Origin of the sequence: Shewanella sp. NKUCC01_JLK (assembly GCF_019345615.1) — a bacterium.
Taxonomy (GTDB): Bacteria; Pseudomonadota; Gammaproteobacteria; order Enterobacterales; family Shewanellaceae; genus Shewanella; species Shewanella oncorhynchi.
In genome coordinates this window covers 1-461,373 of the sequence record NZ_JAHKRD010000001.1, presented here as the reverse complement: position 1 = coordinate 461,373, position 461,373 = coordinate 1, and the positions used below count along the sequence as shown (strand labels likewise).

402 protein-coding genes, 13 tRNA genes, 1 other RNA gene, 3 pseudogenes and 1 riboswitch (1 of these 420 only partly in view) are annotated in these 461,373 nt (G+C 44.6%); of the genes and pseudogenes, 236 read left to right on the top strand and 183 right to left on the bottom strand.

Annotation, left to right across the window (positions count from 1 at the left end; all coding sequences use genetic code 11):
• The 3 genes from KO537_RS02080 to KO537_RS02070 all read right to left on the bottom strand — a co-directional run.
• Window positions 1-77: the 5' portion of a DUF2069 domain-containing protein gene (locus KO537_RS02080; protein ID WP_028760312.1), read on the bottom strand. Its footprint begins 298 nt before the window's first position; the window shows 77 of its 375 coding nt (coding positions 1-77); its start codon is at window positions 75-77; its stop codon lies beyond the left edge, outside the window.
• Between the two features lie 52 nt (window positions 78-129).
• Window positions 130-480, bottom strand: coding sequence for an arsenate reductase (glutaredoxin) (arsC, locus tag KO537_RS02075; protein ID WP_173245383.1), 351 nt, complete (start codon window positions 478-480; stop codon window positions 130-132).
• Window positions 481-608: 128 nt separating this feature from the next.
• Entirely contained in the window at window positions 609-2,078 is a 1,470-nt protein-coding gene (locus tag KO537_RS02070; protein ID WP_168823942.1) for a M48 family metalloprotease, read from the bottom strand.
• Between the two features lie 111 nt (window positions 2,079-2,189).
• On the opposite strand from KO537_RS02070, the gene KO537_RS02065 reads away from it, so the two are divergent.
• From KO537_RS02065 to KO537_RS02055, 3 genes are all read left to right on the top strand, one after another.
• Window positions 2,190-2,423 (top strand): sulfurtransferase TusA family protein, encoded by a 234-nt coding sequence (locus KO537_RS02065; RefSeq protein ID WP_028760309.1) that lies wholly within the window; start codon window positions 2,190-2,192, stop codon window positions 2,421-2,423.
• A gap of 228 nt (window positions 2,424-2,651) precedes the next feature.
• Window positions 2,652-3,734 (top strand): AI-2E family transporter, encoded by a 1,083-nt coding sequence (locus KO537_RS02060; RefSeq protein ID WP_028760308.1) that lies wholly within the window; start codon window positions 2,652-2,654, stop codon window positions 3,732-3,734.
• 509 nt (window positions 3,735-4,243) lie between these two features.
• On the top strand, window positions 4,244-4,594 hold the full coding sequence (locus KO537_RS02055) for a cytochrome c3 family protein (protein ID WP_105252823.1): 351 nt from the start codon (window positions 4,244-4,246) through the stop codon (window positions 4,592-4,594).
• A 98-nt stretch (window positions 4,595-4,692) separates the two neighbouring features.
• Here the strand turns inward: KO537_RS02055 and KO537_RS02050 are convergent, their stop codons facing one another.
• Window positions 4,693-5,439, bottom strand: a complete 747-nt coding sequence (locus tag KO537_RS02050) for a cytochrome b/b6 domain-containing protein (protein WP_105252822.1) — start codon at window positions 5,437-5,439, stop codon at window positions 4,693-4,695.
• Between the two features lie 297 nt (window positions 5,440-5,736).
• Here KO537_RS02050 and KO537_RS02045 point away from each other — a divergent pair, with 297 nt between their 5' ends.
• Entirely contained in the window at window positions 5,737-6,372 is a 636-nt protein-coding gene (locus tag KO537_RS02045) for a LuxR C-terminal-related transcriptional regulator (RefSeq protein ID WP_219233747.1), read from the top strand.
• Window positions 6,373-6,490: 118 nt separating this feature from the next.
• On the opposite strand, the gene KO537_RS02040 is transcribed toward KO537_RS02045, so the two are convergent.
• Complete coding sequence (locus KO537_RS02040) at window positions 6,491-8,257, bottom strand: PDZ domain-containing protein (protein ID WP_219233746.1); 1,767 nt, start codon at window positions 8,255-8,257, stop codon at window positions 6,491-6,493.
• A 144-nt stretch (window positions 8,258-8,401) separates the two neighbouring features.
• Here KO537_RS02040 and hinT point away from each other — a divergent pair, with 144 nt between their 5' ends.
• From hinT to tsgA, 6 genes are all read left to right on the top strand, one after another.
• Window positions 8,402-8,758 (top strand): purine nucleoside phosphoramidase, encoded by a 357-nt coding sequence (gene hinT, locus KO537_RS02035; protein WP_113938752.1) that lies wholly within the window; start codon window positions 8,402-8,404, stop codon window positions 8,756-8,758.
• Window positions 8,755-9,282 (top strand): PaaI family thioesterase, encoded by a 528-nt coding sequence (locus KO537_RS02030; RefSeq protein ID WP_028760303.1) that lies wholly within the window; start codon window positions 8,755-8,757, stop codon window positions 9,280-9,282. The genes hinT and KO537_RS02030 overlap by 4 nt, the downstream gene beginning before the upstream one ends.
• On the top strand, window positions 9,269-9,766 hold the full coding sequence (locus KO537_RS02025; protein ID WP_219233745.1) for a PaaI family thioesterase: 498 nt from the start codon (window positions 9,269-9,271) through the stop codon (window positions 9,764-9,766). The genes KO537_RS02030 and KO537_RS02025 overlap by 14 nt, the downstream gene beginning before the upstream one ends.
• 169 nt (window positions 9,767-9,935) lie before the next feature.
• Window positions 9,936-10,331: a YcfL family protein gene (locus KO537_RS02020; protein WP_028760301.1), complete on the top strand. Its 396-nt coding sequence runs from the start codon at window positions 9,936-9,938 to the stop codon at window positions 10,329-10,331.
• A 300-nt stretch (window positions 10,332-10,631) separates the two neighbouring features.
• Window positions 10,632-11,336, top strand: a complete 705-nt coding sequence (gene deoD / locus KO537_RS02015) for a purine-nucleoside phosphorylase (RefSeq protein ID WP_219233744.1) — start codon at window positions 10,632-10,634, stop codon at window positions 11,334-11,336.
• Window positions 11,337-11,386: 50 nt separating this feature from the next.
• Window positions 11,387-12,562: an MFS transporter TsgA gene (tsgA, locus tag KO537_RS02010; RefSeq protein ID WP_131523888.1), complete on the top strand. Its 1,176-nt coding sequence runs from the start codon at window positions 11,387-11,389 to the stop codon at window positions 12,560-12,562.
• A 67-nt stretch (window positions 12,563-12,629) separates the two neighbouring features.
• On the opposite strand, the gene KO537_RS02005 is transcribed toward tsgA, so the two are convergent.
• Window positions 12,630-13,310: a Crp/Fnr family transcriptional regulator gene (locus KO537_RS02005; protein WP_012196926.1), complete on the bottom strand. Its 681-nt coding sequence runs from the start codon at window positions 13,308-13,310 to the stop codon at window positions 12,630-12,632.
• Between the two features lie 197 nt (window positions 13,311-13,507).
• Window positions 13,508-13,646: riboswitch (TPP riboswitch) on the top strand.
• A gap of 54 nt (window positions 13,647-13,700) precedes the next feature.
• Here KO537_RS02005 and KO537_RS02000 point away from each other — a divergent pair.
• From KO537_RS02000 to KO537_RS01940, 13 genes are all read left to right on the top strand, one after another.
• A complete protein-coding gene (locus KO537_RS02000) occupies window positions 13,701-15,920 on the top strand; it encodes a TonB-dependent receptor (RefSeq protein ID WP_219233743.1) in 2,220 nt (739 codons plus the stop codon).
• Between the two features lie 97 nt (window positions 15,921-16,017).
• Window positions 16,018-16,278 (top strand): hypothetical protein, encoded by a 261-nt coding sequence (locus tag KO537_RS01995; RefSeq protein WP_028760297.1) that lies wholly within the window; start codon window positions 16,018-16,020, stop codon window positions 16,276-16,278.
• A gap of 46 nt (window positions 16,279-16,324) precedes the next feature.
• Entirely contained in the window at window positions 16,325-16,978 is a 654-nt protein-coding gene (pnuC, locus tag KO537_RS01990) for a nicotinamide riboside transporter PnuC (RefSeq protein ID WP_028760296.1), read from the top strand.
• Entirely contained in the window at window positions 16,978-18,090 is a 1,113-nt protein-coding gene (locus tag KO537_RS01985) for a phosphotransferase (protein ID WP_219233742.1), read from the top strand. Before pnuC ends, KO537_RS01985 begins: the two co-directional genes overlap by 1 nt.
• A 193-nt stretch (window positions 18,091-18,283) precedes the next feature.
• Window positions 18,284-19,141 (top strand): DUF6279 family lipoprotein, encoded by an 858-nt coding sequence (locus tag KO537_RS01980; RefSeq protein WP_219233741.1) that lies wholly within the window; start codon window positions 18,284-18,286, stop codon window positions 19,139-19,141.
• A gap of 81 nt (window positions 19,142-19,222) precedes the next feature.
• The gene (locus KO537_RS01975; RefSeq protein ID WP_212599802.1) at window positions 19,223-19,816 is read left to right on the top strand and encodes a DoxX family protein; all 594 of its coding nucleotides are present in this window, start codon (window positions 19,223-19,225) and stop codon (window positions 19,814-19,816) included.
• 186 nt (window positions 19,817-20,002) lie between these two features.
• Window positions 20,003-20,551 (top strand): NAD(P)H nitroreductase, encoded by a 549-nt coding sequence (locus KO537_RS01970; protein WP_219233740.1) that lies wholly within the window; start codon window positions 20,003-20,005, stop codon window positions 20,549-20,551.
• A 30-nt stretch (window positions 20,552-20,581) separates the two neighbouring features.
• The gene (locus KO537_RS01965; protein ID WP_131525839.1) at window positions 20,582-21,079 is read left to right on the top strand and encodes a GNAT family N-acetyltransferase; all 498 of its coding nucleotides are present in this window, start codon (window positions 20,582-20,584) and stop codon (window positions 21,077-21,079) included.
• Window positions 21,080-21,272: 193 nt separating this feature from the next.
• Window positions 21,273-21,896: a 2OG-Fe(II) oxygenase gene (locus KO537_RS01960; protein WP_028760290.1), complete on the top strand. Its 624-nt coding sequence runs from the start codon at window positions 21,273-21,275 to the stop codon at window positions 21,894-21,896.
• Between the two features lie 402 nt (window positions 21,897-22,298).
• Complete coding sequence (locus KO537_RS01955; RefSeq protein WP_219233739.1) at window positions 22,299-22,904, top strand: GNAT family protein; 606 nt, start codon at window positions 22,299-22,301, stop codon at window positions 22,902-22,904.
• A gap of 19 nt (window positions 22,905-22,923) precedes the next feature.
• Window positions 22,924-23,388: a GNAT family N-acetyltransferase gene (locus KO537_RS01950; RefSeq protein WP_028760288.1), complete on the top strand. Its 465-nt coding sequence runs from the start codon at window positions 22,924-22,926 to the stop codon at window positions 23,386-23,388.
• 32 nt (window positions 23,389-23,420) lie between these two features.
• A complete protein-coding gene (locus KO537_RS01945) occupies window positions 23,421-23,825 on the top strand; it encodes a hypothetical protein (protein WP_105252762.1) in 405 nt (134 codons plus the stop codon).
• A 328-nt stretch (window positions 23,826-24,153) separates the two neighbouring features.
• The gene (locus tag KO537_RS01940; RefSeq protein WP_105252761.1) at window positions 24,154-24,549 is read left to right on the top strand and encodes a hypothetical protein; all 396 of its coding nucleotides are present in this window, start codon (window positions 24,154-24,156) and stop codon (window positions 24,547-24,549) included.
• Between the two features lie 66 nt (window positions 24,550-24,615).
• Here the strand turns inward: KO537_RS01940 and KO537_RS01935 are convergent, their stop codons facing one another.
• Window positions 24,616-25,431: a transporter substrate-binding domain-containing protein gene (locus KO537_RS01935; RefSeq protein WP_219233738.1), complete on the bottom strand. Its 816-nt coding sequence runs from the start codon at window positions 25,429-25,431 to the stop codon at window positions 24,616-24,618.
• A gap of 137 nt (window positions 25,432-25,568) precedes the next feature.
• Between KO537_RS01935 and KO537_RS01930 the strand changes: the two genes are divergently transcribed.
• From KO537_RS01930 to KO537_RS01915, 4 genes are all read left to right on the top strand, one after another.
• Window positions 25,569-26,666, top strand: coding sequence for a DUF2157 domain-containing protein (locus KO537_RS01930; RefSeq protein WP_219233737.1), 1,098 nt, complete (start codon window positions 25,569-25,571; stop codon window positions 26,664-26,666).
• Window positions 26,653-27,816, top strand: coding sequence for a DUF4401 domain-containing protein (locus KO537_RS01925; protein WP_219233736.1), 1,164 nt, complete (start codon window positions 26,653-26,655; stop codon window positions 27,814-27,816). Before KO537_RS01930 ends, KO537_RS01925 begins: the two co-directional genes overlap by 14 nt.
• Window positions 27,816-28,331, top strand: a complete 516-nt coding sequence (locus tag KO537_RS01920; RefSeq protein ID WP_105252757.1) for a GDYXXLXY domain-containing protein — start codon at window positions 27,816-27,818, stop codon at window positions 28,329-28,331. Before KO537_RS01925 ends, KO537_RS01920 begins: the two co-directional genes overlap by 1 nt.
• Before the next feature lie 283 nt (window positions 28,332-28,614).
• Entirely contained in the window at window positions 28,615-31,449 is a 2,835-nt protein-coding gene (locus KO537_RS01915; protein ID WP_219233735.1) for an ExeM/NucH family extracellular endonuclease, read from the top strand.
• Window positions 31,450-32,144: 695 nt separating this feature from the next.
• Here KO537_RS01915 and KO537_RS01910 read toward each other — a convergent pair.
• Window positions 32,145-32,387: a thioredoxin family protein gene (locus tag KO537_RS01910; RefSeq protein ID WP_219233771.1), complete on the bottom strand. Its 243-nt coding sequence runs from the start codon at window positions 32,385-32,387 to the stop codon at window positions 32,145-32,147.
• A 743-nt stretch (window positions 32,388-33,130) separates the two neighbouring features.
• Here KO537_RS01910 and KO537_RS01905 point away from each other — a divergent pair.
• The gene (locus tag KO537_RS01905) at window positions 33,131-34,447 is read left to right on the top strand and encodes a hemolysin family protein (protein ID WP_219233734.1); all 1,317 of its coding nucleotides are present in this window, start codon (window positions 33,131-33,133) and stop codon (window positions 34,445-34,447) included.
• A gap of 689 nt (window positions 34,448-35,136) precedes the next feature.
• Complete coding sequence (locus tag KO537_RS01900; RefSeq protein ID WP_219233733.1) at window positions 35,137-35,529, top strand: DUF6678 family protein; 393 nt, start codon at window positions 35,137-35,139, stop codon at window positions 35,527-35,529.
• 197 nt (window positions 35,530-35,726) lie between these two features.
• Here KO537_RS01900 and KO537_RS01895 read toward each other — a convergent pair whose 3' ends face one another.
• The 6 genes from KO537_RS01895 to ppk1 all read right to left on the bottom strand — a co-directional run bounded on the left by KO537_RS01895 (window position 35,727) and on the right by ppk1 (window position 42,389).
• Complete coding sequence (locus KO537_RS01895; protein WP_106650299.1) at window positions 35,727-36,623, bottom strand: hypothetical protein; 897 nt, start codon at window positions 36,621-36,623, stop codon at window positions 35,727-35,729.
• A gap of 11 nt (window positions 36,624-36,634) precedes the next feature.
• Complete coding sequence (locus tag KO537_RS01890) at window positions 36,635-37,393, bottom strand: hypothetical protein (RefSeq protein ID WP_006086363.1); 759 nt, start codon at window positions 37,391-37,393, stop codon at window positions 36,635-36,637.
• Window positions 37,393-37,920, bottom strand: a complete 528-nt coding sequence (locus KO537_RS01885) for a hypothetical protein (RefSeq protein WP_219233732.1) — start codon at window positions 37,918-37,920, stop codon at window positions 37,393-37,395. The genes KO537_RS01890 and KO537_RS01885 overlap by 1 nt, the downstream gene beginning before the upstream one ends.
• A 22-nt stretch (window positions 37,921-37,942) precedes the next feature.
• Entirely contained in the window at window positions 37,943-38,227 is a 285-nt protein-coding gene (locus KO537_RS01880) for a J domain-containing protein (protein WP_006081330.1), read from the bottom strand.
• 403 nt (window positions 38,228-38,630) lie between these two features.
• Window positions 38,631-40,175, bottom strand: coding sequence for an exopolyphosphatase (ppx, locus tag KO537_RS01875; RefSeq protein ID WP_028760274.1), 1,545 nt, complete (start codon window positions 40,173-40,175; stop codon window positions 38,631-38,633).
• Between the two features lie 42 nt (window positions 40,176-40,217).
• Window positions 40,218-42,389: a polyphosphate kinase 1 gene (gene ppk1 / locus KO537_RS01870; RefSeq protein WP_028760273.1), complete on the bottom strand. Its 2,172-nt coding sequence runs from the start codon at window positions 42,387-42,389 to the stop codon at window positions 40,218-40,220.
• Window positions 42,390-42,765: 376 nt separating this feature from the next.
• On the opposite strand from ppk1, the gene yegD reads away from it, so the two are divergent.
• A complete protein-coding gene (yegD, locus tag KO537_RS01865; RefSeq protein ID WP_173245322.1) occupies window positions 42,766-44,232 on the top strand; it encodes a molecular chaperone in 1,467 nt (488 codons plus the stop codon).
• 45 nt (window positions 44,233-44,277) lie between these two features.
• Entirely contained in the window at window positions 44,278-44,766 is a 489-nt protein-coding gene (locus KO537_RS01860) for a CreA family protein (protein WP_113941505.1), read from the top strand.
• A 156-nt stretch (window positions 44,767-44,922) separates the two neighbouring features.
• Here KO537_RS01860 and KO537_RS01855 read toward each other — a convergent pair whose 3' ends face one another.
• The 3 genes from KO537_RS01855 to pdsR all read right to left on the bottom strand — a co-directional run bounded on the left by KO537_RS01855 (window position 44,923) and on the right by pdsR (window position 49,297).
• On the bottom strand, window positions 44,923-46,122 hold the full coding sequence (locus KO537_RS01855) for a cystathionine beta-lyase (RefSeq protein ID WP_219233731.1): 1,200 nt from the start codon (window positions 46,120-46,122) through the stop codon (window positions 44,923-44,925).
• Between the two features lie 229 nt (window positions 46,123-46,351).
• Entirely contained in the window at window positions 46,352-48,511 is a 2,160-nt protein-coding gene (gene pdsS, locus KO537_RS01850) for a proteobacterial dedicated sortase system histidine kinase (protein WP_028760269.1), read from the bottom strand.
• Between the two features lie 93 nt (window positions 48,512-48,604).
• The gene (gene pdsR, locus KO537_RS01845; protein WP_006081337.1) at window positions 48,605-49,297 is read right to left on the bottom strand and encodes a proteobacterial dedicated sortase system response regulator; all 693 of its coding nucleotides are present in this window, start codon (window positions 49,295-49,297) and stop codon (window positions 48,605-48,607) included.
• A 258-nt stretch (window positions 49,298-49,555) separates the two neighbouring features.
• Between pdsR and pdsO the strand changes: the two genes are divergently transcribed.
• The 3 genes from pdsO (at window position 49,556) to KO537_RS01830 (ending at window position 53,510) form a co-directional block, all read left to right on the top strand.
• The gene (pdsO, locus tag KO537_RS01840) at window positions 49,556-50,386 is read left to right on the top strand and encodes a sortase-associated OmpA-like protein PdsO (protein ID WP_219233730.1); all 831 of its coding nucleotides are present in this window, start codon (window positions 49,556-49,558) and stop codon (window positions 50,384-50,386) included.
• An 87-nt stretch (window positions 50,387-50,473) separates the two neighbouring features.
• The gene (locus tag KO537_RS01835; RefSeq protein ID WP_219233770.1) at window positions 50,474-52,792 is read left to right on the top strand and encodes a marine proteobacterial sortase target protein; all 2,319 of its coding nucleotides are present in this window, start codon (window positions 50,474-50,476) and stop codon (window positions 52,790-52,792) included.
• Between the two features lie 10 nt (window positions 52,793-52,802).
• On the top strand, window positions 52,803-53,510 hold the full coding sequence (locus tag KO537_RS01830; protein WP_219233729.1) for a class GN sortase: 708 nt from the start codon (window positions 52,803-52,805) through the stop codon (window positions 53,508-53,510).
• A 104-nt stretch (window positions 53,511-53,614) separates the two neighbouring features.
• On the opposite strand, the gene KO537_RS01825 is transcribed toward KO537_RS01830, so the two are convergent.
• A complete protein-coding gene (locus tag KO537_RS01825; RefSeq protein WP_028760265.1) occupies window positions 53,615-54,640 on the bottom strand; it encodes a GGDEF domain-containing protein in 1,026 nt (341 codons plus the stop codon).
• A 210-nt stretch (window positions 54,641-54,850) separates the two neighbouring features.
• On the opposite strand from KO537_RS01825, the gene KO537_RS01820 reads away from it, so the two are divergent.
• Window positions 54,851-56,473: a M28 family metallopeptidase gene (locus tag KO537_RS01820; RefSeq protein WP_219233728.1), complete on the top strand. Its 1,623-nt coding sequence runs from the start codon at window positions 54,851-54,853 to the stop codon at window positions 56,471-56,473.
• Between the two features lie 139 nt (window positions 56,474-56,612).
• On the opposite strand, the gene KO537_RS01815 is transcribed toward KO537_RS01820, so the two are convergent.
• From KO537_RS01815 to KO537_RS01805, 3 genes are all read right to left on the bottom strand, one after another.
• The gene (locus KO537_RS01815) at window positions 56,613-57,476 is read right to left on the bottom strand and encodes a hypothetical protein (protein WP_219233727.1); all 864 of its coding nucleotides are present in this window, start codon (window positions 57,474-57,476) and stop codon (window positions 56,613-56,615) included.
• Between the two features lie 379 nt (window positions 57,477-57,855).
• Window positions 57,856-58,863, bottom strand: a complete 1,008-nt coding sequence (locus KO537_RS01810; RefSeq protein ID WP_105252744.1) for a RimK family alpha-L-glutamate ligase — start codon at window positions 58,861-58,863, stop codon at window positions 57,856-57,858.
• A 20-nt stretch (window positions 58,864-58,883) separates the two neighbouring features.
• A complete protein-coding gene (locus KO537_RS01805) occupies window positions 58,884-59,333 on the bottom strand; it encodes a DUF413 domain-containing protein (protein WP_028760261.1) in 450 nt (149 codons plus the stop codon).
• Between the two features lie 108 nt (window positions 59,334-59,441).
• On the opposite strand from KO537_RS01805, the gene hdfR reads away from it, so the two are divergent.
• Window positions 59,442-60,311: an HTH-type transcriptional regulator HdfR gene (gene hdfR / locus KO537_RS01800; RefSeq protein ID WP_219233726.1), complete on the top strand. Its 870-nt coding sequence runs from the start codon at window positions 59,442-59,444 to the stop codon at window positions 60,309-60,311.
• Window positions 60,312-60,321: 10 nt separating this feature from the next.
• Here the strand turns inward: hdfR and KO537_RS01795 are convergent, their stop codons facing one another.
• Window positions 60,322-60,693: a diacylglycerol kinase gene (locus tag KO537_RS01795; RefSeq protein ID WP_028760259.1), complete on the bottom strand. Its 372-nt coding sequence runs from the start codon at window positions 60,691-60,693 to the stop codon at window positions 60,322-60,324.
• Window positions 60,694-60,972: 279 nt separating this feature from the next.
• Here KO537_RS01795 and KO537_RS01790 point away from each other — a divergent pair, with 279 nt between their 5' ends.
• Window positions 60,973-61,884 (top strand): DNA ligase, encoded by a 912-nt coding sequence (locus KO537_RS01790; protein WP_219233725.1) that lies wholly within the window; start codon window positions 60,973-60,975, stop codon window positions 61,882-61,884.
• A 70-nt stretch (window positions 61,885-61,954) separates the two neighbouring features.
• Here KO537_RS01790 and KO537_RS01785 read toward each other — a convergent pair whose 3' ends face one another.
• On the bottom strand, window positions 61,955-63,025 hold the full coding sequence (locus KO537_RS01785) for a type I restriction endonuclease (RefSeq protein ID WP_131525545.1): 1,071 nt from the start codon (window positions 63,023-63,025) through the stop codon (window positions 61,955-61,957).
• A 431-nt stretch (window positions 63,026-63,456) separates the two neighbouring features.
• Between KO537_RS01785 and KO537_RS01780 the strand changes: the two genes are divergently transcribed.
• From KO537_RS01780 to KO537_RS01750, 7 genes are all read left to right on the top strand, one after another.
• Window positions 63,457-63,939 (top strand): low molecular weight protein-tyrosine-phosphatase, encoded by a 483-nt coding sequence (locus tag KO537_RS01780; protein WP_219233724.1) that lies wholly within the window; start codon window positions 63,457-63,459, stop codon window positions 63,937-63,939.
• Window positions 63,940-64,008: 69 nt separating this feature from the next.
• Entirely contained in the window at window positions 64,009-64,305 is a 297-nt protein-coding gene (locus KO537_RS01775; RefSeq protein WP_251070995.1) for a hypothetical protein, read from the top strand.
• Window positions 64,306-64,603: 298 nt separating this feature from the next.
• On the top strand, window positions 64,604-65,071 hold the full coding sequence (locus KO537_RS01770; protein ID WP_028760209.1) for a GNAT family N-acetyltransferase: 468 nt from the start codon (window positions 64,604-64,606) through the stop codon (window positions 65,069-65,071).
• A 990-nt stretch (window positions 65,072-66,061) separates the two neighbouring features.
• Window positions 66,062-67,378: a hypothetical protein gene (locus KO537_RS01765; RefSeq protein WP_219233722.1), complete on the top strand. Its 1,317-nt coding sequence runs from the start codon at window positions 66,062-66,064 to the stop codon at window positions 67,376-67,378.
• A 19-nt stretch (window positions 67,379-67,397) separates the two neighbouring features.
• Window positions 67,398-67,928: a hypothetical protein gene (locus KO537_RS01760; protein ID WP_219233721.1), complete on the top strand. Its 531-nt coding sequence runs from the start codon at window positions 67,398-67,400 to the stop codon at window positions 67,926-67,928.
• A complete protein-coding gene (locus KO537_RS01755) occupies window positions 67,925-69,913 on the top strand; it encodes a GMC family oxidoreductase (RefSeq protein WP_219233720.1) in 1,989 nt (662 codons plus the stop codon). The genes KO537_RS01760 and KO537_RS01755 overlap by 4 nt, the downstream gene beginning before the upstream one ends.
• 333 nt (window positions 69,914-70,246) lie before the next feature.
• The gene (locus tag KO537_RS01750; protein ID WP_105253107.1) at window positions 70,247-70,624 is read left to right on the top strand and encodes an SH3 domain-containing protein; all 378 of its coding nucleotides are present in this window, start codon (window positions 70,247-70,249) and stop codon (window positions 70,622-70,624) included.
• A gap of 301 nt (window positions 70,625-70,925) precedes the next feature.
• Here the strand turns inward: KO537_RS01750 and ylqF are convergent, their stop codons facing one another.
• Both ylqF and KO537_RS01740 read right to left on the bottom strand, forming a co-directional pair.
• Window positions 70,926-71,867 (bottom strand): ribosome biogenesis GTPase YlqF, encoded by a 942-nt coding sequence (gene ylqF, locus KO537_RS01745; RefSeq protein WP_011919190.1) that lies wholly within the window; start codon window positions 71,865-71,867, stop codon window positions 70,926-70,928.
• A 150-nt stretch (window positions 71,868-72,017) separates the two neighbouring features.
• On the bottom strand, window positions 72,018-72,857 hold the full coding sequence (locus tag KO537_RS01740; RefSeq protein WP_219233719.1) for a 2OG-Fe(II) oxygenase family protein: 840 nt from the start codon (window positions 72,855-72,857) through the stop codon (window positions 72,018-72,020).
• 372 nt (window positions 72,858-73,229) lie between these two features.
• Here KO537_RS01740 and KO537_RS01735 point away from each other — a divergent pair, with 372 nt between their 5' ends.
• A complete protein-coding gene (locus KO537_RS01735; protein WP_219233718.1) occupies window positions 73,230-74,135 on the top strand; it encodes a bifunctional methionine sulfoxide reductase B/A protein in 906 nt (301 codons plus the stop codon).
• 154 nt (window positions 74,136-74,289) lie between these two features.
• Here KO537_RS01735 and hemB read toward each other — a convergent pair whose 3' ends face one another.
• Window positions 74,290-75,273, bottom strand: a complete 984-nt coding sequence (gene hemB, locus KO537_RS01730) for a porphobilinogen synthase (protein ID WP_219233717.1) — start codon at window positions 75,271-75,273, stop codon at window positions 74,290-74,292.
• A 351-nt stretch (window positions 75,274-75,624) separates the two neighbouring features.
• Here hemB and tsaB point away from each other — a divergent pair, with 351 nt between their 5' ends.
• The 7 genes from tsaB to rnd all read left to right on the top strand — a co-directional run bounded on the left by tsaB (window position 75,625) and on the right by rnd (window position 82,443).
• Window positions 75,625-76,338, top strand: a complete 714-nt coding sequence (gene tsaB, locus KO537_RS01725; protein ID WP_219233716.1) for a tRNA (adenosine(37)-N6)-threonylcarbamoyltransferase complex dimerization subunit type 1 TsaB — start codon at window positions 75,625-75,627, stop codon at window positions 76,336-76,338.
• 106 nt (window positions 76,339-76,444) lie between these two features.
• Entirely contained in the window at window positions 76,445-76,759 is a 315-nt protein-coding gene (locus KO537_RS01720; RefSeq protein ID WP_219233715.1) for a hypothetical protein, read from the top strand.
• Window positions 76,752-77,480: a M50 family metallopeptidase gene (locus KO537_RS01715; RefSeq protein WP_219233714.1), complete on the top strand. Its 729-nt coding sequence runs from the start codon at window positions 76,752-76,754 to the stop codon at window positions 77,478-77,480. Before KO537_RS01720 ends, KO537_RS01715 begins: the two co-directional genes overlap by 8 nt.
• Window positions 77,481-77,690: 210 nt before the next feature.
• The gene (locus KO537_RS01710) at window positions 77,691-78,503 is read left to right on the top strand and encodes a class I SAM-dependent methyltransferase (RefSeq protein WP_028760197.1); all 813 of its coding nucleotides are present in this window, start codon (window positions 77,691-77,693) and stop codon (window positions 78,501-78,503) included.
• A 21-nt stretch (window positions 78,504-78,524) separates the two neighbouring features.
• Entirely contained in the window at window positions 78,525-79,385 is an 861-nt protein-coding gene (locus KO537_RS01705) for an alpha/beta hydrolase (RefSeq protein WP_219233713.1), read from the top strand.
• Window positions 79,386-79,589: 204 nt separating this feature from the next.
• A complete protein-coding gene (fadD, locus tag KO537_RS01700; RefSeq protein WP_028760195.1) occupies window positions 79,590-81,263 on the top strand; it encodes a long-chain-fatty-acid--CoA ligase FadD in 1,674 nt (557 codons plus the stop codon).
• 70 nt (window positions 81,264-81,333) lie between these two features.
• On the top strand, window positions 81,334-82,443 hold the full coding sequence (gene rnd / locus KO537_RS01695; protein WP_028760194.1) for a ribonuclease D: 1,110 nt from the start codon (window positions 81,334-81,336) through the stop codon (window positions 82,441-82,443).
• 92 nt (window positions 82,444-82,535) lie between these two features.
• Here the strand turns inward: rnd and minE are convergent, their stop codons facing one another.
• From minE to minC, 3 genes are read right to left on the bottom strand one after another with little or no spacing between them, the layout of a single operon-like run.
• Window positions 82,536-82,793: a cell division topological specificity factor MinE gene (gene minE, locus KO537_RS01690; RefSeq protein ID WP_028760193.1), complete on the bottom strand. Its 258-nt coding sequence runs from the start codon at window positions 82,791-82,793 to the stop codon at window positions 82,536-82,538.
• 2 nt (window positions 82,794-82,795) lie between these two features.
• Window positions 82,796-83,605: a septum site-determining protein MinD gene (gene minD, locus KO537_RS01685; protein WP_006086391.1), complete on the bottom strand. Its 810-nt coding sequence runs from the start codon at window positions 83,603-83,605 to the stop codon at window positions 82,796-82,798.
• Window positions 83,606-83,632: 27 nt separating this feature from the next.
• Window positions 83,633-84,298 (bottom strand): septum site-determining protein MinC, encoded by a 666-nt coding sequence (gene minC, locus KO537_RS01680; RefSeq protein ID WP_006086392.1) that lies wholly within the window; start codon window positions 84,296-84,298, stop codon window positions 83,633-83,635.
• A gap of 122 nt (window positions 84,299-84,420) precedes the next feature.
• Here minC and KO537_RS01675 point away from each other — a divergent pair, with 122 nt between their 5' ends.
• Window positions 84,421-84,699 (top strand): YcgL domain-containing protein, encoded by a 279-nt coding sequence (locus tag KO537_RS01675; RefSeq protein ID WP_028760191.1) that lies wholly within the window; start codon window positions 84,421-84,423, stop codon window positions 84,697-84,699.
• A gap of 143 nt (window positions 84,700-84,842) precedes the next feature.
• Window positions 84,843-85,283 carry a YcgN family cysteine cluster protein gene (locus KO537_RS01670; protein WP_219233712.1) on the top strand — a complete coding sequence of 147 codons (441 nt, stop codon included), beginning with the start codon at window positions 84,843-84,845 and terminating at the stop codon, window positions 85,281-85,283.
• Window positions 85,284-85,457: 174 nt separating this feature from the next.
• Here KO537_RS01670 and KO537_RS01665 read toward each other — a convergent pair whose 3' ends face one another.
• A complete protein-coding gene (locus KO537_RS01665) occupies window positions 85,458-86,978 on the bottom strand; it encodes a methyl-accepting chemotaxis protein (protein WP_219233711.1) in 1,521 nt (506 codons plus the stop codon).
• Window positions 86,979-87,446: 468 nt separating this feature from the next.
• Here KO537_RS01665 and pheS point away from each other — a divergent pair, with 468 nt between their 5' ends.
• The 4 genes from pheS (at window position 87,447) to lpxM (ending at window position 92,176) form a co-directional block, all read left to right on the top strand.
• Window positions 87,447-88,430 carry a phenylalanine--tRNA ligase subunit alpha gene (gene pheS / locus KO537_RS01660; RefSeq protein ID WP_006081368.1) on the top strand — a complete coding sequence of 328 codons (984 nt, stop codon included), beginning with the start codon at window positions 87,447-87,449 and terminating at the stop codon, window positions 88,428-88,430.
• 15 nt (window positions 88,431-88,445) lie between these two features.
• A complete protein-coding gene (gene pheT / locus KO537_RS01655; RefSeq protein WP_219233710.1) occupies window positions 88,446-90,833 on the top strand; it encodes a phenylalanine--tRNA ligase subunit beta in 2,388 nt (795 codons plus the stop codon).
• Window positions 90,834-90,836: 3 nt separating this feature from the next.
• Entirely contained in the window at window positions 90,837-91,133 is a 297-nt protein-coding gene (gene ihfA, locus KO537_RS01650) for an integration host factor subunit alpha (protein ID WP_006081370.1), read from the top strand.
• 104 nt (window positions 91,134-91,237) lie between these two features.
• A complete protein-coding gene (gene lpxM / locus KO537_RS01645) occupies window positions 91,238-92,176 on the top strand; it encodes a lauroyl-Kdo(2)-lipid IV(A) myristoyltransferase (RefSeq protein ID WP_219233709.1) in 939 nt (312 codons plus the stop codon).
• Window positions 92,177-92,332: 156 nt separating this feature from the next.
• On the opposite strand, the gene hypA is transcribed toward lpxM, so the two are convergent.
• From hypA to hyaA, 11 genes are all read right to left on the bottom strand, one after another.
• A complete protein-coding gene (hypA, locus tag KO537_RS01640; RefSeq protein ID WP_028760186.1) occupies window positions 92,333-92,686 on the bottom strand; it encodes a hydrogenase maturation nickel metallochaperone HypA in 354 nt (117 codons plus the stop codon).
• Window positions 92,686-93,702, bottom strand: coding sequence for a hydrogenase expression/formation protein HypE (hypE, locus tag KO537_RS01635; protein ID WP_219233708.1), 1,017 nt, complete (start codon window positions 93,700-93,702; stop codon window positions 92,686-92,688). The genes hypA and hypE overlap by 1 nt, the downstream gene beginning before the upstream one ends.
• Window positions 93,695-94,834, bottom strand: coding sequence for a hydrogenase formation protein HypD (gene hypD / locus KO537_RS01630; protein ID WP_219233707.1), 1,140 nt, complete (start codon window positions 94,832-94,834; stop codon window positions 93,695-93,697). The genes hypE and hypD overlap by 8 nt, the downstream gene beginning before the upstream one ends.
• Before the next feature lie 62 nt (window positions 94,835-94,896).
• Complete coding sequence (locus KO537_RS01625; protein WP_028760183.1) at window positions 94,897-95,142, bottom strand: HypC/HybG/HupF family hydrogenase formation chaperone; 246 nt, start codon at window positions 95,140-95,142, stop codon at window positions 94,897-94,899.
• Window positions 95,142-95,939, bottom strand: a complete 798-nt coding sequence (gene hypB / locus KO537_RS01620; protein ID WP_105252278.1) for a hydrogenase nickel incorporation protein HypB — start codon at window positions 95,937-95,939, stop codon at window positions 95,142-95,144. Before hypB ends, KO537_RS01625 begins: the two co-directional genes overlap by 1 nt.
• Window positions 95,940-96,126: 187 nt before the next feature.
• Window positions 96,127-98,544, bottom strand: a complete 2,418-nt coding sequence (hypF, locus tag KO537_RS01615) for a carbamoyltransferase HypF (RefSeq protein ID WP_219233706.1) — start codon at window positions 98,542-98,544, stop codon at window positions 96,127-96,129.
• A gap of 94 nt (window positions 98,545-98,638) precedes the next feature.
• Window positions 98,639-100,555 (bottom strand): NiFe hydrogenase, encoded by a 1,917-nt coding sequence (locus KO537_RS01610; RefSeq protein WP_219233705.1) that lies wholly within the window; start codon window positions 100,553-100,555, stop codon window positions 98,639-98,641.
• Window positions 100,556-100,558: 3 nt separating this feature from the next.
• Window positions 100,559-101,116: a HyaD/HybD family hydrogenase maturation endopeptidase gene (locus KO537_RS01605; RefSeq protein WP_105252281.1), complete on the bottom strand. Its 558-nt coding sequence runs from the start codon at window positions 101,114-101,116 to the stop codon at window positions 100,559-100,561.
• Between the two features lie 7 nt (window positions 101,117-101,123).
• Window positions 101,124-101,798: a Ni/Fe-hydrogenase, b-type cytochrome subunit gene (gene cybH, locus KO537_RS01600; protein WP_028760178.1), complete on the bottom strand. Its 675-nt coding sequence runs from the start codon at window positions 101,796-101,798 to the stop codon at window positions 101,124-101,126.
• 19 nt (window positions 101,799-101,817) lie between these two features.
• Window positions 101,818-103,521 carry a nickel-dependent hydrogenase large subunit gene (gene hyaB / locus KO537_RS01595; RefSeq protein WP_028760177.1) on the bottom strand — a complete coding sequence of 568 codons (1,704 nt, stop codon included), beginning with the start codon at window positions 103,519-103,521 and terminating at the stop codon, window positions 101,818-101,820.
• 3 nt (window positions 103,522-103,524) lie between these two features.
• On the bottom strand, window positions 103,525-104,661 hold the full coding sequence (gene hyaA / locus KO537_RS01590) for a nickel-dependent hydrogenase small subunit (protein ID WP_028760176.1): 1,137 nt from the start codon (window positions 104,659-104,661) through the stop codon (window positions 103,525-103,527).
• Window positions 104,662-105,045: 384 nt separating this feature from the next.
• Between hyaA and KO537_RS01585 the strand changes: the two genes are divergently transcribed.
• The 10 genes from KO537_RS01585 (at window position 105,046) to KO537_RS01540 (ending at window position 117,252) form a co-directional block, all read left to right on the top strand.
• The gene (locus KO537_RS01585) at window positions 105,046-105,513 is read left to right on the top strand and encodes a TlpA disulfide reductase family protein (RefSeq protein WP_028760175.1); all 468 of its coding nucleotides are present in this window, start codon (window positions 105,046-105,048) and stop codon (window positions 105,511-105,513) included.
• 3 nt (window positions 105,514-105,516) lie between these two features.
• Window positions 105,517-105,735: a DUF4266 domain-containing protein gene (locus tag KO537_RS01580; RefSeq protein WP_028760174.1), complete on the top strand. Its 219-nt coding sequence runs from the start codon at window positions 105,517-105,519 to the stop codon at window positions 105,733-105,735.
• 164 nt (window positions 105,736-105,899) lie between these two features.
• The gene (locus KO537_RS01575) at window positions 105,900-107,219 is read left to right on the top strand and encodes a DUF3570 domain-containing protein (protein WP_173496597.1); all 1,320 of its coding nucleotides are present in this window, start codon (window positions 105,900-105,902) and stop codon (window positions 107,217-107,219) included.
• Between the two features lie 130 nt (window positions 107,220-107,349).
• Window positions 107,350-108,258, top strand: a complete 909-nt coding sequence (locus KO537_RS01570) for an FAD:protein FMN transferase (protein WP_173245239.1) — start codon at window positions 107,350-107,352, stop codon at window positions 108,256-108,258.
• Window positions 108,259-108,278: 20 nt separating this feature from the next.
• Window positions 108,279-108,938: a response regulator transcription factor gene (locus tag KO537_RS01565; protein ID WP_028760171.1), complete on the top strand. Its 660-nt coding sequence runs from the start codon at window positions 108,279-108,281 to the stop codon at window positions 108,936-108,938.
• Window positions 108,939-109,022: 84 nt separating this feature from the next.
• Entirely contained in the window at window positions 109,023-110,420 is a 1,398-nt protein-coding gene (locus KO537_RS01560; protein ID WP_173245233.1) for an ATP-binding protein, read from the top strand.
• Between the two features lie 490 nt (window positions 110,421-110,910).
• The gene (locus KO537_RS01555; protein ID WP_049821716.1) at window positions 110,911-112,539 is read left to right on the top strand and encodes a glucan biosynthesis protein G; all 1,629 of its coding nucleotides are present in this window, start codon (window positions 110,911-110,913) and stop codon (window positions 112,537-112,539) included.
• 23 nt (window positions 112,540-112,562) lie between these two features.
• Entirely contained in the window at window positions 112,563-114,746 is a 2,184-nt protein-coding gene (mdoH, locus tag KO537_RS01550; protein ID WP_219233704.1) for a glucans biosynthesis glucosyltransferase MdoH, read from the top strand.
• A 198-nt stretch (window positions 114,747-114,944) separates the two neighbouring features.
• The gene (locus KO537_RS01545; protein WP_251070994.1) at window positions 114,945-116,549 is read left to right on the top strand and encodes a L,D-transpeptidase family protein; all 1,605 of its coding nucleotides are present in this window, start codon (window positions 114,945-114,947) and stop codon (window positions 116,547-116,549) included.
• A gap of 154 nt (window positions 116,550-116,703) precedes the next feature.
• A complete protein-coding gene (locus KO537_RS01540) occupies window positions 116,704-117,252 on the top strand; it encodes a DUF882 domain-containing protein (RefSeq protein WP_028760165.1) in 549 nt (182 codons plus the stop codon).
• Here the strand turns inward: KO537_RS01540 and KO537_RS01535 are convergent.
• The gene (locus KO537_RS01535; RefSeq protein WP_028760164.1) at window positions 117,203-117,634 is read right to left on the bottom strand and encodes a hypothetical protein; all 432 of its coding nucleotides are present in this window, start codon (window positions 117,632-117,634) and stop codon (window positions 117,203-117,205) included. The two genes, KO537_RS01540 and KO537_RS01535, sit on opposite strands and share 50 nt — an antisense overlap.
• Window positions 117,635-117,937: 303 nt before the next feature.
• On the opposite strand from KO537_RS01535, the gene rplY reads away from it, so the two are divergent.
• Complete coding sequence (gene rplY, locus KO537_RS01530) at window positions 117,938-118,225, top strand: 50S ribosomal protein L25 (protein ID WP_028760163.1); 288 nt, start codon at window positions 117,938-117,940, stop codon at window positions 118,223-118,225.
• 191 nt (window positions 118,226-118,416) lie between these two features.
• Here rplY and KO537_RS01525 read toward each other — a convergent pair whose 3' ends face one another.
• Both KO537_RS01525 and KO537_RS01520 read right to left on the bottom strand, forming a co-directional pair.
• Entirely contained in the window at window positions 118,417-122,406 is a 3,990-nt protein-coding gene (locus tag KO537_RS01525) for a translocation/assembly module TamB domain-containing protein (protein ID WP_219233703.1), read from the bottom strand.
• Window positions 122,403-124,253: an autotransporter assembly complex family protein gene (locus KO537_RS01520; protein ID WP_173245224.1), complete on the bottom strand. Its 1,851-nt coding sequence runs from the start codon at window positions 124,251-124,253 to the stop codon at window positions 122,403-122,405. Before KO537_RS01520 ends, KO537_RS01525 begins: the two co-directional genes overlap by 4 nt.
• 120 nt (window positions 124,254-124,373) lie before the next feature.
• Between KO537_RS01520 and KO537_RS01515 the strand changes: the two genes are divergently transcribed.
• From KO537_RS01515 to KO537_RS01420, 19 genes are all read left to right on the top strand, one after another.
• The gene (locus KO537_RS01515) at window positions 124,374-125,405 is read left to right on the top strand and encodes an isoaspartyl peptidase/L-asparaginase (protein WP_028760160.1); all 1,032 of its coding nucleotides are present in this window, start codon (window positions 124,374-124,376) and stop codon (window positions 125,403-125,405) included.
• Window positions 125,406-125,792: 387 nt separating this feature from the next.
• Complete coding sequence (locus KO537_RS01510; RefSeq protein WP_219233702.1) at window positions 125,793-126,797, top strand: 2-oxoglutarate and iron-dependent oxygenase domain-containing protein; 1,005 nt, start codon at window positions 125,793-125,795, stop codon at window positions 126,795-126,797.
• Between the two features lie 18 nt (window positions 126,798-126,815).
• The gene (locus KO537_RS01505) at window positions 126,816-127,976 is read left to right on the top strand and encodes a PLP-dependent aspartate aminotransferase family protein (RefSeq protein ID WP_219233701.1); all 1,161 of its coding nucleotides are present in this window, start codon (window positions 126,816-126,818) and stop codon (window positions 127,974-127,976) included.
• Window positions 127,977-128,635: 659 nt separating this feature from the next.
• Complete coding sequence (locus KO537_RS01500) at window positions 128,636-130,117, top strand: TrkH family potassium uptake protein (RefSeq protein WP_049821715.1); 1,482 nt, start codon at window positions 128,636-128,638, stop codon at window positions 130,115-130,117.
• Between the two features lie 52 nt (window positions 130,118-130,169).
• Window positions 130,170-131,168, top strand: a complete 999-nt coding sequence (locus KO537_RS01495) for an FAD:protein FMN transferase (protein WP_219233700.1) — start codon at window positions 130,170-130,172, stop codon at window positions 131,166-131,168.
• A 314-nt stretch (window positions 131,169-131,482) separates the two neighbouring features.
• Window positions 131,483-133,207, top strand: coding sequence for a potassium-transporting ATPase subunit KdpA (kdpA, locus tag KO537_RS01485; RefSeq protein WP_131525162.1), 1,725 nt, complete (start codon window positions 131,483-131,485; stop codon window positions 133,205-133,207).
• A gap of 2 nt (window positions 133,208-133,209) precedes the next feature.
• Window positions 133,210-135,228, top strand: a complete 2,019-nt coding sequence (kdpB, locus tag KO537_RS01480) for a potassium-transporting ATPase subunit KdpB (RefSeq protein WP_219233699.1) — start codon at window positions 133,210-133,212, stop codon at window positions 135,226-135,228.
• A 9-nt stretch (window positions 135,229-135,237) separates the two neighbouring features.
• Window positions 135,238-135,837 carry a potassium-transporting ATPase subunit KdpC gene (gene kdpC / locus KO537_RS01475; protein WP_219233698.1) on the top strand — a complete coding sequence of 200 codons (600 nt, stop codon included), beginning with the start codon at window positions 135,238-135,240 and terminating at the stop codon, window positions 135,835-135,837.
• Window positions 135,838-135,871: 34 nt separating this feature from the next.
• Entirely contained in the window at window positions 135,872-136,633 is a 762-nt protein-coding gene (locus KO537_RS01470; protein WP_219233697.1) for a TorF family putative porin, read from the top strand.
• Window positions 136,634-136,635: 2 nt separating this feature from the next.
• Complete coding sequence (locus tag KO537_RS01465) at window positions 136,636-139,296, top strand: sensor histidine kinase KdpD (RefSeq protein ID WP_219233696.1); 2,661 nt, start codon at window positions 136,636-136,638, stop codon at window positions 139,294-139,296.
• Between the two features lie 49 nt (window positions 139,297-139,345).
• Window positions 139,346-140,029, top strand: coding sequence for a response regulator (locus KO537_RS23290; RefSeq protein WP_028760150.1), 684 nt, complete (start codon window positions 139,346-139,348; stop codon window positions 140,027-140,029).
• Between the two features lie 270 nt (window positions 140,030-140,299).
• A complete protein-coding gene (locus KO537_RS01455) occupies window positions 140,300-140,716 on the top strand; it encodes a CBS domain-containing protein (protein WP_028760149.1) in 417 nt (138 codons plus the stop codon).
• A 116-nt stretch (window positions 140,717-140,832) separates the two neighbouring features.
• Window positions 140,833-144,714 (top strand): ATP-dependent RNA helicase HrpA, encoded by a 3,882-nt coding sequence (gene hrpA, locus KO537_RS01450; protein ID WP_219233695.1) that lies wholly within the window; start codon window positions 140,833-140,835, stop codon window positions 144,712-144,714.
• Between the two features lie 606 nt (window positions 144,715-145,320).
• A complete protein-coding gene (locus KO537_RS01445) occupies window positions 145,321-145,479 on the top strand; it encodes a nitrate reductase (RefSeq protein WP_028760147.1) in 159 nt (52 codons plus the stop codon).
• A 43-nt stretch (window positions 145,480-145,522) separates the two neighbouring features.
• Window positions 145,523-145,780, top strand: a complete 258-nt coding sequence (locus KO537_RS01440) for a chaperone NapD (protein ID WP_028760146.1) — start codon at window positions 145,523-145,525, stop codon at window positions 145,778-145,780.
• Between the two features lie 2 nt (window positions 145,781-145,782).
• Window positions 145,783-148,272 carry a nitrate reductase catalytic subunit NapA gene (gene napA, locus KO537_RS01435; protein ID WP_219233768.1) on the top strand — a complete coding sequence of 830 codons (2,490 nt, stop codon included), beginning with the start codon at window positions 145,783-145,785 and terminating at the stop codon, window positions 148,270-148,272.
• A gap of 10 nt (window positions 148,273-148,282) precedes the next feature.
• A complete protein-coding gene (locus KO537_RS01430) occupies window positions 148,283-148,768 on the top strand; it encodes a nitrate reductase cytochrome c-type subunit (RefSeq protein WP_105252303.1) in 486 nt (161 codons plus the stop codon).
• Between the two features lie 8 nt (window positions 148,769-148,776).
• Entirely contained in the window at window positions 148,777-149,364 is a 588-nt protein-coding gene (locus tag KO537_RS01425; RefSeq protein WP_028760143.1) for a cytochrome c3 family protein, read from the top strand.
• A gap of 188 nt (window positions 149,365-149,552) precedes the next feature.
• Complete coding sequence (locus KO537_RS01420; protein ID WP_219233694.1) at window positions 149,553-149,942, top strand: DUF1801 domain-containing protein; 390 nt, start codon at window positions 149,553-149,555, stop codon at window positions 149,940-149,942.
• A gap of 125 nt (window positions 149,943-150,067) precedes the next feature.
• On the opposite strand, the gene asnS is transcribed toward KO537_RS01420, so the two are convergent.
• Window positions 150,068-151,468: an asparagine--tRNA ligase gene (asnS, locus tag KO537_RS01415; protein ID WP_028760141.1), complete on the bottom strand. Its 1,401-nt coding sequence runs from the start codon at window positions 151,466-151,468 to the stop codon at window positions 150,068-150,070.
• Between the two features lie 150 nt (window positions 151,469-151,618).
• On the opposite strand from asnS, the gene KO537_RS01410 reads away from it, so the two are divergent.
• Entirely contained in the window at window positions 151,619-151,954 is a 336-nt protein-coding gene (locus KO537_RS01410; RefSeq protein ID WP_113939548.1) for a hypothetical protein, read from the top strand.
• Window positions 151,955-152,036: 82 nt separating this feature from the next.
• Here KO537_RS01410 and KO537_RS01405 read toward each other — a convergent pair whose 3' ends face one another.
• On the bottom strand, window positions 152,037-152,624 hold the full coding sequence (locus KO537_RS01405; RefSeq protein ID WP_219233693.1) for a CoA pyrophosphatase: 588 nt from the start codon (window positions 152,622-152,624) through the stop codon (window positions 152,037-152,039).
• A 31-nt stretch (window positions 152,625-152,655) separates the two neighbouring features.
• Window positions 152,656-154,068, bottom strand: coding sequence for an aminodeoxychorismate synthase component I (pabB, locus tag KO537_RS01400; RefSeq protein ID WP_219233692.1), 1,413 nt, complete (start codon window positions 154,066-154,068; stop codon window positions 152,656-152,658).
• A 119-nt stretch (window positions 154,069-154,187) separates the two neighbouring features.
• Here pabB and KO537_RS01395 point away from each other — a divergent pair, with 119 nt between their 5' ends.
• The 4 genes from KO537_RS01395 to KO537_RS01380 all read left to right on the top strand — a co-directional run bounded on the left by KO537_RS01395 (window position 154,188) and on the right by KO537_RS01380 (window position 159,866).
• The gene (locus KO537_RS01395) at window positions 154,188-155,732 is read left to right on the top strand and encodes a fumarate hydratase (protein ID WP_219233691.1); all 1,545 of its coding nucleotides are present in this window, start codon (window positions 154,188-154,190) and stop codon (window positions 155,730-155,732) included.
• Window positions 155,733-156,049: 317 nt separating this feature from the next.
• Window positions 156,050-158,101 carry a S9 family peptidase gene (locus KO537_RS01390; protein ID WP_219233690.1) on the top strand — a complete coding sequence of 684 codons (2,052 nt, stop codon included), beginning with the start codon at window positions 156,050-156,052 and terminating at the stop codon, window positions 158,099-158,101.
• 224 nt (window positions 158,102-158,325) lie between these two features.
• Window positions 158,326-158,784, top strand: a complete 459-nt coding sequence (locus tag KO537_RS01385) for a GNAT family N-acetyltransferase (RefSeq protein ID WP_173245198.1) — start codon at window positions 158,326-158,328, stop codon at window positions 158,782-158,784.
• Between the two features lie 146 nt (window positions 158,785-158,930).
• Window positions 158,931-159,866 carry a M14 family metallocarboxypeptidase gene (locus KO537_RS01380; RefSeq protein WP_219233689.1) on the top strand — a complete coding sequence of 312 codons (936 nt, stop codon included), beginning with the start codon at window positions 158,931-158,933 and terminating at the stop codon, window positions 159,864-159,866.
• A 245-nt stretch (window positions 159,867-160,111) separates the two neighbouring features.
• On the opposite strand, the gene adhE is transcribed toward KO537_RS01380, so the two are convergent.
• Window positions 160,112-162,715, bottom strand: coding sequence for a bifunctional acetaldehyde-CoA/alcohol dehydrogenase (adhE, locus tag KO537_RS01375; RefSeq protein ID WP_173245195.1), 2,604 nt, complete (start codon window positions 162,713-162,715; stop codon window positions 160,112-160,114).
• Window positions 162,716-163,033: 318 nt separating this feature from the next.
• Here adhE and KO537_RS01370 point away from each other — a divergent pair, with 318 nt between their 5' ends.
• The 10 genes from KO537_RS01370 to KO537_RS01330 all read left to right on the top strand — a co-directional run bounded on the left by KO537_RS01370 (window position 163,034) and on the right by KO537_RS01330 (window position 173,164).
• Window positions 163,034-163,666, top strand: a complete 633-nt coding sequence (locus KO537_RS01370) for a YchE family NAAT transporter (RefSeq protein ID WP_006081420.1) — start codon at window positions 163,034-163,036, stop codon at window positions 163,664-163,666.
• 278 nt (window positions 163,667-163,944) lie between these two features.
• Window positions 163,945-165,939: a methyl-accepting chemotaxis protein gene (locus KO537_RS01365; RefSeq protein WP_173245192.1), complete on the top strand. Its 1,995-nt coding sequence runs from the start codon at window positions 163,945-163,947 to the stop codon at window positions 165,937-165,939.
• 213 nt (window positions 165,940-166,152) lie between these two features.
• Window positions 166,153-166,240: transfer RNA gene (locus tag KO537_RS01360), tRNA-Ser, on the top strand.
• A gap of 357 nt (window positions 166,241-166,597) precedes the next feature.
• A complete protein-coding gene (locus KO537_RS01355; RefSeq protein ID WP_219233688.1) occupies window positions 166,598-167,833 on the top strand; it encodes a tyrosine-type recombinase/integrase in 1,236 nt (411 codons plus the stop codon).
• Between the two features lie 127 nt (window positions 167,834-167,960).
• Window positions 167,961-168,359, top strand: a complete 399-nt coding sequence (locus KO537_RS23090; protein WP_251070993.1) for a nucleotidyltransferase domain-containing protein — start codon at window positions 167,961-167,963, stop codon at window positions 168,357-168,359.
• A 15-nt stretch (window positions 168,360-168,374) separates the two neighbouring features.
• Window positions 168,375-168,803, top strand: coding sequence for a DUF86 domain-containing protein (locus tag KO537_RS23085; RefSeq protein ID WP_251070992.1), 429 nt, complete (start codon window positions 168,375-168,377; stop codon window positions 168,801-168,803).
• 428 nt (window positions 168,804-169,231) lie between these two features.
• A complete protein-coding gene (locus tag KO537_RS01345) occupies window positions 169,232-170,305 on the top strand; it encodes a hypothetical protein (protein WP_219233687.1) in 1,074 nt (357 codons plus the stop codon).
• Window positions 170,306-170,450: 145 nt separating this feature from the next.
• A complete protein-coding gene (locus KO537_RS01340) occupies window positions 170,451-170,663 on the top strand; it encodes an AlpA family phage regulatory protein (protein ID WP_219233686.1) in 213 nt (70 codons plus the stop codon).
• Between the two features lie 38 nt (window positions 170,664-170,701).
• Window positions 170,702-172,171, top strand: a complete 1,470-nt coding sequence (locus KO537_RS01335; RefSeq protein WP_219233685.1) for a YfjI family protein — start codon at window positions 170,702-170,704, stop codon at window positions 172,169-172,171.
• 315 nt (window positions 172,172-172,486) lie between these two features.
• On the top strand, window positions 172,487-173,164 hold the full coding sequence (locus tag KO537_RS01330) for an inovirus Gp2 family protein (protein WP_219233684.1): 678 nt from the start codon (window positions 172,487-172,489) through the stop codon (window positions 173,162-173,164).
• Between the two features lie 145 nt (window positions 173,165-173,309).
• Here the strand turns inward: KO537_RS01330 and KO537_RS01325 are convergent, their stop codons facing one another.
• From KO537_RS01325 to radC, 9 genes are all read right to left on the bottom strand, one after another.
• The gene (locus KO537_RS01325) at window positions 173,310-173,603 is read right to left on the bottom strand and encodes a type II toxin-antitoxin system RelE/ParE family toxin (RefSeq protein WP_011920069.1); all 294 of its coding nucleotides are present in this window, start codon (window positions 173,601-173,603) and stop codon (window positions 173,310-173,312) included.
• Window positions 173,591-173,875: a CopG family ribbon-helix-helix protein gene (locus KO537_RS01320; RefSeq protein WP_011716807.1), complete on the bottom strand. Its 285-nt coding sequence runs from the start codon at window positions 173,873-173,875 to the stop codon at window positions 173,591-173,593. Before KO537_RS01320 ends, KO537_RS01325 begins: the two co-directional genes overlap by 13 nt.
• Before the next feature lie 281 nt (window positions 173,876-174,156).
• Window positions 174,157-174,879, bottom strand: a complete 723-nt coding sequence (locus KO537_RS01315) for a lecithin retinol acyltransferase family protein (RefSeq protein WP_219233683.1) — start codon at window positions 174,877-174,879, stop codon at window positions 174,157-174,159.
• Between the two features lie 87 nt (window positions 174,880-174,966).
• Window positions 174,967-175,533, bottom strand: a complete 567-nt coding sequence (locus KO537_RS01310) for a site-specific integrase (RefSeq protein WP_219233682.1) — start codon at window positions 175,531-175,533, stop codon at window positions 174,967-174,969.
• A 108-nt stretch (window positions 175,534-175,641) separates the two neighbouring features.
• Window positions 175,642-176,049 (bottom strand): DUF2787 domain-containing protein, encoded by a 408-nt coding sequence (locus KO537_RS01305; RefSeq protein WP_219233681.1) that lies wholly within the window; start codon window positions 176,047-176,049, stop codon window positions 175,642-175,644.
• Window positions 176,050-176,241: 192 nt separating this feature from the next.
• Window positions 176,242-176,655, bottom strand: coding sequence for a DUF2787 domain-containing protein (locus tag KO537_RS01300; protein WP_069455083.1), 414 nt, complete (start codon window positions 176,653-176,655; stop codon window positions 176,242-176,244).
• 244 nt (window positions 176,656-176,899) lie between these two features.
• Window positions 176,900-177,256, bottom strand: a complete 357-nt coding sequence (locus KO537_RS01295) for a type IV toxin-antitoxin system YeeU family antitoxin (RefSeq protein WP_219233680.1) — start codon at window positions 177,254-177,256, stop codon at window positions 176,900-176,902.
• A 139-nt stretch (window positions 177,257-177,395) separates the two neighbouring features.
• Complete coding sequence (locus KO537_RS01290) at window positions 177,396-177,758, bottom strand: hypothetical protein (protein ID WP_028760119.1); 363 nt, start codon at window positions 177,756-177,758, stop codon at window positions 177,396-177,398.
• Between the two features lie 41 nt (window positions 177,759-177,799).
• Window positions 177,800-178,306, bottom strand: coding sequence for a DNA repair protein RadC (gene radC, locus KO537_RS01285; RefSeq protein WP_251070991.1), 507 nt, complete (start codon window positions 178,304-178,306; stop codon window positions 177,800-177,802).
• A 147-nt stretch (window positions 178,307-178,453) separates the two neighbouring features.
• Between radC and KO537_RS01280 the strand changes: the two are divergent.
• The 3 genes and pseudogenes from KO537_RS01280 to KO537_RS01270 form a co-directional block, all read left to right on the top strand.
• Window positions 178,454-178,605 (top strand): annotated as a pseudogene (locus tag KO537_RS01280) (AlpA family phage regulatory protein); the annotation flags it as partial.
• Between the two features lie 150 nt (window positions 178,606-178,755).
• A complete protein-coding gene (locus tag KO537_RS01275) occupies window positions 178,756-178,893 on the top strand; it encodes a hypothetical protein (RefSeq protein ID WP_219233679.1) in 138 nt (45 codons plus the stop codon).
• Between the two features lie 40 nt (window positions 178,894-178,933).
• Window positions 178,934-180,523: a hypothetical protein gene (locus tag KO537_RS01270; protein WP_219233678.1), complete on the top strand. Its 1,590-nt coding sequence runs from the start codon at window positions 178,934-178,936 to the stop codon at window positions 180,521-180,523.
• A 291-nt stretch (window positions 180,524-180,814) separates the two neighbouring features.
• Here the strand turns inward: KO537_RS01270 and KO537_RS01265 are convergent.
• Window positions 180,815-181,227: pseudogene (locus KO537_RS01265) on the bottom strand (JAB domain-containing protein).
• A 564-nt stretch (window positions 181,228-181,791) separates the two neighbouring features.
• Here KO537_RS01265 and dptF point away from each other — a divergent pair.
• The 3 genes from dptF to dptH are packed head-to-tail and all read left to right on the top strand — an operon-like array spanning window position 181,792 to window position 192,011.
• Window positions 181,792-183,423, top strand: a complete 1,632-nt coding sequence (gene dptF / locus KO537_RS01260; protein ID WP_219233677.1) for a DNA phosphorothioation-dependent restriction protein DptF — start codon at window positions 181,792-181,794, stop codon at window positions 183,421-183,423.
• A gap of 1 nt (window position 183,424) precedes the next feature.
• Window positions 183,425-184,777, top strand: coding sequence for a DNA phosphorothioation-dependent restriction protein DptG (gene dptG / locus KO537_RS01255; protein ID WP_219233676.1), 1,353 nt, complete (start codon window positions 183,425-183,427; stop codon window positions 184,775-184,777).
• Window positions 184,758-192,011: a DNA phosphorothioation-dependent restriction protein DptH gene (gene dptH, locus KO537_RS01250; protein WP_219233675.1), complete on the top strand. Its 7,254-nt coding sequence runs from the start codon at window positions 184,758-184,760 to the stop codon at window positions 192,009-192,011. Before dptG ends, dptH begins: the two co-directional genes overlap by 20 nt.
• Window positions 192,012-192,080: 69 nt before the next feature.
• On the opposite strand, the pseudogene KO537_RS01245 reads toward dptH, so the two are convergent.
• From KO537_RS01245 to KO537_RS01195, 11 genes and pseudogenes are all read right to left on the bottom strand, one after another.
• Window positions 192,081-192,235: pseudogene (locus KO537_RS01245) on the bottom strand (IS3 family transposase); the annotation flags it as partial.
• 443 nt (window positions 192,236-192,678) lie between these two features.
• Window positions 192,679-194,055 (bottom strand): class I SAM-dependent methyltransferase, encoded by a 1,377-nt coding sequence (locus KO537_RS01240; protein ID WP_219233674.1) that lies wholly within the window; start codon window positions 194,053-194,055, stop codon window positions 192,679-192,681.
• Window positions 194,056-194,409: 354 nt separating this feature from the next.
• Window positions 194,410-194,781 (bottom strand): DNA sulfur modification protein DndE, encoded by a 372-nt coding sequence (gene dndE, locus KO537_RS01235; protein WP_219233673.1) that lies wholly within the window; start codon window positions 194,779-194,781, stop codon window positions 194,410-194,412.
• The gene (gene dndD, locus KO537_RS01230) at window positions 194,781-196,796 is read right to left on the bottom strand and encodes a DNA sulfur modification protein DndD (RefSeq protein ID WP_219233672.1); all 2,016 of its coding nucleotides are present in this window, start codon (window positions 196,794-196,796) and stop codon (window positions 194,781-194,783) included. Before dndD ends, dndE begins: the two co-directional genes overlap by 1 nt.
• Before the next feature lie 7 nt (window positions 196,797-196,803).
• Window positions 196,804-198,435, bottom strand: coding sequence for a DNA phosphorothioation system sulfurtransferase DndC (locus tag KO537_RS01225; protein ID WP_219233671.1), 1,632 nt, complete (start codon window positions 198,433-198,435; stop codon window positions 196,804-196,806).
• Complete coding sequence (gene dndB, locus KO537_RS01220) at window positions 198,432-199,514, bottom strand: DNA sulfur modification protein DndB (RefSeq protein ID WP_219233670.1); 1,083 nt, start codon at window positions 199,512-199,514, stop codon at window positions 198,432-198,434. The genes KO537_RS01225 and dndB overlap by 4 nt, the downstream gene beginning before the upstream one ends.
• 93 nt (window positions 199,515-199,607) lie before the next feature.
• Window positions 199,608-201,650, bottom strand: coding sequence for a DNA phosphorothioation-associated putative methyltransferase (locus KO537_RS01215; RefSeq protein ID WP_219233669.1), 2,043 nt, complete (start codon window positions 201,648-201,650; stop codon window positions 199,608-199,610).
• 7 nt (window positions 201,651-201,657) lie between these two features.
• Window positions 201,658-202,248 carry a hypothetical protein gene (locus tag KO537_RS01210; RefSeq protein ID WP_219233668.1) on the bottom strand — a complete coding sequence of 197 codons (591 nt, stop codon included), beginning with the start codon at window positions 202,246-202,248 and terminating at the stop codon, window positions 201,658-201,660.
• A gap of 547 nt (window positions 202,249-202,795) precedes the next feature.
• Window positions 202,796-203,686 (bottom strand): DMT family transporter, encoded by an 891-nt coding sequence (locus KO537_RS01205; RefSeq protein WP_254451399.1) that lies wholly within the window; start codon window positions 203,684-203,686, stop codon window positions 202,796-202,798.
• Between the two features lie 672 nt (window positions 203,687-204,358).
• Window positions 204,359-204,859 carry a peptidylprolyl isomerase gene (locus tag KO537_RS01200; RefSeq protein ID WP_219233667.1) on the bottom strand — a complete coding sequence of 167 codons (501 nt, stop codon included), beginning with the start codon at window positions 204,857-204,859 and terminating at the stop codon, window positions 204,359-204,361.
• A gap of 61 nt (window positions 204,860-204,920) precedes the next feature.
• Window positions 204,921-206,324 carry a DEAD/DEAH box helicase gene (locus tag KO537_RS01195; RefSeq protein ID WP_219233666.1) on the bottom strand — a complete coding sequence of 468 codons (1,404 nt, stop codon included), beginning with the start codon at window positions 206,322-206,324 and terminating at the stop codon, window positions 204,921-204,923.
• Window positions 206,325-206,634: 310 nt separating this feature from the next.
• Here KO537_RS01195 and KO537_RS01190 point away from each other — a divergent pair, with 310 nt between their 5' ends.
• Window positions 206,635-208,407 (top strand): DUF885 domain-containing protein, encoded by a 1,773-nt coding sequence (locus KO537_RS01190; RefSeq protein ID WP_219233665.1) that lies wholly within the window; start codon window positions 206,635-206,637, stop codon window positions 208,405-208,407.
• Window positions 208,408-208,658: 251 nt separating this feature from the next.
• Here KO537_RS01190 and KO537_RS01185 read toward each other — a convergent pair whose 3' ends face one another.
• On the bottom strand, window positions 208,659-208,979 hold the full coding sequence (locus KO537_RS01185) for a hypothetical protein (RefSeq protein ID WP_028760093.1): 321 nt from the start codon (window positions 208,977-208,979) through the stop codon (window positions 208,659-208,661).
• A gap of 220 nt (window positions 208,980-209,199) precedes the next feature.
• Between KO537_RS01185 and KO537_RS01180 the strand changes: the two genes are divergently transcribed.
• Genes KO537_RS01180 through KO537_RS01170 form a run of 3 tightly spaced genes read left to right on the top strand, consistent with a single transcriptional unit; the run spans window position 209,200 to window position 212,198 of the window.
• Window positions 209,200-209,694, top strand: coding sequence for a putative 4-hydroxy-4-methyl-2-oxoglutarate aldolase (locus KO537_RS01180; protein ID WP_028760092.1), 495 nt, complete (start codon window positions 209,200-209,202; stop codon window positions 209,692-209,694).
• Between the two features lie 57 nt (window positions 209,695-209,751).
• Window positions 209,752-211,578, top strand: coding sequence for an AsmA family protein (locus KO537_RS01175; RefSeq protein ID WP_219233664.1), 1,827 nt, complete (start codon window positions 209,752-209,754; stop codon window positions 211,576-211,578).
• A complete protein-coding gene (locus tag KO537_RS01170) occupies window positions 211,578-212,198 on the top strand; it encodes a BsuPI-related putative proteinase inhibitor (protein ID WP_219233663.1) in 621 nt (206 codons plus the stop codon). Before KO537_RS01175 ends, KO537_RS01170 begins: the two co-directional genes overlap by 1 nt.
• A 140-nt stretch (window positions 212,199-212,338) precedes the next feature.
• Here the strand turns inward: KO537_RS01170 and KO537_RS01165 are convergent, their stop codons facing one another.
• Window positions 212,339-213,886, bottom strand: a complete 1,548-nt coding sequence (locus KO537_RS01165; RefSeq protein WP_028760089.1) for a LysM peptidoglycan-binding domain-containing protein — start codon at window positions 213,884-213,886, stop codon at window positions 212,339-212,341.
• Between the two features lie 232 nt (window positions 213,887-214,118).
• Window positions 214,119-214,910, bottom strand: a complete 792-nt coding sequence (gene gloB, locus KO537_RS01160) for a hydroxyacylglutathione hydrolase (RefSeq protein ID WP_219233662.1) — start codon at window positions 214,908-214,910, stop codon at window positions 214,119-214,121.
• A gap of 154 nt (window positions 214,911-215,064) precedes the next feature.
• Here gloB and KO537_RS01155 point away from each other — a divergent pair, with 154 nt between their 5' ends.
• Together KO537_RS01155 and KO537_RS01150 are read left to right on the top strand one after the other, a co-directional pair.
• A complete protein-coding gene (locus tag KO537_RS01155) occupies window positions 215,065-215,802 on the top strand; it encodes a class I SAM-dependent methyltransferase (RefSeq protein WP_219233661.1) in 738 nt (245 codons plus the stop codon).
• A gap of 33 nt (window positions 215,803-215,835) precedes the next feature.
• A complete protein-coding gene (locus KO537_RS01150; protein WP_105252337.1) occupies window positions 215,836-216,744 on the top strand; it encodes a LysR substrate-binding domain-containing protein in 909 nt (302 codons plus the stop codon).
• A gap of 190 nt (window positions 216,745-216,934) precedes the next feature.
• Here KO537_RS01150 and rnhA read toward each other — a convergent pair whose 3' ends face one another.
• Window positions 216,935-217,405 carry a ribonuclease HI gene (gene rnhA, locus KO537_RS01145; RefSeq protein WP_173245147.1) on the bottom strand — a complete coding sequence of 157 codons (471 nt, stop codon included), beginning with the start codon at window positions 217,403-217,405 and terminating at the stop codon, window positions 216,935-216,937.
• A 70-nt stretch (window positions 217,406-217,475) separates the two neighbouring features.
• On the opposite strand from rnhA, the gene dnaQ reads away from it, so the two are divergent.
• The 3 genes from dnaQ to KO537_RS01130 all read left to right on the top strand — a co-directional run bounded on the left by dnaQ (window position 217,476) and on the right by KO537_RS01130 (window position 220,056).
• On the top strand, window positions 217,476-218,204 hold the full coding sequence (gene dnaQ / locus KO537_RS01140) for a DNA polymerase III subunit epsilon (protein WP_173245144.1): 729 nt from the start codon (window positions 217,476-217,478) through the stop codon (window positions 218,202-218,204).
• A 10-nt stretch (window positions 218,205-218,214) separates the two neighbouring features.
• Window positions 218,215-219,588, top strand: coding sequence for a TIGR03503 family protein (locus KO537_RS01135; RefSeq protein ID WP_219233660.1), 1,374 nt, complete (start codon window positions 218,215-218,217; stop codon window positions 219,586-219,588).
• 391 nt (window positions 219,589-219,979) lie between these two features.
• Window positions 219,980-220,056 (top strand) — tRNA-Asp (locus KO537_RS01130).
• Between the two features lie 145 nt (window positions 220,057-220,201).
• Here the strand turns inward: KO537_RS01130 and KO537_RS01125 are convergent.
• The 7 genes from KO537_RS01125 to KO537_RS01095 form a co-directional block, all read right to left on the bottom strand.
• Window positions 220,202-221,068 (bottom strand): OmpA family protein, encoded by an 867-nt coding sequence (locus tag KO537_RS01125; RefSeq protein WP_219233659.1) that lies wholly within the window; start codon window positions 221,066-221,068, stop codon window positions 220,202-220,204.
• Entirely contained in the window at window positions 221,068-221,490 is a 423-nt protein-coding gene (locus KO537_RS01120) for a DUF4398 domain-containing protein (RefSeq protein ID WP_028760080.1), read from the bottom strand. Before KO537_RS01120 ends, KO537_RS01125 begins: the two co-directional genes overlap by 1 nt.
• Window positions 221,491-221,835: 345 nt before the next feature.
• Window positions 221,836-222,012 carry a hypothetical protein gene (locus tag KO537_RS01115; RefSeq protein WP_231466230.1) on the bottom strand — a complete coding sequence of 59 codons (177 nt, stop codon included), beginning with the start codon at window positions 222,010-222,012 and terminating at the stop codon, window positions 221,836-221,838.
• A gap of 377 nt (window positions 222,013-222,389) precedes the next feature.
• Window positions 222,390-223,157 carry a Crp/Fnr family transcriptional regulator gene (locus KO537_RS01110; RefSeq protein WP_219233658.1) on the bottom strand — a complete coding sequence of 256 codons (768 nt, stop codon included), beginning with the start codon at window positions 223,155-223,157 and terminating at the stop codon, window positions 222,390-222,392.
• Between the two features lie 122 nt (window positions 223,158-223,279).
• A complete protein-coding gene (locus KO537_RS01105; protein WP_028760078.1) occupies window positions 223,280-223,978 on the bottom strand; it encodes a Crp/Fnr family transcriptional regulator in 699 nt (232 codons plus the stop codon).
• A gap of 104 nt (window positions 223,979-224,082) precedes the next feature.
• Entirely contained in the window at window positions 224,083-224,424 is a 342-nt protein-coding gene (locus KO537_RS01100; protein WP_028760077.1) for a BON domain-containing protein, read from the bottom strand.
• Between the two features lie 39 nt (window positions 224,425-224,463).
• The gene (locus tag KO537_RS01095; protein WP_317630174.1) at window positions 224,464-224,619 is read right to left on the bottom strand and encodes a DUF3309 family protein; all 156 of its coding nucleotides are present in this window, start codon (window positions 224,617-224,619) and stop codon (window positions 224,464-224,466) included.
• A gap of 291 nt (window positions 224,620-224,910) precedes the next feature.
• Here KO537_RS01095 and KO537_RS01090 point away from each other — a divergent pair, with 291 nt between their 5' ends.
• Together KO537_RS01090 and KO537_RS01085 are read left to right on the top strand one after the other, a co-directional pair.
• On the top strand, window positions 224,911-225,330 hold the full coding sequence (locus KO537_RS01090) for a PRC-barrel domain-containing protein (RefSeq protein ID WP_028760076.1): 420 nt from the start codon (window positions 224,911-224,913) through the stop codon (window positions 225,328-225,330).
• Between the two features lie 509 nt (window positions 225,331-225,839).
• The gene (locus KO537_RS01085; protein ID WP_219233656.1) at window positions 225,840-227,747 is read left to right on the top strand and encodes a sodium:proton antiporter; all 1,908 of its coding nucleotides are present in this window, start codon (window positions 225,840-225,842) and stop codon (window positions 227,745-227,747) included.
• A 208-nt stretch (window positions 227,748-227,955) separates the two neighbouring features.
• Here KO537_RS01085 and KO537_RS01080 read toward each other — a convergent pair whose 3' ends face one another.
• On the bottom strand, window positions 227,956-229,314 hold the full coding sequence (locus KO537_RS01080) for a PLP-dependent aminotransferase family protein (RefSeq protein WP_219233655.1): 1,359 nt from the start codon (window positions 229,312-229,314) through the stop codon (window positions 227,956-227,958).
• A 92-nt stretch (window positions 229,315-229,406) separates the two neighbouring features.
• On the opposite strand from KO537_RS01080, the gene KO537_RS01075 reads away from it, so the two are divergent.
• Window positions 229,407-230,033 carry a LysE family translocator gene (locus tag KO537_RS01075; protein ID WP_219233654.1) on the top strand — a complete coding sequence of 209 codons (627 nt, stop codon included), beginning with the start codon at window positions 229,407-229,409 and terminating at the stop codon, window positions 230,031-230,033.
• Window positions 230,034-230,217: 184 nt separating this feature from the next.
• The gene (locus KO537_RS01070) at window positions 230,218-231,975 is read left to right on the top strand and encodes a SulP family inorganic anion transporter (protein WP_105252613.1); all 1,758 of its coding nucleotides are present in this window, start codon (window positions 230,218-230,220) and stop codon (window positions 231,973-231,975) included.
• A gap of 134 nt (window positions 231,976-232,109) precedes the next feature.
• Here the strand turns inward: KO537_RS01070 and KO537_RS23080 are convergent, their stop codons facing one another.
• Entirely contained in the window at window positions 232,110-232,307 is a 198-nt protein-coding gene (locus KO537_RS23080) for a hypothetical protein (RefSeq protein WP_028760072.1), read from the bottom strand.
• Between the two features lie 187 nt (window positions 232,308-232,494).
• Window positions 232,495-233,151 carry a glutathione S-transferase gene (locus tag KO537_RS01065; RefSeq protein ID WP_219233653.1) on the bottom strand — a complete coding sequence of 219 codons (657 nt, stop codon included), beginning with the start codon at window positions 233,149-233,151 and terminating at the stop codon, window positions 232,495-232,497.
• A 365-nt stretch (window positions 233,152-233,516) separates the two neighbouring features.
• On the opposite strand from KO537_RS01065, the gene KO537_RS01060 reads away from it, so the two are divergent.
• Both KO537_RS01060 and KO537_RS01055 read left to right on the top strand, forming a co-directional pair.
• Window positions 233,517-234,521, top strand: coding sequence for a rhodanese-related sulfurtransferase (locus KO537_RS01060; protein ID WP_219233652.1), 1,005 nt, complete (start codon window positions 233,517-233,519; stop codon window positions 234,519-234,521).
• 339 nt (window positions 234,522-234,860) lie between these two features.
• Window positions 234,861-235,328, top strand: coding sequence for a hypothetical protein (locus KO537_RS01055; protein ID WP_131524476.1), 468 nt, complete (start codon window positions 234,861-234,863; stop codon window positions 235,326-235,328).
• 166 nt (window positions 235,329-235,494) lie between these two features.
• Here the strand turns inward: KO537_RS01055 and KO537_RS01050 are convergent, their stop codons facing one another.
• The 11 genes from KO537_RS01050 to KO537_RS01000 form a co-directional block, all read right to left on the bottom strand.
• On the bottom strand, window positions 235,495-235,752 hold the full coding sequence (locus tag KO537_RS01050) for a DUF2897 family protein (RefSeq protein WP_173496657.1): 258 nt from the start codon (window positions 235,750-235,752) through the stop codon (window positions 235,495-235,497).
• Between the two features lie 45 nt (window positions 235,753-235,797).
• The gene (kdsB, locus tag KO537_RS01045) at window positions 235,798-236,535 is read right to left on the bottom strand and encodes an 8-amino-3,8-dideoxy-manno-octulosonate cytidylyltransferase KdsB (RefSeq protein WP_012197229.1); all 738 of its coding nucleotides are present in this window, start codon (window positions 236,533-236,535) and stop codon (window positions 235,798-235,800) included.
• Window positions 236,536-236,632: 97 nt separating this feature from the next.
• Complete coding sequence (gene kdnB, locus KO537_RS01040) at window positions 236,633-237,703, bottom strand: 3-deoxy-alpha-D-manno-octulosonate 8-oxidase KdnB (protein ID WP_113939602.1); 1,071 nt, start codon at window positions 237,701-237,703, stop codon at window positions 236,633-236,635.
• Between the two features lie 20 nt (window positions 237,704-237,723).
• Window positions 237,724-238,911 carry an 8-amino-3,8-dideoxy-alpha-D-manno-octulosonate transaminase KdnA gene (gene kdnA / locus KO537_RS01035; protein ID WP_028760065.1) on the bottom strand — a complete coding sequence of 396 codons (1,188 nt, stop codon included), beginning with the start codon at window positions 238,909-238,911 and terminating at the stop codon, window positions 237,724-237,726.
• A gap of 193 nt (window positions 238,912-239,104) precedes the next feature.
• On the bottom strand, window positions 239,105-239,722 hold the full coding sequence (gene can, locus KO537_RS01030) for a carbonate dehydratase (protein ID WP_028760064.1): 618 nt from the start codon (window positions 239,720-239,722) through the stop codon (window positions 239,105-239,107).
• A 304-nt stretch (window positions 239,723-240,026) separates the two neighbouring features.
• The gene (locus tag KO537_RS01025; protein ID WP_028760063.1) at window positions 240,027-240,464 is read right to left on the bottom strand and encodes a phosphate ABC transporter substrate-binding protein; all 438 of its coding nucleotides are present in this window, start codon (window positions 240,462-240,464) and stop codon (window positions 240,027-240,029) included.
• 10 nt (window positions 240,465-240,474) lie between these two features.
• Complete coding sequence (locus KO537_RS01020; protein WP_105252605.1) at window positions 240,475-241,653, bottom strand: porin; 1,179 nt, start codon at window positions 241,651-241,653, stop codon at window positions 240,475-240,477.
• Window positions 241,654-241,978: 325 nt separating this feature from the next.
• On the bottom strand, window positions 241,979-242,809 hold the full coding sequence (locus tag KO537_RS01015) for an alpha/beta hydrolase (protein ID WP_219233651.1): 831 nt from the start codon (window positions 242,807-242,809) through the stop codon (window positions 241,979-241,981).
• A gap of 112 nt (window positions 242,810-242,921) precedes the next feature.
• On the bottom strand, window positions 242,922-243,635 hold the full coding sequence (locus KO537_RS01010) for a M15 family metallopeptidase (RefSeq protein ID WP_219233650.1): 714 nt from the start codon (window positions 243,633-243,635) through the stop codon (window positions 242,922-242,924).
• A complete protein-coding gene (gene dapE, locus KO537_RS01005) occupies window positions 243,629-244,768 on the bottom strand; it encodes a succinyl-diaminopimelate desuccinylase (protein ID WP_173497894.1) in 1,140 nt (379 codons plus the stop codon). The genes KO537_RS01010 and dapE overlap by 7 nt, the downstream gene beginning before the upstream one ends.
• Window positions 244,768-245,112 (bottom strand): ArsC family reductase, encoded by a 345-nt coding sequence (locus KO537_RS01000; RefSeq protein ID WP_173496660.1) that lies wholly within the window; start codon window positions 245,110-245,112, stop codon window positions 244,768-244,770. The genes dapE and KO537_RS01000 overlap by 1 nt, the downstream gene beginning before the upstream one ends.
• 269 nt (window positions 245,113-245,381) lie before the next feature.
• Between KO537_RS01000 and KO537_RS00995 the strand changes: the two genes are divergently transcribed.
• Complete coding sequence (locus tag KO537_RS00995; protein ID WP_173496661.1) at window positions 245,382-246,752, top strand: MFS transporter; 1,371 nt, start codon at window positions 245,382-245,384, stop codon at window positions 246,750-246,752.
• 221 nt (window positions 246,753-246,973) lie between these two features.
• Here KO537_RS00995 and crr read toward each other — a convergent pair whose 3' ends face one another.
• From crr to KO537_RS00970, 5 genes are all read right to left on the bottom strand, one after another.
• Window positions 246,974-247,483, bottom strand: a complete 510-nt coding sequence (crr, locus tag KO537_RS00990; RefSeq protein ID WP_006081821.1) for a PTS glucose transporter subunit IIA — start codon at window positions 247,481-247,483, stop codon at window positions 246,974-246,976.
• Window positions 247,484-247,554: 71 nt separating this feature from the next.
• The gene (gene ptsP / locus KO537_RS00985) at window positions 247,555-249,258 is read right to left on the bottom strand and encodes a phosphoenolpyruvate--protein phosphotransferase (protein WP_219233649.1); all 1,704 of its coding nucleotides are present in this window, start codon (window positions 249,256-249,258) and stop codon (window positions 247,555-247,557) included.
• A 178-nt stretch (window positions 249,259-249,436) separates the two neighbouring features.
• Complete coding sequence (locus tag KO537_RS00980) at window positions 249,437-249,694, bottom strand: HPr family phosphocarrier protein (RefSeq protein ID WP_028760055.1); 258 nt, start codon at window positions 249,692-249,694, stop codon at window positions 249,437-249,439.
• 28 nt (window positions 249,695-249,722) lie between these two features.
• Window positions 249,723-250,118, bottom strand: coding sequence for an ACT domain-containing protein (locus KO537_RS00975; protein WP_173245105.1), 396 nt, complete (start codon window positions 250,116-250,118; stop codon window positions 249,723-249,725).
• Window positions 250,119-250,326: 208 nt separating this feature from the next.
• The gene (locus KO537_RS00970; RefSeq protein ID WP_028760053.1) at window positions 250,327-251,964 is read right to left on the bottom strand and encodes a methyl-accepting chemotaxis protein; all 1,638 of its coding nucleotides are present in this window, start codon (window positions 251,962-251,964) and stop codon (window positions 250,327-250,329) included.
• 357 nt (window positions 251,965-252,321) lie between these two features.
• Between KO537_RS00970 and KO537_RS00965 the strand changes: the two genes are divergently transcribed.
• Together KO537_RS00965 and KO537_RS00960 are read left to right on the top strand one after the other, a co-directional pair.
• On the top strand, window positions 252,322-253,050 hold the full coding sequence (locus KO537_RS00965) for a DUF3334 family protein (protein ID WP_028760052.1): 729 nt from the start codon (window positions 252,322-252,324) through the stop codon (window positions 253,048-253,050).
• Between the two features lie 104 nt (window positions 253,051-253,154).
• Window positions 253,155-254,201 carry a LacI family DNA-binding transcriptional regulator gene (locus KO537_RS00960; RefSeq protein ID WP_028760051.1) on the top strand — a complete coding sequence of 349 codons (1,047 nt, stop codon included), beginning with the start codon at window positions 253,155-253,157 and terminating at the stop codon, window positions 254,199-254,201.
• A 117-nt stretch (window positions 254,202-254,318) separates the two neighbouring features.
• On the opposite strand, the gene KO537_RS00955 is transcribed toward KO537_RS00960, so the two are convergent.
• Window positions 254,319-254,945: a 3'-5' exonuclease gene (locus KO537_RS00955; RefSeq protein ID WP_173496662.1), complete on the bottom strand. Its 627-nt coding sequence runs from the start codon at window positions 254,943-254,945 to the stop codon at window positions 254,319-254,321.
• A 219-nt stretch (window positions 254,946-255,164) separates the two neighbouring features.
• Here KO537_RS00955 and KO537_RS00950 point away from each other — a divergent pair, with 219 nt between their 5' ends.
• Complete coding sequence (locus tag KO537_RS00950; RefSeq protein ID WP_173496663.1) at window positions 255,165-256,322, top strand: cupin domain-containing protein; 1,158 nt, start codon at window positions 255,165-255,167, stop codon at window positions 256,320-256,322.
• A 272-nt stretch (window positions 256,323-256,594) separates the two neighbouring features.
• Here the strand turns inward: KO537_RS00950 and fadE are convergent, their stop codons facing one another.
• Window positions 256,595-259,042: an acyl-CoA dehydrogenase FadE gene (gene fadE, locus KO537_RS00945; RefSeq protein ID WP_028760048.1), complete on the bottom strand. Its 2,448-nt coding sequence runs from the start codon at window positions 259,040-259,042 to the stop codon at window positions 256,595-256,597.
• Window positions 259,043-259,285: 243 nt separating this feature from the next.
• On the opposite strand from fadE, the gene KO537_RS00940 reads away from it, so the two are divergent.
• Window positions 259,286-260,065, top strand: coding sequence for a class II glutamine amidotransferase (locus KO537_RS00940; protein WP_212600585.1), 780 nt, complete (start codon window positions 259,286-259,288; stop codon window positions 260,063-260,065).
• 336 nt (window positions 260,066-260,401) lie between these two features.
• Here the strand turns inward: KO537_RS00940 and KO537_RS00935 are convergent, their stop codons facing one another.
• Together KO537_RS00935 and KO537_RS00930 are read right to left on the bottom strand one after the other, a co-directional pair.
• Window positions 260,402-261,193 carry a DUF3108 domain-containing protein gene (locus KO537_RS00935; protein WP_131525776.1) on the bottom strand — a complete coding sequence of 264 codons (792 nt, stop codon included), beginning with the start codon at window positions 261,191-261,193 and terminating at the stop codon, window positions 260,402-260,404.
• 215 nt (window positions 261,194-261,408) lie between these two features.
• The gene (locus KO537_RS00930; RefSeq protein WP_173245094.1) at window positions 261,409-261,837 is read right to left on the bottom strand and encodes an MGMT family protein; all 429 of its coding nucleotides are present in this window, start codon (window positions 261,835-261,837) and stop codon (window positions 261,409-261,411) included.
• Between the two features lie 545 nt (window positions 261,838-262,382).
• Here KO537_RS00930 and def point away from each other — a divergent pair.
• The 3 genes from def (at window position 262,383) to KO537_RS00915 (ending at window position 264,803) form a co-directional block, all read left to right on the top strand.
• Window positions 262,383-262,874 (top strand): peptide deformylase, encoded by a 492-nt coding sequence (def, locus tag KO537_RS00925; RefSeq protein ID WP_011789520.1) that lies wholly within the window; start codon window positions 262,383-262,385, stop codon window positions 262,872-262,874.
• 230 nt (window positions 262,875-263,104) lie between these two features.
• On the top strand, window positions 263,105-263,950 hold the full coding sequence (rhlP, locus tag KO537_RS00920) for a rhombotarget lipoprotein (protein ID WP_198573278.1): 846 nt from the start codon (window positions 263,105-263,107) through the stop codon (window positions 263,948-263,950).
• A 226-nt stretch (window positions 263,951-264,176) separates the two neighbouring features.
• Window positions 264,177-264,803 (top strand): LysE family translocator, encoded by a 627-nt coding sequence (locus KO537_RS00915; RefSeq protein WP_219233648.1) that lies wholly within the window; start codon window positions 264,177-264,179, stop codon window positions 264,801-264,803.
• Between the two features lie 91 nt (window positions 264,804-264,894).
• Here the strand turns inward: KO537_RS00915 and KO537_RS00910 are convergent, their stop codons facing one another.
• From KO537_RS00910 to KO537_RS00890, 5 genes are all read right to left on the bottom strand, one after another.
• Entirely contained in the window at window positions 264,895-265,104 is a 210-nt protein-coding gene (locus KO537_RS00910) for a hypothetical protein (protein WP_113939622.1), read from the bottom strand.
• A 185-nt stretch (window positions 265,105-265,289) separates the two neighbouring features.
• The gene (locus KO537_RS00905; protein ID WP_219233647.1) at window positions 265,290-265,673 is read right to left on the bottom strand and encodes a VOC family protein; all 384 of its coding nucleotides are present in this window, start codon (window positions 265,671-265,673) and stop codon (window positions 265,290-265,292) included.
• Between the two features lie 143 nt (window positions 265,674-265,816).
• Window positions 265,817-267,988 (bottom strand): alpha-amylase family protein, encoded by a 2,172-nt coding sequence (locus KO537_RS00900; RefSeq protein WP_219233646.1) that lies wholly within the window; start codon window positions 267,986-267,988, stop codon window positions 265,817-265,819.
• Window positions 267,985-270,201 (bottom strand): glycoside hydrolase family 13 protein, encoded by a 2,217-nt coding sequence (locus KO537_RS00895; protein ID WP_219233645.1) that lies wholly within the window; start codon window positions 270,199-270,201, stop codon window positions 267,985-267,987. The genes KO537_RS00900 and KO537_RS00895 overlap by 4 nt, the downstream gene beginning before the upstream one ends.
• 120 nt (window positions 270,202-270,321) lie before the next feature.
• Entirely contained in the window at window positions 270,322-273,144 is a 2,823-nt protein-coding gene (locus KO537_RS00890; protein WP_219233644.1) for a TonB-dependent receptor, read from the bottom strand.
• Window positions 273,145-273,639: 495 nt separating this feature from the next.
• Between KO537_RS00890 and KO537_RS00885 the strand changes: the two genes are divergently transcribed.
• The 4 genes from KO537_RS00885 to KO537_RS00870 all read left to right on the top strand — a co-directional run bounded on the left by KO537_RS00885 (window position 273,640) and on the right by KO537_RS00870 (window position 280,446).
• On the top strand, window positions 273,640-275,262 hold the full coding sequence (locus KO537_RS00885) for an alpha-glucosidase family protein (protein ID WP_219233643.1): 1,623 nt from the start codon (window positions 273,640-273,642) through the stop codon (window positions 275,260-275,262).
• Window positions 275,263-275,403: 141 nt separating this feature from the next.
• Window positions 275,404-276,675 (top strand): sugar MFS transporter, encoded by a 1,272-nt coding sequence (locus KO537_RS00880; protein WP_105252429.1) that lies wholly within the window; start codon window positions 275,404-275,406, stop codon window positions 276,673-276,675.
• A gap of 143 nt (window positions 276,676-276,818) precedes the next feature.
• Window positions 276,819-278,033 (top strand): RsmB/NOP family class I SAM-dependent RNA methyltransferase, encoded by a 1,215-nt coding sequence (locus KO537_RS00875; protein ID WP_173245073.1) that lies wholly within the window; start codon window positions 276,819-276,821, stop codon window positions 278,031-278,033.
• 148 nt (window positions 278,034-278,181) lie between these two features.
• Window positions 278,182-280,446 (top strand): EAL domain-containing protein, encoded by a 2,265-nt coding sequence (locus tag KO537_RS00870; RefSeq protein WP_173245070.1) that lies wholly within the window; start codon window positions 278,182-278,184, stop codon window positions 280,444-280,446.
• Between the two features lie 202 nt (window positions 280,447-280,648).
• Here the strand turns inward: KO537_RS00870 and KO537_RS00865 are convergent, their stop codons facing one another.
• Window positions 280,649-281,662, bottom strand: a complete 1,014-nt coding sequence (locus KO537_RS00865) for a D-alanine--D-alanine ligase (protein ID WP_173245067.1) — start codon at window positions 281,660-281,662, stop codon at window positions 280,649-280,651.
• Between the two features lie 321 nt (window positions 281,663-281,983).
• Here KO537_RS00865 and KO537_RS00860 point away from each other — a divergent pair, with 321 nt between their 5' ends.
• The gene (locus KO537_RS00860) at window positions 281,984-282,454 is read left to right on the top strand and encodes a GNAT family N-acetyltransferase (protein ID WP_105252433.1); all 471 of its coding nucleotides are present in this window, start codon (window positions 281,984-281,986) and stop codon (window positions 282,452-282,454) included.
• A 164-nt stretch (window positions 282,455-282,618) separates the two neighbouring features.
• Here the strand turns inward: KO537_RS00860 and KO537_RS00855 are convergent, their stop codons facing one another.
• The 10 genes from KO537_RS00855 to rmuC form a co-directional block, all read right to left on the bottom strand.
• Window positions 282,619-283,014 carry a hypothetical protein gene (locus KO537_RS00855; RefSeq protein ID WP_231466229.1) on the bottom strand — a complete coding sequence of 132 codons (396 nt, stop codon included), beginning with the start codon at window positions 283,012-283,014 and terminating at the stop codon, window positions 282,619-282,621.
• 95 nt (window positions 283,015-283,109) lie between these two features.
• Entirely contained in the window at window positions 283,110-285,308 is a 2,199-nt protein-coding gene (gene recD / locus KO537_RS00850) for an exodeoxyribonuclease V subunit alpha (RefSeq protein WP_219233642.1), read from the bottom strand.
• Window positions 285,305-289,093, bottom strand: coding sequence for an exodeoxyribonuclease V subunit beta (gene recB, locus KO537_RS00845; RefSeq protein ID WP_219233641.1), 3,789 nt, complete (start codon window positions 289,091-289,093; stop codon window positions 285,305-285,307). The genes recD and recB overlap by 4 nt, the downstream gene beginning before the upstream one ends.
• Complete coding sequence (gene recC, locus KO537_RS00840; protein WP_219233640.1) at window positions 289,090-292,890, bottom strand: exodeoxyribonuclease V subunit gamma; 3,801 nt, start codon at window positions 292,888-292,890, stop codon at window positions 289,090-289,092. Before recC ends, recB begins: the two co-directional genes overlap by 4 nt.
• Window positions 292,891-293,045: 155 nt before the next feature.
• Entirely contained in the window at window positions 293,046-295,205 is a 2,160-nt protein-coding gene (locus KO537_RS00835) for a DUF3488 and transglutaminase-like domain-containing protein (protein WP_219233639.1), read from the bottom strand.
• Window positions 295,202-296,308, bottom strand: a complete 1,107-nt coding sequence (locus tag KO537_RS00830) for a DUF58 domain-containing protein (protein ID WP_173245053.1) — start codon at window positions 296,306-296,308, stop codon at window positions 295,202-295,204. The genes KO537_RS00835 and KO537_RS00830 overlap by 4 nt, the downstream gene beginning before the upstream one ends.
• A 71-nt stretch (window positions 296,309-296,379) precedes the next feature.
• Window positions 296,380-297,291, bottom strand: a complete 912-nt coding sequence (locus KO537_RS00825; RefSeq protein WP_173245050.1) for a MoxR family ATPase — start codon at window positions 297,289-297,291, stop codon at window positions 296,380-296,382.
• Between the two features lie 185 nt (window positions 297,292-297,476).
• The gene (locus tag KO537_RS00820; protein ID WP_131524978.1) at window positions 297,477-298,181 is read right to left on the bottom strand and encodes an EAL domain-containing protein; all 705 of its coding nucleotides are present in this window, start codon (window positions 298,179-298,181) and stop codon (window positions 297,477-297,479) included.
• Between the two features lie 239 nt (window positions 298,182-298,420).
• Window positions 298,421-300,346, bottom strand: a complete 1,926-nt coding sequence (locus KO537_RS00815; protein ID WP_219233638.1) for a transglycosylase SLT domain-containing protein — start codon at window positions 300,344-300,346, stop codon at window positions 298,421-298,423.
• A gap of 81 nt (window positions 300,347-300,427) precedes the next feature.
• Window positions 300,428-302,002: a DNA recombination protein RmuC gene (gene rmuC / locus KO537_RS00810; RefSeq protein ID WP_113939637.1), complete on the bottom strand. Its 1,575-nt coding sequence runs from the start codon at window positions 302,000-302,002 to the stop codon at window positions 300,428-300,430.
• A gap of 253 nt (window positions 302,003-302,255) precedes the next feature.
• Between rmuC and msrP the strand changes: the two genes are divergently transcribed.
• A complete protein-coding gene (msrP, locus tag KO537_RS00805; protein WP_219233637.1) occupies window positions 302,256-303,290 on the top strand; it encodes a protein-methionine-sulfoxide reductase catalytic subunit MsrP in 1,035 nt (344 codons plus the stop codon).
• Window positions 303,291-303,336: 46 nt separating this feature from the next.
• Window positions 303,337-303,999, top strand: a complete 663-nt coding sequence (gene msrQ, locus KO537_RS00800) for a protein-methionine-sulfoxide reductase heme-binding subunit MsrQ (protein WP_219233636.1) — start codon at window positions 303,337-303,339, stop codon at window positions 303,997-303,999.
• A 158-nt stretch (window positions 304,000-304,157) separates the two neighbouring features.
• On the opposite strand, the gene gloA is transcribed toward msrQ, so the two are convergent.
• Entirely contained in the window at window positions 304,158-304,568 is a 411-nt protein-coding gene (gloA, locus tag KO537_RS00795; protein WP_006087315.1) for a lactoylglutathione lyase, read from the bottom strand.
• 993 nt (window positions 304,569-305,561) lie between these two features.
• Between gloA and KO537_RS00790 the strand changes: the two genes are divergently transcribed.
• The 20 genes from KO537_RS00790 to KO537_RS00695 all read left to right on the top strand — a co-directional run bounded on the left by KO537_RS00790 (window position 305,562) and on the right by KO537_RS00695 (window position 325,741).
• Entirely contained in the window at window positions 305,562-306,512 is a 951-nt protein-coding gene (locus KO537_RS00790; protein WP_219233635.1) for a DUF2971 domain-containing protein, read from the top strand.
• 133 nt (window positions 306,513-306,645) lie between these two features.
• Window positions 306,646-308,298, top strand: a complete 1,653-nt coding sequence (locus KO537_RS00785) for a KAP family NTPase (protein ID WP_219233634.1) — start codon at window positions 306,646-306,648, stop codon at window positions 308,296-308,298.
• Window positions 308,299-308,648: 350 nt separating this feature from the next.
• Window positions 308,649-310,046, top strand: a complete 1,398-nt coding sequence (locus KO537_RS00780) for an ATP-binding protein (protein ID WP_219233633.1) — start codon at window positions 308,649-308,651, stop codon at window positions 310,044-310,046.
• A complete protein-coding gene (locus KO537_RS00775) occupies window positions 310,039-310,689 on the top strand; it encodes an HNH endonuclease domain-containing protein (protein WP_219233632.1) in 651 nt (216 codons plus the stop codon). The genes KO537_RS00780 and KO537_RS00775 overlap by 8 nt, the downstream gene beginning before the upstream one ends.
• A gap of 222 nt (window positions 310,690-310,911) precedes the next feature.
• The gene (locus KO537_RS00770) at window positions 310,912-311,301 is read left to right on the top strand and encodes an H-NS family nucleoid-associated regulatory protein (RefSeq protein WP_006081626.1); all 390 of its coding nucleotides are present in this window, start codon (window positions 310,912-310,914) and stop codon (window positions 311,299-311,301) included.
• Window positions 311,302-311,603: 302 nt separating this feature from the next.
• Window positions 311,604-312,437 (top strand): hypothetical protein, encoded by an 834-nt coding sequence (locus KO537_RS00765; protein WP_219233631.1) that lies wholly within the window; start codon window positions 311,604-311,606, stop codon window positions 312,435-312,437.
• 75 nt (window positions 312,438-312,512) lie between these two features.
• Complete coding sequence (locus KO537_RS00760) at window positions 312,513-313,073, top strand: super-infection exclusion protein B (RefSeq protein ID WP_219233630.1); 561 nt, start codon at window positions 312,513-312,515, stop codon at window positions 313,071-313,073.
• A 518-nt stretch (window positions 313,074-313,591) separates the two neighbouring features.
• Complete coding sequence (locus tag KO537_RS00755) at window positions 313,592-313,849, top strand: hypothetical protein (protein WP_251070990.1); 258 nt, start codon at window positions 313,592-313,594, stop codon at window positions 313,847-313,849.
• A gap of 188 nt (window positions 313,850-314,037) precedes the next feature.
• On the top strand, window positions 314,038-315,105 hold the full coding sequence (locus KO537_RS23075) for a hypothetical protein (RefSeq protein ID WP_251070989.1): 1,068 nt from the start codon (window positions 314,038-314,040) through the stop codon (window positions 315,103-315,105).
• Between the two features lie 658 nt (window positions 315,106-315,763).
• The gene (locus KO537_RS00745) at window positions 315,764-316,603 is read left to right on the top strand and encodes a GIY-YIG nuclease family protein (RefSeq protein WP_219233629.1); all 840 of its coding nucleotides are present in this window, start codon (window positions 315,764-315,766) and stop codon (window positions 316,601-316,603) included.
• Between the two features lie 539 nt (window positions 316,604-317,142).
• A complete protein-coding gene (locus KO537_RS00740) occupies window positions 317,143-318,096 on the top strand; it encodes a hypothetical protein (RefSeq protein ID WP_219233628.1) in 954 nt (317 codons plus the stop codon).
• 5 nt (window positions 318,097-318,101) lie between these two features.
• Window positions 318,102-319,157, top strand: coding sequence for a hypothetical protein (locus KO537_RS00735; protein ID WP_219233627.1), 1,056 nt, complete (start codon window positions 318,102-318,104; stop codon window positions 319,155-319,157).
• Window positions 319,158-319,159: 2 nt separating this feature from the next.
• Complete coding sequence (locus KO537_RS00730) at window positions 319,160-319,660, top strand: hypothetical protein (RefSeq protein WP_219233626.1); 501 nt, start codon at window positions 319,160-319,162, stop codon at window positions 319,658-319,660.
• Between the two features lie 249 nt (window positions 319,661-319,909).
• Window positions 319,910-321,382: a caspase family protein gene (locus KO537_RS00725; RefSeq protein WP_219233625.1), complete on the top strand. Its 1,473-nt coding sequence runs from the start codon at window positions 319,910-319,912 to the stop codon at window positions 321,380-321,382.
• A 495-nt stretch (window positions 321,383-321,877) separates the two neighbouring features.
• Window positions 321,878-322,108: a hypothetical protein gene (locus KO537_RS00720; protein ID WP_219233624.1), complete on the top strand. Its 231-nt coding sequence runs from the start codon at window positions 321,878-321,880 to the stop codon at window positions 322,106-322,108.
• A 421-nt stretch (window positions 322,109-322,529) separates the two neighbouring features.
• On the top strand, window positions 322,530-323,066 hold the full coding sequence (locus tag KO537_RS00715; protein WP_251070988.1) for an SOS response-associated peptidase family protein: 537 nt from the start codon (window positions 322,530-322,532) through the stop codon (window positions 323,064-323,066).
• 102 nt (window positions 323,067-323,168) lie between these two features.
• A complete protein-coding gene (locus tag KO537_RS00710; RefSeq protein ID WP_219233623.1) occupies window positions 323,169-323,549 on the top strand; it encodes a hypothetical protein in 381 nt (126 codons plus the stop codon).
• A 118-nt stretch (window positions 323,550-323,667) separates the two neighbouring features.
• A complete protein-coding gene (locus KO537_RS00705; RefSeq protein ID WP_219233763.1) occupies window positions 323,668-324,096 on the top strand; it encodes a S24 family peptidase in 429 nt (142 codons plus the stop codon).
• The gene (locus KO537_RS00700; protein ID WP_219233622.1) at window positions 324,084-325,340 is read left to right on the top strand and encodes a Y-family DNA polymerase; all 1,257 of its coding nucleotides are present in this window, start codon (window positions 324,084-324,086) and stop codon (window positions 325,338-325,340) included. The genes KO537_RS00705 and KO537_RS00700 overlap by 13 nt, the downstream gene beginning before the upstream one ends.
• Window positions 325,341-325,465: 125 nt before the next feature.
• Window positions 325,466-325,741 carry a transcriptional regulator gene (locus KO537_RS00695; protein ID WP_219233621.1) on the top strand — a complete coding sequence of 92 codons (276 nt, stop codon included), beginning with the start codon at window positions 325,466-325,468 and terminating at the stop codon, window positions 325,739-325,741.
• Between the two features lie 79 nt (window positions 325,742-325,820).
• On the opposite strand, the gene KO537_RS00690 is transcribed toward KO537_RS00695, so the two are convergent.
• Entirely contained in the window at window positions 325,821-327,518 is a 1,698-nt protein-coding gene (locus KO537_RS00690) for a hypothetical protein (protein ID WP_219233620.1), read from the bottom strand.
• 139 nt (window positions 327,519-327,657) lie between these two features.
• On the opposite strand from KO537_RS00690, the gene KO537_RS00685 reads away from it, so the two are divergent.
• Window positions 327,658-329,427: a hypothetical protein gene (locus tag KO537_RS00685; RefSeq protein ID WP_219233619.1), complete on the top strand. Its 1,770-nt coding sequence runs from the start codon at window positions 327,658-327,660 to the stop codon at window positions 329,425-329,427.
• Between the two features lie 192 nt (window positions 329,428-329,619).
• On the opposite strand, the gene KO537_RS00680 is transcribed toward KO537_RS00685, so the two are convergent.
• Together KO537_RS00680 and KO537_RS00675 are read right to left on the bottom strand one after the other, a co-directional pair.
• Window positions 329,620-331,035: a DEAD/DEAH box helicase family protein gene (locus KO537_RS00680; RefSeq protein ID WP_219233618.1), complete on the bottom strand. Its 1,416-nt coding sequence runs from the start codon at window positions 331,033-331,035 to the stop codon at window positions 329,620-329,622.
• 4 nt (window positions 331,036-331,039) lie between these two features.
• Entirely contained in the window at window positions 331,040-331,579 is a 540-nt protein-coding gene (locus KO537_RS00675) for a response regulator (RefSeq protein ID WP_219233617.1), read from the bottom strand.
• 131 nt (window positions 331,580-331,710) lie between these two features.
• On the opposite strand from KO537_RS00675, the gene KO537_RS00670 reads away from it, so the two are divergent.
• A complete protein-coding gene (locus KO537_RS00670) occupies window positions 331,711-331,917 on the top strand; it encodes a helix-turn-helix transcriptional regulator (protein ID WP_219233616.1) in 207 nt (68 codons plus the stop codon).
• A gap of 226 nt (window positions 331,918-332,143) precedes the next feature.
• On the opposite strand, the gene KO537_RS00665 is transcribed toward KO537_RS00670, so the two are convergent.
• From KO537_RS00665 to KO537_RS00575, 19 genes are all read right to left on the bottom strand, one after another.
• Window positions 332,144-332,422 (bottom strand): hypothetical protein, encoded by a 279-nt coding sequence (locus tag KO537_RS00665; protein WP_219233615.1) that lies wholly within the window; start codon window positions 332,420-332,422, stop codon window positions 332,144-332,146.
• A gap of 62 nt (window positions 332,423-332,484) precedes the next feature.
• Window positions 332,485-332,907 carry a hypothetical protein gene (locus tag KO537_RS00660; RefSeq protein WP_219233614.1) on the bottom strand — a complete coding sequence of 141 codons (423 nt, stop codon included), beginning with the start codon at window positions 332,905-332,907 and terminating at the stop codon, window positions 332,485-332,487.
• An 8-nt stretch (window positions 332,908-332,915) separates the two neighbouring features.
• Window positions 332,916-335,234: a hypothetical protein gene (locus KO537_RS00655; RefSeq protein ID WP_251070987.1), complete on the bottom strand. Its 2,319-nt coding sequence runs from the start codon at window positions 335,232-335,234 to the stop codon at window positions 332,916-332,918.
• Complete coding sequence (locus KO537_RS00650; protein WP_219233613.1) at window positions 335,231-336,877, bottom strand: hypothetical protein; 1,647 nt, start codon at window positions 336,875-336,877, stop codon at window positions 335,231-335,233. Before KO537_RS00650 ends, KO537_RS00655 begins: the two co-directional genes overlap by 4 nt.
• The gene (locus tag KO537_RS00645) at window positions 336,874-337,959 is read right to left on the bottom strand and encodes a site-specific integrase (RefSeq protein ID WP_251070986.1); all 1,086 of its coding nucleotides are present in this window, start codon (window positions 337,957-337,959) and stop codon (window positions 336,874-336,876) included. The genes KO537_RS00650 and KO537_RS00645 overlap by 4 nt, the downstream gene beginning before the upstream one ends.
• A gap of 350 nt (window positions 337,960-338,309) precedes the next feature.
• Window positions 338,310-338,945: an endonuclease III gene (gene nth / locus KO537_RS00640; RefSeq protein WP_219233611.1), complete on the bottom strand. Its 636-nt coding sequence runs from the start codon at window positions 338,943-338,945 to the stop codon at window positions 338,310-338,312.
• Between the two features lie 204 nt (window positions 338,946-339,149).
• Window positions 339,150-339,848, bottom strand: a complete 699-nt coding sequence (locus tag KO537_RS00635) for an electron transport complex subunit E (RefSeq protein WP_219233610.1) — start codon at window positions 339,846-339,848, stop codon at window positions 339,150-339,152.
• Entirely contained in the window at window positions 339,841-340,479 is a 639-nt protein-coding gene (rsxG, locus tag KO537_RS00630; RefSeq protein WP_105252444.1) for an electron transport complex subunit RsxG, read from the bottom strand. The genes KO537_RS00635 and rsxG overlap by 8 nt, the downstream gene beginning before the upstream one ends.
• A gap of 74 nt (window positions 340,480-340,553) precedes the next feature.
• On the bottom strand, window positions 340,554-341,603 hold the full coding sequence (gene rsxD, locus KO537_RS00625) for an electron transport complex subunit RsxD (protein ID WP_219233609.1): 1,050 nt from the start codon (window positions 341,601-341,603) through the stop codon (window positions 340,554-340,556).
• Window positions 341,604-341,629: 26 nt separating this feature from the next.
• Entirely contained in the window at window positions 341,630-344,194 is a 2,565-nt protein-coding gene (rsxC, locus tag KO537_RS00620; RefSeq protein ID WP_219233608.1) for an electron transport complex subunit RsxC, read from the bottom strand.
• Window positions 344,188-344,802 carry an electron transport complex subunit RsxB gene (gene rsxB / locus KO537_RS00615; RefSeq protein ID WP_219233607.1) on the bottom strand — a complete coding sequence of 205 codons (615 nt, stop codon included), beginning with the start codon at window positions 344,800-344,802 and terminating at the stop codon, window positions 344,188-344,190. Before rsxB ends, rsxC begins: the two co-directional genes overlap by 7 nt.
• Window position 344,803: 1 nt before the next feature.
• Complete coding sequence (rsxA, locus tag KO537_RS00610) at window positions 344,804-345,382, bottom strand: electron transport complex subunit RsxA (protein WP_006081543.1); 579 nt, start codon at window positions 345,380-345,382, stop codon at window positions 344,804-344,806.
• Between the two features lie 125 nt (window positions 345,383-345,507).
• Window positions 345,508-347,412, bottom strand: coding sequence for a GGDEF domain-containing protein (locus KO537_RS00605; RefSeq protein WP_219233606.1), 1,905 nt, complete (start codon window positions 347,410-347,412; stop codon window positions 345,508-345,510).
• Between the two features lie 211 nt (window positions 347,413-347,623).
• Window positions 347,624-347,699: transfer RNA gene (locus KO537_RS00600), tRNA-Asn, on the bottom strand.
• Between the two features lie 50 nt (window positions 347,700-347,749).
• Window positions 347,750-347,825, bottom strand: a tRNA-Asn gene (locus KO537_RS00595).
• A 57-nt stretch (window positions 347,826-347,882) separates the two neighbouring features.
• Window positions 347,883-347,958: transfer RNA gene (locus KO537_RS00590), tRNA-Asn, on the bottom strand.
• A gap of 32 nt (window positions 347,959-347,990) precedes the next feature.
• Window positions 347,991-348,066, bottom strand: a tRNA-Asn gene (locus KO537_RS00585).
• Between the two features lie 57 nt (window positions 348,067-348,123).
• Window positions 348,124-348,199: transfer RNA gene (locus KO537_RS00580), tRNA-Asn, on the bottom strand.
• 732 nt (window positions 348,200-348,931) lie between these two features.
• Window positions 348,932-349,675 (bottom strand): S24 family peptidase, encoded by a 744-nt coding sequence (locus tag KO537_RS00575; RefSeq protein WP_219233605.1) that lies wholly within the window; start codon window positions 349,673-349,675, stop codon window positions 348,932-348,934.
• 289 nt (window positions 349,676-349,964) lie between these two features.
• Between KO537_RS00575 and KO537_RS00570 the strand changes: the two genes are divergently transcribed.
• The 27 genes from KO537_RS00570 to KO537_RS00445 all read left to right on the top strand — a co-directional run bounded on the left by KO537_RS00570 (window position 349,965) and on the right by KO537_RS00445 (window position 367,361).
• Window positions 349,965-350,192 (top strand): hypothetical protein, encoded by a 228-nt coding sequence (locus KO537_RS00570; protein WP_219233604.1) that lies wholly within the window; start codon window positions 349,965-349,967, stop codon window positions 350,190-350,192.
• Window positions 350,185-352,401, top strand: coding sequence for a DNA-binding protein (locus tag KO537_RS00565; RefSeq protein ID WP_219233603.1), 2,217 nt, complete (start codon window positions 350,185-350,187; stop codon window positions 352,399-352,401). Before KO537_RS00570 ends, KO537_RS00565 begins: the two co-directional genes overlap by 8 nt.
• A 60-nt stretch (window positions 352,402-352,461) precedes the next feature.
• Window positions 352,462-353,184 (top strand): AAA family ATPase, encoded by a 723-nt coding sequence (locus KO537_RS00560; RefSeq protein WP_012089134.1) that lies wholly within the window; start codon window positions 352,462-352,464, stop codon window positions 353,182-353,184.
• A 5-nt stretch (window positions 353,185-353,189) separates the two neighbouring features.
• The gene (locus KO537_RS00555) at window positions 353,190-353,726 is read left to right on the top strand and encodes a hypothetical protein (RefSeq protein ID WP_063884364.1); all 537 of its coding nucleotides are present in this window, start codon (window positions 353,190-353,192) and stop codon (window positions 353,724-353,726) included.
• On the top strand, window positions 353,723-354,238 hold the full coding sequence (locus KO537_RS00550) for a hypothetical protein (protein ID WP_012197059.1): 516 nt from the start codon (window positions 353,723-353,725) through the stop codon (window positions 354,236-354,238). Before KO537_RS00555 ends, KO537_RS00550 begins: the two co-directional genes overlap by 4 nt.
• A 1-nt stretch (window position 354,239) precedes the next feature.
• Window positions 354,240-354,452: a hypothetical protein gene (locus tag KO537_RS00545; RefSeq protein ID WP_063884365.1), complete on the top strand. Its 213-nt coding sequence runs from the start codon at window positions 354,240-354,242 to the stop codon at window positions 354,450-354,452.
• A gap of 1 nt (window position 354,453) precedes the next feature.
• Window positions 354,454-355,089, top strand: coding sequence for a DUF3164 family protein (locus tag KO537_RS00540; RefSeq protein WP_219233602.1), 636 nt, complete (start codon window positions 354,454-354,456; stop codon window positions 355,087-355,089).
• A gap of 19 nt (window positions 355,090-355,108) precedes the next feature.
• Window positions 355,109-355,408: a hypothetical protein gene (locus KO537_RS00535; RefSeq protein ID WP_219233601.1), complete on the top strand. Its 300-nt coding sequence runs from the start codon at window positions 355,109-355,111 to the stop codon at window positions 355,406-355,408.
• An 11-nt stretch (window positions 355,409-355,419) separates the two neighbouring features.
• An RNA gene (locus KO537_RS00530) (hammerhead ribozyme type II) lies at window positions 355,420-355,492 on the top strand.
• A gap of 16 nt (window positions 355,493-355,508) precedes the next feature.
• Complete coding sequence (locus KO537_RS00525) at window positions 355,509-355,730, top strand: hypothetical protein (protein ID WP_219233600.1); 222 nt, start codon at window positions 355,509-355,511, stop codon at window positions 355,728-355,730.
• Complete coding sequence (locus KO537_RS00520; RefSeq protein ID WP_219233599.1) at window positions 355,724-356,344, top strand: regulatory protein GemA; 621 nt, start codon at window positions 355,724-355,726, stop codon at window positions 356,342-356,344. Before KO537_RS00525 ends, KO537_RS00520 begins: the two co-directional genes overlap by 7 nt.
• Window positions 356,337-356,792 carry a Mor transcription activator family protein gene (locus KO537_RS00515; protein WP_219233598.1) on the top strand — a complete coding sequence of 152 codons (456 nt, stop codon included), beginning with the start codon at window positions 356,337-356,339 and terminating at the stop codon, window positions 356,790-356,792. The genes KO537_RS00520 and KO537_RS00515 overlap by 8 nt, the downstream gene beginning before the upstream one ends.
• Window positions 356,793-356,902: 110 nt before the next feature.
• Complete coding sequence (locus KO537_RS00510) at window positions 356,903-357,337, top strand: DUF4124 domain-containing protein (RefSeq protein ID WP_219233597.1); 435 nt, start codon at window positions 356,903-356,905, stop codon at window positions 357,335-357,337.
• A 49-nt stretch (window positions 357,338-357,386) separates the two neighbouring features.
• The gene (locus KO537_RS00505; protein ID WP_219233596.1) at window positions 357,387-357,941 is read left to right on the top strand and encodes a Pycsar system effector family protein; all 555 of its coding nucleotides are present in this window, start codon (window positions 357,387-357,389) and stop codon (window positions 357,939-357,941) included.
• A complete protein-coding gene (locus KO537_RS00500; protein ID WP_219233595.1) occupies window positions 357,938-359,323 on the top strand; it encodes an adenylate/guanylate cyclase domain-containing protein in 1,386 nt (461 codons plus the stop codon). The genes KO537_RS00505 and KO537_RS00500 overlap by 4 nt, the downstream gene beginning before the upstream one ends.
• Window positions 359,324-359,398: 75 nt before the next feature.
• Complete coding sequence (locus tag KO537_RS00495) at window positions 359,399-359,695, top strand: hypothetical protein (protein WP_219233594.1); 297 nt, start codon at window positions 359,399-359,401, stop codon at window positions 359,693-359,695.
• Complete coding sequence (locus KO537_RS00490; RefSeq protein WP_219233593.1) at window positions 359,685-360,251, top strand: lysozyme; 567 nt, start codon at window positions 359,685-359,687, stop codon at window positions 360,249-360,251. The genes KO537_RS00495 and KO537_RS00490 overlap by 11 nt, the downstream gene beginning before the upstream one ends.
• Window positions 360,248-360,793 (top strand): hypothetical protein, encoded by a 546-nt coding sequence (locus KO537_RS00485; protein WP_219233592.1) that lies wholly within the window; start codon window positions 360,248-360,250, stop codon window positions 360,791-360,793. The genes KO537_RS00490 and KO537_RS00485 overlap by 4 nt, the downstream gene beginning before the upstream one ends.
• Before the next feature lie 123 nt (window positions 360,794-360,916).
• A complete protein-coding gene (locus KO537_RS00480) occupies window positions 360,917-361,141 on the top strand; it encodes a hypothetical protein (protein ID WP_219233591.1) in 225 nt (74 codons plus the stop codon).
• Window positions 361,138-361,476, top strand: coding sequence for a DUF2730 domain-containing protein (locus KO537_RS00475; RefSeq protein WP_219233590.1), 339 nt, complete (start codon window positions 361,138-361,140; stop codon window positions 361,474-361,476). Before KO537_RS00480 ends, KO537_RS00475 begins: the two co-directional genes overlap by 4 nt.
• Entirely contained in the window at window positions 361,476-361,772 is a 297-nt protein-coding gene (locus tag KO537_RS00470) for an ArsR family transcriptional regulator (protein WP_219233589.1), read from the top strand. Before KO537_RS00475 ends, KO537_RS00470 begins: the two co-directional genes overlap by 1 nt.
• Before the next feature lie 2 nt (window positions 361,773-361,774).
• Window positions 361,775-362,344 carry a DUF3486 family protein gene (locus KO537_RS00465; RefSeq protein WP_012089151.1) on the top strand — a complete coding sequence of 190 codons (570 nt, stop codon included), beginning with the start codon at window positions 361,775-361,777 and terminating at the stop codon, window positions 362,342-362,344.
• On the top strand, window positions 362,344-363,984 hold the full coding sequence (locus KO537_RS00460) for a hypothetical protein (RefSeq protein WP_219233588.1): 1,641 nt from the start codon (window positions 362,344-362,346) through the stop codon (window positions 363,982-363,984). The genes KO537_RS00465 and KO537_RS00460 overlap by 1 nt, the downstream gene beginning before the upstream one ends.
• Window positions 363,984-364,895 (top strand): DUF935 family protein, encoded by a 912-nt coding sequence (locus KO537_RS23070; RefSeq protein ID WP_251070985.1) that lies wholly within the window; start codon window positions 363,984-363,986, stop codon window positions 364,893-364,895. The genes KO537_RS00460 and KO537_RS23070 overlap by 1 nt, the downstream gene beginning before the upstream one ends.
• Window positions 364,892-365,599 carry a DUF935 family protein gene (locus tag KO537_RS23065; RefSeq protein WP_251070984.1) on the top strand — a complete coding sequence of 236 codons (708 nt, stop codon included), beginning with the start codon at window positions 364,892-364,894 and terminating at the stop codon, window positions 365,597-365,599. The genes KO537_RS23070 and KO537_RS23065 overlap by 4 nt, the downstream gene beginning before the upstream one ends.
• Window positions 365,592-366,899 (top strand): phage minor head protein, encoded by a 1,308-nt coding sequence (locus tag KO537_RS00450; protein WP_219233587.1) that lies wholly within the window; start codon window positions 365,592-365,594, stop codon window positions 366,897-366,899. The genes KO537_RS23065 and KO537_RS00450 overlap by 8 nt, the downstream gene beginning before the upstream one ends.
• Before the next feature lie 9 nt (window positions 366,900-366,908).
• The gene (locus tag KO537_RS00445; RefSeq protein ID WP_219233586.1) at window positions 366,909-367,361 is read left to right on the top strand and encodes a phage virion morphogenesis protein; all 453 of its coding nucleotides are present in this window, start codon (window positions 366,909-366,911) and stop codon (window positions 367,359-367,361) included.
• On the opposite strand, the gene KO537_RS00440 is transcribed toward KO537_RS00445, so the two are convergent.
• Window positions 367,358-368,179: a hypothetical protein gene (locus tag KO537_RS00440; RefSeq protein WP_219233585.1), complete on the bottom strand. Its 822-nt coding sequence runs from the start codon at window positions 368,177-368,179 to the stop codon at window positions 367,358-367,360. The genes KO537_RS00445 and KO537_RS00440 overlap by 4 nt on opposite strands.
• Before the next feature lie 413 nt (window positions 368,180-368,592).
• Here KO537_RS00440 and KO537_RS00435 point away from each other — a divergent pair, with 413 nt between their 5' ends.
• The 18 genes from KO537_RS00435 to uvrB all read left to right on the top strand — a co-directional run bounded on the left by KO537_RS00435 (window position 368,593) and on the right by uvrB (window position 388,883).
• Window positions 368,593-369,651, top strand: coding sequence for a retron St85 family effector protein (locus KO537_RS00435; RefSeq protein WP_219233584.1), 1,059 nt, complete (start codon window positions 368,593-368,595; stop codon window positions 369,649-369,651).
• On the top strand, window positions 369,642-370,601 hold the full coding sequence (locus KO537_RS00430; RefSeq protein WP_219233583.1) for a retron St85 family RNA-directed DNA polymerase: 960 nt from the start codon (window positions 369,642-369,644) through the stop codon (window positions 370,599-370,601). Before KO537_RS00435 ends, KO537_RS00430 begins: the two co-directional genes overlap by 10 nt.
• A gap of 82 nt (window positions 370,602-370,683) precedes the next feature.
• Window positions 370,684-371,841, top strand: a complete 1,158-nt coding sequence (locus KO537_RS00425) for a phage protease (RefSeq protein ID WP_219233582.1) — start codon at window positions 370,684-370,686, stop codon at window positions 371,839-371,841.
• A complete protein-coding gene (locus KO537_RS00420) occupies window positions 371,841-372,761 on the top strand; it encodes a Mu-like prophage major head subunit gpT family protein (RefSeq protein WP_219233581.1) in 921 nt (306 codons plus the stop codon). The genes KO537_RS00425 and KO537_RS00420 overlap by 1 nt, the downstream gene beginning before the upstream one ends.
• 82 nt (window positions 372,762-372,843) lie before the next feature.
• Entirely contained in the window at window positions 372,844-373,353 is a 510-nt protein-coding gene (locus tag KO537_RS00415; protein ID WP_219233580.1) for an HI1506-related protein, read from the top strand.
• A gap of 2 nt (window positions 373,354-373,355) precedes the next feature.
• Window positions 373,356-373,811 carry a DUF1320 domain-containing protein gene (locus tag KO537_RS00410; protein ID WP_219233579.1) on the top strand — a complete coding sequence of 152 codons (456 nt, stop codon included), beginning with the start codon at window positions 373,356-373,358 and terminating at the stop codon, window positions 373,809-373,811.
• The gene (locus tag KO537_RS00405; protein WP_219233578.1) at window positions 373,811-374,251 is read left to right on the top strand and encodes a hypothetical protein; all 441 of its coding nucleotides are present in this window, start codon (window positions 373,811-373,813) and stop codon (window positions 374,249-374,251) included. Before KO537_RS00410 ends, KO537_RS00405 begins: the two co-directional genes overlap by 1 nt.
• 20 nt (window positions 374,252-374,271) lie before the next feature.
• Window positions 374,272-375,018, top strand: a complete 747-nt coding sequence (locus KO537_RS00400) for a hypothetical protein (RefSeq protein ID WP_219233577.1) — start codon at window positions 374,272-374,274, stop codon at window positions 375,016-375,018.
• A 119-nt stretch (window positions 375,019-375,137) separates the two neighbouring features.
• Entirely contained in the window at window positions 375,138-379,064 is a 3,927-nt protein-coding gene (locus tag KO537_RS00395; RefSeq protein WP_219233576.1) for a tape measure protein, read from the top strand.
• Window positions 379,061-379,426 carry a hypothetical protein gene (locus KO537_RS00390; RefSeq protein WP_219233575.1) on the top strand — a complete coding sequence of 122 codons (366 nt, stop codon included), beginning with the start codon at window positions 379,061-379,063 and terminating at the stop codon, window positions 379,424-379,426. Before KO537_RS00395 ends, KO537_RS00390 begins: the two co-directional genes overlap by 4 nt.
• Before the next feature lie 12 nt (window positions 379,427-379,438).
• Window positions 379,439-381,913 (top strand): hypothetical protein, encoded by a 2,475-nt coding sequence (locus tag KO537_RS00385; RefSeq protein WP_219233574.1) that lies wholly within the window; start codon window positions 379,439-379,441, stop codon window positions 381,911-381,913.
• Between the two features lie 11 nt (window positions 381,914-381,924).
• A complete protein-coding gene (locus KO537_RS00380) occupies window positions 381,925-382,929 on the top strand; it encodes a hypothetical protein (RefSeq protein WP_006087204.1) in 1,005 nt (334 codons plus the stop codon).
• Window positions 382,922-383,221, top strand: a complete 300-nt coding sequence (locus KO537_RS00375) for a hypothetical protein (protein WP_006087203.1) — start codon at window positions 382,922-382,924, stop codon at window positions 383,219-383,221. The genes KO537_RS00380 and KO537_RS00375 overlap by 8 nt, the downstream gene beginning before the upstream one ends.
• Window positions 383,222-383,372: 151 nt before the next feature.
• Window positions 383,373-385,016, top strand: a complete 1,644-nt coding sequence (locus KO537_RS00370; protein ID WP_251070983.1) for a hypothetical protein — start codon at window positions 383,373-383,375, stop codon at window positions 385,014-385,016.
• Window positions 385,013-385,234, top strand: coding sequence for a hypothetical protein (locus KO537_RS00365; RefSeq protein ID WP_006087201.1), 222 nt, complete (start codon window positions 385,013-385,015; stop codon window positions 385,232-385,234). The genes KO537_RS00370 and KO537_RS00365 overlap by 4 nt, the downstream gene beginning before the upstream one ends.
• A gap of 145 nt (window positions 385,235-385,379) precedes the next feature.
• Window positions 385,380-386,162 (top strand): DNA adenine methylase, encoded by a 783-nt coding sequence (locus KO537_RS00360; RefSeq protein WP_219233572.1) that lies wholly within the window; start codon window positions 385,380-385,382, stop codon window positions 386,160-386,162.
• A 256-nt stretch (window positions 386,163-386,418) separates the two neighbouring features.
• Window positions 386,419-386,571, top strand: a complete 153-nt coding sequence (locus tag KO537_RS00355) for a hypothetical protein (protein ID WP_158497640.1) — start codon at window positions 386,419-386,421, stop codon at window positions 386,569-386,571.
• Between the two features lie 305 nt (window positions 386,572-386,876).
• Window positions 386,877-388,883 (top strand): excinuclease ABC subunit UvrB, encoded by a 2,007-nt coding sequence (gene uvrB / locus KO537_RS00350; protein WP_028760013.1) that lies wholly within the window; start codon window positions 386,877-386,879, stop codon window positions 388,881-388,883.
• A gap of 344 nt (window positions 388,884-389,227) precedes the next feature.
• Here uvrB and rrtA read toward each other — a convergent pair whose 3' ends face one another.
• Together rrtA and queC are read right to left on the bottom strand one after the other, a co-directional pair.
• Window positions 389,228-389,824: a rhombosortase gene (rrtA, locus tag KO537_RS00345; RefSeq protein ID WP_219233571.1), complete on the bottom strand. Its 597-nt coding sequence runs from the start codon at window positions 389,822-389,824 to the stop codon at window positions 389,228-389,230.
• A complete protein-coding gene (gene queC, locus KO537_RS00340) occupies window positions 389,821-390,543 on the bottom strand; it encodes a 7-cyano-7-deazaguanine synthase QueC (RefSeq protein WP_113939679.1) in 723 nt (240 codons plus the stop codon). Before queC ends, rrtA begins: the two co-directional genes overlap by 4 nt.
• 171 nt (window positions 390,544-390,714) lie before the next feature.
• Between queC and queE the strand changes: the two genes are divergently transcribed.
• The gene (queE, locus tag KO537_RS00335) at window positions 390,715-391,383 is read left to right on the top strand and encodes a 7-carboxy-7-deazaguanine synthase QueE (protein ID WP_173244967.1); all 669 of its coding nucleotides are present in this window, start codon (window positions 390,715-390,717) and stop codon (window positions 391,381-391,383) included.
• A 98-nt stretch (window positions 391,384-391,481) separates the two neighbouring features.
• On the opposite strand, the gene KO537_RS00330 is transcribed toward queE, so the two are convergent.
• The 4 genes from KO537_RS00330 to KO537_RS00315 form a co-directional block, all read right to left on the bottom strand.
• A complete protein-coding gene (locus KO537_RS00330; protein WP_173244964.1) occupies window positions 391,482-392,627 on the bottom strand; it encodes a PLP-dependent cysteine synthase family protein in 1,146 nt (381 codons plus the stop codon).
• 231 nt (window positions 392,628-392,858) lie between these two features.
• Window positions 392,859-392,943, bottom strand: a tRNA-Tyr gene (locus KO537_RS00325).
• A 142-nt stretch (window positions 392,944-393,085) separates the two neighbouring features.
• Window positions 393,086-393,170: transfer RNA gene (locus tag KO537_RS00320), tRNA-Tyr, on the bottom strand.
• A gap of 71 nt (window positions 393,171-393,241) precedes the next feature.
• Window positions 393,242-393,326, bottom strand: a tRNA-Tyr gene (locus KO537_RS00315).
• A gap of 125 nt (window positions 393,327-393,451) precedes the next feature.
• On the opposite strand from KO537_RS00315, the gene KO537_RS00310 reads away from it, so the two are divergent.
• The 3 genes from KO537_RS00310 to KO537_RS00300 all read left to right on the top strand — a co-directional run bounded on the left by KO537_RS00310 (window position 393,452) and on the right by KO537_RS00300 (window position 396,864).
• Complete coding sequence (locus tag KO537_RS00310; protein ID WP_219233570.1) at window positions 393,452-393,940, top strand: VC2046/SO_2500 family protein; 489 nt, start codon at window positions 393,452-393,454, stop codon at window positions 393,938-393,940.
• Between the two features lie 208 nt (window positions 393,941-394,148).
• A complete protein-coding gene (locus tag KO537_RS00305) occupies window positions 394,149-394,436 on the top strand; it encodes a DUF406 family protein (RefSeq protein ID WP_219233569.1) in 288 nt (95 codons plus the stop codon).
• Between the two features lie 244 nt (window positions 394,437-394,680).
• A complete protein-coding gene (locus KO537_RS00300) occupies window positions 394,681-396,864 on the top strand; it encodes a GGDEF domain-containing phosphodiesterase (RefSeq protein ID WP_198573477.1) in 2,184 nt (727 codons plus the stop codon).
• A 150-nt stretch (window positions 396,865-397,014) separates the two neighbouring features.
• Here KO537_RS00300 and KO537_RS00295 read toward each other — a convergent pair whose 3' ends face one another.
• Both KO537_RS00295 and KO537_RS00290 read right to left on the bottom strand, forming a co-directional pair.
• On the bottom strand, window positions 397,015-397,533 hold the full coding sequence (locus KO537_RS00295; RefSeq protein ID WP_131524167.1) for a YchJ family protein: 519 nt from the start codon (window positions 397,531-397,533) through the stop codon (window positions 397,015-397,017).
• 104 nt (window positions 397,534-397,637) lie between these two features.
• On the bottom strand, window positions 397,638-398,213 hold the full coding sequence (locus KO537_RS00290; protein ID WP_131524168.1) for a nuclear transport factor 2 family protein: 576 nt from the start codon (window positions 398,211-398,213) through the stop codon (window positions 397,638-397,640).
• A 118-nt stretch (window positions 398,214-398,331) separates the two neighbouring features.
• Between KO537_RS00290 and smrA the strand changes: the two genes are divergently transcribed.
• A complete protein-coding gene (gene smrA, locus KO537_RS00285; protein ID WP_173244959.1) occupies window positions 398,332-398,922 on the top strand; it encodes a DNA endonuclease SmrA in 591 nt (196 codons plus the stop codon).
• An 84-nt stretch (window positions 398,923-399,006) separates the two neighbouring features.
• Here the strand turns inward: smrA and KO537_RS00280 are convergent, their stop codons facing one another.
• A complete protein-coding gene (locus tag KO537_RS00280) occupies window positions 399,007-400,872 on the bottom strand; it encodes a M2 family metallopeptidase (protein WP_219233568.1) in 1,866 nt (621 codons plus the stop codon).
• Between the two features lie 220 nt (window positions 400,873-401,092).
• Here KO537_RS00280 and KO537_RS00275 point away from each other — a divergent pair, with 220 nt between their 5' ends.
• On the top strand, window positions 401,093-401,731 hold the full coding sequence (locus tag KO537_RS00275; protein WP_028760001.1) for a TetR/AcrR family transcriptional regulator: 639 nt from the start codon (window positions 401,093-401,095) through the stop codon (window positions 401,729-401,731).
• A 16-nt stretch (window positions 401,732-401,747) separates the two neighbouring features.
• Window positions 401,748-404,027, top strand: coding sequence for an acyl-CoA dehydrogenase (locus KO537_RS00270; protein WP_168825236.1), 2,280 nt, complete (start codon window positions 401,748-401,750; stop codon window positions 404,025-404,027).
• Window positions 404,028-404,270: 243 nt separating this feature from the next.
• Here the strand turns inward: KO537_RS00270 and pyk are convergent, their stop codons facing one another.
• Window positions 404,271-405,710 (bottom strand): pyruvate kinase, encoded by a 1,440-nt coding sequence (gene pyk, locus KO537_RS00265; RefSeq protein ID WP_105252459.1) that lies wholly within the window; start codon window positions 405,708-405,710, stop codon window positions 404,271-404,273.
• A gap of 187 nt (window positions 405,711-405,897) precedes the next feature.
• On the bottom strand, window positions 405,898-406,752 hold the full coding sequence (locus KO537_RS00260) for a MurR/RpiR family transcriptional regulator (protein ID WP_006081563.1): 855 nt from the start codon (window positions 406,750-406,752) through the stop codon (window positions 405,898-405,900).
• A 312-nt stretch (window positions 406,753-407,064) separates the two neighbouring features.
• On the opposite strand from KO537_RS00260, the gene zwf reads away from it, so the two are divergent.
• The 4 genes from zwf to KO537_RS00240 are packed head-to-tail and all read left to right on the top strand — an operon-like array spanning window position 407,065 to window position 411,758.
• Window positions 407,065-408,537 (top strand): glucose-6-phosphate dehydrogenase, encoded by a 1,473-nt coding sequence (zwf, locus tag KO537_RS00255; RefSeq protein ID WP_028759998.1) that lies wholly within the window; start codon window positions 407,065-407,067, stop codon window positions 408,535-408,537.
• A gap of 9 nt (window positions 408,538-408,546) precedes the next feature.
• Window positions 408,547-409,245 (top strand): 6-phosphogluconolactonase, encoded by a 699-nt coding sequence (gene pgl / locus KO537_RS00250; RefSeq protein WP_105252460.1) that lies wholly within the window; start codon window positions 408,547-408,549, stop codon window positions 409,243-409,245.
• A gap of 24 nt (window positions 409,246-409,269) precedes the next feature.
• Window positions 409,270-411,096 carry a phosphogluconate dehydratase gene (gene edd, locus KO537_RS00245; RefSeq protein WP_028759996.1) on the top strand — a complete coding sequence of 609 codons (1,827 nt, stop codon included), beginning with the start codon at window positions 409,270-409,272 and terminating at the stop codon, window positions 411,094-411,096.
• A gap of 20 nt (window positions 411,097-411,116) precedes the next feature.
• Entirely contained in the window at window positions 411,117-411,758 is a 642-nt protein-coding gene (locus KO537_RS00240) for a bifunctional 4-hydroxy-2-oxoglutarate aldolase/2-dehydro-3-deoxy-phosphogluconate aldolase (RefSeq protein ID WP_028759995.1), read from the top strand.
• A 190-nt stretch (window positions 411,759-411,948) separates the two neighbouring features.
• Here the strand turns inward: KO537_RS00240 and KO537_RS00235 are convergent, their stop codons facing one another.
• The 3 genes from KO537_RS00235 to KO537_RS00225 form a co-directional block, all read right to left on the bottom strand.
• Entirely contained in the window at window positions 411,949-413,298 is a 1,350-nt protein-coding gene (locus tag KO537_RS00235; protein WP_173244953.1) for an anti-phage deoxyguanosine triphosphatase, read from the bottom strand.
• A gap of 25 nt (window positions 413,299-413,323) precedes the next feature.
• Complete coding sequence (yfbR, locus tag KO537_RS00230; protein WP_173244950.1) at window positions 413,324-413,911, bottom strand: 5'-deoxynucleotidase; 588 nt, start codon at window positions 413,909-413,911, stop codon at window positions 413,324-413,326.
• Between the two features lie 209 nt (window positions 413,912-414,120).
• Window positions 414,121-415,335 carry a pyridoxal phosphate-dependent aminotransferase gene (locus KO537_RS00225; RefSeq protein WP_131524175.1) on the bottom strand — a complete coding sequence of 405 codons (1,215 nt, stop codon included), beginning with the start codon at window positions 415,333-415,335 and terminating at the stop codon, window positions 414,121-414,123.
• 753 nt (window positions 415,336-416,088) lie between these two features.
• Here KO537_RS00225 and KO537_RS00220 point away from each other — a divergent pair.
• Together KO537_RS00220 and KO537_RS00215 are read left to right on the top strand one after the other, a co-directional pair.
• Window positions 416,089-417,471 carry a Na+/H+ antiporter NhaC family protein gene (locus KO537_RS00220; RefSeq protein WP_173244947.1) on the top strand — a complete coding sequence of 461 codons (1,383 nt, stop codon included), beginning with the start codon at window positions 416,089-416,091 and terminating at the stop codon, window positions 417,469-417,471.
• Window positions 417,472-417,822: 351 nt separating this feature from the next.
• A complete protein-coding gene (locus KO537_RS00215) occupies window positions 417,823-419,157 on the top strand; it encodes a glutamine synthetase family protein (protein WP_219233567.1) in 1,335 nt (444 codons plus the stop codon).
• Between the two features lie 132 nt (window positions 419,158-419,289).
• Here the strand turns inward: KO537_RS00215 and efp are convergent, their stop codons facing one another.
• The 6 genes from efp to KO537_RS00185 all read right to left on the bottom strand — a co-directional run bounded on the left by efp (window position 419,290) and on the right by KO537_RS00185 (window position 423,128).
• Window positions 419,290-419,850 carry an elongation factor P gene (gene efp, locus KO537_RS00210; RefSeq protein ID WP_105252465.1) on the bottom strand — a complete coding sequence of 187 codons (561 nt, stop codon included), beginning with the start codon at window positions 419,848-419,850 and terminating at the stop codon, window positions 419,290-419,292.
• Window positions 419,851-419,895: 45 nt separating this feature from the next.
• On the bottom strand, window positions 419,896-421,077 hold the full coding sequence (gene earP, locus KO537_RS00205; RefSeq protein ID WP_028759989.1) for an elongation factor P maturation arginine rhamnosyltransferase EarP: 1,182 nt from the start codon (window positions 421,075-421,077) through the stop codon (window positions 419,896-419,898).
• A gap of 86 nt (window positions 421,078-421,163) precedes the next feature.
• The gene (fldA, locus tag KO537_RS00200; RefSeq protein WP_006081576.1) at window positions 421,164-421,691 is read right to left on the bottom strand and encodes a flavodoxin FldA; all 528 of its coding nucleotides are present in this window, start codon (window positions 421,689-421,691) and stop codon (window positions 421,164-421,166) included.
• A 54-nt stretch (window positions 421,692-421,745) separates the two neighbouring features.
• Window positions 421,746-422,018, bottom strand: a complete 273-nt coding sequence (gene ybfE / locus KO537_RS00195; protein ID WP_006081577.1) for a LexA regulated protein — start codon at window positions 422,016-422,018, stop codon at window positions 421,746-421,748.
• A 10-nt stretch (window positions 422,019-422,028) separates the two neighbouring features.
• Window positions 422,029-422,250, bottom strand: a complete 222-nt coding sequence (locus tag KO537_RS00190; RefSeq protein ID WP_006081578.1) for a DUF2788 domain-containing protein — start codon at window positions 422,248-422,250, stop codon at window positions 422,029-422,031.
• Between the two features lie 101 nt (window positions 422,251-422,351).
• Window positions 422,352-423,128 carry an alpha/beta fold hydrolase gene (locus KO537_RS00185; protein WP_219233566.1) on the bottom strand — a complete coding sequence of 259 codons (777 nt, stop codon included), beginning with the start codon at window positions 423,126-423,128 and terminating at the stop codon, window positions 422,352-422,354.
• A gap of 298 nt (window positions 423,129-423,426) precedes the next feature.
• Between KO537_RS00185 and seqA the strand changes: the two genes are divergently transcribed.
• Complete coding sequence (gene seqA, locus KO537_RS00180) at window positions 423,427-423,969, top strand: replication initiation negative regulator SeqA (protein WP_198573466.1); 543 nt, start codon at window positions 423,427-423,429, stop codon at window positions 423,967-423,969.
• A 73-nt stretch (window positions 423,970-424,042) separates the two neighbouring features.
• The gene (gene pgm / locus KO537_RS00175) at window positions 424,043-425,695 is read left to right on the top strand and encodes a phosphoglucomutase (alpha-D-glucose-1,6-bisphosphate-dependent) (protein ID WP_219233565.1); all 1,653 of its coding nucleotides are present in this window, start codon (window positions 424,043-424,045) and stop codon (window positions 425,693-425,695) included.
• Window positions 425,696-425,812: 117 nt separating this feature from the next.
• On the opposite strand, the gene msrA is transcribed toward pgm, so the two are convergent.
• Window positions 425,813-426,292 (bottom strand): peptide-methionine (S)-S-oxide reductase MsrA, encoded by a 480-nt coding sequence (gene msrA / locus KO537_RS00170; protein WP_173244931.1) that lies wholly within the window; start codon window positions 426,290-426,292, stop codon window positions 425,813-425,815.
• 330 nt (window positions 426,293-426,622) lie between these two features.
• On the opposite strand from msrA, the gene astE reads away from it, so the two are divergent.
• From astE to nadA, 5 genes are all read left to right on the top strand, one after another.
• On the top strand, window positions 426,623-427,657 hold the full coding sequence (astE, locus tag KO537_RS00165; RefSeq protein WP_173244928.1) for a succinylglutamate desuccinylase: 1,035 nt from the start codon (window positions 426,623-426,625) through the stop codon (window positions 427,655-427,657).
• Window positions 427,658-427,819: 162 nt separating this feature from the next.
• On the top strand, window positions 427,820-428,998 hold the full coding sequence (locus tag KO537_RS00160; protein WP_113939702.1) for a thiamine pyrophosphate-dependent dehydrogenase E1 component subunit alpha: 1,179 nt from the start codon (window positions 427,820-427,822) through the stop codon (window positions 428,996-428,998).
• Window positions 428,999-429,001: 3 nt separating this feature from the next.
• On the top strand, window positions 429,002-429,979 hold the full coding sequence (locus KO537_RS00155; protein WP_028759982.1) for an alpha-ketoacid dehydrogenase subunit beta: 978 nt from the start codon (window positions 429,002-429,004) through the stop codon (window positions 429,977-429,979).
• A gap of 9 nt (window positions 429,980-429,988) precedes the next feature.
• Entirely contained in the window at window positions 429,989-431,602 is a 1,614-nt protein-coding gene (locus KO537_RS00150; RefSeq protein ID WP_173244927.1) for a dihydrolipoyllysine-residue acetyltransferase, read from the top strand.
• A 132-nt stretch (window positions 431,603-431,734) separates the two neighbouring features.
• Window positions 431,735-432,817 carry a quinolinate synthase NadA gene (gene nadA / locus KO537_RS00145; protein WP_173244924.1) on the top strand — a complete coding sequence of 361 codons (1,083 nt, stop codon included), beginning with the start codon at window positions 431,735-431,737 and terminating at the stop codon, window positions 432,815-432,817.
• A gap of 159 nt (window positions 432,818-432,976) precedes the next feature.
• Here nadA and gap read toward each other — a convergent pair whose 3' ends face one another.
• A complete protein-coding gene (gap, locus tag KO537_RS00140; RefSeq protein ID WP_006081590.1) occupies window positions 432,977-433,987 on the bottom strand; it encodes a type I glyceraldehyde-3-phosphate dehydrogenase in 1,011 nt (336 codons plus the stop codon).
• A 201-nt stretch (window positions 433,988-434,188) separates the two neighbouring features.
• The gene (locus tag KO537_RS00135) at window positions 434,189-435,088 is read right to left on the bottom strand and encodes a DUF2989 domain-containing protein (RefSeq protein ID WP_173244921.1); all 900 of its coding nucleotides are present in this window, start codon (window positions 435,086-435,088) and stop codon (window positions 434,189-434,191) included.
• Between the two features lie 203 nt (window positions 435,089-435,291).
• On the opposite strand from KO537_RS00135, the gene KO537_RS00130 reads away from it, so the two are divergent.
• The 5 genes from KO537_RS00130 to KO537_RS00110 all read left to right on the top strand — a co-directional run bounded on the left by KO537_RS00130 (window position 435,292) and on the right by KO537_RS00110 (window position 439,005).
• Window positions 435,292-436,725, top strand: a complete 1,434-nt coding sequence (locus tag KO537_RS00130) for a glyceraldehyde-3-phosphate dehydrogenase (protein WP_219233564.1) — start codon at window positions 435,292-435,294, stop codon at window positions 436,723-436,725.
• A gap of 363 nt (window positions 436,726-437,088) precedes the next feature.
• Window positions 437,089-437,164: transfer RNA gene (locus KO537_RS00125), tRNA-Gly, on the top strand.
• 24 nt (window positions 437,165-437,188) lie between these two features.
• Window positions 437,189-437,262: transfer RNA gene (locus KO537_RS00120), tRNA-Cys, on the top strand.
• Between the two features lie 49 nt (window positions 437,263-437,311).
• Window positions 437,312-437,398 (top strand) — tRNA-Leu (locus KO537_RS00115).
• A gap of 413 nt (window positions 437,399-437,811) precedes the next feature.
• A complete protein-coding gene (locus KO537_RS00110) occupies window positions 437,812-439,005 on the top strand; it encodes an amino acid aminotransferase (RefSeq protein ID WP_028759977.1) in 1,194 nt (397 codons plus the stop codon).
• Window positions 439,006-439,118: 113 nt separating this feature from the next.
• Here the strand turns inward: KO537_RS00110 and KO537_RS00105 are convergent, their stop codons facing one another.
• Complete coding sequence (locus KO537_RS00105) at window positions 439,119-440,039, bottom strand: YvcK family protein (RefSeq protein WP_105253119.1); 921 nt, start codon at window positions 440,037-440,039, stop codon at window positions 439,119-439,121.
• A gap of 310 nt (window positions 440,040-440,349) precedes the next feature.
• Between KO537_RS00105 and KO537_RS00100 the strand changes: the two genes are divergently transcribed.
• Together KO537_RS00100 and KO537_RS00095 are read left to right on the top strand one after the other, a co-directional pair.
• Complete coding sequence (locus tag KO537_RS00100; protein ID WP_028759975.1) at window positions 440,350-441,162, top strand: glucosaminidase domain-containing protein; 813 nt, start codon at window positions 440,350-440,352, stop codon at window positions 441,160-441,162.
• Complete coding sequence (locus KO537_RS00095) at window positions 441,155-441,778, top strand: DUF2987 domain-containing protein (protein ID WP_028759974.1); 624 nt, start codon at window positions 441,155-441,157, stop codon at window positions 441,776-441,778. The genes KO537_RS00100 and KO537_RS00095 overlap by 8 nt, the downstream gene beginning before the upstream one ends.
• Before the next feature lie 183 nt (window positions 441,779-441,961).
• Here the strand turns inward: KO537_RS00095 and ttcA are convergent, their stop codons facing one another.
• The 11 genes from ttcA to ccoN all read right to left on the bottom strand — a co-directional run bounded on the left by ttcA (window position 441,962) and on the right by ccoN (window position 452,192).
• Window positions 441,962-442,930, bottom strand: a complete 969-nt coding sequence (gene ttcA / locus KO537_RS00090; RefSeq protein WP_173244915.1) for a tRNA 2-thiocytidine(32) synthetase TtcA — start codon at window positions 442,928-442,930, stop codon at window positions 441,962-441,964.
• Between the two features lie 78 nt (window positions 442,931-443,008).
• Window positions 443,009-443,941, bottom strand: coding sequence for a universal stress protein UspE (gene uspE / locus KO537_RS00085; protein ID WP_105252478.1), 933 nt, complete (start codon window positions 443,939-443,941; stop codon window positions 443,009-443,011).
• A 222-nt stretch (window positions 443,942-444,163) separates the two neighbouring features.
• Complete coding sequence (etrA, locus tag KO537_RS00080; RefSeq protein WP_006081599.1) at window positions 444,164-444,916, bottom strand: electron transport transcriptional regulator EtrA; 753 nt, start codon at window positions 444,914-444,916, stop codon at window positions 444,164-444,166.
• 55 nt (window positions 444,917-444,971) lie between these two features.
• Window positions 444,972-445,664: a sulfite exporter TauE/SafE family protein gene (locus KO537_RS00075; RefSeq protein ID WP_173244912.1), complete on the bottom strand. Its 693-nt coding sequence runs from the start codon at window positions 445,662-445,664 to the stop codon at window positions 444,972-444,974.
• The gene (gene ccoS, locus KO537_RS00070; RefSeq protein WP_173244909.1) at window positions 445,661-445,909 is read right to left on the bottom strand and encodes a cbb3-type cytochrome oxidase assembly protein CcoS; all 249 of its coding nucleotides are present in this window, start codon (window positions 445,907-445,909) and stop codon (window positions 445,661-445,663) included. The genes KO537_RS00075 and ccoS overlap by 4 nt, the downstream gene beginning before the upstream one ends.
• 38 nt (window positions 445,910-445,947) lie before the next feature.
• Window positions 445,948-448,347: a heavy metal translocating P-type ATPase metal-binding domain-containing protein gene (locus KO537_RS00065; protein ID WP_219233563.1), complete on the bottom strand. Its 2,400-nt coding sequence runs from the start codon at window positions 448,345-448,347 to the stop codon at window positions 445,948-445,950.
• A gap of 22 nt (window positions 448,348-448,369) precedes the next feature.
• Entirely contained in the window at window positions 448,370-448,849 is a 480-nt protein-coding gene (locus KO537_RS00060) for a FixH family protein (RefSeq protein WP_105252481.1), read from the bottom strand.
• Window positions 448,850-448,959: 110 nt separating this feature from the next.
• The gene (ccoP, locus tag KO537_RS00055; protein ID WP_028759967.1) at window positions 448,960-449,928 is read right to left on the bottom strand and encodes a cytochrome-c oxidase, cbb3-type subunit III; all 969 of its coding nucleotides are present in this window, start codon (window positions 449,926-449,928) and stop codon (window positions 448,960-448,962) included.
• Entirely contained in the window at window positions 449,928-450,104 is a 177-nt protein-coding gene (locus tag KO537_RS00050; RefSeq protein WP_028759966.1) for a CcoQ/FixQ family Cbb3-type cytochrome c oxidase assembly chaperone, read from the bottom strand. The genes ccoP and KO537_RS00050 overlap by 1 nt, the downstream gene beginning before the upstream one ends.
• 11 nt (window positions 450,105-450,115) lie before the next feature.
• On the bottom strand, window positions 450,116-450,742 hold the full coding sequence (gene ccoO, locus KO537_RS00045; protein ID WP_028759965.1) for a cytochrome-c oxidase, cbb3-type subunit II: 627 nt from the start codon (window positions 450,740-450,742) through the stop codon (window positions 450,116-450,118).
• A gap of 13 nt (window positions 450,743-450,755) precedes the next feature.
• Entirely contained in the window at window positions 450,756-452,192 is a 1,437-nt protein-coding gene (gene ccoN / locus KO537_RS00040; protein ID WP_028759964.1) for a cytochrome-c oxidase, cbb3-type subunit I, read from the bottom strand.
• 257 nt (window positions 452,193-452,449) lie between these two features.
• Here ccoN and KO537_RS00035 point away from each other — a divergent pair, with 257 nt between their 5' ends.
• On the top strand, window positions 452,450-452,902 hold the full coding sequence (locus KO537_RS00035; RefSeq protein WP_028759963.1) for a hypothetical protein: 453 nt from the start codon (window positions 452,450-452,452) through the stop codon (window positions 452,900-452,902).
• A 77-nt stretch (window positions 452,903-452,979) separates the two neighbouring features.
• Here the strand turns inward: KO537_RS00035 and KO537_RS00030 are convergent, their stop codons facing one another.
• The gene (locus KO537_RS00030; RefSeq protein WP_113940482.1) at window positions 452,980-454,551 is read right to left on the bottom strand and encodes a DUF3369 domain-containing protein; all 1,572 of its coding nucleotides are present in this window, start codon (window positions 454,549-454,551) and stop codon (window positions 452,980-452,982) included.
• A gap of 180 nt (window positions 454,552-454,731) precedes the next feature.
• Here KO537_RS00030 and KO537_RS23060 point away from each other — a divergent pair, with 180 nt between their 5' ends.
• Window positions 454,732-454,950, top strand: coding sequence for a hypothetical protein (locus tag KO537_RS23060; RefSeq protein ID WP_081729032.1), 219 nt, complete (start codon window positions 454,732-454,734; stop codon window positions 454,948-454,950).
• 61 nt (window positions 454,951-455,011) lie between these two features.
• Window positions 455,012-456,307, top strand: a complete 1,296-nt coding sequence (locus tag KO537_RS00025) for a site-specific integrase (RefSeq protein WP_219233562.1) — start codon at window positions 455,012-455,014, stop codon at window positions 456,305-456,307.
• Between the two features lie 444 nt (window positions 456,308-456,751).
• Here the strand turns inward: KO537_RS00025 and KO537_RS00020 are convergent, their stop codons facing one another.
• The 4 genes from KO537_RS00020 to KO537_RS00005 all read right to left on the bottom strand — a co-directional run bounded on the left by KO537_RS00020 (window position 456,752) and on the right by KO537_RS00005 (window position 461,246).
• A complete protein-coding gene (locus KO537_RS00020; RefSeq protein ID WP_251070982.1) occupies window positions 456,752-457,321 on the bottom strand; it encodes an SMP-30/gluconolactonase/LRE family protein in 570 nt (189 codons plus the stop codon).
• A gap of 536 nt (window positions 457,322-457,857) precedes the next feature.
• Window positions 457,858-459,066 carry a deoxyguanosinetriphosphate triphosphohydrolase family protein gene (locus KO537_RS00015; protein WP_219233561.1) on the bottom strand — a complete coding sequence of 403 codons (1,209 nt, stop codon included), beginning with the start codon at window positions 459,064-459,066 and terminating at the stop codon, window positions 457,858-457,860.
• Window positions 459,067-459,211: 145 nt separating this feature from the next.
• Window positions 459,212-460,492: a hypothetical protein gene (locus KO537_RS00010; RefSeq protein ID WP_219233560.1), complete on the bottom strand. Its 1,281-nt coding sequence runs from the start codon at window positions 460,490-460,492 to the stop codon at window positions 459,212-459,214.
• A gap of 127 nt (window positions 460,493-460,619) precedes the next feature.
• A complete protein-coding gene (locus tag KO537_RS00005; protein ID WP_219233559.1) occupies window positions 460,620-461,246 on the bottom strand; it encodes a restriction endonuclease in 627 nt (208 codons plus the stop codon).
• Window positions 461,247-461,373: the final 127 nt, after the last annotated feature.

The window sequence follows — 461,373 nt, the reverse complement described above, 5'->3', positions numbered from 1 at the left end:
ACAAACCAACCGCCTAATAGCAGCACTAGCGCAAAGTAGCCTAAACGGCTAAGGATAAATAAGGTGTTGGACGTCATAAGTCTACCTAAGGGTTGAAAATAAAAGCCATTTTGGTTTAAAAATCATGGATTAAAGAATAGTGAGCACATTCTCAGGAGGACGGCCGATGGCTGCGCTTTGATTGGCGAGCACAATTGGCCGTTCGATGAGTTTAGGTGTGTTGACCATAGCCTCAATCAACTGAAATTCTGTTAGTGATGAGTCTGCAAGTCCCAAGGCTTGATATTCTGCTTCCTTGGTGCGCATTAATTCGCGAGCACTGAGGCCTAATTTAACCAGAATGTCGCCGATGTCTTTAGCCGTAGGGGGATTTTTTAAGTATTCCACTAAGGTAATGTCGCAGCCTTGTTGCTCGAGTAAAGCTAAGGTTTCACGGCTTTTTGAACAACGTGGGTTATGGTAAATCGTCGCTTGGGTCATAGTACTAGAGGCTCAATACGGGCTGAAATAACAATGGCGCGGATAATAACAGAAAAAACCGCGCACCGTCAGTGTGTTCGGGGCGCATAAATGGGTAATTGTCTTTAATCTATTTGTAAAACAACTTATTACTTAAGCGCATCCATCTCTTTATCAGCCATTTTAAACTGGCGAATACGTGCTTCAATACGTGCAAGCTGTAATGGATTATTTTCGGATGCACGGTAGGCAAAGTTAAGTTGATCGATTGCGCCCTTATAGTTAGCACCTAAGGCCATCAGCTCTGCGGTGGAAAAATATTCCAATGCTTGATTGCCGGTTTTTTTATACACCATAGTCAACAATTGATAGGGTAGTTCATTTTGTTTATCGAGGAAAATCATATCTTCCAGCAAAGGGATTGCTTTGGGGGCTTGATCGGCTTCGATATATATATTGGCTAAGTTGGCATTGATCACTTGAGACGTTGGTTTCATTTTACGCTGGGCTTCGAGCATAGTAATCGCTTTTGCATAGTCCTTACGTTCGATCAGTAAATCAGATTTAGTGTCTATATAAAACAGGTTGTTATCATCGATTTTTAACAGCTCATCGACGATTTTTTCTGATTCATTAAACTTCTTCAATCTATATAAAGCCAGCGCTTTGCCATAAAGTGCCGCCTCTTTGAAGCTATAGGTCTGTTTGTTGAGTTGCCGATCAAACATGCTTAATACTGCTTCGTCGCTATAGCTGGAAAAACGGACTTGAATACGAGCTTTTGCTAGCTGAAAATTAAGATTATCAGGGATATAACGTTTAGGGTATTGCTCGGCACGGTTACGGGCTTCAGTGATCCGCGATTCAGGTAATGGGTGAGTTAATAACATTTGTGGTGGTGTTGTGGTAAAGCGATAACGACTGGCTAATTTACCAAAGAAATCCGCCGCAGCATTGGGATTAAAGCCTGCATCCACTAGAATTTGCATTCCGATGCGATCGGCTTCCTTTTCATGCAAACGGGTGTAGTTGATTTTCGATTGTGTCGCCATGGCTTGGGTTGTCGCAAGCGCCGCCATACCTGCTTGTGGTACTGCAATCGTTAACAAAATGGCGCCAAGTAAACCGGCAATTGTTGCAGGATTACTTTTTTGCTGTGCTTCAAGGGATCGGGCAAGGTGACGTTGAGTAACGTGAGTCACTTCGTGGCCTAATACTGAAGCCAGTTCGCTTTCATTGTCGGCATTGAGAAATAAGCCTGTGTGCACGGCAACATGGCCGCCAAAGAAGGCGAAGGCGTTGATTTCATCATTTTGTAATAGGAAAAAATAAAACGGCGTTTTTACGCCTGTGGCATGGGCGACCAGTTTATTGCCAAGCTCGGTAAGATATTGACTCAACACGGGGTCATTTAGCATAGGTGCCGATGAGCGAATGATGCGCATATAAGCATCACCGTAAACCATTTCTTTTTCAAGGCTGAAGGTGTTAACTGCGGCCGTACCTAAATCCGGTAAGTCATTGTTGGCAAAGCTTTTGGCGGCGAAGGTTAGCAGCATCAAGGAGAGTGCGCCTGCAACAAAAGGTTTGAATCGAGTCAAAAAAGTCAAGTTACGCAAGCGGATCCTTTTATTTCTAATTATCTCAACTAAAGGCAGATACTGCACTTAGCTTGTAGTTTGAGGTGCAACTTAGGATAATGGCCCAAGTTCGTCTATAGCAAGTTCATTATGATTTTTATTGATTTAACGCTCTTTCGTTGTCCAGTACCCTTAGTGAAAGTGAAGCTTGCATTGAAGCCAATGCGAGAGGGTGAGCAGTTGCATATCTTACTCTCAGACTCTGGTTCGCGGCGAGATGTTCCCCAATATTTAAAAAAACAAGGGCATGTCGTGCAAGAGTTGCGTAATGATGCAAGTCTGTTAGCCTTGATGGTCACCAAAGTTGATCTATCTCAGGGATAAATTGAGGATTTTTATGTTTAAATCCTCTGAGACTAGCATCAAGCGCCTAATTCTGAGCCAGAGTGCCGCTTAGGCTAGGTTGTTTACTCTTGTCAGTATTTTTTTTGATTTAGCTGACATGTAGAAGCGAAAGTCTAACTGAGTAAAGTCTCGAATAACATCATGATAATAAATAAACTTTCCTGAGCGTTTGGGAAGCCTCGCCAACCATCACTATTGGAATGATCCATGTTTACTGTTTTTTCTCGTTGGTATCAAGAGCGCTTTAGTGATCCACAAGCTGTGACCTTAATGGCTATTCTTGTCGGGCTCGCGCTAGTGATTTATTTTGCGGCAGGTTTACTTGCTCCGCTGTTGGTCGCTCTTGTGCTGGCATTTCTATTGGAATGGCCTGTGGCGCAAATGCTTAAATTGGGGATTAATCGCACCGCTGGTGCGTCCTTGGTTATTGTGTTGTTTTTGGGAATCGTGGTTTTACTGACATTTGGCTTAATTCCGAGTGTGTGGCGTCAAGGTGTTAGCTTAATTGCCGACTTGCCTAGCATGATTGATAAAGGCTTGCTGACAATACAAACGCTGATCAATCAATATCCACGATTTATCAATCCAGAGCAGTTAGATCTGATGGTTGGTGAGCTTAAAAAACTGCTCGATACTCAACATGTGTTGGATATTGCTAAGCAATTAATCGGTTATTCAGCTTCTTTACTCGTCTTGATGGTGTACGCGATTTTAGTCCCCTTACTGGTGTTTTTCTTTTTAAAAGATAAAGACCAACTGATTAGCGGCAGTAAGCGATTTTTTCCCGTAAATCGCCAGTTAGCCCGTAAAGTTTGGTTTGAAATGCACCAACAGATTTTTAATTACATTCGTGGCAAAGTGATCGAAATCGTGGTTGTTGGTGTCGCAACTTATATTTTGTTTGCCTTGATGGGACTGCGATATTCGGCGTTGCTTGGTGTGTTAACGGGGTTATCGGTATTGATCCCTTATGTCGGTGCAACCTTAGTTACATTACCTATCGCCCTAGTGGCATTTTTTCAGTGGGGTTTTAGTTCTGAATTTGGCTATTTAATGTTGGGTTACGGTATTATTCAGGCGCTCGACGGTAATTTACTCGTGCCTATTTTGTTCTCCGATGCGGTGGATTTACATCCGGTGATCATCATAGCGGCCGTTTTAGTCTTTGGCGGTTTATGGGGTGTATGGGGAGTATTCTTTGCTATTCCATTGGCATCGTTGGTCAAAGCCGTGATTAACGCTTGGCCTAAAACAGAGCTTGAGGCTGACAATAAACTTGATGCGAGTTGATGCCTACCTGTCTAACCGCCATTTGTATCATTGGTTATAGTGGGCGAGTTAACCGTTATCGCCAATTCCTCTTGGCATTTGAATTAAGTGCCAGAGGCGTTTGGGTTGAATGTTGTGCCTTCACAATTTAAAGCATCCTCGTCTAGTACTCTGTACCCATTCACTTATTGTCATTCCTTTTTATTATCACTTTGTCTTAAGTATCATTATGAATCGAGCTTTTAGTTTTAGATGAAGGGTATTTATTCTGTCGCTTGCCAGTTTAGGGATTTACATTATGTAGCCTCTAGGTTAGGTAGATGTAAAACTCTTATATAAGCATGTGGTTACATGATGCAGCGCACATTTTACCCTTGAGTATGTTGATAAAGTTGTGTCGCTTAGTTTGGGTTTGCTTATTCGTTCATCCTTAGCTAAGTTATATCGAGTCGTGCTATTTATTTTGGTTGAGAGATGGAAGTCACCCTGACAAGAATTTCCACTGACAATCGCCATTGGAGGATACTATTGTGAGCAAAAAACTATTAAGTGCGCTTTTCGGGGCAAGTCTTGCAGCGTTAGCGCTGTCGCCAACCGCATTTGCTGCAGATCAAAAATTGTCTGATTTCCATGCTGAGTCAGGTGGATGCGAAAGCTGTCATAAAGATGGTACACCTTCTGCGGATGGTGCCTTTGAATTTGCACAGTGCCAAAGTTGTCATGGTACCTATGCTGAAATGGACGCTGTGCATAAGCCACATGACGGTAATTTAGTCTGTGCAGATTGTCATGCGGTACATGATATGAATGTCGGTCAAAAACCTACCTGTGAAAGTTGCCATGATGATGGTCGTACCCCAGCAACTGTTCTGAAAAAATAATCTCAAAAATACGTTTAGAAAAGTTGGTATATACCTTCATGTCTAAATAAATAACGCCAGCGAATAGCTGGCGTTATTTTTATGACTAAAGTCACTCATTACTCATCTTTGGGTTGGCCTTGGATGATTTTTTTACCCGAAAACATGGCTGAAATAATCCCTGGTTGACGTTTTACTTCAGTATAAATCACCGCGAATACATGTAATAACATCAGCAGTAACAACACATAAACCGCATAGACGTGCACTTGACCTGCCAATCCTTTCATTGGTTTAAGTGCATCCGCTTTTTCTGCATTCACACCCGTTGCATCATAGGGTTTTAAGCTTGTTGGTTCGACATTGGTATCAGCAAGATAACTTTGTACAGCACTACCTAGCGGCGGATAATAAATATCTGTACCTGCACGCAAAAGTCCAGTGATCATTATGGTCACTAATAGCAACATGATGGCCAGCACGGCAAATTTACCTTTAGGGTTATGACCTAAATACTGCGGATTTTTCCCCGCGGCTAATTCAGTCTTATAAGCTATTAATTCGCTTTTGCTATTAGCATTGGGAAACATGTGGCTGAAACGCGCATATTTGTTACCGATAAAACCCCACACAAGGCGGACGATGAGGTTTATTGCAAACGCATATCCTATGCACACGTGTAAAGTTTTCAAGCCAATTTTACCTGTTAACTCAGATATGCCTAGCTCAGTGCGATACATCATGATGCCACCGACTAAGATGAGTGCGAGCACAAGAATGACATTAATCCAATGAAATAATCGCGTCGGTTTGTCCCACACAGGATAGGATTTTATTTCAAAAGCGGTGGGGTTACTGCTGGACATGGAATTTCCTTATTTTTTGTGTTGGTATGATCTTACGCTTTTATCCTAAAATTTCAGTAACTTTTTTCAGTTTCAATTAAGACTTCTGATTGATAGTGTAGTCAACGAAAGTGTTAGAAGTTTTTGATTTGCGTACGGTAAATATTTTTTACGTAAGTCTTTTTAATCTGTTTTATCTAATGCTAATATCGTGACCACGGTAGACTTGGAAGTCTATTGAACGGATGTTGAAGTCGTATTTGGAGGATCTTAGATCCTTAAAGTGAATAATCGTTAACCAGACAGGGAGTGAGCAGGATGTTCAAAATATTACATTGGATTGTAGTGTCACGATCGCAAGTATTGATGGAATTGCTCGCAGGACGTTGGCCGCAGGAGTTTCTCGTTAAGTTGACCCAAGTCAGCCCTGATGAGATGTGTGAGAAAATCAAAGAAAATAATGCCTCCATGGTCGTGATCGATTTAGCGACTGTTGATCTTCAAAAAGCCCATCAATTTCAACGTTTACTTGCCCGTGAGCAACCGAGTGTGCGAGTTGTCTATTTACAGTTCCCTAAACAAGTGGATGCACGTTTCTTAATGCAAGCTGCCACAACTGCAGGGGTGTTTTATCTCGATGCAGGTTTAACTGAGATAAGCCTAGGACTCTCGAATATTTTACGAGGTCATAGGGTCATCCCAATTCAGCTTATTAATGGGGTAAATGATGATTTTGGATTGTTCGAAGACACTGAACCGTTAACTATCCGTGAGCGTGAAGTATTACAAGCATTGTTGACGGGAAGTACTAATTTAGATATCGCCAATCAGTTGTTTGTCAGTGAAAGCACGATAAAAACCCATTTGTACCGAGTATTCCGTAAAATTGGAGTGTCTAGCCGTGGTCAAGCGATTGCGTGGGCACAAACCTATTTGCACGATGTGGTGGTTTAAGTCGATATCAGTATTGATATACAAACGGATATACATTTAAGTTAAGTCTTATCTCAGATAAAAGGGGCTAAAGCCCCTTTTATTATTTCTCAAAAGTTGTTCTTAAGCCGAAAGCCTATTAATGTCCAAGCCAAGCCGCTATTTTGCTTTTGTCACGAATGGATAGGGCGACAGTATCCTTAGGCGCGGCAGCAATAGTTAACTCACCCGTCATCAATTCATCCCGTCTAAACCAATGTAAATTCAACGATTCACCCAGCGGATACTGCTGTAGCTGCGCCTCAAATTGTCCTGAGACTTGTAGGTTATCCGCGGCAATTAACACATCACCTGCACTTAACCCTGCAAGGTGTGCAGGGCTGCCTTGGGTGACAGTCACGATTTTTAATCCAACAGGTGCTGCTTGGGTTTTCGCGCCGAATGCAATCTCATAACCTTTCGCTTGCCCGCCGCCCACATCTTGCGCACCTTGACTGGATCGAAGACTCAAGTTGACCCCAAATTCGGCGAGTAAAGCCGCTAACGGAATATCGTCCGTACTATCTAAGTAGGCAAACAGATCTTGGCAATCACGACCAAGGAGTCGTTCAACGATGGCTTGATGGCAAGTATCTGTGGTGCCTTTATCTTGCAGAGCATATTCCTGCCATAAAATCTGCATAACATGGTCGAGATTGTATTTGCCCTGGGTTTCGCTGCGCAGGGTTAAATCTAAATACAGCGCAAACAGAGCCCCTTTAGTGTAATAACTGATGATGGCATTTTGTGCGTTTTCATCTTGCTTGTAGAACTTAGTCCAAGCATTAAAGCTTGAGTCCTTAACACTTTGTTTAAAGCGCCCCTGGCTGCGATAGACACGGGTGAAGGTCTCACTCAGCATATCTAAATAGCTTTGTTCATCTACCAGACCTGCACGATAGGTAAGAAAGTCATCGTAATAGGAGGTGATGCCTTCATAGGCCCATAATTGTGGCGTATAGGTTTCTGCCTCAAGTTTATAGGGTAAAAAGCATTCAGGCTTAATGCGCTTAACGTTCCAGCTGTGGAAATACTCGTGGCTGCACAGGGATAAATAAGTGCGATAGTCGTTATTGATTGGCATATCTAGCGACAGCGGTAAGTCTTTGCGTGAACACATTAATGCAGTAGAAGCTCTGTGCTCTAAACCGCCAAAGCCATTGTCTAATACTGTGGTCATAAACAAATAACGTTTAAACGGTGCAGGCGTACCAAAGAAGTTAATCTGATACTCACAAATGGTTTTTAAATCTTGGCAGAGCCTTGGCATGCAAGCACGGTGGCGACCATTGAGTACGATATCGTGCCGCACGCCACAGGCATCAAAACTCCCTAAGGTGAATAAGCCCATTTCCACCGGATGATCGATGAGCTCGTCATAGCTTTTAGCTGAAAATTGGCCGAAGGCAAAATCGTCACCACTGGTGCGGGTCATGCTGGTAGCAAGGCGCCAGTCACTTAATGTTGACTCTGTTGGTGGATCTATAGAGACGGTGTGTAAAGTGTCTTCAAAACCATGGGCAGATAAAAACACGCTACTGCCGTTAAAGAAGCCGTGGGTCATGTCCAAATGCGCGGTGCGCACCGACAGATCCCAAGCATACACTTGATAAGTCAGAATAATTTCGCTGCTATTATTGTCAACCGACCAAGTTTGCTTATCTAGTTGGGTGAGCTTAAGCGTTTGGCCTTGTGCATCTTGTGCCTTGAGTTCAATGATATTTTTGGCAAAGTCGCGCACCATATAACTGCCAGGCAGCCAAGCGGGTAGGCTAAAGACCTGCACTGTCTTGGGTTGTGATAATGTCATAGTGATAGCGAATAAATGGGCTTTCGGATCGACGGGGATTATCTGGTAATGGATCATATTTATCCTGCAAAACCTGAGTGTTTTAATGGTGGCCATGCTGCCAAAAATGCCTGCAACTGGCAAATGAAAAGCAAAATATCTGCAGACACAAAGTATTGAATTGCTAGTATACTATGCCAACTAACCTAAGGAGGACGCCCCATGGCCGAAGAAACGATTTTCAGCAAAATTATTCGTCGCGAAATTCCCGCGGATATTCTGTATCAAGATGAACTTGTGACTGCCTTTAGAGACATTTCCCCTAAGGCGCCAACGCATATTTTGATTGTGCCGAATCACTTGATCCCAACGGCTAATGAGATGAAAGCCTCCGATGAGCCTGTGCTTGGCCGTATGATGACAGTTGCGGCGAAATTGGCGGCGGAAGCGGGTATCGCTAAAGATGGCTACCGACTGATCATGAACTGCAATCAACATGGTGGACAAGAAGTCTATCATATTCATTTCCACCTTGTGGGCGGGGAGCCTCTGGGGCCCATGTTGAGCCAAGGAAAATGAAGGTCAATTCGGATTTTTTCCCGCTGACCCAAATGGCGCAGCGGTTTGTGGATCAACTCGCTCAGTGTCGCCGTCTCGGTTTAACCGTATTGGAGGCGAGTGAGCACCATGTGTTGATTGAGTTGCCCTACAGCACTGAATTAATTGGTTATCCCGATACGGGCGTTATCCATGGTGGAGTGATCACTACCTTAATGGATACTGCCTGTGGCAGTGCAGTCGTGAGCGCAATTTTCCATAAATTCAAATTGTTAGAAATCTCACCCACGCTCGATTTACGGGTGGACTACATGAAGCCCGCTCAGCCCCATAAGCCTGTATTTGGTTTCGCAGAATGCTACAAGTTGTCTTCTAATATTGCCTTTACCCGTGCAATTGCTTACCAAGACAGTATTGACGATCCCATCGCCCATGCCGTCGGCTCTTTTATGCGGATAAGCCCTGAAATGGTCGGTGATGCCTTTAGGCAAGCGTTAATGGGTGAAGCTGTACCTGCGATAGGAGAGAGTGATGAGCGCAAATAATTCGATACTAGATGCAGCCAGTACAACTCAAAACGCACAGGTTAAAGCGCCTATTGATGTGCAAGGCATAGTTAAACGCGCCACTGAACTTAATGATTTTGGCCATTTACTTGAGCACGTTCCCTATGCCAAATTTATTGGCATGAAGGTAGAGCGTTTTGGTGATGAACTGATTTTTAAATTGCCCGCTAAAGACTACAATATCGGTAATCCTGTGTTGCCCGCTATTCATGGCGGCGTGATTGCGGGCTTTATGGAAATGTCAGCGATAGTGCAGTTAATGGTATTTATGCAAACAGCAAAGGTGCCTAAAGTCGTTGATTTTTCAATCGACTATTTACGTGCAGGTCTGCACAAGGATAGTTTTGCTGAGTGTCGTATTACCCGTCAGGGTCGACGAGTCGCCAACGTGAATATTGATTGTTGGCAAACCAATCGTAAGCAGCTTATTGCTACGGCACGGGCACATTTTTTGATTGATTAATCTGATTAAGTTTAGATTGATGAAGCATGACTGATTCACTATTTTAGATTGAAAATGCTTTATTTAGCCTATGTTATTAAGCATGAGTTCAGCACCGTTCGATTAGTTTGTCGTTTAATGGGAAATGATGCGCTAGCTGCGTATTTTGTGGCGTGACTAGGAGAAATATATGAAACAAGTTTATACAGGGTTATTACTGGCCGCAGCGCTTACCTTAGGTGCTTGTGCCTCACATACCGCAGGGATTTCAGTGAGTTCACTGGGTGAAACCCGCGTCGATAATTCCAGCTTTGCCCGAGATATTGCGGTACAGAGTGTGGATGCACGCCGAGTCGGTGATTTAGTGCAGGGCTCAGCGTTGATAGTTAGCAAATCCTCGTCCGATATGCGTGTGCAATATAAATTCACTTGGTACGATGCCAGCGGCTTTACTATCGAAGATGAAGCGACCAGCTGGAAATCGGTAAAATTACACGGCAAACAGCAATTGCAAGTCGGCGCTGTTGCACCTAATGCCCAAGTGGTTAAATTTGATGTATACGTGCGTGAAACCTTTTCAAACTAAGCTTGAGTTTGCTTCAGTTTAGTTTATTCCGTGTTTAATTGATTTTTTGATATTAAACCCGTTCTAAAATGGCTTACTTCTTTTAAGGAGTAAGCCTTTTTATTCGTTTTACATCAACGTTCAATGACCTTAAGGTCACTCAAATGTTATTAGCTTTCGTCTTTTTGACATTGAAAGTTGCGATAAATTACCCATTTTTAAGCAAAAAGGTTTACGGCAAGGTGAAATCCGGACTTTAGTCCTAAATACATTCAGTGATTGAGCACTACTATCAGCATATTACCACATGAGGATAGAAAGATGACTGCTCATATTAATGCTCAACCTACTGATTTTGCTGAAATTGTTATTATGCCGGGTGATCCACTACGTGCTAAATATATCGCTGAAACCTATCTCACCGATGCCGTAGAAGTCACGAATGTTCGCAATATGCTTGGTTACACGGGCTTTTACCAAGGACAGCGTATTTCCGTTATGGGTCATGGTATGGGGATTTCATCTATGGTGCTTTATGGCCATGAGCTGATTAATTATTTTGGCGTGAAACGCATTATTCGTATTGGCAGTTTAGGTGCAACACAAAAACATGTACAAATGCGAGATGTCATTTTAGCCCAAGCCGCAGGCACGGATTCACCTACTAACGCTAAGCGTAGTAGCGGCTACCAAATGGCAACTTCTGCGACCTTTTCTTTATTGCATAAAGCTTATACAACAGCGAATGAGAAAGGCATTAGTGTAAAAGTTGGCAATATCTTTAGTGGTGATCTTTATTACGATCCTGACGAAGATATGATCCCCGCACTTGAGCGTTTTGGGGTATTAGGTATTGATATGGAAGTGGCGGGGCTTTATGGATTGTCACACCAACAAGGTATCGAATCATTAGCCATTTTAACGGTATCGGATCATTGTTTAACCGGTGAAGAAACTACGGCCGAAGAACGTCAACTCTCTTTTAATAATATGATCGAGCTCGCGTTAGAAACCGCCCTCAATTAGGTTTAAAGCCATCCTTTGAACCCTTAGCATTTCACTTATGGAATGACATAATGAATAATAAAATTACTTTAACAGCCATCAGTTTTCTCGCCAATTTTATTATGGCGGGCTTTGCGACCCAATTTGGGATGTTGATTGAACCCATAGCTGAAAAATTTGCCGCTAATGTTAACGAAGTTGCATCAATCTTTTCATTGCTCAATGGTGGTGCACTCGCGGGGACGATTGCAGCATTTTTCTTTATTGAAAAAATGGGTATCAAAAGGATGACCTTGATAAGTTACAGTCTGGTTGCTCTTTCTGCTCTGGCTTTACATCTAACCAGTTCCCTACAAGTTGTGATGGTAGCAATGACCTTAATTGGTTTTTGTGGCGGTATCGGTCTATGTATTGCTGGTACGATTGTGGTGTCTGTGTGGCAAGAGAAATTACAAAGCACAATGTTAGTGGTGCAAGATGCAACGTTTAATATTGCAGGCGTTATTTTTCCATTAATAACGACTTATGCATTAACAAGTTCATTATCATGGAGTTATAGCTATTTAGCCGTAGGTTTAGTGGCGTTCGGTACAGTCATTATTACCTTGTTCACTCATTTCTCTATTTGCGAGCAATCTTCTACAACACAAGAGAAACAACAGTCTGAATGGAATCTCGGTATTATTAGTGGAGGTATTGGTTTATTTTTAGGAATGCTGGCTTTATATACTTTTTTAACTTGGGCACCTTTATTTGTAAAACAAAAATTTGATATTCCGTTTGAAGATGCCGGTAATATTATTACCCAGTATTGGTCCGCTGCGCTAATTGGGGCGTTAATTTCGACTGTGATTGTGACTCGTGTAAAAATTCACCATTTCTTAGTCGGTATTATTGCTTTAGCTATGGTGATCACCGCTGCCATTGTCAGTACCAATAATCTTAATTGGATAGCTTATTTGACCTATGGTTACGGTTTTGTGTGTGCCGCGCTTTATAATGCATTTATTGCTTATGGCGTGTCTTTTGTAAAAAAAGCCAGCAGCAAAAATGTGTCATATATTCTTATTAGCGGAAGTGCAGGGGCGATGTTTAGCCCAGCCATCAGTTCTTTCTTTGAACGTATTATCGGATTACAAACAGTGATGTATGTGATACCTCTGCTTTACGCAGCGATATTTATGCTATTGATCGTTTCAAGTCGGATGAAATCGGCTATGGAACAACACTCGCCATCGGTAAGTTAATTTACCTGTGCATCCATCCCACACTCGGTTGTTAAATTAAGTCGAGTGTGGGTTATGTTGAAAGCGGTTATATGCCTGCTTCAACAAATTTCTTGAGTGCGTTGAGATCACAAATCCGAATGCCATCTTTTTTCCGCTCAATTAAGCCTCGTTCCTCAAGATTTTGTAGCGCCCGACGGTAGACTCGGTCGGTAGTGCCAAATCGTTCAGCCTCTAAATAGCGTTTACTAAAGCCATCTACGGGCAAGTCATTTAAGTATTCATGGTAAATATCAAATGCCACGTTATAACTGATGGGATAGAGCAGTCGCCGAGTAAAAATATCCACTGTGTCTTGGTAGTCAATCGCAATTGCACTAGCGAAAAATAGCGCGAGTTGAGGATGTTGACCGAGGCAATGTTGCAGTTTTTCAGCGCTAATCAACATGATTTCTAAGGGTTCACTGGCAATAATGTCTAGTTGACAGTGGTACTGGGTGAAGAACTCCATTTCGCCAAACAGTTGTGAATCACAATCAATAGTACCTAATTGAAAACACCGACCATTTCTCGCGGTATGGCCGAGCGATACTCGACCTTGCTTCACCAATACAAGTGATGCCATCGCTTCCCCCTGCGTCATGAGGTGAGCGCCTTTTTTGAGCATTTTTATTTCGCTGATACAGCTAAGTACAACCGCTTCAATAAGTGGATAGTCTTGCTCCCATCGCTGGCTATAACGTCCTTTCGATAAAGGTTTTAGCTGCATCGACTATTGTCCTCTTACGGTATTCGAAATTGCGACCTTCTATAGCATTATCATGATAGGCGGTCAAATGGACGAAAGGATTTAGGCTGATACTAAAGACATTTTCATCATACGAAGTGAAGGGCAGTGGTTTTCGCGACATTTAATTGAATCGCAGAGATAAGAGTGCCCACTTTTTATTTCCGTCATGTATACTAGGCGCCGCCAAGGGGTGTTTGTTGTGCATTAATGTTACTCTGATTTTAACGTTGACGGCTGCAAACTGAGATGTCATCTGACGAACCCTTAGAACCTGATCCGGCTAATACCGGCGTAGGAATGGGCCAATCAACAGCACACTTCTGAATCGCTTATTCGTTGCCGGATCTCAAACATTATATTTGAGGTCCTATGTCAAACCGTAAAACGTCAAACCATCAATCTCCATTTTCAACCGTATCGCCAAGCTTATTTTTAGCCCGAGCGCCGCTGGCGTTAGCCATCGCTGCAGCGCTGAGCACCCCTGTTTTTGCACAAACCGACGCTATTGACAGACCTGATCCCAGCACTGAGATGGAAGTCATGGTGGTGACGGCGGATTTTCGCAGTTCAAGCTTAGAAAAAATGCCCTCCAGCATTACCGTTATCGACAGTCAAAAAATTCAAGATGAAAGTGCGCAACACTTTGAAGATCTGCTTAATTCTATCGCCAATTTTAACTGGTCAGGTGGAAGCTCTCGGCCGAAATATTTTCAAATTCGCGGTGTAGGGGAACAGGAACAATACCAAGGCGCACCTAATTCTTCCGTGGGTTACATCATAGATGATATCGATTTATCCGGTATTGGTATGGTGTCGAGCATGTACGATTTACAGCAGGTCGAAGTGCTTCGTGGACCGCAGGGGACGCGTTATGGCGCGAATGCCTTAGCGGGATTGATTTATCTGAAAAGTAACGATCCAACAGATGTGTTTGAACATGGCGCAGAAGTCTCGTTAGGCGATGATGATTTACGCACGTTTAGCGGGTTTAGCTCGGGCCCATTAACGGATTCTGGCAAGCTGCTTTATCGTGTGTCAATGCAGCAACATCAGCAAAATGGTTACCACGATAACCTGTATTTAGGCCTTGATGATACCAATAGTCGCGATGAATTCAGCGGCCGCGCTAAGCTGCGCTGGTATGCGACAGATGATTTACAGTTTGATTTAACTGTGCTGCATGCCGATTTTGATAATGGCTATGATGTGTGGAGTTTAACTAATTCACCAACCCAGACAACATCGGATCAACCGGGTGTTGATAGCCAACGCACCACAGGCGCGGGTTTTAAAGCGACCTATTCTGGCGCAGAAACCTTTGAGCTAACCTCATTAACGTCCTTTGCGAATACCGATCACCATTACAGTTACGATGGCGATTGGGCTAACTCAGAATATTGGGCCTCTAAGCAATGCAGTGATGACAATGGCAATCTGGCGCCGTGTCAATACGATTATTTTTGGGATAAAACGGGTCAGCGTAAAACCGTGTCGCAAGAGTTTCGCCTAAGTTCTACCGAGCAGGGCCGTATTTTTGCAGAGAGTACTGATTGGTTGCTTGGTGTGTATGCCATGAATCTGAAAGAAGATAACCAATTGTATTCTGAATACAATGCTTCGCCGGATGAAGTCTTAGACTCAGAGTATGAGGCGACAAACTATGCGCTGTTTGGCCAGCTTGATACGGATTTGGGCTCAAATTATGCTTTATCTGTGGGTCTACGTTTAGAGCGCCGCAACAGTCATTACTCTGATACGAATAACGATAATTTCGACCCGAGCGAAACCATGTGGGGTGGTCATATTGCTGTGAGTAAAGTGCTGAACGACTCACACAATGCTTATGTCCGAGTCGCACGCGGTTACAAGGCGGGCGGTTTCAACATGACTTTGCCCGTCGAATTGAACGATAAAAAAGAATTTAGTACTGAGACGCTCTATAACTATGAAATTGGCCTTAAATCCCATTGGTTAGCGGGACTTATCGATACTAATTTGGCGCTGTTCTATATGGACAGACAAGATCAACAGGTGGCTGCATCACAGCAAGATCCTGATAAACCACAGCGTTTTATCTTGTTCACTGAAAATGCAGGCAGTTCGAATAACTATGGCGCTGAGTTAGATGCAACCTGGTATACCACGGATAATCTGCAAGTTTACTCAAGCATAGGTTGGTTAGAAACGGCCTACGGTGACTACCAGTATCAGGACAAATATGGCACTGAGGTGGATTTAACTGGCCGCGATCTGGCTCATTCTCCACACGTTACCTACAGCCTTGGCGGGACTTATCGTGCTAATTCGGGTTGGTTTGCTAACCTGAATCTTAGCGGTAAGAGTGAATTCTATTATTCAGACAGCAATGAATCCCGCTCTGAACCCTACACTATCGTCAATGCTCGCGTAGGTTATGAGGCGAGCGCCTGGTCGGCATATTTATGGGGACGCAATCTGTTTAATGAGGAATACGGTGTGCGTGGCTTCTATTTTGGCAATGAGCCAGATAACGGTTGGGCGGAAAAGCAATATATTCGTTACGGCGATCCGCGTCAGATTGGCGTAACCTTTAACGTTAAGTTTATGTAATAGCTCATTTTAAAGTGAGCATAATCATTTAAGTGTTAACTGAACTGTAGCCCAGTATTTGGGCTACAGCCTTACTTCAGAATATCAAGGAATTAAAATGAAACTGACCGCAGAAATTAGCATGTATCCCTTTAATGAAAATTACCTCGATCCTATCAAGTGGTTTATTGGCCGCGTGGATAGCTATCCCAATATCGAGCGCGTGACTAATGCGATGGCAACTCAAGTGTGCGGCGATTATTTAGATGTGATGACTATGCTGGCGACCGAGATGCAAGCGGCCCATGAGAAGTGGGGCAAGGCGGTATTTGTGTGTAAGTTTATCGGTGGTGAGCTGAATTTAGCCCACAGCGAATAATGATTGACCGCCATGTAAGCGACAAATAGGCAATGAGAACAACACTATGACAGATTTATGGTTAACCTTGGTCGAGAGCGTTAATACGGCCTTTGGTGAAGTCCATGTGATGACCGTATGGGAAGCCCTCGCGGTATTGCTGGCGATGGCATATTTACTGCTGGCGATGAAGGCGAGCGTCTGGTGCTGGGCGGCGGCCTTTGCCAGTACCGCCATTTACACTGTGTTGTTTTGGAAGGTGTCGCTACTGATGGAGTCTGTGCTTAACGTCTACTACATGGCGATGGCGCTCTATGGATATTGGCTCTGGACCCAAGGTGGTGATAAGCATCAAGGAGTAAAAGTGACCACTTGGCCATTGAAAACCCATTTAAAGTTGATCGCAGCGACGGGCGTGATTTCGCTTTTGGTTGGTCACGGTATGGCGACGTATACCCAAGCCGCATTCCCGTATCTAGATGCGGCGACAACCTGTTTCGCCGTGATGACGACTTATTTAGTGGCAAAAAAGGTACTTGAGAATTGGCTTTATTGGGTGGTTATCGACATAGTGTCGATTTACCTTTATCTCAGCAAAGGCTTGATGCTGACATCCTTGTTATTCGTGCTTTATGTGGGTCTGGCGGTCGTGGGGTATTTCCTGTGGCGAACCGCGTTAGCCGACGCCCGTGAAGCTAATACCTTGAAGTTACTCAGTTAATGCTCGATATAAACGCCTCGATGCAGCGCTCAGTGGGCGAGCCATTCAAAGCACTTTACCCCATACTCAAAAGTGCTGGGCTAGTTAACGTGTTAAGTATTCATGAGCTTGCGGGCGGCTTGAGTAATCATAATTATAAGATCACTACGCCAACAGGGTGTTATGTGCTGCGGGTCAATGCCGATGCGGCGGACAGTTTTTGCACCCGCCAGCAGGAGCGTTTTTACTGGCAACAACTCGCCCAAGCTAAACTTGCCCCAGCACTGCTGTGGGTGAGTGAAGATGAGCGCTATTACCTCAGCGATTTTATTGAAAGTGATTATATTGAAAGTGACGATATTGAAAACGAGTTCTTAATCCACTGGCCAGCGTTAGAGCGCCAAACGAGTGCTGCTGATTTTGTGCTGGGGCAATCGACGTTTAATTATTTACAGTATCCGGCAGCAGAACAAGAAACGCATCCTAACCAAGCCCATTGTTTGCTATTGGCGTTATTGCTGCAATTACGCGATCTGCCTACAGGGCCTTATGCTATTAGTATCACTGAGCAGTGGCAGGAATATCACCAGCAAATGCTTGCCTATCAGGCTTCTGCAACATTTAGTGAGCCAGTATTAAGGCGAGCTGTGCCATTGAAGCAGGGTAGTGATATTGATGATAGCAATACTCACGATTGGAATGAGCGGGTGGCTAAGCTGCTTGCAATTCAAATCGAAATCAAACATTGGTGTGATGAGTTAGCAGCCTGCATAATCAAGCCACAGTTTTGCCATCGCGATCTTAATCCCCATAATTTGTTACTTAAAAATAACCGCTTGTGTTGTATCGATTTTGAGTATGCGACGGCGTCGCATCCACTGTGTGAGTTGGCTGTAGTGTTAGCGACCCATGCGTTAACGCCCTATCAGCAAAGTGTGTTGGTGAAACAGTATCTGAGTGGACACCCTTATGTTACTGCACAAGCAGTAACGGCAGTGCCTGCCGCTATTGACATGTATTGGGTATTTGCTTGTTACTGGGCATTATTGATGGCAGCGCAAACAGAACCCAGTCGTAGCGCCGACTACCTTGCTTGGTTTGATTGCTTCTGGCCGCTGATCACCCCCAAATAGTCATTATTGCGTGTGCTTAGTTTCCATCTGATGATAATGGTTCATTCCCTTATGGCATTGACCGCGCGATTGGTGGGACATGTGGGTAGAACATACTGAAAACCTTTATTAGACAAACTTGTTTGATATAAAAAGCAACTTTATATAGTCTCAAGCGTCTTATTAGCAACAATTCTAGGATGGATTATTCAGTATGAAAAAAGGCGTGATGCTACTTGTGTGTCTCTTAGGCTTAAGCGCCTGCTCCACTAAATTCAGTTACCATTTCCTCGACTGGGCCATCGGCTGGGAGCAAGAGGATTATGTTACCTTAGATAAATCTCAGCAAAAGGCATTCGATGCCCTCATTGAAAAATTTGTCATTTGGCATCAATCCAAAGAGTTAGCTCATTATGTGGTGCAATTGACCGAAGTCGAAAGCCTCATAAAAACCAATACGTTAACGCCAGTGCTATGGGCAGATCATGTGAATATTGCTAAGCGGCATTGGTTTCGATTGTTTGAGTTCGCCTTGCCCGAGCTTCTACCTATCATAATGTCTTTGTCCGATGAACAGGTGAAGCAGATCCTCACAAAATTACGGGAGGAAGAGCAGGAGCTCGTTAAAGAATTTGCGGGTAAAACCCCTGAACAGTTACAAAAAGATGCCGATGAAAACCTTCAAACCCAATTTGATGATTGGCTTGGAAGTGTAACTGCGGAGCAAAAAGTACTTATTCACCAATATAATCAACAGCGTTTATCTACCTTAGATATGTGGCTTGAGTACAGGCACGAATGGTTACGCCAGTTTGAGGTTGCACTGGGTCAGCGCGCTGATAAAGCATTATTAACCGAGCGTTTAACCTTGCTGATGACGCAGCCAGATGAGCTTAAGTCAGAGCAACATAAAGTGTTTTTACGTAAAAATACTGAGGCATTTGGGACTTTGCTGTTGGCGATGAATGCGAGCTTATCGGAGCAGCAGTCTAAGCATTTTTATAAAAAGTTAGGTGGACTCATTCAAGATCTCAAGGAACTGAATCAGGAAGCGATTGAAAAAGAAGCCTAGGCCATGAAAGATTTATTGCCTTGCTAGGGTCTATTCCTGCAAGCCAATAAATCAGCCTACTAACGACTAAATAGAGACCTTATGCCACTCGTATCCCTTTATCAGAAACTGCTCAATATGAGCCGCTATTTCGAAGGCTTAGCGCCATTAGCCCTTAGGATTTACCTTGCACCTGTGTTAATGCAAGCAGGCTATAACAAGCTCGCTCACTTTGAAGATACGGTTGCTTGGTTTGCCAATCCCGATTGGGGCTTAGGTCTGCCAATGCCGGCGGTAATGGCAGGATTGGCGGCGGGAACCGAGTTCTTTGGCGCTATCTTATTACTGCTTGGGCTCGCGACGCGACTGATTTCTATCCCTTTGATGGTCACTATGTTGGTGGCTGCATTGACTGTGCATTGGCCAAATGGTTGGTTAGCGATTGCCGATGGTAGTTCTTGGCTTGCGAATGACAGAGTGCTTGAGGCAGGGGATAAACTGATAAAAGCCAAAGAGTTATTGCAGGAGCATGGTAACTATGACTGGCTGACCAGTTCAGGTAATTTTGCTGTGCTTAATAATGGGATTGAGTTTGCGATCACCTATTTTATTATGTTGCTGGCGCTTTTTACCTTAGGCGGTGGTCGTTACACTAGCCTAGATTATTTCATCGCTAAGCGCTGTGGGATTAAGTAAGTCTTTCTCAAGCGGGCCCAATTGTTAACTGCATCGGATTTTCAAGCGCATTTAATTTTGAAGCCCACTCGATTGTTAAGTGCACTCAACAAGTTAAATCCCACTCAAGCGGTGGGATTTTTTTATGCCTCTTTGTCAGCAATTTGCTATGCTTGAGCGCAATTTATATCGAACTAGGATAAGAACTTGGACGCTATTGAACTTTTACTCACTCGCCAATCAACCCCACGATTAACTGCTCCTGCTCCAGATGCGAGTCAATTAAAAATCATCTTAGATGCTGCCATTCGTGTGCCAGATCATGGCGCTTTAGCGCCATGGGAATTTATTATTGCCGTAGGAAAAGGGTTAGATACCTTGGCAGATATCTTTGTTGAGGCAGCGAAAGCGAGCGGCGCCGATGAGGATTTTGTCAATAAAGCTAAGGGCATGCCAATGCGCGCGCCTATGGTGATTACTGTCGTGGCGAAAACGCAGCAACATTCCAAGGTCCCCGTACTTGAACAGCTCATTGCAGCGGGTTGTGCGACCATGGCGATGCAGCAGGCTGCCTTTGCCTTAGGTTTAGGTGCAGTGTGGCGTACAGGGGATTTTGCCTTTGATGCGAATGTGAATATTGCTTTAGGTCTTGAGCCACACGATCAAATTGTCGGCTTTTTGTATGTGGGGACGCCAGCCGTTACCGCTCCCAAGAAACCGCAAAAGGACAGCAGTCAGCACGTCCGTTATTTATAAATCCGCCTCTTTTTTTAGTGGAGAAATTCTATGCAAGTTGCGCGTACTCCTAGACTCATCCTGCGGCAGTTAACCCCAGCCGACGCTTCTTTTATGTTAGTCTTGCTCAATAGCCAAGGTTTTATAGAGAATATCGGGGATAGAGGAGTACGCACACTTGTGCAGGCTAAGGATTATATCGTCAATGGACCGATGAAAAGTTATGCCGAGTGCGGTTTTGGTTTTTATGCTGTAGTGCTCGCCGAGAATGGATTCACTATTGGCATCTGCGGTTTAATCAAACGGCCGACACTGGATAATGTCGATATAGGCTATGCTTTTTTGCCGCAATATTGGGGCAAGGGCTATGCATTCGAAGCGGCTAAAGCCGCTTTTGACTTAGGTAAAAGTTTAGGTATTGAGCGTATTGTCGCGATTGTTAGCAGTCATAATAGTGCTTCAAAAGCTTTGCTGAACAAACTTGGATTACACTTTGAGCGTTGTTTGCAGCTTAGTGATCATGATGCGCCTGTTGAACTGTTTGGTTAACGTTAACGTGTTGTTTATATAGGTTTTTATTTTATTGTAATTCCGTCTTCTTTATTCTAGAATTTCGCAAAATTTATCGTTGAGATATGGCAATCATATCTCTTATCGACGCCCCTCGAAAATCAGGCTCACTTAATCCCTCCTTGAGCCCTTGAGTACAGCAAAAGCGTAGCCCTTTTTTGGATGTAGCATAATGGTTTCGCAATTAAGTGAAGCAATGCTGGACGTGATCGCTGATGCCTTGGTAGACAAAGGCTATATCTTTTTATCTGACTTAGTTCCTTCCTGTATTAGCCAAGTACTATTGGAAAAAATTCAATCAACTGAAATATATGAATTAAAAGCTGCCTCTATCGGTCGAGGTTCTGAACAGCACTTAAATCCAGACATTCGCCGTGACAGAATACAGTGGCTAGAAGAGCAAAATGAGCCCGATGCCCAGTATCTTGAGTTGATGACACAACTCAAAAATGGCTTGAATCGTCGCTTGTTTATGGGCTTATTCGATTATGAAAGCCACTATGCGGTATATCAGCCTGGGGCCTTTTATAAAAAACATGTTGATGCACTTAAGGGCAGCCAAAATCGTATTTTAACCACAGTGTTTTTCTTAAATCCTGATTGGAAAGCGGCAGATTGTGGTGAGTTGATTATCTATGATGAAGCTGACATTGAGATTGAACGTATCGCACCTAAAATGGGCCATTTTGTGATTTTCCTCAGTGAGCGTTTTCCCCATGAAGTGACCAAAACCTTGGCCCAGCGTAATAGCATTGCGGGCTGGTTTAGGGTCAGTAACAGCGTGCATGGCTTTTAACTTTAGCTTTTAACTTCACCTGATAACAAACGCCTAAATACTGCCCACAGGTTTAGGTGTTTTGCTCTTGATTGTCGCTTTTGGTCATAGTCATCACCAATCACCAATCACCAATCACTTATCGCGACTGCGCAATGTCATTGGCTATTTCTCGGATATTGATTGGCCATCACGGCGTGTTCTTCCGCAGCAGTATTTATTTCAACCTGTTTAAACTACCTTCTACTCATTTTTTCAAATTTTTTTACACTCTTAAGCTTTAGGTAATCTAAGCCACCGAAAATGGAATGAATTTGTCCAATCATACTGAAAATAGGGTATTTTTTTATTCTCGTTTAATGTTAGGCTAGATAAAAACGTGCGCTACAACACACTTTTCTATCATCTAACGGAGGCGATACTGTGGGCTGTGAAGATAACTTAGGTTGTTTAAGTGGTGAGCATATTGTACTTGAGCCCTTATCTTTGTCCCATGTGGCGGCATTGAGTCTCGCCGTTACAGATGGTCAACTTTGGCGTTTATGGTTTACCAGTGTCCCTGAGCCAACTGAGATGAAGCTCTATGTGGCTAAAGCACTCGAAGAAAAAGCGCGGGGCCTGAGTTTTCCCTTTACGGTGCGGGATAGAGTGTCAGGGGAAATCGTCGGATGCACGCGAATTTGCAACTGGGAGTCTGATAATCGCCGTCTTGAGATTGGTTACACTTGGTATGCTAAACGTGCCCAGCGCACTGGGATTAATACTGAAGCTAAACTGCTGTTATTGACCTTTGCTTTTGAAACCTTAGACGCCATTGCCGTTGAGTTTCGTACTCATTGGCATAACCAAGCTTCGAGACAAGCTATTGCAAGACTGGGCGCTAAGCAAGATGGTGTATTGCGAAATCATAAGATTCTTAAGGACGGCACTATCCGCGATACCGTGGTGTATTCCATTATTGATACCGAGTGGCCAACGGTGAAAAACAGTCTGCAATTTCGATTGCGACAACGACCGCTAACACTCTAATGATAAATAGGAAAAGCCCATGGCAAGCATCATAACTCGAGTAGATGTGACTCATGTCCATGAGGTTGCAGTGTTATTCAATGAGTACCGACAGTTTTATGGGCGTAGGGATGATCTCGCGGCTGCGGAGCAGTTTATTCATTCAAGAGTGTCAGATGGCTCATCGGTGATATTTATTGCTAAAGATAATCAAGGGCTTGGATTAGGTTTTGTTCAAATGTATCCCAGTTTTTCATCGTTACGTTTGGCCCCTATGTTGATCCTCAATGATGTGTATGTGACTCAACATGCCCGATGTGTCGGTATTGGGCGGGCGTTAGTGCTACAGGCCGCCAGTTATGCCAAAGCGCACAATATGAGTTATTTGATGTTAGAAACACAGCAAAAAAACCAGCGTGCGCAGGGCTTGTATGAAGGTTTAGGGTTTGTGCGTAACCAAGATTTTTATATCTACGAACTTGAGCTCCACCGAGGGCTTGAGTAGGTTTATTTATGGCGATTAAAAGGAAAAATAACATGTTAACTCAGGTAAAAACGTTAGTATTAGGTGGTTTAGTCTTAAGTGCCAGTACTGCAGTTTGGGCTGATGAAGCAGAAAAAGCGTTTAGTAAAGAAGCCATTGAATGTGCCGCTTACTATCAAATTAGCTCAGAAGCCATTGGCGCGATGAATGCACCGCAAATGCAGGCCGTGGGTGAGCGTTTAAAAAGTTCTAAAATTGAGTCTGAGAATTTAGCTAAGAAATACAGCTCTGAAGCAGAGGTCACTCAAGCGGTTGCCGATGCTAAAGCCCGTCAAATCGAAAGCTTAGGGGGGTCAAGCAACTTAGGTGCGTTAATGGGTAAATATAAAGAAGAATGTAAAAACCTGTTAGCCGATCCACAAAAGCGCTTAAATTATTGGACTATGGCGACGATGTAATCGTAGGTTTTAGTCAGGGTAATCGTTTACGGATTGTGAAGAGAAGGAGCCTGATGGCTCCTTTTTTGCTTTAAAGTACAAGCACTAAGGAGCTGATGGGGTCATTCATATTGAGTCGGTTTCCCCATAGATTTTAGCCCCGTTTGGTTTAGGGGCTGAGAACCAAGTTGCTTATTTTAGCTCGGCTGAAACTCAACCGCAGTTTTTAGGGTCTTAGTTACATGGTCAAGTATTTAAGCCTTCGGTTTAAATTCTCCTCAGTTTTAAATTCTTAGTTCAGTTTACGATATTCAAAGATAATCAAATATGAGTACTAAATAGGAGCACTATGGTATTAACAATAATGGCAGCGACTGTTTTGAGTGCTGGAGTCTGTGGGTACCATTTAATCTATGGTAAGCGGGTTTTATTAGCACCACTCTTGAAGGCGAATGTGTCACAGCAAAGCAAGCAAATGCTACTGTGCTTATTTCACTGCCAATCGGTATTTTTTGTGGTTTCAACGGCTGCACTTTTAGCCTGTGCACTAAAGGTGATCCCTGGGATGTATGCCTTTAGCCTGTTGTTATTCCTCGGGATGAACTATGGGATCTTTGCGATTTGGCAGTTTTACATTGCCACTCTGAGTCCACCAAATAGTGGCCAGATGATCATAGTGCAAGCGCTGATTTTCTTACTCATTGGTATTTTGGCTATGTTAGGGCCACTCTTGTCTGCCGCGTAAATTGCTCATGAGAACTTGATAAATCATCGCGATTGAAGCGTAAGAGTTTGAAAAACAAACAGTGAATTATGGGGTTAATTGAATACCGTATTGGGCGGCGAGTTCAGCGAGTTTACCATTATTGATGAGCAGTTCAATCCAGTGTGAGAGCCTTTTGCTATCGAGCTGTGAACTGGGGTTGAGTAAAATACCATTAGCGTATTTTTGGTCCCATTCATCTGATATTAAAAGTAATTTCCTCTCTTCTGGATGAACCTTTAAATAATATTGTAAGTAAGAGTTAGTCACGGGTGCTATGTCGGCGCGTTCACGCAGAATGCTTTCGATAGAGGCGTTATTGTGACTGACGAACAAGGGGCGAAATTGTTTTGCCAGCGTGTTCGCATCGGTTTCAAAGTGGGCAAACTGGTAGTGATATCCTTTGATAAACGCAATTGACTTGTTGGTTAAGTTTTTGAAATAGCTTTGGTTATGAGCTTTAGTTTTAAGTGCAATAAAGACTTCACCATCTATCATATGTAGTGGAATAAACTGAGTCGCTATTTTTTGCCATCCCCAAGCGGGATTCTCAAAGAGCATCATGTCGAATCGACCTAAGGAATAGGCTTTATATCTGTGCTCAATACTGGTGACGGCAAATTTAAAGACCACTTCTTGTTGTACTTGATTTAATGCATTAATGATATCGAGTGTGAGACCTGTGTAACGGCCGTCTTGTTGTTGATGGACATAGGGAGCAAATTGATAACCACCGACATGAATTGTCGGAATTGACTCGGGAATCGCTGGCGACTGAACTTTATCTTGGGCGATAGCCGCGGTAAATGCGCTAATGCTTAAGGCTAAACAAAAGAGTAGACGACACAACTGGCTCAATATCATAGTCACCCCTTGTTATTTTTAGCATGAATGATTTTTTACAAGTATACACAATTTAATTTGTTCAATGCTGTCGATAAAGTGCGAATTTTAAATCTGTCATAGTAAGCTAGCGCAAACAGGATGAGGGAGATTTCACATTGAGCAAGATAAAATCTCAAGTGTGTGGTTGGGTTGAACAGGGACATATCACGCAAGAGCAGGCGAATAAGCTTTATCGACAGGTGACAGTCTTGCCGGATGGGTCGAGTTGGCGTCGCTTAATTGCTCATTTATTACTCTGGTTTGGTGCGTTAAGTTTTGCCTGTGGGGTGATTTTTTTCTTTGCCTATAATTGGCAATCTTTGGGGCGATTTGCCAAATTTGGACTGATTGAAGTGGCGATAATACTCGCTATCAGCGCATTTGCTTGGCTCTATTATCGTGCCAACATTTATTCCCCTGTTAGTTCTTATCGTAAAGATAGCACTTTTGGTGCGACGAGCGCCAATGGCGTGCTACTGGCCGCAAGTGTGTTAGTTGGTGGCTTATTAGCGTTAGTTGGGCAAACCTATCAAACGGGCGCCGATCCTTGGCAGTTATTCGCGCTATGGGCATTCGTTATCTTACCCTTTGCTTGGGTGGCGGGATTTGATGGTTTGTGGCTGTTGCTGGTGGGATTGTTAAACCTCAGCATAGGGATATTTCTGGATTCCTTTTCCCATTTCTGGGGATTATTTTGGGGCGCTCAAGGACAATTGCTGATCTTTATCTGTTTGAATTTAGTTATCTATTATGCTTTTGTACTTTTAGACCACAAAGTCGCGGGGCGCTGGCATGCGCCAATCCTTGAATATGCCTGTTCATTGTTTGCTATGGGCTGTTTTACTTGGTTAATCACTTGGCTTATTTTCGACGATTTCCTTGAACGTGATAGCTTCAGCACTGGGATCTTCTGTGGTTATTTTGCCCATCTGATATTCGGATTCGTTATTTTTCGTTATAGATTACCACGCATATATCCCTTGGCCTTGGGCGGTTTTAGCCTGATTGCCGTAGGCGCCGCGTTACTGATAAAGCTGATGTTTGAGGATAATGACCCCATAGGTGGATTTTTGTTTATTGGGCTTTATATCATTTTGGCAAGCACAGGTTTGAGTATTTGGTTGAGGGAGCTAAGCCGGAAACTTAAACCACAGTTTGTAAGAATCGCCACCCAAGGGAGCGTGGGCGTGGGAGATGTTCATGAGCAACAATAATGGTTTACAGGATAGCGAAATGATCACTCGACCCTGCACTGATAGTGTTACGTCAATCGACGCTTCGAGTGAATTAAGTCTAATCAAACACTGGCAAGCTTTGTATGCCGAAGGCAATGTTAGTGCAGCTCAAATGCCAGAAGACCATGATATCCCTTGGTATATTGCCACTATGCAGGCGTTTGCTGCTTGGATAGCGGCGTTGTTTTTATTGAGTTTCATGATGGCAGTGTTTGGTGCCATTTTTGAGCATGTTGAAGAAGATGTCATTTTATTTATCGGCTTAACCTATTTAGCCTTGGGGATTGGGCTGTATTTTTTACCGCGGCAACAGATTTTTATTGAACAATTTGCTTTTGCCGCCTGTTTGAGTGGTTTGATCAGTGTGGCATGGGGATTATTTGATTTAATTAACAATGATTTTAGCCTCACATGGTATCTCTGTATGGCGGGTATTACATTGGTACTGTGGGGCTTGATTGCCCACGGGCTAGCCCAGTTTGTATTCGCTTTTTGCTTAAGTTGGTGCGTGATTGGCCTGATGGCAAAATTTGAACTGCTCAATTTTAGCCCAAGCCTTTTTGCCGTAGTCATTAGTCTAGTGTTATTAAATATCAATCAGTTCGGGCGTCATTATCGCAGGGCTCGGATGCTCATCTATGGTTTCGCACTCGCGTTGCTTTCGTTGCAGTTGATGCACGCTTTTAGTATGGACAGTATTTTTGAAGCCTTATTTAGCCCTTGGCAGCAAAGCCTGTGGCTGACACTGACTCATCTGTTGATTATTTTCGCTATTTGCGGATTTTTATTGGTGACAATCTTGCGCGAGCGCCATCAATCACTAAGCTCACCAGCGGCGCTAGGGTGTGTTATCGGTTTAGTCATCGTTAGCGGTTTATCCTTACCTATGCAGGGTTTATCAACAGCTATTCTATTGATCTTGCTTGGCCATTATTGCAACGAGTCTTGGTTGAAAGGTATGGGAATGGTGTCGGCGCTGTTATTTGTCAGCGGGTATTATTATTCCCTAGAAACGACTCTGTTACTTAAATCTGGTTATTTGATGGGCTTAGGCGCCTTGCTGTTGGTGACAAGGTTAGTGATGTGGCGGTTATTTCCTGCCAATGAAAATGCCAAGGAGACTGTGTAATGGGCAATGTGATGGGCAAACTGTCGGCTTCACATAAATGGGCGCTTGGGCTCGTACTGTTCACAACAGTGGCGATTCTCGCTGGCGTGAATTGGCGAATTTTCAAATTCGAACAACTGCTTAATCACGGTCAAGTGGTGCGTTTTGCATTAGCACCGGTCGATCCGCGCTCATTAATGCAGGGTGATTACATGGCGCTTGAATATGCAATTGCGCGCGATGTGCGTAGCGCCTTAGCGCCGCAACAAATGCAGGGGCAGTTATTGCTGGCTGTCGATGGGCAAAAAGTGGCGCGTTTTGTCGACTTTTATACCGACCAAGCACTCGGTAAAGATCAACTACGAGTGCAGTTTCGTGTTCGTGGTAATCAAATTAAGCTCGCATCGAACAGTTTTTTCTTTGAAGAAGGACAAGCCGATCATTTTAGTGCAGCAAAATACGGTGAGTTTAGAGTGAATTTGCAAGGTGAGTTACTGCTCGTCAGTTTACTCGATGAAAAGCTTCAGCCCTTATAACCCTGTGTCAGGATTGTCATCCATTTGTTCTGCTTACTTGATGAACCTCGATTTATCTCTGGCCGCACTGTGTAGTGCGGCCAGCATCTCCCGTACTGCTTTCTTCCTAGTTCTGATCGCTAAATCGCACGAATAATATCCACCTTAAGTTGCAACTTTGATGCAACTAATTTGTAACCTTGACCGCCTATAGTATCGTCAGTCTTCGAGGTGACATCACCTCGAAGTATCTAAGCGCATCAATTAAATACCAAATATTAAAACAATACATTTAGGGGTCTCAATGTTTAACACTAAAACTGTGCTGGCGTTAGCCATCAGCAGCGTTTGTGGGCTTGCCCATGGCGCGGATAATTTGATCATTTCTGAATACGTCGAAGGCAGCAGCAATAATAAAGCTATCGAACTGTATAACCCAACCGCGGGCGCTATTGATTTAAGCCAATACCAATTGCGCTTCTATTTTAATGGCAGCACAAACGTCGGCACGACCATTACGCTCACTGGCTCTTTAGCGGCGGGGGCGACTTATGTGGTTGCCGATAATGACTCTTCTGCCGATATCCTTGCGGTCACAAATCAACAGAGTAGCGCCAGCTTCTTTAACGGTGACGATGCGATTGAACTGACCTATCAAAATCAAGTCATTGATAGTTTAGGCCAAGTCGGTGTTGATCCCGGCGCCGAGTGGGGCAGTGGTGATCTCTCCACTCAAGATAATACCCTGCGCCGTAATCCTGATCTGCTGATTGCCGATCCTATCAGTACCGATGCAGTAAGCTTTAGCACTTGGCTAGGTTTTGCGAAGGATGATGTTTCTGATCTTGGTAAATTCAGTGCGGGTACGCCAACCGATCCCGTCGACCCTCCACCAAGCTCTTTAGTGTGCGGCGAAGAAGCCACAGCAATTCATGCGCTTCAAGGCGCGGGCGCTGCCAGCCCTCTCAATGGTCAAATTTTAGTGGTTGAGGCGGTTGTCGTCAGTAATCAAGAAGCTGGTCTTAAGGGCATTTTCGTGCAAATGGCTGATAACGAAGCCGATAGCGATCCCCAAACCTCTGAAGGTGTGTTTGTATATACCGGCACTGCGCCCACAGCTTATGTGGCAGGCGATCGTATTCGTTTAAAAGCCAAAGTCACTGAATATCAAGGCTTAACTGAACTAACGACTTTATCAGAACACAAGTTGTGTGCTACAGGACAAACGTTACCAACGGCCGCGCTAGTGGCCTTACCAGTTAACAGCAGTAATGATTTTGAGCCCTTTGAGGGCATGCGTGTTCGTTTTAGCCAAGATTTAGTGGTGAATGAAGTCTATAACCTCGGTCGTTATGGCGAGATTTCATTAGGCAGTCAGCGCCACTTTATTGGTACGCAGGTGGCTGCACCGGGCGCGGATGCGCTAGCGGTGAGTGCAGCCAACCAACGTGACAGTATTTTACTGGATGACGGTTTAACGGCGCAGAATCCTGATCCTGTGCAATTCCCCGCTCCTGGTTTGAGCGCATCAAACACAGTGCGTGTAGGCGACAAAGCCACATCGCTTACGGGTGTAATGCACTATGGCTTTAATTTGTATCGCATTATGCCAATCGAGACGGTGAACTTTGTGGCGGAAAACCCACGTCCTGTCGCCCCCACATTGAATGATGGCGGTAATCTAAAAGTCGCTAGCTTTAACGTGCTTAACTACTTCAATGGTGATGGCCAAGGTGCAGGTTTCCCAACCGCCCGTGGTGCCAATACGTTGAGCGAATTTGAGCGTCAAAAAGCGAAGATTGTCAGCGCCATGGTGGGCATTAGTGCCGACGTATTCGGTTTGATGGAAATTGAAAATGATGGCTTTGGCGCTAATTCAGCCATTGCCGATTTAGTCGCAGGTTTGAATGCCGCAGTGGGTGAAGCGCGGTACGTTTATATCGCGCCAACAGGCATGAATGCGATTGGCACCGATGCCATTACAGTCGGCTTGATTTATCGCAGTGATAAAGTCACGCCGCAGGGCGCTGCACGTATTCTATCTAGTGCAAATTCGCCATTAGATAGCGATCAACAGCCCCTGTTTGACGATAGCAAAAACCGTCCAATGCTGACGCAAGCCTTTAGCGTGAACGGCAGTGAAGAAGGTGTGGTTGTTGCGGTTAATCACCTTAAATCTAAAGGCAGTGAATGTGCGGGCGAACCTGATCTTAACGACGGTCAAGGCAACTGTAATATCACTCGTACCCGTGCGGCGACGGCTGCAGGTCAATGGATTAGCGAGCAATATCCAGATCAAGGCGTATTGCTGATTGGTGATTTGAACGCCTATGCGAAGGAAGATCCATTAACTGCTTTAGGTAATGCAGGCTTTAGTGAGCTGTTTGCCAAACTTGAAAAGCCAAATCCTTATTCCTATGTGTTCTCGGCTGAATCGGGTCAGTTGGACCATGCTTTAGCAAACGCTGCCCTGGTGGATAAAGTGGTGGATGTGACGCAGTGGCATATCAATACCGACGAACCACGCGTTTTGGATTACAACGAAGAGTTTAAGACGCCCGCTCAAATCCAAGACTTATTCGCAAGTGATGCTTACCGCTCATCGGATCACGATCCTGTGGTGATTTCACTCTTACTTGAAGCGGAAAAAGTCGCGCCAGTGGCCAGTTTCACTCAAGTGGTGAATGGCGCTGCAGTGCAACTGACATCCACTTCAACCGACAGCGACGGACAAATCGTATCAGCCGAGTGGAGCTTTGGTGATAACACTGCCGCAGTGGGTGAGGTAGTGACTCACAGTTACAACCAAAGCGGCGAGTATCAGGTTACGCTAACTGTGACTGATAATGACGGCCTAACCCATAGCACGTCGCAAATGGTGACAGTGGTTGCTGACAACGTGAAACAACCACCCGTTGCGCAAATTCAGCGTATCAATTTACTGTTCGTCGATATGTTTATCTCGACTAGCTATGATACCGATGGCGTGATCAAGCAACATAAGTGGACGTTCGACAATGGCACCCGCGCTAACGGTCAAGTGGTACTCCGCCTTGCCCGCCGTGGACAACACACTGTTGAACTGACCGTTAAAGATAACGACAAGTTAACGGATACCACGACGCTGACGTATCGTTAAGTCAGTCCTTGTATTCCGTTGATTTTAAGTGATTCAAAGCCCGCAGCCGCGGGCTTTTCTTTTTGCCTAAAAGCAAGGTAAAGTTGTCGTCAGTTGTTGTGACACATCAATTGTCATTGTTTCCCCAGTGACTCGCCGCCTCTGTATTTAACAAGAAGTATCCCTGAGGGCTCTAATAAAATATCCCTGTTTTAGAAGGTTACAGGTGCAACAATGCCAATTTTAACTAACCCTTCTGCTGTTCGTTTAGCTAAAAAGCTATTGCCACAAAGTTTACCACAGCTTGAAGTTCAGCCATTTGTTGTCTGATAATTTGAGATACATAAAGTAATGACTACCAAAAAGTAAGGCCTGACTATCAGGGATTGCATAAACCGTTACAGTTGATCAGACTTTGAAGTGATTCTCGGGAGCAAAATCTAGTATTTGGCGTTAGCTTTGGGTAAAGCACTTCTGCCCCATTCTTAATTGAAACCAGTAGACTCGTCGTATCAAGCTTGAATATTTGACCGGCCTTTGTTAATGAGTATTGTTGTGCTTACAGCTATTTGGGAAAAATAAGGTAACAAATCAACAAATAATAATGTGTGATTTTTCTTTGTTTTCTATATGTATAGAATGTTAATTGGGATCTGAGGTGACGGTAAAACAAGAAAGTAATCGGTTGATTTATTGAGCAGTGATAATGCAACAATTCAGCGCAAAATGTTTAGCCATGATTCAACCATGTATGGTTGGGGAGTAGAGCCCCAATGCATTAATTTTTCGTTAATAACAACCGCTGGTGAGCTCACCACTCTATAGTCCATCATCACTTCTGGATTTGATTCCATAATCAAGTTAATACTGATGCCACGATTAGTCGCTATAGTAGTGATTAACGCTGCTGTACTTGTGCATTTTGTGCATCCATTGCCCAAAATTTTTATGTATAGCATTTTTACACTCTCACAAAATGGATCATTCACTCAGTGCCACTGTTATTGGAGATCGGATAAGGACACTTTGCAAAAATTCACTTCAATGTGATAACGGTTAAAATCTATGTGCGCACTATGCCTTTTGGTTTTATTCTAATCAACTAGAGCTTCATTAAAATTTAGGTGTTTTTCTTAAATTTTTGTTAATCTTAGTGTGCTTAATTAAGGTAAAAACGTAAGTGTTCCGTACAACTGATGACCTAAGTAGTCTTCGCTACTCATACACTTAAGCTATGATTTTTTAATATTAGAGCTTAAGTATCCGTACTAATTATGTTAATTACTAATACTTTACAACTCTCTCTTTTCGTTTAATATGCGAATTACAATCACTTTTTTATGTAGGATTATGGACCCTCACCGACGATACGCTGTAACTTCAGTTGTTGCAGCCATTATCAATAAACATTGTCTTTCCATTTATTTCAATGAGTTAAGACAACTTTCTACACAATCAAATACACGGCTAATCAAAAAGTTGATAGCAGGTAGTAGATGGTTTGTTCTGAGAATTTCAAATCATACCCCAAGCCCGTTCTGGGAAAGGTCCTTTCGTTATATTCTTTTGTTTTTTAAGAAGATTATTTCATGAGTTGTATCTAAGCTATCTTTCGATATTTAGCTGAGCTCATTGAGTTTCAGTATCAATTGTCTATTCATTTTTTCTTGTTCAACTTAAAGCGGAACCCAGAGCCACGACTATGGAAATTTTTATTCTTATTGGTTTGATTGTGTTAAATGGCTTATTTGCTATGTCGGAAATCGCCATTGTGACTGCTCGCAAGTCACGGCTAACTGCCCTTGCTCATGGCGGTAGCAGCACTGCTAAAGCAGCACTCAAACTGGCAGAAGATCCAACGCAATTCTTGTCAACTGTGCAGATAGGCATAACATCAATAGGGATCTTAAACGGAATATTTGGTGAATCCATCCTCGCCGAACCTTTGTCACTTTGGCTTCAGACTTTTGGTCTAAGTCCAGATTTAACCAACATCTTTTCAACCGTTCTAGTGGTTATCATTGTCACTTATGTGTCAATTGTCATTGGTGAGTTAGTTCCCAAGCGAATTGGTCAAGTCAGTGCGGAAAGTATTGCCTGTCTAATGGCTAAACAAATGGTATTTCTAGCAATAGCAACCAAACCATTTGTATGGATGTTATCCGGTTCAACTCATGCTCTTATGCGTCTAATGGGATTTTCGCATAGACTTGACGACAATGTGACTCAGGAAGATATTCAGGCAATGTTGCAGGAAGGCTCATCTGCAGGGGTGATTGAGCACAATGAACATGCGATGGTTAAAAACGTTTTTCGATTAGATGAACGTACTATTTCTTCTTTGATGGTGCCACGGTCTGATATTGTATTTCTCGACTTAAACCTGCCTCTTGATGCAAATCTGCGAACTGTTATGCAGTCTCCTCACTCACGATTTCCTGTTTGTCGTAACAATGTTGATGATATGGTGGGTATTATTTCAGCTAAACAACTCCTTTCACAGTCTATCGCGGGTGAACGTTTAGAACTGGTGGATCTCGTTAAGAATTGTAACTTTGTACCCAACAGCTTATCTGGAATGGAGCTACTTGAGCATTTTCGTACTACAGGCTCGCAGATGGTGTTTGTTGTTGATGAATATGGTGATTTGAAAGGGCTGGTAACGCTTCAAGATATGATGGATGCACTGACTGGTGAGTTTTTTCAGGAAGATGTGAATGATCAGATGGTGATAAAAAGGGAAGATGGCTCATTATTACTGGATGGTCTAATCCCTATTTTTGACCTAAAAGACGCTTTAGGTATAAAGCAATTGCCAAATGAAGAGGATGGGCGTTATCAAACGCTAAATGGATTTTTAATGTATGAATTAGGGAAAATACCTCAAACCACAGATATTGTTGAAGTTGCAGGTTGGCGACTCGAAATTATGGATATGGACGGTAAAAGGGTAGATAAAGTCCTTGCTCAAATGTTACCTGATGTTGATTCTTCAGAAGAATCTATATTTGTTGATTGATAAATTCAAAAGCATAGTAGTTGTCAGCTTTAGTGCAAAAAACACGTCTAAAGAGCGACCAACTAAATCTGCTCGGTGAGTCGAGCATTAGCCATAGATTTCCTCATGGTTGTTTAACTAAAAATCGTGCCCGTGAATCACTCTACATCAGACTGATTCACGCTATCCCCAATGCCCCGTTTGCAGCTATTCTGGGGCGCTTTTTTCCCTTGAGATTAATCAAATCTCATGTCCCTGCTATGCCTATTCCGACTAGTAATATCGAGAGTTGATTAATTTACAGTCAACAGAGACGTTACTAATAGAATAGCTAATCCGAATCTGACTAAGCAGAGTGAATTATCTAACAAGGTTTTGTCCAAAAGTATGTTACGTATGCCTTTTAAACCTACAGGTTACGCGAATGCTCGAAAGGTGAGCCGTGGTGATTTGCGATACGACCGTTCGCTCTCCATGGCCCTCGTTCATAAACTTAGAATCCCTAGGCTTCTATTCACCCTGTCGACGAGCAAATACGATGGCAAGCCAGTATGAGTAGGTCAAACCAATAAGCCTCCACGGTTAAAAATGGCTGGCCTAATTTATTACCCATCATTTTATCTGTCATTTTAATTAGTTTTTATTGGTAAAATATATCTATTAAAGCTATATCATTTAGTTTTTCACTTAGTCGCTTGAGACACTAAAAAATGAATTCTGAAGTTTTAAAGTATGTAAACGAGCATCAGCTTTCGTCTGTAATGAATAAAACAAAGTGGTACGAGCTTGAAAAGGCATTAAATGGATCTGAAGACTTTATTCCCTATGTGCGATACAAATTGATTTATGATGAAAACCCTAATGCAGGTTTTACTGCTGTGTGGTGGCACGAGTTACTTGAAATAGCAGAAACCATTGAGTGGTTAGAAGTTGATCCATTCAAAAGAGAATGGCTAGGCAGATTAGTGGCGGATCGAGTGACGGACTTTTCTGATGTTGTAAGCGCACAATTAACCCAATATTCAATTCCTTATTCAATAGAAAATGGTATGTTTCGGATTTGGGGTTATCTGAGGAGGGATGAATCTCCAGAATTTATCTAACTGAAGAGTTTTATCTCTGTAAGTTACTTATTTTCAAGCTAAAACCACTCAAAACTGAGACGTCAATACTGATTGTTGGGATTGAGCATAGAGACAAAAGACATTAAAAAAGTGCTTTATTTTTCAATAAAGCACTCATTTTAAAGCGACTCAAGCACTCGTTAACCTACTGAGCACAGTACTGATTAAAGGACCGATCAAAGTACTATGTAGAGTGGCCAGCCGAGGAGGCCGACGAGACCTTCCTTGTGTTCGAATCTTTCTAAGCGCTCGGGTGAAGCGTCGCTAAGTAAGAGTTCGCGGTAGCTTTTAGCAAAGTGCAGGGTACGCAGCAGGGCGGGGGCAAAGTTTTTACCGAGATCTTTACTGATGGTTTCAGCGAGTTCTGCGGGTAATTCTGCTAACGCTTTCTGGGTTTCCAATTCGATATGCTCACGGGTAAACCATTCCTCTTTTAAAGTGATTTTACCGATACGCTTTTTCAAATCCTGCCTGACTTTGGCGCCATCAAACAACAATCGATACAGTACCGCTTCGGCTAATACACTCTCTAGATTGAGAAAATCTAGCGGATCATAGCTCGATTGCGCGTAAAACTGCGCCAATAGGGCCGCAATTGACTGTTGGCGTTGATGCTCAAGCAGGGCATCTTGATAGGCTTCATAGCCTAACCATTCTTCCGCATCTGGTGGGCTAGACACTTGTTCAAGCAAGAACTTGTCGACATCGCCGTACAGTGACTTGCCGTTGACGAGTTTGTGCTTGCTGACGGTGCTGAGCATGCTCCAGCCTTTTTGAAAGCATTTGACTACGCCATCGGCGGTGATCAACAGGCGTATTGCCTGCTGCGGATTCTGGTTTGATAACTCCATCAAACCAAGACTCACCACACCAATGACATCGTGCGCTGCTTGTTCGAGCAGGTGCATTTTGTACTTGTTGTAAAACTTATCGGCCAGTTTGAGGCTCATCAAAATGGCTTTGGATTTGATTTGTGACAGCTGTTCACCGCTCAGCGTTTCGTCTGCTTGGCCTTGGATCAATACCTTGCTCAGGTAGGGTCCTTGATCTACATCACGCAGTACCAGTTGCATCAAATAATTCCTTAATCCAAAAAGCTAAACATATCATCGACTTCAGCGTATTCATCCGTCACTTGGTTTTTCTCTTTGGCTTGAATAACCAGCTCGTTGACAAACTTGCTGATGATCATTTCCCAACCTGAGCTTTCGTTTCGCAGCAGACTCTTAATGGCTTTTTCAACATCGGGCGCGAGCTCGTGGATCAAGGCCATTAGGCTGCGTGGGTCGTCTATGCTGAGGCTGTGTGCATCTTCACTAGCGACGCGGCTGTCGTAGCCGATGGTTTCAGTGTCTTCTTCGTCATCATAGAGATCTGTGTAGCCGTCTTCATCTTCATGCTTTTCGCCTAACATCATTTCGATGAAAGGGATCGACAGGTAGAAGAGGCCCGCAGGATCTTCGGCGATACATTCTAGAATCGCAGTTTGCTTTTCTTCGCTATCTTGAATGCGAATTAAATAGGTCAAAAAATCAAAGGTATGCTGAATAAGTTCTTCGGCATTGTTTTTGATTTTTTCTTCCCAGTACAAAGGTTGCTGACAGACGATGTCGCGAATTTGTTCCGGGGTCATGAGTTCAGACATGATCGAAGGACAAGAGATATCATGGTGACTGTTGATTTGGGTCAGCGTGACGATATCCATGTGTTCGATGACTTCAACTAATTGCTCGTCGCTCATGGTATTTGCAATGATTTCAAAGCGTTTGCTCGCTTGTTTTGGCTCTACGTCCGCCAACTCTTTAATTTCGGCGACGGTAATCTCAATGAGACTAGTGTTCATTAGCGGTCCTCATCATCGTAGTGATCGTAGTAGCCATCTTCCTCTTCGCCTTCATCATCATCGTCGTTATCTGAGGTGCCAACATAATCGTTGTCATCATCATCATCGTCGTGATGTTTTGCTGCTGGCGTTGTTTTACCTTGAGTTTCAAGTAAATACAGCACGGCGCAGCTTTCAATCAGTAAGGTTTCCGAGTAACCACGCACGGCTAACACTAAAGGTAAATCAGCATTGTTAAAGCCAATCGTGACTTTAAACTCATCCCACTCGGGTTGAGTTGCCGTGTTTATCCAATGTGCCCACTTGAGTTTGGCTTCGGCGGGAAACTTAATTCGACCGTAAAGCGCGACAGGCAGGTACTCAGGCACAGTATCGAGCATCTTAGGATCGGCTTCTAACACCTTTTTGATTTGGCTAGTAAATTGCTCTAGCGCTTTAGGTGTATCGGGATCGTCGTAGGACTCGATATTGTCGTAGGCATTATTTTTTAGCTCATTAATGCGTGAGATATTCAGTTTTTTGACCATTTGACACTACTCTAGAAAACGCTCAAGGATAAAATTGATCCCACAGCTCGCGCATGGCACTAGCGGGATCGGTCACTATGACGTTATTGAAATCTTTGATAAACGCATTTCGTCGCTTAGGATCGGACAACACATCATAAGCATTTTTAACGCGTTCAAGTTGTACGGCGGCTTGCTGCTTTTCCTCTTCCGAGGCGCCTAACAACTTGTCGGGATGATATTTGTTTGACAGCCGTCGATAGGCTTTTTTAATGTCGTCTTCTTTGGCACTGGGTTTTATACCAAGCACACTAAAGTGGTTAATCATACTTGTACCTGCAGGCGATGGGGCTGATATCGCGAGATAAAAAGGGTTTGACTCTGATTATCTTTAAATTCGTGGAATTATGATTAGTCAGCCGTGGATGATAGCAGAAATTCCCACTCAGCGGCAAACGCGCGAGCAGGAATTTGTGCTTTAGTGAAGGGTTAAAAATCCTTTAAACTTTAATCTGTTGTGGCGCATAGATTAAGTCTACCGCTATGCTGTTGAAATCCGGTTACCTAGCCAGATTGACAGCTAACTTAACCTTGTTTTAGGCGAGATAATGGCCCTCGATTAAGGGCAATATTTTAGCGCCGAACAGTGCCGAATCCTTCGCTAAATACACTCACACAGAGCTAACCCACACTCGCCTCGGCCACGTTAGGCTGAGCTAACGCCGTAACAGCTAAGTCAGACTAGACACTAAACGCAGGTTCATTCCAAGTGTGAGCATTTGTTTTTGTTCTCGCTGTAAATCTTTCATAAACAAGCTGATTTTCCGCTTATGGCTTGGTAGTACTAGCATGAGTCCATCGGGGATCACTTTAATATGATCTAAGGTCAGCGTCTTAGCGATACGGCCAAGATTGAGCAAGACAGCGAGCCTAAGCAAGCAGAGCAGGCGATTGAGCGTGAGCTTATGGTTGGGATCGAGCTCAGCGAGCATTAATTCGTTAGGCTTTTTTCTGTGATTGGTGATAAGCCGCGCTAAATCCAGCTGTAATGCTTCGCTAAACCCAGGTAAGTCACTGTTACTGATAATGTAACCGCCGTGTTTGTGCAGGGATTTTGAATTAATGTGTAATCCTATTTCATGTAAAGTCGCGCTATAGGCGAGCAAGCGCGCATGGGGCCTTAATTGCCATTCATCGGCGACCTGTTCAAACAAGGCCATAGCAGTGTCGCGTACCTTAGCCGCGTGGGCCATATCGATATGATAAAGCTGGGCAATACTGTCGACGGTGCGGTGGCGAATATCCTGATACTGACCAATCTTTGCCAGTTCATAGAGTACGCCTTCACGCAGTGCGCCTGGGCTAAACTCAAGTTTTTGAATAGGTAAGCGCCTAAAAAAGCTGATCAAAATGGCAAGTCCGGCGGGCACTAAGGGAATGCGTTTATCATCGACGTTGGCAAATTGGATTTGGCTAATATGGCCACATTTGATCAACTTGATTTTGAGCTGTTTGAGTCGTGGCAGCGTGATAGTTTCATCGCCGTGTTCTTCTTGAATCGCTTCGCAGATGGCTTTCACTGTGCCTGAACTACCCAAGGTGAGTTCCCAGCCGCCCGCGAAATATTCCTTTGAGAGCGACGCGAACTGCTTATCGGCCGCACTTTGGGCATCGCGAAATGAGGCTGGGGTGATGAGCCCATCAATAAAGAAACGCTCATTAAAACTCACACAACCGCAGCGCAGGCTAGATAACTGAGTTGGGGTATTTTTCTGGCCGATCACCACTTCGGTAGAACCGCCACCGATGTCGATGACTAAATTACTTTTTCCTAGCACTTGGCTTTGGGCAATACCGTTATAAATCAAACGCGCTTCTTCATGGCCCGAAATGACCTCCACCGGATAGGGCATGATGGCGAGCGCCGCCTCGATAAACTGATCGCGGTTTTTGGCGATTCTCAGAGTGTGGGTGGCGACTAATCGCACTTGCGCTTGGTCGAGATTGGAAAATCGTTGGTTAAAATCCCGTAGGCAATTGAGCCCACGTTCTATGGCGTCATTGTCGAGAATATTTTGCGCATTGAGTCCAGTGGCGAGCTGAACCTGTTGTTTTTCTTTATGTAAAATCTGCAAACTACCATCTTGCTCGCGTGCGATGACCAGATGAAAACTGTTCGACCCCATATCGATGGCGACAAAGTGGCGCGATTTAGAGTTTGCGAGTACATTGCTGGGCGTAGCGTGTGACTGTGTGTGCGAATATGTGGTTACCAATCGGATTATCCTTAGGCAATCAAAGCGATATAAAGCCAGCGATTAGCTGGCTTTGGCCCGTAACTCAGGTGTTATGTCAGGCTGAGTTTTCACTTCTCGCTCAGCGTCACCCTCATGGGTGGACATACGTAAGGCATTAAATTCTTGCAGTTGGCGCTTCTCATAATTAATCAGATATTGATAAATGGCAATTTGAGAACGCACTTTTCGTTTGTTACCGCGATTCCGATAAGGATTACTTTGTTCCTTGTTAATGACACGTGCTTTAGTGTTGTCATTGAACTGTAAGGATAAAATATCCATTATCATCTGTTTTAGGCGCAGATCATAAATCGGCACACTCACTTCAACGCGATTATCTATGTTGCGGCTCATCCAGTCGGCGGAGCAGATGAAGAGTTTGTTCTCTCCACCCGCGTGGAACAGCATCACCCGCGAGTGTTCGAGGAATCGGTCGACGATACTATAGACTTCGATGTTGTCGCTGATCCCCGGAATTTGCGGGATAAGCGAACACATGCCGCGAATAAGTAACTTGATTTTGACCCCTGCCGCCGAGGCTTCATAGAGCTTTTGTACTAAGGATTCATCGAGTAAGTTATTTAGTTTTAAGGTAATCGCCGCCTTCATATGGCTCTGGGCATTAACGATTTCATTATCAATTAAGTGACTCAGTTTTTGTCTGGCATCGTAGGGCGACACAATTAAATGCTGGAAATTATCGCGGCGATACGGATGTTCAATCAAGTCAAATACTTGCTCTACTTCTCGGGCAATTTCTTGATTGGCGGTGAACAGTGACAAGTCAGTGTAGACCCGCGCCGTGCCTTCGTTAAAGTTGCCTGAGCCGACGTGACAATAGAGTTTGATTTCCCCTTGTTCTTCGCGGCCAATCAAGCACAACTTGGAATGTACTTTTAAGCTGGTGATACCGTGGTGAACTTTGACGCCCGCTTCGGCCAAGATGCGGGTCCATTCGATGTTGGATTGCTCATCGAATCTGGCCCTGAGTTCAATGACGGCGGTGACTTGTTTGCCGTTTTTCACTGCATCGATAAGCGATTGCATTACATGGGATTTTTTCGCCACTCGATATAAATTAATTCGAATAAAGCGCACCGCCGGATCGTAGGCCGCTTGGCGCACCATTTCGGTAAAGTGGGAAAACTTATGGTACGGATAATTGAGCATGATATCGCCCATCCGAATCGCATCGAAACTGTTGGCACTGCGGCCAAAACCTGCACTATTGAGCGCCGGTAGTTTTTCGTTTTCGAGGTAGTCGCGGCTCGGGTTGGGGAAGGCGATAAAGTCTTTAAAGCTGTGGTAACGCCCGCCTGGGATCAAACATTCGGTCGAGCTGATGTTCAGGTTTTCTTTGAGCATCACCAACATGTGTTCAGGCATTTCTTTGTCATACACTAAGCGCACAGGCTCTGCAGTAAGACGTTTTTTCAATCCCTTGGTCATTTTCTCAAGTTGGGTTTGTTCAAGCTCGTCAGTGATATCAAAATCAGCATCGCGGGTTAACTTCATCGAATACACTTCGATAGCATCGTACTCGAAGAAGGGACCAAAGAGTTCATCTACGCAGTGGCGAATAATATTATCTAATAAAATCAGATATTTTTTCGCTTTACTCTTTTCAGCTGGGAGTTCGATAAATCGCGGTACATTTTTAGTAGGCACTTCGACTAAGGCGTATTGGCGACGCGCTTTAGTGAACAAACACACACACAAATAGGTGGCGTCGTCGTTGATTTGCTTGATCAGATCGCGATTATTATTGACCATAAGCGGCGCGATATGGCGTTTGAAATGGTCTCTAAAATGCTTTTTCAGCCAGTCGCTGTGGAACTCGCTTAATTGTTTCTCATTGATTAACAAAATATTACGACGTACAAGTTCGCGCATTAAATCCGTGTATATGCCATCGAACCTTTCTTGCAATGCCATCACTTTCGATTGGATCTTGGCCATTAAATGGCGGCTATTACTGCGACCTTCCTGCAGGGATGACAGCAAAATGGAGCGTCTGACCGCAGCCACTCGCACCCTAAAAAACTCATCCATGTTATTGGAAAATATCCCTAAAAAGCGGACTCGCTCCACTAAGGGAACATTGTGATCGCAGGCTTCTTGCAATACCCGCTCATTAAAAGACAACCAAGAGAGTTCTTTATCAATCGAAAGTTTATCGGTATTCGGGGACACTGCACAGCTCCTTTAAGCAAGCGTCATGGCGCAATATACAATAGCATTCATCCGCCGTTGTGCAATCAGATTTACTGCCGACAAGTGAAGGAATTTCAATGATAAATATTGCGTACACGCCAAAATCAGTCTGGGATTTATCTGGGATAAAGATACGAGGGAAATATGTCAACTTGATGACGAGTGTGACAGAAATATGACCTTATGATGATCATCTTGGATTGAGCTTAAACTCTGTTCGCGTCACTGCGATTTAAGTCTTGAGAAACTGTGCAAGCGTGGCTTACTGGAGAATAAATCCGTCAGTGTTAACTCCTTGGGCATTATCGCAAACTATGTTATCTTGCTCGGCTTTTTTATCGCGGGAGTAAAAGGTATGTTTGTTGGATTTGATTATGGTAGTGCTAACTGCGCCGTAGGGATCATGCTGGAAGATGGTGTGCAGTTATTGGCATTATCAGAGCAATCAGCTTATTTGCCTTCGACCTTATACGCGATGGACAGGGAACTGATCGCCGAGGCGGTTTATCGTGGCCTTCCCACTGAATTAAAAGCCGATTACGCCAAAAAGCGCGCCGCGCAATTGAGTCGCGCCCGTATGGTGCGCCATGAGTTAGATCTCGATGCCGATGTTCAGGCTGTATTTGTTGGCGAGCAGGCGGTGAGCGCGTATTTAGAGATGCCGGAGGAGGGATTCTATGTCCGTTCGCCAAAATCCTTTTTAGGCGCGACAGGGCTTAGACCCGAACAAGTGGCCCTGTTTGAAGATATTGTTACCTTGATGATGCAGCACATTAAAGTGCGCGCCGAATCTGTGTTAGTTGAAAAGGACCTTGTTAATCAGGGTAGCACTGCGATGATCACCCATGCGATTATTGGTCGTCCGGTGAATTTTCAAGGCATAGGCGGAGAAGAGAGTAACCGTCAGGCTGAAGCCATTTTGACCTTAGCGGCAAAACGCGCGGGTTTCATCGACGTTGATTTTCTGTTCGAGCCGTTAGCGGCGGGGATGGATTATGAAGCGACCTTGACCGACAACAAAACGGTATTGGTCGTCGACGTAGGCGGCGGTACAACGGACTGCTCTGTGGTAAAAATGGGACCCGCCCATAAACAAAAAGCGGATCGCAGTGAAGATTTCCTCGGTCACAGCGGCCAGCGGATCGGCGGTAACGATCTCGATATCGCCCTTGCAATGAATGCCTTTATGCCGCACTTTGGTTTAGGTTCCTTGATGATTAATGGCAAACCTATGCCCAGTAAAACATTTTGGAATGCGGTCGCAGTGAATGATATTAGCGCCCAGCGAGAATTCAGTACCTTAAGTAGCCGTAAATTGATTGATGAATTGGTTAAAGAAGCCGAGCAGCCACAGTTACTGAAGCGATTGTTAAAGGTGCAACAGCAGCAGTTAAGCTATCAACTGGTTCGCCAAGCCGAGCGTGCGAAAATTGCACTGTCAGATACCGATAATACTGATGTTAATCTGGATTTTATCGAAGCGGCGCTGCACGCAGGTGTGAGTCGTGACTTGTTTGAAAATGCCATTGAGCCGTCGCTGACGAAAGTGGAAGCCCTGATGCACCAAGCGCTCACGCAAGCTGCAAAAACTTTGGCTGCAACAAATGTCGCGGTAAACCGCTCAGCAACAGAGGATTTATCCGCGGAAGCAGAGTGTAAACCCGATGTGATTTACGTGACGGGTGGTACGGCACGAAGCCCAGCAATTTATGCGAAAATCGCTGGTATTTATCCCGATATTCCGGTCGTGGTCGGCGATCACTTTGGCTCTGTGACAGCAGGATTAACCCGCTGGGCACAAAAGCTATTCGCTACGCATTAATATATAAGCGCTAGCATATCAGCACTAATGTAAAAGGATGTATGAATGAAAACTCTGTTGAAGTGTGCGTTTGCGGCCTCTGTAGGTCTATTGCTTGCGGGTTGTGGTGACGATGTGGGTAAGGTGAGCTTAGGGCTTTTTACCACTAAAGATGTGATTATTGATGCTAAAAACGATCCTAAAATACCTGGGGTGACTTGCCATATTAGTCGTATCGAAGCCAATTTAGACTTTGCCGATCCGTCTGATATGGGGATCAGTTGCCGTCAAACTGGGCCAATTACTGCGGCCGATCTGGCGAAGATAGACATGGGGAAACACGGCGAAGTGATTTTCACTGAATCCCTGAGTATTTTATTTAAGTCATTAAAAGTGCGTAGAATTTACGATGCGCAAAATCAGACTCTGTTGTATTTGTCCTATTCGACGAAAGAGACCAATGGCAGCCATAAACATGCGCTCTCAACAGTGCCGCTTTATGGCTCTGCGGCTTGGGTCGATCCTGCATTAAGTATTGGAACGAAAGCGCATTAATCGCTGTAGAGTTTATGGTTTAGCGGTTTATTTGCTATAAGCATAATGATATTGCAATAAAAATTCGTATTTGTGTCAGTATCGATAAGAGAAGGGGCGGAATATTTATTCCGCCCCTTTTTTATATTCTGCTAGCACTTAGTACATTAAATATCGTTACTTAGCTTTGGCCGCCAATACTGCGTTAAAGCGTTCAAACCCAGCACTGAGATCGGCGATTAAATCAGCGGGATCTTCTAAACCAATATGTAAACGGATCAAAGGTTTGCTCGCATCCCATTGAGTCGCCGAGCGGATTTTTTCAATGCCAAAAATGCCGAGGATTAAACTCTCGTAGCCGCCCCAAGAAAAGCCCATCTTAAAGTGACTCATATTTTCAACCAGTGCGGTGACGGCATCGCCATCGCCCTGTTTTAAGATAAAGGAGAACAAGCCGTTGGAGGCACTAAAGTCGCGTTTAAAGAATTCGTGCCCAGGGCATGTATCAAACGCGGGATGACGTAGATGATCGACTTCTGGCCGGTTTTTCAACCAGTTGGCCACTTGCAGGGCATTTTTTTCATGTTGCGCCATACGCACGCCTAAGGTACGTAGGCCGCGGGCAGCAAGGTACACATCGTCTGGCGATGTGGTTTGTCCCATCAAATAGCTGTGTTCACGTAATTGTGGCCAGTATTTTTCGTTGGCCGTGGCCGTGCCTATCATCACATCCGAGTGACCGACGATATATTTGGTCGCCGCTTGAATTGAGATATCTACACCCATTTCAAAGGGTTTGCTATTGATGGGCGAGGCCCAAGTGTTGTCCAGCATAGTGATCAACCCATGTTCGTGGGCGATGCGGCACAAGGTCGGTACATCTTGCACTTCCATGGTGATGGAGCCCGGAGACTCTAAAAACAGAACCTTAGTATTGGGTCGAATGAGGTCGCGAATGCCTGCGCCAATCAGCGGATCGTAATAGGTGGTTTCGATACCAAAACCGCCGAGAATATGGGTACACAGATCCCGCGTTGGCTCATACACGCTATCAACCATTAACAGGTGATCGCCCGTTTTTAAAAATGACAGTAGCGCCGCACTGATCGCCGCAGCGCCAGAAGGATACAGCGCCGTACCGACGCCACCTTCTAGTTCGGCAATCGCGGCCTGAAAGGCAAAATGGGTTGGAGTGCCACGGCGGCCATAAAACATCTCGCCATTGGTTTTATTTTTCGCGGCGTGGCGCATTTCATCCATGGTTTCGAAGACGATAGTCGAAGCACGAAAAACGGGCGGATTGATCACGCCTTTGGTCCATTTTTTGTCTCGACCTAAGCTGACGATTTGGGTGGCTTGATGATGTTTATCTGTCATTGGATCATTACCTTGGCATTTAGGTTGAACGAAGAGGTTGAACAATTTGGGAGAATAATTGGCGTTTCTTATCGATTGTTATGGCGGTCATCTTAGCATCTGCCCGCATAAATGACAGGAGGCACGTGATGAGTTTGGCTCATGTTATTGGCCTCCTGTATTTTAGCTGTTGAGATTATGACGCAGGGCTTAAAAGCTGTAACACGCTTAACTTAAAGGCCGCATGTTCTTAATTTAAAGGTAAGGTAACAAGGATATCCACACCATTATGTTCGCTGCGATTACGGGCAAGGATTTGTCCTTGGTGGAACTCGGCGACCAATCGCGCGATATACAGACCTAAGCCTAGGTGGGGTTTATCTTGGGCTTGATTAATCCGCACCGACACCATGGAATCGAAAATCTGCTCCGACATATCAATGGGCAGTTCAGGTCCTAAGTTGCTGATAAGCAGAGTCGCTTGCTTACCCACTTGGGTGAGTGTGACTTCGATAGCACTGTCTTTATGGCAAAACTCAATGGCGTTGGCGATAAGTTTGTCCATTAACTGGGCGATATATTCTGGCACACCTTGCATCATCAGTGGTTGCTCGGGCACTTTCACACTAAAGCCTTGTTCTGGATAGGTCATTTGATAACCTTGCATACAACCGCTGACCACTTGAGAGAGTGGGAACTTAGTGATATCGGCCTGCGTTAAACTCTGCTCTAAGCGTGTTGCCTCGCTCATGTTGTTTAAAATCATACTTAAGCGGCTGACACCTTCTTGGGCGCGGTCGACATATTTTTGCGTGTCTTTATCTAAGGTTTGCAGGTTTAAATGCTCAAGGGATGATCGCACCACAGCCACGGGCGTACGTAACTCATGGGACAGGCGCGACGACATGTTTTCTAGATAGTGAGTGTACTGACCCAGTCGCCCCACAATGCTAGAGAAGCTACGGGACAGATCGCCAATTTCATCCCGAGCCTTCGACGGTTTGAGGTGATTACGCACACGGCCTTGGCTATCGATGGCGTTTTCGGCTTCATCGCGCAATTTACGGATGCGGTTAGAAATACTCGAGGCGAAGAAGAACAGCGCCAAGGTGCCCATACTCATTATGGTCAAAATCACGTTAAAGAGCTTTTCTAGCGCTCGGTTGCGTAGGGTTCTAATTCCGTGGGTGGTTTCTTCGGCGACGACGGCACCCATCACATTGTTATCAATCCAAATGGGGCTCGCAGCGGCGAGTACCACAGCTTTGTTGTCTGGGGTTAACCGCCAAGTCGAACTTTGCTGACCCGCGAGGGCTTTTTGGATATGACTGCCGTCAAGCTCGGTGGAATCTTGTAAGGAATCAATAAAGTCTTTGGGCGGTTTTGTGAGAATTTTATAGTACAGCGGATGCAGATAATCACGCTTGAAGGTATCCCACAGCGCGGTGCTCTTTTCATCTTCTAAGGTGCGGGTCCATACACTGTCATTAGCGCGAATGTCGCCGGATTTTGCCAGTACGCGACCGTGTTTATCGACCACCCAAATACGTGAGCTATAGTGGCTCATGCCTTTGATAATACTTTCAATTTCCGGTGATGGTACCAGCACAGTGCCGAGATTGTCGACCGTATCTAAGGCCGAGGTGCCGACAACTGCAGCGACATCACGGTATTTGCTGTCGTTGACATCGGCAATGGCAAATCCGAGTTTGCTGCCGACCATGTCTAAGGGAATACGCAGCTCGACATTGTAGCCCACATCTGTCGTTGCCCATTGTCCTTGGATACGTACCTCAGGTGTAACAGGCACAGTTTGCTTAGGATTAGCGGGTAATTCGAAGGCGCTGATCCAGCCGGGTTGAGTCGTGGCAACGATATAGCGTTTGAATTTATTGTCGGGCGCGAGTGTTGCAATCGAGAGATGATCATTTCTATCGACACTTAGAGCATTTTTACCCCGCAGTACCACGGTTGGATCAATGACTTGAAAAAAAGCATACAGATAACCATCGTATTGGCCGACCATGTGGGTAAAGCTTAAGGTCAGGGGGGCGTTCGGATCGGCACGCATAATTTGGTGCGCCTCACCGTATTGGATAAATCTGTGCTGATATTCCTGCCATTCGTTGAGTTTGCCGTCGAGTAGAATCGCCCCCGCCAGTGGATAGGCGTATAGATCGCGGCTTTTTTCTACTTGCTTTAAAAAACTCGCTTGCCCATCGAACAATTTCGGCCGCTCGTGCAGCGCGGTGGCCAGTGCTTGAGTGGTGCCTTCTAAGGTGCGTTCTTGGCCGTGGCGAAGATACTTTTCCATTTCCCACACATATTGGTACCCCAGCCAAGGTAGGCAGAGCAAGAACAGGCTAAGGCCGATGACTTTAGTGCGTAGACCAAAGGGGAAACGTGTCATAAGTTAGGGATCAGCATTAATGGGTTTAAAAGTTCATTTATCCAAGGTTATCTGGTTCAACGCCGCGCGCTTAAAGGTTTGTTAAGCCATAGATCAGGCTAAGCTGTCCCAGCGATAACCCATACCATAGACAGTATCAATACAATCAAACTCTGGCGCGGTAGCGATAAACTTTTTTCGAATGCGTTTCACATGGGAGGTGATCGTGCTGTCATCGACAAAGATTTTAGCCTCTTGCATTAATTCATGGCGACTGCGTACATGGCCTGGATGTTTGGCTAACGCATGCACCATCCAAAATTCGGTCACAGTAAGTTCGATTGGTAACTGGTTCCAATAGACTTGCATGCGGTTGGCATCAATGGTCAGTGGGCCACGTTCGAGCAGGTTTTCCTGCGCCGTTTGGCTGGCCGCAAGTTCAGAACGTCGAAACAATGCGGCTAGCCGTGCGGTTAAATGGGGAAAACTCACTTCTTTACTCAAGTAATCATCGGCGCCTAAACGCAGACCACACACAGTATCAAAGTCACTGTCACGGGCGGTTAAAAAGATGATCGGCAGCGTGCTCGACATGGCGCGCAATGACTGACATAGCATAAAGCCGCCGTCAATTTCATTACCTAAGCCGATGTCGATAATGGCTAAATCTGGTAAACGGGTATTAAAGGCTAGCATGGCCGATGGTCTGTCGGCGTAGGTTTGCACGCTGTAACCGTGTTGTTGCAGCACGTCCTTGTAATTTTCGCGAATGGCCGCTTCATCTTCCACTATGGCTATACGCTTCATAGAGCCGTATTCCTATTGACTTGGGGGAGTAAGTTTTCGTGACTATACAGGATTTTACCCGAGAAAAAAGGCCACAAATGCAATTGCCATTTTGTTGCCACAATTGATAGTTGTATTGCCATTTTCCATCCCTGCTCATGCCATTCCACTTGTGTTTAATAGCCCCATTCAGTTTTGTACCCGTTTGACCTGATGTGGTGTTGAGTGGATTGCTTCAGGTACGAGTCCAAGCTCAGCTAATAATCAAAAAGGAATGAGATGATGAAAAAGACACTAATTAATCTATTGGTTTTGAGTTTATTAAGCACACCTGTAGCCAATGTGTCGGCGCGGGTTTCACTGCAAAACCAAGTGATAGGACAAGACCTCACCCTAGAAAATGATGTCTATGCTAGCGGTATAGCGATGGATGACGAATACGCAAGCGAGGACGAACAACCGGAAGCCCTCATTGGCCTCGGTGGTGGAGCCTTAGTGGGGGCGTTAGTCGGTGGTCCAGTGGGGGCCATTATTGGTGCGTTCACTGGCACCTTGATTGGCAAATCGGTCAGCGATACAGACACATTGCATGTTCAGCAAAGACAGATCCATTTGCAAGAGTCCCAGTTATCCGAGTGGAGTGTAAAACAGCAAGCCGCCGAAAAACGGGCGAGCGAATATACCAAGGCGCAGCAAGAGCTGGATGAGTTGCTGTCAGCGCAACGTCAATTGCTCAGTGAACTCGCCTTGGGGCTTAGCGTACAGTTTCGTACCGGTTCCTCTGAGGTTGAATCGCATTTTTTACCTCAATTAGATGATGTGGCTGAGGTGATGAATTTGTCACCAGAACTCAATCTTGAGCTGAAGGGCTATGCAGACCGCCGTGGTGATGAGAGTTACAACCAAGCCCTTTCTGAGCAGCGTCTACTGGAGGTGCGTGGCTACCTGATTAAGCAAGGCGTCACTGCCGAGCGCATGACCACTCAAGCCTTTGGCGCTTTATCGCCTTTGCAAGCCGACCAAGACAGAGAATCAGATGTGTTCGACCGCCGCGTGACATTAACACTACAGCCTCATTTTGCCTTGACGGCAAGGCACTCTGCTGACTAGCGGTCAATTTAAGCAGTCCATTTTATGTCGTTCATATTAACGACGACCAACATCAGTTCATATTTGTTAATAGAGGAAGCCTTTGTGATGATCACAGGGAAAAGGGTAAAAGAAGTGAGTGAAGCGGTAGCGGTATTGCTGATCAGTGCCGCCGTGTGTTGGGGTTTGCCCTTTGTGGCATTGGCTTCGCCGAATAGTACCGGCACATTATCTGCGCCACAGAATATGGCTTCGGCATTGGTCGGGCAAAATAGTGCTCACAGAACGGCAGAGTCACACATCATTAATTACGATGACATTACTCAGGGATTATTACTTTATCGTCAGCCGAGCGGTGCTTGGGTGCCATCTTTGCCGCTCGATACACAAGTGTCGATGCAAGTCTCTGGCTTAAGTAATCGCGTGAGCGTGAAACAGGTTTTTCGCAACAATACTGAATTTGTGTTGAATGGGCAATATTTGTTCCCGCTGCCCAATGAGGCTGCGGTGGATTCGTTGCGATTACATATAGGCCAGAGAGTGATCGAAGGGCAAATTCATCCTAAGGCTGATGCCAAGCAGATTTTTGAGCAAGCGAAAGCTGAAGGCAAACGTGCCAGCTTAGTGAGCCAAGAGCGGCCTAATATGTTCACGACCGAAGTCGCAAACCTAGCACCTCAAGAGGAGCTGATTGTAGAAATCAGCTATCAGGAGACCATTAAATATGAAGATGGTTTGTTTAGTTTACGTTTTCCGCTGGTGGTCGCGCCCCGTTATATTCCGGGATTAACATCGGATTCAAGTGCTAGCGACTCACATGATCCTATGGCACAGGTGCGCCAATCAAGCCGAGTGACAAGCTCGCAGGTGTTTGATGCTGACCGGATTGTGGCACCAGTGCGGCATACGGCCAGTGGACGCGATCCTGTGCTGAAGGCAGACATTCAAGTCTTACTCGCAAAGGGGGTTGATAAAGCGTCCATTGAGAGTCCTTACCATGACATCAAACTCAAGCAAGACAATAGCGGCGCGGTCGATGTATCGCTGGCGCAACGTGTGCCCGCTAATCGTGATTTTGTGCTGCAATGGCGAGTACAGCAGGGCACGAGCCCAATGGCTTGGGTGTTTAATCAGCAAGGTAAAACCCATAAGCTCGATGGCGAAAATCTGTCTCAGGATACACTTGAGACAAGTAAAACCAGCGGCGTAAATGATGATAATTACAGTCTCGTCATGGTGTTGCCTCCTAAGGTTGAAAAGAGTACTCAGCCGAGTTTGCCCCGTGAATTAATTTTAGTGATTGATACTTCGGGCTCTATGGCGGGGGATTCTATCGTTCAAGCTAAAAATGCACTGTTATACGCGTTAAAAGGACTGAAGCCGGAGGACAGTTTTAACATTATCGAATTTAACTCCAGTTTGTCTCAGTTCTCAGCAGTACCATTACCGGCGACCTCGTCGAATTTGTCACGGGCCCGTCAATTTGTGAGCCGTTTACAGGCCGATGGTGGCACTGAAATGGCGTTAGCACTGGACGCTGCCTTGCCAAAATCCTTGGGCAGTGTATCGCTTGATGCAACGCAGCCTTTGCGCCAAGTGATCTTTATGACCGACGGCTCTGTGGGCAATGAACAAGCGTTATTTGATTTGATCCGCTATCAAATTGGTGAGAGTCGCCTATTTACTGTCGGCATAGGTTCGGCGCCTAATTCTCACTTTATGCAAAGGGCGGCTGAACTCGGTCGTGGCACTTTTACCTATATTGGCAAAGTGGATGAAGTCGATGAGAAGATCAGCGCCTTACTCAGCAAAATTCAATATCCAGTGTTAACCAATATTCAAGTGCGTTTTGATGATGGCAGTGTGCCCGATTACTGGCCATCACCGATTGCCGATCTGTACCGCGGTGAGCCAGTGCTCGTGAGTCTAAAGCGCAGCGCCCGTGAGCCACAGGAGTTAGTGATTTCAGGACGCCAAGGGCATCAAAACTGGCAACAGTCGCTCTCGCTGCAGGACAACTCCGCAGGATTGATGACCCATCAAGGTGCGGGTTTAGATTTGCTGTGGGCGCGTAAACAGATTGGTGCATTGGAGTTGAGTAAAAATGGTGCGAATGATGACAAGGTCAAACAGCAAGTGACGGCCTTATCGATGAATTATCACTTGGTCAGCGCCTATACCAGTTTAGTGGCGGTGGACTTAACCCCAATTGATTCAACTGCAATGAGCCGTGATGCCGTGGTTCGTCAGCACTTGCCCTTAGGTTGGCAACCTTTTGGAGCCTTGCCGCAAACCGCGACGTCAAGCCGTTTGGATATGTTATTAGGTGCGCTGACCTTGCTACTCGCCTTGATTCTTACGGGATCGATTCTTCGACAAAGACGGGAAGAGAAGGCGGCCTTGGTGGCACTTACCTGTGAACGATGAGTTAAGCGCGATGAGCAAAAGCAGAACACAGCGATTTTTAGTGGTGGGATTATTTTTAATTGGCGCAACATTGTTAGGAAAGGGACTCTATATGCAAGCTAAAGCACACTTTGCCCAGTATTTGATTGAACAGGCGTGGACTAAAACCTTGGCTGATGGTCAATCCCATAAGCCTTGGTCATGGGCGGATACCTATCCCGTGGCAAAGCTGTCTATTCATCGTGAGCAAGTGGCGGCGAACAACAATATTGAAGCAGAGCTTAATGACAGTTTATATGTTCTTGCGGGGGCTTCTGGGCGAAATTTGGCCTTTGGTCCGAGTCTGGTGTTGTCCAGTGCGCCAGCGGGGCAAAAAGGCAATACTGTGATTGCCGGCCACAGGGACACGCATTTTGCGATACTTAATGGCATGGCGGTGGGGCGTCGATTATCGTTACAAACGCTTAAAGGCAATCACATTATTTATGAAGTGGTGGCGACTCAGGTCGTACATGAAACCGAAACTCAATTTATGGCGCCATCCGATGATAATCGCTTAACGTTAATTACGTGTTATCCCTTCGATTCACTTCAAGGTGGTGCTGAACTGCGGTTTGTGGTGCAGGCGATACCCGTCGAAAATGAGTCGATGGAAACACATGGTACGAATGTATCCGTTTCAATAGGGAGTGGCGTGCAAGGGAATATTGGAACTGTTTCTCGCAGTTTCAAACATTAATCTGAAATCTCATTTAAATCCTTCATGTAGCTTTCAAAAAATGTTCCTTTGTTAATCATCTTAGCCTGAAGCTGAATTATCGGCTTCAGGCTAAGTTATAACTATCAGTTACTGATAGGCAGCACACGATTTCGTCCTAAGCGTTTGGCTTCATAAAGTAATTTGTCTGCCGCTTCAATCAATTGCATACCCGTTTGTTTTTCTTGCCATTGGGCGACGCCAAAGGAAGCACTGATATTATTGATGCGTTCGTCTTTGCGTCTGTCTTTTAAACTGAGTTTTTCGAGTCCACGGCGCATAGCTTCGGCCAGTTGCCTTGCGATACGTAGCTGACTTTTAGGGACAATAATCGCAAATTCTTCACCGCCAAAACGATACAGTTTCGTGCCATCGCGGCAGGATTCCTGTAGTCGTTTCGCCACGGCGCGTAACACTTGGTCGCCGAGCTGGTGGCCATAGGTGTCGTTAAACACTTTAAAATGGTCGATATCGGCCAAGATCACACAAGTGCCTAAGGGGGCTTGGGCTATCATTCCTGCAAAATCAGTGTCAAAGGCGCGGCGATTAAAGCAGCCCGTCAGTGCATCGTAGAGAACGTCTTTTTCTGTTTGTTCAAGTTTTTTCTTTAGTGCGTCTATTTCGGTTTGAGCCTTCTGCAGCTGACCGGTAAAGAACTCTGTGCTCGAGCGAATATTGTCCGACTCTTTCACTAAGCTGCGGACCAGATCGAGTACTTGCTCAACACTAAAGCCCTCGTCTTCGATGCGGTTGAGCTTTTCAAAATTACTTTCGATACGCGACTGGAAGTCATTGGCATCTAGATTGGTATCTTTGAGTGATTGGGAAAGCTCAGTCACCATAGCATCCAGATTTTGGCGCATTTCTCTGACATCGAGTTCAACTGGGTCGGCAACATATTGGCGATACAAGATTTCGCTACTGACTGGAGGGCAAGTGTTGTATTGGGCAATAACAGTATCGAGTTGTTGATTTAACTCGGGATTTTGTTCACCAACATAAGTGTACCAAAGCGCATAGTTGACGGGTGTGGTCGGAATTTTATGTTTGAGCATCAGAGGCACTGCTTTTTTGAGGTTCAGTGCAGCGGCTTGTAATAACTCTAGCGACATATTGTTACCTTACTTAATGAAAATGCACGGATATTTTAAAATTTTCGCTATTTTTTATTCTATTGCAGTCAGATTTAGGTCAACGACAAGAATATCGGTCAGATGGAGACATGATTACCGTTTACTCTTGGATGCAGCGACTCCGTTTGCGCTAAGACTTCCATCATAAATTAAAGATGATATGGTAAAGTCTATCCTTAAAACCAAATAATGATAATAACTTGGGAGAAAGTTGTGAAAAATTTAATCATAACCACAAGTCTGTTGGCCACTATTTCATTACCTGTCTTTGCTGAAACGGCATTTGTGAAAAGTCTCGATCTCGTGCAATACCGAACCGATGTGAAAACCTTAGCGAGCGATGCTTTTGGGGGACGCGCGCCCTTGTCTGAAGGTGAGACGTTAACTTTAGACTATTTAGTGACAGCATTTAAAGATATGGGTCTCAAACCCGGATTTGGCGATAGCTATTTACAGGCGGTTCCTTTGGCGCAAATTAGTGCCGATCAAAACATGCAGCTTGATATCGGCGGACTTAAATTTGCCAATGGCAGTGAATTTACCGCAAGAACCCAAAGAATCGCTGACACCGTGAGCCTGAATAAAAGCGATGTGGTATTTGTTGGCTATGGTATCAATGCACCCGAATATGGCTGGAATGATTATCAAGGGTTAGATGTAAAAGGCAAAACGGTCATCGTACTCGTGAATGACCCCGGCTTTGCGACCCAAGATCCAACAATATTTAAAGGCAATGCTATGACCTATTATGGTCGCTGGACTTATAAATATGAGGAAGCGGCGCGTCAAGGCGCTGAGGCCGTGTTTATTGTCCATGAAACCGCGCCTGCCGCCTATGGCTGGGGTGTGGTGCAAAACTCCAACACAGGGACTAAGTTTACTCTGGTCGATGCCAATAATAACCAAGGTCAAGTGGGCGTGATGGGCTGGGTTCAGCACGAAACCGCACAAAAAATCTTTGCCAAAGCGGGATTGGATTTTGATACCTTAAAACAGCAAGCAGCCAAGCCAAACTTTAAGGCTATCCCACTTAAGCTGAGCGCGCAGCTCACGTTAAACAATAAAATTGAACGCGCCGAGTCCCATAACGTTGCGGCTTTACTGCCTGGCAAAACGCGCCCCGACGAAGTGGTGATGATGCATGCCCATTGGGATCACCTCGGTACTGTGATTGAAGACGGTAAGTCAGAGATTTTAAACGGAGCGGTCGATAATGCCAGCGGTGTGGCGGGGGTTTTAGCGTTAGCGCGTTACTTCAAACAGCAGGCTAGCACGGCGCCACTGGATCGCTCGGTGCTCTTCAGTGCCTTTACTGCAGAAGAAACGGGTCTGATTGGTGCACAGCATTTTGCTCAGCATCCCAGTGTGCCAACCAAAAATATCGTCGCCTTTTTAAATATCGATGGCATGAATGTAAATAAAGGCGTGGATTACATTTTGCGCTATGGGGAAGGGGTATCTGAGTTGGAGCAATACTTAGATAAAGCCGCCAAAGCCCAAGACCGTTCGGTAAAAGCGGATCCAAGACCACAGAATGGATTGATGTTTAGATCAGACCATTTTGCGCTGGCCCAGCAAGGTGTACCAGGATTGTTATTTATGAGTCTTGGGGATACAGATCCTGACTATATTGCGCATAAATATCACCAAGGAGCCGATGATTATGATCCAAATTGGACGTTGGAGGGCGTGAGTCAAGACCTAGACTTGATCGCCAGTATGATAACCACCTTAGCGAATGGTTCAGATTGGCCCCATTGGCTTGAATCATCAGACTTTAAAGCCAAACGTGAGCAGGATGGCCGTAAATAGGTTTAATGGGTTGGATCATGAGGGCGTCCAGTAGGCGCCCTTATTTTTTAGCACTAATTTGGGCTAGGGTTCGGGCAACGGTTTGAGCTAGAAGGGGTGTTTAATACAATATGGGAAGAGATTTTTTATAGCATTAAAATTAAAAGGAATAACTGATAGAAAGCATAGGGCCAATAAAATTGTAATAGATGTTGTAATCGGCGATTTGAGTATCTTTATTCGGCGAATTTTGGGCGATATCAACGTCAACTTTATAGTAGTTATAGGCCACGCTCATACGCCAGTTTGGGGTGATTTGTGCATTAACCCCCACTTTAATATCAACCAGTTCGCCTTTGACATCATTGAGTTTGATATAGAAATACTGTGCATGACTGGTGATTTGCCAACCGGGAGCAAATTCATACTGACCATATATGCCAATATCGGGCAGTGGTGCAGTGACATTTTCGTCAACAATGCGCGGAATTGCTTGGCTACCGCAGATATTATTGAGTAATTCCGATGAAGCGCAAACACCAATCACCCCTTCAAAACCTGTCTTGATAAACATAGTATGTAAACCAAGTGATAGACCGACATCATAGTTACTGCCTTGAAATACATCATAGCCATAGCCGAAGCGCAGTACATCAATGTTTAAGGTTGAATTTAGATTACCGCCTGCTTTGATATCGTAAATGGTGTCGTTAATCTCGAGCTGGAAGGGTTTGGTTAAGGCTTGGGTTTCGGCGTTACGATGAAGCTGTTTCCAGTCTAGGTAGATATTGTGCCGTTCGTTAAAGTGATAATTTAACTCGATAAAGGGTAAAAATTCGTTTTCTGCAAGTTGTAGATCGGACTCATAATCTAAAGTGAAATTATTACCCGAAATAGGGTTAGTGACTTCCATATTGGTGTCTGATTGCGAATAAAAGCCGCCTAACTGAATAGTAAAATCATCGGCTTGCACTTGAGTGCTGAGCAGTGACGCTATGATTAGGGGTAATAGGCGTATCGACATGTTAAGGAGTGACTCCTGCATTATTCTTATTATGTTTAGCGATAAGGTCAGAATTTAGTGCCATAAAAAAACAACATTTGGAGTTTAACAGCAAATTTTTCAATGTGAACAAAATGTTTTAAAAAATGCAAAAAATTGTGATTCAAAACAAAAGTAGGGCTGGTTCTCGTGAGGTTGAATGAAATTTGAGTGAGCGATCACATCAATTGTGGATTGAAAGACTAAGGACAAGTGTTTCCTTCCTGAACGGCTTTAGGATTGTTGCGTTGTTGATGGGGCGAGATACAAATGGATATAGACACAAATATGGCGGAGAATCATCGATATTGAGAATATCTAGCGGTACGATCCCGCTAGATATTGATATGTCCTAGTACTTCTATTTCGTCTCGATAGAGGACGCAGACGATAGAAGTGACGGGGTAGAAGTCTCAGCCTCTACGCTATCAGCTACGATTTTTGGGCTACTTGGTTCATCTTTATTAAACATGCCTAAACGGATGCGAATAAAATGCAAAATTTGCGCGGCAATATCCACATTCAAACAGGACTCTAAGCCCTCAAACCCTGGAGATGAGTTAGCCTCACAAATTTTGTAATGGCCGTTATCAAACAATAAATCGATACCTGCAACATCAAGATCGAGAATATTGGCTGTTTGTGTGGCAAGCCATTCAATTTCAGGAGTGATCTGAAATGGACGCGCTGAACCACCGGCACTGACATTGGCTTTGAAGCTGTCTTCTTGACCACGCCTTTCATAGCAACCTGCCACACGACCACCAATAGTGAATACGCGTAGATCGCGCCCATGACTGTTAGCGATAAACTCTTGCAGAATGATGTTAGCGTTTTTATTGGTCGCTTCAATCAACTGCATTAAATCGTCAAATTCACGCGCCTTATGGGATAAAAACACACCACTGCCCTGTGAGCCTGAAAGTGTTTTTATCACCACAGGAAAACCAAGATGGCGTTCTACGAGGGCGATATCGACGGGGAATTTAACCAACATGGTTTTAGGCGTAGGCAGATTTTTCTCGGCCAACAATTGTTGGGAGAATAACTTGTCTTTAACGATTTCAATGGCTTTAGATGGATTGAGGCAATATACCCCTAATCTTTCTAAGTGACGAATAATGGCTAAAGCAAAGTAGGTCGTGCCTGAGCCCATTCGCGGAATGATAAAATCGGGCAGCTCGACGGCTTGCCCATTCAATAAAATACTCTTGTTATCTTCTCTGGTGACAGTCAGATCAAATTCATCAGGTGCGTAAACTTCCAACTCTATGTTATCGGCTTTTGCTGCCGCCAGTAGACGCTCAATTTCATACCATTCAGGTTTTAGCTGAGTCGCGGTTTCTTTATATAAAATCCAACCACGCATTTAGTAGCAAACCTTAATCTTCATTCTTTATCCTCGGGTTCAGGTTCATCCTGAACATCATCTTCAATATCAAATACAGCCTCAGCCTCTATTTCTATCTCGGGCTTGGTTGCAGGCAAATGCACTGTACCAACCACGGCATAAAAGGGTTTCCCCATGGCGAGCCTGCGATACTTTACCCAGATCTGCTCTAACAAGCTACTGGGGGCGATATTTCCTTTGGCGACTTCCACAAATTGGGCTTCATCAGAGGTGCAAGGCAGCGTTTTCCCTTCCGCTAAATTCTTCATCGCATGACCATGCAATTCAAGGAGTTCAGCTTCTTTATTGGTAAAATCGCCGCTTCGTTTAAAGCCTTTGGGGAAATTAGCGTCGTCGTAGAAACGTTTTTGAGAGACAAAACTGGCAGCAACTGAGCCGTTAAACGTCTCAGAACCCTTGTTAGCGTTAAAAAAAGACTGTTCAGACATGGCAGATACCCTCTAGTTTTTGATATACAAAGATTTGCAACTGGAGTATTGGCTAGTATTATTGTTTTATAAATCAAAAAAATTTGCCTATGTTGGTCAAGAATTTTTATGGATACCGATTTACTAAAAACCTTTCTCGAAGTCTCCCGTACTCGCCATTTTGGTAAAGCGGCTGAGAATCTTTACCTCACCCGAAGCGCTGTGAGCTTTAGGGTGAAACAGCTTGAGAGCATTTTGGGTGTCGCCTTATTTGAACGGCAACGTAATAATATTCAGCCCACGCCAGCAGGCGAACGTATGCTTGGTCATGCCGAGGCGGTGTTAACAGCATGGGAGCGGGCTAAGCAAGATGTTTCCCTCAGTCAGTTACAGTCGACTCAGCTTGCCATTGGTGCAGGGCCGAATATTTGGGACGCTTACTTGCAAGGTTATTTACAGGGACTGCATGTCGGTTTACCTGGCGTGGCGTTGCGCACCGAAGTGCTACCCGCGAATGCAATGACGCGTCAGCTAATGGACCGTACCCTAGATATTGCGATTTCATTCGATCCGCCAAAGCTTGATCAATTTGAGATAGTACAACTGGGGCAAATTAATTTGTTGTTGGTGTCGAGCTTAAAAGGTCAAACGGTAAAAGCGGTTGTGCCGGGGCAATATGTAAAAGTCGATTGGGGTACGGCGTTCAATATTGTTCACGCACAGGAATATGCCTCGCTGCCAGTGCCAACGCTGCACACGAGTTCAGCACGTATTGCGTTAGATTTCATCTTGAATAATGGCGGCTGCGCATTTTTACCTGAGCATCTAGTGCAACATGCATTGCGCGGCGGCGAATTGCATCTCGTCAGCGGCGCGAATGCCATTTCACGAAATGTGTATCTTGCGTATTGGGCTGAGAATGACCGCTTAGCCCAGATCAAACAAGCCATCGACTTTTTAAGGGACGATGGCTCAATGATTGCTCATGCGACGGTTTAGAAACTAAGAATTAAAGCACTAGCGGCGTTAATACAACCAGCCAAGTTAATCCACAAAGTGCAAGACTCATAAAGACGGCAGCCGAGGCAATGTCCTTGGCTTGGCCACTTAACGGGTGTATTTCACTGCCGACACGGTCAACCACAGCTTCAATCGCCGAGTTTAATAGCTCAACAATCAACACGATAAACAACGTAAAAATCAGCATGAGGCGTTCAATAGTGCTGATATCAACCCATAAGGCTACGGGTAACATGACTATCGTCAAGATTAATTCCTGTCTGAAGGCGGCTTCGTGGATCCAAGCGGCCTTTAGGCCCTTCATCGAAAATCCCGTCGCTCTGAATATGCGCTTAATACCGTGATTATTGGCTGGTTTCATAGTGTTTCCAATTGACGTTAGCGACAAAGCGCTGAGGTTCTGCTCATTCAAAACAGGGTGAATAAACCCTACTGTTGTCTTTGTTAACATTTGACTGAGTCATAAATTTGGCCGCAGTATAGCCTGAGATGAAAAGTGCATAAACAATTAACTGAGCAAATTTGATCATCAACATTCGTTGTTAACTTAGGGAGTTAGTGACTTTTGCGGTTATTTTAGTGCAACTTTAGCCGTGCGGCCTAAGCTTGATGAAGGATATATTGCAGCGTGGGCAAGGGAATGACTCATACTAACCCGTTACGAAATTTAACATTTAATCAGTTCATCCGTTTTAGTGTTTTTAAGCTCAGCTTGCTCATACTTTGCGGTTTAACTCTTTCGGTTAACGCACAAACCTCACCACCTGCTATACAACTTGCTACCGAGTTTGATGCGACTCGAACTTCGCAAGATATTAATATTCAAAATTTTTTGATTAGTGAGAAACTCGACGGGGTTCGAGGTTACTGGAATGGCAAGGAATTATTCACTCGGCAGGGAAATGCCATCGCCACACCCATTTGGTTTACTGCGAATTTTCCGAATTATCCCCTCGATGGTGAATTATGGCTTGGGCGAGGTCAGTTTGAAGCGATGTCGAGTTTAGTTCGACAAACTTCAGCTAAGGATGATGATTGGCGCAAAGTGCGATTTATGGTGTTCGATGTCCCCAAGGCGAGTGGCGACTTTCAGCATCGCTATCAATTTGCGCTGACTGAACTGAGTGGCAAATCGAATTATCTTGAAGTCATAGTGCAGTTCCAAGTAGAAAGCCTTGAAGCCCTGTATCAAAAACTCGATGCCTTAGTTGCAAAAGGCGCCGAAGGCTTGATGCTGCATCGCAGTTCTGCGACTTATATCAGTGGCCGCAATCCTCATTTGATGAAGCTAAAACCTTATTATGATGCTGAAGCTACTGTTATCGCTTATATCCCTGGTAAAGGTCAATTTGCAGGGCAGATGGGCGCATTAAAAGTGCAAACGCCAGACGGCCGAATTTTTAGTATTGGCACAGGTTTTAGTCTCGCAGAGCGCCAACATCCCCCCGCAGTGGGCACTATCATTACCTATAAATATCTTGGTCTTACCGTTAACGGTTTACCGCGGTTTGCCAGTTTTTTACGGGTAAGAACCGATGTTGAAACTGAGTAGCCGTACCTAGTAAATCAAATTGCGCATTAGTCTTTACGCTGAGTAATGCGCAATTGATATTTTGATAGTGTTATTCGTAATAGGCGACTGTCGATAATAGTTGTTCACTGAAATTAAAAATATCATCTACAGAGTTAATAGGATGACGAGTTTCATTTTTATTTTCATCCACTAATCCTAGATACTTTTGTTTAGCATTGAAGTGTAAGCGGCATAAGGGTTTTCGGTTATTATCATCCAATAGTATGCCAAAGTAACTTTGGGTATCCCTTGCGATGATTCGATTAACTTCTATTTTTTGCCTCAATATAGCTTTTATCACATTGAAACCGTCAATTTCTTCTTCAGTAGTAACTACTTTAATTTTTTCATCATTGGATGGGATTGGGGTATCGATTAAATTTTTGTTTTCATCAGTTGGTTTATCATTGCCAATAGCGGATTTTAAACGTTCATTAATGCTGTCGTTGAGAAATTGTCTTAGTGCTTTATGAGTAATTTCAGCAAATTGATGTTTTACTTTAGGTGTAAGAACCCCATCATAAGCCCTTGAGGCAAAAAAGCGAATAAACTCTTCTTCAGGTTCTTTAAATTGCTCACTAATAATACGTTTTATCTGACTCAAGTATTTTAGTTCTCCTGCCGCGCTGACTATTGAGTTAACGTCGAACGAGTTTTTAGTCAGCTTTTTAACTTCAGGAATTAAGTGTTCATCAATATTTTCAAGATCTAAGATCAGAAATGGTTTTTCATCCATTTTGTTAGGAGCATCTAGATCGGTATAAAATTGATATTCAGTACCGTTTGTAAGAATAGCTAAGCGTGCGTTGGTGACAGAAAAATAACGAAATAGTTGTGACGCATGCTTTATGGACAGCTTTTCATTGTACTTTTTGCATTCAATAAGGATTTGCACTTCACCTTCCTTAATTAATGCGTAGTCAACTTTCTCACCTTTTTTACCTATAGTATCTGCCGTAAATTCTGGGACAACTTCGCTAGGATTAAAAACATCATATCCTAGAACTGTATGCAAAAATGGCATGACTAAGGCATTCTTAGTCGCTTCCTCAGTTTGAAGGCTATTAGCAATTTGAGGGATGCGTTTTGATAGAACATCGATTCGTTCAATAAAATCCATTTTACTTTTCCTCTTCTTGTACTTTGTGGTGTATTTTTTATTTGAGCGAGTATGCGGTGAACATTCAGTTTTATTTTAAACCGTACTCTGAAATATAAACCTAGTCGATAAAAAATCCTTAGCAAGGAGGCTAATTTGTTTCTGTGCTGTTTATCGTATATTTTACGGGTTAGGTTAAATTTTGTGCGTACTTGGTATGTATATGGCTCAAGGGGAATATTTTAGCTGAGGTGACACCCTTAACTTTCGGATCGTAGCGCGCATTTTATTTTTGATAATGGTTTGACGTAAGAATATTTTGTGTTTATAGGTCTAACCTGTTGTATTTATAGGTAAATAATTAATGTATTAAGCTGCTTATCATATTAAGTTTACATCTAGGTTTAAGCACATTAGATAAATTATTGATAATACTAAGCTATGAGGTATTCATGTTAAAAAATCAAAGTGTACGGCGAATATTGATGGTTTGTATGGGTAATATTTGTCGCTCACCGACGGCAGAGGCGGTTTGTCGTTTTAAGATTGCTGAGCGCAGGCTTAATATTGAGGTGGATTCGGCGGGTACTATTGGTTATCACCAAGGGGATAAGCCCGATAGCCGCGCTATTGAGGCTGGTAAAAAGCGGGGTTTTAGTTTCGAGGGCATGCGGGCGCGGCAGGTGGTGAATGCTGATTTTGAGCATTTTGATTTAATTCTAGCTGCGGATAATGCCAATTTGGCGGATCTGCTTAGCCGTTGTCCGGTTGAGTATCAACACAAGTTACAGTTAATGTTGTCCTATGCTGATACGCAAATAACGGAAGTACCAGATCCTTACTATGGCGGCGCACAGGGTTTTGAACTAGTGCTCGATCTCCTCGAGCAGAGTATGGAAGCTTTATTAGATCAATTGACCGAAAAGTTCCGTTGAGATGCGTATTGCCATTTACGGTTTGGGTTTTATGATAAGTTCGGGTAAATCCCCTTATGCGAGATGACGATGAAAGTAATGGATTCTGAAAACCGAGTATGGTTCCTTTTGGAGCATGAAGGTCGCTTGTACTTGAATGCAAATTGCAACATGAGTGCATTTGGCTATAGCTATATGATCCAGCTCAATGGTCAGGAACTGCAAAATTATGAAGGTGGTGGCCGCGAGTATCTAAATAATCTTGCTCACGATATTCATTATTCTGTTCCAATCGCAAAAGACACAACGTCAATTTACAAAGGTCGTGAAGTTTCAAAACAGCTAGCTGGTATAGCAACAGAAGCGATTAAAGCGTGGCGTGCTTAAAATCGGTTAACTCTAAAATGCCCCAAAGCTTGTTTCAAAGTTTAAAATGCAAGTAGGGCGAATAAAGTTGTGGCTATAAAAAAGCTAATGTGATGAGGTTACTTTCAACCTAGAAGTCATGCCAGTCCGAACTTTCAATAAAGCCACAGCAAAGTAAACATCATCATAAAGTCATTAATAGATATCAGTATAGTTTGACTACAAACATCAATGGTTGTGGGCTGCTTGCCTTACAAGGTTAAGTTGGTAAGATGTTGTTCATAAAGAAAATCAAATCGTTGTACATCTAAGGACATATATGGAAATTTCATTACTTGCCGATAATCCCTCTGCGATAGACACGGTAGCTAGTTGGTATTTCAACGAATGGTGCCAAGACAATGGTAGCTATACCAAGGAGGAAGTCGTTGAAAAAGTCTCTGCATCAATAAATCGAGATACCGCGCCTATTCTGATCATTGGAAAAGTAAATGGTGTTCTTGCTGGTTCAGCCGAGCTAAAAATTCGAGAAATGGACATATACCCAGAATTTGAATTTTGGCTTGGTGGTGTTTACGTCACTCAGCAGGCTAGGGGACAGGGTGTCGCCTCAAAACTTGTGAAAGAGATAATATCGCTAGCACATAAAATAGGCGTGAAAAAATTATATCTTCAAACAGAAGATTTAACTGGAGGTTTGTACTTACATCATGGGTTTAAGCCTATAGAACAAGTGAATTATAAAGGTATAAATGTATTGGTTATGGGCACAAACATCGGTGAATAACAAGTTTGTGAAGGTACACTGCGGCTCAATTGTGGGAAGCAAGTGGAACGATATGATCATATTTCACAGGGCTACCTAAGTAGGTCAAAGCATCCCCAAATGGCATCATTTTTAATCTTAGAGTTTTCGTCAGTACAAGAAAATAGATTTCCTGTTTCAACAGTAAGAACAAGTTGTGTTCTGTTTCAGTCAAAGTGTTTATAAAGTCATTAGCAAGGCCATATAATCAGATGCTGAGTGACTCTTTACAGAATCTAATGATGAAAATGAGTCGAAATCTTCCAAACTTTGACAGTTATTGTTGAATCAATGGCTACCAAATAAGAATAGGCCGCGCGTAGTTGCGACCGATTTTACGATCGCTTAGTTAGTTCCTGTCCACGCTTGGTCCTCGCAGACTTCAGATCAATGTTGAACTCTTGATATCACATTATGCTTTTTACCGCTGTTATCGTCGTGTCGTGCGGCGAGCTTTTTTGCAAATAAAATAAACCTCCTGCCTCACGCTTGACAATAAGTGAAACGTAAACAATCTTTTAACATGGAATATTTTCAGAAGGTTACTTTTATTTCTGCAGAATAGAATTGTTTTCACTACGGGAACACAGGAGTGTTTAACCCTTCCACTGAGATTACTAGGTTCATTTGAGGTGATCCTCAATGAATAATCTAGACTCAAGGTATCGTGATAAAACGCAATCATGAAAAGGAATTTCAATGAAAGACGTTAATATTTATCCGTATCAATCAATCTGTTCAGACCGGCTCAGTAAGCCAGAGACTGCGATCAAAACAGCAAACTTCAATTTTAATATCGAAACCCATTTATTTGGATTTGGTTGAGGTCAAGTCTTGTACGCTATTTGTATCGTGCCATCACGCCTGCAGTGGCGGGTGTTGTGAAAGCCCTGATTTTAAGTCGTTAAAGAAAGTGGAGTTGTAAACGTTTTAAGCATTGAATAAGTCCCAATAACAAGGAGAGTTAATTTCATGTCTATCAAATCTTTTCGCTATAGTGCGTTTTTTTTGTGTATGAGTGCTGCTGTACATGCAGAAGCACCAGTAGAGACAAAAGCAGCTATAACGCTACCAACGTTAAGCCCTGTTATGCCGCTGGAAATCACAGCAAAACCCCCGTTCTCACTCGAAAGCCTGCAACATGATTTTGATGATTTTTCTTGGCAATCGTTTATTGCACTTAACTGGCCAGCAAATGCCGATGGCACACCCAATACTATGTCTACCATTGGGCAAAAAACTAACCAGCCAGTCGTGTGGCTGCATTGGAAGGAAAGCCGGGAGATTTTTTTACCCGATGGCGTAAAACCACCTGGGTGGGATCAGTCCAATAATGTGCCGGATGTTTGCAAAAGTATTGATCCCAAGTCCATTCCTCAAGGGACTATTTATTTAACGCAAGTAGGGAAGACCCCGAATGTGTTGGATGAAAGTGGTGAGCCTTTTACAACGGGTCCATTGATTGATCAAAACGGGCTTTATACCCGTTATGAAATATTAACCAATGAAACCATGTTCAATTTTATTTTGGACAATAACCTTTACAGTAAAAAAGGACAGAAACAGTTTAATGCCGATGTCGACTTTACCGCGAGCGACAGTAAAACCGGGCAGGTAGGTTCTATCATGCTTAAAGCCTCATGGATAAAAATGGGCGGCAAGTTTGATTCGACGAATTACTATACAACTTACGCGCTTGTTTATAACAATCCCGAAGAGCAACACGGGGTCAAGCCCGCGTGTGCGCTTGAACAAGTCGGTCTAGTGGGGTTTCACATTGCTCACAAAACCACGGGTGAACCACAATGGATTTGGTCTACCTTTGAGCATGTCGCTAACGCGCCAACCCAAGGTGAGTCAGCATCATTGTCGGCATATAATTTTTACGATGCTAAATGTACTGACTGCAAAGTGAATGAACCACCAGCACGCCCGTGGGATCCGGCAAACCCGCACACTAAACCAACTCAAGTGGAACGCGTCATTCCTATCACTGCCGACGCTAAAGCCTTAAATGCCAGTTATCACGCTGCACTCGACGCTGTAGTGCCGGGATCGGTATGGAAGAACTACGAATTGATCAGTACGCAATGGCCTACCGATGCCAAAAATCCCACCGATCCAACGGGCGTGCCTGCTCCCTCATTTTTAGCTAACACCACGCTCGAAACTTATATCCAAGGTTCGGTAAAGCAAACATCAAGCAGCTGTATGGCTTGTCACAATAATGCGGCAACCACTAACGGTAATTTTGCTGATTTCACTTACTTGCTGCAACGCGCGCAATAATTTACAAAAGGAACTCATCATGACTGATATTACAGGCGCGACTGCCGATACTATGAATAATTTTATTGGTTTGAGCGCGGTATTAACCGGCTTTGCTACCAGTATTATTGCCCCGACATTGGATCCCGTGGATATTAAATCCGAATACTTAGCCGTGTTTACGCAAAAAATAACCGAAGAATCGAAGGACCCAACTTTAGTTACAACTATTCTGCAAAAATTTGCGGCGTTAAAAGCGCAGCAATTATCAGATCAACAAATTGGCACGCAAATGCTGGCACCAGACAACGGGGCTAATTTTGTGTTGGCCTGTCGTAAATTGATTTTTATGTGGTACTCAGGTGCATGGCCAACCATTATTCCCGCGACGGATACAGAACCGGAAACCACGGTTAGCGATATGATTTCGGCAAAAAGTTATACCACAGGTTTAGTTTGGCAAGTTATGCAGGCTCATCCGATGGGGGATTCAAATTATCGCTATGGCTATTGGGCGAAACCACCCGCTGTACTGTCGGCATATACGGGTCATCAAGGAGGTGCTGTATGAGCACTCAAACCAATTACGATGTCATTATTGTGGGATCAGGTATTGCCGGTTCTATCATGGCTTATCAACTGGGGATGGCGGGGAAAAAAGTATTAATCCTCGAAGCAGGGCAGGAAGTGCCGGTTGACCGCAGTGGTTACATGGAAACCTTTTTTAAAGCCAATGCTAAAACACCAGAGTCACCTTATCCTCCAACCACGCAAAATCCAGCGGCATCGACGGCGGATAATCCACTCGGATTGCCTGATCCCGCGAAGGAGAATGTGCCGCGTTATACCGTGTTGCAAATTGGCGCATGGCGTAATCCAAAGCAATGTTATTTCGATTACACGCCGCAACCAGAGCATTTGAAACCTGACAGCTCTGAAGCAAAGTTTGCTTTTGCTAGTTCCTATGAGCGTATTGGCGGCGGCACAACTTGGCATTGGTTAGGAACCAGTTTGCATTTATTGCCCAATGATTTTGAGTTGCAAACCCAGTATAAGCAGGGGGTGGATTGGCCCGGTGGAAAACAATTTTATCAGGCGCTGGTTCCTTACTATGAACAGGCGACCAATGAGATTGGCGTCGCAGGTGACAAAGAGGCGATGGATCAGCTTTATCGCGGATTTCATGTTTCACCGGATGGTGTTTATGGGCCGAATTACGATTACCCAATGCCTGGCATTGTTTCATCTTTAGTTGATCAACAATATGAACAAGCTGTGAGCGATATGGTGTACGACAATATTCAATTGTCAGTCACGCCAACCCCTCAGGGGCGCAATTCATTACCGGGTGAACGCCGTCAATGTGCGGGGAATACGAATTGTATTCCTATTTGCCCTATCCAAGCCAAATACGATGCCACTGTGACGCTCGGGCGAGCATTGCAAACCGGCAATGTTGATGTGTTTTATCGTCATGTTGCGACAAATGTTCAAGTGGATGAAAATACAAAGGATGTTGTTGGTATTGATTATGTGACCTATCAAACTCACGGAGGGATAGCGACGGGCGGCGGTACCGTTACGGGTAAAAAATATGTGATTGCAGCTCACGCGATTGAGACGCCTAAATTATTGCTCATGTCTAAACGTAATAAAGCCTGTCCGAACGGCGTCGCCAACTATAGCGATCAAGTGGGGCGTAATTTGATGGATCACATTATGTATTTGGCCTGGGGTCTGGCGAAAGATCCTGTCTATGGTTTTCGGGGGCCTTTATCTACTGCGGGTATCGAAAGTTTACGCGATGGCGCCTTTCGTAAAGACCGTGCCGCCTATCGTATTGAAATCGGCAATGAAGGTTGGCAGTGGGCTGCGAATGATCCATTCACGACCTTAGCCGACTTTGTATTTGGACAAAATAATTCGCAATTAAATGGGGATTCTGTCAATCAGCAGGGAATTTCATTACGGTTTGATCCCGCCATGTCTGCGAATAGCGCCTTATTTGGTGCCTCACTGGTGAATATCTTGAATGGTATTTACACACGGCAAATTCGTATGGGCTATCTAATTGAGCAATTGCCTGATCCGGAAAACCGTGTCGAACTGTCTGAGACCTTGACTGATAATTTAGGTTTACCGCGCCCAAAATTAACCTATCGAGTCCGCGAAGATTATGTGCGCAATGCGTTCGTGTCGGCTAAAGATATTTCGACCAAACTCTTTGACGCCCTTGATGCGCGGGAATATACCAAGGCTCCGCCTGCGCCGGTATTTTATGGTGATAAGAGTCAAGTAACGTCGAATAATTTTGAATATCAGGGCCATAATTTTACGTTTTACGGTGCTGGACACATTGTGGGGACGTATCGAATGGGGGACTGCAGAGATACGTCGGTGGTGAATCATCGTCAGCAATCTTGGGATCATAGCAATCTGTTTTTAGTCGGTAGCGGAGTGTTTCCAACAGTTGCAACGGGTAATCCAACCCTCACTTTGGCAGCGTTGGCATTCCAGGCTGCAGATCATGTTTTGGAAGACCTTAAAATAAGTTAAAAAAGTTGTAATTATTCATTAGCTTGCTGTTAATTCCCATTGAAAACCGCGTGCAAATTGGCGCGGTTTTTGGCTAACTGAATATACCTTCATATTACGCTAACTGGCATTTTCCTACTCATAATGCAGTTTATTGTCATCGTATTTAAAATCAAAATATTACAGTTTTTTATGCTGATAATTGGTTTGAAAACTGTGCATGCGTGTGTCGTCGGATAGTATGTCTGATAGAAAACTGATAAGTTTCACTCAAACTGAGCGTTAATTGGGCGTGCTTTAATAAGCGAATAAAGTTAATTTTTACTAATATTTATCAAAAGGTTAACTGAATACATGATTACTAAGAAATATATCGTTGTCAATCCACATGAAAGTGAGTTTCCTAACCCCATTACGTTCAAAAAAGGTGATCCTCTTGTCGTTGGAGACAAATATGCAGGTCCTGAAGGCTGGGATCTCTGGTTCCTTTGCACTACGCCAGGGCAAGATGCTGGTTGGGTTCCTGGTCAAGTGATTCAGCGCCTAAAAAATGCCAACGGGCTGGCGCTTGAGGACTATACGGCAAGAGAACTTAATGTGCATGAAGGGGAACAACTCATTGGCACACGAATGTTGAATGGCTGGGTATGGTGTATAAAAGCTGTCAGTGAAGAATCAGGGTGGGTACCATTAGAAAACTTGAAAGAAGTGGTAGATCTATCCCGCGACTAAAGCACCTTTGCCGTGCAGTCAAACCCAAGATGGCTCCTTGGTGTATTGTGCTAAGAGGATGATGACTGGCTGATATTGAGAGCTTATATCAGGCACGCAGAAGTCATTGGCGTAAAAGTGTTTTTTAGCGCAAGCTTTCCGTTTTTGATAATAAAAAGCCAGTATATTCAATATACTGGCTTTAATTTTAAACTTGATGAATGAGCGCCATAAGCTGGAATATAAAAGTCATCAGCGTCTTGTCTTTAACGTCTTTAACAAACTCTGCGCCTTATATTCCAAATGTAGAGTGGCGGGCTGACTAGTCGTTATGGCGTTTGCCTGAACGTTTAAGTCTCTCTGCTGCCAATTTGGCTTCTTTCTCGGCTTCTTTTTCGGCCATGATACGGGCGACTTCAATCTTTTCAAGCTCTGCCATCGCAGGCGTTTCTAGCGAGAGTAAGCCTATTTTCCCCGAGCGATATTCATGCAGTAATAACTCTGATGCCTTGTGCATATCGATGCGACCACCGGGACGCAGCGCACCACGTTTACGGCCGATTTCCTCGAGAAGTGCGACATCATCCTTTGGTAATTCACTTAAGTTATAGCGCTCACAAATCTCTTTTGGATAAGCGGTTAAGAAATACTTGGCGGCGAACAGGGCCACATCTTCATATTCCATCGCCGTATCTTTAATGGCGCCAGTGACGGCAAGGCGATAGCTGCTCGCTTCGTTATCCACTTTGGGCCATAAAATACCTGGGGTATCCGACAGCACGATACCGTTACGTAAATTGATCCGTTGCTGGGTTTTGGTTACCGCAGGTTCGTTACCAGTTTTGGCGATAACACGGCCAGCTAAGGTATTGATAATGGTAGATTTCCCAACGTTGGGTATCCCCATGATCATAGTGCGAATGTCTTTTTCGGTTTTATCGCGACTTGGCACTAGCTTACGGCAGAGATCAGGGATTTTTTTCACCATTGCCGCTTGCAGCGTTGTGATCGCCGTGGCTTTGACGCCTTGCTCACGCTCTAAGTATTCAATCCATTGTGCGGTGATCTCTGGATCGGCCAGATCAGATTTATTGAGCAGTTTGATACAAGGTTTGTCGCCTCGAAGCTGAGCCACCATGGGGTTTTCGCTACTGTAGGGAATACGCGCGTCCAGCACTTCGATAACAAGATCGACCTGAGGCATTGCCTCTTCAATCTCCTTGCGTGCCTTGTGCATATGCCCCGGATACCACTGAATTGCCATGATAACGCCTTGTCCTAAATAACTTAAAGAACGGCTATTCTACCTTGAAGGTGGCGAATGTCATAAAAAAAGCGCCCTAAGGCGCTTTAATCGCTTAATCCTTGACTGTCTCTTGCGATTGTTGCTTGGATTAATAGGCTGAATTAAGGCTTAGATCACCCCGAGTTCGCGCAATCTTTCCATCAGATAGCTGTCAGCGGTATAGCGATCCGATAGCACTACAGCAGGGTTTGGATGTAAAAATAACGGCAAAGAGATCCGCGACTTGGTTTTATCCGTACCTTCAGGATTGATGACGCGGTGTGACGTCGATGGGAAATAGCCGCCAGAGGCTTCCTGTAACATGTCACCGATATTGATAATAATGTTGCCAAAATCGCTTGGAACATCTAACCAAGTGCCATCTTTGGCTTTCACTTGCAATCCAGGCTCATTGGCTGCAGGTAACACTGTGATAAGGTTAATATCTTCGTGGGCCGCGGCGCGAATGGCGCCCATTTCTTCACTGCCCGTCATCGGCGGGTAATGCAGAATGCGCAGCAAGGTTTTTTGGCTGTTGGCGATCATTTCTGGCAATGGCATCGAAAACTTGGCTTTTACGTCTTCTGGTGAGTAGGTTTCGATCCACTCTAATAGTTCTGCAGCCAGTGCGTTGGCTTTATCGTAATAGGCGAGAATATTGGCATGCAGTGAATCGGGGATACGGCCCCAAGGGTACACGTGGTAGTACTCTTTAATGTCTTTGACTGTGTTGCCTTTAGCGGTTTCAGAAATCGACGCAGGGAAGAAACCGTCGTGAGTTTCTTTTTTAAACATATAGTCGTTTTTGGCTTCTGAATTAAAAAAGGCTTGCCACTCGGTGTAGATGTCTTCAACTAAGCGCTTATCAATCGGATGATTAGATAAAACACCAAAGCCAGTTTCCCGAAGTGATTCAACGAATTGCTGGGCACTGTTTTCAGCGCGGTAATCAATGGTTTCTAATTTCATTTTGGTTTCTACTTGTTATATTTAGTTGTAATTTGACCCGCTGCAAGTGTAGCCGTGCACTGATGTGGGTGCAAATACTCAGCGACTGTGATCTGGATCAACTGCCGTATTTTCCGTCATTTATGCAGTTGCTTATATGAGTACTTAATATGAACACTTATATTAGTACTTACTTGAGTGGTAAGATTTTAGTCACCAAATCCGTTAGTATGGGCATTAGATTTGTTGTGATTGGATTGATGTCAGCCGCATTTTGAAGCCGAGTGCAAGAAATCTTGCTTGGAGTGGGTCTTATGTTGGCTTCCTTATAAATCAGCTTCTTAATCAAAGAATATCGAAATACACAACGACGTGAGTCGAAAGGGCATTAATATGAATAAACTGACCGATTTTGAACGCTATGTTATCGAAGAGAAAGGCACTGAACGCCCCTTTAGTGGTGAGTATTATGAGCACGATGCTAAGGGTTTGTATTTATGCAAAAAATGCCATGCCCCCTTGTATCGCTCTGAGCATAAATTTAATGCCCATTGTGGCTGGCCTGCCTTCGATGATGAAATTGCCGGCGCTGTAACCCGCCACATAGACGCTGACGGCCGCAGAACTGAAATTGTTTGTAGCCAGTGCGGTGGTCACTTGGGGCATGTCTTTGAAGGTGAAATGTTAACACCTAACAATATCCGTCACTGTGTTAACTCAGTTTCTATGGTTTTCAAAGGGATGGATGATGCTGTTGAACCAGCACCGAATCACTTTGCGACTTTGGGTGCTGGGTGTTTTTGGTGCGTCGAAGCGATTTTTAAAAGCCTAAAGGGCGTGGTGAATGTCACTTCAGGTTATGTCGGCGGCGAAGCCCATGATGCCGATTATAAATCTGTTTGCTCGGGCCAAACCGGCCACGCGGAGGTTGTGCATATCGAGTTCAACCCTGAGGAAATTGATTTTACGACGCTATTACAGGTCTTTTTTGAGAGCCATGATCCGACCACGCTTAATCGCCAAGGTAATGATAAGGGGCCACAATATCGTTCCGTGGTGTTTACCCATAATGCTGAGCAGATAGAGCAAACTACCGCTATGCTTGCTCAGTTAGCAGTAGCCAAGGTTTTTGATGCGCCGATAGTGACCCAGGTTTCAGCGTTTGATACTTTTTATCCCGCTGAAAATTATCACAATGACTACTTCGCTTTACACGGTGAGCAGCCCTATTGTCAGATGGTCGTGCGTCCTAAAGTGGAAAAAGTGAAAGCCTTGTTTGCAAGATTGCAGAAGGCTTAAGCGATTTAGCACAAGGTGTTAAATACAAAAACGCCACCGATAAAGGTGGCGTTTTTATGGGGTTTCTAAAGTGCAAAACCTAGTTGTTCTCTTAACAAGCCGCTTAGCTATCGATTTAACGATTAGCGTAATTTTTGATTCGCTACCGACGCAACTATCGGCTTTCAGTTAACCATTGGGCGTATTGTTTAGTGTAATAGCTGACAATCAAATCTGCACCCGCCCGCTTTAAGCCGATAAACGTTTCAGTCACCACCGCACGCTCATCCAACGCGCCCGCAAGGGCGGCAAATTTAATGCCCGCATATTCACCGCCGACTTGATAGGCGGCGAGTGGCAAGTGGGTTTCTTGTCTTAAACGGCTGAGCACATCTAAGTAGGGGGTGCCAGATTTAACCATCAGGATATCGGCGCCTTCGGCTTCATCTAATGAGGCTTCTAACAGGGCTTGACGACCATTAGCATAATCCAGTTGATATCCCTTGCGATTTCCGCTGAGTTCACAATCAACCGCTGCTCTAAAAGGACCGTAAAAAGAAGAGGCGAATTTTGCCGAGTGGGCCAGAATCGCCACATGTTCAAAACCTGCGGCATCGAGCCCTTGGCGAATGGCTTTCACTTGACCGTCCATCATGGCCGATGGTGCTAACATATCAGCGCCCGCTTTGGCGGCTGTTATCGATTGCTTAACTAAATTTTCGACTGTGAGATCGTTGCAGACTTCATTATTGTGCACCACGCCGCAATGGCCGTGGTCTGTGTATTCACAAAAACAAATGTCGGGGATTACCATCATCTCAGGCACGGTAGCTTTAATGGTGTGCACCATACGGGCGAGTAAACCATTGTCGTCCCACGTATCGCTGCCTTTATCATCTTTAGTGTGGGAAATCCCAAAGGGCATCACATAGCGGATCCCGAGGGCGTAAAGCTCGCGAACTTCATCCGCCAGTGCGCTCTCAGGTAAACGGCTGATGCCAGGTAACGTGGAGATAGGCACAGCATGGGTGATGTGCTCTTCAATGAACAGGGGATGGATAAGATCGCTTAGCGAAATATGGGTTTCGCGCAGCAGATCGCGCATTGCTTCTGAATTACGTAAGCGTCTTAAGCGACGCAATGGAGGCGTGTTTAACATGAAATGTCCTTATCGAAAGCGGGTTAAAGCAATCGTACAATACTAAGGGAAAGGCAAGGGATAAATTCGCCCCTTACTTTTCTGCTCTGACAATCAAAGTTGAAAAAGTTTCCCCAAGCGAGCTATATTCATTAATGAGTTTATTGATCATTGACTTAGATCACATAAATCCATCTCGTCCAGATTTGCGACTGAATATCATGTGAGCGCTATTTTAGCTGAGTTGCTTGCTTAGCCCTTTGTTTTCGGGCATTTAATGTTATTATTTGCGCCAGTTTTCTCATGGCATATTCGCGCAATACAGATTATGTAAATTTGATGCGAAATCTTGCCCGCTAATCCGGTTTTGAAATGACAATAACACACGAACACTCTGCTTGTATTCTTGCCTTAGACACTTGTACCGAATCCTGCTCAGCTGCGCTGCAATACCAAGGTCAGATGTATGCTGAACTTGCCGATGCGCCGCGTGAACACAGTCAACGTCTGCTGCCTATGGTCGATTCAGTGCTCAAGCAAGCGGGCATTCGCTTAGATAAAGTGACTGCGATTGCTTACGGACGAGGCCCTGGCAGTTTTACGGGGATCCGTATTTGCACGAGCATGACGCAAGGTCTGGCACTGGGGTTAGATTTGCCTGTGATTGGTATTTCAACCTTAGCGGCAATGGCACAAATGGCGATTAGCCAGCATCAAGCCGAGCAAGTTTTGTGCACCATTGATGCGCGCATGGGCGAAGTGTATTGGGGCCAGTTTGTGGCCGTTGATGGTATTGCAACGCTTGTCGGTAAAGAAGTGGTCAGTGCGCCTGCGGACGTACTACTTCTGCTCGATACTCAAGCGCCAATTGTGGGCTGCGGTACAGGTTTTGATGCTTATCCCGATTTACTGGCACTCGGCAAGGGGATTTTAGCTCTCGAGGCCGTGAAATATCCCGATGCAAGGGCTATGCTGATATTGGCTGAAGCAGGCATGAAAGCAGGACTGACAACCTCGGTCGATGAGCTTGAACCTGTGTATTTACGTGATACAGTCACATGGAAAAAGTTACCCGGTCGTGAATAAGCTGTTCTTTGCCTGAGTATCTGCGATAGAATCTCAGGCAATTAATGCTAAGCATTCTTTACGATGAATGGCTTAACGATGAATAGTGCAAACTTAAGGCTTCTTGATGCAAGTTAATGTGAATCAAATGAGTTTGACGAATGCTGTAGCGAGTAATAGACCCGCTATCGCTCAGGGGCTGACTGCGCCTGAATCGTCACGCCCAGTGATTGAGCAAGATGCCGTCGAAGCCCTTAGTTTAGAAACTCAGCATAAAAGTAAAAGCGCAGCAGGAAATTTACAGTCAAGGCTTGGTGCGCACCTCGAGTATGAGCAAGATACTCGCGGCCATCAGGGAGCGATTGCCCAATATTTACAAACCCAACATGCCGCCAAACGCGATGAAATTCAGCAAATGGTGGGTGTGGACTTGTATGCTTGAGCATCAAAAAACGTCTTCTAGTTCAACCTCGCGATTTTCCTCTTCTAAACTGACAGGCTTAGCCACAAGCGGTGTGCCAAGCCGTGGTTTGTTTATTATCGAGCTAGTTTTAGCTTTATTGATAACTCGAATTCCCTATTTGAGCGTGCCGTTTAAATGGCTTGAAAGCTATTTCCATGAATTGTCCCATGGCATTGCAACGATTTTAAGCTCGGGCGTGGTCAGCCATATTCAGTTGTTTCCGAATGGCGCAGGATTTTGTTTTAGCCAAGGCGGCTCGCCGATGTTTATTGGCTTTGCAGGGTATTTTGGTGCGGCCTGTTGGGGATATTTAATCTATTTATTAGCGACTTGGCCAAAGGGGATCCGCGTGAGTTTTGCCTTGCTAGGTGCCTTAGTCGTGCTAAGCGGCTTGCTTTGGGGCAGGGATATTCTCACGTTAGCGATTTTAGCTGTGCTGACTATTATTTTGTTGTTACCGCTTAAACTCAGTCAAAACAAAATGTTGACTCAGTTTTTGCGTATTATTGGCTTGATGATCATGCTTAATGCACTTGCGAGTCCGACTGTGTTGCTCGGGCTTGATGGCCAAGGTGATGCAGTGATGTTGGCCGAGCGTTCTTGGATCCCCGCGTGGATTTGGGTGGGATTATGGTTATTAACCAGTGCCTGCGCTTTGTATTTTGCGTGGCGCCGCGTAGATAATGCCGCAAGTCGTTAGTTCTCAAGCTTGTTTAATGCCTCAGTCGTCTAGTGTTTTCCCCATCGTTTTTCTGCTTTGAACTTTGTTGATTTAGGTAAAGGTGATTTTGCTCATCACTTTGAGCTATAACCACTTATGTCGCTTAAAGCTTAGTTTTCCGACTTCTATTCCTTGGATTTTTGGCCATTGGCTGCTAGGTTAAGCCTTCGGTATCCATGGAGAATTACAATGAAAAAAGTCACCTTAGTTGCCAGTCTGCTGCTTGCTGGTTTATGTTCGAGTGTTACCTATGCCGATGAAAGCTTAGATAAAGTCTTAAAAAGCGATTTTCGTCAGGCTAAAAATGCCAGTCGTGACGTTTATCGTCATCCCGCTGAAACCTTAACTTTTTTTGGCATTACCCCAAAACAGACTGTGATTGAACTCTGGCCGGGTAATGGCTGGTACAGTGAAATATTAGGGCCTTATCTTGCTAAAGAGGGCCAATATATCGCAGCCAGTTTCGAAACGGCTCCTGCGACAGATACTCCCGGAAATCGTTATCGCGCTAACGCGGGTACTAAGTATGCTGCGTGGATGACTGCCAATAAAGACGTCATGGGCAATGCTAAGATTGTTACCTTCGATCCTCCACATAAGATGGATTTAGGCGCTGATGGTAGTGCTGATCTGGTATTAACCTTCCGAAATCTACATAACTGGGCATCAACAGATCAGTTGGAAAACGTGTTTGCCGCGTCTTATAAAGTGTTGAAGGACGGCGGTATCTTTGGCGTGGTAGAGCATAGAGCCAACGAAGGAATGAACTTCAGCACTGGCTATATGGATCAAGCTGCTATGGTTGCTTTAGCCAAAAAAGCAGGTTTTACCTTAGTTGAAAGTGCAGAAATCAATGCGAACCCCAAAGATACGAAAGATTACGCCAAAGGTGTTTGGACGCTACCGCCCTCTTTTGCCTTGGGTGATACCGATAAAGAAAAATACCAAGCGATCGGTGAAAGTGACCGTATGACACTTAAATTTGTCAAAAAATCATCTTAATTACCTGACATCAGAGGCATTATGTGGCAATCTTTCGCCCCCAAAAATCAAATCGAATTTGTATTACCTCATATTACGGTCGCGGGCCGATTATGGGGGGCGAAGGATAAACCTTTATTGCTTGCCTTACATGGTTGGTTAGATAACGCCAACAGTTTTGAACCTTTAGCGCATTTACTCGATTATCAAGTGCTCGCCATTGATTGGCCGGGACACGGCTTTTCTGCACATAGGCCGGGACACTATCCACTGCATTGGATTGATTATTTGTATGATTTAGACGCGTTGTTAACGGCATTACCGCAAAAGCCAGCGGCAATGATTGGGCATTCGCTCGGCGGTATTATTGCCTCAGCTTATACGGCGACGTTTCCCGAAAAGGTTAACAAGCTGGTATTGATTGAAGCGTTAAGCCCCTTGTCTGAGTTGCCAACGCAAGCTAAGGCGCGATTGAAAAAAAGCTTCTATCAGCATGAGAAGTATTTAACTCAGAAACATGGGCAGGCAAAGATTTACGACAGTATAGATACTGCGGTGCGGGCGAGGGCACATTTAACAGGACTTGCCGAACCTTGGTGTCGTTTGTTGCTCGATCGTAATATGCAGCCCGAAGGTGATGGCATAGGTTGGCGTAGTGATCCTCGATTAAGATTAGATTCACCCCAACGATTAACCTTCGCCCAAGTTGATGCCTTGATGCAGGACATCAATGTCGAAACCTTATTAATTTGTGGCAAACAGGGATTTAGTCAGTTGCAGAGCGCGATACCTAAGGCAAGAACGTGGTTCAAGCATTTGTCTGAGCACATAATTGAGGGCGATCATCATGTGCATATGGACAATGCCGAAGGCGTTGCACGTTTGATCCGCAAATTCGTTTAATAGGTTGCTTATATGGGTATAAAAAAGACGCTAGGTTTTTTGTTTTTTTTATGTGATGATGATCAAAATTAAAACGCTCGTATGATTTATGACGAGTAAATCAATAACTATAAAATGTAAGCCGGTATTTTAACTCGGTATTTATCGAGTCTTGACGCTTGTATGGATATTGTTTCCGCAGTTGTGGGGATTTAGGAGAGAGTAGTGGATCAGCCTTGGATTAATCATTTGCCAGAAGATGTGCCTGCTGAAATTAATGTGGAACAATACTCATCGCTTGTCGACATGTTCGAGACAGCGGTGGCTAAGTATGAAGATCAACCTGCATTTATCAACATGGGTGCCACGCTAACCTATCGTAAATTGGAAGAACGCAGCCGAGCATTCGCTGCGTATTTACAAAATGAATTAAAGCTTGAAAAGGGTGACCGTGTCGCCTTGATGATGCCAAACCTGTTGCAGTATCCCATTGCACTGTTTGGTGTTTTGCGTGCAGGTATGGTGGTTGTTAACGTTAACCCACTTTATACACCGCGCGAACTTAAACATCAGTTGATTGACTCTGGCGCTAAAGCCATTGTGGTGGTGTCAAACTTCGCCCGCACTTTAGAAGAAGTGGTCGATCAAACTCCCGTTGAAAGCGTGATTATCACCAGTTTAGGTGATCAATTAAGTGCACCAAAACGTACCTTAGTGAACTTTGTGGTGAAGTACATCAAGAAGTTAGTGCCAAAATACGATTTACCCCATGCCTTATCAATGCGCGATACCTTATCAACGGGTCGTCGCATGCAATACATCAAACCTGAAGTTACTAACGATGACTTAGCATTTTTACAATACACTGGTGGTACCACAGGGGTCTCTAAAGGCGCTATGTTGACCCATGGTAATATTGTCGCAAACGTATTGCAGGCCGATGGTGCATATTCTCCCGCTTTAAACGATGGCAGTGAGTTTGTCGTAACGGCTTTGCCGCTGTATCACATCTTCGCCTTGACCGTGAATTGCCTGCTGTTTTTGCACAAAGGTAGTCAGAATTTACTCATCACCAATCCTCGCGATATCCCAGGATTTGTGGCTGAGTTGAAAAAGTATCCTTTTACCGCATTAACTGGGGTGAATACCTTATTTAACGCTTTAGTGAATAGTGATGATTTTTCCCAGTTGGATTTCTCACGCTTAAAACTTTCTATCGGTGGCGGCATGGCGGTACAAAAAGCCGTGGCGGATAAATGGCAAACCATTACTAAAACCCGTTTACTTGAAGGTTATGGTCTGACGGAAGCCTCACCCTTATTAACCTGTTGTCCATATAACTTAGACGGTTATAACGGTTCAATTGGTTTTCCTGCCCCTTCGACACTGATCCAAATCCGTAATGATGACGGCAAGGTATTAGCCCAAGGCGAAACCGGTGAACTGTTCGGTAAAGGTCCTCAGGTGATGAAAGGCTATTGGCAACGTCCTGAAGAAACCGCCAAAGTGATCGATACTGACGGTTGGTTAGCTACGGGCGATATTGGTTATATGGATGAGAAAGGTTTCTTCTATATTGTCGACCGTAAGAAGGACATGATCTTAGTATCAGGCTTTAACGTATTCCCTAACGAAGTCGAAGAAGTGGTCGCACTTCATCCTAAAGTGATTGAAGTGGCTGCCGTTGGTGTGCCAAACGACGCCAGTGGTGAGTTAGTGAAGGTATTTGTGGTGGCAAAAGATAAATCTTTAACCGCTGAAGACATCATTAAGCACTGCCGTATTCATTTAACGGGATATAAAGTGCCGAAGCTGGTAGAATTTAGGGACGAGTTACCTAAAACCAACGTGGGTAAAATCTTGCGACGAGAGCTTAGAGACGAAGCTAAGCGCGCGTAAGATTGAAGCCGGCATTTGCCGGCTTTTGTTTTTATGGACTGTGATTGACCCACAGGATCTGGAGAAGAATTTGTCAGCGTTTCAATATGTGAGTGATGAAGCAAGCCTTAATGCCCTCGTTGCACAATATAAACAGAGTAAGATACTCGTGTTAGATACCGAGTTTGTTCGTACTCGTACTTATTATGCCAAGTTAGGTTTGATCCAAGCCTATGATGGTAAAACCTTAGCTTTGATTGATCCGGTCGCTTTACCTGATTTAGCCCAGTTTTGGGCGCTGTTATCGGACCCGAATATCGTTAAGCTAGTGCATTCCTGCAGTGAAGACTTAGAAGTTTTTGCCCACTATGGCAAATGTCAGCCTACGCCTTTGTTTGATAGCCAAATTGCCGCCTCTTTGTGTGGTATGGGCCACGGTGTGGGTTATGCCAAGTTAGTTGAAACTTGCCTTGGTGAAGTGATCGATAAAGGTGAGTCGCGTACAGATTGGATCCGTCGTCCTTTAACGGAAGCCCAGTTAAGCTACGCCGCCAATGACGTCCTGTATTTGTATCAGCTCTATCCTCAACTGGAAGCGAAACTCAGCGCCCAAGGGCGTTTAGCTTGGTTATACGAGGAAGGGGAAAGGATGACTCAGGGCAGGCTTGCCGATCCTGATCTTGATACAGCCTATTTGAAAGTGAAAAATGCTTTTCAACTCACTGAAATTCAATTGGCTTACCTTAAAGTGCTCGCCAAATGGCGCCTTGAAAAAGCCTTAGTCCGTGATTTAGCCTTAGGTTTTGTGATCAAAGATCATGGTCTTATTGCATTAGCGAAGAAGCAACCTAAAACTTCGGCTGACTTGTTTAAGCTCAATGACTTGACCGAACAGGAAAAACGCATCCACGGCAAAGATTTATTACGTGTGCTACAAACTGCGGATTTAGTTAATTTACCCGAGTTAGTGGATGTATTGGCGTTAAAATCAGGCTACAAATCGGCCTTTAAAGCGATTAAAAGCTGTTTGGTCGAATTATGCGAAAAGCATGATGTGCCGCAGGAAATGCTCGGTTCTAAACGTCATATCCATGAGTTTTTGCAATGGCGTTGGGATAAGCAACAAGGGGATTTACCAGCAGTGTTATGCGGTTGGCGAGGGGAATTGGCAACTGAGGCTTTAGCAAAGCTTGAGGTCTAGTGCTTAATATTTCGTACTTGAATCCATTGCTGAAAAATATCCACATCAAAATGTCATCTTCAATTGAAGATGACATTTTTTGTGTCATCGACTTATCTGTCAGGCAAAGTGACGTTAAGCTCGAGTACCGACAGGTTGGCGTCGTTTTGATCTAACTGCACAGAAACTTGATCATCAGAAATCGGCACATATTTGCGAATAACGGCAATGATCTCTTGTTTCATCTGTGGGAAATAATCGGGAGTGTCCCTTTGTCCACGTTGATGAGCCACGATGATCTGTAGGCGCTCTTTTGCCATTACCGCAGTGCTAGGCTTTTTCTTGCTTTTGAAATAGTCGAGTAAAGACATAATTAGCTACCAAATATCCGTTGTAAGAAACCTTTCTTTTCTTCCGTAATAAAGCGTACTGGTACATCTTCACCCAGTAAGCGTGCGACTGTATCACTGTAGGCTAAACCCGCATCACTTTCTTGGTCGATAATCACTGGTACGCCTGAGTTAGAGGCTTTCAGTACAGATTGTGACTCAGGAATAACGCCGAGTAACTCAATGGCCAGAATTTCTTGAACATCGTCGACACTTAACATTTCGCCCGATTTTACACGGCTCGGTGAATAACGAGTCAGCAGTAAGTATTCTTTGATTGGCTCAAGGTTTAGCTCGGCGCGGCGTGATTTGCTTTGCAACATACCTAAAATACGGTCTGAATCGCGCACTGAACTGACTTCTGGGTTCGTGGTCACAATGGCGATATCGGCAAAATACAATGCCATCATAGCGCCTTGCTCAATCCCAGCGGGAGAGTCACACAGAATAAACTCAAAGTCTTTGGCCAAATCGTCTAAAACACGGCCGACGCCTTCTTTGGTCAGTGCATCTTTATCACGGGTTTGTGAAGCGGGTAAAACGAATAACTTATCGCAGCGTTTATCTTTGATCAGCGCTTGATTTAAATTGGCTTCACCATTGATCACATTAACGAAGTCATAAACAACACGACGCTCGCAACCCATGATCAAGTCTAAGTTTCGTAAACCTATATCGAAATCAATAACGACTGTCTTGTGTCCTTGCATGGCAAGACCGGTCGCAATTGCAGCACTCGATGTGGTTTTACCTACGCCGCCTTTACCTGAAGTGACAACAATAATTTGTGCCATGTTTCTCTCTATCCTTTGTTCTGCCATTTAGAGGGGCAATGATTCAACCATAAGCGACTCACCGTTTAGGCGAATGCAGCCGCTTTTATCTGAGCTATGTTGTTGTAGATTTTCAGCGAGCCAATATTGCCCTGCTATTGAAACGAGTTCGGCCTCCAGAGAGTGGGCAATGATAACGGCGCTGGTATCGCCCGCGGCGCCTGCCATGGCTTTCCCTCGTAATGCGCCATAGATATGAATGCTACCATCTGCGATGACTTCTGCGCCATTGCCTACCGCACCAAATATGATTAAATCACCATTTTTTGCATAGACTTGTTGGCCTGAACGAATATTTTGCTTCACTATTTTAGTTTGGCGCGGGGCCGGCGGCGGGGTACTGCTCTGTTTTCCCGCTTTGACTATGGCAAGGCCTAAGTCTTTTGCTTGTTTACTGAGTACAGTTGTCGCGCCCGTTATACCAACAATCACTAATTGACGTGAGATCAGCAGATCCTTTAACGCACTTAAATTCAAGCTGTCGTGCTGAATGGCACTCAGATTGACGACTAAAGGAGCACCCAGAAAAAACTGAGGAGCCTGTGCCAATTTATGGTCTAATTCAGTCATGACAGCTTGTAAATCGCTGCTATTAATATGAAGCACTGAAAGAGTAAAAGAAGCGCCTTTTAACTCTAAGCTAGGTTTTGACATCCCGGCACTATTCTCCAGAAATCATCAGTCGGTTCGCTGATTTTACAATTAAATTACTAGGCGACCATGTTATAGTGTGCCCCATTGACTGGCAAGTTTGAACTATTGGATATTTGATTCTTATGCTATGTGCCGTTTATAAAAGTAGCCGAAAGGCTGATACTTATTTATTTGTGAAGAAAAGAGATTGTTTTGACGATGTTCCAGTGCCTTTGATGGAAATGTTTGGCGTGCCAAAGTTGGTGATGGTGTTTCCTATCGCTAAGCGCGACGCGTTAGGAATGGCAGATATACATAAAGTCAGAGCAGCAATGGCAGAAAATGGCTTTTATTTACAAATTCCACCACCTCAGGTGAATTTATTGGCTGAGCATAAGCTGAGCCTTGGGATCAAAGATTAACCAGGTAGCATCAAGACGCTGCTAATGAGCTCAGGCGCGTGAAACCACACTCGTTAATCTCAGTGGCATTGCGTATCTGACGACAAATTAGTGTAAAATAGCCCGCATTGAGCGGGTTTTTTATTAAGAAGATACAGTTAATCATGGCATTTTGGCAGAGTAAAACATTAGCGCAGATGAGCACAACCGAGTGGGAATCCCTGTGTGACGGTTGTGGTAAATGTTGTTTAAACAAGTTGATAGATGATGAAACCGAAGACTTGTATTACACCAATGCAGCTTGCCTTTTGCTCGAACATCAAACGGCAGGCTGTCAGCATTACAGTGACCGTTTCACCCATGTCCCCCAATGTACAGTGATCACGATTGATAATATCCATGAGTTAACTTGGTTGCCCGACAGTTGTGCCTATCGCCGCCTAGCGGCAGGGCGTGAGCTACCGAGTTGGCATCCGCTGCTCACAGGCTCCAAAGAAGCGATGCATTTAGCGGGTATGTCGATCCAAGGCAAGGTGGTGGATGAAAGACGCGTGAAGGATATTGAAGATCATATCGTGCTATGGCCACTTAAAGACGTGGATTAACAGACGTGAATTCATTTTGCCGTAGCGTTATCGATTGAAAATCAACTTATTAATTGAAACGACACTTGTTGATTGGAAAGTGACCGTCAGAATGAAAACAACAAGGGAACGATTATCGCTCCCTTGTGCATTTTGGGTGTTAAGTGAATTTAAATTCCATCAAATAATGCTCGACTAGATTTTTAATCCCACCATCAACTGATCCAGTTGCCCCGCAGTTGCTTGCAGCTCATCACAACCTGAAACCGACTGGTTGGCCGATTGCTCCACATCGTGTGATTGGTTGCGAATTTCCATTAAGTTAGTCGCAATCTCGTTGGCCACTGCCGATTGCTCTTCGGCCGAGGTCGCAATTAGCACACTCATTTCAAACACTTTGTTGCTGTGGTGGGCGATAAACTCTAAGTCTTTACCCGTTTGCAGTACGTGTTGTTTACCTTCATTAGCTTGATTCACAGTACGTGACATCACTTGTGTCAGATTGCGAGTACCCGATTGAAGTGATTCGATCATGGTTTTGATTTCAACCGTTGCGGCCTGAGTTCTCCCCGCTAAAGTACGCACCTCATCGGCCACCACGGCAAAGCCACGACCTTGTTCACCGGCGCGCGCCGCTTCAATCGCCGCGTTGAGGGCCAGTAGGTTAGTTTGCTGGGAAATCGCATTAATAGTTGACACCACTTCATCAATTTTACTGGCGTTGTCATTGAGTACACCCACCGCATTTGAGGCCGCGGAGATTTCATCCGATAACACATCGATGGCCTTAACTGTGGTTTCAATATCTTTCCCGCCCGCGCTAACCTGTTGATTGGCTTCTTGGGTTTCGGCTGAGGATTGTTCGGCATTGCGGGCAACTTCTTTCACTGCGGCGGTCATTTCTTCCATTGCCGTCGCTAAGGAGTCCAGATGTTGTCTCTGGTTTACCGCCAAGGATTGACCTTGCTGCGCAGTGCTACGAAACGATGATACAACTTCGCGTATTTTAGCGGTCGATTCTGCGATTTGCTTGACTAAGGTATGTTGACGTTCTACTAAGGTATCTATGCTGATGGCTAAGATACTGAACTCGTCTTTTACTTCGAAGAAGTTTAAACGCCCCGTTAAATCACCCGATGCGGCCCGTTTTAATGCCATCACTGTCGTATAAAGTGCGCCGCCTACGAAGGTTGAAATGTAATAGCTGAACAAAAATAGCACAAACAAGAGTGCCGCCATTAGGCCATAAACCAGCAGGTTATCGTTGGCGAGCAAGGCATCAATTTCTTTGCTGTCTAGGGGAATAATCGTGATCAGGTTTTGATCGTTAACGCGACTCACAGCTCTAGGTTGCTTACCGCTATCATCAATACCACCACCACTGCGAGCGATGGATTGCGCTTTACTGTCGGCTTCATTTACCGAAACAATGCTGACATTACCTTCAATTTCGCGACTTAGCTGGCTAAGGATAGTTTGGCGTTCTGGCTCTGGTAGTTTGTTATATAAGCTGCCAGTGACTTGGTTGATTTGTTGTGAAGCATTTTGCAGACTGTTGAGCTGTCCTTGAATTAAGGTTTGCTGGGATTGGTTATCTAGGAAAAGCGCCAGTCCGACAATCATTAACATGGGAACGATAGAGAGAATAGCGAATTTAGTTTTTAAGGTCATATGGATAAGATATTGATCTATCCAGCGAAATTTTACTTCTTTCATGAGTGCCTCGATAAAATGGGCTATAAACCGAATGTATATCGGTCAGTTTGCCATAGACTTTATAGTTTTCTGTTTTGTAATGATTTATATGGTTAATGTAGTCTAATTGCAGTCGTTATTGTGTTGTTTGCTGCAATTTTGGCAAGGTACAGGTGTGAGTTTACAGTTTAGTTACAAATGCTGCTAGTGGCTGAAAGCGGAAGTTGTTTACGTCAGAATCGAGGTTTGGGTTTCCCTTGAGCAAAACTCAGGCTCCAAACTGGGGTAACACATGAATTTGCATGATAAAAACCCCCAATAAGCCCTAGTAATATGCCGCTCGCTCGCGTAAAATTTCTATCCTTTTATTTCGTTATAGCTAGCAAAGCGTCTGGCATTAACGCCCGATAACCTGAGCACCCAAATAGCCTGAAAGTTTGGCGCCCATAGCACTTGTTTATCAAGCGCGACTATGCAGTGGAAGAGAAAATGCAGCAGTTAACTGAGATCGTAGAACAAGCCTTAGTCATTATTGACCAGGCCAGTGATCTAAAAGCACTGGATGATATCCGTGTCGATTACCTTGGTAAGAAAGGTAAGATCACCGACATGATGAAAATGATGGGTAGCTTAAGCCCTGAAGAAAAGCCAGCCTTTGGCCAAGCGGTCAATGATGCTAAACAGGCGATTCAACAAAAATTAACTGAGCGCATCGATGGTCTGAAAAGTTCGGAATTGGAAGCCAAATTAATCGCCGAAAAGATTGATGTGACTTTGCCAGGCCGCACCCAAGAGATCGGTGGCTTACATCCTGTGACTCGAACCATTGAGCGCATCGAAACCTTTTTCGGGGAATTAGGGTTCTCGGTAAAGCAGGGGCCTGAAATTGAAGATGATTTCCACAATTTCGATGCACTGAATATCTCTGAGCACCACCCAGCGCGTGCTGATCATGATACCTTTTATTTCAATCCTAAACTGATGCTGCGTACCCAAACTTCGGGCGTGCAAATCCGTACTATGGAAACTGAAAAGCCACCATTACGCATTATTTCTCCGGGTCGTGTTTATCGTAACGATTACGACCAAACTCACACGCCTATGTTCCACCAAGTGGAAGGGTTGTTGGTTGATGAGCATGTTAACTTTGCTGAATTGAAAGGCATTTTGCATGACTTCCTGCGTAATTTCTTCGAAGAAGATCTGCAAGTGCGTTTCCGTCCATCTTACTTCCCATTCACTGAACCTTCAGCGGAAGTGGACGTGATGGGCAAAAATGGTAAATGGCTAGAAGTGCTTGGCTGCGGTATGGTACATCCGAATGTGCTGCGCAGCGTTGGCATAGATCCAGAAAAATACTCTGGTTTTGCTTTTGGTATGGGTGTCGAGCGCTTAACTATGTTGCGTTACGGCGTAAACGATTTACGTGCGTTTTTTGAAAACGACCTACGTTTCCTGAAGCAATTTAAATAACGGAGCTGTAATAGCATGAAATTTAGCGAATCTTGGCTTCGTGAATGGGTAAACCCTTCAGTCAGCCGTGAAGCATTATCCCACCAGATCACTATGGCCGGTCTCGAAGTCGATGACGTTGAAGTCGTTGCTGCCGATTTTAGCGGTGTGGTGATTGGTGAAGTGGTGGAGTGTGGTCAGCATCCCGATGCCGATAAACTGCGCGTGACCAAAATCAACGTTGGTGGTAGCGAACTTATCGATATCGTCTGCGGTGCACCAAACTGCCGTCAGGGTCTTAAAGTGGCTGTGGCTATGGTTGGCGCCGTATTACCTGGCGATTTCAAAATCAAGAAAGCCAAGCTGCGTGGCATGCCATCAGAAGGTATGTTGTGTTCATACAGTGAGCTTGGCATCAACGTCGAAAGCGATGGCATCATCGAATTGCCATTGGACGCGCCGCTTGGCACTGATATCCGTGATTATCTGCAACTTAACGATGCCGTTATCGATGTGGATTTAACGGCTAACCGTGCCGATTGCTTAGGTATGGCAGGCCTTGCCCGTGAAGTGGGCGTGTTAAACCGCCAAACAGTGGTTGAGCCACAGTGGCAAGCCGTCACGGCAACGACAGATGCAAAGGTCACGATTAACGTTAACGCGCCTGCTGCGTGTCCACGTTACTTAGGCCGTGTGGTTAAAAACGTCAATGTGAAAGCGCCTACGCCATTATGGATGCAGGAAAAACTGCGCCGTAGCGGTATTCGCTCTATCGATCCTATCGTAGACATCACTAACTTTGTGTTGATTGAATTCGGTCAACCTATGCACGCTTTCGATCTTGCCAAGTTAACGGGCGATATCCAAGTGCGTTTAGGCACTGGCGAAGAGAAAATCACCCTGCTTGATGGCAGCGAAGTGACGATTCCCAGCGATACCTTAGTGATCGCCGATGATGCGCGTCCATTAGCCCTTGCAGGCGTGTTTGGCGGCGAATATTCAGGCGTGAGCGACACGACCCAAGACATACTGCTTGAATGTGCCTTCTTCGCGCCGCTTGCCATTATGGGTAAGTCACGTCGTTTAGGTTTGCATACAGATTCATCACACCGCTTTGAGCGTGGTGTTGACCCTGAGATGCAACACACGGTTATCGACCGTGCGACCCGTTTAGTGCTGGATATCTGTGGCGGTGAAGCTGGCCCTGTAGTTGAGGCTAAATCAGAGGCTGATTTACCCAAACCTGCACAAATCGTTTTACGTCGCAGCAAGTTAGATCGAATTTTAGGTCACCATGTACCTGATAGCGATGTCGTTGAAATCCTACAACGTTTAGGTTTTAGCGTCGTTGTTAGCCAAGATAGTTGGCAGGTCACTACCGCGACTTATCGTTTCGATATGGCGATTGAAGAAGATTTGATCGAAGAAGTGGCCCGTATTTACGGTTATAACAATATCCCGAATACGGCGCCTGTTGCCGCGCTGCGTATGTCAGATCATAAAGAATCTGACTTAAGCCTAAAACGCGTGCGTGCCTTATTGGTCGCTCGTGGTTTCCATGAAGCGGTAACCTACAGCTTTGTCGATCCAAAACTGCAAAATCTGGTTCACCCTGGTTTAGACGCTATGGTGTTACCAAACCCAATTTCCAGTGAAATGTCGGCCATGCGCCTGTCAATGTTCACCGGTTTATTGGCCGCCGTTGGCTACAACCAAAGTCGTCAACAGAGTCGCGTGAGACTTTTTGAAACTGGCCTGCGCTTTGTTCCTGATATCAATGCAGAATCCGGTGTAAGACAGCAAGCAATGCTCGCTTGTGTCATTACTGGGCTCCAAAATGATGAACATTGGGCTATGGAATCGAAAACTGTTGATTTTTTCGACCTTAAAGGTGATTTAGAAGCAATTATCGGCTTGACAGTTTCCGCATCAGAATTTAGCTTTAGAGGAGCGACGCATTCTGCTCTCCATCCGGGGCAATGTGCTGAAATATTGAGAAATGATCGAGTGATCGGTCATATAGGTGCAATCCATCCTAGTTTGGAGAAGCCTTTTGGACTCAATGGTAAAACCATCGTTTTTGAGTTGGAATTGGATGCTTTATTGCATACCAGTTTGCCGCTAGCCCAAGCTGTATCTAAGTTTCCAGCTAATCGTCGTGACATCGCAGTCGTAGTAGATGAGAGTGTATCTGCAGGTGATGTAATGAAATTGATAAGAAAAGTTGGCGAAAATCAGTTGGTTGGCATAAACTTGTTCGATGTATACTTAGGTAAAGGTGTTGAACCCGGCAAGAAGAGCCTGGCGATAGCACTTACATTACAAGACACTACTCGTACGCTTGAGGAAAAAGAGATTGCTGAGACCGTTGGTTCAGTCGTTTCTGCCCTTAAGTCCGAGTTCAACGCATCGTTGAGGGATTAAAGTATGGCACTTACCAAAGCCGAAATGGCAGAACATCTTTTTGAAACACTCGGAATGAACAAACGTGTCGCCAAAGAGATGGTTGAGTCGTTCTTTGAAGAGATTCGGGGCGCACTTGAAAGTGGTGAGCAGGTCAAGTTATCTGGCTTTGGCAACTTTGACCTTAGGGACAAGAATCAAAGACCGGGAAGGAACCCAAAAACAGGCGAAGATATCCCAATTTCTGCTCGTCGTGTCGTGACTTTCCGTCCCGGCCAAAAGCTGAAAACTCGTGTAGAAGCAGCAAACACGGGTAAGTAATTTCGTTTGTTTGATGGGAAAGCCACTCCTTAGAGAGTGGCTTTCCTGTTTATTTTTTCGTGCAATATCTCCATTGTTTTTATCCACTGTCTGAGGTGAATTCTTTGTCAAGACAGCCCAAACATTTTGACCGTCGTTTTAAACTCGCCTTATTACACCCTAGATACTGGGCCACTTGGTTAGTGATTGGTCTATTAGTGATTTTCGGACTCATGCCCGCATGGCTGCGTGATCCTATTGCAAGATTATTGGCAAAAATAGTGATGCCAATTGCTAAAAAGCCCATTAGCGTTGCGAGAGCCAACTTAAGGGCGTGCTTTCCTGAACAATCCGCCGCCGAGATTGAAGTGTTAATCCGTGAGAACGTGCAAAACTTCGTTTTGGTGTTGTTAGCACAGGGCGAATTGCTGGTGCGCTCAAAAGCGCATTTACGTCGTCGAGTTAATTTAATCGGCTTTGAACATGTGACTAAAGCGCAGGCTGCGGGGCAACCGATCATTTTTATCATGCCCCATGTGTGGCCAATCGATTATGCTGGTTTACGCCTTAACCTTGAGTTGCCTATGGTGACTATGGCCAAAGCCCATAAAAACGGGTTATTCAATTGGTTTAGTAATCGTGTACGCAGCAGTTGTGGTGGCCATGTGTATATGCGCGAGGCGGGCATTCGGGCGTTATTGGCTGAGCTTAAGCGCGGTAACAGTTTCTTTTATCTTCCCGATGAAGACTTAGGTCCTGAACAAAGCGTGTTTGCGCCTTTTTTAGGCACAGTGAAGGCAACGCTACCTGTTGTTGGGCGTTTAGCGCAGGCGGGTAATGCTCAAGTGCTGCCAGTAAAGATTGGCTACAACCAAGCGACACGCCAATTTGATCTCACTGTGATGGCGGCCGTTGCGCCTGAAGATATGATGGGCAAAGAAAACGAAGCGTTGGCACTGAACAAAGTGGTCGAGCAAGTTATCTTAGCTTATCCAGAGCAGTATATGTGGTTCCTGCGGTTGCTCAAGACGCGCCCAGAGGGTGAAGCTTCTATTTACGGCTGATTGTAGCGTGACTGAAATAGTGTGGTTTAAAATGGCTTTGAGCTCTGATTGCTCGAAGCCATTTTTGTGTTGAAGGGCGTTATTTATTGATAGCACTCTTTATTTATAGAGCGTTTTATCAATAGCGCTGTCGTTAACCATGCGTATCGTGGATGATTAATCCTCATTCTGTTCCATCTCAAGTTGCATCAGTAACATATCTTCGCCATCGAGTACGCGAGTACGAAAGCTTTGACATGCAGGGCAGACGACCGTGCGCTCACTCAGTACGGATTCAGTCTGGCAGTCTTGGCAAAGTATCACTAGCGGCTGAATTTGCATATTGAGTAGGGCTTCTTTGCAAATCCCATCGAGCTTGAACGTATCGAAGGCCGTTTGTAGCAGGCTAGGTTCAACCCCGCTCATGACTCCCAGTTTGATATCCACTCGGGTGATTTTATCGGCATGATTGGCCAGCGCGTGCTGTTCGCATTGCTCAATCAGGGCACTCACAATCGAATATTCGTGCATCAGCAAATCCTTGGCAGCAGTTCACCTTGGGGAAGATCGAGATAACGCTTAGTATTCCAAGGCGTTCTTAGCACGACTTTTCCTGCCAGTTCATCACTCACAGTGCCGATTATCGCTGCATGCTCACAGCGCCCAAAGCGTTGCATGATCTCGAGCGCGCCTAAGGCGATGTCGTTGGGAACGGCGAGGATGAAAGTGCCTTCGTTGGCAAGATCCATGGCTTCGAAACCATAGAGTTCGCACAGACCTTTGACTTCATCGCTGACGGGAATACTGGCTTCATTCACTGTGATACCAACATTGGAGGCGACAGCCCATTCGTTCAGCACCGCCGATAAGCCGCCGCGAGTCGCATCGCGCATCGCATGAATGGGAATATTGGCGGCGATCAATTGCTCAACTATGGGCCAGAGCGTCGCGCAGTCACTTTGCAATGCCGATTCGAGGGTGAGTCCTTCTCGCGCCATTAAAATCGCTGCACCGTGGCAGCCAATATCACGGGAGACAATAATGGCATCGCCTACGGTGACATTCGCCGCGGAAATATTGGGACGCAAGATACGACCAATGCCTGAGGTATTAATAAATAAACCATCGGCGCACCCCTTGGGTACGACTTTAGTGTCGCCGCAGACTATCCGTGCACCACTGTGTTTTAATTCTTTCGCCATACTGCGGACAATCGTAGTTAAATCCTTGATAGAAAAGCCTTCTTCGATGATCACACTACAACTCAAATACTGAGGTTCTGCGCCCATCATAGCGAGATCGTTGACTGTGCCTGCGATGGCGAGTTTGCCGATATCGCCGCCAGCAAAAAACAAAGGTGAAACGGTAAAAGAGTCAGTAGTAAAGGCGTTGGCGCCGTGCAAATCGAGTTTGGCAGCGTCTTCTTCGCAACGAAGGATTGGATTATCAAATTCGGCAAAAAACAGATCACGGATCAGTTTATTCATTTCTTTGCCGCCACCACCGTGGCTGAGCTGAATGGATTTATCTTTTAGCGTATCAGCCATGATGTGGCTCCTTGATATCGATACCTTGATAGCGGTAATAGGCATTGCAGGCACCTTCGGAGCTGACCATGCAACTGCCTAAGGGCGTTTCGGGATTGCAGCCGCGGCCAAAAACTTTACAGTCCTTTGGTTTAGCAAGCCCACGAAGAATGTCACCACACTGACAGGCTTTATGATCGTCAATTTCCTTCACGGGTAGGCGGTCTTTAAAGCGCAGTTCGGCATCCCTGTGGGCATATTCGGGTTTGAGCTGCAGCGCTGAATTGGGGATTGGGCCTAGGCCACGCCAGCGAAATTGCGGTCTGATATTGAAGAATTGATTTACTTTGGCCTGCGCCGTGAGGTTGCCGTCCTCCGAAACTGCGCGGCTGTATTGGATATCGAGCTCCGCTTTACCCGCGGCTTTTTGGCGCACAATCCGTAAAATCGACTCCATCACATCGACGGGCTCAAATCCTGCCACCACTACGGGCGTGCCATAGTTTTCGACTGTGCTGCGATAGATTTTTGCGCCACTGATCACGCTTACATGGGCTGGGCCGATAAAGGCGTTGACCCTCGCTTTTGGGTCGTGCATCACGGCATCAATTGCGGGTGGCACTAATACATGATTGATATGAAACAGTAGATTTTCGAGTCTTTCGTGTTCGGCCAGTTGTAACAAAATTGCTGTCATTGGGGTTGAGGTTTCAAAGCCAATGGCGAAGAACACTACGGTTTTATCGGGATTATCGCGGGCAATTTTGAGCGTATCTAAGGGATCGTAAATTGGGCGAATATCGCAGCCCTTGGCCCTAAAACTGGCTAAAGAGCCTTGAGAACCAGGCACGCGGATCATATCACCCAGCGTCACAAGAATAACATTTTCTTGGGAGGCAAGCGCCGCGGCTTGGTCAATGCGCTCTTTAGGCATAATGCACACTGGGCAGCCAGGACCATGGATAAATTCAATATTATCCGGCAGTAAATCTAGCAAGCCGTATTTCATAATCGTATGAGTATGGCCACCACAGACTTCCATGATATTGATTTGTTGCTTAACCAATTTAGCGGTTAACTGAATATCCCGTGCTAAATTGGCAATCGTTTGGGGATCGCGAAAGCCTTGATAGAGGTGTTTTAGTTCAAGCATGCTTTTTCCTCGGTGCACTCGATAGGGGTGCGCCTTGCGACTTAATCCTGCACTGCTGATGGTCAGTGTATGGCTTCATTTTCAAGCTTAGTGACGATTTCTTTGTATAGATCAATGCTTTGCTGCGCATCTTCCTTATCAATTTTGTTCATCACAAAACCAATATGGATCAACACATAGTCGCCAATTTCCAGTGGCTCATTCATTAAATGACTGCTGACATCGCGGCGCACGCCTAAGGTATCGACGGTGACACTCTGGCGCTCAATATCGACCGCCACCACTTGGGAAGGTATGGACAAGCACATTATTGTGCACCTCGAATATTGTCTTTAAGCCAAGCGGCTACAGCCTGCATGGAGTCGCCATCTTTAATTGAGACTTCAATAATTTGAGTTGCTGGATTGAGTTTTTTAAGCTGCGCTCTGGCTTCGTCCATCTTGAAATCAAAATAGGGCAGTAGATCGCACTTTGTGATAAAAACTACATCGGCGCGGCGGAACATCACAGGATATTTTTCAATCTTATCATCGCCTTCTGGCACTGATAGCAGCACGATATTTTTGTGAGTGCCCACATCATAACTGGCTGGGCAGACGAGATTACCGACGTTTTCGACAAAGCAAATATCGAGTCCTTCAAGCGGCAGATGATGTAGGGCACCGTGCACCATAAAGGCGTCGAGGTGACAGGCGCTGCCCGTTTGAATTTGATAGGCCTTAATGCCTTTAGCGATGAGGCGGTCGGCATCGCGTGAGGTTTCTAAGTCGCCCTCGATCACCGCATAGTTGAGCTGCGTGTATTCTTTGAGATTTTCTAATAGGGTGGTTTTGCCACTGCCCGGGCTACTCATGATGTTGAAGGCAGTAATATTATGTGCCTCAAAGTGGGCGCGGTTATGTCCAGCTTCGACATCATTTTTATCTAAAATTTTGTGGATGACTGACAAGGTTTTTTTATCGTTTAACTGAGGATTTGTGTGTAACTCTTGATGGCTATGCTCATGAGTATGTGAATGGTCATGATTATGCTCATGGCTATGGGCATGCGCGCCTAGATGATCATGGTCGTGGCGGGTAAGGGAGCAGCCGCAGTCTTTACACATTTTACCTCTCCTTGTATCGGCAGAGTACGAGGACTTTGCCTGACAAATAATGATTGATGTACGAATCGTTAATTTGGTTGCGCTAATGTTGAGTGTGATACAAATTGCGCTACGGATCTTTGATGTTCGTCAGGTTTATGGGGATAAAAATGGCGAGTGAACATCAGGGCTTATCAAATAAGTAAGGTTATTGACTCTGATGAATGCCATACCAAAGTTGGCCTAGGGCGATGCCGCCATCATTGATGGGGATCTGTTTACTGGATAACATTTTATTTCCTTGGGCGCAGAGCTTGTTCAGGCAGTATTCCAATAGATATTTATTTTGAAATACGCCACCGCAGAGCACAGTTGGGAGGTGTTGATACTGGGCGGCATAATCACAGATAGCATCACCTAATGTGTGTAAAAAGGCGCGTGCGATGGCATAGCATCTATTGTCTGTTAGCGGTTGTGCTGTAATCAATTCAACAATTTGCTTGAACATCTCACTGCTGCGCCACTGGTCGATGTCAAGAGGTAAGTTAAACGAAATGACTTCAAGGGCTAATGCATCGGCGCGATTGGCCGCGGCTTCTATCGCCATGCCCGCTTGACCTTCAAACAGTGTGGTTTCGATTAAGCCTAAGGCGCAGGCGAGGGCATCGAACAGTCGTCCGACAGAGGAGGTTTTTATCGCGCTGCCGTTCTGCCAGATCTTATGTAAGTTAGTCAGAGTGTTTGGGCGCATGTTGTTTAATATAGGTAATTGCAATGCGAGTACAGCATCGAGGCTCATTTGCTCGAATAATAATGCCAGTAACAACCTAATGGGTTGCTTAATGGCTTGCTCGCCACCTAGCAGGGCTATGGGCTCAAAATGGGCCAGTCGCTGCGCTTTATCGAGCGTAGTTAATAGCACTTCACCGCCCCATAAACTGCCATCGTCGCCAAGCCCAGTACCGTCAAAACTAAAGCCGAGTACGGGATCTCGATATTGATTTATCGCCATCACGCTGAGCACATGGGCATGGTGGTGTTGCACCGATAAACATTGGTTTTGACTAGTATCGCTGAGTTTTACACTCGAGTTTGAGTGCATTTCAGCCCAGCGCGAAGGGGCATAATCTGGGTGTTTATCGCGAATAATAAGATTTGGCGTAAAGTGATACAACCGAGCAAAAGTGGCTAAGGTGCGCTCAAAATATTGCTCGGCGCTGACACTGAACAGGTCGCCAATATGGGGACTTAAAAACACATTATTGCCAAAGCCTAAGGCGATGGCATTTTTTTGTTGTGCGCCCACGGCCAAAATTGATTGGGTCAGCGGTATATCTAAGGGGAAACTTAACGGTGCATAGCCGCGGGCGAGGCGCAATACTTGCACCTCTGCGGAGGAATCCAGTTGCGGCTGGATCACTTGCACCACACTGTCATCACAGCCATTAATAATCGGCCGATTATGATCGACTACCGCATCCACCACATGGCTTAAGTGACTAATAAGCTCATCACAATCAGTGATGATAGGTTCACCGGAAACATTGGCGCTGGTTGCAACTAATGGCCCTTTGAAGAGACCTAATAGCAAATGATGTAGCGGTGTGTAGGGTAAAAATACCCCGAGTTTATTCAGATTGGGGGCGACAGCTAAGCTGAGATCATGTTCGGCTCGGCTGCTCATCAGCACTATGGGCCTTTCCTGCGAACTCAGCACTCGCCACTCGGCATCCGTCCCTGTGACATAGTGCTGTGCCATAGTGATATCTGCCATCATCACCGCTAGCGGCTTGGCTTGGCGCTGTTTTCGCAGCCTAAGTGTATTGACGGCATTGTCACTTCGGGCATCACAGATTAAGTGAAATCCACCCAATCCTTTAATTGCCAGAATCTGCCCTTGGCGTAATCTGTCAGCCGCTGCTGTCAGTACCGCAAGATCCGTACTTAATTCAGGTGTGCTGACATTTGAGGCATTGGGAAGGATGTATTCCCCTTGCGGTGTTTTTAAACTGAGTCTGGGGCCACAGGCGGGGCAACTTATGGGCTGGGCATGGTAGCGGCGGTCGAGTGGGTTTTGATATTCTTTGGCGCACTCGGGACACATGTCAAAATCGGCCATGGCGGTGTTGTGTCTATCATAGGGTAAAGCATTGATAATCGTGTATCGAGGGCCACAGTTAGTGCAGTTGGTAAAGGCATAGCCAAAGTGACGATCATCAGGATTATGCATATCGTTCAAGCAATCTTGGCAGGTGCTTTTATCCGCCGATACCGCCACCTGCGCACCTATCGGTGAACTTGGGTCATCGTCCTCATGGCTGTCGCTTTTTATAATCTCAAACGTGGTTTCGCTTAATAAAATCGGCAGTGGTATTTGGCTGATATTGTCGATACGGGCGAGTGGCGGCGGGGTGGTATTGAGTACTGCGATAAAGCGAGTGAGGTTTTCATCATTACCTTGCAGCTCAATGGTCACGCCTTTGGCATTGTTGAGCACTGTGCCCGTCAGTTGAAACTCAAGGGCATAACGATAGACAAAGGGGCGAAATCCCACCCCTTGTACTATGCCAGTGACGTGCAACTGACAACGCTTTAACGTAGCTCCCTTGTGGACAAGGTATTCCAACGCGAGCCTTCGTTTTATCTGCAGGTCACTGTGCTTTTTGTGGCGACTATTATGCCTATGTGGCTTCATGCGTTGTGACTTAACTTTTGGCCTCCTAATCATGGGCATTCAGTTGGCGCTGCTTAACGTAAAGTGCCCCAACGGCTAAGTTATCGCCGTCTAAATCTAGGCTGCGATTGATCACCAATGGAAAGTTTTTGCCTAAGCGTAAGCTGATGCGTTTGCACAGGGTTTCATTGATTAATTCATTGCCCGCTAAGGCTATATTGTGCACGCCGATATTTAAATCGATATGCTCGATCCAGTTAGATAAATAGTCCGCCAGCGAGTCTTGCATTGCAAAGGCGAGCTGACTCGGATCGTCATTACCCGCAATACGAAAACTTAACACTGTGCCTAAGGTTTTACACCAATTTAGGCTGCGGTGGGCTTCACCTTTGGTCAGCGGATAATCGATACGCGGTGCATTGGCACCGTGGTAGCGCATGGCGGCGGCCATGAGTGCATCGCTGAGCCTTGTTTGGCTTTGAGTCTCTTCTTGTGTATTAAGGCCAATTAATATGGCAGCAATCGCCCACAGGCTTTGTAAGTTGTCCCGTCTGCCGTGAAGCTTTAGGCTTAAAAGTTTTAGGTAATCTTCGGGGAACAGGCTCTTAAATTTTTGCGCTACGGCTTTTTGTGGACTGCTGTCCAGTTGATGGAAGATTTCGTAACCGTTATCGGGCAGCTCGGGCAGGGCGAAGAAAAGTTCAGTGTCGCCCTTATTATCACAGGTGACAATTTGACTCGTATGGGTATGGCTTAAGTAAATGACCGCGGCATTTTTTGCCTGTTTATGACTGGTAAACTTACCGTTGAGCAGCGCACTGAATAGCGCTGCGTCTGCAAGGGTGTGATTTTCTGTGTTGACTGTATTTTGATTATTATCGCTTAGCATACTAGTGCAATGAATATCACTGTCTTCACTTGACGCTACTTGAGTCAATACTGCCACACTCAGTTCGCCTTGGTGCGATCGTGAACGTTTCGCCGCTTGCCATTGGGCTTGATAGCCGTGAAAACTGACTTTTTCCCTTAAGGGTTCTGGAGCGATAAAGTGCTTGGTTTGAACCTGTGTTGAGCTTAAATCGTGACTGGCGATTTGTGCCCAAGCACCATCGACCCAAGCTAGCTTTGGCCTATTATGCGGTCCTTTAATGTAAACCCAATCGACCCCTTTTTGTCGTAATACTTCCCCGAGCACTAAGATCACTCGGCTGTAGGCAAAGCAAATGTCGTACAGTGGTGCACTGAGTTTGTCGTGTTCTTGCGTTGGTCTCGCGCAGATAAGCGGCTTTTCAATACTCGAAAGCGCGAGTACCTGCGCATCGTTCAGACAAAAATGGGCATTCAGCGTATTGGGATTACAAATTAACAGTTGTGGCCGCTCGCCTAAGGGCTGAGCAAACGGTGTCAGACTAAGTTGCAGATTATCGGCGGCCGCTAATATCAGCGGGCCTTGTGTCAGCAGTCCCTGTGCCATGGCTTTAATATCTGACAAGGTTAACGCTTTTTGTGCGGACGTTAATTGTGTTTCGCCCTTGCAGCAAGGGCAAATTAAATCGAGTGTGCCAAACTTAGCCGACTGATTATCGCCAATCAACGGATAACAATGCTGGCAAAAAGGCACTATGGCAGGGCTTGATCCAGACTGTGGAAAGGGCAGTAAGGTTTTACTGCCTTGGGGCTCGTCGATGACTTTAATACTAGAGTCAATCAACCAAGCGGAAATCAAAAAGTCCGCTGCAATGGCATCGGCCAATTGTTCTAGTTGGTTTTGCTCGCCCTGAGCTTCAATAAAATAGCTTTGAGGGCCAAAGTCATGTTGGCCAGCACTATATTGACCTGAGCTATGTTGACCATTACAGCCTATGCTGATATTTAGCTCATCGTAATTTAGATATTGATTACATAAATACGCATACAAAGGCACCTGACGTGAGCAGGTAAAATCAAATCTGATGTTTTTCATCTTCTATATACTTTCACCAGTAGTAACGCCACGTTTATAAGAGTCAGGGATCAGCGAGTCAATACTATGCTCGGCAACACGCGTCGCAGTGAACCCAAGGGAGGCTAAGTGGGATAACAAGCTTGATTCCATTAAAGGTACCGCGGCGGCGACTTTAGGGGTCAAGCCTAGCACCATAGGTTCGAGCACGGTTGGGGTGACGCCAAGCACGAAGGTTTTAGGCCTGTCACCGACCATTTCCATCATATTGAGGGTTTGCAGCATTTCGACTTCATGGGCGCTGCCTTGCCAGTCGATTTCCTTCGGCGCTTTATCAAAATCGAAGAAATAGACTTCGCCGGCTTCTACGCCATTGGCGTTAACAGTATCGACCACGATTAAATAATCGTATTGGCAAATAATAGGGATAAGTCCCTGAGCCAAGGTGCCGCCATCGAGCAGCGTTAGCTGGTGGGACTCATGGGTAAACTGATAATTATCAGCTATATAATTGACAAAATGTACGCCGATGCCTTCATCGGCGTACAGGACATTGCCAATACCGAGTAGCAATATCTTCATTGGACTCCTAGTGGTGTGAGTCTGGCTTTGGGTAGTCATAGCCAGAGACAATCGAGTCAACTGAGTTATGTTTGAAGCGTATCCCTGACCAAACCGCCATATAGACGTGGATAACCACAAAGATAACAAATGCCCAAGTGAGGTAGTGATGCCAAATCCTAACTTGTGCTAGCCCACCCATTTGTGCCGTGATCCAAGCGGCGCTGCCCCAAAGCATGCCACCTAAACCTTGGTGATACACATTGGCATACAACACCAGACCCGTTATACATATCACAAGAGCGACCAGTGAGATTGCTACATAAGTCACAAATTGCAGCGGTCCATAGACACCGGCTTTATGTAAGTGCCCCATCCATAAGTAAGATTTCAGCTGAGTGATCCAGCTTTTTACGCTCATGACATCGCGAAATGAGCGCCGCTCAATGTCGCTTCGGCTGAAAAAATACAGGTAGAAGCGCACTAAAGTGATTGCGGTTAGTACAAAACCGCAAATCAGATGAGCGAAGCGGATCCAGCCTTGTACGAGTACGTCCGTACTTTCAGGCGCCACAAGAAACGGCCAAGCAATATAGAATCCGGTGATCACTAGCACCAGAATTGATAGTGCCCTGAGCCAGTGAAAAATCCGTATTGCCGGACTAAAAATCAGTGTCCGAATGCGGGTTGCAGAATGGTTCATTTTGCGTTCCCTCCCTCGATTATTGACCATTGGGACTGACACGGAACTCGCTCAATGCTTGGCCTTTGAAATCCATTACGTGTACAGAACACGCCATGCAAGGGTCAAATGAGTGAATAATACGTATCACCTCAAGGGGCTTAGTAGGATCTTCCAGTTTCAAACCAATTAAAGAGGCTTCATAGGGACCCATTTTACCGTTGGCATCCACAGGACCTGCGTTCCAGGTCGTCGGTACCACGGCTTGATAGTTCTCAATCACTCCATTTTTAATGCGGATCCAGTGGCTTAACATGCCGCGTGGCGCCTCGATCATGGCGTGACCTACATACTCTTTATTTGGATCAATATTAGGTTTTACATAGGTAGATTCATCGGACTGGATATTCGTCAACAGCGCATCAAAGGTTTTTAACCCTTCTTGGGCGACGATGACTGTCTGCAACATACGGGCTGCAGTGCGACCTAAAGTGGTAAATAGAGCCGCTACGGGTAGACCTGTGCGAGCGAGCAGGCCATTAACCGAATCCACGACCACCTTGTTACCACGGGCATAACTCACTAATAGGCAGGCGAGTGGACCCACTTCGACGGGTTCACCTTGATAACGGGGAGATTTCACCCATGAGTATTTGCCATCACCATCCAGTGTTGGTAATTTGCCGTAGACAGTGTCGCGTTCAACAAAACCCGTGTAATTAGGAATCGTTGTACCGTCATAGGGATGTTGCGGTGCATCGGCGCTATACCAAGCGTGGCTGACGTCTTCGGCAATCAGATCTGGATTCACATCACTGACGCCGGCAAGGTCGCCATTCATGATCACGCCTTGATTAAACATGTATTCGCCATTGGCTAACACAAAGTCATCGGTTGCCATGAAGTTTTTCACGTTTACGCCGCCCAACACGCTAGGTTCAGTACCAAAGGCTTCGGCCGCCATCACGATATCTGCTTGATAGGCACGCAGAATAAAGTCAGTTACTGTCGCATGTTTTTGCTTCCATTCCTGCAGGCGAGCAGGGCTGAGCATGTCGCGCACCGAAGTCACACCACCGACAACAACGGATTGTGGATGTGGTGATTTGCCACCAAAAATGGCTAGCATTTCTGCCGCAACACGTTGTACTTCAAGCGCTTTAAGGTAATGAGATAGCGCGATAAGGTTTTGCTCTGGGGTAAATTTATAGGTGCCGTTGCCCCAATAAGCGTTGGCAAATGGACCTAATTTTCCCGTTTCGACAAAGCCTTTAACTCTTTCTTGTACCGCTTTTAAATCACCTTCACCCGCCGCTATGGGATGGTCTGTGTATTTCAGGGCAACTTGTGCCGCTTTAGCAGGATCGGCGCTCAGTGCAGAAACCACATCAACCCAATCTAAGCCGTGTAGATGGTAGAAATGCACAATATGGTCATGCATGTATAAAGAGGTTTGCATTAATGAACGTAAGTATCTTGCGTTCAATGGAATTTGAATTCCTAACGCATTTTCAACCGCTTCAGTACCGCAGCGGTAGTGGGAATAGGTACATACGCCACAGATACGTTGCACAATAAGGCCAACATCCATAGGCGTGCGGCCTTTGAGAATGACTTCAATACCGCGCCAAAGTGTGGAGGATGACCAAGCCTTGTTGATGACGTTATTTTCATCAACTTCGACTTCGATACGTAAGTGACCCTCGATACGTGTGATAGGGTCGATAACAACGCGCTTGCTCATGGGTTATTCCTCCAGCGGTTTGGCAAAAATACTGGCAACGGCATGGGCTCCAATGCCCACCACAGTCGCGCCTAAAATCACCGCACCAATAGTATCTGCGGTCGCATCCAATCCATGGAGGAGTTGACGGCCAAGGGGTTTTTCAAAGTCAGCCATATCGTCCCAGAAGTTAGGTTCTGAGCAACCCATACAACCGTGTCCAGCGAGTACTGGCCAGCTAGTGTGATGGTTAAAGCGCTCGGTTGGGCAGTTGTTGTAGGTGTAAGGGCCTTTACAACCGACTTTATAAAGGCAGTAGCCTTCTTTCGCACCGTGATCGCCAAATTCTTCAACAAACTCACCGGCATCGAAGCGGCCGCGGCGTTCACAGTTATCGTGTACCCGTGCGCCGTAAGCCCATTTAGGTCTATTAAACATATCCAGCGCAGGTAATTTTCCGAACATGATGAAGTACATCAAAGTGCCGACTATGTTCTTTTCACTCGGTGGGCAACCGCCTAAGTTAATCACGGGTTTACTGACCACTTCATGCACGCCTTTCGCCCCCGTTGGGTTTGGATAAGCGGCTTGCACCCCACCAAACGCCGCACAAGTACCGACAGAGATAATCGCGGCGGCGCCTTCAGCAGCATGCTTGATGATTTCTAAACCCGTGTGGCCTTTACAACCCACAGTTAAGAAACTGCCGTTATTTGCAGTCGGAATCGCCCCTTCAACGGCCAGTAAATAGCGGCCCTTGTAGGTTTCGAGTGCATGTTCGAGGTTCTCTTCAGCTTGCCAACCCGCTGCAGCCATTAAGGTTTCGTGATATTCCAAGGAAATATGATCGAAAATCAGTGAGTCTAGATTGGGGGTATCGGTACGAATTAAAGATTCGGAGCAGCCAGTACATTCGGCCATATGTAACCAGATTAAGGGTACACGATCGGCTAATTCTGCAGCTTCGGCTACTAAGTTACTAAAGGGGAGGGGTAATGCGAGCATGCTCGTCACCATGGCACTCCACTTCATAAAATCACGGCGACTAATGCCGTGCTGTTGCATTTTCTCTATCAGCGATTGTTGTTGACGGGGAGCGAATTGGCGTAACGCATCTAAGCGCGCCTTTCCCTGTTCATATAGGGCTGCATGTGTGTCCATGGGTCAACCTTTTTTGTTATTTAAATGTAAATTGGTAAGGGTTTACATAATTGACAGTGCCAGTTTAGGCCGTTGGAGTGTAAAGATTATTGATGTATATCAAGAATTTTTAAGAGATGTGACCGAACTGATTTTGACATTTAATTAACATGACACAGATCTAATTTCACTTTTTCTAATGGGACAAAATGTCTCACATTTGCCATTTTGGATGAAATCGGTCACTTAATCAGCACTCATGTGATTAAGGTGATGCTGATAACTATGGTTCATTCGCGTGGTGAGTTTGGGCGAGCAGGTTAATTAAACTTATATAAGCTTGTTTAAGAAAACCTTAAGATTCAGTTAATAGATTCGAACGTAATCGTTAACGCGGAATATGCTATGAAGAAAATATTATTGTTACTCAGTTTATTGGCCGCAGGCGTACAAGCCGCGCCATCGCTGGACTATCAAGTGTTTAACGCGCAAAACCAAGCCGTTTCCCTGAGTGAGTTTAAAGGCAAAGTCGTCTATGTCGATTTTTGGGCATCCTGGTGTGGCCCTTGCCGTAAATCGTTTCCTTGGATGAATGAAATACAAAAAAAGTATCAAGATCAGGGATTAGCTGTCGTGGCAATCAACCTAGATACAGATAACGAGTTAGCCCAGGAATTCTTAAAACAAGTCCCTGCCAATTTTTCAGTGCGTTTTAACCCCGAAGGTGATGTCGCTCGCAGTTTCGATTTGCTGGGCATGCCGAGCAGTTTTATGTTCAATCGACAAGGTCAGTTAGTACAGCATCATGTTGGCTTTTATGCCGATAAAACCGCTGAATACGAGCAAGAGCTCGTCAATTTACTGAAGGAGTAATTTATGCTTAAACCCGCATTAGTCGCAGTAACGCTCATCATAGGTTTGAGTGGATGTTCAAGTTTAGGAGTGCAGCCGTGGGAGAAAGGCCAGTTGGCCCGCAGCGATATGGCGCTCGACAGTGAAAAGCTCGACTTAGCACTCGATGATCATATTTATTTTAGTAAAGAAGGCAGTAGCGGCGGTCGTGCATTTGCCGGTGGCGGATGTGGCTGTAACTAAACTCTCCGTTGGTGTTATTTGCCCTGAGATGTAACGAATAAATGTAACGCACAGATGTAATGAACAGACGTACTAAAACAAATGTGACGAGCAGATGTTCTAAAATCTGGGGCGAAATCCCGCGGTATTGAATAGATTGAAGTGACCTACAGGTGTTGTCAGCTATGACTCAAAAAAAGAACCCAATAAATACAAGACAATCGAAGCAGATAGCGGGTGCTCTCGCATTAGCCAGTTGTGGACTGTTTGCAACAAGTGGCCATGCGACTGAATTATCTAAAAAAGCTGACGACTGGAAGATCGATGCTGCGTTAATGTATTACGGTGAGCAAGATAGAGTACAAGCCATCGAAGCTATAGGCACAGCGCAAAAAGCCTTTGGCGATGACAGTGTGCTGGATCTCAAACTCGTGGTTGACAGTCTAACGGGTCCTTCAGCATCGGGCGCTGTGGCCCAAAGTACCAGCCAAACGTTTACTCGACCATCTGGTAATGGTCAATATCATGTTTCAGCAGGGGAAACGCCGTTAGATGACACCTTTCACGATACTCGCGTACAAGCCAATGTCGGTTGGAGTGAAGTGCTAACACCAGATTGGAAACTCAATGTTGGCGCATATGGTTCGAAAGAGTTTGATTATATGTCAATGGGCATCAATGCCGGAATTGAGCGAGGGTTTAATAAAGACAACACCACTTTATTTTTAGGTACGGCTTATAGTTTCGATGTGGTTGACCCCGTTGGCGGTCGTCCGGTGGATTTATCTTCGATGGTCATTCGCGATAACTTCACCAGTGAGGAAGCTTATCGCAGCGCATTCGATGCGACTCGTCAAGGTGGCAGTGATAATAAGCAGACCGCGGATGTGATGTTAGGTATCACCCAAGTGCTTAGTCAGCGCTGGTTGTTGCAGGCCAATTACGGCTTGTCGAGTGTGAATGGCTATTTAACTGATCCCTACAAGGTGCTCAGTGTGGTGGATAACAACGGCATTACTCAGGATTTATTGTATGAGAGCCGCCCCGATTCGCGCTTGAAGCACAGTTTTTACGTGATGACCAAAGGCGCATTAGATGCGGGTGTGGTGGATTTTTCCTATCGTTATAATACCGATGACTGGGACCTCACATCGCATACCTTAGAAACCCATTATCGGTATTACTTTACCGGCAATTTCTATGGTCAATTACATCTGCGCTATTACCAACAAACTGCGGCTAACTTCTATCAACCTTTCTTGATGGCTGATACGCCACTGCCAGAGTTTGCCAGTGCCGATTATCGTATCGGTGATATGTCGGCTTATACGATTGGGGTTAAATTTGGCCATAGATTATCGGGCGGTCATGAAATGTCGTATCGCTTAGAGTATTACCAACAGGATCCGAAAAATAACGGCGCTACAATTCCTGGAGAGCTGCAAAACTTCGATCTGTTTCCGACTCAGAAGGCAATTACAGCACAGTTTAGTTATTCTTTTTAATACGAAATAATGCTACTGGCTCAGATAGCAAGGCGTTAAACTGTATGGGTAGCTTAGCTACCCATACTCAATTTACCCCTGAACTTATTCAATCGGAATCCCAGTGGGATGCCATGTGAAGAGGTGATTTATGATGTCGACATCGTCCCTAAAGACCGCACCTTATTCGTTGCAGCGCCGTGATTGGGGTTATGTGGGCGAATTTAGGGCCATGGCGAGTCCCTGTGAAATACTCATTGGGTGCGATCAATTTGATATTGCAGACGATATGTTGGACATGGCTGTCACTGAGGCGCTGCGTATCGAACATAAGTACAGTCGCTTTATTGCGCAGAATTGTCTGTGGCAATTAAACCATGCCAATGGTCATAAGCAGCTTATCGATGAAGAAACCTGGCAGTTATTGGCTTTTGCTAAACAATGTTTTCAGCTCAGTGATGGACTCTTTGATATTTCTGCAGGGCCGTTAATGGAACTGTGGCGCTTTGATCCCAAAGCCCAATTGCCCGAACATGGCCGCATACTTGCCGCGAAAGCCTTAGTGGGGTTTGAGCGTATCGAGTTTGATTCGCGTCATATTGAGATGCCAACAGGTATGAAATTGGATTTTGGTGGTATCGCAAAAGAATATGCGGTCGACAGAGTCGCCTATGAGTTAGCCGAATGCTATCCAGACATTCCAGTGTTAGTGAATTTTGGTGGCGATATCGCTTGTCCCGTGTCTAAAGTGACGCCATGGCAAGTGGGAATTGAAGATCCACGACACCTTGACCACGCTGCGAGTGTACTGGCGATTAGTCAGGGTGCATTAGCGACCAGTGGCGATACGCGGCGATTTTTTGAAGTCGATGGAAAGCGTTACGGCCATATTGTCGACCCACGCACTGGCTATCCCGTTATCCATGCGCCGCGGTCTGTGACTGTGTTAGGGCCAAACTGCGTGACTGCAGGTATGCTCGCCACTATGGCTATGCTGCAGGGGCGAGACGCGGAAGATTTTTTACAGCAACAAGGTGTTAAGTTCAGTATTTTCCGTTAGGGCTCAGTTAAGGACATTGAATGCGTATTATGTTGGTTGAAGACAATGAGTTATTAGCCCAAGGGATTTGCTTGAGTTTGGCAAAGCTGGGCATGCAAGTTGATCACCTTAATAGTTATCAGCAAGCCTTGCTGGGGGTTAAAAATGAAAGCTTCAGTGCCATAGTGCTCGATCTGGGATTGCCTGACGGTAATGGTAAAGAGTTGCTTAAAGCTTGGCGCCAGCAGGGAGTGTCAATTCCCACAATAGTTCTGACCGCTAATACGGATTTTGACACTAAGCTCGAATGTTTAGACATGGGCGCCGATGATTATCTCGGTAAACCTTTTGATGTGCGTGAATTAGCCGCGCGCATTCGTGCTATCGTCAGGCGTCAGTATGGGCTCGATCACAACAGTTTGATTATTGGTGCTTTGTGTATCGATTTAAATACCCGTGAAGTGACCTTTCGCGATCAAAATGTGCTGCTTTCACGGCGTGAATTTCAATTACTGCTCGAACTCGCTCAGTCGGCAGGGCGTGTATTGACCCGCAGCCAGTTAGAACAGTTAACCTATGGCTGGGATGAGGTCGGCAGTAATTCAATAGAAGTGCATATCCACCATCTGCGCAAAAAACTTGCCAATGAATTAATCAAAACCGTGCGTGGAATTGGCTATACCTTGATTGAAATAAATTAATTTGAAGAGTTAAGTGACAAGCTCCACGTTTGTGGGTACTGATAATGCAGTGATGACTTGAAGCATAGTCGTTAGGAAAAAGAAGTGATTCGATTAAAGGGGCTAGATGTGTATTCACTGCGTTTGGTACTGACATTATTAATTTTGTCAGGTATTTCAGTATCCGTCGCTGTATCTAGCTGGTTGAGTACTCGGGATTCTAAGCATCAAATCGAAGAACTCTTCGATGCGCAAATGCTCCAAACCGCTAAAATGTTGGAGTTGTTCTATCATACTGAGCCCAATGCAACAGCTCAGGATCTCGTCATACCCCAAGTGCTCCACGTTCCCGATAGCCAAATCAGTTCCTTTGCCGAAAAGGCCGATGCGCTGAAACTGGCCTATGAGCATAAATTGGCGTTTCAAATCTGGAGTGAGGCGGGTGAAGCCTTAGTTTTATCGGATAATATTGGTCATCAACCTATCAGTCGATTCGTACAGGGTTATCATAAGAAAGTGTTCGAAGGAGAACTCTGGCATGTGTTCAGTTTTTTTTCGGTTAAAAATCATGTTTGGATTGTCACTGCTCAACAGGATGAAGTACGCCAAGAGCTCGTATCGCAAATCATGCATAACGCCGTGATCGTGCCTTTAATGGTAGTGCCTTTAACATTAATTATTGTTAGCTTCTTGTTTTATCTCTTGTTTCGGCCATTAAAAACCTTTGAAAGAGAATTAATTGGACGTGCGCCCAACGATTTGACCCCGTTGACTATGTCATTGCCTAAAGAATTAGTCCCTGTTCGGCGCGCATTGAACTTATATATCAATAGTATCGCGCGATTTATCGCCCGTGAGCGTCGTTTTAGCGCCGATGCGGCCCATGAGCTTAAAACGCCATTATCTGTGATTAAATTACATCAACATGGCTTAGAGAGTCTGATTGATGATGATCCGCAGCAGAAATTCCATTTAGCTGCGATAGATGCTGGCGTCGTGCACATGAGTCATACCGTTGAACAATTACTCGTATTAGCAAGGGTGGACTCGATTAATGAGCTTAATGTGTCATCCCACGCCATTTTGCCTATGGTCGAAGATGCGCTTAATCAATTAATGCCACAAATCACAGATTATGAATGGAATATCGATATCGCATCCAATCTAACGGTGACCTGTGATCGTTTTTATTTGCTACTTGTACTGAAGAATATTATCGAAAATGCCTGTAAATACAGTCCACAAGAATCGGAGATTTCAGTGTCGGCCCATGCTTTGGATGATGAAATCTGTATTTGTGTCGCGGATCGAGGCCAAGGCATGACAGAGCCGCAGATTGCCAATGCGACAGAACGTTTTTATCGTGTGAATGAAAATGAAGGCATAGGCGCGGGATTAGGTTTGTCTATTTGCTATCACATCATAGAATTGCACCAAGGTCGTTTAGTGATTGCGCCTAGGGATCAAGGTGGATTATCTGTGACACTTTTTCTGCCAAAATAGTTCAGGCAATGAAATGTTAAAATAGATCCGCAGTTTCAGTGACATCAGCTCAGTTGTTTTGATACATTTAAGCGGGTAAAATTTTGAAATTTCCTGCTGTCTTAGTGTTAATCCTTAGGCTTACCAACAGATTGATTCGCTTATTGTGATATTTCATCTATGATCATCAACACTTAGTTGAGGTGTAAAAAGGCTCATTTTACTTTCAATAATGTAGCATTTGGATCACTTAATTTGTTTTTGTAACTTTGAAAACAGAAATAAGCATGATAATGTTATTTTAATATTCATTTTTGGTATAAGCTTATTCTCAAATAGTATTGTGTAGAAGGGGTTAACTGCATCTTTATTTATGAGTTTTTTTCTCCTTCTGATATCTTTCGCGATATGTAAGCAACTGTTTTTTTTCATCCCTAAATCAGAGTGAAAAAAATTCACTGTATACATAAAAAACATTGATTTCTTAGTTTATTTTTTAGGTTACCTATCTATGGTTAGCTTGTTGCGTTGCCCATCGTCCAAACCTTATTCGTCACTCATATGTTCACTGACGCTAGGCGCTGTAGTCGCCCTGTCTGGTGTCGCGTACGCTGAAGAGACAAAACCCGCCGAGGCAGTTCCTGTGGTTACTCCACCGAAAGTGATTTCTCAGCCCAGTACAAAAAATCAAATCAGATTCACTAAGACAGGCGCTTTTGATAGCGAAACTGTCGTGAAGATTGCAAAACGTTTGGCAGCGAAACCTTATGTGACCCTCAAAGATCCTTTGCCAGCTGGCCTTGCTAAACTGTCATACGATGAGTACAGAGATATTCGTTTTAACCCGACTGCGTCTATTTGGCGTGATCAGGGCGTGCCATTTCAAATGCAAATGTTCCACCGTGGTTTCTATTTTCAGGATCTGATCGAGATTGCGATTGTAGAAGGTCAGAATGCAACGCACTTAGCCTATGAGCCTAAATATTTCACCGCGGGTGAAGTGATTACTCAAGCGCTACCAAATGATGACATTGGCTACTCAGGATTCCGTATTCATAACCAATTGAATACGAACGGTGTATTTGACGAGCTTATGGTATTCCAAGGTGCGAGTTATTTTCGTGCTTTAGGTAAAGGTAACGCCTATGGCTTATCTTCCCGTGGTTTGGCGTTAAAAACGGCTGACGCTGAAGGGGAAGAATTCCCGATATTTCGCGCCTTCTGGGTTGAGCGTCCACACAATGACAGCAACTTGATTGTTGTGCATGCCTTGTTAGATAGCCCAAGCGTAGCAGGTGCCTATACTTTCTCTGTCCGTCCCGGTGATAACACCTTGATTGATGTAGAAGCGACACTGTTTCCTCGTGTTGAGCTGAGCAAAGTCGGTTTAGCACCAAGCACTAGCATGTTCTTACATTCACTCAATGGTCGTCACGACACCGATGATTTTAGACCTGAAGTACATGATTCTGATGGTTTATTGATGTTAAATGGTCGTGGTGAGCATTTATGGCGCCCATTAGCTAATCCACGTCAGTTACAAGTCAGTGCGTTTTCTGACAATTCGCCTCAGGGATTTGGTCTGATCCAACGTGAGCGTGACTATGCGTCATATCAAGATTTAGAAGCCCATTACGAACGTCGCCCAAGCCTATGGATTGAGCCTGTGGGTAATTGGGGGCAAGGTTCAGTGGTGTTGACTGAAATTCCGACAGAGTCTGAAATTCATGACAACATTGTTAGTTATTGGAAACCACGTCAGCCTATTCCTGCTGGCGGTGAATTTCATTTTGCCTATCGCATGAGTTGGGGTGAAGAACCTGCTGCGAAAGTCGGTGCCGTACATATTTCTCGCTCTGCCAGTGGTCGTGCCGATATTGCTAAGGCGACTCCAAGACGTTTATTTGTGGTCGACTATCAAGTTGAAGGTCCGATGACAGATGAAATGCCAGTCGCTAAAGTTGAAGCTTCTGGTGGTGTGGTCACAAATGTGGTGATTGCCCGTAATGCCGCTAAAAATGGCTATCGCTTAGCTTTTGAATTAGAGCCAGAAGATAAAGATCTTATCGAACTGCGCGCTGAACTTAAGTTCCCAACTCCTCGTCAGGTTGAAACCTGGCTCTATCGCTGGACGCTGTAAGGTTCATGACGGAGCAACATGATATGACTGTATCCGATAACTCGGTACTCGAGACGGAAGTCCTCGTGGGTGGTAGTGCTATGCCAAATGAACGGCCTGGTGCTATGGAACCCCAAAATTTAAGTAAGATGCCAGAGGGATTCCCTCGCCGTAGCACTGTGGCTGATGGGGTACGCTCGCGTACCTACCGTCGTGTGTTTGTGGTGGGTGGGGCTTTATTATTATCTTTGTTTGCTATCTATGAAATGGGGGCGGTATTTAGCATTGGCGGAATTACTCCTCTGGAATATTTAGTGCTAGTGCTGTTTGCGGTTAACTTCTGCTGGATTGCTTTGGCGTTTTGTAGCGGTATTGCAGGTTTTTTAATTTTACTGCGAAAACCGCGGGCAAAAGATTTGCAAGTGACTGAACTGCATACGCGAACCGCGATTTTGATGCCGACCTATAACGAATCTCCTGATAGGGTATTCTCGGCGGTTTCAGTGATGGCTGAAACCTTGTCGCAAACGGGTCATGGTCATGCTTTTGATTGGTTTATCTTAAGTGATACTACCGATCCAGACATTGCTTTGCTCGAAGAGCAGGCATTTCTGGTGCTACGTCAAGAAACCCATAAGCATTCGCGGGTATATTACCGTCGCCGTCGTAAAAACGTCGCCCGTAAAGCGGGTAACGTAGCCGATTTTTGCCGTCGTTGGGGGTCGCGTTATGATCACTTGTTAGTGCTTGATGCCGACAGTTTGATGGAGTCTTCAACCATCACTGGCTTAGCTCAGCGCATGCAGGCCGATCCTGATGCGGGTTTGATCCAAACGATTCCGTCGTTGATCAATGGCACCACTTTAATGGCCCGTTTACAGCAATTTGCGGCGCGTATTTATGGTCCGGTTATTGGTACCGGGTTAGGTTGGTGGGTACAAAAAGAAGGTAACTTCTGGGGCCACAACGCCATAATCCGCACCGAAGCCTTTATGAGCGCGGCGGGATTACCCAACCTTAAGGGTAAGCCACCTTTTGGTGGTCATATCATGAGCCATGACTTTGTTGAAGCTGCGCTGATCCGCCGTGCGGGCTGGAGTGTGGTCATTGCCTATGACTTACCGGGTTCATACGAAGAATGTCCACCGTCGATTATCGACTTAGCCGTGCGTGATCGCCGCTGGTGCCAAGGTAACTTGCAGCATTCGCGTATTTTGCCGACTAAAGGTTTGCACTGGGTAAGCCGTTTACATTTACTGACGGGTATCATGGCTTATTTGTCATCTCCTTTCTGGTTGATGTTGATTTTGACCGGTTTGATGTTGGCTTTGCAGGCACACTTTATTCGACCTGAATATTTCACCGATCAATTTTCACTGTTCCCGACTTGGCCCATCATGGACTCGGATAGGGCATTAAGATTGTTCTACATTACTATGGGGGTTTTGTTTGGCCCTAAAGTATTTGGTGTCTTGTTGCTGCTTAAAGACGGTGAGTTTGCTCGCAGTGTTGGTGGTCGAATTAAAGCGATATTCAGTGTGATCTTTGAGGTCATACTTTCAGCGCTGATTGCACCTATCATGATGTTTATCCATTGTGGTGCTGTGATGTCGATTCTGATGGGGCGTGACAGTGGTTGGTCGCCGCAACGTCGTGATGACGGCAGTATGCCTTGGATGACGTTAATTTATCGTCACCGTTGGCATATGCTGGCAGGTGTGATGTTAGGTTATGCGGCTATTTTGGATTCTTTGACTTTGTTAGCTTGGATGAGTCCGGCGTTGATCGGTCTGTGGATTGCTGTGCCAATTTCGGCATGGACAGGTTCAGTCAAAATTGGCGAAGTGTTCAAGCGTGCCGGTATTCTTGCAACACCAGAAGAACGTAACCCTGCGCAAATTTGTCTGCAAGCGCAAGAGGCGCGCGCCGCTTACCAAAGACACATTGCTGAGCCTTGGACGTTAGCACAGGTACTTAAAGACCCTGCGTTGATGGAATTGCATTTAGCCATGGTGGATAAACAGCCTTTGCGTGCTGCGGGTACACCAATTGAAGCGATGGAAGCCATAGTGCATGTGAAGGTGCATGAAGCTCGTTGTCAACAGAGCGCATTAGCTTTACTCAATCGTCAAGAAATGGCGATGGTGTTGGCAAATCCTTTGATGTTACGTAGCCTACAGAAATTACCAGAGCAATTTGTCGAAGAAGATCTGGTGTCTTTTTGCTAACGAATACTTGATCAGCATATTTATGCGAGTTTGTTTGATATCAATGCCACTGACGACCTCAGTGGCATTTTTCTTTTCATTATCTGGAGTTAACCCCTAGTAATTAATTGATCTCCATGGAATAGTCATATCATAGTGTTGTTGATTGATATACCCGCTGGCTCTCAGGTGACCTTAAAAATAGCTAAGGGAGTATTTATGATATTGAAAAAGATCATTCGCTATTTGCCCCTATCCATGCGTGTAACGCTAAACGTGAGAGAACTCAAATTGATAGAGCAGGAGTTCCACATCGCGAACTTGAAAGCATTGCAGATTAACCCTATGCCGACGAGGCGTAATCTCGCGCAACTATTACTCAGCCTTTTTTTCTGTATTCCAATAATTTTAGTGCCAAAGGTAGGTGCAGCTGATAGCGCTCAATCCCTGACATCAAATTCGAGTATTGCTGCGCAGCCAAATCTTGAGGGTAAAGCTGAAGATCTTACTGCTGTGCTGCCGCTTGCGGCCTTAGTGCCACAGGTGTTGCTATTGGATCTCGCGGGCGTTAATCCAGTATTTGGCCAGCATTATCGTGACTTAACACTTTCTCCTAATAATTTATCTACTGCTGATTTAGTACGAATCCAAGCTGATGTTACCGGTTACTGGCATTATGTGATGACATCCGCTGAATGTAACAACGCTGGAGCCCCAGAGACGGTTTCATCCGTTATTCCAGAGGATCCCCAATATCAAAGGGTGCTTAAGCAAATCGCCCATTTAGTGCAATTGGACACAATTGAACCATGGGAAACTTTAGTGCTAGATGAAAAGTTAACCTTAGGAATGAGTCATCAGATCGTTGATACCATAGCAAAGCGTATGTGGATATTGGGAGACTTAGCCACTGAGCCTAGAGTGAATCAAGTTTATACCGAAGAACTTATGATTGGCATTAAGCGCTTTCAGCAAAAGCATGGGCTAAAACAGGACGGGGTGATAGGTAAGCAGACATTATTTTGGGTGAACCAATCGCCAAGGGCGAGGGCGGTACTATTAGCTAAAAACACTATTCGACAAAGAGTGTTTGAACGTAAATTAGAGCCGAGTTATTTGCTGATTAATGTGCCCGCTTTTGAGATGACGTTGGTCGATAATGGTACGCCAGTGTTAAGTTCCAAGGTTATTGTGGGTAAATCTTCTCGGCAAACACCGATTTTGGACAGTCAGATTTCTAGCGTGGTGCTTAACCCTAGTTGGCGAGTGCCTAGCAGCATTTTACGGCGGGACATTCTGCCGCAAATTCAGCGAAATGGTCATTATCTTAATGAACGTCAATTTGATGTGTACGATTATAACGGTCAACGGGTACAACGCATGCCAGAGGAATGGCAGGCCTTAGCCAGCGCTTCGTTTCCCTATCAGCTTGTACAACGCCCTGGGGCGAAGAATGCATTAGGTAAATATAAGTTTCACTTTGATAACAGTTTCAGTGTCTATTTACATGGAACTTCTGAGCCAAGTCTCTTTAAAAAGGACGATAGGGCACTATCATCTGGGTGTATTCGTATTGAAAAAGCCACTGAATTAGCCCAGTGGTTTAAAGAGCATTTAGTAAAAGACAAACGTTTATGGGACAAGTTAGCCTCTGGTATTACTGAACCTCAGTGGTTTTCACTTTCCGAAAAGTTGCCCGTGCATCTGGTTTACTGGACTGCATGGTTAGACGATAGTGGGCAGGAGCAATACCGTCGCGATATTTATCATTTGGAACCTGAGCTGACGAATGCTGTGCCTGCCACGGTTTTGGAACAACATTAACGTTTTTGTGCTGTAAAGCTGAGCAAGATAACCATCTGAACTCGCTTGGCATTTTGAAATCCTAGTCAGAATGAGGTTGGCAAAACTTGATCTTGGGGCTTATTCAGTATAATTTGCCTTACTAGTGACCAAAAAGCATACAAAAGGTGATCATGTGACTTTAATATGTCCTGCCCGTAGGCAGTTATTGTTAGGCCTTAGTGGTGTGGCATTATGTTCCTTTATTCCCTCAAAAGCGGTTGCCAGCCGTTCAACCAAAGGGATCCGTGAGTTAAGTTTGTTTAATCGTCATACTGGCGAGCGCGATGACGGTAGTTATTGGGTAGATGGTCATTATCAGAGCAAGGTGTTAGACAATTTTAATCATTTGCTGCGGGATCATCGTCAGAATGTGGCAGCGCCTATGGATAAGCGCTTATTTGATTTACTCCACTCGCTCAAAACAACCTTGAATACCAACGATGAAATCCATGTGATTTCCGGTTACCGTTCACCAAAAACCAATGCCATGCTCGTGAGCCACAGTGGCGGAGTTGCTAAGAAGAGTTATCACATGCGCGGCATGGCGATGGACATAGCAATCCCTAGCGTTAAACTAAAAACCCTCAGAGAAGCGGCTTTATCCCTGAAACTCGGTGGTGTGGGTTATTATCCTAATTCTGGTTTTGTGCACGTCGATTGTGGTCCGGTAAGGCACTGGTAGCAATGATCTGTTGTTGGATCTGCTGATAAAAATCTTGTTCCAAAGCTTGCGATTCGATCAAGTAATGTCTGAGCAGCGGGATAAATTGTTGATTGAGTTTGTTCATTTCTCTATGTTGTTGCCAATCACAGATCAATAGGCTGAGACGTTGTGAAAATTGATATTGTCTTTGCCTCTGCGACTCAATATCGACGGACTCAATAATTTGCATAAGTAAGATCAAGCTGCGGTTTTTTTGTTGAGTGCAGGCAAGCAATTCTAAGAATTTTAATTCGAGGGTATTTTGCTGATAAGGAACGGTTTCGATAAGAGAGACGAGTTCACGGGCCAGTTGGCATGAAAGTCTATTTTCTTGTTGTAACTGGTATAGCGCATGACGCATTTTTTGACACAGCAGTTATCGAAATTTGCCCGAGCTTAACAGGCTTCTCAATTTCCCAGTGTGATCTAGATCTCGTGTTTTTTGTTTGAGATCAAAGCCTTTTCTCTGCCGTAACAGCCAAGATACAAGTTCCTCAATTTGATAAATAGCGGTCTGTTTTGCTAACGCTGACGCCGATAAATAGAGGGCTTGCGGTATTCTTGTGCGCCTTGGGTATCTATGTTAGTATTCGCGCGCTTTATATGAGCCGCCATTGGTCGAAAATGCCGGCAACTTTTTACTCTAAATTTAAGTGAGAAACACATGTCTTACACTATCCAAGCACAAACCCGCACTGAAATAGGGAAAGGTTCGAGCCGCCGCCTACGCCATGCTGGTAAAGTACCTGCTGTTATTTATGGCCAAGGCAAAGAGCCAGTTTCTATTGTTTTTGATCACAAAGATATCATTAACATTCAAGCTAATGCTGACTTCTACACTTCTACTCTGACTATCGTTGTTGATGGCAAAGAAGTGGGTGTTCGTGCACAAGCTATGCAACGCCACGTGTTCAAGCCAATCATTGAACATGTTGACTTCGTTTACGCTTAATTGTCGTAACTGAAGCAAAAAGCGCCTAAGGGCGCTTTTTTTGTGGCTGATTTTTAGTTGTTTGTATTTATGGGTAGACACTTAGGCTTTACCCAAACAACCTCAACATACTGTAACTCGTATTTTGAGATTGTTTGGCTAGAGTGATTGGATGCTAATTTTTTAGTGTCAATATCTTGGTATTCATATGGTTACTTGATATTGAAGTTGTAATAGATATCAAGTGATTGGCCTAAAGTGCCTGACACGGTTTCTAGATAGAGTTGTGAGAGCAAGTAATACCTGACTGTCATTTCGTAACCAGGGTTAAATACACCTACTCCGTATTTCACCATTAAGTTATCGCCGATAAAGCCACTGATCGCCACACGCCCTTCATCATTAGTGTCGAGTTGCACGTTAGAGAAACCAAATTCTTCAATGAGTCCTGTCGCGGTATTCCCTAGGTTGTTAATTGCGCCGCCGCCCACCTGTGAGCCTAAACCGAGTGCCGCGCCCATCATCAGCGAGTTATTTTGCTCATTGTTGGCGCTGTTAAAGCCACTGCCTTTGATAATGTAAGACAAGATTTCGGCTTGCTCTTTGGAGGGATTGGAGAATAAGGTCACCACTGGGCGTGATGGCGTGCCTGTGACGCGTACACCTGCCACTAAGTCTTCAGTCTTAATTTCCCGTATCGCTTCAATATTCAGGTTTGGTAATGACGTTGGCCCCACAAATTGCACTTCACCAGTACGGATTTTTAGGGTTTGGCCCATAAACTTGTAGCTACCTTGATTGACTTTGATATTACCGAAGAGCAAAGGAGGACGGAAAGCTTGCTGCTGTAGCTTTAAGGTCCCTTGGAGTTTACCTTTGAGGCCCATACCATCAATTCTGAGTTCGTTCCCCACACTGATATTCAGATCTGCAACGATGGCGTAGGGGCTAGTTTTAGGCTGAGTGGCGGCAATGGAGTCGTCAAATACCACGTCTTCGGAGGCTGCGACACCGCCTTCCGCTAATGGCACAATTTTAATGTTGCCAGAAGGTACTGCTATTTTTCCTTTTACTGCCAGTTGCTTACTGTTGAAGGTTAAGTTGATCGCGGGGGAGACATCGAGAATAGCCAGTGGCGGTTGGATCACGGCGAGCTTATCGCCTTCGAGGGCTAACTCGCCACTAAATTGACCTTGGGGCCATTGCAGTTGACCATTCACTCTGCCTAAACCATTGCCCATCATCCAGCGTCCCTTAAGCTGCGCTTGTTGACCCGCAAATGACATCGACATGTCAATTTTGTCGATTAATGTTGGGTTTGCTGTTAGGGCTAAGGCGCCCTCAGTTAAGGCCATGCTCCCCGATACTTCGGGCGCATCTAGACTACCCGCAAAGTTAAGTTGACTCGTCAGTAAACCTTGCACTGTATTTAATTGAGGGAAAAACTCTCCAAGTGGCTGCAAGTTGATTTGCTTGATGTTGGCATAACCTGACAGGGTGCGATCGGGTGTGACATTGACGTTAATCTCACTCTGCCAACTGGCCACGCCTTCTGATTCAAAATCTAAAACCGTTGCCAGCCGTTTTGCATCTAAGGTCGCTTTTAATGACAGGTTTTGGTAATTAATGGTGACTTCACGATTTTTATCCCGTTTGAGCATAATGCTGCCGGGAGCAAAATCAAAGTTCACATCGGCAGTAGGCTTACGGCCAGCAGCCCATGCAACATTGGCTAATAGCGATGCAGGGCCGTTCCAACGCATATTCGTTGGTAATATTGGGATAAGTAATTGCCCTGGATTACCTGAGTAGCTCACCTGTGCACTGCCTTTTTTACCTATTGGTGTATTACTGTTTAGGCAGATACGGCTATTGGGATTCATGAGGCAAAAGGGCGTAATGCTGCCTTGATTCTTGATTTGGTCCCAAGCCAGATTAATGGTGTTATCGAGCTGCCATAGGCCTACGGGCGTGTTGAGATTTAAACGATCAACATCGAGCTGTAGTCGTGACTTTTTCACATCGTATTGGCTGCTCATCGTTGCATCGAGCCCAAGATCGCCCGTGGCGTTGAGAGTGAGTTTTTGAGCGTTAATGGTACCTTTCGCCCCGAGTGTCACTGTATCTAAATTTTGTTCTGCAATCTGTAAGGTTTTTGATTTTAGCGAGATAGCAAATTCATGTTGATCTAGCGGCTTGTAATAGGCCTTTAAATTAGATTCCTGCAGTTTAATGTTTTGATAGTAAAGTTCTGCCAGCTGCGCTGTAAGCTCGACCTGGGGGTGTTTCTCGTCACCAGTGACATTGATCTGCGCCTGTAGTTGGCCGCTGGCCTTAGGTAACCACAGGCCAAAGTCGGGCACTTGTAATTCACCTTGGAGATCCCAGTTGGCATTGGCTTCGCCTTTGAGTGCCAGAGTTGAACCTAGTACTTTGGCGTTCAGCCCCTTAGCACTGACATACAGGGAATCATTCACACTGATATCCCCTGTAATATCGAAGGGATAACCTTGCAAAGTGCCAGTGAGCTCAGTATCGCTCAGGGATACTTGCCAACGGGGGTCTGCAAATGAGCCTTTAGTGCGTAATTTTCCTGAAATCAAACTGTCCGGTAAACCCGTTGTACTTTGTGCTGTATCCGTTTGTGGCAGCTGTATTTCTTGTAATTTGACGTCATTGATCCAGAGATTGGCGTTCCAGCTAATGGCTTTTTGATAATCGAGTTCGCCCGTGAGCTTGACCTTACCAATCGCGCCCATTACATCAAGATTATTGATGGTTAACTTAGCATCTTGATGATGGATGTCAGTGTCTATGTCGAGCACTTTGTGAAAGGGTGTGATCAGTTGGCCAGTAAGACTCGCCTCTTGCCGAACGAGGTCGCCTTGGCTATCGAGCGTGGCATTGCTTACCGAGTATTCAGGGTTCTTCAGTGGCCACTGAAGCCGTGTCTGTTCAAGTTTCACCTTGTAGGGCAGGTTAGGGTCTTGCAGTGTTATTTGGCCATCTAGCGTAAAGTCGGCATCGCCTTTGGCGACGGCATTCACCTGAAGTTGCCCTAAACTTTGGCTCAGCTTTAACGTTAATACTTGATGAGTGAGATCTGGCAATTCGACTAGTTGGTTAAGGGTGAGATTTGCCTCTAAATCGAGTGGATAATCTTTATCAAGTGTTAGGCTGCCTGTGATATCGACGCTGCCATCGGTGTGGCTGATGGCGAGATGGTCTAAGGTCAATTGGTATTCACGGAAACTGCCTTGTAGTTCTGCATGGCTAAAAACATCTTTACGATCGCCGATTTGCAGTGTGGTGTTGTCTAGCGTTAGGGCATTGACCGTCACAGGGAAAGGCATAAATACCTGTGGCAATTGTGCTAAAGCCCATTCAGCCTCTTTTGGTAGCGACGGACTGGCCGATGGTGTCTGTGTTGTTCCCGCGGCAGTGCTGGGATCTACTGCATTCGTTACCGCTGCCGTGCTAGTTTGTGTTGCTACATCGGTTGATGCAGGGAACAGTATGAATAATCCTTCGCTGGATAGCTGTTTAACCGACAAGCCTTCGGTAAACCATTGTGCTTCTGCGTTAAGACGATTAGCGGTAAATTGCATATCATCCACTTGGATATTAACGCCATTGAGTTCAGCAGAATCTAAAACAATATCAAAGGGTAATAGGAGCTCGCTGGGTTCTTCATCAAGTGGTGCGACAGGTGCTTCGTTTGAGTCTGCAGAAAGCGCTAGGGTATCAATAGTGACATTGACTTTAGCCGCAGATAAGCTATTCACGCATAAGCGTTTTTGCAGTAAACAGGCGGGTTGCCACAGTAAATGCAGATCCTCAAGTTGCACGTTCATTCCGGCCATAGACCAAGCCGCGTGTGATAGGGCTAAGTCTTTGTTAATGGAACCAGAGGTATAAGTCAGTTCAAGATCGGGTACAAATTGATCGGCTAAACCCACGGTAATGCGCGAGCCAAATTCAGTGCCGAGTAATAGGGCGATTAACACTAAAAGCCCCAATGGCACATAGATAATAATCCGAGTCCAGAGTTTGAACTGCCGCCACAGTCTTTGAATGAATGACACCGATGGGGTGACAGAGGTCACTATGGTTTCAGTGGCTTCGGCTTCATTGGCTTCAATGATGGGATTATCAACGATATCTTGTTCGCTTGGCTTATTATGCTCTGGGGGCTGACTCATAGATCTGTCCCCATGGTTAGGTGAATTCGCCATGATCTTTCAATGGTCTCAGTTTCTTTCAATCCGACCCCTAAATCTAATTTGATTGGACCAATCGGGGAGATCCAATGGATACCGCCACCGACAGAGACGACAGGTTCAAATTGATTATTATCGAAGGCGTTACCCGCATCGATAAATGTGCCGACCCGCCAAGTGGGGGTCACATAATATTGATATTCCAAACTACCAACCATTAAATAGCGGCCACCGATAACCTCGCGATTGGTTTTTCCATCGTCAGCAACATAGTCTAAATAGGGGCCGAGTTCTTGATAACCATAACCGCGGACACTCTGATCGCCACCGGCAAAATAGCGAAGTGATGGTGGGATAGAGGCAAGATCATTTTCGTTAGCTAAGTTGGCTGCTAAATCAATACGAGCGACGATTCTGTGGTTATCGAAGAAGGTATCAATCCATTTAAATTTAGCTTGTAAGCGGGCTAGGCGGGTTTCTGATCCTAAATAGGGATCGGCATAGTCTAGGCTGTAAATTTGTCTAAACCCGGATTTAGGATCCAGTGAGTTATCCCCCCGGCTAGTTCGAGAAAAGTTAATTCCTGCCAGATAAAACGACGGCATATAATCGACGTCAGACTGGGTATATTCTTCGCGTATGGCCTCCAACGAATAACTCATTAGCCATTGATTTTCTAGTCTTTGCTGACGTAATAGTCCCAGAAGGTACTTAGTCGACTCGAGCTGGCCTGTGTTACTAAAATCACGATTCTCGGCATCATATACTTGAGTCACACCGTATTTGTCCCGCAGCAAACCGAGGCGGATCTTTAATTGATCGTCTAAGGGATGTGTGAGCGGAATCGTATAAGTGGTTAATAACTTTGGTCTATCGGGCGACCATTCGAGACTGGTTTCTTGGGAATGCCCGTATTTATTGATTTGTGGTGTACGCCAAGTCACGCGCACCCTCGGATCAAAGGCTTGATCTGTTTTGCCAATATCACCACCAAAACCGAGTTCAATTGCGTGACTTGCCTTAGGCGTTAATTCGACTCGCATTGGAATATGGTTATCTTCGACGTTATCGATTTGCGGGATCACTTTGATATTGGCGAAATAACCAGTATCTAATAACTGACGATTCAAGGCGCTTACACGGCGAGTTGAGTATGAAGCACCTTCTTTAAAGGGGATAAGATCCTCTAATATATCGGGTTCTAAGCTATGGCCATCGAAACTGACTTGGCCAAATCGGTAACGTTTGCCTGAATCAAAATGTAAACTTACCTGTGCGGTATTAATATCGCGGTTAACTTTAATTTGTGATTCAGTAAATTCGCCATCGAAGTAACCTCGTGCCAAGGCTAAGGTGACGAGTTGCGATTTTACGTCGCTGTAAACACCGTGATTTAACACATCGCCGGGTTTAATGTTGACCTTTGCGAGCCATTGATCGAAGGCTCGGTCATCAAGCATTTCACCACTAAAATTAATATCGACCCACTGAACAATGGTTGGCTCGCCGGGGCTGATTTCAAGTTTTAATTCCCACGGTCCCTTGTCATGCTCAATCAGCTTTTCTTCTACTTCACCGTGATAGTAGCCCATGGATTCTAAGGCGGTGCTGATATTGTCATCGACATTAAACAAAAAGGCACGGCGCTGCACCTCAGATTCAGGTAAAGCGCCTAAGTGAGCAACTATGTTGCTTCGAAGCGCTTCATTTACGCCTGTAACAGATAATTTGATAAAATCATCTGCTGCCGCGACTGATGTGACTGAAATCAGACTCAGAAACAAGCAAAGACGAATGTAATGTGAGGTGATTTGCAAAAATGGCTGCACTTTATAGTCCCTGTGATTTGGCATCATTGTCGCCAGAATAAAACCAACAGGCAAGGAGATGATTGAAATTACACGATGAAATGGTTACAAAGGACGCTACTTTTTAAGGGGATGTAAAGAATGAAAACAAAATTAGCCACCTTTAGTTTAATTATTTCGGGCCTACTTTTTATGTCACATAACACCTTTGCCAATGATAAACCGTTCGCCATTGCGATCCACGGCGGCGCGGGGACGATTTCTAAAGCTAATCTCACCCCTGAACAACGCCAAGCCTACAAAGATAAGTTAAAGGAAGCGGTCGATAAAGGCTCAAAAGTCTTAGAGGAGGGCGGTGACAGCTTAGTGGCAGTACAAACCGCAATTAATATCCTTGAAAATAGTGCTCTGTTTAATGCTGGTATAGGCGCGGTTTATACCTATGACGGCGGACATGAATTAGATGCCTCTATTATGGATGGCAAAACGATGAATGCCGGCGCTGTCGCTGGAGTGCGTCATATTGCCAATCCAATTGACTTAGCCTTGGCCGTGATGAATAAATCTGAGCACGTGATGCTCTCGGGCGCAGGAGCGGAAGAATTTGCACTGACTCAAGGTTTTACTTTAGTGCCAAACCGTCATTTTGATACTGACGAGCGTTATCAGCAATTACTCGATGCACGGCAAAAACTGCAAGCTGCGGCTAAATCTGAACAAGTTGCTAATGTTGAGATGAAGGACCTCGATTACAAATTTGGTACCGTTGGTGCTGTCGCCTTAGATAAAAAGGGTAACTTAGCTGCAGGTACATCGACCGGTGGTATGACGGCAAAACGCTTTGGTCGTATTGGTGACTCTCCTGTCATCGGTGCTGGCACTTATGCTGAAAACGGTGTTTGTGCCGTATCGGCAACGGGTCATGGTGAATTCTTTATCCGTTACCTCGTCGCGGGGGATATTTGTGCCAAGGTGAAATATCAGCAAAAATCCATCATTCAGGCTGCAGATGAAGTTATTAATCAACGTCTTATCACTGCTGGCGGTTCGGGTGGTGTGATTGCAGTCGATCAGCGTGGCAATATTGCTACGCCATTTAATACCGAAGGTATGTACCGCGCCACCCGTAGTAATGGTGAGCCAGCCCAAGTGCTGATTTGGCATGATCAATAATGTCATTGGTAGAAGCATCTAGGTTTATAACTGACATGACTTAGAAACGTTAAAACTTCGAAACCTTAAAAAGCGAGTGCCGCAAAAGTGGACTCGCTTTTATTTTTATATCTTAATTGTACTAATATATTGAAAAATAACCAGATAAAGATCATTAAGCAGTATGGCTTATGATGTTTATCTGAGTGGTGCGGTTTGAGTTGGCCTAATAATTACCGCTGTTTTAACCTTTGAAATTCAAATCTAGCAGTATAGAAGCCTAGATGTCTATATATCCAAATGATCTATTATTACCGTTTAATATATCAAATAGTTATTAATTCATTATCCATCGACCCATAAAGGCATAGAATTCGGCTCAGACAATGCATTAAATGGGAGTCATTGATGGAACAATTACCGATATTGAATTTAAGTGATTGGCATGCGGGTGGACAACGTCGTAACGCTTTTATTACTAAGCTTGCCGATGCTGCCAGAAGAATAGGGTTTTTCTATCTCACCGGCCACGGCATTGAGCTTGCTAGACAGCAGCAAGTACTTCAGTTAGCGGCAGATTTCTTTGCGCTGCCCGTCGTAGATAAACTTGCGGTGAAAATGGCTAATACACCGCATTTTCGCGGTTATACCCGTTTGCAAGGTGAATTGACCTTAGGGAAACCGGACTTGCGGGAACAGTTTGATATTATGCAAGAAGAAGTGGCTAATCCTCAGCAGTCTGATGTGCCTATATGGTGGCAGCTACAGGGGCCTAATCAATGGCCGTCACAATTACCACAGATGAAATCGACTTTATTGGCATGGCAACAGGATTTAGCCGATACCAGTGTCACACTATTGAGGGCTTTAGCTGTTGCGCTAGAGCAGCCAGAAAGCGCCTTTGATGCCACGATCGAAGCGGGTCCTTATCAGCATATGAAGCTTATTCGCTATCCCAGCGCGGATGGACAGACTTCAGGCCAAGGTGTAGGGGCACACAAAGATCCTGGCTATTTGACCTTAGTGCTGCAAGATAAGCAATCCGGTTTAGAGGTTCAGACTGACAACGGTTGGTTAAGCATACCGCCATTAGAAGACGCCTTTGTGGTGAATATAGGTGAATTACTTGAGTTGGCTTCTAATGGGTATTTAAAGGCAACCAACCATAGGGTGACGAGCCCGCCTGCTGGGGTCGAGCGCTACTCGTGTGCCTTTTTTATGGCGGCGCAGTTGAATGCGACAGTTCCTTTGTTACCTTTGCCAAAGCATCTGGCGAACAAAGCTCAAGGACCGGCAAGCGATCCATTAAATCCTCTTTTCCACCAAGTGGGCCAGAACGTATTAAAAGGGCGTTTGCGCTCTCATCCCGACGTTGCTCAAGCACATTACGCCTCATTCGCTCATGCCATTTAATGGTTATTAGGATCTATTATGCAATTTAAAACTAAATTACTTCACACCCATTATGCCGCTGATAACTCGACGGGCGCTCTTACAACTCCTATCTATCAAAGTAGCACCTTCGCCTACGGTAGTGCCGAGGATGGTCGAGCCCGTTTTGCAGGTGAGCAACCGGGCTTTATCTACAGTCGCATGGCGAATCCGACAGTGCAGGCGCTTGAATATCAATTAGCACAACTGGAAGGGGCTGATGAAGCACTCGTTGTTGCGAGTGGGATGGCGGCAATCAGCAGTATTTTCTATGCCTTAGCGAGTCAAGGTGATGAAATCGCATTTATCGACCCCGTATACGGTGGCACTGCGGCATTTTTAATCCAAACGTTAACCCGCGCGGGTATTACTGTGCGCCGTTATCAAGATGATGATCATTTATTGGCAGAGATTACCGCCGAAACAAAAATTATTTTATTTGAGCCCATCACCAATCCGACCTTAAAAGTCAGTGACTACCGTAAGGTTAAGCTTGCCGCCGAAAAAGTGGGCGCTATAACCATTTGTGATAATACGTTTTTAACCCCGTATTTATTCAAACCGCTGGAACATGGCATTGATATCGTGATGCACAGTGCCACTAAGTATTTAAGTGGCCATGGCGATTTAATCGCAGGTGTTGTCGCTGGACCTAAGGCATTAATGCAACCTATTCGCACTATAGCGCTTAAACATATCGGCGCTGCGATTGGGCCACAGGAAGCCTATTTATTACAGCGAGGCTTACGTACCTTAGCACTTAGAATGGATGCTCATCTTGCGGGCGCGGCTAAGGTCGCCGCTTTTCTTGCAACCCATCCGAGCGTTGCAAAAGTTTATTACCCAGGGCTAGCAGAGGATCAAGGTCATCAAGTTCTGAGTGAAACCATCAACGCTTTTGGCGGTATGGTGAGTATTGAGCTCGAAGGGGGTTTTAATCGAGCGGCGCAGTTTTTAGATCATTTGAACTTGTTTACTCAAGCGGTCAGTTTAGGCGACTTAGAGAGCCTTGCCTGCCACCCCGCTAGTACCACCCATGCCGCTATGGATGCTGCGAGTCGGCTAGCTTCAGGGGTGAATGACAACCTGATTAGATTGAGCATTGGCGTCGAAGATCCTCAAGATTTGATTGCCGATCTTGAGCAAGCCTTAGCCATTTAAGCATATTGATACTAACCATCCCCAGTTAAATTGATTGGGGATTTCAAAAATATAATGTTATTCATTTTGTCTATCTAAAGTTAATTTCCGTATTTTTTTACGTTTTTTTTACGCGTCAGAATTGTTTTCGTCTGTTAAAGTGAAAATCTGTATGACATAACGACTTACATTTTGATGGACAAACTAAGTGTTTTTAAACTCTCTGTTAGGTTGAGCTTTATTTCTGAGTGCCTACTCGCTATTTGCTTGTATTTACCCTCTTGGAGGGTGTCATCTAAAGCATTATTATTGTACTCCAACTCGTTGTCGTTATGATTACACTTCAATGTTGTTTTCAATATACGTATATGGCTGTATTTGTTGAAGCTATTCGTGTTTATTTTTTATCTAATGTTCCTTGTTATTCTCTCCCAATGATAGATGTGGCTGTTTTTATCAATCTAATCACTTTTATTGTCATAGCCATTGTCGCGACAATAAGTCAACTTGCAATCCACCTTAGACGACAACAAAGAGTATTAGGTGGCGATCTATTTCCTAACCTAACTCTGTTATCGATTGCATATAATTTTAGAACAGGACGTGAGCGCTTGTATTTTATGATACCTAATAAATTATTCATTAAGTCTTTCACGATAAATATCTAAAGGTGAGTTGGAATGATTGCAGTCAGTGGAATACAGAAATCTAGCTCTCGATTTCATACCATAATTCATCTATGTAGCTTTTTGATTGTCATATATAGCTTCACCATGTTGATGCCTATCGCTGTTGCATTATTTTATAAAGATGGATATATCACTCCATTTTTAATCACATTCCTCCTCTCCCTTTTTATTGGTGTGGTCGGTTGGAAGATGACAAGTGAGGAAAATAAAAATCTGCAAAAACGTGATGGCTTCATGGTCGCTTGTTTATTTTGGCTGATATTTTCCTTAATGAGTGCATTACCTTTTCTTCTTGATAGACGATTGGACTTGAGTTTAACCGATGCCATGTTTGAAGGTGTGTCTGGCATTACGACGACTGGAGCCTCGATTTTTTCAGATATTGATGAACTACCCAAATCGATTTTATTTTATCGAGCACAGCTTAATTTCCTCGGTGGGTTAGGGATAATTGTTTTGGCCGTTGCAATTATGCCATTTCTTGGTATTGGTGGCGCAAAATTATATCAGTCTGAGATGCCAGGTCCCATGAAAGAGGAAAAGATGACGCCCCGCCTTGCGGATACGGCTCGAAATTTATGGGGGCTTTATAGCGTACTTGCCTTAGGTTGTGCAGTTGCTTATAAACTTGCAGGAATGAATTGGTTTAATGCCATATGTCATAGTCTATCTACCGTTTCATTGGGTGGATTTTCCACACATAGTGACAGCTTAGGATATTATAACAGTGCTGCAATTGAGCTTGTGGGTGGTGTGTTTTCAATACTTGCAGCAATCAATTTCGCCTTATACTACATAGTGTTAGTTCGGCGAAGCTTCAAGCCTATTTGGTATAATGCGGAGGTTCGATTTTTTATTCTCATATTATCTATCGTTGTTGGGATCGCTTGTTTAGAGCTGAATCGTACTCAAACTTTTGATATTAAAGATTCATTGGTACATGGATTTTTTCAAACGGTTTCAGTTATGACGGACAATGGATTAGGCTCTGCAGGTTATCCTAATTGGCCCAGTCATATTGTGCTTTTATTATTAGGCGCGAGCTTTTTTGGTGGATGCTTTGGTTCTACTTGTGGCGGTATTAAAGCTGTCAGATTTTTACTTTTGTACCGTCAAGGGATCCGAGAAATTCATCAATTGGTTCATCCTAATGCCATTTTAACGACAAAGATCAGTGGCCAAGTTGTTTCAGACAGAGTCATTCGTTCAGTATGGGGATTATTTTTCCTGTACATATTTTTTACTTGCGTTTTTGTATGGGGATTGGTCGCCATTGGACATGATTTTGCCACCGCCTTTGGAACCGTCGCCGCGTGCATTAATAATATGGGGATTGGTTATGGTGACACTGCATCTGGATTTGGCACGTTAAAAGATGCGGCTAAATGGCTGATGTGTGTCGCTATGCTTTTTGGGCGATTAGAAATATTTCCTGTACTCATTATTTTCTCACGGGCATTCTGGCGATTTTAATTTTAAGTGTATTTTATGGTTAATTTGTCGAATTGACTGGGAGGGGCAGTAAATGAAATGGTTATTGAGATGTATATTACTCATTATGCTAGTAGGGTGTCAGAAATCGCCAGTGTATACCAAGTTAGAAGGCCTTGCGCAGGGAACGAGTTGGCATGTGACATTTTGGAGTAAAGACAAGTTAAATAGTACAGAGATAAACCGCGAGATTGAGCGGCAATTGGCAGAAATAGATCTTCATATGTCTACTTACCGTTCAGATTCAGTGATTTCTCGTTTTAACAGTATGCACTCAGCTATGGCGGTCGGGGATGATATTTTAGGGCTCATAGGGATAGCCAAGGAGGTCACTTCAAAAACGGAGGGTTGTTATGATTTGACCATTAAACCATTATTCGATTTGTGGGGATTTACCCATAATCAATTAACTATTCCTACAGAAAATGCACTTCAACAGACATTAACCTATGTTGGCTTACATCATTTAAGTATTGATAATCAAATGTTAACTAAAGATTTGCCAGAGGTACATCTTGATTTATCTTCGATTGGACAGGGATATAGCGTAGGCAAAGTTGCAGATGTGCTAAAGCGATACAATATCGATAATTATTTGGTAGAGATTGGCGGTGAAATGGTCGTACACGGCAGTAAGCTCGACGGTTCTGCTTGGAAAATCGCGATTGAAAAACCGCTGCCCGAACAGCGAACAATGCAAAAGGTTCTGCTTATTGATTTCCCTCAAGCGATCATGACATCGGGTACATATCGTCATTATTTTGATCATTTAGGGCAGCGCTATTCACATATTATTGATGCGCGAACCGGTAAACCCGTAACCCATAACACAGTATCTGTAACTGTATTGGCAACGGATCCGGCTAGAGCAGATGCTTGGTCTACAGCGCTATTATGTTTAGGAAGTCAAGAAGGATTAGTCGTCGCTAATCAGAATGATATAAAAGCATTATTTATTGATGACAATAAAGGTGTACTTAAAGAGATTAAGACTGATAGCTATAATAAAATGAAAAATATAGAGCTTAATTAATCTACAATATCATCGCTAGGTCATGTGTTAATGCCAGTTAGTATTTCTAGCTGGCATTTTTATTTTACTTTTATAGCTAATGCCATGGTTTATTTTGGCCTTATTTACCACTGATTATGATGACTTTTACGTATTCTTTACGGGATTAGTCATTTGAACTCTAGAGACTTTACGCGGTTAATTCATATATTTGTCCTGTTACTCACTTTCTTAAGGACAAATTATATGGACTGGATATTTCTAATACTTTCCATAGCACTTTTCATCTACTTAGCAGTGGCAATGTTTGCCCCTAATAAGTTTTAGGAGTCGTTATGTTTGAAATTACCCTTATTTTTACTACTGCGCTTGGGCTCGCATGGCTGTTGGGATCCTATATGACAGGGGTTTTCTCTGGTCAGTCCCATTTTTCAGATCGTTTATTTAATCCCATTGAAAAGTGGATTTATCGGGCTATAGGCGTAAATGCCCATTCGGGAATGACATGGAAATCCTATGGTGCGGCGTTTCTTATCAGCAACTTGGTACTTGGCATTTTGGCGTTTCTTATCCTTAAATTCCAACATGTGTTACCACTTAACCCCGATGGTATAGGACCATTATCTTGGGATCTGGCTTTGCACACTGCGGTGTCATTCCTCACCAATACCAATCAACAGCACTATTCCGGGCAGGCTCAGCTCAGTTATTTATCCCAAGGATTTGTCATTGTCACGCTGCAATTTGTTACTCCAGCCATGGCGCTGGCGGTTTGTGTGGCGATTTTGCGGGGAATGTTAGGCGGGTTGAATAATGACAGCGCCAAAGAGGGCGAGGCTCGAAATCTGGGTAACTATTATGTTGACTTAGTGCGCGGTGTGCTCAGACTTATGCTGCCATTAGCGGCTATTGTGGCGCTGTTACTGACTTGGCAAGGCGTACCGAGTAGTTTTGACGGTGCGCAAAAAGTAAACACCTTAGATTCTGCATCACCTATCACTGAGCAGGTCGTTCCGATCGGCCCCGTTGCTTCTATGGTGGCCATCAAGCAGTTAGGCACTAATGGCGGGGGCTGGTATGGCCCCAACAGTAGTAACCCTCTTGAAAACCCAACGCCAGTCAGTAATGCAATCGAGACCATTGCCTTAGTGCTGATCCCTATGGCCGTCGTCTTTATGGCTGGCGGAATGCTAAGACGCAAAAAATTTACCTTGATGGCTCTGGTTGCTATGGGTTTATTGAGCGTCAGTTTTCTTGGGGCAACTGTGTACAGCGAGTTGCAACCCAACGCCGCCTTTGCGGGATTAAGCGCCCAAGGGCCTAATATGGAGGGTAAAGAAGTTCGCTTTGGACCTGAGCTTTCGGCGCTATGGGCTTCTTTTACCACACAAACCTCTAACGGTTCGGTCAATGCCATGCACGATTCATTCAATCCAATCGGGGGATTGATGACGCGATCAGGCATGTTACTTAATGCGATATGGGGCGGTATTGGCTGCGGTTTTGTTAACTTTATCGTTTATGTGTGGATTGCTGTTTTCTTATCGGGATTGATGATTGGCCGTACGCCAGAGATATTTGGTCGTAAGCTCGAAACCCGTGAAATCACCCTTTTGGGAAGTCTATTAGTTTTACCTACCTTGTGCGTCTTAGGTTTGACGGCGATCACTGTGGCTATCCCGAGTATTACGGGCAACAGCAACCCCGGCTTTCATGGAATTTCGCAAGTCTTTTACGAATATACCTCCGCTTTTGCTAATAACGGTTCGGGTTTTGAAGGTTTAGGTGATAACACGCCTTGGTGGAATATTAGTTGCGTTATCGCCTTACTGCTTGGTCGATACCTGCCGCTGTTTTTACCGCTGGCGATTGCGGGGATGATGTCGAGTAAAAGAGTGAGCCCCGACAGTAACGCGAGCTTGAAGCTCGAGAGTCCCACCTTTTGTTTCACCCTTATTGCTGTGATTTTAATCATTAACTTCTTGTCTTTCTTACCTGCGGCGGTATTAGGCCCTATTGGCGAAGCTTTAGAACTTGCCACTATGAGTCTGGAGAAATAGTCATGCATAAACCTGCTCAAATATTAGATAGCGCTGGCGTGAAGCAAGCTGCCTTTGGTGCTGTAAAGAAAATGTCCTTAGTGAGTATGGCTGGCAACCCTGTGATGTTCGTGGTGATGGTCGGCGCTTTACTTGCCGCTTTGATCACTGGACAAAAGTTCTTCAATGGCGAGACTGTTGGTTTTGAGTTAGCCACGACCCTTATTCTTTTGCTTACCGTGTGGTTTTCTAACTTTGCGGAATCCGTGGCAGAGGCAAGGGGTCGTGGACAAGCGGCCAGCTTAAAGTCGGCGAAAGAGGCCTTGCAGGCTCGGCGCATACGCCACGGTGAGTTGGAATCAGTATCCGCAACTTTGCTTGTCAAAGGCGATAAGGTGAGGGTTTTACAGGGTGATTATATTCCTGCCGATGGTGAAATCATCGAAGGGATAGCCACTATCAACGAATCGGCGATTACCGGTGAATCTGCGGCTGTGCTGCGTGAAGCGGGCACAGATCATTCCGGTGTGATTGGCGGCACTAAGGTACTTACGGGTGAAATTACCGTGCTGGTTGCCAACGATCCTGGGAATAGCTTTTTAGATCGTATGATAGGGCTGGTCGAAGGGGCGAAGCGTCAGAAAACACCGAACGAAACGGCGTTGACTGTGCTACTTGCATCATTGACTGCGGTTTTCCTTATCGTGGTGGTGACTTTGCCACCCATGGCGGGTTTCGTCGGTGCAAGCCTTGATTACACTATGTTAATTGCGCTGTTAGTGTGTTTGATCCCAACGACGATTGGTGGCTTGTTACCCGCTATTGGTATTGCAGGCATGAACCGCGCCTTAGCCGCCAATGTGGTCGCTAAATCGGGTAAAGCCGTGGAAGTTGCGGGGGATATCGATACGTTACTGCTGGATAAAACTGGCACTATCACTTTCGGCGATCGTCAAGCGACCGCATTTTTACCCGTGAAAGGCATTGCAGCTGAGATGTTGCGTGATGCGGCGGTGCTTTCTTCCCTCGATGACCCCACCCCAGAAGGGAAATCTGTACTCAAATTGGCCATAGATTTGGGCGCGGTGTTACCCGTCAAACCTACGGATGCGACTTTTATCCCATTTACACCGGAGACTCGGGTTTCTGGGGTCATTTTAACCGATGGTATTCAAGGCATTAAAGGCGCGGGCGATGCGATGCAGTTTTGGGCGCAGCAGCATCAAATTCACTGGCCTGAATCTGTTAACGCGCTTATCCGCAAAGTGGCTTTGCAGGGGGGCACTCCCTTAGTCGTCGCCAGTGGCACGCACATTTTAGGGGTTATAGCCTTAAGTGACGTGATTAAGCCAGGCGTTGCGGAGCGGTTTGCCCGTTTAAGGGCGCTCGGTGTACGGACCATCATGGTGACAGGGGATAATCCGCTAACGGCTGGCGTGATTGCCGCCGAAGCTGGGGTCGATGATTTTGTCGCTGAAGCTAAACCTGAGGATAAACTTGCCCTTATTCGCGCAGAGCAGGCCAAAGGTCGATTAGTGGCTATGGTGGGGGATGGCACTAACGATGCGCCGGCATTAGCGCAGGCCGATGTAGGTCTTGCGATGAACTCAGGTACTCAAGCCGCTAAAGAAGCTGGCAATATGGTGGACTTGGATTCTGATCCCACTAAATTACTGGCTATCGTTGAAGTCGGAAAACAATTGCTGATCACCCGCGGCGCCTTGACTACATTTTCTCTCTCTAATGATGTGGCTAAGTATTTTGCCATTATTCCAGCGGTATTTGCGGGGGCTTTGCCTGCGATTGGTGCACTGGATCTGATGCAGCTTCACAGCCCAACCTCAGCCGTACTCGCAGCGCTCGTATTTAACGCTCTTATCATTCCCGCCTTAATTCCATTGGCATTAAAAGGCATCAAACTCAGACCCATAAGTGCCGAAAAATTACTGCGAAATAACATGCTGATTTATGGCTTAGGTGGGGTGATTTTACCCTTTGTCGGCATTAAAGCGCTCGACTCAATCATTGCCCTTATGCTCTAGGAGACAGTAATGAATTCAATCGTATATACCACTAAAACTCAGCATGCCGTTATGGGATTGAGAGCCAGTCTCGCCCTGTTATTTGTGTGTGGTGTTGTCTATACCGGCACTGTGACTCAGCTCGGTGGCGCTTTATTTCCCGTACAAGCTAAGGGCAGTGTGATCCACAGGGATAATGTTGCTATGGGTTCTGAGTTCATCGCTCAGCCCTTTGTTAATCCGGCCTATTTTTTTAGTCGGCCGAGCGCTGTCGGTTACGATCCTATGGCGACAGGTGGTAGTAACCTTGCGCCGAGTAACCCGGCGTTACGTGAACGTGTGATGGCAACAAGCCAAGAAATCCAAGGCAGAGAATCCGTTCAGGCCGCTGATATCCCTGTGGATTTACTCGCCACATCGGGCGCGGGACTGGATCCCCATATTTCACCCGCAGCGGCCAAACTGCAAGTTGCGCGCGTGGCTCAGGCTCGACAGTTAGCCGAACCACAAGTGTTGACCTTAGTGGCGCAATTTATCGAACCACCGCAGTGGGGCATTTTTGGGCAAGCGCGCGTCAATGTGCTCAAGCTTAACCTCGCTCTCGACCAGATTGCTAAACACGCTCAATAAAACAATATTCTACTGAATTTAAGGATAAATTTTTATGTTACCGATTAAGTCAGCTCCTTGTTCGCGCCTCTGTGCGAGTGTGATGATGGCGTTATCTTCACTCTCTATGGGCGCGCTTGCCAGCACTGAGACTCATGGGGGCAATGCCTCTTGGCAGAGTCAAGGGAGTGTGATGCTCATAAGTGATTATGCGTTTCGCGGTATTTCTCAAACTGATGAAGGACCTGCAGTTCAAGCAGGGTATACCCTAAGCCATGATTCTGGCTGGTATGGCTCGCTTTGGGGCAGTAACATCGAATTTGGGGATGGAAGTTTAGAACTCGACTTGTCCGCTGGCTGGGCTAAAGATTGGGATAATGGCTTAACAACGGACCTAGGCGTGATACGTTACCAATACTCTCAGGACGATACCGACCTGAGTTATAACGAAATTTATGCTGTGGTAAGCTACGCCGATGCTAAGTTAGGGCTGGTTTATTCTCCTGATTATTTTGGCGAGAATGTGGACGATTTTCAGTATGTTTATGCCAGTTATGAGCCGCAGCTGTTCTCTAATGTAAGTCTAGTACTGCATCTTGGGAGCAATTTTTTTGCTTCTCAGCAAGATATGGCACTGTTTTTAGGTTCTATGGCCGCAAGCAATAGCCACTATTTAGATTGGCGAGTTGGGCTGAACCTCAATATGACTGAGCAGGATGTGTTGAGTGTCGGTTATGTCGATACGGATTTATCGCAGAGTCAGTGCCAGTCCCTGTGTGATGCGCGCTGGATAGTGAGTCTTTCAAGGAGTTTCTAATCGTGGTACCAATCAGTCAAACACAGCAAGCCAATGCGCTCTTAAGTCAGATACAGCAAAATGATAAAGGTAAACTGACGGTTTTTCTTGGGGCGGCACCTGGCGTGGGCAAGACCTATGCAATGCTCAGTGCGGCAAGGGAAATGGCCCAGCAAGGTGTCGATTTGCTGGTTGGACTGGTGGAAACCCATGGGCGTGCCGATACCGAGGCCATGGTAGCGGGTTTTGAGGTATTGGCACGTAAACCCATTGATTATCATCATAATCGTTTAACGGAATTCGATTTGGATGCGGCGCTGCTTCGTCGGCCTAAGCTTATCTTAGTCGATGAGTTGGCCCACACGAATGTCCCCGGTAGTCGCCATAAACGGCGCTATCAAGACGTCGCAGAATTATTGGCTGCGGGCATTGATGTCTATACCACAGTCAATATCCAACATTTGGTCAGTTTGAATGATCTGGTTTTGCAAATTACTCAAGTGCGGGTACGGGAAACCGTCCCCGATCGCTTTCTTGATGAAGCCCATGAAATTATATTTGTCGATTTGCCGCCATCAACACTCATCGAACGCTTACAGCAAGGCAAAGTTTATCTGCCAGAGTATGCTCGCTCGGCTTTAGATGCTTTTTTTTCGGTCTCGAATTTGACTGCACTGCGCGAATTGGCAATGAAAAAAGTCATAGAGCGAGTCGATGCAAAACTGATTTGTGAACTCGATGCCAAAGCACAGGGAACGGATTTTGTTCTCAAAGACAGATTGTTGGTTTTAGTGAGTAACAGCAGTGATCATCAGTATTTGATCCGTATAGGTCGGCAGATTGCCGAGCGGCGGCAAATTCCTTGGTTAGTGCTTTGGGTCGATACCGGCAAAGCGCTGGGCCTTTATCAGCGGAAAAGGCTAAATGAGGCCTTTGCCTTAGCGAAGGAACTTGGCGCGCAGACCGAAGTATTACGCGACACGAGCAGTTATCAGGCCATTTTACCTTACATAGCCCTGCATCGAATTAACACAGTATTAGTCGGCGCGGGTGTGAAACGCACCTATCCTTGGTGGCGTAAAAGACTGTATCAACGCTTGATTGAGTCTGGTTTACCTGTTGAGGTGAGTGTCTATCACGCACCCGAAAACCAAATGCAAGTACGAGATCCTATTACGCCTAAAGCCAGTTTTGGTGATCTTCGAGGCCATATTCTTGGGCTGATTGGCGTGGTGGTTATTTTTCCGCTGGTGGCATTTTTAGATGCTTGGCTCAGTAATGGCAATCTGGTGTTGTTATATGTTTTCTTGATTGTCAGCATTGGTTTAACCTATGGCGCTAGGCCTGCCATGGCAACCGCGGTGTGGTCTTTTTTCAGCTTTAATTTCTTTCTTACTGATCCCAAATTTACTATGAATGTAAATAGTCAGGATGATATTGCCACTTTAATCTTTTTGATGTGTATAGGGCTTATCAGTGGCCCTGCGGCATCTCGGATCAGAAATCAGTTTATTTTACTGCGTGAGTCAAATCGTTATGCTGAAACCTTAAAAGATGTTGCCCAAGAATTATCGGTCGCCGATGATGAAAAAGCCCTTTGGCAAACGATAGGGCGCAAGATTGCTGGTTCAGTGAATGCTGATTGTTATATTGTTTTGCAGCGTAAAGATGGTCAGCGATCCTATTTACCACTGTTGAATACGCCATTTAACGACCTTGATTTAGCCGCAATCGATTGGACCTTGCGCCATGGGCAAGCGGCGGGGCGTTTGAGCGATACCTTGAGCGCATCGGGTGTGAGTGTGTTCCCCATTGAACTTGAAGGTACGACGATTGGCGCGGCGATTTTAGATTGGCAACCTACGGTCAACGAACTCAGTCCGTTTGATAGAGAGCTTATTTTAGCCATGTTACAGCAAGGCGCTAATACATGGCGGCGTATTCAGTTAGTGTCAGATCTTGAATCGGCACGGGTGAAAACAGAAATTGAGCAGTTACGTTCCGCATTATTATCGTCAGTGTCTCACGATCTAAAATCACCACTCTCAGCCATGATGGGGGCGGCGGAGAGCTTAAAATTATTGAATAAACAATTGCTAGAGGCTGACCGCAACGAGCTACTTGATACTATTTTGCAAGAAAGCCGTCGCTTGGACAGCTATATCCAAAATCTACTCGATATGACACGCCTGGGTCATGGCACTTTGAGCATAGAGCGTGATTGGGTTTCGGCAGATGACATTATTGGCAGCGTACTTGGCAGGCTTAAACGCTATTTCCCTAATGCAATCGTTGAATATCACAGAGAGAAAGAACCCCCACTCCTCTTTGTGCATGCGGCGCTGATTGAACAAGGATTATTTAACATTCTAGAGAATGCTGTTCGATTTTCACCACCAGAAGAGCCTATTTGTATTGAATTAACCATTTCTAATCACCGTTGCTGTATTGCCATTGAAGACAGAGGGCCGGGGATTCCCGCCAGTCATAGGGATCAAATTTTCGATATGTTTTATGTGGTTGCCGATGGCGATCAGAAAAAACAGAATACAGGTATGGGGCTGGCTATTTGCAAAGGCATGATAGCTGCACACGGCGGTAGTGTTCGCGTTACCGATTGCCTACAGGGGCAAGGTACTCGTTTTGAAGTTGAATTGCCGTTAGACTATCCCGTTCCTGGCTAATCATTTTTAGCCAAAATATCCTTAATTAACCACAGAATGGACTAGAGACGTGGCAATAAAAATCGTGGTTATCGATGATGAGACCCAAATACGCCGCATGCTGCGGATTGCACTCACCAGTGAGGGCTATGACGTTACCGAAGCTGAAAATGGTCAGCAAGGGCTCGCAGCTGTCGCTCGACAGCAACCTGAATTAGTTATTTTGGATTTAGGCTTGCCGGATATGGAAGGCCATCAAGTGCTACAGGAGTTACGGGGATGGTCCGATGTTGCTGTGATTGTATTGTCGGTTCGCAATCAAGATAAAGAAAAAGTCGCAGCATTAGATGCAGGCGCGCAGGATTATGTGACCAAACCTTTTAGTGTGGAAGAGTTACTGGCAAGGGTGCGGGCGATTTTAAGGGACCATATCAAACCTGAAAAATTACCCATATTAGATGACGGCAAGTTGCAGATTGATTTAAGTCGCAGGCTGGTTAAAGTTGATCATCAAATTGTTGAACTCACACCCAAAGAATACGCAGTATTGTCTAAATTGGCGTCGTCACCTAACTGCGTTGTCACTCAGACTCAGTTGCTCAAAGAAATTTGGGGACCCGCTCATACAGAAGACACACATTATCTACGAATTGTGGTCAGTCACTTAAGGCAAAAATTAGGCGACTCCCCGAGTGAACCTCAGTATGTGCGGACTGAGCCCGGTGTGGGTTATCGCTTTTATATCGACTTATAGCTTGTATCAATAGCGAATTTAAATGCGTTGGAATGACAAGTAAAATGATCACCGAAGACGGATGGTATTATCTGCCGCCATTGAAGCTCAATCGGATACTTGCCTGATTTCAGTTTGTAGTGTTCGCTTCAGTTAACTCTAAGTTGCTCTTTCTGGCTGCCTTTGTTGACATAGGGTTATACACTAGATAAGCCCAATCGATATAAATCGCGCATTCTTGCCGATATTTTGACTAGACTACAAACGTAGGGTTAATTCGAGGGAAAGACTATGGACTTAATTAAAATCCGCGACCATATGGATCGTCAGCCCGTGTTGCTGCGCGCTAATATGTCGCTTGCGACTGCGGTCGAAAAGCTGTTAGATAATAATAAAATGGGCGCAGCAGTGGTTGATGATACGGGCGATTTGGTGGGCTTTTTATCCCAGCAGGATTGTTTGGCTGTAATGATCAAAAGTAGCTATCACTGTGATATGACCTCAGTGGTGAAGGATTGCATGCGCACTGAAGTGCTGTTCGTTGGGCCAGATGACAGTATTTTGCAGCTCGCCGAACAAATGCTAGGGCCTAAACCTAAAGTGTATCCAGTGGTTGAACATGGCAAAGTAATTGGCACGATTAATCGCACCAATGTGCTCAAAGCCATGAATATCTATATGCAACAATGTTATCTGTCACCGGTTTAATCTAAGTCGAGCCAGTGCGAAACTGACACGCCATATACTGAGTGCAGAGTAAATTAGCAATACCATTACGCCACTTTCCTTGCTAGGATCGCCGTTTTTGATGCTAGCAATGGAATTTGGATTTGAACTCAGACAAACATCCGCTATCGAACGCCTTTCTTAATCTTTGTTATCAGAGCGACGCGTCGCGGATCCGTCGTCGTTTATTTAAGCTCAATAAAGAAGCCGACTCAGATAAAAAGACCCAAGTCTTAGCTCAGCTGAGCGAGCAAGCGCAGGCGGCGTTTGAGAAGGTTGAGCAGCGTCGTAACGCTCGGCCTAAAATCCACTATCCTGAAAACCTGCCCGTTTCCTTGATGCGCGATGATATTGCACGCGCGATTGCGGGCAATCAAGTGGTGATCATCGCCGGTGAAACGGGCTCGGGTAAAACGACCCAGTTACCTAAAATCTGTTTGGAACTGGGCCTAGGTTGCCGTGGCATGATAGGCCACACCCAGCCACGACGTTTAGCAGCCCGCAGTGTGGCGAGCCGAGTCGCAGAAGAATTACAAAGTCCGCTCGGTGAAGTGGTTGGCTTTAAAGTGCGTTTTGCCGATGCGCTTAAGAGTGACTCTTATATCAAGTTGATGACCGACGGTATTTTACTGGCGGAATTGACGTCCGATCGCAATCTTGATCAATACGATACCATCATCATAGATGAGGCCCACGAGCGCAGCCTCAACATCGATTTTATTCTGGGCTACCTCAAACAAATTCTCAAAAGACGCCCCGATCTCAAAGTTATTATCACGTCGGCGACCATAGACGTTGAGCGTTTTTCTAAGCATTTCAACAATGCACCTATTATCGAAGTGTCGGGCCGTACCTTTCCGGTCGAAACCCGTTACCGACCCTTAGTGCAAGATAGCGATGCCGATTTAGATCAAATCGAAGGCATTTTTGCCGCCGTCGATGAACTGGTGGCCGAAGGGCTGGGCGACATTCTGATCTTTATGAACGGCGAGCGGGAAATTCGCGATACGGCCGAGCAATTGAGTCGGCGTAATTACCGCGATACCGAAATTTTGCCGTTGTACGCGCGTTTATCTTACGGTGAGCAGTCTAAAGTTTTCAGTAGTCACAGAGGTCGGCGGATTGTACTCGCGACGAACGTGGCGGAAACCTCGTTGACTGTGCCGGGCATTCGTTACGTTATTGACCCAGGTACGGCGCGCATTAGCCGCTATAGCTATCGGACTAAGGTGCAACGTTTACCGATTGAACCTATCTCGCAGGCGAGCGCCAATCAACGTCAAGGCCGTTGTGGACGTGTAGGGCCGGGTATTTGTATTCGTTTGTACGATGAGGCGGATTTTAATAATCGTCCGGCGTTTACCGATCCTGAAATCTTGCGCACTAACTTGGCTTCGGTCATTTTGCAGATGCTCGCCATCGGTTTGGGTGATATCGCCGGTTTCCCCTTTATCGAGCCACCCGATCCACGCCATATCCGCGATGGTTTCCTGTTGCTCGAAGAATTACAAGCGGTTGAGAGCAAATACGGCAAGCTAGTGCTGACGCCACTTGGGCGCAACTTGGCGCAAATTCCTGTGGATCCGCGTTTGGCGCGTATGGTGGTCGAGAGTCAGCAGTTAGGTTGTTTGAACGAAGTGCTGGTGATTGCCGCGGGCTTATCGATTCAAGATCCCCGCGAACGTCCGATGGAGAAGAAGCAAGCCAGTGATGAAGCCCATCGGCGTTTTGCCGATCCCAGTTCCGATTTCGTCAGCTGGATAAACCTGTGGCAGCATTTAAAAGATCAACAAAAAGAGTTATCTGCTAGTCAGTTTCGTAAAAAGTGCCGCGATGAATATTTAGCCTATTTACGCGTTCGCGAGTGGCAGGATTTATACGCCCAGCTTAAGCAAGCCGTGCACGATTTAAAGTGGCGCTTAAACGATACGCCAGCCAATTACGACAGCTTGCACCGCGCGCTGTTGTCGGGCTTATTGAGCCATGTGGGTTTTAAAGATAACAATAACGAGTACTTAGGTGCGCGTAATCGTAAATTCTTTGTGTTTCCCGGTTCGCCTTTGGCCAAAAAAGGCCCTAAGTGGATCATGGCGGCTGAGCTTACCGAAACCTCACGCTTATTCGCTCGCTGCTGCGCCAAAATCGAACCCGAATGGCTAGAGCCCTTAGCGGCGCATTTGATCAAGAAAAGCTATGTGGAGCCCCATTTTGAGGCAAAACCTGGCAGCGTTATCGCCCTTGAGAATCAAGTGCTCTACGGCTTGACGGTTGTGCACCGTCGTAAAGTGCAATACGGCCCCATCGATCCCGTTGAAGCGCGTGAGATTTTTATCCGCAGCGCTTTGGCAGAAGGGCAGTTACAGACCCAAGAAGCATTTTTTGTCGCTAACCAAAAGCTGCTCGAAGACATTGAATCCCTCGAGCATAAATCCCGTCGCCGCGATATTTTGGTGGACGAGCAAGTGTTGGTGGACTTTTACGAGCCGCGGATCCCGGAAGGGATTTACAACGCCCAGCTGTTTTTTGGCTGGTGGAAGAAGGCAAAGCGCGAGCAACCGGATTTACTCGATTTCAGCAAAGCACTGTTAATGCAGCGCAATGCCGACCATATCTCGACCTTGGATTTTCCCGATACGTGGCACAAGGGCAATTTGCGCCTGCAGCTAAGTTATCACTTTGAACCCGCGGCGGCGGATGACGGCGTGTCGGTTCACATTCCGGTGGCGCTGCTTAATCAAATCGACGATAGCGATTTTGATTGGCTAGTGGCAGGGCTAAGGGAAGAAAAGTGCATCGCGCTGATCAAATCTTTGCCTAAGAGTTTACGACGTAATTTTGTGCCCGCGCCTGACTATGCCCGCGCTTGTGTGCAGGCTATGGTGCCTTTTAGTGCCAGTTTGCTTGAAGCTATGTGCAAGCAATTGCTGCGCATGAGTGGCACGCGTATATCGCCGGAGGATTTTGATTTAACGCAACTGCCCGCGCATTTGCAGATGAACTTTAAAATCGAAGACGATAAAAACAACTTAGTGGCCGAAGGTCGTGTGCTCGATACCTTAAAAGCCGAGTTGCAGGGCGTGGTGGCGAAGGCCATTCGTCAGGTCGCGGATAAAGGTATAGAGCAAGAAGCGTTAACTGAGTGGTCCTTTGGCGATTTGCCGCAGCAATATCAGCAGCAAAAAGGCAATTACCAAGTGCGGGCGTTTCCGGCGCTGATCGATAAAAAAGACAGTGTTGCGATCAAATTATTTGATGATGAATTTGAGGCCTTAGATGCCCATCGCCAAGGTCTGCGACGGTTATTGCTGCTAAACATTCCATCACCGGTGAAACACTTACAGCAAGCTTTGCCGAATAAGGCGAAATTGGCGATGTATTTCAATCCCTTCGGTCAAGTGCAAATCTTGATTGATGACATTATTGCCGCCGCTGTGCAGCAATTGTTGGATGAAAAAGCCCTCGATGTGCGTAATCAAGCCCAATTTGAGCAGGCAAAGGATTGGGTTCGCCAAGAACTCAACCCGACCGCCGAGCAAATTGCCTTGAAGGTTGAGCAGATTTTGACCTTATACCAGAGCATTAAAAAGCGTCTTAAGGGCAAAATTAGCTTAGATATAGCCTTTGCTATGAGTGATATTCAAAGCCAATTAGACAAATTAGTGTTTAAAGGGTTTGTCGAATCCTGTGGTTGGGATCGGTTAGCTGATGTGGCGCGTTACTTAAAAGCGATTGAAATCCGTGTCGAGAAGTTGCCTGTCGATCCGACTCGCGACCGTTTGCATATGCAGAGCATTAACAAGGTACAGGAAGCATTGAACGCACAACTGGCGAAAGTGCCACGTGCTATGCCGACACCACCTGCGTTAATCGAGGCGCGCTGGATGATTGAAGAGTACCGTGTCTCTTGTTTTGCACAGGTGTTAGGCACGGCATATCCGATATCTGAAAAACGCATTTTGAATCATATTCAACAGGTTTAATAGACTGATTTAAAGGTCGAGCTGAGCGCCTTTGTCCGATTGATGTAACAATAACGCGATCAAAAAATGACTAAACAAACCGAGAAAACTAACCATTTTCTCGGTTTTTTATTTTCCCTATGCTTACGCTTCTCACGCGATATACCTCCAGTGGTGCGCCATGGAATCAGCGCTTTTTTTGGGGGGGCAGCGATGCTTTTATGCCGAATATCTTTCTTTTGGGATCAAGTCGTTATCTCGCATGTTTTTACACCTTTCTACTGCCTACTCCTTTATGAATACTCAGGTTTTTTTTGCGGGTTTTCTGTTGTTTTCTCGTAGTGATTTATCCATTTCAGTCGCTTATTAATCATAAAATAAATTCAATAATCTAATTTGTAATAGCAAAAAACGTTTAAAAACTGAGATCTGACGAATACTCACATCAAATTGATGATCTGGATCAAGCATCATCCGCTTTACCAATTTGGAGGTATACATTTTGTTAACAACTAAAAGGTATGATCGCTTCGTGATCCAAAGATGCAATAGATATACATAAAGCCTGCCGCTGGCGATTTTTTGCAGCGCATTCAAAGTGGCAGGAACACACCTCTTGGAGGATGCATGAGTGCTAGCACCGCAGAAGAAAAATCCTTAGAACTGAAAATCTTTATCTTTTTAACCGTGTTTCTCGCACCGTTATTGTCCGTACTACTGGTCAGTGGTCTGGGCTTTGCTATTTGGTTCAGCCAAATTTTGACGGGTCCACCGGGCGCTGGTTAAACGTAACATCATAAAATAGTTAAAAATAAGAGTGGAATGTCGGATGAGCAAAGAACTCCATATCACCAGTTTAGTGGTGCAGGTCTTACCGCAGAAAATGGCAGATGTTAGACAACAGATAATGACCATTGAAAATGCCGAACTTTCCGTCAACAACGAAGTGAAATTGGTCGTCGTGATCGAAGGCGAGACGCAACGCGCCTTGATGGACAGTATCGAAGCGATCAATGCCATTCCGGGCGTGTTATCAGCCACGATGGTTTACCACCAGAGTGAAGTGCTCGAAGAGGGTGAAGAATGAATATGAACAGACGTGACTTTATTAAGGCCAATGCGGTGATTGCCGCTGCAGGCGCCGCTGGTTTAGCCTTGCCCGCAGGCGCAAGCAACTTAATTACCAGCTCAGAACAAACCAAATTAGAGTGGAATAAAGCCCCTTGCCGTTTTTGCGGCACGGGCTGCTCCGTGATTGTCGCAACTCGCGACGGCAAAGTGGTTGCGACCCATGGCGATGCCAATAGTGAAGTGAACCGTGGGCTCAACTGTATCAAGGGCTATTTCCTGTCGAAAATCATGTATGGCAGCGATCGCTTAACCACGCCTATGCTGCGGATGACAGATGGCAAATACGACAAGCACGGTGAGTTTTCGCCCATCAGTTGGGACAGTGCCTTCGACATCATGGCGCAAAAATGGAAAGAAACCATTAAAGCCAAAGGGCCAACTGCTGTGGGCATGTTTGGCTCGGGCCAATGGACTGTGTGGGAAGGTTATGCTGCCGTTAAGTTGATGAAAGCGGGTTTTGGATCGAATAATATCGATCCGAATGCGCGTCACTGCATGGCGTCAGCCGTGGTCGGGTTTATGCGCACCTTCGGTATCGACGAACCTATGGGTTGCTATGACGATATGGAAGCCGCCGATGCCTTTGTTCTTTGGGGCTCGAATATGGCGGAGATGCACCCGATCCTCTGGAGTCGAGTGACAGACAGACGTCTCAGTGCCAGCCATGTAAAAGTGGCCGTGTTGTCGACTTTTGAACACAGATCCTTCGATTTGGCTGACTTGCCGATCGTGTTCACCCCGCAAACCGATTTAGCCATTTTGAACTACATAGCTAACTACATCATTCAGAATGATAAAGTGAACTGGGACTTCGTGAAGAAACACGTTAACTTCCGTCAGGGCACAACAGATATTGGTTATGGTTTACGTCCGACACATCCCCTTGAGAAAAAAGCGAAAAATGTTAAAACGGCGGGGGATTCAACCCCAATTGATTTTGAGACCTTTAAAGCCTTCGTGGCGGATTATAGCGTCGAAAAAGTCAGTAAGTTGTCGGGCGTGCCCGAGGATAAACTGATTGCGCTGGCCAAGCTGTATGCCGATCCCGACATCAAAGTGACCTCATTTTGGACCATGGGTTTTAACCAACATACCCGAGGTGTGTGGTGTAACAACCTGATTTATAATATTCATCTCTTGATGGGTAAAATTTCAACCCCAGGTAACAGTCCATTCTCTTTGACGGGTCAACCATCAGCCTGTGGCACGGCCCGTGAAGTGGGGACGTTTTCCCACCGTTTACCCGCCGATATGGTCGTGACCAATCCTGAGCACAGAAAGCATGCCGAAGATATTTGGAAGATCCCAAGCGGCATTATTCCACCTAAACCCGGTTATCACGCCGTCGAGCAAAACCGTCGTCTAAAAGATGGCGACTTGAATTGTTACTGGGTGCAAGTGAACAACAATATGCAGGCGGGCCCAAACATCAATGAAGAAGGTTTACCGGGTTACCGTAACCCTGCCAACTTTATCGTGGTGTCCGATGCCTATCCGACGGTTACGACTCAAGCGGCCGATTTGATTTTGCCCACCGCTATGTGGGTGGAAAAAGAGGGCGCCTATGGTAACGCCGAGCGCCGTACTCAGTTTTGGCATCAAATGGTGCAGGCACCGGGTGAGTCCCATTCGGATCTGTGGCAATTGATGGAGTTTGCGAAGCGTTTCACCACAGATGAAGTCTGGCCTAAGGATGTATTAGCGGCGAACCCTGAGTTCAAAGGGAAAACCCTATTCGAAGTCCTGTATCAGAACGGTAATGTTGATAAGTTCCCACTTGCGGATGCCGATCCTAAGTATTTGAACGATGAGGCTAAACACTTTGGCTTCTATATCCAAAAAGGCTTATTCGAGGAATATGCGACCTTTGGCCGCGGCCATGGCCACGATCTCGCCCCATTTGATGTTTACCATGAGGCTCATGGTCTGCGTTGGCCTGTGGTCGATGGTAAAGAAACCAAGTGGCGCTTCCGTGAAGGCACAGATCCTTATGTTAAAGCAGGTAAGGGCTTTGAGTTCTACGGTCATCCCGATGGTCGTGCGGTGATTTTCGCGCTGCCCTATGAACCTGCCGCAGAAGCGCCCGATGAAGAATATGATATCTGGTTGTCGACGGGTCGAGTGTTGGAACACTGGCATTCGGGTTCTATGACCCAACGTGTGCCTGAGTTATATCGTGCCTTCCCCGATGCCGTATGTTTTATGCACCCTGAAGATGCGAAGAAACGCGGTCTGCGCCGTGGCGATGAAATTCGCGTAGTGTCCCGTCGCGGTGAAATTAAGACCCGAGTCGAAACCCGTGGCCGCAATAAACCACCCGTGGGTTTAGTGTTCGTGCCTTGGTTTGATGCTAGCCAGCTCATTAATAAAGTCACTTTAGATGCGACAGATCCCTTGTCAAAACAAACTGACTTTAAAAAGTGTGCGGTGAAGATCGTCAAGGTTTAAGGAGAACACGATGAAAACCCTAAAATTAGTCTCAGCGATCGGTTTATTGGTATTTGGCTCATTCATCATGACAAGTGTGTCTGCCGCCAGTATTCCCGAAGATAAAATTGATACCCTGCGCCAAGCGCCTATCAATGTCGAGCCTACGCCACCTGCGATGCAAAGTGTGCGTAATACCGATGTGAAGGAAGTGCGCAGTTATCCCATGCAACCACCGGTGATCCCACACAAGATCGACGGCTATCAGCTTGATCTTAAAGTGAACAAGTGTATGGCTTGCCATGCTCGTAACCGCATTGGTGATTCGCAAGCGCCTATGGTCAGCGTCACGCATTTTATGGACAGGGACAATAACTTCTTAGCCGAGTTATCGCCGCGCCGCTATTTCTGCACTCAGTGTCATGTGCCGCAGTTAGATGCCAAGTTACTGGTCGAAAACGACTTTGTGGATATGGAACATCTGATCAAAGCCAACACTGAGCAGAAAAAACACTAGGAGTTAGCATGTTAGATAAACTGAAAAAAATCTGGCAGGTACTCAATCGTCCGAGTGTGCATTACAGTTTAGGTTTTTTGACCTTAGGTGGTTTTGTGGCTGGCGTGATTTTCTGGGGCGGGTTTAACACTGCCCTAGAAGTGACCAACCAAGAAGCTTTCTGTATTGGTTGCCATGAGATGGAAAATAACGTCTATCAAGAGCTACAGACGACGATTCATTTCACTAACCGCAGTGGCGTGCGGGCGACGTGTCCTGATTGCCACGTACCGCATAACTGGACCGATAAAATTGCCCGTAAGATGCAGGCATCTAAGGAAGTGTGGGGTAAGGTTTTTGGGACGATTAATACCCGTGAGAAGTTTGAAGATAAGCGTCGTGAACTGGCAGAACATGAGTGGGCAAGGTTAAAGGCCAATGATTCGCTCGAGTGTCGTAACTGCCATAACTTCACTTACATGGACTTTACTCGCCAATCACCCAGAGCGGCGCAGATGCACTCAACGTCACTGGCAAGCGGCGAAAAGACCTGTATCGACTGCCACAAGGGGATTGCTCATCATCTCCCTGACATGGCCGGTGTGAAGGGGTTTTAATCTAGGGCGCAGTGTTTATCCGTGTGACTTAGCCTTGCTAAGTTGGACAACTCCAGCAAAAGGCCAAGCGTACTCCACGCTTGGCCTTTTTATTTGCACGTCACTATTCAATTTCTTGGGGATGCTTCAATAGGGTGTTATTCAGTCCGATTAGCGCGCTACAATCGGGCTGGGATAGTCTTACTTGTATGAGAGGTAAAGAGATCATGATGGAAGATCAGCCGCAACTTGAAAAACTGTTAGAAGATATTTTATGTACCAGCCCGAGTCTGTTTGAAATAGTGCAGGGGGTGCGACAGGAGGTCAAAACCGCCGCTACCACATCGTCGCGGGCCATTACTGAAGCCGTTAAGTACGGCGGTATACTCTTTAGCACCAAAGCCAGTTTTGGTGGTGTGTTTGCCTATAAACAGCATGTTTCATTGGAGTTTAGCTTAGGCACGAATCTTAGCGATCCACACAAGGTTCTCGAAGGCAGTGGCAAATTTCGTCGCCATATTAAGTTGGTGTCAATCGATGATATTGCTGCCAAGCGAGTCGCGGAATATATTGCGCAGGCGTTGAGTCTGGCGGATTAATGGTTGTTTAGCCGCATGATGTGACTAAAACGGGCGAACAAAAAAGGAGCTGAATATTCAGCTCCTTTCGTTTTGCTAAGGCTTAATAGAGATGTCTTAGCTATGCAGTCCCAAGTTAAGGGAGATTAGAAGTTCGCAGTGCGCGGTGCACGTGGGAAAGGGATAACATCACGAATGTTGTTCACGCCCGTCACGTAAGATACTAAACGCTCAAACCCTAGACCAAAACCTGCATGTGGCACTGTGCCATAACGGCGCATATCACGGTACCACCAGTAATCTTCTTGGTTCAGATCCATTTCGGCTAGACGCATATCTAGCACGTCTAAACGCTCTTCACGTTGAGAGCCACCGATGATCTCACCAATACCTGGGGCTAACACGTCCATCGCGGCAACGGTTTTACCGTCATCGTTTAAGCGCATGTAGAAGGCTTTGATATCTTTCGGATAGTTCTTCACTACCACAGGGGCTTTGAAGTGTTCTTCGGCTAAGTAACGCTCATGCTCAGAAGATAAATCGATACCCCAAGACACAGGGAACTCGAAGGTTCTGCCACAGTTTTGCAGAATTTCAACCGCATCCGTGTAATTCACTTGAGCAAAATCGCTTGAAACGAAAGATTGCAGACGGTCGATCACAGTCTTATCAACGTGCTGGGCGAAGAAAGTTAAATCGTCCATACGCTCAGTCAAGACTGCATTGAATGCGTATTTCAACATAGCTTCGGCAAGGCCTGCGATGTCGTTTAAGTTAGCGAAGGCGACTTCAGGCTCAACCATCCAGAATTCCGCTAAGTGGCGGCTAGTGTTTGAGTTTTCAGCACGGAAAGTCGGGCCAAAGGTATATACTTTTGACAGTGCACAGGCGTAGGTTTCAGCATTCAACTGGCCCGATACGGTCAGGAAAGCTTCTTTACCGAAGAAATCTTTATCGTAATCGACTTTACCTGCTTCAGTACGCGGCAGGTTTTCCATATCTAAGGTCGATACGCGGAACATCTCACCGGCGCCTTCGCAATCTGATGCTGTGATAAGTGGAGTCGATACCCAAATAAAGCCTTCTTCGTGGTAGAAGCGGTGAATCGCTTGGGATAAACAGTTACGTACGCGGGCAACGGCACCAATAATGTTAGTGCGTGGGCGTAAGTGCGCTAATTCGCGTAAATGTTCAATTGAGTGACGCTTAGCGGCCATTGGGTAAGTGTCTGGATCATCAACCCAGCCAGCGACTTCAAGTTCAGTCACTTGCAGTTCAAATGCTTGACCTGCACCAGGAGATTCCACCACGTCGCCAGTCATCACAACAGAACAACCCGCAGTCAGCTTTAACACTTCGTTGTCGTAATTATCTAAGCTATTGGGCACGACACCTTGGATAGGATTAAAGCAAGAGCCGTCGTAAACAGCTAAAAAAGAGATGCCGGCTTTAGAGTCACGACGGGTTCTGACCCAGCCACGCACTGTGACTTTAGAACCGACGGCGTGCTCACCTTTAAATACAGATGCGACAGATGCAATGCTCATTGTTGCTTAATTCTCCAACGAAACGTTTTATATGAAAATTTTGGAGGTTTATATTACCTTGCTGGTGGCTTTTCTCAAGCTGAAAAAGGTATCCTGAGGTTAATAATATCGATATTGAGCGATATAGTGAGTTAAACGGCGGGAGGCGGTATGAGCAAGACTAGAATATTTCAAATTATCCTTGCGACCTTATCCATTTTAGGCTGGGCAATAGCCGTCTATGCGCTATTAGTGTTTAGTGATGCAAGGCCAGACCGTGAAGTTGGGGCCTATTTAACCCGTGGCGCGACATTTAGAGTCCATTGGGACCCACATGAAACCCAACTATTGCAGTATTTGATTTGGGTTTGTGGCGGTATTAGTTTGGTCAGTTTAGCGTTTAACTATTATGTCGCCCACCACAGTCGTATGGGTTATTGGTTTAATATTCCCATGTTGCTGTTAACTTCTATTGTCGCCGGTTTGTATATCCATTTGGTGGTTTAAGCTAGCCATTGTTTGGATAATTTAACAGTTTGGCTTTTTTAACGGTTTGGCTTTTTTAACGGTTTAGCAATGGCAAGTGAAGTCAGAGGATATCGGCAGGAATGCTTAACTGGCGGCACAGATGGTCGATAATGGCGGCAGTCGCACCCCAGATAAACCGTTGTTGATAGGGAATAAAATGCACGCTGTAATAGCGCCCTTGGCGTAAAAAGCGTTTTTGGTGGCGATTATTCGGTTCAATAAAAAAGCTTAATGGCACGGTAAAGCAATCGGCTACCTCACCGGGATCGAGTTTTAAATCAAATGCCTGCTTGATAATGCCAATCACAGGGGTGATTTCAAACCCTGTGAAGGTATTGTGGGCTGGAAACGTGCCCACCACGTCGACGTTATGCCTTGAGAGTCCAATTTCCTCTTCTGCTTCCCTTAACGCGGCCGCAATCGCATCAATATCATAGGGCTCAATTTTACCGCCTGGGAAACTGATCTGCCCCGGATGGGCGCGCAGATGCATAGGTCTTTGGGTCAAAATTAGATTCAGCTCACCGTTAATCTCCAGCAGTGGGATCAACACCGCGGCTTTGCGCAGTCCAAGGTGTGGGAAGGCCGCCGGATCTTGCCGCGCTAACGGGTGCAGATTAAATCTGAGTCTAAATTCCGCTTGATCCATCGACGTTCTCGTGACTGTTTAGTATTAAAGCTTACGGCTTTTGTGACGCTGCGCCAAGCAAAGGTAAAATACGGCTGATCTTATCAAAGGTTTCTTGGTACTCGGCATCCACTTCTGAATCCGCCACTATGCCTCCACCCGCCCAGCAATAGAGTTTGCCCTGTTCGGCCACAATAGTGCGAATGGTGATACTGGTATCCATTTGGCCGTCTTGGCTGATATAACCCATAGAACCACAATAAAGGCTGCGCCGTGAAGGTTCGAGCTCTTCGATAATTTCCATGGCACGAATTTTCGGTGCGCCGGTAATTGAGCCGCCGGGAAACGCCGCGCGCAGCAAATCACTCGCTGTGAATCGGCTATCAAGCTTGGCCGTCACCGTACTGACTAAATGATGCACCGCAGGAAAACTTTCAATCTCAAATAGATGCGGTACACGTACTGAGCCTGCTGCCGCCACTTTGCCGATATCATTACGCAGTAAATCGACAATCATGACATTTTCGGCGCGATCCTTTGGTGAGTTTGCCAGTGTATTGGCGGCTTTGACATCCAGTGCGGGATCGGTATGACGCGGCAGTGTGCCTTTGATGGGTTTGGTTTGAATATCGTCACCGCGAAGCTGAATAAAGCGCTCGGGTGAAATCGATAAAATCGCATGTTGCGGCAGACGCATAAAGGCCGAGAAGGGCGCTTTATTGGCATTGCGCAGTTGGCTATAGGCCGACCACTCATCGCCTTGATAATGGGCTTCGAATCTTTGGGTTAAATTTATTTGATAGCAATCACCGCTGTGTAAATAGGCTTGAACTGCTGCAAATTTGGCCGTGTATTGAGCTTTGTCTATCTGTGCTGTCCATGGGCTAGTAAGCACAAATGTGGCAGAATTTGGCTTTTGGGTGATTTTATCTTGAATTCTATTCAACTCAATGTCGAGTGCTGCTTCACCTAAATAATGCAGTAAATGCCAACACTGGGCTTGGTAATCAAAAACTAACGCCCAGTCGTAAAAACCGATGTTCATCTCTGGCAGTTGTATATCTTGCTTGGCCGTTATCGGCAGGGATTCAATTCTGCGGCCTAAATCGTAGCTAAAACTGCCCATTGCGCCACCACTAAAGGGCAAATCACAATCAAAAGATTTTGAATACCAATGGGTTAATAAAGTGTTGAGTAACTCGAAGGGATCACGGTTTGGGTCTATTGCCTCGGGTAAGCTCAAGCTCGTATCGATGAGCTTTATATCGCTACGCTCGCCCTGAGTCACTAACGTTGCGATAGGATTGGCGCAAATGATGTCGAATCTGGCGTCTTGATGCGGCGCGTTCGCCGAATCTAACAGAATTGCCCAAGTGTCATTTGCAAAGTGTTCGAACAGTGCTGCGGTACTTAATGTCCAGTCAAGTTGGCGTGATGCAAGCTGTTTTGACGCCCTAATTGCCATCGATTAACCCTATTCAAAATGTGATGTAGCCCAAAAAGATGTGAAAGAGTATCATATTGGCCCAGAAAGAATTAAACAAAAACAAGTTAGGCCGCAAAGGCTGCTGGAGCGCTCCTACTATGTCATCTCACCATAAAATGTCTGAAACTTCTGTGATTAAACAAGCCGACTTTATTGAAAGTGTGGCGGATGCTTTGCAATACATTTCTTATTACCACCCAAAGGATTTTGTTGATGCCATGAGCCAAGCTTATGAGCGTGAACAAAGTGCGGCGGCGAAGGATGCGATTGCCCAGATCTTAATTAACTCGCGCATGTCGGCCGAAGGTAAGCGTCCTCTGTGTCAAGACACTGGGATTGTGACCACTTTCGTGAAAGTGGGTATGGGTGTCCAATGGGACAAAACCGATATGACGATCCAGGAAATGGTCGACGAAGGTGTTCGTCGTGCCTATACCAATCCTGATAACCCACTGCGCGCATCAATAGTGTCAGATCCTGCGGGCAGCCGTAAAAATACCAAAGATAACACCCCATCTGTGGTGCATATCGACATGGTGCCTGGCAACCACATCGAAGTGGCGATTGCTGCTAAAGGCGGCGGCAGTGAAAACAAAGCTAAGATGGTGATGTTAAACCCATCTGACGATATCGCTGCATGGGTAGAAAAAACGCTACCGACCATGGGCGCGGGCTGGTGTCCACCGGGAATGCTGGGTATAGGCATTGGCGGCACAGCAGAAAAAGCGGCCGTATTAGCCAAAGAAGCGCTGATGGAAAGCGTGGATATCCATGAGTTGATGGCCCGTGGCGCGCAAACGACCGAAGAAAAGCTGCGTTTAGACATTTTTGAGCGCGCGAATAGCTTAGGCATAGGTGCACAAGGTCTTGGCGGGTTAACCACAGTGTTAGACGTTAAAATCAAATCGGCGCCCACCCATGCGGCGTCAAAGCCAGTGGTGATGATCCCGAACTGCGCTGCTACACGCCACGTACATTTCCATTTAGATGGCTCAGGTCCTGCGGAATTAACGCCACCATCATTGGCCGATTGGCCAGAAATCACCCGTGAAGTGGGTGATGATGTGCGCCGCGTTAACTTAGATACTGTGACTCAAGCGGATATTGAGCAGTGGCAGAGCGGTGAAACCATTCTGCTGAGCGGTAAAATGCTCACCGGTCGCGATGCTGCCCATAAGCGCATTCAAAGCCTGATTGAAAGCGGTGAAGGTCTGCCAGAAGGCGTGGACTTTACCGGTAAGTTTATTTACTACGTTGGCCCAGTTGATCCTGTAGGTGCTGAAGTTGTCGGTCCTGCGGGCCCAACCACAGCAACCCGTATGGATAAATTCACTGACTTAATGTTAGAGAAAACTGGCTTGATGGGCATGATAGGTAAAGCTGAGCGCGGCCCTGCGACAGTTGAATCAATCAAAAAACACAAAGCGGTATATCTGATGGCCGTTGGCGGCGCTGCGTATTTAGTGTCTAAAGCGATTAAACATTCTCGCGTCGTGGCCTTTGCTGATTTGGGCATGGAAGCGATTTACGAGTTTGATGTGCAAGATATGCCAGTGACTGTGGCTGTGGATTCGCATGGTGTGAACGCCCATGAAACTGGCCCAGCAATTTGGAAAGTGAATATTGCCAACGCGAAAGCGTAAAGGTGAGGATGCAGCGGATTGAACTTGATGGCTTTTTAAGCAAAACAGATTAAGTTTGAGCTCTGATATCTGTTCTTGAGGTAAAACGCTGCGCCACTGACATTTTGTCACAAAAAAATACGCTCAGGTTCGCCATTTGGCTTGCCTGAGCGTTTTTGTTTCGATAGTGTGGCAAGCTTATCTTCGAAAGATACGATCTCAGATCGTTTTTTAACATTCGTGCGGTTGCAACTCAGTAGAACTATTGCAATTTCAATAGAACCCTTGCAATGATTGGCGCAACTATCGAACCAGTTTAACCAAAGACGGACATAACAATGAAAATAGCTCCTCTCCTATTGGCGCTCGGCGCTGCGGGACTGGCGTTATCAGCCCAAGCGGCCGATCCAACGCCTTTTACTGTGCAACAACTCATTAAACTCAATAAGATGCACTCTGCGACTGTGTCCCATGATGGCACTAAATTAGTTTATGGTCTTAAAACGGTAAACGATAAGGGAGAGGCCAGCTCGGATCTGTATCTATTAGATTTGATAGACACGAAGGCGAAACCACTTCAATTGACCTCTGCCACGGGCACTGAGCACGATGTGAGCTTCGCCAATGACGACAAGTCGATTTATTTCCTTGCTAGTCGCAGTGGTTCAAGCCAGTTATTTCAACTGCCATTAACGGGTGGTGAAGCGGTACAAGTTTCTGATTTACCTTTGGATATTGATGGCTACAAATTATCAAACGACGGTAAACAAGTTGTACTTAGCATGCGGGTATTCCCAGAGTGTAAGGACTTAGCTTGCTCAAAGGATAAATTTACCGCCGAAGCTGAGCGTAAATCGACTGGCCGTGAATACAAGCAGTTAATGGTTCGCCATTGGGATACGTGGGAAGACCACGCCCGTAACCACTTATTTGTTGGCGCTGTAAACGGTGAAAAACTGACTAAAGTAGTGGATGTGACTCAAGGTTTAGATACTGAAACGCCGCCAAAACCTTTCTCGGGTATGGAAGAAGTAACTTTTACCCCAGACGGTAAGTTTGTGGTTTATAGCGCGAAAGCCCCTAGCAAAGATCAAGCTTGGACCACTAACTATGATTTGTGGCAAGTGCCAGTGACAGGCGGCACCGCAACCAACTTAACCAAAGACAATCTTGCATGGGATGCGCAGCCAACATTTTCGAGCGATGGTCGTTACATGGCCTATTTAGCAATGAAAAAACCGGGTTTTGAAGCAGATCGTTACGGCATTATGCTGCGCGATACTAGCACAGGCCAAACCAAAGAAGTGGCGCCATTATGGGATCGCAGCCCAAGCTCACTGATGTTTGCTCCTGACAATCGTACCTTGTATGTGACGGCACAAAACCTAGGTCAAGTCTCTATTTTCCAAGTGAATACCCAATTTGGCGATGTGCGTTCTGTCTACAGTGATGGCACGAACAGTTTAATTGCGGTCACTAACGAACAACTGATTTTCGATAGCAAAACCTTAGTTGAACCGGGCGATCTCTATAGCATTACGACTGAAGGTGAAGGGCTTAAACGTCTGACCGAAGTGAATAAAGACAAATTGGCCGAGATCAAGTTTGGTAAGTTTGAACAGTTCAGCTTTAAAGGTTGGAATAACGAAGACGTTTACGGTTACTGGATCAAACCGGCGAACTTCCAAGAAGGGAAAAAATACCCAATTGCCTATCTCGTTCACGGTGGGCCGCAAGGTTCATTTGGTAATGCCTTCAGTGGTCGTTGGAATGCCCAATTATGGGCGGGTGCGGGTTATGGCGTTGTCATGGTGGATTTCCACGGCTCTACCGGTTACGGCCAAGCCTTTACGGATTCAATCAGCCAAGATTGGGGTGGTAAGCCATTAGAAGATCTACAAAAAGGTCTAGCGGCGGTGAGCCAGCAACAAAAATGGCTCGATCCGCAAAACACCTGTGCGCTCGGCGGTTCTTACGGCGGCTACATGATGAACTGGATCCAAGGTAACTGGAACGACGGTTTCAAGTGCTTAGTTAACCACGCGGGTCTGTTCGATATGCGTTCTATGTATTACGTGACCGAAGAAGTGTGGTTCGCAGAGCATGAGTTTGGCGGCACTTATTCAGATAACAAAGCGTTATATGAGAAGTTTAACCCCGTGAATTATGTTGAAAACTGGAAAACACCCATGCTGGTTATCCACGGTGAGAAGGATTTCCGCGTCCCTTATGGTCAAGGTTTAGCGGCATTCAGTTTTATGCAGCGTAAAGGGATCCCATCAGAGTTATTGATTTTCCCTGATGAAAACCATTGGGTCTTAAAACCTGAAAACTTAGAGCAATGGTATGCTAATGTCTTCGGTTGGATGGACCGCTGGACTAAGCAATAACGACCCGTGCGTTTATGAGCTTTGCACCGACGAAAGCCCATAGAAGCAAGGCTCGCCCGATAGGGTTATCATCGGCGAGTTGACTATTAGAGTGTTTTAAGCGGAGCGCTTTAAATAAGCTAAGCGTTTTCAATTAAGTGCACTTTGTTCAGCGTTTTAACAAAGCCAGAACTCTGTTCTGGCTTTTTATTATGTCATGAAATGTTTTTAATCAAGGAGTTAAGATGAACATTCGAGCCGCAACCTTAACTGACATCCCTGAAATAAGCGTATTGCTCACTCAATTAACTCAAGAATTTATCGCCCCAACTTGCACTGCAGAGGGGGCTACAATCTTAGTTAATGCCATGTCGATAGAAGCGATTGGTAGCTACTTTGCTATGGGTTATCAGTACCATGTTGCCATAACTGACTCGGGCCAACTCGCTGGCGTAGTGGGGATGAAGGCGAATAGCCACTTGTACCATCTTTTTGTCGCCTCCTATGCACAGGGGCAAGGCGTGGCGAGAATGCTGTGGGAACATGCCAAAGCTCAATGTTTAGCCCAAGGCAATCCGGGGGTGTTTACCGTGAACTCGGCGCTGAATGCGCAGGCTGTGTACTTAGGCTTTGGCTTTGTGCCTCTTGGACCCGAGCGAGAACGCGGCGGGATCCGTGATATTCCCATGCAGCTATTGCTTTAGGTTGACTGTACTCATTTATCATCCGAACACGAGCACTATCACTCGACTGAATAGTAATTCAACGAAAAAGCTTGAACGAAAGCACTAGGGTGCAAAGAACTTGAATAAAAAGAACTTTACCGAATAGAACTAAAAATAGAGGAATTATGGCAAATTTAACATTTTATCCCATCGGCACCGTAGGCGAAAAATGGGGCGAGGCTGAAAAAGCTGCATGGCTTGCAAGCGCCAAAATCAAGCGTTCGTATCAGGACGATGTCGTGACGCCACTCAAGGCGATGGAAGCAGCACTCTTAGCACTTGGGCTTACCGTTGTGCAATATGGCGCCTTGTCGATAAATGCGGAGCGTTACCCATTATTTGCGGTAAAAAGCCAGCAGTTTGATCCACAAAAGCCAACCGTGCTCGTGACTGGTGGCGTGCACGGTTACGAAACCAGCGGTGTTCATGGTGCCTTGGCATTTTTAGCGGATAAGGTGGCTCATTATGTTGATCGCGTCAATCTTGTGATCGCCGTGTGCGTGAGTCCTTGGGGTTACGAAACCATCAACCGTTGGAACCCTAAGGCTATCGATCCTAATCGTTCATTTTATGCCAACAGCCCTGCAGAAGAATCGGCGGCCTTGATGGCTCTAGTTGCTTCAGTTGAGCAAGGTTTTGATGTGCATGTGGACTTACATGAAACCACGGATTCCGATGAATTAGAATTTCGTCCAGCATTTTGCGCCCGTGATGGTAAGGAGTACGTCAAAGGAACTATCCCAGATGGTTTTTATGCTGTGGGTGATACCGAAAACTCAATGGATGCCTTTCAGAAAGCCATTATTGATGGTGTGAGTAAAGTGACGCACATTGCTCCTGCCGATGAGAAAGGCGAGATCATTGGCTCGACTGTGGTGCAGCACGGGGTGATTAACTATCCGCTTAAGTCATTAGGGCTTTGCAGCAGTGTCACTGGCTGTATCTATAACACAACGACAGAAGTGTACCCAGATAGCCCAACGGCCACGCCAGCTGAGTGTAATTTGGCGCAGGTTGCGGCAATCACTAGTGCCATCGATTATGTGCTGGCGCAGCGTTAGTCGTAGTTTGTTGTGATGCTCAGCTAAGTGGTGATTAGCTTAGTGATCGTAAGTTGAGTGATGCCCCGTTGAGCTAGCGGCTAGTGAAGTGATTTTACGTTCGTGTTGTTAACGCATCGATTCAGTCACTCATTAACTAGGTAAGCCACGGAACATCACGCAGTAAAAAGCCCTCATTCGAGGGCTTTTTCATTTATATCGCGCTGTGTTTATTTAGCACGCGCTTAGCATAGTTAGGTGATTACCTAGTTGTTGTCGCTATAGTCACGGCCATAATAGCTATCGAGGAACAGTTGTTTCAGCTCGTTAATCAATGGGTAACGTGGGTTGGCACCGGTACATTGATCATCGAACGCATCTTCGGCTAATTCATCTAACTTGGCGAGGAAGTCGGCTTCGTTGACACCGGCTTCTTGGATAGAAGCAGGAATGCCAATCGTCTTCTTGAGGTGTGTGATTTTCTCAAGCAATTTTTCGACTTTTTCTTCATCCGTCTTTCCGCCTAGTTTCAAGTGATCTGCGATGGCAGCATAACGGCACAGGGCTTTTGGCCTGTCGTATTGGCTAAAGGCCGCTTGCTTAGTGGGCAGATCCGTTGCGTTAAAGCGTATTACGTTGTTGATCAGCAGCGCATTGGCTAGGCCATGGGCGAGATGGAACTCGGCGCCCAGTTTGTGTGCCATTGAGTGGCAAATCCCAAGGAAAGCGTTAGCAAAGGCGATACCCGCAATAGTGGCGCCATTGTGGACCTTTTCACGGGCGACAGGTGATTGTGAACCCAAGTTGTAGGCATCGGGTAAATATTTGCACAGTAAGTCGAGGGCTTGTAGCGCTTGGCCATCACTGTACTCATTCGCCATCACGCTGACATAGGCTTCCAATGCATGGGTCACCGCATCTATGCCACCAAAGGCGGTGAGGGATTTAGGCATGTCCATCACAAGATTTGGATCAACAATCGCCATATTTGGCGTAAGTTGATAGTCGGCAATCGGGTATTTTTTACCTGTTATTTCGTCTGTCACTACCGCAAAAGGTGTGACTTCTGAACCTGTACCTGAGGTAGTTGGAATTGCCACCATCATGGCTTTGGTGCCCATTTTAGGGAATTTGTAGATACGTTTACGAATGTCCATAAAGCGCAATGCTAGATCGGCAAAATCCACATCTGGATGCTCGTACATTACCCAAATAATCTTAGCCGCATCCATTGGTGAGCCGCCGCCGAGCGCAATTATCACATCGGGTTTAAAGCTTTGAGCGACCTTAGCGCCTTGACGGACTATGGCTAATGTGGGGTCGGCTTCAACATCGTAAAAAATTTCGGTTTCAAGGCCTTGGGCTTTTAAAATCCGCATGGTTTCATCGCAATAACCGTGATTGAACAAAAATCTGTCTGTGATGATTAAGGCGCGTTTTTTATCGCTCAGTTCTTCGAGCGCGATGGGCAAACTACCGCGGCGGAAATAGATAGATGCAGGAAGCTTATGCCACAACATGTTTTCGGCCCTCTTAGCGACGGTTTTTTTATTGATCAGATGACTCGGGCCAACGTTTTCTGAAATCGAGTTGCCGCCCCAAGAACCACAACCTAAAGTGAGCGAAGGCGCCAGTTTGAAGTTGTACAGATCGCCAATGCCGCCCTGTGAAGCTGGGGTGTTGATCAAAATACGTGCTGTTTTCATTCTAAAACCAAAGGCATGCACACGTTCTGTTTGGGTATCTTGGTCGGTATAAAGCCCTGATGTGTGGCCAATGCCGCCGAGTGCGACTAAGGCTTCGGCTTTATCCATGGCATCGTTAAAGTCGATGGCGCGGTACATGCCAAGCAGTGGTGATAATTTTTCATGGGCGAAGGCTTCACTGTCGCAAATATCGGTGACTTCACCTATCAACACTTTGGTCCAGTGCGGCACTTCAAAGCCCGCCATTTTCGCGATACTGGCAGCACTTTGGCCAACGATATCAGCATTTAAACCGCCATTTTTCAAAATGACGTGTTGCATCGCCGCGGCTTCATCCTTCGATAGCATATAGCCACCGTGGGTTGCGAAACGCTCTTTAACCTGCTCATAAATACTGTCGACCACAATTACCGCTTGCTCTGACGCACAAACGACGCCGTTATCGAAGGTTTTCGACATGAGAATCGAACTGACCGCGCGTTTGATGTCGGCGGTTTCATCGATAACAATAGGCGTGTTACCCGCACCTACGCCAATCGCGGGTTTACCGGAAGAGTAGGCGGCTTTCACCATGCCTGGGCCACCCGTTGCGAGGATTAAATTCACCTTAGGGTGAGTCATTAATTGATTTGATAGTGCAACGCTGGGTTCATCAATCCAACCAATAATGTCTTTGGGCGCGCCCGCGGCTATGGCAGCATCAAGCACTAATTTTGCTGCAGTTGTGGTCGATATTTTGGCCCTAGGATGTGGCGAGAAGATGATTGCGTTACGGGTTTTAAGGCTGATTAAGGCCTTAAATATCGCGGTCGATGTGGGGTTCGTGGTGGGGACTATGCCACAAATGATGCCTACGGGTTCAGCAATGGTAATAGTACCGAAGGTGACATCTTCAGATAAAATTCCGCAGGTTTTTTCATCTTTGTATTTGTTATAAATGTATTCGGAGGCAAAGTGGTTTTTAATTACTTTGTCTTCAACCACACCCATGCGGGTTTCTGCAGCGGCCATTTTGGCCAGCGAGATACGCGCATCGGCAGCGGCAAGGGCCGCTGCACGGAAAATTTTATCGACTTGCGCTTGGCTGAATGTTGCATACTCGGCTTGTGCTTTCGCCACTCGCTCGACCATGAGATCCAGTTCTTGTGCATTGGTCACTGTCATGATTAATACTCCTAAAAAGATTTAGTGAATCAAGGCATTCACTAAATCCTCTTTATGGTAGAAAATTACACCTAAAGCCACGTTGAAAGTGTGATGTCAACGACAATATCGTGCTTTTATGTAATAAAACTACACTTAGGGTAACTTGTTTGTTTAAAATTGCGCTGAAAATGCATCGGCTTCGATAACTAAATATTATTCGAAGTTGTGATTTAACCTCAAAAATCTCATTTTTCAGTCAATAGCGCTTGAGATACTATACTTGCCCTCAAGCTTATTTTGATGAAGACGGCGTGACACGCACATAAGGATAGTCCCTTGGAGTTAACTCTTTACGTTAAATTTTTTCTTGGCCTCGTTGCCATCATTAATCCGGTTGGCTTGTTGCCTGTGTTTGTGAGCTTAACCAGCCATCAAACGGAGGCTGAGCGGAATCACACGGGTAAAGTAGCGAACTTTGCGGTTGTGGTGATTCTCTTAGTCACGATTGTGGCGGGGCAGCACATTCTGAATATGTTCAGCATTTCGTTATCTGCCTTTAGAATTGCTGGTGGCAGCCTGATTGCCATTATTGCGATGTCAATGTTGCAAGGTAAGTTAGGTGAAGTGAAGCGTAACCAAGAGGAAGACCGCGAATCCTCGGCGATGGAATCTGTGGCGGTTGTGCCTTTGGCTTTGCCACTGATGGCGGGACCTGGCGCTATTAGTTCGGTGATTGTCTTTGCCGCTGAGCATAATTCATTGTCGAACATTATTGCGATGTTCATTACTGTGATAGTGTTTGGTTTAGTAAGTTTTGGCCTGTTTAGAATGGCATCTATCATTTATAAGATCCTCGGCAAAACGGGTATTAACGTGATTACCCGTCTCATGGGACTCTTGATGTTATCTATTGGTATCGAAGTCATTGCGGCTGGTGTGAAGGGGTTATTCCCACAGCTTTTCAGCTAGAGTCATCTTCAGTCACAGATTAAGTGTTCCTTTCTCTAGAAAAACGCATTGGAATTTTCAATGCGTTTTTTATTTCTATCTGATCCTTGTTTGACGTTTCTTAAGTTTGCTCTGCGATTAGCAAAATCTAAACAATTGATGGAATATGGGGGAAATCCTCGTTTATCAGGATATTAGCTCGCGCAATTTCCATAAACCTTAGTCGTCCTACGGTTGATATTATGCTATACCTAGTGTTCGGTATTTGGATCTAAAACTAAGTTTAAAAGGATATTTCTATGAAATGGCAATGGATTGGTAATCTCAGTCTAAAACAAAAATTATTAATGGTTGTCTTGCCTCCACTATTAGCCTGTTTTTTATGTGGCACGCTTTACCTCATTGAAAAATATGAATATAGAAAAGATTTAACCTTAGTAGTGCAATTAAGCGAGCTAGCCGTCACCAACAGTAATTTAGTGCATGAGTTACAAAAAGAGCGCGGCATGAGTGCTGGATTTATTGGCTCAGCAGGAAAAGCGTTTGCGGGTAAAATACCTAGTCAAAGACAATTAACGGATACGCAGCTCGGCCTCTATCAGCGTTTTATCACTGAGAATCATCTTCCGGAGATATTTGCCCCAAAACTTAGAGAGCTAAATGCTCAACTCGGGCGTTTAAATGCAATCCGCTCACAGGTGGATAGTTTAAGTATCAATGTCGCCGATGAAGTCGCCTATTACACTGAGTTAAATAAGTTATTACTGACGATAGTCGATGAAACCGCAAAAACGGGTGCTAATCAAGAAATCGCCATTAAAGCGACGGCTTTTAGTGCTTTTTTGCAATTAAAGGAAAGGGCGGGGATTGAAAGGGCGGTACTCAGCTCAACCTTTGGCCAAGCTGGATTTAAGCCTAAGGTTTATGCCAAATTTATCACTTTGGTTTCGGAGCAAAATACCTATCAAGAGCGTTTTTTAGCGCTAGCAAATTCTGATTTATTATCCTCGTTTAACCGTTTACAGAGTTCAGCTGCAATGCATGACGTTGAGCTGTTACGTCAAATCGCATTCGAGCAAGATAATCAAAAAATCCTGCAACAAAGTCCTGAAGAGTGGTTCAGTAAATCGACCGCGCGGATTGAGCTATTACGTGAGTTTGAACAGCAAGTCTCGGCAGATTTACTTAATACCACCCATGAAAGATTAACATTAGCGAATGAGAAAATGTTCTTAGTGCTCGCGACCTTAATCTCAGTATTGGCGATAGTCTTGATATTGAGTCTATCTGTTATCCGTTATTTGCATGACAGTGTGCATCACTTATATTCGACCATCACGCAAGCCCGTAAACATTACGACTTAAGTGTGCGTCTGACTCACTCTAGCTCCGATGAATTCGGTGAACTCGCCATCGCCTTTAACGATATGATGAGTGATTTTGAAAAGGTGATCTTACATGTACGTTCCAGTGGCGCTAAATTGCAACAAGCTGTGGCGCAAATGGATCTCTGTACCCATGCCATGGAGCAAGATGTGATGGCGGGCCACAGTGAGGCAGAACAAGTGGCCTCCGCTATGACAGAAATGAGTGCAACAGTGGCCGAGATTGCCAGCAATGCAGTGCAGGCATCCGAAGCGTCTTCCGCCGCCAATATAGAGGCTAAAGAAGGCAACCTCGAAGTCGGCCGAACCAGCAAAGCGATCAAAGCGTTAGCCGACGATATTAGTGGAGCTTCTAAAGCCATTAACGATTTAGACCGTGAAATTCACGGCATAGTGGTAGTGCTTGAAGTGATCAGTAGTATTGCTGAGCAAACTAATTTACTCGCGCTTAATGCCGCCATTGAAGCTGCCCGCGCAGGGGAAATGGGCCGCGGTTTTGCTGTAGTTGCAGACGAAGTCCGAAGTTTAGCGCAGCGCTCACAAACCTCGACCTCTGACATTAAAAATATGACAGATAGATTGAAGGCGGGAGCGAGCATTGCAGTAAAAGCCATGGACAGAGGATTAGCTCAGGCTAATAGCAGTGTCCATGAAGCTGAACAGGCAGGTATCGAATTGAAACGTATTGTGGAGCAAGTAGACATTATTGACCGCATGAACGAGCAAATTGCTACAGCAACTCATGAGCAATCGGCGGTATCCGAAGACGTAAATCGTAATGCACTGAAGATCAGTGAGATTTACCTTAATACTCAAAGGATCTCCGATGAGCTTAGGGAGCTGACCAAAGCTCTGACGTTTGACGCGAATTCAATGTCAAAAGAAGTGCACAAATTTACCGTCAATTAACGGTATAAAACGGTGAAAAGATTCAAGAAATCACGGCGGTTTGTTTAGCAATTGTGCAACCGCCTGAAACTGAGTCTTTTTTACTTGACCCCCTTTAGGCTTTTGCGTACAGTACCGCTCCGTTAACGATGAAAGCCTCTCGGCAAGGCTATACAAAATCGTTAGTGATTCTTAAACGTGAAAGATTAACCACGCTAACATAAATCGACATATGGTGAGGTGTCCGAGTGGCCGAAGGAGCACGCCTGGAAAGTGTGTATACGGTAACGTATCGAGGGTTCGACTCCCTCTCTCACCGCCAAATTCAAGTTTAAAGACGTCCTATGGCGTCTTTTTTCTTATCTGTATTTTATAAAAATCAATAACTTACAATCCTATATTGTGTAATGACATCCTACTGCATCCGAAATCTTTAGTAATGCCAAAAGTAATGCCAAGGAAATTTGGCAAATTTTGGCATTACTTTTGACTTAAAAAAATACCCATTTTTTATGCTGTTTTTTTACTTGATTTTCTCGATTTTATAGCCCAGATTTAACTTGGCAATATCCTGATTTATCTGAATTTATTCAGTGATAAGTAATGCTTGATTTTAGAGTGCGAAATAATGCCAAAATCAAGCATTACTTTGGGGCTTAATTTGAGGGGGGAGAACGGTATGGGAAGGAGTACAAATAAGCTGACTGCAAAAGCGGTGCTCAATGCTAAAGCGGAAGCAAAGCCCTATAGATTGTCAGATGGTGGCAATCTCTATCTCTATGTGCGCACAGCTGGGAAAACGTGGGAATTTAGATACATACGTCCCTCCACCAGCAAACCCACCTATTTTGGTTTAGGCTCATACCCTGACATATCCTTAGCTGAGGCGCGAGATAAAGCGCTAGAAGCGCGAAAAAACTTGGCCGAAGGCATCGACCCTCAATTACTTAAAGTTGAAAACAAATTAAAAGCGGCAACAGAGAACGCTCAAACTCTGAAGCATATTGCGCAAATGTGGATGGACTCAAAGCAGGGAAGCATTAAGCCTAAAACCATCGAAGGCAATTGGCGCAAGCTTGAGCTGTATGCCTTCCCTAAACTGGGGAGTATTGCGATTAGCAGACTCACGGCTCCCATAGCCATTGCCGCGCTCAAGCCCCTAGAGCAGAAGGGGCATCTTGAAACAGTTAAGCGTACCGCTCAGTTGCTGAATGAAATCATGAACTATTCGGTTAACTCTGGTTACATTCATGCCAATCCGTTGTCAGGTATTCGAGACGTTTTTAGAAAGAGCAAAGTAGAACATCTGAAAGCATTAAAACCAGCAGAGCTAGCTGAGTTGCTGCAGACCGTCGCAAACGCCAATTTATTGCTAACGACCCGGTGTTTGATTGAATGGCAATTGCACACAATGACCAGGCCAAATGAAGCGGCCGGAGCCCGTTGGGAAGAAATCGATTTTGATGCCAAACTTTGGACTATTCCTGAATCACGCATGAAAATGAATCGTGAGCATATTATCCCGCTTACAGAGCATACCCTCGCGATACTCGAAACTGTTAAGCCGATTAGTGAACAGAGCCAATTCGTTTTTCCGTCATCTAAAGATCCTAAAAAGCACACAGACTCAGAAACCATCAACAAAGCATTAGGGCGCATGGGATTAAAGGGAAGAACAACGGGTCATGGTTTACGCTCGCTGGCGAGCACTACCTTAAACGAGCAAGGCTTTGATGGTGATGTTATTGAGGCTGCGTTAGCCCATGTTGATAAAAACCAAATCCGCAGTGCCTATAATCGCACGACCTACCTAGAGAGACGTACCAAGTTAATGGAGTGGTGGAGCAACCATATTGCCACTGCAGCAGTGGGCTCTTTGTCAGTAACAGCTGGTTCAAGAAAATTAGGGGCATGACCTGTAAGGCCGAATAGAGATTATCTCCCTGAGTCAAAACGTTAGGGGACGTGACAAACGAATCTAACCTGTTAAGTCCGACTCAGGGTTGGTACACTTACATCATGACCAACTTAAAGCCAAACCAATGACTATCGAGCAGAGCCAGCTTTTGCACCAACTAAACGCTTTAGCTGCAAGCCATCCTGAGGTGGCGGTATTATGGCTTTATGGTTCGCAGGCGAAAGGAAATGCTAGCGAGCATAGCGATTGGGATTTAGCCGTCGCATTCGACCCGGTAAAGGCGGACAGTGTGCTTGATACTCGTATTAGAGCTGAACTGCTTGCTATGGATTGGCAAAGAGCATTGGGGCTAGCCGAAGGAAAGCTTTCCGTTGTCGATATCAACCTTGCACCAATCCCTCTGGCTTTTGGGATCATTAATGCCAATAAACTTATCTTTAGTCGAGATGAAGGTCGAAGAATGCAAGAAGAGTCCCGCATTATGTCGCAAATGGAACTCGATTATTCAGCCCAAAGTCTATAAAGGAATAGTTGTATTATGTCGGATAATGCCTATATCACGTCATTGCGTTTAAGCCTTAGCCGGTATCAAGCCGAGCTTGGAGAGTTACGTCAATTACTTAGTCAGCGTTCCTTATCTAATCTCGAATATCGAGCAGCAGAGCGAACACTACAGGTCTCTATTGAAGCTTGCATTGGCATTGCCAAACATTGGGCTAAGGCACTGGCTGGACATAGTCCGCAGGATGCCTACCAAGCATTTGAGATCCTGTGTCAACGAGGAGCACAACCAGCTGATGAATTAAATGGCTGGCGTAAAGTGATAGGCCTTCGAAATGCATTAGTTCATGATTATCTGAATATTGACCCTGAGATCATCCGCAGTGTGATCTCTCAAGGTTATAGCGATAGATTATTTGTCTTTGCAGAGCAGGGGTTGGTATGGTTATCTTTGAAGAAGGGCTAAATGGGGCCCTCCTCTATATAAGTTAAAAATGAAAATCACTAAAGTGAACTTGTTTGCTTAAATCCCTACGACTGGCGTGTTTGTGTTTTTTACATTTTAGAATTTAAGCTCTAATCTGTGTTGCCATCAAGTTTAGCATTGTGAGCTCTTCGCCGATTCAAAATCCCCACCCAGCAAGTGAGCTTTACTGTTTCAGTGATTTCTTCATGTTTACTCTGCGTCCTCGCTTTTCCAGCTCGGGTGTTTGCTCAACCTTGGGACCGGCTGTGGTGGCTGATTTTGGTATTTTCGTTCTCCTGAGTGCCCTGATTTATATGTTCTCTCAAAATCAGTTGGCCCAGGCTCAGGCTTAGGTTGACACACAGGGATCTTGTTTGCTATTTCTGCTATTAGTAGCAGAAATAGCAAACAGTTAAGGATATAAGTCTATGGAAAGAGTGGTTCAGCTATCGTCAGTCAATTTGAATAAAAGTACCGCCTCTGTCATAAAATTTTTGATGGATAAGGACAGGCCGATATTTTTCAGCGTGCCTGATAATAAGAATGTATGGGTTATCAAACGCGCGAGTGATGATCTACTTAAATGGATACAAGGAGAAATAAAAAATTCACAGGAAGTAAGGCCTTTCATTCCTTACAGTGATGCTAAAAGGGATAAGGAACAACAGTTTGAAAAAGATCTTCAAAAAATCACTGATGTCCAACTCATAAAGGGTGTCAGCTACGGTTGTCTAGGAGCAAATGAACTATCCATTTTGCTTACTCATAAAAACATAAGAATCAACCAATTAGATTTAATCATGATTTATGACACCGGTGGTAAATTGAGTTTAGCTGTAGAAACTCGCCGAAGTCAAAAGTCTAATATTCAGACGATTGATGATAAACCAATTTCCCGTACTCTCCTGAAATCCGTCTCTTGTAGCGAAATTGTATTTACCCATAAAACTGTTGAACATTGGGCTGCAGATAATAGTACATTAAATCAAATAGTTGGATTTGATGTCACCTTCGATTCATTAGCCGTCTATGCGTCAGACATTATCAATTTTATACACAATGATCTAGATTCTATCCCTGATGATAGTCCTTATTATATCCCCAAGGAGTTACGTGGTCGTTCCAAGCTTGATCAATTGGCTGTGTTTGGCTTTTTACAGTTTGAAACTCTAAACAGAAGGTGGGGAAACTCAAATAATTTAGCACTAAAACTGAAAAATCAGCTTGGCTATAAACAGACAATGGCTGAGTCTGCTGCATTTTTTATTAATGTAGAACCTCGTGGTCAAAAAGGTACTAATCAGACAGTTACACCTAATGACAAGTATCCTAATTGCCAATTTCCATTCTTAGTTGAAGCACTTAGCATTAGCAAAACTCTTGGCAATGATGGTGAGAATAAAGTTAGTTCTGATGTGGTCGATTTTTTAGGTGCATGTGGATTTCGTCACGAAAACTGCAAGTATGGGGAGCTATTGGTTCGTTATGTAAAAGCAAAATAAATGATTTGGAGAGGTTTAAAACCTAATATTTTCAGTATATTACTTATTGCTTGGTGAGTCGACCTTTCTTTTTCCTCCTATTTTATCGTTGTGTTTCGTATACAGTTGCCTGAAATCAACCAACTCAACAATCGATGAGGCAACTATGAATGACAATCAGCCTAACTATTCAATTATTAGACTTGTTATCGTTATTCAGTTAACTGGACTATCACGCTCTACCATCTATGACAAACAAAACCCGCGATCTCCGCGATACGATCCGACTTTCCCTAAAAAGGTGACACTTGGGGCCAGAGCCGTAGGCTGGTACATGCAAGAAGTCGAACAGTGGCTGCAAGGTAGAAGATTTTGCTGACCTTAAAAAAGGACTAACTTATAGAATAAAGGTGGTTTATGAATTATTTCCGATATCCCAATTATTTTCCTATCTCGGATGGCAATTTTCCAAATTTAAGTGCTGCTCCGTTAATGCGCGATGCTTTGTTTGAAACTTTTCAATCTGTTCAGGCTCCATATAGCATGATCATGCTTGTTCAGCTAAGCACAATATCAACTGCTTTACAGGGAGCATTTAATGTATCGCTCCCAATCAATAAAAAATGTCCATTGTCAATCTTGGCAATTACGATTGCCGAATCTGGTGAGCGAAAATCAACCGTTGAAAGCCAATATATGGAAGGGCTTAAGGCAGCACAAAAGGAATTACTGATAGAATACCGAAGCATACTTAATAAATATATAATAAAAAAGGAAATTCACGATGAAGAAACGGTAAGGCTAAGAAGACGCCTTTCAAAAGGAAAAGATGATGAAAGTTATGAATTAGCACTTAATGAATTGCAAGCACATCGTGATGCTGAACCTATAAAGCCAAGAGCACCAAAATTTCTTTATGAGGATGTGACTAAAGAAGCATTGCTTGTTGGCTTAAATGAAAACTTACCAAATGCTTTTCTTGCTTCAGATGAAGGTGGGGTTTTATTTAAGAGTTCTATTATGCGAAATTCAGCAATTCTTAATTCATTATGGGGTGGAGGGGATGTCGATATAGGTAGAAAGACATTAGAGTCTTTTGTGGTGTCTGATGCAAGACTGACGATGCATATCATGACTCAATGGAGTGCATTGCAAGATTTTATTGCACGGTCGAAGGATGACATGAGGGGGAATGGTTTTTTTGCTCGAGCAATAGTAGCTAATCCTTTTTCTTTATGTGGCTTTAGGCAAGTTAGTGGATATGAACATTCTAAGAAAGCGACTGAAAAATTTAACGATAGAATAAAGCAGTTACTATTAAATGTCATTGCTATGGAAGATTATAGGAACAGAGTCACTGTCACTTTCTCAAAGGATGCTAAAAATGTGTGGCTAGATATTGCTAATGACATCGAAATTAAAATGGGCCCTGGTGGCATGTATGAATGTGCAAAAGACCATGCATCCAAGGTGCCAGAGAACATTGCTAGGGTTGCAGCCTTGATCCATTGTTTCGAACATCCGGGTGATTTTGAAATATCTGTAGAATCCTTGTGGTTAGCCATTGAGTTGTTAAGTTATTTCTCAAGAGATTTTATGCGAGTCTTTTGTCCTCCACCTAAATATGTGCTAAATGCACTTGCGCTGTGCGAATGGCTGAAGCCATTTATTGCTTCTGGAATAAGATACATGAGGAAAAATTATTTTTTACAATGCGGTCCATACTGTATTCGTAAAAAAGCCGAATTACAACCCGCATTAGATTATCTAAAGCAAAGTAACAAAATGGAGGAAATTATGATAGGTAAGACTAGGGTAATAGATTTATTTTTCGATCTAGAACCTGACAATGCTCAACTAGCTGAAAATCTGGCACGCTTTTCATGAGCGGTACTGTTTAAATCATAATAAGTCGCTTTAATTTTTACTATACTATGCATATTAATTCAGAGTGGCAATAACTGTTAGTTACAGTTAGTTTTCTTGCATAAGTTTAAAATGTTGTTTTAATCAGGTTGGTTTTAGATAGTTTTCATTTAGGGTGTTAATAGTATTATATCTGTGTTTTATATGTTGTTTTTTTAATTTTTAATTTAGTTGTCTGATGTACTGCATGGGTGTTTTTATTCATCGGAATTAGTGTATTAATTTCGAGTGGTTAACTACACCCTTAAAATAGTGATTGGGAAAGGAGAGTTAGATATGGGTTCTGATTTTAATAGGAATTTAACGGTGCTAACAACACCTCAATATGATGGATTACACACACTTTCACTTAAGAATGGTACAGTTGAAGAATATTTATTTAACATTCGCTCAGTTATGGATTGCGTTGTGCAGAATTATTCAAAGGTATTTGCGGTAAGAGTTGATCTACGATTTCCTGATATGTTTGAATCGGGTGATACAGCAGTGATCACCCGTTTCTTCGAATCATTGAAAGCCCAGTTAAAAGCGGATTATCAGGCGAAACTACGAAACACAACTGACGGTCAGGTTCATGCTAGTGAGTTATTTTACATCTGGGTTAAAGAGATCAGCGGAAGGGATAAGTGTCATTACCATGTCTGTTTGTTCTTCAATGGTCATGCGTATAAAAGTTTAGGAAAGTTTGAATTGGATCGGGCTAATATGTATAACCGCATTCACAAAGCTTGGGCGAGTGCACTAAGGTTAGATATTTCCCATGTTCAAGGGTTGATCCATTTCCCAGAAAATGCTCAATATTTACTGTGCCGTAACCAAGCTGATTTCACTTACATTTACCAAGACTTGTTTAAAAGATTAAGTTATTTTGCTAAAACTGACACGAAAATTTATGGGAATGGCAATCACAACTTTGGTTGTAGTCGTGTCCCGGGTCGGTTACAAAGTTGGTGATTAACTTACTTAGCATGATTGCTGCTAGTACAAATAGGGACGTAAAGGGCAAGGGCTCAAATCCCTTGCTTTTGTCTTTATAGAGAGTACCAGTATATTCATAATCGCTCATCCATGTGAAGACCTCTTTGCTGATGCATCTCTATCAATATCCGGCTTCTTTTTGGTGGCGGATACACAACACGGTCAATCGTTCGCCGCCATCATACTGGTACATTGCCAGATAGCCTGTATCACCAAAGTCGATGAGCAGTTCCCTAAAGCTAAAGTCATTGTCATCGATAGGCCGACCAATGTCTGGATAGCTTTCCAGTTTTCTAATGGTATTGATTATGGCGCTGGCAGCCCGTTGTGCGGCAGGGGGATTTTTACTGCGAAGAAACTCACGTAAGCGTTCTAAATCACGTAATGCAGTGGCAGTGAAGATTATTTGTGGCATGTAGGGGCAGCCTGTTCATTTTCACTTCCCCAGGACTCCAGCCAACTCACCACTTCGTCACCGGTGACATGCAAGCCTGATGTCTGGTGTTCTTCCCATGCGCGTAATGCTTCTTGCTGCAACGCCTCGCGTTTCTCTTCTCTCTCAACGTATTCACGGATCGCTTCACGCATCATCCAGTGTGATGAACGTTTACGGGTTTCTGCTAAATGCTCGACTCTGGCTTTAATATCGGCATCTAATTTAACCGACACGGGTTTGATTGTGCTCATCTGTGACTCCAAAAGTAATGCTTAGTACTACTAGGTAATACCTTAGCATAACGTGGTACAAAAAAATAATGATTACATGCTTACTTGCCCGCATGAACAACGCCATCAGCACAAGGATGATAGAAAATAATTTGTATCGCTTAACAGGGACACATATTACCTAGGTATCAGGTGAATTATCAGCATAGGCATGAGGGATAAAAACGATAGCGGCGGCATGCCGCTTCGTTTATAGGGTTTGGCTAATGGCTGACTGAGTACTTAATACTGCTTGAGAAACATCATGACCTTAACCAATGCCATGCATCGGCTATCAGCTCAGCACCGGCTTTTACACCATTGATGCCCACTTCTGCTGTCGTCAACACGGTGTTTAAGCCAGTTTCTACACTGCCGGTGACGAGTTTGATCCCAGCATCAGTTATTTCACCTTGGCGTAAGCAAGCATAACTCTCACCTAGAGTTTGGCTGGTGCCTTTTAGTAGGCATTCTGCAGGCTTAGCGACAAGATCTCCAGGCGTCCCTAGTAGCGTGTTAACCTTATCGGGTAGCCCAAGGTATTCGCCGGTCATCTTAGCGGCGGTAAAGGCTAACACGACGTTTGCGACAGTCCCCGTGGCAAGCTTTGACGCGCTCCTCCCCAGTAAGCCTGCTCTGGCTGAGCCTTGCAGCGCCATGTGGGTAAAATTACTGACTTGATTGGAGGTGCTGCTTCCCGCTAAGCATTCATTGACGAAGTGCTCGCAATTATTGGTAGCTACGCCGTATGGACTGTGACCCAGCTGACTGCGTGCAAGCTCAATGGCCTGATGGGGAAACAGCGTGGACTTTTTCACTCTAACGCTATGCCCACCAGCAAATTGCTGCAGATCGATTTCTTCGATGATGCCCTGTTTAGATAAGTGAATCACATTGCCATGGGCAACATAAAGGCCATGGTGTTCGGTTAAGCCAAGCGGATCAATATTGGTGACCAGATGATCACCGGGTTGAAATGTATACATGGTATGTACTCCAAGAAAAACAACGCAGATACCATAGGTCGCATCTGCTAATGGGTTGAATCGGGTGAAATGGACGTGCTGATTGACTCAGATTTCCAACTCGACAAAGTCCTTATCGATTTGCTGCTGAGTAATGCCGATATAACGCAGGGTGACCGCTTCCGATTGATGCCGCAGCATGCGCATCACCCGGCCAATGTCTTTGCAGGCTTGATACAGGTGATAGCCGCGGGTTTTACGCATCGAATGGGTGCCCAGGGCTAACTTGATATCGTCACCGACAAAGGCAAACGCTTTGGCGACTGCACGCCGTGTCAGCGGTTTCGCGGGGGCCTGCCGGTCTTTGGCCTGGCTCGAGCGGTGGGATTGAAATAGGTAAATATGCTCGGGGTGACGCTGGTGGATCGCCTCAATCAACGCCAGCGTCTTCGGGTTGAGCTTGATGCTGGCGCGTTTACCGGTCTTCTGCTCGATGATGCTTAAGCGATCGCCGTCGATATCGCTGAACTTGATGGCCAGTAAGTCAGAGATCCTAAGGGCTAGGTTAAGGCCGATATTCCAGACATCGGCCATCTGCTCACCAAAGTGACGTTCGAGTAGGTAACTGATAAGCTTGATGGTGTCGCGGTTCTTGACCGCTTCGACTTCGTTCATGCTTGGTTCCCTCAATTAGCTATGTGATGAATGTGGGCACCAGCACATCGCAAACCCGCATGGGGCCTGCGTTGCTTGGTTCCCAAAATACCTTTGTGGGCACCAAGTTCAGTCGACGCTGACTTGAACCTGATAGACTTCCATCTCCACGTAGTTACAGAAGTTCTCCAGCAGCAACCTCACCAAGCTGTCGGCTTGCTCGAGGTAACAGCGGCCAAAGAAGCTGTTGTAGACCTGCTTCTCCTGAAACAGCACTTCCATTTCTTTCTCAAGCTCAGGGAAGGGCCCGCCGCAGTAAGCAAAGTCGGTGAAGTAATTGAGATACCAGCAATCCCCATGACGGTAGAGGTTGATCTCCACTGGGTGACAACCACCTCTCTGTGCACTGTAGTCAGGATCGCGGTAGTTTAGGGTGACGATGTTGAGACTCGGGTTATTGAGTGCGGTCAGTTGCCGTTCTAACAACTCATAAAAAGGCTCTGGCAGTGGAAGGATGGTTTCGCGGTAGATGTTCATGGTGGACTCCAAAACAAAAAGCCCGTTAACGACGGGCGTTGGGGCGAGGTTGGTTGTTGTTAACGACAGGGGCTTGTCGTAATGATTTAGGTTACAAGGGCGCGGGTGTGATGGGCTTAGCTCTTTGATTAGGGTAGAACTGAAACCGGTAGATATGGTTAGGATGTTCGCACAAAATGAGGGCGAGGCGAGTTAATCCAAGCTCACCTGCACTTGATAGGCTTCCATCTGGTAGTAACTGACAAAGTTATCGCTAAACAACTTAATCAGCCCCTGTGATTCCCGCTCAGTAATCCAGCCACTAAACAGGCTATAGACCTGCTTGCTGTTAAAGCAGATATCGATGTCTTTAACCAGTTCAGGGAAGGGATGGCCACGAAAAGCAAAGTCGGTGACGTAAACGAAACGCCAGTGATCTTGCTGTTTCTCAAGCCGGACTTCGACGGGATGAAAGCCGCCTGCTTCGGCGCTGTAATCTGGATCGCGAAAATTAAGGGTGATGGCGTTGGCGTCTTTTGGTGTGACTTCAGCCAGTTCCTTTTCGATCACTTGGTAAAAACGATCAGGCATCGCTGGCAGTTGATTACGCTTGATAGTTAATGTCATGGAATATTCCTTATTTAAAAACGGGCATACACAAAAGCCAAGGCGCAGTCACGCCTTGGCTTTTGCTGTCTATGCGGTTTGGTTAATAAAACGGGTGTTGGCTAAGCGGTTTAATGTGAGTCGCTAAGGGCTACTTGCTAAAGCTTTTGAGCTGGGAGATTAAAGTTTGGTGGTTATGTTTAACGGATTAGTACTGGCTTACGATAATGAACGGGTTATCGAGTGAGGGCGAGGTTGCTGCTGGTCAGTGGCTTAGCTTTGGTTTAGTTTCGGTTTGATAAATCGCAAGATACAAATAGCCGTGACTACCTAAGGTGTCGGCCTCACAGGTAAAGCCTGAGTGTTCAATGCTCACGCAGTGCTGCTCTGTAGCATCAATCTCGCCGGTGGCCACCAGCCGCTCAAGCTGTTTAACCATAGCGGGAAAGGCCTCGACAAATTGTTGTTTAATTGCTGGTGGAAATTCACCAACAAAGCTTGCACGGTCATGGAGATAATCCAAGTGCAGACCACGTAAAATCAGCCTTGCACCAAAGCGGGGAGACACTTTACGGGGTAAGCCCCAGGCGTGCTCGATGTCGAAAAGTTTTAGGGTTGTCATAGTGACCTCAATGGTTGAAAAGAACTTTAGGGAGTAGGGTGCTCGTTAGCTGACTAGCGAGAGCAGTGATAAATACCAGTGCTAGTTAGAGCGGTTAATACAGCCGACTAGTGGAGTGGGTGATGACAGGTAACGTTCTTTAGGTGTGTACACTCCAATTAGGCTGTTCATTACTGCCATGGTTGAAGTACACACCGTTGATCACACGCTGCCATTCACCTGTTGGCACACCATAACTATCACAGGGGCAAACATAGCGGCAAAAGCTGATCTCCTTGGGCAAGTGCTCAACCACATCACGGTGAAAAACAAATAATACGGTTTTATGTAGCTCGCGGTGTGGTGCAACGACTGGCTTGCCAATCACTTGGCCCATGGCATTGAGCGGCCGCACAAACATTGGCAAAATCAGCTCAACTGTTAAGCGGTTACGCAGTTCAGGAAAAGCGGCGCAGGCTTCGGCGACACAGGCCTGAGAAAAGCTGTCGGTAAATTCAATCATGATGGACTCCTTGATTTGCCGTGGCAGGTTTAAACGCTGGCTTAAAGTAAGCCGCGCTCAGCAAAGGACACCGGTGTACGACCAACCACGATATGGTCAAGCACACGCACATCGATAAGCGCTAATGCATCGGTTAACCGTTGAGTGATGTGCTTATCTGCCGTTGAAGGTTCCGACTCGCCGGAGGGATGGTTGTGGGCAAAGATCACCGCTGCGGCATTGACGGCCAACACAGCCTTAACCACTTCCCGTGGATAAACACTGGCGGCATCTAAAGTGCCAAAGAACAGCTCTTTAAACTCCAGTAATTGATGCTGGTTATCGAGCAGCATCACTGCAAACACCTCCCGCTCATAACCGCCCAGTTTGTAAGTTAAATAATCCTTAGTGGCTTGAGGGTTGGTATAGGCGTCCTTCTTCACATAGCGTTCGGCAATGATATTGGCGGCAGAGGCTAGGATCGCTTCGGCAGTCTGCTGCCACTGGTTGATCGGCTGGTCTATCGAGTTGTCTGGTTTAGTTTTGGCGTGCGTCGCTTTTGTTGACATATCAGGCTCCTTGAAAGCATTAATGGGCTTATGCACAGGAGTGATATATATCTGAAAATATTTGGAAAAGTTAAAAATTACTGGCATAGGTAATGGAAAGAAACCATTACCAAGAGTTCAGCATGGCACCAAACATAAAGCTTATCCACTGGCTTAGCCCGTTCCACAACCTACAAATACATCGCAGAAGGAGCCTTTCCTAAGCCGGTATTATAGGAGGGGCAGCATGGGTTGAGAGTGAGGTGCAAGAATGGATATTGGAACGTATTCAGGATCGAGATTTACAGTTCGCAGTGTGATGAATAATAATTTATTATTTTTCAATATAATAACTCTGTTGCCAAAATGCCTGCATAAATCTACTCCAGAAGTTTTTACATTGTGTATCAAGCAAGCTCTTTCAATGCAGCTTGTGTATATTGTTTAATCACTTTACAGAGGAATGCATCATGGCATCTAAAGGTTCATCAGGTTCATCTCGCCCAGTTTCAAGTCATCCAGGTCCTGGTGGTAACTGGCCATCAAAAACTGGTGGTATATCTGGCGCAAATCGTGGAAATGCTGTTCCGGTACCGTCTAAAAAATAATTAAGGAGTTTGCCCCTGGCAACGGGGGCTGTATGCGATTATGGATGATAAAGATTTTTGCTATCCCTCAATTGGAGAACTTGTTCGCGTAATTTTTAATAGTACAGGATTATTGCCGACTAAAGGGAAGAGTTCCCTTTTGTCTGGAGCGGAAAAGAAATCGCTGCAGATGCAATTAAAAAGATTAGCGGATGAAAATTCGAAAATTGATGGCAAGCTAGATGAGCTAATGCTTCAGTTACAAGCGTTATTAAAAGCGGTGTTAATTGAAGAGAGATTAGTTAATGTATTTATGGCTGCTATAGATGAGATTCTGATGGTTTATAAAGATTGCTTACGCACAGAGGGAACTTATCTAACAAAAATTGATACAACAAAGTATAATATCGCAACAAGTTTTCTCAGTAGAATTGTTATCTCATTTGCGAAAAATTTCTTAGTTTATAACGTGCCTAGTTTGAAATTGCCAATTCCAATGGTTTTGCAGTGGCTTTTACCTAAAATATCTACCTCAGAGAAAGTACGTTGGCCGTTAGCTCTTGTTTGGGAGCATTTCTACACAGTAACAAATACATCCCAGTCACAATTTCATAATCCTAAAGGGGTTGATGGTGACTATAGAGAAAGGCAAAACCTAGAAAATGCACAACGCTGGTGTGGCGGAAGCCAACTACCAAGTATAGAGTCCCTTTATGCTAACTTGGAACATTCTCTCTCTTTGCCTCGAAAAAAACCGTTAAAACTGACAGATAAGCAAATTTGCAGTTTTAATTTGATGCTTTTTATGGCACGAGTTTCAACATACTTTTTTCAAGCGTTAAATAAGTACTATGGACCTGAGATGGTATGTGAAACGACTAACTATCTAAGAAAATTTTCACAACGAGTCAGTCGGCATAACTCTCTGGTATGGCAAGCGTCTTGTGAGGAGTTTGCGACGTTAGATTTTAAAAAACGCGAGTTACCTTTTGCCCAAGATTACTTCTTTTATGAGTTTGTCACCTTTTGGTGGCAGCGTTATGCTGCCATAACTGGGGAAAGTTGCCGCTATTTTGAGTACTTTGCGGCGCAAAGAGAATTGGACAATATCAACGATAGGGCTAAATACCGAATTTATTTGAGTATTTTTGGTCCCATAAATGCGTATATGACGTTAGATCAGCAAAGAATAAATGCCAAGCTCATAATTCCCACCGAATTTACACAAATGTTTAGCATGGGAATGAAGCTCAAGAACTCTATAACCGATTTAAAACTAGCTGATGAGTTTTCTTTTGAAATTAAAAAAATAGGGTTGTGGCCTAGTTTGGCTTGGCTAAGTAATTGGTGTTATGCCAATTACTATTATCGTCAAGAAAATAATATAAAAGCTTATCAGTATTATAAAGACGCCTTTATGCATGCAAAATATCGGGCTGGTTCTAATCAATATAAGCTTGTAAACCAGTATATAGAGGCTTGCGCTAAGAATAACCAGTACGCAGAGATGAAGAAAGGGGTTGCTTGGGCGAACTATATGGGCTTTGAAGTTAGATGGCTGCGTGGATTTGATAACCCAGAGTCGGAAGAAGCATTACAAGCATTGTTCAATTTATTTGCAACGAATAAGATGCGCTATGCCATTCTTTAAGAACAAATTCATGCAATTTTTAACCGAAAATATTCATAAACTTCGTTCCATTCTATCTTCATGTCATGCAAAAGTCTCATTATCGAAAACCCCACTTTGGGAATGAATATTCCGTATTCACTCCTTGGGCGGACAAATACCTGCGGGGTTAATTCCAAGCAGATACGCTCAAGCAAGGCTAGGCAGGCCGAGCAGGCCTCCGCAACTGCTGCCTGAGAAAACTATCGGTAAATTCAATCATGATAAACCCCCACGCATAAAGGGCTCCCACTCGGGGAGCCATTTATGCAGTTATTGATTAGAGAGCCAGCCACGCTCGGCGAATGACACACAGGTATCGGCGACAACGATGTGGTCCAAAACAGGTACATCGATGGTGGCCAGTGCCGCAATAAGGCGCTCGGTGATCCGTCTATCGGCGCAGCCTGAAGGATGGTTGTGGGCGAAAATGACCGCCGCAGCATTACATAGCAGTACAGCCTTAACCACTTCTCGCGGAGAAACACTTGCACTCTCAATCGTGCCAAAGAACATCTCGTTGAATTCAATCAGTCGGTGCTGACTGTCGAGCATCATCACCGCAAACACTTCACGTTGATGCTGGTGGAGCTTAAAGCGCAGAAAATCCATGGTTGCTTGCGGTTGCAAAAGGCACCGCCGCGCACAAAGCGCTCGGCGACGATACCAGCTGCGGTTTCTAAGATTTGCGATGAGGTTTGTGGCCAGCTATTAAGGGTAGGGTAATTACTTTGTGCATAGCGTCTCCAAGGTTGCTAAATCTTGATATGCACAGGGGATTTATATATCTGAAAGGATTTCGATATCGCAGTGTGCTGGAGGACCAGTTAAAAATTACTGTCACGACTTAAACTATAGATGCTCTTTAGCTGATACGTTAATCGGAATGAAAAAGCAACATGATTACGGTCAGAGGACGCTGATAGATAAGGCAATTTATCGATAAAAGCAATTGACTATCCCAAAAGTAAGTCTGAGAAGTGCAAGGCCCAAGACAGCAAAGCCCTATCTGGAGTTAAAGCAATGGACTTGATGCTGAATTTGAGCATACCTTGCGAGGGGAGGGGGCTAAACCGAGCAATAGCTAGGGGTCGTTACTATCCAAGCAATGTTTTGAACAACTCCGCCGAGATGATGCATCGTGTTGACCTTCAGAGTGTGAAGAAGACCTTGAATCTCATAAATATTTTGTGAGTATAAGGTTCCCAAGTGAAGAAATATGTAATAGCATTGTTGTATGGGATGTGATTATGATAGATAAGAAAAAGGAACTGAAATTGAGACTCAAAGAGGCCTTAGGTGTACTATCTAAATCTTCAAAATATTCAGTATCAACATTGAAAACTGAACAAATAGTAGATGACTTGCAGTCTCTCAAAGATTACCTTTATATTCCCCCGCAAATTCAATACGACTTTGAAAAAGCATTAGATGATGCTGTTGAGCAATCTTTGGGTGGTAATATTATTTGCTTATGTGGAAGTTCTGGTGATGGAAAATCAGAGATTCTCACTAAGTTATATAAAAAATTCAGTGGTTTCATAGATTTTCATTTAGATGCAACTCATAGTAGTCAGCAGCATAGATCAGCAATTGATTGTTTAGACGAGCGCTTTGATGAATTCAAGGAGAATAGTAAGTCTTTAGCTATAGGCATTAATGTCGGGATGCTGCAAAAATTCATCAAACAAGGGGCTGAGCGTCATGATGATATTAAATCTTCATTTGAAGCTTATTTTACAAACAGACATATGAAGGGCTATAGGCATAAGAATGTAAGTTTTTATGATTTTGAATGCTACCCGAGATTGAGTTTTTCAGAACAGACTGTAACTTCTAGTTTCATATCTGATTTTTTAAAAAAATTAACTGAACCTTCGATAGAAAATCCATTTTACGAATATTACCTTTTAGAAGAAAAAACAGATTCAAAAGTGGCAAGAAATTTTGAAGTGTTGTCATTGCTGCATTTTCAAAATAAATTAATTGAGCTGTTTTGTTTAGCCAGATTGCTGGAGGAGCAGTTTTTAATCCCTAGGATTTTTGTAGACTTCATTTTTCAAATTGTCACTAAAGAACATGAAGACGGGATTATTGGAAACGTTTTTTCTGACCTGGATAATGAATTTAGTCAGTGCTTTAGAAGGGTAGATCCTATTAACTATAGAAGCGCTGAGTTAGACTGCTTTTACCTCGAATATGCAACCAATACTTTATCTGAAAATATGGCCTATGACATTAGTCAGCTAAATACAGTTACTGGCTGTAGTTTGTCTCCTCAGGGATTGGTTCGTGGTGCTTACCTTCTAAACGGACACAATCTGAAGTCAACATTACCCAACTTCTATAAAGATTCATACTTACAAATTGCTTTAAAACATTACTTAAGACTAGTTAGTGTATATGAAGCGGTAGAATTGTCGGTAAGAGATGAAGATGATTGCTTAAATATAATAGAGGACTTAATCCTTAAGTCGTTACTTGAATATGCTAATAGGCAGCTTCCTGTTCAGGTTGATGGTTATATTGTAAGTCGTAAACTGAATGAATATTCAGTTTGTAATAAAATTAATATTCAAGCTGATATCGAATGGATAAAGCGGCATCAATTGATATCTAACGATATTATTCCCATCCCATTAATTATTAATAATGAACCTGTTTATACCTTCAACTTAGATTTAAAAACTTTAGTTCAAGCTGTTTACATATCTAATGGATTTAGGCCTAACATGCAAAACATTGAAGCCATAGCAAAATTCGAGGAACTCTTAGCACATATTGTCGATAGAACACTTGAATCAGAATCTTTAAAATTAGTCAGTAGAGACAAAACAGTATCAATTAATAAAAATAGACAAAGATTTACTGTAGAGGTATAGTTTGGATAATTTCACTATTATAGATTCATCAATATCGTTTGTAAAAAAAAGCATAGAAGACAACAACGACTCCGCCTATAGCAACAAAGCAGAACAATATTTACCAATTGGTCCTCAAACCTTAAAAGATCACAAATTGGATTGGGAGCGTGTATATCAAGTTTTGATGGAAGATCTCTTCCAATTGTCAATGGGTGATCGTGATAAAGAAAAACTAAGGGAAGAGATATTAGACGGTTTTCGTAGTGCAAGGGATACCAGAGAGCTAGTGGATATTATTGACGAGTTATATTTATCCTCAAACGCCATTAGAAAAATCACTCCTTTAGCTTACCTTGTTGCAGCTCAAGACACATTAACATCTAGAACTGAGACAATGATTAACATTGTTCGTGGCTTATTAATTTCTTCACTGCCAAAAGCACCTAATCATAGTGGCAACAATGCATTAGAAACACTTCTAATAGAGAGAGTAAATCAACTTAGCGTTCATATACCATTCAAAGAAGAAAGAACTACTTACTTGCCATTTTTAGCAGAAGCATTCACTAAAGACCTCCATACATTAGCAACTAAGCCAAGTTACTTTTTAAGCGAGCTGGAAAGTTTTATAAAACTTTATAGTTTTCTTTATTTGACACAGTTAACCATTCATATTTGCCTGCCAGGAAATAGATACAACATCCCTACATCTAAACCCTTATTTTTCATTTTAGAAACAGAACGAGCTAGTAGAGAACGGCATGAATGCAATCAGTATGGGTATGATTACTTTTTCAGCAGCACAAGAGGAATTGCATCGAATCTTTTCCCTATTTTAGGTTACTTAAGTCGAATATCTGGCAAACCCAGCTGGGAGATTATCAAAGAAGAAAGTACCGAATATACATCTAAAGTAAACAAATTTAATTTTGAGTTGGCTCATTTATTTGGGGAAGAGTATAAACCTGATGATTCCTTTGAGAAGGCTCTAAATACAGGTGCTGCATTTCAAATACAAATTTTTCAAGAATCATTAAAAAATTCTAAAAAAGGCTCTCGTAAAACTGCAAATAAGAGAGTGATAGAAATATTTGAAAAAAAATTTGCAGCTGGCTTTATCGCTGATCGTAAAGCTGCAGGAAAGTACTTCGTGGTAAATTCAAGCATCCTTCTCTTGCTTACTAACATGATAATTGGCTGCTCAAATCAAAAAAAACTACTTATTGATGATGTAATTGAAGGGTTAAAAGAGCGCGGTATTTGGCTAGATTTAAAATCCAAGAAAGCACTCCTGAAATTTTATGAAAATGTCGGGAATATAGAAAAACTAAGTGACAGCGGGGATGCAGTATATGTCAAAGCTACTATTTGAAGAATTCTTGGCCAGATTATTTTGTCAATATATAGAAGCATCAAACTCTATTGATACCAAATACCATTTTGTTAGTTCTAATCCTGCTCAATCTCTTCAGTTGTACAACGGTTTTAAAGTCCTTAATTTCAAACCGATAACTATTGGGGATTTAAGCTTAAAATATATTGAAACCGATAATGGAAAGAAAATTATTGTCATGCTTCATCACTTGGGCGATCAAGACAAAAATAGCAGCCATGAGGATTATATTGCCGGAGTAAGGGACGCTATCAATGACATTGATAATGCAGTTCTCTTTGTAATAAATAATAGTTCTTTAGAGACTCTGACATCTACATTCACTGATGTAAGCTTAAATGAAAGTGTGTTCACTCCACAATATGTTAATCAAGCTCTGGTGAAATTAGGCTCAGGTCACAAAGACGAATTAATTTTTAAATACCTAGTTGCCAATGTTGAGCAGAAAATTAGAGATGAGAATCTAAGTATATTTGGATATCAACCTCTTTATTATTCGATTGATAAAGACAAGATCGACTTGAGAGAACATGGATTATTTCTTGAACCAAGATTATCAGATATTCACAATGAAAAAGAGTTGAAGAAAGAGTTAGATAAAAATCATAGTCTATCAAGAGTAATACGCTCAAGAGTTAATGACTTTAATGATGACCCAGCTGAACTTCAACGGCAGTTAGAAGATGTGGGCTTAAGCGAGCGTTATATTGCAGAGAACTTTCTACGTCAAAATAGAGATAAGTATAAAAATGAAACCTTTTCAAATATTGAAGCTGAAATAGAAAAAAATAAAGACAGGAAGCTAGATGTTACAGAAATTGAGCTTAACGGGAGTAAGCTAGAAGAATGGAAGAGACTTTCTGGAAGCTTGTCTGCTAGAAAAAATATATCCTTAATTGGTGAAGTCGAGTTGAGGGATATTGATTTAAAAATAAAAATGTTAAGAGGTGAACCCTTACTCAAAGCTGAAGAAGTAATAATTCATGGCGATTTAAAACAGAATCAAATAAAAATAAATACTTCTAACCACGAACTCCACTCAACACTGAATGTGCGAATCCCATTTGATGGGCAACCTATATTTATTCAAATAAAGCTTTATCGACCATCTCAAAGAGAGTGTTTTCAATTCAATTGTTGCTTTGTCGAAAAAGAACGATTTTATATAAAAAATTATTTTGAAAAGTTAGAAGTCGAAATAAAGAGAAATAAAGGGAAGCTTATTCTTGAAAATGTTCAGGGTAAGATGCTTATCAATCCAAATGGCAGCATCGATCATGCCTTTTCTTGTGCTGATACTGAAATCAATTGCGATGACCTTCAGTGCATCGATTTTCGCGATACTGATGAAAATGAAGTTATTGGTGATTTTGAGTTACTTTCAGGTGAATATCATCTGCCCATGGTGATTACAGGTTCAAAAGTTGTCGAAAATGTTAAACTTCCAAGTTTATTTGATAGCCAAAGAGGCTTAGATATATTTAGTCAGGATAGAATTCCTAAATATAAGCCAATAACATCTAGAGTGATAATATCTGGAAGAGAAAAAGAGTTATCAGTAAAAGCAAAAGAGTTATGCTCCTTCGAATATAAAATGCTCGACGGGGGAGTTTTATACTTCGATGAGAATGCTTCGAATACCTTATATGTTGCTGATATTAAAGATGATTTCCCTCGTATCGCTAAGGCATATAAAGCTCTATTTTCTTGGTTGTCTGAGCATGAGACTCTCATTTCTATTACTAATTGGCCAGCGTCTTTACTTAGTCTTGTTGAAGATATATTGGCTAGCATTCAAGACGCATTAATAGATATTCCTCAAGGAGCATTAGCTCATAAGTCTCGAAAATTACTTGAAATAGGTATTATACGCAAAGTGAATGAAGAGTTTTTTACTCCTTTTCATCCGCTATGCCTCTCGTATGCTTTTGAGTTTGCAAAACTAAGAATTACGGATGAAGGCAACTCGTTTAGCCAGATACCAGCGACAACCATAGATAAATTTAATGCAGGAGGTTTATTGCCTGTGTTATTTGATGAACACTCAAGTTTTGTGAGAACTCAAGCATTAAGTCATAACAAATTGTGGCTTGAAATAGCACCTCAATTAGAATCTGGTGATAGCTATGTTTCGTCCTTAGTATATGAGAAAGTTCAGGATTTTTTAACATGTTTTGAAATGTTATTTCAGCAAAGTGAAGATGCTCCTCTAATCATCAATTCAATAAATAACCAGAAAAATACACAAGTATTTAAAGGAATATTAAATTACTATAAAAAAGCAAAAGGAAAGCTAAAGAAAATTCGAGTGAATGTGTATGACGACAAGTACTTCACTACAGCATTTGAAGAGTTTTCTGAGTTTAGGAAAATAGAAGAATTACGAGAGTTGGTTCGTTTGAGCGACTCAGATAAAGAAGCCGTATTGGATGACTTAATATTCAAAGTCAGGAAAAACCTAACAGTACATAAAGTGAGAGAATTCGATAATTACGATTATGCTCATATAAGTTTTTTTAAGAATATCGAAGAAGTTACATTGCGCTCAAATAATGTAAGTGCAGGGAAATCTGGGATTGTTTGTAACGGCATTTTATCTGGTGAAGCTTCATATTTAGAAAATGAGGTTTTTTATACTGGTTTTGGATTGAAAAATGTAAAAGTAGACAATTTTACAATACGACTAGCTTCCTTATACAACCAGTTGTTGCTAGCTTATCGAGATAAGGCGGGTAAATATATCCATGGCAATGTTCCTGTGCTTGCTGTCCAGGATACTTTTAGACATCATTTATCTAAGTCATATGACACTAGCATATGGACTTGTATTATCGACCCTAAAGTTACGTTGGAATTCTTTGATACAAAAGAAACTATATTAATTCATTATGCAGATCAATACACTAACTCAGTTGCCTATGATGCGATAACGGTATCTTCACGAGTTGGATTATACAAAGACTTATTGCAAAGCCAGTCGGATGAATTGATCAATTCCTTCAATGCACTTAATGGGCAATGGTTATTGAATATAGTCAAAGAGTCTGGCAAGAAAAAAACTGATAACACAGAAAAACAAATTAAAGAAAAACAAGGAATTGTTGCTGCTTATAAGTTTTTATCTAGCTTGCTCTTATCAAGTGATCTTACCTGGGTTCCTTTATCCGTTGGAGAAATGCTGAGGGTTACTGGAAACCTCGGTCTTGAAATAAGAGATCATGATTTTTCGGCAAGATTGCATAATAAGTCTAAAGGAGCTCTTTCTGACGACATACTATTTGTAGGTATTAGGGATGAGGAACTTGTATTACTTCCTCTTGAGGTTAAATCAAGAAAAACAGGTACTGACTTTGCTAAAGCTATACAACAAGCGAAAGCGTTATCTGAACACATGAAAAGGTTGTTAGGGCCAAAAACTTTCAAAGGGAAGGTATATCGCTCGCTTTTTATTCAGCAAATACTTACTCAAGTCGATAAGTTTGAGTTGTATAATGTTTTTCCAGAAAGTTATTTTTCAAACTTACATGAGCTCTCTGACTCTTTGTTGATGGGGAATTACAATATTTGTGACATCTCTAATTATCCACAAGGAATTGCCTTAGCTTTTAATGAAGGTATGGAGCGTCAGCGAATAGAAAGTGAGTTGGATGAAGAACTAAACGTACTTAAGGTTAGACTCCCACAAGCTTTTGTGAAAATGCTTCATGAAGAGTCTATACAAGCTCTTTTCTCAAAATTTAAAGATAGATCAGCTTATCCAGAAATAAGCAAGCTTAGTTTACTTAATAGTGAATTGAAGAGTTTCGTAGTCGAGGAAAAAAAGAGTGAATATGAAGATGAGTGCTCTACGACTTCCTCAACGATAGAAAGTTGTGAGTCAATTGAACCAAATTTTGAGCAAAATAAAAGGGGGCCAGAAGCTGAATTTGAATACCCTGTACATTTAACAGATATAGTTGGAAAGTTACTAAATCTCTACCAACGTGATATTTCCGTTTCAGACGTACTTTTCTTATCTGAAAATGATCTTGAACAAATCGAGAATTTTGAGTCTTCTGATTTATTATCTTTTTACCGTCTCAAAGATCTCCTATCAAATCATAATGTCGAAAATACTATCCCACATGCACCAACAAATGATGACTCATCAAAGTTAAATTCGGTAAACGTTACTAGTGAATATAGGGCTTTAGTTAATACCTTACTTAGGGAATTTGGGGAGAATTTAAGTATTAACCAAACATTGGAAATAGATATACCAACCCTAGAAAATATAAATGGATTTGGAAGAGGAAAGGTAAGAAAGTTTCTTGACTTTATCGAGAAATTAAAGAAAAACTATTTCTCTGTAAATTCAACGGACGAAATAGTAGCAATCGAAGATTTTGATTTGCCATTAGATGAATTAGAAAATTACTTAATTAGTGATCTTCAAAATTATTTTTTACAAGATAAAACGAGAGAAAATGACATTTTATCTCGAAGATTAGGAGTTAACTGTAGTAGTGAAACTTTGGAAGAGATTGGGCAAAGCTATGACATTACTAGAGAAAGAATTAGACAAATCGAGTATAAAGCTAAGAAAAATTTTATAGCGAAGTTAAGCATATCCCCGAGAGTTATCTGGGCCATCACAAAAAGTAGTTTGAGCGAATTAAGATCGCCACTATTCCCATCTCTAAGATCATACTTTGGTTCAAACAGAAGTTTCTATTCATTCTTAGAAGTTTGTTGTGGTCTCAATGAAAACGAAATTAAAAAGGTAACAACGCCCAATCTAAATAAGACAGAATTGGAAGAGTTTTGGGCTTGGAACAAATCACCTGCAAGTATTGAAGACTTATCTTGGCATTTACATGAAAACATGAATGTTGAACTTGCAGTTGCAGAGAACCAGATATCCACTTGGATTCAAGACGGAGTCTTGCAACTAATCGAAAATGATCAAATAAAACCACTAGCGTTAGCAAAAGTACCAGGCATTACTAACGCCATTTTAGATTTCCCTAATGGAGATGTATGGGCAAATATTCAAACCCATGCTAATGCAAAGTCGATAGCGAGCTCTCAATATTCTGAAAAGCGACTTGAACCCAATCTCATGCGAGCCGTAGATAAGGAATATGTATACCAAAGTGGCAGAGGCACATATCGACATATTAAGTACTTAAATATCAACGAAGATGATAAAATGCGGATTTTAAGTGTAGTGCTATCAAAGTTAAATGAATGCAAACATGCCGGAAGAGAATCAGTCAACTTATCAGTTGATATTTATCAACGAGCTAACTTGTCCGATGATTATTTTTTAGTAAGGCATATCGTAAGGGCTTACGGTGAGCCAGAAGGAATATTTTTTAATGGTAAATCAGGTGCTGATACTGTTAGCCTGGCTTCTAATTTTAGTTTAGCGTCTCAGAAAACAGTATTGATTGAACTTTTCGAGCATTCCCTTTCGCCTTTATCTAAAATAGAAATAGCTTCTAAAATTAGGAGCCAATCTTTAGGACATGCCGCATTCTACTTAGACAAATTATTAACCGACGGTGTAATCGTAAGGGTTGATGAAACTCATTATTCACACATCAATAACGCATTCACGGAAATAGATATAGAGGAAACATTACAACTTGCTTTTAGTTTTGTAGATAGTGAATCGAGGATTATAGAGGGTGAAAAAATTCAGTCTTATTTGAATAGACATTTAGACAAGGAAAATAATAAATATTTCTATCTATCACTATTGAAAACACATGCTTTAAACTATAAAAAAAGTTATTTCTTTGCGCACAACTTGGTATCTCAGCGGGAAATCGGATATTCAGGGCTTGCTGAAATTTGCAGGGAATTATTAGGTATAGCATCGACAAGAGCTGAAGCTATTGAGCTCGCAAAAAATAAACTATGTATTCATGAACATATATTAAAGAGATGTTTTGACCAAGTATCAATAACGAATCGGACCGATGGTTTTAGTGCCTTTTCATTAAGTGACATTAAGAAATCAGACTTACACAACAAAAATGATAGTGAGCCACTTGGCAATATTGAAATGGTTGAACAAGAATTAACTTCTTATTCTGCAAATAATATTAATATTGAAGATTGTAGAATCCTAATTGGGCGAGCAATTGACAACCTAAAGCCTGTTTATTGGGAATATGGTAATAAGGATTTAGCAAACAGACATTTAATCGTTTTCGGCCGCTCTGGCCAAGGAAAAACCTATTGTATTCAAGGGTTATTGATGGAAATGGCTAAAGCTAATTGCAATTCTTTAGTCATAGATTATACCAATGGCTTCCTGCCCAATCATTTGGAAAGTGAGTTCAATGGATTCGTTAACCCCAAATCCCATTTTCTTGCACAAAAACCTTTAGGAATATCGCCGTTCAGAAAGCAGAAACAAGATTTTGGTGGTGTAATACTAGAAGAACAAGACCATATCGTTGCGGCACGTATTGCTTCCGTCTTTAATCAAGTCTATTCATCTATCGGGGAGCAGCAGCTAGCCACATTGATTAATGTGTTAGAAGATGGTGTCCATCGCCATGGAAAACAATATGATTTTGACTGTATGCTAGATGATTTGAGAGAAGCAGGACGAACGGGGGAAGCGTTAGCCAACAAACTATCACCTATGGTGAAGTCGAAATTATTCAACAATGATACTTCTCAGAATTGGCAAACCATCTTTAATGATGGTACATCACGCACCAATATTGTTCAGCTTGCATCGCTATCAAGAGACATCATGCAGCTAGCTACAGAGTTCACCTTATGGGATTTATATTCTTATGCTTGTAGTTACGGCAATAAGTCTAAGCCAATCCCGATTGTTCTAGACGAGGTACAGAACTTAGATCATCGCTTAGAAAGTCCGTTGGGGAAAATGCTTACAGAAGGTCGTAAATATGGTATTTCCCTGATACTGGCCACTCAAACTCTAAGTATGTTATCCAAAGATGAGCAAGACAGACTTTTTCAAGCGTCACATAAACTCTTCTTTGCACCAGCTGAGACTGAAATACAGACTTATGCAAAATTACTAGAACAAGCTGTACCAGGCACTAGTCGGAAAGTATGGTTGGACGAGCTCGCCAAGTTAAAAAAAGGCGAATGTATATCTGTGGGCTTGCATATGAACGAAGGAGGTTTTGTTGAGCAAGGGGCTAAGGTAGTAAAAGTTGCTTCACTAGATAGTCGTGAATAAGTTTAATTGTCCTAGAGTACATCTTATATCTTTATAAGTAGAGGTTTAAATGTACTCTAGACCATTGCACACGGGATGACCTTCTTTTCTGGCTTTATCTCGCCAACGATACAAGTTTAGCACCGCAATGCTTTCTTCCCGAGCAACCTTTGCGACCGTTAAATTGTGAGGCGGTAATAATTTTTAAGGTTCGAGTCCTTACGTTATGGTGAATACCGAGCCATATCGTACTCTCTTGCCGCACCCTGTGTCTTTAAAATAGGGGTGACAAAAATCCTGACACAAAGGCCCACTACATACCAGCTTAACAATAATCATCAGTTATTTCGGCCTATAGGGAAAAGGGTATTTGCAAAAGCAACTTTAGTTTTGTTAGGACGTGGATTAGGTATCGGTGACGCTGTCAGTATTCATTTAACTGCCAACTTAGATTTATTGTGGAAAGATTGGCATTACATTTTATGGGATCTAATAGCTGATACTATGATCGTAAACAAAGTTGCGCTCGCAGAATCACAACTTTTAACCTTGGCGGGCCATTATCCTTAAACGAAAGCTAAAAAAGAACAACTTGACGCTTTGCTTAGTTCTAGAGGATTTTGTTTTTATCATAATTATTTTATTTAACAATGAATTATAAAATATCACTATGAAAATAAGCCCCATGCTAAAGAATTCCTAATAAGGAGGGCTTTTTGTATAAGTAATTTACAAAAGTTTCATTGTTACTCAATATACTACCTGATTCCCATACTTCAATTTTGACTAACTTATATCTGGTAACTAGTAGCTCATGTATATAATCACTGCTATACGTGTAAAAGTCTCGCTCTGCAGCCTTTGTGTTATCAATCTGCTTTTTCAGTGAAAAGTAAAAATGCCCACCAGATGTTAATGCACTTAATAGTCTAGATATTGCGGCCTCAAACTCGGATGGTTTCAAGTGCAGTAGTGAAGCGCATGCCCAGATCAAATCAAAGGTAGATGGGTAGTCAATATCAGTAAAGTTCTTTTGTTCACAAAATGAGAAGGGGTATTGGTTGCACAGTTCAACCATTTTTGATGAAGCGTCGAATGACGAAACTTTAAAACCTTTTCGGATAAAGTATTGAGTATCTCTACCTACACCACAACCGGCATCTAGCACACTGCCACCGTTTGGGACGTAAGCTCGTACTTTTTTATAGATCTCTTCCATATCTAGCGCGATAGTCGAGTCGAAATAACTAGTTGCGTTAGTATCATAAAAAGCGATAGTTCTATTTTTTAAAACCTTTGGTTTTTTGTCATCTGTTTTTTTTATTAACCTCAAAAGCTTTGATATTTCACTATTAATCGCACCATTTATTTCTAATGGGAATACAATACTTTCCAGAGCTTCGCTTTGGCCATGAAGTTTTCCTTCAGCAGCAGTTTTTATTACTCGATAATGTGCTGCAAGTTTTCCAAGTAGAGTATGCAAAGCTGGGTTATCTACATAACCACTTTGAGATTCAATAAGGTTAATCACCTTATCTGAAATGCTTAGTATATGTTTAAATAGTTCTTGATCACTTTTTTTGAATCTATCCAAGCCTTGCTGTGTATTATCCGGTTTATCAGTAAGAAATCTTAATGTTCTAAAGTAACTACCTTCTGCTTTAAGTTCTTTCTTTTCTTCTAACGCAAAGTAGGAGTAAATAACTCTCGACTCTTCCAGTAATGAATTTAAAGGCCCATAGAACTTTTCAATCTTTTCCTTTGCCTTTGCCACTCTGTCTAAATGCTTGTCACGTTCTAATAATTGAATCTGGTGCTTGGAGTCCTTTGAATATTTTCTAATTGTTGAGAGAGCAACAGCTAGTGAAAAGATAACGGTTAAGAAAGAACCAACAGCTGTTATATCAGTACCCCAAATTGTTGATGATGGTTTTGAGCTCTGCGGCTCGCTTTTTATGATAATCAGCTCTTTCGAGGCAGAATCTTGATGCTCCGAAGTATGTTTATCTGCAATAATAACATTGTTATGAAAGTGGCTATCTGTTTTTACAACTTGTTCAGGCATTTCTAGACCTTAATTTTTGGAGAATTAGAACTGAAGTTATTTTCAGATATTATCGCTACGGCAACGTGAGCTGCCCAAGTAACCAACAGATCATGATCGTGAAAACCTAGATAACGCTGCTTTAACAGCTACTCTGTCGTAAGTTGGGCCATACCAGCATGGTGACTTTTTCCAGCTTTAACGTACCGTTTAACTGCACTTGTTGGCTTTTATCGTAAACAAAGCCAGCTTCAATTGATTTAACAAATCTAACCTGACAGACGCCACTAAAAAAGGATAATTGTCAGATCTAGTTTGAGATACTACGTATTAGTTAGTGGACTAGCATTTTAGCGCATAGATTATACAATGTCGCTAACCTGCAATTGATTGTTTATTCGATAAATTATTCCCAAATTCTAATAGTGTCTTATGATTCCTCAACCCTGCAATTCCATCCTCAACATGTGCCGCCCAAGCTTGCTGCAATTGTTTAGCATCTAGGTTTGGGTAGTACATTTTAAGCAGTAATTCCGTTAGCTCAGCTGTATCGCCTAGCCAAGTGATTTTATCAAGCACTAAACTGCCATTAAGTTTGGCTTCCATGCCTGCATAGCGAAAATCAGACTCAATCGAGCAGAAAAATGCAATTCTGGCCGAGACATTCGGGGTCACTCCTGTATTGGCCTTTAGTTTTTTTAACTGCTCTTCAGTGGTTTGATTCAGGTTCATGCGATTCGGTAGCATTAAATTGCATCCTTTGTTTGCTGGCCCCAGAAGTAACCCTCAACGACTTTTGAGGATTGGCTGACACTGTCAAAACTGATTTCGAATCGATGTGAGATATCGTCTTTAAGACTATCGACATAGGACTCATCAATCTCAGTGTCGGTAGAGAGGATAACTACTTGATGGCTGGCCTCTGGGAAATAGTGCTCGACCAGTTTATCTCTGTGCTTTGAGTCCAAACGTCCTAGCGGGGTATCGATAATCACTGGCAGATTTCTACCTGATGTTTTACCTAGGGCCTCAAGAATAGATATAGCATAAATCTGCTTTTCTCCCGCAGACATGGCTTTACGGTTTAAAACGTTACCATTGTCATCAATCAATTCCACATCAAATGAAGTGGGGTTGATCGATGCACGGTAATGCAGATCTTCTTTGCGGGCTAGGCGCTGATAAGAACTGAGAAACTCTTTTTCTAATTGGCTAACGCGTAGTGCTGTGAGGCGAGTTGCAAACGCTTCGAGCATCATCAGAGTATTTTGGGCATTTTCAACGCCCTCGGTAGCATTGCTTTGCGCCGTGTGTTTTTCTTGTAGTTTCTGGATCTTACGATTTATGTCCTGTGCTTCACGCAGTGCTTGTTTCGCTTCATTGAGCACATTGCGGTAGTCCATCACGATCTTTTGCTTTTGCTTATCGAGCTCACGGACTTGATTGAATAGGCCTTCTACCTGTTCCTGTGCTGGCGCTCTTGCAATATTGGCCGCAGTTTGTGCGAGTTCTTCTTCGAGTTTACTTAGGCGGGTACGAGCTTGCGTAAAGCGGCGGTAAGAGGCTTTGGCTTCACTATTCACTTTAATATCTAGCTCTCTGAATTCACGCTCTGAAACATCAAACAGTAATTTGTCGTTAGGGATCTGTAACTGGTAATCAGAAAAACAGTCATGAATGGCCGCCATTGCGACTGGAGCCGTGGCATTCAAGTCAAAACTCAGACGTGCTTTTAAGGTGTCGAGGAAACCATTAAGTTCCTCTGTAAAGTGCAATTGCTGTTTTTTCTTTTGTTCAAGCTCTAACTTCGACAGTAAAGCGGCAACGGCTTTGGGGGCTAGGGCGATGGGTAGTGACGTTTCCATCTCATGGCGAATGAGTTTTTCAAGCTCAGCTCTTTCTTTTATTAAAAAGTCGGCTTTGCTTTGGGCTGCCTCGCGGGAATGTGCCCATGCGCCGCCTTGGCTTGAAAGCTGAGCTTCTTTTGCTGAAATATCGGTTTGTATCGAGGTGATTTGGACTTTTAGCTGATCAGCTATGTGGCGAAGTTTTTCGCTACGTGCTTTATGCGCGTCACAATTGTGTTCAAGTGACTTTAACTCTGCATGTACGCTTTGGGTGGCACCTTCAACGCCTTTTCGTTTTAGAAAAATACTAAGGTCACTTTTCAGTTTACCGATAACATCTAAGCCAAGTAGACGACGAACAGCGGTTTGCAGAACTTCACCCGATTCATCTTCGGCAAGTTCCGCTATTTTTTCACCATCGAAGAAAAATAAGTCGGCGATACCTGTGGGGACAAGTTCATTCAAAAAACTCTGACATTGGTCATAACTGAGCTCTGACAGAGCTGTGCCATCCTTCTCAAGTGTTAATTTATCTTTTTGCCCTCTTTTCCAGCCACGGATGATCTTGTAGGTGTGCGCACTGCCTTGTTGGTTGTAAATAAACTCCAACTCAATGCTAGCTCGTTCTGCCTGAGTGCCTGGGCCACTGGCTTTGTGAATGAGTTCACTTAGCTGATGGATATAGTCCGTTCCTGAAATGTTTTTACCTAGGGCCTGACGTCCATATAGCGCCAAGCGAATAGCGGTTAAAATTGAGGTTTTACCCGCACCATTGAGGCCACCAAAAAGTACTATTGGGCGATGATGTTGGGCACTGCCTGATGTCCCAATTTTTTTACTTCTGGGGGCAAGGTCAATTTCCTGGGTTCCACGAAATACTCGGAAATTGTTAAGTGTCAAACGTGTAATAATCATAAAAACCTTAAAACTCTTCACTTAACAATCGGTCAAGCTCGGTTAGTTCTTTGTTGTATTCGTCCATTTGCTCTTTATACAAATCCAATTCTATGCGGCTTTGTACGTTGGTATGTTTGACTTTGATATTTTCTAGGCTTCCCCAGTCTTGCTTGAGAATGCTTCCAAGCTTGTCAAACACGCCTACACGACGGCTGAGACCATCGAGGGATACTTCCATTTCGATTAACTTCATCACCATTTCTGATGATACATAATATTCTTGACTTAAATCGTTAACCAGTTTGGCTTCGACTTTTCCAAAAGAAGCGCTGTCATCTATGACCCAATCGAGATCATAGCCATACACATCTCTAAAAAGTTGTGGCAGGGTATCATTCCAATCAGGCTCGTTCGGATCTCTTAACCAATGCTGCCGAATAGCATGTAATTCAGGCACGGTGATAAGTTCAATCTCGCGACCTTCTTTTCTAAATTGCTTGTCTAGTTGCAGTAGCTGATGGAGCCACTCTTGTCTGTATTTGAGCCAATAGGGCCCTGGCACATGCTTACGCTCGACAGTGATATCTTCACCGTCTTTAGCGTATTGATAACTTACTTTTCCACTTCGGCGCTTATAGTTGCGGTAAATATCCTTGTTTTCAGGAATGGAAGTGTGAGCCAGCACATCTCTGAATTTTAGCAATGGCTCCATCCAGGTTTCACCATTGGCAATTAAGCTTTCCATTGCTCTATCGCGGGTGACAACTGTACAAGTCCAGCAACCAAAACGTGAATTTCCACATGAAGGTGTTGTTTCGTCAATCACCATAGGGCATTCACCTTGGCCAGAGGAATCCTTATAAAGGTTCCAGAGGGTTAGGTTTTTGCTGCCCCAAGGATTTTCCCACTCTAACTCATAATCATCGCGCCAAATATTTTTGATGCCGTAGGCCGTTTCCTTCGACTCTAGACTACACATGCGGAGTATTTTCCAGACATCATCCACACCCCAAGTATCTATGGGCGTATAGATGAAGGCATTGGCTAATGTTGTGTGTCGAGCTAGGCGTGAGCCATCAATTTTATGTTTGGCGATAACCTGTGCACGCGAAGCGCTCTCCTGACTACGAGAGCCTAATACCACTATTACTTCATCATATTTGGATACGGTTTCTTTGATGAAATCGCTGACAGGATCAATTTTCATCCGTTCAGTACACCAGCGGAAACTGCGGGTCGGTGCCGGATAACCTTTGCCTAGCAGGTTAACCCAGAAAGTAGCCTCTGTTTTTGGCGTGACCTTGTGCACAGATATAGGCAACTGATCAAGTTTGGCACCTTTACCTATTGCATCTAAAGAGTTGGAAATGTGATTCACTACGACTGGCGTTTCAACCAGAGTGTCTGAAGAGACAACAAAAATAGGTTTAGTCCGTTGCTCTTTGTCCAAGCCCTGTAATGCCATATAAACCAGTGACATTACTGCGGATGAGTCTTTGCCGCCACTGTAGCCTATAACCCATGGTCTTTTATCTGCTAGGTAAACTCTTTGTACATCTGCGATGTAATGGCTCAGTTTATTATTGGCGAAAGTTTCTTGGCTAATAAAGTTCTGGTATTCCTCTGGGAGATCATCAGAGAGTATTGTAATGCTCATTTATTTACCTGTTTTTCCAGTGTTTTTTCTTCAGGTGTAAGAGGAAGTGAAAGGTGCAGCTTGAGGGCATTACACGTTAACTGGATACATGTGTTCGTTTTGCTGAGTTTACCATGAAGCATGGCGCGTTTGATCCACTCTGGATTGGTTTTTTGCCAGTTGATAGTTTTTAATGCAGGTAATTTCGATTGCCATCCTTGAGGATGCGCGCACAATAAGGCATGACCCATTTGACCAATAGCATGTAAACCTACCCCGTGAGCATGTAAATATTGCTGACGAAGTTGAGCTGGTGAAACGTCTTTATGTTGCACCAATTGCCAGTCCTTCATGTGTTCATTGACGTTTGACCAAAATGCTTCGGCTAATTGTTGCTCCTGTTCAGTAAAGCCATCTTTTGGGCCTTTACCGAGCAAGGCTCTGGTTGCTTGCTTGATACTGCTAAGGGTAAATAGCTTATTAGACTTTGGAGAAATATTAGATTTCTCCATTTCAGTTAGCCCTTTAAAAGGTAAACATTCAGAGGCGAGGTATCTGGCTAATGAGGAGCTTTCATCCCTATGGTCGTACAAGGTGCCTAAAGAGGGACTGGGTTTAACTGCATATTTGTTCAAGTCTGCAAACATTTGCTGACTTCGAGTCAAACCTTCATCTACGTAAAATAATACGGCTATGTTGTCTTGCCCAAGATCTGGATTTTCTTCTAGCGCCTGCTCAATGGCTTTGCGTCTGTGCTGACCATCATTAATTAGAATTTGCGCATCCATGGGAATTTTTAACTGTCCTAAATTGGGGGCTGTTAAGGTTTCTTCAAAAGAGATATGTACGCCTACAGACGCCGTTAGTGCCGAAAAAACGTAATCTTTGGGATTCTCCAGCAAGTACTTTACCATTTCCGGAATCCGGGTTTTGTTAAGTGTTCGCTGAGCACGAAGCTCGGGAGGCACGTCGGCTTCGTTGTAGCTAAATATTTTAGGAATGATTCGTAGCGGGCAAGTCGCTATGTAAAATGGACGACCCGCTTGTATTCCCCTTACTGCGGGAAATGAATAAAAATAACCAGAATCTGAGTCAAACATGATGGCAGCACGTGTTGCATGGAATTATTTCGTGATGGTATGTCATTAATGACATACCTCGCAATCTAAAAATGACGTAATTTACTTGGTATGTTATTCCTTACTGTTAGATTTGCTTGTAATTTGAATAATCTGAAACCCTTTAATTATTTTTGACGCATTTTCTAACCCTTGCTTGAAGACTTCTCTGGGCATTAGCACTTCTTCGTTATGCCGTATGCTAAGGAGCTGTGCTAGGCGTTTATCAAAGTTTTGTTGTTTTTGATAGTTAACCCATTCAGCATGGATATAGAGTGAACGATTGAGCAGGGGCGGGCGCTTTGACTCGTTGATATAGTCAAAGAAGTCTATCTCTTGCTCGGCCATTTTTATTTTCACGCGTTCCCTTAAAAAGGGGATTGATTTTTCAAAGTCATCATAACCTGTGAGCGTTAGCTTGCCTGAGGTGATATGGATTTTGATCAGGTCAATGTCGTCTAATTCACCATATAACTGTAGCCCAGCACCAACATAGACTCTTAGGAGTAAAGGTAGTGCAGTGATATGGGTTTTGTGCAGGATTAACGAGTGTCCAATGTTGAGTAATGAGGCGGGTAAGCGCTGATGTGCTTCATTACAGTCTTGCTCAATCGCTGCTGTATCAGCAATTTTAAACAACAGCTCTGAGGCTTGTCTTAGTGCGGTTTGATGTTCGCCAAAAAACACTTTGATATCCCGCTTTATATTTTCGGGTAGCTGGGTATAGGGTTTGCGTTTTTCAAATTGGGCCATCGCAAAAAACAGCTGTAGGTCTTGGGTGCGTTGCTCTACTGCTTGGTCGTATTCTTCTCGTCCTTGTATCTCAAGCAGAATTCTTAGGGCTTTAGCTGGCGTGCCTACAATGGTTTTAAGGTCGGTAAGATGTTTAAATTCATCCGCTTGGGGTAGTCTGCCAAGGTCGAGTACTGCTTGCCAAAATGCTGCAAATAACGCTTGGTGTTTGGCAACTAAAAGACGCGCCTTATCACCTTGCGTAATGATTGGAGGGCTGGAGAGCTGCTTCCATTGTTGGCTACGGCGATAACGGCGAGATAAAAAGTGTTGTTCTTCAACCTTATCTTTAAAAATGTAAAAAATGCCAGGCGCGATTGCGATGGCACTTTCATCTAAACTGCGCTCGATAAAGGATTTTATTTCAGCTTGCTGATAGTACTTTTGAAAAGTGTTACGGCTGGTGATGACGCCATCTTTGTAGGGCGTAAATTGGGCAATAAACTCATCATTGGCAAGCATCACGCTGACAACTAGCAGCTTTTCTGTTAATTCCCAGGCACCGAGTAAAGCCTCTAAGCGTTCGTGTTTATCTTCAATCACATTGAGTACAAACCCGAGGTTGACTATGGCTGCTGACGTTTTTTCACCTTCAGGAAAATGATTTAGGTCCCAACCTAATGCATCTAAACCATGGCATTGTAACTCGCGAAGATCGTCGCCCCGTCCACAGCCGTAATCAAATAGTGAGTAATTGCCATTAAAAAATCCGTGTTTTGCTAATGACTTCATTGGTGACGAAAGTGAATGACGCACCAAGGCGGTTTTATGGCGGTCTATGTTATGTTGATCTGCTTCGGGTAACATTGAGGCCCTAAATAAGCGTCCATCCATTAATACGTAACCATGTTTGGCTATGTGCGCTTCCCAAGAGCTTTTAAACCCAATTAGCCGGGTGTTTTCATATAAACCTGCTGTTTCCCCTTCAACTGTGATCATCTTAAAGGTGTTGTAATGCGGGTTATCCGCTAACACCATAAGTTCTTTACGGTGCAGGATGGGTGGATTGTCAGAATCACTATAGTCAACCACCCTGTGACTGAGTTTACTCAAGTCAACACTGATACTTGAGTGGAGTGCGGGATAGGCGTCAGTATAAAAACTGGGGTAATTAAGCAGTGATAGCGCAAATTGGACCCTTGAAAGTTTGATGATGTTCCAGGCGTTATTATCGATTTTTAGCGCATTCGCCACGGCCAAGGCAAACTGATAGAGCGGGGCGTTTTCAACCGCAAGCGTATCTCGATGTAAGTAAATGGCTTCGGGGAGCTTTTTGCCCACAGATAAGGCTTCGACATCCTGTAAAAATGCAGTTGCTGTTATCATTTTCACCTCATTTTTTGGGGAGTGCTATTAGGGCGTCTAGGGTGAGCTTTTTAGGTATACGTCTGTTATTAATTGTATTTAACCAAACAATTTGCGAGCTGTTTTCTGGGCCAATACTAATGTGGATGGGGTTGTCATCACCATAATAATAAAGTCGATCAAAGGGCAAATGGCTCGCCACCCAAATAGCTACTGCTTGCGATGAGGTGTTGTTTACCCGTAAATCCATTGCTGCCCCGAGGCGAGGGCAGATAGGCTTGCCCTTGATATTGAGCTCATAGGCAGCATGTTGGTCTAACGTTGGGGCGATTCTTGGGGAGGTATTTTTGCTGATTAAACTTCTAAGTTGTTGCCCACAAAATCCAAACGTGAGTTGTACTGGGCCAAAGTGGTTTGTGATAGGGTCGAGTATTTCTTGCGCGAGCTTTTTGTAGGCTTCCCAGCTTTGCGTTTGCATGGGCAGGTTATTATATTTGGTCTTGTGCCAAGTTTCACCACAGTGAAATAAATCACTAAATCGATAGTAACGGCTACAGTATTCGTCAAGTTTTTCATTTAGCGTTTGAAGTGATATCTCACTTTTCAATTGCTGGGTCACGGTGATTAGTCTGTTGTTTTATTCCTTTGCTATCAGAATCAATGTTGCGGATTAATTTTGCAAACATCTTTTCAAACTTAGGTCATTTCTTATGCCATTTATCTTTATTAGAACGGAGATAAAGTTACAATTAATGTCCAAACTTGAAAAATTTAGTTGAATTAATGGAAAAATCAACTAATGTAAATTGTCTTTAAATACAAAGAGTTGTGAAGTCATTCCTGTTCGCTGATTGGGAACCTGCTTGGAGGCGTATCTTATTGTTCTCCATACAGTTTATGATGATGGAATAAAGTAATGCTTAAGGTAATGCCAAATGTAATGCTAATATTTTAAATTTTATATTTATATATTTTTATCAACATATTACGTTGCTAAGTAGACTCCCTCTCTCACCGCCAAATTCAAGCAAAGGGAATCAGTATCTTACTGGTTCCCTTTGTTGCTTTGGGGCAAAAGCTGGGCAAAATTGCCGTTTTATTCTCCTTCTGTGTCCTTGGTGAAACCAAGCATTTCTGACACTCGATTAGCTATTTTTTGCGAGTCCTTAGGTTTTTTCAGCATTAGGTATGTTATTCGTTGTCATTCTTTTACGCGCTTGAACTAAGGTATAGCCGCCACTTAATACTATGAGTAGGCTTCCAAGAATAGTCAGCAAATCTGGGGATTCTCCAAATATAAATATTCCTAAAGCTAAGGCAAAGAGTAAACGTGTATAACGAAAGGGGCTTACTACCGATACATCTCCAGTGCGCATAGCGATTGTCAGCGCATTATAAGCCATTACACCAAAGACGATTGCTCCAATTATCTGTATTGCTGCGGTAGCACTAAACTGTATTGCTTCATTTTGGTAAATCAGTATCGCTAAGCCTGTAGGAATCAACACAAAAAAACCATACACTCCAAGCTGCATATTAGATAACACGGGAGAAGCTGCGCGTGTTGCTAAATCGCGTCCTGCAAAACCTAAGGTAGCGATAACGGCGAATAAAGATGTGGCCTCAAAACCATCAAGTCCTGGACGAATGATCATCAGCACGCCCATAAAACCAATCAATACTGCAAGCCATCTCTTATGACCCACTTGTTCACCGAACAACAATGCCGCGCCAAGCATGGCGATTAAAGGTGTGGCTTGCAAAATAGCGGATGCACTTGAGAGTGGTGTTAATGTGATGGCTAAAGCAAAACAGAATCTGCCGACGATTTCACATAGTGCACGTACTAATATGGGGGTAGACAAGACTGCAGGATGAAGGACCGTTTCACCCTTTCGCCAGGTTAACAGTATAAAAATCAACATTCCACCTAGGCCAAATAACGCTAAAATGAGGCCGATAGAGGTGGTTTCTGCTGCGGATTTGATCAGCATGTCTTCAATAGAAAATGCTGCCATCGCAGCAACCATAAACAGACTACCTTTTCTATTATTCAAAATAAATTCCCTAAATGCTTAGACGTTATCTCTAGTCAAAAAGTTTTGTCATGAGAGTTCTGGTTTCATCAACAAAGGCACAGAAGTTACGATATAGCTTATTAGAATCCAATAGAAACATCATTTTCTGATCACTATAGCAAGCTTTCTCTGCTTATCTGAATAGGATTCGCTGCTTAAGGTAATAATGATTCTGGCTTAAAAATAAATAGGGATAATAAGCATTAGCAAGAAATGATAATAGATACAGATATGGTTTCTTTATCTATATCAGATGGCAAGTTAAGCCTCTTTTTACCATAAGGATTATGGTTGGTGTATTGTTTTAATATTATCAACTTGTGCAGCTAGTCTAAGATATTGATGTCAGGTATGTGCTGCTGTTTTTCAGCTTTTATGATGAATAACATTGTTTGAAAGAGGTTTATATTGTGAGGTTAATTTTATATGTAGTAGTCTTAAGTCAATAATGGGAACGCTTAAATAATCCATCAGTTGATTTTACACTAAGTGATTTTGTATTGGGGATTTAGTGTTTTTAGGTTTATATAAAATGAAATTGCGTTGAATCGTACAGAAAAGTTAACTAAATAACTTTGGGAAAATGATTAATCGCTCAATTAAAACTGCGCGATTAATCATATTAACGAAAAAGTATTATTGTTTTAAAAATTAACTTTGGATATTAATCGTTACTTTCTCGATGACGATAGGTTCACGGGGCACGTCTTCGTGGCCAGCGACCGTGGAGGTTTTGACTTTCTCAATCTGCTGGATAATGTTCATTCCCGCCGTAACCTTACCAAATACCGCGTAGCCCCAACCGTTATTGGTGGTGGCAGTATGGTCTAAAAAGTCATTATTGGCTGTGTTGATGAAGAATTGCGCGGTGGCCGAGTGAGGCGCATCGGTGCGAGCCATAGCGATTGTGCCTATGGTGTTACTTAGGCCTTTGTTGGCTTCGTTAACGATAGGCTCGTGGGTCGGTTTTTCCTTCATTTTTGCGGTAAACCCGCCGCCTTGGATCATAAAGCCTTTGATTACTCGGTGAAAAATCGTGTGTTCAAAGAAGCCTTCTTCACAATAGCGAACAAAGTTTTTTGAACTGACAGGCGCATGTTCAAAATCGAGTTCTATAGTGATGTCGCCTAGATTGGTGCTAAATGTAATCATGCTAATATCTTCTATCTTAATGAGTTTTTATATCTAATAAGTCACGACTTGTACTGAGTCATTACTTAGTTTTAGGGCCGCTATTCCACGGATTAAAGGGCGCGCTGCGACCCGTTGTATCGTTACCATTGTCAGTCTGAATAGATTGCGGCCGTGTTACATTGGCTTTAACCTCTGGCTTTGATTTCGCGCTGCGATGCTTTTTCGCATGGGCGGTTTCAAAGGAGCCTTCCTTCGCGGGGCGTGAGGATCTGGCCTCAGGTGCCCGGGCTTTAAAGGTTTTTGGCGTAGTATTTTTTGGCACAAAATCGAGAATAGACACTGGCACTTCTTTGTTCGGCACAAAGCCTTCAATTTCTTTACGCACTATGAGGTGACCTAGACGGCGCTCGATAGCACATAGATTCCTAAAATCATCTTTAGAAACAAAGGAGATGGCTTCGCCGCAGGCGCCAGCACGACCGGTTCGGCCAATACGGTGAATATAATCATCGGCTTCATCGGGCAAATCATAATTGACCACACGGGTGAGGGCGTCGATATCGATACCGCGGGAAGCAACGCCAGTCGCGACTAAAAAGCGTAGTTTGCCAGATTTGAAATCCACTAATAATTGCTCGCGTACCGCTTGGCTGCGACCGCTGTGAATGGCTTCGGCGGCAATGCCACGTTTTTCGAGTTGGCTAACCAGTTTGGCGGCGCCTTGTTTCGTCTGGATAAAGATCAGTGCCTGTTCCCACGCTTGTTCAGTGATGAGTTTGCTTAACAGTGCCGACTTTTTATCTTTATCGACAGTGATCAACCATTGGTCGATTTGCGGTGTGTTTGCGCTGTCGCGGGCAATTTCAATTTCGACTGGGTTTTCAACCGCTGTTTTCGCTAAAAAGCGCACTTGCTTAGATAAGGTTGCCGAAAACAACAGATTTTGGCGTTCTGTTGGCAGACGTTCGATGATCTTATTGATGTCTTCGATAAATCCCATATCGAGCATTCTATCGGCTTCATCTAGGACTAATACCGAGATTTCATCGAAATGAATCGCTCTTTGGGTGTACATATCGAGCAATCTACCGGGTGTTGCCACCAGAATATCGACGCCTTCAATAAGACGCTGTTTCTGCGGTGTGGCATCCACGCCACCATACATGGCCATAGACGTCAGCGGCAGGTATTTTGCGTACTTGGCAATATTGTCTTCTACCTGAACGGCCAATTCGCGGGTTGGCGTTAAGATTAATGCACGAACGCGTTTAGCACGGATTTTCGGCATCTCGGCGAACATTTGCAGTATTGGCAACACAAAACTGGCGGTTTTACCTGTACCTGTTTGCGCGCCAGCAAGCAGGTTTTTGCCTTTCAAGATCACCGGAATGGCTTTTTCTTGGATCGGAGTAGGTTGTGAATAGCCGAGCTCAGTGATGGCTCTTAAAATCGGATCGCTTAATCCAAGTTTGGAAAATGGCATTGAATGTCTCAGGTAAAGGGTCAGGTCAATAATGTATAAGCAAACTGTTACGCTAAAGCATGAACAGTGGAGCAGGGCGATATTATAGCAGGAGGTGAAACAGAATAGGCGATTATCATTATTTGTGTGTGTTTGGTAAAGAGGGGCTTAAACGTCGAATAGGCGAATGATAGGCGGAAAAATATTGAGAACTTACAATTTTGTAACCGCGCATGTATTCATGGCTAACATAGCTGCAATTATTGGGACAATATGATTAACTGAGGTAACTTTTGTATGCCTGATAAATCTCAACAAAGGACCCATAATAATGAAAAAAAATGCTATTTCCCTTGCGATAGTGCTATCGCTGGCCAGCCTTGCTGGTTGTCAATCCCATACAAGTCAAACCGCGCCCGTGGTTGCACCTGAAGTTAAAGCCCACTCATTTGAGCAATTTTCAGCTTCCTTTATTGATTCATTGTGGGAATTGTCACCGACTTGGGCCTTATACAGTGGCAAGCATGTTAACGATGGTTACCTTGAAATCCCCGATGCAGCAGGTCGCGCAAAGACCTTAGCGTTTGTGAAAGCTCAACAAGCGCAATTGACTCAGTTCGAGCAAAAGTCGCTAACGCCGAATGAGCTGATTGATTACCATCTGATCGACAATTTACTCAGTAGCATGGCATGGGAAATTGACAGTTTTAAATCCTGGCAGTGGGATCCTTCAAGCTACAACGTATCGGGCGGTTTTGCCCAAATCATCAATGAAAATTTCGCTCCATTAGATGACAGATTACGTTCGGTATTAGCGCGTTTAGAAAATGTGCCAGCTTATTATGCTGCCGCGCAGGCGAACATTAGCAAACCAACATTGGAGCACACTGAGTTAGCTGTGCTGCAGAATCAAGGTGCATTTTCGGTTTTTTCCGATGACTTATTAAAACAGGTCGCCGACTCTGGTCTGACTGATGCGGAAAAAGCGTTATTTAAAACGCGTTTCGATGCGGCCACTGCGGCGATTAACGGCCATATCGATTGGTTAGACAAATTAGTGGTTCAACTTAAAAAAGATGGGGCACGTAGTTTTAGAATTGGCGAGGCGTTATACGAGCAAAAATTTGCCTTTGATATCCAAGCGGGGATGACGGCGAAACAGCTATATCAAAAAGCCGTAGCCGATAAAGAGCGTGTTCAAGGAGAAATGGCCAAAATTACCGATAAGTTATGGCCTAAATATTTTACTACGCCAAAGCCTGCTGACAGTAAACTCGCCATTCGCCAATTAATCGATAAATTATCGACTCAGCATGTTCAGCGCGATGAATTCGTGAATGAAGTGCGTAAGCAAATTCCAGAGCTGATTGAATTTGTAAATAAGAAAAAACTAGTCACATTAGATCCTAAAAAACCACTCGTTGTCCGTGAAACGCCCGAATATATGCGTGGTTATGCCGGTGCATCAATTAGTGCTCCTGGACCCTATGAGAAGTCAGGCAATACTTATTATAACGTGACGCCGCTCGATGGCATGAGTGATGATTCCGCCGAGAGTTACTTGCGTGAATATAATCACTGGATCCTGCAAATCCTCAATATTCATGAAGCCATCCCAGGGCACTACACTCAACTCGTTTACTCTAATCAATCTCCGAGTTTAGTGAAAAGTTTATTTGGTAATGGTGCTATGGTCGAAGGTTGGGCGGTTTATACCGAGCGTATGATGTTAGAAGAAGGCTATAGCAATTTTGAGCCTGAAATGTGGTTGATGTACTACAAGTGGAATTTACGTGTTATCTCTAACACTATTTTAGATTACAGTATTCATGTGAAAGGCATGACCGAAGACCAAGCTATTGCCCTGATGATGAATGAAGCCTTCCAACAGCAAGCTGAAGCCGAAGGCAAGTGGCGCCGTGCGACACTTAGTCAAGTGCAACTGACGAGTTACTATTCAGGTTATCGAGAAATCTATGATTTCCGTGAAGAATACAAAAAATCGCAAGGTAAAGATTTTGACCTTAAAACTTTCCACGAAACATTCTTGAGTTATGGTAGTGCACCAGTGAAATATATTCGCCAATTAATGCAGAGCAAATAAGTTCGCATATTGATATAAATCAGCAGAGCTTAGGCTCTGCTTTTTTATGCCAAATAGCTAGACAGGTATAGTGTGAGCTTAACATAAGTTGGCATTGTTACTTATGAAATGAAATCGTTAACACTGTGCGAATAATGAAAAGCCGAAAAATCTGCCATATAACCGAAAAAGTATATATTTCGTTATATGGCATATGCAGATGTTAATCAAAAAATTTAACTGCGTGGTGATAGAGCACAATGGCGATAAACTTACTTCTTAGATTTAGATGATGCCATCAGCGCTAATACTTCATCGTAAGAAATGTTAAATTCTCTCGACAAGTTAATGATTTTTGTTTTGTAGGTTTGAATATTCTCTTGCTGAGCTAATTGATGTTTCTTTTCTTCAACTAACTCATTAACGGTTTCTTGTAATATCAATAATCGACGTAAACTATAGTCGAGAGATTTAATATATTTACCCATTTGTTGCTTGTTACGTGCTTGCTCAAGATCCGTTGAGACTTTCTTATCATATCCATACTCATCAAGAGCTGCGATTGCGCTCTGTAAATCAAGATCAGTTGTCATTTGGTTTTCGCTTTATAACAAAGAGGTGTGGGAACAAATTTATGAAACTTTAAAGAGTGTCATAGGACGTTAACTATCGCAGATTATAATGCTTATGCCAATATACACCAAGCCTTTGCACGTTAAAATGAAATAAAAAATTCCGCTGATTTTTGCTTTGACCTTGTCGGGGTCTACAATTATGAGTAGTCTAAAGTTATAGACTATCATGGAGATTCAAATGCTTGATCTACTACCAGATTTATTCGACCACTATCCGTCTAAATTACAGTTACTTCCCCTTGCATTTAAACCCTTTGGTGGTAAACGGCTCTTCTGGGGCGAGATAGTCACAGTAAAGTGCTTCGAGGATAATTCAAAGGTAAAAGAGATACTTGCACAGGATGGGCATGGAAAAGTGCTCGTTGTCGATGGCGGCGGTTCTCTGCGCCGCGCACTATTAGGTGACCTCATAGCGCAGAGCGCCTTAGATAATGGTTGGCAAGGGATAGTGATTAATGGTTGTGTTCGCGATGTGGCGAGATTAAATACTTTCAGCTTAGGTGTCTTTGCCTTAGGGGCTATGCCGATAAAAACCGAAAAGTTAGGTCAAGGCCAAATTAATGTGGCTGTCGATATGGGGGGCGTGACGGTTAAGCCCGGTATGATGCTCTATGCAGATGAAAATGGTATTGCAGTAAGTGATGAAATGTTGAACTTTGCATTTTTAAATTAACATTTCTAAATGCATTAGTTGCTATAAATTCAAGTTGTTTTTGATAAGGATATTTATATGAAATTCATTAAGTGGCTCTTAGCCTTAATGGTGACGCTCATTCTTTTAGTCACCGTTTATCTCACCGTCTTTTTCGACCCTAATGATTTTAAACCTGAAATAGTCGATGCCGTAAAAAAACAAACGGGTCGTGAATTAGTCATTACTGACGATTTATCTTGGACATTTTTCCCTGTTATAGGTATTAATTTAGGAGGGGGGTCTTTATCTAACCCTGAAGGCTTTACGCCTAAGGCTATGTTAGAAGTCAAAAAAGCCGTTGCTGAAGTGGCGCTAATGCCGTTGTTTAGTCAGAAAATTGAAATTGCAGAATTGAGTCTCGATGGCGCAACGATCAATTTAGTCACCCGTAAAAATGGCACTAGCAGTTTCGATGGGTTGAGCGGTGATAATAGCCCAAAAACTGCGTCTCCAGCTGCCGTCGAATCCTCATCGAATGCCAAACTTAACGACATTAATATTGGTGGCATTTCTATCACCAATACCCAAATTAATATGATTGACGAAGCTAATAAGCAGACTCAAGTCTTTACCTTAAATAGCTTCACCTTAGGTGAGTTCTCCTTAGATAAATTTGCGCCTATCGCCTTTGAATTCAGTGCAACTATGCCGGATTTGACGATAAGTAGCGAAGCTAAAGGTGAACTAAAACTCAGTCGAGACTTTAAACAACTCGTTATCAATGGGCTGAAAATTGATACTGTGGTGGAAGGTGAGAGTATTCTGAACAAGAAACTCGAAACATCTGTCAGCTTAGCAACTCAAATCGCCCTTGATAAACAGCAATTGTCCGTCGATATTGCGCAGCTTACCGCGGCGAGCATAACCGCTGCGGGTAAAGTGGGTGTTAATTATGGTACGAAAATTCCACAAATTAATGCTGATTTTCAAGTTGGCGATATTGATTTAGATACACTGTTACCTAAAACAGAGGCCACCGCCACCGCTGAACAAGCGCCAGCAGCAAACACTCAGGCAGTTGAGCCTGATCTCTCAGCCCTTAAGCAGCTTGATGTAAAACTCAAGTTGACTGTTAAGTCTATTAAGGTCGCGAATCTGTCGACTCAAAATTGGTTAATGGATGTGGGCATTAAAAATGGCGTGTTAGATTTGACGAAACTGAATGCGGATTTATATCAAGGTCAGTTGCTGGTGAGCGCTCAGGTTGATGCTCGTCAAGCGGTGGCAAGTTATCAATTCGATAAAAAAGTGACGGGCGTACAAATTCGTCCTTTGCTGAAAGATGCGGCGGATGTGGATTTACTGGCGGGTACAGCCAACTTTGATGTGAAGGGGAAAGGTAAGAGTTTGATCCCTGAGCAGTTAAAGAAAAACCTGTTAGCGAATGGTCATTTTGATATTAATGACGGTGCTCTGTACGGGGTAAATATTCCCCAGATGATCCGCAGCGCCCAAGCTAAGTTAAAGGGTGACTTATCGCCAGAAACGAAGGCGGAGCGCAAAACTGACTTCTCGAGTCTGACCGGCAGTTTCTCGTTGGATAATGGCGTTGCCACGAATCCAGATCTTGCCTTGTCTTCGCCTTTACTGCGTTTGGATGGTAAAGGCACTGCGAATTTATTGACTGAAGCCTTGGACTACAGACTAACCGCTAGCTTAGTGAATTCATTGAAGGGTCAGGGCGGTAGCGACAAAGATGCGCTGGCAGGAGTTGATATTCCGTTGGCGATTACAGGCACTTTCCAAAAACCTGAATATGCTTTGGATACTGAAGCCTTACTGAATAATCAGCTTAAGGAAGAAACCGACAAAGCTAAGGAAAAATTAAAAGACTCCTTATTGAAAAAACTAGGCGGTTTTTAATGGTTGCTTCAACGCGTTACACATTACTTGTTTGCGCGAGTGCTTTTGTCGGCGGGCAACTTGTTGGGTGCTCGGCGCCCGAAGCCGCTGACACGAGTCAGTCAACCAAGGGTGAGACTACAACAGCTGCGGCCGTTCAGCCTGAGATTATTCGCGCTGCCGATCTGGCGCTCGATGTTTCTGGGCTTAAAAGCACTCCGACATTAAAGGCTGAACCTGTGATGGCAGAAAAGGCACAAGGCTTGCTTCGCGGCGAATTAACTCTAGAACCTTTTATCGATTTTAAGCAGTCGGTTAAGGCGACATTGACTGTGACAAATCCACAAACCTATGCTGTCGGCCTACGTTATAACTCTGGGATGACGGCGGATTTGTGGTTGGTAACGCAAGAGGGCAAACGTCTGTGGGCTTGGTCGGATGATATGATGTTTACCCAAGCATTACGTGATAGCCAATTGGCGGCAGGGAAAGTGATCACGACTTCATTTAGTATTCCGCCCAAAGCATTTGCAGGAATACCTGCAAATGGTGCTCGCTTAGAAGCGCATTTTGCCGCTAAAGCGTTAGAGTCTGATGCCGTTGTTATGGCGCCCGTTGTCTTATTACTGACGATGGAATAACGTCGCCTCTCATAATAGAGAAAGCCCGTAATAGAAAAAGGCAGCAATCCGATAGGGTTGCTGCCTTTTTGTTATCTATGGCTCAATTTTGCTTAGGATTTATAGCACTAATCCGTTCGAACTATGTGCTAGTTTAGTCCTTACGCACTCAACTTAGTTTCATCAACCACTAATTTGATCACTTGGCCTGGTTGTAAATACTGTGATTGCGCTAGGCTATTCCACTCGAGTAGCTCGGCAACAGTTACGTTAAATTTATTGGCGATACGGGCAAGTGAATCACCGGATTTTACCTTGTAACTGACAGTACGAATTTGTGCGGTTTGCTCAAGCTCCTTTGGTGCTAAGATCACTAACTTCTGACCGTTTTGTAGCTTGCTATTCTTAGCCAATTTGTTCCAAGTGCTGAGTTGTTTCACCGTCACTTTATGGGCTTGGGCTATTTCAGAGAGTGTGTCTCCTGACTTAACCTGATAAGCAATTTTTGTTGATTCAACTGCAGCATGTGATTTTTTCGGCAATTGCTGCTTAGTTGACAGGGCATAAAGCTGCTTGTCTTGCGCATCGACAGGAATAATTAAATGCTTGCCTGCGACGATCGTGTTGCTTTTCATGCCGTTGGCGGCGCGAATAGCGGCAACGGTCGTATGGTGCTGCGTAGCAATCTTGCCAATGCTATCGCCAGATTTGATCGTGTAACGTAACCAGCTGATCCTATCTTCGGTTTCTGTTTCAGCAAGCGCTTTTTTAAATTCTTCCGATTTATCAATTGGTAGCACTAAGGTGTGCGGACCAAGTGGCGATGTAGCCCAGCGGTTATAACCTGGGTTGAGTTTTTGTAACTCAAGCGTGGTCATATTGGCAAAACCTGCCGCCATGGCTAAATCAATTTGGCTATCAATATCAACCACTTCAATAGTCGGATTGTTGTCAATTGGCGCTAAAGAAATACCATATTCATCAGCGTGTTTAATGACTTCTGCCAGTGCGAGCAGTTGCGGCACATAGCGTTCTGTCTCTCTGGGCAAATCCAATGACCAAAAATCCGTTTTTAAGCCTTTTTTCTCGTTACGTTTAATCGCATTGAGCACCCGTGATTCACCCGAGTTATAGGCAGCAATAGCATAAAGCCAATTGTTATTGGTTTTATCGTAGAGGTATTCCAGCATATCGAGCGCCGCAGTCGTTGATGCGGGGACATCACGACGACCGTCATACCACCAGTTCATTTCTAAACCGAAATGACTGGCCATAGGTGTGGTAAATTGCCACAGACCCGATGCCGCGCCAGTCGATGATGCGGAAGGATCAAAGGCGCTTTCAATTATGGGTAACAAAGCTATCTCAATAGGAAGATGACGCTTTTCAAGTTCTTCTACAATCATGTACATATAAGGTGCAGCACGTTCCGAGATGATCGCCAGATGCTGTGGATTTTTGATGTACCAATCACGGTATTGATTCACCAATTTTTGATCTGGAACCGGTAACTGCATGCCTTGACGAATTCGCTCCCACACATCGGTAATTTGCGCCGATGGAGCCTCGGTTGCGAGGTAATATTCTGGGACTGTATTTTCGGTTGTGACGGCTTCAACTTCTGTTTGGTTAACGCCATGGTTGTCTAATGTTTGACAGCCTGTGAGTAGGGCAAATCCCCCTACAACAACATAAAGTGATACTCTCATTGAAAACGGTAGTCCTCTGTTAGTGCATCGCTTTTCTTTATAGTAACAGTATGTTTTATATGAAGATAAAGACAACGCAGCGCGCAAAGTTTTCACGCAAAACGAGCCATTCTATGGGATCTTTTCGATCTTGTCCCTTAATTATCGTACATAATGTAAGGCCATTTTTGACTTACATCATCAAAAATGAGAAAAACTGTTTGAATTTCAATCTATAATATTACTTTTGTGATCAAAAATTATCTTTCCACTGTCTGAGTAAGGTAAAACCGCTGAGTTCGTCTAAATTTGCGTGATTTAGACCGCTAAAATGCTGTTTTATGTTATCGACAATTTCAGTGTCGCTGGGGCGTAAAAAGGGATTGATGGCACGCTCTAAAGCGATGGTGGAGGGAATAGTCGCTTTGTCTTGGCGACGTAACTGCATCGCGCGTTCGTTATAGTCTTGGAGCTCGCGATTGTTGGGATTGACCGCGAGGGCAAATTTGAGGTTTGAAAGTGTGTACTCATGGGCACAATAAACCCGAGTGTCGGCGGGAAGCTGGGCAAGTTGCTGTAGTGAGTTGTGCATTTGCGCTGGCGTGCCTTCAAATAAGCGTCCGCAGCCGCCGCTAAACAGGGTGTCACCGCAAAATAAGGCATCTTCAACAACGTAGGCTATATGTCCTGCAGTGTGGCCTGGTACATCTAAGACTTGCAGCTCAGCGCTGAGATACTCCAGTGTGAATTTGGGCTTGGCTTTTGCGTGCAGTGGATGTGTGATGCCTTCGATCTTCTCATTATCTGGGCCATAAACCGTGAGTCGGTCTTGACTGTAGGCTTGAAGTTCAGCGACGCCACCCGTATGGTCATTGTGGTGGTGGGTCAGTAAAATGCCCGCTAGTGTGAGTTGATTGGCTTGCAGGTAGTCAATGACCACATTTGCATCGCCGGGATCGACAACATAAACCTGAGTATGGGGCTGTTGTTGTAACACCCAGATATAATTGTCATTAAAGGCTTTGATCGCTGTTATAGTGAGCATAGAACCGCCTATGTCTGTATTTCAATTTGAAGATAAAGGTATTATCCATGAGTGAACGGCCCTTGGCGACCTTTGCCGTTTTTGCCCTGTGGCAGAATGTTGGTCATCTTTGACCCAATTGGATACTTGTCTACCCAACTAACGGAGGAACTCTGTGTCGTATTTTAGTACTGAGCTCAAGCCCGAACAATGGAGTGACCTACCCAATGGTGAGGCACTACAGCAAGCCGTCGCTAAACAGCTTGAAGATTGGTGGCCAAGAGTCTTTGGTTATCATTTATTAAAGTTAGGGCCTTTGAGTGCCGAATTGTCGAGCATGGCGTCGCCAGTCGCCCATCATTTTTCACTCTCGCCATCTAAAGGGGCCTCTATTGAAGGCGATTTTTGCCATTTACCCCTGCAGAATGCGGCGATAGATGCGGTGGTAATGAGTCTATTGCTCGAATTTGAACCCGATCCTTACCGTATTCTTCGCGAAACCGATAGGGTACTCATCGCCGGAGGCTATCTTTTTATCGTCGGTTTTAATCCCTTGAGTCCGGTATTTTTGGGTAAGTTATGGCCTAAATATCAGGATTGTCTTCCTTGGAATGGCCGTTTTTTTATGCCTTCGAGGGTGCGAGATTGGTTAGGTTTATTAGGTTATCAAGTGGTGGGGGATGAGCGTTTGGTCTATCACCCATTAATGGGCGAGTTTACCCAAGGTAGATTTTTTCAACAGAGTTTAGCGTCATGGCTTCCTAGCGCGGGCAGTTTGTATTTGATTGTGGCACGTAAACTCGAGTCGCCACTCACACCTATTCGCGATAAACGTAAGGTGCGGCAGACAAATTGGACCACGGCGCCGACAGCGGGTCGTTCGGGGCATTTATCAGAGCATTCGGAAAACTGACAAGCCATTTCCTTTTTAAGTACAGGTTTTAATATGCGGATCACCTTAAGACAATTGGCGGTATTTGAAGCTGTGGCACGTAGCGGCCAAGTCGCAAAGGCGGCGGAGCAGGTTAATTTATCACCACCTGCCACTTCTATGGCTTTGGCTGAGTTAGAAAAACAGCTCAATGCCCGCCTATTCGAGCGCATTGGTAATCGATTACAGCTGAACTCCCAGGGCAATTTACTGTTGCCACTGGCGACGGATTTATTGCACCGTGTTGAGCAAATTGAGCAGGCATTTACCTACCATGGTGGCGATTTGGTTGGGCGCTTAAGTATCAGTGCCAGTTCGACCATAGGTAACTATCTGATGGCGAAAGCCGCAGTGGCATTTTGTCAGCAGCACACTCAAACCCATGTGGATGTGGCGATCACAAATACTCAAGATGTGATCCAAGCGGTTGCTCAGTTCCGCTCTGAAATGGGCTTTATTGAAGGCCATTGCACTGACAATCGTTTGAGTGTCGAAGCATGGCATAAGGATAGGCTGCTGGTGTTTTGTCATCCGGCGCATCCTCTGGCGGGGAAAGTGGTTAAACCTGCAGCTGTTAAAGGCCTGTCTTGGGTGCTACGTGAGGAAGGATCGGGCACTCGCGAATATTTTGTAAATGCCGCCAATGAGTTGGATATGCAGCCAGAGGCTAAATTCTGCTTTACTACGCCGGATGCGATTAAATTGGCAGTGAAACAAGGTGCTGGGCTTGGGGTGTTATCTGAGTTGGCGCTGGAGAAGGAAATCAGTCGTAAAGAGTTAGCGTTAGTCACGATTGAGGGACTCGTACTCGAGCGGCAGTTTTATCGCATCACCCATAAGAGCCGTCAGGCGACATCCCTAGGTCAAGCTTTTGTGCTGTTTTGTGAGAATTTTTTCAATATTGCAGGTGTGGAACTGAAATAAGCCGTTTGATAGCAATGGCCCTCGTAAACAGTGAGCTTAAGCGATTTATTTAAAAGGTTAATTTTGACGGTAAGCTTAAACTGTGAGATGAATCGCGAATTAAGTCATCACGCCCAAGTGCTTAACTTAGGCGTGATGGCATCGAACTTATTTTTTCGAATTTAGCGAGTTTACACTGAGTAGCACTGGGTTAAGGCTGATAACCTAAATCGGGTTGGGTTGGTTTAGATTCTGCCGCGGTGCGAGCTAATACATCGCAACGTTCGTTTTCGGCGTGTCCTGCGTGACCTTTAACCCATTGCCAGTCGATAGTGTGTATCTGTGAGGCTTTATCTAATCGTTTCCATAGGTCAACGTTTTTGACTGGGGTACGGTTTGATGTCATCCAACCTTTTTTCTTCCAGCCATGGATCCATGTCATTATGCCTTGGCGCATATATTGGCTGTCGCTGGTGAGCACGACTTGGCAAGGCTCTTTCAAGCTTTCTAACGCTATGATTGGGGCTAACAATTCCATGCGATTATTGGTCGTGAGCGCAAAACCGTCGGACATCTCCTTTGTATGGCCTTTATAATTCATTACAATGCCATAGCCGCCAGGACCGGGATTGCCTAAGCAAGAGCCGTCGGTGAAGATGTGGATCAGTTTTAGTTCAGTCATCAAATTGTTACCATAGCCGGGAATTTCGGCCGAGTATAACTAAAAATTGTCATAAGAAGCGCATAAAAACATGAATATTATCTCTAATGCTAGCCGTCAGGTTATTTTAGATACCGAAACCACAGGTATGAACCAGGGCAGCGGCGCCATCTATTTAGGCCATAGGATCATCGAGATTGGTTGTGTGGAAGTGGTAAACCGTCGTTTGACGGGGCGTTATTACCACCAATATATCAATCCAGGTCAAGCAATCGATCCCGAAGCCATCGCCGTTCACGGTATTACCGATGAGCGCGTTGCCAAAGAGCCGCGTTTCCATCAAATTGCTCAAGAGTTTATCAACTTTATCGACGGTGCTGAAATCGTCGCACATAACGCGAGCTTCGACGTGAACTTCATGGATCATGAGTTTTCACTGCTGCAGCCGCGTGGTCCGAAAACCGCTGATATTTGTCAGATCCTCGATACCTTAGAGATTGCTAAGTTTTTACATCCCGGCCAGAAAAACAATCTCGACGCGCTCTGTAAGCGTTACGGCGTCGATACTTCTCGCCGCGAGTACCACGGCGCATTACTCGATGCCGAGATCCTCGCCGATGTTTATCTGATCATGACTGGCGGGCAGACAAAGTTTAATTTGTCTAATGAAGAAGCAGGGCAGGAAGCGGGGGGGATTCAACGTTTTGATCCGCAATCACTTAATCTTAAAGTGATTGGCGCATCGGCCGATGAACTGACAATGCATGAACAACGCCTTGATTTAGTCGCAAAATCAGGTAAATGCCTCTGGAGAGGATAGAAGAATTACTATGCCTATGTCGCGCCATAAACCCATTTTAGCGCTTTGCCTTGTTGTCACTATGCTGTTATTTAGTGTGGCGAGTGTATTGGCCGCTGACCTAGAACCCGCCAAAAAAGTCGTCAAGCCACCAAAGGCTGCACCGATTGTAGGATTGGAGACGGCTTCCGAGCTTAAAAACCGTTTTCGTATTGATCATATGGTCGATAACATGACCTTATTAGTGGAGCGTGAATATGGCTCTGCGCCCGTGGTCATAGTGTTACCCGATGGCAGTAAATGGTATGCCAATCGTCATCCAGAAACCGTTAAGTGGGTTGATGGTATAACGGGCGATATTATTTACATTGAGTCACCACAGCCCGGACCTTGGCAGTTGGTGGGCAAGGTTGTCTCAGGTTCAACCCTTAAGAAGCTCTCTAAACTCGAAATCGAAGTCCAGACTTTACCACAGCCAATCTTCCAAGGTGAACAAGTTAAAATTGTCGCGCAGTTAATGGGTGACGAGCAGCGTGTGCGTATGCCTGGGTTAGATTATTTAGTCGAATGGACTGCACATTTTGTGAGTAAACATAAGGCGGGCGATGAAAACTTTGCCGCGGGTGATATTATTGTTGGTTCTTATAAAGACAATGGTGAAGATTACGATGAAAAACCTGACGATGGTGTATTTACCAGCAATATCAATATAAAGCAGCCTTGGGGTGATTATGAGTTTGTCGTGCAGGCACGTAATAATGTGTTTGAACGGCAGGTTTCATTCCCGTTTAAATTGTCACCTCGGCCAATTAATCTAGAAGTTATTACCCCTGACGATCCGCTAACAGGGCAATGGAAAGTCATGTTACACGTGGATAAGACAGTGTTGCAGCTGGCTGAGACGCATTTTTCCTTTGAGTTAGTCGGCCCTGCTGGCTTGCAACTGCCTTTGGTTGTAAATGGTCTCACTGAGCCTGACTCTGAATTAGATTTACCTACAGTGACAGAGTTTGGTAGTTATCGAATTAAAGGTTTTGTGGCTACGACGACTGTCACTGGTCGTGAAATCGTGCTGGATTTACCTGAGCTTTTCTTTAACTTAATTGAACCACCAGAACCACCACCAAGTGCCGAAGAGTTGGCTGCTGTTGCTGCACAAAAAGCGGCAGAGGAAGAAGAGCTTGCGAAGAAAGATGCAATGTTCTGGATCATTACAGTCAACGCTATCTTATTAGTCTTAGGCGTGGTGGGATTAATTGTGTGGCGTAAGCGCCAAAGTTTGGCGCAGGCCTTAGCTGCCGCGGAGTTACGTTTATTGAATGAAGCATCTGCAAATTTACCCGCAGCGCCTTCATTAGATGAAATCGATCTCACTATGCCAGATGAGGCAGATAAAGACCGTTAGCCAAGCGTTGCTTAATATGTTTGATTTATGACTTTGAACTGGAACGTTGCAGCGATATTTGGGATATAAATCAAGGTCTGCAATTGATTTGGCTTTTTTTTAATCAAATGATAAATCTAAGTAAAAAAACGGTTGACGCCTGCAGGGCTCAACCGTATTATTCTTCGCATCTTAAGCAGAGCCTTGATAAGTGTGCTGAATTATCGTTCTGTTTTAATATCAGCGGCCTGTCACGCTGGAGTTAGTGGGTTAGATACCCGTTAGATAGTTAGATATGGAAAGATTTGGAGCGGTAGTTCAGTTGGTTAGACTATCGTTTTAACATCAGCGGCCTGTCACGCTGGGGTTAGTGGGTCAGATACCCGTCAAATATTTGGATATGGAAGAATTTGGAGCGGTAGTTCAGTTGGTTAGAATACCGGCCTGTCACGCCGGGGGTCGCGGGTTCGAGTCCCGTCCGCTCCGCCAAATTGCAAAAAGCCCCATCGAAAGATGGGGCTTTTTGCTTTTTACTGATCTCCTTAATTTCTGCGCTGTTCATCTTATTAGCGATGAGACTCGATTCAAATGTCAGCAAGGATCACGCTGAAATCTTAATATGATTAAGTGATAGCTACTGTGGAGCCTGTGCGGTGTCGGTGAGGATGACTTCAACCCGACGGTTTTGCTGGCGGCCACTGGCGGACTCATTGTTGGCAACAGGTGAGCTTTCACCTTTACCTAGGCTGCTGAGCCGATTGGATTGGATCCCTTTTCCCTGTAGAAAATGGCTAACGCTATCAGCTCTTTGCTGCGATAAACCCAGATTGTATTGTTCACTGCCTACGCTATCTGTATACCCTTCAATCATGGCACCACGCGCGGGATACTTGTTCAGAAAGTTCGCTAGGTTGGTTAGATGTTGACTGGTCGATGACTTAAGATCCGCTTTGGCAGTATCAAATAAAACATCACCTAAGGTTACGACCCAACCACGTTCTGACTGACGGGCATTCAGCAATGTGAGCTGGGCTTGCAGTTCGGTCGTTTCCTGACGCGCATCTGCAGCATCAGCACGGGCTAGGCGCGCATCTTGATGGGCTTGATTGGCCTCTGTGGTGCGAGCATCCAATCTGGCGTCATCGCGTTTTTTAGCGAGGACTTTGTGTTGATCCTCGGCAAAGCGGCTCTGCGCTTGAGCTAAGGCAATATTGACTTTCTTATCGGCAACAAACACTAGGTGCTGTGATTGTTGCTCATCTTTTACCGGTTGTTCAGCAGCGCGAACGGCTTCTTCAGCTTGTTTAATGGCAGCAGGGGCTAAAATTGCCAGTTCATTATTCGCTTGCAGTTTATTAAGTTCTGTACGGATATCACCGATGCCTTCAGCTATTTTGGGCGTACTGCTACAAGCTGCTACTGTGGTTAGGATTAGGCTATATGCCAGTAGATGGCGGCTTAAACGTAAAGGCCGACCCGATGAAACGATAGGTTTTTTCATTACTGAATTCCTCCTGAACGGCGCAACATTTCTTGCTGCAGAATGCTGATATTGTTTTTCATTTCATTATTGACGCTATTGGCTTGTGCCAGCTCAGCGCGAGCTTGTGCCAGTTCGGCCTCAAGGCTCGCCTCTATGGCGTAACGATCGGCGCTGACAGTGTCCATATTGAGTAATGCGCTGCTTGCAGATTGAAGTTTAAGTCTGGCCTGTGCCAGTTCATTTGAGGCATATTGGCCGACTCTTGCTTGCTCAGCGCGGGCAATGGTGTGTTCAGCCCGTTCCATTTCTGCGGTCTTAGTCAATGGCGTTGAACTACAGCCCACGAGCGCTGTTGCAATACAGCCTGCCAATAAGAAGTGCTTGGCTCGCTGCAGGCCGATTGAATATTGCTGTGGTTGTTGATTTTTATTGATGTTCATTTGAAATTCCTTTCTCGGAAACAGTGTCCAGAGTGTGGTCTTTAGGTTTGTTATTCCACCATGCACAGTCAATATGCTGGTGAATAGCCCCATTTTTGAGTCAGTTGGTATGAGTGAGTAATTTGACGCCACGGAAATTTCATGATCTACTCCTCTGAGTAAAGAGGGCCGGTACACTAAGGGTTGCATCGGCTTGAGCTAAACGCAGTGTGTTACTGCATGGTTTAGTTTTTGCACTTAATCAATGAAACTTTTCCCTGTTTGTTCGTCACGTTCTAGGCTAACGAGTGATGATTTGGCTCTTTTTCAGTCCAGTTACCTTCCTTGTCGTTTGATTTAAGTTCTTCAACCTCGCTTATTGTGTGTGCTTTTACTGGTATCCACGTCTTGTTTAGCTTTATCTGCAACTGTGGTTTTGATCATCTGACGGTTGCGGGCTACGACGGGAGGATTGGCTTTGTTGGTGTCGGAATTTTGTGCATCGTTATCGATGGATTTATGTTGTTCTGTGAATTTTTTCATATAAACCTCAAGTAACCCGGTGTAGTGCAAGAGTGCATGAACCGTACATTCAGCATGACCTGCTAAATATTGAACGTCTGTGCGTTAGCGCGCATGGGATTAGTGATGGCAATATTGGCCGCTCGGCACGTTTTTTGTTTGCTGGGCGGGCCGATATAATCAATAATAATGCATTGATTACAAAGGTAATGTGTCGGATATTAGGCAGCATCAGTTTGCGCCATGTTGGCGTGTAGGGTTGATGACTGCCTGTTCTTATTTATGGTTTGCAGTACCAGTGTGGTTGTAGTACTGAAGTGGCATATGGGATAACGATAGAATGGCTGTTGTACGAGTGGTCTAGCCATCCGTTATGTGTATTTTTATCCACAGTACGTTTATGTTTGCTGCGCTTGTTGAGGTGGCATTAGCCGTTCTGATTCCTGTTTAACGACTGTGTAACATTCACAACAAGTTTGTTCTAGTAACGCGCGATCTACCACTTCAATATTCCCACGACTGTAATTGATTACCCCCATGCGTTGCAGTTTTCCTGCCGCATCGGTGACACCTTCACGGCGTACGCCGAGCATATTGGCAATCAATTCTTGTGTCATTAACACGCGATCATCGGGCAGTCTATCTATCGAAAGCAGTAACCAACGACACAGTTGCTGTTCAATACTATGATGGCGATTGCAAACTGCTGTCTGGGCCATTTGGGTCAGTAGCACCTGACTGTAACGCAGTAACAGATGGAGCAGGGCGCCATGACGGTTAAATTCGTCTTTAAGCCGCTGACCAAACAAGCGATAGGCAACGCCAGCACTTTGCACCACAGCGCGACTCGTGGTGCTTTCTCCTCCCATAAACAGTGCAACGCCGACCATACCATCATTGCCAACGACAGCAATTTCAGCGGATGCCCCATTTTCCATCACATATAGCAGCGAAATAATCGAGTCCAGCGGGAAATACACATAACGCTGCTTTGAGCCTGCTTCACAGACCACTTGTCCGAGTTCTAATGGAACCAGTTCCAGATGCGGGAAAATACGTTGTTTGACTTCCTCTGGCAATTCACATAACAACCGATTGGATTCTGGCGGGAAGTGAGTTTCCGGTGGCGGTCGCTCTGATACAGATTTCAGTTTTAGTGTGTCCATTATGATAGCGTGTCCTTGTTTGGTGATGTCGCTAACTCAGGTTACAGCGAGAAACACCTATGCTATGTACGGTAGCGAACATAATGGCAGGTTTTTTGAATCGTTGAGTGGAAAATATGCACTTAAGTGCGCATTGAGTGATAGCAACTGCAGCAACGGGCAAGTAGAGCTTGCCGATCAAGAATATGTAATCGCCCACGATTATATGAAATGCTGCCGCGGGTCTGTAAATTGCCTGCGGCCTCGGTAATACTGCTTCGCCTAACACCCAGCATGTCGGCTAAAAATTGATGGGTTAGATATAGCTCATCAGTCTGAATTCGGTCGTGACTCATTAGCAACCAACGTGCTAGCCGAGACTCAATGGAGTGAAAATGGGCACAGACTGCATTTTGTGATAATTGGCATAACAAAGTGTATAGATAAGTCTCTACTATTTGCTTCAGATTGGTATTTTGAGCGAGCAAGCCTTCAAAGGTTTCAATGGGGAGCCGCCAAGCTTGACCAGAACCTTGGATGATCGCCTCTGAAGGCACTTGCCGAGTGCCCAGCAAAGTCGTCGCCCCAAGCATACCTTCGTAACCAATCAAACCCATTTCCAATGCAGGATGTTTGGGGAGTTTAGCAATCAAAGAAATAAAAGCCGTTAAGGGAAAATAGACATATTGATATGACTCGCCAGGCTTGCACAGTAAGTCGGCAAAGTTAAGTTGGACTAATTCAGCTTGCGATAATAAATCCGCTTGTTCCACCACTGGCAGATGACGGATTAATCGGTTCTGAATTTGTGGGGTTAATGTGTCTTGGTGTTGAGTGGGCATAGCGGTTCAACCTGTGGTGGCATTGACTTGGCACCAGAAAATCTGCTGCAAAATGAAGGGCCGCAGCATCAGAACGGGGCTGCGGAATGATGGAGATTAAATGACTAGTTTTTTAGTTGCGGTGAAGGTGCGCCAGATTTTAGTTGCATATCGTTTTTGACTGAAATAACGCCGGGGACTTTGCTTGTTAGTTTTACCGCAGTATTGATATCTTCTCGCGATTTTACAAACCCGCTGAGCTGGACCACGCCTTTAAAGGTTTCAACATTAATCTCGGCCACACTTAAGTTTTTATCACCTAAAATGGCAGCTTTCACTTTGGTGGTGACCACACTGTCGTCTAAATACTCGCCAGTACCTTCTTTGTTGTATGCAGAACTGCAACTGGCCACGGCGACTAAGCCTAGAGCCAGCAGGAAGATACTTAACATTTTAATTGTTCTCATCAGATTATCCTTTTTGATAAAGAGTAAAAATGGGGCGCATTAGCTAACGCGTCCCGTTAACAGCAATATAATCAGCACCAGTAGTACTATGCCTATAAAGCCACCTGGACGATAACCCCAGTTTCGGCTATGGGGCCAAGTGGGGAGCATGCCGAGAAATAACAAAATTAAAATAATCAATAAAATAGTCGCAATTGACATGGCTAATCTTCCTGATACCGGGGCAATTTTGCACTGGGTAACATGAGTCTGTGCCGTAGCAAATGGGATGTCGGTACGCTGGCGCACTTAGAGGGATCTGACGAGTCGATGTGTTTATATTCGCATTACCTGATAAGCGGTATGCCGAACAGAGCGAGTGATTGTAGAGATGCATACTCTAACTTATGTCCAATGACGGACATGTTCAATTCGAAACCAACGTTTGGTATTTCACTTATTCCGTTGTCCAGTTTCATGGGCTGCGCTAATAAAGAGGTCAACAAAATGAATTATCATGATCGCGATGTTTACGGCATTTACAACAATCCACAGTTCGCTTCTCCATCATTGGCACAAGGACCCGGCCCATATCTGATGGGCGCTGAAACACTGATCGGCAATAATGTTGTTAATAATTCTGGTGAAACCTTAGGGGATATCAAAGAAATTATGCTTGAAGTGGAAACGGGCCACGTCGGGTATGCGGTACTGTCGTTCAGTACTTATTTTGGTTTTGGAGAAAAGCTGTTTGCAGTGCCTTGGAAGATGCTGACACTTAATCATGAGCAAAAATGTTTTGTCATGGACATCTCATTAGAGCGACTCAAAACGGCGCCGGGGTTTGATAAAGGCCATTGGCCCAATATGAAAGATGTTGAATGGGAAAACGAACTGCACGATTACTATGGTAGCCGTAGGGATTAATGGTGTTAAGCAGGGGATTTATCCCCTGCGTTATTATTTGGATTCAGTAAATATGTATAAGTGTGGTTGTGTCTATCAAGTGAGTAGGGCCCACACGCATTTTAGTTGTTAGGAATTTGCTTATCGCCATGGTTGAAACCTAATAATGATAAAAGTTTGAGCTAGCGTATTATCGAAAGTCACTAGCGTGTATCGCTGATCAATGTCTTCGCTTTATCAAATGATTAAAGCCTTGTCGAAAGATAAGGCTTTTTTGTTTTTCTATTTTAAGTTTAAATCCCTATTTAAGGTAAATCTGATGTTTTCGGATTTGTACTACAGCTTATTTTACTTGATGTCGCTAGATTGCTCCGTTTTCTTGATTTTTTCTCCATAGGTGATGAGGGAAGAGTCATATTTAACAGTAGATATATCGAATAGATAATTTCAGCTTACTGTTCATGCTGTTGTCATCTGCGTCATTAAAGCTAAGCTCATTAGTATTTAGCTCAGTTATCTAAAGGATTTATATGGTTGAACACATTACTGGCATGCTAGCGCTAATTGGAGTGCTATCGTTATTTTGTCAATGGCTTGGCTGGAAACTGCGGTTACCAGCGATTTTACCCTTGTTGCTATGTGGGCTCACTTTAGGCCCAGTGCTTGGATTCCTCAATCCTGATGCGATTTTTGGTGATTTGCTTTTTCCGATAATTTCCCTCGGGGTCGCCGTGATTTTATTTGAAGGGGCTTTGACTCTTAACTTTAAAGAAATCAAAGATCATGGTCGTATGGTGACGCATCTTGTGACTATCGGTACCGTGATCACTTGGGCCTGTATCAGTACGGCCACCTTTTATTTACTGGATTTTAGTTGGGAAATTGCATTGCTCTTTGGGGCGCTAGTGGTAGTGACTGGACCTACGGTTATCGTGCCAATGCTCAGAAGTGTGCGTCCTAAATCCCAGCTGGCGAGTATTTTGCGTTGGGAAGGTATAGTGATTGACCCAATAGGTGCGCTGCTCGCAGTGTTAGTCTTTGAATACATAACCGTTGCTAGCGATCAAACGACGCATGTGCTCTATGCCTTAGGCTCTATGTTGTCCCTCGGATTAGGACTTGGCGCAGTAGCGGGTTATCTAACGGGACAAATCTTAAGACACAACCTATTGCCACACTATCTGCGTAATACCGCCGTTTTGACCTTAATGCTGGGTATCTTTGTCGGCTCGAACCTATTACAAGAAGAATCGGGTTTATTGACTGTGACGGTTATGGGCATTTGGCTTGCGAATATGCGTGGTGTGGATATTGCTGAAATCCTTGAATTTAAAGAAACATTAACCGTACTATTAATTTCTGCACTGTTTATTTTACTGGCGGCGCGATTAGATTCTAATGCCATGCTCGGCTTAGGTTGGGGTGGACTGGGTGTTTTAGCGGTGACCATGTTATTGGCACGACCGCTGAGTATTTGGGCTTCTGGTATAGGCACATCTCTGTCGAAAGCGGATAAGTGGTTTTTATGCTGGATTGCCCCTCGAGGTATTGTGGCCGCGGCGGTATCTTCTTTATTTGCAATCAAGTTAGAAGCCAACAATGTGCAGGGCGCAGATGCAATTGTGCCCTTAGTGTTCTTAATTATTATCGGCACTGTAGTGGTCCAAAGTTTAACGGCGGGACGTTGGGCACGATTTCTTGGGGTTAAAGCCGATTCTGCCCAAGGTTTATTGATCTTTGGTGCCTCTAAATTTTCCAGAGAGTTAGCTAAAATTTTAAAAGCCAAAGATGTCAAAGTGCTACTGGCTGATAATAACTGGGATAACATTCGCCTTGCGCGTATGGATAATATTCCAGTGTATTTTGGTAATCCTGTTTCGGAACATGCTGAAACTTATATGGATTTAACTGGAATTGGCCGCGTGTTGATTATTTCACCTTACCGACAGTTAAACCCGTTAGTGAGCTTTCATTTCCAAGACTTTTTTGGTGCTAAAAAAGTTTTTGGTCTTAATAATACCGAAGTAGGCAGTGCGCGCCACCAGCTCTCTGAAAGTTATAAGCAACGTTTATGTTTGTTTGGTGATGCAGTGTCTTATACCAAGATAGCCAGCCTAATGGCGAAAGGCGCTCAACTGAAAGTAACGAATTTAACCGAAAACTTCAGCTTTGAACATTTTCGTAAGCGTTACGGTGAGACGGCAATACCACTGGTTTACCTGACGAAAGAAGGTAAGGTCGTCGTTGTTTCGGGTAATGATACCGTATTTCCGAATGGCATTGAGCTTATCAGTCTATTGCCAATTGAAGCCTTAGAAGAAGCCAAAGTGCAGCAAGCAATTGCAGAGCGGGAAGCCCAAGAAAAAGCAGCAGAATCTGCTTTAGCAAAGGTAAAAGCGGAAGAGCATGAAAGCGAAGGTGATGACGCTGTTGGATAAGTTAAAGTTACCAAAAGATTTATTATCGAAATATTTTTTGACTAGCTGAAGAATATTTCTCAAATAGCACATTCAAGGCATCATAGCTGCGTGAGTTTTATGGCCAATCTTACTGCAGCTATAGATTACAGCCCAAAAAAGAGTATTAAAAATAACTTGGCTAGAAAGCCATGTTTATGCAGAAAGTTAGCTCTTATACAAGCAGTCATTACACTACTGAATAAGCATTTTGCACTAAGGAACGTATGGTCGATTCTATGCATTCAACCGCGAGATTGAATTGAGTGTCATTTTCGGCGCCACCAAGGCTCAAGCGGATAAAATTATCATGGCAATTAAAGTCATCACCATTACGGACTAATATGCCTTTTGCGGCCAGTGCGGTAACGAGGTGATGGGCTTTGATATCTTCTGGCAGTTGTATCCAACCGTTTAACCCTCGCCAAGTTTGGGTTAATCCCAGCCGTTCGCCCATGGCGATACAGTGACGTTGGCGTTGACGTACGAGCGTATCTCGTTCTGCAGTGATATGACCTTTCTTTATCAACTGACAGGCTATTTCAATATTCAGCGGCGACACCATCCAGCATTGGCTATGGATAGCGAGTCGCACTTGGGCGATAAGGGGGTCAGGAACCAGAATAAAACCTTGCCTTAAGCCGCCAGAAAACAATTTTGACAGGCTGGAAATATAAATCACCCGTGGTATCGCCAGCTGTTTTGCTAATTGCCACAGGGGTGAATGCCATTCTTCAGGTAAACAATAATTCACGTCATCTTCAATGATATAGAATTGATATTGCTCTGATAATTCAAGGATTTTCTGCCGCTGTGATTCACTGTACTGAATGCAAGTGGGGTTTTGATTATTCAGTGTGAGATAGACTAATTTAGGGTTGTGGACCTGTAATAGGGCTTCAAAGCGCGGCAGATCTAATCCTTCGTGGGTAAGGGGCACACCAACGCTAGTGACGCCAAGCTGTTTAGCACAAATTCTCACGCCTGGATAACTGTATTGCTCGTGTAACAGTACATCGCCTGTTGATAAAAATGCGCTCAAACAGGCAAAAATGGCTTGCTGGCCGCCATGGGTAAAGACCAGTTGCTCGGGCGTTTGCTGTATGCCGCGTTGGTTTAACCATTGGTGGAACACTTGTTGGTGTTGATCTAATGGACTGGCGCGATAACCGAGTAACTGACTCAACTTAGTGGGGTCTTTCGCTAATTGGCTGAGGCAATCGCTTAGGGTGCTGATTTGATCTGTGAGTGGCTGCTGACAGGTCGCCATATTCAATTGTACGTTACCCATTTCAGGTACAGGGAAGGCGTTGACATAGGTGCCATCTCCCACTCGTGCTTCGACGTAACCCCTTTGTTCCGCCAATGCATAGGCGCGGGTCACAGTGCCAATTGTGATGCCTAAGGCATCAGCTAAACGGCGCTGCGGTGGCAGTTTACTGCCTTGGGTTAACACCTTCTGCAAAATGCCTTGTTCTATGGCACTGACTAAGCGCTGATATTTCGGGCCTGAAAAAGTCGTTAGGTCTGGTGTCCAGATTGTACCCATGACAATAAATCCATTGATCTCTAATATTCTCCGTATATTATTTATTGCATCTTTTTATGTCAACAGATGTATGCATACAATTTAAGGTGAATATGAATACTGCACTGCTTTATGATCCACAATTATGGACTTTAATGGCCTCGACCGCGCTGTTTTGCGCGACTATGACAATGACTCCTGGACCGAACAATATTCTCTTAGCTAGCTCTGGAGCGCATTTTGGTGTGCTGCGTACCGTGCCACATATTGCAGGGATCCGCTTGGGTTCGACCTCTTTACATCTTGCGGTATTATTCGGCCTCGGTACCTTGTTTGAAGCATTACCGGTATTGCACCAAGTATTGAAATATTTCGCTTTAGCATATTTGCTGTATCTCGCGTACAAATTAGTGACGTCGCCAGTGCAGAGCACGCATTTGGATGATGGACGAAAACCTATGACGCTCATTGAAGCTGCATTATTTCAATGGATTAACCCTAAATCTTGGATGTCGACGATTACCCTGTGTAGCGCTTTTACATTAAGTGGCGATGGCTTTTGGTTGAGTGCGTTTCTTGGCGTATTAATGTTCAACATAGTGGGATTTCCTGCATCATTTACTTGGGTATTTGTCGGTGCCGCGATCAGTAGGAAACTCAATACCGATAGACGTAAGCGCCATTTTAATTGGTTTATGGGCAGCTTGCTCTTAGTGTCATTACCTATGATATTACGCTAGCTTGGCTTGAATTAAGTGCCTAAGCCTATAAATATTCTGAGGAAGACACTCGCGTAATGATTGGCTTTATGCCATAACCAACATACTATTGATGGCTTTTTAGGTAATGACCTTTTAGCTGAACATTTTCAGTCTCAGTTATACTTGTTGCTTATCTTGATAGTGTGTATATGGAGGTTGCCGAGTGAAGTTCCCTAGTTTGATTTCGTTTATGCCGGGATTGGCGCAATTATTACAATATGAAAAGCAATGGCTTAGGGATGATGTGCGCGCAGGCTTATCCGTTGCCGCTGTGGCATTACCCGTAGCGATTGCTTATGCCCAGCTTACTGGTGTGAATGCTGCCGTGGGTTTGTATTCCTGCGTATTACCAATGTTGGTATACGCACTATTTGGCACCTCAAAACAATTAATCGTGGGTCCAGATGCGGCGACTTGTGCTGTTATCGCCGCGGTTGTCACGCCCCTAGCTGCAGGGGATAGCATGAAGCACTGGCAGTTAGTGATGACCATGACGGCCATGACAGGCTTTTGGTGCTTGATTGCGAGTCGTTTTAGGCTGGGGGTGCTCGCCGATTTTCTATCAAAGCCGATTTTGATGGGACTGCTTAATGGTGTTGCAATTACCATTATCGTGGGACAGTTTTCAAAAATATTCGGTTTTACCTTCGATGAGCGTTATCTAATCGAACGCCTCAGCGGTGCGCCTTCTTACTTATCCAAAACCCATTGGCCGACATTGACTATGGGGATTGTGACGCTAGCGACTTATGCCTTAGTGAAACGGTTTCGTCCTCAATGGCCTGCTTCTATGTGCGCAATGGCGATGGCGGCTTTCCTTGTTTGGGTGTTTAACTTGACGAGCTTTGATATTAGCGTCGTCGGAGAAGTGACCTCAGGATTACCTTCATTCCAAGCGCCTGTATTTGATTTAGGTATCGCCCGTGAGCTTGTGGTACCAGCGCTTAACTTAGCCATGGTGAGCTTTGTGAGCATGATGTTGACGGCTCGAAGCTTTGCTGCAAAAAACGGTTACGATATAGATGCCGATAAAGAGTTCAGGGCGTTAGGTATAGCCAATATAGCGTCTGCCATATCTCAAGGTTTTGCGGTGAGCGGCGCGGATTCCCGCACTGCGGTTAATGATGCCAATGGTGGTAAGAGCCAGTTAGTGTCTATCATTGCGGCGGTATTGATTGGTGTTGTGGCGCTATTTTTCACTGCGCCTTTGAAGTTTATCCCCAGTGCCGCCTTAGGTGTGGTGCTGGTAATTGCCTCTATCTCGCTTATCGATTTAAAGTCACTGTGGAATCTGCGAGTGCGGGATAGGTCTGCTTTTCTACTTGCCTGTATCACCTTGTTCTCTGTGTTGTTTATTGGGGTTATCCCTGGGATAACCTTGGCTGTATTACTGGGTTTATTCCAGTTCCTCGCTACTGTGATGCGGCCTACGGATCAAGTGCTTGGTTTAGATCATAAGGGCGTTATCCGCAGTGTCGATGAATCGGGTAAAGCTAAATCGGTTCCAGGAGTATTTATATATCGCTTTAATTCGCCGTTAACTTACTTTAATGCGACGTATTTTAAGCGCCGTTTACTGGAAAAGTTTATTCGGGAATCTGAGCCGGTCGATTGCATCATTATTGATGCAGTGCCTTGTTTTACCCATTTGGATTTAAGTGTGATGGCCATGTTGGCTGATTTGCATCAACTGCTTAAAAAACGTGGCGTTCGTTTAGTGCTTGCGGGACGTAAACGGCAGATGCTGAGTTGGTTTGAGCAAGCGGGTATGCAGACAGGGGAAGGCGGCATTTTGATCCGACCAGATTTGTATCTCGCCCTTAAAATGAATCAAAGCTATAAACAAGCCTTGGCTGAAGGGCAAGCGCCTGTGATCCAAAAAGTTCCTGATGACTCGGTATTGTTGCACAGTCATTTGTAGTTAACTGTAATGCCTTGTTTGATTAAACTGGGTCGTAAAAATAGCGCAGCTTAAGGTTGCGCTATTTTTTTGTCTTAATTTGATAAGTAAATCAATGGTATGACTAGTTTTTTGAAGGTATTCAGTTTTACCGTTTAGTCTTTGAGAATTCTATCTAGGGGAATAAAACCGTGAAAACCATAATAACCCATAGGGCCGAGTATCAGACTCAGTAGGCACCATAAGCACTTTTTATTGGTGCTGAGATCCACTTTACTCTTGAAGGCCCGAAGGGCAAATAGACAATGCAATAGCACCAGGCCCCCAAGCATAATAACGATATTAATATCCATATTTTCCAACTGTCTTATCCTTGTGTTCTATCATTCACGTCCTTGAGTCTTTAGGCGTGGTTACTTTTCTTGAGAAGATTGTCTAGTTACGATTAGCTAAATTAGTTACCTAGTGGCAAATACCTTACTCGAATATTTTACCGATGGCTATAACATAAAATAAAAATAATCTTTAAATCTTATTGGTTTACACGTCTCCTAACAAGCAAATTGGAGAATGGCTAGCGTCCCAGATCACATATTTTTCCATCGCACGAATAAATATTTCACTCGAAATAAGTCGATTTAGCCAAGCGGCGACTCGCGGAAAATCATCACTCAGTGCACGTTTAAGATCCACTGCGGCAAACTGGCGTACAAAAGGTACGATTGCGTAGTCGGCAAGGCGAGGTGTATCGGCGACTAAAAAGGGGTGTTGCCCTAAGCATGTTTCAAGTTGCAGGAGGAAATGACTCGCCTGCTGATAATAATAAGCTTGCGTTTGCTCAGGGTAACGGTCGGCATATTTATAGCGGTCAAGCCATGGTTTAAATTGCTGATCATTTTGCGCGATAAGTTGTGCCATTTTATCTTCAATAGCAGGATTTTGCTGACACAATAGATCTAAGGGATCTGCTTGCGTGAGTGCCCAGCGCATGATCTCAAGACTTTCGGCAATCACCTCGCCGTTTGCTAGCACTAATACCGGCACAGTACCCTTAGGTGAGGCAGCTAGCATTTGTGGTGGTTTGGCTTTAAGGGTGATTTCACGGACTTCAACATTGCATTGGGCTAATAAGAGTCCCAAACGTGCTCGCATAGCATAGGGGCAACGGCGGAAGGTGTATAAGACGGCTAGCGTCATTCGGATTTCCTCTACTGTGCGGCGCCATGCGTGGAAGTTGATGCGACTAAAGCTGACGTCAGCATGTTTATGCATGCTTATTGACGACGCGAGTATGCCAATGCAAATGTTGTGTGCCAATCATGCAATATTCAAAGGGCGCAGATGGTAACGCTTTCATACTGGGATTTCTGTTTAATTTGCCATCATAGAATGATTTTTCTCACCACTGTGCGTAAAGAATTAAAGACCCTGTATTTTATCTGTGTTTATCTTGCTGTGACTCAGGTAGAATTCCGCGCTATTTTTGGGATCTGCAGCCAGTCTACAGATGATTGATTTGTTTATGCACTGGAAATTAAGTTCCAGCCAGCAAAGAGGGTGTTATGGCTAAAGTTGTCGTATGTGCGTTATATAAATTCGTGTCGTTACCGCATTTTGAATCTATCCGAGCGCCATTGCTCGCTATGATGGAACAGGCCGAGATCAAAGGCACTCTGCTCCTCGCAAGTGAAGGGATCAATGGCACAGTTGCGGGCACTCAAGAAGCTATTGAAGCGTTATTAGTGTGGCTTAATAGCCAAAATGGCCTAGATAATATCGTTCACAAGTTATCATTTGACGATGAAATGCCGTTCTACCGCACTAAAGTCAAACTGAAAAACGAAATCGTGACTATGGGCGTTGAAGGTATTGACCCACTTAAAGTGGTTGGCACCTATGTGAAGCCTCAAGATTGGAATGCGCTGATTTCTGATCCGGACGTGATTTTAGTCGACACCCGTAACGACTATGAAGTGCAAATCGGCACTTTCAAAAATGCTATTAATCCTGTGACTGAAACCTTCAGAGAATTCCCTGAATATGTGAAGCAGAATCTTGATCCTGCTAAACATAAGAAGGTCGCCATGTTCTGTACTGGCGGTATTCGCTGTGAGAAATCAACTGCTTATTTAAAAGAGCAAGGCTTTGACGAGGTCTATCATCTCGAAGGTGGTATTCTTAAATATCTCGAAGAAGTGAAAGAGGAAGAAAGCCTGTGGGAAGGCGAGTGCTTTGTATTTGATAACCGCGTTGCAGTGAACCATGACTTGAAGAAAGGCCAATACGATCAATGTAATGCTTGTCGTATGCCAATCACCGAAGCTGAAAAACAGAGCCCTGCCTATGTGCAAGGTGTCAGTTGCCCACATTGTATCGATAAAATTTCTGACGAGCAGCGTAAACGTTTCGTTGAGCGTGAGCGCCAAGTTAATCTGGCAAAAGCCCGTAACGAAGCGCATATCGGTAGCGATGTAAATCAAGTGATTGAAGCGCGCCGTGAGAAAAAAGAAGCGCAGCGTCGACTCGCCGCCGAGAAAAATAACGCGAAAAAATCGCAAGCGCTTTAACTTTATATGCCATTAGATGAGTAGTGAGTTAGTCATGAGTTTGCACTGAGCTTGTTTGTCACTCAGGCAGTTTTCACATGGCTCTCACAGTGAATATGGCTTGCACTCTGGCCCGACTCGTTCGGGCCATTTTTTTATGCCGATTTTAGTTTTAGCGTGAATGTGCTTTTAGGCCATTATTTAACTCATTATTTATCATAGCGCTATGCCGAAAACCTTAAATTTATGATAACTTTCAGTCGCTAGTATTAAAAACGTTAGTATTAACAACGCTAGCATTTCAAAAAAGTCGAGTGCTATATACGAAGGGAGCGATTCAGTGCAAGGTAGGCAAAGCGCATGAGCATTTGGAAAGAACTATACGATATTTTCGATAAGGAACGCAGTCGCTGGCAGCAATCGAGCGCCAGTAAGCAGGCGATTGCCTTCGAGTTAAAAGCCAATTTGGGTTTTCTGGCCGATGCCTTAAGCAGCGGTTTGTCGCAAAGTGCGATCGCCAGCGGTTTAGAATGCAGTATTTTTGAGGCAAAACTGAAAGAGGGCGCAGCACTCACTGCGTTAAATCACCGTAAAGTGACACTGAAATTTATTGGTGAATTTGCCGAGTTTAATAAATATGTCGGTAAAGAGAACGACGCTTTAGTCGAGAATGCTTACGCTAGAATCAAATCGCTGCAGAAGTTAGTCGCGGCTGAGCCCAATAAAAATCATGATCTTAAGATTAAATCCCTGTTTCGCTTTTTAGTCTTTTTAGTGGCGCACCTTGAGGAGCAGCCATTGAGTCGCACATCAGCGAAAAAAGCCTAAGGCGGATGAGTGGCATTGGCTAGCTTGTTATTTGAGAGACAAAAAAGGCGCCTGTGGCGCCTTTTCTATGTTTGCGAGCATCATTGCTCAGTGTTTATAGCACAGTCTTTAAAAGGCATGTTTAAGAGCCATCTTTAGACTCACTCTTTAAAAGCCGCCATTGAGCTTAGCTCCTAGGTGGTTCAGTTTTGCTTTGATCTGCTTTATTGGGTTCGGAGTCCGCAGAACCTGGCTTGTTTGAAGCCGCATCGGCGTCATTGTCTGCTGCCGAAGCCTTCGTAGTACCTGGCTTTATCTGCTTATCTTTACCATGTTGACCGAACTGCGGCAGTTTGAACTTAGCACTGTACTTCAACGCAGCAAGATTGCTGGCGATGACACCGACGATCAAAATAATAATGATCCAGACTTCTAAGGTCGACATACTCAGCTCCTGTTTCGAATTGACTCGCGCACACCTAACGGGCGATTAATCAACCGCTAAACGTTGCTCACATTTACGAATGTCTTCTGGCGTATCAACTTCAATAGAATCAAAGGCGCTAATGGCGATTTTGATTTTATGGCCGTACTCTAATGCACGTAATTGCTCGAGTTTTTCCAGATCTTCTAGACGACCTAATGGTAGGGCGGCGAAGGCCTGTACGAATTTGCGTGTATAAGCATACACACCTAAGTGCTTATAAACGGGGTAATCTTGAGTATCGCGGCCAAAAGGAATACGCGAACGAGAGAAATACAAGGCGTAGTTGTTGTTATCGAACACCATCTTCACATGCATAGGATCGTCAAGCTCGGCTTTATTGACGATTTCAAAGCCTAAGGTGGCCATTTCAAACTCACCAGGGTGACGCTCGAAGAGGCTGATGACTTGCTCGATAGAGGTTGGGTCAATTAGAGGTTGATCGCCCTGTAGGTTGATCACTAAGTCGTCATCTTTCAGTCCCAGTTGGTTTATTGCATCATTGATACGATCTGTACCCGAGGCAGCATCTGGGCTGGTCATGACTACTTTGCCGCCAAAACCTTCAACGGCCGCTTTAATGCGATCATCATCGGTAGCGACGTAAATATTGGTGAGGCCTTTGGCTAACGACGCGCGTTCATACACGTGTTGGATCATTGGCTTGCCGTTAATCGGGGCTAAGGGTTTGCCCGGGAAGCGGCTTGAACCGTAACGAGCCGGGATTAACAGAGTCACATTCATCAAATTATCCTACTTTTATCAAAGATATACAGTGTAGATATACAATGCATATAGACAAAAGGGCTCACAATTGAGCCCTTTTAACATGTGTTAGAGCTTAGATACGACGGAACAGGGCAGTCAACATTTCATCTGTGACTTTCTCTTCCCAACCCGCGCCGTAAACGTTAGCCCATAGTGGACCCATGCTCTTAGTCACGGCAACCATTTTCGCTATGGTTTCGTCTGGCAGATCTTTACAGATGTTCTTCGGTAGCGTGATGTTATGTTTCTTCATCATCAGACGGAACTCTTCAACGCCTTCTGGATAGAATTCTTCTAACACATCAAAGGCGATACAGTTGCCGATACCGTGGTGGTAACCCAGGATGTAAGACAGACCGTAAGATACCGCATGACAGGCACCCACTTGGCTATACGCTATGCTCATTCCGCCCATGAAAGACGCCATCATTAGCTTGTCGTCTTTTTCTACATGGTCGTCTAAGTACACTTGGCGACATAAATCCATCGCTTTTTCAGCGTAGGATTTAGAGAACTCGTTTAAGAAGGTACCTTGTAAAGATTCAACACAGTGGATATAGCAATCCATACCTGTGTAGAACCATTGGTCCGTTTCCACGCCTTCGATTAACTCAGAATCCATGATGATTTGATCGAATACTGTGTAATCTGAGTTCAGGCCTAGCTTACGTACTGGACCACATAATACTGCGGTGCGTGACGCTTCTGCACCAGTACCAGAAATCGTTGGGATACCAATGTGGTGTACCGCTGGGTTCTTGATTAAGTCCCAACCTTGGTACATGGCAGAGCCACCTGGGTTTGTCAGCATCAGCGATACCGCTTTAGCCACGTCCATGGTTGAACCGCCACCTAAACCGACGACGCTCACTGGCAGTTTGCTATTGAAAGCTTGAACTTGTTCAGTCAGGGCATCGATTTGAATTGTGCTTGGCTCTTCATCAACGTTAACCCAAATTACCATGTCTTGTGCTTTAGCTGGAATGCGGCCCTCAAGGGCTTTGCCTTGATGCACGTCATCGACTAAAAACACCACGAAGTCGTCGGCGGTTTTACGTTCAGCAGCTAACACTTCATCCAATTGGACGAATGAGCCACGGCCGAAGATCATTTTTTCAACTACTTTAAAATTCTTAAAACTCATTGCAACAAACTCCCGTAGAATTATTGGGCAAATGCTTTCTTGATGTTTTCGATACGCTCGGCGATCTGAGCATCGGTCCAAGACAACTTGATGAGCATAGAAATCGTGCGGCTCATAATGGCATCGGATTTAGGCACAGAAACTTGAGTATAGTCAGGTCTGTCGGCGATTAATGTGATTGGCAACGCAGCAGATGCCTTAAGCTCCTGAATGTGTTTCCAGTTTTTCAAATAATGCCAGTTGTTTACATACCAGTAGAAGCAGCCATCAACGCCGTTTTCAGCCAGTTTTTTGCTGATTTCTTGCGTGCGCGCTTCGGTTGGCAACATAAAGGTTAAGAAGCCAGCCGAGTCGCCTTCTGGATCTGGGATCTGGCGGAAGGTGACTTCTGGGATAGCGGCCATTGCATCTTTAATGGTCTTTTTGTTTTTACGTTGAATATCGATAATGGTATCGAGTTTACGTAACTGCGCTAATCCTAAGGCGGCATTCATTTCCGAAATACGGAAGTTCAAGCCAATGATAGGGTGTGACTCTGCACCGCGGTCTTTACCAATATGGTCATGGCCGTGATCTGAGAACATGTGCGCATTGTTGTAGATTTCTGTGTTGTTAGTGATCACAGCGCCACCTTCACCACAGGTGATGGTTTTGACAGAATCGAATGAGTAACAACCTACATCCCCGATAGTACCTAGGGCTTGGCCCTTGTAGCTACCACCGATGGCTTGGCAAGCATCTTCTAAAATCAGTAAGTTATGTTTTTTACAGACGGCTTTGATCTCGTCCATCTTCGCCATAGAACCGCACATGTGCACTAAGTTGATGGCTTTAGTGCGTGGGGTAATCGCGGCTTCGATTCCTTCTGGAGATAAACACAATGTCTCATCGATTTCGGCAAAAATCGGAATAGCGCCTGCCATAAAAATCGCTTCAACTGAGGCTACAAAGGTAAAAGGTGGCACGATAACTTCATCGCCAGCACCAATGCCTGCAGCCATCATGGCCGTTTGCAGCGCAGCAGTACCGCTTGATAAAAGGTGAGCATGCTTCACGTTCATCTTCTCGCACAGTAGTTGCTCCATATCGCGCGTCTTCCAGCGATCATTACGCATATGGTCGAAGTTGTAACGGAAGGTAAAACCGTTTTCCATAACGTCAGCGACTTCCTGCTTCTCTTCAGGACCAAATAATTCAAAACCGGGCATGGAAGGTATCTCCTTAGAATTTGTGGCGCATAGGTCGCCTGCAATTAACTGGCGGATTATAACTGGCGTAATAGACCCTTGCGATGTTTTATTGCTGAAAATTGTCATGGAAAAAGAAAAACCTGCACAGGGGCAGGTTTTATCTGAGTATAGATGACACTCAGCTAAGGGTTAAAAGCCTATATTCAGGCTGTTAGCGTGGATTGGCTAAACCATGTTCACGGTCAACCGTGACATCTAAATCTGTCAGTAAACCGTTATCAATGCCGTAAATCCAGCCGTGTACCGCCACTTCTTGGCCGCGATCCCAGGCTTCTTGCACTATGGTTGAACTGGTCACATTAGCAACTTGCTCAATCACGTTTAGCTCGCACAGACGATCAAAACGTTTGGCTTCGTCCATCTGTTGTAATTCTTCCTGATAAATACGATAGATATCACGTAAATGCCCGAGCCAGTTATCGATGAGTCCTAAGCGTTGCTGACCCATGGCCGCGCGCACACCACCGCAGCCGTAGTGACCCACCACCATAATATGCTTCACCTTGAGCACATCGACGGCGTATTGCAGTACAGATAAGCAGTTAAGATCGGTATGGATCACCATGTTGGCGATATTACGGTGAACAAAGACTTCACCGGGCATAAGATCAATGATTTGGTTTGAGGGAACGCGACTATCTGAGCAGCCAATCCACAGGTATTCAGGATGTTGCTGTTTCGCTAATTGTTCAAAAAAATCAGGATTTTCTTGGCGTATACGTCCGGCCCAGCGGCGGTTATTGTCGAATAAAGGTTTGAGTAGTTTCATTTTAACCTATTGTTTTATTGACATATAAAATGTCTTCTCATGCTCTAATTCATGCAAGCAGCACATTTTGAGCAAGAGTATACCAGCAAATTTGGCTCTGCTGGTCTATCCAATTAAGGTTTGAATCAGGATATTGAAAAATCGAGATTATTTTTTCTTAATAGTACTGCAAATGGATAAGCCCTCTCTGAGGGTTCAAGCACCATTTGATTTTGATAGTGTGTTTGTTGTTTATATCGCACAAATGCTGAGTGGAAACCTTGTCCGCCACAGATTAAGGCGGACAAGGATGATGCAGTATGGGTTAGAACTTACTGATCACTTTCACGCTATCGTTGACTTCGCTGACGTCAACAAATCCGATCATATTGGGATTGGCGGCAATCAATGCGAGCATTTCAGCGCTGGAGTCGACGACTTTGGGCGGTTGACCTTGGCCTGAAAAGACCAGTTTTGACCAATAGGCTTTTAACTGACTCTCGGTTTTATTAAGGATCTGTTTAACAAATGCATCACGTGCGGGCGTGCCTTCAGGTTGATCGAGTGCGACGACAGTGCCACCACTGGGGAAAGACTTGAGTTTGCCTAAATAGATCCGTGAAATATCCGCAGCGCTAATTTCTGACGTATTAGAAGGGTGCACCACGACGGCAATTTCGGCTTGAACACAGGCACTGCCAAGTAGAAGCGCACTGGCGACTAAGGTTTTTATCATCAACCGAGAACTTATTAATAGTTTCATGCTTAACTCCTTAAAAAACTAAGTCTATTGCCATACTCAGCAACTGTTCATCGGAGGACGGTTTGTCGTTACTGTAGTTGGTGTACTCTAGTTTCAGTGCGGCAGAAGGATGGAAATCCCAGCGGGTGCCTATGATGTAGTAGGCGCTGTCTTCCTGCTGTGCTTCAAGCGCCGCTTGTGTTCCAAAAACAAGCGGTGCGAGTGCAGCTTGGTTTGCCGGTGGCAGACCATTGTAAACAGGTAACATAGCGTCATAGGCATCGTATTGGGGCTCACCTTTATCAATACCGTAGGTTAAGTGGAAGGTGAAATCGTGATAGCGGATCCCGCCGGAAACAAAGGCTGAATCTTGAATATTAAAGCTACTGGGATCGACATCAATTCGTGTGTATTCGGCCAAAATAAACCATTTTTCAGCATCATATTTAACATTCGCGCCAATGAGTAACGCGCTGTCATTAATCGGTAAAAGATCATCAACCACTTGCTGAGTAAAGAGTCCGGTTTGAGAAATTGCATTGCCTAAGCCAAGCAGTGCGGGTAATTCGTAGGAGAAATCGGTAACTATGCCAATATTTAAACCGTACTCAAACCCTGAGGTTACAAAGTTAAAGTTCATTATGTGGCCCTCGGCGGAGAAGGGCGCAGGAGGCGTTGATGAACCAGTAGGCGAGTAGTCAGAAACTGAAGTGGTAATGTATTTATAGGTCAAACCTACTTCGGTATCGCCCCATAAATCGGCATAAACTAAGCCTACACCTTCACCTGAATTAAATGGCAGTGAATAAACTCCGCGGGGCGGAGTGATCCAATGATAGGCATAGCCTACATCAATATAATCGGAGTATTTATAGAGATTAAAACGTTGGCGACCTGCCATAAGCATAAGTTTGTCGCTGATGTCATAGGAGATATAAGCCCATTCGAATTCAGCGCTATAATCGTTACTGCCTCTGGATAGCACTTGTGCAGTAGCTCTTAAGCCACTACCAAGATCGGCGGTAAATTGTAAGGCAACTTTGGAATCATTATTAAAATCGAGTTCTTTATCGTAACCATAATAGCTTTTATCGTCACTTAGACTCGAGCCCGCGACAATAGAGGCAAATCCATTTATTTGAACATCGGCATAAAGAGACGGCATATAAAGTGTGCTGAATACGCAGAGGGCAACTGTACTTTTTCTCATGGCAGAATACCTTGTTGAGGGAATACAGTATAAAGGTAGTTGATAATTAGTAGATTTCACCTTTGTGCAACATTTTTTAAGCCGCTTGGAACAAAAACAAGGTCTTTACTTGTTAATAGAGGTTTCACAGGTGAGTTTAATGAAATGAGGCGTGCTCAATAACAGACTTTAATAAAGTAAAGCCTAATGTATTTATCCATAAAATAGGAATTAAGTATGGGTGAGCAATATTGATATAAGCACATTTTGGTAACATGTGCTAAGTAGAAATACTCATCTTCAAGATGCGAGTTTTCGCACCTTGAAGCGTAGATTTAGCGATTAATTAATAATGTTTAGCCAGAAAATCGGCTAAATGTTGGTTAATAAATTCCGCTTGTTCGAGAGTTGATATGTGTCCTGCCGCAGGAATATGCACAAGTTGGCTGCCGTCAATGGCATCACTCATCAGGTAACTTTCCAATACGCTGCGGGCCTTATCTTCCACGCCAGCCATGATGAGGCAGGGTAGCGTCAATTGCTCGGCGTATTCCATGGTATCGCGACGACCAAAAATCATTCGTCCAAGTTTAACTATCGTGAGGATTTGCTCCGCTGTGATACTGGCAAGTGACTGTTCAAAGTCCGTAACCAGTTCGGGAGTGCTATTCGCGGCATCATTGGCGAAGAATAAAGGTGAAATTGCACTGATCAGCGGCGCAGGGATCGCCTTAGCGGCGGTAATCATATCCAGCATGCCATCATATTTCGCACGGGTGACTTCGGGTTCGAAGCCGATAAAACTGTTGAGCATAACGAGGGTTTTAACTCTTGTTGGTGCTTTCAGTACCAATTCTGCGCCCCACATAGCACCGACAGATTGTCCGACAACACTAAAGTGAGTTATCTCAAGAGCATCCATTAGCTCAAGCATTTGATCGGCAATATCGAGTAGCGTTTTGCAGTTATTGGGCAGTAAATCTGACTGACCATGGCCCCAAAGTTCAGGCACTATGCAGCGATACTGGGCGCTTAAGGCGGCAATTTGAGGCGCCCACATAGCGCTATCCCATAAATAACTGTGCCCAAACAACAATACAGGGCCTGAGCCGACATCAAGGTAACTTAATTTTCGATCGGCAATAACAAGCTGCTGGCGGTGTGAAGAAAAATCCATAAAACCTACTTTATCAAATATATCATTGTGTTAAACCGCATTTTGGCGCCAATTTTGACGATATAGCGCTATGCTTAACCTGTGTTGACTGATCTTGGCGAGTATTTCGTGATTAGGGCTGAGCGATACGCAGCACGTATTCATCTATTAGATTGTCTAATCGGGCGAGTACTGCATCTTTTAGCAACATATCACTGTTTTCTAACAGGATTGCCAGTTCGGCACGATCGAATTGTGGCAACAATAACTGTGCTACAGGGAAATAGCTGATGTGCCAAGGCTCAGGACTTACCGCACTTTGTCCCTGCTGAAACGGGAAGTAAAAGCCAAAATCATGGGCATTTTCTACCAGCCAAGCATGCAATTTAGCGCAGGGACCACCCTGAACATATTCAGCTTCAACAAGGCGCAGGGCTTTAACATCAATTTGAGCCGCATCGAACACATCGAGATCGGTACCCCAATGGTGGCGTGAAGCGCCAGGCAACGCCGACCAGAGCAAAATCAAGTCAACTATGGCATCGTCACTTAAGCCCTGAATATTGACCGGTAACTCATTGGCATCCAATACCGCGCGTTTACCGCTAGCCTTGGCATTCCAAATTGCCAGTTGCCGTTCAAAGGGACGATGTGCCGAGCAAATCGCGAGTTTTATGCCCGCATCTTCAGCTTTTGCCGCCATAGACTTAAAGGCGATAGCTGTGTTCTCCTCTAACCCAAAGCTATGATAACCAAGGTGATACGGGCTTAAATAATCCACTAATTCAGGGGAGCTTAAGCCGTAAAGTTTTGCGGTTTCGGGACGGATCTTCAGATGTGCTAACACAGTAATTGTTCCAAAATGACTTCATAACACAGGGCTAACTGCTCAAGGTCGTCCACTTTAACGCATTCATTCACTTTATGAATGGTGGCGTTGACAGGGCCAAGCTCTAACACTTTGGCGCCCGTTGGTGCGATAAAGCGACCGTCTGATGTGCCGCCCGTGGTTTGCGGATCGGTTTCATAACCTGTGACTTGGCGGATCGCGATACGGGTTGCATCTAATAACGGGCCATCACCGGTTAAAAATGGTAGTCCATTGAAAATCCAGCTGATATCGTAGTCTAGCTCATAGGCTTTCAATAGAGTTTCAACTCGCTCAATCAAGATTTCGGCGGTCACTTCGGTGGAGTAACGGAAGTTAAACATCACTTCCAGTGCACCAGGGATCACATTTGATGCACCTGTGCCGCCATTAATATTGGCGATTTGGAAGCTGGTGGGCGGAAAGAACTCATTGCCATTATCCCAGTGCATTTGACTTAGCTCGGCTAAGAAAGGCGCGGCTTTGTGGATTGGATTATCGGCAAGGTGTGGATAGGCCACGTGGCCTTGAATGCCTTTCACGGTTAAGTTGCCGGTTAAACTGCCGCGGCGACCATTTTTGACCACATCGCCCAGCTTTAGGGTTGATGAGGGTTCGCCGACTAATGCCCAAGTGATCTTCTCGTTGCGCGCTTCTAAGGTATCAATGACTCGCGTCGTGCCGTTGATGAATGGACCTTCTTCATCGCTGGTGATCAAAAAGGCGATAGAGCCATTGTGATTTGGGTGTTTCGCTATGAAGCGTTCGGTGGCAATCACCATAGCCGCGAGTGAGCCTTTCATGTCCGCTGCGCCGCGGCCATACAAGTAGCCATCGATAATGGTGGGCACAAAAGGCGGCGTGTGCCAGCGGCTCACATCGCCTGTTGGCACAACGTCTGTGTGACCCGCAAAACAAAAAACGGGGCCTTCATTACCACGGCGAGCCCACATATTGGTGGTGTCTTCAAATACCATAGGTTCGATATTAAAACCGATGGCGCTGAGTCTTTCAGCCATTAAGGTTTGGCAGCCTTCATCAAGCGGTGTCACCGAAGGGCGGGCGATCAGCGCTTTTGTCAGTTCTGTAACGGGATAATTGTCGGCTGGCATCATACTGAGAATACTCTTTTATAGGCGGCTTCATCAAAGCCAATCAGCACTTGTTCACCGACGACTAAGACGGGGCGTTTGATCAGTGTCGGTTGCGCCAGCATAAGTTGAATGGCTTTGGCTTGATCGATATCGGTTTTATCTGCGTCACTGAGCGCACGAAAGCTCGTGCTGCGCTTATTGAATACGGTTTCCCAGCCTGAGGTTTTACACCATAATTCGAGGTCTTCTTGACGTAGGCCGTCATCTCTAAAATCATGGAAATGAACTGGAAGTTGATGATTTTCAATCCATTTACGTGCTTTACGCACTGTATCGCAATTCTTAATACCGTAGAGGGTCAAAATGATGCTCCAGTGTGGATGGACGCTTGGCTTGCAAGCATTGATTTTACTGGCATTGTGGCATTGTGCGTCGCATGTCACAAGTGGGATGTGTTGCCGATATCTGGTGATTAATAAAACGTTAATTTTCTAGAGATAATAATCGCTGGTGACTTGCTTTGGTTTAACTTTTTAACACTTGTCTAACTTAAGTGCCTTGTATATATTGTTTTTTCATTAAAATCAGTTTGATTTAAGCATTGAAGTCAATGCGCTTTTAAAGGATTAAGATGCACAGCGATGTTTCATTGCAGCGATTTAAGCAATTTCCGCGCTTGATGTGGATATTTTTGTTTGGGTCTTTTATCACCCGTGGCAGTTATTACATGGTGTGGCCATTCTTAGCCGTTATTTTATATGAGAAATTTGCGCTAAGTGCCACTGAGGTCGGCATGGTCTTGTCCAGCGCCGCGATTATTTCGGTATTTACGAGCTTTGTTGGTAGCTCATTGTCCGACAGAATCGGTCGTCATAAGCTGATGTACCTGACGGGCATTCTCTATATCATCTCGTTTTCGTTATTGGCTGAAGCCAATTCTGTCGAGGGGTATGTGGTCGTGATGCCCCTGTGCTCTATGGCCACTTCACTGTGGCGACCGCTGACATCCGCCGCTATTGGCGACATTATTGCCGATCCTAAGACACGCGAATTGGCGATGCAGTCGCTGTATTTTATCGTCAACGTTGGCTGCGCCGTTGGCCCTATGCTGGGGGTATGGCTTGGTCTTACGGGCAAGCAATCCAGTTTCTACCTTACTGCAGTGGCCTTTGCCGTGTTGTTGGCCTTGTTATATTGGGGATTTAACCATCAAACCCGTCAGGAACTTGCTATGGCGGCTGGCGCCTCATCGAGTGACAATTTAAGTGGCGATACGAGTAGCAGTGAAAGTGACTTTGTAAATGACATGACAAGTGATGGTGTTAATCGTGGTGTGAATGGCTTATCGACTGATGCAGAGGCGAGCACGAAAAAAGCGGCAGTCGTGAGCCGTAAGCAAATTATCGCCATTCTATTGCAAGATAAACTGCTGCAATGTTTAATTTTTGCCAATATTTTGTGTATGTTCATTTATGCCCAAATGGACAGTTCGTTGATCCAATATCTTACTCGCGCAGGTGCGCCTGATTTGCTGACGTTAATTTCTGGCATGATTTTCACCAATGCTATGGTGATTATCTCCACCCAATTTTTGCTATTGAAACTCATGGCCCGTTTTCCGCTCGTCAAACGGATTCAAATCGGATTGCTATTACTGATCGGCTCACAAATCTGGCTGGCATTTAATCCGCTGGATCTATTTTGGGGCTGGATTGGTGCGATTGTGGTGATGAGCGTCGCCGAGACTATTTTGTTCCCCACTATGAATGTGCATATCGACCGCTTAGCCCCTGATCATCTTCGCGGCGCCTACTTTGGGGCTGCTTCATTCTATGACTTAGGATTTGCGCTCGCGCCCCTTGGAGGTGGCATCATATTGGATCATTTTGGCGGTCAGTGGCTGTTTTTGACAGGCGCTTTACTCTCGGTATTGGTGATTTATCTGTACAGTATTTTAGATAAATTGCCGCGCCCCGATTTTGCCATGTTCAAAGTAGATTAGTTTACTAGAGTCATGTAGCCGTTATTCGCAGGGAACGTGATGCTTAGCGTGAGAATGGTCGAAATAGATTCTCTCAAGCCTGTGTATCGGTGCAGCTTGGCGAATTCAAATACTGTGTATAGGCTTGGTTTTTAAAAATTTAAAAGGCTGGCTCATGATGGTGAGTCAGCCTTTTATTATTCAGAAAACAGCCGATAAACGATTTATTCGAAATGGTTAAATTAGAGCTGTACCGTAAAGATCACGTCTTTGCCCGCGGTGACACTGCCTTGGGCTTTGTCGAGGTATTTGACATCTTCCATGTTCGCCAGCACGACAGGAGTGAGTAGGCTGTCGACTTGATCTTTTAGATAATCAATATCGAATGACAGAATCGGATCGCCAACTTTCACTTCTTGACCTTCCTGGGCCAAACGTTTAAACCCTTTGCCTCTCAGCTCGACTGTACCTACACCAAAGTGAACAAATAGCTCTAAACCTTGGGGAGACTCAATGCTGAACGCATGATTTGTCTCAAAAATTTTACCTATGGTGCCGTCGATAGGCGCCAGAATTAATTCGCCTTTGGGGGCGATAGCGATGCCATCACCGACAATCTTTTCAGCAAAAACCACGTCGGGGACTTTTTCAATGGCGACGATATCGCCGGAAACGGGGGCATATACCATGATACCGCCAGCTAATTGAGTCTGGCCCGATACCAAGCGCCTTATTCGGCTTAAAAATCCCATAATCTAGAGCCTCTTTTGCTTGTTTTTGTCATTGTTTTTGTTCTGTAATGCAGCATAACGAATAAATGTCTCTATTTATAGCTTGTTATACACTGCTGTAAGCTTGCAATTCTATCTTGTTGTAATGCCGTGTGAGCTAATGCCGAAAATTGTGTGATGCTGCCTTGGCAAATGGCCGCTTTCACTTCTAAGAGTGAGCTTAAGTTAACACTGAGTTCGTCCAAGCCCATGCCGATTAACAGCGGCGCAATTTGCGGTGAACTGGCGAGTTCACCGCACAGAGAAACTTTAACATTAGCGGCCTTAGCTTGGGTTATTGTCATGTTAATTAAGGCTAAAATGGCAGGCGAAAGGGACGGATAGTCACGGGTAAGCTGCGGGTTTGTCCTATCGGCTGCCATTGCATATTGGGTTAAATCGTTGGTGCCAATGCTGACAAAATCAAGTCTTGGCAGCATAGCGTTGAGGTTGAATACCGCAGCAGGGGTTTCGACAACGATACCGTAGCTAAGTTCGCCATAGCCTTTCTCTTCTTCTTCCAAGGCATCTTGGCACTGGGCAATAAGTTCAAACACTTCGTCCAATTCTTCGACTTGATTGACCATAGGGAACATCAAACGGATCGGGCCATGGTTAGCGGCACGCAAAATTGCCCTCAATTGGGTTTTAAATAATTCTGGGTGCGCCAAGGTGTAGCGAATGCCGCGAAGACCTAAGGCAGGATTATCTTCAATTTCTTGGCATAAACAGGGGAGTTCTTTGTCTGCACCGATATCTAAGGTGCGGATGGTAAAGGTTTTACCGCCTAGGGCGTGCAATGCATCGCAATATAAGCTGTATTGGGCTTTTTCATCGGGCAGGGTGGCGACGTTCATCAACATAAATTCGGTGCGAAACAAGCCTATTCCATCGGCGCCGACATCGCTGACATGGGTGATGTCGTTGAGATTACCCACGTTTGCCATGAGTCCCACAGTATGACCGTCTTGGGTTTGCGCTGGGACATCCTTGTAAGTTTGAAGTGCTGCGCGCCTTGCTTGTTCATGGTGAAAGGTAACTGTGAGTCTTGCCTGTTGGTCTGGATTGGGATTGACACAAAGTTCACCCGCGAGTGCATCGAGCACTAAGGGCGTACCGTTGGGAATAGAGTCTGCGTCGAACTGACAACTTAAGATGGCAGGAATGCTGGCTGCTCTGGCTAAAATGGCCGTATGGCTCGTTAAACCGCCCGTTTTCAGTACAATACCGCAGAGGTTTTCCCGTGGTAGTAAGGCAAATTCGGCGGGTGTCAAATCCTGCGCTAATAAGATAGTGGGTCTATCGAGTTTTTCGAGCCCTTGAGCTAAATGGCCGTTTATCGCCGCGACGACTCTTTGGCCCAAACAGCGTACATCTTGGGCTCTATTGGCTAAATAGGGATCATCTAAGGATTGTAACTCATTGGCCTGATGGGCAAAAATACGTTCAACCGCCACACTTGCCGACAATTGTAAGGTGCGAATGGCATCGTTCACTTGCTCGATTAATTCATCGTCTTCTAATAACAACAAATCGGCTTCGATTAACTGATAATTTTCGGAGTCGCTGTCGAGTGCAGCTTGGCTGTGGGTCAGTTGTGCCTGTAGTTCTTGCAAGGCTTTGGCAAATTTACCCTGTTGTTGAGGGATTTTAGACAGGGGAATAGGGCGATAATCGAGGTGGTGTTCGGTGTGGAGTAGGTGAAGTGCCTGTCCAAAGGCAATTCCCGATGACACTATAATCCCCGTTATTGACATATCCCTTCCTAAATTAACCACTGAACTGAGTGTCCGTTAGCGATAGCGAGTCTAGTTGAGTGACGCTAAGCTTGTAAAGCGTTTGTATGTAAAGCATTAGCATGTCAAGACGGTCGAGACGAGTTTTTTGCGTGTCGGTTAAACCTGCAGATAAACGCATTTTAGCGTAAGAAAAGGCCTAGCTTAGGGTAATGAGCAGCTCAGAGACTTTCTCAACCGCGGCCTGTGCCTGTTCACCTTCGGCAAACACTCTTACCGTGACGCCAGAATATAAGCCTAAGGTTTGTAGTTTAAACAGACTCTTAGCACTGGCTTGCTTACCATTACATTCGACCATGACATCACAGTCAAAGGTTTTGGCTTCTTTAACCAGTAAGGCTGCTGGACGGGTGTGAATGCCATGTTTGGCGGTAATGGTGACTGTTTTTTCGTACATAGTAGATGAGCTCATATTTAAAGGGGTATTACACTTCGTCTTTCGATTCTATGATGTGATAGCCCTGTTTTTTCAAGGCGGCGACGGCACTTTTGAGGCGATTATTTTTTACTAAAATGTAATCGGTATCAAAGGTCGAAATCGCAAAAATACTGATTTGTTCGTCCGCTAAGGTGCCAGACACTTTAGATAAAATGCCTGTCATCGAAAATCCCAGTGGCCCGAGTACTTCAAAGCAACACCAGCCCGGTTCTTGCTCTAGGCTGTCGAGTTCCATTTCACTGGAAACGACTAAAGATAAACCTTCTTGGGTCTTACCAATGAAATACATGTCCTGTGCAAAAACCTCACTGGGCAATACGGCATTCGGGCTAAAGCTATGAATTGTGTACTGTTCAGGGTGAACGGCTAAGGTCATTCGCATGGCAGTGTCTCGGTTGGATTTTTAAGGCTAAAGCATACCGCATATCAAACGTTAGCGTGACAGAGAATTTGTGGTTAATGGGATTTTGTCGTTGAAATTCATTATTGGTGAGATAGCGGTTAACAAGCGTTACCAGAAGGTTTACCCAAAGAAAAGGGCGCCCTATGGCGCCCCAATCGACAAGTCATGCCGTTCTCATACACTTTAGTTAGATTTTAAACTGGCCTAAGGTGCGGGACATGTCTTGGCTAATGTCTTGCAGTGACTGAGCTGCATGGCTATTACTTTCGTTAGCTTTTACTGAGACTTCGGTTAATTCCGAAATATTACAAATATTTCGATTAATTTCTTCGGTCACCAGTGATTGCTCTTCGGTGGCGCTGGCTAATTGTGTGTTCATGTCACTGATATGGGCAATCAATTGCAGAATCGCCGCCATGGCTTTACCCGCTTCGTGGGCTTGGGCCTGTAGCTCATCGGATTGCAGTTGAGTTTGATTGTTGCTCTTCATCACTGAGCCAACACCGGATTGGATCTCGCTAATGATTTTTTGGATCTCATTGGTCGAGTCTTGGGTGCGAGTAGCAAGGGCGCGGACTTCATCGGCAACTACGGCAAAACCACGGCCGTGGGTCCCAGCTCGAGCAGCTTCAATGGCGGCATTAAGGGCGAGTAAGTTGGTCTGCTCGGCAATGCTGCGGATCACATCGAGAATGCTACCGATTTGCTGTGAGGCGACGCCCAGCTTTTGGGTGATGACTTCAGAGGCTTTTAATTCTGCCACCAGTTTTTCTGTGTTGCTGACTGTGTTGTCGATCACGACTTGGCTTTGCTGCGCTTGTTCTTTTACGCTGTTCGCCGCATCGGCCGCTTGCTGGGTGTTGCTCGCCATTTCATGGGTGGTCGACAGCATTTGATTGACGGCTGTGGCGACGCTGCCAGTTTCTCTGTGGATATGTTCAGCACTCTGATTGGACTCTTCAACTGCAATCAAAAGCTGTTTTGCATCTTTATCTAATGCTTGGCCTAAAGGTTGTAAATGGCCGACCATGTCGCCAATTTTTTGGGCGAACATGTTGAAGGCGCGGGCGAGATGGGCAATCTCATCTTTACCTTGAGCATTAATGCGCTGACTTAAGTCGCCTTCGCCTTGGGCAATATCTTCAAGGGCATCAATAGCATCATTTAATGGTGAGGTGATGGAATGGTTAAGCACAAGGAAGAAGGCAAAAATCGGCACTGAAATCAAAAACATGATAATTAGATAGTCGATAATGACTGACTTTAAGCTCGCTTTGACATCGCTAAGATAAGCGCCTGTTATGACTGTCCAACCCCATTGTGGGTAGTAACGGGCTTCTGCGAGCTTATCTTCGATGGCACGTGTCATAGGATCGGCGATAGGGTATTCGAGGGTCGTTTTCGATTTAGCACGCGCTAATGGCAGCATAGTGGCTAAGGGATTTGTGCCATTAGGTAACTTGAAGGTTAATGCTGAGGTGCCAATAAGATTTGCGCTATCCCCGTGGGCGAGGATTTGATTATTATCATCAATAACAATGAAGTAGCCTGAACCTGAATAGCGAGTTTGATTGATTAAATCCGCGGCGATTTGTTTAGCTTCTGCTTCGCTAAACTTACCTTTGAGCGCATCCTGACGATGCACATCTATCACACTTAACATGCTGGCGAGCTGACCGTCTATCTGCAACCATTTCTGTTCAATTAAATTGCTGTACTGCTCTTTAATTGAAAAACTGGCAAAACACACAGTCCCTATCGCGGCCATAAGGAGCATCATCATTAAGCGTTGTAAAATGGTAAACCGGCGCAAAAACGTGATCATTTGGATTCCTTAAGGACTTATTATTGTGCATCAATATACCTGCGAATCAATCTCAATTGAATCGTCTGTGACATAAATTAAGCAAAAGCCGTTATAAAATATGAGTTTCTTTGATCTAAAGCAGGGAATAGTGATAGGGAACTTTAATCTGTTGCATTATGGGGCATGTTCTTATTAAGTTAGGCCGTTTTATAAGTCGCTTTATGTTGAAGGTTTTATCTGATCTATTAAATATCAATAAGTTAGCGTTATGTTAATTTTACCATCTTGCTATATTAGGCTAATCAATTGTTTTAATTTTGATTTTTTACGCTTTTACGCGCAAGATTAATTCATTATTCAGTTTGAGAATCGATTATGACCACAAATACTATCGTAACGTCGGATGATATTTTACTGAAGTTATGCCACTCAGTTGCCCACGTCCTCTCTAGCACCAGTGCCAGCAATGTTACCCATGCGGGTATGGTACAAAGTATTGCGCGTACTCGTCTTAAACCTGATCTCGGTTGTTTCTCGATTTTTGATGGTGGTTTTTCAGGCCTAGTGGTGATTAACTTTTCAGCTTCGGCGGCGATTGAAATCTACCGTCGCTACATGCTGAACATGGGTATGCCTGAGTCTGAGCTCGCGTTTTCGCATACGTCAGATGAAGTGAGTAACGTGATGGGTGAGTTGATGAACCAAATCTTAGGGGATTTTATTAATAAAATTTCAAAAGAATTGCAAACGTCAATCAGCCAAAGCCAGCCAAAAATGTTGACGATTAATAAAGAGTTAACCATATCAATCGACGCTAACTTAGACGATGCGGTTGCCCGCAGAGTGTCGTTTAGGACTGAAAATAACCATATTTTTTACCTCGAGTTTGCCATGGACAAAACCGAATTCATTCGCTTAGATGAATTTGTCTACGATGAAGAATTCGATCCCGATAGTCTGTTAGAGCAGCACAGTTCGATTGGGGGAAATAACGACTCAAATTCGAATGTTTCGCCTTGGGTTAAGATGGCCGATAAACCCGCCATTGCGACTCGTGCCATTGATAATGAAGCCGATGATTTGCTCGATCAGCTCGGCATTTAAGCAGAGTCTCTAATGTAAGACGGATGTTAACGCATTCGTCTATACAAGTGGGTGGAACTGTTTTAGTATCGACGCAAAATAATAACTAAGGTTAAATCCTCTTTATGGCATCGAAAGCGACCTCGATTGATATTGCTTATCGTGCTGGCGTATCCCAGTCAACGGTTTCCCGTGCCCTTAGAAACAGCCCGCTAGTCAATTTAGAAACTCGCCAACGTATTCAAACCATTGCCAAAGAGCTGAATTATAAGGTCGATAAAAATGCCAGCAATCTTCGCACCCAAAATAGCCATACCTTAGCGCTGTTATTGTGTGAAGACCCCACCAACGATGACTCGTTAATCAATCCTTTTTTCCTGTCTATGCTTGGCTCCATTACCCGAGCAACGGCGCAGCAAGGTTATGATTTATTGGTTTCTTTTCAGCAATTGTCCAGCGATTGGCACGCCGATTATGAAGACAGTAATAAAGCTGACGGCATTATTCTGCTCGGTTATGGCGACTACATGGACTACGAGCAAAAGTTGGAGCGATTGCTCGCGCAGAATACTCACTTTGTGATCTGGGGTGCTGAGCATAACAATAAGTCAGTGCTATCGATTGGTTGTGATAATCATCAAGGCGGCTTGATTGCAACAGAGCACTTGATTTCCCTTGGTCGTAAAACTTTTGCCTTTTTAGGCGATGCCTCGAGCCACAGCCCCGAGTTTAGGGACAGATATTTAGGCCATGTGAAAGCGCTGCAAATGGCGAATATTGCAGTTGATCACACTAAGCAAGTGTCGGCCATTAGCACTGAAAGTGCTGGTTATGATGCGGCTATGGCATTGATGGCCAAAGGCGCACAGTTTGATGCTATTTTTGCTGCTAGCGATCTGATTGCCATTGGCGCGATTCGGGCGCTGAAAGAGAAGGGCATTTCAGTCCCAGAACAAGTTGCAGTGGTGGGATATGATGATATTCCAGTGGCGAGTTTTGCCAATCCGCCATTAACGACCATTAAGCAGAACACCCAATTAGCTGGTGAAATTTTAGTCGACAGTGTACTCAAACTTATCCGCGGACAAGAGGTGAGTGCGCAGCTTATTCCGACGACCTTAGTGGTTCGCAGTTCCTGCGGCATTGATAGCGCGCCGCTTAAGCCGTTATAGATAGGCCGTTATTGCTAGGAGCTTGCTGTTTTTTGCTGGCAAGTCGTTGAGCACTTAATTTGCTTATTGAAAAATCGCCGATAATCCTTGGATTTATCGGCTTTTTGCTTTTTGGGATCACTTAACCGCATATTGACGTAAAAACTTCGGCACATCTGCTTTGGTTTTCTTGGCGATTTTTTGCAGTAACTCGAAGGTGGGAGCATTGAGACCGAACTCTTGCTGAAGGTCTGCCAACATTGCCAGCCACAAATGGCCAGTCATCTCAGCATCGGCTAAGGCGCGGTGAAAGGTGCCATCGCTTGGTAACTGTTTATAGCGCACTAAAGTACCTAACTGATGATTCGGCGCCGCTTGATACAAACGTCTCGCCACCAGCAAGGAACAGCCAAATTGTCCAAGATAACGATGGCGAATTTGAGCAAATTCCGCGTCTAAAAAGCGCTGATCAAATGCCGCATTGTGGGCGACTAAGTTATGATCGGCGATAAAGTCGGCAAAACGCGCCATCACTTCATTGCAGGGCGCTGCATCCCTGAGCATTTGATTGCTGATCCCTGTGTAGTCCTCAATAAAACGACTTATTCTAAATCCTGGGTTCATCAACTCTGAAAATCTTTGGGTGATCACGCCGTTTTCAATCAGCACAGCTCCGATTTCAATCGCGCGGTCCCCTTGATTGGGCGATAGCCCCGTGGTTTCAAAGTCGAGCACGACCAAAGTGTTAGCTGCAGATGTAGGCATAGATCTTACATGGACTCTATAAATGATGTGTCAGCATTGCCGTCTTTGACAGTGCAACGCTTTTAGATAAGCCGATTGTAATTCAATACGTTAGTAAATTCACTATCACATTGACGCTGATAAAAGACTTAATGCTTTGTTGATCCGGTCGAGCTTTCTTGGTTTCGCTTCCTGTTAGCATTTACCTCTATGAATAACAGTTTGGTTTGTGAGCGACCCATGCAACTCGATATTAATGGCTTAACACCCGCGCAATTTTTAGCAGAATATTGGCAGAAAAAACCTTTGGTTATCCGCCAAGGATTCAAACATTTTCAAGATTTAATCTCGCCCGAAGAGTTAGCCGGCTTAGCCATGGATGAGCTGGTGGAATCTCGGCGAGTGTACCAACAGGCAGGGCAATGGCAGGCTGAATTTGGCCCTTTTGATTCCTACGATCATCTCGGTGAACGGGATTGGACTTTGATCGTGCAAGCATTGAACAACTGGGTGCCCGATGCAGAAGCCCTGATCCAATGTTTTGATTTTATTCCGCGCTGGCGTTTAGATGATGTGATGGTGAGTTTTGCCACTCCTGGCGGTGGCGTGGGGCCGCATATCGATCTGTATGATGTGTTTATTTGCCAAGGTTCGGGACGTCGCCGCTGGCGCGTGGGCGATCTGGGGCCGCACAAAGAGTTTGCCGCCCATCCCGCTTTGCTGCACACAGAAGCCTTTGAACCGATTATCGATACTGAGTTGTTGCCCGGCGACATCCTTTATATTCCCCCTGGATTCCCCCATGACGGCATAACCTTAGAACAGTCTTTAAGTTTTTCAGTTGGTTATCGTACAGCTTCCGCCAAAGATATGGTAAGTGCTTTGGCCGATCATCTGTCTGAGCAAGATTTAGGCACACAGCAGATTGAAGATCCAGACCGCGAGCAGACAACGCGCAGTGGTTGTGTTGATAATCGTGATTTAGCGCGGTTACGCACGCAACTGACTAATATGTTAACCGATGAACTGGTGAGCGAGTTTTCGGGCCGCTATTTAACTCAATCTAAATGCGCCCTCGATTTACCCGATGAGCCATTGGACATCACGCAAGACGAAGTGCTCGCTTGGCTCGATGAGCAGCCGCTTATTCGCCTCGGCGGACTGCGTTGTTTGTATTTTGATATCAATGTGGGACAAGGCGTTGTCTATATTAATGGTGATAAGTATCAGCTCTCTGCCGAATTGGCCGCGGTGATCCCACTCCTGTGTGATAGCAATCAGTTAGATAAAACCGCCTTAGCCCCCTGGTTAGCCGATGCCGATTTGCTTACGCAGCTGACTGAGTGGGTGAACCTCGGTTATTGGTACTTTGAAGACCTGAGTGATGAAGAGTGTTAAGGCTGAATTAGATCTAAAGCCTTACAGGTTTAAAAACTGAACAGTTTTTAAAGTGGCATGTCAGCGACTTACTGACATGGTATTCTTTTATCAATGGATTGATAGTAATGTCATTTGCATAGTACTGTTCAGTCATACTGAGCAATGAAAGCATTGGTCAAAGTCGAGGTCGTAACTCAACCAAATTCACTTAGTTGTGGCACGCCCTGCCATCGGAATAAAAAAGGAGGCTAATTAGCCTCCTTTTTGTGGTTTAAATCTTACTGAGTGGATTACGCAGCACGTTCCTGTGAAGTGGTTGAAACCACTTCTGGACGCAGTTCTGCTGGGTCAAAGTCATCAACGTTGATTGATTTCATTCGACCAATTTCCGCTCTTTCCAGTAATTGCACTTCGGCATCGCTTAACACACCTAAGGCTTTACCTTCGGCGGCAACTTTATCTAACCACATAAATGGTAGACGTTTACCACTGGCTTTACAGACTTTGTCATGCAGCGGTTCAGACGCGATGATGTCGAGTAGTGTTTGTTCTTGGATCCCCACAGCATTGTGCTCAGAGTTAGTCCAGAACTGACCTTTACCTAAACGGTTACGGCTTTCACACGGTGTTTGCATGATCTTAGCGACTTTATGATCTAACACATCGCTTGGGCGTTTCAGTGGACGACCGAATGGGAACATCACCACACGTAACGCGCCGCCAAGGCCCATAGGGAAGTTATCCAGTAAATCGTCTAAAGAAGCTTGCAGCTTGTACAGCGCATCTTCAACTGCCCATTGTACTAATGGCAAGTCGTCGGTTTGACGGCCTTCATCTTCATAGCGTTTCAGCGTGGCTGATGCCAGATACAGTTGACTCAGTAAGTCACCTAAACGGGCAGAGATACGTTCTTTACGTTTAAGGTTACCACCCAAGGTTGCCATGGCTAAGTCAGAGAGCAGGGCAAGGTTGGCACTGAAACGGTTCATCTGTTGATAATAACGCTTGGTTTTATCTGAATAAGGCGCGTTAGAGAAACGGCTTGATGTTAGACCTAACCAGAAGCTACGGATGAAGTTACTGGTCGCGAAACCAATGTGACCAAAAATAGCTGCATCGAAGTTAGCTAAACCTTGACCCGATTCAGTATCAAACGCAGACTCCATTTCTGCGAGTACATACGGATGGCAACGAATTGCGCCTTGGCCGTAGATGATCATAGAACGGGTAAGGATGTTTGCACCTTCAACAGTAATTGCGATAGGCGCAGCTTGGTAGCCACGGCCTAAATAGTTATTGGGGCCAAGACACACACCTTTACCACCGTGAATATCCATGGCATCGATAACGCATTTCTGCATTCTGTCTGTCAGGTGATATTTCACAATCGCAGAGATAACCGACGGTTTTTCACCTAGGTCGATACCTGTAGTGGTCAACGTGGTTACCGCATCCATCAGATAAGCGTTACCGCCGATGCGTGCCATTGGCTCTTCGATACCTTCAAGCTTGCCGATAGGCAATTTGAACTGACGACGAATGCGAGCATAGGCCCCTGTTGCCAGCGCTGCGGTTTTCACGCCGCCAGCTGAGTTTGATGGCAGTGTGATACCACGGCCCACAGATAAACATTCCACCAGCATGCGCCAGCCTTGACCAGCCATTTTCGGGCCGCCAATGATGAAGCTTAATGGTACGAATACTTCGTTGCCGCGAGTCGGACCGTTTTGGAACATGCAGTTGAGCGGGAAGTGACGACGACCCGTTTCTACTCCTTCCACATCGGTAGGGATCAAAGCACAGGTGATGCCGAGTTCTTCTTTATCGCCAAGGAGATGCTCTGGATCGCGCAGTTTAAAGGCTAAGCCTAATACTGTCGCGACAGGGGCTAAAGTGATGTAACGCTTGTTCCAAGTCAGCTTCATCCCCAGAACTTCTTCACCTTCCCATTGGCCTTTACACACTATACCAAAGTCAGGAATAGAGCCTGCATCGCTACCTGCTTCTGGGCTGGTCAGAGCGAAACAAGGGACTTCTAAGCCTTTGGCTAAACGCGGTAAATAATGGTTTTGCTGCTCTGGCGTGCCGTAATGTTGCAGAAGCTCTCCAGGGCCTAAAGAGTTAGGTACGCCAACAGTTGAAGCCAACTCACTGCTTAACCCCGCCAGTTTTTGTAACACACGAGATTGGGCATAAGCTGAATATTCTAAACCGCCGTATTTTTTCTTAATGATCATGGCGAAGAAACCGTGATCTTTCAGATATTGCCATACGTCGGCAGGCAGATCGGCAAGTTGATGTGACACTTGGTGTTGATTCACCATGCGGCACACTTCTTCAACAGGGCCATCGAGGAAGGCCTGTTCGTCTGCACTTAAACGCGCAACTGGGTAGTTATGGAGTTTTTTCCAGTTCGGGTTACCCGCAAACAGATCCGCTTCCCACCAAGTGGTGCCGGCTTCAATCGCTTCTTTCTCTGTTGAAGACATTTCCGGCATGATGCCGCGATATACCTTCATCAGTGGACGACTGATCACATTTTGTCTAAATGCACTGATATTTAACGGCAGCGCGATCACGAGGAAAACGATCCAAGAGATAGGGCCGACAACATCGAGTGTCCATCCTGCTGTCATCACAACAGCGGCTGTAATAGTGGCAGTGAGCAAAGATACCCGAAGGTAAGCTAGGGCTCCTAGCACTAAGATCATGGCGATGATCCAAAGTAGGGTAGTCACTGTAATTCTCCTTAAATATGACCGAGTGCCAACCACAGGTCATAGAGTGTTTTATTGATTGCGATCACAATTATAGTTTGTGGTCAGACCTGTGTCGCATAAAAGTTAAACCTAAGAGAATTTTAATACAAGTATTTTTCAAACAATTGTTTAAATTATTTGTCAGCTTTGATCATTCCACAAATGTCATCAACTAGTTACAATGCCAATAAGTAGTTTTTTGATTGATGATAGGCGAGAAATATGTGCGAGTTACTGGCGATGAGCGCCAATGTGCCGACCGATATTGTGTTTAGTTTTACGGGATTAGCACAACGTGGTGGTGTAACCGGTCCCCACGTGGACGGCTGGGGTATTACGTTTTACGAGGGCAAAGGCAGCCGTACTTTTAAAGATGCTTGCCCGAGTAGCGAATCGCATATTGCAAAATTGATCAAATCCTACCCGATTAAAAGTGAAGTGGTGATAAGCCATATTCGGCAGGCTAATCGCGGCTGTGTGTCTTTAGAGAATACTCATCCTTTTACCCGCGAATTATGGGGACGTTATTGGACCTATGCCCATAATGGGCAATTGACGGACTATCTGCCCAAGTTTCATGTCTCGCGCTATCAACCCGTAGGCGATACCGATAGCGAACTTGCTTTCTGCTGGATTTTGGAACAAGTCGCCCAGAAGTTTGGCGGTACTAAACCTGAAGATATGTTGGCTGTGTTCCATTTTGTCGCGACGTTGGCCGAGCAAATCCGTGCCTTAGGTGTGTTCAACATGATATTGAGCGATGGCGAGCATTTAATGAGCTATTGCAGTAATAACTTATGTTACATCACTCGCCGCGCGCCGTTTGGTAAAGCGAAACTTATTGATACCGATGTGGTGATTGATTTTGATAAGGAAACTACCGCCCATGATGTGGTGACTGTGATTGCGACTCGCCCTTTGACCGAAAATGAACAGTGGCGCGTTATGCAGCCGGGTAACTGGAAGCTGTTTAGATTGGGTGAGCTGTTAATCGATCTCTGATGCTATGCCGTTGAGCTAAATAATGAGGGCGAGCGGATTTACGGTTGATTTTGTTTTGTTCAGGTCACTTTATTAAAAAGTTCGAGTCAGTATCTAACATACCTTCTAGCAATCAGTGATGAACCATTAGCGATGAACATTAACTGAACTTAGAGGTAGGCCCTAAGTTCAGTTAGATATAGTTCAGTTAGATATAGTTCAGTTAAATATAGTTCGGTTAGATATTAGTTCGGTTGGGCTTTATTCGATATGAGTTTGGCTTTAGTTCAGTATTGTGAAGCTAAGGCTTTGTATCATTGGGTTAAGTTTATACATCTTAACTCAATGCCTTACCGATTAACCTTCAGTCGTGCCGAGCAGTTTAGGCACTAGCGGTTTCTCTGCAATGTCTGCAGGTATGGTTTCTTGGTGCGGCACTTCATCGAAGTGATATTTAAGTAACTTAATATCGAGCTGCTTACTGCCTTTTTCAAAGTGAGTTAGACGCACGGGCAAATACGCTAAGTCAGGCGCCATCCAGAAGAAGGTTTGACGTTTTTTATTGTCACGCACGACTTCAATTTTGACTGTGTCGTAACTGCCGCTGTCGATGTTCATTCGTTCTTTACCGATCACATGAAACTTGTATTCATCGACTTCGTTATCCTTGACCATCTTATAGTCGAGCACTTCTTTGCCTGCCATCATATCTAGCCTAAATTGCAACTGCACCATAAGAGGATCAAAGATTTTATCATCATAGGGAAACTTGCCTTTTTCATCTTTGTAACGGGTATGAATAAAGCCTTGAGCTTTGGCGAATGCGGTTTGCTCCGTGTAATTAGGCCCGACACCTTGGCGTTGTTGTAAGTAACGCAAAGGACTGAGCTGCGAATCATTTTGAGTAAATTCACTCAAGATGTGACGCACATCGGTTAACAATAACAGGCTGAGATCGCTATCAAAACGATACTTAAACACGCCATCTTCGGCATTGGGTAGCGTGTATTTGGCTTTTCCTAATTCAATGTCTCCATAGTTGACTTGGTATTCGGCCGTCTGCGGTGTTAGCGGCGTTGGCGCTGCCATGGCAAACATACTTTGAGTGAGGACGGTAAAACTCACTAATAATGTGGGAATGGTACGCAAAGAATGCTCCTTGGGTCGCAGGTTTTCACCTTGTATCACTACAGAATGGTCGGTAGTGGTTGATAAAAAAGTGTCGAGTAGCATGCTTACTTACACAGTTCTGGGTCAATCAGTTGAGCATAAATTAATTATCGGATCGACTGTAAGCAGGTTATAGCCGAGGACGACGTTTCTGTAAATAGAGATGTAAATAGTTTATGGATCAATATATTAAACTAAAATGGCATTGCCATGACTAAAGTCACCAGATCCGGTCGCCACTCGTATTCAGACAAACTAATTTTGCCGCAGTTCACTGTTATCCCTTCAATTCTTAATAATTCCATCTGTTCTTGAAAGAAGGTTGAATTTTTCTCGAAGGATATTTTGCCTTGACTATTGAGTACCCTATGCCAAGGGAGTGACAAATGTTCGGGAGCTGCTTTCAGCGCTTTTGACACATAACGTGCTCGTCCCGGTAATCCTGCATAATCGGCAATTTTGCCATAGCTGCTGACTTTACCCTGCGGGATCATGGCGACGATATGCCAGATTTTCGCCATAGGAGACAAGTCCACTGCTTGGGGCTGTTTTCTCGCTACACTCTGTTTATCTTGTTCAAGGTATTGATACAGCGGTGATTTGTCTTTAGGAAACGATGCCATTGAATTGTTAACCCTCAGCTTAATGGTATTGATACCAATCACATTAAATATCTAATCAGTTCAAAGCCTCACAGGTATTTAAATCTCAGGCGCATTGACGCAGAAATCGTTATTCTCTTTTAAGTCAATGCAACACCGGAGTGGGATACCTGTGAGGCTCCCAAAGGGCGGGTTTCAAAACGCTTTATACTGCGTTTAAGGCTTTCGACAGAGCACCACTATGCCTTCAAGCCTTCGCCTTGTCTAAAGCGCGTTGAATTCTCGCTGAATGAACAGATATTTAATACGATTGGTATGACTCACAAAGAATCACGCTCAAAAACTTTTGCTTGATGAGTTCACGCTAGTGTAACGGTAAAGCGTGGCTTAGCGGAAGATATGAGAGTATTTGGCATTTAAAGGATTAAGCACTTCTCGATATTTTTATCGGCTAGCTCGATTACTAACAAAATATTTAAACTGTTTTTAGCTTAAATATTGTGTAAATGGTCAAATAGTCCATAATAGCGCCAATTTTTTTGACTCGATGAGAGAAGATAACTGGCATGGCTGTACTCGATATTCTAACTATTCCCGATGAGCGCCTTAAACGTAAAGCGCAACCTGTAAAAGATATTGAAGCTGTTCAGGGATTTATCGATGATTTAATCGAAACCATGTATCACACGGACGATGGTATAGGTTTAGCGGCAACTCAAGTCGGCAGTACAGATGCCATTATCGTGATCGATTTATCTGACGGTCGCGACCAGCCTTTAGTGCTGATTAATCCTGAGATTGTTGAAAAGTCAGGTGAGTTCGTCGGTGAAGAAGGTTGTCTGTCTATCCCAGGTTATCGCGCTAAAGTGTCACGTTTTGAAAAGGTCAAAGTGACAGCCTTAGACAGAACGGGCAAGGCTATCGAAATCGAGACCGATGAGTTTTTAGCCATAGTGTTGCAGCACGAAATCGACCATTTGCATGGCAAAGTATTTATCGAACATTTATCCATGCTAAAACAACAAATTGCCCTTAAAAAAGTGCGTAAATACGCTTAACTTTTGACTTAAGTTGTATTTTAGAAGGTGGTTGTACCTATTGACTAGCCGCATTTATAGTGCGGCTTTTTTGTATTTAAAATCTAATCAAAGAAGATTAATGCTGTGATATGTGAACATAACAGCTTGTTTTTACTCTGATGAATGGATAAGGTAACCCAAAATCTACATTAGTTGTAGGTTCAGTTTTCATCATTAACAGCAAGTGTATGGATACGGTAGGGAAACAAATGAAACTTAAGGTAATAGCCTGTGGTATAGCCTCATTCGCCATGCTTTCACTGAGCGGTTGTAGTGCCTTTTTTAACGGTAATACCACGGAGAAAAATGCGGTATCAAGTAGCTTAGTTGAATATTTATACCCCGATGAGAAGAGTCGCCAAGCCCAGCAGCCATCCTTACCTGTGCTGCGTTTACCTATTACCGTCGGCATCGCTTTCTTGCCTTCGTCCCATTGGCAAGCCGATGCAATTGATAGCCGAACTCAGATGGCATTACTTGATAAGGTGAAAAAATCCTTTGTTAAATATGACTATATCGATCGTATCGAAGTGATCCCAAGTACCTATCTTAAAAATGGTAAAGGTTTTGAAACCTTGCAGCAGGTTGCTCGCCTGCATGATGTTGATGTGATGGCATTGGTTTCTTACGATCAATTGATGCAAAGCCACGAGAACAAATCCGCCATTCTTTATTGGACGATTGTGGGCATGTATTTAATCCCTGGCAATGAAAATGCGATTCAAACCTTTGTTGATACCGCCGTTTTCGATATGCGTAGCCAGAAGATGTTATTTAGGGCGCCAGGTATTAATCAGTTAACTGAAAGTTCAACCGCTGTTGGCGTGACGACAACCTTAAGAGAAAAATCCTACGAGGGCTTTGATCTCGCGGTGAACGATATGATAGTCAATTTAGATGACGAGCTTGCCCGTTTTAAAACTCGGGTTAAGGAAGAGCACGTCGCCACCATAGAACATAAACAAGGTTACAGCGGCGGTGGCAGCTTATCGCTATTGATACTTTCACTACTGGGGATTTTTGCGGTGCGCCGTTTAACCATCTGCCGTGAATAAAGAAATTAAGCGCAAATTAAGATCGTTAAGGATGAGCAAATTGAAGTTTGCTTTGAATCAAGACGTGAGCAAAAAGTATATAAAGTTGAGCACAGGTTCTGGTTACCAATTTACTTGTAGTTAACGTTTTGATTTTTTTTAAAGTGGTTTACAGAGGCTGCGGTATTGCGTCGGACACCACTTAAGCGGCGCGATAGATTACGCGTTTAACAAGGAGAAAAATTAAATGGATTTAAATTCACTATTACTGTTTGCAGTTGCTTGCCTTGCTATCAATCTTATCCCTGGACCCGATGTCATCTACATTGTATCTAACACAATGAAAGGGAAAATGATCAGTGGGCTTAAAGCTGCGATGGGTTTAGGTGTGGGTTATTTTGTTCACACGCTTGCTGCTAGCTTGGGATTATCTGCCATCATTCTCAGTTCAGCGTTGGCTTTTAGTATTGTGAAGTGGTTAGGGGCCGCGTATCTAGTGTATTTAGGCATTCAAGCGTTAATATCAATGTGGCGTGGCAATAATAAAATTGTGGTTGATAAGAATAGCAAACCAAACGGCAACGTAGTTTTCCAAGGCATTGTCGTTAGTGTACTTAATCCTAAAGTCGCTTTATTTTTCCTCTCTTTTTTGCCGCAGTTTATTGACCCGTTAGCGGGTTCAACGTCAATTCAGCTGTTAACCCTTGGTCTTATTTTCAGTTTGTTAGCGACCTTGTGTAACGTCCTTTATGCGTCGGCAGGAAGCTGGGTATTTAGTCGCCCCAATTCCCTGCGTTATTCGAGAGCCTTAGAGGGGATATCAGGTGTGTTGCTTATTGGCTTGGCCAGTAAAGTCATGACCAGTGATAGATAGTGGAATAAGGTCATTTTGTCGAGTAAGACATAAGTCCTCTTTGCTCTGATAGATATGAGCTTTTCAATCTAGCTATGACAAAGATCGCTTGTTACAACTTCACAAAATACGGTAGCGCGATGAGTGCTATGCCGATGCAGACGAGTAAGATTAGGTTGCTGACAAAATAAGGGTAGAGCATCAGGGTTATCCCAACGACGAGGGGGATGGGTGCACCTTGGCGTTTGCCATAGGTGAAAAAGCCAAGACCAAAGAGACTAAAGACTAAACTCCATAGTAATAATGCTGGATTATCAAACATCTTGAGTTCCTAAATGGTTAGCCTAGGTAGGCTTTGACCTTATCACAGCGTCAAACTGGTCAATCGATTACTTAAACTATTAGTTAAACGGCTGCGTCGTTTTATTGAGTCTAATGCTGACTATCCCGTAGCGTAATTAAGCTTTATTCATCTTATTGCTGCGATGTTGCCTTATTTTACTCGTGCTATAGCTCATATAACTCTAAGGGTAAGCCGTCGGGATCGCTAAAGAAGGTGAATTTTCTGCCTGTGTATTCGTCAATGCGGACGGGTTCAACGGTAATGTGATGGCTATGAAGATGTTCGATGGCGGTTTCAATTGATGCTACGCGAAAGGCGAGATGCCTAAGTCCACAGGCTTCGGGATAGCTTGGTCGTTTGGGTGGATTGTCGAATGAAAACAACTCAATTTGACTCTTATCGGCCAGTTGTAAATCAAGTTTATAGGACTTACGTGCCTCACGGAAATGCTCTGCAAGCACGGTAAGGCCAAGAATGTTTACATAAAAGTGTTTGGACTTTTGATAGTCGCTGCAAATAATCGCTGCATGGTGAATGCCGAGTAACATTGCTTTCCTTTGTGATTTTTAATGGTTGATCAAATAAGATAGAAAGGTTTGAGAGTATAACGGTTAAAAAAAGATAGCGTCACAGTTTAGCGTGACGCTATCGGTCGATTTCACTTTTTAGCTCACCTAGGCTTTTTGCTCGTTTAATCTTCCAGCTCGAATATGGCTGAAGACAGCGGTGCAAGTTGCATCTGAACTTGTCCTTCACCTAGTTTGACAACCAACTGCGCTTTATTGTCTTCCAGCAAATCCTTAAGTGAATAGGTACCATCCGTTAATTGCCATTGGTCGATAAGTGGCTTTGGCAGCTTAAGGGATAATGGCTTTGCTTGGGTTTGATTAAAGTTATTCACAATAATCAGTTTTTGGCCCGTTTTATTGGCTGTATTTTCCTCAAAGCGCACAAAGGCAAAAGTGCTGTCATCATAACCCGTTGCACTACCATGAGTATCCATTGTGGCGGTTTGTGCGCTGCGGTTGGCGGCATCGAGTGAGTAATATTCTCCTAAAAGTGCAGGTACATTTTTACCTGTGCTTAGGTTCAGTAATTTTTGATAATAAGCCCGCAAAATGACTTCCTTTACGGTTGATTGTCCACCATCAAACTTGCCATTGTTCATCCAGCGCTGATGGGCGGGGGCGCCAACATAGTCAAAAATACTGGTGCGTGATGCATGACCAAATCCTGGGTTGTCGATGGCGGCTTCTCCCACTTCTTGGCCAAAATACACTAACGTCGGTGAAGTGCCTATCGTTGCCGACACTACCATAGCGGGTAGGGCATAGTGTGGATTCACGGCTTGGGTTGCCGTGGGCTTATTTGTGTGTAGCGATGCTAAAAATGCCGCATTACCAATACGTTGCTCGTCGTGGTTTTCTAAAAAGTGCAGCATGTGAGATTCAATATCCTGCACTTTTGCCTGATCTGCCGCGATATTAGCTGTGCTGGTTTTACCCGCCATCACGGCTTTTAGGGTGTCGTAAAGGTCAACCTTATCGTACAGATAATCCATTTTGCCAAGTTGGATATAATCTCGGTACAACTTAGGGTTATAGACCTCGGCCAAGATAAAGGCATCGGGATTTGTGTGTTTTATCTGGCTGTTGAGATAGCTCCAAAACTCCACTGGTACCATTTCTGCCATATCATAGCGAAAGCCATCGACCCCTTTCGCTAGCCAATACTGGGCAATCTGATTGAATTTAATCCAAGAGCTTGGGAGCTCGGCTAAGTGTTGTTGCCAAAAAGCGTAATGCTGCGCCTGCGTTAAAGTGGCGAAATTGGCTGGCAGGCGAGGGAAGTCATAGGTGCCATCTGGGCGTACGCCGTAATTGATTTTAACGGTCTCGTACCAATCATTGGCATCGGGCTTGGCTAAGCGTGAGCCGTTGCCAGTCCATTTGGCGGGAAATTCGTTGAATTTGCCGTCACTTAAGGGGTGAGCTTCTCCGCCCAGCGGTTTAAGTCCTGCGGGTAAGCTTGGCACTTCAAAGGCATGCGCTTTTCCCTTTGCCCCCTCCGAGCCATTATTAACATCAACTTTATCAACAACGTAATAGAAGTTGTTGTTTTTGGCGTACTCCAGACTGGTATCATCATCTTCGCCAAAATCACGCACGCCTTGGGGTTTACTAACGGATTGATAATGGCGCGCCACATGGTTTGGCACTATATCGATAATCACCTTTAAGCCGTGGTGATGGGTACGGGCAATGAGCGCTTCGAACTCGGCTAAACGGTTGGCGGGATTGACCGCCAGATCTGGGTTGACGTTGTAGTAATCTTTGACTGCGTAGGGTGAGCCCGCGCGTCCTTTGACCACATCGGGATCATCAGTACTCACGCCAATCGCGCTGTAATCACCAATCAAGGCATGGTGGGGAACGCCCGTGTACCACACATGGGTAACGCCTAGGTCCTTGATGCTATTGAGTGCAATATCATTGATATCATTAAACTTGCCGATGCCATTGTCGGCAATCGTGCCCCAAGGTTTGTTGGTTGGATTTTTATTGCCATAAAGGCGAGTAAAGATTTGATACACCACAGGTTTAAGCGTCATAACCTCACTCTCAGACTTTGGCAGTAACTCATTATCAAGCGCCTGCATCGATGTATTTGCATTGGTCGAGACGCTAAAAAGCGAGGCAGTTAATAAAGAGGCACTGAATAGAGCGTTTAAACATAAGCTGAGTGATGACTGTCGGCGCTGCTGGGTTTTTGCCGCTTTGGTTATAAGTAAAGCCACTATGGGAAATTTAGCCTCTTCAGGGCACTGAGTCACTCGGGAATAGATAGGCGATAAAAAGCTCAAGACTGAATTCCTTTTAGGGTTGAGTTTTTGATTGGGTGAGTTGTTTGAGCCTGAGTTAAATCGCTAGCTGAGTAACTCATGTAATTAGAGGTTTGACGGCTAGGTAAGCCAGTATTTAGCTGCGGTCTGGCTTTAAGCTCAAGGATAGTGACACCTGCGTGGGGCAATGCTAGCGCTTGATTGAGTGAAACTGTGTTGCCACTGATGATGTCTTTTGCTGCACGGCTACCGCTAAGCACGCTAGCAAAGCGGTTTAAGTTTAGCTCGACTGTCTTTTCATTTTTGTTGTAGATCACCATGACTTTGTCGGCCGAGGGTTGAGTACAGGCGTTGTGTTGGGTTTGAGAATCGTGTTGAGTTAGTGACTTAAGCTCTTTAGCATTTAGTTCAGCTGATAATGGGTCATTCAATAAGCAACGAAATTGCACATAGATGCCATCCTGCGGCACAAAGTGCAGTAGATCGCCCGATTGCAGCGCAAGGGATTGTTTACGGTAATTCAGTAGCGTACTGACAAATTGCTGCGCTTGTTGTTGAGGTTCACTCAGTCCTTTGCCCGTAAAGGCGTTAATGGCACTGTTGGCAAAGCCGCCGGGGAAATCACTGCGCACAACACCATCGTGACGACCTTCGGTTGGGCTGGTCATCAAGACTTCAGTGCCGTAAAACAGCTGCGGAATACGTTTGGCGGTCAGCACATAGGTGAGGGCCATCTTGTATAAGTCTATATTTTCTTTCACTAAACTGAAAATCCGATTGGTGTCGTGATTGCCTTCAAATAAAACTAGCTGACTGGGTGAGGCATACACAACATCGTTGGCTAACATCTCGTAAAGTGTGATAAAGCCTGTGTCCCACGCCTCTGGCTCATTAAGGCTGGCAATCAATTTTTCATACAGTGGGAAATCCATCAGGCTGGGTAGGTCTGAGGTATAGCCATCGGGATTAATTTTGCCCTTTTGCCAATAGGACACTGTGATGGGATTTGCGGTCCATTCTTCACCCACAATATTAAAATGGGGGTATTCAGCCATTATGGCCTTAGACCATTTAGCGAGAAATGCTTTGTCGGCGTAGGAGTAAGTATCTTCGCGGATCCCTGAAAGTCCGGCGTACTCGACCCACCAAATGCTGTTTTGGATAAGATAGGTTGCCAGTTTTGGGTTGTTTTGATTTAGATCTGGCATGGTATCGGTAAACCAACCATCGACGAAATCGAGATGATCCTGTGCCGCGCCGTAGGGATCTTGCACTGTGGTGCGCCTATGGCTGGTGAAGTTGGGGCTGGTATGGGCGGGGCCAGTATCGTTGGGACTCGTCAAATCTGGCTTGTGTGCGCTATTGCTGGTCTGGGTTTGCGCGGGATAATTTAACCAGTCATGGCTAGGCAAGTCTTTGAGCCACCAATGGTTAGAGCCGATATGATTGACCACAATATCTTTAATCACTCCAAGTCCAAGCTTGTTTGCCTTAGCGACTAAGGCTTTATACTCCTCGTTGCTGCCAAAGCGGGGATCGACGCGGTATAGATCGGTAATAGCATAACCATGGTAGGAATATTGGGCCTGGTTATTCTCGAGTAACGGGTTGATCCATAGCTGAGTGACCCCGAGTTTCGCTAGATACGCTAAGTGCTGGCTGATCCCGGCGATATCGCCGCCGTGGCGTCCATCGGGATGCTTGATATTGCCCGGCGCAATTTTTTCTAGCATCTGCACATGATTGTCATTGCTGGGGTCGCCATTGGCAAATCTGTCCGGCGTGATGAGGTAAATCACATCCTTATTGCTAAACCCTTGGCGTTCACGGCTGCCTTTAGCCCGTGGGTGTAATGTGTAGGGCAGGCGATAAAGAGGCTTATCGGCTTTTGAAGCGGGGTTTGTGTTTGAAATCACCAACTCAAAGGTTTGCGGCGTCGCTTGGCTGAGATCTAAAGTGATAAACAGATAGTGAGGGTTATCTGTGTGTTCGAGGCTTTTGAGTGTGATGCCTTGCCCTTGGATATCAACTTTAATCTGCTGCGGTAAGCTAGGAAACTCGCGGCTATACAGCATCAACTGTAACTCAGGGTTCTGCATGCCAGCCCACCAAAAAGCGGGTTCAAGCTTAACGTCCGTCGATATATCTGGCTCAACGGTGTTTGCATAGGCCGTATTAAATGAAGAGCAAACCAAACATAAATAAAGCGCTATCTTTAGGTTTTGACGGATCATAATGTAAGCCTTTTAAAGAGAAATAAGTAAAATGTGCTGGCATGATGAATGTTAGAAATGCTGAAATCTGCATAAGCAAAAGCCTGCTTCTTAATTGAAGCAGGCTTTATTCTGGATAGCTTATAAAGAGTAACTTAACCCTAGGAAGTACTGTCTACCGAAGTATTGAATTGTTCCTGTTTGATGTTCTTCACCAAAATAGGTTTTGTTCGGCTCATCAGTTAAGTTATTAATTTGGAATAAGAACTTAAGTCCATTTTCCAGTGCGTATGAAGCTTGATAATCCACAATTGTTTCGGCATCGAAGAAAGCAAGTTGTGATTCAACTGCCACTTGTTCTGAAACATAGCTGCTACGATATCTCATGCTGACACGAGTATCGAAACCATCCAGTGAATAGAACAAGGTAGTGTTGAGTACGCTTTCTGATAAACCAGGTAATGGAATGGTTAAGTTTGAACCACTTAAATCTGTGGTAAATTCCACTTCACTGTCTGAATACGAGTAGCTGCCAGTGAAGCCAAGACCGCTGAGTGGCGATGGTAGGAAATCAAAGACTTGGGTATAACCTAACTCAACACCACGAATGTAGCCGCCATTGTCGTTGTTGATCGCAGTTTGATATTGACCTTCATCTTTCACTACTGGGAATTCAACACCATTATCGATAATAGTATCGGGGACGATAAATCCATTACCTTCAAAATCAAATGGTTGGATTGTAAAGTTGTTGATAAAGGATTTAATATCTTTGTAGAACAAGGCTACGACAACCGCACCTTCAGAATCTTCAAAATAGTGCTCGTAAGATAAGTCGTATTGATCGGCATAAAACGGATCGAGTAGAGGACTGGTGTTACCCCAAGCATTGTACTTTTTGTATCCCGGTGTAGCAGAATCGTCATACCAAGATCCCATGCCTGACTTTAGCTTGTCGATTGGAGGACGTGACATCACAGAGGCTGCAGCAAAGCGCAGTTGATCATTTTCAGTGAGGTGGAAAGTTAAGTTGAGTGACGGTAAATAATCGGTATAGGTTTTACCTATCTCGTTACGGATATAATCGGTACTGACCACGCCAAGTTCATCAGTAATCGCTTCACCTAGACCATAGCCAACTTGTTGTAGACCTTTACTGCTTTGATCTGTTTGAACAACACGCACGCCCACGTTACCCGTGACTTTCATATCGCCTAAGTCAAACTCGAGATTACCTTGGACATAGCCAGCTAATACATCTTCATTGACCGAACCGCTTTGGATCATGGTCCAGTTATTAGACCAATTGGCTGTCGGGGTGAAAGGGGATTGTCCTGTTGCCGCTAACTGTGCGTTAATCAGCTCAATGGCTTTGTTAAAATCAACGGAAAGGAAGCTAGGGTAACCAGATAATTCACCGCCAAAGTTGACGACATTTGTCATGTCAGTGTTCATTTGAAGCACCGGCTGGTTAGTTGGGTTTTTACCAAATTCAAAACCATAACCGGCTTGTGAACGTTGCGCATTAAACTCACGTTCTGAGTAGCGCAGACCAAAATCAACTGAAGTTAAGAAACCAGAATCTAATGCATAGTTAAAGTCTAACTTGTAGGCGACAAGATCATTTTGTTGATCGTATGGCCACATACCCACTTCTTTTAAACCCAAGGTCGCGGTATTGGTATAGTCGTTTGAAAAACTGACATCGGCGGGGCTTAAACCATGTAGTTGATAATTAATTGATTCGGCTGAGCGTACTTCATTACCTATATCATCATATAAAACGGCACGCGTGCCGCCGTTGACGAACTCACCATCGGCTTTTGAATAGCTCACATCACCTGCGACAGTTAATGCGCCGCCATTGTTCCACTCAATATTGACTGAGCCTGATGTCAGTTCTGAATATTTTGAGTCGTTATCATTGATAACAAAAACGGCAAAGTTATCAGTACCATCAGTTGATACCGTTCCGCCTGTCATAGAACCATTTTCGACAACCGCATCACTAATAGTACCGTTTTTTAATGATTTAACGCGAAAGCCTCGGGCAAAGTTTTCGGAAGTGAATTTTGAATGGAATAAATCACTTTTTACACTGAGATTGTCTGTTGGTTGCCAATGGATAGCAGCCATATAACCATCACGTGTATCATCACCGCCTTTTTGCTGTAACTCAAAACCTTCACTGATTGATTCGGCAGCACCGTCGCCATTGACATCTTTTTTATCGTCGTTGAAACGTAAACCAATGAATTGACTGGCAACATAAGGTTGGTACAAATGGGCATAGCCTAGCGCCACACCGAGTGTATCTTCAAGGAATTTGCCTTGATAGGCAAAGCTAAGACGGTTGCCATATTGATCGGCATCGGAAATCTCATCCGCTCTGTCATTAAAACTGCCGCGAGCATTGATATTAAATGATTGGTCTTTGTCGCTTTTTAAGGGATCTGCGGTTTTTAATTCTACCGTACCGGCGACGCCACCTTCAATCAGCGAGGCTTTTGGTGTTTTATAGACGGCGGCTTGACTAATTAATTCGGATGGATATTGGTCAAACTCAATCGCGCGTTTACCGCCCGTTGTCACTTGTTCGTGTCCATTAAGCGTTGCAAAGACGAAATCACCATCAAGACCTCGAATATTGAGGCCGCTTGCTTGTCCACCAGTGCGCACAGCGGTCACGCCTGGTAAGCGAGTCAGTGCATCAGCGATTGACTGATCGGGAAGGGCGCCAAGATCATCTGCTGAAATCGATTCAGAGACGGTATCTCCAAAGCGTTTATCATTTAGTGATTTGATGACACTGGTTCTAAAGCCTTTAACTTCAATAACCTCAATCGCAGCTTCTTTTGCTTTTGCTTCCTTATCTGTGGTCACTTCATCTGCCGCATAGGAGTGCATACTGGCACCTGCGGCGATGAGCGCTAAGGTTAGCAAACTGGGTTTAAATCGCATCATATCTCTCTTCCCCTTGGAGTCGCTTTATCGCTTTGTAGAGCGTTTTATCGTTATCACCGCGTTATGTTTGCGGCCTTTTTTTGGTATATGGGCGCTTAATTGACTGCATAAGTGCTGCGTTTATGACCAAATTGTTATGCAACGGTGAAGATACTACTCCCGAGTTTCTTAGCTGAACAACAGAGTGCATACGTATTCAATGCTTAGCAGAGTTAAGAATAGACTGTGATAGAGGGTGAACTCAGGGAATAAAATGATTTTATTTTGTAATCAAGTGACTGTTACTAAAAAGTAAATTTCATTGTGATGCCATGTGACTATTGGCTGCATCTTCTGCATACGTATGCAGGTGTATTGAACCTTATTTCCCTCTTCACGTATGCTCGGTAACACAAAAGAAGCCGCGATGACTTTACTCTGCAGTAACAAAACGATAACTGTTTGCTTGAGTGTGTTAGGGAAAGTTCGCTGTAGAATAATGATAAAGGGGCAACAATGAGTGAGTTAACGTGGTGGCGTGGTGCTGTGATTTACCAAATTTATCCGCGTAGCCTTTTAGATACTAATGGTGACGGCGTCGGGGATTTACGCGGCATTATCATAAAGCTGGATTACATTGCGAGTCTTAATGTCGATGCCATCTGGATTTCACCTTTCTTTAAATCTCCTATGGCAGATTTTGGCTACGACATCAGTGATTACCGTGAAGTTGACCCTCTTTTTGGCACTATGCATGATTTCGATGAATTGATTGAAAAAGCCCACGGTTTAGGTATTAAGGTCATTATTGATCAAGTATTAAGTCATACCTCGGACCAACATGCGTGGTTTATCGAGAGCCGCGAAAACCGTACGAATCCCAAGGCGGATTGGTATGTGTGGGCCGATCCTAAGGAAGACGGTACAGCGCCTAACAACTGGCTCGCGATTTTTGGCGGTTGTGCTTGGGAGTGGGAACCGCGCAGACAGCAATACTATTTACATAACTTCCTGCGTAGTCAGCCCGATATTAATTTCCATCATCCCGAAGTGCGCCAAGCTGTGCTGGATAACGTTGAATTTTGGCTTAAAAAGGGGGTAGATGGCTTCCGCTTAGATGCCATTACCTTCTGTTATCACGATGAACTGCTCAGGGATAATCCGGCAAAGCCTAAGGATAAACGTCAGGGCCGTGGTTTCAGTGAAGATAACCCTTACGCCTATCAATACCATTACTACAATAATGACCGTCCGCAAACCATCGCTTTTATTGAAGATTTACGAAAACTCATCAATCGCTATCCAGGAGCGGTGACCTTAGGCGAAGTCTCTGCTGAAGATTCTTTGGCTGTAATGGCTGCCTACACTAAGGGCGAAGATCGCCTGCATATGGCCTACAGTTTTGAGCTGCTGACTGATGATTACAGCGCAAGTTATATTCGCCAAACCGTAGAGGCTTTGGAAGCGAGCATAGGTGATGGCTGGCCATGTTGGGCTATCGGCAATCATGATGTGCAGCGCGTAGCGAGTCGTTGGGGGCAAGGTAAGCAGAATTCAGACATGGTCAAAATGTTCAATGCCATGCTAAGTTCGCTGCGCGGCAGTATATGTAGTTATCAAGGTGAAGAACTCGGTCTAACCGAGGCGCCAATTGAATACCATGAGCTGCAAGATCCCTTTGGCAAAACATTTTGGCCTATGTTTAAGGGGCGTGATGGTTGCCGTACGCCAATGCCGTGGCAGCAAGGCGCTGACTTTAGTGGTTTTAGTGATGTTTCTCCTTGGCTGCCAATTGCACCTGCGCACCAAGCGTTAGCTGTGGATCTACAAGAATCTGATGCTGATTCTATGCTCAATGGTTATCGACGTTTTCTGGCTTGGCGTAAGTTACATCCAGTGTTAGTTGAAGGTGATATTAAATTTGTTGATACAAAGGAGCCCATTTTGGCCTTTGTTCGCACCTTAGGCGATATAAAAGTGCTCGTGGGATTCAATTTAGGTGATACCGAGGTCGAGTTTGATTTCTCTGCATTTGAAATCAGTGAGTCGCTGACGGGACACGGCCTTAAAACCGCACAAATAGAACACAATCAGCTGAAGTTTTCGGCATTTACCAGCTTTTATGCAGTGTTAAAGTGAAAATGATTCATTTTTATTCGGTTGAAGTGTTATAGATACGGGATCCCAAGCCCACAGTTTGATATAAACCCGCCCACGGGCACCATGGGGAATGTAACCTTAATTAGTTCCTGATAATAAAAACATACAGAGAGAATAACTATGGCGTCATCAATTAATACCGGTAGCTACACGAGCAGCACTGGCGAAAATGGGTCGGGCAGTTATCGTTTTGCCTTGATCTCATTGACTTCACTGTTTTTTATGTGGGGTTTCATCACTTGCTTGAACGATATTCTGATCCCGCATCTTAAAGCGGTGTTTTCACTGAATTATACTCAAGCCATGTTGATCCAGTTTTGTTTCTTCGGTGCTTATTTTCTAGTCTCAATCCCTGCGGGTAACTTAGTGAAAAAGCTGGGTTATCAAAAGGGAATTGTTTCTGGTCTCGTGATTGCAAGTATTGGTTGTGCGCTGTTTTATCCTGCGGCGGCCCTCGCTACTTACAACTTGTTCCTCGGTGCATTATTTGTTTTGGCATCAGGCATCACAATCCTGCAAGTGGCAGCCAATCCTTATGTCAATGCCTTAGGCAGTCGCGAAACTGCGTCGAGTCGTTTGAATTTAACGCAAGCGTTCAACGCCTTAGGCACAACGGTCGCGCCGTTTTTTGGTGCTATGTTAATTCTTTCTGTTGCCAGTTCAGTATCTGGCGATTTAGCCCAAGCGAGCGCTGAAGCGGAAGTGGTTAAACTGCCATACCTGTTACTTTCTGGCGCCTTGGCTATTCTAGCGCTGATTTTTGCGAAGTTAGATTTACCTGTGATCCGTGAGCATGATGAAAGTGTTCAAGGTGAAGTTCAAACCCATCTTGGTAAAACCAGTGCCTTGCAAAGCAAGCACTTAGTGCTCGGTGCTGTGGGTATTTTCGTGTATGTCGGCGCAGAAGTGTCTATCGGTAGCTTTTTAGTCAGCTTCTTAGGTGAAAGCCATATAGCGGGTATGCCAGAAGCCGAAGCCGCCCATTACATCGCCTATTATTGGGGCGGCGCTATGGTGGGACGTTTCATTGGCTCTGTGGTGATGCAAAAAGTACCAGCAGGCTCAGTGCTTGCATTTAATGCTTTTATGGCGGCGCTACTTGTGGTTGCAGCGATGACAACCAGTGGTAGCATTGCCATGTGGGCAATCCTTGGGGTGGGGTTATTTAACTCGATTATGTTCCCAACGATCTTCAGCTTAGCGCTTCGTGATTTAGGTCCACACACTTCACAGGGCAGTGGCATTCTGTGTTTGGCGATTGTGGGCGGCGCGATTTTGCCTTTATTCCAGGGCATGTTAGCGGATAATCTTGGCGTTCAGCTTGCCTTTATTCTGCCCGTGATTTGTTATGGTTTTATCCTGTTCTACGGGGCTAAAGGCTCAAAAATGTAATGGATTAAACTGACTGTGGCAAAAAAGCGATCTTAGGATCGCTTTTTTTATGGCTTTAACCTTAACTCGGCGCCAGTGCGCTTGCGTATTAGGGCCTGACCTCCTATGATCCTCCGGTTTTATCATTCATGGTGACCTTTTAAATGTTGAATTCTCCGCTTTCTGCCAGCTCGAACGAATTAGTGATCAGTATCTTAACTATGGTGCTGAGCCAAGGAAAACCCTTAGATCGGGCCTATTCTCAGCATTTTTCTGGGTTGCAATTGGTACCCGCCGAGCAGGCGCGTATCGCATTGACGACGGGTGATATCCTACGTCGTTTAAATTTATATTGTTATCTGGCGGAAATTAGTCCAGATGAGATGGAGCGTTTTGGCTCTAAATTGCTTAATGCCTGGCATTTATTTCACGGGCTTGAACTGCCTAAAATGCAATATTCGCTGCAAGTTGATGAGGTGCGTTTAGCTGAGCGTATAGAGCAAGCGAAAACTAAGCCTGTGTTGTGGGACGGTTGCCCCGAGTGGCTCGATGTTATGGGCCGTGAGCAACTAGGTGAGTCTTGGGAAAAAGAGCGCGCCGCGTTAAGTACAGCGCCGAAACGTTTTTTACGCGCGAATAGCCTTAAGGTGACTCGTGATGAACTGGCTGCTAAGCTTGCTGCCGAGTTTGTGAGCACGCTCTGTGTTGATGGGGTTGATTCCGCCCTTGAAGTGACCTCCGATTCTGCCTTGTTCCGTACACAAAGCTTTAAAGATGGCTTATTCGAGCAGCAGGATGCGGGCTCTCAGCGCGTAGCTGCGGCGCTTGATGCCAAGCCAGGCATGAAAGTGATTGATGCTTGCGCAGGCGCGGGCGGTAAAACCTTACACATAGCCGCGCAAATGCAGGGCAAAGGACGCTTGTTGGCCATGGATGTGGAGCAATGGAAACTCGACAAACTTAAGGAACGAGCGCGTCGTAATGGGGCACACAATGTCGAAACCCGTGTTATCGCCAGCAGTAAAACCATTAAACGCTTAAAGCTCAGTGCCGATAGGGTATTGCTTGATGTGCCTTGCTCTGGTTTGGGGGTATTAAAGCGTAATCCCGATGCAAAATGGCGTGATACCGTAGAGCGTTTACCCGTGTTAATGGAACTGCAAAAACACATTTTGAGCAGTTATAGCCGCATGGTCAAAGTCGGTGGCATAGTCGTCTATGCGACTTGTTCTATCTTCCCTTGCGAGAACCGCGGTCAAGTGGATGCGTTTTTAGCCGAGAACCCCAACTTTCGCCTGATTGAGGATGAAAGTATCAGCCCAGCCGATAGCGGCTTTGATGGCTTTTACCTTGCAAAACTTGAACGTATTCAAGAATAAAGCATTGCTTTTTAGACTAAAGTAAACCTTTTACCGCGCAGGTAAAGGGTTTACTTAATTAACATTAATGCCTAGAATTTCTTATAAGTTATAAATATTTAACATTGTTAATCAGTATTTATATTGCAACTTTGCTCTTAAGGAAATTATGGCGTACGGCGTTAACCTTCCAGATCTGCTCGATCATGCAGACGTTAAACTCGCCCACAATGTCAGCATAGCTTGTTATAGCAGTATTCTTTCTATGCTGCTCAATGGCGCACCGCTACATGAAATCTTGCACGCCTTAGTCTTAAAAATCGAGGCTCAAAAAGTAGGAACCAGAGGGTCTGTGTTACTGCTCAGTGCTGACGGTAAACGTCTGTTATTAGGTGCCGCCCCCAATTTACCCGACAGTTACAATCAAGCCATTAATGGTGTCGAAATTGGCCCCAATGTGGGTTCTTGTGGCACGGCTGCCTATTATGCGCAGCGTGTTATCGTTGAAGATATCGCTCAACATCCTTACTGGGTTAATTATAAAGAACTGCCATTACGTGCAGGTCTTAAATCTTGCTGGTCAGAACCTATCAAAGATACTCATGGTAAAGTGCTAGGCACATTTGCCATGTATTATGATACGATAAAGTCCCCAACAGAGCAGGATTTAGAACTCATTTCAGAGGCGGCAAGACTGGCGAGTTTAGCCATTGAACGCAGTCGTGCAATGGAATTTCAGCATTTAGCTGTGAAAATTTTTGACCGGTTACCTCTTGCTCTGGTTATTTCCAATTCTGACGATGCAGTTCTCTATGCTAATCCCGCTTTCAGACATATAGTTATTCCTCAAGATGCTGATATAGCTAACTTTCATCCTAAGATTTTTTTAGCATTATCCCAATCTAATGACTTAGTGGGGTTATTTGAGCATTTAGCTCAGGACAGAATGTGGCAGGGTGAGTTGGTGGGTCTTAGGGGAAATGGCGAGGAGTTTTATCTTGACCTTATCGTCACGACCTTCCGAGAGTCCAATGGTCAGCAACCCTGTTTTGCATGGCTATTTTCAGACATTAGTGAACGTAAGAAAGCGGCGCAGCTGATTAAGTATCAGGCCAATAATGACTCTCTTACCGGACTTGCTAACCGCAATGCGTTATTCAAGCAGATCCAAGCGTTAATTACCTCCGACAGTTTGACTCCCGGCTTTAGTTTTATGTTGATGGATTTAGATAACTTTAAGCAAGTTAACGACACCCATGGCCATGACAAAGGTGATGCACTGTTAGTGCAAGTGGTTAAACAGATCAGCGAGTGTGTCGATGACACTATGGTGTTTGCACGCTTAGGAGGGGATGAGTTTGCCTTGCTATTACCTGGGGTTGTTAACCAGAAAGAGTTGGCACAAATTGCTGATACAATTAACAAAAATGTGGCAAAACATTATGTGTTAGCCGATGGGAAAGGCGTTTATAGCTCGGTAAGTATAGGGATTGCACGTTTTCCTGAAGATGCCCTCGATCTTGAACAGTTGTTAAATTGTGCCGATCAGGCCATGTATATTTCTAAGGCAAATGGTCGCAACCGATATCATTTTTTTACTGAACAAATGCAGCTAAATGCCGAGCGTGTTGCTAGCCTTCATAATCAGCTTAAGCAGGCATTAGATCAGCATACCTTCGAGCTTTATTACCAACCCATAGTCAATGCGACCACTGGACTGATTGTCCGTGCTGAAGTGCTGCTGCGCTGGCAGCATGAGGGAACGTTTATTCCACCCGATGAATTTATTCCCATCGCTGAGAACAGTGGTTTAATTGTTGATATTGGTCGAGATGTTCGCCTTGGTGCTATGCAGACTATTTTAGAGATGCATGAGCGAAATTGGCCCATTAATTTATCGGTGAATGTCTCGACCTTTGAGTTTTGGTCCCATGAACTACAAGATGCCTTTGTGGAGTCCTTTGCTGCGATTACCGAGCAACTTGAGGTGACAGATTTCCCCTATGACAGATTAACCCTTGAGATCACTGAATCTTTGCTGATGAAGCAGCATACGTATCTTATTGATGTACTTAATGGTTTGCGAGTTAAAGGGATTAAAATTTCCTTGGATGACTTTGGGACGGGTTACTCATCTCTATCTTATTTAGCTAATTTCCCTATCGATCAAATTAAAATCGATAAGAGCTTTATCGACAGATTAGATGAAGGCAAACGTCACGAAGCGTTGGTGGAGGCCATAGTGCGTTTAAGCCATGCGTTAGATTTAACTGTGACGGCAGAAGGGGTAGAAACTGAGTCCCAGCTAAAATTTGTAATGGCAAATCATATTCAAGAAATTCAAGGCTATTTATTTTATAAGCCTATGCCCAAAGCTGCATTCTTTGCCCTGTTGGCAAAGCAAGCTGAGCTACATAAGGGTTTTGACGTTTAACCTTGATGTTTGACCTAGATGTGAGGGCGGCTTAATCAGTGACAGTCTGATTTTAATATTGGGTTTAGATGTAAGGTAAGAATTCAAGTTTTAGATATAATGCATTGAAATGTAATAAAAAGAGCGCCGAGGCGCTCTTTTTATTACTGGAAACAGGTGCTGTACTGAGTCTCTGCGTTCACATTGAGTCAGGTGGCGAGCGCTAAGATTTAGCGGTTATCTGGCTGTTAATCACTAGACTCAAGTATTCAGTAAAGTCATGACCGTGATTCTGCAGCATTTTGGGGAACATAGAAATCGGCGTGGAACCTGGGAAGGTATTGATTTCATTTAGTAAAATTTCATTGTCCGCGGTTAAGAAAAAGTCGATGCGCGACAGGTGACGCAATTTCATACCTTTAAAAGCCTTGATTGCATAGGCGCGGATTTGTTCACTGATCTCAGCTGACACATTCTGCGCCACCACATCGGTGCGTGCTTTACTGTTTTTGGCGTATTTCTCATCGAAGGTGTAGAAGGTGTTGGTATCACAGATGATTTCACCTGGTACTGTCGCCACCACTTCACCGTTGTACTCGTATACTGCGACTTCTAACTCACGGGCTTGAATGGTTTTTTCAACGATAACATAGGGCGCATAGCCGAAAGCATCTTTAAGCACGCCAGCGACTTTATCGCTGTCATCGACTTTATAACAACCAACAGAGGAACCCTGTGAGGCCGCTTTGACGAAGATGGATCCCCATAGTGCTAATGCGGCTTGGGTTTGCTCTATTGCTGCATCATCGAATTGGTTTAGAAAAATATACGGAGTATTCGGAATACCTAAGGCCGAGAACCACATTTTAGCGGTGATCTTATTAAAGCAGTTACTACTAGCCTCGGACTCACAGCCAAAATAGGGCAGTTGGATTAGGTTAAAATAGGATTGAATGTCACCTGTTTCGCCGGGATAGCCATGAATGCAGGGAATGACGTAATCGACCGGCCATGGGGCTTTGCTCTCATCGCGGAAGCGAATTTCACGGCTATTGGTCAGTTCACAATCATCACCCGCAGCGGTGCGGTATTGACCAAATTTATCCAGTTCGACTCGCAATACACAAAACTGCTCGGATTTTGCCAGTGAGGTTTCAAAATAGTTGGCCGACATGAGTGAAATATCGTGTTCGGCACTTCCGCCGCCGCACAGCAAAAGCAGGTTGATCTTAGACATTGTGAGTGATTCCTCAAAGTGAGCAAAATCGGATGACATCGGCCTGTGGCAATACGAATATCATCCTATAGTACAGCCGCTGTCATCTTAGTTTTCTTGCCCCTATGAGTGCAAGGTTTTGCTGACTGATGGCTATTAAGTGGTGAATTTTAACGCATTACATCGCATTGCAAATATTGGGTTGTGCCTTTGTCGGGTTTATTTTGATTTTTGTGGCGTGAGATGGCAATGTCGTTGGACTATTGCTTCGTCACCGTCATCTAAACTGTGCAACCCAGTACGAGTGACATTGACTTTAGGCAGATTACAGCATGGTATCTCATGGTGAATAAAAACATTCGGTTAGCCCGCTTACAGGATACAGATAGTGTGCAGGTATTACTTGAGCAACTCGGTTATTCTTTGCCCCATGCCGCTTTAGCCCAGACGTTAAGCCAATATCAGCATGATTCTCTGCGCCGCAGTGATGAATTACTGGTGTATGAGCAACATAATGCACAGGGTGACCTGCAAGTTGTCGCTGTGATGGCCTTAATGTTCTTTGATTATTTCCCTGCTTTGAGTCGTATCTGTCGTATAACCGCAATTGTGGTGGATGCCGACATGCGGGGGCAGGGCGTTGGCTCTCAGTTGATCGCCTTTGCGAAAGAAAGGGGAAAGCAAGAGAATTGCCAGTTACTCGAACTCACTACATCGATGCAGCGCATTGCCACACAGCAATACTATGAAAGTATAGGGTTTACCAAAACATCCTTTCGCTACAGCTTAGTTTTGAGTGAACCAAACGGCTAATTCTTGGCTCGAGCGAGCATAAACAGATCCGTTGTCCTTGTGCCTTCGGGTACCGGAAAAACGTTGCGGGTGACATTGATAATTTCAAATTGATTTTAGCAACTGATAATGTCTGGCCTATAACCGATATTCAGTCATCCGAATTTGTACATTAATACCAAAGCTCAGAGTAAATAGTTCAGATCAAAACAGATGTTTAGCCCTAAGTTATAGGCATGATTTTTATGTAAATTCACCATTAACTCGACATCCATCAGTTGTGCTAAGGTCACTGGTCTCGCTTCCCAGCGCGGTGCGTGGCCAGCATCATTACAGTGTGCTAGGTATAAACGTCGCGTACTTTGATGTATGCCAAAATACGTCATATTACAACGCTGGCTAATCGTTAAATAGGGCTCAAAGTCGAGTGCGTATATCTGCATGTCTTTAAATTCTGACCACTTGATATAGCGGGTTTTTTCATAATAACGCTTAGGTAAAGCGGCATCTGGTGCTATGGCGTCAAACAAGGCAATAACGGCTTGTAGATCCTTAAGTGTAATAATGTCCTTTTTAATCAATGTTTAAATCCTTAGTTTCATGGTTAGAGTAAATCTAAAAGTCATATCTTAAAATGTAGTTCCTAAAGTGTTCCCCATTGACCACAAAGCTTCATTCACCCCCAAAGGCGGTCGGCAAGACCCGATGCGCGTTGGGTTGCTTGGCTACTGGCCCGCTCGAATACGTGCTGGGTGCCTAAGCAGGTAAAGTGGACTTTAGCGCGGGTGATGGCGGTGTAGACCAATTCTTTGGTCAGCAGTTGCCATTGGGCTAGGCTGGGGCTCGGCGGCAATACTAAGGCCACACGGCTAAATTCGCTGCCTTGGCTTTTGTGTACTGTCATGGCATAACAGGTTTCATGGCTGGGCAAACGGGCTGGCAAGACTTTTAACAGGCTGCCATCGGCCTTGATAAAGTGCGCCATTAAACGTTCGGGTTTATCTTCATCCTGCAAAATCAATCCGATATCACCGTTAAACAGGCCTAAGTTATAGTCATTGCTTTGGATGATAATGGGCCGACCCAGATAAAACTCCTGTAGCGGTTTAATCAGCTTGGCATTGGCCAGTGCTTGAGTCACAAATTGATTAATGCCTTCAACCCCATAATCGCCCGAGCGCATAGCACATAGAATACGGTACTGGTTAAAGCGTTCAATGATGTCAGCTGTGCTTGGACGCTTGCTTAAATCACTATTACTCGTATCGCTATTCAAGGCGCTGAGATAAGTGCCATATTGCTGGCAGGCTTGCTCCAGCAGTGAATTGAGTCCCATATTATTAGCAGGCTCACTCACTTTGGCTTGGGTTTGGCTTACGACCATACTGTGTTCTAACCAGCTCAATTCTGCAGGTCCCTGTTGCCATACCTGCAAAATACCTTGAAGATCAGCACGATTGACGGCACTGGCGAGAAGTCCAATCCCTGCATCGCCTTTAAATCTGTGGCTGTGCATTAGCATACATAAGCTATCGCCAAGCTTAGGGGCGTCGCTGATATAGGGCGTTAACTCAAAACCTGTTAAAGCACTCAGACGCTCGGCTTGTTCCTTGGAATAGCGCATTTGCCACAGAGCAGGGCTGCTTGACGCTATGTTATTTTGCGCAAGGTTATTGGGATCTACTGGTATTTTAAGGCCCGCACAAATATCGGCGAGCACAGCGCCAGCCTCAACCGAGGCGAGTTGGTCTTGATCGCCGAGTAAAATCAAACTGGCGTGCTCAGGCAATGCGCTCAGCAATTTATACATCATGGGCAAATCGACCATAGAGGCTTCGTCGACAATCAATAAGTCGAGCCTAAGCGGATTACTTTGATGGTGGCGAAAGTGCGGCGAATTGGGGATCACCCCAAGCAGTCTTTGTAAGGTTGAAGCTTCCTCTGGAATGCGGCCCAGAGCCGTTAAAAAGTCTTGGCTATTTCTATTGCGAACTTCATCAATAACATTAGCATGGGCGCTGAGTTCCTTCGCCAGACGCGCTTTTGAGGCTTTGATTGATTCGCTTAAGCGAGCCGCCGCTTTTCCCGTTGGCGCGACTAAACGGATTTCCTGCTGTGATTCCATTTGTAGCAATAACAAAAGTTTAGTTACAGTGGTGGTTTTACCCGTACCTGGGCCGCCAGTGATCACTGACAGTTTTTTACCCAGCGCTGTGGCCGTTGCGACCTTTTGCCAATCAATGGGTGCTGTGTCTTCACTGTTAGTGAGTACATTGGTAGTGAGTGAATGGGGATCGCTCACATTGGCAGGGAACAGTTGATCTAGCAGTGACCTCAATTTAGCGATTTGCGGTTGCTTTTGGTGGCTTGTTTCTTCAGATAATTGCCTAGATACACTTCCGGACAAGCGGATTAATGAGGCGGCCACTGAGGTTTCAAATTGATGATAACGTTGTAAATAGAGTCTGCCATTATCAAAAATAAGTGGTTTATTGCTGCCCGCTTGGCCGACGGCATCAAAGGTTTGCAAGGTCTCAGTGAGCGCTTCGAGACTTAAACTGATTTTACAATGGCTATTTTGCTCGGCCATGGGATTAAGCGGCACGATATGAGCGAGTACTAGGCAGCTGTGCTGTGAAGATAATTGCTGGCTTAATAGCGCACACAGCAAAATAAACAAGGGCTGTTGGCTGTCGCTTGGATGCAAGTGACTCATTTCGAGTGCGAAATGCCGATCGAGCGGTGTGAGCAGTCGTTCTTGCTCCCACTGTTTTAACAGCTCTGGCAGCGGCGCTGTAAGCTGAATTGCGCCATGGTCTATCCATTTCGCTGCTGTGAGTGAATGTGCATTTAGCCCTTGGGTTGAGCGCATCATGCCGTGACTCCTGTATCTATTGCACGAGCCAATCTGCTGTGAAATAAATTGTCATTAAAAAGTGAATCTAGCGCGAGAATAAGTGCCTTCGGCGGCTTGTCGTAGTAAATACCATAGCCGGGATATTGAGCCGACATTCCCCGTAAGAACAAGTAATAACAACCGCCTATGTGGCTATCGTAGTCATAACTTGGCAGGCGTAAACTCAAATACCTGTGTAGCGCCAATGAGTAGAGAATGTACTGCAAATCGTAGCTGTGATCGGTTATTGCGCTTTGCAGCGCGCTCTGATGATAGGCATTGATGTTGTCGCCTAAATGATTCGACTTATAGTCGGCGATATAATATTGACCTTGGTATTCAAAGGTTAAATCGATAAAGCCTTTGAGCATGCCCTTGAGATCATCAAACTTAAGTGTCGACTCATAGCCAAACTGCTGCAGTAGTGTATTGAGCTCAATATCTTTAAGTTCGCTTAAGGGTAAATAAAACTCCATTTCGACTAAGGTATTCTGCGGCGATAACTTGGCTAAGCACAAATCAGGATGTTCAGGTTTGACGGCGCTTACATGCCCCGTGACTTGCGACTCTAAGGCGTGCGGCATAGCGCCGAGCGGTGCATGCAGCACATCCAAATACCAAGTATATAATACTGTTTGCCATTCGGGCGCGATACCGTATTGCAGCATGGCTTTAGGCAATTGCAGCGGTAAGTCGATTTCTGCCTGCGTAAAATCAATCTCTTCTAACACTAAATGCATAAAGCTACCGGCATTGGCGCCGCGCTCAAAGTTAAAGCGATTGAGCATGTCATCCTGCAGATCATGACTTGCCTCATCAGGAATAGAGAGTGTTTGCGCAGCCGTATATTCAAGCGTACCTAATATTTCATCGTCGGCACCCGGAGCGGCTTTACCATGGCTGGTATTTTTAACGAGACCTGAATAACTGCCGACTCGCCACGGCGTGCAGTATTGGCGGGTTAAAGTTTTCGCGCTCAGTATTTGCGCTATGTCTTGGCTTGAGGGCAATGGCCGCTCGTCTATGTCATCGGGCACCTTATCAATACTTATGGCTTCCACATCTTGGGCGAGCTGCTGCGCAGCATTGCAGATACGGGCAAAGTCACATTCTGAGTCGCCTATGCCGAGCAGATAGCCGATAGCGGTTTCATGCAGCTGACTTTTAAGGCCATTTTTAAGCTGACGACTGTGGTTGGCGATATACAAGTAACACAAATACACAGGGCGAGTGAGCGCCACATACAAAAGGCGCAAGTCTTCGGCTAAGGTTTCTTGTTTTGCGCGCTCCCAACCGTCATCCGTGCCTTCGATATCCCACACGAGCTCTTGCTCACCTGCATCGTTGGTTCTGTGGTACAGCATAGGTTTAGGGCGGCGGCGATTGTCGCGGGCTAGGCTGACAAAGGGCACAAAACATACGGGATACTCAAGACCCTTACTCTTATGGATAGTGACGATCTGTACTAGATTCTGCTCGCTCTCAAGGCGTAGCTGCTGTTCATCTGTGCCTGTGTTATCAATCAGTTGCTGTTCATACCAATTGAGCAGGGCGCTAATACCATCAAGTTCGGTGGCTTTTTGTTGTAATAGCTCGGCAAGGTGGCGAAAATCCGTCAGGCGGCGCTCGCCGTTTGTGGCATCTTGCTCTTGAGTATCTACCTCTGCACTGGCGGTGTGCAGTAAACGGTCAATCAGTTTAGTGCTATTGGCAAGGCTGAGTAGCGCAGGCATGATGCCGCGTTTCTGCCACACTTGGTGCAAGTTAAAAAACTGCTCTAATAATAGCTGTCTGTGCTCTTCATCTTGGTTAAAGGCATGGATTTGCTCGGCGTTATAACCTAATAATGCCGTGGCTAGGGCGCTGCGCAGTGCCCGTTCATCTTTAGGGTTCGCCAGAGATCGCAAAATTAACGCCATTTCCCGCGCTTCAAGGGTATCGAACACACTGTCGCGACTTAAAAACACCGCGCCTATGTGGCGTTTACTTAATGCGGTTTTCATCACTGCCGCTTCGTTGCGATCCCGCACTAGGATAGCGATGTCTTTAGCGATCAACGGCCCTTTAGGGCTGTGGCATTCGCCATTGGCTGCATCTGTCAGTAAACGGGTAATTTGTGCCGCCGCGTCTTCGGCGAGCAAGTGTCTTGCCGTGGTTTTGTTGAGGCCGTTTTCTACGCTTTCGCTTAAGAGTCTTAATCTTAAGGCGGCAGGATTGGCGGTTTTTTCAGTGAGGATTTTCCCTTTAGCACTGCTGGGCGTTTTCACGCTATCAAAGGGGATCGATTGACTGATAAACGGATCGTGATGCTGGCTAAACAGATGGTTAACCCCAGCGACTATGTTTGCGCTTGAGCGGTAGTTGGTATCCAGATGATAGTGGGCCTGCGTATGATGACGGGCCTCAATATAGGTATGGATATCGGCGCCACGGAAGGCATAAATGGCTTGCTTAGGATCGCCAATCATCAACAGGCTGAGCTTATTTTCTGTATCGTTTTTGCCTTGCTGCTCAAACGAGTAGCGGTCTTGGTAGATGCCAGAGAAGATCGCAAATTGTAGCGGATCGGTATCTTGGAATTCATCAATAAGCGCGACGGGAAAACGTGTTGCCACGGCTTTGGGCAAGGTTTCATTATTGGCGTTTAACGCGCTCGCTAATGTCGTGAGTAAGTCATCTGGGGTCAGCACATTTTTTTGTTGTTTTTGCTGGGCAAATCGCTCGCTTATGCCGAGTTTCGCGCTATATAAAAATGCTGGTTTAATGGCGGCAATCAATGTGGCGAGTTGCTCCATATGATCCATCAGCGGCGCTTCGCTCACACTTGGGATCACGCCGCCCTTGTTGAGTTTTAACTCAGACAGCGATAAGGCTTCTAACTCTTTCAGTGGAGGCAACCCATGCCCGAAGGCGAGCCAGTTATCCAGCGCATCGAACATGGCGGCGAGCTTGGGGTACTTATCCGTTGCTTTGCCAAAGCGGGTGCCGTTGAGTGGCAAACTGTGTAGCAATGCCAATAAGCCATCGCGCCCCCGTGGCCAAGCTAATTTAAAGCGCTCTAAACTTTGGCGTAGTGACAGGGCTAAGGCATCAAACTTAAGCGCGGGTTTCAGAGGCTTTGCTTGACTGGCGCCAAGGAGCGGTCGCAACTGTTTGACTAAACCATCGGGCTCGCCAAATTCCTTGGCAATGATTTGCGCTAAGTAATCGGGCTGCGGATAACAGGCCTCACGCCAAAAATCCCGCACGGCATGGTGCAAAAATTCGCTGTCGTCTAAGGTAAAGTCCGATTCGAACAGTAAGGAAGACTCAAAGGCGAGATCCGATAAAATTCGCTGACAGAAACCGTGGATGGTAAAAATCGCCGCTTCATCGAGGGATTTAAGGGCGAGATCGAACCGCCGCAGGGCAATGGCGCGTTCACTCTCTGGGGTGTTGTCATACAACGCCTGCACAAAGGGATCGGCAATCGTTAGTCCTAAGAAACACTTAAAGGCAACTTGAATACGGCGACGAATACGATCCCTTAACTCTTCGGTGGCCGCATTGGTGAAGGTAACCACGAGAATTTGTTCGCAGGTGAGCGGCGCAGGAATGCCATCACCAAGCAATAAGCGTAAATAAAGACCTGAAATCGTGTAGGTTTTACCTGTGCCTGCGCTGGCCTCAATAAGACGACTACCGCCAAAGGGCAGAGTGAGAGGATCAAGCGCTTGTGGTGCTGAATGTAAGGCTTGCGTGTTCAACGGCATCTGTTCACTCATGCTTGCTCTCCCTGTGCACTATTGCGGTTCAAATGTGGTGCGAGAGCTTGTGTGTCAGTCGCGTGTTCATTAGCAGGGCCTTGGCTCATGCCATCGTTGAGCGCAAATTCCTCAAGCTGAGCCAGCGTGTCTTTGAGATATAAACTCACCATAGGGCGATAGATACGCTCGGCTAATGCGCCAAAGCTATCCTCAGAGAAATCCCGCGGGAAACTGAATAATCGCTGGTAATGGGGTTCATTTCCTTCTCCAAAAGCAGCTTCACCCAATTGACTCTGCTCATCTAACCATTCGGGTAACGCTTGCTGCAAACGCTCATCGTGCTCACCCTCGCAGCTGACGTAGGCCAGTGACGTGCGCGGCATAAAACACAGTGGGTGTTGTTGGCCTTGGTAAAACAACACCAACAAATCGGCCAGTAACGCATGGGCGCGCTCAGCAGTGATTGGAGCCAAGGCGTGGAAGTGCCCCATGTCGAGTAGATAGCTTGCATGTGTGTGGCCCATTGCCATTAAACACAGGTGGCGAAGGTACAACCTCAGCACATCGCGACCGTGTGCGCTACCAGGGCGGTAATTGACTAACCCCTTAGGGCTGATGTCATCGATACGACCTTGCAGTAACACTTGCTGGGATTTACCCGCCGTGATGGGCAAGTCAAACACGAGTTTAATATCCGCATGGCTGCTGGCTTGTTCTCCCTTGAGGAACAAGGTTCTGCCAATCAAAGGTTTAATATCATGCTGATATTGACGCAATAGCAAATCATCGAAGGGCTGCATGGGCAAAGTGCCACTGGCTTTGAGGCGTTTAATCAGTTCAATATCGGGCTCAGTTAGGCCTTGGTCTATGGCATCATCGAGTAACTGGGCCTGTAACATATAACGCTCTAGGGCATTCAAGCTAAAGGGCTCGTCATTATCATCGGCCTGAATATTAAGGCTGAGATCGACTTTTAACGTACGGTTGAAGAAGTACTGCGCTGGATTTCGAAAGAAACGGATCAGGGCTGACACATCCACTTGTTTGCTTTGCTGTTGTTCGTGCTCAGAAGCTGGCTGTGCCTCTGTATCTGGCACTGAGTCTTGTTCATCCGCTTCGAGCATGATGCGAGTTTGCACGCCGATAAAGCGGCCCGCATGTGTGCCAGCAGTGTCCGTATTGGGTGGACACCATTGCAGGCTGTAACTTTGGCCTATGCCCGAGTTATTTTGGGTTCTGCCTGAGCCATCTTTGTCATCACTTTTTACTGCGGCTTGATACAACTTGGGATCAAATGGTTGCAGCGGCTGGTGGCTGACAATTGCGTTATAGAGGGCTTTTTCGGCATCCTCTGGGTCTATGGGGCTTGAAGCGTTTTGCGATTGAGCCAATAGCGTTTCAGGTAGATAACACAGCTGACAATATTCAATCAGTTCAGAGACGAGCATAGAGGCGATACGCTCAGAGTTATCCCGTTCGCTGCGGCCAATATAGCTGATATACAGTTGTTCCCGCGCCGATAATAAGGCTTCTAAAAACAAATATCTGTCATCGAGACGGCGGGAACGATCGCCTTTACGGGCACCAAAGTGTGCCATTAAATCAAAGCCAACGGGATGTTGAACCCTAGGATAAACCCCATCGTTCATGCCGAGTAAACACACGACCTTAAAAGGAATCGAGCGCATCGGCATCAAGGTGCAAAAGTTCACGCTTCCCGCAAGATAACGCTGTCCGACCCGAGATTCGGTTAAGCGTTGATTAAACCACTGTTGCAGCACTTCAATACTGAGGCTCAGTCCGCTTATGTTTTCTTGGGCTAGCGGCGTTAACGGGTTTGTATCCAACGTTCTTGTATCAAAGGGCCTGCCCGCCGATAGTAACTCTTGCTCTAGGGTGGCAATGGCATCGCGGATTTCCTGTAATTGTTCGCGCTCGTCTTCATCTGTGTCGTAGAAGGCATCTAGTAGCTCAGTTAATTCCGCTAAACGCAGGGCGCCCACTTGCGGTAAGGCGAGTATTTGCGCCGTTTCATCGAGCACTTCAATAAAATTGAGTAGCTTACCCAGCGCCTGTGCCGATTGGCCTTCGATGCCAGTGACGACCAGATGGTCTTGATAGAGCGGCGCATCGTCACTCAAGGCGTAACCTAAAATCAGCCTTTTAATACCAAAGGCCCAAGAGTTTTGCTCAAACGCTGGCACACCTTGTTTAAGGCGGCTTTGTTCATCGCGGCCCCAGCGCACGCCCGCTTCATCTAACCAGCGGCGGATCAGTTGCAATTCATCGTCATCGAGCTGGAAACGGCGCAAAATGGCGGGCACTTCGAGTATGCTCAAAATGTCGGTCAGACCAAAACGACTCTGATTAATTCCAAGTAAATTTAAAAAGCTATTGATGAGCGGTGATTCCTGCGCTGCGCCGCGGTCGGCAATGGCGTAGGGAATGTAATGCAGGCCTTGCTTCGCCGAGAAGACTGCATCGATGTAGGGCGCGTAGGCGGCGACATCGGGCATCATCACCACTATGTCTTTAGGCGTCAGGTCGACATTATTGCTGAGTAACTCAAGCAAGTGATCGTGCAGTGTTTCGACTTCCCGCAGTGGGCTGTGACAACTCTTGACTCGAATGGATTCATCGTCGCGCTTAAGCAGGCGTCTGTTCTCGACATTTTGGTACAGCTCGGCATCAGGCCCTAGTACTCTGTCTAAGGTTTGCATCTCTAAAATATCGTATTGCACGCCGTGGAGCATGCTGGCATGACTGTGTGGCGAGTTGGGATCGTCACAGGGTTCACAATACACATCGTCGCCAAAGTCGCAGTGTTCGGCGGGGAGCTCAAGCAGCATATCGAGTAATTCACGGCCCATCTTGCCGTTATTGGCAAGCAGCGGATTGCCTACTTCGAGTTTATCTTCCCACAGCTCGGCTAATTGGCGTTTACCCGCATATTGCACCGCCATGCGAGCCCGATTACGGGGATCAACAATGTCGCCCCAATAGTGCTGACACGGGCTTAAGCCTAGTACGATCACATCGATACGACTTGCTAGATGGTAAAGCACTTCAAGGGTTTGCGGCGCCATCGAGGAAATGCCAAACACAAATAGGCGTTGTGGCAATTTGGCGAGTGACGTGTCGGGATGATTCAGCGCGGCAATTAAGTCACTGTGCAGGTTGGCCCTGTGGTAATGGCTTTGATTAAGCTCATCACGGTTAAAGGCAATGAGCGCGCGCCATAAAATGGGTTGCCAGCGTTGGTCTTCATTCAGCGGCTTGGTGAGTGAGTCGGGCTGCTCGTTTTGCTCCCACGCTAAAATCCAATCGGGGCGATACACTAAGTATTGGTCGAAGATATCGGCAATCCGGCCACAGAGTTGGTACAGCTTAATATCGTCAGCCGTCATATCACTCGTGTTGTGCTGTTCACTCGTGTCGGTGGCATTTGTGCTGGATTGCTGATGACTTAGATAGTGTCTCAACGGCCCAAAGGCGTCATTTTGTAGCATGCGCGGTAAGAGTTGCATCAGCTTCCACGTCATCGCCGCCTTAGTGAAGGCGTTATCCTTAGGCACATTGGGCAATAAGTCATGGCACAACTGCCAGGTAAAGCTCGATGGCAGCGGGAATTCCAGTGCGGCAGCAATTCCATTCTGTTTGGCGATTTCGAGGCGTAGCCAAGTCGACATGCCGGGACTCTGTACCAGAATATGCTCGTTACTCAGTAGACGTGCAAAAGCAAGGGGTTGGGTCAGGTAAGCGGCTAAATGGGCGCAGAGCACTTCCATCTGATTGGACTGGATTAACTTTAGCATGTGCAACTCGGCATGGTGACAGTAAAACAATTCTATGTGTTTGATTTATAAGATTCAACACTATTGCTGCTTCTGTGGAATTAACCCGCAATTTTAGGTGTTTATTGGTGCTTGCTCCGATGAGGCATCGTCAGTTACAGCTCAGTTGACGAATGCTAGGCTAGATTGAACTTATCTTTCACTTTGGTTCGGAGCAATAACCAGTTGAGTTGCTTCGCCGCCGCTTTAAATGCGGTTAAATGCGCTTGATAGTCTTTAACCGGTAAATCTTGGTACTTCAGCGCCACATAACTTTGTGTCAAGGTTTGGAACAGCGTGCAAAGCTTTGGTGCACTGTGTTGGTATTGCTCAATAATCTGCTGCGCAAATTGATTTGGTCCATCACTGTCTTTGCGCTTAATGCCATGGTGTGCGAGACGATTACAGATCTGTTGATAACGAGTACTAATAGGATCGCCTTGAACTCTAAAATGTAATAAGCCCGCACTGTAGGCGATATAGAGCACGATAAGGCTGATACAGAGCCCCATAAAGACCGCGATTTTAGTGTGAGTCACATCGCCTAAAATGCCACTGAGCACTTGATTTTGCTTCTCTTGGTTAAAACCCAGTACCCACACGCTCCAGTAATAATCTATGCTGGCAAAACGTTGTCTTAACTCATTGAGCCAAGGCATGGATTTAAATCGTAAGCTACTAAAAGGGCTTTCCTGCAGGTAACTCTGCTCGGGATCAAACTGGGCGTCGAATCCTTGCTCGATACGATTGGGCGCCACCATAGCGGTGGGGTCGAAACGCACCCAACCTTCATCTTCAAGCCAGACTTCTGCCCATGCGTGGGCCATATATTGATACACACTGTAGTAACCCGCTTGCGGATTAAATTCACCGCCCTGATAGCCTGTGACCATACGCGCGGGTAAGCCTGTGGCCCGCGCCATAAAAATGAAGGCTGCGGCATAGTGCACGCAAAAACCGGCTTTGTTTTCAAATAAGAAATCATCCACTTGCTGCGGCCCAAGGGGAGGCGGCGTGAGAGTGTAGAAAAAAGGCTCACTATTAAAGTGGCCCATCATGGCCCATAGTCGTGGCTTAGGCGCGGGATACTGAGTCTTAAACTGCTCAGCTAACGTTAAAGTGCGTGGATTACTTTGGCTCGGCAGTTCGAGGTTAATCTGCCTTTGCCGCGCCGATAGCTTGAAGTCCATCTTCGCCTTAGGCCAAGACTCTACTTGATAACTCATTCGCTGATCGATATTGCGCAGCGCCAACAGCCGATAGTCGGGCATATTGACCACGTTATCATCTTGGCTATAGGCCACATCGAGACCAAATAACCACGGCTGGTGGCTCGGCTCAGCAATCACTTGATAACGAATACTATGCTTATCTTGCTTACTTAATGCGGTCTCTTGATCTTCACTGCTTATCGGAGCAGGACTTTTACTCATGGGATCAGTATTATTGACCATCAATGCTGGGCTGGGCCGTGAGGGCGGAAACAGCAGCGCATCTTTTTGCAACTGTTTAATCCCTGCTTCTTGACGCCAAGTGACACCATCATAGTTCTCCATCACGAGGGCGCGCCAATATAACTCGGCATTAATGGGCGTTGCATTGGTAAAACTCGCCCTAAAGGCAAGTTCAGTCGAACGGGTGAGCTTACCTATATCACCAATCGCTAGACTATCGGACAAGCCCGTTTGGGCTTCTTTCATGTTAGGCACTAACCAGAGCGGTGCAAGACGCGGTAACACTAAAAATAACAGCAGCGCGAGGGGAAGGCTCTGGAGTAAAAATTTGCCACCGATCCAAGCCGTGTGTTTTAAGGATTGCTTATCTTGATACAAAGTCACGAGTACGCAGGTATTGATCAGCGTTACCACGAGTAAATGCGCGGTATTAAGCAGGGATTGATGGTCGATAAAGGTCAGCGCGATAATAAAATAGCCCGCGAGGACGACAACGCGCACATCCCTTTGATTACGCATTTCAATGTATTTTAAGGCATAACCTAACAGCAGCAGATTCACTAGCGCATTGAGTAAGCCGATTTCCTTTGAAACGAGTGCCAATGTGGTTGCGGCGCCGATCGCAAGACTGGTCACCAAAAAACGCGGTGGTTTTGCCACTTTGCCGACATAAATCCCCACACGCCACAGCAAACAAATTGCGCAAATGCCTAAGGTCCAAGGCGTGGTTTTATCAAATAGTGGGCTTAATACCGCAATATTGGTGATTAATAACCAAAAGAGTGTCTGGCGGCTAATATTGTCGCCGATTTGCGGTGTCGTGCTATTGGCCGCTAACTTCATACTTGCTCCCTCGAAGTAGGGATATGATGTTGCTTGCGGGGAGCTTGATTCGTTTTTTGTGGGTGATTAGCGGCTGATGACTGATATGGGGGCTTCGCCGTTGAAGGCGCTAATTGTGGATATAAGGCAATGGCTTTTTGACAGGCGATCCTATGGTGATTGCCTATCGCGGGCGCGATCAGCACATCGTCTCCCATGGGGTTTTGCAGATGTAAGCCAAAATACTGCTCAAGTTGCGTGAGTTTATTGACTTGCCAGCTTAACTGACCCAATTGGGTTTCGAGGCGTTTGGCATCGGGTCTGAGCCTTAACCAGACGGGATCACCTTGGGGCTGCTGGAATTCTTTAGTCAACATGCCGCGACCCTGTGCCCATTGTTTCCATGCCACTTGCTTGAGGGATTCGCCGAGCACATGGGGTTTAAGGCCTTTAAACTCATCAATCCCCGATACATGTTTACCCGCGAGTAACTGGGGATCTTGCTCCGACTGGGTATGATCAGCCTCAAGCTGTAGCGGCGCTTCAATCGGCTGGGCAAAAACTAAGTGACTAATGGCTAAATCCACATGGGACCACGCGCGGCAAAGCCCTAAGGGATAGAAGGATTCAATTTTGAGCCGACCCGGTGACACTTGACCCCGCTGATGATATTCGAAGGGCACGAGCGCTTGTTGTTCATCTGTACCAAGGTTCTGCACCGTATAAGTGCGATTATTCGGATAGTTAAGTTGTATGTTATGGCCACTGTGGTGCGTGCTGATGAGGACGGGAAAGGTTAAGGTTTCGCCCGCATAGACTTCGGGCGGCGTCGTGGCCCGTAAATGTAAGCCAGCCAGATTTTTGTAACTGTAGAGAATGCAGGTATTAAAGAGGCTTAGGAGTAAGATGCTGAGGCCAATGACTAAGTTATTTTGATAGTTAGTGCCGAATAGATATAAAAGTAAAACCAGACCGAGCCAAACTAACCCAAAACCGCTCGGCAGAATAAAAATGCTGCGATGGCTTAAGGTTATTTCGGGACTCGGTGGCAAGCGTCTTGCTAACCAACGTTGCCAAATCGGGACTAACATCGGAATGAAAGTCGGGAGTATCAGTCGTTTCACTTCTGAGTTATTTCCTTAGTTTAATGCGTTAACTGCATACTTTAGCGATATCTCCTCATTACAGTATCTTGCTACATAATCGGGTTAACGCTCGCCAGAATTCGCTCAGATAGGGCTTCACCCTGTAATTGGCTACTGGTTCTGAGTCTATGCTCCGCTACACAACAAAATACCGCTTGCACATCTTCTGGGACTAAATAATGTCGACCTTCTAAAAAGGCCCATGCCTTAGCCGCTTGTAATAGCGCTTTGGTGGCACGCGGTGATAACCCCACGCTGTCACTTTGGCTACGGGAAAAACTCACTAAGGCCAGAATATAATTGAGTAAGGCATCGGAAGCGCTGACTTTGTCGCACTGCTCTTGCAGTTGCATTAAGGCCATCGGTGTCAGGCATTGGGGCAATTGATCTAAGGTTAAGTGGTTATGATTGCTCTTAAGCATAGCGAGTTCAGCATCGTGGCTTGGATAACCAATAGACAGACGCATCATAAATCTGTCGAGCTGCGATTCTGGTAGCGAAAATGTACCGGATTGATCGGTGGGATTTTGAGTCGCTATTACAAAGAAAGGATTGGGCAATCTGTGGGTGATGCCATCGACGGAAATTTGTTGTTCGGCCATCGCTTCGAGTAAAGCGCTTTGTGTCTTAGGGCTGGCGCGATTAATTTCATCGGCCAAAATCATCTGCTTAAAAATTGGTCCATGATGAAAGATAAATTGTGCTTGATGTTTATCAAAAATCGATACGCCTAGAATGTCGGCAGGCAGCATGTCACTGGTGAATTGGATCCGCTGATAGCTCAAACCTAAGCTTTGGGCTATACCATGGGAAATACTGGTTTTACCCATGCCGGGTAAGTCTTCAATCAACAGGTGCCCACGGGCGAGAATACAGGCTAGAGCGAGACGAATTTGTCTAGGCTTGCCCAGCAATACTTGTTCGAGTTGTTGTAGTAATTCGCTGATCCCAGATTGTGCCACGGGCGACTCCTAATACATTTGGAAGTGTGCTTAAGGTGCATTTGCAAGCTGATGTGCGTTATCACTATGGCGGATCATAGCCCGTATATCCAGTGGCATTTCTAGTGCTAAATCAATTACTCGACAGCATTAGGTTTGGTCTTTAGTGGGCTGGTGGCGCGAATGTAAACCGTTTTAGCCTGATCTTACGTAAGGCACAGTACTTGGCTGCTGGTGGGGCGAATAAACCAGGATTTAAACAAAAAGCCTTGGACAAAGTCGACACCGATATCCCGCGCAAAGGCTAAGTGAGCTTCAGTTTCTATGCCTTCTAAAATGCACTGTTTGTGGGTCTTTTTGGCAAAGTTGACCAATGCAATTAATAATTGGGCTCCCTCGGGGTGTGTTATGTGCGTTAACCAATGGCGGTCAAACTTAAGATAATCCACGTTCATCATCAGATCGACACTGAGCATGGAGTGGGGCGCACCAATATCATCCAGCGCCACATGTATCTTAGCTTGTTTAAATTGAGTGAATAATTGACTGGCCAGCTGAGCATCGTTAATGCAGGTGTTTTCGATGATCTCGACCGTGACTCGTTCATAGTGGGACAGCAAACGAATGAGCTTGGCGGTATGTGGTCCATCGACGGCGTGGGGATCAACATTGATAAAAATTCGCTGCTGACTCGGCGCATGGATGAGTTGAAATGCCTTGGCTTGATATTCAACTGCAGCGAGTATTTCTGTGGATTCATGCAATTGCTCGAACACAATATTAGGTGCAACCGCATCACCATTAGGCAAGTAAAAGCGTGCTAAGGCTTCATAGCCGTCGATGGCTAAAGTATGAGGATTGACAAAGGGTTGGTATTCGCAGCTAAGCGTTAACGAACTAAGGTTAATCATGGGTGTAATGGGATTCTTAATGCTTTAATACTAATTATTCGCATTTAACGCCCTTCAGTGCAAACAAGTTTTCGATAAAACGGCGTGATTGCTGAATAATTATTCGCTTTGCTAATTATTTGAATTTAGAGAATAACATTTAGAATTTTTGGTGGTTAAAGCATGAGCTTTACCCTAGGGTATGCTGAAAAGTAGGAACTCGATGCTGCTGAGTATCGAGTTCCTTTTCATGTCGCGAGTTAGTAAGCAAACTTAAGCTCAGCTTCGCTGAATAATGGCTGTGCTTTTTGCTTTTGCGCCTCATAAATCAATCGATAGCTGAGGACGGCTTGAACATATTCACGGGTTTCAGTAAAGGGAATCGCCTCGATAAAGCCCATGGCATCGAGTTTGCCATCAGAGTTTGATAACCAGCGACGCACGCGAGAGGGACCCGCGTTATAGGCCGCCGTGGCGAGGATGCGGTTTTGGTTAAACTCTTTCAACAGCTGAGCATAGTAAGCGCTACCAAGATTGAGGTTAAGCTCTGCGCTGTAGAGATCCTTTGGATCGCTATATCTGGCTCCGTGTTTTTTGGCGGTAGCTTTGGCCGTGGCGGGCATAATTTGCATTAGGCCACGGGCACCTACACCAGAGGTCGCATAAAGATAGAATGCACTTTCGCGGCGGCTAATCGCACGGATCTCATCGATGTTAACCCTATGCTTTTTGCTGGCGTGCTCAAAACCGGCTTGGTGTGCCATAGGGAAGCGTAGAGGAATATCATCCCACAGCTTACCTTGAATACTGGCTTCAACACCAAAATCGTACCAGCCCTGTTCATGGGCATAGCGTCCATAGCGTGCTCGCATCGTATTGTCACTGCGTTTTAGTAGCGACATCCATTCATAGCGAGCATCGAAATAACGGTCGAGCGCCATTAACTCTTGCACTCTGACAAAGCCGAGATCATCGGTTAACTTTTGGCTATTGGCATCAACAACAGGCTCAGGGCTTTGATTGAGTGATACCGGTTTATTTAAGAACTGCGCAGCAGCAAAACCGTAAAAATTACGTTCATTACTGATTGTCGCGAGCGCTTTTATGGCGCTTTCAGGCGCTTCTTTGGCATTGGTGCGATAAAGCCAGTATTGCCAACGCTCCTTTGCCAAGGTTTCTGGTTGGAGTAGGTTCAAGTAACGGGCAATACTGCGCATGTCGTGATCGCGGATAGCCCATCTTAAACGGCGCTCAAATAAGTCGTCATTTTTCAGTTCAGTGAGCACATTGTCGACATAGTTTTTATAGTTATCATCTTGTTCAATTAAAATGCGGCGAACAAGGTATTTATCGAGTTGCTGCGCTTGTTCTGGGGTAAAACGATGGGCCTTTTGATACCGTTCATACAAATTAATAGCTTGGTCGAGATCCTTACGGGCAAGGCGTTTTAATCCTGCGGCAACAATGTCACCGACAATGGGATTTTTATCTTTAAACTTTTCGGTATGGCGCAGGCTATTGGGATCTTTATAGACGGCGACTAAACGCTTAGCTTCGTTACTATGGGTGGTGATTTTTTGGGATAAATAACTCAGTAAACTCGTTTCGCCAGCCTCGAAACTCAGCATCATTCGCGCCCATACGACATCTTGAGTACGTTTACCGGCTTTGGTCCATGTGTTGAAAAGAGGATCACATTCCTTTGGGCGCGAACCCCCAAATACCCAAAGTGATTGTGCGGCCGCATAAGCCGTTTTTAGATCGCCCTTGGCGAGTTTCGCCTCATAGTAATAACACTGCAGGCGGATGTCGGTAGGCGCTTCTGGGGTGATCGCAAGATAATCATTCCAGCGTTTTTGGCTACCAGCATTGTTTAAATATTTAGACCGTAACCTATTGTACATGGGTGTGGTTTCATATTTTTCGATCAAGGCTTTAGCTGCATAACCCTGTAAGGCATTAAGAGCACCTATGTCGATATCATGATCTAAATAAATCGCGAGCGGATAATTACCTAGTTTTGCCCGTAGGGGTTTATAGGTTGCATAATCTTGCTTCTTCAGGGCTTTTTCAGCCTCAAGAAAGGTTTTCTGCGTTGACGTTAACGCAAGTGCAGCAGGGGCATTCAATGCGCCTGCGAGCAATATTGCACTGGATATAACCACATTTATAACTGCTTTGCACATGGAGCATTTGCCTCCGGGCATCAAGGTATCAATCGACATGTCCGTATCGATTTGAGGTAATTAATGGGTGTTCAATTCTTGTTATCTATCATTGCACTCGACAGGCTCGAGTTCTGTGTCCTTAGGATCTCGGGTATGCGACAGATTAAGTTCAGCGTCGTCATCCTGAGTGTCGTTATCGTCCTGGGCTTCATTGAGCGCTTTTTCTAGCAGCATTTTATCCAGTTGTTTGCTGGTATCGACCCCGAGCTGTTGCATCAAATGGGCTTGACGCACTAGATTGCCTTTGCCCGATGACAGCTTGTTCATTGCGCTGTGATAGGTTTTTTCTGCATTATCTAAGGCGCGGCCGAGTTTTTCCATGTCTTCAATATAACCACATAACTTGTCGTAAATTCGACCCGCTTGTTTTGCAATGGTTTGTGCATGTTGATTTTGATATTCGTAGCGCCAAATATTGTTAATTGTGCGCAGGGCCACCAACAAATTCGTTGGACTAACCAACATGATATTCTGCTCAAGGGCAAAATTGACTAGGCTAGGATCATGCTCTAACGCCAGTAAAAATGCCGGTTCTATAGGAATAAACATCAATACATAATCGAGACTCTTAAGGCCATGCAGATGTTGATAATCCTTTTGACTTAAGCCTTTAATGTGACTGCGAATTGAAATGACATGCTCGTTAATCGCCTGTTGGCGCAGTGCCGGATCTTCACTGTTGAAGTAGCGCTCATAACTGACCAACGACATCTTAGCATCGATGACCACATCCTTATTTTCTGGCAGATGCACAATCACATCCGGCTTAAAGCGTTTACCGCTATCATCCTTGAGATCTTGCTGAGTATGGTATTCATGGCCTTCACGTAGGCCGCTTTCCTGCAGTACGCGATCGAGGATCACTTCACCCCAATTACCTTGTTGCTTGTTATCGCCCTTGAGCGCTTTGGTCAGGTTGATAGCATCTTGGCTCATCTTCAGATTGAGCTCCCTTAAGTGCTCAAGCTGATGTTTGAGGGCGCTGCGCTCGGATTGTTCGTGGGTGTAGGATTCACGAATTTGCTGTCTGAATCCTTCTAGCTGTTGTTTTAATGGCCCAAGCACGCCTTCGAGTTGGCTGGCATTTTGGTGCTTAAAGTTTTCGCTACGTTCTTCAAAAATACGGTTTGCGAGGTTTTCAAATTGGGTTTGTAAACGCACTTCGGCCGATTCTAAGCTGGCAATTTTATCCTGCAGCGATTCTTGCTGGGCATCGGCCTTGGCTTGAATGGTTTGCTGCATGGCATTGGATTTCGACAGGGCTAATTGGATCTCTAACTGACGGCGCTGGCTATCATTTAATTGCTGCTCTAAGGTGGGAACGCGTTCGGCTAAGGCCTCGGCTTTGCCCAGTTGTTCAATTTTGAGCTCAAGGCGTTGCTGGTATTGACGTAATTGCGCTTCTTTGTCATCGACCAAAATTTGCTGTTGTGCTAAGGATAATTCTGCATCTTCATTGACTTGACGCATTTCTTGCTCAAGTTGGTCTTTGTGTAGTTGCCAGCGTTGGCGGGTGAGTTTTTGATTGAGCAGAGCACCGATCAACAGGCCTAAGAAGGCAATGGCGAGAAGGCCGATGATTTCGGCGACAGAAAAAGATTGAGAAAATGGCATGATCAATAGCACTCCTTTAGCTTTGGCGCTTAGGTTCGCATGCCCCCCAACAGGCTTCAAGCCCTTTAATCAACTATATCTGCGCTTAATGCTTGAATGAGCAAGTCTTATACGTTTAAGGTGAATTTATTCACGGGTGGAAAGTTTTTCTGGCTTTTACCTGTCTATATAAGAGTGAGCGATACAGACGAGCGCCAGAGAAGGTTTTTATCGCGACTCGGTGGCTTTAATCATTGGATGGTAGAGGTGTCAATTGGCTAAACATTCCCGTTTTACCCCAGGTATTCTTAAAAAAGCGCAGTGGCACATGCAAGACAACCAAGTGACGCCCGAAGCGGTATTTCGCTCGCGTCGGCAAATTGTAAAAGCCATGGGACTCGGTGCTATCGGTGCCAGCGTGCCCGGTTATGTGCAGGCCGGATTATTCGATCTATTTGGCGATCAACCTAAGTCCTCATTTATCACTACACCACTGACGTTTCAATCCAATAAGCAGTACGGTGACGCCGATGTGTTAACCCCGTTTGATAAAGTGACGCAGCATAATAATTTCTACGAATTTGGTACGGACAAACAAGATCCCTTCAATAATGCCCAAGGCTTTAAAGTCGATCCTTGGCACCTGCGTATCGAAGGTGAAGTTGAACGGCCCATGACTTTAGATTTTAATGATCTGACTAAAATGTTCCCGCTTGAGGAGCGTAACTATCGCCTGCGCTGCGTTGAAGCTTGGTCTATGGTGATCCCTTGGGTGGGGTTCCCGCTGGCGGCATTATTGAAAAAAGTTGGCGTCACCAGTAAGGGCAAGTATGTCGCCTTTGAAACCGCCTTCGATCCCGAACAAATGCCGGGGCAGAAGAGTCGATTAATGGGGGGCGGTATTCATTATCCCTATGTTGAAGGCCTCACGATAGCCGAAGCTATGAACGATTTAACCTTAATGTCGGTCGGTTTGTACGGTAAAACCTTGCCACCGCAGAACGGCGCGCCCATTCGCTTAGTGGTGCCGTGGAAATACGGCTTTAAGAGTATTAAATCAATAGTGCGAATTCGCGTCATGGATAAACAACCGCCGACCAGCTGGAATCAGCTTGCCTCACACGAGTATGGATTTTATGCCAACGTTAATCCTGCGGTGGATCATCCGCGCTGGTCGCAGGCCACAGAGCGTCGTATCGGCGAGGGGGGATTGTTTTCAGCAACCCGCATCGATACCCTGCCGTTCAACGGTTACGGCGAGTTTGTGGCTTCACTGTATGACGGTATGGATCTGAGGAAATACTATTGATGATTGGTTTGTTGTTTGGATATTCGCCATTAAGCGGGGACAACCTATGTTGAGATTAACCGCTAAGCACTTGTTTTGGCTAAAGGCGTTATTTCATTTGTTGGGTTTAGTGCCCATCGTCTACCTTGTGCTCACTGTGGTGCTTGGCCGTGCGGGTGGCGATCCCGTGCAGCACATTATTCACTACACAGGCATAGGCGCATTAAATGCGCTAGCGGCGACCTTGCTGATCTCACCGATTGCCAAGTTGACCAAGCAAGGGTTGTTGATGCAGACCCGCCGTTTAGTGGGTTTATATGTGTTTGCCTATGCCACCTTGCATATCTTGGCGTTTTTTAGTTTAGATCTGTTATTTGCTTGGGAATTACTGTTTAGCGAGGTGGTAAAACGGCCGTACATTTTAGTCGGCGTAGTGGCTTATCTTATCGTCACCGCTTTGGCGATAACTTCGTTTAAAGCCTTGATGCGCAAGATGGGACGTCGTTGGCAAACCTTGCATAATGGGGTGTATTTAGTCGCGATATTAGCGCCAATCCATTTTTACTGGTCGGTAAAATCGGAAATCATCGAGCCGAGTCTGTATATCGTAGGTTTTAGTGTGTTGCTGCTGTGGCGCACGCCTTGGTTTAAACGTCATTTCAGCCGTAAAGTGGCGAACAAAACCGAGCGAAAGCTGACACAAGATAAAGCTTCGATAAAGTCGGTTTAGACGCATGGCGCGAGCAGTAAATCACTGGCTTGATTTATGTTTCTTTGTGCCTAATGTGAGATCTAAAGTATAAAAACAAAAATGCCGAATGAAGATCCGGCATTTGTCGCTGAATAAATAGTCTTGCTCAGCTATTTTTCGGGTTCAGTTGGCAGGACTTAACCTAAACCTTGAGTCGCTGATTTCATTTGAATGAACTCAATTTTATAACCGTCTGGATCTTCAACAAACGCAATCTCAGTGGTACCACCTGCGACAGGACCAGGGGCGCGAGTCACTTTGCCACCGGCTGCGGCAATAGCAGCGCAACGGGCGTAGATATCTTCATCGCCAATCGCTAAGTGGCCAAAGCCTGTGCCTAAATCGTATTTGTCAGTGCCCCAGTTATAGGTCAGTTCAACCACGGCTTGGCCTGTGGATTCTTCACCGTAACCCACGAAAGCTAAAGAATATTTGTACTCTGGATTTTCAGAGGTGCGAAGTAGCTTCATGCCGAGCACTTCAGTATAAAAAGCAATACTGCGTTCTAAGTTACCGACGCGGATCATAGTATGTAATAGTTGCGACATAGGTCCTCTCTCTAAATAGATTACGGGGTGGAGTATACCAAAAATCCGTAGATGGACCTCGATAAATGTCAGCCATTGTTTTTACTGCGCTTGACCCAGATTAACGCTTAGGATAGGGAAATGATTGTCTGTAAGAGGAATTTTCAGGATTTAGAAGAGAAAATTGCCGATAAATTGGCTATCGCTCACAAAACACAGATACAAACATGGGTTTTTATCACTGGGTTGATAATAATGTAGCCATACCAACTAGGAGAGTGAATGATGAACACCGAACTTAAAATGGCTTTAGGCACCACAGTTGTTATTGCTTTATTTTTCAGTGCTTTTTTTGTTTCAATGTTTTAACGACTAATACAAGTTTGAGTTAACCCAGTTCCAAGTTAAGCAAAAAAGCCGCTATTGCGGCTTTTTGTTTGTCTGAAATCCAGTCTAATCAATGTGAAAACAACACTGAAACGTCAATTTGCTCCACTCAGTTGATTCGAAGCTTATTCTTCAGGGTATATTTTTTCTTTAAAGCAGGTTTATATTTACTAAAAATGCGTTCTCTTTGGTGGGTGAGTGAGTGTGTACCTAGCTATAACAGGCTCTATAGGTAGTTCAGATGCTTATAATTCATTACAAATATTTTAATTTTTGTATAGGTAGTCTTTTTTTGACTCGAAATCATAGAAAATATAGCCTGATATACTTTACAAAAAACAATAACAAATGAACCCAATGCTCAATCTAACTTTTTAATTTAAAAGACTAGCAAGGCATGGTTTGGCTGTCTATAGCCACTGATTTTCTAGATACCTTTTAGTTAGATTAGGGTGTCTTGGCGGTTTACTCCAACAAGCTTCTGCCCCTTTTCTTGTTAGAGTATATACTCGCAACATTTATTTTAGACTCCCTTTGACCTAATTGAGCTAATATTTTTTTGAAATACATATGGTTAGACTGAAGTGGTTGAGGTTGATATACGTTGTATTTCTTACAGGAATTCGAATGAAGCAATTATTTAAGTATTTACCTGAACCAAGAAACTTTTTTGAAGAAGGATTCATCCGATTGTCGCAGATGGTTGCGCTGAATGACCCTTTTGAAGCTTCATTTTGTATGGCTAGCATGGAGCAATTATCATCACACTTCGATGAATCAAATGCTTACGACTTAGAGTTAGGAGCGTTAAGTTTTTCAGACTATGTTCAGAAGAATATGCATCACATTGGAGTGATTAGCTTCTCTGAAAACAAAGAAAACCTTTTGATGTGGGCGCATTATGCAAATGAGCATAAAGGAGTAATTGCAGGTGTATCTCAATTCTATGAAAGATCTATCTTTTATAAGCTATTCAGAGCTGATGCCATAATTAATACCTCAATGACAGAAGAGTTTTCCCCCTTTGATGGTGTAGCAAAGCCAGTTTCTTACCGCAAGGGACTAAGATACCGTCATGACAAGTTCGATTATAACTATTCTAACATTAGTGTAGAAGGTGCTGACCGTATTCTGTACGAAGTGTTTATGCAAAAAAGTGATGAGTGGATCTATGAACAAGAGCACAGAGTCGTATTACGCCTTGAACAAGCAGACAGAGTTATTATCGACAAGCTTCAAGATGTCGAAAATGAAACGATTCGCAAGGCATTAGCCGTAAACCCACATGTCAAAATTGACCAAGATACAGGAAGGTGCAGCATCGACTTATGGAAGTTTGATGACGACAGCTTCCGTGTTGCCGTAGCAATGAATCTCGTGAAGCTTAGTAAAAAACCATCAACTATTTTCCTAATGAGGCTGTGTGCAAGTAGCATCAATAACTGTCTTATTGGCTTAAAATCATTGCTAAAAAAACAGGACGTGCTCGGCGGGTATGCAAACTCCGTGGGTTACCTAGATGTATGGAAAGCTACCAAAAATAGCGACTACTATAGTCTGGAGTTTGAGGAAATCTGACACGGTTCTAAGCGACATTTGCCATACTTCATTTAATTCAATGTGTTAATGCCCTAAACTCATTTATGCCCAGAGACGTGTAAGCGACAATCGTGGTAAATTACTCATTTGTATGGTTTTTAAGGATTGCCCAATGTCAATTGAACTAGTGAAAGAACAAGTAAAAGTATTCTTGGAGAGCAGCGAGCCAGAGGTATTGGCAATCAAGGGACGTTGGGGGGTAGGTAAAACTTTTGGCTGGAACAAATACCTTAAGGAATTTAAAGACAATATTGCTTTAAGCTCTTACTCCTATGTTTCACTGTTTGGAGTCAATTCACTTAACGAACTCAAGCAGGCGGTATTTGAAAATACGATAGATACTAAAATTATTGGAGAAAAGCCAAGCCTTGATACATTCAAAGCTAACTATCAGAGTATTGCCAAAAAGTTCGGCCGAAAATCTACGGGAGTAATTCAAGGATTAAAAATCCCCTTCGTTAGTGATTATGTGGAAGGGATTGGGGGAGTATTTAGTTCGCTGTCTTATCTTTCTTTGAATCACACAATAATTTGCTTTGATGACCTCGAACGTCATGGTAAAGACTTGGATATCAGAGATTTTCTTGGTGTTGTTTCTTATTTTAAGGAGCAAAAAGATTGTAAAGTGGTGATATTGCTCAATGAAGACTCTGAAAGTGCTTCCTTGAAAGAGTATGCCACCTACAAAGAAAAAGTTATCGACAAGCAATTACATTTTGATCCGACCGCTGAAGAATGCTTTGATTTGGCAATCAAAGTCCAAGAGCAATATGAACATTTACGAGAGTGCTGTATTAAGCTTGATATCAAGAATATCAGGGTGTTAAAGAAAATAGAGCGCCATATACAAGATCTACTTGCTCTTACTGGAGATTACCATCCCAAGCTAAAGTACCAAGTAGTCCATTCGGTAATTGCCTTTAGTTGGTGTTATTACTGTAGTGGTGGCGATGATACAGTGCCACCCTTTAACTTTTTGAAGCAAACTGGTTTACGGAAAAAAAGTGCTAATGTTGATGAGAGTAAAATAAATGAGTGGAATAACACACTGAGTAATTACGGTTATCAACATACAGATGAGTTGGATGTTGTTATTGCGGAAAGTATTGAGCAAGGGTTTGTAGATAAAACAAAATGGTTAGCGTTATGTAATGCAAGACAATCAGATCTTGAAGCCATGGAGAGAAATGAGGCATGTACTAGAGCTTGGGATTTGTTCCACGCTTCTTTTGATAATAATGCAGAAATTGTTATTAAGGAAATGGAGAAAGGACTGAAGACGGCAGTTAGAGACATCTCAACTTACCAATATAGTCAAGGCATAAATCTGATTCGAGACTTAGGTGACCACAAAAAAGCAGATGAGCTAACAGAATTTTATATCGAGCAGATGAAGGACTGCCCAAACATATTCAATATGGGCAATCACCCGTTCGGTATTGTTGGGGAAGAGTTTAAGTCTAAATTGCAAGAGGTTTATCACGACTTGAAAAAAGACGATAATCCGATGGTTATTCTTGAGCGTTGGAGAGGTCAGAATTCATGGAATGCTGCAGACGCAGAAATACTTAGCAAACTCAGCAAGGATCAACTCAAAGAAATGTTTAAAGGCTTTAAAAATGAAGATCTGACGGATTACATTAGAGTTTGCTTGCTATTAGGAAATAGCAGTCCAGAACTACTTAAAAACACCAAGGAAGCTCTAAAAGAGATCGGAGATGAAAGCGCTATAAACAAACATCGTCTAAGTAAATTCAGCTTTTAAAATGCGGTGGTTTGACTTAAAGGGGGCTTTCTATTTTGGTTACAATGTCCCAGCTTTAAGAGGCTGCGACAACAAAGAAGAACACTTAGTGAAGTAACTTTGCCATACTTGAAGTTATTCGTGGCTTGCAAAATCAGAAAAATATCTGACACGGAAATGTCCAGGCACGTGTCAGAGGAATGCAGCTGAGACGTTCGTGCCCCAAAACGTGTTTCGCACCACCAAGCTTGCCCTACTGCATCACGCTTTATTGACCAAATTTTAGTAATGCTACTGAGTCACTAGACTAATAGTGAGGATTCTCTATGGTATATTAAAATATCTATAGTTATTTTAGTTAGGAAAAGTTAATGGCGTTTAGGGCAAGAAAAATTGGAGGTATTTCACTATTTGAAGGCGAAAGCTCAGCGAATAACGCTTTTACACTTGTAATTGGAAACAACGGATGTGGTAAAACTCAGCTTTTGTTGGATATCTGCAACTACTATCAAATGCTATACGGTGAGCTGATAAGGTCGAAATCTGCTGACTTACAAGTAATACGTAGAGATTTTTATAAGAATGACTATAGATGGGATATGGTTGAGAGAGCTTTTGGGTACCCAATACCTCAAAAACTCATTTGTGCATCAACTAGCCAATTCGAGAAGTTTTCCGAAAACTGGAAACTTAAGAATGACTTTGTCCAAGGCGGGTATTATGCCTACATTGGTTCTAAGCCTTACATTCCTAATCGCCTACCTTCTACACGCATAGCCTCAACAGCTTTAAACCAACTTCTTGCTAGGGATACATATGATAGTCGTAAGATAAGGTCTCTTAGAGAGTTTTTATTAAGCTTTGGGTTTGGTGATGTGCTGAAAGTGACTCTGGAGCCTATATTATCACGAGATGAATTAAATAAAATTATTAATGGGGACAATGACACTACCCCTGAAACACAAATAGCACTACGAAATGCCTATGAACACTATGAATTAGAGGATTTGAATGAGCTAATCTTACTAATAGAATCGATCATAGATGAGCCAAGGATTTTGCTATGTTTTAGTGACTCAGGTGTTCTCCTAAACTCTGTAGATTCAAGTAAAAAAATAATATATTCATCTCGGGAACTTGCAGATTTACTTATGTCAGGTTTAATAAGTGTTGCAGACATTGAAACAGTAAAGGATCAACACTTTGATGATCTAGGCTTATCAGACTCAGCCAAAGTACGACCTCTAGCCTCAAGAAGCTCTGGTGAGCAGTGCCTTTTTTTGCTATTTCTTGGAATCATTTCCTCTATTGATGACAATTCTCTGATCCTGATTGATGAGCCAGAAATCAGCTTACATCCTTCTTGGCAGCAAAAATTTGTAGAAATATTGAATAAATCCTTAAGTGCATATTCAGGGTGCCACTTTGTAATTGCAACTCACTCCCCACTTATAGTTTCAGACATCGCTGTTAAAAATTGTGAAATCTTAGATATGACGGAACAAGAGCTTAAAAGCGCTTCTGAGCATAGTTTACGTTCCTCCGACTATCACCTCGCCACTCTTTTTCACAACCCGGGTCGCAGTAACGAGTACCTCATAAAAACAGCTATTTATATATTTTCTAAGGTAAAAGCAGAAAAAAAATTTGAGACTCAAGAATTAGAAAAACTCAGAATGCTCAATGACCAACTACCATCGCTAGATAAAAATGATCCAGTTATAGAGTTGGTGGAAATGCTCAATGAGGTTTATCGTAAATATGGCTGATATTAAAAAGGGGGTTATTTTTTCTCAAGAACAGAAGAAACTGATTAAGGAGATTATTAAACATGAGAATTTCTCTCACAATGACTGGACCAAGGAGGAAAAAAAAGAACCCTTAGAAGCTTTAAGAGTGTATATCCGTAAACACTACAGAACAGAGCAGAAAGCGAAATGCGCTTATTGCAAAAAAGACGTCAGTGTTCGATCTGCGTCAAATTGCCAAGTTGAGCACATTGCACCAAAAGATAAGTATAAGGATTACATGTTTCACCCTAAAAACTTATGCGTTGCTTGTGCAGATTGTAATGAAATTAAATGGAATCATGACATTATAAAACCACCTAAAAGTGGAAACATAAAGAGATACCCATCTTCGTCAGGAGCGTTTTTATTAGTCCATCCGCACTTCGATGATTACACCGATCATATCGATATTTTTAGTGACCGCTGGTACGTTGATAAAACTAAAAAAGGGCATTTCACTATTGGGTTGTGTAAATTGAATCAACGCTCTGTTGATTTTGGCTATTTTGCCCCTGATGAAGTGATGATTTTAGCTGAAGATCTTCGCGACGCAAAAGCGAAAGGCTCCAGTCAACTGGTGGATTTAATCAAGGAGCGCATACGAAAGCTACTTGATGAATAAAAGCGCTGGGCATTAGCAATCTTAATTTACTTGTTTACTTTTAGTAATCCTGTGGTGACTAAATTTGACAGTTTGTCACGATAATGCGCAAAATACGTCGATTAAGCGCTATAACTCGCGAAAATTGCACTTTAACTTCTATTAAATTGAATCTCTTTGTGTATTCATTACAAATTGAAAATCAGCTATATTGTTGCGATACAAACTTATCAGGGAAATACAATGTCTGAATTCTTAGAGATCTTAACTCATGCTCGTCGCTTAAAAGCTTCTGTTAAAGAGTTATCTGTTGCTGAACTAAAAGATGTATACGAAAAGTTAGGCAAGATCGTTGCTGAAAGAGAAGAAGAAGCGAATGCTGAAGCTGAAGCAAATGCTGAGCGTATCGCTAAAATTGCAGAACTTCAGAAGATGATTGAGTCAGCTGGTTTATCACTTGATGATCTTGGCGGTGTTACTGCTAAAGTAAAAAGCACAAGAGCACCACGTCCAGCTAAATATTCAATCGTAGTTGAGGGCGAAACTGTCACTTGGACAGGGCAAGGTAGAATGCCAACTATTTTCAAAAAACAAATTGAAAATGGCCGTTCAATCGAAGACTTTTTGATCTAAATTCCCCGTCTATAACAGAACAGACTGATGAAAGTCTGTTCTGCCCCAATGTAAGTTACAGGCGATAAGCTGCAGAGATATGTAATAAGTCCTCTTGGCCTACTTTTATTAATCGATAAATGACAGTTACAGAGCACTGTCGATAAGACATCAATATGAATGTTCATTTTACGTGCTCGTTTATTCTTTATCATTCTGGTAGAGTTCATGTAGATCAATAACTTTGTGTTAGCACATTAAAAGTAATTAGTTTGTTAGGTGCGCCATGCAAATGTGAAGTGCTAGGTAGAGTTTAGGTACATATGAAATTAAAAAAATTGTTAGAACATGACTTCATCCAAGAATTTCAGAGTGTTTTAGTCACAGAGTTCGAGAAAGAACTGTTTCGAGCAAGTTTAAGAAACTACTGTTCACATGGTAACCCACTACGGTTTCATAACTTTGCTTTTGCTATGCGAGAACTGGTATTGCATGTTATCGATAGGCGTGCTCCTAACGACAAAGTCGTAAAAGCTAGTTGGTATGAAGTAGAAAGTGAAAAGTTTGAAGTTACTAGAAGACAAAAGCTTAAATTTTGCGCTCAGGGATATTTAGCTGACGCTTATCTAGATGTCTATGATCTTGAAGAGGTCAACGACAGCATTAAAGAGTTTCTTAAGAAATTTAATTTTTTCAATAAATACACTCATATTACAGAAAAGCACTTTAGACCATGTCCTAATAAATTCTACGCCGACATGAAGTACATCACTCAGCTTTCTCAAGAAGTAATTGAAGAAATGGCTTTGCTAGAGAACTATGTAGTCAATCGCGTGGAGGGTTATATTCAAGATGAAATCTTCGATAAGGTTGTCAATAATTTTCCGGACGAATTGTCAATATTAGCTAGCAATGTAATTATCGAGGAAACTCATCCTGAAAAACTAGAGATCGTTGCTATAGGTGAGTATAAAGTGGTAATCAATGTGTTGGGAACTGTTTATGTCAGTCAAGAGTATGGAAAAGGCGAGGACTTTGTTGCAATGTCTAACAATTACCCCTTCACTGTGACTCTAGACGTATCCGTTTCTGATCCTAGCGATATTGGATTAGATGCAGAGGACATAAAAGTAGACACTTCAAGTTGGTTCGAATAAAGCCATTTAACAAGACATCCCAGGTGATGGCTTCGGCGCACTGAAATGCGGCGTTTGCAGTTTAAAGGAAATAATATGATCGAAGCTGTCAGTGGACTTTTAAGCTCAATTAAACAAACGAGCCCTGTAGTTTTTACTGGTTTGGCTATAGCTTCCGGTATAGTCCTTTTCAGTAATGGTGATCTCATCACTACTATAGGTTTAAGTGAATTTAGAGACGCTAATAAGCAATATATCGGTGGCAGCTTTGTTCTTTCATCCTCTATTATATTTGCCCAAGCAGTTACAGGCTTGCTCGGCTTCATCAAAGCTCTGTTTGCCAAATGGCAAAAGTCGAGAAGAACTAAAAAAGCTATGGAGTCAAGGAAAAAAGATCTGGTAAATCTAACTCCAGATGAAAAAGCTTATCTCACTCCTTATGTATTGGGACAAGAAACAACTCTGTATTTTTTAATGGAAGATGGAATTAAAGGTAGCCTTGAAGCAAAAGGCATATTGTATCGTGCCAGCAGCATGGGGGACATGGTTACAGGGTGGGCGTACAACATTCAACCCTGGGCGCGAGAGCATTTACAAAGCAACCCTGATTTGCTCGAAGGTTTTACTCCTAATATGCAGAGGCATAGCCGGTGGTAAGCACTCTGACTGGCGGCGTTACCAAATTGCAATATTTATCATTTATAGAGCTTTAACCCCAACAAGCTTTTGTCCAGAAGTGAGCTACAACGAGTATGATACTTTAATACTCGGTTGAGGCTCGATTCGGACTTAGTTGTGGCAATAAGTATGAATCTTTATTTTTGGTCATATTTAATCTAGAACTGTACGAGCAGGGGTTCTTGGTTGTTCAGTATGGAACTTTATTCCTCTCAAACAACCTGTGGGAGAGTAATAAAGTCCCATACTAAGTGACAAAGATTAATACTGAGTATTAAAGTGTCATACTGAAATGGCAGCGATCACATAGGTACGCTGCCATTTCTAAAACGTTTATGCCCCTGTCGTTGTTAGCCTTACTATTCACCACTGTGCTGATGGTTTATCTTTTCCCAAACAAAAGTAATGTCGATGCTAAATGGATAGACATATACTTTTTCGGTAAAATATGCACTCGCGGCTGCACATGAATTTCAGTCAACGTTAGAGAAAATCCAATGATTGTAGAAAATGTGCTTCCTGAAAATTATGCAGAAATGCTTGATGTTTGGGAAAACTCAGTCCGAGCAACTCATGACTTTATAACAGAAGAAGATATTGAGTTTTTTAAACCAATTATCATTGAGCAGGCTTTTCCAGCTGTCACGTTAAGATGTGTGAAAAATGAAAGTGGTTCAATTCAAGGTTTCGTGGGTATCCACGACTCAAAGATTGAAATGCTTTTCATCTTAAACGATCGTAACCAAGTTTGTTAGAAGAAACGCCCAAAGCTAATAACTTTGGGCGTTTCCGTATACGCGAGCGTTGCTGTGAATTGACTAACTTTTACCCCAAATCTTGCTACATTGACCAAATTTTAGTAATGCTACAAAGTGACCATTCAAATTGTCGCGACTCAATGGAATTTCCGTATAAGCCTGATTTTCACCTCATGGAGAATAGTATGTCCTTGTTAGATTCATATCGTCGGAATGTGACTAAAAAACGAGAGGAAATAGCTACGTTGCAGCAGGGAAAAGCAAAAGAACAAACGAAAATCGCTAATCTTGCTGGAAAAATTAATTCAGCTTCTCAAGCGCTGTCTCGTACTAATAGTGCAAGCACTGCCAAATCAAAGTTGCGTGAAATCGAAAGGTATCAAAAAGATCAGGCAACAGTAGAAAAGAAGATAGCTGACTTTGACAACAAGATTGCACGAAAGCATAAAGAACTTGCTGATGAACAAAAGAAAGTGTCAAGGGAAGAGGAAAAAGAGAGCAAGAAAAACCAAATGGAGTCAGAGCGGCAAGCTAGAGTACATCAATCCAGAATGAATCAAATAACTAGCACTCTGAATAGGCATGAGGAGTTACATCTGAGCACGATTGCTACCATGAAGGCGCTTCAAGATCTTCCTGAGAAAATTATAGTTCTATTTCTTGCTTCAAATCCTGCTGATGCCCAACAGCTGAGGCTGGATGAAGAAGCTCGTGCAATTGGAGATATGATTAGAAAGGCCAAACACAGAGATTCAGTTTCATTTGAGAGTAGATGGGCAGTTCAACCAATGGATGTTCTACAGGCAATAAATGAACTAAACCCTACAATAGTTCACTTTAGCGGTCATGGGTCGGACTCTGATGAGATAGTATTTCAAGATGCTAATGGCAATGCAAAGTTGGTTAGTAAGGAAGCTATTGTGCAAACCATGATGGCGTCATCGAGTGACATTCGTCTGGTTTTCTTTAACACGTGTTATTCCTATAACCAAGCGGAAGCAATCACTCATCATGTCGAAGCAGCCATTGGGATGAATACCAGCATTGGTGATGAAGCCGCCAGAGTGTTTTCATCACAATTCTACTCTGCAATAGGGTTTGGGCTTTCAGTCAAAAATGCATTTGAACAGGCCAAAGCTTTGATGATGATGGAAGGGCTGAACGAAGAAAACACTCCAGAGCTATTTGTTCAAGAAGGACTGGATCCAAATGATTTAATCATTGTGCGGCCAGTAGATTTGGAAAAGCCTTGATAACCGATAAAAAATACTGGAAAAGGTTATGCCACCAGGCTCAGACATTAGCACTCATAAGCTGATAATTGAAGTGTCCGATTAAAACTCTTCTTGAAAAGGTAGAATCAATGACTGTTACTCGTCCAGTGACTACCTAGATTATCTTGAGTGTGGTATTACTCCACCAGAGGACTCGCAATATTGGGTTGTTCCGTGTTTTCAAAATGCATTTTCCAAAATACTGATGACAGAAAGACCGGATATAGGTAGTGTCGTTTTTAATAGCACATCTATGCGGTTGGAAGGTTCGAATGTCTAACAATCTCAGGCCTTACCAAACCGATCGCATGTTAAGCAAAGCTTCCCAGATAAGAACATGAACTTTCTTTGCACTACTGCATCATTTACTACGGGGGCCATTAGTTCACATAGTTTCGTCGTCTTGTACCAGCTCGCAAATTTGCTAGCTGCTTCCTTCAAACCGCTCCTCGCGGATAGGCTCTTGCCATTTGCTACTAGTTAACGTTTAATAACAGCACGTTATCAAACGGTGACCTTCCTACAGAGGACTGTCACTTCATTAGTATATGCCCATGCTGCGTACACAATTCATTCAAGCCGAAGCCGCTTCGTGGCTCGGCTTAATTCAGGCATTAGGTTACGACAGAGTAATATTATGATTCGAAGCATCAATAATGATGAAAAAATATGCGTTGTAAGGTATGAGGATAGTTTTCATCTTGCCTTAGATGGGCAGTGTGAAATGTTGCTCCATCAGCATAAATTTAAACATATTGCAGATGCAGTTGATCAAGTTTCAAAAGTTCTTGATCGTGGCGTGATAGAAACCGAATACTGGAATGGATTAAAAGCTGATGTTCATAGTATTTTCCTGCTCAGCAAAGGAAAAAAGAAGCAGAAAGCGCATCTATGGAATGGCATAGATACATTTTGTCGAATGTGGAGTACAGGTGGACTAAATACTAAAAAGGGTGACTTTATATTATCTAGCACTGCGTGTGGCAAAGATGTTTGCTCCCTATGTAAAAATAAGGCTCCTGAGGGTAATCATTACCTAACAGAGGTAGGCTTTGTCGATGAACGCGAAGAAATCACACTGTTAGAACCTAACTCAACAGAGATTAACTATATTCGCAAGAGTAAAATCTATACATATGTACTAGCTCTCGAGGGCGGCTTATATTACGTTGGTCAAGCTATTGAGCCTGTAAAACGAATTAATTCGCACTTTAATGGTAAAGGAGCTTCGTGGACTAAACTGCATCCCCCCACAGAAGTACTTTCAATTGAGCCTACAGAAACAACAAACTGGAAAATAGCAGAGACAATCGAGAATAGTATCGTACTAGACAAAATGGTTACTCATGGCTGGAAGAAAGTCAGAGGCGGTTTCTGGAGTTCGGTAGATGAGGTTGCGATTGAAAAAACTTTAGTAAATCAGTCTAGGTATTTATCTTCACTTGGTTTTGATGTAAAGGAAATATTGAAACCGTAACCTAACAAATGGTTCAAACCGTTCGCGGCGCTCACTGTGACGGGCTAAAGCTTGCCCCTTAACCAAACGTTATCTTCATAGAGATTTTAATCCGAAACTCAAAAATTAAAGTTGGGAATCTAACACGCTTTTGTCCAGATTCGAGTCGGTGGGTTCATCGCTGGCTCATTCCTGCCCCATTCCTCGTTAGTACAATTGCCCAGTTATTTTTGTGACATCGGAATTTGCCACAAGAAATCTATTGATAAAGCATCAATTAGAGTACTGTTAGCCTTTAGCGATTGATTCTATGGTTTATTCGTTTAAATGAGAGCTAAATCGAAGTTCCATAACCCTATGAGGGGATCCATTTATAGCAATTGTAGATTGTAGTAAATATGCGGCACTGTTATTCTTGTTTCAATAAAATCAGACTGTTACGCATCGCAGTCTATGGTGGTAGAGTCGAGGATGGGGTGAAGTAGCTCTTGCTTTAATTATGGATCTCTTTGTTTATTTTCGCTTTTAAAACTGCATGCTAAGTAGGTATTCTTTACATTATGGACATCAAAAAAAATCAAATTCTAGTGATCACTAGCGTCATAGATAAAACTGTAGATTACATCATTAAAAAATTCCCTCAATGTCATTTTTTCCGCTTCAATGTTGATGAATTTTCATCATACTCTGTTTCTGTCACCAATGATGGCTTCAGTATTGAGCGTAATGGAAGCTTAATCACTAGCAAAACATGCCTTTCCATCTACTTTAGAAAGCCACAACTAGAAGATTTAACCTCAGTACTTGATGTTCCTTATCATGATTTTGTCCACAAAGAATCCTATTCAGTTGTGGAGGGAATCGCTGAAATATTTGAAGGTAGAGTCTTAACTAAACCGTCAATCATGCGTAGAGCTAATAACAAAGCGTTTCAGGCTATGTTAGCGAAGCGAGTAGGCTTTAACTTGCCTCAGATGTCTATAACTAATGATGTAGCCGTATTAGCTAATTTCATAGCGACAACAAAGTCCATAGTTAAGCCAGTTGCAGTCGGCGAAGTTATTCATAATAATAAAATCAAAGAATTTGTACAAACAAACATGATCGATAGTAGCGTATCTTCGGAGTCCCTAAAATACTCACCCGTCTATTTACAACATTATCAAGATAAAGATTACGAGTTAAGAGTAACGTACGTTGGTGATACTGAATTCACAGTTAGAATTGATTCTGACAATTACATAGACTGGCGTAAACCTGATACAATTAACACATATTCAACATGCTCTCTACCAGAAAATATCTCAGCACAATGTCGTAATTTTATGAATATCGTAGGCATGCAATTTGGATGTTTCGATTTTATTGTCAAGGATGAACAGTATTATTTTTTAGAAATGAATGCTAATGGCCAATGGGGATGGTTGGAGTTTGAACTCCAACTAGACATATCACTCTCGATAGTCGAATATTTGTCCGGTCATAGCCAAACAGCTATTATTTCAAGTAGGTAATGACAATGTCTCAAAGTACTTGGCGTGAGAGGAATAGTTTTGTATATGGATTGTGCTTCTTACTTAACTTATTGCCAATTTTCAATGTTTCAGTCGATAGCAATTTTGGAACTATGAACAAAAATGGGAAGCTGCGATTTTCATTGGTTTGTTTACTTTTGGGGGATCAGAATTGGTATTTTATTACGTTTTATGATGGTAAATTATGTTTTTACAAAAAATTAAGATTATCGGACGTTATTAAGCATTACGATACTAAAAATTGGGATGTCGACGGTTATAAATTTGACAAATTTCGGCTTAAATTAAATAACTCGGAGAAAAACTCGATCTACAAAGAGTTTCTTCAGAACAGAATAAGTGAAAGTGAACGTTCAATAGATACATCTAACAGTAAAGTGAACACTTATCTGACCGTGTTGTCTATCATAGCTAGTTTTTATATTTTTAGTTTGAAATCTGTAATCACCACTTTAGATATCAACACTATTACAATCCTATCTGCATTTATATGCTTGTTTAGTGGGATTTTGATGATGTACTTATTTGGGCTAGGAATGCTGATTCGACATTACCTATCAGTAAAGAGCTATATATCTCCCAGTTTCAGTGACATTATGAATAGTGCTACAAATAAAAAATTTATCCGTATTCTTTTCCAAACTTCAAAATCTAAAGCGGAGTACAGTCGGCATCAAACAACTATAGTTCTTAATATTCAGAATTATTTTTGGAAGAGTCTTATACTAACCATTATATTACTAATTGCAATCTCCTTAATACCAAAAGAAGACTTAAAGAAAAAATCAAATGCTAGTATTCATGCAGAAAATATGATTCTATTGAATAGACAAGGTATTATCGATGCAAAAGACCTTTCTAGCTTGGTTGGTGCATACGAACAGGGACAAGAATATAGGTTAATAGCTTGCAATGAGTCCGATGCTTTAGCATTAAGTAAAGTACTTGTAGAATTCAATGTAAAACATATTGAAACTCAGAAGCTGTCTAACTGCGATATTAAAAGTAGAATAGTATTAGCAATAACTAAAGAGAAATAACAATGAAACCCTATGTGATGCAATACAGTGAGCAAGTCAAAATTTTACCGTTGATCCCAACAGAATCAACATTAAAGACATTCAGCATTGAGTCAACTGACACTGATGTGATGTCTTTACGGGACGTTACAATGCAGACAAACACTCATGAGTCAGCGGATAACGATTTATTTCTGAAAGATGGTTCAGAAAATAGAGGCATATTACCTTCGGTACACGTAGTGACATCAGAATTCAATGTTAAAGGTATTTTTATGTCGACTTTAGAAAGCAAAATAATAGAACAATCAGACACCGATCAGCTAGCTTTATATACAGAGGCAACGATTATCACAAGAACACTTGAAAACTCCGATACAGATGACATGAATTTGATGGACGTTTCTACTTTTACTGAGTCTATTGAACCTGTTGATGCTGGACTGGAACTGACTGCACTGGATACGTCTCAACTGACTGAAGCAATAGAAGGTAGCGATCCTGACAATCTTTTTCTCAATTAAATATCTTTGTAAGTAATGTATGTCCAAAAATGAGCTTGTGAATCATTCTGCACCAGAGTGATTCAATGAATCAGACTTGCCTAGTCTGGTTCATGTGCCACTATTGCCTCAGATGCAGCCCTTATGACTGTTTATGGTTCTTATTTATGCCATTTTAACTCGGACAAGCTTTAGATAAACCGAAAGTGCACTATGTTGTTGATCTAAAATGGATGGCCGGATTTTTCCTTTTCTGGGTAAAGAGAAAATATGAACAGAAGAATGGTTTCACTCGTTGTTGGTAATGGAAATTACCCTGATGATGGTGCAAAGTTAAAAAATGCAGTGAATGATGCAAATGATATATCACAAGTTTTATTAGATCTGGGTTTTACAGTTATAAAAAAAACAGATTGCACTAACCTTGAGCTAGACAGAGCAATTTCATCATTTCGTGACGGATTGAATGGGAATGACGTAGGACTATTCTATTTTGCAGGTCATGGTATGCAGATTGATGGTGAGAACTACATCACTTGTATTGATACCCAATTTGATGATGAACCGGCTGCGAAATGGACCTCGTATCCGCTAAACAGACTTATAGATACTATGGACTCGTGCTCGAATAAAACTAACATCATAATATTGGATGCATGTCGAAATAATCCATATGAAAGAAGTTGGAGTCGCTCAATCTTAGCTAGTAATTTAGCACCGATGTTTGCACCTAAAGGTACTCTAATAGCATATTCTACCTCTCCAGGTGAAAAAGCATCGGATGGATTAGGTGATAATGGTGCGTACACTGACGCTTTATTAAAACATATCAGCAAGCCAGATATTACTATTGAAGATGTCTTCAAAAAAGTGAGGAACTCCCTTTCTGTACTGACTGACGGTAAGCAAACATCTTGGGAGCACACATCTTTAACTGGTGATTTTTACTTTAACTTAAGTTTAGGTAACCGGATCGACAAATATACGAACCTAGCAATACGCGATGAACTTTTTACGCTTGATATGACCAATCAATGTCACAGAATTATTAGTGAGTTGAGAGTTCATAACTGGTATAGCCAAAACCCTGCTATTTCTAAAATATCAGTGCAGTTAGTTAATTCTGCAGATGATAGCTCCCTGTTTGTTTTGGGGCGAAATATTTATCAATCTGCATGTGGAGATTCTAGTAATGCTGTGAGTTTTATTCGAGATTTTCGTAGCAATCTTTCGCGAGCATCTTTAGATAAGCAAATTTGTATAATCGAGGGCATGTTATTCGAGGTTTTCTTTAATTCTAAAGGAGATTTCAGAGATTCGTTTAAAGTGGCGATGTTCAATCAGCTATTTGAACTTCAACAATACCCTGATTATAAACCTGCTTTTGATTTTATATCTGAGTTGCTTTTACCATTTCACAATAGTTTTTATGTCATACCAGGAAAACCTATAACAGATGCCTCTGTTGAATTGGGCGCTGTTCTAGCAACAGGATCTGCGAATGTAGTCGTTAACAGTGTGCATTTTGATGGTGAGAACATACTGCGGGGAGAAACTGGATTTGAGCGCTACTTGATCAATGGTCAGATGATGCATGACTCTTTAACTTATGAAGAGTTGCTCAATAAATTATCTATCGAAATGATGATTCCAAAGCGATACATTGCAATACAATCAAACATAGCCATTGATAGCTCCACACGTATTGAGTTTCCATATAGACACACTGTAAAACGCAGTTAACAAACGGCTCAATAGGGACTGTCAACGCTTGGCTTTTCCTGTCCCATTGAACCGCGGTTGTTGTGTTTGAGTTTAGTATTATGCGTGCAGCCTTTAGGCGGGTGTTAATCCATAGAAATATTAATCCGAAACCAACGGCTTAGAGTAAAATATCTAACAAGGTTTTATGTCCCAAAATGAGCCAATGGATCATTCTAGGACAGAGTGATTCGACAAAGCCTCTAAAAGTAGCTTTAGAGCTACTTTTCCGGATATTCGGGGCGTTTTTTTCTTTTAAGATTAATCAAATCACCAAAGGACATATTCAAAACTATGTTGGAATTTTCGTCGGAAATCCCAGATTGTTCCGTCTGGCCGCTGTTGACTATAAAGGGTAATCCTTCTAGAAATTAACAGTGGCTTTTTACACTAGTCTTACTTGCACTCAGGTAGAACTTTGCTATCGTCATATTGATAATGGTGTTGTTATCTCAGCAGGCTAGGGAAGGCTAAGCGATGAAATTCAGACCTGTATTTGTCCTCGTCACGACAGTTGCGTTAACTATTTTTGGTTATGCTGTCATGTTTTTATACTACCTAATGCAGCCACAATGTATTGATGACTTATCTGAAATCTCCGAGTTTGTGTTGCTCAGTGCTGGTCAGGGCAATACTGCTCCAATGCACTTCAATATTGCCTTCGATAAAGAGAAGAACCAATGGTGCTATGTAGAGGTTGTTCAATAGCTCTTACTAGCTAGTATTCTTCGATTACAATGACTGTATATGTCAACAGTAGTCTATTGCTATGTGTTATCCCTATTTCTGCTCGTGTAGAGTGTTTATAGCTTATGTTCTAGGGGACTCGATGCAAGATATTGGCATCTTTAATGATGCTATTCTCATAGTTGTCTAGCGAAATAGTGGCGATTCAGCACTTGAAAGCACTCTTGGCATAGAAAAAGTTATCTGAAAAGTTCAGTATTGCACAATACTCATAACTCGGAAATGTCCCTATTGAAATAGACATTTCTTGTGGTATGAGTTCGGTGTCTTGTTTTGAGAATCACTTGAAGAAGCCGCCTGAATTGATATTTAATAAATAAATCATTTGGGTTTGGAGCTTACTTGATGTGCGGACGCTTAACTATTGATGGTTTGGTATGTATTGGCTGATCGGGTATCTGCACAATTTGGAATTCCATACAATCCTCAAACGAATTTAGACCTAAGGCCTACAGAACAAGTCACTGTTGTAGGGCTGGTCAATGATCAACTGACTTCAATCCATTGCACCTGGGGAATTAAACCTAATTGGTCTAAGTCTCTGCTAATCAATGCTCAAGTTGAAACCGTAAGAGAAAAGAAAACCTTCGCTAATGCGTTTGCGCACCATCGCTGTGTTGTTCCATGTTCTGGATGGTATGAGTGGCGTGACGAAGGTGGTAAGCGAAAGCAAAAATACTTGTTTAGTCATGCAGAGGAACAGCCATTGTATATGGCGGGGATCTTATTCCCGTCCAATGATGGTGCCCAACTGGTTACCCTCACCACTGCGTCAACAGCACAATGCAGCCAATATCACAACCGAATGCCGCTATTGATTGCACCATCAGATATCGACTTCTGGTACAAATTCGATAGCATTCAGCTTGAGCCATTGCTACACCATCCAGAACAATTACCTATAGCAATTCATTCTTAATGCCAGCGAATAAATTTTGATTGTTATTGACTATGTGCATGCTGTTAACTAGGTTTGCTGGGTCAAATTTATCGATAATAGATGTATTGTAAGGGCGTACCTATGGAGCATAAGGTTTTACACGTAAAAGCATTTTTCAAAAAAATGGGGCCAGAAGGGGACCATCCTGTTTATAAAGACTTAGATAAAAGTGCTCAGATAAACGACCCTTGGACAAACAAGAAAGTAGTCGTCGCGGAACTCGCCAAGATCACTCAATATTCTGACTGTGAAGTCGATAGTGAACGTTTATCTAGTGATTTGGAGCTTGCTCTAACTGAGTTAACAAATGCTGGATACATGCTTAAAGAAATAGTGCCAATCACTTCAGGAAAGTACCACTCCGAGGTTTACTCATCCTTGTTAGGTAAAAATGCATACCCATTTGCTTATGGGTACTCATATACAGACAGTTTGATTGTAGTAGGCCAAAAGGTTGACTAGGGTTCACTGCAATCTTTATCAGTTCAAATCAGATAACTGATAAGTAAATCATCTAAAGTTTGCTAACAACTTCACTAGCGCTATAATGACTGTGTTTATATACAGTAATGGTGGCGCTATGCGTGTTTACCCTTTTATACCTGTTCCTGCTCGTGCTGGAGTTCACGGCTTTGAAAACCCAGCAGCCGAATACACACAACTGGGTTTAAGTCTCGATGAGCTATTAGTGCAACATCCGAGCGCTACTTATATAGGTTTAGCGCAAGGGGAATCAATGCAAGGGGTTGGCATCTTTGATGGTGACGTACTCATTGTGGATAGGCATGTTACAGCGCAACAAGGTGACGTTATCGTTGCAACTCTGAACGGTGAGTTTGTATGTAAAATCTACGACAAAACCCGAAAATTGCTTTTATCGTCTAATGAACAACAGCAAGCCGTTGAGGTTAAAGATTACGATGACTTCCGTATAGAAGGGGTTGTAACTCGGTCTGTGAGGCTGCACACCCATTGCTCTATATTGGTGTCACAACTATGTATGCCTTAGTTGATGCTAACTCATTTTATTGCTCTGCAGAGCAGGTATTTAGGCCTGATTGGCGTGGTAAGCCAATGATTGTGTTGAGCAACAATGACGGCTGCATCGTAGCGGCAAACAAGCAAGCGAAAGAACGGGGTGTGCCTAAGTTTGCACCATACTTTCAGGTCAAAGACCTGTGTACGAAATTAGGCGTCATTGTTTGTTCAAGTAACTATGAACTCTATGCTGATTTATCCGCAAAGATGATGAATATCATTGGCCGATTTGCACCAGAGCAGCACGTCTATTCGATTGATGAAAGCTTTCTCTCCTTTAAAAATTGTTACCCCGCCATTAAGTGCTTACAAACCCAAGGCCAGTTGATTCGAAAAGCAGTTTGGAAAGAAACACGTTTACCGGTTTGTGTCGGCATAGGCTCAACACTCACACTGGCTAAAGCGGCCAATCACGCGGCAAAGAAGTTACCTGGCTATCATGGTGTGTGTGTTATTGATAATGAACAAGACAGGATTTCAATTTTACAATCAATGAATGTGAATGATGTCTGGGGTATTGGGCGCAGGATAAGCAAAAAACTTGAATTGATGAACGTCAAGACCACCTATGACTTAGCAAAAATCCCTGCAGGTTTAGCTCGGAAGCAATTTAGTATTGAAATAGAACGCACTGTACGTGAACTCAATGGGCAAGCGTGCAAAGTGTGGGACGAGGCGAGGGCAGATAAGAAGCAAATATTCTCAACTCGTAGTGTGGGCGAGCGTATTACCGAGTATGAGGATTTACTGCAAGCCTTAAGTAAACATGTGGCGATTGCCGCAGCGAAAGCGCGCAAGCAAGGTTCAAGCTGTAAAACAATGTTGTTGTTTGCCAGCAATTCTCCCTACGATGAACGCCCAACAGGCTTTAAGACCTTAGTGCACTTTGCTTGTGCCACCGATTGCAGCATTGAACTTACTCAAGGCATGACACAAGCAGCATCTCAACTTTTCCGTGCAGGCGTACGTTATTATAAAGTCGGTGTAGGTCTGATTGATTTAGTTAGCACCCAGCATGGCCAGTTAGATTTATTCAATGTTTCAAAAGCTAAACCAGCGTTAATGAAGACTCTTGATTGCATCAATCAACGTTATGGCACAGATACCTTATTCATTGCCGCCCAAGGTATCGAGCAAAAATGGGCCATGCGCCGTGATCTACTCACACCGCAATACACGACTAAGTGGAAATGTCTGCCAGAGATAAAGTGCTGATATCCGGCAGTAGATGGAGTAACACGTTTATGCCTCAAAGCGTGTCAGTATAGCTTAGACCCAATTTTTAGTCATACTACAGAGTGGCTACTGTAACTATGACTATTCGAATAGAGGAATTGATAATGAAGAATACTAAAATCAATATATTGCTCTCAAAATGTGACGCTACCGCACCACTATCTGATGACTTAGCGGCAAGGATTGATTCTCCTTCTGTCGGGGATGAGATTATTACTTATTGCGAAGAGACGCCTCTGAGTTCTGATGATGAGTATCGTGCAGCTTTAAAGAAAATTGAAGGATTGTTTGATGCAATACCTAATACCGCTGAAGGTTCCGAGCTTGAAAAATGGATTTCATTAGTTGAATCATATGAAAATGAACACTTCCCAATGTAACTCACTGTTGCCCCTAAATGAGTTTCAGCCACTCAAGTTCGGGATTAGATTTGCTAGGCTCATGTGAATAGCTCTACCTTCAAATATTTTGAGTACCTGTTTTGTCTTGCTGATGCTCTTCTAAAGCATTGAAGATGACACAGAGTGATTCATGGCATCTTTCGCAGAGGTCATTGAAGTGGTTTCTAAGTGAACCAAAGTCCTTGATAGCATCTAGTCTGATTTGCTCAGCGGTTTGTCCTGAAATATGTCCTTTGAGGAAGCTTCTCAGATTATGAGCATCATGCCAAGGAGTAAGGACGCTGCGTGCATGTTCTGCATCAAAACCACACCCCAAGAGACACAATTCAACTAGTTTCAATTCTCTATCTTTATCCAGTGGATTTTGACCTAGCGTCTTCGCTTTAGTTTTCAATTGTTTCTTGACTAGGCCTTCGACTAATACCTGATCCAACCTCAAAATCTCCTCTTTCCACTCATCGACAGACTTTGAATAAACAGAGTGGAGTGATTGCTTCACAACACGGTTTTTCATTCTCCACCAAGTTGTACCTTTGGAATCAAGCTCATCCAATTTTCGTTTGAGATCTTCAACTGGGTTACAAACTTTAAACCAATTTCCCTTAAAGTCTGTTTCTAAAGATCTCTCTGAAATAGGAGCTTTAGGCTTCTCATTATATTGCTTCCAGTGCAATTGTTCTGAGTATGGCAGTTTCTGTAGATCGCCTAGATAAGTATGGATTTGACCAGCTTCATTAATGTCGTAGCTCTTTAAATACCAACCAGCTCTAGATGTTATTGATCTTTCCTCTAAGGTGTATTTATCAGTGTCGGACTTGTATTTGAGAATAACTTCAGCATTGAAGAATGCCGGACTTAATTCAAAGGCTTTATCTGAGTCTGTAAAGTAATTATCAATAGCGGATGGCGCACACGATATCTCTTCAACACGCTTGTTCTTCCAATCTTGAGCAATGAAAGTGGCATACAGCTGTTCTTCTGGCGTGTCATCCTCCTTATCTTCATGTCTCGGCGCAAATGCTTGAACGCCTCTGAAATAGCTAGCATTAGAGATGACTTTGCGTTTACCAAAGACACCTTGTTCAGCCACGACTTCTTCTGGTGACGAGCCCCAACTAGTAAAATTTGCGTAGTCAATTCTATCAACATCAAATAACCTTACTACTGCTGTTTCGGTTAGATAGCAGTACTCTGCTAATGCGCTGAATCTAATCGAAACTACAGTGCCGTACTCTTCCCCTTCTTGCTCCAACTCATGAATTTTGATGATTTCGTCGATATCACCATTTTTATCAAGTTTGCACCAAGAATTCAGTTCATGCATGTAGTGCAAATCTATCACTTGCAAGAACTTTTCAGAGATCTCTATGTAGTTCTCGCGCCCTCTTACACCGTGAAAAGAACGCTTAAATATGAGAGGCTCACCTTTGCTCAGAACATTAGGTTTACAATCTTCTAGTGGTGGTTCGACCCACGGTTTTTCACGACCGCCACCGCTACAAACTGACCATCCCGTATTGTTGTAATCCCAAGAAGTCATCTCATGAGGATCTGTTTCAAACAGTTCATTTTTAGGCACAAGAACAGTATTCAGGAGCATGGTCTTGGCTGATGCATGAAGAATGATGTCATCGTCACTTGCATCATTAACTAAAAAGTCTACGACATCTTTCCGAGATACCCACTCTGGAAAGTCTTCCGTTCTAGAGGGCATTGTAAAAAAATTGATAAGACTACCAAGACAACAAACATCCATTGAAACAATCCTCATACAGGGCTTATGATGCCTAAAAGATACCATTCCACTATGCACATACTTAGAGGCTGTTGCAATTAGTGTCCTGATTACAGATCTAGCCGTGCACATATGAGTAATCAAAATCGGATTGATAACCATGAATTTTAATTATCTTGAATCGTTCCCTCTGTCGGAATCCATTTTGCCACATAGACTAAAAGAGTTACTGAAGCCTGTAGGCCTATCTCCTGATTTACGTGTTGAGGTCGCTTGCATGCAGGAGACTGATCTTTATGGAAAACATGCAGAACATTTGCACCTTCAGATGGCTGTTGTTCCTGAGGGTAACGATGGCCCAATTGAAGTCTTGAAAGAGGCAGGTGACGGCGTTGTAGCTTTCTCTGTCCCCTTTGGTGAAAAAAAGGCAGTATCTGCTCAATTCAGTCCTTCAATCTCTGGATATGATTACATAGTTGCGGCTTGGGGAGACACTTCCTTTTACACTTTTAGCCTCGCTGAAAAGGTTTGGATGACTCTTGGTCTCACACCTCGCTGCATCGGTAATGATGAACAGCGACTCATATATGACGCCCTAAACCTACCAGAATTTGACGTCGCGGAGGGGGAAGTATCAAGCGAATATCAAGGTCACTTGAAGCGCAATGTATGCTGGAAAATGTCCAATGAATATCTCCGCCGTTATTTGTGGCTTCGTGGTGCTAAAGGAGTGCGGGTTTTCTTCTATGAAGCTCAATTAGAAGATACTCCAGAATTGCGAAAATCATTGAATGGTAATTCTCATGTTGTATTAAAACCAGATGAAGGCCCTGAATGGTATGAGTTAGATCTCCGAGAACACAAAGGCGGGATTCTCCTTCAGCTCTGGGCTTCGGTTGAAGCCGTTTTACCTGAACTGTGTTTGGAGCAAGATGCAGAAACCTTGCTCTGGGCTGATGACAAAGAGCCTATGACACATGCTAGGGCAAATGCACTTATGGCTAACTACAATATCTACTTGGATGATCGCTTCCTCGAAAAATATGAGCAAAGTAACTTCTATGACACCACACCCATAAACATCTATGGACAATGGTGGAGTTCACCTTCATATAAAGGGCAGTGGAGTTTTACAGAATGCCAACGAGTTGGGAGAAACTTAATCCGAGTACCCATTCGTGAACTATATAAAGCCAAGCCTGATAGAGAAATTGTTCACGCGAATAATTATGAGGTAAAGCCAGAAGTTGTTGAACAATTAAATCTAGACGAAGAGCATATTGCAATAAAGGTACAAAGACTTCTAGAAGGCCTTATACGTTTAGGAGAAGGGTTGTCAGCGCTAGGAGAGGCTACTGGGCAACTTTATGCACCTGAAGACCTAACAGGTTTTAGTCAACAAGAAGTTGATGCGAATGGATGGTTGCATTACCCGTCTCTTGTACGACTAGCTCAGGTCGCGCCACTAGACATGACACAACAGGTATTCTTGGCTCGTTGTAAGAGTCTTCATGAGATTCTCCAAAAAATCCCAAATGGTTTTCTCAAGTCACTTCTTCGCCATGCCGGTTGTCCAAGCGCTGACGTGAAGAATCTAGGAAGTTTAAAGTTGATTCAAAGTCTTTTAAACATACTCGAATTTTTGAACGAACAGCATGAAACTATTGATTGCTTTACATCAGAAAACGAACCCGAAGGTTGGAAAAAACGCAATGCCACACTAGAGGCGCTGTTCTTGAATAACGACCTTAGGATCGCTGATGCCCATGATGCAGTTAAGAAGTGTATCGATACTCTGCAAGATCTTGGGTTTGATACCGCCAGCTTGAGCGTCGGCTATGGAAGAGCTTTTGACTTTGTTATAGATGCTGTCAGTGAATCGATTAGCTGTATTGCCACTCACATTGAGCAACTGCTAAAGCGACATTAATTGCTTCTCGGATTAAAAGCTGAACTGAACCACTATACTTTTCCTAATCTAATCGATTGGAGATAGAGCAAAAGCTCTAGCTCATTTATGCCCAAAAGCTTTCTAGTTGTGAATCACTTTGAGTTTTATGGTGTCACCATAAAACTCAAAGTGTCGAGAAAAGTGGTTGAACTATAATTCAGATGTTATGACTTAAAACGGTGAGTTAAAAGTTGAGACAACTTTTTCTCTAAAACCACCTAAAAGTTCAAATGATAATGATGTTGGTGTACCTAAAATATGCCGCGATGAAAGCTCTATAGAATACGATGGCGTCTGTGTATTGATTGACAGCCTGCCAATATTGTGAATATTGCTGTTAGAAGGAGGCATCGCTTTCACTGTCATATCAAGGGGTTCGGGTAACTCTTGTTTGAGCTTTATCTCAATTGGCTCGCTAAATATCACTGGGGTATCCGGTATTTCTTCAGCTATACGACTGGCAAATTCTACAAGTTTTGGTTCAGCAAAGGTGTATAGCCAAGCTTGCTGATTAAGCGAATCATTAGTGCGTAAAATACGACCTAAAACCTGTCTAAAGTAAAGCTCAGTTTTTACTCGACTAAGGTGGCAACAAACCTGCAGGCGAGGGATATCAGTCCCCTCACTTATCATACCTACACTCACGATCCAGTTAGTTGTGCTGTTTCTGAATTCATTTATCTTGGCAGATGGATCATCCTCTTTGTAGGTAACTATCTGAGCTGTTTCATTAAACTCTGTTTTGAGTGTCTTCAAGATATCCGCAGCGTGAGATACAGATGATGCGACAATAAGTCCGGCGGCATTAGGGTTGGGCTGTTTTATGGCTCTTAACTTGTTTGTTGCTAACGCTAAGATATGTTGAATCGCCTCATGATTCTCGATGATCGACTGATAAGGGATTGATGAGCTTTTCAATAACTCATCCAAAGAGCCATAAGTCTTTGTTTCGTTTTCTTCGTCTGTAACTAAAATTTTGTCGTTATCAATTAGTACAATGTGAGGGCTGCGGCATACACCATCGGCAACTGCTTCCTTAAGGCCATAAACATAGTCACATTGAATTAGGTTATCTGGATCTGTGTATCGAGATAAAACAATCGGTGCTTGGTCCGAGCGCCAAGGCGTGCCCGTTAACGCTAGGGTGTACTGCGCTTGGGTCTGTATGTTGAGTAGGATTTCTTCCCCCCATACGTTTGCATCTTCAAGAGAGCTCCCTGCACAATGATGGATCTCATCAAAGATGACGAGGACTCGATTTTTTCTCAATAATTGCCAAAAATCCTCTTTAAAAGCCAACATTCCTTGGTAAGTATAAGAGCAACCAACTGAACCTATCACGCCATCAAATCGGCACTCCAGACGATTGGAAAATGTCTGTTTCATCCCTTGAGAGATATTCACTGATGGAGAGAAGCACAACACAAAATCGATTAGACCATCCTCAAATAGTCTCGCAGCAACTTCGGCGGCCATAATTGATTTGCCTGCACCAGGTGTTGCTAAGCAAAGGAAATGTTTGTGAGCACCATAAAAGTGCCTTAGAGCGCGTTTGACACACTCAGATTGCCATTGTCTAAGTTGCATGGAGTTACTTTTGCTGATGGGTAATAGCTGATTTAATCGCTTTGATTTGACCTAGCAGTTTTGAGCTCGTTTCACGAGCCAACAAATACTGTGATTCGAGATGAGCTTTCATTTCGGGAAAGGATTGGTATAAACGCATATACTCTTCCGACTCACCTATGCTTGTCAGCAAATCGATTTCTGACTGCTTGAGCCGCTCTTCTAATTGTTTAATAGTATTATGCTTTTCCCTATTTGTAGGTGTTACCTGTACGGCTTCGGATTTTTTTGCGCTTTGCAGGATGAAATTTGCTTGGAAAAAGTTCGTTGTCTTTTGATAAGTCGTTTCCTTCGACTGTTGGTCTACATTTTTATCTAAGAGCCCCTTTTTCACGAGTCTGTGGACCTGTTGATAAGTGAAATTGTAGGTTTTACTGACCGTTATACCGCTAGTCGAAGCAGCAAGATAAGCGTCGCGTAAACTCTTAATTTGAAAATTGTTGAAGCTCTCGTCCTGGAGAATGGTATGCAAAGTAGGGCATATTTTGATTGAGACTTTAGACATGACGTTCTCGCAAGAGGCTGTTTAGTGCTCCAACTAGGCATTAGAAGAGCATTGTTTTCAAAATGCGGATTATAATCCGTGGCATTATAAGCCGCAACTTTGGATAGTCTTTCTCTTTAACGAGATGAAAAATGAAAGACTTAGCAATCCAATTTGGGGCTAAATTACGAGAAGAACGTAAACGGCGAGGCATTTCCCAAGAAAAAATTGCACTACTAACTGAGATAGACCGCAGTTATATGGGGCGAATAGAGCGTGGAGAGGTAAACATCACGCTCGAAAAGGCATATCAATTGGCGGAAGCCTTGAGTTGTGACATAAGGGCACTCTTGCCATAGACACATCTAAATGATTCCTGCCAAGTGAGATCTGCCGCTTCAGCTCTGCTTGCACTCTGGTGGGCCTAGTAAACTTTCGAGCGAGCCCTGTTTGCTTATTTCAGTCGCTTTTTGTGCTTGTGTGGCTTCAGGGAGGATTACCCTGGTCTGGGTGCTTTTTCTTTTTTTCTTTAGTCACCCTTTGCCTTTAATCTGGCGTGTGCAGTGGTCTTAGATAAAAATTGACTCAATACGAACAATCTAGGATCAGTCTTTTGAACAAGTGACTTCCTGGGTAAAGCGGAAACGATTCACCTGCTTGCCTTAACACTCCAGATTCTAACCATGCACTAATGATTTCCTTATAAATTGGAGGCAATTGTTCTATTGGCGTGCTATCAGCTGTTCCCATTCCAGCATAGTAACCTAAGTGTAAGGTGCAATCTTCCTGGGAAATTAACAAGTAAGGGGAGCTAATCTCTTCGTTAGTCCAACTTCTAATTTTATCAATTTCAAATTGACTCATAGACCACTCATCCAACTAAAATTCAATAAAATGTACAAACATTTAAAAACTACGTGTGATGTTTACTTATTGCTACTTTCAACGTCTCGTAAGGTCTTTTGAAACACATCCATGACACTTGGGTTGGTTTTGCCAATGCTGGATAACTTTTGAATGAAAGCTTGAAGTTTGCCAATCTCTGAGCTTGCTACCGCAAGCTGTGCTTCGAGTTGGATTACCTTCTGCGCTAATTCCACGTCTTTCTGTAAATAAGAAATCAGTTCCTTATTATCAGGCGAAACAGGCTTACCCCTTAAAGCTAGCTTTTTTTGCTTGTATTCGTGCTTGATATTAGCGTATTTGTCGAGCGTTTGTCTCGTGGTCGCAATACCTAAACTGGATTCAATTTTTGTGACTAAAAAGTCCCAGGTTAATTTACCTTCCCAGTTTCGAATGAGGGCCTGTATGGAGATTTGCTGTTCCGTTTCGAGTGATTTAAGTGCCATATCCCCCCCTAGAGTGAACCTAGAAAGCCTAAGAAATTATTTGTGGCTTCATCTTGGTTTTTAGCATTTTTGGCCTCAAGCGCGGCTTGAAGGGCATGCTCGACATCAGGAAGCGCCAACTTGTGCTCTGCCACGTTTTTTGTCTCTAAATTGGTGATTCTTATGCTGTTTGAACGAGTAAGTAAACGCACCATACTGCCTTTTTCGATGGTGTCATCGGACAGCACTTCAATGAGGTGCTTTAACATGCATGTGTTGCGATAATGGGTTTTGTACCACATCTGCATGCATCGACTGGTGACAAAGTTGATGGCAGTCTGAATCTTTTCCAAGTTATGCGTCTGTACTTTTAGATCCTTCATAAGCAAGGCAATTGCCTCACTATCATGGGTGATATGGCACGACGATGAGCACAGCGCACATTGTGTTTCAAACTCCGACATGTAAGTACAAGGTGATAGGGCGAGGTTCTGAGTGCAAAACCCTGTTTCATGAACAAAAGTCGGCGTTTCATTGTCGATCGCCTCATTGTATTGGTTCATGGTTCTAATACGAAGGCTTACCTTCTCTTTTACGTCGCTTTCTAGCTCATTTGAGTAAGAGATATCCCCAATCACCGAGGCGTTCTCGGCGTCAGTGGTATGAATATAAGTCAGGGTCTGCTCTGCGCTCTGCCGACCTGACAGCAGGGTAATGAGATGATGAGGCAACCCTTTTTTCGCAAGATAATCATTTTGCCAATGGCGCAGTTGGTGAGGCTTTAGCGCAAAGTCGGAGGCAAAGCCATGTCGCTCAAAAATAGTCAGTCTGTTTTTATTGCGTTTAATTAACTCTTCAGCAAAGAACTTAGTGAGAGTACCTATCGGCACCAAAAGAAAAGGGTGTGTTACCCTGCCGCCCATTTGCTTTTCTGTATACATAAACAAGGCGTTTTCAACATCGACAGACTTCGTTTGATGATAATTATAGCCGCTCAGTTTAGATTGATTTATCTTGATGATGTGATTTTGAAAGGTTGCCACTGTAAGCGCTTGTTGACCTGCGGTATATTTTTGGTATTGATATTGTATTGTGAACTTACATCCTGTCAGCGTCCGAGCGTAAGGGCAGTGATGCTTAAACACCAGTGTATCGAACGGCTCAAGTTGGGCGATGGGTTTGATGAACTTTGGATTATGCGATTTAGAGGTTTTGTCGGTTGCCCCTTTTGTGTCAGGTGAAACTCGCAGGCATTTATCAGTGCCGTCAAAAAAGCCCAGCAGCAAGCCAAGATGCAACAGCTGCGTGGGTTTGTTCATGGATGGCTTAAGCAGGGCGATATTCTCATCGCTCGGCTTAAAATCACCCAGTATTTCTTTCAGTGGGCGATTTGGTTGTCGATAGAATCGAGCGAGCGCTCTGGTAGGCTCCGTCGTTAGAATGGTGTAGTGCAAGGCTCGGTTTACACTCTCAACCATTTCGGCATTGATGTGATTTTGATTGTCCTTGTACCCTTTTGAGCCTCGCCAGTTAAGATAATGCACCGTTTTTTCTTGTCCGTCGACAACCTCTGTATGGCGCTGGATGCGTTGTGTTGTCAGAAGCACTTGCTCTGCTCCGATGCGATTGGGTGACGCCATGCCTAGCGCTGCCATGGTGCAAATAAAACTGTCTCGCTGCGTTTGCGTCGAAGCGATAAGCGGTTGCCAAGCATCAATATCATTTTGGTCATCATCCTGATAGGGGGGGATGACATCATGAAAGATAGCGCCGATCGCCAACAGCGCTTTTTCCGAAGGCAGTTTGCTTTTCTCCGCCGCCAGTGCGTCATCACCACTTTTCTTTCGCATTGTATTTCGGGGGTTATTTAAGTAGGGCTGGCAGCTTTTGGGCAGCATTTTATGATGGTGTAGCCAGTTGATGAATCCCGATAGGGAGATTGGATATGTCAGCGAGTCTATGGCGTGTTGGATCTTTTCAAGGGAGGCTGAAGCAACATTCTCACCTAAGTGGCAAAGGAAGCGTCTTGCAGTTGTGATTTTTTGTTGCTTGTCATATGTACTTACGTTTTCCTTTAATATATCAAGCGTATAGGCAAACAATAAATCGTGTTTTTCAGGCACTAATCGATCATTTTCTGTGAAGCGCGTACCTTTCTTCGGTATGTTTTTATTCAGATTGCAAAAGACAATGTTGAGGGTTCTGCCGCCGCTGTCAGTGAATGTCACCGCCATGTCATACCATGAAGCAGGCTCCCCCTGAGCGTTAGTGAAGCCCATTAGTGGCTGCGTTTTCTTTTTGGCTGCATAAACACGTTGATTATCAATGTAGCGATTTATCGTGCTCATATCTGCGCACCTACTTTCAGGTTTTTTCGCTCTTCACAAAGCGTAATCGTCACTCGGATATAGGCGATAATGGTTTGCAGCCGTTTGACCGTGGCGGGATGCGCTGATTGACTGTTAATCGCCAGTTTACGCTCGGCTTTATCCAAATACGGCTGATGATTGGCGGTTTCTAACGGTCGAAAGTTATCACAGGGATAGCACCCCATCGGGGCGGCCCCTTTTGACTGACAGCTGGCGCAATTGGCGGGGTTCAGTTTGTGCCCCATTTCCTCATCAAAAGGATTTTTAACGACAAAATCAGGGTGTTGTTGTAACTCTTTCGAAGAGATGCTATCAAAGCGCTTTATAACACTGTTCCCCGCAAAGGCTTGGTCAATTTTGACCCGTTCCGGCGCTTTTAAATCAAGATAAGATTGGATGGACTGCACGGTGACACCGGTAATGGCGGCAACCTGTGCGGGGCTAAATCCCATCCAAGCAGCAAGGGTTAACTGGGTGTGACGCCAGCGATTATTTTTAAAGGCAAGTGGCTGATGGGCGATGCGGTCACTTTTAATGTCGAGCTTTTGCTTGAAGAGGTAATAAATACAACTAATAAGATTTACAGAAGATAGATGAAATGCCTCGGATGTATCGCTCACTGAGCGAAAGAGGCTCTCTTTCGACTCGAATTTTGCTGAAAATAAACTTTGGTCTAGAAGCAGTGGCAGTCGTTGCATCAGTGCTTTGACGTCACTCTCAGTTAATGCGATGTCGCACTTGCTCAAGCATACACATAGATAGGTTTCATACACTTGGTAATATTGGAGAAGCAATTCAGACAGGTTTGGATCGAGTCGATGTGAGCGTGATTCTGCATTGCATCTAAATCGTCCGTCTTTTCCTTTAAAGGTTCGCAAGTGCAATTGCTCCACATCAGAAAAGTGATGCTGTGTCAGAGGCTGCCAATCACGGTTATGCTGCTTGTGTGAGGTAAACGCCTGACCCACTCGCAAGAGGTCACACCATTTGAGTTGAACTAATTGTGTAGGTCTTCTTACGATGGCGACCATCAACTGACAAGCCAGAACATTTCTCAGGCGGATAATAGGGAATATGGTGATGAACTCATTATCGAGTGCATGGAGCGTTTCGATTCTAAGGGCTTCAAGAAGGTTATCACGCTCGATTTCACTGTACGCGCCTGTTTTTTCATCAAGGATGCCTTTATGAAAATTGCTTCTCCCTAGGTTTTCTTCCTTAACGAGATTATAGAGCGGAGTCAGGTTAAGGCTACGGTACTCATGGCTTCTCTGACAAAATGCATATAGCGCATCTCTTATATTCCTTTTATAGTCCGTCAGTGTTAGCCACCACGCTTCAAACGTTGCGGGCTCTATATACTGGCAAAGCGTTTTTAAGATGCTGACAAAACCATTTAGACTTGTATAAGCATAATGTTTTGCTGCGTGAGCGATAGCCAGTCGCAAATCGAGAAAAACGTTGCTGTCTAACGTGTGCATCCAGCCAAGGTAAAGGGTTTTCTTGTAACCGAGCACCCATTCATCTGAAAAGAGGTCGAAATCATAGCCCACCATTTTTGACTGAAAGGTACTTGTTCCTTCATAACGATTTATTAAATCATTTAATTCCAGGCTGTTCATAGGGCGTCTCTCAGGTTGGGCACGGATCGTCTCTGGTTCTTCGATGAGATTTCCGCCACCGTTACGGCTAATTGGAATTCGTTGTAGATGGAGGCCATTTTTGAATCTTCCACCCAACCCATCGCATATTTGCGAAGGTCTTCAATTTTATCTGCTGAAAATCCTTTTTCTTTTGCTTTATCTTCAAAGATTTCATTCCATTTATGACGAAGTAAATGGGGGTGCAGCGCTATCCCAATGGCATCCCCAAAGGTCTTAATGACCTTGTGAATGGCGTTGTATGATATAGGCTTTCCGATGGTTTTCCCTTTTTCCGAGATGAAGACAAAATCATGCTCATGAGCGTTTGGGGTACTATTATGCACGGTTTCAATATAGAGCTTAATGAGCTTCATCAGGTCACAAGAGATGGAAACCGAGAGTGCTTTTGTTTTGTTCGCGGCGGGAAGTTGCCTTGTGTCCGTTGGGTCATTAGGTGTTCGGGTCAGTCGGAATCTAGGGTTGCCCCAATCATCCACTAAATCACTCACCTTCAATTTCAATACAGCACCCACACGAACGCCAGTATCAATCAATATTTGGGCGATGATTTGATTTCGAAGCTTGCTCGACTTGAATGGGTTATTTGGCGAGCGCTCTTTAATAATTTCTAATAAATCAAAGAACTTATCCGCTGAAATTACGGATTCAAGGGGATCTTTAACAACCGTGTTGTCTTTTCTAGAGTGAGATATCACCGAGCTTATGTAGAGTTTAAATTTATTAAATTGAGCATCCGTACTGATTTGCTGATCAGTTTCAGCTCTATCGTAGTGATGGCACACATATAGGAATTCAATGTAGGCTTTCAGGCGATTGAGGCGTTGATTAAACGTATGCGCTGACACTTCTGGCTGACTGTTGGATGTCGCATGTATCGCATCTCTTATCCTTTTATCAGTCAGGCTGACTACCGTGCTGTCTTTGTTATCGTCTTCTGTGTCCACATAGAATTTACAAGCACGAATGTAGTCATCAATTTCCTCGATCGATAAAAACGATCCACATGCTACACGCTCAACAAGGTCAATACCATTCTCCATGAAGAAGCAATATAAAAACTTCAACTCATAGGCATATTTCTTTCGAGTGTAGAATGACGGTGACTGTTTTGAGGTGCGTGATCTCGCATTGGAAAGTGGGGAGTTATGATTGCCGTTTAGATAAGCATTCAGGTACAAGCAGCATGGGAGGAAGCCGTTCCTAACTACGACTGGAAACGAAGCGCTTTTTATATCCTTATATATCCTAACCTGAATATTATCCCTCAAATTATTCATTACATAATTCAATATCGCTTACACATAAATACACTATGGTAGGTCTTTGGCTTTTTGTAAAGATAAAAAACAGATTATCTAATGAATCTGTTATATAAAATAAATCTGATTCTTTACTTTATTTTTGGTGGAGAGTATTCACACAAGTCTTCAATGATACAGCTACCACAGCGGGGTTTGCGCGCGAGGCAAGTGTAGCGTCCGTGCAGGATAAACCAGTGGTGTACATCGACTTTAAATTCCGCCGGCACGACTTTTAGCATTTTCTCTTCCACTTCGACTACGTTCTTGCCGGGCGCGAATTTAGTGCGATTGGCGAGGCGAAAAATATGGGTGTCTACGGCGATGGTTGGCCAACCAAACGCAGTGTTTAGTACCACGTTAGCCGTCTTGCGGCCAACGCCGGGCAGAGATTCTAGGGCTTCGCGGTTTTCTGGTACTTCGCCATTGTACTTTTCAATCAAGATCTCACAGGCTTTGATCACATTGATGGCTTTGTTGTTGTATAAGCCTATGGTTTTTATGTATTGCTTTAAACCCTCTACGCCAAGGGCATAAATGCTGTGGGCTGTGTTTGCCACAGGAAAGAGCTTGTCTGTTGCCTTGTTGACACTCACATCTGTTGCTTGGGCCGATAACGTCACTGCCACTAGCAGTTCGAAGGGACTTGAAAAATTGAGTTCGGTTTCAGGTTTGGGATTGTTATCGCGAAGACGAGTGAGGATCTGGATACGTTTTTCTTGATTCATGTACGATTCCTGCGCTGTGGTGGGTGTCAACTCTCAACCGTTCATTATCACTATCTTATTAATGATGATTGATGAGTTTACAACCCACGTTCGCTGATTTTCTTATGCTTTGAGTTTTGCCGCTAATCATGTGCTAGGCACACATTAAACGCGTTAACACTAGGGCATATCTGATCGCCATAATGCCAGTCGTTACTTGAAAGCCTAACCTACCTTAGTGATCCGTGCGCGGGTAACACTCGGCTCTGCGGCGACTTGAGGTTGGCGTTCTTTGACTTTTTTATCAATTACATTTTTCAATGCAATCAATAATCCCATCACGATAAATGCGCCGGGTGGCAACATAGCAAGGAGAAATGGGGTATCGACTTGCCATAGATGCATGGTTAACGATTTAGCCCATGGGCCGAGCAGTTGATCCGCACCATCAAACAGTGTGCCTTGGCCTAAGATTTCCCGCGTTGAGCCCAGCACTGTAAGCACTAAAGTAAAACCAAGGCCCATCATTAGACCATCGAAGGCGGCACTAAACGCATTATTGCGCGAGGCAAAGGCTTCGGCGCGGCCGATGATGATGCAGTTCGTCACAATTAATGGCAGGAAGATCCCAAGGGATAAATACAGGCCGTAGGCATAGGCATTGATGAGCAGTTGCACTGTGGTGACTAGCGCGGCGATGATCATCACAAACACAGGAATACGAATTTCTTTGGGTACATAGTCGCGCACCAGTGACACCAAAATGTTAGAGCCAATCAGCACCAGCATAGTGGCTAGACCAAGGCCAAGGGCGTTAGTGATCGTTGCTGTAACCGCAAGTAGCGGACATAAACCTAACAGTTGCACTAGGCCTGGATTGTTTTTCCACAGTCCTTGCCACGCAATTTCGCGATAATTAGTCATGGTTGGCCTCACAATTTAGCGGCTGGCTGAAAATTTGTGCTTGGTTAGTGCTGAAATACCATACCGCGTTTTTGACTGCTTTAACATAAGCGCGCGGGGTAATGGTTGCACCGGTAAATTGGTCAAAATCGCCGCCATCTTTTTTAACTAACCATTGCTTATCATCTGCAGAGCCCAACACTTTACCAACAAACTGAGTGACCCAATTCGATTTACGTAGTTCAATTTTGTCACCCAGCCCAGGGGTTTCTTGGTGGGACAAGGTACGTACGCCTAAGACTTCACCTTGGATATTAATTCCAACAATTAATTTGATATTACCGCTATAGCCATCGGGTGCTATGGCTTCCATGGCGATAGCGACAGGCTTGCCTGCATGGGTAGCAATATAGGCCGGCATTGGACTATCCGTGCCTAATGCTTCTTTGTTTAATAGCAAGGTACACTGAGCGGTAAGCTCGTTATCATGTATTTCATCAGGGATTAATTGTTGCAATACTCGCATCAATTCCTGTTGTTCTTGCTGCTTAATCTTGTCAAAGGTTTGTTGATTGACCGCGGCGACGAGACCCGTGCAAATCAAGGCAAACAGCGCCAATAAAAAACCATTTTTAATCATCGGATTTTTCAACTCTTTTTCCTTAAGCTCTCGTTGCCAGCAGAATGACATTATCTTGTAGCATGACGGTAGTCCGCCAAATGGCCTTAGCTAGCTGAATGACCATAGGTGCGTGGCCGCACATAGTAGTCAATAAAGGGGGCGCAGAGGTTAGCCAATAACACGGCAAAGGCAAAGGCGTCAGGGTAACCGCCTTTAATGCGGATGATATACACCAACACACCAATTAACGCGCCGAAGATAATGCGACCACGGGGGCTGGTTGCTGCTGTGACGGGATCGGTTGCGATAAAAAATGCCGCTAACATGGTCGCGCCAGAAAACAAATGTAATAGGGGGCTGCCTTGGGTATCGGGCGACAGTAAGAAACCGATACTCGATGCAACAAAGAGCCCCAATAACACGCCAGTACTGATGTGCCAACGAATGGCTTTCAGTTTAAGTAACACTAAACCGCCAGCCAGATAAGCTAAATTCACCCAGAACCAACCTACGCCTGTGCTGCCATCAAAGATGGCTTTAGTCTGGCTTTCAGTGGTGGTTAATCCTAGGGATAAATCGGTTTTAAGGGTATCGAGTGGTGTCGCCATTGCGATGCCATCTATCCCTAAACGAAACTGTTCCAAGTTAACGTGGGCGCCAATGTTGAAGATAAGTTGCAAGCTCTCAGCTAGGCTAGGCGAATGCAGCGCAACGGTACTCGGTGCTATCCAAGTGGTCATTTGCACTGGGAATGAGATTAACAGCAATACATACGCCGCCATTGCAGGGTTAAACAGGTTATGGCCTAAACCGCCGTAAAGGTGCTTAACGATAACGATCGCAAAGGCGGTGCCCATCACTATCATCCACCAAGGTGCTAGGGGAGGAATGGCGACACCAATCAAGATTGCGGTCAGCATGGCGCTGTTATCGCTAAGGCTGGTTTTGATATCACGATTGCGAAGTTTCATCACCGCGGCCTCACAGCTTAGGGCAACAAGAATCGCAAGCAACACTTGAACAAGCGTGCCCCAGCCAAAAAAGGCGCATTGCACCACAAGGCCCGGCAGTAAACATAAAATCACCCTTTGCATCACAGTTGAGGTATGCAAATTACGTGTGACATGGGGTGATGAGGCTATTTTAAACGCCATTGTGTTCCCTTTTTATCATTCTGTTCTTAATCATTAGCAACATTTGAATCGCTCGAAGCTTCGGTTTGTTGAGCGAGTGCCGCTTTTTTGGCTTTCGCCTTGGCGATGGTCGCAGCAATCCGTGCTTTTTTAAGCTCATCGCCTGATAAGGCTGCCGTTTCAATGGGTTCTGCGGATGGTAAAACGGCTTCAGGTTTGGCTGCTGCTATCGACGGCGATGCCACGTTAGCTTTAGTTTGAATGTCGTCAACGGACTCTATTTCAGACTCAGCTGCTGATGCCGCAGCTATTTTCTTCGCTTTAGCACGAGCAACAGCGGCGGCCACTTTGGCCTTTTTAATCGCTTCAGCGTCGTTAACGTCAGTAGCGGCAGTTTCTTTATCATCATTCACATCTGTTTGAACGCTAGCTGCGGAATTAACTGCTGGAGTCGCGGTCTGAGTTAAATCATTGTCAGCATTTGTCTCAGCTTGCTGCGCGGCTTTTTTCGCTTTAGCACGGGCAACCGCGGCGGCTACTTTGGCTTTCTTAATCGCTTCTGAATCATTAACGTCACTAACGATAATTTCAGTATTGCTAACTTCAATATCACTAGCGGCGGTTTCTGCTTGCTGCGCCGCTTTCTTGGCTTTTGCCCGCGCGACTGCGGCAGCCACTTTGGCCTTTTTATCATCGGCAGCGCTGGCTTCTGGTGTGCTGTCAGCCGTTTCAAGCGGCGCGGTATCGGCTTGCTGAGCGGCCTTTTTAGCTTTGGCGCGAGCAATGGCCGCGGCGACTTTGTCCTTCTGAGATAACGGCGCTTCTTGCGCGATTGCATCTGTTGCTAAGAAGGATTCATCACTGGCATCAACATTCACCACATTGTTTGTGTCTGCACCATTTGTATCAGCACCATTGGCATTCACTTGGGCGGCTTTCTTCGCCTTAGCGCGGGCGATGGCTGCGGCAACGGCAGCTTTACCCTTGGGCGCGTCTGTCGTATCAGTGCTTGTTACGTTTGATTGATGATTCGATGATTCTTCAGTCGACAACTCTTCAGTTGCTGATTGTGCCGCTGCGGCTTTTTTCGCGGCGATCCGTGCCATGGCTTCGGCGACGGCATTTTTATCCGTGCCAGTCATAGTCGCTTGTCTGCGCTCTGCGGCTTCTTTGGCTTTAGCTTCACGGGCAAGCTTTTCTTCTTCAAGACGCGCTAAACGGGCATCGAAACGCTGTTTAGCGCGCTCCGCTTGCTGCTTTTCATCGGCGGCTTGTTTAAGTGCAGACTTGGCAATGCGGTAATACTCGACTAAGGGAATATCACTCGGGCAGACGTAACTACAACAACCGCATTCAATACAATCCTTTAGATTGTAGCTGGCAGCTTTGTCATATTCTTCGGCCTTGGCGTGCCAAAAGAGTTGCTGTGGCAATAGGAGTGCAGGGCAGGCATTGGCGCATTCGCCGCAGCGGATACAGGCTTTTTCTTCTGGCGTAGTTCCTATTTCTTGGCTGCTTGGCACCAGAATACAGTTAGTACCTTTTAAAATAGGCACTTGGATATTCGCCAATGCATGGCCCATCATAGGCCCGCCAATAATCACCTTTTGTTCAGGCTCTGGCGTGAACTCAGTCGCAGCAAGCACATGCTCAACTGGTGTGCCTATCGGTAACCAGTAGTTCCCCGGTTTACCGACATTTTTGCCTGTCACAGTCACAACACGCTCAATCAGCGGTTTACCTTGGGTAACCGCTTGATGAATCGCAAAGGCAGTGCCGACGTTATGCACGACGATACCAAGTTTGGCGGGAATCGCGCCCGAGGGCACTTCGCGACCAGTAATGATTTGAATTAACTGCTTTTCACCACCAGAAGGATATTTTGTCGGAATGACCGTTACCCGAATGCTGTCCGCTGGGAGCCCACATTGGACGACTGCAGCTTGCATGGCTTTTGCCGCTTCTGGCTTATTATCTTCAATGGCGATAACAATGCGTTTTGGCATTAATAGCCGATGAATAATGCCAATACCGGCGAGGATATCTTGGCTGTATTCGCGCATTAATCTGTCATCGGCGCTGATATAAGGTTCGCATTCGACGCCGTTGATGATGACTAAATCAATTTCACTGACCGGATTAAGCTTAATATGAGTTGGAAACGCCGCGCCGCCCATGCCTGCAATGCCAGCGGCACGGATCTTATCGATCATCTGATGATGGCTTAAGTCATCAAGCTCATTTTGCACCAGCTCACACCAAGTGTCTTTACCATCGGCCTGGATAACGCAAGTGTTAACCGGCAATGCTGAGGCGTGGTTGCTGGCCCTTGGCTCAATGGCAACGATAGTGCCTGATGTCGGCGCATGCACAGGTAAATGCCAAATGGAGGTACCTTGAGTTAACGGTGTGCCTTTTAATACGCTATCGCCGATGTTTACCGCAAGTGTGCAGTTTTCACCGACTTGAGGAATGGGCACTAAGTACGTAGCGGCTAAGGGCAGTTGGCTAATCGGCGTCGCGTTCGAGAGGAATTTGACTTCGGGTGGATGTATACCACCGGGTGAGCGCCAAAGGGTTCCTTTATCTAATTGATCTAATAAAGTTAACACCGCTTTTCCTCTTCTAACTGTGGGTCTTGGTTCTGAATCTCTTTGATGAGAGTGTCTTGGATGAGAGTCACTGGGATGGCATTTAAGCGCCAGTTCCAACTTTTAAGATTCTGGGTGACTGGGATCATATCAATACAATCGACGGGACAAGGCTCAACACAGAGATCGCAACCCGTGCAATCGGTTGTCAGCACAGTATGCATAAGCTTACCTGCACCGATAATCGCATCCACGGGGCAGGCTTGAATACACTTAGTGCAGCCAATACATTCGTCTTCACGTATGTAGGCGACCTTTTTCACTTGAGATTGTGCTTCGGCATTCAGCGGCTCTGGCTCGACGCCCATCAGGGTCGCCAGTTTTTCCATGGTGGCAGTGCCGCCGGGAGGGCATTTGTTGACTTTATCGCCGTTGGCAATCGCTTCAGCATAAGGGCGACAGCCAGGGTAACCACATTGACCACATTGGGTTTGTGGCAGAATCGCTTCGAGTTCATCAACAATCGGATTGCCTTCAACCTTAAATTTAACGGCGGCAAAACCGAGTAATAGTCCAAAGACTAATGCCAATAGGGTCAACAATATGACTGCAATTAAAATTCCGGACATCTTACTTAACCAATCCTGTGAATCCCATAAAGGCGAGGGACATAAGACCTGCGGTGATCATCGCTATGGCGCCGCCTTTGAAAGGTAAGGGGACATCTGCGGCAGCTAAACGTTCGCGCATCGCCGAGAAGAGAATTAACACTAATGAGAAGCCTAATGCAGCACCAAAGCCATAAATAGCCGATTGGATAAAATCGTGCTTCTCGTTAACGTTCAATAGGGCAACACCCAACACCGCACAGTTAGTGGTGATCAGCGGCAGGTAAATGCCTAAAGCGCGATGCAGTGCAGCACTGGTTTTTTGCACCACCATTTCAGTAAATTGCACCACAACCGCAATCACTAAAATGAAGCTCATGGTTCGCAGGTAGCTCAGATCAAAGGGCAATAGTAGATACTGGTTGACGAGGTAACTGAGAATCGAGGCTAACGTCAGCACAAAAGTGGTCGCCATAGACATGCCAATAGCGGACTCCAGTTTACTGGAGACCCCCATGAAAGGACACAAGCCTAAGAATTTCACTAAAACGAAATTGTTGACCAGTACTGTACTGATCAACAAGAGGAGATATTCAGTCATCTCAATACTTTTCTAAACGGATCTTGGCCGTATTATCGACTTTTCCGTTTGCATAAACAACATATAGAATGCAGGGTTAACTATCTTTACTGTAAATTTTGGCGACGAATTAACCCGTTAAAGTATTAAATTTGATCTGTAATCGCCATGGCTTGGGGCTGTGCTATGTAATAGCCTTGTAATCCATCAACTAAGAGTTTTTCGAGGGTGAGTTTTTCTTCTTGGCGTTCGACGCTGGTCGCAATAACCCGAATGCCTATCCGTCTTGCAACATCCACCATCATACGGACGAAGAACTTATTATTGCTGTCTTCATCGATGTTCGATGTGTAGCTGCCATCAAGCTTTATGTAGTCTGGGCGCACTTCGCTGAAGAATTTGAAGGACGTAAAGCTCATGCCAAAACGCTCTATCGACACTCGAGATCCAACGCTATGTATTTCGCGAACGAACTTATAGCTTGCCCCTAAGTTAGACTGCATACCTGACTCATTGATCTCAAATACTAAGCGCGAGGCGATGTACTTTTGCTTGCCTAAAATGTCCTTTAGCCAAGCGACAAACATATCCTGATGCGCAGAAAATGCGCTGATATTGATGCCGAAATTACCCGAAATGGTCGGGTTTTCCTTAAGCATTCTTAATGCACTGATCACCACCAGTTTATCTAATTCAGAACTCATACCGTGACGTTCTGCCATAGCGATCACTGTGGTGGTCGGTAAAAACTTACCTTCGCTATTGTAAAAGCGCGCCAACAACTCGCGGTAAACCTCTACATCAGTTCGGCAGGGCTGAATTGGCTGTTGGTAGAATTTTAATGCTTGGCGAGTGACTAAATCATTGATCGCCATTTTCCAGCGATCATCGCCAAACTGCTCGTCACCATTGAGTTTTTCTTGGATATGATAGCTATTAGGCCCAAGGGTCTGCGCTATGCTGACTGCGGTATCCGCAATCGTCAGTAAATTAACCGCATCGGTGCCTTGGTGATAGGGAACTAAACCGATATGGGCAACAGATTCCGCTTTTGTCATTTGCAAATATTCATCAAGATAAATTTTTAATTGATCTAAAAATTTTGGCGCATCCTTCAGCATGACATCAGGAATAAAGATGGCAAAATCAGCGCTCGATACCCTGAAACATTCTGCATCTGAATACTTACTACAGGCTTTGCGGATACAATTTGCCACCCTTGAAAGATAATCATCCCCCGCAGTTCGCCCTTGTTTTTGATTGATTTGCGCAAGCTCTGTGGCCTTAACCATTGCCATCAGCCCCAATTGAGGAATATCGGGATTACTTATGGTTTCTAATTTTTGGGTAAAGCGCTGGCGACTACCAAAACCCGTCACTGTGTCTTGATAGGCCGCTTTATGCAGCTTTTCATTCTCTTGATTGAGTTTATCGATTTGGGCTTTAAGTTGAAGACGACACTCTTCAAGGGATATTCCAATGGGGTTGAGCTCACCTGTGAGTTTTGATGATGCGACAGCAGAAAACCCTAACTCAGGTATTTTTGAAATATAATCAGCAGCATAACGTATCGCCGCCCTATGTTTTGACATTAACAGAATAAACACTAACAGCAAGATAAGGTAAGCCACCAGTAACATGACACCGAGCTTTTGAGTATGACTAATCGAAGTTTCAATCGCTTGGTTTGCACTGAGTTTGACTTGTAAACGACCGGTTGCCAATTTTTGTGTATGACTGAGCTCGATAGAAAATAAACGGGCTAAAGGATGAGGATGTTGGGTGTCTAAACGACCTTCTGTATGACTCCGTTGGCCATCGGTATCATCAATATATTGGAAAAATTGGAATGGGTAATTTTCAGAAAGCTTTTTGAAGAGTTCGGCGCCATCACCTTGCCATTGTTGGTAGCGGGTTAAACTGGTTTTAAAGCTATCCAGTTCTTGCTGTTGTTGGATTTGTAATTGGCTATTTTCGCTTTGATATACCCAAGCAAAAAGACCTAAGAAAATAAGCAGTAAAAAAATTGGATATGATTTTGACATGGCCATAAAAATCCGCTCTATTTTTTTGGGTGAGCTCAAACAGGATAAGTTTAAGTCAAGAATACTTAACTGCAGCTATCTGTGTGATGACACTCATAAATTTTTATTAATAAGCTGATAACAGTGTAACTGCATTTGCTTAAAAACAAAACGGAAAAGAATAGGGTAACTAGAAGCCAGAAGAGGCAAAGACACGGGAACAAAACGAAGAATAAATTGGCTCCCCTGACTGGACTTGAACCAGTGACATACGGATTAACAGTCCGCCGTTCTACCGACTGAACTACAGGGGAGTAGAGGGTGCGATATTGCTATCGACTTTACAGAAATAACACTTTTTAAATGGCTCCCCTGACTGGACTTGAACCAGTGACATACGGATTAACAGTCCGCCGTTCTACCGACTGAACTACAGGGGAATTGTTTACAACTTATCTTACTGCTTGTTCTAACTCATTTTTATCATGTGCTTAAAGTGGCTCCCCTGACTGGACTTGAACCAGTGACATACGGATTAACAGTCCGCCGTTCTACCGACTGAACTACAGGGGAATCATTTTAATGCTTCAGCTTGATAATGTAATTGGCTCCCCTGACTGGACTTGAACCAGTGACATACGGATTAACAGTCCGCCGTTCTACCGACTGAACTACAGGGGAATTGTTTACAACTTATCTTACTGCTTGTTCTAACTCATTTTTATCATGTGCTTAAAGTGGCTCCCCTGACTGGACTTGAACCAGTGACATACGGATTAACAGTCCGCCGTTCTACCGACTGAACTACAGGGGAATCGTTTCACACAATCGTAGCGACTCGTTGAGAACGGAGCGCATAGTAAAACGCTCTGTTGGATGAGTCAACTCGAGTTACTAAAAAAAGTGTAATTATGCTGTTAAGTGCTCATCTAATGTGCATCGTGGTGCAGAATTCGACATTTTTCGTAAAAAACCACTTAACAATTCGCAATATAGCCATAATTGAGTCCATCGTTTTTAAGCGGTGATTCTATGAAATTGAAATCATTTGCTAAATAATCGACACCGTTTTCGGTACTTGGTCGAGTCCTTAAGACTCAAACCGCTCAAAAAAGGATCTCAGATGGGGTAATGTGAATTTACTCAGTTCTTTATACCGATAGAAAACGTGGGTTATCTTTTCGCCGTTAAAGTCCGTTTTTCTGTTTTAACAAGTTTGCTGTTGTTGATGGAGGTGTTAATTGAGGCTTTATCGAATTAGCGTGAGCTGTTTTTCAAATGAAGTGATGCACTTCACTATCTGTTGTGGCACCAGATGCGCTACCACAGCTGTAACCAGTCAAATGGATTGACAATAAGTGAGAACAGCCGAGATTAGTTGAAACTAGGCGGGAGGCATTGGTGTACAAGAGTTGTTGGAGTGATGAGTTAAGTCGGAAGTGATTCACTAGGATTGATAAAAACAAAGCCGGAGCATAAACAATGCGCCAGCTTTGAAAAATAATCACAGTTCATCAAGATTGATAAACTCGGAACTGTTAAAGATTTAATCGAGGTTTTTACCCATCCAAACGACTTTGCCAATAATTTGCAGCATTGGCAGTTCCCCCGCAGAGACAATCTGAGATTTATACTCCTTGTTGTCACTGAGTATCTCTATGCCGCCATCAAATAGTTTCTGTAAGCGCTTAGCATAAAGATCGTCGCCCAGGCGTAATACGAAGATACAGCCGTCTTCTAGCGTAGTCTTGCTGATATCAACCAGTAAGCTATCTCCGCTGTGTATAGCGGGCTCCATCGAATTGCCTTTGGCATAGACGACTTTAAGATTCTCAGGCTTTAAACCACGGTATTTAAGCCAGTTCTTTCTAAACGAAAGTCGTCTGCGTACACCAGTCTCATCATTAAACGCACCATGCCCAGTGCTTACCACCACGTCATAGCCTTCAATCAAGAAATACTCTTCATTGAATTGGTCTTGATGGACGTAAACAATACCTTCCTGGGAAATATCATCGAGTTGGCGATTCGGATATTTAGGACCATTCCCAGTTGCAAGCCAACGTATGCTCACGCCAGCCTCTTCTGCTATACGTATTGCCGTATCTAACTTAGGTTCTCCACCTTTGATTAGATTACGTAGGGTGCCTTCAGATACGCCAATTTTAATGGCGAATTCTCTAATACTGTTTTTTCCAATAGCTTCCGAAATGCGGTCAGCAAGAGTGCCGACTTCAGTTGTGGCAGTCGGATCTAAAGTTGGATCTGAATGTAAGGCTTCCGACTTCATTGTTTTCCTCGAACCAAAATCTATTTAATGCTCAAGAGAGCAATAGTCATTACTTAAAAACTACCGAATAAGTAATGGTTTACTGAATATTCAACCGAAACCACATCAATCTTTTACGCATCAAAATAACTTCTGTGCGTAATTTTCTGCGCAAAAAAGCAAAAACCTGTTGATTTGTGTCTAACTCGGATCTATATTCGCAATACGTTACGCAGTGCGTAACGTATTGTAGTTAAACTGCGTTCGTTCGCAATGCGAACGTAATCAAAATATTAGCACGGTAATTCTTATGAAGATAGAAAGCGCTCGTCATATACATGCAGCCTTGCTCGCAAATGGACAAAGCTGCCGTGCGTGGGCGATTACGCATGGATACAACCCAAGGACGGTTCAGAAGTGCGTTCAATGGTTTGCACCTAATACAGGCCGTAAACCTAAACGCTTAAAAGCCATTCAGATCATGGCTGCTTTATCTGAATACCTTGGTGTTGATTTAGTGGGAGAGCACCATGACTAAGGAATGGTTTAGCACTGTAGAAATTGCAGAGCTATTGGATGTCGGGGATAGACGCGTCCGTGATAGGGCAAAACATGAGAACTGGCAAAAGCAAAGGCGACAAGGGCTAGGTGGGGGATTTGAATATCACCTAAATAGTCTGCCCCTTGAGGCTCGTCAGAAGCTGGCAAAGCAGGAAGCGGAGCAGATAGCAAAATCTCCATCGTCCCTAATGCGTGCGGGATCTGCTGTTGCCACACTGCAAATTCCTGCAGTGAGTCAAACAGAAAAAGCCAAGAGTATTCAGCAGTTTATAAATCTACCTGATAAAGCGCAAAAGCGGGCTGATGCAAAGATGCTTATCGTCAATGCCAAGGCAAAATTCTGCATGCCTTACCTTGAGGTGCGTAAGCTCGTTGATGGTGAAAAAGCATTCTGCGAAGCGTATGCCAAACGTTCGATTGCACTACCTGAGTGGGTATTCTCTGTTATTAGCAGCGTTTCAGTTGTCACGATCCGCCGTTGGGAAAACGTATTAACAAAAGAGGGCGTTAGTGCACTCGCTGGTAAATACAAAGTCGAGCGTCCATGTTTATTGAATGACGAGCCCGACTTAGCCGACTTCCTAAAGGGGCTGATCACCGCTAAACCGCATCTGGCGGGCAAGGCAAAGCAGCTTAAAAAGCTAGCCGAGATCTATGCGATAAAAACCGACATGCCTTGGCAGATCCCAAGCATCTCCAGCATTCGCCGATGGGTGAATAAATGGATAAGTCAGAATCAAGCGGCCTTTACTTTCACTACAAACCCTAAAAAATTCAACGATAAATACCGGACTGCGGTTGAGCAAACCTATCCATGGATGGCAGCGCCAAACGATGTATGGGAATTTGACTCAACCCCAGTCGATGCCATGTTGAAAGAAGGGCGACACACCATTATTGCGGTGATCGATTGCTTCACTCGTCGCGTCAAACTGCTTGTTTCGCCCACTTCATCAAGCGAAGGTATTTGCCTTTTAATGCGTAAAACCTTGCTGGCTTGGGGAGTCCCAAACCAAGGCGGCTTAATGCGTACCGATAACGGCAGCGATTATGTCAGCCAGCGAACCACGAGCATCTATCACTTACTCGACTTAGAACAAAGCCGTGCTAACCCATACTCAGGTTGGGAAAAGCCCTTTATCGAACGTTTCTTTAAGACGCTCAGCCATGATCTTATTGAGTTACTGCCAGGCTACATTGGCCATAACGTCAATGATCGCGAGGCTATCGAGGCTCGAAAAGAATTTGCGGTACGCCTTAAAGAGCGCAACAAGAAAGAGAACGAAAAGGCTGATTACGATCTCCGTATGACGCAACCGGAATTACAACAACTTCTTGATAATTGGGTAGATGCCTATTATCACCTCCGCGCACACGATGGCTTAAAGGGTAAAACACCCAATGAAGTCTATCGCGCAGCTCAATATCAAGTGCGGGCGGTCGAACATCCAGAAGCCTTAGATCTCCTGCTTAACCACGTTGGCGAGTACACCATCCTTAAGGGCTTTATTAAAGCGGGAGGATTGCGTTATACGGCTCCTGAAATGTTGGAGCATGAGTGGAAAGGGCAACGAGTCCGTGTATTTCTCGATCCAACAGATGTCGCTCGTGCGTTTATTTACCCGATCAATAATTGGGAAACCCGAATCGAAGCAGTTGATAGTCGTCTTTTAGGTCAAGAGATCAGCCCTGCGGCTTATCGTCAAACCAAAAAAGAAGAAGCTAAGGCGCTGCGTAGTTTCAGGGCCGAAATGAAGCAACTCGCTAAAACGTTCAACATAGGCGAGATCCATCAAACAGTCATCGAGCACTATGCCAAGCAGGCTAAGTCACTAGTCGAGTTTCCAACCCAGCCAATAGCCCACCAAAACCCCAGTTTAATGGCATTAACTGAGGCTGCAGAGCAGCTCGTTAAAACCAATAAGCCTGCTTATAGCGACCAACAAATTGAGCATTTACGCCAGAAGCGTAAAGCGATTGAAGAACGTAAAAACACCATTAATCAACAGCATGCAACCTTAGTGCGTAATGAGCACGAAAAGGCACGTTTGCTTGCCGCTGAATCTCTCAACCGTGAATTAACGCCAAAGGAGGATGCATTCCTAAAGGATTACAAAAAGCACAACAAGTTAGGGGCAAAACGCATTGATGAAATCATGGGCCATAAGCGCAGAGCGACCAACTGAGCACTTATGACCCACAACGGCCATGAAGGCCATAAAACTAAAGCAAATGGAGTATACAAAATGAAAGCAGTGATCGCACCTGTAAAAAATGTCCTGACAGCCCAAGACGCCTTCGACAACCTTTGTACCCGAGGCATAGGTGTACCAGGTCTCGGTTTGTACCATGGCCCAAGTGGCTTTGGTAAAACAACTGCAACCACTTATCTGTTTAACCAAGTGAACGGTATCTATGTTCGGGCTATGGCCACAGACAGTGCCAGTACGCTAATGAACCGCATTGTCGGCGAACTCGGATCGAGCGGCATGTGGCGCATCAATAAGATGGTCGATTTCACTATTGAGCAAATGAGCATGTACGAACGCCCACTGTTTATTGATGAAGCCGACTACCTAATGTCGGACGTTCGTATGCTTGAAACAGTGCGCGATCTCTACGACAACACCGAAGTCCCTGTGATCCTCATTGGTATGGACCAAATCGCCCGCCGTATCAGCACACGCAAACAGTTCTTTAACCGTATTTCAGAGTGGGTTGAGTTTCGACCAGCCGACTTAGATGACGTCATGGTGATGGCCGATTCCCTCTTAGACAACGACATCAAAGTCGAACCTGAACTCCTTGATGAACTGCGTAAAGCCAGCAGTGGTGAGGCTCGTCGCATTGTCATTGGCCTTAATCAAATCGAACGTCTCGCCAAAATGAACGAACTTGATTACGTCACAGCAGAACACTGGGGGGCACAGCCATTCCATGGTGTTCGACGTCCAAGTCTTGTGGGTTAAGCGTTATGGCACAAGTCAAACGTTCAACCCCGTTAAGGCACAGCGCATGGTTGTTTATGTGCTGCTGTCGCAATCGAAAAGTCAGTTTTAGTGCTGAACAAGTTGGCGATGCATCGGGAATGCCCAAGTGCCTCGCGAATCGCTTTTTGCGTGATTTGTATCGAGAAGGGCGCTTAACACTCGAATGGAAAGGGCGTACAGGGCTGACAAACCGCTACTGGTTAAACGATGACAGCCCGTTAAAGCGCCAGTCTCAGTTCGCCAAGATTAAAGCGAATCAGCGGATCTGGAACAGCTGCCGCATCATGCGCAATTTCTCGATTGAAGAAATCATGGTCACAGCTAGGGTGGCGCGCTCAACGGTAAAGCGTTACCTCAATGCTCTGCAACGGGCAGGCTTGATCCGCATCAGAGCTATCGAAGAGGAAATGGTCATTTATCACCTCAACGTTGACTGTGGCGCTTTAGCACCAGAGCTAATCGATGACGGTATTTATGCACCAACCAAATCGAAGTTTTATCCCTATAGAGAGGCGCTATGAACAAGGAAAATTGGTTCCAAGTGCTTGAGTTAAAAGTCAGTGAGAGCAGCCAAGCGCAGATTGCCAGAGAGCTAGGTGTCAGTCCGACCATGCTTAATCAGGTCCTGCTGAACAAATACAAAGGCAATATCGACACCATTAAAAATCGTGTCGAAGGGCGCTACTTACGTCACCACGTACAGTGCCCCGTTGCAGGACAAATCAGCGTTGATACCTGCAAAGACAATCAAGAACGGCCTTTTAGCTCTACCAACCCACAACGCGTCCGACTCTATCGCGCCTGTCGCGGTGGCTGCCCACATTCGCAGTTAAAGCAGTCGGCAGTAACACAGAGGATCGATGTGCAATCCGCGACAGACAGTCGTTACAACGTAGAGGAACAGCTCGCGTTCTGTCGCCGACTCGCCCAGGGCGATCAACTACAGCATATCGAACTACTCGAAAGGGAGTTGCAAAAGGTGGCTAACCGCCTAAATAGCGCCCTTTGGGATAACAAATGGAAAGGTAAATAACATGCAAACAAAAGCTATCAATGTGATTGCCGCCTTAAGGCTTCGTGGGATGAAGGTCGTTAGCCAGCATCGCGGTGTTATCCAAATTGACGTTCCAAGCCGTGATTTTAAACGCATGGCAGTTGAGATTATCGAGAACATAAAAGGCATTCGTCGCCGTTGTATGGCGGTGCAATTTCATGGCGTGACAGTGCGCTGGAATGAGGACAAATAAGATGAACACACAAGAACAAACCCACAACCAAGCTGCTATTCCGCAGGGCTACCGCAAAAACGCGGTAGGCGATTTGGTGCATGAAGATCGTATTAAGCCCGTGGACAAACTGCGCGATGAAGTCGTGCTGGCTATTGTCGGTTCAGCCAAAGAACTGCGTGCACAGATGTTCAACTTTAAGCTGAGGACGATGGCAAAAATTGATGATTTTGCCGAACTATCGGCCAGTGAATATGGCGTTAAGGTCGGTGGCAGTAAGGGCAATATTTTGCTTACTAGCTTTGATGGCAAGTACCAAGTGCGCCGTGCAGTGGGTGAACACCGCGTATTTGATGAGCGCATTCAAACCGCTAAAACCTTGATTGATGACTGCATTAAAAGCTGGAGTGGTGGCGCGGATACTCGCTTGATGGCCATGGTTGAGCATGCCTTTCGGGTAAACCAACAAGGTCGTATCGACGTTAACCAAGTGCTCAGCCTGCGCCAGCTGGATATCGACGATGCCAACTGGAAACAGGCCATGGACGCCATAGCCGACGCGATTCAAATCACAGGCACTAGCCAGTACCTGCGCCTATATGAGCGTCAGCCTAATGGCAAATACACCCAACTACCACTGGATATCAGCACCCTTTAGGGTGGGCAAGGAGCACATCATGACACTCAGTATACAATCGGGCATTCAACACCTATTTGATGACAACCAAGCCGCACTCGATCGGGTGGCGTTTCAATTACGCCAAGCGACCTTACTTGAAGCTAGCTTTGACAATCTGCGCAGCGAACTCAGTGGCCTTGCGGCGGAAAGGCCGCATTACTGCTTGATGATGTGCGCTGCTTTGCTCAATGCACTTAGGGATTTAAGCCAAGAGTTTGCAGGCGAACGCCGCGCTGTGATCGGTTTCTTTATGGAAAAGTCACTCAACAACTTAGGGCTACTAGCAACAGCGGGCTAGAGCCCAAGACCCAGCGAAACACTGGCGGCCTAGGTCGCTAGTGTCTATCCAGCGTAGTGGCTGGGTACTGATGAGCAGCTAACAAAAAGAGCAAAGATGAATGACACCCTATGCTAAACGCTTACTCAAATATGCCATCGCGAACTGCCCAGTTAGGCCCGTTCGTAAGAGGAAAACTAAGGCAGAACTGCTCGCCGATCGTGAGCTTTGGGCTGTTAACTTTTTAAATGCAGCAACACCGAATTGGCAGCAGCTTAAGAGTCAGCCTAAAGCCATCAAGATAGTATCCAGTGCGACAACCGATGAGGATGACGAATGTTAGAAACTAATCAAAAAGTCCCTGTGCATGCTAATGCGCACCCAGTCGCTCACAACAAGAAGCGCCTTATCACTTTAATCAATGTGGCTAAGGGATCATTGCAGCTCGATGAAGCCATCTACCGCGCCATGCTGAAAAATGCCACAGGTAAAGATTCCCTGCGGGCAATGAACTTGCCCGAGCTTGAAAAGGTGTTAGAAGTGTTTAAACAAAAGGGCTTTAAACCCACGTTAAACACCCATAAAAAGCGCCGTTTGAGTCCTGCTGCGGGTAAAAGCAAATTGGCAAGCATAGATAAAATACGTGCCATTTGGATCACCATGGGCCACCACTTAGTTATCCAGGATAACAGTGAATCGGCGCTTGATGCCTATGTGCGTCGCATGACGCTACGCAGCCGCATTACTAATAACCAAACCCAAGGCGTGGACGCCACCGCTTGGATGACAGAACCGCAAGCCTACAAGGTACTTGAAAGCCTTAAAAACTGGCATAAGCGCGTACTTATCGAGCGCATTATTGTCCGTGGTGAGCGGCTAAAGATGAATGAAGCAGGTACACGCCCAGCAAACTATGAAGTGATCGTCGCGCAATACGAGGGGCATGGCCATGAGTAAGCACATCTTAAACGCGGTAAGTATTCCCGAAAACCAGTTAGATTTATTGTCCACCAGCGCCGCCGAGCTGGAACAAGCCCTCGAAACCTTAGCCACGCTTAAGCCCGATGAACGTGAGGACTTCATTCGCCGCTGGCCCTCAACTCTACAAAGCTTGTGCGATGTGATGCGCCAAACCCTAAAGCAATACGATATTGATAACGCGGATAATGTGAGCGAAGCCTTAGCCACTAGTCTAAGCGCCTACCTAGGCGGGCGGGATATCTACATCCCCAATGGTGAGCGCCTCAAGGATGCGCTGCGGGATATCCGCATTTGGCGCGAGTTTAAGGGCAATAATCTTGAGCAGTTAAGCCGCGACTATGGACTCACCGAGCGCCGGATCAGCCAGATAGTGGCAGAGCAAAGAGCAGCATTTGTGGCAAGGAAGCAGAGAAGATTATTTTGAAATCAAATCTATATCACAGGGCTACTATGACGTAGCCCTTTTTATTCGTTCATTTTGACGATAAACTCAACAAAGTTGCAATATATGTTAAACAGTTAGGATGTTGAAGCATGCTTAAATGGATATTACTCACAAGCATCGTGGTGCTGCTAAGCACTCATGTACATGCTGAAATCTACAAATGCGCCAATGACGGTATTGATACCTATAGCCAAACTCCCTGTGCGGAAGATGCACAACCTATCACTATTACTCCACCCGCCAAGTTGCACTCTGGCGAAAATACCGTAAATGAAGATGAGTTAGTATCACAATGCGTTGAAGTGCTTAAGCGTTATGCTGGCTTTAAAGATCCTGACTCGATTAAGGTTGAAGGGCATTTTTTCGATTGGCTTCAAGACGATAGTGGTGCTCGCAGAGTGTTACAGCTAAAGATTAACGCAAAGAATAGTTACGGAGCATACGCAGGTGGAGAGTATCACCCTTGTTTTTTGAACTACAGTGGAACGAAATTGAGTGAACATCAAAGGTTGATATTTAAGTGACTGTTTTAATTTTTGTTTAATCTTAGTAGTGAGAGCGTAAAGAGGAATTATGAAGAAGCAGAGTAATGAATTGCCAAATGATAAAACAGAAGAGTTAAAAAAAGTAACTTTTATGTTTGATGTGATTAAAAGATATGACCATTACATTGGAACAATTAATGTTAAAGCAGGATTACTTTTTTCATTTATTGTTGTGGTAATTTGGAACGTAACAAAATATACAGTCGAAATGACGGCTTCAGGGTGCTTAACCAAGCTTTTGTTTATCTTGACTTTTATTGTTGTTTTGTCAGGTGTTTTATCCACTTACTACTTGCTATTGTCGATTTTCCCTAACTTAAGCAGTAGTTCGAATAAACGGTCTTTAATCTTTTATGGTGATGTAAGTAAAAAATATGCTGATAAGCAAGAATACATCAGAGAAGTTAATGCCGCTTCTGTTGACGATGTTTTAGAAGATTTGGCAGGTCAGGCACATGACTTATCTAATATTCTTTTAGAAAAGTTTTCAAAACAAAAACAAGCAGTTAACTGGTTGAAATTTGTTATGCTACCAAGCTTCTTTACTTATGTTTTTACTATGTTATGGATTGGTGGCGTATGAGAGATAATCAATTTAAACAACTATTTGAGAATGAATTAACTCGTTCAAAATATAAGTACGCTAGTAAAAATGCAGGACGTAATGTTGCTTATAATAGAAATCAACTATTCGAATCAATTAGTGAAGATAGTAAGATTGTAGAAAAAGGAATAATAAAAACTGCGGGACTAGAATCTTTACCTCTTGATATACAAGAGGAATTTATTGCTCAGAAATACATTCGTAATTTATTTGGTAAGGAAGGTGTGAACTGTGCCGAAATTGGTTTTCATCCAGACTTCTCTTCTCTTCAGTATGATGATTCGACTATAAATCAATATATATGTACGATTTTTTTTGATATAAAAGGTTCAACTAGATTATCTTTAGTGTATGAATTGGAAGAGGTTTTTCAGATAAAAAACGCTATTCTTAAGGTTGCTATTGAAACTATCAGAGCTTTTGATGGATACGTTCATAGGTTAATGGGTGACGCTGTAATGGCATTCTTTGGTTCTAGTTCTAAAGCTAAAGAAGATGCAATAATCGATGCTGTTAATAGTTGTGTTACATTAAAAATGTTCATGGAAAAAGGTATTAAGCCAAACTTGAAGGGAAAGGGATTTGATACTTCAGACTTTGGATTTAGAGTTGGATGTGACTTCGGTAAAGATAATGAAGTTTTATGGGGAGCCTATGGATTCGATTCGGTTGGAGAAATTTCACCAACTGGGTTACCCGTTGATATGGCATCAAAACTTCAAGGTTTAGCTGATGATAATTCAGTTATGTTAGGTCAGGGCTTGTTAGATTTTATTGTTTGGCCTGATATATATTCACTGTCAAAATTCTCAGAAGGCGAAGAAGTTAGGTACGTTATACCAAACATTACCGGAAAAGATGATAATTTCCTAAATTATAGAATGAAAATTCTTGATTATGAGAAAATATTAACCTTAAGTGCTTGGCCTATTAAAGAAAAGTCAAACGAAAATACAATTGTTGAGGGTGCTGAGCACGTAGACTTTAAGTGCTATGTAAACGAAAATAATGATAAAAAAGAATATATTTCAGCTTCACGCTGTTTGAATAAAGGCTTAGATTTGGAGTTTTCTGTTTCAGTATCAAAAGCGGCACCATTCATTTTTCCAATTAAACTATCTCTTTATAAACAAAATAACGGCCCATATGTTTCACGAAGTGAGAAAGTGGGAGCAGAAACTGTGTCATTATCAAAAACTATTTATAAATCAATGTCTAGCTTAGTTGGGAACAATGAACCTTACTCATTTTTGGTTCCTGAAAAGACTGCCTATCGAGGCTTGCATACTATGAGATGTGTTCTAGAAGATGCGAATGGCAAAATAGTTTATGAGAATTCCATTGGGGTTTTTATTAACTAATCCCGAAACCTTTCCAATCCGCTGAAAATCCCTAAACCGAGACAATGAACCCATGTTCACTGTCTCGGTTTTTTTATGGCTTTCATTTCACACAACAAGGTTCGCAGCGGCGTTAACAGCATGCCGATTGCGAATGCGCAGCCCAAACGCATTCAAAGCCGAGTCTATCGCCAGTGCGCTAAGGACGGTTTTAATGCCCGCATCAAGGCGGAGTTAGCAGGCGATGTACCCGCCGCCGTACCCTTGTACAGTCACAGCCTCACCCGCCAAAGCTACTTTGCTCAAGGCTGGCAAGCCGTCACCCATCTGGACATTTTAAAAGCGCGTAAACGAGCTAAAGCGCAAGCTATGGCGGTGCCTAATGAACAGTAAACTCAAGGCGATTTTACTGACCGCTGGCTTAAGTTCGGCGGCCATCACTGGCGCACAGCTTACCGATAAATGGGAAGGCAATAGCCTGAGCGTCTATATCGATGCGGTTGGCGTGCTGACCGCCTGTCGTGGCCATACGAGCAAAGACTTGAGGCTTGGGCAAACCTTTACCGAGCAGCAATGCATGGAGATTTTTGCCAAGGATATCGCTCGCGCTGATAAGCAGTTGCTGCAACTTACGGCCCCTGTAGCACTTACTGATAGCGAGCATGCGGCCTATCTGTCGTTTATGCATTGGGCGGGCTATGGCAATTTTGCCAGCTCAACCCTGCGTAAAAAGCTGCTTGTAGGGGATCGTGTGGGTGCCTGCAAGGAGCTAACGCAGGCCTGTTCCACCAATCCTCAAACGGGTGAGCGCGTCTGCAATGGTTGGACCTATGGCACCCGCCTAGGTGTCAAGGTGCGTCTGAATGGGCTGATTAAACGCCGCGCCGAAGAGCAAGCCATTTGCTTAAGCGAACTGGGCCTCTCGCAATCAAAGGGGGGCGCGAAATGAATCCCTCACAAATCATTAGCACTGTGCAGTGGCTATTTTTGTCACTGGCATTAGTCACCATTGGGCTGATGTACCACCAACAGCAGAGCACTAAGAGCCAGCTCACCCAAGCGTTAACTGACAATGCTGCCCTAAAACAGAGTGCAGACACCCTAGCGGTATGGCTACAAGACGCCAACGTTGAACGCATTGCCCTAAAAGACGAAGGCGAAACCCTCGCTCTGCAGGTGCAAACCGTCGAACAGCAAAAGGCCGCGTTAGCTAACCGTAATCAAGACCTTAACCACCAACTGACCCAGCTACTTGAGGACGCCCAGGATGAACAAACACAAGCATGGCGTGTGGCTAGCGTGCCTAACGATGTTGTGCGCGTGTACGACAACGCCGCCCGCTGTGCGTTACGTGCCCACTTACAAGACAGCGTATGTGTTGCCGCCCGAAGCACTGATGCGCGAGTGCAACGTCACTCAGGTACCGCCACAGGAATTGCAGTGCCTGCAAACCCAACAGGTGGTGTGCCTTCGCAACCCTCCGCTCAGTAATCAAGAGTTTGCGGGGCTAATGCTCTCGCTACTCACTGACCTTGGGCAATGCAACCTCGACTGGCAAGCCCTGCACGATTGGCGGCAACGCCATCAAACAGACCAAACAAAATAAGGAACCCCATGGACGAAACCGATTGGGCTAGCAATATGGAAACCCGCGAGCGAGCTGCCTGTGTTGATGCAGTAAGGGATGCCGCCAGGCACAAACAACACCGCCAAGGCAATGCCATCTGTATTGATTGCTTAGAGCCTAATGAGCCGCAGCGGCTTAACGAGTTGCGCTGTATCAGTTGCCAACAGGATGAAGATAAGCGCCAAAAGCAGCGCTATGGGAAGCGTTTATGATCGAATCGCTATTTGAAGATTTCGGTAAGTATTGGGGCTTCATTGGCAGCGTGATTAGCGTTTTCTGTGCACTACTGATGGCGTGGTTTAGCACGCGATTTACCCCACGGATTGAGCATGAAAAAGTGATCCAAAAGGTGGCTGAAATCGACAAGCGCCTTAGCGAAACTGAAATGCAATTGGAGTACATGCCGACCCGTGACGAACTGCATGCGCTCGATAAAACCCTCACAGGTTTAGGTGAGCGCTTTGGCGCAATGGAACAAGGCATTAGGCGCTTAGAAACCAAGACCGACATGCTTCTCGAAAACGAACTGAAAGGAGGCCACCAATAATGGCGATGCAGCAAATTATCAATGAGCACCAACGCCTTGTGGTGCTTCGATTACTGACCGAGGCGGGAGCCTTCGCACTCAATGAGTCCATCTTACAAGATGGCTTAAATGCCTACGGCCTCGACATTAGCCGCGATGCTTTACTGGTGCAGCTCGCTTGGCTTAACGAGCAAGGGCTGATTAAAACCGAACTGGTTGGCAAAGTGACTACGGCCACGCTAACAGGTCGTGGCCAAGATGTGGCGACAGGCCGCGCGATTGTGCCAGGGGTTAAACGTCCACGGGCGGGAGAATAGCCATGGCAAGTGAAACCCGAGGCCGACGCTCTAAAGTCGATTTGCTGCCCGATCCTATCCGCAAAAAGCTCGATGCGGGGCTGCGTAATGGCTCGATTCAGCAGATTGATTTGCTCGATGAAATCAATGCGCTGATTAAAGCCGCAGGCTTACCTGAGGAAAACCAGCTTTCCCGCGCGGGCATTAACCGCTATGCCACCAAGATGGAGGCCGTGGGTAAATCCCTGCGTGAAATGCGTGAGATCACCCAAGTGTGGACTGCAGAGCTAGGCGATAAACCGACTGGCGAAGTCACCAAGCTTATCCTCGAAATGGCGCGTTCGCAGCTGTTTAAAGCCCTATTAAACCAAGATGAAACGGGCGAAGGTGCCGACGTTGGCATGATTAAAGACGCCATGTTAGCAGTGCAGCGTTTGGAGTCTGCTGCCATGGCCAGCCATAAGCGCGAGAAAGAGATCCGCACCGCGTTCGCGGCCGAAGCGGCTAATGCCGCCGAGAAGGTCGCGAAAACCGCAGGCTTAACCAGTGATGCCGTGGCCTTGCTTAAACGTGAAATCTTGGGGATTGCCTGATGACCATTAAGAAAAAGGTATTAGCAGCCGCGACTGCGGTAGCGCTAGCCATCACGCCAACGGCAAGCAGCTTTGATCCCACGTATGAGGCAAGTTGCCTAAGTCGCTTTGATCCTAAAGAGGTGCTGCTCGGTTATCAGAAACGCTGGATAGCCGACGAGTCACCGCTGAAAATTGCCGAAAAGTCGCGTCGAACTGGACTCACTTGGGCTGAGGCCGCCGATGCTTCTCTTACCGCAGGTGCTGCCCGTGGCCAAGGCGGTACTAACCATTTTTATGTGGGCAGTAACAAGGAGATGGCGCGGGAATTTATCGACGCTGCGGCCATGTGGGCCAAAGTATTTGATAAGGCCGCAGGCGAAATCCAAGAAGAAGTGTTTGTTGATGAAGGCCAAGACGGTAAAGAGATCCTGACCTTTGCCATTTACTTTGCCTCAGGTTTTAAGGTGCAGGCGCTATCGAGTAATCCCTCAAACCTGCGCGGTATGCAAGGAAATGTGACCATAGACGAAGCGGCGTTCCACGAACGCTTGGCCGAAGTACTAAAAGCGGCATTGGCGCTGACCATGTGGGGCGCGAAGGTACGCTTGATCTCCACCCATAACGGCATTGATAACCAGTTCAATGAGCTGATTAATGATTCCCGTGCGGGTAAAAAAGATTACTCCATTCACCGCGTCACCTTGGATGATGCCTGTAATGAGGGGCTGTATAAGCGTATTTGCCAAGTGCGCGGCATCGAATGGAGCCAAGCGGCCGAGGATGGCTGGAAAGCGAAATTACTCAAAGCCACTGCCACTGAAGAGGACGCGTTAGAAGAATACTTTTGCGTGCCTAAATCGGGCGGTGGTGCTTATCTTAACCGCGCGTTAATCGAAGCCCGCATGGCCAGCGTGACGAATAGCGGCCCCGTTATTCGCCTTAAAAAAGACGATGCTTTTGGACAATGGCCAGAGAGTTTACGGGCGGCGGAGATCCTTAAGTGGTGTGAGGATGAACTAAAGCCGGTTCTCGATAGCTTAGACCCTGCACGCCCCCATTGCTTTGGTGAAGACTTTGCCCGTAGTGGTGACTTAACTGTGATTGATGTGGGTGAAATAGCCCAAGATCTCCACATTAAAACCAAGTTACAGGTCGAGCTAAAAAACATTCCCTTTCGCCAGCAAGAGCAGATCCTGTTTTACATTGTGGACCGCTTGCCACGGCTGAGGGGCGGCGCGATGGATGCGCGCGGTAATGGCCAAGCCTTAGCAGAATACGCCCAGGATAAATACGGCAGTGAAGTGATCGCCTGCGTGATGCTATCTGAGTCCTTTTACCGCGAACAAATGCCACGCTTTAAAAGCCATTTTGAAGATGGGCTTATCACTATTCCAAGGGACGATGACACCAGTACTGACCTGCGGGCCTTAAGTATTAACCGTCGAGGTACGCCATGCCTTGGCGATGTGCGTACAGGCCAAGAAAAAGAACGCCATGGTGATGCCGCGATTAGCCTGTTCTTGATGGTATACGCCTCCACCTTAGACGGTGCCCCCATAGAGTTCACCCCCATTCCTAGGAGTGATCACCGCAATCCGAATGCCCATGCAAGTGCCCATGAGGATGATGATCATCAAACGCAGCGAGGTTGCTGGTAATGCAAGAAAAAACAACTGAATCACGTATTTTGGACGCCAGTGGTCGGCCGTTTAAACAGCGTGAAGCCAAAGCACTGCAGACCGACGATGTGCGTTTAATTGGCTTGCAACGTACCTTTAGCCAGCACCCAAGTAGCGGCTTGACGCCCGCCAGTGCGGCTAATATTTTGCAGGCCGCCGAGCAAGGCGATCTCATTGCCCAATGTGAACTGGCTGAAGATATCGAAGAGAAAGACGGCCACCTTTATGCCGAGTTAGACAAGCGCAAACGGGCACTGATCGGCGTGGACTATTACTTAGTGCCACCCCGTAACCCGACGCCACAGGAAAAGGCCGACACTGAATATCTGCAAGAAATGCTCGAAGAAGGTAACTGGATAAAGGCGCTCATTAAGTCAATGAGCGATGCCATTCTCAAGGGTTTTAGCATGCACGAGTTAGCCTGGACGCGAGAGCTAGGCGAATGGTTTATTGAAGTGCCAGAGTATCGCGATCCGTCTTGGTTTATGACTCACCCTGAGCGCCGCAACGAACTGCGCCTGCGTGATGCCACGGTCAATGGCTCTGACCTGTGGCCCTTTGGTTGGATCAAACATATTCACCCTGCCAAGTCGGGCTATGTTAGCCGCAGTGGTTTAGTGCGTCAGTTAATCTGGCCCTTTATTTTTAAAAACTACAGTGTGCGCGACTTAGCCGAGTTCCTGGAGATCTACGGTTTGCCGCTGCGTATTGGTCAGTATCCAGCGGGGGCCAGCGATGAGGAAAAGCGCGCCCTGTTAAATGCTGTGATGAGTATTGGTCATAACGCAGGTGGCATTATGCCCAAGGGCATGGTGATGGATTTCGAGAGTGCCGCCACAGGTCAAGCAGATCCCTTTGATTTGATGATTAGCTGGGCTGAAAGACCATGAGCAAGGTGATTTTAGGCGGCACCTTGACCAGCCAAGCCGATGGTAAAAGCTCAACTAATGCGCTCGGTAACGTGCATAACGAAGTGCGCCAAGAGCTGCGTGATGCTGACCTGGCGCGAATTGCCGAAACCTTAACCCGCGACTTAGTGGCCCCTTTGTATGCGCTCAACTGCAAGAGCTATCAAAGCCATCGTCGCCATCCACGTTTAGTGTTTGATACCACAGAAGCCGAAGACTTACGTGCCTTGGCTTATCCGCTTCGGGCGTTCGTCAGTATGGGCATGCAGATCCCACAAAACTGGCTGCATGAAAAGACCCGTATCCCTAAGCCTGCCAATGGTGAAGCCGTGCTGGTGATCCAACAGGACGACCCCAATGCCAGCGCAGCAGGCGGTAATGACAATCAGCAGACTGCCTTGGCCGCGCTTTCAGCGAAAGAGGGGGCCGCTAAGCAACCGGATGCCTCGTTAAATGAACCGAGCCAAACCGCTTTAGATAAGGCGCTCGATGCACTCACCCAAGGGCAAATGAGCGAAGCCTATATGGCGATGGTAGAGCCATTACTGGCACAACTGCAGAGCGAGCCGGAGCTGCTGCGGGCGCAACTGGAAAAGGACTATCCCGCCATGGATACCGACCAGCTTACCGAAACACTCGCGCGGTTAATGTTTGTGGCCGAACTATGGGGAATGGCCAATGCCTGAAGCCGTTGATTTAAGCATTGCCATTAACCAAGCCCCTGCCGATGCAGTGGCTTATTTTCGTGCCAAGGGTTTTGCCATCAGTGACGATTGGCAAGATGTCTGGACGCGCGCCCATGCCCGAGCCTTTACTGTGGCCAAGGCGGCACAGATGGATGTGCTCACGGCGATCCGTAATGAAGTGGATGCAGCCCTAAGCCAAGGGTTAACCGCTAAGCAGTTTCAGGCAAACCTTAAACCTCAACTCGAAAAGCTCGGGTGGTGGGGAAAAAAGGAAGTCGATGGCCGCGAGGTACAGCTGGGGAGTCCCTACCGCTTAAACACTATCTATCGTCAAAACCTGCAAACCGCTTACATGGCTGGGCGCTATCGGCGCATGTTATCGCGCAGCAAAATCCATCCCTATTGGCAGTATGTGGCGATAGATGACGGCCAAACACGGCCAGCCCATGCGCGGCTTAGGGGTAAAGTGTTCCGCTTTGACGATCCAATATGGGACATCATCTATCCTCCCAATGGATGGGGCTGTCGTTGCCGCGTTCGGGCGCTCACCGAGGCGCAAGTGAAGGCGATGGGGATCACTGTGGAAAATGGTGAAGGTTATATCCAGCGCTTTGACACTGAGACAGTCGCGCGCGGAACGGGTGAAGTGTTAACCGTGCCCCATGCGCGTATCGATCTGCCCGATGGCAGCAGCATGAGCCCCGATTTAGGCTGGGCCTATAGTCCAGGCGAAGCCGCCTTTGGTACCGACGTGGCCGTCGCTAAAAAGCTTGGCACTATTCAATCCCTCGATACCCGCGCGCAGTTTATTCAAGCACTCAACAATAGCCCACTGCGCCACGCCCAGTTTGCCCAATGGACGGATGAAGTCCTTGCCAAACCAGAGCCGCAGAAACGCCTAGGCTCAAGTCAGCAGGCGTTAGGCTTTATAACGCCATCAATCCAAGCCGCAGTTACAGCACGTTTAGGCCGCGAGCCTAGCGCATTGCTCGCTATAACTGAGCGGCAACTCAGTACAGCGCAAGCCTCGGTGACGGCTAACCAGTTACAGCAATTACCGCTGATGCTGGCTAAGCCCGAGGCCGTGTTATGGGATAAGGATAATCAAACCTTGCTCTATGTGTATCCAATGGAAGGGCAAGCAGGTGATGAACCTGCGAGCAATAGCAAATTACTTATCGCAAGCCACTGGTCATTACAGCGCACACCTAATGATGGCCAAGTGGAAGTGCTTAAGTCATCGCTAGCTGAATTACAACAAGCCCAATACCAAGTGCTTGAAGGCCATTTAAAAGGGTAGGGATGTGTTATGAATAAAGTGGATATTCAGTTTACCAATGGCACAGTATTGCTGGTGCTTGATAGCTTGCTGGATAAGCTTGATGACTTAAGCGAACCCATGAACGATATTGCCGCCGTGCTAGAGTCAGCCACCGAATCAGCCTTTGAAGCCGAGGCCGATCCTGTAACAGGTCAAGCTTGGGCATTATTAAGTGATGCCTATCTTCGCGCCAGCCCCAAACGCCAGGGCGGTAAGATACTGCAGGCCAGTGCTGGCGGACTAGCTGCCAGCATTACCGCAGACAGCGGCGACTTTTGGGCGGCGATTGGTAGCAATAAAATCTACGCCGCTATTCACCAGTTTGGTGGCACCGACGATATGCCCGCAGGCCCAGCGAGTATTCCAGCACGGCCATACCTAGGCGTAAGCCGTGAGGATGAGCAGTCCATGTTAGGGATCTTGAGGGAATGTCTAATCTAGTCGTTGTCTGTTCCAATATTTTGCTCTATAGCAGAATTAAGCATAGCCATAGGTTCGTCTAGATTTTTTGACTTTGAAAATGTGGTTAAATTTGATATTAAAGTTATCGCTTTAGTAAGGTAAGGATAAGTATTAAAACTATAGTTTGATACTTCGTTATATTCTAATGTAAGAGTAGCGTATTGAAAGATATGTTGTTCTAATTCTTTGATATTTTTTGATAATGGATTAGGATATTTTGATTTAATCTGATTTTGATAAAATGTATATTCTTCATCTTTTATATCTGTGTCAAAGTTGAGAATATCTAAAATCGATACATTGAAATAGGTTGCATCACCGTTATGTGTCACTTTCTTTTTATGTACTATGGTATTTAAACATTTATCAATAAATCCAATCTGTATAGCTAAAACCTGTCTGAATTCATTTAATTGAGCTTCTTTCTGAGAATGCTCTACTTGCGCTTCCATAGCTTGACGACTCAATTTTGCTTCTTCTTTGGTTTGTTCTAGTACTTTGCGGGTATCAGCTAGTTCTTCCCTTTGCGTCTTCAGTGACTGGATCAGTAACACGACAGTTGAAAAACCTAAAATTGGGTTAAGTACACCGCCTAGGAAGTCACCAAATGTACCGAAGTCACTTTGACTTCCAAGTCTCAAACCTAGAATGTACCAAAAGTGATAAAAGTAAAGCCCGAGAAGTAGTGCTGCAATCAATCCAAGCACAACGAACAGCCATGTAAAAGAAATAGGCTTGTCGGTAGGTTTTTCATCAGCTTTGATTGAGTCGTCTATTGGTGGGGGATTGGTGGTCATAGGCCGTCCTTGGAGGTGAAAGTGAGACGGATATTCTAAGTGGAAGGCGCTTTTAACGCAAAGCGCTAAAACGCATTTTAAGCGGCTTGGGTCTCAATTTGGTACAACGACCTATGGCAAAACCACTTAAACGATTTCAGAAGGATTTAAAGGTATTTAAAATGGTTCTTTCATACAAAAGTAAACTCGTAACTAGTTTATTTTTGATTTTATGTTTATGAGACTGTTTATTTTATATTGACACAATCTCTACATACTGCTTAAATCGGGGAACTTTACGCGCTAGAAGCGTGACTTGCTTCATCCGGTGAATCGCTGGAACTATTAGATTGTTGTTTTTTCTGAGCACGGCCACCACGAAAATCGCTTCGCGATTTATCGCGGCGTCCGTGCCCTTTTAAGGTAAAGTGTATTTGTCAAAAACCCAGCAAATTGCTGGGTTTTTCAATAGTAGTGATAAAATGGATACTATCAAAGATTTACGTGAGCAATTCCTTTACTGCATTGATTACAGCAACATTAGATTAAAAAACCTTCCCAACTTTGTGTTTCTATGTGGTGGATGTACAGAACGAAAACACAATGACGATGATGTTGAAACTTATCAATCTATGAGAAAGGCAATCTATGACGCATCCGTATCAATTCCTTCCTTTTCAAAAAAAATAGTATTAGCTGAAAACACTAAAGATTGGTTAGAACACGGAGTTGTTAAAAATCTAATTGATTTTGAATTGGCAATTGCTGACATGGCAGGTGTTATAGTCTTGATATTAGAGGCCCCGGGTGCCTTTGCTGAACTTGGTAGTTTTAGCGTGTTACCTCCACTCTCTGAAAAGCTAATTTTAGTAGTTAATGAGATTATAGTAGATGCCAATTCATACATTAATCTTGGCCCAATTAAATACTTAGAAGATAATAGTAGAATAGTGTTGAGGTATCAATGGGATTTTAGATATCACTTGAGTGGTCTTAATTACAATAAAATTAAAACTCAGATAATGGGTACTAACGAAGATATTTTAAATGAGGCCCGTGAAATTATAGATGTAATAAGTGAGAAGTCTAAAGACATATGTTTAACCAGCCCATCTCTAGATACTAGTCGAACAGGCCACTTATGTTTTATTATCGGTGATTTGATTTATAACTTTAGTTCTTTAAAAGTTCACGAGATACTACAGTATCTAAAGGATTATTTTGAAGTGGATAATATAAGCCTATCTACCGTTAAAAGTTGCCTATTTACTTTGGAGAAGTTTAATTTTGTTGAACGAGTTGTCAATGGAGATACTTACTTTGTGCCAACGGTAAATAATGTTGGTTTCTTGAAGTTTGTTTATGATTCGTCTTTAAAAGATGAGACTGGTTATGACTCAGTGCCAGGGCTAAGGAGTCACCTCCAGATGTACTATTCTTTATATGATAAATCGCGCTCAAAAACAATAACGAGAGGTGGCAAATGGAAATAATAAGTGATCTTGCCGAAGAGTTAAATGTGAGCATAATTGAACTTATTAATCAGATGCAACAGGCACCAAAGAAATACAAAGTTTATAGCATAAAAAAACGTAGTGGTGGTTCACGCATCATCGCGCAGCCTACAGCTTTTGTTAAAATGGTACAAAAAGGCTTGTGCACAAGCTTTTTATCACAATTTAAATACTCAAACTCTGCTATGGCGTATGTCAAAGAACGCTCTCCTATATCAAATGCAAATGTGCATGTCGGTGCAAAATTAATTTTGAAATTAGATTTTGAAAATTTTTTCCCTTCAATAAAAGCTGCACATTTCATTGAGTTTTTAGAAAGAAATAAAGTTACTCTTGAATCTTTGGAAATTGATTTTTTGATTCGGTATCTTTTCAGGAAAGTAAAAGGAAGTTATGAATTATCTATTGGGGCACCATCATCGCCTCTAATTTCAAATGTCATGATGTATGATTTTGATTTGGAAATTGAAGAAGCCCTGAAAGATTCATTGATAAATTATACAAGATACGCAGATGATTTAACTTTTTCGGCTAATAGTTTCGAAGAGTTAAATGAAGCTAAGTTATTCGTTGAAGCTGTAATTTTATCTAAGAGATATTCCTTTTTAAAGATTAATGAAGATAAATCTAAAATAATAGGCAGAGGCCGTTCTCAACGTGTTACCGGAATAACTTTAACCCATGATTCAAAAATATCAATAGGAAAAAGTTTGAGAAAGAGAATTCGAGGGATGTTACATCTTTATAATCAGAAGAAACTTAAAAAAAATGACATCCCATATTTACATGGCATTATTTCTCATATGAGAAGTGTTGAACCAGATTACTTTAAAAAGTTAATCGATGTGTACGGAGCAGAATTATTCTCACGCCTTGCTAGGCAATCATTTATGATTAGCAAAGAAACAAAAATGAAATTGATGGAATAGATATCCCGAAACCTTTCCAATCCGCTAGCGAGTCAAGCGAGATCATCATAGGCACTCCAATGTTATTGAGAGTGCCTTTTTTATGCCTGCAACCACCACAGCTTTAGGCTTTGCCGCCTTAAGCAGCCAGTTAAATGTCAATACAGAAGCCAGCTATGTGGTGGGTGAAGATGGTTACATTCAGGCGCTGCCTGATGGTCACTTTGCTGCCGTAGATGGTCGCCCTGATGATGTGGCTGGTGGCAAGTGGTTGATGGATAGCGTTGCGTTCGCGGCCCTGCAAGCAAATACCCCCCATAAAGCCGGTGATCTGGTTATTGACTACGAACACCAAACCCTCAACAAAGAGAAGAATGGCCAGCCTGCACCCGCTGCGGGTTGGTTCAACATCGATGACGTGCAATATCGACAAGGGCAGGGCTTGTTTATTAAGCCGCGCTTTACCGATAACGCCATCGCTTATCTTACCGCTAAAGAATACAAGTACTTCAGCCTAGTGTTCGGTTACGACACCAGCACTGGCCGCCCGCAATTTATCCACTCAGCCGCGTTAACTAATCGCCCTGGTGTCGATGGCATGTTGCCACTCGCATCGCTGGCCACACTGGCTGCTCTTAATACAAGCCTCAATCCACACGAACCTATCCAATCCACCGACACGGAGGAACTCCATGTGAACCCATTACTGAGAAAAATCTTAGCCGCATTGGGCGTTGACATTCCTGATGACGTGACCGCTTTAACCGCTGAGCAAGAGGTCGCGGCGCTATCTGCACTTAATACGCTAACCACGGCAGCAAATAGCGCTGATGGCTTAAAGCAACAGCTTACCGCGCTGAGTGCTACATCGCCCTCGGTTGATCTAAGCCAGTACGTTCCAGCGGCCACGGTCGCTGCACTGCGCGCGCAGCTGGTGGCACTCACCGCTGAAAATGGCGTGCTTACTGTTGAGCAAACTGTGAAGGCGGCAATAGACGAAGGCAAAGCCTTTGAGTGTGAACGTGATTACCTAACCAAGTTAGGCCAGCAATCCATGGCGGCTTTGACTGCAAACTTGGGTGAGCGTGTGGCTATTGCCGCATTAACGGCCAAGCAAACCACCACAGTTCCCGATCCTATCAAGGACAAGGAAACCAAACTCGCGGCACTGACTGCCGACCAAATCAAAATGGCCGATTCTTGGGGCATGTCGCACGCTGACTTTGCTAAAGCTATCGCCGCTGATCAGGAGCAAAAATAATGGCTGCTATTAACGCCCCAGTATTACAAGCCCTGCGCACTATGGTGCGTAGCGAGTTTCAAAATGCTTTAGCTAAGACTGAGCCACTGTATTTAAAAATTGCCTCAGTTGTGCCAAGCAATACTAAGTCAAATACCTACGGCTGGTTAGGCTCAATGCCGACCATGCGTGAATGGATTGGTGCGCGGGTGATCAACTCCATCAAAGAGCATGGTTACTCAATCACCAACAAGACGTTTGAAACCACCATTGGCATTAGTCGTGATGATGTCGAAGACGACACCATTGGCACTTACAAACCTATGGTGCAGGCATTGGCGCAGGAAGGCGAAGAGTTCCCCGATGATCTGGTGTTTGCTCTGTTAGCTGATGGTTTTACCACTACCTGTTATGACAGCCAAAACTTCTTCGACACCGACCACCCTGTGAATGCCAAGCACGATGGCACGGGTGCCGATGTTTCTGTGGCCAACATGGTGGCAGATGGTGCCTATACGGGTGAGCCATGGTTCTTGCTCGATACCACGCGCCCATTAAAACCACTCATCTTCCAAGAGCGCCGCAAGCTGGATTTAAACACCCTGTTTAATCCAACCGACCCAGCGGTATGGACCAATAACGAGTTCCAGTTCGGTACCGATATGCGCTGTGAAGCGGGCTTTGGTTTCTGGCAGATGGCCTTTGCTAACAAGCGTGCCCTTAACGCAACCAACCTGTGGGACAGCTACGAGAAGATGACGGCTTTCACCCGTGATGGCGGTAAGAAACTCAAAATTCGCCCGAACTTGTTGGTGGTGCCCGCATCACTCGAACAAGCTGCCCGCAAGCTACTTGAGCGTGAGCTGATTGATGAAGGCGGTACCACAGTGAACAACGAGCTTAAGGGCAAGTTTGAAATCTTAGTGGTGCCACAGCTCTAGGTGTTCACCCCTTAAGTTTGAGCAGCGAATCGCAGGCACAAGGATGCGCCTGCACCCCAACATCGAGTGAGGTAACAATGAAATGGCGAATCCTTCTAAGAACATTCAAGTCCTGTTGGTTATCTGTCTTGCGCACACTGGCTACCGCCGTGCGGGCATGGCGCTTACCAAAGGCGAAAACCTTATACCGCTGGCCGAGTTGTCGGATGAGCAAGTTGCAGCGTTTGAAGCTGACCAGCGCCTTAAAGTATCCGTGCGTGATATGGCACCAGCGTCGGGGAGTGTGGACATTCCAGACGGTGATCAGACATTAGGCTCCAATACCACAGGCACGCTCACTGGTGTGAAAGAGCCCAATGGTGAAGAGAAAGCCTTGGGTGAACTGTCAGTAAAAGAGCTGAAAGAACTGGCAAAAGACTTGGCGATCACGGGTGTTAACTCGATGAATAAAACTGACTTAGTTAGTGCGATTCAGGCAGTAAAAGTCACAGTGCCAGGTGCGAGTGAAACGGCTAATCCAAGCGCTGAAATGCCTAACACTGAAACTGAAAGCACTGAACCATCTGGCACCACCAACGAAGCAGGTGAATAGCCATGGCCGACTTAGCCATCACAAGAGCCATGTACGCCACCCCTGACAACATGCTGAGTCGCTTTGGTACGCAGGACTTAATGCTGCTTACCGAACGTGTAGACAGTGTGCCAGGGGAAATCAATTTCGCCTTGCTTGAGCAAGCATTGCGCGATGCGTCTGCCGAGATTGATGGCTATATCGTGGGCCGTTACACCTTGCCGTTAACCACGGTTCCCGCCGTATTGGAGCGTAACTGCTGCGATATTGCCCGTTACTTCCTGTATGGCGATAAAGCCCCTGAACAAGTCGAGAAACGCTATACCGCTGTGGTGAAGTTTTTAACTGCAGTGAGCAAAGGCGATATCAGTTTGGGGCTAGCTGATACGGGAGAAGTCGCTAGCCAAAGTGAGTTAGTGGTCAGCATCGACAGTGCAGGCAGCGTGTTTGGCCGCCGTGCATCTAAGGGGTTTATCTGATGTTTGAGATTAAAGATAACTACCTTGCTGCAGGTGATGCGCTGACTCAAATACTTGAGCCATTAGTGATGAGCCAGAAGCTGAAAAAGGTCTATCAAGCTAATGAGCTAAGCGAAGTGGATGAGCGCAGCCAAATCACGCCCGCCGCCCATGTGCTGTATATGGGCGATACGCTGGCGGATACCGCACAAGGCGGCAACACCAGCCAAATTAAGCAGACTTGGCTTGTGGTATTGGCTTGCCGTTTATCTATTCACGAAGGCCAAGCAGGTGAGCTATTAGTCAGCCTGTTAAACGCGATTGTGGGTAAGTCCATTGCGGTGGATGGTCAGATGCTTGGCCCCTTTGTGCGCGTTAACAGTCCCGTTAAACCCCGTTTCACTAAAAGCCACGGTTATTACCCCGTGGCGTTAAGTGTGATTTTGAGATTCAAACCTTAACAACCTAAGAGGAACTCACCATGAGTGGATTATTAGTCGCAGGCAACTTTTTTGTTGACCGTCTAAATGCCCAAGGGCAATCAACGGGGATCATTGGTCCCATCAACACCACTAAGCTCGCCATTAAAACCGACGCCGACGAAAAGGTACGTCCAAGTAAAAAGAAAGACAGCTACGGCCAAGCCTTAAGCGTGGTGAAAATTGCAAAACCTGTTGAGGTGGAATGGTCCTTCGATGATCAACCTGCCGAACTGATTGCTATGGCACTGCTGGGTGATACCCAAGTGCTGAACACTGGCAGCGGCAACTTAACCGATGAAGCCGTGACCTTACCAACCAATCAACGTTGGATACAGCTACCTGAAAGTAACTTTGCCGCCCTCGGTTTTGTGGTGAAGAAAGACGCTACCACCTTAGTGCTGGGCACTGACTATGAGGTGAACTATGCCCTAGGGCTAGTGCGTGCCGTAAAAGGCGGTGCAATTGAAGCGGGCGGCGCAGTGACTGTGACAGGCCAACATAACGCCATTAGCGGCACCCTCATTCGCGGTGGCATTAACGCCCAAACTCGTGCGCGGATCTTCGGAGAAGGTACCAACTTAGAAACAGGCAAGCCGATTAAGCTCGATGTTTTCGACGCCAGCTTATCGCCTACGGCTGCGATCGATTTTGCCGCCAGTGAGTTTGTGAGCGCCACCCTTGCGGGTAAAGCCCAGTTAGTCGCGGGTAAAGATCATCCGTTCGAGTACCTAGAGCTGGATGCGTAAGCGGTTTTGCTTAACCCAAGGGCATGGCCGTACTCAATTGCCATGCCCTTTAATCCCCATTTAACCGCCGTTTAAACACCGATTATTTAGATACTAACGAGAGCATTAACGAGATAGCCATGGCTGATAAAACCTTAGAACTCGCCCTGCGGATCGTGGCAGAAGCCACGGGCAAGCAACACATTGCGGCTTTAGTCGATGAGCTTAAACGCATCGGCACTGAGTCGGATGCGGCGAATCCTAAGACGCAGGCGCTCGCTGATGAACTCGATGGCGTGAGTGATGCCAGCCAAGCGGGTGCGAACCAAGTTGATGAACTCAAAAACAGCCTTGATCCGTTAAGCGACCAGTTAGACCAAGTGGCCCAAAGCGGCCGTAATACCAGCAACCAAACAGAGCAGCTCACTAATGACCTCAAGCCTTTAGCAACTGGGCTTGATGACGTAGGCGATAGCAGCCAATCGACCAGCCAAAAAGCCAATACCTTAGCCAATAAGCTCGATGAACTGGCTAACCAGCAAGACCTGATCAACACCTTTAAGCGGTCACGCAATGAGCTTGAACAACAAGAGCTTGCTGTCACTGCTGCTGCCCTAGCACTGCAGGACTTAAAGCAACGTGCGAGCCAAACGGATGCGCCTTTTGTGCAGCTGGCACGCTCTATTGATGTGGCCGAAAAAGAGCTGGAGCAAATGCAGCGCGAGTTAGCGCAGCAATCATCCAGCCACACTAAGCTGCAAAATGCCCTGTCGAAATCGGGCATTGACTACAACAACCTGACCACAGCGCAGCGCAAGTTAAGCGCCGAATTTGACGGCACTGGCCGCAATGTCGATAAGTTTGCCAATCAGTTAGATAAGGGCAATGCCAGCGCCCGTGATCATGCCAGTTCCCTGCGTGGCGTGATCGGCCAAGTGACCGCCTTAGCGGGTGCTTATTTGGGCTTTGACCGCGTGGCACAAGCGTTGAAAGATGTCTTTGCCACGGGCGATCAATTCGAACGTCTTGGCGTGCAAATGAATGCCGTGATGGGCGGTTTTGAATCAGGCAAACAAGCCACCGCTTGGGTAAAGCAATTCGCCATCGATGTGCCGCTACAACTGAACGAAGTCAATCAAGCGTTTGTGAAGGCCAAAGCCTTTGGCCTTGATCCTATGAACGGCACCATGAAGGCGATTGTGGATCAAGCCTTTAAACTCGGTGGCGGTTTTCAAGAGGTCGAGGGGATCACCTTGGCACTCGGCCAAGCCTGGGCAAAACAAAAGCTACAGGGTGAGGAGATCCTGCAGTTGATTGAGCGCGGCGTGCCCGTATGGGACATGCTGGCTAAGGTCACGGGAAAGAACACCACCGAACTGCAAAAACTCAGTGAGCAAGGCAAGCTTGGCCGCGATGTGATCCAAGGCTTGATTGATGAAATGGGCCGAGCCGCTAATGGCAGCGCAGCGGCGCAGATGGCTTTGCTCAGTGGCCAAGTATCAAACCTTAAAGATAACCTTTCATCCTTCTATGATCTCGTGGCTCAGTCCGGTGCACTTGATTGGCTCAAGGGCCAGATCAGTGAGTTGAATCTTGAGTTTGCCGCCATGGCCGCTGATGGCCGTTTAAAGGAATGGGCGCAGCAAGTCAGCGACACGATCGTGAGCATAGGCTCAGCGGTGCAAGATGGCGCGGCTATGCTGTACCACTTCCGTGATGAAATTGGTTTTGTGGCTAAGGCATTTATAGCGTTAAAAGTCGGTAGCTATTTTAGTGATGTGATCACCGGAGCAAATGCCGCCATCGGCGTGATGCGTCTTTACACTGGCGCGATCATGGGCACCACTGCGGCGAGTGAAGGTGCGGCCTTAGCCGCAGGCAAACTTAAAACCGCCTTGGCAGCAGCGGCTAAAGCGGGTTTGTACTTAGCGCTGATTAGCGAGTTGATCGAGGTCGCTCGGGTATACCAAGAGTTATTGATCGCTGAAGAAGCACTGGAAAAATCTAAACGCGCTGCCGCGTCTAGCGCGAAACAGTTGGAGTACTCACTTAAGGATCTCAGTGAGCAAACGGGCGTAGCCTTTACCACTATGGCCGAGTTCAACAAGGCGGTAGACGAAGGCAAACTGATTTATGACGACGCCACGGGTAAGTGGAAGAACGCCGCTAAAGCTATGGAAGAAGTCAAACAGGCCGCCGTTGACGTCGTTGAACCGATTAAATTAACAGTTGAAGAAGCGCTGCGCCTGACCTTTACCTTAAGCGAACAGACTAAAACGCTTGATGGCGTTAAAGGTGGTATGGGCGGTTTCATTCGCCAAATTGACGCCGCCTTAGTGCCGTTAAAGGCGGCGGGTGATCAATACGAAGGCCACGTTAAGTTACTTACAATACTGCGCGCCAAGTTTGAAGAGCAGCAAACCTATCTTGATGCCACGGCTAAGGGCACCGAGGCCTTGGAACAAGCCTATAAGGACTTAGGGCTAACCAGTAGCCATGCCTTAGAGCAGGTGAATTCGAAAGCTGAAGCGGCCTTTAATCTGATTAAGAATAACCGTGAACCGATTGAGCAACAAAAGGATGCGTTTTTAGTCTGGGCGAAAGCGGCATTAACGGCCGCCGAAGCGACGGGCGCAGCGGTACCAGAAACCTTGAAAGCGCAAGCCGCCACCCTTGGGCTAACCAAGGAACTGAGCGAGCTGACAGCAAAGCAATACGGCTATACAGACAGCGTGAAGGAACTTTCACCCGAGCAAGCCAAGCTAAGCCGCGCAGTGGCAGAAACTGAAGCCCGTTTGAAGCAATGCCGCGATGTGATGAACAGCTCGACGGTATCGAGTAAAGCCAAAGCAAAAGCCCAACAAGATCTGATTAGTTTACAGGGCAAGTTAAGTGACCAAACTAAGCAACTGAGTGAGGTTCAGGCACTCGAAGCGGCTAATTATGAACAGATAAAAAGTAAGTATGCCGCTGTATCTGACGAGATGTTAAGGCTCGAACAAGCCTATAAAGACGGCGGCATCACGGCGGAAGAATACTTGCGACAAAAAGAACGCTTAGTTGAAGTGCTCAGAATATTGCAACGCTTAATGGGCGGTTTGGAAGATGGTGAGCAAGAGACTGACGAACAGGTAAAAAAGACCACTAAAACCTTAATTGAGCAACGCGAAGAACTTGAACAATTAGAGGAAACCACTGGCCGCGCCACTGAGTATGTAAACCTATTTGCGGGTGCCTATGCCCACTTAAACAAACAGTTCAATTTTAACGAAGATAGCACCGAAAAACTTAACGCCCGCGTCGATGAGCTGACTAAAAGCATCATGAACAATATGCGGGTGAATACTGGCTTTTGGGGTGTGCTGGCGCAGCTCAGTAACCAAGCTTTTATCCGCGAAAAGCAGATCATTAATGAAACCTTACTGACCCGTAAATGGACTGAAGAACTCGAAAGCTCAAGCATTAGCCTCGATCGTGTCAATCAAATTAGCCGCGAGGCAAAGTGGAATATACGCGAGCTAGGTGACGAAGAACTTAAGCCACTGCAAGCGGCCATTGATGCTACCCGCGATCGTATTCTCGGCCTGCGTGACGATATCAACGCGACCTTGGACAGTCTCAAAGATGAGATGGATCAGCTTAACAATAACCAAGCCGCTATCGAGAAGCGCCGCTATGAACAGCAACAAGCTGAGCTTAAGGCGCAGCTCGATGCTGCCCGCACAGCCCAGGATAAAGAGTCTATCGCCAGTGCCCAAGAAGCACTGCAACTGAGTCAGCAAATCTACAGTACTAAGCTAAAACAAATCGAAGCTGAATCGGCAGAACGTAATGCACAGGCGATCGAGCGTGCATCAAGCAGTGCAAGCACCGCGACGAATTCCACTCGCAGTACTACAAGCCAAACCACTTCGCCATCGGTGAGTAATCAGAACACTGGCGGCAGTGTACAAATTTATCGGTTAGAGCTGGCAATGCCATCGGGCAATGTGGTGAAAGCCGATTTGCTTGATGAGTTTAAGCAGCTGTTTTTGCGCGAACTAGAACAGATTAAGGCCACCTCATGATCACCTTGGACACGCTTCAATTACCACATTTTATTTGGCTTAACCGCTTTGGTTATACGCCCTTTGTGAGTAGCACTGAGTTTGCGCTCGATGGCTCGCAGCATGTTGAAGTGGCCGCCAAACAAGCGGGCCGCCCTGTGGTGTTATTCAGCGATGCAGAAGCCTTATCTGTGTTTAACGCCCTTGAGGCCCACGCCAATTCAAAGGGCGCGAACAGCTTTAACCTGGTTATCAATGGCACTGCATTAACTGTGATGTGGGACTACAGAGAACAGCCCATTAGCGGCACGCCAGCGATCAATTACAGCGATACCGACCCCGACGAAATCGAGGCTATAACCTTGAAGTTAATCACTGTTTAAAGGCCGTTTAATATGACTATTTCCCGTTTAGATTTAAAAGTATTTAAGCCCGAGTTACTGGGTTCAAGTAATGAGGCAGGCGGCCAACGGACTAAACAAGTGGTGCAGTCTGGCAAGCTTAATGAGCTATTTTCAGCGATATCCGATATCGACCATGCCCAATCCAGTATCGACATTGTAAAAGCGTTTCCGGCGCTCGATACGCCAGACACCAGCACTTTGATTGATGCACATGTGTTTATCAGTGAGCCACCGATAGACCCATTAGTTAACGTATTCATGATCGAGTCTGCCGCGCTGGATGATGAGTCTCGCATGACAGATATGAAAGAGATAATTGAGTCGTCAGTCACAGCAGGGGAATTGATCCGTGAAGGTGGTCCAGGCTTCCTTGTGAACCAAAACTCGTTTTCCTCAGATTACCTGCAGTCGTCCTATCGCTTTAATGACCGCGACTATTGGAAAACCACTTATCTACAGGTTAGCCAAGTGATCTGCATCACCGTGGAATATCCTGGCATTGAAAACGTGGCATGGCCCCGCAAAACCCATCTTTGCAAAGTCATTCGTACTAGCATAGTGCCTGGCGCGGTGGGCACTGTTGTATTCGAGCCGCCGATACCGTTTGCGACACCAGAACCAGGTTTGCAAATCAATGGCCAGAGTAAATGCACTCGCTTGCGATTATCTTACACTGCATCACCATTGAAATTCCACGGGGTAACTAAGCTGACTGCCGCCGCCAGCGGGGTAAGTTTAGCTGTGGGCGCGACTCAATTATCGTTACTGCCTGCGATTACCACCTTAGCGCCAAAGCCAGGTAACACCATCACGGGTGGCAGTGATAACGGCGATGCCACTGTTAGCCAAGTGATCCGCAAAGTGATTAGTCAGCCAAGTGCAGAAGGGACGTACAGCTATACCTTCACCACAGCGGATTTATTGATAGACACTGATGTTGTCACAGCAGTTTCTACCGATCCTTTTGGCGTTTTCGGTGGGAATAGTTCATTAGTTCAGTCGATTACTGTCGGAACGGGGAACGTGACCGTTACGCTACGGCCTGATGTGCGCGTTGCCTATAATCCCACAGTCTCGCTCTATTATGTTTCTGCGTATAAATACAGCATTTACTCAAGTGCTAATGCATTCCCAGCCAATAAGCAGCTAACGGTCGGCAGTATCAAAGGCCGCGCTGTGTTTGCCGATAGTAACTATGTGCCTCAGGATGTATTTGAAAATGTGAATAGCGGTATCGGTAAGCTGTATGACACCACTGAGTTACTGGCGACCATTGATTATTTTACGGGTGTAGTTACCAAGCAAACGGTCAGCCGTGGTGATTTTGAATTGACCTATTCAGGTTTAGTTGAATCAACCACTGCAGCGGCTGCAGGCGATACTACGGCTAAATTTGCCTTGAGTGTGGCTAATCCATTGTTAGAGAGCTTTTACGTGCAGGTTGAACGGATATCCGATCATGCCATTATTAGCGCCTCATCTGACAACCAAGGAGTCATATCCGGTAGCGGTATTGAAGGGACCATTGTTGATGGTTTGGTTGAACTGTTATTTACCAATCCGGTGGATTTAACCACGCTGCGCTATGACATTACCGACCAATTGCGCCAGCTACCCCCCGCCGAGATTTACGGGCTAAACCCACTGCGTATCCCCAATGACGGCATTGTCGATATGTTCAGACGATGGGGCACTGTCGCGCTTTCTCATACTCAAGTGCAGCAAGTCACAGGCTCTGTCGGCACTGTGTTTACTATTCGTGAAAATGCTCAGTTTGTTGATATTACCGATGCCAATGGCGCAAGCCTATGGACCACTAATAATGACCATTTTACGGTAAACAAGGTGGCAGGAACGGTCACGATTAACAGTGATTTTACTGGGTTTGCTGCGCCGTTTGTGCTGAGCGATACCATTATGGAACTCGGTCTAGTTTCATCGTTTTCAGGCAATAGCGTTGTGTTGGCCAAGCCTTTGTCCCGTGAATATCCAGCAGGTACCACATTAGCCAGTGTGCAAATCCTTGGTGACCTGCAGGCGCGTGTTGGCAGAGTGCGGGATATGACGGCATGGGCCAACAATTGGGACCTCGATGGCGACCCTGCTACGGGCAACGTGAATGCGGTTGACTATCCGTTTGAAGTCAAAAACACCACTGCAGTGAATGAAGATTGGGTATTGATTATGACCTCAGCCAGCGCATTTCGTTGTGTTGGCCGCCGTCTTGGCCAAATCGCCACAGGTGACACACTCAATGATTTTGCACCGATTAACCCACTGACTAATGCCCCTTATTTCATTATTCGCTCAGGTGCATGGGGTGGCGGTTGGCAGCAAGGCGAAGCGATTCGTTTCGCCACGTTTGCGGCCTCAAATCCGATTATGCTGCTGCGAAATGTGCAGGTTGGCCACAGCCAAATCACTAAAGATAACGCCGTGTTGTCATTTTTTGGCAACGAATCATAGGAGCAATTGCAATGGGCTTACCAGTTACTGTTTATCGTTGGGATGATGCGGGTGCACCGCAACTGTCAAAGGGCATCAAGCCATCAGAATTGATTAACGTACTCAAGAAGTGTTTAGTGGATGGTTATGGTTCAAAGCAGGGGGCTGGCTGGTCAGTGCCATTTATGGACTTGGCCTCCAATCAAATTGTTTTTCGTAATTCTACCCTACAGGGTTCGGGCAGTTTTGTTAAGTTTTGGTCAAGGTCTGCAGGGGACGTATTATCAGGAGTTTTCTATTTTCAGTCAGCCCCATTTTTAGCATCACTTAATCCTGATTGGGCGAATACCAATGGTGCTGGATGGCGATGTTTTGCAAGTGGTTCTCCGCATCCTTATAAGTGGATATTGATTGCCACTGCTGCAGCGTTCATTTTTTTTACTTATGGCGATTCACCTTTCGATAGAACTCAGCTTTCTACTGCTCACTTTCCTAGTTTTTTTATCGGCGATATTGACAGTGTGGTACCTAATGATGCGACACGTTTTATCACTATGGTATCTGGCTCAGTTGCAGATTCATCACTGACCACATCGCCGTCTTGGACTGACGGTATTACCTATCTATCGCAGAGTGCTACTGTAGCTAAAATGCATGAAACTGATGGCAGCCATAATCCTAAGCAAATGGTAGTAAAGATGGCTTGGTCAACATATAACACCACGGCCATTAAAACCTTGCCCATAGATGGGTTGAATATGTTTTTTGCTCCAGTGCAAATAGAACAACAAACCTACGCGCCAAATCAGCCAGCTTCTCAGTACCTTGATTCAGCGGGGAATAATTGCACCAACAGTATGTTGCATCCCGCAGTTAGAGGGACAGTACCTGGATTATTTCAATCCTCATTTACGGGGTTTACTGATGCACTTTTACCCATTACCCGTAATGTGAATGGCACCCTTTTTTATCTTTTACCGACTGGTCATGTGGGTGCTTCAAATCTTTGGATAGGAACAGGGGAATGGTATGCCTGATAAGTTTGCACCACGTTTACGTGAAAAATCGAATTATCCTATGGGGTTGCTTGAAGTTGATATTGACCCTGCTGCCGAGCGTTTCGCCATCTTAGAAAGGGTGAATTTAAGATTACTATGGCAACGCGATATTCCAGCAGATAACCAAGTCAAGCATCTTATTCGTAAGGACCACTCATTAGCAGGGGTAATTTTTATTATGTTTGATGCTGATGAGCAGTTTAATGCCAGAATTATTGATGGGTTTAAACTGCCATTGGTTGACAGCCATAGCGTTAATTTAGGCTATTAAAGTGATGACTGAATCCACTTTGACATTGCAGGTGAGATTTAATGAGCCATGGCTAAATGCTGTCTCACCGTTGAGTCTGCGTTTTGAAAATGTGTTAATCCCAGATGTTCCTATTAGGGCCGGAAGTATTGGCATGGCTTGTGGGCTTGTAATGATGACAGGCAAACATATTGAGCAGCAAATTACCCTCAGTACTCGCAGTCAATCGCATGCCGCTAATGCCGTTTTTGCATGGGGTAGCATCAGCTTAAAACAGCAAATCGTAATCGTATGGAATACGCCGCCATTAGCTGGGGAAGTGTTCGCTGTTGAGTGGCGACGAAATGCGTTGGTACCTTTTCAACTCGATATGAATTGGTTGGTACCTGAGTCTCATGGTCATCGCGCTGCGAGTCATTGGAACGTGTCAGAATCGCAGCAATATATGCTTGATATACCTTGGTCACAAGCTGCAGCCAAGAGCCAGCAAATTACCGTTAAATTGCATATCGGCGAGCAACTAGCGACTGAGATAGCGCTTAGTTATACCGACATTCAAAGCCAAGGCGATAGCAAGTTTGTTGTATGGGCTCCACACGCCGCGCGGTGGGTATGTTCCAGTAAATACTTACCGCCAGTAGGTAAAGTTACACTGCGCTTTAGTGAACCTTGGACGAACGCTATCAGCCCGATTGTGCTCAACTTTACCCCTTCACCCAATGTTTGTTACTGGGACGATGGCGGCGGCCTGATAGGCACAAATCCACCGTTACCTACCATTGATTTTAAGATCCCTATCGAACCGCAAATCAGAAGGAGTTACCTCATGCAGCCTCAAATCAGTTGTGTTCGTGTGAGTGACGGCGTTTCTGTGGTGCTCAAATCAGTATCCATTTCTCAGTCACGTTCGCAATGGGCCAGTAGCGGAAGCTTAGCGTTTTCATCCCGTATTGATGCCGAGCGTGCCGCTAATGAATTACTGAAAATAAGTATTAACGGCTATGACTTTTACTTGCTTTGCGAGTCTCCCAGCGAATCTAAAGCCTTCGGCAAAACCAGTTATAGCGCGACAGGTCGAGGTCGCTTAGCCACACTCGCCAGCCCGAACAGAAAGGCCATCAACTATGTGAACGTAGTAGCCCGCAGCTTTATTGGCTTAATGGCCGATATTGTTGCCAATACTGGGTGGACTGTCGCCAGTAAAATCAGCGATTACCCTGTACCCGCAAACGCCTTTAGCTATGCTGCTAAAACACCCGCCGAAGCGATTAACATGATGGCCAACAGCATTGGGGCCATGCTCGATGTGAACGATGAAACTCAGACTATAACGGTGATCCCTCAGTGGCCAGTCGTGCCTTGGAATACCGCAAGCGCAATTCCCGATGTGATTTTGCACGATGGAGTGATCCTCGAATTTAACGAGCGTATCGACATTCGTCCCAATGCTAATGCGGTGTTTGTGCGTGGTGAACAGCAAGGCGTGGCAGCGAAAGTGAAACGTTTCGGGACCGCTGGTGACAACTTTACTGCTGATATAGTGGATAAGTTAATCACTGATAATCAAGCCGCAAGAATGCGCGCAACGGCCGAATTAGCCAACGCAGGTAATAAGGTGCAAAACAGCATTCGCGCTAAGGTAATGGCGGATTTACCGCCCATACGCCCAGGCATGTTAATTGGAGTTCGCAAAGGTGCCGAGGTGTTTAAGTCAGTGTGTGAAAGCTTCAGCATAAGCGGCAGCGTTAATGAGTCAACGGGGATGGTTACTGTGAATCAGACCGTGACGCTATTGCGTAATGAGGTGGCAGCATGAGCAACATCTATCAACGCTTAGCGAACTTAAACCCCAAGCCCCAGCGCAGTGTTGCCACTGTGATTAGCGTGACAAATGGCACCACGACAGTACAGCACGTCGATGGCAGTTATCAGACTGTTTTGGGTGACTCCGTTGCCAGCGGGAAAGTGTATATCGTCGATGGTCAGATCCAAGGGCAAGCCGCCGATCTGACTTATGTTGAATTAGAGATTTGATAAAAGAGAGCGGTCTAGCAATGCTACTAACACTGCTAGACCGTCAACACACAGGATTAGACCCTGTGAGCCAACCAAGGCTCCCTCACCGCGTCGACACGGCGAACCGAGCCTAGCATAAAAAATCCTAAAAAAGGAGGCTCACATGCCAAAACCGATTATCCCTTGGATGGGCGGTAAGCGTAGATTAGTTAAGCAGATTTTACCGATATTCCCTGAACACCATACCTATGTCGAACCTTTCTGCGGCGGTGCAGCAATGTTCTTTAGCAAGGGTGAGGCGAGGGTGGAAGTGGTCAATGATATGAATGGCGATCTCGTCAATCTTTATCGGGTGATTAAACACCATTTAGAAGAGTTTATAAGGCACTTTAAATGGGCTTTAATTAGCCGTGAAGAGTTCCTATGGCAGAAGAATACTAACCCTGAGACCTTAACCGATATTCAACGAGCGAGCCGATTTTACTATCTGCAAAAGCTGGCGTTTGGCGGGAAAGTTTCAGGTCAGAACTTTGGATGTTCAGCGTCTCGACCCGCTGGTTTGAACTTGCTAAGGATTGAGGAAGATCTCAGCGTTGCTCACCTACGCTTGGCAAGAACCTATATCGAGCGCTTGGACTGGGCTGAGTGCGTAAGGCGATACGATAAGCCAGAAACCTTGTTCTATTTAGACCCGCCTTACTGGAGTACGGCAGGCTATGGTGTAGAGTTTGGACTAGAGCAATATGCCTTGATGGCCGAGCTTGCGAAGACAATCAAAGGCAAGATGGTGATCAGTGTGAATGACATACCAGAGATGCGCGAGGCATTCGCTGGACTACAAATGAAGACGCTTGGAATACGTTACACGGTAGGAGGCTCAAAACGCTCTGGAGAGCAGCAAGAACTGCTCATTTGGAACTGGTATACCAACGTATTAACTAAGTAGAAAAGACTCAATAGCCCTCGATTTAGGGGGCTTATTGAGAAGTTTATCAAATTGAGTGAACCCATATTTATCAGACTAAGTGAACCAACGAGTAATTGATTAATCACTAATTTTCAATTTAGGTGAATTCGTTTATCAAATTTCGTGGCGCGCTACAACAGCGCGTGTTAATTACAGTTAGTGAAATTGATACAAGTAGCAACATTTATCAAATGTAATTAAATTACTAAATGCCGAGAGACGGTTGTTAAGACACATGACAGCCTCCAATCCCGCGTGGTTTCTAGGTTATTTCGACTTATCAACAAAATCTGTGGATAACCCTGTGAGTTGTCCTGAAAAATGGCCGCCAAAGCCTTGGGGTATGGGCGGCGGACTTAAAATGCACTATTTTGGGGTTCAAAAATAAATTTAAGCATTATCAAATGCATACTAAAAGCAAGTGGTTTTTGTTGAGGGTGAAAACAAGGTTGCAATTTTGTAATCGAGCGAAATTGATTTCTTGTGTATTAAATTGGCATTTTTGCTTAGTTTGCGGGTGTTTTGTGAGCAAAAAACGCTGAAAACGCCTTAGTTTAAAAGTTTCATGTTTCTTCCTTTAAATTGTCATCTTGCGGTTTTAGATCGTATTGATATGACGACAGGAAGGATAACTGTGGAGCTTAGTCGGTGACTTGATTAGAATGGGGCGACTCACTAAAAGGATATGTGCGCGTGTCAGAATCTGTTTTTCAGCTTGAATCGCAATTCGCCCCCGCAGGCGACCAACCTACAGCGATTGCCAAATTAGTCGATGGACTCGAAGCGGGTCTGGCCTGCCAAACTTTACTCGGAGTGACGGGCTCAGGTAAAACCTTCACAATTGCCAATGTGATCCAAAAGTTAGGCCGGCCCACGATTATCATGGCGCCTAATAAAACCTTGGCGGCGCAGCTTTATGGCGAGATGAAAGAGTTCTTTCCCCATAATGCGGTCGAGTATTTCGTTTCTTACTACGATTACTATCAGCCCGAAGCCTATGTACCTGCGTCAAATACCTTTATCGAAAAGGACGCTTCGGTTAATGCTCACATTGAGCAGATGCGCTTATCCGCCACTAAGGCGCTGTTAGAACGTAAAGATGTGGTGCTGATTGCTTCGGTGTCGGCTATTTATGGCTTGGGCGATCCCGATTCCTATTTAAAAATGTTGCTGCATCTACGCCAAGGCGATGTGATGGGGCAGCGTGACATCTTAATTCGTCTCAGTGAATTGCAGTACAAGCGCAATGATATTGAGCTACAACGTGGTACTTATCGTGTGCGCGGTGAAGTGATTGATATTTTCCCCGCCGATTCTGAGCGTAATGCCATTCGAGTCGAGTTGTTCGACGATGAGATTGAACGTTTAAGTGAGTTTGACCCGTTAACGGGCCATATTATTAAACGTATCGCCCGTACGACGGTTTACCCTAAGACTCACTATGTCACGCCGCGGGAAAAAATTATCGCTGCCACTGAGTTTATTAAAGAAGAACTGCGTGAGCGTAAGCAATATCTACTCGATAACAACAAGTTAATTGAAGCCCAGCGTATCCATGAGCGGGTGCAATACGATGTGGAAATGATGGTGGAGTTAGGTTACTGCTCTGGCATCGAAAACTACTCGCGCTATTTGTCTGGCCGCGCACCGGGGGAAGGGCCACCAACCTTGCTCGACTATTTGCCTGCCGACGGCTTATTAATTATCGATGAATCCCATGTGACTGTGCCGCAAATCGGCGCTATGTACAAAGGTGACCGTTCCCGTAAAACCACACTTGTGGAATACGGTTTCCGCTTACCGTCCGCCTTGGATAACCGGCCGCTTAAGTTTGAAGAGTTTGAGCAATTGATGCCGCAAACTATCTATGTGTCGGCAACACCGAGTGCCTACGAGCTGGAAAAGAGCGAAGGCGAGATTGCTGAGCAGGTTGTGCGGCCAACGGGATTGCTCGATCCTGAATTAGAAGTGCGCCCTGTTGGGACCCAAGTGGACGATTTATTGTCTGAAATCGCCAAGCGAGTGGCCGTCAATGAGCGGGTGTTAGTGACGACGCTGACTAAGCGTATGTCGGAGGATTTGACTGAATACCTCGACGAACATGGCGTAAAAGTGCGTTATCTGCATTCGGACATAGACACAGTCGAACGGGTTGAGATCATCCGCGATCTGCGTTTAGGTAAGTTTGATGTGCTGGTTGGGATCAACTTATTGCGCGAAGGCTTAGATATGCCTGAAGTGTCATTGGTGTGTATTTTAGATGCCGATAAAGAGGGCTTCTTGCGCTCTGAACGCTCGCTCATCCAAACGATTGGCCGCGCGGCGCGTAACGTCAATGGTAAAGTGATCCTCTATGCCGATCGCATCACCAACTCGATGGAAAAAGCGATAGGTGAAACTGACCGACGTCGTGAACGTCAGCGGGCGCACAACTTAAAGCACGGTATCACGCCTAAGGGCGTCGTTAAACGGATCACCGATGTGATGGATGTGGATGATGGCCGCGACAGTAAAGCTGTGTATGGCAAAGTGGCTGAGCCTAAGTCCCATTACCATAAAGCCGATGCGGCAGAGTTAAGCCATCAAATCGATCAGCTTGAGAAGAAGATGCATGAACATGCGCGCAACTTAGAGTTTGAACAAGCGGCGGCAATGCGTGATGAAGTCAAGCACCTGCGGGACCTGTTGATCAAAGCCTAGATTTATTCTTGCGCTCAGCATTAAAAAAGCCGTCCAGCAATCATGCAGCGATGGCTTTTTAATATCTTGACTTGGGTGTTATACCAATCACATTAAATATCTAATCAGTTCAGAGCCTCACAGGCATCTCAATCCAAGGCGCATTGACGCAGAAATGGTTATTCCCTTTTAAGTCAATGCAACACCGGTGTGGGATGCCTGTGTGGCTCCCGAAGGGCGGGTTTCAACGCGCTTTATACTGCGTTTAAGGCTTTCGACAGAGCACCACTATGCCTTCAAGCCTTCGCCTTGTCTAAAGCGTGTAGAACTCCCGCTGAATGAACAGATATTTAATACGATTGGTATTAAGCAGGGACTTTTGATTGGCTCATTTTGAGCTTGATAAACACCGCTAAAGCGCAAATCAGTCCGCAGATTAAGCCGACCAAATGCGCCTCGGTTGCTACGCGCGCACCTATCATGGCGGTGACATCACTGCTGGCACCATAAAGCTGTTCGTAACCGACCTTGATGATAACGCCAACGAGCAGCAGATAGCCTGAGCGCAGCTTACGGACAATATCCTGCACTGCGCCGTAGGCGAACAAACCATGCAACATACCGCTTAAGCCGACATAACCAAGCAATTGCGGATAGCCTAAATACAAGCCTATACCTTCAAGTAAACATAACACGAAAAATAGTGCACTTAAGCCTTTGAGATTATAATGAAAATGGTGTAAAAATAGCACCACCCACAGCCCTGCAAGGTTCATTAATAGATGCCATTGATTCGTGTGCAGTAAATTTCCACTGATTAATCGCCACCATTCACCCTCACTAATTGCACTGCGGCGATAGGCGAGTAGGTTATCGACAGCGGGGCTCGCTAAGCCTGCGGCATACAAACCCGCACAGATCAGACTCACCATCAGCGCGACCCAGTAGGGACTGCGTGTCATGCTTTAGGCTCGCTGGCGTCAAGCTCAGCCATAACTGCTGCTTTATTCTGTAGATAGTCATCTAATCCACGTTTGCGAAGATGACAGGCAGGGCAATCACCACAGCCATCGCCAATCACGCCGTTATAGCAGGTGAGAGTATGGTGGCGAACCAGATCAAGTTGCTGATATTTATCCGCCAGTGCCCAGGTTTGTGCCTTATTGAGCCACATTAAAGGCGTGATGATTTTTAGTTGTTTATCCATGCCTTGAACTAAGGCGGATTCCATCGCTTTTACAAAATCGTTACGACAATCTGGGTAGCCTGAAAAATCGGTTTCACACACGCCTGTGATAATCGCCTGCGCCCCTAATTGATAGGCATAAATACCTGCAAGCGTTAAAAATAAAATATTACGGCCGGGCACGAAGGTATTGGGTAAGCCATTTTCCATCAACTCGTGTGAAACGGGTATTGCATCACGGGTGAGGGCTGAAATAGCTAACTCATTGAGTAAGGTGACATCCATGACTTTATGGCTGGTGATCTTCAGGCGTTTTGCTAAGGATTTGGCAACTTCAATTTCTTCGCGGTGACGTTGACCGTAGTCAAAAGTGATCCCATGTACTTCATCGTACTGGGTTAGGGCTTGAATAAGACAGGTTGTTGAGTCTTGTCCGCCACTGAATACCACCACTGCTTTGGACACCACTGTTTTTGACACTAAGCTCGTTGACATAAAGGATTTCACTTCACCGTAGAACAGGTATAAATAGGGCGTTAGTGTAACTCAGGCCTTAGGGCTTGCAAACTCTGACTATAGGGTCGAAATAGGCTTTCTCGGCGCAAAAACTTGCAGCTCAAGCTAAAATCCACTATAAATGCCGCCCCAGAAAAGTGGAACGTCAGTATGAATTACCCTGTCAACGAAGTATTTGAAACCATTCAAGGTGAAGGTGTCTTTACCGGAGTGCCCGCCATATTTGTCCGACTACAAGGTTGTCCCGTGGGATGTGCTTGGTGCGATACGAAACAGACATGGGATGTGCTTGAAGCCAATAAGGTGTCGCCAGAGCAAGTGATTACCGTGGACGGCACCATTGGTCGCTGGGCTGATCATACGGCGCAAAGCCTTATCGCTGCCTTTCACGCTAAAGGTTTTACTGCGCGGCATATCGTGATCACCGGCGGAGAGCCTTGTATGTACGATTTACGCGAATTAACCGAGACCTTGCACAGCCAAGGCTTTGCGACTCAAATCGAAACCAGTGGCACCTTCGAAATCAACTGTGCCGATGACACTTGGGTGACAGTATCACCCAAGGTGAACATGAAAGGGGGCTATCAGGTATTAGCACAGGCGCTGAACCGCGCCAATGAGATTAAGCATCCTATCGCTACTGAAAATCACATCGATGAACTTGATGAGTTACTGCAAGACATCGATATTTCAGCGAAAACGATTTGCCTGCAGCCGATTAGTCAAAAGCCGCGGGCGACCGAATTGGCGATTAAAGTGTGTATCGCCCGTAATTGGCGCTTATCGATCCAGACCCATAAGTATTTGAATATTGATTAATGCTAATCTGCAAAGCATAAAAAACGCCTCACAGTTGTGGGGCGTTTTTTATGGTGGATGTTTTGTGGATTCTAAACCTAATGACTTAATACCGTCGCTTAATCAAGCTCACTTAACTGGCCGAAATGATTAAATGCTGCAAGTTGGCGCTGATAGGGCGCAATATCGCCAATGTTAGCTGTAATCCAATCTGTATCGTAATAAGTATCAAGGTAACGCTCACCCGAGTCACAAATGAGGGTCACTATTGAGCCTTGCTCTCCACGCGCTTGCATTTGTACGGCAAGTTGCAATGCGCCGTACAGGTTGGTTCCTGTGGATGCGCCGGTTTTGCGGCCAATTAATTGTTCTAACCAATGAATCGTCGCCACCGATGCGGCGTCGGGAATTTGCAGCATAGTATCGACAACTCCAGGAATAAACGATGGCTCGACTCTCGGTCGACCTATGCCTTCAATCTTACTGCCATTGCAACAGGTTAAGCTGGCATCGCCGCTCTGATAGAAATCAAAAAAAACGGAGTTTTGCGGGTCGACTACGCAAAGTTGTGTTGCCAACCTCTGATAGCGAATGTAGCGGCCTATGGTCGCCGATGTGCCGCCAGTGCCTGGGCTCATCACTATCCACCGCGGGATAGTGTGTGGCTCGCGCTCCATCTGATTGAAAATCGAGTTAGCGATATTGTTATTACCGCGCCAGTCGGTTGCACGCTCGGCGTAGGTGAATTGATCCATATAATGGCCGCCGAGCTCTGCGGCAAGGCGCGCCGATTCTGCGTAAATCTCACTGGAATGATCGACAAAATGACATTGGCCGCCATAGAAAGTGATCTGCTCAATCTTCTTTTTAGCTGTGCTTTTGGGCATCACGGCAATAAAAGGTAAACCGAGTAAGCGGGCAAAGTAGGCTTCAGAAATCGCCGTACTGCCCGATGAGGATTCGATAATTGGCGTGCCTTGCTTAATCCAGCCGTTACACAGGGCATAGAGGAAGAGTGAGCGGGCGAGGCGATGCTTCAAACTCCCTGTCGGGTGGGTACTTTCATCTTTAAGATAAATATCTATGCCATCGAGCATAGGTAATTCAAGCTTAATCAAGTGGGTATCGGCGCTGCGCTGAAAATCCGCTTCAATCTTGCCTATTGCGTGGGCTTCCCATGTTGGGCAGAGTCTGTGAGCGCTGTGAGAATCCACTGGTGGTTGAATCGTGTTAGAAATCATAGTAGTCACATCGAAAGGGATCATTTTCAGAGCATATCACAGGGACGGGCAAAGCGGTTTTATTGGATGAGCTTGAAGTCATTCGCTTAAAGTAGAGCACGACGTAATTGAAATCAAAAACAAATGTCGCTCACCAAGAGGTTTACTTAATATAGAAATGCCAAGAATTTAATTAGATTAAGCTGGAACAGTCAGATTAAGTTGAAAAAGACTATGCGGAAGTGGAACAAGAAGGATATGCGAGAGTGAAAGAAATGGTGGAGGGAGAAGGATTCGAACCTTCGAAGGCTGAGCCGTCAGATTTACAGTCTGATCCCTTTGGCCACTCGGGAACCCCTCCACAAACTTTCTTTTTAGCTTTACAACTGACTTTTAAAATTGTCTTTCAAAACATCATCAATAACGGACTTGTTTATCAAGACAAAACTAAACATTGGCCATGTTTAGTTTTTGAAAATGATTCTCTGCGTTAGAGATAAAGATGGTGGAGGGAGAAGGATTCGAACCTTCGAAGGCTGAGCCGTCAGATTTACAGTCTGATCCCTTTGGCCACTCGGGAACCCCTCCACGAATACCTTTAACGCTTTTGTAAAACTCTACATCATTTTCGAACAACACGATAAAACTTGCAGTGCAAATGGTGGAGGGAGAAGGATTCGAACCTTCGAAGGCTGAGCCGTCAGATTTACAGTCTGATCCCTTTGGCCACTCGGGAACCCCTCCTCAATTGCGGCCGCCATAGTAGTCAGAAACCTTTTCCATGTAAATACCCAATTTAAAAATATTCCTAAAGTTATGTATCAAATGGTCGATTAACTAACAACGAATTGTTTTGACGATGTTTTTTTATGCAAATTGATGTTCCTTTAGTCAACGAAGCCCAAATTGGCACCCGCTTAAACGCGGCGATAGAAAACGACAGACGGGGCGAATTCGCCCTGTTGCTGTCGTTACTGTCGGTTGACGCACGGGACATGGCACAATTCCAATGGCAAAATGAACTCGATATGGCGCAAAAATTACAGCGTCAGTTCGAATTATCACCGCAGCAAAGTTTAATGGCGGATTTATCGTCTGCTGAACCAGTGGTTGATAACAGCAGTATTTTTATGGCTCAAGGTCCACGTGCGTTTCAATTACAACAAGCATTGCGACCGGAAGCCTTAGTCATCCGTGGCGGCGAGTCAGTCGCAATGGCAGAAGCGTTAAGTAACTGTGACCATGTCACTCAGCTGAGGCAAAGGGGCCAATTAACCGCACCCAAAGTCGAGATCATGCACTTTGCTGATCAATTGGCAATCCAACGTAATCTTGTACCTTTGCTCGCTTCAGCCTAAGCCTGTCTTCCCGCAAGCGATCTTCAATACCCATCGGGTCAATCTGATCCATTTCGATAAATAAGCGTGAGCTAAAGCCAGTTATCTTGAAGCTTAATTACCTATAATTCGTATTAACCTATCGAGTTAAAATTTACCGCGTTAAAAATTTAACGAGCATATTTTAGTGATGCCGTTAATCAGTCGCTCTATACATTAAGGAATACAGATGAAAGGCATAATAGAAGCACAGAGCCCGACAGTGAATGACACTTGCACCGATTGCGGCAGCTTTGTCGATATCGGCGCCGTTATTGATGAGCACGATACGTTATTGACGTTAAATTTTGTTGGCGATAGCGCTCAAGCAGATGCCGAAAGCATGGCAACACGCGCTCAAACTCGATTTGCTGAAGTGCAAACTGAATTTGTGACTAAAGCTGAAGGCGTCGACTTACTGCTGACCTTCAATGTCAGCGCGGAAAAAATGATTTTTCAATTGGAAAACGGCCTGTAATTTTTAAAGCAGCACTTTAGTTTTTAGTCGGTTATGGATATCCGGAAATCGCGCTAATTGCCTAAAAATGCTGCTATTGTTAACCAAATTGTAATAAATTGTGCCACATGTTGCTGTGCTTACAACAGTTAGTGTAATCTGCCTCCAAATAAGAATAATTCAATCAGCTTAATTCCACATTTTGAGGTAAGTTTGCTAACAGCAAAGACCTTTAGCCCAACACGAAGTTTTGTAGGGAACCAGCGTGAAGCGACGTCAGCATCAGCATTTATTGGAGTCTTTGGTACAGTCAACTGCAAAACAGCAGGGCGATTTCACAAAGACGGCAGAGTTAACCACAGAGTTGTTGTGCCAGAATTTAGCGGTTTCTTTGGTATCAGTGTGGACTTTTTCATCTGATCAACAAACCCAATCACTCGTCGCACAATTTGGTTCTATGATGTTGCAAGACATTCATAGACCTAAGTTACTACAAGATTGCCCCCGGTATGTACACGAGCTCAAAACTCTGCGCCATATCGATGCAGGCAATGCCCTCACCGATCCACGTTTAAGTGAATTGGCTGAGTGCTATTTTATCCCGCGGCAAATCAACTCGAGTCTCGACATCGCCATTCGTATCAATGGCCATCTCGAAGGTGTGCTCTGCATCGAGCGGGCACAATTGACTCCCCACTGGCATGACAGTGAAATTCACCTCGCGTGCCAGATGGCTGACCAATTAGCCCTGACCTTAGCGACAAAACACAGCTACGATAAAGAAGAAAGCTTGAGTTTATTTCGCTGTGCCACTGAACAATCACGACAAATCAGTATGTTAATTAATCTGCATACTGAAAAAGTCGAGTATGTGAATCAGGCGCACAGTGAAATCACCGGTATGCCCCGTGAGCAGATTATCGGCGCGAACATCCGTGAGTTGGCTTTTTTCAAGCAGCATGCCCAGTTAGCCGAGCAAACCCTAGCGCAAATCTTTAGGGGCGAAATTGCCAAAGGCGAAGTGCAGTTTAGTCGTGCCGATGGCAGTCGTTATTGGCTGACATACGTGCTGAGTCAGTTCATTACCGATCGCGGCAATCATTATGCCTTGGTCTCGTGTGAAGAAAATACCGATGAGCATAACTATAAGTCAGAGCTTGAACGGCTTGCTTGGCGTTGTGGATTAACGGGACTCCATAACCGTACTCATTTTAATCGAGTCCTTGAACGTACCACGAAGGGACTGTTGTTATTAGTTGATTTAGTGGGATTTAAGCGTTTTAACGATACCTATGGTCATGAAAATGGCGATAGTTTGTTGATAGAAATTGCCCGCCGTTTGAAACATTTTTCTGAGATTAATAAGGCCACCGAAATTGCCCGCGTCGGCAGCGATGAATTTGCCGTGCTGTTGACCGATGATAATGCGGTTTACGATCTCGATTATTTTAGTACGCGCCTGTATCAACATCTTGCCATGCCTATTTTAATCGGCCGCGAGCAAGTCGAACCAAAGCCTGCTTTAGCTGTGGTTGATATTGCCTCTGTGGCGAGTTTGTTTGCCCCATTAACCTGTGCCGATATTGCAGTGCAGTATGCTAAAAAGAAAAAAGGCACTGCAATCCAAGTATTTAACAGCACGTTATTGAGCGCATTTAAAGAGGATGCGCAGATAGAACGTGATTTACACAGTGCGATCCGTGGTCGTCAGTTTGAGCTTTATTATCAGCCACTGAGGGATCTTGAGCAGAATACCTATATTGGCGCCGAAGCCTTAATCCGTTGGCATCATCCTAAAAGAGGCGTGTTATTTCCAGCTTCCTTTATTGATATTGCTGAGCAGTCGGGGATGATTAATTCCATCGGCAGCTGGGTTTTAGAGGCTGCTTGTCGACAGTTGAACCTATGGCAGCATCATAATGCAGATATGACAATGCATGTGAATGTGTCGGCCCGCCAGTTCTTCAGTGGTAATTTATTCGAGCAAGTGTGGCAGTTGTTGACACGTTATCGCTTGAAACCTAAGACGTTAATCTTAGAGATCACTGAGACTGAATTGATGGGTGATATTCGCCACGCGACCTTGTTATGCCAAGAATTAGCGGAATTAGGCGTAGGGCTCGCGATTGACGATTTTGGGACGGGTTACTGCTCTATGCGTTATTTGAAGCAGTTTCCGATCAGTAAACTTAAGATTGATCGTTCGTTTATTTCAGATCTTACCGTCAGCCGCGAAAGTCGCGAAATTGTGTCAGCCATTATCGCCATGGCGAATGCATTAAATATATCTTTGACGGCAGAAGGGGTTGAAACCCTTGAGCAAGAAGCATTTTTAGCGAAAAGTTTTTGTCATCAGGCGCAGGGTTATCTCTATAGCCCTGCATTACGGGAGCCTGAGTTTGCACAATTTATCTTGTCGGCTAAAAGTGCTTCGGTCATAACCCACTAAGTCACAATTATTTCAAATGTGCTGCTCACGATAAAATAAAGGCAACCTAGGTTTGTAATCTAGGTTGCCTTTATTATTCATCTCTGTGCTTGTTCAATCAGCACTATAAACCTTCATCGTCATTCTCTAGTGCAGTTCAGCACTGTATATCTATCGAGATTTTAAACAGCATTGTTTGAATTTTTTGCCACTATGGCAAATACAGAGATCATTTCTACCAGGCAATTTAGCCGTCATTTGCTGGCCTTGGCTGTAATACCAGCGACTTGCTTGATAGATGAATTCGGATCGCTCATAGATAGCATCAATTTCACCATCGAGCTTATACCAAGCTTTAAAAGTAACAGTGCCATGTCGTTGTTCAGCTATCGCCGCTTGAGCATTGTGGATTGGTGTTTCAGTACTGCTCTGTACATCTAATCCTAACCAATGTGGATGAGGACCAGTAGTGAGGCTCGTGAGAGTAAGGCCATTTAGATGGTCAGGGTGATGTGTTTTTAAAATGTAATCAAAATTTTTCAATACAAATGCGCAGTAGCGTGAGCGCATAAGCTGTTCAGGTGTACGGGCAATCACTTGCCCAGTGTCTACATGCGTATGCAGTGGACCACAGCAATCTTGATAGCTTATCCCACTGCTACAGGGGCAGGCTTGTGTAGTTATAGTCATGTTAGCTAAATCTTTAATTTAATTGTATTTGTTTAAATTTATTCGATTTCTATCTAAATGCGTTAGATGTGAGATAGTCCATTTAAACGTAATCGGCATTAATATTAGGGTAATTTTTTACCCGCAGGTAAAGGCGGAAATTGGCGACCATAATATAAGTTAGGTACCGGTTTCGCATTCAGATAATAGCTAGGTTCTGCGCGGTTATTGGTATCTAAGCTCACTTTCCATTGGGTGGATGAGACTTTTTCTGAACCAATAGCAAACTTGCCCGCAAATTCACTCACAGGTTCGCCGGTTTCTTGTGCTGGGTAAAATCGAACCAAATAATAGCCTGTATCTATGGCACCATTACCGATAATTTTGCGTTTAGTAATGCGAAAATCCACGTCGATAGTGGCTTTTTTGGCGCGGATTTTATCGAAAAACTTCTTGTAAATGGCGATAATATTGTCTCGTCCATAGTAAATTTCTTTACTTTGACTTTCAGATAAGTAGCTAGCGTCATCAGCGTAAATCTCACGGGTCACCTCGGGGGACAATTGATTAAAAGCGCTAATAAACAAAGGATAATTAGCGTTGATCAATTGATCATCAGTGGATTTTGTATGAGTTTTAGCTGGATTGGCTAAGCTTGGCAGTGACAATAAGCACATCAGGACTAGCGGCAAAAATTTCATTACTTTATTCTAATCTGGCAATCATGGCGTCACTATAATGGAGGCGCTCGCTGAACTAAAGCCTTGAATGTTTACAAAGTGTGTTTCTATACAAGAGTGTGAAGTAAAGGAGCTTGCCATGCTGGATGATGAATCAGCACTGTTTTTTGAGGAAATGGCTGGAGTCGTGCCACTAAAAGGCGATATGCCAGTGGTAAATTTAGCACCGAAAGCGTTGACGGCTGAGCAAATACACAGACGCGATGCTTTACAACGGGAAGTCTTCCTAGCGTGTATGCCACTGGATTTAAAAGTATTTCCACAGCAAGCGCCAGATGACATTGTGAGCTTTAAGCGTGAGGGGGTACAAGGCGGCGTTTTTAAACGACTCCGAATGGGGCAATACAGCATCAAGATGGAGCTTGATGTGCATGCTTATCGGTTAAACCAAGCTCGTGATGCCGTCCTTAACTATTTACTGGCAGCGCAGGCACATGGTGAACGCTGTGTCATGTTGATCCACGGTAAAGGCTATCAGAGTCAACCCTTTGCGGGATTGCTCAAATCCGCTGTGTGCTATTGGTTATCACAACTCGACATGGTGCTTGCCTATCATTCGGCGAAAACCGAGCAGGGCGGTGCTGGGGCACTTTATGTGATGTTAACTAAGTCAGAACAGCTCAAGCTTGAAAACCGTGAAGCTAATCGTAAAGGCATGGGATGGCGTTAGATTAAACAGATAAGTATTGAATAAAAATGCCCAATTTTATTGGGCATTTTGTTTTATGTTATTGGGTGATGATTTAACGAACCCTTACCAACCACACTGGCGGTTTGCGGTGGTATTTTGCTCATCTAACCATGTTTTAAGTGGGGCGAAGTAATCGAGCACCGCTTTTGCATCCATCGTTTCTTTGCCTGTGACTTCTTTCAATGCTTCTGGCCAAGGTTTACTTAAGCCTAACTCGAGCATCTTATTGAGTTTCTCTCCCGCGGCTTGATTACCATAAATACTGCATCTGTGTACCGGACCTTTATCGCCTGCAGTTTCACACAGCGCTTGATGGAATTGGAATTGCAAAATATGCGCTAGGAAGTAACGGGTGTAGGGTACATTGCCTGGTACATGGTATTTAGCACCCGGATCAAAATCTGCTTCACTACGTTCAGTCGGTGCTTTTACGCCTTGGTATTTTTCCCTCAGATCCCACCAAGCTTGGTTATATTGGGCAGGCGTGATTTCGCCGCTAAACACTTTCCAGCGCCACTGATCTATCATCAGGCCAAAGGGCAAGAAAGCAATTTTGTCTAAGGCTTGTTTTAGTAAGAGGCCGATATCCTTAGATGCATCAGGTACTTCTTCTAATAAGCCGATTTGCTTTAAATAGCTTGGCGTAATCGACAGTGCTATTGTGTCACCAATTGCTTCATGGAAACCATCGTTAGCGCTGTTTTTAAACAGGAATGGTTGTTGCTTATAAGCGCGTTGATAGAAGTTATGCCCAAGTTCGTGGTGGATAACGCTAAAATCTTCGGCAGTTTTTTGGATACACATTTTAATGCGGATATCGTCGAGATTATCGAGATCCCACGCCGAAGCGTGACAAACCACATCACGGTCCTTTGGCTGAACGAATAGAGAACGTGCCCAAAAACTTTCTGGCAATGGTGCGAACCCTAATGATGTGAAGAAGCCTTCGGCTTGTTTCACCATTTTATGCTCGTCATAGCCTTTCTTTGCCAGTAACTCAGTGACATCGTAACCCGGATCAGCATTGTTAGGGGCGACGAGATCATACACATTACCCCATTGCTGGGCCCACATGTTGCCAAGTAAGTGTGCCGGGATGGGGCCAGTGGTCGGTGCGACGCTATCGCCGTATTCTTTATTGAGTTCACCGCGCACATAACAGTGCAAAGATTCATAAAGGGGTTTTACTTGGCCCCAAAGACGATCGAGTTCCTGTGAAAAATCATCGGGTTTCATATCATATTGACTGCGCCATAGCTCAGACAGGTTGGCATAACCGAGATCCTTTGCGCCTTCATTGGCCAGTTCAACTTCGCGTTGAAACAAGGGGCGCATGGGTTTAGCTATTTCACGCCAGCCTTTCCATGCTTCCAGTAATTTTACGGGATCTCGTGATTCGGCCATTAAGCTCGATAGCTCAGGCTGAGTCATACACTTGCCGTCGGCAAAACAGTATTTACCTTTGCCGTACAAGCCATTTAATTCTGAACTAATTTGCGCCAGCTCGGTATTCTTCGCAGGATCGAGCGGCGCGGGTAACACTAATGCACTGCGCAGTATATTGAGCTTGCGGGCATTTACGGGATCGAGTTGCACATTGGCATACTTAGCCGCCTCGGTTGCAAATTTTACCGACGCTGCACTGACCTTTTCGCCGACTGCGGCAGACAGGGCCGCGGTATCATCAGTAATAAAGTTGCTGTAAATCCACTCGGCGCGATTAGATTCAATCGATAATTCGGCCATCTTGGCTTCAGCATCGTTAATAAAAGCAATGGCTTGTGCTTTATCTGGGGCGGTATTGATGACAACTGCTTCTACTGTAGCTGTTTTGTCTGTTTTACTTTGTGCATCATTACAGGCCGTTAATCCCAGCGCGAGTGCCACTGTGAGGGCGATTTTACTGCGACGATTCAATGAAATAACCATGTCTAGTTGTCCTTGTTGTTTTTGTGTTACACAGTTTACCTAAACCACAGGGTTATTGCACAAGGGTTAATTGACTTGTTTTTAACACTTATTCGGACATGTACGACATACCGCTTATATCACAGACTAGAAAGCGGTGAATTTGTCCAATTTTAGTTTGACATCCGTGGTGCCAATGTTTAATTTAAACGAGTGTTTTAAATTAATTCAAGGTCACGGAATGGCAAGTCGATCCGATACAAAAACTAGAATACTTGATGCCGCAGAAAAACTGTTCGCCGAACGGGGCTTTTCTGAGACTTCCTTGCGACTCATTACCAGCAAAGCTGAGGTGAATTTAGCATCGGTCAATTATCACTTTGGTTCTAAAAAAGAGCTGATCCGTGCAGTGTTAGCCCGCTATTTAGACGTATTTATGCCTGCTGCTTCAAGCCAAATTCACCGTTTAAATGCCGCTCCAGCACAAGCTACACTCGAAGAGATCCTGTCTTCTTTGGTCGATCCTTTATTGGATTTAAACGCGCTACGTACCGAAGGTACCACGATCTTCCTGCAGCTTTTAGGCCGTGGCTATATCGAAAGCCAAGGGCATTTACGTTGGTTTATCACGACCCATTACGGCCAGCATCTGGATGCTTTTGTTAAAGCCGTTTCGGCCAGTGCGCCACATATTCCACCCGCTGAAATGTTTTGGCGCTTACACTTTACCTTAGGCACTATCGTGTTCACTATGGCGTCCGCTGATGCCCTAAATGACATTGCTGCTGCTGAGTTTGGTGAGCATAACGACATCGAAGCCGTGATCCGTAAAGTGATCCCCTACATGGCGGCTGGCGTATCAGTCCCCGTTTCTTCTTAATTAAAAGGTCTTGATAATGTTGACGATTATAATTCTTGCCCTGATAGCCATTGTCGTGTTGTTTGCGGTGAAAAATATCCGGATGCAGTTTATTACCCGCCCAGTTTTTAGTTTTTTCAAGAAGGTCTTGCCGCCACTTTCAGATACCGAGCGCGAAGCGATGGAAGCGGGTGATGTCTGGTGGGAAGGGGAGTTATTTCGCGGAAATCCTAACTGGAATACCTTGCATAGCTATGGCAAACCCACGCTAACTGCAGAAGAAAAAGACTTTATTGATAATCAAGTGATGACAGCACTGACGATGATCGATGATTTCGACATAGTTCATAACCGCAAGGATTTACCGCCAGAGCTGTGGGAATACTTTAAGAAAGAAGGTTTCTTCGCACTGATCATTCCGAAGAAATTTGGTGGTAAAGCTTTCTCTGCCTATGCAAACTCGACCATTGTCAGCAAATTAGCCAGCCGTAGCGTAAGCGCCGCTGTGACTGTGATGGTGCCTAACTCTTTAGGCCCTGGTGAGTTGCTAACCCACTATGGTACGAGTGAGCAGAAAGAACGTTGGTTACCAGCTTTGGCCAAAGGCGATGAAATTCCTTGTTTTGCATTAACTGGTCCAGAAGCGGGCAGTGATGCCGGCGCTATACCAGATGTGGGTATTGTGTGCCGTGATACCTTCAATGGCGAAGAAATGCTCGGGCTAAAACTCACCTGGGATAAGCGTTATATCACGCTGGCGCCTGTAGCAACGGTTCTGGGGTTAGCGTTCCAAATGCGCGATCCTGAAGGTCTGCTTGGCGATAAGAAAAACTTAGGTATTACCTGTGCGCTGATCCCAACGGATCATCCTGGTGTGGTTATTGGTCGTCGTCATAATCCGCTGGGCATGGCGTTTATGAACGGTACTACTCAAGGTAAAGAAGTGTTTATTCCGCTCGATTGGATTATCGGTGGCCCTGAGTTTGCCGGTAAAGGCTGGCGTATGCTGGTTGAGTGTTTGTCAGCGGGTCGCGGTATTTCATTGCCAGCATTGGCAACGGCTTCTGGTCACATGGCGACTAAGACGACAACGGCTTACAGCTATGTGCGTCACCAGTTTGGAATGGCAATTGGTCAGTTTGAAGGGGTGCAAGAAGCGCTGGCGCGTATTATTGCCAACACTTATCAGTTAGAAGCCGCACGCCGTTTAACAACCACGGGTATCGATCTTAAAGTCAAACCTTCGGTCGTGACCGCGATAGCTAAGTACCACATGACTGAATTAGGCCGTTCTGTGATGAACGATGCCATGGATATTCAATCGGGTAAGGGCATTCAATTAGGACCTAAAAACTATTTAGGCCACCCTTATATGTCGAATCCAATTTCGATCACTGTGGAAGGCGCGAATATTCTAACCCGCTCATTGATGATTTTTGGTCAAGGTGCGACTCGCTGCCATCCTTACGTACTTGCCGAAATGGAAGCCGCAGCGATGGAAAACCAACATGAAGCCTTAGAGCGTTTTGATGCGTTATTAATGGGTCATATGGGTTATGCCACGCGTAATGCTTTCAGTGCTTTGTTTAGCGCGTTAAGCGGTAGCCGTTTTGGCAGTGCGCCAGTGAGCGGTGAAACTAAGCAGTACTATAAAGATATGTCGCGTATTTCGTCTGCATTAGCCTTAATGACAGATTTATCTATGCTGATCATGGGCGGCGATTTAAAACGCAAAGAAATGCTGTCGGCACGTATGGGTGATGTGCTCAGCCAGTTGTATTTAGGCTCAGCGACCTTGAAGTTATTTGAAGATAATGGCCGTCAACAGGACGATTTGCCTGCGGTACGTTATGTAATGGCCAATCGTTTGCACTTGGCGGCTAAAGCGTTGGAAGACACGATTCGTAACTTCCCGAGCCGTCCTGTGGCCTGGTTACTGCGCGGCTTAATTTTCCCGCTGGGTAATCACTTCACTGCACCGAGCGACAAAATGGCGACCGATTTAGTTAGCGGTATGTTGAAGCCTGGCCCTGCTCGTGAACGTATTACTTTCTTATGTCCTGAATTTGAAGGGGATAAGGGCGGTATTGCTGAAGTAGAGCAAGCATTTATCGCGCAATATGCCTGTAAAGATATCTATAAAAAACTGAAGAAAGCGCAGCGTGCCGGTGAGTTGCCAGCAAAAGTGCCGAATCTAGTCTTGTTTGCAAAAGCACTCGAGACTGGCGTTATCACTGCCGACGAAGAACAAAAGTTACAGCATGCTGATAAGCTGCGCTTAGCGGCAATTAATGTGAATGATTTCGAAGCGTTATAGTGATTGCTAGTGTTTGATGTTCGCGTTTAATGTTAATGCAGTTTGGTCTAAGCGGTGTTAAGTTCGATAGCTAAGCCGTTTGGGCCGCTTAGATTTCCTTCAGCAATGAGAACCTGACAAATTTCCATCAACAGAAATAAGCACTTACAGAAAACAGTCAATATAAAAAAACCACCTTCATGAGGTGGTTTTTTATTGGCTGTTTTCTAACGAGCTTGAGTTGTTAGAGGAAGCTTAAGCAACTTAAGCTACGATCAACACTTTACAGGTGTTAGTGCCGCCGATCGTTTCCATTGCATCGCCTTTGGTCATCAGCACCATATCACCGCTATTCAAATAACCAGCCGCTGTTAATGCTTCTAACGCTTTTTGCGCTAGCTCATCGGCTGGGTGGATAGTTGAATCGAAGTAGATTGGTAACACGCCGCGGTACAAGGCCATTTTGGCTAGGGTTGTTGCGTGACGTGATAAACCCAAGATTGGCAGTGAAGAACTGATACGAGACATCAACTGTGGTGTTGCACCTGATTCAGTCAGAGCGATAATCGCCTTAACGCCTTCTAGGTGGTTTGCTGCATACATAGTTGATAGCGCAATGGTCTCTTCAACTGAAGTGAAACGCACATCTAATCTATGTTTAGACACAATCACACTTGGGTGAGATTCAGCGCCAACACACACATTTGCCATTGCCTTAACGGTTTCTTCTGGGAAGTCACCGGCAGCAGTTTCAGCAGATAACATCACAGCATCGGTACCATCAAGCACAGCGTTCGCCACGTCCATTACTTCGGCGCGGGTTGGCATTGGGCTTGAAATCATCGATTCCATCATCTGGGTGGCAGTGATGACGACTTTATTCAGTTGGCGTGAACGGGCGATTAACTTCTTTTGTACTGCAACGAGTGCTGCATCACCAATTTCAACACCTAAGTCACCACGGGCAACCATAACAACGTCAGACGCTAAGATAACATCATCCATAGCGGCATCGGTCGCAACCGCTTCAGCACGTTCAACTTTAGCAACGATCAACGCATTACAACCTGCTTGACGGGCAAGATCGCGTGCATAGTCCAAGTCAGCACCACTGCGCGGGAAAGACACGGCTAAATAATCCACTTGGATCATTGCTGCAGTGAGAATGTCAGCCTTGTCTTTTTCGGTCAGCGCAGCAGCAGAAAGTCCGCCGCCTTGTTTGTTAATACCTTTGTTGTTAGATAAAGGGCCTGCCACAGTCACTGTGGTATGCACTTTACGGCCTTCAACACGCTCAACGCGTAATTGAACACGGCCATCATCTAACATCAGGATATCACCAACAGTCACATCGTCTGGCAATTGCTTGTAATCGATACCCACTTGGGTCTCGTCGCCTTCACCTTTGGCTAACTCGGCATCAAGTACATAGGCTTGACCTAATACGAGTTGTACTTTCTTATTGTCTTTGAAAGTAGAAACGCGGATTTTAGGGCCTTGTAAGTCACCAAGAATGGCCACATGAACGCCTAACTCTTTAGCGATTTCGCGCGCTTGAGTTGCTCGTTTTAGATGATCTTCGGGGGAACCGTGGGAGAAATTAAGACGTACAACGTTTGCACCTGCCGCGATGATGCGGCGTAGGTTATCATCACGATCGGTAGCGGGACCTAGAGTGGTGACGATTTTGGTTCTGCGGAACATAAGGATACTCCGTTAAAGTTAAAAAAAATCTTGGGACTATATTACCATGCAATTCCAAATTTTGTAGTAAAGTTACAATCAAATTGATCTAAAGTTATGTATGAAAATTGTGAGGTATCGCTGATATTTGCACGATAAATGGCTAGGTTAAGGATCAACACTAGCCATTTTTAGAAAAGGAAGTGAGTTACAGTATCGGATCTTTATTGATGCGAGACTCTTTTAACACTTCTTTCACTCGTTTCAAATTATCGCGGAAACGTGGACCTCTACGTAAGGTAAAACCCGTTGCCAATACATCTATAGTGACTAATTGGGCTAAACGCGAGGCCATAGGTAAATACATGTCAGTATCTTCTGGCACTTCCATTGTCACGGGCAGTGTACATTCCATTGATAAAGGCGAGTTGCGGGCGGTAATACCAATCACAGCTGCACCATTTTCTCTCGCTAAACGCGCGATTTCAATCAATGACTTAGTACGGCCAGTGTGGGAAATCAATACCACCACATCGCCCTCATTACTGTTAATACAGCTCATGCGTTGCATTAGAACATCGTCAAAACAGATGACAGGGACATTAAATCGGAAGAATTTATTTTGCGCGTCATGGGCAACTGAAGCGGATGCGCCTAGGCCAAAAAAGGAAATAGTCTTAGCTTGAGTGAGAATATCAACGGCTTTATTAATGGCTGAAATGTCTAGGCTTTGACGTGCGGTATCGAGCGAAGCCATTGAAGATTCGAATATTTTTGTCGTATAAGACTCAGTCGAATCATCTTCTTCAACGTGGCGGCTCACATAAGGTGTACCGTTCGCAAGACTTTGCGCTAGATGTAACTTAAAATCAGGGAAACCTTTAGTATCTAAGCGGCGGCAGAAACGATTCACAGTAGGTTCACTGACATCTGCCATCTTAGCCAGTGTGGCGATGCTAGAATGTATAGCTGTCTGTGGTGATGCTAAGATCACCTCTGCAACTTTGCGTTCTGATTTACTAAAATGGGTGAGGCTTTTTTGAACCTTTTCTAGGGTATTCATACGCGTATGTCCGCTAAATTGAGAATGTAATTTTATTTATTTTTATTTCGTGGGAGCAGATCAAGACTGGCAGCCCACTAATAGACTCTATGTAGTAACTTTTCAGTACAATTTTGAAATAAGACTTTACTACCTTCAGTAATTTAAGCACAAAAAGCATATCAGATTTATGCAGCAAGTGACTAGTTAGCAAGAATGTTAATATTTATAAAAATAGATGCATTTAACAAATTCTGTTGTTATATTACAACAAAAGTGTGGATTTCTTCATCGACATGAAGGGACACGACATACAAAGGAGATCGTAACGCAATGGGCAAAACAACATCAGGCGCCAAAGCTTGTGACTTCGTACTCTTTGGTACTAAAGGCGATTTGGCACGACGCAAGTTGTTACCTTCTTTATACCAGCTAGATAAAGCTGAACTTCTCGATAAAGATACGAAAGTGATCGGTGTCGCGAAAGACGAGTTTACTCAAGATGAGTTTATCGAATTAGTCACGCTTGCATTAAACACCTTCGTGAAAGAGCCTTTGTGCGAAGAGACTCTCCAACGTTTTCTGTCCCGCTGCCACTATATAGGCACTAACTTTACCGATTCAGCGGGCTACAGTGCCTTCCATGATCTGCTCAAACCAGAAGAGCGCGTTATGGTCAGTTACTTTGCTACGCCACCTGCAATATTCGGCGACATTTGCCGTTGTTTGCATGAACAAGATCTTATCCACCCAGATTCACGCGTGGTGCTCGAAAAGCCCATCGGCTCAGATTTAGACTCTTCTCGCGTTATCAATGACCAAGTTTCCGCTTACTTCAAAGAACGTCAGGTTTACCGTATCGACCATTACTTAGGTAAAGAAACCGTACAGAACTTGATTGCCCTGCGTTTTGCGAACTCTTTATTTGCCTCTAAGTGGGACAACCGTACGATTGACCACGTCCAGATCACAGTCGCAGAAGAAGTGGGTATCGAAGGCCGTTGGGGTTACTTCGACAAAGCGGGTCAAATGCGTGACATGATCCAAAACCATTTGCTGCAAGTGTTAACGCTCGTTGCCATGGACCCACCTGTTAACTTAGACGCTGACAGTATCCGTGATGAAAAAGTTAAAGTACTTAAATCACTGCGTCCGATTAATTCTGACAATGTGTATGAAAATACCGTACGCGGTCAGTACAGCGCAGGCTTCTTAAAGGGCAGTCCAGTACCGGGTTATTTAGAAGAAGAAGGCGCCAACCTTCAATCACACACAGAAACCTTCGTGGCTATTCGTGTGGATATCGACAACTGGCGTTGGGCGGGCGTGCCTTTCTATTTACGTAGCGGTAAACGTATGCCGTTTAAGAGCTCTGAAATTGTGGTGTATTTTAAAAACCCACCGCATAACTTATATCGCTCAAGCTACCGTAATCTGCCACCGAACAAGCTGACGATCCGTCTGCAGCCCCATGAAGGGGTTGAAATCCAGATGATGAACAAAGTGCCAGGTTTGGAGCAAAAACAACGTCTACAAACCACTAAACTCGATTTGAGCTTCTCTGATACCTTTAAAAATGAACGTATCGCTGATGCCTACGAGCGTCTATTACTCGAAGCTATGCTCGGTAATCAAGCGCTGTTCGTGCGCCGCGACGAAGTCGAGCAGGCATGGACTTGGGTGGATGGCATTATCCAATCGTGGGAACAAAGCAACGAAAAACCAAAACCTTATCCTGCGGGTACTTGGGGTCCAGTTGCGTCAGTTGCTTTGATCACCAAAGATGGCCGTTCGTGGGACGAGTAGGAGACTTTGATGATTAAAGAAACCGTATTCAAATCTTTCGATACGCCAAGTGCGTTAGAACAACAGCTTGCGAATAGAATTGCGAGCCAGTTGCAGGAAGCCGTCGATGCCCGCGGAAAAGCGAGCTTAGTGGTTTCCGGTGGTTCGACGCCGCTTAAGTTATTTCAACTATTGAGCATGAAATCCATCGATTGGAGTGATGTTTATATCACGCTTGCCGATGAGCGCTGGGTTGAAGCCGACGCCGATGCTTCTAATGAGCGTCTCGTGCGTGAACATTTATTACAAAACCGTGCGGCGAATGCCAAATTCCGCGGTTTAAAAAACATGTTTTCGACCGCAGAAGCGGGCGCCGATATGGCCGCCGAGTCCTTGTCTAACTTCCCACGTCCTTTTGATGTGGTGGTGTTAGGCATGGGTAACGATGGTCATACTTGTTCTTGGTTTCCCTGCAGTGCAGAGCTTGAAAATGCGCTCACAACCCAAGCCCTGTGTGTGGCGACGAACCCCACCACAGCGCCCCATGGCAGAATTACGCTCTCTAAGAGTGCGATTTTGAACAGCAGACAAATCTACCTGCACTTGGTCGGGGAACAAAAATTATCCGTATATCGTCAAGCGTTAGAAAGTGATGATGTCCATGCTATGCCTATCAGAGCCGTATTAGCGCAGCGTAAAACGCCCGTTGATGTGTTCTGGAGCGCTTAAGGAGTCACTATGCACTCAGTAGAAATACATTCAGTAGTTCAAGCTGTTACCGACAGAATTATTGCCCGTAGCAAAGCGTCACGTGAAGGTTATCTCGCCGCATTGAATGATGCCCGTAACCATGGTGTACACCGTAGCTCATTGAGCTGTGGCAACTTAGCCCATGGTTTTGCCGCCTGTAATCCAGACGACAAAAATGCATTGCGTCAATTGAATAAGGCGAACATCGGCATAGTGACGGCATTTAACGATATGTTATCTGCGCACCAACCCTATGAAAGCTATCCTGAATTGCTTAAAAAAGCCTGTCAGGAAGTCGGCAGTGTTGCACAAGTGGCGGGCGGTGTTCCGGCCATGTGTGACGGTGTGACTCAAGGTCAACCCGGTATGGAATTGAGCTTACTGAGTCGTGAAGTGATTGCGATGGCAACGGCTGTGGGCTTGTCTCACAACATGTTTGATGGCGCTTTACTGCTCGGCATTTGCGATAAAATCGTACCAGGTTTGCTTATCGGTGCCTTAAGCTTTGGTCACTTACCTATGTTATTCGTGCCGGCAGGGCCGATGAAATCAGGTATCCCGAACAAAGAAAAAGCCCGTATTCGTCAACAATTTGCCCAAGGTAAAGTAGATCGCGCGCAGCTGCTCGAAGCAGAAGCCCAGTCTTACCACAGTGCAGGAACCTGTACTTTCTACGGCACGGCAAACTCGAATCAGTTGATGCTTGAAGTGATGGGTCTGCAGTTACCTGGCTCATCTTTTGTTAATCCTGATGATCCACTGCGCGAAGCGTTAAATAAGATGGCGGCTAAGCAAGTGTGCCGTTTAACTGAAATGGGGACTCAATATACCCCAATCGGTGAAGTGGTCAGCGAAAAATCTGTGGTTAACGGCATTGTGGCACTTTTGGCTACTGGCGGTTCAACTAACTTGACGATGCACATTGTCGCCGCGGCTCGTGCTGCCGGTATTATTGTGAACTGGGATGATTTTTCTGAATTATCCGATGCTGTACCATTAGTGGCGCGCGTGTATCCAAACGGTCATGCCGATATTAATCATTTCCATGCAGCCGGTGGCATGGCGTACTTAATCAAAGAATTGCTCGATGCGGGTCTATTGCATGAAGATGTGAATACCGTTGCGGGCTTTGGTTTACGCCGTTATACCCAAGAGCCAAGGTTGCTCGACGGTGAACTGCGCTGGGTCGATGGTCCAACGACTAGCTTAGATACTGAAGTGTTAACGTCAGTCGCATCACCTTTCCAAGGCAATGGTGGCTTAAAATTACTCAAAGGTAACTTAGGCCGCGCTGTGATCAAAGTGTCAGCAGTACAAGAACAACATCGTGTCGTTGAAGCGCCCGCAGTGGTGATTGACGATCAAAACAAACTCGATGCCTTGTTCCAAGCCGGTGCTCTGGATAGAGATTGTGTTGTGGTGGTTAAAGGTCAAGGCCCGAAAGCCAACGGTATGCCAGAGCTGCATAAATTAACGCCATTATTAGGCACGCTTCAGGACAAAGGTTTTAAAGTCGCGCTGCTGACTGACGGTCGTATGTCTGGCGCGTCGGGTAAAGTCCCTGCGGCGATTCACTTAACGCCAGAAGCCTTAGATGGCGGTTTAATTGCCAAAGTCCAAGATGGCGACTTGATCCGTGTCGATGCGTTAACAGGCGAACTGAGCCTGCTTGTATCTGAAGCTGAACTTGCCACCAGAGCAGCGGGAATAGTGGATTTACATCGCTCACGTTATGGCATGGGCCGCGAGTTATTTAGTGCGCTACGTTCAAATCTAAGTAGTCCAGAAACTGGTGCGCGTTGTACTAATGCCATCGATGAACTTTATTAATACAAAGGAAGAATAACGCAATGCTTGAGAATAACTGGTCACTACAGCCACAAGATATTTTTAAACGCAGCCCTATTGTTCCTGTTATGGTGATTAACAAGATTGAACATGCGGTACCATTAGCGCGAGCACTGGTTGCCGGCGGCATTAGCGTGTTAGAAGTGACTTTGCGTACGCCTTGTGCACTCGAAGCTATCACTAAAATCGCCAAAGAAGTGCCTGAGGCCTTAGTCGGCGCAGGGACTATCTTAAACGAAGCTCAGCTTGATCTTGCGATTGCCGCGGGTGCGCAGTTTATTATTACCCCAGGCGCAACGGTTGAACTGCTCAAAGCGGGTATGCATGGTCCAATCCCTTTAATTCCAGGGGTTGCGAGCATTTCAGAAGTGATGACGGGGATGGCGCTCGGTTACACCCACTTTAAATTCTTCCCAGCTGAAGCTTCGGGTGGTGTTGATGCTCTTAAAGCCTTCTCGGGTCCGCTAGCGGATATTCGCTTCTGCCCAACAGGTGGCATTACGCCAAGCAGCTATAAAGATTATTTAGCGCTGAAAAACGTCGATTGTATTGGTGGTAGCTGGATTGCGCCAACGGATGCAATGGAACACGGCGATTGGGATCGTATCACTCAACTTTGTAAAGATGCCATCGGCGCTTTATAAATCGAGCTTGACTTGAAATAGTGACAAAATAAAAACCACCGCAAGGTGGTTTTTTGTCTTTTATCTTTCGCATTTTGATAAAGAACGGCTGTGATCGCTGACTCTGTAGAAAGTCTAGCTTTTATAGAAACTCGTACATTTACAAACGGTCTGGCTTTATAGCAAGTCGGGCCGCGCAATGTCTGCTTACCTACATTTCCTTGCTCAGTTCCACATTTGAGCCCGCTTTGGGGCTAAATAGCTGTTGATACAGTCGCCCCGCAAACTCATCTGTCATCCCTGAAATATAGTCCGCCAACACTCTGTGACTGTTTAAGCCTTGTTGCTCACTTTCGCGCCAGCGCTCTTGGGTGTTCAGTGGCAGTAAACGCTCGGGATCGGAAGCGAAGGCTTCGAATAATCCCATCACAATCTGCTGGCCCTTATATTCGAGCATTTGGATCTCAGGTTTACGGATCACGTATTTATAAACCAGTTGCTTGAGCACATTGAGCGCAATGGCAAATTCTGGCTCTAACGTCGCATTAAAGCGTAATAATGGCTCTTCGAACACGTCATCTTCTGAGATAACAATAGCGGTGACAAAGCCATTAACGAGTGTGCCTATGGCATCTTTACGTAGGTGATGCTCATGGGAAAACAGCTTGTTGCCAATATCTGCCAGCTCTTGTTTTATCCACGCATCGCTGCTGTTGGTCAGTGTCGGCGCCACATCTTGATGCCACTGGGACGCTGTGACTATGCCCATCACAATCGCATCTTCGAGATCGTGCACCGCATAGGCGATGTCATCTGCCAGTTCCATAATCGAGCAATCGAAGGATTTAAACTGGGTTCGCAGATGTGGATAGTGGTGCAGGGCGGGGTGTGAACCTTGCTGAGTTGATGTAAAACGACGGCTATCCGCCTCAGACAAAGGCTCAAGCACCCAAGCGAAGATGTCGTTATCATCGTCGAAAATGCCCTTAACCGGCGGCCATTGTGACGGTTTTAACTGTCTGTGGTTGGTGATTTCATTATGTTCACCCGCGACAAATAGCTTCGAGTGCGGCGCAGGGTATTTCAAAATCCCGAGCATGGTACGCCGACATAAGTTCATCCCGAAATCTAATGTGTAAGGCTCAAGTTTCGATAAAATACGAAAGGTTTGGCCATTGCCTTCAAAACCGCCGTGGTCGCGCATCATGTAATTTAATGCGACTTCGCCACCGTGGCCGAAGGGAGGATGACCAATATCGTGGGCCAAGCACAGGGACTCTAATAAGCTCATAGAGCAAAGCAGCTGTTTATGTTGTGGATATTTACGTCTGAGCTGAGCAGCTATGCCGGTGCCAATTTGCGAGACTTCGAGTGAGTGGGTTAATCGGGTGCGATAGAAGTCATTCATGCCAACGCCGAGCACTTGGGTCTTGGCCTGAAGGCGGCGAAAGGCGGCCGAGTGGAGAATACGCGCCCTGTCTCTTTGGTAAGGGCTGCGGTGATCAAAGCGCCGTTGTTTATCTTCACCATGACGGCGTTCTTGCCAAACACTTGAAGTCATATGCATTCCTAGCGAGAGTGGAAAATCAAAGCATCTTGTTAATTTCGTCTAAATTCAAGGTGAAACTTGGCACAAAGCAGCTTATAAAATACTGTACTGCGGGATCTGGATTTGTCGCCAGCATGTCTTCGAGACGCTTACGGGCGGTATTGAATTCACTGTTGCCAGCGCGGTTTTCCTCAAGGCATTTAAGATAGGCACACAGAGTATCAGCCGATTTCACTATGGTCTTGTAAACGGGGTCGGCGTAATCGCTGATGAACAGACTGCGATAATCTTCTTTAAATTCCTCAGGTACCATATCTAACATGCGCTGCTCGGCAATCGCCTCAATCTTTTTATACTCGGCTTCAATTTCTTTATTGAAGTATTTTACCGGCGTCGGTAAGTCACCCGTGAGAATTTCACTGGCATCGTGAAAAATCGCCAGACTCGTGGCTTGATGGGGATCGAGCGTCGTGCCGAATTTCTTATTACTGATGATCACCAGTGCATGGGCCACCATGGCAACTTGCAGCGAGTGTTCTTGAACATTTTCAGTGCGAACGTTGTACATCAAAGGCCAGCGTTGGATCAGTTTCATGCGAGCTAAATGGGCAAATAAGTGACTCATAGTTTTCCTGCTAAAGAGTGAAATCGGAAGGCGACAAGCTGCAATGGAAGACATGAAACGAGTGAGTAGGCAGTATTGACGCTAGTGAAGTCTTAGATTATCACAGCCTTGGATGACACGTGAGCATGAGCGTAGAGGATTTAAAGAAATAGCTAAAAATAAAGCGACCACTAGGATCGCTTTATGTCTCAAACCGTTAAAGGGATATTTTACTGTCGATAGTTTTCGAGGAAGGCCCCAAACTCGGTAAATGCTTTCTTCAGATCTTCTTTATAGGGCAAGAAAACCACTCGCAAATGATCGGGCTCAGGCCAGTTAAAGGCGCTGCCATGGACTAACAGGATTTTCTTTTCTCTGAGCAAATCCAGCACTAAACGCTCATCATCCCGCAAATTGAATTTTTTCATATCCAGTTTCGGAAAGGCATAGAGTGCGCCCTTTGGTTTTTTAACGCTCACACCTGGAATTTGGTTAAGCAATTCGTAACAGGCATCCCTTTGGACTGTGAGGCGGCCATTAGGCAAAATAAGCTCGTTAATACTCTGATAACCGCCGAGCGCGGTTTGAATTGCATGTTGATTGGGCACGTTTGCACAGAGGCGCATCGAGGACAGCATTTCTAAGCCTTCGATGTAACTTTTAGCAGCCTTAAGATTGCCAGATAACATCATCCAACCAACACGAAATCCTGCTGCACGATAAGCCTTTGATAAGCCGTTAAAAGTAACAGTTAAAATATCGTCTGATAGACCCGCAGCAGGAATATGCTTGGCTTCGTCGTATAAAATTTTATCGTAAATTTCATCGGCAAAAAGGATCAGATCATGTTGACGACACAGTTCAACCACTTGCAGCAGTAATTCTCTGCTGTATACCGCTCCGGTTGGGTTGTTCGGGTTAATCAGCACTATGCCGCGAGTACGTGATGAAATTTTACTTTTAATGTCGTTGAGATCGGGGAACCAGTCCGCTTCTTCATCGCAGCGATAATGCACAGCCTTGCCGCCCGCGAGATTCGCCGCTGCTGTCCACAGGGGATAGTCTGGTGAGGGGATTAAGATCTCATCATCGGTATTCAGCAGGCCTTGCATTGCCATCATAATGAGTTCTGAAACGCCGTTACCTATATAGATATCTTCGATATCGACACCAAAAATCCCTTGGGCTTGATAATGCTGCACTATGGCCTTACGGGCAGAGAATAATCCTTTTGACTCACAGTAGCCTTGGGCACTGGGTAAATTGAGGATCACATCGCGCACAATTTCTTCAGGCGCTTCGAAACCGAAGGGGGCCGGATTACCAATGTTGAGTTTGAGGATTCGATGCCCCTCGTCTTCTAAACGTCTGGCTTCCTTGTGCACTGGGCCGCGGATGTCATAGCAAACGGTATCCAGCTTGTTGGATTTGATGATAGGGCGCATTTACACCTCGGAACATGCATAAAGTTTTGGCTTAAGTTAGCGCACCATAACGAAATTTCATTGTAGATGAAAGGGGGGATAAGCACAGAATTGCGCTTTTTTTATAAATATCCCTCAGTTAAATATGCTTTAACAGACGATTAAAGAAATCTGCACAAGTTTTATGTTCTGACATTGGCATGATTTTAAGATTGTTTATCTATTGGGTTGGTAGGGGAATCTTGTTTATGTTTTTTCATTTCGAAAGATGAAAATGCGTTTTCATTAGCTGACCCATATTTAATTTCTCTATATTAGCCATATCAATCGTGACAGAAGGAAATGTATTTTAGCTGATACTTAATGGTTGATTTTTAGTCAGATATTTTTGATAAGGTAAACTTATGCCGCGGCATTTTATCTTGTGATAATTAGGCATATTTATTGAATGCTTATTAAGCTAAGAAGATCATAAATGTTTAAGTTACAATCGCGTTAAAAGTCTTCTAGATTATACGGTTATGTAAAATTGTCTCGCGGGAAATAAATTTATTTTCTATCAAGTTAAATTTATAGTTGACTCAATATTCGATGCGCTTTATTTTCTGCGCGATGTTTTTGGCAAGGCACCTTAGATAGCAAGCAATTCGCGGGTTTTATCTTCAGGGTTAGTCATCATGAAGCAGCTGTGTTGACGTTCTAAATCGTGTTGATTTCAGACGTTATTCTAAAACCATTTGCCTTTTAGGCGATTTATTTAGAGGACCTAAGTGCATGTCTGAACCGACAGCGTTAAGTCTCATTCCACCTTTGGTGGTATTGGTGTTAGCTATTTGGTTACGCCGTCCTATTTTATCTTTGATCATAGGTGCGGTAACCGGTTTCCTGTTACTCGATCCCAGTCAAGTCTTAAACAATTTTGCTAGTGTGTCATTGAAGGTTATGGCCGATGAAACCATAGGTTGGTTGATTCTGGTGTGTGGTGGTTTTGGTGCGCTCATCGCACTTTTAGTACGAACTGGCGGCGCATTAGCGTTTGGCCGCAATGCACTTAAATTGGCGAAAGGACCTAAATCTTCCCTATTAATGACATTTATCCTTGGGATCGTGATTTTTATCGATGACTATCTCAATGCGTTGACCGTGGGTGAAACCATGAAGCGTGTAACGGATAAATTTAAAGTGTCCCGTGAAATGCTCGCCTATGTCGTGGACTCCACCGCCGCGCCCGTGTGCGTGTTAGTGCCATTATCGACTTGGGCGGTATTTTTTGGTGGATTACTGGTGGATAACGGTGTGGCAGCCGAAGGTCAAGGCATTGCAGTTTATATGCAAGCTATTCCTTACATGCTTTATGCTTGGTTAGCTGTGGCTATGGTGCTACTTGTAGCATTAGGTATTGTGCCCGCCATTGGTCCAATGAAGGCTGCGCAGCTGCGCGCTGCCCAAGGTGAACCCGCTGAAGCGCAAGTGGATTTCGACCAAGTGCAAACTTCGGATGAATATGCGGTTAAAGCCATAGAAGAGGAATTTAAGCACGCCGATAATCAGGGCAAACTGCATAACTTTTTAGTGCCTATTGGTTTGTTAGTTGCCTTTACCGTGTACTTTGATATCGACGTGTGGAAAGGCTTGCTGGCGACCTTAGTTATCACGATTCCTTATTATGCAGTGCAGCGTTTGATGCCATTTTCAGAGATGATGGACCAAATGATCGATGGCTTTAAAAGCATGCTACCAGCCATTAGCACTGTGATTGCGGCGTTTGTGTTTAAGGATGTGTGCGATCAGTTATTACTGCCGCAGTATGTCATTGAATCATTAAGCCCATTTATGACACCTAAATTGCTGCCTGCGGTAGTGTTCTTATCTATGGCTATACTCGCGTTTGCCACAGGTTCGAGCTGGGGTATATTTGCCGTGACGATTCCTATCGTGATGCCATTAGCGCAAGCGGTTGGGGCGGACATCCCATTAGTCATTGGGGCCTTATTGTCTGCATCATCATTTGGTAGCCAAGCGTGCTTCTACTCAGATTCAACCGTATTGGCCGCCCAAGGCTCAGGTTGTAACTTAGTGAGCCATGCTGTGACTCAGTTACCTTATACGCTTATCGCAGCAGTAATAGCATTTATCGGCTTTATTGTGATTGCATAACTTCTGTCACGATTAATATAAGAAACCAGCTACGGCTGGTTTTTTAATGTCTGCCGTAATGGGGTTAGGCGGCTAGAGTGAGTAAAAGGTGAGTAAAAGGTGAGTAAAAGGTGACTAAAAGGTGAGTAAAAGGTGAGTAAAAGGTGAGTAAAGAGTGATGAGGTTTGAACTAGAATAAACACGATTACACTGTTAAATGAATATTTTCAACTGATGTCAAATTATATTTTACGAAATTGTCATTTATATTTTACATATTTCATCGTCGCCATGTAGCTTTTCAAATCAAAGCCTGATTATACTTTGCATCCTTCAGGGCATTATTTTCAACATTAGTGGCAAACGAATCAAATGGACTCAACTCTTCTTACTGCGTTTTTCGAGCACGGCACAATACGTGATGTCGAATGTTTATTCCCTGATATTTCAGGCTATCCAAGGGGAAAGCTTATGCCAGCCCGAAGTTTTGCTCAGGGTGCTGAATTACGTATTGCCCAAGCGATTTCGATGCAGGCGATTACCGGTGAGTATTCCTACGATCCTGTTTTCCCTGATGCTGATCCTGATCTTTTACTCGTCCCCGATTACAGCACCCTCAAGATGATCCCATGGAGCACAGTGCCGCGCGCATTTGCCATCCATGACTGCGTATTACTGGATGGCAATTTATGTCCATTTGCGCCGCGCTCTATGTTAAAAAATGTGTTGGCCCGTTACCAAGCCCTTGGGTTAACGCCCGTGGTGGCCCCTGAGATTGAGTTTTATCTGACTGAATCGAATACCGATCCGAGTGTTCCGTATCAGGCGCCCATTTCAAAAAGTGGCCGAGCTGAAAATGGTCAATCCGCGTTTAGCATGAATATGCTCAATGAACTCGCACCATTTTGGGATGAGTTTAATGCCGCTATCGATGCGATTGGGATTAAAGGTGATACTTGGATCCATGAAATGGGGCTATCGCAATATGAAATTAACCTAGTGCATGGCGATCCGCTGGCCTTAGCGGATCAAGCCTTTATGTTTAAATACGCGGCGAAAGAAATCGCCATTAAACATGGCTTGAATGCAATTTTTATGGCGAAACCCATAGCGGGTCAACCCGGCAGTTCTATGCATTTACATCAAAGTGTCGTCGATGATAAAGGTCATAATATTTTCAGCCATGCTGATGGTAGTGACACTGACCGTTTTCACCACTACATCGGCGGATTACAAAAGTATCTACCTGATTTAATGTTGTTATTTGCACCCAATATCAATTCATTTAGACGTTACATTTCCGGCAGTCAAGCGCCGATTAATTTAAGTTGGGGCGTTGATAATCGTACCACTGGCCTACGTGTGCCATTAAGTGCTCCAGTGGCGAGACGGGTAGAGAATCGCATTGCGGGCGCCGATGCTAATCCGTACCTGATGATTGCCGCATCTTTGGCAGCGGGCCTTGCCGGAATAGAAGAAAAATTATCGCCAAGTGCACCAGAAACCGGGAGCGCCTACGATAGCAGCCATGACCTAGCGCAGACATTTTTAGCTGCGTTAACGCAAATGCGCCAAAGTGATTCGGCACGACGCTTACTCGGGGACGATTTTGTCACTGGCTTTGTATCGGTGAAGGAAATTGAATTCCAAAGTTATTTGAGTGAGATAGGGGCTTGGGAGCGACGTTTCTTAGGGCCGCAATGCTAACGCTTATTTAATGAGGGGATTTTGCTGGATAACACCTATTCCCTTGAGTGACTCGACACATCACTAAAAAAACAGCAACAAAAAAGCCAGTGCAAGCACTGGCTTTTCTGTGTCTGGAAACGAGAAGGGCGATTAAACGCGCTTCTTGAATTCACCAGTACGAGTGTCGATTTCAATTTTGTCGCCTACTTTCACGAAGTCAGCAACACTCACTGTGCCACCGCCAGTGATAGTCGCTGGCTTCATCACTTTACCTGAAGTATCGCCACGAGCTGAAGGCTCAGTGTAGATCACTTCACGTACGATAGTGGTTGGCATTTCAACAGAGATAGCTTTGCCATCATAGAAAGTCACTTGGCAAGTTTCTTCCATACCATCAACGATATAAGCCGCTGCATCACCTAGGTTTTCAGCTTCTACGTCGTATTGGTTGTATTCTGCATCCATGAATACAAACATAGGATCTGCAAAGTAAGAATATGTGCAGTCAAGACGATCTAAGATGATGTCTTCTAACTTATCTTCACCTTTGAAAGTCGTTTCAGTACCAGAGTTAAGCAGTAAGTTTTTCAACTTTAACTTAACGATAGCAGCGTTACGGCCAGAACGAGTTGTTTCAGTTTTCTGCACAACCCATGGGCTGCCATCTAACATGATCACGTTACCAGGACGGATTTCATGAGCAGTTTTCATTACACTATTTCCTATATTTAGATTTTTCTGTTTTCGCGCAGTATCTTAGCTGTTTTTAACGAACTGAACTAGTCGAGTAGCGAGATCTGCAGCATTTAATGCATTAATTGGCCATTGTTTAGCATGGTGATGCAACAAGGGCAAATTAACAGGATTAAGGTTTTGCCAGTGAAGGCTCACGGCTGATTGCTGTGCTTGGTTGAACGCGAGATTCAATTCAGACCAATAACAAGCAATTTTAGGTGGCAGATTATCGCAGTAAAGTTTGAGAAAAGCTTCTAATTTTACGAGGTGATAATCATCTTCTTGGGGATAAATGTGCCAAATGAAGGGTTTTGCGGCCCATTGGGCACGTAAAAAGGAATCTTCACCGCGCACGATATTAAAATCACAGCTCCAGAGCAGGCGATCAAACCCCTGTTGGTCTGTCATAGGTAAAATGTGCAGGGTTAAATTACCATGATTTATCTGTTGACCCGGCACTAGATCGGCAATCTCACAGGGCAGTAAATGTGTCAGACTGTTTAAGCTACGCCCCTTTGGGAGCAGCGCATGGATTTTTTCTACCGATTGCTGCCATAACTCACATAATGCGGGTAGCGCCTCGGTCTCATAGCTAAAAACGCTAATCACTGTGTCTTGTGCCTGAATGTCCTTAAGACCTAGATCAGTAAAAAGCTGCAATTTATTGGCAGTATCAGCTTGCCAAGCATCACGCTCTGCAAACAAATTTTGCTCGCAAATGAGTCCACCCGTTTTGGCGCTAAAACCGGGAAAGTAGAAATACTTTTTCAAACCATTGGCTTGTAACGATGGCAAACCATGGCAGCCTTCAACCCAATCCTCTGCGCTTAAATACTCTAAATTCAGCCAAACAGGTACAGATTTTGGGGCGTTCTGATGTAAATAAGCCAGCTGCTCTTTTACCTGTTCGGGGAGTTCACAGGCAAAGGCTTCGATGAGCACTGCTCCTGCGACAAACTCTATAGGTAAAGGCTCTTTCCAATGAATAATATTCACACCATTGAAGGTTTGAGTGGCTTTTAGTGGATCGAGTGTCGGTAAGATATGCGAGAAGCTTGCGAGGTCGTCGACCCACAAATTAACGGGGATCTGATACTCATTGGCTATTTGTTTGGCTAAACGCCAAGTGACGCCAATATCGCCATAGTTATCAACGACGGTGCAAAAAATATCCCAATGATTGGAGCGAGGTGTGTTGCTCATGAGTGTGGTATGTCGTTATTCTTAGTCAGAAATATATGCATAAAAAAAGCGGCGTTAAAGCCGCTTTAATCAAATGGTTAACAGAATTAATCTTCTAATTCAGCTAAACACATTTCTTCGTAAATTTGCTTAACCCAAGCATCAACACGTTCTTCAGTCAGCTCTGGCTGGCGATCTTCATCGATACCTAAACCAATAAAGTGGTCGTCATCGACTTGACCTTTAGAGGCTTCAAAATTGTAGCTTGCAGTTGGCCAATGGCCGATGATGATACCACCACGGGCCTGAACAATATCGCCAACCATGCCCATGGCATCAAGGAAGTACTCAGCGTAATCTTCTTGATCACCACAACCAAAAATAGCGACAAGTTTGTCAGTAAAATCAATTTGCTCTAATTCAGGGAAGAAATCATCCCAGTCACATTGCGCTTCACCGTAATACCAGGTCGGGATGCCGAACAGCAGCAAGTCATACTCTGCAATCTGTTCTTTGGTACTTTTGGCGATATCTTTCACCTCAACCATTTTTTTACCCAGTTTTTTCTGGATCATCTTGGCTACAGCTTCGGTGTTACCTGTGTCGCTACCGAAAAAAAGACCTACAGTTGCCATTGTCTATCCTTTAATGTCTAGTTCACTTATTAGGTTAATCTTGCTGGTACTCGTTCAGCACTCAACTTGTTGCTGAAGAATTAATTCGATTAACTGGCTACGGCTGATGTTACTGGCCAATGCCTGCTCATTCAAGGCGTCATACAAATCTTGTGACACCTTTAACTCTATTCGCTTTAATCCGTTGGCTTTATCGCGCTGGATTTGATTGCGTTTGTTGACCTTAAGCTGTTGGCTACGGGACAAAGGATTGCTACGTGGTCGGCCCCGGCGCTTTTCGTTGGCAAAAAGGTCAATAGTGGTTCTGTCTGTCGCTTCTTTTGCCATGTTCTTATTGTTAACCGATCCCTGAGCCTTCCCAAGTGATCTGGATAATACCTTTTACAATAAACCCGGCGCAGCCGAGAAATAACACTAACCAAACAATAAATCGACCAAATTTTGGCACGTTACCTTGTTTAAGCACATCGTGGATGGCCATGCCGATAAAGAAAAATATCGAGGCAAAAAACAGGTTCAGGCCGATGGTTTCAATTTGTTCCATGTACTGAGATAACATACTTTCTTAGTCCTTGAGAGTGTTCTAAGGCCAAAAGAGGCGCGAATATATCACAACAAGATGGCGGCTGCCATATGCTTTCGGTCGAGTTTGCTGCTGATTTACATTGAATGTTTGTCAATAAATTCAGACACGATCCGGTTAAAAATGGCGGGTTTTTGCGCATGCAACCAATGACCACATCCTTCAAGTGTTTTTGCCTGTGCCGCGGGGAATTGCGCCATGATAGCGCTTTTGTGCTCGCTAGTGACATAATTTGAGTCGCCGCCGCGAATAAACAGACTTGGTCCAGCATAGCTTTGTACTGGATTTAGTGTCTGATTTTGCCAGCCAATAATATTAGGATAACAAGCCTTTAGGCCACTTAAGTTCATTTTCCAACGAAAGCCAGTATCAGTGCGTTGTAGATTTTTGAGTAAAAATTGTGCCGTTGCTTCGTCAATACCATTGTCAATTAAGTGGTTTAGGGCAAAGCGTCTGTCGGTATGGCCTTCTAAGGGCAGACTTTCTAATGCCGCAAACACTGTATCGTGTCTTGGCTCATAGGCGACGGGGGCGATATCGGCTGCCACCATGCTGATAATGCGCTCTGGATGAGCTAACGCCGTCGCCATGGCGATTTTACCGCCCATGGAGTGACCCACAATATGGGCGCGTTCAATAGCCAGTTCGTCGAGCAAGCTGATCATTACAGTGGCGAGGCGAGGGTAGTCCATTTGATCCCAATGCTCACTTAAACCATGATTGGGCACATCGACACGAATAACTTGATACTGATTTTCTAATACTTGCCCTAGACCTTTGAGGTTATCTAGATTACCGAACAAGCCGTGGATCAAGAGCACTGCGGGTCCTTGGCCTGTGGAAACAAAGTTCATGGTGATTCCTGTTGGAGATTTTTAGCTTAGCGTGACGCGAATTGTGCCCTTAATGCCGTTGGCTTGACAAGTCAGTTGCCATTTCTATAGTGGGGGCGGCCAGTAACTTGTGTGCTTTTTCGGCAATTGTCGATTAACTGCTAGTTTGCTGTGCTATTTCCCGCACTTTTAGAATAATGGCGCTTTATCAGATTGATAGAGATAGATACACTGGTAACAGATCGCAATGATCTGCCCCGATCGCTGTGGTACACTTTTTTCGGTTAAGCCTGTCGAATAACAAAGGATAATTAAGGTTATGAAATATATCGAAGTAGATGAAGAGCTCTATCGTCATATTGCCAGCAAAACAGAACGTATTGGTGAGAGCGCCTCTGACATTCTTCGTCGATTACTCGGCCTGTCCGTCGATGCGGTCGAACAACCCCAGCCTTTGGCGATTAGCCAACCCAGTCTTGAAGCTGAACCTATTCAGCCCATCGCGGCGCAAACAGTGCCAGCAGTGAATGATTTTAGTCGCTTAGTCGATGAACATCAGTTATCGCAGCAAAAAGGCGCAGTAGGTCGTTTTCTGTTTTTGCTCGAAAGTTTGTATCAATTAGCCCCAGAGCAATTCTCACAAATTTTGCAGATCCAAGGGCGCGATCGTTTGTATTTTGCTCGCTCTAAGGAGCAACTGCTCGAAGCGAGTGCTTCGGCTAACCCAAAAGAAATTGGTGCAAGTGGTTTCTGGGTAACGAGTAACAACAATACCGCCAAGAAACGCACTATTTTATCGGAAGTTTTAGTGCAATTTGGTTGTGATGCGACAGTAGCAGCGGGCATCGCCGAGCGCGTTTAATCCGCGGGTGAGCCTGGTTAGTACGACATTTTTCTACTTTTTCTAATTGTAATTGAGTGCAGGAGAGCCATAGGTGGCAATACATCAAAGGGCAGGACAAATCGCTAATCAGACGGATCTGGTCAATATTCCAAAACTGATGAGCCATTATTACAGCATCACGCCAAATATGGATGACGTACAACAACGCGTCACCTTTGGCACTTCTGGGCACAGAGGCTGCGCTTCCAATGGCAGTTTTAACCAACAACACATTTGGGCGATTACCCAAGCTGTGGTGGATTATCGCCAATCGGTGAATATCAATGGGCCGTTGATCCTCGGGATTGACACCCATGCGTTATCCTACGCCGCTTATTTATCGGCCATTGAAGTGCTGGCGGCAAATAAAGTCACAGTGCACATCCAGCAGAATGATGGTTTCACGCCAACACCAGTGGTGTCCCATGGGGTGATTTGCGCCAATCGCGAAGCCAATATTACGGGTGCGGCATTGTCCGATGGTTTGATCATTACGCCTTCCCACAATCCGCCTCAAGATGGTGGGATTAAATACAATCCACCTCATGGCGGACCGGCCGAAGGAAATATCACGGCTTGGATTGAGTCGCGGGCCAATGATTACTTGCGCCAAGCGTTAGCTGGCGTGCAAAAATTAGCGTATGCCGAAGCGCTGACTTCGGGTTATGTGCAAGCCATTGATTTGATCACGCCCTATGTGGTTGATTTAGAAAATGTTATCGACATGCAAGCGATTGCCAACGCTAAGCTGCGTATCGGTGTGGACCCGCTCGGTGGTTCAGGGATTTTCTACTGGGCACCGATTACCGCGCGTTATGGACTCGATATCACGTTAGTTAATGATAAAGTTGACCCAAGCTTTAGCTTTATGCCGCTGGATAAAGACGGTAAAATCCGCATGGATTGCTCGTCTCCCTATGCGATGGCAGGTTTACTCGCCCATAAAGAATCCTTTGATTTATGCCTTGGTAATGATCCTGACTATGACCGTCACGGCATCGTTTGCCCTGGTACGGGTTTGATGGATCCGAATCATTATCTTGCGGTCGCTATCGATTATTTACTGACACACAGACCAGATTGGAGCGATACCTTAGCCATAGGTAAAACCTTAGTATCGAGTGCGCTTATCGATAAAATTTGTGCTTTCCACGGCAAAACGTTACTCGAAGTGCCAGTGGGTTTTAAGTGGTTTGTCGATGGTTTAGCCGAAGCCACAATCGCCTTTGGCGGTGAAGAGAGTGCTGGCGCGGCATTTTTACGCCGTGATGGCTCTACTTGGTGTACGGATAAAGACGGTTTTATTCTAGGGTTACTTGCGGCAGAGATCCTTGCGGTGACAGGTAAAACCCCAGGTCAGCGTCACCAAGAGTTAGTAAAACAATTTGGCCAAAGCTTTTATAAGCGTATCGATAGCCCAATCAGTCTTGAAAACAAGGCCAAATTTGCGTTATTGAATGCTGAAACCTTAAATGCCACTGTGCTTGCGGGTGAGTCAATCGAAAACGTGTTAACCCATGCGCCGGGCAATAATGCGGCCATTGGTGGCATCAAAGTGACTACGGCGAATGGTTGGTTTGCGGCGCGTCCATCGGGCACGGAAGCGTTATTTAAGATCTACGGCGAAAGTTTTATCAGTGAGCAACATTTAGCTGAGATCATCAAAGATGCGCAGGCATTAATTGATAAGGCGCTAAACGCTTAATCCAGTAGTAGGTTTAGCTAACGCCTCAAAATAAAAAAACGCACTCAGATTTGAGTGCGTTTTTGTTTGTGTCTAATTCAGCTGTGAGTAGTTGATCTAATACTGATTTGACCGTACTTAGTATTCGATATGACAACTCGGTAAGTTATTCTTATCGATGTAATTTTGATGATATTCCTCAGCAACATGGAACTGTTGCAATGGCACAATTTCAGTGACGATATGGCGTAATCCCCAACGACCTGAGCGGGCAAAAGCTAATTTTGAGGCTTCTGCGGCCGCTTTTTGCTCACGGTCGTGGAAGAAAATGGTGCTGCGATATTGGGTGCCAATATCTCCGCCTTGCATGTTCAGACTCGTTGGATTGTGGTTTTTCCAAAATACATCGAGCAAGTCTTCATAACTGACAAGGGCGGGATCGAATTCCACTTGCACCACTTCGGCATGGCCCGTTTTGCCTTTTTTGACTTCTTCATAGGTTGTCGCCGCATTATTGCCGCCCATATAGCCGCAGGTGACATTCGATACGCCGTTCACTTGTCTAAAAAAATACTCTACGCCCCAGAAACAGCCGGCACCAAAGGTTGCTAACGCCATAATTAAATCCAATAGAAGTCTAGATGGCTAAGGATTGTGATAAAACTTGAGTGCAAAAGCAAGCCTCAAGCTGGAATATTTATCATGGGAAATTCTTAGGGAATGTCCTAAGAATTTAACAATCAGCTTAGTTGAATGTCATTCCGCTTAAAACTGGGTCCTACGGCAATAAATGTCTGAGAACAGCACTAAAAACATGTGTTAGTATTGAAGCCGTTTTTTAGGTGCGAGTGAGACTAACCGCGGTGAGATAAATGCTTAAGTGGTTATTACTGCCTGTACTTATGCTATTGCGCCAATACTGTTACACATCATTATAAGGAGAATTCTGTGTTACAAGCTCTGTTAGATTCAAAGGATTTTTTAGCGCTCACCTTAGCCCATCCTGAACAGTTCGATGGCGAATTTTCATTTAACTTAGGCGATCATACTCAAGTGGAAGTGTGGGATACCGGTGTTATTGTTTTCGAACCAGTAAAGAATGAAGGAAAAGATATTGTGCTTTCCTGCGGTGTTCACGGTAACGAGACCGCGCCCATTGAACTCTGCAATAGCTTAATTAAACAACTTCTACAGCAAAAGATCATCGCAAAGCAGCGCACTTTATTTCTCATTGGTAACCCATTAGCGATTAATAACGGCACGCGGATTATTGACGAAAACATGAATCGTCTCTTTAGTGGTGAGCATTCCAATCCACCAGGGTTAGTGAACCCTGAGCGAGTACGCGCGAAAAAACTCGAAGCCTATGTCGATCGTTTTTATACTGCGGTTGCCGATGGACGTCAGCGCATCCATTATGATCTGCACACGGCGATGCGCGCCTCGAAGCATGAAAAGTTCGCTATCTATCCCTATCGTCCTGGGCGCGCCTTTAGCGGCGAGCAAATTATGTTTTTAGCCGCAAGCGGCGTCGATACAGTACTTTTCCACCACGAACCGACCACGACCTTCAGCTATTTTTCCTCTGAACGCTACGGTGCCGATGCCTTTACCATTGAGCTTGGCAAAGTGTATCCCATGGGGCAGAACGACATGACGCGTTTTATCGCCACCCATGAAATGTTCATGCGCTTGATCACCGCTAAGCCGTTGGCGCTGGATGCATTTGATGCCGATAAGGTTAACTTGTACCAAGTGTGCCGCGTCATCAATAAACATTTCGATGATTTTGAATTTACCTTCGCAACAGATGTCGAAAACTTCAGATCTTTCCCGAAGGGCTTTGTTTTAGCGCGGGAAGGTGGGCAAGAAATTAAAGTGGAGCACGAGTTTGAGTCTGTCGTGTTCCCTAATGCCAAAGTGCCTATTGGCAATCGCACTGTGATTTGCCTGATCCCTGCGGTGAATGCGGACGTGCGTTAGGCTTGTAAAGCAATATATACATGCGTGGCAGGGATAACTTGTGGTTTGAGCTATGCCAATGGTTGATAGGTAGTTTACGTTAACGTAATGTTCGTCGGGCATATTCGTATAAACAGACGCATCAAAACGCTTTGATGCGTAATGAGATAACAAGAGCACAATATGAGCAAAGCAACACTCAACACTGATACAGTGCACCGTGTCGGCTTCTTGGATAAGGCATCGCTACACATTCCTATCCTTCGAATTCTACAAGCCGACGGCACCACTTATGAAACCGCGGTTTTGCCTGTGATAGATGAAACCTTAGCCACTAAAATTTACGATACCTGTGTATTCACTCGGGTACTTGATGAACGTATGCTTGGCGCCCAGCGTCAAGGGCGCATCAGCTTCTACATGACCTGTACGGGTGAAGAAGCGGCGATTGTCGGCAGTGTGGCCGCACTCGATCAAGAAGATGTGATCCTCGCGCAATATCGCGAGCATGCGGCGCTGCGTTATCGCGGCTTTACCACTGAACAGTTTATGAATCAGATGTTCAGTAACGAGAAAGATCTTGGTAAAGGTCGACAAATGCCAATCCATTACGGTAGTGCGGCATTGCATTATCAAACGATTTCTTCACCGTTAGCCACGCAAATCCCGCAGGCGACTGGTGTGGGCTACAGCTTAAAAATGCAAGGTAAGCGCAAAGTCGCGGTTTGTTATTTTGGCGAAGGCGCTGCATCGGAAGGGGATTTTCATGCTGGCCTAAACATGGCCGCGGTACTGAAATGCCCAGTGATTTTCTTCTGTCGTAACAATGGCTACGCGATTTCTACCCCCACTGAAGAGCAGTTTGCCGGTAACGGTATTGCCAGCCGTGGTGTCGGTTATGGCATGCACACCATTCGTGTTGATGGTAATGACATGTTGGCCGTGTTAGCCGCAACTCAGCAAGCCCGCGCCTATGCGATTGAGCATAATGCGCCTGTGCTGATTGAAGCCATGACTTATCGTCTCGGCGCGCACTCTTCTTCAGACGACCCCTCTGGTTATCGCTCGAAAGATGAAGAAGCCAAGTGGCAGCAACACGATCCGGTTAAACGCTTCAAATTATGGCTTATCAACAAAGGTTGGTTGGCTGAAGCGGATGATGTGAAACTGCATGAAAAATATCGTGAAGAAGTATTGGCTGCGGTAAAAGTGGCTGAAAAAATTCCTGTGCCTATGCTGGATGAAATTATTGAAGATGTGTACGACAAGCCGACGCCAGTGCTGAAAAAGCAACTCGCCGAGCTTAAAGAACATATCAAGAAATATCCGCAAGCCTATCCAAAAAGTGCAGGGAGACTATAAGCCGTGGCTGAAATGAATATGTTACAGGCCGTCAATGAGGCCTTGTCGATTGCCATGCAAGCCGATGAACGCATGGTGGTTTTTGGTGAAGATGTGGGCCACTTTGGCGGGGTATTTCGCGCCACCTCCGGTCTTCAAGAAAAATTCGGTCGCGCTCGCTGCTTTAATACGCCGCTGACAGAGCAAGGTATTGCCGGTTTTGCCAATGGTTTAGCCTCAAATGGCATGACCGCCGTGGCTGAAATTCAATTCGCCGATTATATCTTTCCGGCGTTTGATCAAATCGTTAACGAGTCGGCTAAGTTCCGTTACCGTAGCGGTAATGAGTTCGATGTCGGTGGATTAGTGTTCCGTACGCCCTATGGCGGCGGTATCGCGGGCGGCCATTATCACTCTCAATCACCCGAAGCTTATTTTACCCAGACACCGGGATTAAAAGTGGTGGTGCCACGTAACCCTGAGCAAGCCAAAGGTCTGCTGTTGGCGTCAATCCGTGACAAAAATCCGGTGATCTTCTTTGAGCCTAAGCGTTTATATCGTGCATCGGTTGGCGAAGTGCCAGCGGGCGATTATGAAATTGAACTGGGTAAGGCTGAAGTGGTTCGCGAAGGTAAAGACATCACCTTAGTGGCGTGGGGCGCGCAAATGGAAATCCTTGAAAAAGCCGCCGACATGGCCGCTAAAGAAGGGATCTCCTGTGAAGTTATCGATTTACGCACCTTGTCACCCTGGGATATCGATACCGTTGCCGATTCAGTCAAAAAGACCGGACGTTTACTGGTTAACCATGAAGCGCCATTAACCGGTGGTTTTGCTGGTGAGATAGCGGCGACGATTCAGCAAGAATGCTTCTTGTATTTAGAGTCACCCATCAGCCGCGTTTGTGGTTTAGATACCCCGTACCCACTCATTCATGAAAAAGAATACATGCCAGATGCATTCAAAACGTTTGAAGCCATCAAAGCATCAGTGACCTTCTAGGAGTCCGGTATGATTAAAGATTTTATTTTGCCGGATATTGGCGAAGGTGTTGTGGAGTGTGAGTTGGTTGAATGGTTGGTCAAAGAAGGCGACACAGTCGTTGAAGATCAGCCGATTGCCGATGTCATGACAGACAAAGCCTTAGTGCAAATCCCTGCGCCTTTTGCTGGCGTAGTCACTAAGCTGTATTACGCCAAGGGCGATATTGCGAAAGTGCATGCGCCGCTTTATGCCGTACAAATTGAAGGTGCCGTTGAAATCGCGGGCGAAGAATCTGTTGCGGCTGCAGCTGCGACAATCGCAAAAGCTGCTGAGCCAGTGGCAGTCACAAACGCGACCACGTCATCCAGTTCGTCTGTCAGCATTGAAGAATTCTTGCTACCAGATATCGGCGAAGGCATAGTTGAATGTGAGCTAGTCGAATGGTTGGTGAGTGAAGGTGATTGGGTTGAGGAAGATCAACCGATTGCCGACGTGATGACAGATAAAGCGCTGGTGCAAATTCCTGCCATTAAAGCGGGTAAAATAGCCAAACTGCATTATCGCAAAGGTCAGCTTGCCAAAGTGCATGCGCCTTTATTTGCCATTGAAGTTGAACAGGCGGCTTCTGCACCTGCAGCGACAACAAATACAGATAATGCGGCACCTGCAGCGCAGGCTGTGAGTGCAGAGCCTGCTCGTCAAGGTAAAGCCTTAGCCAGCCCAGCAGTTCGCCGTATGGCGCGGTCGTTAGATATCGATTTGAGCCAAGTACCTGGCACAGGAAAGCACGGCCGTGTGTATAAGGAAGACATCACTCGCTTCCAACAAGGCGCGAGCAATGTTTCTGCTCCAAGTGTGGCTCAGGTAAAAGAGGCGTCAGTTCAAGCGACTCAAGCATCTCAAACCCAAGTCCCAACATCTACAGTGACTCAACGCGCTGACACGGTTGAGCCTATCCGCGGCGTAAAAGCTGTGATGGCACGCATGATGGTGGAATCTGTGTCGAGCATTCCGCACTTTACCTATTGTGAAGAGTTTGATTTAACAGACTTAGTTGCACTGCGTGAAAGCATGAAAGTGAAGTATTCGTCTGATGAAGTGAAGCTGACCATGATGCCTTTCTTCATGAAGTCAATGTCGCTCGCGTTAAGTCAGTTCCCTGTGATGAACAGTCAAGTGAATGCGGATTGCACTGAACTGACTTATAAGGCGCGTCACAATATCGGCATGGCGGTGGATTCTAAAGTCGGTCTCTTGGTGCCCAACATCAAAGATGTGCAGGACAAGAGCATTTTAGAAGTGGCCGCAGAAATCACCCGCCTGACCCAAGCAGCCCGTAGCGGCCGCGTGGCGCCAGCGGATCTGAAAGACGGCACTATATCTATTTCTAACATTGGCGCTTTAGGTGGCACAGTGGCGACGCCTATTATCAACAAACCTGAGGTGGCGATTGTGGCCTTAGGTAAGTTGCAAACCCTACCGCGCTTTAACGCGAAAGGGGAAGTCGAAGCTCGCCAAATCATGCAAGTGAGCTGGTCAGGTGACCATAGAGTGATCGATGGCGGCACCATTGCTCGCTTCTGTAATCTGTGGAAACAGTATCTTGAGCAGCCACAAGAGATGTTATTAGCGATGCGCTAAGCCGCTGGCACGAATAACTGACACTAAAAGGACGCTAAAAGCGTCCTTTTTTATTTGCTTTGCACAAATGGGTTAATCTTTTGATCCCGATTACGTATAATTCCCGAACGTAGTTATCCTGATGGATGTGTTATGAGTCAGTTAGCCCCCAGCCCATTTGCTCCAACAATAGAAACCATTGATTACCCGTTTCCGCCTAAACCAGTGCCTTTGTCCGATGCGCAAAAAGCCGATTATAAGGCGCGGATCAAACAACTGCTCATTGAAAAAGATGCCGTTCTGGTTGCCCACTATTATACCGATCCTGAAATCCAAGCCCTCGCCGAAGAGACTGGCGGCTGTGTTTCAGACTCCTTAGAAATGGCGCGCTTTGGCCGCGATCACCCAGCAAAAACCTTAATCGTTGCTGGGGTCAAGTTTATGGGCGAAACCGCCAAGATTTTAAGCCCAGAAAAAACCATTTTAATGCCGACCCTTGAAGCGACCTGTTCATTGGACTTAGGTTGTCCAATCGATAAGTTCAGCGCTTTCTGCGACGCGCACCCAGATCATACTGTGGTGGTTTACGCCAATACCTCGGCTGCGGTTAAAGCGCGTGCCGATTGGGTGGTGACCTCAAGTATTGCTCTCGAAATCGTTGAGCACTTAGACAGTGAAGGTAAAAAGATCATTTGGGGACCCGATCGTCATTTAGGCAGCTATATTGCCAAACAGACGGGCGCCGACATGTTGATGTGGCAGGGCGATTGTATTGTTCATGACGAGTTTAAATCTAATGCGCTGCGCGATATGAAAAGCGTTTACCCAGATGCAGCTATTCTTGTGCATCCTGAGTCGCCAGCCAGTGTGGTGGCGATGGCCAATGCTGTTGGCTCGACCAGTCAGCTGATTAAAGCGGCGCAGACCATGCCGAATGAGCGTTTTATCGTGGCAACCGATCGCGGCATTTTTTATAAAATGCAGCAGGCGGCGCCAGGTAAAATTTTAATTGAAGCGCCAACGGGCGGAAATGGCGCAACCTGTAAGAGCTGTGCCCACTGTCCTTGGATGGCGATGAACGGTTTGCAGGCAATTGAAGCGTCACTCGCCGACAGCGATAAAACCACCCATGAGATTTTTGTAGATGAAGACTTAAGAGTTAAGGCGCTTATTCCGCTGACGCGTATGCTGGATTTTGCCAAGACACTGAATATGAAAGTGAAGGGTAATGCCTAAGCGCGTTATTTAGCTTTTCTTCAGCCTAATAAAAATCCCTACCATAGCGTGGGGATTTTTTATGTCTGTTGTTTTTATTAAAACTAAGGCAATAAAAAGCCTCGCAAATGCGAGGCTTGATTGAGTAACGCGGGATCTAATGACTAGATTACTTTACGCTTACTTGGCGTTCATCAGTGCAACCGCGTTATCTAACATACGGTTACTGAATCCCCACTCGTTATCATACCAAGACATCACTTTCACTAAACGACCGTTTACACGGGTTTGAGTTGCGTCAAAGTTTGAAGAAAACGCATTGTGGTTAAAGTCGATAGACACCAATGGCTCTTTGTTTACCGCTAACACTTCGCTCAATGGCGCAACGCTGGCAGCGCGTTCGATAATGGCATTCACTTCTTCAACTGTCGTATCACGGGCAGCGATGAAAGATAAATCCACGAGTGATACGTTAACTGTAGGTACACGAACCGCTAAACCGTCGAATTTACCTTGTAATTCAGGTACAACCAAACCTACAGCAGCTGCTGCGCCAGTTTTAGTTGGGATCATTGACAGTGCCGCAGCACGGGCACGACGTAAATCTGTGTGGTACACGTCAGATAAACGTTGATCGTTGGTATAAGCGTGAATGGTGGTCATCAGGCCTGATTCGATACCAATCTCGTCATTTAACGGCTTAGCAAAAGGGGCTAAACAGTTTGTTGTACAAGAAGCATTTGAAATCACTGTCATGTCTGAGGTCAGCACGTTGTTGTTCACACCGTAAACAACTGTGGCATCCACATTTTTACCTGGAGCAGAAATAATCACTTTCTTCGCGCCAGCGGTTAAATGTGGTTGAACGGTTTCTTTAGAAGTGAAGATACCGGTACATTCGAACACCACGTCTACTTGCAACTCAGCCCATGGTAGTTTTGCAGGATCACGTTCTTGGAAAGTGAGGATCTTATCGCCATTCACATAAATAGCTTCGGCATCATGGTCAACTTTCGCATTGAAACGACCATGAACAGAATCGTATTTTGTCAGGTGAGCGTTGATTGAAGCGTCGCCTAAATCATTAATAGCGACAATCTTGATTGGATAAGCTTTTTCGCTTTCGTACAAGGCGCGTAATACGTTTCTACCGATACGGCCATAGCCATTTATTGCTACACGGATAGTCATCTCATATCCCTCTGGTGATTATAAAATTCAACTGGTAGTAAAATTACCAAACTGACAGCTATCGTCAAGTTAAATCGGCATTTTACCGCTGTCTTGATTAACAAATTAGGTATTTTTTTTACATCGGTCGCGAAATCGCCATTTTTCACGCGTTAATTGGGTAAAAAATTACAAGATGGCAAACATTTTGCCATCAGTTGCTTAGTTTACTTTTTCGACAGGCGCAGGCGGCACCACCTCAGTTGCAGTTGGCGCTTGGGCAACCGCTTGAGGATCAAGCCATTGTCTTACTGGACTCATAGAATAAGTGCCCTTTTTTAGCACATCGATAAGGGCTTGGGCTTTTAGATCGAGTTCAGTCGCCAGCGTTTTATTGCCACCGAGCAAGGCTAGCATTTTTTCCTCAGAATACTTCTGCTGCGTAAGTAGTAAATTTGCTTTCGTCAGCATATAGGATTTATCTAAAACTTGTTGCTGGCGATAGGCAGATGCGAGCCCAAGTAACCAGTTAACGTCGAAATCATCGTAATGGATCTCCGCAAAGACTTTAAGATAGAGTTGTTGCGCTTTGATGGCATTTCGATTGCTGTAATAGGTTGCGACTTGGGCAAGTAGAAAGGGGTCAGTCACTTCGCCGGCGTTTTCCTGTTCTAATAATCTATTTAACGCTGCGGTATCGCCAAAGCGAGTCCATTGGTAATAGGACATAAAAGGGTCTTGCCGTTCACGGGTTTGATCTTGTAGTAAACTTAAATTTTGAGTGCTTAGTCTAAAGGCTCTGGCTCTATCAGCTGTGCGATTGGTGTGGATGATATGCTGAACGCCAGAGGCGAGTTCAATGCAACGGCTGTAATCCTCAAGGTAGGTTAATTGTGAGTAGAGCTGCTTACCTGTGAGGTTTTCGTTGTCTTTTAACATGTAGCGGTTTTGGATAAGTTTGGTCTTTTCAGTCAAACACCAGCTATCCTTATGCAAATCGGCACAAATTTCAGGATTATTTTTACAAATTGCTGAGATATTTCGGTCATTATCACAACCGAAAAGACCGAAAAAGCTCATCCCTAAGGTAAATGATGTAATTATTACTAGATTTTGTCTCAAAACACTCTCCAAACGATAATTTTTCTAATAAAATTACAGATTTACAGAAAATATCTTACTGGCAACAAAGCGCGACTTTCATTACAATGGCGCCGACCAAAACAGGGTTTTCCCTAAAACCCGCATTAGATTATTGGTCTTTTCGTCATGTTACTCAAACCTTTCAGTACATTTTATTGAAAAGTGAGATAAAGGATCTGTAAATGAGCGCTGATAAACACCTACAAAGTTGGCAAGAACGTTTTGAAATGGCAGAGGCGATGCAGCCTTTGTTAGGCAAGTTGTACCGTAACCAAGGCGTTGAAGTCGTGGTCTATGGCAAGCCGTTACTCAATGCTTCTACGATTGAAATCATTAAAGCGCACCGTTTAGTTCGTCGTCATGTCGGTGAAAAATTACGTTTACGCGAGAGTTTCCCCTTCGTTCAAGCTTTGAGCAAACTCGCAGTTAAACAATGTAAAGTGGATATTGGTAAACTCGCAGTTAATTACTGGCGCGACCATACTGATGTCAGCGAAATTGAAAGCTATATGGCAAAAGAATTGGCCGATGCTATCGACCATGCCGATGATGTCGCGCCGCGTGACGTCGTGCTTTATGGTTTTGGCCGTATCGGTCGCTTATTGGCACGCTTGCTGATTGAACGCACAGGTCGCAGCAATAAGTTAAGGTTACGCGCTATCGTTTTACGTGGCGGTAAGAAAGGCGATTTAGAAAAACGCGCGAGTTTACTGCGTCGTGACTCAGTTCATGGTCCTTTCAATGGCTCTGTTGAAGTTGACGAAGAGCACAACGCCATCATAGCCAACGGCACTTATATCCAAGTGATCTATGCTAATTCACCCGACGAAGTGGATTACACTAAATACGACATCAATGATGCATTGATTGTTGATAATACAGGTATTTGGAAAGATGAAGCGGGTCTTGGTTTACACCTTAAGAGCCCAGGTGCCAGCAAAGTATTACTGACGGCTCCTGCAAAAGGCGCGATTAAGAATATCGTTTACGGTGTGAACGAAGGCGATATTACCCCAGAAGACATTATCGTTTCAGCGGCGAGTTGTACCACCAATGCTATTACGCCAGTACTGAAAGCTGTGAATGATAAATATGGTATCGAGAATGGTCACGTTGAAACGATTCATTCTTATACTAACGATCAAAACCTGATTGATAACTATCATACCGCTGACCGTCGTGGCCGTAGTGCACCATTAAACATGGTGATCACTGAAACGGGTGCAGCAAAAGCGGTTGCTAAAGCTTTACCTGCATTAGCCGGTAAGTTAACAGGTAACGCTATTCGTGTGCCGACGCCTAACGTCTCTATGGCGATCATCAGCATGAACCTGAATGCTGTAACTAGTAAAGATGAGCTTAACGAGTATCTGAAAGATACGGCGCTACAATCACCACTGCAAAATCAAATTGATTACACAGACTCTACTGAGATTGTATCGAGCGATTTAGTGGGTTCTCGCTACGCGGGTGTGGTTGATTCACAAGCGACTATTGCAGAAGGCAAGCGTGCCATTCTTTATGTATGGTATGACAACGAATTTGGTTACAGTTGCCAAGTGGTTGGCGTAATGCAAACTATGTTAGGTTTAACGACGCTATCTCTACCTGCGTAAATTGCCCACGTAGTTTTTGCTTGAGTGATTAATAACTTTGCCTAACCTTTGAATAAAGCGCCCAATAGGGCGCTTTTGTTTTTCTATACTTCTACAATTTTATTGGACTCGACTCCATGATCCCCTGTTTATCTGCCGTGTTTAATTAGCGGTAGCATCGGCATCAGTATCGGTAAAAAGCCTAAATTGATGAATGAAACATCAACTTTACTGAGGTGTGGCGGTTTATTGGGCAAACGATGCGGCTTAGATCATTTTTTAAAAATTGTTGATTGACTCTGAGGTCTAAATCGGTAGAATGCCAATCCGCAGTCAGGGGAAAGCATGCCGAGCATGAGTTCAAATGATTAAGCGCAATGATAGGCGACATTAGCTCAGTTGGTAGAGCGATACCTTGCCAAGGTATAGGTCATCGGTTCGAACCCGATATGTCGCTCCAAATTTTAATAAATTTGGCAGTTTGGGCGCGATGGCAGAATGGCTATGCTGCGGATTGCAAATCCGTCGATCTCGGTTCGACTCCGGGTCGCGCCTCCATAGATTAAAGTATTAATGACACGATTCCCGTCGTTAATATAAAGAGTTTGCCCGAGTGGTGGAATCGGTAGACACAAGGGATTTAAAATCCCTCGCTGGTAACAGCGTGCCAGTTCAAGTCTGGCCTCGGGTACCAAAAACAGAAAAGCCCTGACTGATGTCAGGGCTTTTTTGCTTTATAACTTCTACATCCACATTTTATGATTCTTAATCTAGTATCACTACAGCTATAGTCTAGTATCACTACAGCTATAGATTGGTTAGGCCCAAGCCCACTATTTTACTCATTCAGTATTGCGACTTCTGACCTGTTTCTTTTCTACAATATAAAACTGAGTGATTTTGTGTTCTAGATGTTGTAAATCGCTTTATTCAAGTAGTGTAACTATATTAATGGGAATTATACAATAAAATGTACTTTTTATTGTTGAATCGACAATAGTGTAATAATTTCCCTAAGAAGGGACTTAAGTCGCTATTACCCCCTTAAAGACAGTGGTATAAATAAGCCGAAATTTCCCCTACACGCGCATATTAGGATACGTAGTCATGATTTTCTCTCAAGTATTACTCGCACCCGCTGATCCAATTCTTGGTTTAACCGATACCTTTAAAGCTGATCCGCGTCAGGATAAAGTTAATCTTGGTGTTGGCATTTATAAGGATGAGGCAGGACAGACTCCCGTTCTGGCTTCAGTGAAAAAAGCCGAGGCCATTTTACTTGAGCAAGAGAAGACCAAAAACTACTTAGGCATTGAAGGCGTTCAAGCTTATAACCGTGTAGTACAGACATTGTTGTTTGGCGAAGGCAGTGCATTAATTTCTTCTGGCCGTGCTGCCACAGCGCAAGCTCCTGGTGGTACAGGAGCACTGCGTATTGCTGCTGAGTTTTTACTGCGTAATACCGATTCGCACACGATTTGGGTGAGTAATCCAACATGGGCCAACCATCAGAATATTTTTGAAACGGCGGGTTTAACGGTTAAAGAGTACGGTTATTACAAAGCAGAAGCCCATGACATCGATTTCGATACCATGATGACTGATTTATCTAACGCGAATGCGGGTGATGTCGTGTTGCTACACGGTTGCTGCCATAACCCAACGGGTATCGATTTAACGTTGGCGCAATGGGAACTTGTTGCTCAATTGTGTGCTGATAAGAAACTCGTGCCACTGTTTGACTTTGCTTATCAGGGTTTTGGTGCTGGCATTGAAGAAGATGCGGCAGGTCTGCGTTTAGTAGCGTCTAAAGTGTCTGAGTTGCTGGTCGCTAACTCTTTCTCTAAAAACTTTGGTTTATACAACGAGCGTATTGGCGCCGTGACTGTGGTGGCTGAAGATGCTGATGCTGCCGTACGTGCTTTTAGCCAAGTGAAACGTACCATACGCGCCAACTATTCTAATCCGCCAGCACACGGCGCACTGATCGTCAGCACGATATTAAATGATGCAGCTCTAAAAGCCATGTGGGTGCAGGAAGTCAAAGAAATGCGTGAACGTATCGCCGAAATGCGTACTCTGTTTGTTGATAGCTTAAAGGCTGAGGGTGTGACTCAGGACTTCAGTTTTATTTCTCGCCAAAATGGCATGTTCAGTTTCTCAGGTTTAAACAAAGCCCAAGTGGCACGTTTGAAAGACGAATTCGGTGTCTATATTGTCGGCTCTGGGCGCATTAGCGTTGCAGGCATGACTAAGACGAATATGCCTGTTATCTGTAAAGCCATAGCACAAGTGTTGTAATGGTTATTGCAGCCTTATAGACAGACTAAAGGGACATTCCTTTTAGCTTTACAATATAAAGGACAGCACTTGCTGTCCTTTATTATTTCGATTAAAAGATTAACAGGTAAGCGCTAGCAGGCAAGCGGTTGTTGAGTGAGATCATTGATCCGCAGCAGGGCGCTTAATGCATCTAATAAGTTCGCTTGATCATGTAGATTGGGATTATGGCGGTTCTTCAACGGAAAATAGTTGATCAGTGGCCCTAAACGCGTTTGTTCGCCATGACGTAGCACTTTGTGAATGATAGGCTTGCCAATCACCTGGTGACACCAAGCTATGCGTTGCTCAATGCTAAACCGACCCGCGGGTGAGGCCTCTTCGGCAAGGTTGTCGATAAAGATCACCTGCGCTTTAGTTGCTGCAAGGCTTTTTGCGAACTTAGGTAATAGCAGCGGCGGCATGATACTGGTTAAAAAGCTGCCAGGGCCTAGAATAACTAAATCTGCGTGCCGAACGGCCTCACAGGCTTCAAAGGTGGCATCGACCTGTGGCTCAAGGCAGAGCGCGATAGGCGCCTCATTCATACTGTCGACATTGATCTCCCCAAAGACTTTACTGCCACAGGCTTGCAGGGCCACTAAGTGAGTGGGCTGCTCTGACATGGGAATAAGTTGGGTTTCAATCTTGAGTAAGTTACGGATGAGATTAACTGCCTCTAATGGACGAACGCAGAGTTGATCAAGAGCCAGTAAGATTAAGTTACCTAAATTATGGCCACTAAGTTCAGTGGCACCTTGGAAACGGTATTCAAACAATTGCGAGCCAACGGAAGGACGATTAGCTAAATGGGATAAGCAGTTACGTAAATCCCCCCAAGCAATGCAGTCTTGCTCGGCTCTCAGTCGACCAGTAGAACCGCCATTATCAGTGGTGGCGACAATCCCTGTAAGGCGGTTGCCTAAAAAATCGAGCGAGGATAATACTCGGCCTAAACCATGGCCTCCGCCGATGGCGACGACACGTTCAAATTGATTTAACATCAAATGCTGCATCTGGGTTTTTCCTTCCTGAATACCCGAAAACTTAATGTCATAGCCATCCATTGTCGCTATAAGCGGGATGACTCATGAGCCGTTGTGCAATGGTGATAACGCTAAGGAACCTTAGTATAAATACTCAGTCAAATGCTTGCATCTATAAATGACGGCGTAATAGCAAGCTCGACTCGATAATGGTGCCTCAGGCGTAATATTGTACCTGAGTTCGTGATCATGATGATGGGCAAATTTCGTGAAATCTGACAAATAGCTTATAATCCGGCCTTTATTTGCCCAATAAGGGCGTTACACCTAAGGTGAATGATTGAAAACGGGTAGAATCGGTTCGTTTACATTGGCATTAGCCATGGTCATAGTGGCGATTTTTGCATTACGAGTTTGGATCATTCCTCACTCGAATGACTCATCCGCTATTGCGCCCCAATTCGTTAGCGATGTCGATCCTGTTACGCAAGTCCCTGACTTTTCAGCGATCAGCGACATTACCGAAAAGAAGAAAGCTTTTTTTGATTTCCTGCGGCCGATTGTTCAGCAACAGAATGCCATTATCTTGATGGAGCGTGGCTTTATCAATGAGATGCTTGCCTTAGTCGATAATGGTAAGAGTTTATCTGATACCGAATTAGCGCAAATCAATGCGTTATTCGATAAATACCAATATGCGGCGCGTAACGTAGATGCTAAGTCATTAGCAAGCTTACTTAAACGTGTAGATATCGTGCCGGAATCTATGGTGTTAATTCAAGCCGCGAATGAATCGGGTTGGGGGAGTTCACGTTTTGCCAGAGAAGGTTTTAACTTTTTTGGTGAATGGTGTTTTACTTCTGGCTGCGGCATAGTGCCGTCCTCACGTGGTTCGGGTAAAAGTCATGAGGTAAAAGTGTTTTCATCGGTTGATGAATCGGTTTCATCCTATATGCGTAATTTAAATTCTAATACTGCCTATGCGTTATTTCGCTCTATTCGAGCAGATCTACGTTCACAGGAGCTAGAGCCAACAGCGGATCAATTGATTTACGGTTTAGTGAATTATTCTGAAAGACAAGAAGCTTATATTGATGAGCTGCTTGATATGTTACGTCATAATGAAAAATATTTGGTGAATGTCGATGTATAAAAAACTGTTGTTTAGTAGCCTGTTCTTTTTGGCAACTAGCGCCGCTGCAGAAACTGTATCCCTTGAATATAAAGGCTTTTATGATAGGTTGAAACAAGTCAATAAAGGCGGTTATCAACTCGTGGAAGTGGCTTTTAGTGTTCCAATGCAAAAGAATTGTTTGATCCAAAGTGGTTCTATTTCCAGTGAAAAAACCTCAACGCCACTGACGTATACTGATGCACAGCGATTATTCATTCCCTTAGATGATGATTTAAAAGATCAGCGAGCCTTGGTTAATCTGAATTTCGCTGGCAGCGCTGAGGGATGTGGTATTGCAATGCAAGTGAGAGCAAAACAGACATTAGCCGAGTACGATAAAACGCGCTTACAACAAATCATGACTGAGATGGACACGCTGCTCGGTGCTATGCAAGGCTTCCCGATGCGTTATTTTAGGGAATCCATTACTGGCTTAAACTTTGAATTCTCACCTGAACAAGAAGTCTATGTACGCCTTAATGGCCGTGAAGAAGCGATAAAAGGCAGTTATAAATTAGCCGCTAATGAGCTTGAAAGCATCACCACGCTAAGCTTCAGTGCCCAGCCATTAGTGTTGAGTCCTTGGGTGAAGTAATCATCTTTATATCTTGAATAGGTGTCTTGAGATAAGCGATTCAGAAGCGCTGGCTCAAAGATAAACTTATTCTGTAAGCATAAAAATGCCCACATTAAGTGGGCATTTTGTTGTGCTAATTTATCTTGCTTACTTTCGTTGCGTTAACTTCTCTTACTGATTAGGCGCTAAATTTAGTCTAAGTCAGACTTCGTAAGTGTTAACAATATCAATGCGTTTTGCTGCATCCAAATCGATACGACCGCTATTGGCGATATCAAGAAAATCGAATGCAGGTAGATTGGCTTCAGCAACATCACCACGCATAGGCGCATCTGGGTCACGTGTTAGAGACACAAAGTCGAACTGTTCACGGTCAACACCCTGTGATGGTGCGGTGTTTTGCATGGCGGTGAAAATCGTTTCAATGCGGCCTGGGTATTGTTTATCCCATTGATTTAGCATGTCTTTGACTGCGGCGCGCTTTAAGTTTTCCTGTGAGCCACACAAGTTGCATGGAATGATTGGAAATTCTTTTAAGCTGGCATATTCTTCGAGATCTTTCTCGCGACAATAGGCTAGGGGACGTATGACGATATTAGCGCCATCATCCGACAGCAGCTTTGGCGGCATTGCTTTCATCTTACCGCCAAAGAACATATTTAAGAACAAGGTCTCGATAATGTCATCCCTGTGATGGCCTAGGGCGATTTTAGTGGCGCCGATACGCTGAGCAAAGCCATAAAGCGTGCCGCGGCGCAGGCGAGAGCACAAGGAGCAGGTGGTTTTACCTTCAGGGATTTTGTCTTTCACTATCGAGTAAGTATCTTTCTCGAGGATGTGATAAGGCACATTGAGCTTATCGAGATAGGCAGGCAATACATGTTCAGGGAAGCCTGGTTGCTTCTGATCTAAATTAACCGCAATGATTTCAAACTGAATGGGCGCGCGTTGCTGCAGATTCATCAAAATATCGAGCATGGCGTAGCTGTCTTTACCGCCACTGAGGCAGCACATGATCTTATCGCCATCTTCAATCATATTGTAATCGGCAATCGCGCTGCCCACTTCACGACGAAGCCGCTTCTGTAATTTATTCAGACGGGTAGTTTGTTTTTTTGATAATTCTTCCGGCATAGGATTTACCGTAACTTCAGATATAGCTTCAAGCATAAAAAAGCGCCCAGTAACACAGTTTCAGGGCGCGTATTATTCCAGCTATCTTTGGCGGGGTAAAGAGCCGCGTATTGCTTAGGCTTCTTCTAACGGTGATTTATAACCGTCGGGCTTTATAGCCAATAAATCGCAGTTGATGCTATCGATAACATGTTCAGCGGTATTGCCTATCAGTGCTGCTGAAAATCCGGTACGACCGACAGTCCCTAAGATCACCAATTCAGCATCAAGTTTTTCAGCAAGCTCAGGGATCACATCCTCTGGTAAACCTTCTTTTACATGGCAATGACTTGGATTAATATCATAGGCGCCCGCAAGATAACTCACGCGCTGCTCATGCTGCATGCGAATGGTTTCGTTGTATGACTGGGCATCAAAGTCAGGAAGCTCAATGGCTAGGTTAACTGGCGTGCCGGGATAGCCATTGACTAAATGTACTTCAGCAGAGAACTTTTTCGCCAAATCTTTTGCATGTTCAATAATTTTACCGTTAAGCATTTGATGATCGGTATCTTCGGTTGCCACATTCACAGCACAGAGGATTTTGCCCGCGGCTGGCCAGTCATGGGCTTTCACCATCAACACTGGCACAGGGGCTTTACGCATCAAATGCCAATCAGTTGGAGTGAAGATCACCGCCTTGAGTTTGTCGTGGGCATGGGTGCCTTTAACAATCAAATCGTATTGCCCTGAAATAGCATGATTAATAATGCTTTCAAAGGGGCGATTATGCCAAATGACTTGAGTATCGATATTGAGTTGCAGATGAGTATAAGCGGCGAGTAAGTCTTGGATCCAAGCGAGCCGTTGATCTATGACACCTTGACGCATGGCTTCGCGTTCTTGATTCGACAAAATCGAAGTCATTTCGTAAGAGAAGTCGAAGATAGAAAGAAACACAGTGACTTGAGCGTTGCATTTACTGGCCAAGGCGACCGCTCGTGCAAGGGCAACTTGATTCTCAGTGGTAGGGTCAACCACAACCAGTATTTTTTGATAATCCTTCATGGGAGGTTCCTTTAGTCATAGGCTCAATATCATCATGAGCCTTTGGCAGTGAGCTGTATTGTTCTAGATCAAACTCATTTGAAATTGATTAAAACTCGCTTAAAAATCATGCCTTAATCTGCATGACATGTCTAGCAAGCACAGCTTTTACCATTAAACTGTTATGCTATTGGCGACAATTATTTAGGCTTGACCTCTCACGGTTAATGCTCTTGCGATTGACTATCTCGCGATGCGAGAATTACCCGCTAACAGATTTAGCTCTTGCGAGTCGAGGATAGTGATGTACTTACCCTTAACCTCAATCAAGCCTGACTTTTGGAAGCGTCCAAGTAAGCGGCTGATGGTTTCAACGGTTAAACCGAGATAATTGCCAATGTCACCGCGGGTCATGGTTAAACGGAATTCTTTAGGTGAGAAACCACGGCTGCCGAAACGATTTGCTAAATTGCTGATAAACGCTGCTAGACGTTCTTCGGCATTTTTCTTACTGAGCAGCAGGATCATTTCTTGATCGCTCATGATCTCATTACTCATTAGACGCATGATCTGCTGACGTAACTTAGGCATAGTGCCCGAAAGTTCATCGAGGATATTAAAGGGGATTTCACAAACCATAGAGGTTTCGAGGGCCTGTGCAAAACTCTGATGTAACTGAGCGTGAATACCATCAAAACCAATCACATCACCCGCAAGATGGAAGCCAGTGATCTGCTCATCACCTTGCTCGGTAATAGTGTAACTTTTGATGGTGCCAGAGCGGATCGCAAACAGGGATTTCAACGCATCACCCGATTTAAAAATTTGCTCGCCTTTCTGGATTGGCTTTTTACGCTCAATAATATCATCGAGCTGATCTAGCTCACTTGCATTGAGGGTAAAAGGAATACAAAGGGTACCCATACTGCAATCGTGACAATGGATTGTGCATCCGCTAGCGGCAGGACGACGATTCTTATTTTGTTCAATTGTCATGTTGATTCTCAAGTTTATCCACTGCAACCATGTTAAACCAATTCACTCACTTGGGCTAGTTTAGCTGCGCGAGTGCGATATATAAAGTTTGACCACCAAAGGCGATTAACAGTAAGCCGCTCAATAGTCTAACGGTTTTCTTTTGTACCCATGCAGCAAGGCGTTTTGCCGCCACGCCAGCGCTTAATAGGGCGGGTAAAGTACCCAAGCCAAAGGCTAACATAATCAAGGCGCCTTGGCTGGCAGAGCCAGATGCAACCGACCAAGTTAAGGTGCTATAGACGAGGCCGCAGGGGAGCCAGCCCCAAATGAATCCCGCCATGACTGCTTGGCTCGGATTCTTGATTGGAACAAGGCGCTGCGCTATGGGTTTTAAATATTGCCATAGCCATTGACCTACACGCTCAATTTGCACTATACCAACCCAAATTTTAGCGATGTAAAGTCCTGTGGCGATCATCATTAGTCCGGCAATCATGCGCAGGACAATCAGATAAATATCCAACTCAAATAAGTGACCAAGACCTGCCGACGATGCGCCCACTAAGCCGCCCGCTAAGGTGTAACTTAAAATACGGCCTAAATTGTAACTCAGTAAATATTTAAGCTGATGGGCCAGATGGTTACCTATTTTAGGATGAGGGATTTGGGCGGAAAACGCGCCCACTAAACCGCCACACATACCAAAACAATGTGCAGCTCCCATCAAGCCGACGAGAAAGGCACCGGTGACATTGTACTCAATCACAAAGGCATGCCTTTTTGCTGATTTTTTATCGCTTGCTGCGCTGCGATATCATCATGTTCTGCTGTTGACTGAATGGCGGGGGTGGGTAGATGGCCTGGTTTATCAGTATTTTCATCAAACAATATAGAAACACTTTGACGGTCAAGATCGTCAAATTGCTCAGATTTCACTGCCCAGAAAAATACCATTACCGCAATGGCGACGAAGATCATGGCAATGGGGATAAGCACATAAATAATTTCCATAATGACCTCTTAGTATCTGGTTAAACGTTTTATTATGATCACACTTTTACCCGTAATAATCTCAGGCTATTACCGACCACAATCAAAGAACTCGCCGACATGCCAATCGCGGCAATATAAGGTGCCACATGACCAGTGACGGCTAAAGGCAAGATAAGGGCGTTGTAACCCAGCGCCCACGCTAAATTTTGTTTAATAATTTGCGTGGTCAGTTTAGCGACCGCGACAGCTTGGGTGAAACGGGATAGATGATCGCCCAGTAAAATCAAATCGGCACTGTTTTTGGCAATCGCACTGCCACTACCCATGGCGACCGACAAATCAGCCCCCGCAAGTACTGGCGCATCATTGATGCCATCGCCAAACATCGCCACGCGAGTATGCTGTTGTAATTTCGTTACTAGGGCAAGTTTACCCGCGGGCGTTAATCCGCTGTGCACATCTTCAATTCCCAGCTCTTTGGCTAGTTGATGCACATGTCCGGAGCTATCGCCGCTGGCGATACTAATGCGGCAACCTTGTTGCTTTAATATCTCAATCGTGGCCTTACTGTCTTGACGAATATTGTCTTGGATCTCAAAGCTGGCAAGCACTTCAAGCTGCTCATTGGCTGAGCGTGCTAACCAAATCTTTTGGGTTGGGTCCTGAGTATCGACACGTGCGCCAGTAAATACTGCATTACCAATTAAATAGTCAGTCCCCTCGATACGACCTCGAACACCAAAGCCGACTTCATGGTGAACTTGTTCCGCGACCAAGGCATTATCGGCAAATAGGGTAAATGCTGCCGCAATCGGATGGCGAGAGCCCATTTCCAGCGCTGCAGCAATCGCTAAGGCTTGCGTCTTGGTTAAATCGGCCATGCACTGCGTTTGCCCGATAGAGAGCGTACCACAGGTAAGGGTGCCAGTTTTATCAAAGACCACATGCTTAATCTGCGGCAGTTTTTCAAATACGCCGGCTTTGCGGGTAATGATCCCAAGACGGGTAAAAATGGCGGTTGCACAGGTGACGGCGGTCGGTGTCGCTAGCGCTAAGGCACAAGGACAAGTCGCGACCAGAACCGATAGCGTTACCCAAAAGGCATCCTCTGGGGAAATCTGTTGCCAAACCAAATAGGTGATCGTCGCGATTGTTAGAATCGTACCCGAGAAATAGCGGGATAATTTATCGGCTAATAGGGCTATCGCAGGTTTTGTATTGGATGCCAGTTCCTGCAGTCGAATAATTTCAGCCACGAGTTGGTCTTGCCCCAATGCGGTAACTTTAACTTTTATCGGTTGGTCGACGTTGATAGTACCAGCGTACACTTGCTGATCTTGCTGTTTTTCAATGGGCATTTGCTCACCTGTGAGCATAGCTTCATTGATATTTGTGTGGCCTTCAATCACCACACCATCGGCCGCAACCATTTCCCCTGGTTTCACAAGGATCACATCATTGAGGCGTAACTTTTTGGCCGGAATTTCTTCTTGACCATTTTCGGTGACTAAGTGTGCAGTGAGCGGCACCAATTTATGTAAATTACTGGAGCTGACCGAGGCCTTTTGTCTTGCCTTTTGCTCGAAGTAACGCCCAAGTAACAAAAAGAAAGTAAACATGGATACGGATTCAAAATACACTTCGCCTGTGCCATTCACTGTGGCAAAACAGCTTGCGGTATAGGCACCACCAATGGCAATCGAAACAGACACATCCATATTGAGTTTGCCGCTGAGCAGGGTACGAATGGCACTAAAATAGAAGGGCTGCGCCGAATAAAGCACCACAGGCGTGGCAAAAATCATGCTAACCCAGCGGAAATAGTCCCGATATTGCACGTCTAAATCGGTGAAGTAGCCAGTATAAAGGGCGAGGGCGAACATCATAACTTGCATAGTCGCAAAGCCAGCTAAGCCTAAACGCAGTAAAAATTTGCGACTATTGAGTTTATTGTTGAGCTCTTGTTCGTCAACTTGGTAGGGCGCGGCTTGATAGCCAATACGACTAATTTGTCCGAGAATATCGCTAAGTTTTACCTTGCGTTTATCCCAACTGATCATGGCGCGTTGGGTGGTTGAGTTGACTAGCACTTGGCTCACGCCCGCAAGTTGTTTGACTTTGTGTTCAATTAACCAAGCACAGGCGGCACAGGTGATACCATCGATGGAGAGTGATACTGATTCGACATTGTCCTCAGAATGCACAAAGTCTTGCTGCACTTCGGGCAAGTCATAGGCGCTAAATTGCGTTAATGCTTCGGGGACCAGGGCATTCTGTTTACTGCCAGGCTCAGTGCGGAACTTGTAATAACTGAGTAATCCCGCATCGACAATCGCTTGAGAAACCGCCTGACAGCCAGGGCAACACATCAGTTCATCACGGTCATTAATGCGAGTCACAAACTGCTGGCCCGTCAGAACGGGCTCTTGGCAGTGAAAACAACTTGGATACGTCATAGCGCTACTTATTTAACCACAATCAATTCAGCCAAAGTTGGACGTGATCTTTTAATTCAACGCGTTGGTGAATTCGCCATTTACCGTCGTAACTTTCGAGGCGTACTTCCCAAGGGCCGGTTAGGGTAGTAGGGATGCTAATGCGATACACATTGCTGGCATCGGCCGTCGCAGTGAGTTTCATATCTCTGTCGGCAATGGTTGGATGATAGAACTCGACTTTCAAGGCGGCTTGATATGCAGGTCCCCCTTGCTGCGTCAGTAAAATCTCATTATTGGCTTGATCGAGTGAAAAATTCATGCCTATTTGTTTGGCATACTTCACTTTACTTAAGTCCATATTAATGGCTTTGCCATCTTTGTAGTAATCCTCGGCGACTAAAGAGTCCGAGTTCGTAAGGGCAATTTTTAGCGTGGTAAAACTTGCGACGACGGCACATAAAGGAAGAATAATTAAAAACCAAGGCCAGAACTGCTTATACCAGGCTTGTTGTTCGCTCATGTCAGATACCCATTCAAAAAATTTGCGCCATTTTACCGTTAAAAGACGGTTTTAGCACTTTAAAAAAAAGGCCTCGAAGTCTTCGAGGCCTTAGTGTTACTTATACCTAATTACTTGTTTGACAAGCTATAAACATAAGCTGTAATGACGTGAACTTTCTCTTCACCGAGAACGTCTTTCCACGCTGGCATCACACCTGCGCGACCATGTTTAATGGTCTCTTCGATCATGCCACGGCTACCGCCATATAACCAAACATCGTCAGTTAAGTTAGGAGCACCCATAAACTTGTTGCCTTTAGCGTCCATACCATGACACGCAAAACAACCTTTCATGAATGACCCTTGACCTTGGGCAGCGAGTTTCTCGTCATGCTCACGACCAGACAATTTAACAACGTATTCAGCTAAACCAGCAATCTCGCTATCTTCGATTGGCAAACCACCTTTGGGTGGCATCATGCCATGACGACCTGCCATGATAGTGGTCTTAATCGTGGCTAATTCACCACCATATAACCAGTCACCATCGGTAAGATTAGGGAAGCCTTTGCTACCACGTGCATCAGAACCATGGCACTGAGCACAGTTTTGCAGGAACAAACGGCCACCCACTTTCAACGCTTCTTGGTTTTTCACTAATTCTTCTAGTGGTGTTGCCAAGTAAGCCGCGAAGATTGGGCCATATTTTTCATCAGCGTGTTTTACTTCTTGATCATACTGAACATAAAGACCTTCTTTTGCTGCTAGCTCAATCGCTGCGGCAGAATCGGCTTTAATGCCATGCTCTGTGCCGATACTCTGGTTAGAACTGGTCCAGCCTAATAGGCCTTTATAGTTACCTAAACCAGGAAATAGGGCCAAATAGATCAAACCAAACACGATAGTGATATAGAACATATAACTCCACCATTTTGGCAGTGGGTTATTGAGTTCTTCAATACCGTCGAAACTGTGACCCATGGATTCGCCTTCTTTTACGTCAGTGGTGTTCTTAGAACACACACGCAGTAATAGAAAACAACCCGCGATCACGACTAACGAGAGTACAGTAATCCAAACACTCCAGAAGCTACTCATCACTTATTCTCTCCTGAGTCCTTCGATACCTTGTTGACTTCCTCATCGGAAAACACAAGGTTAGCTGCTTCATCAAATGATTTTTGACGACGCGAGCTATATGCCCAAGCAAATATACCGACGAAGGTCAGCATCACAATGATGGTCAAAATGCCTTGTAATGTGCCGTAATCCATATATTGCCTCCTTATTTGAGTGCGTGACCCAAAGACTGAAGATATGCAATCAAGGCGTCCATTTCTGTCTTACCTGCAACAGCTTGCTGTGCGCCTGCGATTTCTTCATCGGTATAAAGATCATTACCTTTGTAACCACCTTTATGCAGGTTACGTAGGATAGTCATCTTGTCACCCGTTAGTTTGCCGTCTAACTTGTTTTCGGCTAACCATGGGAACCCTGGCATATTCGATTGAGGAACTACAGCACGAGGATCGATTAAGTGAACTTCATGCCATTTATCGCTATAACGACCGCCAACACGTGCAAGATCAGGACCCGTACGCTTAGAACCCCATTGGAATGGATGATCCCAAACTGATTCGCCCGCGACAGAGTAGTGACCATAACGTTCAGTTTCTGCACGTAAAGGACGGATCATCTGGCTGTGACAGTTATAACAACCTTCACGAACATAAATGTCACGACCTTCAATTTGCAGGGCAGTGTATGGCTTTAAACCTTCAACTGGCTCAGTCGTATCTTTTTGAAAAATCAACGGTGTGATTTCAACGAGACTACCGAAGCTGATAGCGATAACGGTAAAAATCGCTAACAAACCGATGTTTTTTTCAACTATCTCATGATTAAATTTCATCGAGTTTGCTCCTTTAAGCCGCTGTTGGTTCAGCCAATGCTGGCAATGAATCTTTAGAGGCTTTCACAGTACGGATCACGTTATATGCCATGATCAGCATACCGGTCAGGAAGAAACAACCGCCAAGGAAACGTACAAAGTAGAAAGGATAAGAAGCTTCCAGACTTTCAACAAAGCTGTAAGTCAAAGTACCGTCAGCATTCACTGCGCGCCACATCAGACCTTGCATTACACCTGAAATCCACATAGAGACGATGTAAAGTACAGTACCAATAGTCGCTAACCAGAAATGGACGTTAATTAACTTGATGCTGTACATACGGCCGTGACCGAACAATACAGGGATCAAGTGATACAGAGAACCGATTGACACCATTGCAACCCAGCCTAGCGCGCCGGAGTGAACGTGACCGATAGTCCAGTCTGTATAGTGTGATAATGCGTTAACTGTCTTAATTGCCATCATAGGGCCTTCGAAGGTAGACATACCGTAGAAAGACAGAGAAACAACTAAGAAACGTAACACAGGGTCAGTACGCAGTTTATGCCAAGCGCCAGACAAGGTCATGATACCGTTAATCATACCGCCCCAAGAAGGTGCGAATAGGATCAGTGACATCACCATACCTAAAGACTGAGTCCAGTCAGGTAAAGCTGTGTAATGTAAGTGGTGAGGACCAGCCCAGATATACAGTGCGATCAGTGCCCAAAAGTGGACAATAGAAAGACGGTAAGAGTACACAGGACGACCTGCTTGCTTAGGTACGAAGTAATACATCATCCCCAAGAAGCCTGCGGTTAATAAGAAACCTACAGCGTTGTGACCATACCACCACTGCACCATAGCATCGACAGCGCCGCTATACAGAGAGTATGACTTGAACAGACTGACTGGTACTGCCATAGAGTTAACTATGTGAAGTACGGCAACGGTAATAATAAAGGCACCAAAGAACCAGTTCGCCACATAAATATGCGAAGTTGTTCGTTTGATAATAGTACCGAAGAACACGATAGCGTAGGACACCCAAACGATAGTAATTGCGATATCGATAGGCCATTCTAATTCAGCGTATTCTTTTCCTTGGGTGAAACCCATTGGTAAAGAGATAGCTGCTGACAGAATGATGGCTTGCCATCCCCAAAACGTAAATGCGGCTAACTTAGGTGCAAATAGTCGGGTTTGACAGGTGCGTTGTACGACATAATAGGATGTTGCAAAAAGGGCTGATGTACCGAACGCGAAGATCACCGCATTGGTGTGTAATGGTCGCAAGCGACTATACGTTAACCAAGGAGTGTCAAAGTTCAGCTGAGGCCAGATTAACTGAGCCGCAATTAATACGCCGACTGACATACCAACAATACCCCACAAAACTGTGGTTAAGGCAAATTGGCGGACAATGGCGTAATTGTAATCAGCGCCTGTTGGCTGGGAATGGTTCATCATAATGCTTCCACTGCTTATTACTTTTACTTTTAGTAAAGACAAGCTTTACCTGTTATAAATGACATAAAACTCAGCCTCCCTATTAAGGTTGCTGAGTGATGTCAATGCGTTACCCTGCATATTTTTGCTCAAATATGAGGTTTCGCAATGATACTTGAGCCATATCAAAAAAGATACCAAAGAAGGGGTGTGGAAAGTTGATCTAGATCAACCTACGCCATAGAATGTTAACATATTGCATCATAAGGTTAATCTTTGTGCTAACTCGTCTGAGTCCCTATTTATTTATTGCATTATTTAGCTTCAATCTCACAGCTTGTAAGGAAGATGCAAAGCAAGTCACACTTAAAAGCAGTCTTGATCCTTCACTTTGCCAATTTTCTAAGGGGGATTGTGTTAAAAAAGTTGGGGATGTTGAGCTCACTTTTCGCTTGTCACCAGGTAGTGCACCAAGCGAAAAGCCATTGACATTACAGTTGTTATCTTCCATGCCAATTTCTAATGTGCAAATCCGCTTAGAAGGAAGAGACATGTTTATGGGTGTTATTCCTGTAAATGTGAAGCAAACTGACAAAATGACTTATATCGGTCAGTTAGTCTACGGTTCTTGTAGTAGTGGCTACATGGTTTGGCGTGGCTTTGTTAGTTTTAGCGTTAATGGTGAAACTAAAACGGCTGTTTTTGATTTTCTCGCAGATGACAATGGTTAAAACTGCCTTGATATATCTTTGAAAGTGCTTGATATGGCTTTCTAAACATCAAGACCATCAACTGGGCATATTACAGATTAGTGATCCTTCCAGTTTTCTTTTACTTTGACAAAAATGTCTACATTTTCAATAAAGAGCTGTAATAAGTGAGGATCAAAGTGTGTTGCCGCCCCTTTACGCATTTCAGCTAAAACCTCTTCTAAAGGCCAAGCTGTTTTATAACAGCGGGCATGGGAAAGGGCATCAAACACATCTGCGATTGCCACAATCCGCGAGAAAATGTGAATTTCGTCTTGTTTTAGATTTGCAGGATAACCAGAACCATCATATTTTTCATGATGTTGCAGTGCAATAATTGATGCGGCCTTTAGTATTGGTCTCTCAGAATTTGCAAGAATTTGATGGCCAATCATAGGGTGCTGACGCATAACTTTCCATTCTTCGTCATCTAATTTGCCGGGTTTAAGTAGGACAGCATCGGGGATCGCAATTTTACCAATGTCATGCATTGGTGAGGCACGGCGCAGTAAATCGGCTTCGTATTCACTTAAACCGGCGAGTAATGCTAATTGAGAACAATACTCCGCCATACGTTTCACATGATTGGCAGCTTCTTTCGAGCGGCTTTCAACAACATCACCTAAACGTAAAATAAGCTCTGATTGTGTATCTTCCACCTCCTGATTGAGCAGCAAATTTTCAAAAGCTATGCCCACGTTGATGGCAAAAATATCAATGAGTTTCTTATCAAGATCATCAATTCTATCAATACCATCCATATAAAGTAGATTGATTAAACCGCCTTTGGTGGGAAAGTAACCGATAAAACAATTGTCTTCATAAAGGCACCGCTGTTGGGTGAGCGCACTGCGCAGTAGACGATCAATATGTTCAGGTAGTTGCGTAATGTGGGATTTATTCGCAAATTGGCCAGTACCTGCAAGGATTTCTATATTGACAGGTTCAACATGACCACTAATTGCATCAATCGCATTACAAGTCAGCAGTAGCGTTTCTGAATCGAGATTAAGTAGAGTGGCCACTTGAGTCAGTAGCCCATCGGCGAATTTATGTAGGGTGCGCAGTTCAAATAATCCTGAGGTGGCTTCTAGTACTCTTTCTAAGCCCTTACGGTGATTTATTTGGGTGCGCCTTGCTTGCTCGATTTCCATGATATCGCGATAAGAGCGAAGGGCTGAGTAGACGCTAGTCATCAGTTTACGGGAATCCAGTTCAGCTTTTGCTTTGTAATCATTGATATCGTAATTGACGATAACGTCTTCTTCAGGTGCTTGCCCTGGCTGGCCTGTACGTAAGATCAATCGAGTGGTTTTATTCAATAATTCTTCACGGATCCACTTTACTAGTTCTAACCCCGCATGGTCACTTTCCATGACAACATCAATAAAGGCAATGGCGATGTCATGTTCTTGATTGAGTAATTCTTTTGCTTGTTCGGCACTATAAGCATTAATAAAGGTGAGGGCACGGCCATCAAGTTTAAAGCGGGAGAGGGCAAGCTTAGTGACGGTATGAACATCAGGTTCATCATCGACCACTAATACCTTCCAAGGAATACCAGACTCTGTTGTCTCGGTAGACTTTTTACCGGAAAAAAGAGGGTTTTTCTTTGCAAGATCAATCAGCATCCGATACCTCATTCAAGTAAAAATAATGATCACATAATCAGTGTAGTAGACACATTTCAAAGCGGTGCAAAATCTTGCATAAAATAGCGAGGTGAGTGGCAATCCTTAAATTACATTGTTGATAACGATTCTCATTTGTGTATTCTGTTACTATCAAACAATGATAGGGAGGGAAAGGGCATGACTAATCGAATTAACTTATCAATTTCAGCGCATAAATTGGCACAGCTAATACATGATGGACACATCTGCGCATCTGACTTCACGTGCTTAGATAGCCAATCGAAACAGCAAGTGTGGCAGCTATGCTTGATCTGCTGCAAAAAGCGTATTACTTGTCAGCAATGTTCATTTTCAAGTTGCACTAAAAATCTGACATATCTTGATGCCGATAAATAACATTATCGGCATTTGCGTTTAAGTATTATCATACAAGAAACTCTTATAATTCAGATGTAATATGCAACTTCCTCCAGTAATCCCGTTATTTGACTCATTTGAATTCATACAAGTTGGCAATAGTATTGTTAACCAATATATCACCCAAATTAGCATGAAAAAGGTGGTTGATGCGGGCTTAGTCATCGAGCATGCCAGTGATTGGCTATTTGAGCAAAAGCATAACGAAAACAACTATAAAGCTTATCGCAGTGAACTCACTACGTTTCTGCTTTGGTGTTTTGATGTGGTTTCAATGTCTCCCATTCAAGTTACGCGCAAAGATATGAGTCGTTACGTTGATTATTGCCAAGCACCGCCGATAGCACTGATCGGTTATTTTAATGTGCCACAGTTTAAGTACGATAAACTGCATGATGAACGGGTTCCAAACTCGCAATGGCGACCATTTGTCGGCAAAAAACAACTCGGGCAAATCCAGCCTTATGTGTTAAGCGATAATGCGTTAAAAACAAAAATGGCCATTTTGTCTTCGTTTTATTCGTATCTGACAAGTGAAGAATATTGTGAGCGGAATCCTGCTCAAATCTGGCTTAATCACAGTCGATTTGCAGCAAACAGGCAATATCAGCGTCAAAGTCATGAAGATGAAAATAGTCTCGCATTCACTGAATTACAGTGGTCATATATTATGGCGACCGTTACTGGACTAGCAGAAGAATTTCCTGAGTTACATCAAAGAAGTTTATTCCTCATTACATTGATTTATTGCTGTTATTTACGCGTTTCAGATGTGTCTGCACGTGCGGGTTATTCGCCGGTGATGAACCAGTTTAAACGTAATCAGCAAACGGGCATCTGGAGTTTTCATATTCCGTTGAGTAAAGGTGGTAAAAGACGCAGCGTTGCGATTTCAAAAGCTTTGCTCGATGCGTTAGTCAAATATCGTCAGTTTTTAGGATTAACGGATTATCCAGGACCAAACGAAAATCATCCTTTGTTTGTACGGCACAAAGCTGCTGGACGCGGCCGAGATGTTGGTATCCTCAATGCCAATCTAGGCATTCGTCATGTTCGCGACGAAATTCAAAAAATAATTAATCTGGCTGCAGAACGTATAGAAATCGATGGCTTTACACAAGATGCGGCGCAGATGCGCAAACTAACTGCCCACAATATTCGTCACACTGGCATTACGCACGATATCAATATCAACCGCAGACCGTTATCCCATGTACAAGCCGACGCTGGCCACGAAAGTATCGACACTACATCGCAATATTTGCACACTAGCCAAATTGAACGTCATGAAAGTGCGTTCAACAAACCAATCGATCATTTGAAAGGTATAGAGTGATTAGATACAAGGCTGCGCACAATGTATATTATGTTAAATATTCTCTATATTGCTTGAAATCGTCGTATTTTTATTGTGTTCGTGGCCACTCAGAATGAGATTTCGCGGCAGACTGAGATTTGCTTTTTTTCCGCCGAAATTTTCTGGGCCATCTTACCTGCTCTTATTTGTGCATTGGTACGATTAACTAAGTTTGTTGCTTGGGGACTAGATGATGGTTTGTTGCTATTTGCTGGTAAATGGAAAATGCAGTTTTTGTGACGCGTCGCTACGTGAATTCTTTAGAGTGTTGGCTGGCAAAGCCCTCTATTATTCATGTAGCAGCGCGTTCTTTTTGACTGGTATCAATACTGACAATCTTCATAGGTCAATTGCAGACTGATGGCGTTCAAGTAAATATCTTGGAAATTTCGGCTAAATGACTTTGCAGTCCGTATATGCCGACTAACTGATAAATACATCGCCTGCCTGGGACTCATTTGATAATTGTTCAGCACTTAAGGAATGCTTTGCGCTGGTGATGATGAGCCAGTCCATGTTTGGCCCACCGATGGCAATACTGGTTAGATTGGTGACGGGTAATGTTAGTGTAAGATCGACTTTACCGTTGGGACGATAACGCACCACTTGGCCGCCACCCCATTGGGCGTTCCAAATATATCCAGCGGCATCGACTTCAGAACCATCAGGGAAAATCATTTTCTCTGTTGTGACAAATGAACGCTTATTGCTGACTGATGCCGTGTTTGGATCAAAATTATATTGAAAGATTTCATGTTTTGGTGAGTCGGCATGGTACATAGTCAGTCCATCTGGATTCCAGCAGAGTCCATTTGAAATGCTGATGTTCTCGCACACTTTTAAGCATTGGCCTTGATGAACTATGCAGTAAAGTGCCGCATCACAACTTGAATAAGGGCTATTTTCAACCATAGTACCGGCCCTGAAGCGCCCTTGCCTTCGGCCGTCGTTAAATCTATTATTCGTTAGCTGTGATTCTGGCGTAGCAGCCATTGTGCTTCTTTAGTTTTTAAATGGTATAAAGCTACACCAAAGTCAAACGCGACAATCAGTTGCTCTGCATTTTGTGTCAGACCAAATGAACCTACTCGGTACGGCATGGCAATATTTCGAAGGCTTTGAGATCTCAGCAGCTTCAATGTAAGTCCACCAAATGGATTGGGTTTTGTCGTCCCAAAGCACGCCTTCCCCAAGAATATTACTAACTGGAATGGTCATCAGTAGTTACCATCCCAACGGATTTGCCAATACCATCAATATTGTTCATAAATATTACTCATTTTGTGTGTTGAGGTGTCCTTTGATACCGCAATGACCAACGTAAGTACGCCTTTAACATTGAAAGATGTATTCCTGAAATTTTAAGCTGTAGCTTTGCCCTCCCGATATCATTGATTAATAAAAATAATATCGAACAAATGATGCATTGCTGGTGTATAATGCTTATTTCGAGTAAATCACCACTAGCCAAATTAACATCATCACGAACTTTCTGATAATCTGTTTCTAACGCTTTTTATAAATCAACTTTATTTGAAGTAAAACCTATCAGCACTGCCCTTACCGAAGTATTTTTCATACTCCTGTGCGGCATAAGAATCCATCATTCCTGAAATATAGTCAGTAACTAGACGAGTCTTACAATCATTGATTGAGCGCAATTCTGGCGGTAACAAAATATTATCTTTGTTATATTTTTTATCAGAATATACCTCAAATAGACCACGAATGATCTGCTCTCCACGGCGCTCATATAGCTGGATATCTTTCTTTCGAAGAATTGCTTTAAACAACAGTTTTTTGAGCCCCTCAGCTAATTTAGCATGTTGTTTGTAACCTAAACAACCATCTACTAAACCAATATCTGAGCATAGAATATTAACTATGATTGAAGTTAGCTCTTTCTTTAGAACAATTGCATACTCTTCAGATGTTCCACTTCGACTAGCTTTCATTGCGACATTCTGGGCATCTTTAGAAATTTGAGCCATGGTTGGATATGCATCCTTAAACTTGTCGCTAATACTAAACTCATGAACTATTTCACCTAAGCTGATCATGCCGAAACTAAGCGCATCTTCTAAATCATGCGCGGCATAAGCAATTTCGTCCGCTAAGTCCATTATTTCTGCATCAATACTCTTGGTAACCAAGATTCCTTTACTATCTAGTTCAATTTTTAGGAAGTCATAGTCATTATCATATAAGAATTTTTTGTTATTCTGCTGCTTATTGAAGAAGTATTTAGTTATAGCCATGAGAGTACGTACATTTAGGTTTAGCCCAGGATACGCATAATGCTTTTTCTCTAATGTACGTAAAATTCGGAATGCCTGAGCATTTCCTTCATAACCACCACACCCCGAACTTAAATCATTAAGTACCACTTCACCATAATGTCCAAAAGGTGGGTTACCAATATCGTGTGCAAGTGATGCTGTTTCGGTTACAACTGTATGCTTTAGGTCTAAATCAAAAGCTATAGATCGGGCTATTTGTGCCACTTCTAGGCTATGTGTGAGACGATTTCGATTAAACTTATTAGCGTCAACACCAAGTAGCTGCATCTTGCCTTGTAGCCGTCTAAAGGATGAGGAATATAGAACTCTTGCATAATCGCGCATTAGGTCTTGACGATTCTCTGAACGACCATCATCGTGATCGTGAATTCTATATTCCAACTTAGAGATTATGTTCTCTTGCCTTATTGCATATTCAATAACTTCACTATCGTACATATTTTTCTCTCATTAATATTTGATCAACTGATCTTGGACTATATCGCCGAATAGCGGAAACTCAACCTGTTGGTAGCCGTCCTGTACTGAGCCGCATGCAGGGTGGTGTGGAGGCTAGATACCTTCGCCACCCGATTAAAATGCGTTACTTTTTATCTACGACCGACTTTAATAACTCGAAAATTGCCTTATTTGAAACTTGTTCTTCGACCTTTTCCTGCATTTTGTTTAAGCCAAAAAATTGCTTGGTTAGTTCCTCTTTAACTTTGTTCCTTGTCTCCTCTGGAAGTTTTTCCAGATAAGGGTCTAGCGATGCCAGTTCCAGCTCTGCTCTTCTGTTATGATTTTCTAAAGCTCTATGCTTTGCAGATTCTTTAGCAGCATATGCTGCTGGTATAGCAAGAACAAAAGCAGCACCAACTCTAAACAGAGCCAACTTCCAATCAAACCCATTAGTCGCAGAAATGAAGATGGTAATGCCAATAATTAAAACCATGCCAATCATTAGACCAAGAGCAATCCTACGCCAGTTGTCAGCAGCTTTTTTTTCATTATTTGCAATATTCTGATAGTTTCCGGTTATCCCAATATTTCCTATTATTTGAAGCAAATTGGAGGCTTCTGCTCTCTTATCTTCTAATTCTCTCAAGACAGAATCGGCTGCTGTTTTTTGGCTATTAAGCTGTTGCTTATGTTGTTCTTTATGCTCAGAAACAATTTTTATTATGTTCTCTTGGTTTGCCTCAATGTTTTCTTCCAGCTTAGAATCAAAGGCTTCTGAATAATCTTCGTACCGTTTATTAAATTCGTCGGTCTTTGAATCTAACTGCGAAATATATTTCTTCTCAGCCTCTTCAAATCGTTCATTAAAATTACCAATCGAATCTGAAACTTCACGATCATAACTCTCTATTTCTTTGACAAGACCATCTAGCTTTTCTTGTTGGTCAATAGAGTTTTTAGATATCTTATCAACAGAATCGACAAGATCATCTTTTGCCTTTTTCATTTCACTAAATGATTTTTCAGCAAGAGCCTTGAAATCAAGAAGTGACTTAGTGAAAGATTGCTCAGTAATGGCTGGTTTAACGATAGGCAAAGCATTAATCTGAGCCATCAAATTATCGATGTGTGCAGAGGTATTATTTAGATGGCCCACATTCGAATTTGATATATAGGAATTCAACTCAGAGGTAATACTGGATATGTAACTATTCGCCTTACTGAGATGAGTGTGATTAACTAATGCTGGAATCACATTGCTCAGGCAGTTCTCTACGTAGGATGCTACCTGCTTTATCCTATCGATAATCTCAAAAACGTTGAGATCTTCTGTCACAAGAGAGTCATCAGTTAGTCTATCAACTAGATTTTCGATACTTGCATGGATAGCATGATCACTAAATTGGTCATCCCATTGTGACATATATACTCCTATTTACGGTTTTAATCTAACGCCCCAAGCACGGGCAATCACACGTAGGCTAAAATATGGAACGAAGTGACGGGAACCTACGTGTTATAGTCCCGCTGACTTAGTTTGTTAAAAGCACTTATACACGGAATATTTCTGACAACTGTTTTTTGACTTTTTCTTTTGAGTCACCAATAACTAATAAAATTTTCTGATTATCAGAGATCTGATTGTGTTCTTGTATAAGTTCCTTAGTTCTTTGTGTCACACCGGAAGACACTACTAAGATACCCGTTTTACCAGAAGCTAATATCGTATTCAGGAAGTTACGAGCCGTACCAAGTCCAAGTAACTTGCGATACATCTTAACTTCAACAATTACTTCCTTCCCTTGATGATTGACTATGAAGTCATACTCATTTGAATCTGATTTGTGAGGCACGCCTAGCTCAGTCAGCACTTCACCGACCATTTTTTCATATTCAAATGCAGTAGCAGACATTGAGCCGCCAAGGTGATTAATTATGACGTCTCCGGATATGATATCAGCTTCTGTTTCTTTATCTCTATTCAACTTACCTACAAGACTTGTCGCACCAACGACTGATATAATTGCTCCCAATCCAGAAAGTAACCATGAAATAATCGGCACCCAATTAAAATGCTTTTCAACTGGCATGCTGGGAAGCCTATAGCTAGCTCTAAGTTTATTAATTGAAATCAATAGCGATTCTCTTTTTTCTAGCGGAATAAATTTATTACCCATAAATCGCTCTTGTACTTGTAGTGGCACACTAATTTTGGCCACCTAAATAGAGGTGATATTATTACCTCGTAGATGACTTTAGGTGAAAACATGAGATCGACAACCAGAAAAACATTTAGTGCTGAAT

Coding starts and splice junctions, on each gene's coding strand:
- KO537_RS01565 (WP_028760171.1), top strand. CDS start 108,279: ATGCGTATTATGTTGGTTGAAGACAATGAGTTATTAGCCCAAGGGATT.
- KO537_RS01510 (WP_219233702.1), top strand. CDS start 125,793: ATGGAACAATTACCGATATTGAATTTAAGTGATTGGCATGCGGGTGGA.
- zwf (WP_028759998.1), top strand. CDS start 407,065: ATGGGCAAAACAACATCAGGCGCCAAAGCTTGTGACTTCGTACTCTTT.
- KO537_RS01325 (WP_011920069.1), bottom strand. CDS start 173,603: ATGCCACAAATAATCTTCACTGCCACTGCATTACGTGATTTAGAACGC.
- KO537_RS01995 (WP_028760297.1), top strand. CDS start 16,018: ATGAAACTGACCGCAGAAATTAGCATGTATCCCTTTAATGAAAATTAC.
- KO537_RS00520 (WP_219233599.1), top strand. CDS start 355,724: ATGTTAGAAACTAATCAAAAAGTCCCTGTGCATGCTAATGCGCACCCA.
- KO537_RS00760 (WP_219233630.1), top strand. CDS start 312,513: ATGATCGAAGCTGTCAGTGGACTTTTAAGCTCAATTAAACAAACGAGC.
- KO537_RS01320 (WP_011716807.1), bottom strand. CDS start 173,875: ATGAGCACAATCAAACCCGTGTCGGTTAAATTAGATGCCGATATTAAA.
- KO537_RS01920 (WP_105252757.1), top strand. CDS start 27,816: ATGGGCAATGTGATGGGCAAACTGTCGGCTTCACATAAATGGGCGCTT.
- etrA (WP_006081599.1), bottom strand. CDS start 444,916: ATGACAATTGAACAAAATAAGAATCGTCGTCCTGCCGCTAGCGGATGC.
- KO537_RS01180 (WP_028760092.1), top strand. CDS start 209,200: ATGCTTGATCTACTACCAGATTTATTCGACCACTATCCGTCTAAATTA.
- KO537_RS02030 (WP_028760303.1), top strand. CDS start 8,755: ATGAAGGTCAATTCGGATTTTTTCCCGCTGACCCAAATGGCGCAGCGG.
- adhE (WP_173245195.1), bottom strand. CDS start 162,715: ATGACAGTGACCAATGCACAAGAACTGGATCTCATGGTCGAGCGAGTG.
- KO537_RS23070 (WP_251070985.1), top strand. CDS start 363,984: ATGCAAGAAAAAACAACTGAATCACGTATTTTGGACGCCAGTGGTCGG.
- rsxA (WP_006081543.1), bottom strand. CDS start 345,382: ATGACTGAATATCTCCTCTTGTTGATCAGTACAGTACTGGTCAACAAT.
- KO537_RS01445 (WP_028760147.1), top strand. CDS start 145,321: ATGAGTGCTAGCACCGCAGAAGAAAAATCCTTAGAACTGAAAATCTTT.
- KO537_RS01340 (WP_219233686.1), top strand. CDS start 170,451: ATGAATGACAATCAGCCTAACTATTCAATTATTAGACTTGTTATCGTT.
- KO537_RS00190 (WP_006081578.1), bottom strand. CDS start 422,250: ATGTTATCTCAGTACATGGAACAAATTGAAACCATCGGCCTGAACCTG.
- KO537_RS01425 (WP_028760143.1), top strand. CDS start 148,777: ATGTTAGATAAACTGAAAAAAATCTGGCAGGTACTCAATCGTCCGAGT.
- KO537_RS00390 (WP_219233575.1), top strand. CDS start 379,061: ATGATCACCTTGGACACGCTTCAATTACCACATTTTATTTGGCTTAAC.
- KO537_RS00360 (WP_219233572.1), top strand. CDS start 385,380: ATGCCAAAACCGATTATCCCTTGGATGGGCGGTAAGCGTAGATTAGTT.
- mdoH (WP_219233704.1), top strand. CDS start 112,563: ATGACTGTATCCGATAACTCGGTACTCGAGACGGAAGTCCTCGTGGGT.
- KO537_RS01500 (WP_049821715.1), top strand. CDS start 128,636: ATGATTGCAGTCAGTGGAATACAGAAATCTAGCTCTCGATTTCATACC.
- KO537_RS01545 (WP_251070994.1), top strand. CDS start 114,945: ATGATATTGAAAAAGATCATTCGCTATTTGCCCCTATCCATGCGTGTA.
- msrA (WP_173244931.1), bottom strand. CDS start 426,292: ATGGCGTTAGCAACCTTTGGTGCCGGCTGTTTCTGGGGCGTAGAGTAT.
- KO537_RS00645 (WP_251070986.1), bottom strand. CDS start 337,959: ATGGAGAATGGTATTGACCTTGTTGAGCGTGTAGCATGTGGATCGTTT.
- KO537_RS00130 (WP_219233564.1), top strand. CDS start 435,292: ATGAGCGCTGATAAACACCTACAAAGTTGGCAAGAACGTTTTGAAATG.
- KO537_RS01430 (WP_105252303.1), top strand. CDS start 148,283: ATGAAAACCCTAAAATTAGTCTCAGCGATCGGTTTATTGGTATTTGGC.
- KO537_RS00015 (WP_219233561.1), bottom strand. CDS start 459,066: ATGTACGATAGTGAAGTTATTGAATATGCAATAAGGCAAGAGAACATA.
- msrQ (WP_219233636.1), top strand. CDS start 303,337: ATGTTGAGATTAACCGCTAAGCACTTGTTTTGGCTAAAGGCGTTATTT.
- KO537_RS00540 (WP_219233602.1), top strand. CDS start 354,454: ATGAACACACAAGAACAAACCCACAACCAAGCTGCTATTCCGCAGGGC.
- rnhA (WP_173245147.1), bottom strand. CDS start 217,405: ATGACTGAACTAAAACTGATCCACATCTTCACCGACGGCTCTTGCTTA.
- KO537_RS00010 (WP_219233560.1), bottom strand. CDS start 460,492: ATGTCACAATGGGATGACCAATTTAGTGATCATGCTATCCATGCAAGT.
- KO537_RS01835 (WP_219233770.1), top strand. CDS start 50,474: ATGATCACAGGGAAAAGGGTAAAAGAAGTGAGTGAAGCGGTAGCGGTA.
- KO537_RS00290 (WP_131524168.1), bottom strand. CDS start 398,213: ATGAAATTTTTGCCGCTAGTCCTGATGTGCTTATTGTCACTGCCAAGC.
- KO537_RS01505 (WP_219233701.1), top strand. CDS start 126,816: ATGCAATTTAAAACTAAATTACTTCACACCCATTATGCCGCTGATAAC.
- KO537_RS00665 (WP_219233615.1), bottom strand. CDS start 332,422: ATGAGTCAATTTGAAATTGATAAAATTAGAAGTTGGACTAACGAAGAG.
- KO537_RS00815 (WP_219233638.1), bottom strand. CDS start 300,346: ATGTGCAAAGCAGTTATAAATGTGGTTATATCCAGTGCAATATTGCTC.
- KO537_RS00695 (WP_219233621.1), top strand. CDS start 325,466: ATGAAGAATACTAAAATCAATATATTGCTCTCAAAATGTGACGCTACC.
- KO537_RS00260 (WP_006081563.1), bottom strand. CDS start 406,752: ATGAATACCCTAGAAAAGGTTCAAAAAAGCCTCACCCATTTTAGTAAA.
- dnaQ (WP_173245144.1), top strand. CDS start 217,476: ATGAATATTATCTCTAATGCTAGCCGTCAGGTTATTTTAGATACCGAA.
- KO537_RS00950 (WP_173496663.1), top strand. CDS start 255,165: ATGCAACTCGATATTAATGGCTTAACACCCGCGCAATTTTTAGCAGAA.
- gloB (WP_219233662.1), bottom strand. CDS start 214,910: ATGCTCACTATAACAGCGATCAAAGCCTTTAATGACAATTATATCTGG.
- nth (WP_219233611.1), bottom strand. CDS start 338,945: ATGAATCAAGAAAAACGTATCCAGATCCTCACTCGTCTTCGCGATAAC.
- KO537_RS00755 (WP_251070990.1), top strand. CDS start 313,592: ATGATTGTAGAAAATGTGCTTCCTGAAAATTATGCAGAAATGCTTGAT.
- KO537_RS01100 (WP_028760077.1), bottom strand. CDS start 224,424: ATGAGAACAATTAAAATGTTAAGTATCTTCCTGCTGGCTCTAGGCTTA.
- hemB (WP_219233717.1), bottom strand. CDS start 75,273: ATGTTAAACACGCCTCCATTGCGTCGCTTAAGACGCTTACGTAATTCA.
- KO537_RS01880 (WP_006081330.1), bottom strand. CDS start 38,227: ATGATTAACCACTTTAGTGTGCTTGGTATAAAACCCAGTGCCAAAGAA.
- pdsS (WP_028760269.1), bottom strand. CDS start 48,511: ATGACACGTTTCCCCTTTGGTCTACGCACTAAAGTCATCGGCCTTAGC.
- KO537_RS01580 (WP_028760174.1), top strand. CDS start 105,517: ATGCTTAAACCCGCATTAGTCGCAGTAACGCTCATCATAGGTTTGAGT.
- KO537_RS02060 (WP_028760308.1), top strand. CDS start 2,652: ATGTTTACTGTTTTTTCTCGTTGGTATCAAGAGCGCTTTAGTGATCCA.
- KO537_RS00915 (WP_219233648.1), top strand. CDS start 264,177: ATGGATTTAAATTCACTATTACTGTTTGCAGTTGCTTGCCTTGCTATC.
- yegD (WP_173245322.1), top strand. CDS start 42,766: ATGTTTGTTGGATTTGATTATGGTAGTGCTAACTGCGCCGTAGGGATC.
- KO537_RS00770 (WP_006081626.1), top strand. CDS start 310,912: ATGTCTGAATTCTTAGAGATCTTAACTCATGCTCGTCGCTTAAAAGCT.
- KO537_RS00440 (WP_219233585.1), bottom strand. CDS start 368,179: ATGACCACCAATCCCCCACCAATAGACGACTCAATCAAAGCTGATGAA.
- KO537_RS01570 (WP_173245239.1), top strand. CDS start 107,350: ATGATGTCGACATCGTCCCTAAAGACCGCACCTTATTCGTTGCAGCGC.
- KO537_RS00310 (WP_219233570.1), top strand. CDS start 393,452: ATGCAAATTGATGTTCCTTTAGTCAACGAAGCCCAAATTGGCACCCGC.
- fldA (WP_006081576.1), bottom strand. CDS start 421,691: ATGGCAACTGTAGGTCTTTTTTTCGGTAGCGACACAGGTAACACCGAA.
- KO537_RS23060 (WP_081729032.1), top strand. CDS start 454,732: ATGACTAATCGAATTAACTTATCAATTTCAGCGCATAAATTGGCACAG.
- KO537_RS00385 (WP_219233574.1), top strand. CDS start 379,439: ATGACTATTTCCCGTTTAGATTTAAAAGTATTTAAGCCCGAGTTACTG.
- KO537_RS00780 (WP_219233633.1), top strand. CDS start 308,649: ATGGCGTTTAGGGCAAGAAAAATTGGAGGTATTTCACTATTTGAAGGC.
- KO537_RS01015 (WP_219233651.1), bottom strand. CDS start 242,809: ATGGATTTTTCTTCACACCGCCAGCAGCTTGTTATTGCCGATCGAAAA.
- KO537_RS00660 (WP_219233614.1), bottom strand. CDS start 332,907: ATGGCACTTAAATCACTCGAAACGGAACAGCAAATCTCCATACAGGCC.
- pheS (WP_006081368.1), top strand. CDS start 87,447: ATGCAGCAGTTAACTGAGATCGTAGAACAAGCCTTAGTCATTATTGAC.
- KO537_RS00450 (WP_219233587.1), top strand. CDS start 365,592: ATGCCTGAAGCCGTTGATTTAAGCATTGCCATTAACCAAGCCCCTGCC.
- KO537_RS00570 (WP_219233604.1), top strand. CDS start 349,965: ATGAAGATAGAAAGCGCTCGTCATATACATGCAGCCTTGCTCGCAAAT.
- KO537_RS01315 (WP_219233683.1), bottom strand. CDS start 174,879: ATGTATACATTTCAACCCGGTGATCATCTGGTCACCAATATTGATCCG.
- KO537_RS00960 (WP_028760051.1), top strand. CDS start 253,155: ATGGCATCGAAAGCGACCTCGATTGATATTGCTTATCGTGCTGGCGTA.
- queC (WP_113939679.1), bottom strand. CDS start 390,543: ATGTCAACGAGCTTAGTGTCAAAAACAGTGGTGTCCAAAGCAGTGGTG.
- KO537_RS01380 (WP_219233689.1), top strand. CDS start 158,931: ATGGCAAATTTAACATTTTATCCCATCGGCACCGTAGGCGAAAAATGG.
- KO537_RS00860 (WP_105252433.1), top strand. CDS start 281,984: ATGGTGAATAAAAACATTCGGTTAGCCCGCTTACAGGATACAGATAGT.
- KO537_RS01895 (WP_106650299.1), bottom strand. CDS start 36,623: ATGCAACTGGTACTGCGTGATGTAGATCAAGGACCCTACCTGAGCAAG.
- KO537_RS00820 (WP_131524978.1), bottom strand. CDS start 298,181: ATGATTAACCTTAGTTCGTTAACGCTTAGCTGCGAATACCAACCCTTT.
- KO537_RS01085 (WP_219233656.1), top strand. CDS start 225,840: ATGGTTGAACACATTACTGGCATGCTAGCGCTAATTGGAGTGCTATCG.
- KO537_RS01405 (WP_219233693.1), bottom strand. CDS start 152,624: ATGGATCAAGCGGAATTTAGACTCAGATTTAATCTGCACCCGTTAGCG.
- rhlP (WP_198573278.1), top strand. CDS start 263,105: ATGAAACTTAAGGTAATAGCCTGTGGTATAGCCTCATTCGCCATGCTT.
- KO537_RS01110 (WP_219233658.1), bottom strand. CDS start 223,157: ATGGACACACTAAAACTGAAATCTGTATCAGAGCGACCGCCACCGGAA.
- gap (WP_006081590.1), bottom strand. CDS start 433,987: ATGACTATCCGTGTAGCAATAAATGGCTATGGCCGTATCGGTAGAAAC.
- KO537_RS01940 (WP_105252761.1), top strand. CDS start 24,154: ATGGTATTAACAATAATGGCAGCGACTGTTTTGAGTGCTGGAGTCTGT.
- KO537_RS00765 (WP_219233631.1), top strand. CDS start 311,604: ATGAAATTAAAAAAATTGTTAGAACATGACTTCATCCAAGAATTTCAG.
- KO537_RS23080 (WP_028760072.1), bottom strand. CDS start 232,307: ATGGATATTAATATCGTTATTATGCTTGGGGGCCTGGTGCTATTGCAT.
- KO537_RS01175 (WP_219233664.1), top strand. CDS start 209,752: ATGAAATTCATTAAGTGGCTCTTAGCCTTAATGGTGACGCTCATTCTT.
- seqA (WP_198573466.1), top strand. CDS start 423,427: ATGAAATATATCGAAGTAGATGAAGAGCTCTATCGTCATATTGCCAGC.
- KO537_RS00685 (WP_219233619.1), top strand. CDS start 327,658: ATGAATTTTAATTATCTTGAATCGTTCCCTCTGTCGGAATCCATTTTG.
- KO537_RS01240 (WP_219233674.1), bottom strand. CDS start 194,055: ATGCCTGAACAAGTTGTAAAAACAGATAGCCACTTTCATAACAATGTT.
- hypD (WP_219233707.1), bottom strand. CDS start 94,834: ATGCTTGAACTAAAACACCTCTATCAAGGCTTTCGCGATCCCCAAACG.
- KO537_RS01760 (WP_219233721.1), top strand. CDS start 67,398: ATGACTGATATTACAGGCGCGACTGCCGATACTATGAATAATTTTATT.
- pnuC (WP_028760296.1), top strand. CDS start 16,325: ATGACAGATTTATGGTTAACCTTGGTCGAGAGCGTTAATACGGCCTTT.
- KO537_RS00380 (WP_006087204.1), top strand. CDS start 381,925: ATGGGCTTACCAGTTACTGTTTATCGTTGGGATGATGCGGGTGCACCG.
- rsxB (WP_219233607.1), bottom strand. CDS start 344,802: ATGTCCGGAATTTTAATTGCAGTCATATTGTTGACCCTATTGGCATTA.
- KO537_RS00670 (WP_219233616.1), top strand. CDS start 331,711: ATGAAAGACTTAGCAATCCAATTTGGGGCTAAATTACGAGAAGAACGT.
- dptH (WP_219233675.1), top strand. CDS start 184,758: ATGTCAAAGCTACTATTTGAAGAATTCTTGGCCAGATTATTTTGTCAA.
- KO537_RS01225 (WP_219233671.1), bottom strand. CDS start 198,435: ATGAGCATTACAATACTCTCTGATGATCTCCCAGAGGAATACCAGAAC.
- KO537_RS01820 (WP_219233728.1), top strand. CDS start 54,851: ATGATAATAACTTGGGAGAAAGTTGTGAAAAATTTAATCATAACCACA.
- KO537_RS00495 (WP_219233594.1), top strand. CDS start 359,399: ATGGCTTTCATTTCACACAACAAGGTTCGCAGCGGCGTTAACAGCATG.
- KO537_RS01825 (WP_028760265.1), bottom strand. CDS start 54,640: ATGTCGCTAGAGTTATTACAAGCCGCTGCACTGAACCTCAAAAAAGCA.
- KO537_RS00005 (WP_219233559.1), bottom strand. CDS start 461,246: ATGGGTAATAAATTTATTCCGCTAGAAAAAAGAGAATCGCTATTGATT.
- KO537_RS00405 (WP_219233578.1), top strand. CDS start 373,811: ATGTTTGAGATTAAAGATAACTACCTTGCTGCAGGTGATGCGCTGACT.
- minD (WP_006086391.1), bottom strand. CDS start 83,605: ATGGCACAAATTATTGTTGTCACTTCAGGTAAAGGCGGCGTAGGTAAA.
- KO537_RS00500 (WP_219233595.1), top strand. CDS start 357,938: ATGAGAGATAATCAATTTAAACAACTATTTGAGAATGAATTAACTCGT.
- KO537_RS01950 (WP_028760288.1), top strand. CDS start 22,924: ATGGCAAGCATCATAACTCGAGTAGATGTGACTCATGTCCATGAGGTT.
- KO537_RS01815 (WP_219233727.1), bottom strand. CDS start 57,476: ATGTCGATACGCCTATTACCCCTAATCATAGCGTCACTGCTCAGCACT.
- KO537_RS02025 (WP_219233745.1), top strand. CDS start 9,269: ATGAGCGCAAATAATTCGATACTAGATGCAGCCAGTACAACTCAAAAC.
- KO537_RS01165 (WP_028760089.1), bottom strand. CDS start 213,886: ATGAGAGTATCACTTTATGTTGTTGTAGGGGGATTTGCCCTACTCACA.
- KO537_RS01790 (WP_219233725.1), top strand. CDS start 60,973: ATGACTCATACTAACCCGTTACGAAATTTAACATTTAATCAGTTCATC.
- KO537_RS01900 (WP_219233733.1), top strand. CDS start 35,137: ATGAATTCTGAAGTTTTAAAGTATGTAAACGAGCATCAGCTTTCGTCT.
- KO537_RS00680 (WP_219233618.1), bottom strand. CDS start 331,035: ATGCAACTTAGACAATGGCAATCTGAGTGTGTCAAACGCGCTCTAAGG.
- KO537_RS00030 (WP_113940482.1), bottom strand. CDS start 454,551: ATGCTGATTGATCTTGCAAAGAAAAACCCTCTTTTTTCCGGTAAAAAG.
- KO537_RS00480 (WP_219233591.1), top strand. CDS start 360,917: ATGGACGAAACCGATTGGGCTAGCAATATGGAAACCCGCGAGCGAGCT.
- KO537_RS01190 (WP_219233665.1), top strand. CDS start 206,635: ATGAAAAAAAATGCTATTTCCCTTGCGATAGTGCTATCGCTGGCCAGC.
- kdnA (WP_028760065.1), bottom strand. CDS start 238,911: ATGCCCGGTTTTGAATTATTTGGTCCTGAAGAGAAGCAGGAAGTCGCT.
- KO537_RS01585 (WP_028760175.1), top strand. CDS start 105,046: ATGAAGAAAATATTATTGTTACTCAGTTTATTGGCCGCAGGCGTACAA.
- KO537_RS00975 (WP_173245105.1), bottom strand. CDS start 250,118: ATGCGAATGACCTTAGCCGTTCACCCTGAACAGTACACAATTCATAGC.
- KO537_RS01905 (WP_219233734.1), top strand. CDS start 33,131: ATGGAAATTTTTATTCTTATTGGTTTGATTGTGTTAAATGGCTTATTT.
- KO537_RS23075 (WP_251070989.1), top strand. CDS start 314,038: ATGTCCTTGTTAGATTCATATCGTCGGAATGTGACTAAAAAACGAGAG.
- ccoS (WP_173244909.1), bottom strand. CDS start 445,909: ATGGAAATTATTTATGTGCTTATCCCCATTGCCATGATCTTCGTCGCC.
- KO537_RS00275 (WP_028760001.1), top strand. CDS start 401,093: ATGGCAAGTCGATCCGATACAAAAACTAGAATACTTGATGCCGCAGAA.
- KO537_RS01830 (WP_219233729.1), top strand. CDS start 52,803: ATGAGCAAAAGCAGAACACAGCGATTTTTAGTGGTGGGATTATTTTTA.
- KO537_RS01290 (WP_028760119.1), bottom strand. CDS start 177,758: ATGATTGAATTTACCGACAGCTTTTCTCAGGCCTGTGTCGCCGAAGCC.
- KO537_RS00460 (WP_219233588.1), top strand. CDS start 362,344: ATGACCATTAAGAAAAAGGTATTAGCAGCCGCGACTGCGGTAGCGCTA.
- recB (WP_219233641.1), bottom strand. CDS start 289,093: ATGAGTGAACAGATGCCGTTGAACACGCAAGCCTTACATTCAGCACCA.
- KO537_RS01535 (WP_028760164.1), bottom strand. CDS start 117,634: ATGCGTCATGCGCTATACCAGTTACAACAAGAAAATAGACTTTCATGC.
- KO537_RS00430 (WP_219233583.1), top strand. CDS start 369,642: ATGGAAATAATAAGTGATCTTGCCGAAGAGTTAAATGTGAGCATAATT.
- KO537_RS01215 (WP_219233669.1), bottom strand. CDS start 201,650: ATGATAACAGCAACTGCATTTTTACAGGATGTCGAAGCCTTATCTGTG.
- KO537_RS01795 (WP_028760259.1), bottom strand. CDS start 60,693: ATGAAACCAGCCAATAATCACGGTATTAAGCGCATATTCAGAGCGACG.
- KO537_RS00235 (WP_173244953.1), bottom strand. CDS start 413,298: ATGACTTCAAGTGTTTGGCAAGAACGCCGTCATGGTGAAGATAAACAA.
- KO537_RS00870 (WP_173245070.1), top strand. CDS start 278,182: ATGGCGTACGGCGTTAACCTTCCAGATCTGCTCGATCATGCAGACGTT.
- KO537_RS00400 (WP_219233577.1), top strand. CDS start 374,272: ATGAGTGGATTATTAGTCGCAGGCAACTTTTTTGTTGACCGTCTAAAT.
- KO537_RS01985 (WP_219233742.1), top strand. CDS start 16,978: ATGCTCGATATAAACGCCTCGATGCAGCGCTCAGTGGGCGAGCCATTC.
- hypB (WP_105252278.1), bottom strand. CDS start 95,939: ATGTGTAAAGACTGCGGCTGCTCCCTTACCCGCCACGACCATGATCAT.
- pabB (WP_219233692.1), bottom strand. CDS start 154,068: ATGGCAATTAGGGCGTCAAAACAGCTTGCATCACGCCAACTTGACTGG.
- KO537_RS01945 (WP_105252762.1), top strand. CDS start 23,421: ATGTTAACTCAGGTAAAAACGTTAGTATTAGGTGGTTTAGTCTTAAGT.
- KO537_RS00375 (WP_006087203.1), top strand. CDS start 382,922: ATGCCTGATAAGTTTGCACCACGTTTACGTGAAAAATCGAATTATCCT.
- KO537_RS01275 (WP_219233679.1), top strand. CDS start 178,756: ATGGCATCTAAAGGTTCATCAGGTTCATCTCGCCCAGTTTCAAGTCAT.
- KO537_RS01270 (WP_219233678.1), top strand. CDS start 178,934: ATGGATGATAAAGATTTTTGCTATCCCTCAATTGGAGAACTTGTTCGC.
- KO537_RS00105 (WP_105253119.1), bottom strand. CDS start 440,039: ATGCAGCATTTGATGTTAAATCAATTTGAACGTGTCGTCGCCATCGGC.
- KO537_RS01805 (WP_028760261.1), bottom strand. CDS start 59,333: ATGTCTGAACAGTCTTTTTTTAACGCTAACAAGGGTTCTGAGACGTTT.
- KO537_RS00270 (WP_168825236.1), top strand. CDS start 401,748: ATGTTGACGATTATAATTCTTGCCCTGATAGCCATTGTCGTGTTGTTT.
- rmuC (WP_113939637.1), bottom strand. CDS start 302,002: ATGCCATTTTCTCAATCTTTTTCTGTCGCCGAAATCATCGGCCTTCTC.
- smrA (WP_173244959.1), top strand. CDS start 398,332: ATGCTGGATGATGAATCAGCACTGTTTTTTGAGGAAATGGCTGGAGTC.
- KO537_RS01420 (WP_219233694.1), top strand. CDS start 149,553: ATGAGAGGTAAAGAGATCATGATGGAAGATCAGCCGCAACTTGAAAAA.
- KO537_RS01080 (WP_219233655.1), bottom strand. CDS start 229,314: ATGGGTACAATCTGGACACCAGACCTAACGACTTTTTCAGGCCCGAAA.
- KO537_RS01785 (WP_131525545.1), bottom strand. CDS start 63,025: ATGGATTTTATTGAACGAATCGATGTTCTATCAAAACGCATCCCTCAA.
- rplY (WP_028760163.1), top strand. CDS start 117,938: ATGTCTTACACTATCCAAGCACAAACCCGCACTGAAATAGGGAAAGGT.
- KO537_RS01625 (WP_028760183.1), bottom strand. CDS start 95,142: ATGTGCTTGTCCATACCTTCCCAAGTGGTGGCGGTCGATATTGAGCGC.
- KO537_RS00880 (WP_105252429.1), top strand. CDS start 275,404: ATGGCGTCATCAATTAATACCGGTAGCTACACGAGCAGCACTGGCGAA.
- KO537_RS00655 (WP_251070987.1), bottom strand. CDS start 335,234: ATGAGCACGATAAATCGCTACATTGATAATCAACGTGTTTATGCAGCC.
- KO537_RS00710 (WP_219233623.1), top strand. CDS start 323,169: ATGGAGCATAAGGTTTTACACGTAAAAGCATTTTTCAAAAAAATGGGG.
- KO537_RS01365 (WP_173245192.1), top strand. CDS start 163,945: ATGAAATGGCAATGGATTGGTAATCTCAGTCTAAAACAAAAATTATTA.
- KO537_RS00020 (WP_251070982.1), bottom strand. CDS start 457,321: ATGGCTGCTACGCCAGAATCACAGCTAACGAATAATAGATTTAACGAC.
- KO537_RS01890 (WP_006086363.1), bottom strand. CDS start 37,393: ATGAACACTAGTCTCATTGAGATTACCGTCGCCGAAATTAAAGAGTTG.
- KO537_RS02005 (WP_012196926.1), bottom strand. CDS start 13,310: ATGCAGCTAAAACCTTTATCGAAAGGACGTTATAGCCAGCGATGGGAG.
- kdpA (WP_131525162.1), top strand. CDS start 131,483: ATGTTTGAAATTACCCTTATTTTTACTACTGCGCTTGGGCTCGCATGG.
- KO537_RS00575 (WP_219233605.1), bottom strand. CDS start 349,675: ATGAAGTCGGAAGCCTTACATTCAGATCCAACTTTAGATCCGACTGCC.
- radC (WP_251070991.1), bottom strand. CDS start 178,306: ATGTCAACAAAAGCGACGCACGCCAAAACTAAACCAGACAACTCGATA.
- KO537_RS00930 (WP_173245094.1), bottom strand. CDS start 261,837: ATGGCATCGTTTCCTAAAGACAAATCACCGCTGTATCAATACCTTGAA.
- KO537_RS00735 (WP_219233627.1), top strand. CDS start 318,102: ATGTCTCAAAGTACTTGGCGTGAGAGGAATAGTTTTGTATATGGATTG.
- KO537_RS23090 (WP_251070993.1), top strand. CDS start 167,961: ATGACTATCGAGCAGAGCCAGCTTTTGCACCAACTAAACGCTTTAGCT.
- KO537_RS01925 (WP_219233736.1), top strand. CDS start 26,653: ATGAGCAACAATAATGGTTTACAGGATAGCGAAATGATCACTCGACCC.
- KO537_RS00555 (WP_063884364.1), top strand. CDS start 353,190: ATGGCACAAGTCAAACGTTCAACCCCGTTAAGGCACAGCGCATGGTTG.
- KO537_RS01385 (WP_173245198.1), top strand. CDS start 158,326: ATGAACATTCGAGCCGCAACCTTAACTGACATCCCTGAAATAAGCGTA.
- KO537_RS00305 (WP_219233569.1), top strand. CDS start 394,149: ATGAAAGGCATAATAGAAGCACAGAGCCCGACAGTGAATGACACTTGC.
- KO537_RS01150 (WP_105252337.1), top strand. CDS start 215,836: ATGCGGATCACCTTAAGACAATTGGCGGTATTTGAAGCTGTGGCACGT.
- KO537_RS01775 (WP_251070995.1), top strand. CDS start 64,009: ATGAAAGTAATGGATTCTGAAAACCGAGTATGGTTCCTTTTGGAGCAT.
- KO537_RS00895 (WP_219233645.1), bottom strand. CDS start 270,201: ATGATCCGTCAAAACCTAAAGATAGCGCTTTATTTATGTTTGGTTTGC.
- KO537_RS01125 (WP_219233659.1), bottom strand. CDS start 221,068: ATGAAAAAACCTATCGTTTCATCGGGTCGGCCTTTACGTTTAAGCCGC.
- KO537_RS00875 (WP_173245073.1), top strand. CDS start 276,819: ATGTTGAATTCTCCGCTTTCTGCCAGCTCGAACGAATTAGTGATCAGT.
- pheT (WP_219233710.1), top strand. CDS start 88,446: ATGAAATTTAGCGAATCTTGGCTTCGTGAATGGGTAAACCCTTCAGTC.
- ccoP (WP_028759967.1), bottom strand. CDS start 449,928: ATGAGTAGCTTCTGGAGTGTTTGGATTACTGTACTCTCGTTAGTCGTG.
- hyaA (WP_028760176.1), bottom strand. CDS start 104,661: ATGGACACACATGCAGCCCTATATGAACAGGGAAAGGCGCGCTTAGAT.
- KO537_RS01525 (WP_219233703.1), bottom strand. CDS start 122,406: ATGAGTCAGCCCCCAGAGCATAATAAGCCAAGCGAACAAGATATCGTT.
- KO537_RS01910 (WP_219233771.1), bottom strand. CDS start 32,387: ATGCTATACATAAAAATTTTGGGCAATGGATGCACAAAATGCACAAGT.
- kdpC (WP_219233698.1), top strand. CDS start 135,238: ATGAATTCAATCGTATATACCACTAAAACTCAGCATGCCGTTATGGGA.
- recC (WP_219233640.1), bottom strand. CDS start 292,890: ATGCTAAAGTTAATCCAGTCCAATCAGATGGAAGTGCTCTGCGCCCAT.
- tsaB (WP_219233716.1), top strand. CDS start 75,625: ATGACAATAACACACGAACACTCTGCTTGTATTCTTGCCTTAGACACT.
- KO537_RS01185 (WP_028760093.1), bottom strand. CDS start 208,979: ATGACAACTGATCTTGATTTACAGAGCGCAATCGCAGCTCTTGATGAG.
- KO537_RS01295 (WP_219233680.1), bottom strand. CDS start 177,256: ATGACAACCCTAAAACTTTTCGACATCGAGCACGCCTGGGGCTTACCC.
- KO537_RS01935 (WP_219233738.1), bottom strand. CDS start 25,431: ATGATATTGAGCCAGTTGTGTCGTCTACTCTTTTGTTTAGCCTTAAGC.
- KO537_RS01670 (WP_219233712.1), top strand. CDS start 84,843: ATGGCATTTTGGCAGAGTAAAACATTAGCGCAGATGAGCACAACCGAG.
- KO537_RS01665 (WP_219233711.1), bottom strand. CDS start 86,978: ATGAAAGAAGTAAAATTTCGCTGGATAGATCAATATCTTATCCATATG.
- KO537_RS01755 (WP_219233720.1), top strand. CDS start 67,925: ATGAGCACTCAAACCAATTACGATGTCATTATTGTGGGATCAGGTATT.
- KO537_RS00720 (WP_219233624.1), top strand. CDS start 321,878: ATGAAATTCAGACCTGTATTTGTCCTCGTCACGACAGTTGCGTTAACT.
- KO537_RS00240 (WP_028759995.1), top strand. CDS start 411,117: ATGCTTGAGAATAACTGGTCACTACAGCCACAAGATATTTTTAAACGC.
- KO537_RS01705 (WP_219233713.1), top strand. CDS start 78,525: ATGTGGCAATCTTTCGCCCCCAAAAATCAAATCGAATTTGTATTACCT.
- KO537_RS00490 (WP_219233593.1), top strand. CDS start 359,685: ATGAACAGTAAACTCAAGGCGATTTTACTGACCGCTGGCTTAAGTTCG.
- KO537_RS00225 (WP_131524175.1), bottom strand. CDS start 415,335: ATGCGCCCTATCATCAAATCCAACAAGCTGGATACCGTTTGCTATGAC.
- dptF (WP_219233677.1), top strand. CDS start 181,792: ATGATAGATAAGAAAAAGGAACTGAAATTGAGACTCAAAGAGGCCTTA.
- nadA (WP_173244924.1), top strand. CDS start 431,735: ATGAGTCAGTTAGCCCCCAGCCCATTTGCTCCAACAATAGAAACCATT.
- KO537_RS01770 (WP_028760209.1), top strand. CDS start 64,604: ATGGAAATTTCATTACTTGCCGATAATCCCTCTGCGATAGACACGGTA.
- KO537_RS01720 (WP_219233715.1), top strand. CDS start 76,445: ATGCAAGTTAATGTGAATCAAATGAGTTTGACGAATGCTGTAGCGAGT.
- KO537_RS00910 (WP_113939622.1), bottom strand. CDS start 265,104: ATGTTTGATAATCCAGCATTATTACTATGGAGTTTAGTCTTTAGTCTC.
- KO537_RS01860 (WP_113941505.1), top strand. CDS start 44,278: ATGAAAACTCTGTTGAAGTGTGCGTTTGCGGCCTCTGTAGGTCTATTG.
- KO537_RS00740 (WP_219233628.1), top strand. CDS start 317,143: ATGGACATCAAAAAAAATCAAATTCTAGTGATCACTAGCGTCATAGAT.
- KO537_RS01195 (WP_219233666.1), bottom strand. CDS start 206,324: ATGCCATTTTCCAAACTTGGATTAAGCGATCCGATTTTAAGAGCCATC.
- KO537_RS00215 (WP_219233567.1), top strand. CDS start 417,823: ATGGACTCAACTCTTCTTACTGCGTTTTTCGAGCACGGCACAATACGT.
- KO537_RS00970 (WP_028760053.1), bottom strand. CDS start 251,964: ATGATCACGTTTTTGCGCCGGTTTACCATTTTACAACGCTTAATGATG.
- KO537_RS01050 (WP_173496657.1), bottom strand. CDS start 235,752: ATGTCGACCTTAGAAGTCTGGATCATTATTATTTTGATCGTCGGTGTC.
- uspE (WP_105252478.1), bottom strand. CDS start 443,941: ATGAAGGATTATCAAAAAATACTGGTTGTGGTTGACCCTACCACTGAG.
- KO537_RS01060 (WP_219233652.1), top strand. CDS start 233,517: ATGGCTAAAGTTGTCGTATGTGCGTTATATAAATTCGTGTCGTTACCG.
- KO537_RS01740 (WP_219233719.1), bottom strand. CDS start 72,857: ATGAAATTAGAAACCATTGATTACCGCGCTGAAAACAGTGCCCAGCAA.
- KO537_RS00700 (WP_219233622.1), top strand. CDS start 324,084: ATGTATGCCTTAGTTGATGCTAACTCATTTTATTGCTCTGCAGAGCAG.
- KO537_RS01515 (WP_028760160.1), top strand. CDS start 124,374: ATGAAAACAAAATTAGCCACCTTTAGTTTAATTATTTCGGGCCTACTT.
- KO537_RS00475 (WP_219233590.1), top strand. CDS start 361,138: ATGATCGAATCGCTATTTGAAGATTTCGGTAAGTATTGGGGCTTCATT.
- KO537_RS00095 (WP_028759974.1), top strand. CDS start 441,155: ATGTATAAAAAACTGTTGTTTAGTAGCCTGTTCTTTTTGGCAACTAGC.
- KO537_RS00905 (WP_219233647.1), bottom strand. CDS start 265,673: ATGTTACTCGGCATTCACCATGCAGCGATTATTTGCAGCGACTATCAA.
- KO537_RS01750 (WP_105253107.1), top strand. CDS start 70,247: ATGATTACTAAGAAATATATCGTTGTCAATCCACATGAAAGTGAGTTT.
- KO537_RS00890 (WP_219233644.1), bottom strand. CDS start 273,144: ATGATGCGATTTAAACCCAGTTTGCTAACCTTAGCGCTCATCGCCGCA.
- crr (WP_006081821.1), bottom strand. CDS start 247,483: ATGGGATTTTTAAGCCGAATAAGGCGCTTGGTATCGGGCCAGACTCAA.
- hypE (WP_219233708.1), bottom strand. CDS start 93,702: ATGGCTGATACGCTAAAAGATAAATCCATTCAGCTCAGCCACGGTGGT.
- KO537_RS02065 (WP_028760309.1), top strand. CDS start 2,190: ATGATTTTTATTGATTTAACGCTCTTTCGTTGTCCAGTACCCTTAGTG.
- KO537_RS01555 (WP_049821716.1), top strand. CDS start 110,911: ATGGTTAGCTTGTTGCGTTGCCCATCGTCCAAACCTTATTCGTCACTC.
- cybH (WP_028760178.1), bottom strand. CDS start 101,798: ATGAACCATTCTGCAACCCGCATTCGGACACTGATTTTTAGTCCGGCA.
- KO537_RS00605 (WP_219233606.1), bottom strand. CDS start 347,412: ATGGCCATGTCAAAATCATATCCAATTTTTTTACTGCTTATTTTCTTA.
- KO537_RS00365 (WP_006087201.1), top strand. CDS start 385,013: ATGAGCAACATCTATCAACGCTTAGCGAACTTAAACCCCAAGCCCCAG.
- KO537_RS00550 (WP_012197059.1), top strand. CDS start 353,723: ATGAACAAGGAAAATTGGTTCCAAGTGCTTGAGTTAAAAGTCAGTGAG.
- KO537_RS02045 (WP_219233747.1), top strand. CDS start 5,737: ATGTTCAAAATATTACATTGGATTGTAGTGTCACGATCGCAAGTATTG.
- KO537_RS01075 (WP_219233654.1), top strand. CDS start 229,407: ATGAATACTGCACTGCTTTATGATCCACAATTATGGACTTTAATGGCC.
- KO537_RS01330 (WP_219233684.1), top strand. CDS start 172,487: ATGGGTTCTGATTTTAATAGGAATTTAACGGTGCTAACAACACCTCAA.
- KO537_RS00515 (WP_219233598.1), top strand. CDS start 356,337: ATGAGTAAGCACATCTTAAACGCGGTAAGTATTCCCGAAAACCAGTTA.
- dndE (WP_219233673.1), bottom strand. CDS start 194,781: ATGCTACCGAATCGCATGAACCTGAATCAAACCACTGAAGAGCAGTTA.
- KO537_RS01855 (WP_219233731.1), bottom strand. CDS start 46,122: ATGACAGATAAACATCATCAAGCCACCCAAATCGTCAGCTTAGGTCGA.
- KO537_RS01915 (WP_219233735.1), top strand. CDS start 28,615: ATGTTTAACACTAAAACTGTGCTGGCGTTAGCCATCAGCAGCGTTTGT.
- pdsR (WP_006081337.1), bottom strand. CDS start 49,297: ATGAAGCGTATAGCCATAGTGGAAGATGAAGCGGCCATTCGCGAAAAT.
- KO537_RS01455 (WP_028760149.1), top strand. CDS start 140,300: ATGGACTTAATTAAAATCCGCGACCATATGGATCGTCAGCCCGTGTTG.
- KO537_RS01575 (WP_173496597.1), top strand. CDS start 105,900: ATGACTCAAAAAAAGAACCCAATAAATACAAGACAATCGAAGCAGATA.
- ccoN (WP_028759964.1), bottom strand. CDS start 452,192: ATGATGAACCATTCCCAGCCAACAGGCGCTGATTACAATTACGCCATT.
- KO537_RS00330 (WP_173244964.1), bottom strand. CDS start 392,627: ATGATCCCTTTCGATGTGACTACTATGATTTCTAACACGATTCAACCA.
- KO537_RS23085 (WP_251070992.1), top strand. CDS start 168,375: ATGTCGGATAATGCCTATATCACGTCATTGCGTTTAAGCCTTAGCCGG.
- KO537_RS01965 (WP_131525839.1), top strand. CDS start 20,582: ATGCAAGTTGCGCGTACTCCTAGACTCATCCTGCGGCAGTTAACCCCA.
- KO537_RS01495 (WP_219233700.1), top strand. CDS start 130,170: ATGAAATGGTTATTGAGATGTATATTACTCATTATGCTAGTAGGGTGT.
- KO537_RS01135 (WP_219233660.1), top strand. CDS start 218,215: ATGCCTATGTCGCGCCATAAACCCATTTTAGCGCTTTGCCTTGTTGTC.
- KO537_RS00525 (WP_219233600.1), top strand. CDS start 355,509: ATGACACCCTATGCTAAACGCTTACTCAAATATGCCATCGCGAACTGC.
- dndB (WP_219233670.1), bottom strand. CDS start 199,514: ATGTTTGACTCAGATTCTGGTTATTTTTATTCATTTCCCGCAGTAAGG.
- KO537_RS00295 (WP_131524167.1), bottom strand. CDS start 397,533: ATGACTATAACTACACAAGCCTGCCCCTGTAGCAGTGGGATAAGCTAT.
- KO537_RS00635 (WP_219233610.1), bottom strand. CDS start 339,848: ATGACTAATTATCGCGAAATTGCGTGGCAAGGACTGTGGAAAAACAAT.
- ttcA (WP_173244915.1), bottom strand. CDS start 442,930: ATGCTTGAAGCTATATCTGAAGTTACGGTAAATCCTATGCCGGAAGAA.
- KO537_RS01120 (WP_028760080.1), bottom strand. CDS start 221,490: ATGAACATCAATAAAAATCAACAACCACAGCAATATTCAATCGGCCTG.
- KO537_RS00745 (WP_219233629.1), top strand. CDS start 315,764: ATGATTCGAAGCATCAATAATGATGAAAAAATATGCGTTGTAAGGTAT.
- KO537_RS02040 (WP_219233746.1), bottom strand. CDS start 8,257: ATGATCCATTACCAGATAATCCCCGTCGATCCGAAAGCCCATTTATTC.
- ccoO (WP_028759965.1), bottom strand. CDS start 450,742: ATGAAATTTAATCATGAGATAGTTGAAAAAAACATCGGTTTGTTAGCG.
- KO537_RS00955 (WP_173496662.1), bottom strand. CDS start 254,945: ATGCCTACATCTGCAGCTAACACTTTGGTCGTGCTCGACTTTGAAACC.
- KO537_RS00705 (WP_219233763.1), top strand. CDS start 323,668: ATGCGTGTTTACCCTTTTATACCTGTTCCTGCTCGTGCTGGAGTTCAC.
- KO537_RS01390 (WP_219233690.1), top strand. CDS start 156,050: ATGAAAATAGCTCCTCTCCTATTGGCGCTCGGCGCTGCGGGACTGGCG.
- KO537_RS00355 (WP_158497640.1), top strand. CDS start 386,419: ATGACAGCCTCCAATCCCGCGTGGTTTCTAGGTTATTTCGACTTATCA.
- pgl (WP_105252460.1), top strand. CDS start 408,547: ATGATTAAAGAAACCGTATTCAAATCTTTCGATACGCCAAGTGCGTTA.
- KO537_RS01975 (WP_212599802.1), top strand. CDS start 19,223: ATGCCACTCGTATCCCTTTATCAGAAACTGCTCAATATGAGCCGCTAT.
- arsC (WP_173245383.1), bottom strand. CDS start 480: ATGACCCAAGCGACGATTTACCATAACCCACGTTGTTCAAAAAGCCGT.
- ptsP (WP_219233649.1), bottom strand. CDS start 249,258: ATGTCAATAACGGGGATTATAGTGTCATCGGGAATTGCCTTTGGACAG.
- KO537_RS01335 (WP_219233685.1), top strand. CDS start 170,702: ATGAATTATTTCCGATATCCCAATTATTTTCCTATCTCGGATGGCAAT.
- KO537_RS01055 (WP_131524476.1), top strand. CDS start 234,861: ATGAGCATTTGGAAAGAACTATACGATATTTTCGATAAGGAACGCAGT.
- KO537_RS00995 (WP_173496661.1), top strand. CDS start 245,382: ATGCACAGCGATGTTTCATTGCAGCGATTTAAGCAATTTCCGCGCTTG.
- pyk (WP_105252459.1), bottom strand. CDS start 405,710: ATGTTCCGCAGAACCAAAATCGTCACCACTCTAGGTCCCGCTACCGAT.
- KO537_RS00160 (WP_113939702.1), top strand. CDS start 427,820: ATGAGCAAAGCAACACTCAACACTGATACAGTGCACCGTGTCGGCTTC.
- deoD (WP_219233744.1), top strand. CDS start 10,632: ATGACTGCTCATATTAATGCTCAACCTACTGATTTTGCTGAAATTGTT.
- KO537_RS01885 (WP_219233732.1), bottom strand. CDS start 37,920: ATGGTCAAAAAACTGAATATCTCACGCATTAATGAGCTAAAAAATAAT.
- queE (WP_173244967.1), top strand. CDS start 390,715: ATGAATTACCCTGTCAACGAAGTATTTGAAACCATTCAAGGTGAAGGT.
- KO537_RS00060 (WP_105252481.1), bottom strand. CDS start 448,849: ATGAGCGAACAACAAGCCTGGTATAAGCAGTTCTGGCCTTGGTTTTTA.
- KO537_RS00730 (WP_219233626.1), top strand. CDS start 319,160: ATGAAACCCTATGTGATGCAATACAGTGAGCAAGTCAAAATTTTACCG.
- ybfE (WP_006081577.1), bottom strand. CDS start 422,018: ATGGCAAAAGAAGCGACAGACAGAACCACTATTGACCTTTTTGCCAAC.
- asnS (WP_028760141.1), bottom strand. CDS start 151,468: ATGAGCATTGCATCTGTCGCATCTGTATTTAAAGGTGAGCACGCCGTC.
- KO537_RS01710 (WP_028760197.1), top strand. CDS start 77,691: ATGAAAAAAGTCACCTTAGTTGCCAGTCTGCTGCTTGCTGGTTTATGT.
- KO537_RS01610 (WP_219233705.1), bottom strand. CDS start 100,555: ATGAAAAACATCAGATTTGATTTTACCTGCTCACGTCAGGTGCCTTTG.
- KO537_RS00420 (WP_219233581.1), top strand. CDS start 371,841: ATGGCTGCTATTAACGCCCCAGTATTACAAGCCCTGCGCACTATGGTG.
- kdsB (WP_012197229.1), bottom strand. CDS start 236,535: ATGAATGTGACTCTGTTAATCCCGGCTCGTTACGGTTCAAGCCGCTTC.
- KO537_RS00470 (WP_219233589.1), top strand. CDS start 361,476: ATGGCGATGCAGCAAATTATCAATGAGCACCAACGCCTTGTGGTGCTT.
- KO537_RS01020 (WP_105252605.1), bottom strand. CDS start 241,653: ATGAGAAAAAGTACAGTTGCCCTCTGCGTATTCAGCACACTTTATATG.
- KO537_RS00650 (WP_219233613.1), bottom strand. CDS start 336,877: ATGAACAGCCTGGAATTAAATGATTTAATAAATCGTTATGAAGGAACA.
- KO537_RS00065 (WP_219233563.1), bottom strand. CDS start 448,347: ATGACGTATCCAAGTTGTTTTCACTGCCAAGAGCCCGTTCTGACGGGC.
- KO537_RS01300 (WP_069455083.1), bottom strand. CDS start 176,655: ATGACATTAACTATCAAGCGTAATCAACTGCCAGCGATGCCTGATCGT.
- KO537_RS00050 (WP_028759966.1), bottom strand. CDS start 450,104: ATGGATTACGGCACATTACAAGGCATTTTGACCATCATTGTGATGCTG.
- KO537_RS00510 (WP_219233597.1), top strand. CDS start 356,903: ATGCTTAAATGGATATTACTCACAAGCATCGTGGTGCTGCTAAGCACT.
- minC (WP_006086392.1), bottom strand. CDS start 84,298: ATGTCAAAACCTAGCTTAGAGTTAAAAGGCGCTTCTTTTACTCTTTCA.
- KO537_RS02020 (WP_028760301.1), top strand. CDS start 9,936: ATGAAACAAGTTTATACAGGGTTATTACTGGCCGCAGCGCTTACCTTA.
- KO537_RS01675 (WP_028760191.1), top strand. CDS start 84,421: ATGCTATGTGCCGTTTATAAAAGTAGCCGAAAGGCTGATACTTATTTA.
- KO537_RS01200 (WP_219233667.1), bottom strand. CDS start 204,859: ATGATTACATTTAGCACCAATCTAGGCGACATCACTATAGAACTCGAT.
- KO537_RS01780 (WP_219233724.1), top strand. CDS start 63,457: ATGTTAAAAAATCAAAGTGTACGGCGAATATTGATGGTTTGTATGGGT.
- gloA (WP_006087315.1), bottom strand. CDS start 304,568: ATGTCGCAACTATTACATACTATGATCCGCGTCGGTAACTTAGAACGC.
- KO537_RS01105 (WP_028760078.1), bottom strand. CDS start 223,978: ATGCCCACTCAACACCAAGACACATTAACCCCACAAATTCAGAACCGA.
- KO537_RS00940 (WP_212600585.1), top strand. CDS start 259,286: ATGTGCGAGTTACTGGCGATGAGCGCCAATGTGCCGACCGATATTGTG.
- KO537_RS00775 (WP_219233632.1), top strand. CDS start 310,039: ATGGCTGATATTAAAAAGGGGGTTATTTTTTCTCAAGAACAGAAGAAA.
- def (WP_011789520.1), top strand. CDS start 262,383: ATGGCTGTACTCGATATTCTAACTATTCCCGATGAGCGCCTTAAACGT.
- rrtA (WP_219233571.1), bottom strand. CDS start 389,824: ATGACACGCAGTCCCTACTGGGTCGCGCTGATGGTGAGTCTGATCTGT.
- KO537_RS01170 (WP_219233663.1), top strand. CDS start 211,578: ATGGTTGCTTCAACGCGTTACACATTACTTGTTTGCGCGAGTGCTTTT.
- KO537_RS00560 (WP_012089134.1), top strand. CDS start 352,462: ATGAAAGCAGTGATCGCACCTGTAAAAAATGTCCTGACAGCCCAAGAC.
- hinT (WP_113938752.1), top strand. CDS start 8,402: ATGGCCGAAGAAACGATTTTCAGCAAAATTATTCGTCGCGAAATTCCC.
- KO537_RS00465 (WP_012089151.1), top strand. CDS start 361,775: ATGGCAAGTGAAACCCGAGGCCGACGCTCTAAAGTCGATTTGCTGCCC.
- KO537_RS02050 (WP_105252822.1), bottom strand. CDS start 5,439: ATGTCCAGCAGTAACCCCACCGCTTTTGAAATAAAATCCTATCCTGTG.
- KO537_RS00565 (WP_219233603.1), top strand. CDS start 350,185: ATGACTAAGGAATGGTTTAGCACTGTAGAAATTGCAGAGCTATTGGAT.
- hypA (WP_028760186.1), bottom strand. CDS start 92,686: ATGCACGAATATTCGATTGTGAGTGCCCTGATTGAGCAATGCGAACAG.
- KO537_RS02000 (WP_219233743.1), top strand. CDS start 13,701: ATGTCAAACCGTAAAACGTCAAACCATCAATCTCCATTTTCAACCGTA.
- KO537_RS01470 (WP_219233697.1), top strand. CDS start 135,872: ATGTTACCGATTAAGTCAGCTCCTTGTTCGCGCCTCTGTGCGAGTGTG.
- hyaB (WP_028760177.1), bottom strand. CDS start 103,521: ATGAGCAAGCGCGTTGTTATCGACCCTATCACACGTATCGAGGGTCAC.
- KO537_RS00885 (WP_219233643.1), top strand. CDS start 273,640: ATGAGTGAGTTAACGTGGTGGCGTGGTGCTGTGATTTACCAAATTTAT.
- KO537_RS01960 (WP_028760290.1), top strand. CDS start 21,273: ATGGTTTCGCAATTAAGTGAAGCAATGCTGGACGTGATCGCTGATGCC.
- KO537_RS01605 (WP_105252281.1), bottom strand. CDS start 101,116: ATGAAGATATTGCTACTCGGTATTGGCAATGTCCTGTACGCCGATGAA.
- KO537_RS00185 (WP_219233566.1), bottom strand. CDS start 423,128: ATGAACTTTGTTTCCACAGGCCAAGGACCCGCAGTGCTCTTGATCCAC.
- KO537_RS01355 (WP_219233688.1), top strand. CDS start 166,598: ATGGGAAGGAGTACAAATAAGCTGACTGCAAAAGCGGTGCTCAATGCT.
- KO537_RS01345 (WP_219233687.1), top strand. CDS start 169,232: ATGGAAAGAGTGGTTCAGCTATCGTCAGTCAATTTGAATAAAAGTACC.
- ihfA (WP_006081370.1), top strand. CDS start 90,837: ATGGCACTTACCAAAGCCGAAATGGCAGAACATCTTTTTGAAACACTC.
- KO537_RS00025 (WP_219233562.1), top strand. CDS start 455,012: ATGCAACTTCCTCCAGTAATCCCGTTATTTGACTCATTTGAATTCATA.
- kdnB (WP_113939602.1), bottom strand. CDS start 237,703: ATGAGTTTTAAGAATTTTAAAGTAGTTGAAAAAATGATCTTCGGCCGT.
- hdfR (WP_219233726.1), top strand. CDS start 59,442: ATGGATACCGATTTACTAAAAACCTTTCTCGAAGTCTCCCGTACTCGC.
- KO537_RS01305 (WP_219233681.1), bottom strand. CDS start 176,049: ATGAACATCTACCGCGAAACCATCCTTCCACTGCCAGAGCCTTTTTAT.
- KO537_RS00790 (WP_219233635.1), top strand. CDS start 305,562: ATGAAGCAATTATTTAAGTATTTACCTGAACCAAGAAACTTTTTTGAA.
- KO537_RS00370 (WP_251070983.1), top strand. CDS start 383,373: ATGATGACAGGCAAACATATTGAGCAGCAAATTACCCTCAGTACTCGC.
- KO537_RS00785 (WP_219233634.1), top strand. CDS start 306,646: ATGTCAATTGAACTAGTGAAAGAACAAGTAAAAGTATTCTTGGAGAGC.
- rsxD (WP_219233609.1), bottom strand. CDS start 341,603: ATGGCGTTTAAAATAGCCTCATCACCCCATGTCACACGTAATTTGCAT.
- KO537_RS00220 (WP_173244947.1), top strand. CDS start 416,089: ATGTCTGAACCGACAGCGTTAAGTCTCATTCCACCTTTGGTGGTATTG.
- dndD (WP_219233672.1), bottom strand. CDS start 196,796: ATGATTATTACACGTTTGACACTTAACAATTTCCGAGTATTTCGTGGA.
- ylqF (WP_011919190.1), bottom strand. CDS start 71,867: ATGGCAATTCAGTGGTATCCGGGGCATATGCACAAGGCACGCAAGGAG.
- tsgA (WP_131523888.1), top strand. CDS start 11,387: ATGAATAATAAAATTACTTTAACAGCCATCAGTTTTCTCGCCAATTTT.
- KO537_RS23065 (WP_251070984.1), top strand. CDS start 364,892: ATGAGCAAGGTGATTTTAGGCGGCACCTTGACCAGCCAAGCCGATGGT.
- KO537_RS00280 (WP_219233568.1), bottom strand. CDS start 400,872: ATGGTTATTTCATTGAATCGTCGCAGTAAAATCGCCCTCACAGTGGCA.
- yfbR (WP_173244950.1), bottom strand. CDS start 413,911: ATGAGTCACTTATTTGCCCATTTAGCTCGCATGAAACTGATCCAACGC.
- can (WP_028760064.1), bottom strand. CDS start 239,722: ATGAAACTACTCAAACCTTTATTCGACAATAACCGCCGCTGGGCCGGA.
- KO537_RS00690 (WP_219233620.1), bottom strand. CDS start 327,518: ATGGATGTTTGTTGTCTTGGTAGTCTTATCAATTTTTTTACAATGCCC.
- KO537_RS00485 (WP_219233592.1), top strand. CDS start 360,248: ATGAATCCCTCACAAATCATTAGCACTGTGCAGTGGCTATTTTTGTCA.
- KO537_RS01410 (WP_113939548.1), top strand. CDS start 151,619: ATGAGCAAGACTAGAATATTTCAAATTATCCTTGCGACCTTATCCATT.
- KO537_RS00410 (WP_219233579.1), top strand. CDS start 373,356: ATGGCCGACTTAGCCATCACAAGAGCCATGTACGCCACCCCTGACAAC.
- KO537_RS01090 (WP_028760076.1), top strand. CDS start 224,911: ATGAATTATCATGATCGCGATGTTTACGGCATTTACAACAATCCACAG.
- KO537_RS01310 (WP_219233682.1), bottom strand. CDS start 175,533: ATGAACGAAGTCGAAGCGGTCAAGAACCGCGACACCATCAAGCTTATC.
- minE (WP_028760193.1), bottom strand. CDS start 82,793: ATGTCTTTACTCGACTATTTCAAAAGCAAGAAAAAGCCTAGCACTGCG.
- recD (WP_219233642.1), bottom strand. CDS start 285,308: ATGATGCGCTCAACCCAAGGGCTAAATGCACATTCACTCACAGCAGCG.
- KO537_RS00425 (WP_219233582.1), top strand. CDS start 370,684: ATGCCTGCAACCACCACAGCTTTAGGCTTTGCCGCCTTAAGCAGCCAG.
- KO537_RS01810 (WP_105252744.1), bottom strand. CDS start 58,863: ATGCGTGGTTGGATTTTATATAAAGAAACCGCGACTCAGCTAAAACCT.
- KO537_RS01715 (WP_219233714.1), top strand. CDS start 76,752: ATGCTTGAGCATCAAAAAACGTCTTCTAGTTCAACCTCGCGATTTTCC.
- pdsO (WP_219233730.1), top strand. CDS start 49,556: ATGATGAAAAAGACACTAATTAATCTATTGGTTTTGAGTTTATTAAGC.
- efp (WP_105252465.1), bottom strand. CDS start 419,850: ATGAAAACTGCTCATGAAATCCGTCCTGGTAACGTGATCATGTTAGAT.
- napA (WP_219233768.1), top strand. CDS start 145,783: ATGAACAGACGTGACTTTATTAAGGCCAATGCGGTGATTGCCGCTGCA.
- KO537_RS00395 (WP_219233576.1), top strand. CDS start 375,138: ATGGCTGATAAAACCTTAGAACTCGCCCTGCGGATCGTGGCAGAAGCC.
- KO537_RS00865 (WP_173245067.1), bottom strand. CDS start 281,662: ATGTCTAAGATCAACCTGCTTTTGCTGTGCGGCGGCGGAAGTGCCGAA.
- earP (WP_028759989.1), bottom strand. CDS start 421,077: ATGAGCAACACACCTCGCTCCAATCATTGGGATATTTTTTGCACCGTC.
- KO537_RS00445 (WP_219233586.1), top strand. CDS start 366,909: ATGAATAAAGTGGATATTCAGTTTACCAATGGCACAGTATTGCTGGTG.
- KO537_RS00980 (WP_028760055.1), bottom strand. CDS start 249,694: ATGTACGAAAAAACAGTCACCATTACCGCCAAACATGGCATTCACACC.
- KO537_RS01980 (WP_219233741.1), top strand. CDS start 18,284: ATGAAAAAAGGCGTGATGCTACTTGTGTGTCTCTTAGGCTTAAGCGCC.
- KO537_RS01765 (WP_219233722.1), top strand. CDS start 66,062: ATGTCTATCAAATCTTTTCGCTATAGTGCGTTTTTTTTGTGTATGAGT.
- dapE (WP_173497894.1), bottom strand. CDS start 244,768: ATGCCAGCCGACAATTATCCCGTTACAGAACTGACAAAAGCGCTGATC.
- KO537_RS01440 (WP_028760146.1), top strand. CDS start 145,523: ATGAGCAAAGAACTCCATATCACCAGTTTAGTGGTGCAGGTCTTACCG.
- KO537_RS01065 (WP_219233653.1), bottom strand. CDS start 233,151: ATGACGCTAGCCGTCTTATACACCTTCCGCCGTTGCCCCTATGCTATG.
- KO537_RS01025 (WP_028760063.1), bottom strand. CDS start 240,464: ATGAAACTATTAATAAGTTCTCGGTTGATGATAAAAACCTTAGTCGCC.
- KO537_RS01735 (WP_219233718.1), top strand. CDS start 73,230: ATGAATAAACTGACCGATTTTGAACGCTATGTTATCGAAGAGAAAGGC.
- KO537_RS00965 (WP_028760052.1), top strand. CDS start 252,322: ATGACCACAAATACTATCGTAACGTCGGATGATATTTTACTGAAGTTA.
- KO537_RS00505 (WP_219233596.1), top strand. CDS start 357,387: ATGAAGAAGCAGAGTAATGAATTGCCAAATGATAAAACAGAAGAGTTA.
- KO537_RS00415 (WP_219233580.1), top strand. CDS start 372,844: ATGGCGAATCCTTCTAAGAACATTCAAGTCCTGTTGGTTATCTGTCTT.
- KO537_RS00150 (WP_173244927.1), top strand. CDS start 429,989: ATGATTAAAGATTTTATTTTGCCGGATATTGGCGAAGGTGTTGTGGAG.
- kdpB (WP_219233699.1), top strand. CDS start 133,210: ATGCATAAACCTGCTCAAATATTAGATAGCGCTGGCGTGAAGCAAGCT.
- KO537_RS00725 (WP_219233625.1), top strand. CDS start 319,910: ATGAACAGAAGAATGGTTTCACTCGTTGTTGGTAATGGAAATTACCCT.
- KO537_RS00835 (WP_219233639.1), bottom strand. CDS start 295,205: ATGAAGTTAGCGGCCAATAGCACGACACCGCAAATCGGCGACAATATT.
- KO537_RS00545 (WP_063884365.1), top strand. CDS start 354,240: ATGCAAACAAAAGCTATCAATGTGATTGCCGCCTTAAGGCTTCGTGGG.
- KO537_RS00110 (WP_028759977.1), top strand. CDS start 437,812: ATGATTTTCTCTCAAGTATTACTCGCACCCGCTGATCCAATTCTTGGT.
- KO537_RS01395 (WP_219233691.1), top strand. CDS start 154,188: ATGTCATCTCACCATAAAATGTCTGAAACTTCTGTGATTAAACAAGCC.
- KO537_RS01115 (WP_231466230.1), bottom strand. CDS start 222,012: ATGAAAAAATTCACAGAACAACATAAATCCATCGATAACGATGCACAA.
- KO537_RS00535 (WP_219233601.1), top strand. CDS start 355,109: ATGACACTCAGTATACAATCGGGCATTCAACACCTATTTGATGACAAC.
- KO537_RS00675 (WP_219233617.1), bottom strand. CDS start 331,579: ATGTCTAAAGTCTCAATCAAAATATGCCCTACTTTGCATACCATTCTC.